The organism is Botrimarina mediterranea (assembly GCF_007753265.1).
In the GTDB taxonomy this organism is placed as follows: Bacteria; Planctomycetota; Planctomycetia; order Pirellulales; family Lacipirellulaceae; genus Botrimarina; species Botrimarina mediterranea.
The window spans coordinates 2,692,414-3,153,786 of the sequence record NZ_CP036349.1 but is presented as its reverse complement, the minus strand read 5'-3'; the positions used below and the strand labels follow the sequence as shown (position 1 = coordinate 3,153,786).

Here is a 461,373-nt window from a genome sequence, read left to right as displayed (position 1 = left end):
GTCGATGCGCGCGGTATTCCCAGTCTTGCGAGAGCTACTCTATCGATCCAGGAACTCGGCGTCCTAGACCCGCCATACGTTCAAGTGGAAAAGACGGTCAAGCTGAGCGATGGCACCACCATCAAAGTGACTGGCGCCGCGAGCGGTACCGTGAACGAGTTCCAGATTCCTAGGTTGGCCACCGGAGAAAACGAATTCATGGGCAACTCGAACAGAGCAATCGATATCTTTAACCAGAGCCTACTTAACATCTCACCAGCAGCTACGCGCGAAAACCTACCACCTGCGAACCCGCCAGCCAACCTAACTCCGGTGGTCATTCCTACGATTCCGAGCCTCCCTATTACGACTGGCCCGTAGTTCAACAACTACAAAGCTGCTCTACCGCGGCCGATCCGCTGGGAGTCTCTAGGTGATGGTTGACAGGCGAGGAGGTTGGCGGTAGAGGTGGGCGCTTTCGGTCGACGTCCCGTTGCGACGGCAAGTGTTCACCCAGAATAACTCTCTCACAGGGGCCAGCCTAGCAATGCCACGTTGCTTCTTGATTACGGCAGTCGGCTCCCCCGAAAGCGATCGACGCCGGGCCGTCGAGACTCTTATCGAAGAGATTATCGATCCGCTGAAAGAGCCAAAGCAGATTGAGTTCCGTGCACCATTCGATGGCATTATTGGGGAGACGCTCAACCAACCGCTGCTGGAGCAAATCGTCACGGTTGACTTACTATTGGCTGATGCGACTGAACCGACACCAAATCTCCTCTACGAATTAGGTGTGCGTCATGCGATTCGGAAGCCCTGCTTCCTAATGTCTGAACACCCTGAGAATCTGCCTTCGTATTTGAAACCACTCGTGTACCATCGGTTATGCCGAACCACCGAGGGATACGCGAGAGCGAGGGAAGAGGTTTGTAAGTTTCTCGACTTAGTTAGGGAAGGTCGTCCTGCTCTCACTCAAACCGGGCAGGCGGTAGCCAGGTTTGAGCGGCGACCACAGAAGATTATCGCTGTTTGGGTATCACTAGCAGACCCTAAACGCACACCGCAACTTCGCGCCGCGCTTAGCGAACTGCTAGGCAGAGCGAGTGATGTTTTACTCATCGAGCCGATCGGGCCTGTTAGGTGCCAGGGTGACAAGGCAAGTCTGCTACTCTACTGCTACGACCCGTCAATTACTGAGATACAAGTCCAGAGCCAGATATCCAAAGCCCTCTTGAAGAACGGAGTAGATCCGTCCAGCCTATGCGTCCACTTCGGGACGCTGTAGGCGGTGGATCGCATCACTGGAACGTGGCGCCAGCACGTTACCTAGCCTGTGAGTCTGCCAAGACCGGAAGCCCGCCGGTCAGCCAACGAAAGTCTGCGGCGATCTTGCCTCCGATCGGTTTCCAAATGGCTGGACTCTAGAAACCAGAGCGGCGCAGAGATGGGGTTCGCTGTCTTCCTCAGCTGCGCGACGACCGGCGTTCTGCTGGTGGCGGCTGCGTGGGGCTTGAGACGCTATTGCGAGTTGAGGCGGGGCGATAGAAACGTGTAACCGAGACGATTGTCAACGGCGGATCAGGGGAAGCGTGACGGGGCAGCCGGCCGGGGCTATCGTTTGTGCAACTCTTCACGCTGAGGCCAATACCATGCGACAGCTACTCACGCTCGCGGCAATGTTCGCTGCCACTGCCGCCCATGCTCTCGATCCGCTGATTCTGCCAGCCGATCCCGGCCCAGAGGCAACCGTGGTTGTCAGTAAATTGACGCACGACCTCCTGCTCAATATCCCGCCCGATTACCCGCTGGATGACGAGCCTCTCTTCGGCTACTCCGGCGACCTAGATGGCGGGTTTGCTGTGATTGGCGCCCCCGAGGTCCTTGGGTCCGGGTCGGCGTTCGTCTTCAACGCCGATACAGGGGAACATATCTCGACCCTATCGACCGGACACTTCCTCTACGGTCGTTCGATATTCTCAAGCTTCGGGGGCACCGTCGATGTTGAAGGCGTGCTCGGCGTTATCACGGCGCCGCAGGCGGGCTTTTCTGATTGCGGGCCAGGTTTGGCGATGGTGTTCAACGTCGTGACGGGCGAGCGTCTCCAGACTATCTGGGGTCAGGAAGGGCAGTATACCTTTATCGGCGACGCACGGATTGATGGGGCGTTTGTTGAACTTGCCATCACCGATTACTTCGGCGGCAATGTCCGTCCGCTTCGGGTTGCACTCACCATTCCCGAGCCCACCACCCTAGCGCTCGCCGCGATGCTCGGCGTGTGCGGTCTCTTGCACCGTCGCCCGCAAAACTGAAGACGCGTAATCACTTCTCAAGAATCCGACCGCCACAATGCCCCCTTCCCGCCCCGATCTATCCCGCCCTCGATATCTTTGTCACCGGACGGGTGGAGGGGCTTCGATTGGGCTATTAGACGTCCTAGAGGATGCAGCTTGGCCTTTCGTAGGGCCGTCAAGCGTTGTCATCAAGCACTCCAGGCTGAGCGCATCTTCATAAGTGCGGATGCGGTCCAATTGGGCCACCATCCCCTGCTGCACGGCAGATTCGATTAGCCGCATCACGCGCTGCCGAGCCAATAAGTCCGATAGCGGCTCTGTGAACGGACCCACCGCGGCCTGCCGCTCGAAGTAGAGCGCGAGAAGACGATCTTGGAGAAGAGGGAGGTTTTCAGCCACCGGAACCTCTCGGGGGTAGAGAACCACTTGGCCATCAAGTTGAGTGACGACACGCGTACTATTCACCCAATTCGCCATCCGCCGCTACCGCAATTCCTCGTTCTGAATCTGTGTTATCCGCAATTGGTCACAGGAGGGCGTGGGTGGCAAGCGATCAACCGCTTTACCCCACGGGTCTACACCGGCCCCTCATCCTTACGCGAAGACTCACGGTGCGAGACTCAATGCGAAATAAGCTTCGCATCTCGAAAAGCTGATCGCTCGCGAACCATTTCATGAGGTTGGTTGGTCCGCAAGTGATCAGTTCCGTGCGTCGATCACGGCTTCTTGATTAGTCGCTAAGGTTCAGCCCTGGCATTCCCTCACGGGTTCCCTCCTTCGAGAGCTTTTTGAGGAAGGCAGTGAGGAATGCGCTCGATATGTTGATCTAGCCCACCACTTGAGATCGCAGACACCGTCGCCTGCCATCGGCGGTGTCTGCGATGGGCGATCGTGACGGGCCTCACAAGCGTTCCTCAGACGACACGCATTCAGGCCGTCGGCTTCGGAGGTCCTCTAAACCTCGATCCGGTATACGCCCCGAGAAACACTGGCGCGCAGACGAGAGCGACCAGCAGAAACTCAATCGGTACGAGTTTGTGACTGGTGGCATCTACCATCCAGTTATGCAGTACGTTGATCGCGTGCAAGACGGCGGGCGTAGGCATCGCCACTCCACGGACCGCAGAGCCGACGGAGAAGCGGTCTACCGGTTGAGAAAGCGGGACGCGGTGTGGACCCTTGTCAGACCGCCCGGCGTTTACGTCGTCACGGCAGAGTTCGCAGGCTACGCGCCGCTTGGAGCGCCAGTCACCGTTACTCCCCCGGTCCCGATGGTCGCATTTTTGGGAACGCTGAAGTCAACCTGAACTTCATGCCGCAGGAATAGCGGGAAGCTTACAAGTGCCGTCAGCCCCGGATGCCCGGCCGTACCCAAGTGTTGTAAAAAAGTCGGCTAGCTTCTTAGCATGCAGGGACACGACATAGAGAGGATTAATCTACCTTCAGCTAGAAGGCTTAACTCTCCCTTGCGCGAGGACTCTGACGCCCAGCAGCTAGATGAGTACTGGACACAGCGTTCACATTGACAAGGTGCTGCCGGCGCGTCGGTCGGACAACAGTGCAACTCACGCTCAAAACATCGACGCGGGAGGAGTCGGCTTAGATGAGGGGTAAGGGATCATATCTTTCCCCCAGAACCTCTTCGGACGAGACGCCCACCCACTGGTCGAGAAGCGTCGCGTAGACGCTGCGGAAATCGACGCCCAAAGGGAGGTCGCCATCGATCAACGCGGACAGATCGGGCGTCTTGCCGTACAAGCCGCCGTTGATGGGAGCACCTGCTACGAACACAGGACCTGCGGCGCCGTGATCAGTCCCCTTCGAGTCGTTCTCTGCAACACGTCGGCCGAACTCGCTGAAAGCGAGCACGACGACGCGTTCATCTAGCCCGTTAGCACGGAGGTCATCGAGAAACGCCTTGAGGGCGTCGGAGAACTCCCGTAAGAGGTTCCCATGGGTGTAGAGTTGTGAAGCATGCGTGTCATAGCCAGTCTGCGACGCGTAGAACACTCGGGCTGAAGAGCCGATCCGCAAGAGTTTCGCCACAACGCTGAGGTGCGACGCGATCTCCGTTGACGGGTACGACGTCCGCGAAGCGACGGCCGCTTGCTCGGCATGGGCGAATGCCTCGGCTGCCGTGTACGCCGATCGCATCTGGCGAGTGACGAACGAGCCAAGGTCGGTTCTGTCGGAGTCGCGGAGCGGCGGGAAGGAGCCATCGAGCGTCAGGTCACTGAGCTCTGTTAGCGCTGTTGCGCCGCATCGTCGGCCCCAAAGTGCGAAAGGCGTCGCTTGGTTGCCGACAAAGAACGCTTCGGCATCCACCGAAGCGGAGCCGTTCCCTCTAGTCAGATCGAGCGTGCGACCGAGCCACCCGTAGGCTTCCAGGTCGGCGTCGTGCCGGCGTCCCGACTGCCAGATGCGCATGCTGCTGAAGTGCGAGCGGTCGGGGTTCGGGTAGCCGACCCCCTGAACGATCGCCAACCGTCCGTCGTCGAACAGCTGCTTGGCGCCTTTCATCCGTGGGTGGAGGCCGACGTGGTCGTCAATCCTCAGCAGGTCGGATTCCTTCAGCCGCAGCGCCTTGCGCGCGCGGCCGTAGCCGTCGTCTCCGTAGGGGACAACCGTGTTCAGGCCGTCGTTGCCGCCGTCGAGTTGGATGACAACCAGCACGCGGTCATCGGCAACCGGCGTCGCGGCCCGCGAGGTTTTGGCGAGGAAGGTTGGCACAAAGGGCGCCGCGGTGACGAGCGACGTCGTCCGTAGAAAGTCTCTCCGTGTGAACACCGACGGCCTCCTTCTCAGCCAAGGGTCGAATCGGGAAGGGACAGCAGCCGAGCGATCGCTTCGGCGGTCGTCGGTTCGTCGTCTTTGGCGAGGGCCGGGACTGAATCGGGCGCAGCGACACCCCAGAACAAGAGCGATAGCCGCTCCACGATAGGTCCACTACCGGGCGGCAGCCCAACGACGAGGTCCACCTCGTCGGGCGAACGCCACAGCGCGCCCTCGGCGAGCGCGCTGGCGAAGTTGGCTCGGGCAATCAGCGTGCGGGTCGATAGCCACGAGCGGCCTTCGGTCCATCCGCCCACATTCGGCGGATAGAAAAGGTCCTGGCCCATCCGGGCGATCCACTCGGCCACCAACAACGAGCTCGGCGGTGAGTCGGCAAGACGCAACGATCGCAGCGCGCCGATGGCGTGCTGCGCAGGGCTGGTGACCCGCGTGCGCAGGTTGTCGTCGCGGAAGAACGCCTCGCTGCGGAGGATCGTTTCGACGCCCCAGCCAATATTAAGGCCATTCCGTTGCAACCCTGCAGCGAGTGAATTGATGGCCTCATGGTCGATGGCGCCTTCCCCCATCAGCAGCCCACCAAGCCGGTTAGCGACGCGCCGTGCTGTCTCGGGCCGGGCGAGCAAGAGGTCGAGCAGGCCGTCGCCATCGAGCGGTGACGTTTGGCCGAGGATGGTTAACTCGCTGTCGTCGTGGCGACTCTCACGAAACTCGAACGCCTGCCGCGTGATGGTCCAACCGGTGAGGGCCCTAGCCGCGGCGGCGACGTCGGTTTCGGCATAGGCGCCGGCGCCGAGCGTGAAGAGCTCCATCAGCTCGCGGCCGAGGTTCTCGTTGGGACGCCCCTTGCGGTTGGAGTCGGCGTCGAGCCATGTGAGCATCGCCGGGTGTTTGACGACCGCGCGCAGAAGGTCGCCGAACGGCGCCCGCGCGTGACGCCGTAGCAGGTCGTTCTGCTCGCGCATCCAGACGAGGTTGTTGACCTTGCGATTGCTGGTCGCGAAGTGATTGTGCCACAGCAGCGTCAGACGCTCGCCGAGCGGATCGGGCGACTTGAGCATCCGAAAGACCCACCACGCCTTGAGGCGGTTGGGATTGCCCGAGGCGGTGGCGGCGTCGCCGATCGTCGCGGCGAGTCTCTCGAACGCCGGGTCCTGCTGCGGATTGAGCAAGCGATCGATCGCTGCGTCGGGCCCTTCGTCGAGGTCGCGCTGGAGCGCCTCCCAGTCGGCCCCGAAGCCGGCGCGGCGGTGCAGGTGCACCACACGCTGGAGGTCCCACGGCGCCGAGTCGCTCGGCTCGTAGCGCTGCCACCCGCGGGGAGGCGAGGCGTTCATTGATCCACCTCGATGTCGATCGTGAGATCGCCAAGGTCGAGCTCTTCGTTGGCCTTCGCCTGGAAGTCTTTCAGAGTAATGAATCCCCCGTCCTTCAGGGCAACGATCCGGTAGGAAGCGCCGGGGATCAGCACGGGCAGTCGGAGGCGACCATCGGCGTCGGTGTCGGTCGCTCGGACGTCCGGGTAGTTGGTCCGGTCCACGTTGGAGATGAAGTCGGAGTCGGCCGAAACAACCTCCCTCCCCGACTCGGGGTTGTTGAGGGGGTCCGGTCCCGGCCGAACAACTAAGTACACGCTGACGCCAGAGAAGTTGGCGACGGGATCACCCGATTCGTCAACGAGGCGTGCCGTGACCGAGCCGCAAGGCTCAAGTGTGACGCGTTCTCCCACGTCACCGGCCCGGACCGCGACGGTGGCGCCCAGTTTCTGCTCTTGCGCTAGGAAGTGGACGGTGTGCTCTGCTTCGGACGGCAGCCCGCGAACCTCGAACCGCGCGCCCTCCACTGGGGGAGAGTGTCCCCGCCATGCAAGGTCGGTTGCATGGATGTTTCTCCATGAGACCATTAAGGCGCCATTCACCGGCGCGCCCGCCTCGTCCACCAAGCGGCCGTTCGCGACGCCGCCGCGCGTTAGCCGCACGGTCATCTCGACGGGCGAGTCTTCGGCAGTGACGTCGATCCGATCGAAGTGGTGGGCATACTGGCGTCTGCCACCTTTCTTGTTCCGGCTCAGTTCTTGGCTTGTCGATTCGGCGATGACATAGTCGTCGGTCGGGCCGTGGACCACGATCCGTCCGGGGCCGGGGAGCACGGCGGTCTCGAATCGGCCCTCGGTGTCGGTCGTTTGAATCGCCTGCCAGCCGGTGAGGATGTCGTCGGCGACGTTGGGGTTGTTATTCCTCTCGGGAACGTACTGCACCGACGCGTCGGCGATGGGTTGTCCCGTACCGACCTCGACGACCTGCCCCGTTATGAGCACGCCTCGCGGCAACGTTACGTCTACCTGCTTGACGCGGTCGCCGTCGTTCCAGTGAATGCCTTTCTCGGTTGGGGTCTGTCGCGCGAGGTAGGGCGTCCCCTCGGGCGCGTAGGCGTTAATGCCGAAACGGACCCCCGACTTGGGGCTGATGCGGAATCGCCCCTTCTCGTCAGCCTGACCGGCGACGGAGACCATCGAGCCGTACTCCTTCTGTTGGCTTGCCCAGATGGTCACCCTGGCCAGCGGCGCCGGCTCGCCGGTGTCGGCGTAAGTGACGGTCCCTTCGAAAACCTGAGCCGGCGCCAGCGGCAGGAGCAGTTCCTCGCCGGGCTTGCCGTTGCGCACCAGCGAGCGGTAGGTCCCGTCGCGCTCGCCGCGTTGCTCGGGCTGGCGCGTGTTGAGCGAGATCTGCTGCGGCGCGAAGCGGTCGTCGCCATCGACCTCGAGGTAGGCGCCGTAACCAACGGGGACGCCATGGAGCGTGAACCGGCCTTCGGCGTCGGAGACGACTGGCTGGATCCACGCGGCGGGTCCCGCTCCTTCACCCGAGTAGCCGGCCCCCGCGGGTTCGCGGCCGGGCTTGGCGGCCTCCATTACGAATCGCGGGCGCACGGTCACCCCGGCCGCCGGTTGGCCCTCGATATCGACCAGCCGGGCGAGGATCGGCTGCTCGGCCGGCAATTCGAGGTACAACGCATCGTTCTCATGATCGAGGCTGACATACTTCGAGGCGACCGCGGCGCCGTCGCGGCGCACGAGCAGTTTTGAGTAGTGGAACAACTTGGAGTCGGCCGAGTGCGTCAAGCGGAACGCGCCGGCTTCATCGGCGGTCCCTTCGGCGAGCACGACGCCGTTTGGCGAGTAGTCGCCCCCCTTGTTCGTGACCTTCCGCATCGCCACGAGCGCGACGTGCGCGCCGGCGGCGGGCTGACCGTCGGCGAGCGTCACCTTGCCCCAGAGGTTCTTCGCCGCTTCCGCCGCCTGCGTCGGCTCGGGCTTCTCTGCCGGCTTTTCGGCTGGTTTCTTTTCTTCTGCGGGCTTGTCTTCTTCTGCGGGCTTGGCAGCTTTGTCCTCGCTGTCCTTGTCGTCGCCGCCGATGACAATGTCGCCGAGGTCCTTCACCTCACCCGGCTCAATGGCCGCGTTGACGAGGGCTTTGCCGACGAGCATCGGTTGCCGCATCATGCCGTTGAACGACCGCGGGGCGGAGACCCACGCCGAGTATTTCTTCTCGTGGTGGATACCATGGAGTGTGAAGCGGCCTTCGGTATCGACCGGGATCGTTTCGGGGTTGGAGACCTTCCCCGGATGAGGCGCCCATGCGGCGACTTCGCCGCGGTTGAACGCCTCTAAGTCGAGTTGGAGAGTGGCGTCGGTGATTGGCTCGCCGTCGGGGTCGATAAGGCGCCCCGTGAACTTGCCGGCCGGGACCCACTCGATAACCACGTCCTGGTCCTTCTCCGTGACCGTTGTCGCGCCGACGCGGTTGCGGGATTCGTCGTAGACGAGGACCTGTCGGCGCTCGCCCACCTTGAGGCCCTCAACTTGGAACTGAGGCGATTCCTGTCGCTGCCAACCCCACATCTCGGCGGCGCCGTAGGATCGGTAGCCGGTGGTGAAAAGACCGCCGACCGACGGCACGGTGACGGTCACCGACGTGCTCGCTGTGAGCGGCATGTCGGCACGGATGGACTTGTCCTCCGGCGACGGATCGACCTCGACCAGACGCTGATAGTCGATCGGCATCAGGTAGTGTGGTTCGGTAGCGAACCAGCCCCGTTCGTCGCGCCCCTCGATCGCCTCGGCGCCCGCTCCGCGTGGGTAGCGGTCGATGTCACGACCAAGCGGCCCATTCGCGGCGTTGTTGTCGTACCGGAAAGCCAGCACGCCGCGGGTGGGCAGCACCGGGATGCGGAAGCGTCCCTCGGCGTCGGTCCAGTAACGGCCCTGGACGAACGTCCGACGCGTGCCGGGGTAGGACTCATCGACTTCCTTGTTCGGGAAGTAGTAGTACCCGAGACTGCCGACGATCGCCTCGTCGGTGTCGGCGTCGTAGACACGGCCTTCGGCCCAGACGCCCCGTCGCAGGCGGAAATCGGACGCCCCTTGTTCCGCGGCGGCGGACGTGTCGGCCGTGACGATTGCCGGCACGTAGGCGGCGTCGCCATCCGTGAAGGCCATGACGCGGTTCTTGTCGCCGACCGGCAGGCCGGTAATGCGGTACCTGCCGTCGGCGTCCGTGCGGGTGACAAACTGCCGGTCGTCGAGACTCGACCAGCGGTTGGTGCCGTGGATCATTCCGTCGCGGACGATGACGCCGGCGATCGGCTCGCCGGTCTGGTAGTCAACAACACGACCCTCGACCGGGCGCGACGGCGCGGCGACGTGTAGCAGGTCGTTCGGGTGGATCGTGTAGCTGGTTTCGCCAACGCCCTCGTCGATGGTGAACTCGATCTTCTCACCCGGCATGTTGCGGGCGACGACCTCGGCCGTTTCGATGCCCTCCCCTTCGATCACCAATTGCAGCAGCAGGTTGTCTTCGATGCCACGCAACGCAAAGCGGCCGTCAGCGTTCGTGGTTGCCGCGGGTAGGGCTAACGTCGTCAGCGGGGGCTCGATGATGTTCAGCAGGTCGAACACCTTGGAGCGCCATTCGGCGTTCGGCTGCGTGTCGCCTTTCGCCCCGTACCAGGGGCCGGCGGGATCGTTCGCCCGCCGGGACCAACGCGTTTTGATCGTCGCGCCGGCGACCGGATTGCCGTCGATATCGATGACGCGGCCGCGGAGCGGCTCGCCCTCGGCCGGGAGTTCGATGACGGTCTGGCTCGCCAAAGCCGACAAAGCGGCCCCGATCACCGTCACCGTCACCGGCTGCGGTCGCGGCCGCGACTTGCCGAGGTAGCCGGGACGCTCGACCGCGAAGCCGTAGCCCGGCGCCCGGACGACGATCCATTGCGAATAGCTCCAGCTCGCCGGTGCGTCTTTGGGGAGTTCGACGACGGGCGCTGGGAAACGGAAGCGGCCCTGGTCGTCGGTCGTCGCCAAGAGCCGCGGCTTCATCGGCTCGATGTCATGGACACGAGTGTGGAAGTAAAGGAATTCGGCGCCGGCGATCGGCTTGCCGTCGGGACCGACCACGACACCCGACTCCTGCTTCGCTTGATTACCCTTCGCCTCGACCTCGACAGGATCCGCCCAGGCGGTGTCGGCCGTAGCGGCGCTCGCCGGCTTTACCGCGGCTTGCTCGGGTTGCGTGGCTCGCTTGGCGAACTCCTTCTCGTCCGCGGCGAGACGCACGTCGCCCACGTCCAGGGTCTGGCCCGACTCGACGCGGATGACAACATCAACCGGCCCGCTCTGGAAACGCATCGCCGCGGCCGTCGAGCTCGACATGGCCGCCGGGTCGTACGCATTGAGCCGGTAGTCGATGCCTGGGACTAGGCACGCGATCTCGAATCGTCCTCCATCGTCGGTTTCATAGATTGCATTGCTGTTGCTCTCTCGGTTGGCGGGGAGCGGCGGCGCTTGGTACGACTTATTGAACGTCCCGAAGTCGTCGGCGTTCCGCAGATGCCAGGCCGTGAGGGTGCAGTTCGCTAGCGGTTCTCCTTCGGTGTCGAGGAGACGGCCCGTCGCTTTGCCGGCGGGTTGCAGCTTAACGACTAAGTCTTCGGGCGCCGCGCCGGCCACGACGACGCGGCCCGCGAGGTTCCGCTGGAGGTCCATGGCGTAGACGTGCCGCGGCTGGTCCGGCTCGTAGCCCACCAGCTCGAATTGGCCGTCACTGGCCCGGTTCCATGAGCTCGCAAACTCAGCGATCCGGTTCGTGTATCGAAAACTGGTGATCGGCTCGCCATCCGGACCCACGACGCGGCCAGCGACGGTCGTTCCGGAGTCAAGTTCGAGGTTTAACTCGATGCGGGTCGCTTCACTCGCCGGGTCGATCTCCGCTACCTCGTGGTAACTCGACGGCATGAGATACGACGGTTCGCAACGGATCATCGGCTCGGCCGCTTCTCTTGATCCGTCCGGTTTGAGGATCTCCGTCGCTCGGGGGTAGCGCTCGTGCTGGTACGCTTGGAACGTCACGTAGCCGTGACCCGGCAAGACAGCGATCCGGTAACGTCCCTTATCGTCGGCCAGCAGCCGGTCTCGTTCATCGACCTGCAGCGATCGAGCGAAGCGATGGTCGGGATTCTCAGGGGGAACGTAGTAGGCGATATGGCCCGCGATCCCGTCGCCGGTACGCTTGTCGGTGATGCGTCCCTCCAGCCAAATCCCCCGATGGAGCTCGAAATCGACCTCGAGCGGGCTGTCGACGCTTTCGGTGTTCGCTAGCCTTGCCGACGAAAAGTAGGCGATGTCTCCCTCGGGAGCGATCGCGGCGATGCGATTGTCCGCGCCGATCGGCATCCCGTTGAGGGTGTAGCGCCCTTGTTGATCGGTAACCGTGCGGACGAAGTCGGCGCCCCAGCCGTTCAGTTCGTTGCCGTGGCGTTTCTGGCTCTTGATCGTCACGCCCGCGAGGGGCTGTTTGGTCTCTTCGTCGCGAACGACGCCGGAGATCGGGGTCGAGGGGCCGACCACGTAGCTGAACTCGGCCGGGTAGTAGGTCAATCGCCTTGCATCGGGGCGGCTTTGCTCCTCCACGAGTTCGATCGGCTCGCCCGCCTCGGTGCGGGCGAGAACCAGATTGGTCTCGACGCCCGGCCCTTCCAACTGCAACCGCGCGATCCGGCCCTGGCCGATGCCCCGCAGGGTGAAACGGCCCTCGGAATCGGTCGTCGTGGACGGAACCGCCGTGCGGATCTGCCAGTCAGAGACCATGCGAGGCGTCGTCATCCGCGCGGAGTAGAAGTCCGCCTTCGGCTGCGCGGCCGCTTCACGCCACGCCGTGAGGTCGTCGTCGGCGCTGCACCAGATGCGATCGAGTGACAGTCTTGCGCCGGCGACAGGCTTTCCATTGATGTCAAGAATCCTGCCGCGGATCGGCGCTTCGTCCCGCGCGAGTTGCAGCGGCTTGCCAGCGGCGCCGAGCATCGTTTCCGCTTGTTCGCGGAACGGTTCGGGGAGCCCCTTGACCCTCTCGACGGCTTCGCTTTGCCACTCGCCGGTGGCTTCGAAACGGGCGGCCGTCGAGATCGCAAAGCCGAAACCCGTTCTTGACGCCACGATCGATGCGGCCTTGAACTCTCGCTCGGTCGCTTTCGGACCGAAGTCGCTGGGAGCCGCCTGGAAGCGGAAGTCGCCTTGAGCGTCGGTCGTCGCGATGGGTTTGAACGCCGAGTCGAGAACGCCCGTGGCCTTCGGGACATAGAACACGTAGTACAACTCGGCTCCGGCGACCGGTTTGCCGTCGGGATCGACGACCTTTCCGGCGAACTCAACGGCAGCGACGTCCCCTTTCGGGGCGATGCCTGCTGCTGCCGCCATTGCTTCTCGGACCGGCTCGGGCCGCTCGTCGTTCGTGACGTCGATATAGCCCAGATCGATCGTTTCGCCAGGATGGACCGCCAGTTTCTCCGCCAAGGTGGCGAATCCCTGCTCCTTCGATTCCAAGTAAACGTTGTAGGTCGTCCCGCAGAGCACGCCGCCGTGCTCGAACCGCCCTTCTTCGTCGGTGGAGACGGTGTCCAATTCGGGGCTGTAGTCGCCTCCGGGGAGGGGATGGAGCCGGACGCGGGCGCCCGATAACGGCGCGTCATTCTCGTCGATGACCCGGCCACGGACCGTGACGCAGGGTTCGAGCGTTACCGTGATCTCATCGGGCGACTGGGCTTCCGAAATCCGCAGCGCCTTGCCAACGCCTAGTTCCTCCGACTGGATCATCAGCGTCCGCTCCTCCCCCTTCGCCAGGGCGCTGACGTCGAAGGGTGACCCTTCGGGCGTCTCCCAGAACTCGCGGTGAGCGAGCCCGGCGACGCGTAGCATAGTGACCACTTCTCCATCGGGCCCCAGAGGCGTAACGCGGATCGAGGCGCCCCGGTCGAGCTCGAAGTCGACGACGAACTCGTCGGCCCCATCATGGACCTCGACCTCACGCATGATCGTTGGGTGCTTCGTCGACGCCCCTGCCCCGTGGCGGTAGGTGGAGAAGTGACCCGATTCGTTAGCGCCCGAGATCTGATCTGAGCCCTGCCCAATCGGGCTCGGCAGCGCGCTGCCGACAACCAAGCCGACGATCCCTTTGCCCGGGATGCCAACGAGCCGGAAGCGGCCATTCTCGTCGACAGTGTACCGGTGTTGGTAGCCGGCGATGTTGCCGTCGCTGTCATACTCCGGCAACGCCTGCGCGAAGGGATTCGCCAGATAAGGGTACTGGTGTGCCAGCACGATGACGGGAAGGCCAACGGGGCGCTGCGTCTCGCGGTCGATGATACGTCCGGTGATCCAAACGCCACGGTATAGTTCGAGGTCGAGATCGACCGGACCCAATCCCGAGCGGTCGGGGACGTCAAACTCTCGCATTAGGTATGGTTGCGAATCGTTGGGAACCGCAATGATCTGGCGGCCAACGTCCTTCGGCATTCCAACGAGTCGGTAGCGGCCACGAGCATCGGACTGGGTTCGAATCTCACGTCTAGCCGATGTGTCATACTCACGCATCCGATAGGATTCCACCGCTACGCCAGCAAGCGGCTCGCCCGTCTTAGCGTCGCGGACAACGCCTTCGATGGGCTGCGTCGCCGCCACGACGACCTGGCACTCGGCGCCGTAGACGGTGTGCTCTCTCGACCAATCTGGGTCGGGCATGCCATCGACGGCCACGACGGGCGTCATCTCGCGCGTCGCGATCGTTAACTGCGTGAAAGCAATTGTCGGACCCTCGAGTGTGGCTCGGACCACGCGCTCGCTGCCGACCCCCTTGATGACGAAGGCTCCATCGGCGCCGGTCACGATCGGCCGAGCGAGGGTCCCGGGCGCTTGAGGTGTCCAACTCTCAATGTGCTTACCGACCGCCTCCCAGATGATTACCCCCCGACGCAGCGCCGCGAGCCAGGCGTCGAGATTGGTAGTAGCGGGAGCGGCGACGCCTTTTACACGCAGCGTGGCGCCGGCTACCGGCTCGCCTTCTTCGTCGAGAACCCGGCCCCGAATCGCGATGTCATCCGCCGCTAATTGCAGGGTGGGGGCTTCCTTCGCTTTCGCTGGATCGGAGGCTACCGAAGCCGGTCCAAACCCCGGAGCACTGGCGACGAGCGTTGGCTGCTCGTGCCTTGGGTAGCGGAGTGTGAAACGCCCGCTCTCGTCCGACGTGGTCGTCGCGAGGGGCGACTTTGATGCGTCAGGATCATGGATCCAGCGTTGGGCCTCGACCGTGGCGCCGGCGAACGGGCGGCCGGCGGGGTCAACCACGCGCCCTTCGACCGTTACGACTTTCTCCTCGGAAGGGGTGTCATCATCGGCGACGTCGTCGGACGAGAGCTCTTGGTCGGCCCCTGCAACCTCCTCCGTCAAGGCGGCGCTGGCCTTGGAGACCGCCGAGTTCAGTCCTACCAGCCCTGCCATTGTCGCGCCGACGAGCCCGCCGCCGATCACCAGCGCCAGAAGCAGATTGCCCACACGAGTCGAGAGTGGCCGCGAAGTGTCGAGTATTCGGACAACGCGGCGGCCGAGCATCGAACGGAACGACACGATGCCGACGCCCGCCGCGGCGATCGGCGTGGCTCCGAGCTCGGCGATGCTCACCAACCGGTCGGCATAGTCCGTGCGGTCTGACCCGAGTTGCACGACGTAGTCGTCGCACACCTCCTCGGCCGCCGCCTCGATGCGGCGCGACAGGCTCCATAGCAAGGGTTGGAAGAACATCGCCGAGGTCGATAGTCGCCTAGCGAGGTTCCACCCCGTGTCGTGGCGTTTCAGGTGTGCGAGCTCGTGGACAAGGACATCCTGGAGCGAAGTCCCATCGTGCTCCTCCGGTAGCAGTACCGCCGGGCGCCGGATCCCCGCGAGGCAGGGGCTCGGCAGGTAGGGGCTCCGCAACACCTGCGGCGTCGCGACGCCCAATTGAGTCGCGAGCTCGCTACAGAGCCGGTGGGTCGGCTCGTCGGCGACCGTCGAAGCGGACCGCAAACGCAGCAGAGCTCGCCATGCTAAGGCGAGGCGAGCGAGCAGCACCCCGCTCACCACGAACCATAGGACAGCGGCGCCAATAGCGACGGCGCCGAACACGGTGAGTGCCGGCGTCGGGGATGAAGTCGCCGGCGGGCCCACCGACGACGCCAGGAAACGATCGCTGGATGGAAGTCGTGAACTGTCCGAATCCTGCGAGGCTGCCAGCGGAGGGACCGGTAGCGGAGCGAGAGCGGCCACGGCGCTGAACTCAACGGCAGCCGGCGCCGATCCAAGCGGAACGGGAACTGGGGCCGTAGGCTCCTGAGGCGGCGTGGCCACGGGTTCTGCTTCCGGCGTGGTCGGTTCGGCCTGAGCCATCAAGGCGGGCAGTTCCACCGACCATCCGCTGACGCCGGCGAGCGAAAGCCCCCACGTCGCCATTGGGCACGCGATCACCGCGACGAGCGTTGTGCGGTAGACGGCCGATTGCACGGCCGATCCTCGGCGCCGCAGCGCATGACCCAGGGCCAGACCTGCGGTCAGCAGAAGGGTCGACTGCAAGAGCCAGTTGACGACCAGCTCGGAAGCGGCGCCCAGGACCTCGACTGCCGACGCCGCCAATTCTTGGTCGACCATGGTGGGGTTCCTTACGGCTTTTTGCGGCGTTGTTGGATGAGTTGACGAATCTGTTCCAATTCGTCGGGCGATACCTTCTCGTGCTTCAAGAGATGAGCCACCAAGTCGCTGACCTTGCCTCCAAAAACACGCTGAACAAGGTCATTGGTCGCTTTCCGCTGGTAATTGTCTTCCTTGACAAGCGGAAAGAAGTAGAACGTCCGCCCCTCGGACTCATGCGAGACCGCGCCCTTTTCTTCCAAACCACGCAGCAGGGTCTGAACCGTGCTATGGGCGATCGCCTGATCTTCATTGAGGGCATCGGTGATCTCACGCGCCGTCGAGCGGCCGCGATCCCAAAGGACCTGCATGATGCGGAGCTGGACGCGGCCTAGCTGATTGGGTGGCATATGGGCCTCGATGGTTCGTTTACCTGGGTAAATCTATCGATGTAGATACCAGCTTGCAAGTCTTTCTTCCTAAGAAGCTGAGTAACTGTCAGCGCAGCAATTCCGGCTGACAGCGCAGCGCGGGAGGGATTGTCCACGGCTCGTTTGGCAGGCCGAGCAATGCGTTAGGCGGGACTGATCCCCACCGAAATGCCAGAGGCACCGTAGTCCTCAGCGCCGCCGGCCAAGCAGGCTCGAACCTGTATCAAGCCGACACTTTTTCGGCCGCTTCTCTAGCAATCAATTCCTTCCGGCGTTCACGACCTCCGCATATCTTCCGGCGATCGGTATACGTTCAGGTCGGGCGAACTTGTGACGATCCCCGACACCATCGCCTTCTGACAGGGGTGAGAAACGTTGCCGTGAGTTCGACCTCCCTCGTCGCTGCCAACGTTGCTGCGACTGCCGGAAGTTCACCAGGAGCCGTGCGCGTCATACGTTTATCAGCTTCAACGCACTACACCAATCCGGGAGCAGCATCGATCAGGCTGAACGAATAACAGTGGTGTTTCAGATTGGTTCTGAGAGTTCGGCGCTACCTACGTGCCGACAGGCCATTGTTGACGTCTTCAGGACCGATGTTTGCGGCGCCGCTCTTGACATCTACTGCTCGGGCAGTAGTTTAGCGAGGTAGCTACTGGTCGTCCAGTATTACTTCTTGGGAGTATCGCTGTGGACAATAAAGATTTATTCGAGCCGGGGCCAACGGGGCGCGAGCTCGAAGCCCTTAAAGTCCTCTGGGACGCCACTGAAGAGGGAGGTGAGCCCGGCGCTACCGTGCGAGAGATTGTCGATCGCATGAATGCGGCCGGCGAAGAGCTTGCCTACACCACCGTCCTCAGCCTTCTGCAGGTTATGGAGCAGAAGGGGCTCGTCGACCACGTCCGCCAGGGGAAAGCCTACGTCTATCGCCCGCTCGCCGCCCGCACTAAGACGCTACGCCAGATAGCGGGGGGGTTTCTCGAGAAAGTGTTCGACGGCGCGGTTCACGAGTACCTAGTCCACGCGATTGACGGCCGCCGGCTGTCGTCGACGGAGCTCGACGAACTCGAGGCGATGATCGCCGACGCCCGCAAACAGCAGCACGCGACGAAGAAGCCCCGTCCTCGTAAGAAGGGATAGAAGTGATGTTCCTACTTTCCCCCGCGCAGGCGCTGCCCTTAGCGCTGGCCGAGTCGGCGCTGCTTAAACTGGCGGACTTTCACCTCGCGACAACGGCGGTGCTTGCCGCCGCAGTGCTGGCGACCGGCCTGCTGCGTCAACCGGCGCAGCGCTTGGCGATCGCTTGGGCTTCGACAGCCGGCGTCGCCTTGCTGCTTGTGCTGGTAATGATCCCGGGTTGGTCGATCTTCCACCTCGGAACGACTGCGCCCGTGTTTGAACGAACGGTCGAGCCGTTTAAGGACGCCTCGCCGATGCCGGCAAGCCGTGAACGAGTCGCCACGACCCCAACACCGCCGCCGTCCTTCGATCGAAATGCCGTCGCCGAGCCGGTTGCCGAAGCGGCGCCGGCGGCGAAGGACTGGCGAACGCTCCGCGACACCGCGATCGCCGTGGCGACGCTCGGCGGCGCGGTGCTCGCGATCGGTTGGCTCGTCTGGGGCGCGATCGCCGCGCGGCGGATCGTAGCGCAGGCCAAGCCCGCCGGCGCCGAATCCCTGCGCTTGCTCGACGAGCTCGCCGCCCCTGCGCCGTCGCCACGGCTGATGGTCTCCGACCGGCTCGGAACCGCGGTCGCGATCGGCTTGCGGCGCCCCACGATCCTGTTGCCACGACCAATGGCGGCTAGCGGTGCGTCGACCGACCTCCGCGCTGTGCTCGCTCACGAACTGGCGCATGTCCGGGGTGGTGATCTCTGGCTGCTCGCCGGCCTGCGACTGGCCATGGTCGTGCTGTGGCTCAACCCGCTGTACTGGGCGCTGCGGCGCCGGGTGCGGCTCGATCAAGAGACACTCGCCGACGCGGCCGCGGCCGAACTCGCCGGCCGACACGCCTACGCCGAGCGGCTGGTGAGCTGGGCGCGGGACCTCGCGGCGCCGCCCCGCCTGGCGGGCGCCGCCGGCATCTGGGAAGGGCCGTCGCAGTTGCGGAGCCGCATCGCGGTCCTCCTCGACGAGCGCTTCACGGTGCTGCAGCGCTGCAGCACGAAGTGGCGTGCGGCTACGGGACTCCTCTGCGGCGCGTTGGCGCTGGCCGCTTCGCTAGTGTCACTAAGCCCCGCGGCGCCGGATGCCGCAAGTGCGGGCGACCAGGCGCGTGGAACCGCCACCCTCTCGGGCAAGATCGTCGTAGTCGGATCAGGCCCCTCGGACGTTGCGGGTTGGCTGTACTCGGGGTCAGTAATCCCCAGCAACGTCAGCTACTCCACCGAGGGCAAGTTCACGGACCGATTCGAATGCGAAGTGGCGTCGGGCACGATCAACTTGCGCTTCTACCCCAACGAAGCCTACGCCCCGGCGGTGGTCGGTCCATTCAATCTGAAAGACGGCGATAAAATCGATGACATCGTCATCCAGTTGACGCCGGGCCTCACGGCGCCGCTCGTGCTCCGCGATGAGGACGGCCAGGCCGTGGCCGGCGCGACAGTGGTGAAGTACGCCAAGTTGAACGGCAGCAGCAACGGCCCGGTCCGGGAAGAGAAGACCGACTCCGATGGCAAGCTGCTCCTCGAGCGGCTTGCCCCCGGTGTGCTCTACGAATTTCGCATCGATACGCCCGGGTACCAGCCACTGAGGGCTGTCGACGTCTCAATCCCACGCAACGGGCGGCCGCTGACATTCACGATGAAGCGGGCTCGGCCGGCGACCGGCGTCGTCCGGCTCCCCAGCGGCGATCCCTGCCCCGGGGCGAAGTTGATGCTGCTCAGCGAGGTGGAGGCTTCTGGCTTCAACAACAGCCATCCCAGCGGCATATTGCTGGCGGAGACCGATGAGGAGGGACGGTTTACTCTCGATTCACTCGGTGACGGCTTTCGCTACTTGATCATCGTCGAGGCGCCCGATGAAAGCCGCGTCGTCTCCATCGATATCGAGGCCGGCAAATCGGACCTCGAGATTGTCATACCGAAGCGGCGTGACCTTCTCATCCGCGTCCGCGGCGATATCGACGATCTACCGAAGCGCGACGGCGAGCCCTATGCCCGGGTCCAACAACGCTTCGAAGTGATGTGGGGAGAGCCCGCCGTCGGCGTGAGCGAAGTGTTCGCGCCCTACGTGCCGCTCGAACGCACGACCGGTGGCGCTCAGGCTATCTTCCGCGGCCTCGCTATCAACCCAGGGCCTGGAGCGGCGGTGCAAACCGTTGAGGTGATGCTCGGCGACGACGGCGATTTGAGCAAGACCGTCTCGATTGACCCCGACCCCGAGCACATGGGGTTGGTCCAGTTCAATCTCGCTTCGGCAGGCGACGATGCACTGGATGTCATGGAAGACTCCGAGTCGGTCACCTATGTACCAATCGGCGCGCCCGCTGACGTCTTCGCGCCCGTCGCCGGTGACTATCCGCAAGCCCGCCCCGACATCCCCAACACGGTTCGTGGCGAGTGCCTCGACGAGTCGGGAAAGCCGCTCGCCGGCGTCAAGGTGCAACTGCACGCCGCGACTTTTGACCTTCAGTCCAACGAACTGCGTGACGAAGCGACGACCGACGCCCGCGGTCAGTTCCGGTTCGACAAGGTCGTGGCGAACGCCGCCGACCTTATCGAGCAAGGACCCGAGGAAGCGGGCGAAGACTTGATCGTCCTCAGCGTGACGAAGGCGGGGCGCGTTTCGAAGACCTACGCGGAACGCGACTATGGCGCCGCCGCCGTCGGCTTGCATGTCAGGTTCGTGCTCCCTCCCGCCGCGACGGTGAAGGGACGCGTCACCGACGCGGACGGTCAGCCGGTCGCCGGCGCGACGGTGCGGGTCCGCGACGGCGTCCTTTCGCTGAACGACTCGATCCATGCTACCGTCACCGACGCCGAGGGCCGCTACGCGATCGACGACCTGCCCGCCAAGGACTACCAACGCTTCCGGCAAGAGCAGCTGAGGCGTCACCAGCAGGCGAGTGAAAGCTATAGCGCCGCATTGTTCCAGTCGCCCTCGACGATCGAGGCGTCGCATCCCGACTACGCCGTCGCCACCGCTCCGCTTCCTCGTTCGCCGGGCGAAGTTGATCTGCAACTCTTGCCCCGGGCCGATCTGACCGGCCGAGTAGTTGATGAGGAGGGCGGACCGCTTGCCGGCGTGCGGGTGGTGATCAGCGCCAAGTGGCAGACGCCGCCAGCGCCGACCGGGGGCGCCAACAACTGGGTACCCGCCCAAGCAGTCACGGACGACGCCGGGCGCTATCGCGTCAGCAACCTGCCGCCGGGAGACTACGAGGTCGCCGCGTTCAGCGGAGTCGAGGGGCTGCCAAAACTTGTCCCCGCCGGTCCCGTTGCGGTGAAAGCTGAGCCGCAAGGCGATTCGGGCACCGCGACCCAGGCGGCCGAACTCCGGTTCACGAGCGGACGGCTCGTGCAGGTGCAGCTGATCGACGAGACTTCGGGCGAGCCGCTCCGGTTCACCGAGCCGATGGTAGTGTCGATCTACTACATCGCCGGCGCCGACGGCGGCCCCCAGCGCGGGGTGAGCAACATGAATCTCAAAGTGTCGCCCGAGGGCCGCTTCGAGTGCCGCGTCCTCGCACCGGAGGGGCGCCTAATGGCGCACGCCCTCTACCGGGAAGGGGAGTTCGAGAGCCAGGGCGAGTGGCGGCCCGTCGAAAAAGTCGCGATCCCCTCGGCGGAAGAACTCGGCGACGCGGTCGTGCGTTACCCGGTGAATCCTGGCGCGGTCTCGATCGGGACCCTCCTCAAAGAAGCCGACCGCCTCGCCGATAGCGAAGATAGCGAGGATAGCGATGGGGCGATCGCTTTCCTCACCGAGCAACTTGCTTCACGGCCTGGCGAGGTCAACCTGTTGGCGAAACGGGCCCAGCTCGCCGACGGCCTAGGCAAAGAGCAGCAGGCGCTCGACGATTACGAGACGATCCTCGCCGCCGAGCCCAGCAACTTCGTCGCTTTGAACAATCTAGCGCACCTGTTAGTGACCGCGGACGACGCATCACTCTACGACGCCCCGCGAGCGCTACAGCTAGCCAAGAAGGCGAACGAGTTGCTGCCGCGACCTTACCACCTCACCCTCGACACGCTCGCCGCTGCACAAGTAGCCAACGGCGACATCGACGGCGCGATCAAGACGCTCGATCAAGCCATCGAGGTCGCGCCCGAGAGCGCTCGCGCCGAACTACGCGAATTGCGAGACCTGTACCGTAAGCAACGCGACATGTCGTCGCCGGAGTGATCGGCGGAAAGCGGCGAGGACTTATTCCTCGAGGCGAGACCAATCCATTCCCAAATTTCTCCTCAGCGCGAGTCGCCCTGTGAGGGACTGCAGAAAGACGATTTGTCGTACAGTCGGGCTAGAGAAGCGGTATCACGAATTCGAACGGTGAGCATGGTCTTATGCCTCTCTAGTCGCCAAGGTTAGAAGTACCGCAGCAGTTACGCCGTGTTGTCTACCGCAAGAGGTCGGATCGACCCGTTCAGTTCGCCCGATAGACGCCACCTACTTAGAACCGACACGCCAAGGGCTAACTCCGACGAGGCCCAATGTGTGGCAACGTGCAACGTCGTGCAATTCTGCGCACGGCAAGATCTCGCCGGTCCAGATGGTTCGCCATTTCGGACCTTGCAATCGGCGGGATTTAGTGGTCGCCCGAGTGTCTGCGGGGCGATTTGCTCCGATCCATACAGCCATTCGAAAGCACTACAGGCACGTCTCGACTGCCGCGTAGCTAGGGCTCACTTTCGGTGAAGTAAACGGTGTCCCTTACCGGCCCGCATTCGCGTAGGCGGTCGGCGGCCACATTGCGGCCGAGGACCCAGACAGGGTCCGGAGGCACTTAGACACTAAACCGCATCGGAACGAATCGGACGTACTTCGTTGGCAGGGCGACTATGACTCTAAAAGGTCACAAACTCTATAAAACAAGGCGTTTGTGGGACCGAGTCATACTACTACTAATCGAAAAGCGATGCCCGCCGCACACGAACAACTCTCGATCGCGGGCTTTGCCCACCGCCTAGGGGGCCGGCGGAGGACCCGAAGGGAGGGCGCCCCTGCCTACGGCCTCGGCAGGGCCACCAGATGCCGCGCCTGCGGCCTGTCGAGGGGCGTGGCGAAGCTATTGACGATCGCCCCGACAGTCGAAAGAGTGACCACGTGAGCGGGCCACAACGGCCCGCGATTGTCGGCGGCGGGCGTCATACGACATCCGCCCCTTTACCCGCGGCGCCGATCGACTCGGCCCGCACTACCCTCGAGGTTTACTATGTCCGTTGCTACTTCCTGCGCTGCCTCTGTCGTTGCTGTTTCGCCCGCCGGTCGTGCTCACGACGCCCCCTTTCGGGGCCCGCGCTTCAACCCCTTGAGGTCTCACGATGACACGCAAGCCCTGTTCGGTCCCGATCGACAATGCACGCTACGCAACGGCGCGTCTGCAGCGCCTGGCCGGCCACCACGCCGCGCCCACCGATCCGCCCTGGCGCGACGACTGCCGCGAGCTCGCGGGCGTTCTCCGTTTCTTTGCGGGCTACTTTGACGGCGTCTCGCGGAAGAGCTGCGACGACTGCCCAGCGCAAGCCCGGGCCGTTGCGGTTCACTTGCTCGCCTGGCATGCCAGCCGCGGCGCCCGAGGCGTGGCGTTGCGTGAGGCGTTCGCCATGCTCGACGCGCCGGGGCCGTGGTCGGCCGAATACTTGGCTCCCCGCCTCGGCGGTTGGGCGCTACGCTTTGCCGCGGCGCCGCTGTCGATGCGTCGCAAAATATTTCCCGAAATAATTCCGGTCGCCCATTTAATCAGCGCCGCCGCCCACCGTTTAGGCGGTCGCGGCGCGTGTTGTACAATCCCTCACCCCCCAGCGGGGCAACGGAAAATAACGCTATAGGGCCCGCCCGCCCTCGGCCGCGAAACCCTTCCGCTTTCCCCTTTCGCCTTTCCCCTTTCACGATGGCCAACTCTTAACGGAACCCTCTACGATTCGGTACAAACCCCAGCACTTTTGGTCCTCGTTTTTGGCGACCGCCTCCACCGAACGGCCCGTTTCCACCCCCGAAGCGTTCATGTCCACCAGCCCCTGGCCCGCACTCAATCGCCTCTACGGGCCGAAGGGCGACTCGGCCGCGGTGCTCAACGCGGCGATCGCCGCGGAAGAGCCGGGCGGCGCCGCGCTGCTCGACGCCCTGCAGCTGGCCAACACGGTTTCCAAGTGGGACGACAACGCCATGCAAGCGGTGGCCAGTCATACGCAGATGGCCTTGCTGGAAGCGACGGCGTCCGAACCACTCGCGCCGCTGGCCGGAGCGGCGGAACTCGCCAAGTCGATGCCCTACCTCAACAACCCCAAGGCGCTGCACCACGCCCACGAGGCGCTGCGGCTGACGCTCAAGACGGCGCGGGACCTGCTCGTCGAGCGCGTGCTCGAGCGCCACGCCAATCCGGCCGAGTGAATCACGCGGTGATGTCTTTGACGCACGCCGCTGGGCAGCACGGGCTGCGGCGAATCTGCCCGCCGTTGTTGGTAATGCCCGCCGGGTAATCGAGGATTGCGCCCGATTCGAGGTAGATCTGCCCCGAGTTGACGAACGGGCATGTGATCTTGAGCGTCGCCCCCGCGGGGACGCGGACCAGCCTGGTGTTGACGCACTCGCCGCCAATGTCGTCTTCCCTTCGATTCACTCGCCGGCGTCGATCGACGAATGGACATCGCCTTGCTCAACTTCGATGCGGCCGTTGTTGACGAGGCCAGTGCGTCTATAAAGCGGCCCTCTGGAAAGGACCACTGTGCCCGTTTCAGTTTCGATAGTCGTGGACGCGTAAAGGCGCTGCGGCCGCAAGCAAGACGTCGCTGCTGAATCACTTGCGGCGTCCGCTCAAGGTGACGGCAAGAGTCGACGGAGAGGGAATCGCGCGAGCAACTGTTCACTTCTCCGACGCGTAGGCTTCTCTAACTATTGTTAGCACGCAGCGACGCACATTTTCGGCCAAGTTTGGCCAAGCGTCTGCAATAGTCGCTAGTTCAGCGTCGAGCGCTCCACATGCTGCGTCACCTGCAGCCGCTCCACCACTACCAGTCGATGATTGCTTTAGTAGTTCGGCCCACCTACGGCGTCGAAAATAGGTATCTACCACGGAGTCCAATCGGCGCGAAGCGTACGGACGCGCTCAACAAGGCTTGCTCGAGAACGTACGTAGGAGTTCTACTTCTCCGCCGTTTTGGCCGCGTCGAAGATGGCCATCAGCATGTCGGGCCGACGCAGGTTTGGCAGGCCATCCAACGTCACAGGTCGATGAAGCCTCTGCATTTATGGCAGATGCCGAAATCCCCGGATAATTCTACGACTAATGCGGATTCGGTTCTATCTGCAATCCGTCGCTCCCTCACTCTCTTCCACTCCATCAGTCGCGCATTTGCCTAGCGGTCGAACCGAACGCCTTGCGTCGGAGGTGGTAGCTACCGAGAGTCTTTGACCTAGAAACTACGCCGCTGGTGCTGGCTAGTTGCCGCAGTCATTCGTCGGATCTCGGTGCACGCGGTATGCTCGCCTAAGCCGGTTTACCCGATGACCGAAGGCTAGTTCCTTTGATATGTTACAAGAGCCACCACAGACATCAACGCAATCGCGGCGGTTGCTGGTTCCGGGATTGGGACAAGAGTAAGAGTCAGCGTGGCGTTGGCGGAAAAGTAGTCTTGCCCCGCTACTTGCGATGAATACAGATCGATAGCGAACCAATTGCCATCGACGAATCGGCCACTCAATTGAACGTCCCGATTGGTAATTGTGGTCGGCCGACCTTCTACGAGATCGAGGAGCACGCCGTCGAGATAGAACTCTGCTCCTTCAAGTTCAACGGAGCTTCCAGTGTGGGCGGAAAAAGCGCCATTGAAGCTGCCGCCAGACAGAGTTGTCCTGGCTGATACACCCGATTGTCCGCCGCCGTTTGAGAAATCGCCGTAGAAAGCGCCCCCGCTGATGTTGACTGTGCCGGATGCGTTCACGAAATCTCCGTGAAATTCACCGTCAGTGATCTTCATCGTTCCAGACTGGTTACTAAACGTGGGATTGCCGTTCAAAATGTCGTCCGCAAAGTGTCCACCAGAGATACTGATCGTGCTCAAGCGGTTCCAAAGATCGCGGCTAAAACTTCCGCTCGCTATCTGCACCACACTGCCTGAATTTGTGAAGAACCTTCCGTCAAACGTGCCGGCATCAATATCGACTTCGGACCGGTGGACTATAAAAGTTCCCTGAAAGACGCCGTCGACAATCTCTGCCACGCCGTTTTGTAGGTCGGTCGTCCCCATTACGGTTGCGCCAGATATCAGCAACTTACCGGTGCTTGACAGACTGCCCCCGATGGTGCTGTTGGAAACTTCCAGTTCGCCTCCGATCGACTGCACCGAGAACTCCACCGCGCTGCCTCCGGTGATCTCGGTATACGTATTCGCGTAGAGAGTAAGTCCGCGCACCGCGGCCGCATCAATGGTCGTTGTGGTCCCGGAAAACGCTGTAAACTGGGTCCCCACGTTGCCGCCGCTGATATCGATGTCGCCGTTGTAGGCTTGGAGCCATCCTCCTACCTCACCACCGGAGATCTGCACGGTGCTGTCGAGAACTTCCAAGAAATCGCCGACCCGTCCTCCCTCGATGTTCAGCGATGCCCCGATCGCGGTGAAGTTGTCCGGCAATACTCCCCCGTCGACGACGGTCATCGTTTGCCCAGGTCGGAGGCCATTCGGGCCCGACACACGGGGAGAGTCGATGACTTGAGGGGTGAGGTCGGCGGCCGGCGCCGCGGTGCGTGTCAGCTTCACCCCTGTGATCACGTCCCCCAGAGGACTGGCGTTTGGGCTGAAAAGGAACGGCGACCCATCGCTCAGAACGCCGGAGAAGACTTGCAACGCTCCACCGCGCGGGCCGAGCGTGATCTCATCGCCGAGGTAATCCTGTCCGTTCAGTTTGAATTCACCGCCGACGAACTCGACGTCACTACCCTCCCACGTGCGGAAGTCGGGTCCTATCGAACCCCCGGCGAGCGTGATACGGCTTCCGCTGAGCGCGTTGAACTTCGTGCCGATGTTCCCGCCGGTGATATTTACTACGGCGCCTCGATTGACCGTGGAGCGCTCGCCAATCGATCCGCCCGACAGGTTCAGATTGGCGTCGATCACACTGAGCCCGGCGCCGACATTACCCCCGAGGATATTCACGGACCCGCCAACAACCTCGACACCGGCGCCGGCGTCGCCCCCTTCGACGTGGAGGGTGGCGCCGACGACGGCGAAGTTATCTTGGAGGACGCCGCCCTCTCTCAACGTCAAGGTCTGGCCGGCGCGCAGACCGGCAGGCCCTTGCGTCTGTGGCGTATCGACAACTCGTGGGGACGTGTCGGGCGGCGAAAGTGGCGCCTGGGTTAGCTGGACATCCTCCAGTAGATCGCCGTCCAGGGGGGAGAAAACGAAGGATCCGCCATCGGCGAACGTTCCGGTGAAAACGTCTCCGGCAGCGAGCGTAACGATGCTATCGGTTACGGCCTGACCGTTGATGCGGAACTCGCCTCCGACAAGCTCGACCTTGCTGCCGACCTCAGATCGGAAGGACTGTCCGAACGCTCCCCCCGCGATCCTCGCCTCGCTGCCGGAATAGGCGCGGAAGCTGCTGTAGAGACTTCCGCCGAACCCAATACTTCCGCCCGTGACATTCACCGAGCCGCCGCTACTGACCTCGAGGCTATCGACCATTCCTCCGGAGATTGTCGCTACGCTGCCGGTGTGGACCCCGAACAATGAGCCGATATGTCCGCCTGAAACGTTGATCGTCGTATCCAAGGCTTCGAATCGAAAGCCGACTTTGCCCCCCGTGATGTTGACCTCACTCCCCGCATAGGTGTTGAAAAAGTGGCCGATCTCGCCGCCTGCAAGATTAATGACGGCGCCATTGCCTTCGAGCCCTTTTCCGATGGCGCCCCCTTCGATCGAAAGCGACCCATCAACGACGGCGAAATAGCAGGGGAGTGCGCCTCCCGCCTTGAGCGTCATCGCTTGGCCCGCACGCAGTCCCGCGGGCGCAACTGGGGTTGAACCATCAACGACGCTCGGGGCTAGATCAATCGGGGGCAGTGCGACCCGCGTGAGCACGACGCTCTCGAGCCGATCTCCGAACTGCCTCCCGGCTGTAAGGGGGGTAAAGACGAAAGGCGATCCATCCGCCAGCGTACCCGTGAAAATAGAATCCGCATTGACTGTCCGACTCAGCGTTACATCGCCTGAGGAATACGGAACGCCATCCAGCATAAAGTCATTACCGATCAACTCGACGTGGCTGCCAAGTTGGGCATTGAATTGAAGGCCGACTCGTCCCCCCGAGATAGTGACGTGGCTGCCCGGCGACGCCGCGAATCCGTCGCCGACCTCTCCGCCTGCTAAAGTGACGACGCTCCCTTGAGTCGCTGAAAATCCTTCCAAGAAGCCGTTGTCATAGCTGCCAACCCTGCCTCCGAAGATATGCACTTCGCTGCCGTCAGCGGCAGTAAAGCGAGGCGCCACTTCTCCTCCGTAGACATTCACCACACTTCCAGACAGTGCGACCATCGAGCCGCCCACTTCGCCGCCGGGCCGCACATTGAGCGTTTCGCCGGACTTCAGCTGAAACGAGGGCGGAAGCACCTGCGGCGGGGCCTCAATGACGACCTGAGAGAACGCCAGCGAACATAGAGCAACAGAGGCCAGGCAGCGGCAAACGGTCGCGAAAGCTTTCATGATGGCGCTGTACTGCGTTGAATCAGATATCTACGAAAAAACCCCGCACCAGAGATTCAGCCGAGCCGCAAGTGTGCGACGGGCGAATCAGCTTGAATGCGGGGTTGCGTTAGTACTTCTCGTCTATGCGACAGTGTCGCTGTGAGGCTGCTTCAGCGGTCCACGTGATCGCGCAGGATACTCTAAGACGTTCAGGTTGCCAATGAAATCGGCGAGCCAACCTGAACATTCTCGGGTTGAACGCACCTGCCTTCAGGCAACAACCGAATTGGGATCGAGCACTCTAGATTGGAATTGCTTAGTTGAGCCAAGCCTCCTAGCACGCTCGTCCATACGGTCGAATCCGCGCGGAGGGCAGCTTTGAAGCAGGAGAATTATAACGGTCTTGTGCAGTCGGGCGCCTAATCCGCAGCGGCTACGGCGTGCGGGGAGGTCGCTGAGGCGCAACCGACCGACGCAAGTTTGGGGCTTTCGCAATCCGCGTCAATGTGAGACTTCTCAACGATTTCGGGCGGTTCTGCTAACGCGCGACGGTGGGCTCAATCCCGCCGCTTAGGTCGCTGCCCAACTCAGCGAGGTTGCCTTAACCGCACGGACTTCGGTCTCCGGCAAACTCGCTGAGCTTCGTTCCCACCGCTGTTGGAAATGCCGTCATCGCCGATCGTCACAGGTCCGACCGCCCGATTGCAGATGCCGAGGTCGTAGCGGGTCTGGCGGAGTATCCAGGGTCACCTGGAACTAGACTGGGATTTGGCTAGTCGCCGAACGGCGACGCCATCTTCCCGCGAGTCGGTGACCGATCGCTCATACCCCCACGGACGGCCGTCGCGGCCCCGTCGGCGAGGGAGCGGCAGGGAGGCGATCCGCTGGGGCGTCGGAGCCTTCCCGATGCCCGTCACGTTCAAGTCCGCGGTTGACCGTTACGTCCGCGCCAACAAGCTCGCCTCTAACACCCGAGAAGAGTACCAGACCACCCTGCGGAAGTGGCGGGCCTGGGGAGGCGGCGTGCCAATCGAGCGGCTGGAGCGCAGGACGATCCGCGAGTTCCTCGACTGGGTCTACGATCGGGCTGTCGCTGACAACGGCTCGAATCCCGGCCGGACGGCGAACAAGGCGCGCGAGCAGCTCCGCGCGGTTGTCTCGTGGGCGTGGGAGCACGACCTCATTGACACGCTCCCTCGCTTCCCCAAGCCGGTTCCGCAACGAGATGTCGCCGGGCGGCACTACTTGACGAAAGCCGAGATCAACGCCCTTTACTTCGCCACCTACCGATTACGCCGCCCTCGGCTTTGGCGAGAACCGGCGCCCGTCGGTCGCTACTGGCGGGCAGCGCTAGTGGTCTTCTTCAACTACGGCTTCGATGCCGGGACCGTCTGGGGGAGCTGCTCGTTCCACGAGCCGATTCTTTGGCGGCACGTCATCTGGGATCGTGAAGCGCCGGACCGGAACGTCAAGCAGCATTCCCACTGGGGGTGGCTCTACTACCGCCGGGTGAAGACCAGTAAGGCGTTCTATCGGCCGATGAACCGCGTCGTCCACGCTCACTTGCGGAGCCTGCTACCCGAGACGGTTGAGCCGGACGCCCCGGTGTTTCTCGGCGGCGGCACGCGTCCCAACGACCGCTTCCGAAAGCTCTGCGAACTGGCCGGCGTCCCGCCCAAGGCGGACATCGAGACGGGGCTGGCTAAGCCGTGGGTCCTCAAGGACCTGCGGAAGACCTGCGCGACCTATCATGACGAGAACTTGCCGGAGTCGTCGATCGAGATTCTCGGACACTCAGTCGGAGGGATAACCTACCGCCACTACGCCGACCGGGCGCCGTTGGCGTTCAAGGCGATCTCGACGTTGCCCCAGCCATCGGCGTTCTTATCGCTGGTCCGCGGCTTCGACGGCCAGTGCCCCTGCTGCCGCAGGCCATTCCTCGACGCCAGCTGACATCGGGCGATCCGACCTCTGGAGTTAGGTCCTCACACGAATTAGCGCGGGTGACCCAACCGCTAGCGGCGCCTCGCTTTCCCGATTTGAGCCCCTCAATCTCTCGACGCTTGTAGGGTGATTGGACGGCAAGAATTGATTGTGACGCTACTTCAAGTGTGGCTGCACGGCGGCCCCTCAACACCACTTACAAGAAGTCAAATGATTGGCTGCGAGGACGAACGGTGACGTTCGCAACCTGCTACACTTTCGACAAATAGAATGCACTGAACAGATCCAATCACCCCAAGGGTCTAATGTCAAATGCCGTATCCTATCTGATCGTCCGATCTGCCGCCGTTCAGATCGTACTGCTGAGTGCGTGCGTTCCCCCTTCCGCGGCCTTCGAACACTCATTTGTGCTCTCGAGCCCGATCGAGTTGGGGGCGGCTCTCGACGATACCGGCGTCGGGCAGTTCGAGATGGACCCGCTATTCCTCGGGGTCGAGTTTGACGAGGACCTCCGCGCCGGCGGCATCGTCGGTTCCTCGAACGCGGTGCTCTTCCCTTCGATCTTTGGCTTGCCCGAGGTTCGCGCCGACACACGCACCGGCGTGCGGCTCGACGCCAACATCACAGGCCGCGCGGGGCTAGAATTGAACGCGTCGCTCGATCTGGGCGGTCTCGATGCGGACGCTACTTTCGCTTACACGCCGACACTCTCCGTGCCAGACGTGATCCGTCGTGGGGGCTTTTTCTCACTGCGGGGCGGGGCGGGTCTCGACACGAACGGCGCGTTTGGCGTCGGCCAGATCGACCTGCCTTCGGCGTCGGTCGGGGCGGACGTGATCTTTGACGTCAACGCCACGGGCCGTGTGGACTACGGCTTCGCGGGGGTCGTGCCGTACAGCAGCTTGCCATTCGACTGGGATGTCGTCGAGCAGCCGACGGACGACGACGGCAATTGGACCTTGCTGGGGGTAGGCGTCGATCTGAACAACGACACGGACTTCGGCACGCTTACGGTGGCCGGCCAGTCGATCGGCGTGAACCCGGGCGACGACGACACGGTTTTCGGCTACGACATCTCGCTGGACGGCAAGCAGCCCAGTGGTGAACCGACGCTGTTCAATCGCGACATCGGCCGCGTCGAGATCGTTAAGCCGACGCTCGGCGACACCCTCCGGATCGATACGTCGCTGAGCGGCGAGCGTGGAATCAGCCACACGATCGACGCCGACATCTTTCGGCTTGGGGTCGACATCGATGGCATTGCATCGATCCTCGCTTCAACCGCCGCGGGCCTGCCGCCCGCCTCGTATACCGATTTCTCGAAGACGATCGGGCAGGCCGTTAGCGACATCAACGGCTCGATCGACGGCACGCTCATTGATCTGAAGTACGGCCCCGAGCTGGGCTACAAGTACGAATCATCGATCCAAGCCGACTTCGAGGTAACTCTAACCTTCAGCGCGGACGTCGCGGTCATCGGCGACGACGGGGCAGTTACCATCACCGACACGCTTGCCGGCGATTGGAGCAACCTGCCGGAGGTCGCACTATTGGATGGCAACGCCGTCGACGTCGGTATCGACTTTACCCGCTACAAAGCTAGCCGCACCGACCGCGGCGCTCTGACAATCGGCGACTACTTGGAGTTCCAGGCGTTGGCGATCAGCGCAAACCTGAACGTGGGCCCTTTCTCGGTGGAGCTCGCCGGCCTGGGCCCGGCGATTCATGCACGGACCAGCGTGCTGGGCGCCTTGCTTGGTGAGTTCGAGATCGAGCTCTTTCAGAGCACGGGTGAGCAACTCGTCAGCATCGATATCACCGAGTCGGGCGCATTCACGATGCAGGCGGCGCCAACCGAGGTGTTGTACTTCAACGGCTTTGCCGGCAGCGGATACGACGACATCGATAGTTGGCGTGTGCTCGGAACGACCATCACGCCCGCCAGCCTGACGGGAAACCTCCTTGTCCTAGGACAGAACGGAGCCGACGCCGGCCGCGTCGATCAGCTCACGCCTGCCACGATCGTGTCGGAGGCGAAGAATCAAGATCAAACCGTTGTAGCCGACGAGCTCCGGCTGATTGCCGGTTCGCAGCTGACGCACAACGGGATAGGATCGGGTCTACTGCGTTGGGAGTTGAACCGGGTCACGAACGACGGGACGCTAGTCGGCAACTTAGGCATGCAACTCGCCGCCGGACCGACAGGCGTGCTGACGATCGGGGGTACGGGTCATACCGCGATCTACAGCAACGGAGCCAACGCGATTGAGGCCAATCGGTTGGTCATTGAATCAGGCCACACCATCACGTTGGCGGGCTCGAGCGGCGGCCCGGCATTAGCTGTAACTCAGCGGATCGACAACTCAGGCGTCCTCAATCTCCTCGGCTCGTCGATCCAGGTGACTCTGACCGAGGCGTTACGCAACTCGGGCGAGCTGCTCGTCTCACGTTACACGGGTGACGTACTCGCCTCGGGCGACACCATGTTCAACACCAGTGCAGGCTACGTGAACGACGGACTCATCCGAGTAGCGGGCAACGACGGCGCCGCGAAGCTTACTCTGAGTGGTGGGCAGTTGAGCTCACCGACCGGTGAGGGCGTCTTCGCGGCGGGTCCCGGCGGAACGCTCGTTATCGACCTCGGCTTCGTCGCTCCAGGTGAGGAGATGCTCTTCCGCGCCGAAGCGGGGGGAACGGTAAAGTTCGACAAGCTGTTGGCCGTGCCCGGGGTAGCCAATCTGCAGATCGACGACGGCGGGAAGATCGATATCGTCAACCGGGGCCTGCTGTTGATCGCGTCGGGAACCAACACGGTCTCCAACCCCGGCGGCGGCACGATCGTGCCGGTGAATCTCGACAACAACGAGGGAATCGTCCGGATCGAAGCGGACGCCCGATTCGCTATCTCCGCGACCATCGAAGACTATGCTGGCGGCGGCGCGACGTTCGACGCGGGCGAGTGGCAGATCATCGGCAACCCCGCCTTGTTTGACACCCGCAACTTCTTCAGCGCGGGGGGCGAGGACAAGGCGTCTCTCGGTATCACCATCACGGCAGTGACCGCCGCGGACAACTATCTTGGAGAGTTCGAGTTTGACGACGAGCCGGGCTTCGACCCGGCGGTCCCCGGCTCCGGGTACCAATTCGAAGATTTCGATACGACGCTCGCGATCAATGCGTCGAAGGTCACGCTGAGTGGCGCCGCCTACTTCCCCTACTTCAACACGGTCCGAGAGAACCGAGGCTTGATCAACCTGCGCGAGGGGATCCGCTTCTCAACGGAGGGGGATCTCACCAACTCAGGCGAGATTAACGTTGAGAACGGCGCGAAGCTCACCGTCAACGGCGACCTACTGCTCCACGGAGGGTCGCTGCGGGTCGAGGGTCGCAGCGGCTTGGAGTCACTCGACTTCGCCTTGGTCGAGCACGACTTCTCCCAGCACAAGATCGAGGTCGTCGGCGGTGACTTGGTCTTCGGCGACGAGGGATTCTTGCAGTTGCTCTTGGTGCAAGTACTGCAGGGCCTGCCCGACTATTCCTTGGCGGGCGACTGGACGGTCCGCGAGTCGGTCGACGTCGATGCGGCGACGGGCGCCGAAACCGTCCGCGGCGCGCTAATCGACCTGGGCGTCGTCGATCGCATCACACGCTATAGCAACGGGAAGTTGATACTTGACGGGACGGCGGTTCGGTTCGACGCGATCCAGGGGCTAGCTCTGCTTGAACGCGGAGCGAACCGCCCCACCGAGATGGAGGTCCTTGGCGGCTTTGAGCTCAACACCGAGAACGGCCTGCTCGACCCGCTCGAACCGGGCGGCGAACGACTCGAAGCTTTCGTCGCGTTCAACGAGACACGCCTGCTGGTCGCCGACGGCGGCAAGCTGCGGACTGAGAAGCTCTTGCTGTTCGGCGACGCGACCATCGGCTCGCAGGGCTACGTTGCCGCCTCGATTGACACCCTGGTAGTGAGCCCGGTTGCGGGCGACGGACTCCGAGTCGATGGGGTCCTCGACACCCCCTTGCTGAGTGTCTTGGCGAACGGCGAGGGCTTCTCGGGTCCGGGCGAACTGTCCGGCGCGGGTACGATCACTGGCAGTGTCGTCGTCGATGGAGGAGTTCTCACGCCTGGCGACGACGCGGACGGCCTGCTCGTTGGCGGCGACCTCACGCTCTCCTCAACGGCGGCCACGCTCATCAAGCTCGGCGGCGAAGAGCATGGCAGGCTGACGGTCGGCTCCGCAATGCTTGGTGGCCAACTTCAGGTGCTCATTGGCGACGATTTCATCGGCGCGGATGGCGAGACCTTCGAGTTGATCGGCCTCATTGATGACGGCGTGGGTATCCTGTCCGGCGCGTTCGATACCGTGCTGCTCCCGACGCTCGATTTTGCCAGCTTCTCGCTCAACGCCACCAACCAAGGAATCTTGCTCGAGCTCGCCGCCACATTGGACGGCGATTTCAACCTCGACGGAAGAGTCGATGCCGCGGACTACACGGTATGGCGTGATGGCCTTGACATCCTTTATGACGTGTCCGATTACAACGTTTGGGCTAGCAACTTTGGTGCGGCGATACCGCCTGTTGGGGCCTCCGTACCCGAACCTAGTGCTGTAATTCTGACGGTCCTCGCGATTTCAGCATCTCTTCGCCGAATACGACGAGACAGCAAGAATCTAAGGCGGACGCAACGTCGTCGCTTTGCTAGTGACAGCAACGCGCTCAAGGGATGGTTTTAATGGGACGTTAGCCGCGAAAGTGGCCTCGCCCTCGGCGGTAATCGAGGCGGGCAAAGTTGCAATAGTAGTTTCCATCGCGGTCGATTGGCGGGGCCCACGATCCTCACAGGTCCGACCGACCTCCGTAGAACGTAAAGGTCGCGGGTGGGCTGGCGCGTCCGGCCGACGCCGTTCCGGCGGCGAGCCAAGATCCCTCGCAACGGTCAGTGTCACAATCTCGACTTGATAGTCAGAGCCGTCAGATCGACCGTGGTTCACATCGGTGAAGTGGAGATTAGTGAAAAAACATCTCAGCGAGGTTGAGGTAACAGCAGACTCGAAGCGGGCCACGGTTCGCTGCCTTTCTATTCATGTGGAGGCAGCATTGGTAGAAACCGTTCGCGCTACAGGGCGACGGTACTTTTCGCAGCACCGAAAACAATCGGCCACCTCAACGCAGATACTATGCGTCTCCACCCGGCAGCGAAGCATATGTCCGACCGGTCAATTACGGGTCCAAAAAGCCGAAGCTAGCACGGCGGCGAATAGCAGAATGCCGGTGCTCGGTTCGGGGACGCGAATCAGGAATAGCGACGAGCCGCGTTGCTGAACTGAATAGCTCGTAAGGTCGAGCGAAGCATCAAATGACTCGAACGTGACCATTGCACTGTCAAACCCTACAAGGCTGCTTGCAGAAGCGATGCGCCACTCGTGGGCGATCGGCGATGTCCCGCCGAATCGCGACAACTGGAGCGTCCAGGAGGCAAGGCTGGCGCCGCTGAAATCGAGAATGCCGTTCACGTTCAACGCGTCGCTGAGGACACCATCGATCTCGTAGTCGAAGACGGCGCCGGGGCCGACGCTCAGGTCGCCGTCGACGGTGAGGGTCCCGATCGAGGCGCCGGGGCTGACTGAGGCGCCGCCGGAGAGGGCGAAGTCGCCGACGAGCGAACCGCTTCCCTTGAGTCCGGCTCCGTCGCCGGTCAGCTCGAGCGACTGCCGAGTGCCGTTGACCAGCACCGCCAAGCGGCGACCGGCCGGGGCTTCCCACGTTGCGGATGTGAGGTCGAGCTGGGCGGCGGCCCCACGGAAATCGATCGACCCCTCGGGGCCTGCGGGACGGATCGCCCCGGTCACGCTCAGCGAGCTGGTCAGAATGTTCCAAGCCGTATCGGCGCCGACCTCCAGGTCGCCAGCGACTTCGACGAAAACGCCACCCGATTCGATCGTGCGCATCAGGTGCCGGTAGTCGCCCATGCCGAGTACCGTCGCGCTGTCGAGCAACCGCACGCTTCCCGCCAACTTCATCCCCGGGCCGGACGCCCCGGCGTTCATCGAGCCGATGTAGCTCGTGTTATGCACGGTGACATCGCCGAAGACGACGTTCGTCTGGAAAGGCGTGTCAGTGTATCCCGACGGATGGTAGGAGACGAGCATTCCGCCGTTGAGATCGACGTTGCTGTCGAGCCAGTTCGGGGTCGAGCCGTTGACGCCGACGAGGACCAGCCTTCCGCCCCCGTTCACCGAGACATCGGCCTGGCCAACGACGCCTGTCCCGCGAAGGAAGAGAGCCCCCGACTCTACACGTACGTCACCGGTATACCGCTCGGTGGGGGTTCGCAGGTAAACGCCGTTCTGGAAGCGTTCGTCGACGTCGCCGCGAATTACGAGGTCGCTATCTCCGACCAGCGCGCCGCCGAGGTGAGACGGCCCGCCTCGTTTAGAGATCAGCGTCGAGTCGGCGTCGAGGTACAGGTCGGTCTGGTGGAAGACGAATTCGAACTCGCCCCCCTGCAGGTGGACCTCTCCGTAGCTCGTCGCGTCGGCGCGGAGGCGTCCGCCGGTCACGTAAGTCTTGGCGCCGTCGAGGACCTTGCTCCCTACCGAGAGCAGCCCGTCTTCGACGTGGACCTCGCCGGTAAACGAGGAGTCGCTAGAGATCTCGATCGAAGCTCCTTCCGAGCCCGTTTTGGTCACCAGGGACGCGCCGAGCAGACGCCCTGAGAAGGACCCGTCTTCCAAGTCGATCCGCTCGGCCCGCACAGGGTTGGAGCCGAAGTAGAAGGCGCCGCCGCCTGTGACGGCGATCGATTGGTAATTGACCTCCTGGGTGAAAACACTCCCCGCTTCATAGCGGGCGCTGTGCACATGCAGCTGATCGCCGACGGGGACCGCTGAGGGCGAGAGGATCCTTACCCGATCGAAGAAGGATGACTCCCCCGACCCCGATACGTAAGTGCCGCCCGTGTACGTGTTGGCGCCGGAGAGCCAGGCGCTCTCGGCGAGGACGAGTGACACCGAGTCGCCCGCCGGGCTATCGACTACGTTGGCTTCGATGGTGGTCCCTTGGTGGAAGATCAGCTCCGCCGCGCCGCTGCCGGTCCCGGCGGTGACGTTGCCGTTAGAGAGTTTGCCCACGCCGAGCACGCCGCCCGAACGGACGTGGAGCGTGTGCCCGCCAAGGTTGACGTTCCGCAGGTTGCTGATCGAGGCGACCGTCGTGTCGGCGGTGAGGGTTTCGTCGGCGGTCATGCGGGTGTGGTCGGCGGCGACGCTGCCGACGAGGGTCGACCGCGTCGCGGTGAGGCCGGTGATCTTGCCGCTGGTATCGATCGCGGCGAACGCGGCGGGCGTCGAGCTGGGGAGGAGGATAAAGCCTCCGCCAAGCATCGTGCCGTCGAACGTGTAGACGCTTTCGACGGTGGTCGTCGTCTGGCGGCCCGCTTCGACGAAGCGGACCGTGGCGCCCTTCTGCCTCTGGAGCTCGCCGAAGGTGAAGCCGACAGGGAGGGTGCCGGAGTGATCCGAGCTGGCGATGATCCTGGTTCGCCCGCGCTCGGCGATCAGACGGCCGATCCGCTCGCTGGTGAGGAACTGCTGGCCCGAGATGAGCGAGAATTGTCCTCCCTCGGTGCGGACGGTGATCGCGTCGTCGATGCGATCGGAGTTTGGGGTTTGCCCGAGGTAGAGCGAGCCTGCGTGCCCGATGACGATGTCTCTCACTCCAGCGATTGAGCCGGTTTGGTCGACCGTCACGCCCCCGTTGGCCCGCAGCAGGTCGGTGAGGCCCCTGACGCCTGACGCGATGCGCAAGCCGCCGTTGGAGTGGGTGAGGGCAGGGCCAATGATGTCGCCGGTCAGCGTCATGGTCCCGCCGGTGCGGGCGCCGCGCTGGTCGACGTAGAGGTTGCCGGCGAACTCCTGATCATCCGCGTAGCTGCCGGCGAGGAGGTCGTATTCGTACGGCCCCTTGAAGCGCCCTCCTTCGAGATAGATGTCGCTGCGGACGACGACCTCATCGGCGTTGATCCGCAGGGTGGCGTACTTGCCGACGTGGATGTCGGTCTGGCGGTTGAGCGTGCCGGCCGAGGAAATGCCAAGCTCGCCTTGCTCGGCGGCGAAGTCGCCGGTGAACGCCGACAGGTCTCCGTTGATCACTGTCTGGTAGCCCCGGGCGCGGACGACGCCATCGCCGACGAGCGTTGCGAAGATTCGGCTGGAATAATCGGACCGCAATTCGCCGGTGACGCCCAGCGATCCGCCCTCGGTGGTGCGGAGCGTCGCTATGGCGCCGGTCCCGAGGAGGACGAGCTCGTCGGCGTCGATCGCCGCGCCCAGGACGAGCTCGCCCGCGCTGACGACCCATGGGTCGCTGAGAGTCTGCGGCGTGTTGAGGATCACACGGCCCCCGGTGGAGCCCGCGCCGACGGAGATCGCCATCACGGGCTGTCCGTCCACGGCAGTGTTGTAGACGAGGTCGCCCGACTCCACGCGGGTGTTGGGTGTGTCGAGCGCCTGGGCGTGGTTGGCGATGATGACGCCTTCAACCACGGTGGTCAGCCCGCGCAGGTCGTTGGCGGCGTTAAGCGTGACGTTGCCTGCGAGCCGCATCCTGCCGTCGCCGCGGATGGCGCCGTTGTAGGCGCCGCCGGAGAGCGTGTGGCTTTGGTTGTTCTCGGGGGAGTACTGGATCGTGCCGTTGTAGACGCCGCCGCCGCCGACGCTCGCTTGGGACTCACCGGTCAAAACGATGTCCCCCTCGAAGGCGCCGGCGCCGGGCGCGACGTCGAGCGATCCACCGCGGAGGATGACGTCGCGCGGCCTGCTCGGCGCGACATTGAAGGTGATGTCGCCTCCCAGCACTTCAAGCGGCAGGTCCGACACGCCGAGGGCGTCGGCGTGATTGATCTCGGAGCCGTACTGGGTCACCCGGGTGGCGCCAGTGTAGGTGTTGGCCGTGTTGAGCTCCGCTTCGCGGAGTTCCAGGGCGCCGTCGTGCGTGAGCGGCGCGTTGACTTGCACGCCGCCTCCGAGGGCGAGGTCGCCGACGCCGGTGGATCCCCCAGTCCACGATCGCAAGTCGGAGGTGTTGTACTGCGTGAATGTAGCCAGCTCGCCGCCGCCGGCGTTGTCGACTTCGATTGACATCGCCAACTGAGGCGACCACACGACCACCTCGCCGTTGCCGACGCGCATCGACGCCTGCGTGGGCGCGGTCCCCTGGTCGAAGATCAGGCGCCCCGCAGCGAGCTGGAATCGCTCGTCGGTCTGCGCTGAGACGCGGACCGTCGCACCGCTAGTGATGAGGGTCGATCCAACGGTCGATCCGAAGGCGCTGCTGCTGGCCGCGATGACCAGCCCTTCGTCGATGATCGTGGCGCCGTCGTAGGTATTGAGTCCCGACAAGCGGAGCTGAACGTTGCGGTTCGTGGGGCCGGAGCGGAAAGTGATCCCGCCGGCGCCGCTGATCACGCCCGAGACACTGCGTGTCGCCGCGCCGGTAGCGGCGACGGCCCAGAGGGTCGAGTCCGCGTCGAGGCGGATCGGGCCGGTCAGGTCGGAGTTCTCGGCAACGACCGCGCCGCCTGCGAGTTCAAAGGCTTCGGCCGAGTTTGCCTGCAGACGCAGTCGAGACCCAGCGCCGACCCGCGTCGCCGCAGTTGTATCGCCCAGTCCGCCCGACGTGGTGACGATCAGTTCGCCATCTACAAGAGTGACCCCACCCGTCAGGGCGGGCGAATCGACGAGCAGGGTCACGAGGCCACTTACCGTAATCGTCGAGTCGGCAGTGAGGGTTGACTCAAAGCGGACGGGGGCATTCGGTCCCGCGACAACTTGCAATCCCTGCCCCGTGGCGACCCGGATGGGGGCTTTGAAATCCAACCCTGCCTGCCGCGTCGCGGCTGTCGGGGTCAAGTGGGACGTGGAGATCGCTCCCGCAAGACCAGCGTTATCAAACGTGAGCGGATGGTTCCCGATCACCTGTGCCGCCAGGACGCCGCTGCTACGGAACTCGCCAATCGTCACCGGGAGGTCGAGATTGAGCACCGGGGTAGACCGGAGTAGCACCGGTGCGACAGCGCTGGCAATGTCCCCCGAGGCATTCGGAATCCCATTCGACCAAATTGAAGAACTACTCCAATTGGCCGGGAGCGGGAGCGTCCCCACAAAGTTGACTGTCGATTCCGTCGCCGCAGCGATGATGCCCGATCCCGTAAACAAGGCGCCGACAACAAACCGAATCGTTGTGGACGAAAAGGCGGACATTGTCATAAATTCTATAAGCGTCGAATTGATCCACCCTAACTAGTGACGGTATAGGGAGGAGTGTCGATTCCGTAGGGGGGCCCGCTAATCGTAATTGCCGCGGCCGGGGGCGGCAATCAACCGGGCAGATGGCGAGCCATTGCTGTGCGTCCTTGTCGCGGACACTGACGCCGGTAAATTCGGCGTTCTAGCAAACGTGCGTCAAACACAAGCTTTTCAGGGCAAACGGGACGTCCCGGCATCAACCGCGAAGTGTCGGTTCTACGCAGGTTCAACGAAGGGATACATCTTTGGTCTTCTTAAGCATGCTGCTGCGGTCCCCCGGGACGCACCGTTCTCGCAGAACGCATAGTTTGCGCGATTGTCCAGGCAGACGCGTACTCACTCATTACGAATGGCAATCTCCTCTAGTCGATCGGCCGTCTGTTCACGCAAGTCCGCTAGATCGATTGATTCGTAGCGAGTCGCAAAACGGCTGGCCGCGTCGGCGTAGCTGTGGTCGGAAGCGAGTCGATTGAGGCACGCGACGGCGGCGGCTGGGTGATTCGGATGAACGGCGAGCCCGGAGCCCGTGCGTTCCACGCGTTGCGCCACCAGCTGCTGTTCGCCGGTTGTCGGCAGGACGAGCGCAGGCTTGCCCGCCAAGAGAATGCGTAGCGTCGCGTTGTGTCCCGCGTTGAGCACCGCGAAGTTGCAGGTCGCCGCCACACGCTTCATGTCAAGCGGACGGTCGACAACGTGGATCGTTGGGCGGGCGAGAGGCGCCGCCGACTCCTTGGCGCCGGGGGCGTAGACCAGTGTCGGCCAGCCTACCTGATGCACGTGCTGCAAGAGATAGGGAAGCGCCTCGATCGGCTTGAGGTAAGCGAAGACGCGAGGCCCCGAGCCCTTCGGCCACACCGGAGCGTTTCCAGGCAGCTCTCCCCAAGGGCCGACGTACTCTCCCCCGACGCGGTCGGGGTAGTGATCCATTTCCAGAAAGGTCGTCAGCAGACTTGCGTCGGCGCGACGATACAGCTCAGTGATTCTCTCCAACTCCTCAACTCCCTGGGAGGCGAGTTGCCGATTGGTCGTCGCCAACACCTGCCGCTCAGTGATCAGTAGCCGATCGGCGTAGTTGTCGCGCCAGGGGCACATATCGGGAAGCGGCGAGATGTCGGGGGGCGAATGGAACCCGGTGCCGAAGACAACTGACCGCAAATCCATTCCCTGGGCGGCGAGCAACGCCGTCGGGGCGAAATTGCCAACGACAACCTCGGCGCCCGAGTGATTGAAGAGGTCTCGCCACGCAGAGCAGAGCGGGCCGAGTGTCTCGATGGCGTTCCAACCGGCGTTGCCGAGGACATCGGCGTAGGTGCTGGGCTGAGCGATCACTCCCCTCAGGGGCCGATGGATTGGGGCGGTCTGCACCTCCAGCCCCGGGAAGAACTGGTCGGCCAGGTCGCAATCGCTGAGGGCCAGGGCCACGTCGTGACGTCGCTCTAGCAGAAGCGTCGCCAACTCACGGAGCGTAGCGAGATGGCCGAGGGCGCCGCCGAGTTCCCAGGCCAGTAAGAAACGCGACACAGCAGCAACCTTGTGCAGGGTATCGGGGCGGAAGAAGTTTGAGCTGTCGGCTACGAGAAGGTATCATCCGCTGTGCAAACCCCGTCCGCTCTGCCGCCAACGAGGACTTGTCTGATGCCCGATCCGCAACGTGATATTCACTCAACCTCAGGCGATTTTCGTCGCACGAGCCGTTATCTTGCCGCTTACTCAGTAGCCGCCGCAAGCGGTGCCATCTTGGCCGATGAGGCCGCCGCTGCTGTGATCCCCATCAATCTGCCGGGAGGAGGGCCGCTTGTGATCGGAGATGCCGATCCTGGCGTCAACTATCAATCGGTGAATCTGGACATCGACGGTGACGGAGTCGATGACTTCCGCTTTAAGAGTTACGTCGGCGTAGACATCACCGATGATCTCCACTACCTGAACGGGGTAATCCTCGATTACATGGCGTTCAGTGTGCGCTACCTCAACGCCGGAGACCTCATCGACGACGCTCTCACCATCGACAATGGCTATCAGGTGCTGAGACTTGACGGCAGTTTCGACAACTTCACGGGCACGCGAGGTTATGCGGCGGTTCGCTTCGACATTCCCGGGGGTTCGCCCCACTACGGTTATTTGGATGTCGCGGTCAACGACTCCGGCAGTCAGTTGACGCTCTTCGGCGGCGCCTACGAATCGGTTTCGGGGGTCGGCATCCGGGCGGGCGCCGTTCCCGAGCCGGCGGGGCTTGGTTTGTTGGCGATGGGCGCGGCGGGCGTCGCCGCGTGGCGCCGTCGTTCGTAGAGCGCTCCCCAACAACGCACAGGTCGCCTGTGGGCCTCGCGAAGCGCGTGCTGCTGATCGGGTGGGCGGGCGCCGACTGGTCGATGGTCCATCCACTGCTCGACGCGGGCGACATGCCCTGCCTTGAAGGGCTGGTCAACACGGGTTCGATCGGCCGGATCGCCACGCTCCAGCCCGGCGTCGGGCCGCTCGTGTGGTCGTCGATCGCCACGGGCGTCCGGCCCGCGCGTCACGGCGTCACCGGCTACTTACGACGTAAGGGGGACGCCGCCACGCCGATGTCTGGCGGCGACCGCACGGCCCCGGCGTTCTGGGACATTTGCTCGGCGGCGGGGCTGACGACGCATATCGTCAATTGGCCCACCTACCCCGCTGAACCTGCCTGCGGCGCTTTCGTCTCTCATCTGTTCACTCGATCGAGCGGCCATCTTGCTGAACCTTGGAGCGACCTGCCCCGCGGCGTGACGCCCGGGCTTGAAGACGTGTTGGCGCCGCTGCGGATTGACCCGCGCGAGCTGGGGCCCGCCGAGCTGCTGCCGTTCGTGCCGCGTGCTGACCGCGTCGATCAAGAGTGTGACCCGGGGCTCGCGATCCTCGCTGGCCGGCTGGCCGACGCCGCTTCGGCCCACGCGATGGCGACCGCCCTTCTCGACAGCGACTGGCAGGTCGCCGCGGTCGTTTACGACCTGATTGACCGACTCGGCCACGCCTTCATGCGGTTCCATCCCCCCAAGGGCCAAGTGACGCAGCGGTCGTTCGACCTCTATCGCGGCGTCATGACGCAGGCGTATCGGTTCTGCGACCAGATGCTCGGTCGGCTGCTGCAACTCGCCGGCGAAGATATGCACGTCATGCTGTTCTCCGACCACGGCCTGCGAAGCGCCCAGGGCCGACCTGCACGGCAATCCACGGGCCGGGGCGACACGCAGTGGCACTCGCCCTTCGGCTTGCTGGCGATACGCGGCCCGGGCATCCACGCCGATCGCTGGGTTTGGGGCGGCAATCTGCTCGACATCTGCCCGACGGTGCTGCACCTGTTGGGAATGCCAACGGAGGGACTCGATGGCCGAGTGCTCGAAGACGCGTTGGAGACTCCGCCGTCCGCAGCGGTTCCGTCTCGCCTCGTTACTACGGATCCTCAACGCCGCTTGGACCCGTTGAACGTCAGGGAAGCCGACGCCCTAAGGCAATGGCTAGTCGACGACGGCTACGCTCGTGAAGAGACGCTCCAGAGCAAGCACGCGGCGCAAATGGCCGACGACGCCTGTGCGTTTAATCTCGCGCAGAGTCACTTGCAGTTCGGCGATTACGCCACCGCGCTGCGGCTGCTGCTCGATTGTCATCGCCGCCGCCCGGAGGTCGCCGCTTACGCCATCACTGCGGCGCGATGCCACGCCGCGCTCGGCGACCTTGACGCCGCGCAGCGCCTCGTCGAGTCGGTTATCGAGCACGACGCTCCGTCGTGGCTTGGGGACCGTCTCCGCGGGCAGTTGCTCGCAGCCGAAGGACAATTGGAGCTGGCGCTCGAGCGGCTGCTGCTTTCCGAGTCGGTAGAGCCGAGGCAGGCCGGCGTCAACGCCGAGATTGGGACGATCTACGACCGCCTGGGGCGGACCGACGAGGCCCGCCGCGCTTTCCACAAGGAGCTGCGCGTCCATTCGAACGACGCCACCGCGTTGCGTGGGCTTGGGAAGCTGTCGCTGGCGGAAGGTGACAACGACGCCGCCTTGGAATGGCTGCTCTCTTCGGCGTCGTCGCAAGAAGTGTGTCCCGAAACCCACTATCTGTTGGCAAAGACGCTCAAGGAGATGGGAAGATTGCTCGACGCGCTGCGAGCGGTCGAAAAGGCACTGCGTCAAGCGCCAACGTACGCCGAAGCAATTGAGCTAAGCTACATTCTTGCAGAGCACTGCGCTAAGTAGAAATCGAGCGCGCTAGCGATATATACGACTTGGATAGAACCATGGAGAGGACCGAGATCCTTACGCCTCAACACGATAGTCGCCGGAAGAACTGGTGTCGATTATGCGTCCGGGTTCCACATAGACGTTCAGACGCGGTGTCGGTCCTGAGACGGTTAGGCCGGTCCGCGATCGTCACAGGTCCGACCGACATCGGGAAATACGGCCTCCGAACAAACCTGCGTCGGTCGTAAACGCGAATGGCACGTAGTTTTCCGCAAGCTCAGTGAGGAGTTGGAGTTTGGTCTCCCGCCTTGGGGCCATCATCCATTGGTAGCGTTTTAGGCGTCGCTTGACCTGCCTTGGCTCGAAGCGTCCTGCCCGGTCGCCGACGATTTAGGTCGCGATGTAGGCGAGCAGTCGTTCGTAGGCTTGGTCACGGAGTTGTGAACAGCAGGCGCCTAGTGGCTGAAAGGCTTCGAGCGTCTGCATCGCCCCCTTGAAGCTGATCGTCCGTGGCGGGAGGGCGTGCCGACTCGCCGCCTGAGCCATGACGGTGCGGATCAGGTTGTAGGCGAGCACGTGGGTCCAGATCTCCTTACGCACCAGTTCGGAGGTCTTGCAGCGCACCTCCATCTGCATGGTCGTCTTGACCGATCGCAGGTCCAGCTCGGCGTTCCATCGCACTCGGTAGAGCGCCGCAACTTCCTCCTTCGGGAACTCTTTCGGGTCCAGCAGCGTCGTCACGACGACGATCTCTTTATTTCGGAAGCCTGCCTGGCCGATGATCACGCGACACTCACGAACGGTGATCGAGTCGGGTAAGTCACGATGGGTTGGCCAATCGACCGAACGGATCGTTGTCGGCTTGGGCCATTGGACGATGTGATCACCCTTGCCAAGGCGTTTGCCCTTGCGGAAGTCGGCCTTCCGCATGACCTGCAGTTGCGACACAGCGTGGTCGCCACGTTTCTGAAGGTCCAGTAGCTCTCTCCAGGTGCAGTACAAACGATCGCTGAGCACCACGTCTCCTGGGCGGAAGAAGCCCATGAGCCTGCGGAACACGCTCAACTCGCCTTGCCCCTTGCCGGCGTAACGGCAGACGCCCAGGTCGAGAATCGTTCCGCTAGAGAGTCAGAAGATGGCCGCGATGCGGGCCATGGGAAAACCCAACCCCGGCCGCTGGCGATCATGCTGCGGGTAGGCGTCTTGATTGGCGGTCGTATCGGGCATCGACACGGTTGAGCCGTCGAAGAGATAAACGCGACGGCCTTTCCACAGCCATTCGGAGGACGCTTGGCGTCTAGCTCTCGGCCGACCAGGCACGCCATCGCGGAGAAGAATTTCTCTGGCAACCGCTTCCGCGCTTGGCAGTAAGCGCCGGTCTCGGCCGAGCACTCGCCCTCACCTTGAGCCAGCCGATGGGCGATCAAGCGGGAGACGGCCGAGCGGCAAGAATGGTCGGCGCCGAGCACTTGGCCGAGGAACACTCACAACGTCACTAACGGCGAGTAGATTCGCTCTTTTCCAAACGACGCCGGAAGACGCTAGCGCCTGCGAGACAATCTTCTTAGAAAGCACGTCTCCGAAGGGAAGGCCGCCGCCCTGCAAGAACTGCTACCGTAGAAAGCTGATCTGGCTCCGACAGCGACCATCGGTAAGACTTCGCATCGTTGGGCCTCCTTGCCTTGAACGGGTTGCGTGACAACTCCCATCTAGACAAGCGAGGCCCTTCTTCGTAGGTCACTTCACAGCAACGACTTGCGGAGAACTACGTGCCATTCGCTTCATCGTTCGACGCAGTTTGCGGGGCTCTCCCTGACGTCGCCCCAGTTTGGTTGTCGTCGCCAGGGTCGCGGCGGCGGGGGCTCAGGGGCCGGCCCCATGGCGTAGCTAGACGCCGCCGCCGGTTTGGGTCACCAGGGAGGGTCCAAGATGCCTATCGCCGCGCCCGCCTCGTCTGCTGCTCATGCCTAACCGATCTTGCCAGGGAGGACCCATCGACGCCGCTGCCGGCCCCCTACGTCCCCGTCCGTCGATAGCTCCGCCTGCCTCAGCACAAGCTGCGTCGCGTCCTCGGAGAGGTCGGGGGGATAGCCGTACTTGGCAAGCAGCCGCCGCACGTTGCGGCGGAGCGTCGCCCGGACGGCCTCGCGTTCGGTCCAGTCGAGCTTGGGCATCTTCTTGACCATCTCCGTTAACTCGCGCGCCATAAATCGAAGGTCGTCCGACTTCATTGCCTCGCGGGCCGAGCCGTTCTCGGCGAGGGCGTCGTAGAAGGCGACCTCCTCGGACGAGAGCCCCAGGTCCTGCCCCTCGGCCTTGGCGTCGCGAATCGTCACCGCCAGGTCGATCAGCTTGGCGATCATCTCCGCCGTATCGATCGCCCGGTTGGTGTACTTGGTGATCGCGTCCTCAAGAGCCTCGCGGAACTGGCGGCTGCGGACCAAGTTCGTGCGCTCGGTCGTGCGGATCTCGTCGGCCAGGAGTTTCTTGAGCGTCTCGAGGGCGAGGTTCTTTTGCTCGAGCGCCGAGATGCGCTTCAGGAAGTCGTCCGAGAGGATGTCGAGCCGGGCGTCCTCGAGCCCCGCGACGGCGAAGAGGTCGATCACCTCGTCGGCGTCTACCGCGCCCCCCACCACCTGCCGTACGGCCGCGTCGATGTCGCGCTGCTTCGAGCGGTCGCCGCCGCGGTCATCGCCGAGTCGCTTGCGGATCATCGCCGCGACTTGCTGGAAGAACCGCAGGTGATCGACGATCGCCTCCGCCTCCTCGCGCGGAACGACCAGCGCATAGGCGGTCGAGAGCTTCTTTAGCTCGCGCTGGTATCGCTTCCAGCCGTCGTCGGCGCCGAAGATATGGTCGATCACCCGCAGAGCGATCGGCAGGAACTGCGAACCCGGGTTGAGGGCCTCCTCGTAACGGCTACCATGCAGGAACTTTTGCAACGTCTCGAAGGCGTCCTTCATCACCGGCACGGCGCGGTCTTGAACCTTTTGGACGGCGTCGCCGGTGCCGCCTTCGCGGGTGTAGGTCTCGAGGGCGTCGGCCAACTGGTCCACAAGGCCGAGCATATCGACGATCAGACCGCCCGGCTTGTCGCCGAACACCCGGTTCACCCGCGCGATCGCTTGCATCAAGTTGTGGCCGGCGAGCGTCTTGTCGAGGTACATCGTATGGGCCGGCGGGCAGTCAAAACCCGTCAGCCACATATCGCAGACGATCGCCAACCGGAACTCGTCGGCCGGGTCCTTGAACCGCGCCGCCAGCGCCTTCCGCGCCGCCTTGGTGCGGCCGTGCTGCGCGAGGGGCGCCTCGTCGCTGGCCATCCCGGTGACGATCACCTTCATCGCGCCGAGCTTATCGTCGTCGTTGTGCCACTCGGGACGCAGCTCGCGGATCGCCTCGTAGAGCCGGGCGGCGATCGTGCGGCTCATCGTCACGAGCATCGCCTTGCCTTCCATCGCCGACCGGCGGGCCTCCCAGTGCTCGACGACGAATTTCGCCACGTCCTTGATACGGTCGGGCGCGCCGACTAATTGCTCGAGCCGCACCCGTACGGTGCTCGTCGGCCCGTCCGCGTCTTCGCCGTTGCGGTCCGCTTCGGCGAGGTCATCGACCAGCTTCTCGGCCGCGTCTGCCTCGGCGTCGTCGATCTTGAGCTTCACCAGCCGCGACTCGTAATAGAGCGGCTTGGTGGCGCCGTCGGCGACCGCTTGGCGGATGTCGTAAACGTCGGCGTACTCGCCGAAGACGTGGATCGTATTCTTGTCGTCCCGCTCGAGCGGCGTGCCGGTGAAGCCGACAAACGTCGCGTTGGGCAGTGCGTCGCGCATCCAACGGGCGCCCCCCTCGACGAACCCGTACTGGCTGCGGTGGGCCTCGTCCGCCATGACGACGATATTGGGCCGCTCGCTGATCGGGTCCTTCCGTTCGGTGAACTTGTGGACCGTCGTAAAGATCACGCCGCCGCTGGCGCGGTCCAGCAGCTCCGCCAAGTGATCGCGGCTCTCGGCTTGAACGGGCTCCTGCCTCAGCAGGTCGCGCCCCATTGCGAACGTGCTGAAGAGCTGGTCGTCGAGGTCGTTGCGGTCCGTTACGATGACAACGGTCGGGTTCGCCATCTCAGGTTGCCGCACCAGCGCCCCGGCGAGCATCAGCATCGACAGCGATTTTCCGGAGCCCTGCGTGTGCCAGACGACGCCGCCGCGGCCGTCGCCTTTACCGAGGTCTTTGTCGCCGAAAGAGTCATCAGCGGGTTCGCCCGGCGTCCGCTGGGCCGCCAGCACGCTCCGGCGGGCCTTCCGCACGGCGCGGAACTGGTGGTAGCCGGCGATCTTCTTGACGATGTCGCCGCGCTCGTCCTCCTCGAACGTGACGCAGCTCGTCAGGTAATCGAGCAGCCGATCGGGCGCGAGCAGCTCGCGGCACATCGCGTCGAGCGACGGCTCGCCCCCCGCCTCGGGCCGCCACGGCATGTAGCGCGAGGCGCTGGCCGTCAGCGAGCCGACCCGCGTCAGCAGCCCGTCCGAGGCGACGCACAACAGGTTGGCGGCGTAGAGGTCGGGGACCAACCGCTGGTACTTGCGGAGGCGGTCGTCGATCGCGCGGTCGAGCGTCGCGGCCGTGTCGGTCGGGTCCTTTAGTTCGACGACGCCGATCGGGAGGCCGTTGAGATAGACCACGAGGTCGGGGCGGACCCGCGTTGCCGAGGAAGAGGGGCCGCCCGTGCCGGCGATCGTCAGTTGCCGCACGACGAGCCAGTCGTTCGCCGCCGGGTTGTCGAAGTCCACGAGCTGCGCCCGGCCGCCGCGGCGCTCGCCCGACTTCGCGTCGGCGTACTCGACCTCGACGCCTCCCGTGAGCAGCCCATGCAGCCAGCGGTTGTTCTCGATGAGCGTCGGGTGGGGCGGAGCCGAAACGACGCGGGCGACGCCCTCGACATCGTCGGCGGGCAGCTGCGGGTTGAGCCGCCCGATGGCCGCCACGAGGCGCGGCCGCAACAGCCAGTCCGTCGGCTGCGTCCGGTCGCCCGCCTCGGATAGATCGACGCCCCGGGCGGCGGTGTAGCTGAGGCCGGCGAGGAGCAGTTCGGTAGCGTCTTCGACGGCGGATTCGTGCAACGCGGCGGCCTCTGCGGGGTGAGCTTCGAGAGCCCTTAGTTTAGTTCGGCGTCTGGCGGCAAAACGCTCTCGTCTTCATCAGAATCCTCGATTGCTGCCTGCTTGATTCCCCCAAAGCAGGGCAGAAGTTCGGTCACCTGAGTCTGCTCAGTCACCCAGTCCAATGCTCGAAGCTGTTGAAAGGGTCTTATCGGGCTGAAGTAAGGCTCCTGGCTTCCCAACCGTTTCATCAGAACCCGAATCAGCAGGTCGAGAAGGTGGGTGCAAACGTCGTAAACCTCTGTCGGCGTCCAATCTCCCGATCCAAAATCGAGGCCGCCTTCATGTAGAACGCAGCCCCGAATCTTGCTTAGGAAGTCTGACCACGACATCTGTCGCGAGGAATCGAGAGCGTGCAAGGCGGTGTAGTCTTCGAGCCCCAGCTTTTCGCAGACTGCTGCGACGATCAGGCCGAATGCGTTCTCCTTGCGGTCCGCGTTATCAACGCGACCTGCAATGCGTTCCAACGTCGCCCTGTCCGTTTGCCTTCCTTTTTTTCGTGAGAGACGGAAAATTGCCGTCCTGCATTTTCGCAATTCGTCCGCTACGAATTCGCGAGACTCTTGGGTAAGGCTGTCCCGCAGGACTTGGCTTGAGCAGCCGCATTCACGACCCAGAATCTCGAAAGCGCGAGCAAGGTTCGTGATTTTGTCATCTAACGTAAGGCCCGCACATCCGGCATCAGTCATATGCGAGATTAAAAGTCTGGTCGATCGACTCGAGATCTCCGTACGACTCAGTCCAAGGCTAAGGAAATAGGCCGCATCGGGCTTCTGGTCGTCATCCAAAACAGGATGAAAAGACTTCCACTTCGGCGCGATGCTCGGTGAATGCTCCCGCCTTGAGAGAAGCCCATTAGAGTCGCGATACTCGATCCATGGCGACCCTGTGTGATGGCCTGAGGCCAAGTCGAGAAGGTTAAGCAGGTCGTGACGGAAGCTGGATTCTTTGTCTGAAATGCTTGGATTGCGAGACAGGGACCCCCCCACCAGCATCGCAGTAATGCCCCGCGATATCGTTTCGGACGATAGTCTTTCTCGCACCTCCTTGTACTCAGGCAGTGCTTCGATGTAGCAGAACCCGTCATCGAGCGGAAAAGCGATGACGCGGTTCTTGCGATCTCGCTCGAAGCGAACTTCAGGGTTTGAAGGGTCCCCCGCAACTTCCGGTGTGGGATAGATGCGCAGGGGATGCTGACCAATAACTTTCGGTAGCTCGTGCCATCGGCCAAACGAAGCAAGTACCAAGTTGACCAGCGGCATCGCGAAGCAAGTCTCCTTGCTTGCCGTATTCGTCGAATACGTGTAGCTAGACGCCTCGAATCGCAAAGTGGCTGGGTGGTCCGGCGAGCCAAGGCGCTGAATGCACTGAGCACAACGAACTCGGCCCGATGCGACGAGAGTACCGCGATCGTCCTGGATGGTTACCGACTTCGCGCCTGCATGCCCGACTCGCTCGAACCATTGATACAAGCCGACTGCCTCAAAGAGTCCCTCGGCTTGCTCCCAGTCATACAAATCGAACTGGAGAATAGGCTCGCCGGTAGCATCATGCTCGAAGAACGCGGTCCCAGTTACCGCGATTGCACTGTCTCCAAAAGTGATGGTGGAAGGACCGGCGTACCGCACGGAAAGCTCGTACCAGCGATTCGGTTCACGCTCTTTGCTCCCGTCGGACATCTCACGCCGCCTCCTCGTCCGACGCGGCCTTCACCCGCACCTCGCCGCTCAGCAGTTTGGGCAGCAGGTAGTCCCGCAGCTCCGCAAGCTTTCGCGACTCGTCGCTCATCTGCTGTATACGGTCCATCATCGGAATCACTTGGTGCTCAAAGGCGCCAGATGCCGTGACGCTGGGATGGATCACGGGCGTCGCCATGAAGTCCTGCGGCTTCACGCGCTGGTGACTGTTCGAGGTTCCGGTTGCCGTCTGCGTTAACGCTTCAAGAAAACTCGTTTCGCCGACTTGGCAGTATATCCGTTCGCGGGACACTCCCGCCTTAGGCTGGAGGACAAGGAACTCTGTCGATGCGATTTGTCGGCGACCGACTGACTCGCCCGGCAACCAAATGCGGGGGATTCGCGGATTGAGCTTTGATATGAGCACGCAACCTGGCGGTACTATGAACTTGCTGCTCTTAATTCCGAACCCGGGTTCGGTGACCGGTCGTCGCGATGCGTCGAAGGCGGGGAGGCTGAAGTGATCGAACAGTTCGTCGGCATGACTCATTGGCGTGACTTGCTCTTTCGATAGATCACATAGCTCTCTAAGCGGTCCGACCCTCCATCCCTCCGGGATGGGCCCCAGCTCCGAGTCCACCAGCCGGGTCGGCAGCGAGTCGAAGACGGCGGGGGGCATGCCGGGGAAGGACTTGGCGCCGGCCGCCTTGGCGTGGACCGGCTCGAAATCCACGAACCACGCCCGGAAGATCGCCCGCGCCAACTTCTCCAATCCCGCCGCCGTCCGCCGGTTCTGCTCGATCTTATCGTCGAGCGCGCCGAGCACGCCCGCGATGGCGCGTTGTTCTTGAAGACGCGGGACAGCTAACGGCCGCGGATAAACAGCCGCTCGCGTTGTCGATGGGATTGGTGAGCCGTCGTCTATGCCGCCTAGATCGTGGTGCTTAATCGCATAGTAAAGCCACCTCATATCGAGATTTGATTTAGGTACGACGTAATAAGCAGTGTCAATAACGAAGAACGGGCCCTTTGAGTATTCAACACCCCGATAGGCGCCCTTACGGCCTAGTATCACTCCCGGCCCATTAGCAAGCGGCGAATCGGTCCAGCCGACCGGGCCGTTCGTCCCGTACACGCGCACCGCACCGCCACGCTCGGAATACCCTCGTAGCGCTTTGCCGTACTCTAAGGTGATTTCTTGTCCCCGTTTCGTCTCTCGCCATTCAGGAGACATTTTTTGGCCCCTTCGGCTTCGATGGACTCAACCAGTGTTTTTTCGCGTCCTCTCCACTCTTCGCTTTATCCCAGACTTCTTTGAGGCGGGCTCCATTTTCCACGACCCAGCCGCGAGCTACAGGCTCTTTCGACGGCGGGAGTGACCCAGCGATTACTTCTGCTCCGTCGATCGCAATCGAAGCCTCACTGCTTTGGTATTTGGCATGAATATGAGGGAGATGGTGATTTGTTTCTCGATAGCGGATGGCGTACTGGATGCCATCCTTCTTGTGCAGCGTGAATGAGGTGAAGAAATCCGTGCCAGCTGCGGCTTCAGAAGCGTCGTCCTCACGAGAGTCGGAACCCACGTCAGCAAGTTTCTCTCGAATCGCAGCTGACAGCGACTCTCCTATCTCAAAATGCTCTTCAATCTCCGCCACCAGCCGCGGGTACTTCTCCGCGAACGGCTCGCCGTCGTCCTCGACATCCTCGGCGCCGACGTAGCGGCCCGGCGTGAGGACGTGGCCGTGCTTCGCGATGTCGTCGATCGTCGCCGCCTTGCAGAAGCCGGGGCGGTCGGTGTACTTCCACTCGCCGTGCCCACCCTCTGAGATTGGGGTCTCGTCCCACCACTTCGGCGCCGGCTCGCCGCGCCACTGGCGGAATGCGTAGGCGATGCGGCCAATATCGGAGTCGGGCCCCGGGTCGTGCGATCCCTCGAACAGCTCGGCGTCCTCCGCGCCCGATAAGACGCGCAGCGTCCGCGTCTGCATCGCGCCGAGCTTGCGGGCGTCGATGAACAGCGTCTCGCCCTTACGGCCCTTGGCCGGTTCGGGCAGCCGTTGCGCAGGTTGCGGCCCGTCTTGTCGCGTGTCAGGAACCAGAGGCAGACCGGGATGCCGGTCGTGTAGAAGAGCTGTGCGGGAAGGGCGACGATGCAATCGACGAGGTCGGCCTCGACGATGCTGCGGCGGATGTCCCCCTCGCCCCCCGAGTTGCTCGATAGCGAGCCGTTCGCCATCACGAACCCGGCGACGCCCCCGCCTTTCCCGTTAGGGACCGCCAGGTGGTGGACGAAGTGCTGGATCCACGCGTAGTTGGCGTTGCCCACGGGCGGGGCGCCGTACTTCCAGCGGACATCGTCGCGCAAGAGCTGGCCCGACCAGTCGCTGACGTTGAACGGCGGGTTGGCGAGCAGGTAGTCGCACCGCAGGTCGGGGTGCAGGTTGGCGAGGAACGTGTCGGCCGGCTTCTCGCCGAGGTTCGCCTCAATGCCGCGCAGCGCGACGTTCATATGGGCGAGGCGCCACGTCGTCGGGTTCGACTCTTGGCCGAAGATCGAGATGTCGGTGCGGCGGCCGCCGTGGGCCTCGACGAAGCGCTCACTCTGGACGAACATGCCGCCCGACCCACAGCACGGGTCGTAGACGCGGCCCTCGTACGGCTCGAGCATCTCGACGAGCACGCGCACCACGCAGCGGGGCGTGTAGAACTCGCCGCCGAGCTTGCCTTCGGCTTGGGCGAACTTGCCGAGGAAATACTCGTAGACGCGGCCGAGCGTGTCGCGGGCCTTGTCGCGGCCCCCCTTGAAGCCGATGTCGGCGACGAGGTCCACGAGCGACTTGAGCTTGATCGGCTCGATGCCGCGCCGGGCGTAGTCGCGCGGCAGCTTGTTCTTCAGCGAGGGGTTGTCGGCCTCGACGGCGAGCACGGCGTCGTCGATCAGCGTGGCGATCTTTGGGCTCGTGGCCTGCGCTTGCAGCTCCTCCCAACGGGCCGCCTTGGGGACCCAGAAGACATTCTCCGCGGCGTACTCGTCGCGGCTTTCGAGAAGCGCAGCGTGCTGCGCCTCGGGGATGCCGTCGGCGGTGAGCTCGGCCGCCAGCTCGTCACGCCGCGCGGCGAAGGCGTCGCTGATGTACTTGAGGAACAAAAGGCCGAGCACGACGTGCTTGTACTCGGCCGCATCGACCTGCCCCCGGAGCGTATCGGCCGCCTTCCAGAGCTTGTCGGCGTAGTCGAGGTCGGTCGGCGCCGCGGGGGCCGCCTCAGCAGCCTTGTCCTTCCGGGTGGTCTTCTTCTTCGCCATCGAGTCGGGTCGGTCCGAGGAGAGGGGCGTCGTGCCGGGCCCGATGATAACGGCAAACGCACGCAGTTGGCAGCAGGGAGCGGCGCCCCTATCCGGTCGGCTTCAGCAGCGGCGCCATGTACGCGACGGCGCGGCGCTCGGCTTCGTCCGGGTTCGCGACCAGAAGCCGCTGGGCTTCGGCTGGCGACATGCCGGCCTGTTGCAGGATGTCGAGCTGCTTGGGGCGGTCCCAACCTCGCCACTGCGCGGTGGCGTACTTCTTGCGGTCGTACTCGTCGCCCTCGCTCCAGAGTCGCAGCGCGGTCTTGGTGGGCGCGTCGAGCTCGGGCCACCCCGTGTCGGCTGCCTGACCAGGACGAAGCGAGTTGAGCCGGTGGTAGAGCACGCCTTCGGGACTGTCCCACCGGTCGCGGTGCTCCTCCCAGTAGCGGCGATGTGGCAGCCAGTCATCGATCGTGCAGCCGGCAGAGATCGCGGCGTGCACGGCAGGCAAAGCCTGCCGCACCCCCAACCTCAAAAGAACTTCGACCTCCTCCTCCCAGCCTCCGGCAGGGGGAGGAGGGGATTCTTCAATGGGTAATGAAGAGGTTAATCCTTTATTAGCTGTCGCATTCTGCGACTCACCTTGTTGCAGATTGCGATGAGGTGAATCGCAATGTGCGACCCACCCTGTCGCATCCTGCGACTCACCGCTTTGTACAGACGCCCCCGCCAACTCTTCCACGACATCCCAGCAGACGATCCAGCGATTCGCCGTGCGACCGCCGTGCGAGTACTGTGGCTCGATGATGAGCAATCCGAGTTCCTGGGCCAGCTTCGACGCCCGGTGGACCGTCGACCGATCGACGCCAACCCTCTCGCTCATCCACTGGGCGATAGTGCTGACGTAAGCCTCGCAGGGCCCATCTTTCGAGAAAATCGCGATGGCCTTTAGCAGGTTGACCACGGTCGCCCAAGCACGACGCCCGATTGGTGTGTCGAGGCTCTGCGGATCGATCGCCTCGAGCAGCTTGAACAGCTTGCCCTTTAGTTGTTTGCCACCAATTTCTCCCGGGTCCGAACGGCGATTCGATTTCTTGTCGAGTGTGTTACAATTCTGAAGCACTTGATTCTCCGCCCTGCCGAAGCGCGCCAACGCTCGGCGGGGCCCTTTCATTTGGGGCGTACCGCCGGCGGCGAGGTCTTGGCTGGGGGCTAGATACCGGCGGCGTCGAGTTCCGCAATGGCGGACCGAATCGACTGCTCGCGGTCTCGAGAGAGATTGCTTGGAGGGTCGATCAACCCGTCCCCGGCGGCCGTAGACGCGGCGATGAATTCACGGAGCCAGCGTGGCGTCGTGTACCGCCGGCCGCCGACGAGGCAGGTCTTCAACCGCACGCCACGAATGCCCCGCAGCCGCCAGCGATGGAGAGTCGAAAGATGGGGCCGTCCGGGGAGAGTCTTGGCCGCTTCAGCTAGGGAGAGGTGCTCGTCATCGGGGGACGGCTTCTCGGTCGATTCGGATCGCATCGTTTCCTCGCAGCAAGGGGTGAATTGCTTCAACCCTCGCAAGGTGACGCATCTGATTGGCAAAAATGCAGAACGCTGAGCGTTCTGCCAAAAAAAATAGACGGGTCAGCGTTTTACGCGGAGATCGGCGACGTACTTCCAGGTGTAGTCAACCGGCCGATCAATTCCTGGTAAGGTCCCTGTACGAAGCTGCGCCGCAACAGCCTCCGCCGCCTTCTTTTTTGAGCACTTCGATCGCTTGGCCCGTGCGTCACGGGCATCGATAATTAGGCGTTTCTCTTCTTGTGTCGTAGCTGCCGTATTCGCACCACCTTTGCGACGAGTCTCTTTCAGCCGCCGACCATCAAGTGTGGCTTTTTCAAACGGTCGCACACGTAGCTTGCAGAAAAGGTAGCCGAGTTGGCTTGCAGCATAAGCCACGTCATTAATCTGTTTAGCCTCAATTGCCTTCCGTAGCCGTGCAATGACCTCTAAAGCTTGGGCCGCATCCTGCGCGATGGGTGGCGCCCAGTGAGGAACAATCTTTCCAAAATCCTTCAACTCAGATTCAACGTACTCCTTCAGGAAGTCTGGGACTTCCGACGAACTCTTGGTCATTTCTTGCAAGCAGAATGACGCTGCATCTACGCCGAACTGCTCGACAATCTCTTTCGCGGCAATTTCAACCGGCTCAATTATGTCGCGATCCAGGTTCGGGGTGAACGTTTCTACCGTGTACTCCTCGCCGGCTCTTTCCTTTTCCAATTGAAGTACACACAGGTGCATCCGCTCAAGCATTTGCAGCTCTCGCGCTTTTCCCGTGTAGTCGCGAAATATGCCAGAATCTTCGATGCTGTTTCGTCCGACTTCCGCCAACCGTAGCCGCAGTTCGTCGGGTTTGAGATCTCGGATATCTCTCGGCTCTTTTGAATTCACCCGATCCTCCTTGCCACTTCAGCGCCCTTTGCCAAGTCCCGCTCGGCGTAAACTTGCGTCACGTCCGCCCCGGCGTGGCCGAGCGCAATCTGTGCCGCCTCCAGCCCAAACTCGCGACGGATCGCCGTCGCCGCTGCATGCCGCAACTGGTTAGGGGTCCAGCGGTGCTTAGAGTTCCAAGCGAGACGCGACTCGTCGTCGGCGCCGTCTGGGGCCGGCCACGTAAGCTCGCAGCCGCGGGCGATGGCGCGGGCGTAGCTGGTCGTCGTGTACTTGTCGCCGACCGTCCGCGCCGGCTTGCGGCGGCGATTGGTCCCCGGACGATTGCCGTACGAGAGCGGCGTCTTGCGTTCGGCATGGAGGTCGGCGCGGCGTCGCGCCTCCGACTCGGCCGGCGAGAAGCAATAGGCGGTCGCCTCACGCAAGAGGTATGGCCGTAAAACCTCCTGCGCCTGCGGCCCGAGGAAGACGACCCGCTCGCGGCCGCGGTGCTGTGTCTTGTGTGTGGCAGGCCGGTAGTGCCAGATGTCGCCAGAGCGGTCCACGTCGCACGGCCGCACGAGGCAGACCTCGCCCGGCCGCATGCCGGTGAAGCGCTGTAAACGAATCATTGCCGCGACGACCGGCGAGACATTGGGGAGCGTCGCTTCGACGGCCGCGTCCTCGACAGGCCGGATCGGCTCAGGTTCTCGCGCCTTGGTCTTCCCAGCGCGCAGACCGTCCACTGTGGCGAGGGCCTGCGAGACGGCCGCTGGGATCAACTGCTCCGACGCTGCCCACCTGAAAGCGCGGCGGATACGTCCGACGCTAGTGTTAACGGTCGATCGGGCAAATCCCGCCTCGACCATCTTTTCGCGGACGACTTTGAGAGCGAGCGGCCCGAACTGGTCGGCGGGCTGGTCAGCGTAGAGGGTGCGGACGAACCGCAGGGCCACGCGAATCGCCCACAACTCGCTCCCCAGCTTGCCGTTCGGCGTGGGGTAGTAGCCTTTGGCGTATCGCCAGTAGGCGGCAAGAACTTCGACGACCTTGGGCACGGCGTCGGCCGTGGAAGCTCCAGTTCGGCCGCGGGCAAGCCATTCGGAGATGAGCCGGTCATACTCCCGACGGCTCGTGACGGAGCGGTGGGGGCCGAGGTAGTAATCGATTCCGGCAATCGTCACGACAGCTTGCCCCGAGGCCCGGTTTTTACGGTACTTGGGGAGCGACTTAGTGAGGGCGGGCATCTCAGCGGGTCTCCTACGAGGCGCAAAACGGTAGGTACCGTTTTGGCTATCGAGAAAACGCCGCACTGCCGACCGCCGGCAGGTATCGCAAGTCGCTATTCGGCAAGGACTTATGGAAAGTGGAGCTGACAGGAATCGAACCTGCGACATCCTGCTTGCAAAACCGAACCGGACAATCTCCGGAGACTGCCCGTGCTTACGGAAGTTGGCCGAAGATAAGAGCTTAGATCGCATTTGTCTACGCTCCCGTTAGCTGCGTTTGGCGTCCGAAAACACTAAAACGGGAGTAGTCACTACTCCCGTTTTGGCGCTGCTTGTTCGACTCGATGAGGCACCACCTTTTTTGACGGTCGACGCTCTCGCGCGGTGATGAATCGCAGCGCGACAATCGCGGGCGATGACCGACGACAACATAGCTAACGAAGTCCGTCGCCGCCTCGCCGAACCTGGCGCCACGCATCGCTCAGTCGCCGCGGCCCTTGGGGTTTCACGAACTACCGTCGGCCGGATCGCGCATGGCGAGTGGCGTCGACGCTTCCCGCTGACTAAACGCCGACCCGACGATCCGACGCCCACAGAGATCCGCGAGCGAGCTCGGGAGATCCGCCTTCGCGGCGGCGGCGAGCTGGTCCTGCCAGAGATCGCTAGGCGGCGGCACCTCGCTGAGGACTCAGCCGCTAACCGCTCCTACATCGAGCAGAGATACTACGAGACCGCGCCGTTCGCCTCTATCGGAGATCAACGGCGGATCTGAACTAATACCGTGACAGGATGCCTATGTTCAAACACAGCGGCTTGCGGGGTGCATTGGATTTTGCGAGTCGAGGCGAGTGCATGAATGACAGAAGCAGCCCGGAGAGTTTCGGACCGGCACGGTTTGCGTCACTCTCGCTGCACCCCGAAGAGACGCAAGCTTCAGGGGATTTGGCCAAGCTGTGTTTCGACGAGCGCTGCGGCAGTAAGAAAACGCCCACTGAAGACCTACGTTTGAATCAGCAAGGTGCATGGCGCAATCTGCCGACCTAGCTTGACCCCTTGGTAGGCAAAAGAAGAAGATGTGATCGGCGGTACGGACACGCCAGTTGGAGCTATTGCTCCAGCGCATCAGAGTACACGTCTACCAATACGCAAAGGCCGCCCTTCCCGCTGCATATCTCACCGGACGAGGAGGCTTAAATCCAGGCCGCATCACACTGAAGTCCCGAACTACGTCGGCGCTCGAGTCAAAAACAGAGGTCGGGTAATCGCAACATGGATCGTATCGCCAACCAAAGGTAAAAAGACCGTGCATCATACGCATTTGCTGGAGAAACTACGATGAGTTTGCCGCCATCTCTCCTTGGCGCGATTGCAGCAAGGGAAGGTAGACGAGTTGTATTGGTCGTCGGCGCAGGCTGTTCATTTGAAGAGCCCACAAAACTGCCATTGGCTGGAAAGTGCTCAGAAGAGGCGCACCGAAGGCTTGTTGCTGATCAATTACTCGCGAATGCGCGGAGCCATGGGATCTGTCTGCTCTGGCAGATCTGGTGAAAGCAAAGCATGATGGCAAACAGCAAGAGCTCGTTGCACGGTTGCCCGTCACTGAATTCAAAAATGCGTCACCCAATGAGGGACACAAGATCGCCGCAGCGCTAATGGTGGAAGGTGCGATCTGGAACGTGATAACTCTAAATTTCGATCTTGCTCTGAGCCACGCTCTATCAGCTATTGGCGCTAAAAACCAAGTGTGTGTGATAAATGGACCCGAGCAACACCACCAGCTTGGTCGCTCTAACATCATCTATCTGCATCGAAGTATCGATGCAGACCCCGAAGCTCTCATTCTAACGACGGACGCCCTGGAAACGGCGTGGAGGGACAAGTGGGAAGCGTGGGTTGCAACGTGGGCACTGGCTGCTCCGGTTACGGTTTTCGCTGGTCTGGGTTCTTCGTGCGGCGTCTTACGACATACAGCAGAGAAGTTGCGGAGCGCTTTGGGAAATAATGTTCAGCTCCTCTTGGCGAATCCTGGAGAACACTCTAAGTCGAATTTCGCGACTGAAATGCAAATCGATAAAACGAACTACGTGCAACTTGGCTGGATCGCCTTCATGCGCGTTCTTGGGAATCGGTTTCACCTTGAGGTCGTCCAGAGGATTGTGGAGGAATGCGAAGCACTTAGTCAACGCGAAGGATGGGTAGATCCTGACACAGGCCGACTGATTGAGGACGTCGGCGAGCTCGCCAAGAGACTATCCAGTATGGACATCCTTACCTTTGGAAAACTCCGTGCGGCGTGGTTGCTCGAATCGCGAGCCTACCCAAAGTTGGAAGATAGCCACTGTATTGCGATCGCTGATCTGTTGCTCGCGGTGGCATACGTCTCTCGATCTTGCAACCGCGGCTTCCGCTTCGATGAAGATGGGCACGTTATTTTCACGGGAACGGATATTCCAGAGTCGAGAATAAGGCTCGTCGATGGCAGTTCAAGAAACTACCGATGGCTTACTATTGAGAGTGAATTGCGTCTAGAAGATCAGCATCGACGGTTTGGACGAGAAGGCGCCCGACACGTACTTGCGTGCGGCGTGACTGGTAGACGGCCGGAAAGCGCTACACCGCCAGAATCAATCGTTGATGAAGTCGATGCCAGCATGAGCATAGTCGATGGAGATTCCGCGTTCTCGTTTTGGGGAGTCGACGATATCCGTATAGAACCGCAAGCTTCAGAGGCACTATTGTCATGACTGAGAAAGCCGGGATGACGCTAACAGACATGCTATCTACAGCTAGAGAGGTCTTGCTAACGAATGGATTCTCCGAAGCTTCGAGTTACCGACTCTGCGGAATTGACGCATCCAATCAAGGGCTCTATGAGGACTCGTATAGCCTAGTCGCAATCGTCGTGTTTGAAGCGTGGTCTGACCTGCTTCGAGAATGGACCGGTGCCCAAGCTGCTTTCGTTGATTTGATCTCAGAGCATATCGAACGAAATGAGAGTAAGACTTGGGACTGTTATCTTTTGCTTTGGACGCCGGGGCTATTTCCGCGTGATAAGTCGGACGAGCATCAGGCTATACGATACGATACGGGCAGGGTGCGCAAGTTGATCGCATCTGGCGCGGAGTTGCAAGAACTTGGGGATGTGTCAACTGCCCTACTACCGCTTCTCCCAATCACAGAGCGATCAGATACTACAGCGGAGGACAGCGTTCTCGACCGAGTGCCTGCGCTTCTCGAGTCTAACGAGCTGCCTCAGTCGGTGATCCGCGCCGTGGTTAATGCATTCCACAAGCGAGAGTCTCTCATTGAGGCACTTCACAATTTTGGAAAAGTACAATGAGGCTCAAGAGTATTGACGTCTCCGGCTTTCGAGGCTTCGCGACGAGGAAGTCGTTTGACTTAAGCGCCGACGCGATCGTAGTCGTTGGATCTAACGGACTTGGAAAGACATCGCTTCTCGACGCAATCCATTGGGGAATGTGCGGTAAGCTAGGACGCATCGACGGCGGAGATGACAAGCTCGTCTCTATGTACTCGCCAACCGGCCAAGCACGCGTGGCACTAACCCTTGCTGATAGAGACCAGGAAATCACTATTACCCGAGTCTTTGACGGCTATACGCAATCCCTGCAGGCATCAATCGGTGGGAAGCACTTCAAGGAGACATCAGCAAGAGCGAGAATTCTGGAGTTGCTTTGGCCAGAAGCTGCGTCTGCCAAGGATGGTGATGAATCGCTTTCCGCTGCGCTGACACGGTCTGTCTACTTGCAGCAAGACCGTTTGCGTGACTTCCTGGATAATGCGACGGACCAAGAGCGGTTCAACGTGATCAGTGAGTTGGTTGGAGCGGGCCGTCTTACGGAACTTCAATCGGAGCTTGAGTCAGAAAGCAGGAGCTGGTCTCGCGCTACGACGCAATTGAGCAAAGATTTGGCTCCTCTCGTTAATAGAGTAGAAGCCCTGCAAACCCAGTTAGCGTCATTGAGGAAATCGGCGGCAGTTGGCTCTGAGTTTCAGGAGTCACAGTGGAATAATTGGTGGGAGACTTGTAGAAGTTGCGGCGTATCTGTCCCCGACGTGCCGACGCCGACATCGGCCGATGCAGCATCGACACTGGATAAAGCGCTAAGAGATATTCGCGCGATGCGCGATAGTAGTCGGCGACGTCGTTCACTGATCGAATCAGCAATACAATTTGAGCTACTTGAGCCGCCGAAGCCACTAGAGTCAATTGAAAAATTGGAAGGCGAAGCAGCCGAATCCACACTAAAGACCGCTTCAGCAGCGGCAGCCTTGAAGGCCGCTCAGGGACGCGCCGCGGCTACTCGAAAAAGACAAGTTGAGGCGCACGAAGCAAGGGAGCAGCATCGAGCATTGGCGCAATTGGCCATTGCGCTTTTAGACTCATCGTGTCCGGTATGCCAACAGAGCTACGACGTCGAGGCAACTCGTCTAAGGTTAAAGGGGATTATCGAGTTCGGGGCTGAAACGGCGACGAATACGGAAGTTGCTGAGAGCATTGAGGAGTATGCGAAAGCAGAAAAGGATGCTGTGGAAGCGGAAGCGGAAGTTCGAAAGAAGCTTGCTGACGCCGAACGTCTTCAGAAGCAACACGCCCAATGGGATCTCGAGCGTAATGAGAGATTTTCAGAGCTGGAGATTTCCGCTAATCAAGTTTCGGTCAAGGCACTTGAGGCAATGCTGAACGAATGCGATTCCCAAGAAGGACGATTGAGAAATCTAACGACGGAAGGCGAAGCTTTATCACTAAATATAGCTCGTGAAGCGGCAAATGCCCGCATAAGTTCGACCGAAGCTGATTTGAGAAAGGCAGAGGTTGAGTCCGCCATCCATCAGTTGGAGATGGTGAAGCGAGAAAGGACCTCCGTGACAACAAAGCTATTGATTGAACAGCTTCGAGACGCAAGATCGACTGTTGCGATCGACAAGCTGTCCGAGATTGAGCCATTACTACAGCGAATATTTTCACGAATTGATCCGCATCCGACTTTTCGGGTCGTTAGCTTTGCTACAGATGTGATACGCGGAAAGGGGCGACTGGACGCTGAGATCCGCGATAGCGCAGAAGGCAAGTCCTCCAGGACACCGGCGGCGATCTTCTCTAGCTCACAGTTGAACGCCCTAGCAGTATCTGTCTTTCTGTCCTTCAATTTGGCGTTGCCACACCTTCCGATTCAGGCGGCTCTACTTGATGACCCGATCCAGAGTTTGGACGAAATTAACCTTCTTGGACTGGTTGATCTTTTGCGACGTACAAAGGAAAAGAGACAAATCGTTGTTTCAACCCACGATGGCAAGTTCGGGCGGCTTCTGGCGCGCAAGCTGCGCCCTGCGAACGCAGACCAAAGAACCTCCGTCATTGAGCTTCGCGGTTGGAATAGAACCGGGCCCGAAGTGATTCAGTATCCTGTCGAAGCTGACAGAACGCCACTGCGGCTAGCGGTGGTGTCCTAATGTCGAAAGCTGCTCTTTGCAGATTTGTTTAACGCATTACAACGGATTTTAGTGAGTTGTAGGTTTGCGGTGATTCCTATCGTGATTGAGCGGAATCGCCGACAAGCTCCGAGCGCGTCGCCGCGTCTGCACCGTAGGGGCAGATGGCCACGCCACGTAGGGTCCATTTCCTGACGATCGCGCAGGGGCCTGCAACGCGAAGGCCATTCACGGATGCAAGTCGCCCGCGTTGGATCTCATCAATTAAGGGTTTCGAATCGGTAACGATCGACGCCTCGAGCGGAACCCCTTTGCTTAGTTGGGTCGCGACCTGGCGGGCAAGGTTATCTTTGCCTCCCGAAAATACGAGCATTCCGTACAGCCACAACCCGACTCCGTCCGCGATTTTGTGGCTATCGAAGTAGCCGATCGATTCGCTGTGGATCCACTCGATTACGTGATTCGCCTTCCGCGCGAGCGTCATACCGCCGAAGTCGTGATAGACCGTCCCGCCAAGGTAGCAATCGTTGTAGGCGGGGCCAGTGGAACGCGCGAAAATGCGAACAGGTTCCTGGTCCTGTGAGGTGGCCACGAAGTGCCGAGGATTGCGAGTGAAAGCCACCGCCGATGGACCGGTCTTAGGATCGCGTAGTCGTTGCTTGGCAATCGTACCTAGCCCCGCGCATGAAAGCCGGAAGGGGCTCGTTGATCGGGCACGCGTCGGCGCGGTAGCGAATCTAAACGGTCTGGGCTGGTTCATGGCTCCCCTCAAGGTCGGGCCGATCAGCGCCGGCCATGCCAGATAGCATCTACGCATGACGTCACAAGCGGGACCGCTAGCAATTCATCAATAGATTCCGCGGGTCGTCGGTCTCCTCCTACACCACAGCGGGTCGCTCAGTCACGTCGGCACTGGCGGCTGATATTTAGATGATTGGGTTTACGGCGGGCGCGAAGGAAAGGGACCATAAGGCGCCGTGTCTTCCGTTGGGCCCTCCCCTCGCGCGGTCAGAAAGTAGTACCTATCGCATGCCGGCCGGGGGCCGGCGCCGCTGGGCGGCGGCCACCCGCCCGGCCAGTCGCGCCCCGACTCGAGGCTCGGCCTGAGGCGCTGCGGCCGCCTCGGCCGCCAGGCCCGTCACGCTCGAGAAGTGCTCGTCGGTCGGCCGGAGGTAGTGGCGCCGCAACTCCTTCGGGCCCGTGTTCTGCCAGGTGCAGACGACGTGCTCGGGAATGCCAGCATCGATCAGGTCGTTCGCTCGGCTGCCCCGCAGCGAGTGCCAGAGACTTCGCCAGGGGACCACAGCGGCCCGCTTACAGGCCCGCTCGAGGGCGTTCCGCCAGGCGGTGGCCGAGACCCCCCTCCGCTCCCAAGCGACGTACCGCGTCCCCGTGGGGGCCTTCTCGACGGCGTCCTCGAGGTAGGGGGCGAGGGTCGGATCGATCGGGATCTCGCGCCAGCGCTTGTGCTCGTGACGCTGGTTCTTGGGGCTGAATGCTAGCAGCCGCCGTTCGGGCAGGTTGATCCAGTCGAGCTCGAGGGCCTCGACCTCGCTCGGATGCCGCAGGCCGGCGAACCTAGTGAGCGCGACCCGCAGCGCTAGCGCGGGTTCGCATTGCCTAAGAACACGTTCGACGACTTCGCGCGGAATGTACTGCTGGGCGTCCGCGCCGGGCGCCTCACGAGCAAGCCCTTCGAAGGGGTTCCGCCTAGCGACTTCCTTGCTGACGGCGCGGCGGAAGAAACCGCTGACGGTCTTGAGTTGCTTCCCCGTCGTGCTCGCAGCGAGCTGCGTCCCGCGCCCATCGCGGCGGCCGTTCTGGCGGAGCCACCCCGCGTAGTCCGACGCGTCGCCTGGCGTGACGGCGTGAATCGATCGACCACGCCCGAAGTATTCGAAAAGGTTGACCGCAGCGTCGTGCAGCTTCTGCATCGTGCTCGGTTGCACGCCCGAACCGATCGCGCTGCGAAGGCAGTCGTCGACCAGGTCCTCGATCGAGACGATCGTCGCCGCTTCGGCGAGCCCCTTCGCGGCGAGCTTCTCACGCCAGGTGGGCTTGAGCTCGGCGAGCCAGGTGGACGTCTTGCGGTCGAGTGGTTCGCCAAACTCGGCGTGCTGAATCAACCGCTCGCAATTGATCGCGAAGTCCTGAGCCCAGCGCTTCGGACACTTACCCAGGTACAACGTCCGCCGTTCGCCCTCGCTGTCGTACCACTGGAGCGACGGCCCTTTGTCGGCGGCTTTTGGAAAGACGAGAGAGGCCATCGGAGATCTCCTACTGGTCGTTGTGGCGTTGACGCATGGGACCGCTCAACCAACGGTCGAGCTGAGGCCGGGTGTATCGCGGGCGGTTGCCGACCATCCGGTGCGGGAGGGTCACAAGCGTCCCGCTCGCGCTCTTCATGCCGACCTTTCGCCAACGCGCCACACTTTGGCGACTGACCCGGAGATACTTGGCCGCTTCAACCTCCGTCATCAGACGATCAGGTTCGTCGCGACCTGGCAAAGGCGGCGCATCGGCGCCGGATCCGTAAACCTCGTCGAGGCGGATCCTGGCCTCGAGGGCGTCGATCTCGACGGAGATCTCCGCTCTCAGCCGCCGCAGCTCGAGGTACTTACCGCGGAGATCCGCGACGCTAGTCGGCTGCGCGTTCTCGCGGAGCGGCCGCAGAAACTTTTCACGCAACGCTGCGGCGTTCGTTGGTGGTGTCAGTTCGCAGCTCATCGTGGTTTCCGGTAGTGGTCGCAATCAACGCTCCACGCCCAGCGCCGCTCATTGCGACGACGCCGGACGTGGCGCGGGAGGGATTACAGTTTGCCGGCGACGTAGCGGTCGGCGACGGCGCGGACGTACCGCTCGGCATGGGCGGCCCCTTCCGATTCCTTCTTCAGCCGCTGCGGCAGGTTGCGGCGGATCTCCTCGAGAGCGTTCGCGGCCCGCGCGAGCTCTCGCGCCTCGGGATGATTCATCGCAACGAACTGCTCGGAGTTGAAGCCGGCCCGATTGATATCGAACCCGAGGTCGGCGAGTGAGCCGAGGACCTCATCGCGTTTCGCCGTCGCCTTTAATCTGGCGATCGGCGCTTCTTGCTCGATCTCATAGCTGTAGCGATTGACGAGCTCGACTTTCTGTGACCAGAGCCGCGCGAGGCGTTGAACATCGTTGAGGGTGTTGTCGGCGCGATCGCCTACGGCCTTGCGGAGCTGCGTCGCGTCGGGCGCCGTCGCCAGATTGCCGAGCGCGTCGTCGATCGACCGGCAACAGGCGGAGTGGCTAGCGTTCGCCTGGTTCAACTCCTCGTTGAACTTGGCGGCGTCGCTCTGGAGCTCATGCGAGACGAAGCCGGAATCGAAGTGCAGTGGCAAGAATTGAACGACGTCCTTGCGGGTTAGCTGCTCGGAAGGGATTTCTAAGAAGCGGTCCATGATAGATCTCGAGGGAAGGAACGGGCCTCGGGCCCGTAGTGAAAGAACCAGCCTTGATGATGGGCGCCGATCGATAACGCGCGGGCTAGTTGCTCGAGGGCGAGCCGCGCGGACAGTTGGTGACCAGGTCATCGCAGCCGAGGCCGTCGGCGATCGCCGTCAGTGAGGCCACGCCGAAGGGATTGCGCCGCGCTTCGTTGCGGATGAATGGCTCGTCGATCGACCCGATCAGCTTCTCGAGCTCGTGTCGGGGTAACGCTCTAGCTGCCGCCTCGAGCTTCGCGAGTTTGCCTTGCTCGACGCGTCGCGCGGCGTGCTTTGAACTTCGATGTTCACGCAGGCGAATCGATTCGCGGTCCGCGTCGCGGCGGCGATTGTCGGCCTTAATGCGTTCGCAAGCGACGACGTGGTCGTCGTCCGGTTGGGGCCAGCCCTCACGCGGGTCCTGGCCTCGTCGCCAGTGCGTCATTCGGTGGAACAGCGCGCCGGGCTTCCAAGCCGGGGGTTGTGGCTCGAGGCCTTCGCGGTACGCGTCGATGATCGCCATCGCGTCACCAGGCGTTCCGCCGGCCGAGCGGATCGCGGCGGCAGCATCGGCGGCGCAGCCGACTCCCTCTGCTTCGATTTCTTCAACCACCCTCCCCCATCCCGTCGCCTCGTCGTTGGTTGCAACAACGGAGGGGGAAGGAGGAGGTTGATAACTGGTTGAAGACTGGTTGTTCCTATTAAGGGATGCCGCTTCATGCGGTAGACCCCCCGCATCGTGCGGCATACCCCCCCGCTTTATGCGGTAGTCCCCTACCGCTTCATGCGGTAGACCCCGCCCGCTTCGTGCGGCAGACCCTACCCGTTCGCCGGCCAGGCAGCGCACGGCTCGCGGGACCTCGTCGAGGGGCGTCGGCGCTTCGTCGAGGCGCTCGTCGATGGTCGCCGGATCGACGCTCTTAGCGAGAGCAGCGACGCGGTCCCATTGCACTCGCCAGGCGTTCGACTCGCGGCCCTGCCTACCGACTCGAGCCTCTACAACTAACAGGCCGAGCTGCTTCGCGAGCTTTGCCGCGCGCTGGACCGTGTCGACGCTGACGCCGGCGCCATCACGCATCCGGCCGGCGAGTGTCTGTGTATACGCGCGGCATTCGCCACGGCCCGAGCAGAACTCGATTTGCTTGAGCAGCTCGACGACCGGCGCCCAGCGTCGCCTGCCAAGCGACGGCTCCAATGACGCCGGGTCGATCGCGTCCAAAAGCGCGAACCGCTGCGAGCGCTTGTAGGGGAACTCTCTTTGCGTGTTGCTCGTCACGCGGTCCCCCGCTTGTAACAGGCGAGCTCCGCGACGCGGTCCCAATCGATTGCCCAAACGTCGAGGCCGTCGGCCGCTCCGTAGTGCAGCGACACAATGCCCAGCGCGAGCGCCGCCGAGAGGCCCTGGACGACTTCACCCGATCGAAAGCCGCTTTCGATTAAGTGGTCGACCAGGTCCGCGGTCCGGGCGCGGCAGATCTCGCCATCGCCGCGTAGTGCGAGCAGGGTCACCCAGGCGCGGGCCGATGGCCAATCATCGGCGGTAACTTGCGGCGCGACGGCCGCGCCATCGATCGCATACAGCAAGCGCTGACGCTTGGCGCGGATCGGATCGGGCCCGGCGCTGCGTACGATTGTGGGCGTGGTCATCGCGGCGCCCTCCCCGCCAGTTTGCGGATCTGGTCGCGAGAGGCGGCGACGATCGTCTCGGCCACCCGGTCGGCGAGTGACGTCTCGTGCTCGGTGAGCTCACGGCGCTGGCGAAGCCGGAAGCCGAGAGCGATATCGCGGGCGAGCAGCAGCTCGTCGAGCGTTTGCATCGCCGCGCCGAAGGGGCGGAGCTCGGTCCAGCCGGTAAGGCCGCGTTGGCGGGCAAGCGTGCGGACCGTGCCGACGATGGGCTCGATCGGGCCGCTCGGTTGTGTATAGTTCATCCCTGCGATTGGATGACGGGACTGCCGACCACTTGCGGCGCCAGTGACGTGGCGCCGGTCGGCGGACCCGTGGTTCGTTTACGCGATGGCCGCGGCGACGCCGCCGCTCCCCTGCCCTCGCGTAGGTCGCCCGCCTTTCCTTGGCAGGCTCGGTTCAATGGCCCTCGGTTAATTCAAGAGAGGGGCCGCGCCCAACGGCGACGGCGATGGCGGAACGCCGTCGCTGACAATGCGGGCATCGGGACGCGGCCCCCGTGGAAGCCGGAGAGCTCACCGCTGGAAATGGGGGCAACGCACCCCCGGACACACAACACCTAGCGAGCTCCCCGGGTAGTCGATGGGGGCGTTAGCTCGCGGCGGCGAGCTCGTGCGAGTCGGCTGCGTTGCGGGCTTCGATCGCCTCGTTCTGCGCTTCGATGAAACGCACGACTGCGGCGACTGTCGTCTTCACGAGGGAGCCGACGCGCACCGACTCGAGGCGGACGCCACGGACCCCTTTGCGGGTCCAGCGAGTGCAGGTCGTCGGGTGAGGGCGGTAACCGATCGCCTCTTCAATGGCGACCGGGACGGGCAGGAGCTCGTCGCCTGGCTGAATCTTAAGCATGCGAAACGGGGCGGGCTGGAGGTGAAGGAAACCAACAGCCGCATCATGCCGGGAAGATTTACCCGATCAATAAACAAGATTACCCATGATTACCCAACGACTGATCGAACCTCACGGGCCAGTCTTTCCCATTGCTCTTTGCCCATCGGCTTAACGCATTGCTGACGCCCTGCTCAGATGAGAGCAGGCCCCACCCATCGCGTGTCCGGTACTCGCTCTTGAGCTTCTGCAGAATCTCTTTGTTCGTGTCGCCAGCCGCTGCAAGCTGGTACATCCACGCATTCCGAGCATCAATTGGCCGTACTGGTCTCGATTCGGTTGGTGACTGCCTCTGCTCAATAATTAGAGGCCTAGGAGCTATTCGGCCGTCTGCCGCATCACTCTGAGCGCGATGAAGCTGTTGACTGGTATCCTGCTCCAGTCTGGCGATAGTTGCATCTAGAATCTCTTGGGGCGTCGACGCGTCTATCTCTGCGAATGAGAGTTTGCCACCGTAACGCGCTGCGCAATATTCCCCCACTTCGAGACTTTCAATTGGGCACTTGATGTCCCCATACTTCGAGCGCCACTCGTCGAGAAAAGCATCGTTCCAACCTCGAAGGATCGGGCTCCTCTCCTCGACAAGCTCTCCAAGTGTTGCAAATCGGCTCTGTAGTTTATCCCACGCTGTGTCTTTCTCTGCATCTTCTCGACTCAGCTCCTCCGGTGCGGAGTCATTCATTGCATTCCCCCATATCGCTGCGATTGCTGCAGGGGATCTTCGTCGCCTCACGAGTTAGACAGAGAACGCAAGGCATCTTGCAAACGACGCCGCATTCAGGGCACCGCATCGCGGTGCTCCCCTTCAGCGTTTCAAGGAAAGCGACGTTCTCCGCCTTCCGCTGCTCGTAGTTCCAAACCGTGTTTCGGTGGCACTCGAGACGCTTCGCTACTTGCGACAGGCTCAGACCGTCGCCGCGAAGTTTGAAGAGACGCGCCACCTTGGTGGGCGGTAGCTTCTGACAGCCTAGATGCGCTGGCATTTCCTGATCTCCTTAGCCAGCCCCGTCGCCGCGTCTCACCGGATCAGGTGAGTAAGACGCGGCGGCGAGACGGGGGCATGACTCCCCTACTGGCGTGCTCGTGTAAGTGTTGTTTACCCGATCCTTTCGAGGGCAACCACGCCCGCTCTCTCAGCTGACCTGGCGTCGTGGGAATTGCTACCCAATCGCCTTCGCCACCATGGCGCCGGCCGCAAGATTCTTCTCCGCGTAGATCTCGCTGGTCCGCGCCGTCGAGTGGCCGAGCGTCACTTGCGCCGCCTCGAGGCCGAACTTCGCCCGGACCTCGGTCGCGGCCGTGTGGCGGAGTTGGTTCGGAGTCCAAACGTCGATCTTGAGCTCCGGCTCGTCTTTCCCTTCGGCGGCGGCGGCCGCCTCGGCAGCAGCCGCCGCGGCCTTACAGGCGCGGGTGATTGCCTGGCGGTAGCTGGTAACCGTGTAGCGATCGCCTGGCGGCCTGGCCGGCCGGTCGCTCAGGTTCGAACCCGGCCGGTTCCCGCAACTGATCGGCGTCCGCCGCTGGGCGTGCATGAGGGCCCGCCGATTCCGCTCGCTGTCCGCGGGGCGGAAGCAATACGACTCGGCGTCGCGAGCCAGGTACCGGAAGAGAACGCCCTGCGCCTTCGGTCCGATGAAGACGACCCGCTCGCGGCCGTGGTGCTCAGTCTTGTGCGACGCGGGCCGATAGGTCCAAACCTCGCCGGACCGATCGACGTCGATCGGCCGAAGGCAACAGATCTCGCCCGGCCGCATGCCGGTGAGCCGCTGCAAGCGGACCATATCGGCGACGACTTCGGGCAGGTGCGGGATCGTCGCTTCGACGACGACGTCATCGACAGGCAAGATGGGCGCCGTCTCGCGGGCCGTCGTCCGGCCGGCGCGAAGACCGGCGACCGTGCCCAGCGCCGCTGAAACGGTCGCCGGGATGAGCTCCTCGGCCGCCGCCCACTTGAACGCCCGACGGATGCGGCTGATCGAGCCGTTCACTGTCGAGCGGGCGAGGCCCTCGCCGACCATCGCATCGCGGACGGTCTTCAACGCTAGAGGGCCGAAGCGGTCGGCGGGCTGATCCGCGAACAGCGCGGCCGCCCGGTCGCAGGCCTTGGCGACGAGACCGGCCTCGTTGGTGGGCTGGTCGTTCTTCAGGTAGTAGGCCTCGGCGTGCAGCTTGTAGCGGCGGCAGACCTCGCCGACGGTGACCGCGGCTGGGGTGGGGGGCGTCGTCGCCGTGGCGCGGCTCTCCGGCCGCTGGATGGGCCGGCCGGCCATAATGTCGGTCAGGACCGACGCGTACGCCTGGCGGCTCGCCTCGCTGCCGTGGAGGCCGAGGTAGGTCACCCGGCCGGCCAATTTCAGATAGGCCTGGCCGGTCGCCCGGTGAAGGCAGTAGGACGGAATTCGCGGCTTTTTCCGCGAGATTCGAGGACGTGCTGCCATGCCATGCGACTCCAGGAGTAGTGACTACTCCCGTTTTTGCACTGTGGCAGCTCTCGCGACCATCGCGAGGTTCGGCCTAAGGTCCGACGCCGACTCGGTTTACAACAAGTGGAGCTGACAGGGATCGAACCTGCGACATCCTGCTTGCAAAGCAGGCGCTCTCCCAACTGAGCTACAGCCCCTTTTGAGGTGCTTCCAGTCTACGACGCGTTTCGCTGGTCGCCAAGGCGTCTGATTCATCCCCTGGCGGGTTGTGGCGGAATTTCCGGTTGCGCGGGCTTTGTGGCGGGGTCGTTGATGTTGGGTGCGGCGGTTGTCGGCTGCCGCGGGCTAAGTTTTAGGATGACCCTTTCTGGCCGAATCTGGTTCGCTCCGAGGCATGGCGTACGCGTCTTGCGAGCAGGCTACACGCTGATTGAGCTGGTGATCGTCGTCATGGTGCTGGGCATCCTGGCGGGGGTCGCTGTGCCCCGGTACAAAGCCGCGCTGGCGGGCGTTCAACTCGAAGCGGCCGCGAAGCAGTTGGCGGCCGACCTGCGCCGGGCACAGGCGGTCGCTCAAGCGACGGCGACTACGGTCGTCCTCTCGATTGACCCGGCGACGGAGACTTACAGCTCGGCGACGCTGCCCGATGTCGATCGGAGCATCTCCACTTTATCAGAGAACGTTGGCGCGAGAGGTCACGGCGTTGAGATCGTCTCGTCGATCTTTGGCGCTGGTACCGAGGTGACGTTTGACTTCCGCGGCGAACCGGCCGAGGCGGGGGCGGTGACTCTAGGGGCTGGCGCACTGTCGGCGGTGATCACCGTCAATGAGACAGGGCTGGTGGAGGTGTCGCTGTGATGTTTCGCCCTGCCTATACGTTGCTCGAACTGATGATCGCGTTGGGTTCGGCCAGCGTGCTGATGGCAGGCCTCTCTTCGGCGCTCTTCATCGCAGCACAAGGTTTGAACCTCGATCAGGGAGCGTCGGCGTCGCGCGGACGCGCTGACGCTGTGATGGGACGGGTGTTGGCCGACGCCCGCACCGCGACACGCTTTCGCAGCGTGACCCCGACGGCGATTGAGTTGGATGTCGCGGATCGTACGGGCGATAGCGCCGCTGATCGGCTGCGCTACGAGTGGAGCGGCGTGGTGGGCGACCCCTTAACGCGGACTCTCAACGGTGGCGCAGCGGTGACGTTATTGCATGATGTGCGAGCGTTAACCTTTGAGTCGACGACGCGCGCGGTGGCGACTCAGGACGTGATCTCAACCGGGCTTGCAATGAGCCCCATCATGTGGTCGCAGGGTACGCCGGCAACGGCGACGGGCGTTACGACTCTGGCGCTATCGACCCCGCCTAAGGTCGTTCCCGGTGACCTGATGCTTGCGATGGTCGCGACGACGGGCGAGCAAACCTCGGTCACCGCTGCTGGGTGGACTGAGCTGTGCCACGCCGACAATACCAACAATGCAAAGTTACGCCTCAGCGTGTGGCAGAAGACAGCCGCCCTGGCGGAGCCCGGCGTGCATTCTTGGTACTGGCCGAATGCCGCGGATGCTGTGGGCGGCATAGCGGTGGTCTCGAACCACAACCCGAGCGTGCCGATTGCTCCAACGGGGATGGCGACACGGGCGAACTTTACGGGAACGAATGCAACCTGCCCAAGTGCGTCGGTCGTGCAGAACAACTCGATTGCGATGCGGCTCGGCGCGTTTGGCGGCAGTGTCGGTGTTTCGGACCCTTCGGATTACAACCGCATCTGGGCACAGAGTGTCAGCGGTTTCCTTACGGCTGCCTGGACCTACTCATCGCCGATTTCCTCTACAGCCACCGGCACCGCTTCCTACCAGCTTAGTGCGCCTCGCGACTACGCCACGATCACAATTGTCATCACGCCTCGAATCCTGGTGGGACCATGACCCACATCCGCGATCATCGCCGCGCTAACACGCTCATCGAAGTCGTCGTCGCGACGACGCTCGTCGGCGTCGTGCTGGTTGCTGCGCTCGAGACGCTCGGCGGCGCCACTCGGACCTATCAAGAGAGCGCGACGACCGCAGAGGCTTGGGCGCTCGCCGAACGCTACGCCGCTGAGATTATGGCGAAGCCGTACGAGGACCCGCAGGGGAGTGTCGTCTTCGGCACGGAGTCAAACGACGGCGTCGTTTCGACCCGCGATCAGCTCGACGACGTTGATGACTACGAGGACTGGTACGAATCGCCGCCGCAATCGAGCGACGGGGTCGATCTGACGGGATACGACGGCTGGATCGTTGAGATCATCGTCACTCACTGCCATTCGACGCCAAGCGGGTCGGTCATCAACGTGGCGGGGAGCGACCAGGGCGTCAAACGGATCCAGGTGCGGGTCTCCGACGCCCAAGGGTGGGTGACGGAGTACGAGATGCTTCGCTCTCGGTACGGGGCTGGCGAGTATCCGACTCCTTTGGGCTTATCCGAAGTCGGCAGCGTGTCGGCGACCCTCTCGGTCGCAGGGGGCGCGCAACAGCTCTTCGGCGAGCAACCTCTCAATGAGGCGCCCACGCCATGACTCAACCAAGTCGAGATCGTAGCGGGTCGGTTTACGTCGCCGTGCTTGGCGCGGCGATGATCGTCGCGACGATTGCGTTAACGGTTTCGGCGATGGGGCGCCTCGCGCTCCGCAGCGCCAGCGACCAACGCGACCGTCGGCAAGCGCAGGTCGCCGCCCGGTCGGGCGTCGAGTTCATGCTCGGCGTGATCAACCAGTATTCCGACTGGCGGTCGCGGATGACGAGTGGCGTCGAGTCCGGCGACCTGATCTCGAACCATGTCCGGTTCTCGTGGTCGGTCACGGATGTCGATGGCGACTTGGCCGATGACCCTCTCGATCATGCCGTGATCCGTGCGATCGGTAAGAGCGGAGAGGCTCGGTCGGCATTGACCGTGACGGTCGAGCCCTTCAATCACACCGTCCCGCTAAGCTCCGCCGTGACTTGCCTGGAGTCGGCGCTGCATGCGGACGACGCCCTGACGATAGCTCCTGGTGCTGTCATCCAGCGCAGCGGCGACGTGACCTCGAACTCGGAGGCGGCGTATTTTGCGTCGCCGGCGAAGTCGATGCCTAGCGACCATGTCTTCGACTACTACGTGAGCCGTGGGACGACGATCCCGATCGGGAGCCTGACAGGCGCCAACCCCAGTCGCTTTCGTGGCGTCGTGCTGAGTCGTCACCTCAACCCGTTCGGGGAGACGAACCCATGGGGCATCTATGTGATTGATTGCGAGGGCGCCGACGTGGAACTGAGTCTATGCCGCGTCTACGGAACGCTGGTGCTGTTGAACGCGGGGCCAAATACGGCGATCAGTGACGTAGCAATCATTCAACCGGAGGCAGACAACTACCCTAGTCTCATGGTTCAAGGCGACTTAAGCATCGACCTGCAGAGCGACACCACCGGCGCCGAGTTGCAAGAGTTAAGCCGGATCAACTACAACCCCCCGGGCGCCCCTTACGACGGGGTGGAAGACTCGGATCAAGTGGACAACGCCCGCCCTGCGACGCTGGATGGCATCGTCTACGTAACCGGCACGGCGACAATTTCAGATGACGCCGTGATCCGTGGATGCTTGGTGGCTGGCAATGTGACGGTTAACGCGGACAAGGTTCTCACACTCGAGTACCGGCCGTATGCGAGGGACTATCCGCCGCCAGGATTCACCATTGGCGCCGGGGTGCGACCTCTGCCGGGCTCGTGGCGTGAAGTTGGGCTGTGAGCGGTGGGGCCGTCTGACTGAATCGCCGAAGGCCCTGCTGCCCCCCCCGCGACGGGGGGTTCGCATGGGGGTAGGCGGTGTTCTGCAACCGGCGACCCGAGGCGCCACCTGGACATGCGTTTAGAGGCCCGTAGGGGCACGCTAGAGGCGTCTTGGAAGGTTGCTAAGGGTTTACCAAGGCCCTCCGTGCCGGACGCTGTAAGCGGCCTCCTGGGGCGTTCTAGAAGGGCCCCCGAAAGAGGGGGGTCGTTAGTCCCTCGGCGGCAGCAGGCACATAGCGCCGGTGACTTCATGAACCAGCTTCTCATTCTGGTTTCGGAGGGGCGCGCGACACTTACGGTCGCGAAGCCGGTACTCGGACTTGATGCGTCGGATGTCGCCGATGCAACCTATGAAGGCCTCGACGCACGAGGGGTCCCATTGCTTGCCGGCCCCTTCAAGCAGAATCGCCTCGGCCTTTTCGCTCGGCATGCCGGCGCGGTACGGCCGGTCCGAGGTCATCGCGTCGTAGGCGTCCGCGACCGCCATAATGCGGCCGTCGAGCGGGATCTCCAGTCCATGCAATCCGTCGGGGTAGCCGCGACCGTCCCAACGCTCGTGGTGGTGCAGCACGCCCGGCAGGATGCCTTCGAGGTGCTCGATGTCGCAGAGAATCGCCCAGCCCTCGTTGGGGTGTCGAGCGATCTCGGCGTACTCCTCTTCGGTGAGCTTTCCTTCCTTCTGCAGCACCGCATCGCTGACCCCGATCTTGCCGACATCGTGCAGCAGAGCGGACAGGTAGATGTTTTCGAGAGCCTTGCCGTCATAACCGATTTGATGGGCGAGCCGGCGGGTGAACAAGGCGACGCGTTCGGAGTGGCCGCGGGTGTACTGGTCCTTGGATTCAATCGCCGAGACGAGCGAGCGAACCATGCTCACCATCAGACGTTCTTTCTCACGCACCAACTCGAGATTGGCGGCGTGCGTGGCGAGGATCGAAGCGGTGGTCGCCATCAGGGTCGCTTCGCCGCTGCCGAACTCCTCGCTTGCCAGCTGCCACGACTTTTGCGGTATCGGGTCGAGCGAGGGTTCGCGATTGACCGCGACCAGCCATCCGAGCATCCGCTCGCCCGAGTTGAGAGGCACGATCACCAGCGATCGCACGCCAGGAATGAGTTCGGACGAATCCCAAAGGGTGGCGGCGTTGGGGAGGTTGGTCGTGTCCCAATTCTTCACGACCGGGCCTCGTAACGCGGCGGGGCCGTATCGCTGAACGGCAATCGACAGCGACGCCGAGTTGACCGGAGTCGAACCGATGACGACCCCGGCATCCGCCCGGTAGGGGTCGCTCGGGTCGGGGAGGTTCATGAAGGCCATGCAGCAGGCCCGCACGGTCGTATTGAGTACGGGCAGCGTCGCATGCGCGAGGCTCGTCAGATTATCGTTCGATCGCCCTGACGTCAGGCTCTCGACCATCGACCGGAGGAACGACAGTTCCTCGAGGTCCGAGGAGAGCTGCGCGGCGAAGAGTTCGTTCTCGGTCGAAAGGTTGCGGGCTGAGTCGCCGGATCGGTGAAGTGCGGCGGCCGTCGCGAAGAGGCGGCGCAGCAACTCGCCTTCCTCTTGCGTGCCCCGAGCGACGGCGACTCGGTCACCCTGCCGATTGAGGCGCATCGCGACCATCGACTCGTCGCCAACCACGTCGAGGCAGGCATGGTCCGATTCTGCCGCTTGTATCAATAGCGACGTTGGGACCACGGCCAAGTCGTGATAGTCCGTTGGCGCCGGTTCTGCGGCCTGATCGTCCAGGAACCAAGTGCATCGGTCGTTGCCGTCGATCGCGGCATCGTCAGCGCAAAAGACTTCGATAGGCCCACCGGTCGCCTCTGTCAGGTGCTCGACCAGACCTTTCTCGTCCTTGGATAGCCGTCGAAGCGCCGGTGCTTGTGCCGTTGTCTGAGTCACGATCGGGATTCCCGACGAGGCGAACGAGGGCGTGCGTAGAGTAGGGACGCCATTCGGAGCTTAGCTTACGGCCGTCATCGATCACCGCACGGCGTGTGCAAAAGTCCGGTTATGACGGCGTCTGGCCGAAATCGGGGGCGTTTCTCCTATCGGCGGCCAGGGGCGACCTACAGTTGATCAGCCTGCTCACTAACGGCCCACCGCAAACCGCTGGGGCCAGGCCAACAACAGTTCATGTGAGAGACACAAAAATGAGACCGCATCGCCAAGGCTTTACGCTGGTTGAATTGGTCGTCGTGATCATGATCCTCGGGATCTTGGCCGGCGTCGCCGCGCCGAAGTTCTTGAACACCTCAGCAGCGGCTTCCGAAAGCAGCCTCAAGCAAACTCTGTCCGTGGTTCGCAGCGCGATTGAAATGCACGCCGCGCAGAACAACGGCGTCTTTCCTGTCGGCGGCACCGACGCGGCGTTCAAGGCCGCCTTGGGGCCCTACCTGCGAGGCGCGTTCCCGAAGTCGCCTGTGGGGGCGAACAATACCGTCACGTTCGGCGCCGTGGCCGATGACGCTTCGGGATGGATGTACAACGCGGCTACCGGCGACTTCATCTGCAACTCGACGTCAACGGACGCGCTCGGGACGGCTTATAGCGCCTATTGACGTTCGGAACGGTAACCACTTCGTTCCCCTTGCCGGCTGGTTCTAATGCAACAAACCACGAAGAGCGTCCTCGTCGCCGAGGACAACGCCGCCTTGCGGAGGGTGATCGGCTTCGCATTGAAGGGTTGTGGTTTCCAGACAACCGCATCGGCCGACGGCGCCGAGGCATGGGAAATCGCCAGAGCACAGACGTTCGATCTGATCGTGAGTGATCAACAGATGCCGAACATGACCGGCCTCGAACTCATCGAGCAGCTGCGGACCTCGGCCACGAACGCGAAGACCCCCGTGATTCTGCTAACCGCCAAGGGACTCGAACTCGAGATCGAATCACTCCGCGAGCGTTACGGCGTGTCGGCGATGCTCCACAAGCCGTTCAGCCCCTCGCAACTCGGGTCGCTGGCCGAGGAACTGGTCGGCGCGCTCGTCTGATCGCCGCTGCTTCCGACTCCGCCACTCCGACGACTCGATAATGCCCACCACCACGGCCCAACTCGGATTCCCGCGGCGGGTGGTCTCTCTCTACCTGCTATTCAGCCTTGGGGCGTTGTTGCTGCTGGCGAGTGGCGGCGTCATTGCCGTTCAATCGTTGCTCCGATCGCGGGCAACGGCCGACGCATTGTCGCAGGTCGGTCGATTAACATCGGCGATCGCGCTCGACCACCATTCGACGTCGGGAGCCGAGGTCCAAGACCTCGTCGAGCGGGCCCGCCTCGAAGGGCAGCTCGCTTGGTGCGCCGTGGTCGATGTTCATGGTAAGTTCGTCGCGCACACCGACCGCTCGCTGATTGACGCCACGATGATTGAGCCCATCGGAGACCCCCTCCGGTGGGGCGCGAATGACGGCATTGCCTACCGCAACGAGACGGGCCAGCTCATCCACGAGTATCGCGCGCCCTTCATGATCAATCAGAGGCCGGCGGGCTCGCTAGTGCTGGCGTTTGCAGTTCCCAGCTGGCAAGCCGTCTCTCGAGACCTTGCGGGTTACGCCCCGGTTGCGATCCTCGGACCTATCGGCTTAATCGCCTTCGGAGGCTGGTGGCTTAACCGGACGACCGGACCGCTCGCAGAGATCGCGCAGTCCCTGTCGTCGATCGCCCGTTTACCGATCGACGACTCGCCCCGCGGCCAACGAATCGCCGCCAAGAGCCTCGCTGCGATCGGTTGGAACCGAGTCGTCGATAGCCTCGACGAGCATCGCGATCAAGACTCTGCGGGAGTCGCCTCTCGACTCAGCGAGTTGGCGGGGATCGGGGGGGGGAAGACCCGGGCAGCCCTTGAAAGCCTTTCCGAAGGCATCGCCGTTACCGACGCCCAGGGCCGGATCGAGTTCGCCAATCGAGCGATCGCCGCCCTGCTCCGCTGTGATGACTCCTGCGACGGCGAGCTGCTCGACGGCCAGTCGCTTGAGGAGCTATTGGCGACGGTGGCCCCGGACGGCGCCTCGGCGTTCAACGTCGACTCGCTCCAAGCCGAGGTCGTCTCGGAATTGCAGGTCGCAACGCCTGTCGGCGAACGCACACTGCGGCTCTCAAGAGCCCCGATCAACGGCGACGCCCTCCCGGGCCACGTCTGGTCGGTTCGCGACATCACTCAGCAGAAGCTGACCGACGCGTCGCGCGACCAGTTCATCGACACCGCGACCCACGAACTGCGAACACCGCTTGCGAACATCAAAGCCTACGCCGAAACGCTGGCGATGGGCGACATGATCGACGTCGAAGAGCAGAAGGAGTTCTGCAACACCATCAACGCCGAAGCCACGCGTCTCGCGCGCTTCGTCGATGACCTGCTGTCGATCAGCAGCCTGGAAGTCGGATCAATCGGCATCCAGCGCACCAACGTCGATGTCCGCCGCTTGCTCGAAGAGGCAGCCGAGAAAATCAGGCCGTTGATGAAGCAACGCTCGATGACGTTCGAGGTCACCCTCTCCGAGAAGCTCGGCGAGGCCCGCATCGACAAGGACAAGGTGTCGGGCATGGTGGTGAACCTGCTCGGCAACGCGGCGAAGTACACGCCCGAAGGCGGAACCGTCACTCTCGCCGCTATCCGCCAGGGCGAAGAGCTGAAGATCGAAGTCCGCGACACGGGGGTCGGAATCGCCGAAGAAGAGGCCGATCGGGTCTTCGAGAAGTTCTTCCGCAGCGCCAACCCCGCGGTCCGTGACAACGTTGGCACCGGGCTTGGCTTGCCATTGGCTCGGGAGATTGCGCGGCTACATCGCGGTGACATCACGCTCGCCAGCAAGCTCGGCGAAGGAAGCACGTTCACCGCCCTACTGCCGGTCCAATAAGGAGGCGTCGCAGTGATCAAGACATCGGCTCAAGGCGCCGTTCAGGTGTTCGCCGTCGAGGGACCTCTCAATGTCGAAGAAGCAGGGAGGTTGAACGAAGCGGTCGCCGCCGCGCCCCGCGCCGGCCGCCCGCAATGGGTTGTCGACCTCGCCGAAACCCCCTTGATCGACAGCGCGGGTTGCGAGTCACTGCTTGACGCGCGCGACGCTGCGGTCGCCGTCGGCGGAGGCGTTCACCTGGCGGCATTATCGCCCCTCTGCCGCGACATCCTTACCGTCACCGGCGTCATCCGCTACTTCCAAGTCTTCGAGGGCGTTAAGGAAGCCGTCGGCCAATACTCGCGATAGAAGCCACTGCGTGGCGACCTTGCTAGATCAATGACCAGCCATCCGTTGACAACGCCGACAAGCACAGACGCCATCGAGCAGAGCATTGATGCTGCGCTCGACGCCCTAGAGTCGGCGGTGCAAGCGGAGGTCGAGAGCCCCACGCCAGCGCCTCCGCCCAAGGCGCCCATGCGACTCGGGCAGCGATTGCTCGGTGACAACCTCGTCTCTGCCGAAGACTTGTCGCGGGCGCTGGAGATTCAGGCAAAACGCGGCATGAAACTCGGCGAGACGCTGCTCGAGATGGGCGTCGCGACCGAAGACGATCTGCTGCCCCACATCGCGGCTCAGCTCGGCGTCCCCGCGCTAAAACTGCGCGAAGGTTTGATCGACCCGATCGTTGTGCGGACGCTCGACCGCGTCTTCTGCGAACGGCATGGCGTTCTCGCTCTGTTCAATGTCCGTGGCGTCTTGACCATCGCCCTCGACGACCCGAACGATCTCGACCGCCTCGACCTTGTCGAGCGAACAACCGGTCTGCGAGTCGCGCCGATCTTCGCCTTCCGCACATCGATCGAGCGGATGATCGCGCGGGCCTACGAAGACGACTTCCAGGTCGATTCGGTCACCGCTGACATGGACGAGTCGGCGGTCGAACTGCAGGCCGACATCACGGACGTCGATCTCACCGCCGTGCAGGACATGGTGGGGGGCAGCCCGGTCGTCAACTTGGTCAACTACCTAATCCTCCAGGCGATCCGGCGCTCTGCGAGCGATATCCATATCGAGCCGAGCCGCAAACACGGCATCGTGCGATTCCGCATCGATGGCCAACTCGTGGAGATGATCCGACCGCGTCGCGACATCTACCCAGCCGTCGTTTCGCGCATCAAAGTTATGGCGAAGCTCGACATCGCCGAGCAACGCAAGCCCCAGGATGGCCGCTGTCAGGTGGTTGTCGATGGGAAAGAGGTCGACCTCCGTGTCTCGACTCTGCCCACCGTGATCGGTGAGAAGGTCGTCATGCGTGTGCTCGACAAGCAACGCCTCACGTTCAACCTCGACGAACTCGGCATTCCGCCACGGCAGCTTGGCGATATCAAGCAGATGCTCGCCCGGCCGTATGGTTTGGTGCTCGTCACGGGCCCGACCGGCTGCGGAAAGACGACAACCCTCTACTCGGCGCTGGAGCTCATCAAGTCGATCCATACAAACTTGGTCACCGTCGAAGACCCCGTCGAGTACCAGATCGAACTGGTCAATCAAGTACAGGTCGATAGCTTCCGCGATTTGACGTTCGCCTCGGCTTTGCGATCGATTCTGCGTCAGGACCCGGACGTGATCATGATCGGTGAGATCCGCGACGCGGAGACCGCCAAAGTCGCCGTGCAGGCGGCCCTTACCGGGCACCTGGTACTGAGCACGTTGCACACCAACGACTCCGCGGGAGCGGTCACACGGATGGTGGATATGGGCGTCGAGCCTTACAAGCTCGCCGCAGCTCTGGTGGGTGTCGTCGCGCAGCGGCTTGTCCGGATGATCTGCCCGCATTGCCGCACGCAGCACTACGCCCCGGCCGAACTGCTCGAGACGCTGCACTACAAGGGCGACTTCAACCGCAAGTTCTCTCGTGGGGAAGGTTGCCGTTCGTGCTACGACACAGGCTTCCGCGGCCGGATCGGCGTCTACGAGGTGCTCCTCGCCGACGCCGAGTTGCGGCGGATGGTCGCCCGCGACGCGATGGCTGATACGCTCCGTGACTGGATCCGCGAGGCGGGCCTGCCGACGCTTCTCGACGGCGGTCTTGATCTCGCGTCACGAGAAGTGACGAGCCTGGATGAAGTCGCCCGCGTGACGCTTTTTGACTGATCGTCTCATTCGACCGGATGCAAGCCGTGGACGCCCGCTTCGCCGACCCGACCGCTCTCTTGCTGGGAAGCACGCAGCAACCCGCGGTGCCGCGGCCTATATGGCGTCGCACCAAGTCGATCCCGCTGCAAGAGCGCGTCAACTTCACGTCGCAGATGTCGATGATGGTCGGCGCGGGAGTCTCGCTGTCTTCGGCCTTGAAGTCGCTGACGAGGCAGTGCCAAAGCCCGACGATGCGGGAGGCCTTACAGGACATCCAGGACGACGTGCTCGGCGGCTCGAGTCTCTCGACATCGCTCCGCAAGCACCCGAAGCTCTTCGACCCCGCCTACATCGCGACGATCGCCGCCGGCGAAGCGTCGGGCCGCATGCAGCAAGTGCTGACGCAGCTCGCCGAGCTGCAGCGCGCTGACCTCCGACTCCGCCGCACCATCCGCGGCATGCTGGTATACCCCGTGCTGCTGACGTTGGTGTCTCTCGCGGTCGTCACGACGCTCGTCATCTTCGTCTTGCCTCGATTCGCGACGATTTTTGAGCAGTACGAGCTGACGCTGCCGTTGGTGACACGGGTGCTGATGGGCATCGCGGACGAAGCCCGATCGCGCTGGTGGTTGTGGGTTCCGCTGCTTGCCGGAGGCGTCGGAGGCGCGGCGGCGGCGGTCGCTTCCGAGAAGGGCCGAGTGCTTTTTGATACGGCGTTGCTGCGGATGCCCGGCCTCAAACGCGTTACGCAATCGCTGATCGGCGCGAGGGCTTGCCGATTGCTTGGCATGCTGGTCTTGAGCGGCGTCCCGCTGGTGGAAGCCTTGCGACTGCTCCGATTGGCGATCAGCAATTGCGTCTTTCGCCGGCTCATGGTCGACCTGGAAGACGCGGTGAGCAATGGCCGGAGCCTCAGCGACGCTCTCGAAGGTAACGAAGCTCTGCCGCCCTCCGCCGTCGAGCTGATCGCCACCGCGGAGAAGACCGGTCGCCTCGGCGAAGTCAGTCAGATGATGGGCGCCCACTACGAAGAGGAGGGGCAGACACTCGCCCGCCAACTGGTCTCGATGCTTGAACCAATCGTGACGATTGTGATGGGCGGGTTTGTCGCCCTTGTTGTGCTGGCGGTGATGCTTCCGGTCTTCGACATCGCAACGTTGTCACAGGGATAGTGCGCTGGCGAACGCCTCGGGGCAGAACGATGATCTGGAAATCAACACGCGGCTGGATTGGCGTCGATATCGGGGCGCGTGCAATCAAGGTTGCGCAGCTGACCTCCGACCACAACCGCCTAAGACTATCCGCGGCCTCGGTGAGCGTCCGAGCAAGCGAAGCCGAGGGCATATCGCCACGTGAGTTGGCGGATCAGATCATCGCGGCTCGCGTGCTCGCCGAGCGTCTGTGCGGTTCGCACGCCGCGGCGACGCTGTCGATGAACGATTGTCGGGTCGAGCCTTCGATGGCTGATGATGCTGTTTCTGCCGATCGTTGTGCGGGCCGATGGGTCGCCGGGTCGGGCGCGGATTACACGTTAAGCGTCGATACGCGGCGGGTTGAGGACGCTGTCGAGAGCCTCTCCGTTGCGGGATGGCAATGCGAAGCGATCGACGGCCAGCCCCTGGCGATCGCCAGAGCGCTGCGGCTCTCACCAGACTACCATCGCGAAGAGCTCCTCGGAGCACTAGACTTCGGCGCCGCCAGTGCGACTTTCATCGCTTCGACTAATGGCCTGGCGAGGTATGTCCGGCGCCTCCACGGCGGCGGCATGGCGGATGTTTGTCAGAGCGTTGCTCAGTCGCTGTCGCTGCCAGCGAAGGATGTGGGCAGGCTCTTACGTGGCGGCGGAGATAACACGTCGGCCAACGGCGCCGGAGTGACGCGTGCAATACGCGACGCGGTCAAGGACGCCGTTTACCCTCTCACACAAGAGCTCAAGCGGACCCTAGAACACCTCGGCGGCAAACTCCGAACGCCTGGGCCAAAGCGGATTTTCGTCTTTGGTGAGGGAGGCGCCGTTCCCGGTTTGTCGACGTTGGTTGGCGAAGCCTTGGGATTGACCGTCGAGCCCTGGAGCGCGCCGGCATTGGATCGCGACACGGGGGTCGCAGTCGTACCCGACTGTCTTCTCGGTCAGGCGATTGCCTTGTCGGCGCTAGCGTGGGATTCGTCACGGGAGGGCGTCCTATGAGCGAGAGCCTTAACCTGATCCCTCTCGCAACCCAGAGACGCTACGCGCTGCGACGCGTGTCGCGAGTCTGGTTGCTCTGGCTGGCGGCGTCTGGCGCCTGCGCCGGCCTCTTCCTTGGAGTCGAGTGGCTTCGGGGTGTCGCGGCGCTTCGTGAGCTCATGGACCTCGACGCACGGTACGCCCCTTTCCTGAGACTCGCCGAAGAACGTGAAGTCCTCAACACCCGCATCGCTCAGCTACGCACTCGCGAACAGAACGCACTGCAAGTCTCGCATGACGAGTACGGCATGACGCTTTTGGGAGTGATGTCCGAAGCGGCGGCGAAGTCGGGCGGCGATGTTTACCTCGACAGCCTGGCTTACCGGCGTTCCAGCCCCCAGCAGGGCGTCGGCTCGGCCAATTCCGTGCAACTGAGCGGCGTCGGAATCGACGGCATCTCGGTAGCGGAGTTCGCCGCGAAGCTTCGGGAATCCGGCGTCTTCACCGATCTCACCGTGCAAAACACCCAACCCGTCGATGGTGGCGTCGCTAGCTTGCGGCAGTTTTCGATTGGCGGAAACCTCTAACTTTCACGCATTCCCCGGCAGGCGGGTGTTTTCATGCAACCCAGACAATCGGGAGTACCGAGATTACCCGTAAGGGTGTTGTACATCGCGGCAGCAGCGAGCGCTGTCGCGATAGCGTCGCTTGCTTGTGCTGCTCTGAACGAACCGCTGAAGACATGGAGGATCGACCTCGACCGTCGGGCGGAACTCGTCCGCGAAAAGCTGACGCAAGGCCCCGCCTTGCGTCTCGAGCACGCCACGCAGACCCGAGAGCTCGAAGAGCTTGCCGCCCGAGTCGCTGAAGTCACCCGCCGAATCCCCGACCAACCGAGGGAAGGAGAGTTTCTTGCCGACCTGACACGCTTGGCTGAGCAACAGAGCGTGGCGATCGAGGACTTTCAGCGTGGAGCCGCTTTGCAGACAGAGGGCTACTCAGCGGTGACGGTCTCGGTGAGTTTGCGAGGGAGTTATCGAGGGATTTGCCAGTTGATTGAAGAGATCACCAAGCTGCCACGAGTTGCCGAACTGACCGAGATGGTGATCCGACGACAGCCCGACTCGGACGATCGTTCGGTGGATGTGACTTACGCGCTGTACTACGGACTGACCACGGCCGGGAACGCGCCGCCCGAGGGGACGCCATGACGCTGTGGCTCCGACAACATGGGATGACGCCGGGCCGGGCCGCCATCGTGGCTGTGCTCGCGATTGCGCTTGTCGCCGTCTGGGGACCGCAGTTGTTTTCTTCAAGTGACGAAGAGCCCGCCCTAGCTGCGATCACTCCGACAAAGCCGAAGCCCGCTGTGGTTAAGGCTCAGGCCGTAAAAGTTCAGCCAACGAGAGCGAATCAGACCGCGAATGCCGAGGCGGTCTCGTCGACACTCGCCCCTGCGTCGCTAGAGAAGCGCGCGCTGCCGAAGTTCACCGCCAGTGAGGCGAGCGAGCACGACCCGTTCGCCGCGCCCGCCTGGTCGCCGGCCGCGGTCAGCCTCATGGCCCGTACGGCAGAGGGGGATGCTTCCGCTAATGCGACGCAGCGTTTTGAAGCGATCCGCTCGCAGGGGGTCGCGATGATCCTCGTATCGCCCGAAGGGAGAGCGGCGCAGCTCGGGGACCGCACGGTCCGCGTCGGCGACCAGATCGATGGCTTCGAAGTCATCGACATCACGCCGACCGGCGTCGTCTTCATGCCGGCCGCTAAGAGGCCAGTGGAGGGGGTGGATGGCGCATAGCGGGTGGTCCTTCGCCGCTTGCCGGTGGGTGCTTGTGGCGTGTCTCGCCGCGGGCGCCGCATCGTCGCGCGCGCAGACGCCTTCGCTGCCGACGTTGCAAGAGTTTGCCAGCACACTCGAGCGAGTAGTCAACGGCCCTGAAATCCTCTCAGCCGAGCAGCTTCCCGCGCCCGAGAAGGCCGCCGAAGGCCAGTTCGTGGCGCCGCTCGTCAAAGATCCGGTTCTCCCGGTCGTCGTCCAAGACGATGAGGGGCTGATCTCACTCTCGGTGCGCGACGCGACACTCCGCCAAGTCCTCGCCGCCCTCGCAGAGACCCAAGGCTTCAACCTCGTCATCGCTGCGCCGGCCGACACGCAAGTGACGGCCGAGTTCAAGCGGATGTCCATTGATGACGTCTTCACGACGTTGATGAACTCGACGGGCCACACCTGGACCGAGAGCGACGGCGTCGTCATTGTCACGAGCAATGCGACCGGCGGAACGCTCTCGCCTGTCGCGCAGGGACGGCGTGTCGCGGTGATCGAACTCGACTTCGCTTCGGCCGCCGACCTGCAACCAGCCGTCGAAGGCCTGCTCTCGGCTGTCGGCCAGTCGCACTACGTCGAGACCAACCCCGAAGACAACCGCCGCACGAAAGAGTTGCTGGTCGTCGAGGACCTCGAGCCCTACCTGCAACGCATCGAGCGCTACATCGCCGAGGCCGACCAACCGCCGCGGCAGGTGTTGATCGAAGTGAACCTCTTGCAGGTGACCCTGGAAGATGACCAGCGTTGCGGCGTGAACTTTGAGGCGCTAGGCCGGATCGCGGGGACGCCTCTTACTGTCGGATCGCAGGGTCTAACCTCCGTGCTTCCTGGCACGGCAATTAACGGGGCCGCCTCGTTGCCGTCCGGGTCAGCTTGGTCATCGGGTTCATCCGGCTTTTTCGTGCAGACCAGCGGAGGCGACTTGGACTTGGTGATTGAAGCACTCATCTCCACTACCGACGCCAAGAGCCTCGCCAACCCGCGACTGCTTTGCGTTAACGGCCAGGAGTCTCGTCTTCAGGTAGGTAGGGACATCGGTTACGCAACAACGACGACGGTCAATACGACCACAGCCGAGAACATTCAGTTCCTAGAAACGGGCACTATCCTTAGCGTAACGCCGCGGATAACCCGCGACGGGCGCGTGCTGCTGCGTGTGGCTCCAGAAGTCTCTGACGGTGAGTTGATCGATGGGATCCCCAACAAGGAACTCATCAAGACGCAAACCAATGCCTTGCTCCACAGCGGCCAGGGAATGATCATCGGTGGGCTGATCCAAGAGACCGACTCAATCCAGATCAACCGTGTGCCTGTGCTGAGCACCATCCCCTACGTTAGCGGGTTGTTCCAGCGACGGGCTCTTGTGAAAGAGCGACGCGAGCTGATCATTGCACTCGTGCCTCACATTCTTCCTTACGCTCCCGAGATCGAGTGCCGCAACCAAGAAGAAGTCATGCGGGCGACGGATCCATTGCTCACCGGACCGCTCGTTCGTAACCCGCGTCCCTACGAGCCGCGGCTCCCCGACCCGCACGAAGACCTCAAGGGCTACCGCCCCTGGCCTTGGGGACCGAAGACCGAGACAGAAGTCTGCACGACCGCGGTCTGTGAGCCGCCAGAAGGATCGACGGGGCCGCGCCGGCTGCCCGACATTCTTCAGCCCGAACTGATCGAGCCCGCCGTCCATCGCGATCCCGTCGAAGTCGTCCCCGCGGAGCCAGAAGTCGTCGAGCGACCCAAACGTTCGTGGTTCCGCTAGTCCACTTTCCGCCGAAGAGGCCCTGCCGTGTCGAATCGACTTGAGTTGCCCGACGACCTGGCTAGTCTGATAGAGAAACGCGAACAAGACGACCGCCGCCAGGCGGCCGCCGGCCCGCCGAGCGCGATCGGCGAACGCCGCAGCGGCGTCGATCGTCGTGACGCCGACCTTCCCCCTGCCCCGCCTACCGGAACTGAGACGGACAGCGTCCGTTGATCACTGCGGCGTAGGCGCGATCGAGTTGACGACGCCGCATGAGTTCGGACACCTCTCCGCAATCACGTGACCGTTCCTGCGGTCGCGTCTTCTGGATGGCGATCGTCATCATCACGGCGTTGGCCGCGGGCTGGCGTGCGTGGCGGATCGAGACGCCGTCGTTCGACAACGACGAGGTCTGGCAGATCGTCCATTGTGAGACCGACCTCACGAAGCAGTGGTATCGCCACGACAACTTCCCGCCGCTGTATCACTGGGTCGTGAGCCTCTTCTTTGCCGCGGCGAAGACCGACCAAGCGGCGCGTTGGTTCTCGCTATTGTGCGGCGTGGCGACGATCCCCCTCGTTGGCATGCTCGGCAGGCGACTCGGCGGCGCTGCGGCGGGCGTCGCGGCGGCGGGGCTGATCGCCGTTTCCGCCAATCACGTTCTCATGAGTCAACTCGGGCGCGCCTACGCGCCGCTCATCTTGTTAGCTGCGGTGACGATGCTGCTCGCTTGGCGGCTGCGTGAGCGCGACTCTTGGGGTGACTGGGCCGCGTTCCTTATCGCCGCTTGGACTTTGGTCGCGACGCATTACTTCGGCGGCGTTCTGCTGATCATCCTCGGTGGGCTACTCCTCGCTGAGAAACGCGGCAAGGCTCTTGGCAGGGCGATCGCCGCCGCTGTGATTCTGGCGATCGCCGGCCTACCGCTGGTCGGCAGCCTCCGCGCTGACCTCGCTGACTCCGGCGAGTTCTTCCACCACGTCGGCTTCGACTCCGAGGCCTACGCGATGGGCTACCTGTGGCTCGTCACCGGAAACACGCTGGGACCTTCAGTCAGCGACCTGCGTGAGATGACGTCACTTGGCCAAAAGCGCGAAGCGATAGTCGCGATGGCGCCGTGGGCACTGGCGGCCATCGCGCCGGTCGCGGTGCTTCTGCTCGCCGCTTGGGGACGGTTGAAATCTGGCGACCGTGTCTGGATCGCCGCGCTGGTGCTGGCGCCGCCCCTGGTGGTGCTCGCCGCCTCGTCGGTGGTCAGCACGGGCTTCACTTACCGCTACTACGTGTGGGTCCTCGTCCCGCTGACCGCGGCGATGGGCGTCGGCGCCACGACGATGCGCGGCCGGCCGATAGTCATGGCGTCGACGACCGCGCTAATTGCGTTCGGCGTCGGCGCCACTCTCAACCGTCACCTCGACCCGTACTACTGCGAGAACGACTTCCACGCCGTCGCCGCGTTGATCGAGCGTCTCGACCTAGAGAACAAGCCGCCGGCCGTGCTCGGCGCGCCGCTGCACTACGGTGAGGGCGCGCTCTACGGCTTGCCGGACGACTGGCTCAAGCTAACCGTGTCAGCCCACCCCGAAGCCGAGCAAGATTGGGACGCGAAGCTCCCCGACTTCGCTCGCGAAGCGGCGCCGCGCGAGACCGCGTGGCTCGTGACCCAATGGTTCCCAATCGGGCACCCGCAGCGAGCGGTGTGCGACAGGCTCGTCGAACGGCTCAACGCCAACCTTGTCGAGCGGGTCTCTTCAACCGTGATGGTCTATCGCTTTGCGATCGATCAATCTGCCGCGGGGCCTTAGCCCCCGGTTGCCGCGCCACCGGTTGCCGCTTCGCGTTCGCGGCGCTGCGTGCAATCGGTCGAGGGATTCGTGCATGCCTCGCAGACCGAGTTGCCTTCATGGTCTTTGAACGACGACAAGCCGCCGCACGAGCCCTTGATCCGTCGGCCGGAGAGCATCACGCCGATCGCCATCCCCGCTAGCGCGACGGCGAACACGGCGAGTGTTACCAGGAAGGTATTCATGACGACTCTCCTGCGGCTTCACCAGCTTCCGCAGCGGCGGAGGCCGATGGCGAGTTCTTGAAGGCGGCGTCCCACGCCGGGGTGGTGCGCTCGACGAGTTGGTCGTCGGCGTCGCGCGACACCATCAGGGCGGCGACGCCGTGCTCAACCGCCCAATCGTACCCCGCCACAGGGCCGAGGGCGAGCAACGCCGTCGCTTGCCCGTCGGCGTCGCGACACGTCTCGGCGAGGACCGTAGCCGTCGCCAGATCGTGATTCACGGGACGCCCCGTCTTGGGATCGATGGTGTGCGAGTAGCGGACCCCGTCAACTTCGAAGAAGTTGTAGTAGTCGCCCGAGGTGGCGAGCGACTGGTCACGCAGTTCGATCACTTCTTGCAGCGTTTGCTTAGGGTTGGTCGAGGCGCGTTGCACGCCGATCCGCCACGGCTTGCCGGCGGGTTTGACGCCCCGGGCCCGGACCTCGCCGCCGATCTCGACCATGTAAGAATCAACCCCTTCGCGATGGAGCAACTCACCCACGGCGTCGACGCCGTGACCTTTGGCGATCGAAGAGAGGTCGAGGTAGACACTCGCTTTCGACTTACGGAGCGCGGGCGGGTCGAGGCGTGTCTCCACCGATTTGTATCCCACCCGCTGCTTAGCGGCGGCGATCTCTTCATCACTCGGCGGTTCGTCGCGCCGCTTGTCGGGGCCGAATCCCCAGAGGTTCACCAGCGGCCCCACGGTTGGGTCGTAGGCGCCATCCGACTGTGCGGCCAACTTCAGCGCGGACGCCACCACCGACGCTGTCTCGGATGAAACCGGGAACCACTCGGGCGTCTCCTTCGCGTTGAACCGCGACAGCTCCGACTTCGAGTCGTAAGTCGACATCTGGCGGTTCACCTCCGCCAAACGCTCGTCGACGAGCTTCTGCAGTCGCGCCGCGTTCTCTTCCGTCCCGCCAACGATCGAGACGTTGTAGCGCGTCCCCATCGTCGGCCCAGAGAAAGACCAGACCGGCGCCTCCTCAACGGCAACGCCCTTCGCGCACCCGACGACCAGACACAGCAACAACAGCCGCCAGGACCCGCCTGCAAGCCGACCTAGGAACCTATCTGCGATCATCTGCACGCGTCTGCGGCTAAGACTCTTGTGGCTTAACCGCCGAAGTCGTCGTAAGCGACGTTCTCCTTCTCGACGCCGAGGTCGTCGAGGAGCTTGAAGACCGCGGCATTCATCATCGGCGGCCCGCAGATGTAGTACTCGATGTCCTCGGGCGCCGGGTGGTCCTTCAGATAGTTATCGTAGAGCACCTGGTGGATGAAGCCGACGTAGCCGTCCCAGTTGTCTTCGGGCAGCGGCTCGGAAAGGGCGATGTTGAACTTGAAGTTCGGGAACTCGCGCTCGATCTCGCGGAAATGCTCGACGTAGAACAGCTCGCGCTTGCTGCGGCCGCCGTACCAGTAGCTGACCTTGCGGCCGGTGCGGAGGTTCTTGAACAGCTCGAAGATGTGGCTACGGAGCGGGGCCATGCCGGCGCCGCCGCCGATGTAGATCATCTCGGAGTCGGTCTCTTTGATGAAGAACTCACCGTAGGGGCCGCTGATCGTGACCTTGTCGCCCGGCTTGAGGTTGAAGATGTAGCTTGACATCTTGCCCGGGGGTGTCCCCTCGGGGGCGCGGGGTGGCGGGCTGGCGACGCGGACGTTGAGCATGATGATGCCCTTCTCACCCGGCCAGTTGGCCATCGAGTAGGCGCGGATCACCGGCTCTTCGACCTTCGACACGTACTTCCAGACGTTGTACTTGTCCCAATCTTCGCGGAACCGCTCTTCAATCTCGAAGTCTTTGTAATTGACGACGTGCGGCGGGGCCTCGATCTGGATGTAACCGCCCGCCTTAAAGTTGACGTCCTCACCCTCGGGGAGTTCGAGGACAAGCTCCTTGATGAAGGTCGCGACGTTGTTGTTTGAGCGGACCGTGCACTCCCACTTCTTCGTCTCGAGGGCCTCGTGGGGCACCTCGATCTTCATGTCCTGCTTGACGGCGACCTGGCAAGAGAGCCGGCAACCCTCTTTGGCCTCTTTCTTGGAGATGTGGGTCCGTTCGGTCGGCAGGATGTCGCCGCCGCCCGAGAAGACCTTCACCTCGCACTGGGCGCAGGTGCCGCCGCCGCCACAGGCGCTGGAGACGAAGATCCCCGCGTCGGAAAGCGCGTTGAGCAGCTTGCCGCCCGCGGCGACTTTGATCTTCTTGTCTTCGTTGACAGTGATCTCCACCGGTCCCGTAGCAACCAACTGGCTGCGGGCAGCCATGATCAGGGCCACTAGCGCGAGCACTACGAGGGTGAAGAAGAAGACGCCGAGAACGACAGTTAGGAGGGGTGACATGACGCAAGCCTTCGGCTTAGTTGGCTATTGGCTGCCAGCTATCGGCTGTCAGCCCAGTTAACGCTTAAAAATGTCAGCCGACAGCCGATGGCCGAGAGCCGACAGCTTTTCTCACATTCCCCCGAACGACATGAACGCCAATGCCATCAGGCCGACGGTCATGAACGTGATTCCCAGGCCACGCAGGCCTTCGGGGACATCGCTGTAGCGGAGTTTTTCACGGATGCCCGCTAACGCCGCGATCGCCAGCGCCCAGCCGAAGCCGGCGCCGACGCCGTACACGCAGCTCTCGGCGAAGGTGTAATCGCGTTCGACCATGAACAGCGAACCGCCGAGGATCGCGCAGTTCACCGTGATCAACGGCAGGAAGATGCCCAGCGTCTGGTAGAGCGCGGGGAAGAACTTGTCGAGCGTCATCTCGAGGATCTGCACCATCGCCGCGATCATCCCGATGTAGGAGATCAAGCCCAGGAAGCTGAGGTCGATGCTGGAGTACTCCGAGCCCAGCCACTTGAGAGCTCCGGGCTTCACCAGGAACTGCCAGATGACATTATTGGCGGGGATCGTCAGCCCCATGATCACAATCACAGCGATCCCAAGACTCACGGCGGTCTTCACGTTCTTCGAGATCGCGATGAACGTGCACATGCCGAGGAAGTAGGCGAGCGCCAGGTTCTCGACGAAGACCGATCGGAGAAACAGTTGTAAGAAGTGATCCATGGTTATCCCGTGGGGATTAGCGGTCGGCTTTCAGCGGTCAGCTTTCATGTTCTGCGTCAGCAAGCTGATCGCTGACAGCTCATCCTTTACTCGTGCTCGACTTGCTCGGGCTTCCAGGTACGCAGCAGCCAGATCAGCAAGCCGATCAGGAAGAACGCGCTGGGAGATAGCAGCATCAGGCCGTTGGGGACGTACCAGCCGCCCTCGGTAGCCAGAGGCAGGACGGTGAATCCGAGCAACTTCCCAGAGCCAAAGAGCTCGCGGACGAACCCCACAGCGATCAGGATCACCGAGTAGCCAACGGCGTTGCCGACGCCGTCAAAGAACGAAATCAGCGGCGGGTTCTTCATCGCGAACGCCTCGGCCCGTCCCATCACGATGCAGTTGGTGATGATCAGGCCGACGAAGACGCTGATGCTCTTGGTCTCCTCGTAGGCGACCGCTTGCAGCAGTTGATCGACCACGATCACCAGCGACGCGATGATCGTCATCTGCGCGATGATGCGGATGCTGCTGGGGATGAACTTGCGGACAAGGCTGACCGCTGCGTTCGAGCAAGCTGTCACCGCGATGACCGCCAAGCTCATGATGATCGATGTCTTGAGCTGCGTCGTCACCGCTAGCGCCGAGCAGATGCCGAGCACCTGCAGCGCGATCGGGTTGTTGTTAAAAACCGGATCGATGAGGACGTCTTTGATCGATTGCTTGGCCATGCCTTCGCAGTTTGGCTATAGGTGGTGGCTGGCGAACCGTTGAGCGGTTCTTTTCAGCTCTCCGACTTGACGCGGTGCTTTTCGAGGAACTTGCCGAAGCCTTCTGGCCCGAGCCAGTACTTGATCATGTTGTCCACGCCGCGGCTGGTGATCGTGGCGCCGGAGAGGCCGTCAACACTGTACTCGTCCGTGGCGTTGCCCTTGACGACGCCGAGTTCGACGTCGCCCTCCTCGTCGTAGACCTTCTTGCCCTCCCAGGTCGCCTTCCAAGCGGGGTTGTCGACTTCACCGCCGAGACCCGGGGTCTCTTTGTGATCGTAGTAAGTGATGCCACGGACCGTCTGGCCGTCGGCCTCGAGGGCCAGGAAGCCTTGCAGCGTGGACCACAGCCCCTTGCCGTAGATGGGAAGGATAAAGCCGTCAGGCCTTCCTTCCTTCATGATCTGGTAGACGAACGTGTAGGGCTCGCGTTTCTGGACTCCCATCAAGGCCGTCGGCGGCTCGACGTCGACGTTCTGCTTGCTGTCCTTCGCCGCGAGGGCGGGGTCGTAATCGTCGATATCGAACTCAACCGAGCCTTCGCTGACGAACTCTCCCGTGGAGATGTCGATCAGCTCGCGCTTGATCGACTCATCAAAGACCTTCTTGACTTGCTCGGGTGAGGCGTCGCCCTTCGCCAAGCCGGCGGCCATCAACGCGTTCTTCTGCTTGAAGATGAGCTTGTTGCTGTCCTGCATCGGCTTGAGCGCTACCGCAGCGCTCGCGACGAGCACCGAACAGACGACGCACAGCACCGCCGCCACCATGAAGGCGCCCAGCGTCGTTTCACGGAGGAACGTGTACCAATCTCGATCAGGTTGCGGCATAGCGGGCGGCCCTCCGTTTCACGTTCGCTTGGATCACGTAGTAGTCGATGAGCGGAGCCATCACGTTGCCAAAGAGGATCGCCAGCATGATCCCTTCGGCATACGCCGGATTGATCACGCGGATGAGGACAGTCACAAATCCGACCAAACCCCCGTACCACCACTTGCCGGTGTTGGTCATGGCCGCCGAGACCGGGTCGGTCGCCATGAACACCACGCCGAACGCGAACCCACCGGCCACCAAGTGCCAGAGAGGGTTCATGTAGGCCAGCGGGTACGGAACGCTGTCGCGGAAGGCGAACAACATCATCGCGGTGACGAGCGCGCCCATCGTGCAAGCCGCCATGATCCGCCACGAGCCGATGCCGGTCGCGATCAAGATCGCGGCGCCGATCAGGCAAGCGAAGGTCGAGGTCTCGCCCATCGATCCGGGGATCAATCCCCAGAAGCAATCCCAAAAGCCGAGCGACATGGTGGAAGAGGCTTCGGGCGTCGTCCCTACGGCTTGAGCCGCCATGCCGGTGAGCACGGTGGCGTTGGTGTAACCATCGACGCCCTCGCCGGCCGCAACGCCAGCCGCGGTCCAGACCTTGTCGCCGGACATCTCTTGGGCATAGGCGAAGTACAGGAACGCCCGAGCTGTCAGCGCGGGATTCAAGAAATTCTTGCCCGTGCCGCCGAAGATCTCCTTCCCAATCACCACGCCGAACGCGATGCCCAATCCGACCTGCCACAACGGTATCGCCGGCGGCAGCGTCAGCGGCAGCAGCATGCCGGTAACCAAAAAGCCCTCGTTGATTTCATGTCCGCGGATGATCGAGAAGATCACCTCGCAGACGCCGCCCACCACCATCGTTGCAATGTAGACCGGCAAGAACCACAAGAGGCCGTGGACGAGGTTCGACACGTGGTTGGTGTGGTCGTAAGGCAGCCCGATGGCGTGCATTACGTCGTCACGGGTAAACGGGTCGATCCCCGTGAACGTGTTGTCCAGCGGGACCGCGCCCTGCGTGCCGATCGCCAAGTTGGCTTGGTAACCCGTGTTGTAGAGGGCCATGAAGATGCACGGGATGAGCGCGACGATCACCGTCGACATCATCCGCTTCATATCGATCGCATCGCGGACGTGCGAGACGCCCTTGGTCACCTCTCCCGGCGTGTAGAGGAACGTGTCGTTCGCTTCGTACAGCGGGTACAGCTTCTCGAGCTTGCCGCCCTTCTTGAAGAGCGGGGCGACCGCGTCGAGTTGGTCTCGGAGGAATTTCATTCTGTTAGGTAGTTAGGTGGGTAGTCCGATAGACCGGTAGGGTTGGGCTGATCGTCCGCGTCCCTAACGGACTACCGGACTAATCCCTTACCGGACTCCTGCATCACCCTTCACGTTCGATCGTCGTCAGCGCCTTCCGCAGCATCGGGCCGTAGTCGTTCTTGCTGGAGCAGACGTAGCTGCACAAGCCGAGGTCCTCTTCGGCCAGTTCCAGCACGCCTAGCGACTGCAACAGCTCGGTGTCTTGCATGCAGAGTGCCTTCATCATCGCCGTCGGCTCGATGTCCAGCGGCATCACCTTCTCGTAACTGCCGATCGGGACGATCGCCCGGTGGCTCCCCTCGGTGCTGGTCGTGAAGCGAAAGCCCCCTTCCGGCGGGCCGAGCAACTTCTGCATGAAAACATTGGTCACCGACCACTTGCCGAAGCCCGGGCCCATCCAGCCGAGGAAGACGCGCTCGTGGCCTTCCACAAGCTGCGTTACCTGCACGTCACGACGGCCGAGGTGGGCCTTCATGTCGGTCATCGTGCGGCCATTGAAGACCGAGCCGCTGATGGTCCGCACGCCGTCACGAGCGGCGCCGCTGTCAGCCGTCAGGTCGGCGAGGCTCGCGCCCAACCGTGTACGGTACAAGCCCGGCCGGGCGACCGCGGGGCCCGCCACCGAAACGACGCGGTCCACCAGCAGCTCGCCCGTCAGGAACAAGTGCCCGATGGCGATCACGTCTTGGTAGCCGATATCCCAGCAGTGCCGTTCAGCGTTGACGGGCGCCAAGAAGTGCATGTGCGTGCCGGGCAGGCCCGCGGGGTGCGGGCCATCGAAGCTCGCGGCCTCGACGAAGCCGAGGTCTTCGCCCGGCAGCGAGACGCCCGACTTCTTGCAAAGCCAGAGGTTGCCGTCGGTAAGCGTGCTGAGCACTTCCAGACCGGCGGTGAACTCGGCGGGCTTCTCGGCAATGACGACCTGCGGATCGGCCGCTAGGGGGTTCGTGTCGATCGCCGTCACAAAAAGCGCATAGGGCGCTGTGCCGGGGACCGGGACTTTGTCGAACGGCCGGCTACGCAGCGCGGTCCACAGGCCCGATTCGATCAGGTTCTGCTGCACCGCGTCGCGGCCGAGCATCGTCAGGTTCTGGTCGCGGTACGCCTCGAACGATTGCCGTTCGTCGCCCTCCAACTCAATGACGATCGACTCAAACTTGCGCTTCGCGCCACGGTTGACGGCGACGACGCGCCCCGCGCCGGGGGACGTGTACTTCACGCCAGGTGTCTTCTTGTCCTCGAACAGCCACTGCCCAAGGCGGACCGTGTCCCCCTCGGTGACCTGCATGGTCGGCTTCATGCCGTGATAATCATCGGCGATGAGGCCCACGGTGCGGATCGTGGGCCCGGCCAGGATCGTCTGCGGCGGGGCGCCAGCGATCGGCAGGTCGAGGCCCTTCTGGAGGGAAAATTTCTTGGCGATTGCTGCGGTGGTCGCCATAAGACGCGCTATCCTGCCGCGTGAGTGGCAGCCGGGCGTCGCCGCCGCGGCCGATAATGGGGTGGGCCAGAGTCAGCGGACCTTGCGCCCAGCCGTGCTCGCGGTGCGCGGACTGGTGCGGCAAAGGGTCGCCGACGGAGGGTTTGTGAAATCTTTCACGATATCGGGCCCGCGTCAAGTCCAGCTTGCAAGGCAGGCACGTTACAAACGTGCAACCGTCTTCGACTCGCAACCGTCCCGACATCAATCTCTTACCGCAAGCCGGCAGAAAGCGGCCCTCTCTTGCGCAGAGGCCCGTTGTTGGCCTTTTCGACCCGCCCTATACTCGCCCCGCGTCGGGCCGGCAGGCGATTCGCTCGCCGGAAGTGCTGTAACCCTTGTCGAAATAACACGTTACGTCATGAAAATCCACGAGTTCCAGGGCAAGCAGCTCTTCCGCGAAGCCGGCATTGCTGTCCCCGAGGGGATCGTCGCCAAGACCCCCGAGGAAGCCGCTGCCGCCTTCAAGCAGCTCGGCGGGCCGATCGCCGTCGTCAAAGCCCAGGTTCACGCCGGTGGCCGCGGCAAGGGGACCATCAAGGGGACTGAGCAGCGTGGCGTCGAGCTCGTCAAAACGGCCGAGGACGCCGCCCGCGTCGCCAAGGCCCTACTCGGCGGCGACCTCGTCACCATCCAGACCGGCGCCGAAGGCCAGACCGTCAAGCAGGTCCTCGTCGAAGCCGGCTGCGACATCGCCCGCGAGCTTTACCTGGGCATCGTCGTCGACCGCGGCTGCGGCAAGCCGGTGCTGATGGTCAGCACCGAGGGCGGCATGGACATCGAGAAGGTGGCTCACGAGACGCCGCACCTGATCCACACCGCGGAGTTCGACCCCGACTTCGGCCTCCAGTCCTACCAAGCCCGCAAACTGGCCTGGAAGCTCGGCCTCAGCGGCACGTCGGTCCGCGCCGCCGAGAAGCTGATGCGGGCGGTCTGCAAGGTCTTCGTCGAGAACGACTGTTCGCTGGCCGAAGTGAATCCGTTGGTGGTAACTGGCTCAGGCGACCTCATGGCGCTCGACGCCAAGATCACCTTCGACGACAACGCGATGTTCCGCCACGCCAAGCTCGCCGAGCTCCGCGACACGGCCGAGGAAGACCCCAACGAACTCCGTGCCGGAGCCGCGGGCCTCAGCTACGTGCAGCTCGAAGGCAACATCGGCTGCCTCGTTAACGGCGCCGGCCTCGCCATGAGCACGATGGACATCGTCAAGCTCCACGGCGGCCAGCCCTCGAACTTCCTCGACGTCGGCGGCGGCGCCAACAAGGACCAAGTCACCGAGGCGTTCCGCATCCTGCTGGGCGACCCCGACGTGAAGGCCGTGCTGGTCAACATCTTCGGCGGCATCATGCAGTGCACGACGATCGCCAACGCGATCTTGGCGGCCTACAAGGAAGTCGGCTTCAACGTGCCGCTCGTCGTCCGTCTCGAAGGCACCGAAGTCGAAGAGGGCCGCAAGATCCTGGCGGAGAGCGGCGTCGACATTATTAACGCCGAAGGCCTCACCGACGCGGCGAAAAAGGTGGTCGCCGCCGCCACTGCCGCGTGACTGATTCGGAACCTTACAAGCCAACTATGCTCGCGTCGGAATGACGAATGACGAAGCACGAATGACGAAAGTGCTTTGCAAAAGTTCGTCATTCGTCATTCGGGCTTCGTCATTACCAACTCACCGCGTCCTCCGCACACTCCGCGGTTAATCCAACACACGCTATGTCGATCCTAGTTGACAAGTCCACCCGCCTCATCTGCCAGGGCATCACCGGCAAAGCCGGCGAGTTCCACTCCAAGAACTGCCTCGAGTACGGCACCAAGCTTGTCGGCGGCGTCACGCCCGGTAAGGGCGGGCAGTCGATTCTCGGTAAGCCGATCTTCGACACCGTCGCCGAGGCGGTCGAGAAGGAAGACGCTAACGCGACGATGATCTTCGTCCCGCCGCCGTTCACAGCCGACGCGATCCTCGAAGCAGCCGACGCCGGCATCGAAGTGATCTGCGCCATCACCGAGGGCGTCCCCGTCCTCGACATGGTGCGGGTCAAGCGCGAACTCGACGCCCGCGTCGCCGCCGGTCAGAAGGTGCGTCTCATCGGCCCCAACTGCCCCGGCGTCATCACGCCCGAAGAGTGCAAGATCGGCATCATGCCGGGCTACATCCACAAGAAGGGCCCCGTCGGTCTCATCAGCCGCTCCGGCACGCTCACCTACGAAGGCGTCTGGCAGCTCACGAATCTCGGCCTCGGCCAATCGACCTGCGTCGGCATCGGCGGTGACCCGGTCAACGGCACCAACTTCATTGATTGCCTCGCGCTGTTCCAAGCCGACGGCGCCACCGAAGCCATCCTCATGATGGGCGAGATCGGCGGCACAGCCGAAGAAGAAGCCGCCGCCTACATCAAGGCGAACGTCACCAAGCCCGTCGCCGCATTCATCGCCGGTCGCACCGCCCCCCCGGGCAAGCGGATGGGCCACGCCGGCGCGATCATCAGCGGCGGCAAAGGCACGGCCGACGATAAGATCGCCGCCCTGAAAGACGCCGGAATCGAGATCGCCGAAAGCCCCGCCGACATGGGCGCGGCGCTGAAAAGGGCGATGGGGAAGTAGCCACGCAACCACAGAATCGATCCTCGCCCGTCAGAAAGCGGCTCGATTCATTTCGCCCCCTGCCCTTCGCCCCAACTGCCGAACGAGTAGAATGTCGTCGGCGTCCGCAGCGAACAGCCGCGTCGGCCGCCGAGCAATCAACCGGAAGGAATGCCATGGGCGACAAAGGACGTAGCGACCGCGCTAAGAAGGAAGTACAGAAGAAGCCGCTGAAAACGGCCAAAGAAAAGCGCATCGAGAAGCGGGAGAAGAAGAGCCGCACCGAGTAGTCGCTGCTCTCTCTTGCCTCAGTGCCGAACCACGAACCCGCCGCTTGGCCAGCGCCACGCGGCGGGTTTTCTTTTGGTGATTGTCAAAGTCGGGCGTTTGAGCTTTGAGAAGTTGCTTGCACGAGATGGGTGCGCCTGTACACTTGCGGCGTTGCCAGAGTCGCCTGCCTCACGGAGCCCCGCTATGTCCACATCGATCGCCACGCTGCTGCTGCCCGAGTTCGAACAAGAGATGGGCGGCGTCCGCCGAGTCTTGGAGCGCATCCCCACCGACAAGCTCACCTGGAAGGCGCACGAGAAGTCGAACACGATCGGCTGGGTCGCCAACCATCTGGCGAACATCCCTAGTTGGGTCGAAGGAACCATCCAGGCCGACGAGTGGGACATCCACCCTGTCGGCGGCGAGCCCGTCCCGTCGCCCGCCCACGAGGACATCGACGCCATCCTCGAGATGTTCGACGCCAACGTCGCGCTGGCCAAGCCGCTGCTCGCCGCGACCGACGACGAGACCTTCGCCAAGCCTTGGTCGCTACTGGTCCAAGGCGAGCCGATGATCACCTCCACCAAGGTCGGCGTGGTCCGCACCTGGGTGATCAACCACTCGATCCACCACCGCGGCATCATGACGGTCTACCTGCGTCTGAACGACATCCCCGTCCCGGGTCTCTACGGCCCCTCCGGCGACGAGTAGATGCTCGTGCCGCTATGGTCGGTATTCCCCGTGCGTGAAGAATTGATGTAGTTGCTGGACGTGCTGCGCCGTTGCGGTGAGACTCGCCGGAGTCATGACACGTCATCCACTCCTACTAGCGTCTCCGAGAATTGTCGCGTGCTTTGCAATCATCGCGCTCGGATCGACTGCTGCACTAGCAAGCGACGCCGAAGTGCTACGTCGCTTTGACGCGCCCGAAGCCGTGCAAGGCGTAGCGGTTGCTCCCGACTCCGATGAGGAAGCCGCGTTCTACGCCATCGCCAACAGCTCCATCGGGAAGTACGAGAAGCACAGCGGCAAGCGAATTGGCGAGTGGAAAGCGACGGAAGAACTCCCGCTCCGCCACCTCAACGCCGGAATCGTGCGCGACGGCCGGCTCTACTGCGCCCAGTCAAACTTCCCGGCCTGGCCCGAAATCAGTTCCGTAGAGGTATTCGACACAAGATCGATGACGCACGTCGCGTCGCATAGCTTCGGCATCTATGAAGGCTCGTTGACTTGGATCGATTGGCGAGAGGACGTGCAGAGCCCCGATGGCGGCGCGTGGTGGGCAGGCTTCGCGCACTACACAGAACGCGTCAATGACAATCCCCACGCTTTGTCTCACGCCTACACTTCTCTCGTCAAGTTCGACAGCAATTGGCGCAGGCTGGGGGGCTGGGTCTTCCCGGCAGAAGTTCTCGACCGCTTCTCACCTCACAGCACGTCCGGCGGCGGCTGGGGCCCCGACGCCTTGCTTGGAGTAACGGGACACGACCGTCCCGAACTCTATTTGCTTAAGCTTCCACAAGCCGGTTCGACGCTGCGGCTTGTGGATACGGTTCGCCTACCGATCACTGGGCAAGCCTTCTGCTGGGACCCCTCCAACCCCAACGTCGTCTACGGCATCGACCGGCCCAAACGGCAGGTGGTCGTCTGCCGTGTGACAACTCCCAGTGAGAAGACGAAGAAATCAGGCGAAGATTCGGAGTTGCGTCGTTAGAATCAGCCGCGACTCTTTCCGGGAGCCGCGTCATGTCCGCCTATCGCTACATCGTCTTCCCCATCGGCCACACCCCCAGCGCCGACGAAGTCGCGGCGCTGCGTCGGTACGCGGAGCACTTCAACAACCACATCGCGCTGGGGCATCGCCGCGACGGGGGGCTTGCGATTGCGTTCGAGGCCGAGCCGTTCGATCGGCTGCGGGGGCTCGAGCCGGCGTTCGAGGACCTACTGACGCACTGGCGTGCCCGGGGCGGCGAGGTCGTCGAGAAGCTCCCGTTCGTGAAGGACGCCAAGGCCTGGAAGGCCATCGACAAGGCGCCCAAGCCCGGGGCAACGACGGCAAGGCCGGCGGCGATAGCGGCGAAGCCCGCCTCGCATCCGCTACCGCTGGACGGCCCGCCCCGTGACCGGCGCGAGGCCCAGATCGACGGCCGCGAAGCCGAGGGCCGTAGCCGCCTCGCCGCGGCGCAGATCGCCGCCCAAGCGGAGCAGTTCGAGCGCGCCGCCGGCTGGATGCCGTACGCTCTCTGGGGGCTCGGCGCCCTGCTGGTGATCGGCGCCGGCTCTTACCTGGCGGTCCGACTCACCGACTCCGACAACGAGACCCGCGCCGAAACCGTCGAACGCGTCGCCGCCGACCCGATTGCCCAGCCGCTCACGCCGTCCACGATTGCCACCGAGGAGTGATTATCTAAGACAGGATTCCGACCCACTTCGCTGCGTGCTCAGATTACAGCTGTGAGAACCACGACGGAAACAAAGAGCAAAACGACTCGCGAGGCGAGGCGCCGTCAATTCTCGTGGCCGGCCGTCGTGTTCTTCGTGCCCGTCGTGGTGCATCCAACTTGCTCAAGCCGGAATGATCGCGACCTTCTCCGGGTCCGGCGCCGGGCCGAGCAGCGACCCTGCGATCATCCCCACGACGGCGACAATCAGCCCCGCGATCACGCCGGGGAACTTGTCGCCGATCGGGTCGTCCATGAACGTCGATGACAGCAAGAAGAAGAGCCAAGTCGCCAACCCGCCGATGACCGAGCAGAGCGCGCCGACGTTCGTCGCCCGCTTCCAGAAGGTCCCGGCAATCAGCGGCACGAAGGCGCCGACGACCGTCGCTTCGTAGCTGCTGGCCACCAACTCGTAGATCGACGTCCCCTCCATCGCTAGGGCGTACCCCAGCACCGTCGTCGCCACGCCGAACACCGCGACCCGCATCAGGATCAGCTCGGTGCGGTCCTTCATCGCCGGGACAAGCCCCTTCACGATGTTCTGCACCAGCACCGTCGCTGGCGCGAGTACCGTTGCCGACGCGGTCGACATGATCGCTGACAACAGCGCCCCGAAGAACAGCACCTGGATCGCCTGCGGCATGTGCGCCATGACGAACCGCGGCAGCAGCTTCTGCGTGTCGTCGGCGACAATCGCGGCGCCCTCCTCCTTCATCACGATCGAGGCGGCCAGCACGATGAACACCGGCACCGCCGCGAACGCCAGGTACGACAGGCCGCCGATGATCGGGCCGCGCGTGGCGGTTTTCACGTCCTTGGCGGCCATGACGCGTTGGAAGACGTCTTGCTGCGGGATCGAACCGATCAGCAGCGAGACGCACGGCGCCAGGAAGAAAAAGAAGTCGTGCCAATTGTCGTGCGGCGTGAGCGTGAACATCCCCTTCTCGCTCGCCATCTGCACCACCGGCTGCACGCCGCCGGCGAGCCACGCGGCGTTCCAGGCGATCGCGAGCAGGCCGATGACAATCAGCCCCATCTGCACAAAGTCGGTCAGCGCGACCGACCACATGCCGCCCAGCACCGTGTAAATCAGCACGACGACCGTGCCGACGATCATCCCCTGGGTCTGGTTCATCGTGTCCCCCATCAGTTCGGAGAACACCAGGCCGAGCGCCGTCACCTGGGCCGCCACCCAGCCGATGTACGAGATGCAGATCGTGATCGACGCGAGCAGCTCGATCGCCCGGCTGAACCGCTGGCGGTAGAAGTCGCCGATCGTCAGCAGCGGCATCGGATACAGCTTGCGGGCCAAGAACGCACCGACGATCACCAGCGCCATCGACGTGCACCAGGGGTCCTCGAGCGTGGCGCCGAGGCCCCCCTCGATGAACTTGGCGGGGACGCCCAGCACGGTCTCCGAGCCGAACCACGTGGCGAACGTCGTGGCGATCACCACGGCCAGCGGCAGCGACTTGCCCGCCAGGGCGAAGTCGGAGGTGTTGTTGACTTTGCGAGCGGCGATGAAACCGATGCCGATCGACACCAAGAGGTAAATGGCGACAAACGCGGGCAGCATGCCTAGGGGTCCGGAGGGGCTTCGTGCGCCGTACGGGCGTGGTGAGAAACGTGGCAGGTCCGCTCGGTCCGCAGGCCGCGGACAACGGGCGTATTTTAACTTATCGGCGCACCGAAGTCGCCTCCACTTTTAGCCACCCCCCGGCCGCCTCCTGGGCCGCCACCGTTGTGCTTGGCTCAGCGGGGAAGGCGATACCCACCTTTCGCCACTTTGGCTAACCACGGATAACACGGATAGCATGGATTGGGTCGCACCTGTCATCCGTGCTATCCGTGTCCTCCCTGGTTTCTCACGGTACGGTTCTATCAACTACTCTCGATACCGCTGTGCGATTGAGTACACGGCCAACCCAAAATCCTGCTGGACGTAGTGACATATCCAGCCACGCTCATCAGGAGGAGCTTCGGCCGCGGCTTGAGTTACGAACTCGCGGAAGGTGAAGAAATCGAGCACCGACCGCCGCATGAAATCGAACGTCAGGGGTCGCCAAACACGGCGATAACAATGTTCCGCCACCCGGACGCCAAGGGGTTGTAACACTCGGCGATCGAAGAGTCGCGGGAATCGCTTCCAATAGCCGATACAGGCGATAAGGGTCGGTATGATCGAAAGCAGAGGCCCATACATGAAAGTCTCTGGCGGAACTTCGCCGTACTCGTTCATCGAGAGATAGAGCACCGGTATGAAACAGAGTGCGAACACAAGCACCGCCACAACGATAACGCCAGCCACCATCGCGACGCCGCGACAAAACTGCGCGCAGGGAAGCACGGCCGAGTGCCATCCCATCTTCGCTTTGCTCTTGGAAAGCAGGTCAATGACGCGCCCCTTCCATAACGCCAAGTCAATTGCCTCCTCATGTGGCGGCGATACTCGGGCAGCAATTTCGTGCGAGACCCAAGCCCACAACGGATAGAACGCTTGGCAGGCCGGTGATTCCATGACGGGGAACGCCTCGGCGACCGTTTCGGGCGACGCCAACACCTCGCGCTGGCATTCCGCCATCATCCGATCGACCTCGATCTGATCGTGCGTGTAGGCCGCCTCGAGCACCGCGTCGAGCCGCGCCCGCAGCGGGTGGGCGGCGACGAACTCGGCCCGGTGCGCCAGGTACTCGCGCAGGATCATCAGGCCGTCGAGGTCGTTGACGAGGTGCTCGGGCATCTGGTCGAAGTGCTCTTCGACGAACTCCAGCGCCCGGTCCTTCCAGTCGCCGGCGTCCTTCCATAGCGCGTGCCGCAGCGCGAACAGGTAGAAGGCGACACGCCCACCAATCGTTGGGTCGCTGCCGGCGCCCTCCGCCACATTGGCTTCGCATGTCTCCAAGGTTTGAACGAAGACAGAATACGGTCGCTCACGCAATAATCGTTCCCACGCCCCTTCGGTCAGCCGATAGTAGCCATCGTTCGAGACCGCCTTGCTGATCATCAACAACAGCGCCGGGATCGAATCGATCGGCGCCTGCCCGCGCAGGTAACCATAAACCAGCTGCGACAACGCCGAGTCGCCCGGCCACGAAGTCAGTCCGTCAAGCGTCCATCGCAGAAAGAGCTGCTCTTCGGGAGGTCCAACCGCGTCGCCAATCAGCGCGAGCGCGTAGTAGTCGGGCGGCGTTTTCCGTCGCTTCTTAGCGAGTTCGTCGTAGGCAGACCGCAAAGTTTCGTCGCCCGACTCCAAGCGATTCGCCAGCGACTCTAAATCAATCGCATCGGGCGCCGATGGCTCCTTCGCTTCCGCGGCTTCCCCTTGCGGGAGGGAGGGCGACTTGTCACCAGCATTCCAATTGGCTTCGCCGGCCGCCTCGCGAGCGTCGCCGTAGCGAAGACGCCTTTCAAGGTCCTCGTACGCCGCCCGGATCTGTTGGAACTCGGCCGGGTGCTTCTCGGGCTTGTAGACCCTCAGCAACAGGTTGTAGCTGCGTTTGAGGTCCTTGCGATCAAACCCCGCCGCAAGTTCAAAAAAGCCCACGGGGTCGTGCGGTAATCGCGACCAGTCGGGAATCGTTGAATCGCCTGGGCTTGGAGAGGCCAAATCTTACTTTGCCTTCACTAGTCGTTTAACGCAAATGACAGCCGAGACGGCAATCCACACTGTACCGCCGACGGGAGAGGTGAACCAAATCAGAAGGACGATCGCCCAGTGCGGCTGCCAGTAATATTCACCGATATCGACATTCTTAGTCATCACATAGTGTGCTTCATTCCAATAGCCGGCATGGTGGCGGATAATGTAATCAAGCCATTCGTATTCTAGAGCTGCTAGCTCTGGATGCTCCCGCTGCAAGAGCGTGACCATCCTAACGCCGCGTTTCTTCAGCCTCCGATCTTGAAACGACGCCGCCACACGCTCCCGCATCTCCGCGCTCTGCCGCACGCTCCCGGTGAGCACCTGCTTGAAGCACTCGAAGAAGTCGTCATTGAAATCGCGGTGCTGAGTCAATCGCGGCAGTTCCTCGCGCGCATCGACAATCACTCTCAAGCGAACCGCAAGCTTGGCGAGTTCCGGTTCGCCCTCCAGCCGCAAGCGATTAAGCTTCTTGCGGATTTCTTCGATCGGCGCCTCCCAGACTTCGTCACGCAGGGCGTAGACCTTGTTGCGCAAAGCCTGCTTGCGGGCGCTCTCGTCGAGGGCGGCTTGGTAGGGATTCAGCTTCGCGGCGTCGACGCCGTGGAGTTCGGCCCGCGACGCCAGCACCCCGTCGGCCTGCCACATCGGGTTGAGTCGGAGGCAGCGCGCGACGTGGGCGACGGCGGCGTCTTTTGGCGGCGTGGTGCTCACTCGACGCTCCTTACGCCTCGTAACCAAGGGCCGACAGCACGTGCTCGAGCGTCATCCGCGCCGACTGGACCAAGTCGCGATCCGCCTCGGCGAGCGCCGCCTCAAACGCATCGATCGCGCTTTCCAGCTGCTCGCGCTGCAGCGGGCTGACCTCGGCGACGAACCGCTCGGCCGCACGCAGCAATCGCTGGCTCTCTTGGTCGTCGCGCGGGTAGTACTTGAGCTCTTTCATCCGCGCGACCGCTGCGGCGATTTCTTCGGCGTCCATGGCGGATGCGTGCTGCGTGAGGACGACTGCGACTTTGTGCTCCTCGCGGCCCGCGGCGTATCCCTCGACTTCCAGAATGCCGTTGATGTCGTAAGTAAAGCGGACAAAGACCGCTTGTCCGGGCGGTCCGGGAGGAACCTCGGTGACAACCAGTTCTCCCAGCTTCAGGTTCTTCTCGACACGTCGGTGCTCCCCCTGGTACACGGCGAAGCGCACTTGCCGCTGGTTGTGTCGCAGGGTGTAGAAGGCTTGTTCTCTTGATACGGGCACCGTCGTGTTGCGGTCGATGATCGGCGTGAAGTAACCGGACCTGTGCTCGGCGCCGAAGTGCTTCGCCGTATCGACGCCCAAGGTGAACGGGCAGACGTCCGTCATCACCATGTCTTCGACCGCACGGTCATCAGCGATCAACGCCGCCTGCACCGCGGCGCCCAGGGCGACCACTTGATCGGGGTCGAAACGCGCCTGCGGCGGCCGACCAAATCGTTCTTCGACGAGCTTTTGCAGCACGGGCATCCGCGTGGCGCCGCCGACAAGGATCACGTCGTCCACATCGTCGGCTTTCGACCTGCCGTCACGCAGCACACGGTCGATCGGCCCCGCGATCCGTTCGAGCAACGCCGCGGTTGATTTCTCGAACGCTTCGCCACCGATGCTCACCCTTTTGGCGCCGTCGTCGATCGTGCCGTCCTCGTTCGGCAACCGGATCGACGCGTCGCCGCTCTCGCCGAGCCCGCGCTTGGCGCGTTCGCACTCGACCCGCAACCGGGCGACGTACAGCGGCGATTGCAATTCGGCGAGCTCGAGCTGCTTGCCTTGGGTCTTGAGGACTTCGGCCACCAGCCGCGACGTAAAGTCCTCACCGCCGAGCTGGCTCGCTCCGGCGGTGGCGATGATCTCGAGCGTCCCCTCGAAGACCTCCATCAGCGTCACGTCGAACGTGCCGCCGCCGAGGTCCACCACCAAGAGCCGCTTCTCCGCTTCACGATCGTGGAACCCATACGCCAGCGCAGCCGCGGTCGGCTCGTTGAGGATCCGTCGCACCCGCAGGCCGGCGAGCTCGCCCGCCGCCTTGGTCGCCTTCCGCTGGAGGTCGTTGAAGTAGGCGGGCACCGTGATGACGGCCTCCTCGACTTCTTCGCCGAGATGCTGCGAGGCGTCGTCACGCAGCGACTTGAGCACGAGGCTCGACAGCTCGACCGCCGAAAACTTGTGCCCGGCGAGCGTCGCCTCGTGCGTGCCGCCCATCCAGCGCTTGAAGCAGGAGACGGCGCGGTCAGGGTAGCGGACCGAGAGTTCTTTCGCCGCGGCGCCGACGATGACTTCGCCGCTCGGCAACACGCCGACGACGGACGGCGTCAGCAAGTCGCCGTGCGGGTTGCTGACGAGTTGGGGCTTGCCGTCGCGGAAGGACGCGCACAGCGAGTTCGTCGTCCCCAGGTCGATGCCAACGATCAACGACATAGCATCCGCAGGGTGCTGGAGGCAAACGGCCGGTGGCTACTTATCTCAGGTGGGGGTCGTCAGATACGCGGCAGCCCCATCGCCCGGCGCCAACCGCTGAGCTGCCCCAGGTGCAGCGACTGGTGGGACGTCGCCAAGAACACCACCGCCGGCGCCACGGTCGCGAACTGTTTGCCCCACGTTGGGTGGTCCATCGGCCGCGTCCACGCTTCCGGCTTCACCGATTCGATGGTCCGACAGGCCAGCGCCGCCGCGGCCTCGTGATGTTTCAGCAGCTGCTCCTTCGACGGGTACCGCGACCGGTCCGCCGACGGCGTCGAATTCTTGCCGCACGGCGAGTCCCACGGGTTGTCGAACGCCTCGCCCCGCAGCAGCGACGCGATCACCTCGTGGTACGTGCCGACATGCCCCAACAGCCACGCCGGGTGGTTGATCCCCTCGACCGGCTGGCGGGCCATGTCCTTGTCGGCCACGTCGCTAACGAGCTTGGCGAACGTATCGACGCCCCAGCGGTACGAAAACAGCAGGTCGTTGGCGGTGAGCATGCGGCGGTGAAGGATCGGCGGCGTGTGCGGGGTAGAGTTGGGAAGGGAGATTATGCCCTCGACCGTGCAGGACCGCCACCACGCCGCGAAACCGAGGTAGATCAAGTGTTCGACGGCTTTTTGCAGCGTTGGCGCGACTGGACTGGCGACAAAAGCCTCTCTGACGCCATCCGCGCGCAGTTGCGGCGTTCGGGTTATGCCGTCCATGCCTCGCAGACCCGCGACGTGCATTTGGCGGCCGTCGAGCGGCCCGGGTGGGTCCAGGTCTGGACCTTCCGCGTCGAGACACACCGCATGAGCGCCGCTCCCAACGCCCAGGTGCCCAACGCCCGAGAGCCCGTGTTGCTGTACGGCGTCTCGCTCAACGACGGACGAAAAACGGGAACCAAGGTTCTGCTTACCGAAGACGAGCCGACCCGGCGCCAGCAACTCGAGGCATGGGCCGAAGGATTGCTCCGCCGACCCGAGCGACGCTAGCGCCGCAACTGTTGTTGTCTCGAACAGGTGATCGGCGGTAGCATGCGGCTCCGTGGGCGAAGGACTCGCCCGCCGCTAGCACCCCGGAGCGTCACGGATGACGCGGACTTCTGCCCCACAGACGGCGGCCAACTCGCCCGCTGCCACCTGGGCGCGCGACCCGTCGCGGCCGCGCGTGCTGATCGCCCGCATGAGCGCGATCGGCGACACGATCCTCACCACGCCCGTCGTCTGCCGACTGCGCGACCGCTTCCCCGGCGCGTACATCGTCTGGGCCGTCGAGCAGAAGTCGGCTCGCTTCATCCAGGGACACCCCGCGATCGATGAGACGATCGTCTTGCCGCGGGGCTGGTTCGTCTCGCCCAAGTCGGTTCACGCCCTACGTCGCCGTCTGAAGCCGATGCGCTTCGACGTGGCGATCGATTGCCAGAGCATCACCAAGTCGGCGCTTGCCTGCTGGCTCTCCGGCGCGCCGCTGCGGATCGGTTGCAGCGGGCAGTACGGCTGCGAGCTGAGCCCCTGGCTCAACAACCGCTTGGTCGAGCCGCGTCGCCCGCACCTTACCGATCGCACCCTGGAGTTACTCGCGCCGCTTGGCATGGAGGCGGCCACGAATGCGTACGAGCCGGTGCGTTGGGACCTGCCGCGTACGCCCGGCGCGGAACAGTCGGTGGCCAAGTGGGCGCCGACCGAAGCGTTCGCCGTCATCAACTGCGGCGCGACCTGGGACTCGAAGCTCTGGGAGATGGAACGCTTCGGCGCGATCGCCCAGCGGCTCGGCCAGCGCCGCGGCCTGCCGTCAATCGTGGTCTGGGGCGGCCAGCACGAACGCACTTGGGCCGAGACGATCGTCGCGACGAGCGGCGGCTGGGCGACGCTCGCGCCCCCGACAACGTTGCCGGAACTCGCCGCCCTGCTCCGCCAGTCGCGGCTGCTGCTGAGCAGTGACACGGGGCCGATGCACCTGGCGGTCGCCGTCGGCACGCCCACGGTGGGGCTCTTCGGCGCCACGCACCCCGACGCCTGCGGGCCCTATGGCTTGCCCCACGAGGCGGTGCTCAAGCGATTCCACGACGGCGGTCGTCGTGATCGACGCAACGCTGACAACTCGGCGATGCGTGAGATCACCGTCGATGACGCCTGGGCCGCCTGCCAGCGCGTCCTCGACCGCACCGCGAACGCTTTCCCTCACGCCCCTGCCGCGATGGCTTCGTAGCGCCAACGCCGTTTCGATTCAAGGACCCCTACCATGTCGCTCCTCAATCTCACTGCGCTGCGCAACGCCCCTATCGAGACCGAGCCGTTCGAGCACTTCATCGCCTCGGACGTGGTAAACCCCGCGCGGATCGACGCGGTGCTCGGCGACTATCCGAAGGTCAAGAAGGGCGGCAGCTTCCCGCTCAGCGCCACGCACGGCGGACCGCTGTTCAATCAGCTCTGCGCTGAGTTGCAGGGTGAAGAGGTTCGCAAGGTCTTCGCCGAGCGGTTCCGTATGGACCTCAACGAGCGGCCCACGACACTCACCGTCCGCGGCCGTTGCCGGATGAAGGACGGACAGATCCACACCGACAGCAAGACGAAGCTGATCACCGTCCTGCTGTACCTCAACGAGCCGTGGAACGCCGACGGCGGCCGCCTCAAGCTGCTCCGCAACGGCGAGTCGCTCGACAGCGCGTTCGCCGAGGTGTCGCCGCAGTTCGGCACGCTGGTGGCCTTCAAGAACGGCCCGACCGCCTGGCACGGCCACGCGCCGTTCGAGGGCGTGCGCCGCGCGCTGCAACTCAACTACGTCGTCGACGAAGCCGCCGTGCGCCGCTCCGAGCGCCGCCACGGTTTTTCGGCGCTGATGAAGCGGCTCAACCCGTTCGCCAAGGCGGCGTAGCTTTCAATTGCCCTGAATGGGCAAAGCGTGGCAAGAAGCAAAAAGCCCTGAAGGGTCACCCCTTCAGGGCTTTGTTCTTGAATCGGGCGGCAATCACTTACGTTTGCGCCACCCGCGGCTAGGGCCGAAGACTCACCAGTGACGGCTCACTGCCACCACCACGCCTTGTTCGCTTTCGACGCGGTCTCGGTGCGGAGCTTGCCGAGGTTGGCGACTTCTTCTTGGTCGTCGGCGATCTGCCACGGGAAGAGCTGCACGCCGCCCGAGGCGGTGACGACCCACTTGCCGCCACGCTTGAGGAACGTCGCCTGTGTCGCGACGTACTTCGGCACGTTGTACTCCTCGGGCTGGTACTCGGCCGAGAGATGCGGCGTGTCGAGCTTGGCGACGTCGGTCAGCTCGTGCATCGCGATGATCGCTGCCGCGACCGACAGGTCGAACGCGTTGCGGACGTGGCCGAAGGCCGAGTCGTGGTCGGCGAGCTCGTCGAACTTCTCGGTCATCGTCGCGGCCCACTTACCAGCGTCGGTGTCACCGCGCCCGCCGCCCCGCTTCACTTCGCCGGCGTCGTTGACGAAGTCCTCTTCGGCCTGGCACTTCACGCCCTGGCCGCGGATCTCCCAGGCGAGGCCCTCGGCGTCGCGCGCCAGCGGCTCGTAGTCGGCGGCCAGCCACCAACGCGGCAGCAGGTTCGCCTTCACGGCGCGGGTGTTGAGCGTTTCGAGATAGCTCGGCAGGCCCGCGACTTGCGAAGGCTCCATGCCCATGGCGAGGCGCTTCATGCGGAAGTCGGCGGCCACGAGCGAACGAGCGAAGTGGCTCGAAGCGGGGACGCCGTTCACGGTCACCACTTGGCGACCGAAGGCCTGCTCCAGCCGGCGGGCGGCCGTCATCGGGCCTTGGTCCGCCGTCAGCGTGCGTGACACCTTCTGAGCGCGGGCCAAGCCTTCCTTGGTCGGATCGATCGAGCAGCTTACGCCGGGACCGTTGGAGGTCTCGGCGGTGCGGAGCGCGACGACGAGGTCGTCGAGCATCAGGACCGGGCGGCCCGTCGTCATGCCAACGGTGTTGCCCAACGCATCGACCTTCCAACCCTCAGCGGGTCCGGCGAGGACGATATCGCCGGGCTGGCCGTCCTTCGGTGGGTAGACCAGCACGTGCTTCACACGCAACAGGCCGGCCAAGTAACGCACGGCGTCTGGCAGCGGTTCGCCCGCCTGCTTCGCGGCGGCGATCTGCTCGTCGAGCTTCCGCAAAGACACAAAACGCAGATCGGTCAGCGGCTCCATCTCGGCAGGCGTCGGCTCGAGGCCTTGCTGCCACGTGGCGCGGAGCGCTTCGGCGCCATCGATCGGCGGAGCGGTGACGACGCCCTCGGCGTCGATGTAAACGCCACCGACCGCCGGCGCGCGAATCAGGCCGCCGGCCTGTAGCTCCGGAGCGGTCCAGCTGCTCACCGCAAGCACCGCGAAAACAGCCGTCCAGCCGGCCAGACGATTAGCGAACCGACGTTGCATCGTTGTCTCTCTACTCCGCTGGTGATCGCCCATCGGCCACGGGGCGCGGGCGGCAATTGCCTCAAGTGGGGTCGGGCGGGCGCGAGAACGACCGCCCCAGTGATCCGAGAATAGTTGGTAAGTCGTGCCGTATCAAATGGTTTCGGTCACTGCGGCTCAGCTTCGCCCGCCCGATCGTTCGGGTTCTTCGGTCATTTGCACGCCTCGGAGAATTCTCCCATCCGGCGTGACCCCCTTGGCCGTAACTTCTTTGATCGCTTCAACTTCCGTGGCGGTTTGCCTTGCCGAACGGCGGCCTTGGCAACTACGCTAGAAGAGATAGCCGCCGGTTGTTCAATTCTGCAACGCTTTGGCCCCCGCTCCATGTCCTCGGAAAGCGAAACCACCGACTATCTGGTGATCCGCGAAGGGGCGAAGTGGACCGACGTTTTTCGGCTCCAACCGGGCGAGACGGTCACCATCGGCCGGGCGCCCACCAACCGCATCGTCGTCAAGGACGAGCGCTGCAGCCGCTGCCACGCCGAGGTCTTCCCCTCCGGCGGGCGTTGGGTGCTCCGCGACCTCGAGAGTCGCAACGGCACGACGGTCAACGGCGGCCGCGTCACGGCGGACCACCCACTCCAGCCGGGCGACATCATCCGCGTCGGCAGCGCCTGCATGGCGTTCGTTGACAATCTGTCGCTGGCTTTCCCCGACTCCAACAGCGTGCTGCGGGCCGCGCAGCCGATCGGCGGCTCGACCGACCTCGGCGCCGAGGGGCTCGGTCGAATCGCGGCCGAGCTCGAACAAGCGGTTCTCGACGGCGACGTGCTCGACGAAGACGCCGAAAGCGTTTTCGAGCCGCTGCCCAACGAGCCGACCCACATCACCCACCGCCGCAACCAGAGCCGCTATCTCGAGCCGGGTTTCGATCCCGGTCTCAGCGACCCCGCGATCGAGCCGGTGGGTTCGACGCCGAAGGTCGGCCGCGCGGCGACCATGCTCTGCCGATTGGCGTTCGAGCTCGCGAAAGAGCCGGACGTCGAATCGCTAGCGAAGCGCGCGCTCGATGGGCTCATCGACGGCACGCAAGCCGACGCCGGCGCTGTCTTGCTGCTCGATAGCAAGAAGACCGACGGCGCGGCGTCGGCCGGTGACTTGCGGCAGATTTCATCGCGGAGTGATTCGCTCCACCGCTACCACCGCGTCTCCGACTTCTTGGCGGGAACGGTGTTGCGCGAAGGGCAAGGCGTCCTCGCCCGCAACATCATGGACGACAGCCAGCTCGGCGCCCGCGACTCCAGCGGCGACATCCTGGCGACGAGCGTCCTCTGCGCGCCGCTGCGGGGCGACGCCGGCCCGCTGGGGATGATCCACCTCTACTCGACGGACAACGCCCACGGCCTCGACCCGGACGACCTCGAGGTCACGCTCGCCGTCGCCGACACCGTCGCCGTCGCGTTGCGGAACCTCGCGCGACGCGACGCGCTCGCCGAGAACCTCGACAAGGTCAAGTACGAGAACTCACAGCTCCGCGAACGCCTCGGCGTTGAGAGCGAGATCGTCGGCCGCAGCGAGGCGATCGATCGCGTCACGCAAGAGATCGCCCGGGCCGCGCCGAGCCGGGCCACCGTGCTGATCCGTGGCGAGAGCGGCGTCGGCAAAGAGCTCGTCGCCCGCGCCGTCCACTTCAGCAGCCCGCGGCGCAAAGGGCCGTTCGTGTGCCTCAATTGCGCGGCGCTCAGCGAGTCGCTGCTCGAGAGCGAGCTGTTCGGCCACGAGAAGGGCGCGTTCACCGGCGCCACCGATCGCAAGGTCGGCAAGTTCGAGGCCGCGCACTCCGGCACGCTGATGCTCGACGAGATCGGCGAGATGAGCCCGTCGATCCAGGCCAAGTTCCTGCGTGTCCTCGAGGGCCACGCCTTCGAGCGTGTCGGCGGCAACAAGGCGATCACGGTCGACGTCCGCGTCATCGCCGCCACCAACCGCGACCTCGAACAGCAGGTCGCCGAGGGCCTCTTCCGCCGCGACCTCTACTTCCGGCTGCATGTGCTGGAGATCGTTGTGCCGCCGCTCCGCAAGCGGCCAGATGACATCCCCGTGCTCGCGCAGTTCTTCCTCGACCGCTTCAACACCGAGACCGGCCGGCGACTCACCGGCTTCTCCAGCCGCGCGGTCGACGCGATGCTCAGCTACCGCTGGCCCGGCAACGTGCGTGAGATGAAGAACGTCATCGAGCGGGCCGTCGTCCTCTCGCGCGGCGACGTGATCGACGTCGACGACCTCGTGCTCTCGACGCTCAAGACCAGCGGCGACACCGAGGCCGAGACGCCGCCGGGCAAGGTCGGCCACTACGAGCCGCTGCCGCTGGAGGAAATCGAACGCCGCCACATCCTGGCGACGCTCAAGAGCACGGGCTGGAACAAGAGCCGCTCGGCCAGCATCCTCGGCATCGAACGCTCAACGCTCGACCGCAAGATCCGGCGGTACGAGTTGAAGCGCACGAAGGCGCCGTCGGGCGGTTAGCCGTGGCCGCCGATTGTGCGGATTTGAATACAGCCCGGATGGGTCGGTCCTGGGCAGGTTCAATCGACTGCCGAGATCGAAGGAAACGGTAGCTTCTGGGCCGGCCACCATCGGCTCGGGCAGTCATATCGACCGCAAACTGGGCTGACCGAGGTGGCGTCGCTGACGAACGACCTCAGCGAGTTAGCCGGAGTCCGAAGTTCGCGAGGTCGATGCAGCTGGCCGCAGTTCGCACGTCGTCGAAGCCGCAGAGGTGAGCCTCACCACTTCGCGCTTGAGGGGGCGAAGCTGCGGTCAGAGGGGCCAACACCAGAACAATAGGGACCGGCCTATTTGCATTGGACTGAACGGGGCTTGACATCGTCACGAGACCGTGACTCCCCTTAGCGAGGCGGATGCGTCCATCAACGATGTGCGGCCCCCATTCTTTCCTGGCATCGCCACTCTACAAATCCTACGGGCCCCGATCTAATGTGGATGGCTGCTGCTACTCTGTTTCCAACATTGTTCACGAGCCACCGACTAATGCATCTGCATCGATCATCGCTATCCCCCGGAATGGCTGCCAGTACCGTTCTTGTCGTCATCGCTTTCCTCCTTTTTACGAGAGGAGTATCTCACGCTGGTGTCTTTCCGAATTCTGACAACATCTTCGGAGCGTCGGCGCCTGATCCCTTCTATGTTGAGGATGGCGATAGCTACCTCTGGCTGTACGGCACGGAGTCGAGCGAGATCGTAGTGAACGGAGGCCGGATAGAGAAGCCAACCGGCCTTGCGAGATCACCGATTCGGTTGCTCGACAATGCGACAGCGGTCGTCAATGGTGGTGTCTTGCGAGACGTTGCGCAACGGAGTACTTCTCATGTTTTTCACCTCGAAGACAACAGTCGATTGACAGTCAACGGGGGTATATTCTTCGATAGCAGCTCATCAGGCGATCTGCTCCGAGTGAGCAACAACGCCCACGCTACAATTAACGACGGATCGTTTACCGCCACCAACGACGCCACTCTGCGTACATGGTTCAACGGTAGCATCACTGTCAACGGTGGCAATTTTATCGCAGACGATTCTGGCGCGCTCGAGCACCGCGGGGGTGGCGATGTTCGGATCAACGGTGGCGTCTTCCGAAGCTCGCGGTATGCCTTGACGGTCGCACAGATCGGCGGGCTTCTGGAAATCCATGGGGGAGAATTCGAATCACCACTGGGATTGTTTCAAAATACGGGGCTTGTTGAATGGCATGCTCGTGAGGCGTCGGTCGATGGGCATCGGATTAATCCCGGCGATATCTCTCATAGCGACGGTTTGCTGAGACTGACGTTCCTTGACGGGGATACACAGACGATTCCGTTTCGGCGTATAGGTGGTACGATGCGATTCATTGCTGTACCAGAACCCTCATCAGCCATCCTTTCGTCCCTGCTAGTCTTTGGATTTGCGTTCCAAAGACGTTAGCGTTCGACACTCTTCGAACCGAGCACCACGCCTATGATGACATGACAAGTGCCGCTGCTGGACTAGCCAGTCAGTGGTGCCCAATCGGCTCAGATTGCCGTGGGTGGACATGTTCTAGCTCGAATTGAGCTCGGTTGAATTCGCTGAAGTTGGACCACCCGACTTGAGTTGCGCTTCCGCGTAGCTACGGTCGGTGGCAAAGACCTCCGAGGCCTTGCGGTCGATCCGACTGCTTTCGGCGCCGCTCGCAGAGTCGCTGTCCCGACTAAGTCACTGATGGTCGTGGCGGCCGTACCAAAACCTACTTGGGTCATAAACTCTTCGGTGGGCGTCTAAGCTAGCCGCTAACGAATCCCCTTGCTGCCTCCCCACGTCGGTCTCTCGCAAGTGTCGCAGCGCTGTCCGCGGCAGCGTTCCAACGGATTTCAAACCCTCGTCGCCGTGACAATGCTGTAGCGTTTGCTCGGCGCGATCTCGACGCCGCGCCAGCGTCGCGTTGCTAGGTACTCCTCGTACCACGCCGGCGTCTTCGTCACGACGAGCATCCGCCCTCCCGCGCGAAGGCTCTCCCCAGCCGCATCGATCATCCGGGCCGCGATTTGGTTGTCGGCGTAGTAGGGCGGGTTGGTGACGACCAAGTCGTAATCGCCGGCGCCGACATAGTCGCCGAACGCGTTGAGCTCGGCCGTTAGGTTGGTCAGGCCGTTGAGTTCGGCGCCGCGCAGGGTGCATTCGATGGCGCGGGCGTCGCTGTCGACGGCGTGAACCGTCGCGGACGATTCGCGCGCCGCCAGCCCCATCGCGACCGTCCCGGCGCCGCAGCCGATATCGAGCACCCGCGCGCCGGGCTCCATCGTCGCCGCCGCCAGCAGCTGTCGCGCGCCGGGGTCGACGTGCCGATGCGAGAAGACGCCCGGCCGCGTCACCGCTTTCAAGAGTCGCGCGCCGTCGCGGTAAACGAACTCGCACGAGAAGTCGCGGAGCTTGCGGAGCGGCTCGGCCTTCGTCGCCGAGTAGACGACGGCGTCAGCGAACCGATGCAGCCGCACGCCCTTGAAGAGCGCGTCCATCTGCTGCCGCAACCACGAGTCGCGCGGGTTGTCCGTCGCGGCGATCAACACGCCGCCGGGTTCGAGCCGGTCGGCCGCCGCTTGCAACGTCTCCCGCGTCAGCTCCGCCTCGCCGTGCATCGTCGTGGGCACGAGGGCGAGATCGATCGCGTCGGCCGGCGGGTCGGCGGCGCAGACGACCGACAGGTTTTCGGGCGCTCCCTCGATCAGCGACGCGCGGAACTGATCCCGCACCCAGCAGGCGACGGTCGCGTCGGGCCGCCGCTGCGCCAGCCCCACGAGGGCCGCCGCCCGCCCGAGGGTCACGCCCAGAACCCGACGCCCGGCGGTCTCGGCAGCGACCTCCAGAACCCGCTCCTCGGCCGGTCGCGGCATGGGGGAGTTCCTGAGGGGGCGGGGCCAAGGTTGAACGTCAATCAGCCCGCCATTCTGCGCATCCGGCGTCGCGACGGTAGGGAATGGCGCCCGGCGGCCACGAGCCTCCGCGGGGCCTACAAAACACGGGTTTTTTGAGAACACCCTCCGTGAGGCTCTAGGAGCCATTCTGCCGCACTCTTCGTGCTAGGTGGACAAAGTGTCGGGAGGCAGCGCAAGGATGGCTGCAAGGGCCCTCAATGGGCCTCTAAACGCATGTTCATGACCGCGGCGGTCTGGTCGCTGCGATTGGGCCCGATCCGAGGCGGCGTCCCCGCCGGCCGAAAGCCATCAGACCGATGGCGACGGAGAGGGCTGCCGTGGGCTCGGGAACGGCCCGCGCCCCGCCCAGCCCCGCGCCGCGGTAGTTGGCCCGCCAGACGGCGTAGTCGGCGGCGTCGTTGACGCCCACGCTGGCGGTCTCGGTCGGCAGCGGCTTGTTGTCCCGCCAAACCGTGTAGTCGGCGGCGTCGACGCGGCCGTCGTTGTTGTAGTCGCCGGGCAGCGGCGGGTAGATGTCCGGCCAGTGGTAGCCGGGGCTGCCGTGGTCACCGCCCGCGTTATCGACCACGCCGCCGGGCGCGAGCACGTCCGCCGAGCGGTAGGCCTGCGGGTCGGCGTAGGCCCCACGGGCGCGGGCCCAGGCCCCCGGGTCGGCGGGATCGCTGCCGAGGTTGGACAGGCGGATCGCGTCGCCATTGACGCCGGTCGGCCAGGGCGACGAGTCGTCGTAGGCGATGCTTGCCACGGCGTTGGCGAAGGTCGGTTCCTCCCCCGCTTTGTCCGCCGCGTAGGGGGCGCCGCTGTTCCAGAGACCGACCGCGTCGCCGCCGTTGGCGAGCGCCGGCCACTCGCTGACGGCGATCCAGTTGATCGGCGCCTCGCCGGGTTGATCCCAGGCGTCCCGTATCCGATCGATGCTGGCGGCGGAGGCGTTGAACAATACGGCGACGCCCCCCGACGCGATCGAGCCGGTCGTCAGGTTCGCCGCGGTGAGCGCCGCTTGGTCGTCGTCATCGAACCAGTAGGGCGTCGCCGCGAAGTCGATCGACGGGCCCGAGTTGAACACCTCGACCCACTCCCATTCGTTGCCGGCGCCCGTGTTCGACGCCGAGTCGTACAGGATCTCGGTAATCATGAGTCCGGGACGCGCGGGCGTGCCGGACGGGACCATCCCGGGACTGCCGTAGTCGCCGGCGTTGATGGGCTCGGGGACGAAGGTCTTGGAGCTCGCCGTCGCTCCGCCGTAACCCGCATTGCTGCGGCCCCAACTCGTCGGGGAAAAGACCGGCCCACTGATGTAATGGATTGCCGATTTTCCCTGCGGGTCGCGCCACGGGGCGTCGTCGTCGTACCCAAACGCGGCGGCAGCGTTGGCGACACGGAACACTCGGCGATCAGCGCTGCTCGGCGTGCCGAAGTCGGCGGCGTCGAGCCGATACGACTCCACGTCCGCCCACAAGCCAATGGTCATGGCGGGGAGCGAAGGAGCGTAATCCGACCCCTTGGGCGCGTTGGTGAGGGCGTTCGACGACCAACCCTCGACGCCAATCAGCGTCGCCCCTGCCGGCATCTGCGGCCATGCGGCGCGGAATCGGCCGCGGTCGTAGCTCAGCCCGGGGCCATTGTAGAGCACGGCGATCCCGCCTGCGGGCAGCACCGTCGGGTTATTGACGACGGCGGAACCGAGCAGCGGGTTGCTGAGGATGTTCGCCGTCACCGTGGTGCGTGCGCGGTCGCCAACGCGGTCGATGACGTAGCCATCGAGATCGATCGCAACGGCTCCCGTGTTGTGGACCTCGATCCACTCCCAGCGGCTTTCGTCCGAAGCCGGGTCGTACATCACCTCGGTGACGAGGAGTTGCGACTGGCTAGCGGTTGGAGCCAGCAGCGACGCCACGGCAGCGGCAACGACGCAGAATCGCATAACCAACTCTCCGGACTCGGGATCGAAACGATCAGCGAGTCGGAGGCTAATTGCGGGCGCCGCCCGATCAAGAAAACCCTGGGAAAGACGGGATCGCGCGAGCGACAAAGGTGTGTCACACCCGCCGCGGTGATCGAGAACTAGAGCACGCTTCGCCATACCGTAGCGTCTGAGCCGTGGGCGGTACAGGATTATGCAAGGGCTAGCAGCGCGAGTCGGCTAGGTGGCCTAATCCAAGAAGCGTTAGCGCGTTGTGTCCCCCTCCACCGCTTTCGGGGGAGGGGCTAGGGGAGGGGGTAGAACCCTAGTACCCGCTTCAGCACCCTCCCCTAGCCCCTCCCTCTGAAGAAGGAGGGGGACACATCGCGCTAACGCTTCTTTAATCCGCCCAACTTTGAACTGCTAGCTCTTGCATAATCCTGGGTAGCCCTCGGAGGGCAGCGCAACTCGTCCTCCACTCCGAGGGCTACCGCCCACGGCTCAGATGTGCACGGATGGGAGCCGTTACGCCCCGCTCTAGCGGTCCGTCTGGGCGTCGATGTGCCGGCGGAAGGCCCGTAGCGTCTCGTCGCTGACATGGTGCTCGATCCCCTCGGAATCGACCTCGGCGACCGCTTGGCTAATGCCGAGCGTCAGCAGGAAAGCGAGGACGGTCTCGTGCCGCCGGCTCGCCTCGGCGGCGAGCTTCTCGCCCGCGGGGGTCAGCGCGACGGGGCCGTAGGGCTCGGTCGCGACGAGGCCTTCCTTTTGCAGCCGACCGATCGTCTTGTTGACGGTCACGTGGCTGACAGCGAACAGCCGGGCCAGGTCGGCGTTGCGGCAGACGCCGCTGCGGGCGATCGTCTCGGCGATCGCCTCGACGTAGTCCTCGGCGGTCTCGTTGGCGTGGTCGCTGCGCGTCCGCTTGAAGGGCTTGGAGGCTTGCTGGGCGGCGGCGCGTGGCGTAACAGGTGAGGGCACAGCTTCGTGTTCCGTCGAGAAGTGGCTCGCCGCACGCTGCGGCGTCACCCTTCCAGCATGCTCAGGGCGTGCGGTTCCCGCCAGCGTTCGGTTGGGGGCGGCGGGAATCCGCGGGCCTTGCTATCGGCAAGGTTTAGCCTAGGATAAACACGACCATCCCCGAGAGCAAACACCGCCGACATGCGATTCTTTTCACTCGCTGCCCTGCTCGCCGTTGTCGCAACGATCAGCCTGCTGGGGTGTAGCGCCGCCAGCGACACGGCGGACGCGACGCGTAAGCCCCGCGTCGTGGCGACGACCGGCATGGTCGCCGACATGGTCCGCCGCATCGCCGGCGACGCCGTCGAGGTGACGCAGATCATGGGCGCCGGCGTCGATCCGCACCTTTACAAGGCGACCCGCGACGACGTCGCGACGATCCTCGATGCCGACGCCGTGTTCTATTCGGGCCTGTTGCTCGAAGGAAAGATGGCGGACACCTTCGTGAAGGTGGGCCGCAGCCGTCCCGTCTACGCCGTCACCGAGTTGATCGACGAGTCGAAGCTCTTGACGCCCGACGGCGCCGAGGGCCACGCCGATCCGCACGTCTGGATGGACGTCGCGACGTGGGCCGGAGGCATCCCTGTCGTCCGCGACGCGCTCGTCGAACTGCTTCCCGAGATGTCGGAGACGTTCGCCGAAAACTCGGCGGCCTATGAGACGCAACTCGCCGAGCTCCACGCGTATGCACGGACGAAGATCGCGACGATCCCCACGTCGGCCCGTGTGCTCGTGACCTCCCACGACGCGTTCAACTACTTCGGACGCGCCTACGACCTCGAGGTCCTCGGCGTGCAGGGCCTCTCGACCGAGTCCGAAGCCGGCCTGCAACGCGTCAACGAACTGGTGTCGCTGCTGGTGGATCGCAAGGTCGCCGCCGTGTTCGTCGAGTCGAGCGTCTCGCCGAAGAACATCCGCGCGCTGATCGATGGCGCCGCGTCGCGCGGCCATGAAGTGGTGATCGGCGGCGAGTTGTTTTCTGACGCGATGGGAGCCGCCGGCACGACCGAAGGGACGTACGTCGGCATGATCGACCACAACGTGACGACCGTCGTCCGATCGCTCGGCGGCGAGGCCGACGCCTGCGGCTTTACCGGCAAGCTCTCGGGGTGCGACGAATGAGCAACGAGCCGACCCACGCACCGATCGCTCCGGCTGACGACCCGTCGGTTCCGCTATCGGTCCACGACCTGACGGTCGCTTACCACCGCAAGCCGGTGATCTGGGACGTAGGCTTCGACGCGGCGCCGGGGCAGCTGATCGGCGTGGTCGGCCCCAATGGCGCCGGCAAGAGCACGCTCCTCAAGGCAATCCTCGGCCTCACGCCGCGGGCCTCGGGCCGGGTCCACGTCTTCGGCAAGCCCTACGACGAGAACCGCGGCCGCGTCGGCTACGTGCCGCAGCGTGAGAGCGTGGACTGGGATTTCCCGATCGACGCTCTCGACGTGGTGACGATGGGCCTTTACCACGAGATCGGTTGGATGAAGCGTCCCGGCGCCGAGCACCGCAAGCGGGCGATGGCGGCGCTCGAGCGCGTCGGCATGGCGGACCTCGCCGGCCGGCAGATCAGCCAGCTCTCCGGCGGCCAGCAGCAGCGGACGTTCCTCGCCCGCGCACTGGTGCAGGACGCGGACCTCTACTTTATGGACGAGCCCTTTGCGGCCGTGGACGCGTCGACCGAGGCGGCGATCGTCGAGTTGCTCCGCGACATGCGCGCCCAAGGGAAGACGGCGCTGGTGGTCCACCACGATTTGCAGACGACGCCCGACTACTTCGACAGCGTGCTGCTGCTCAACATGCGCGTCGTCGCCTACGGTCCCGTGGCGGAGGTCTTCACGCCGGCGAATCTCCAGAAAACCTACGGCGGCCGACTGACGCTCCTCGACGAGGCGACCGAGGCGATGCGGCGCCGGGAGCGCGCCCTGTGAGCGGAGCGATCGCCCTTCTCTGGCCAACGCTTCTGGCTTGGGCCGACGTGCTCTTGCTCCGCGATTACAACACCCGCGTTGTCGTACTCGGGGCGACGCTCCTCGGCGTTGGAGCCGGCGTGGTCGGTAGTTTTACGTTGCTGCGCAAGCGGGCCCTGATCGGCGACGCCCTCAGCCACGCGACGCTACCGGGCATCGCCACGGCGTTCCTGGTGGGCTCTTCGCTGTGGGGCGACGGCAAGTCGTTGCCGATCTTGCTGCTCGGCGGCGCCATCAGCGGCGTCCTTGGCGTTGGCGCCATCTTGATGGTGCGCCGCTTTACACGGCTCAGCGAGGACGCGGCGCTGGGCATCGTGCTCAGCGTCTTCTTCGGCGCCGGCGTCGCGCTGCTGGGCGTCACGCAACAGGTCGGCGGTAACGCGGCGGGGCTGGAGTCGTTCATCTACGGGAAGACCGCCTCGATGCTGTCGAGCGACGCCTGGCTGATCGCCGGCGCGTCGGCGGCCTGTGTGCTGGTTAGCTTGCTGCTGTTCAAGGAGCTCGCTCTCTTGTGCTTCGATGCCGGCTTCGCCGCTTCGCGGGGCTACCCGGTCGGCTGGCTCGATGCGGCGTTGATGGCGATGGTGGTCGTGATCACGATTGTCGGCCTGCAAGCGGTGGGTCTGATCCTGATGATCGCCCTGCTCGTGATCCCGCCTGCCGCGGCGCGGTTCTGGACCGAAGACCTCCGCACGATGACCCGTATCGCCGCGCTGCTGGGCGGTTTGAGTTCTTTTGTCGGCGCCATCCTGAGCGCCAGCTACCCCAAACTCCCTTCCGGGGCGACGATCGTCCTCGTGGCTGCGGCCGCATTCGTCCTTAGCGCCCTCTTCGGCATGAAGCGGGGCGTGGTGCTGCGCTGGTTGCGACGACGATGGTTCCTCCGTGGCATCGAGATGGAGCACCTGTTACGCAGCGTTTACGAGGTCGCCGAGCACCGCGAAGACGACGCCGCGCCGCGAGACCGGCTGTTGGCCCTCCGGAGTTGGTCGCAGCCGCAGCTTCGCCACGTGATCGGTCGCGCCGCTAGGCAAGGCTTGGTGAGGCTCGACTCGCAAGACGCCGTGCGGCTGACGGCCCGCGGCGCCGTCGAAGCGAAGCGGCTGACGCGGCAACACCGGCTGTGGGAGCTTTATTTGATCACCCACGCCGAGGTCGCCCCGGGCAAGGTCGATCGCGGCGCCGACGCGATCGAGCACGTTCTCGACCCCGAGACGATCCACGAACTTGAGCTGCTGCTCCACGACTCCTCCGCGGTCGCGCCGCCGGCAAGCCCGCACGTGATTCGGGGGACGACTGAATGATCGCGTTGCCGCTAGCTTGGAGTTGGGCGCTCGACGGCTGGATCATCGCCGCCGGGGTGCTGTGCGCCGTCGCCGCGTCGCTGGTGGGCAACTTCCTCGTGCTGCGGCGGATGAGCCTCCTGGGCGACGCCATCAGCCACGCCGTGTTGCCGGGCTTAGCGGCGGCGTTCTTCTTGACGGGCGAGCGCGCCAGCCTACCGATGTTCGTCGGCGCGGTGGCGGTCGGGCTCGCGACGGCGTTCCTCACCGAATGGGTCCATCGCTACGGCGAGGTGGACGAGGGGGCGTCGCTCGGTGTGGTGTTCACGTCGCTGTTCGCCATTGGGCTGGTGATGATCGTCCAGGCGGCCGACCATGTGGACCTCGACCCAGGCTGCGTCCTTTACGGCGCCATTGAGCTGACGCCGCTCGACACCTGGGAGGTGCTGGGGTGGCAAGTCCCGCGCGTCGTCGTCACGCTGGCGGCGGTGGCGCTGGTGAACCTGCTGTACGTCACGCTGTTCTTTAAGGAGCTAAAGATCGCGGCGTTCGATCCGGGCTTGGCGACCACCTCGGGCTTCAGCGCGAGCCTGATGCACTACTCGCTAACGACACTGGTGGCCGTCACCGCGGTGGCGAGTTTTGAGAGCGTCGGCAACATCCTCGTGGTGGCGATGCTCGTAACGCCGCCGGCGACGGCCCGGCTGCTCACCGACCGGCTGAGCACGATGATCTGGCTCGGCGCGCTGATCGCGGCGGCCTCGGCCGTGCTAGGGCACCTCGCTGCGGTCGAGGTCCCGGCCTGGTTTGGACTGCGGAGCACGACGACGGCCGGCATGATGGCGGTTGTCGTCGGCCTCTTTTTCTCGGCCGCCCTTTTCTTCTCGCCGAAGGAAGGCGTCGTCGTGCGGGCCGTGCGCCGCGCCAGACTATCGTTGCGGATTCTCGGTGAGGACGTGCTCGGCGTCCTCTACAGGGCCGACGAGCAGTCGGCCTCCGCCGAGCCGATCGCCCAGACCGAGGCGGCCCTGCGCGCCCACATTCTCTGCCAGACGCTGCCGCTGCGAGTGGTGCTATGGAAGCTGCGCCGCCGCGGCCTGATCGATCGCGATCATCACGGCGTTCGGCTCACCGAGGCAGGCGCCGTCCAGGCCCGCGAACTCGTCCGTTCCCACCGCCTCTGGGAGCACTACCTCGTTGAACGCGCCGGCCTCGCGCCCGACCGCATCCACCCCGAGGCCGAGCGTCTCGAGCACATCACCGACCGCGCCATGCGCGACCTGCTCGACCAAGAGACCTCGATCTCGGCGACCGACCCGCACGGCAAAGCAATCCCGGACGAGCCCGAATCGCCTTCTTAAACGATCACTCGGCCAGCAGCTTCTCCACGGCCGCATCGACGTCAGCGGTTGTGAACTGCTTCTCGGCCGTCGGGTCGAGGGCGATCGTTTGGCGGAGCTTGCCGTCGCGTCCGTAGACCTTGTAGTGCGGCAGGGAGCCGCCGGGGATGTCGAACGCGGCCATTGCGGGCGAGCCGCCGCCCGCCTTGCTGACGAGGTTGGTGGTCGCCGTAGCGTTCCGAGCGGATAAAGCCTTCTTTAGCGCCTCCGAATCGTCGGGGTCTTCCATCGCCACGGTGACGACAGCGAGGCCTTCGTGCTGGGTCGTCAGTGAGACGGTGTGGCCGAGCTGCTTCATGCACGGCGAGCACCACGTGGCCCAGAAGTCCACCAGCACGACCTTGCCGGCGTGTTCCTGCAAAACGGCGTCGTAGCCCGCGCGATCAACCGCCGTCAACACAATTTCGCCAGTCCCGACCGCGGCGGACGTGGCGACCTCCGCTTCTGAGTTCGTCGCGGGGCGATCGCTCGGCGTTGTGTTGGCGGAGCATCCCGCCAACACAACGGCCATGAGCGCAGCTGACCAAGATGCGTAGGGCTTCATCGGATCACTCGTACTGAATGCCACAACCGGCGGGCGGGGTCGACGCCGTTTCGGGCGCCTTGCCCGCCAGGACCGCGTCGAGGGCGTCGCGCAAGTAGTGCTGCTCGGCCTTGTCGGCCTTCATGTTGTCATCGATCGCGCCGATGTAGGCGACGTTGCGATCGCCGTCGAGCAGGAAGACGTGCGGCGTAACCGTGGCGCCGTACTCACGGGCGATCTCCTGCGAAGGGTCGTAGAGGTAAGCGAACTTGAAGCCCTTCTCCTTGGCCCGCTTCTTCATGGCGGGGAGCTTGTCGGCCTCGAGGTTGTTCACATTGATGGCGACGATCTCGACGCCCTTCTTGGCGTAATCCTTCTGCAACTGCACAAGGCGGTCCTCGTACGCCTTGGCGACGGGGCAATGATTGCAGGTGAAGACGACGACCACGGCTTTAGCCTTCTCCAGGTCGGCCAAACTGTGCCGTTCGCTATCGACGCCCTCAAGATCGACCCAAGCGGGGCCTTCGGCGCCTACTGCAACGCCAGCCGCGAGGGCGTCGCTTAGGGGCGTCGCCGCCATGACCAACGCCGCAACCGCCATTTGCCAAGACTTCATCGTGGAGATCCTTTGGGGGGAACTAGTGGGCGAGTCGAGGGCTCGCATCGCCTCAACCGTACGCGGTTCGCCGCCTACGGGGCAAATCGGTCACCCCTCGGGTTGGTGTGGTTGCTAACCAAACACTCCGTCGCGAGATGTGAGATCCTGAGCGTGTCGCGATCAACGTGACGTGTCGCCGGCCAGATTTGTCATCAGCAAGCGCCTTTCCGTGGCGAGGCGCCCGCGATTATTCGGTTCCCACGGCGCTAGGCGGCGGTTGGCACGACGGATGCTCTACCTGCGTGGCGACAACAAACCGCCCCGCTCCCCTGGGGCGCGCCCGATAGCCAGGAGTCGATCATGTCTCTCGTCGCCGTCCGTCATTACGCCCCGTCGCAAGCCGCTCGTTTGCAGTCCGTCCGCGACTGTTGGAACGATTCGCAACGCAACCAGCGTCGCCAAGCGGCGCTCGAAAAGTGGGAAGAGCTGGAGCGACTATGCGGCTTCAAGTCCCAAGCCAAGCGTTCGGCCTAGTGAACGCTCGGCGGCGGCGTTCCACCACTTGCGTGTTTCACCATTCTGCCGGCGCCCGATCGATCGGCTGGCATCACCAAATTACGGAGTAAAGACATATGTCCGTTCACAATAGCGCAATCGTTGGCCTGTCGGATGGCACCCTCACAAAATTGCGCGAACTGCGCCGTCTGTGCGTCGATTCCTCGAAAGGATTCGAAGAATGTGCTGAGTTGACCGACAGCGCCGGGCTCAAGAGTCTGTTCATCGCCATCGCCGATGAGCGTCGCGGGCTGGACGCCGAGCTCGAGCGCCAGATCGAGTGGAATGAAGGGCACGAGGAAGAAGACGGCAGCTATCTCGCCGCAATGCACCGTGCGTGGATCAAAGTCCGCGACGCGATGTCGGGCAAGCACGACGACGCCTACATCCTGAGCGAGGCCGAGCGGGGCGAAGACGCCATCAAGGAGGCCTACGAAGACGCCCTCAAGGAAACCACTGGTTCGCCGATCCACTCGCTGCTTGCTGACCAGTATTTGCAGGTCAAGGACGCCCACGACCGAGTTCGCGACCTGCGCGATGCCGCAAAGGCTTGATCGTAGTGCAGCACCGTTGAAGAGGCGGCTTCCCGCAGTGGGAGGCCGCCTCTTTTGCCGACGAGAGGCAAATTCAGCCAAAAAGATAGGTGTATTGGGAGCTGGTCGGCGCCGCGCTGTGGTGGGCGTGCCGGCATGTCTGATGCCGATTGGTTCGTGAACAACCAGCCACCTGACTTTGCGGAATGTGCAGAAACCGCAGGCTTTTTTCCATCCACAGTTACGTGAAACCCGTATATACTCTGCTCGTGGCTCACGGCATGGATGGGCTTCGCCGCAGATGGATTGTGGCCGCTTATCACCCACGACACGCACGCTCACTTTCGTGCTCCCGGTCAGTCATCAACCTTGAAGGACGCTCCTGAGATGAAATTCTCCCCACTGGCTCTGCTCGCAATTGCGGGCGTTGTTAGCCTGTCTTCTGTCTCCAACGCAGCACTGCTCTTCGGCATCGATGATTCGAGCGGTCAGACGCTCATCAGCTTCGATTCTTCGGCTCCCAGCACGCTCCTCTCGGGCGTCGCGATCTCGGGGTTGCAAAACAACGAGACGATCAAGGGCATCGATTTCCGCCCCGCGACTCACCAGCTCTACGCCCTCGGCAGCACCAACCGTCTTTACACGCTCAGCGTGTTGACCGGCGCGGCGACCGAAGTTGGCGCGGGCCCATTCACCCCGGCGCTCAACGGTTCGAACTTCGGCTTCGACTTCAATCCGGCGATTGACCGAATCCGCGTCGTATCGAACACCAAGAAGAACTACGTCCTGAATCCGAACGATGGCGCCGCGACCGGCGTCACGGACCTGTTCTTCGGCCCCGGCGATCCGAATTTCGGCGTCAGCCCGAACGTCGAGTTCTCGGGTTACACCAACAGCGTGATCCCCGCGCCGGCCTCGACGCAGCTTTACGGCATCGACACCGGCCTCGACATCCTTGTGACGCAAGCCAACTCGGCCGGCACGCTCGGTACGGTCGGCCCGCTGGGCGTCAACGTCGGCGCTGTCGGCGGCTTTGACGTCACCGGCTCGGGCGCCAACGCCGTCGCTTACGCGGCCCTGCTGCCCGCCAGCACCTCGGTGTCGAACCTCTACTCGATCAACCTCGCCACCGGCGCCGCGACTGATCTCGGCGCGATCGACGGCGGTGCGATCATCAGCTCGCTGGCGGCCGCCCCGGCCGGTTACGACCCGGACGTGATCGTCCCCGAGCCGACTGCCGTCGTTCTGGCCGCCCTCGCCCTGGCCGGATTCGCCGGTCGCCGCGTCCGCGGCTGATCATCGCTAACGGTTTAAGTTTCGCAATCGAGCGGCCCGTTCTGAAAGGAGCGGGCCGCTTTTTTGTTGAACCAGCGTGAGCCGCTAAAAGAGAGCGACGGAATCAACGAAGTAGGCAGCTATGGATAAACGCACGGTTCTCATCACCGGCGGCAGCCGCGGCATTGGCGCCATGACGGCCCGCTTCGCGGCCCGACAAGGCTACGACGTCTGCCTGTCGTATCGCGAGCGCGCCGACGCCGCCGAAGCGGTTTGTCGTGAAGTCGAAGAGGCGGGGCGAAAGGCACTGGCGGTTCAGGCCGATATGGCCGTTGAGGCTGACATCGTCCGGCTCTGGGAAGAGGCCATCGGCAAGTTCGCCTCGATCGACATGCTGGTGAACAACGCCGGCGTCCTCGAACGACAGGCGCCGCTGATTGATTTCGACGCCGCCCGGCTCGAGCGGGTGTTCCGCGTCAACGTCATCGGCGCCATGCTCTGTGCGCGCGAAGCGGTGCGGCACATGTCCAAGTCGTCTGGCGGCCGCGGTGGCGTGATCGTCAACGTCTCGTCGATCGCCGCGCGGCTTGGTTCACCAGGTGAGTATGTCGACTACGCCGCGTCAAAAGGCGCCATCGATACGCTGACGATCGGGTTGGCGAAGGAGGTCGCCGCCGAGGGCATTCGCGTCGTTGGCGTGCGGCCCGGTTCGATCTACACCGAGATCCACGCCTCGGGTGGCGAGCCCGACCGGGTCGATCGCGTCGCCAAACGAACGCCGCTGCAGCGTGGCGGCCAGCCCGAAGAGATCGCCAAGGCGATCCTTTGGCTCGCGTCCGAAGAAGCCGCGTTTGTCACAGGCACGCTACTCGACGTGACCGGCGGCCTGTGAACGGCAATAGCTGTTCTATCGGAGGCGTCTCCAGACGCCGATTACGGTATCGTAGCCGTACTTGCATGGTGCGCGCAATCGGCGTCTGGAGACGCCTCCCACAAGCAACGTCGTTTGGCGCCGCTGGAATGCCCGTTGGCTATGAGTGAACTTGCAAACAACCACTTTGCCATCGGCTGGGACGTCGGCGGTTGGAACTGCGACAAGAACCCGAATAGCCGGGACGCGATCGTTATCCTCGATGACGCCGCCGCCATCGTCGGGACGCCGTGGCGGGGGAATCTTCGGGAGGTGATCCTTCAGTCGGCGAGCGCGTCGGAATGGGTCGCGGCGTTGTTTACGCTGTGCCGCTTCTCGCCGCCGGAGCGGTCTTGTCGGGTGACGTTGGGGATCGATGCGGCGCTCGCGTTTCCCGTGGCGTTCATCGACCTTGTGACGAAAGGCCTCGCCGCTGAGCCCTCAAAAGTCTCTTCGCAGAACGGTTACCTGTTCCGATATACGGAGCGGCGGCTGGCGATGGAGGGGTTCCCGCCGTTGTCGCCGATCAAGGACATGATTGGCAGCCAGGCGACGAAGGCGATGCACACGGCGGCGAAGTTCACGCGGCCCACCGGCGTGACGGGCGTCTGGTCAGACGGCGGCGGGCTGACGTTGTTCGAAACGTATCCGACCGTCTGCCGGCGGGCGCCGCTCGTGTGCGAGCTGACTTCCCGTCACGAAGTGATCGAACAGGAAGACATCCGCGACGCCTTCGTGTGCGCCGCGGTGGCTCACCTCTACGCCCACACGCCCACCGCGATGGAGCACCCGACCCCCGAGGCGCCCCGCGCCGAGGGCTGGATCTGGCGCCCAACGCCCGCAGCAAAAGCGTAGGCCGTAACAAGCGTCAGCGCGGTTACGGCAGGCGGCGAGACAGACGCCGCTGGTTTAAGGATTGAACCACAAAGGGCACGAAGGACATGAAGTAGAAGTAGGCTGAGAGGCATCACTCCCGTTTCGCCACTTCAATCCGGATAAACTCTGGAAGGTACGATGGCGTGCAGTTCTTCGACACGTGCTCGTCCTTGTAGAGCCCGAGGGCTTTGCCGAGTTTGATGCACCTGGCGCGGAACTTCGGCTCGTGGATGCCGATCTGGCCGGCGCAGAAGTTCATGGTCCATTGAACTTCGGGCTCAGCCGTCGCCAGGTTCTTTTCCAGGGAAACCATTAGCTCGGCGCTGTTCCCGGGCGGAGTTTGGCCGACCCAGCGTAGGCGGGCTTGGTGATACCAGAACAAGCGACGCAGAATCGGGGAAGGATTCTCCTCCCACGTCGTCATCAGCGCGGCGAGCCTCTTGTCTTTAGCGAGCTGGTTCGCCATGAACCAGTCAGCCAGCTGACTGCGTTCTTTCAAGTCATGCTCGAGCATGTCCGCGGCCAACTGGTCGATGACCTCTTCGGCGAGAAGCTTCTTGTCGAAGATGAGCGACGCCAGAAGACGCGGGTAGTATTCCCCTGTTGACCAAAGCTCCATCGCCAGATCGTGATCCTTCTTGATCTCGGCGCCACGTTTCTTGAGGTCGCCGAGCTTCAGGTCGCCCTTGGTGATCTCGGCGACGAGTTTCTTTGCTTTGGTTGATAAAGCCATTTTATGTCGGTCTCCCCTCTGTTAGCTCGTAGGCCGTAACAAGCGCCAGCGCGGTTACGGCAGGCGGCGCGACAGACGCCGCGGTTTTAAGGATTGAACCACAAAGGGCACAAAGGACACGAAGAAGAAGGCCTGAACAATCGATAGTGCGGGTCCGGCGGGCAACGCGACAGATGACGCCATGACGTAACTTCGCTTACGCTTGTTACGGCCTAATTGACTTGTGTAAAAAAAGCCGGCCCAAACCGTCTGACAATGTCGCTACGAACACTAACTGGATAGCGAATGAAATAACAAGCGATAAGATCCCTTGAACAGGCATACCGCCGAGAATACTGGAAGGCCCATCAGCAAGGCTCTCCTGAAGACGCACTAACGCTCTTGCACCAGACGGCAATAGCTTCAGCTCCTCAGGCTGCAATTCGTCCGAGCCAGATTTAGCAGGGACCTCCTCTCCCCTGGCGATCATGCCAATTCTTCTAGATGCTTCCTTTTCAGCGATTCTTCCACGACTTGAGTCAATGGCAAACGCCAATGCATTTATTGCAATCCACAGAATGACGGACGGCAGTACGAAGTACAAAACGCCACTCTCCCTTCGTGATTCAGGCATCGTCCTCAATCCGTGCGTATGCGATACATACCGAAACTCTACGGCGATCGATATCCAGACGGCCTCTTGAAAATATCGCGCTGTCCGCGGACCGTAAGCCAGAATCGCGACCAATGGTGCCATGCCGCAATTTCGCTGACGGTTGTTACGGCCTACTTGATAATTGGCTTGGAAGTGACGCAGCAGCCTTTAGTCCTGCGATTCTGCCAAGTGCATATCATGGCATTCTACTGGTGGACCGGTTCCGAAATCGAATATGCATGCGGTTTCGACTGCGGATACAGCCAGTGCCTTAACACAAGCTTGCTGCTCATACCTCGCGTGCAAAGCGCCGAGGGCAAATTCCGCACCCGATCCAATAGCCCAAAACGAAGTGTACTCCGTTACCTCACGATGGCTGAAGAAGGAAAAAATCCCTCCCTTACTTAAGATAAGCCCTGACATCTGAATGGAATCATATTCCTGCTCACGATCAGCGGATTCGTCGGTGCGCAAGAAGTACTCGGTGCAGAGGCGCGGTTGTATATCTCTTAGAGTTTCAAAAATCTCGCTGCGTGTATTGAGTCGAAACAACTCGGGTTGGGCTGTCGACAATGAATGGATAGCGTTTTGATGGGCGATGCTTCCGACGATGCCCATACACGCGTCTCCAATTCGGTGGATTTTCCCTGGGCCAACACGCATCGACCCCGGAACGATTGTCTCCCCTTGACTTGACTGAAAGTCTGCGGCAATTGCCGCATATCTCTTATTGCGCACCACGACGATTGTTGACATGGCTGTAGGTTCCTGGCGCCTGCCGGCGATACGTTTATTCTGGCAGGCGAGGCCTGCCCTACATTGTTACGCCAACCTACGCACGCACACCGCCGCTGCCTGCCCCTGCGGGGTGGTGTTCACCTTGAGGAGCACGTCGCCGGTGGACGTGCCGGGTTGGGCGGCGACTTGGATCGGGCACTCGGGGTCGGGCTCGGCGTGGTTGAGCGTCGCGGGGAGCTTGCCGGCGAGGGGGCCGGTGGCGTCGAGCGCTAGGAGGCTGCCGATGAGTTCCACCACGCCGCTGCCGCCGCCGAGGGCGCCGAAATAGCTCTTAAGGGCGACGACCGGGACCTTGTCCGCGGCATTACCAAGAGCGGTGCGGATCGCGGCGGCTTCGGCGCGGTCGTCGTCCGGAGCGCCGACGCCGTCGGCGTTGATGTGGCCCACCTCGGTGGGAGTGACGCCCGCGTCGGCCATCGCGGCCTTCAGCGCGCTGGCCATCGCGATGTCGTTCTTCCCCTTCAGCGTCATATCCGCGACGACGCTCGAACCGTAGCCAACGATCTCGCCATAGATCCGCGCGCCGCGGGCCTGGGCCGATTCGAGCGACTCGAGCGCCACCATGCCGGCGCCTTCGCCGCAGACCATGCCGACGCGCGTGCGGTCGAAAGGCTTCGACTGCGTCGCGGGGTCGGCAGTGGCGTCGTCGCTGACGGGGATGTCGTGGGCCTGGAGGGCATGGATCGCCTGCATCGGCAGCACGCGCGTGCCGGTGGCGCCGGCGATCATCCGGTCGGCGTCGCCGCGGGCGATGATGCGGAACGCCTCGCCGATCGCCACGAGGCCGCCCGACTCACGCATCGTCAGCGAGTTGTTGGGGCCGCGGAGGTCGTTGTAGATCGCGATGTGGCTCGCCGGCATGTTCGGCAGGTACTTGAGCATCCACAGCGGCTGCATCTGGTCGAGCCCGTCGGCGCCCCAGCGGCCGTACTCGAACTCGCCCCCGTCCGCGCACTTGGCGATGGCGTCAACGTAGTCCTCGGGGAGGGTGAGCATGTAGTCGCTGCCGAGCACGACGCCAAAGCGCTCCGGGTGCGTGTCGGCGATACCGCCCGCGTCTGCCAGCGCGTGCTGGGCGGCGGCGACGGCCATCTGAGTCTCGCGGCACATCAGCTTGAGGCCCTTGCGGATCGCCTTCTTGGCGTCCCCTTCGAGGGCGCCGAAGTTGTCGATCGAACCGGTGAAGCCCGTAGCGAAGCCACCGACGCGCGGCGCCACCTCCGACCCTTCACGGAGCGTCACCCCGCTGCGGCCCTCGGCCAGGGCGGCGGCGTACTCGCCCGGCGACGACCCGAGGGGCGAAACGAGGCCAACGCCAGTAATCACAACACGGCGCTCAGCCGGCTTCTGCGGATTGCTCATAGTCCGGCTAGTTTACCCTCTCGCGTCAGCGGGAGGAGGGCGGCTTTTTTTGAAGGAGATGGGGGGATGTTGGTGATAGGGGGGATCGCAGGCGGGTGGTTTGTGGGGGTGCGCTTCGGGGGTCCTTCGACCTAGTGGGCTTTTCGTGCTTCCTTTTGGGGATAGACGGGCAGTCGCATAGCGACTGCCCGTCTATCCCCAATTGCCGCACTAGTGGGCTCGCAATGTAAGGCGGTTTGCATCAGGGTCCGAGCATCTACCCGCTTGCGATCCCCTCTATCACCAACATCCCCCTATCTCCTTCCCGTAATCAACCTACAAGAGGGTGAAGCCCAGGTGGTCCATCCAGCGGTGGATCCAGGGGCTCGTCCAGGGGTTCCAGGTGGGGTAGCTGGCGGACATGGCGGACCACGCTAGCAGGGCGGCGGCGAGGCCCATGCCGAGACGGCTGCGGCGGAGGGGTTCGATGGCGCGGGGGAGCATCGCGATCCACAGCGGCGCCAGCCAGAAGACCCAGCGGAAACCGTTGGTCATGCCGCCGTAATTACGGTCGTCTTGCGGCCGCAGCAGGATGAAGAAGACGAGGCACGCCCCGGTCGTAAGGAACGTGGCCCAGGCGAGCTTGCGGTTGGGGGGGTCAGCGGCGCCCATAAGCAGACCCATGCCCGCGAAGCTCAACAGCCACACCGGCGTCAGTGAAAAGATGCCGTGGTGCCCGACCAGCGCGTGGAAGGCGTAGACGCCTTTCGAGGGTTCGCCGCGGTCGATCCCCTGGCGGTTGCGCCAGTAGCTCTCGCGCGTCTTGCCATTCACGGTGTACTCGTAGTCGTACCAGTTATCGGCGGGGTCGGTCTGGCTGCGGTGAGCGTAGGGCGGCCGCAGGCTGTTGTGGGCCCAGTAGTTGGTGGCGAAGAACGCCGCCGTGACAATCGCGGCGCCGATGGCGAAACCCTTCAGAGTCTCGCCCGTGCGGGAGTAGAGGAGCGACATGGCGACGAGCGTCGCCAGCGCGAGCGCGGGCAACTCGCAGGTCACCATAAAGGCGGCTACCAATCCGGTTGCCAGCGACAGGCCGAGCCGTGGCTTGTCCGAGCGCAGCAGCATCTGCCAGAGGTCACACGTCACCGCGGCCGCGGCGGCGCCGAAGAGGTGGTTGTTGAGCACCGGCGTAAACGCCAGCAATTGGGCGCCGAAGCAAGCGGTCGCCATCGCGAACAGGCGGTCGATGTCCCCCGTGCCTGTGCGTTCGATAATCCGGCCAATTGCGGCGAGCATCACCACCAGCGACCCGCCATTGAGCAACAGCAACAGCGTGCGGCCGAGCTCGTAGGGCGACTCGCCGAGCGTCGTGCCGGTGAGCTGCATCAGCACCCAATACGGCCCCGCGATCATCACCATCAGCAGCGGCGGCTTGCTCGAGTACTGGTGCGGCTCGCCATCGCGGCCGACGTGCTGCACCATGTCGATGGTGTCCCAGGTCGGCTCTCGGAGAAACGGATCAATCTCGTGGTTGCCATTCTCGGCGATCGCGCGGATCGCCATCCAGCGGCTGCGGTCGTTAGCGCTCAGGAACGGACGCTGGAGCCGTAACTTGCCTTCGAGTTCTTCGCGGCGCTCGGCGAGACCCGCTTCGATCTCTGGAGCGGTGAGACCCTGCTTCTCAAGCTTCGTCCGCTCGCCACTGAGAGCTGCGTCGATGCGGTACTTCTCGAGTCGCGCCAGGTCGGTCGAGTTGACCGCAAGAATCTTACCGGCCGCTTGGCCAAAGGCCGTAGCGATCAGCAGCGTGTAGAGGATCCAGCGCTGGGGGGCGCCGAGTCCCGATGTGGCGGTTGGTTGTGCGGACTCGCTCATTGCTTCTGAAGAATGGGACGCGGATGACACGGATTCAAAGGATGGGCGCGGATGAAGAAAAATGTATCTGCGTTCATCCTTTTAATCTGCGTCAATCCGCGTCCCATTCTTCGCTTCGATCCGCTCAGCGACGGAGTAGCCGGGTTCGCGGCGGGAGAGGGACGCGGTGATCATCGCGCCGAGGAGGCCGACGGCGAGGAACTGGGCGCCTACGAGGCATAGCGCGAGGCTGTAGTAGAGAGCGGCGGTCTCGTGTAAGTGGACGGGGTCGAGGTCCTCGAAGAGGCGTGAGACGATCCAACGCAGCGCGAGGTAGATGAGTCCCAGGCTGCCGAGGCCGAAACTCACCAAGCCGAAGCCGCCGAGGACATGTTGGGGGCGGTCGCCGTAGCCGGTGAGGAACTTGATCGTGATCAGGTCCATCAGGCCCTTGAGGATCCGCGAGACGCCGTACTTCGAGACGCCGAACTCCCGCGGCCGGTGGTGCACGGCGACCTCGGTGACGCGGTAGCCCCGCGCCGCGGCGAGCACCGGCACGAAGCGGTGCAGCTCGCCGTAGAGGTTGACGTCGGCGAGGGCTTCGCTGCGGTAGGCCTTGAGGCCGCAGTTGTGGTCGTGGAGGCGGACGCCGGTGAGCCAGCTCGCCAGGGCGTTGAAGCCGAGCGACGGCCAGCGTTTGTGCCAGGGGTCCTTGCGGTCGATCTTCCAGCCGCTGACCACGTCGTAGCCCCCGTCTGAGGGCTGGAGCTTGGCTAGGAGGGCCGGGATCTCGTTGGGGTCATCTTGGAGGTCGGCGTCGATCGTGACGACGTACGGGGCCGTGGCGGCCCTAAAACCGGCGTCCAGGGCGTCGGCCTTGCCGAAGTTGCGGCGGAAGCGGACGCCGAGGACCTGTGGGTCTTTGTCGGCCAGCGCATGGATGACCCGCCATGAGTCGTCCTTCGAGCCGTCATCGACGAAGACGACCTGCATCGCGTACCCTTCCCGCTCGGCGACGGCGCGCAGTTGGCGGTGGAGTTCGACGAGCGTGGCCGACTCGTCCAACAGGGGAACGACCACCGAAACGGCGAGGGTGTCAGCGGGGCGGCTGTGTCCGGGAGAGTCGCTCAAGGCGTTTCGCGGGTAGGGGCGTTGCGGCGGCGTTGACGGAGGAACTCGCCTACTAGCAGGCTAGCACAGACGGCGACCTCCGTCGCAACCCCGAGCAGCCGGGAGGCCGCGGTGACCGCCACCGCCCCACCGTCCCCTAAAACGGGCGCCAAGACGGCCAAGGAGACGGCCTCACGGACCCCGATCCCAGCCGGAAGCAGCGAGACGAAGCCCGCCGCCGTCGGCAGCGTGGCGGCCAAAGTCCAGAACGGTAGATCGGCAACTCCTCGCCCGCCCGCCATCCCAATGGCCTCGGCCGTTAGCCACAGAAAGACCGACAGCAGGCACCAGGCGCCAAGGGCGGAGAGGACGCCGTAAGCCGCCAGGTCGTAGCCGAGGCTTTGGCGAAGCCGGTCACGCAGCTCGGCCCTGCCTGATGAAGCCGTAAAACGCCCCAGCAGCCAGCGGAAAGCCGGTGGCGCCGCCGGCGCGAGACAGATTAGCGCCAAGGCAAGCGACGCGGGCGTTAGCCACCGTAGCTCGTCGGTTCCGTCCACCAACGGGATCAGTCCCGCCGCAAGGATCGCGCCAACGGACATGAAGCAGAGCGTCTCGTAGAACGAGGACGCCCCGGCGGCGACTAGCGAGGTCTTGTAGTCGGCGTGTTCGCCGGATCGCATTGCGGCCGAGTGCAACCGCGTGGCGCGGATCAGGATGACCGACGCCTTACCGGGGACGTACTTGCCGGGCTGGCTAATGTAGTAAGTCGAGAGGGCTTCGGTGAGCTTTGTCGGTCGGCCGATGGCTGCCAGCACGCGACGCCAAAAGACACCCATCGTCAGCTGGGCAAGCGCGTACGCCACGCAGGCGGCGACGAGGTGCGACCAGGAGAACGTCAGCTTCTGCTGATAGAGGTCGCGGAGGCCATCGCGGAAGGTTTGCGCGACGAAAGCCAAGACCAAGGCTAGGAACGCGAACTTGATGGCAGCGACGACCCAACGCCGCCAGAGGGGCTTGGTCGTTGTTCGCTCACTTAGGGGCTGTTCGTTCACGCTTCACTGATTGAGTGGCCCGCATTCCGCGGCGAATCCCGGGGCGGTTATACTCGCCGCCTCAAGCCCCTGCAGGAACCCCACCCGTGTCGAAGTCGAAGCCAACGCCCCCCGCCGAGAAGCCTGAACCGTCGGAGGGGAGCGATATCCACAGCATTGCCGAGGCGATCGACGACGCGCCGCCGCTGTCGGTCTCGATGCCCGGCGTACCGCGGGTGATCTCGCTGATCGTGCTGGTGGCGGTGTTGCTAGGGATCAGCGTGCTGTTCTTCCGGGTGATGGCGACATTCCTCGTGCCGCTCTTCTTGGCGGCAGTGCTGACGGTGGTGTTCAAGCCGCTGCATGTTTGGATTCTCAATAAGGTCGGCGGCCGCAATCAGTTGGCCGCGTTGGCGACGACGACCCTCATCACGCTCGGCGTTGTCGTGCCGACAGCGCTGCTCGGCTGGATGGCGTTTGTGGAGACCTCGCAGATTGTGCGAGTCGTCCAGACAAACGCCGACACTGAGGCCCCGGCGGCGGCCGAAGGCGAGGAGGATTCCGTCATTCCCGACGGCGTTGATCACAAAGAAGAGCAAGAAGACGCCGCCGAAGACGAGGCGGCGGGAGGAGTAGGGAAAGCCCTGACGGCGTGGATGCAGCCGTTTGCCGAGTGGTACCGTGTCAACATGAACGAAGAGTTCGAACCCGCCAAGTTGGCGCAGAACGCGGCCCAGCAGGTCGTCAAGGTTGGTTGGGTCGGGGTTCAGGCATTGGTCGGATTCTTGGTCGGCATGGCGATCATGATTTTCGCGCTCTACTTCTTCCTGGCCGACGGCCCAAAGATCGTCGAGACGCTCATGCACCTGTCGCCGCTAGACGACGACTACGAACGCGAATTGCTGGTGCAATTCGCTACGGTTAGCCGAGCCGTGGTGCTGGCGACGCTCTTGTCGGCGTTCGTCCAAGGGATTCTTGGCGGCATTGGCTATTACTTCGTCATCGACGACTGGGCGCCGGCGAACGCGCTGGCCCAGTACGGCGGCGACATCGACCAAGTCCCGGAGAACTTGCGGATCCATCCGCCGGTTATCCTGCTAACCGTGTTGACGATGCTGCTGGCGATCGTACCGTTCGTCGGCGCGACAGCGGTGTGGATCCCGGTCGCGCTGTGGGTCTACTTCGCGCAGGGTGATCTGTGGCCAGCGATCGGGATGACGATCTACGGATTCGCGGTGGTGTCGTCGATCGACAACTTGATCAAGCCCTGGGTGCTGCACGGGCAGTCGAACCTCCACCCGCTCTTGGCGCTGCTGAGCGTGTTGGGCGGTCTGCAGTTGCTGGGGCCGATCGGGATCCTCGTTGGCCCGATGCTGGTGGCGTTCATGCAGGCCTTGCTGCTGATGCTCCGCAAAGAACTCGACGTGATCGCCGAGGAGGCTGAGGAGAACGGCGACAGCGTGCCCAAGCCGGCCTAGCCCTCTCCGCGCGCCTGCCGCCGCCACTCTCCGGGGCTAACGCCGCGGAGCGACTTGAAGCGGCGGTAGAACGTCGAGAGGTCGCTGAACCCACACTCAAACGCTACCGCGGCGATCGGCGCCTCAGTCTCGGCGAGTAGTCGCGCGGCGTGATCCACCGCACGCTCGTGGACATAGGCGAGCCAGCCCTGGCCGGTCTCTTCTTTGAAGAGCTGCGTGAAGCGCCTGCGCGAGAGGCCGAGCCGGCGGGCCGCGTCGTCGATCGTTGTGGTCTCGAAGAAGTGGGTGTCGAGCCGGCTGACATAGCGGCGGACCTCGCGTCGGGCCTTGCTCGTGTCTTCGGCTTGTTCCTGAGGGGGCTCCAACAACAGCGCCAGCAGCTCCAAGGCCGAGGCGACCATCGCGATGCTCGCGCTCGCCCCGCCGTGCGACTGTTGGAACAACAGCCGACGGAAGATCGCTTCCGCCCGATTCGCCAGATAGCTCGACCGCTCGGCGCAGCCGGCCGGCAGCCGGGCGATCAAGGCTCGGTCGAACCGCAGCACTGCCGGCGTAACGCAGAGCACGTAGAGCGACGACGGCTGCCCCGGGGCGTCGATGATCCGGTTGCGGCGTTCGGGCGGAACCACCACGAGGTCGCCGGCCGTGAACGGCAACCCCCTGCTAGCGACCTCGACGGTCCCCTCCCCCGCCAGCACGTAAATGACCTTCAGGAAGGGGTGCCGGCGCCAGTCCATCGTCCAGTCGAGGGCGTGGTGGCTTTCCAGCACCGCGACGCCCCACGGCGGGAGCGTTTCGGGGAGGGCGTGGCGGGTTTTGTGGGACGGCATCGCGGAATTGCCCGATTTGCAAATCGTTTCGGCTCAATTCTCAAAGACGGATCGTGCCGATGCAACTACTTTGGCGGTGCGTATGAACCGGGGGCTAAGGCCCCGCGGCTGATTCATAGGCGCCACAAATCAGCCGCGGGGCCTTAGCCCCCGGTTTTCTCGACAGCCCTGCCTTCTCTTGCCACTCTCATGAACTTTCCCAAGATCGCCAGCCTCAAGACCGCCGACGCCTTCCAGTCACGGCTCAATGAGATCGGCGCCCCGATGCCGTTCGATGAGACGGTCGAGGCGGGGGCGGGCTCGACGCTGTGGCAGCCGATCGACTCGGGCGCGGGCGTCATCGGCAACCGATGGACGATCCTGCCGATGGAGGGCTGGGACGGCGAGGCCGACGGCACGCCGACCGACCTGACGCGCAGGCGGTGGCGGAACTTTGGGCTCAGCGGCGCCGGACTGATCTGGGGGGGCGAGGCGGTCGCCGTCCGGCACGATGGGCGGGCCAATCCCAACCAGTTGATGCTCAACGACGCGACGGCCTCGTCGATCGAGTCGCTTCGCGAAGAGCTCGTCGGCGAACATGTGAAGGCGTTCGGCAGCGACGATGGCCTCGTGGTCGGCCTCCAACTGACGCACTCGGGCCGCTACGCGCGGCCGAACGACAAGAAGCGGCTCGAACCGCGGATCGCCTACCGCCACCCGGTGCTTGACCCGCGGGCGGGCGTCACCGACGACGGCGCCATCCTGTCGGACGATGATCTTGATCGGCTGGTGGATGACTTCATCGCGGCGGCGGTGCTCGCGCAGAAAATTGGTTACGCGTTCATTGACGTGAAGCACTGCCACGGCTACTTGGGGCACGAGCTGCTGTCGGGCTTCGACCGCCCCGGCAAGTACGGCGGCGATTTTGAAGGCCGCACACGCTTCTTGCGGAACGTCGTCGCTGGCGTCCGCGCCGCGGCGCCGGGCCTGGCGATTGGCGTACGGCTGAGCGTCTTCGACTACTCGCCGTATAAGCCGGGGCCCGATGGCGACGGCGTCCCTGAGGTCGCTGGCGCTTACCCTTACGCCTTCGGCGGCGACGGCCAAGGTGGAATCGACCTCACCGAGCCGAGCAAGTTTCTCTCGCTGCTCAAGGAACTGGGCATCCGCCTCGTCTGCACGACCTGCGGCAGCCCCTACTACAACCCCCACATCCAGCGCCCCGCGGCGTTCCCGCCCTCGGACGGTTACCAGCCGCCCGAGGACCCGCTGGCGGGCGTCGCGCGGCAGATCGACGCGACGGCGAAGCTCAAGAGCGAGCACCCCGATCTGGTGATCGTTGGCTCGGGCTACACGTACCTCCAAGACTGCCTGCCAAACGTCGGGCAAGCCGCAGTCCGTAGCGGGATGGTGGACTCCATCGGCCTGGGCCGGATGGTCCTGTCGTACCCCGACCTGCCGGCCGACGTGTTCGCGGGCAAGTCACTCGTCCGCAAGCGCGTCTGCCGGACGTTCAGCGAATGCACCACCGCCCCGCGCAACGGCATCGTGTCGGGCTGCTACCCGCTCGACCCGTTCTACAAGGAACGGCCCGAGCGTGAGCAGGTGCTCGCCATCACGAAAGGCAAGTGAAGCCAGACAGGATTTACAGGATCAATTCTTTATCCTGTTCATCCTGTCGATCCTGTCAAAATCGTCAGCGGGCGATCACCAGCGGGCTGAAGAGGATGTAGAAGACGATCGTCAGGGCGATGGCGACGAGGCCAGCGATCCAGGCGCCGCTGGAGCTCTTCAGGTCGAGGTCGGTGTTGGCTTCGAACGTGACGGGCTCCTTGAGCGGCGCCGTCGCCGTCAGGGCCGACAGCACGAGGAGGCACGCGACGAACGAGATCGCCATCCAGTTCAAGAAGTTGTTCATGAACGGGTACTCGGCGAACACGTCTGTCTTCGACGACAGGTACCAGAGCGAGCCGTAGACGATCGCGTTGGTGATCAGGCCGGCGGCGCCGCAGATACGTGGCGCGCGGCGGACCAGGAGGCCGAAGGCGAAGATCGCCAGCACGCCGGGCGAGATCAGGCCCTGCACGCCCTGGATGATCGTGAAGATCGAGTTGGAGATGTTCGGGTCGCTGAGCTTCGGTGACAGCCAGACGGCCAGGACGGTCAGCGCCAAGACTGTGATGCGACCGACCTTAACGAGCGTGCCCTGCGAGGCGCCCGGCGCGACGTGCTTGTTGAACAGGTCGAGCGTAAAGATCGACGACGCCGCGTTGAGCATCGCCGCCAGCGAACTGATCACCGCGCCGAGCAAAGCGGCCATGACGAAGCCGAACATGCCGTTCCGCGGCAGCATCGCTAGGAGCAGGCCCAGCGCGGTGTCGTACTTGTAAGCAACCATCGCTTGGCGAACGGTCTGCTTGCCGGCGGCATTGGCGGCGGCGGTAACTTCGGCGTTGTGGGCGTCGACTTCCTCGGCGAAGGCTTGGTTGACGTGCTGCCAAGCGTGGTCCTCGACATAGCTAAACGCCTGGAACTCGGCGGCATCTTTCTTCTCAAAGTCCGCCTTGATCATCGGGAGGACCCAGGGGCTCTTAGCCTTCTCCTCAGCGATCGCCGCCTTCGATTCGTAGAGCGCGATCACATAACCGGGGCCTTGCGCTGCTTCAATGGCGGCGGCGTCGGGCGCCTCGACGGTCGTTACGAACGCCGTGTCGGGGTTGGCTTTGAGGTACACCGTCATCGCGCCGCTGGCGTCGCCGCGGGCTTCGAGTCGCATCTCGTCGCTGAAGAGATTGAAGGCAAGGATGCCAGGGATCACGACGATGAACGGGATCACCAGCTTTAAGTAGGCGGCGAAGACGATGCCCTTCTGGCCCTGGGCAAGGCTCGAGGAGCCGAGCGTCCGCTGCGTGATGTACTGGTTGAGGCCCCAGTAGTAGAAGTTGGGGATCCACACGCCCAAGAGTAGCGCCGTCCACGGCAGCACGTTGTCGCTGGCCGGGAGGAACATGTTGAGCTGCTTGCGGTTGAGCTCGACGAACCGCTCGACCGAACTCATCTCGGGGTCGAGATCGACGACCGCAATCTCGCCGGTGGTGGTGCTGACGTACATTGCCGCCGTCTCCGCCTCACCGAGCCGTCCGAAGGCGAGCCACATGATGAACAGGCCGCCGAGGATCAGCGCCGACCCCTGCAGCAGGTCGGCCCAGACCGACGCCTTCAAACCGCCCGCGACGACGTAGACCATCGCAATCACCGCGATGAACAGCGAAGGAATCCAGAGGGCGACATCCACGCCGAAGCGAGACGCGAGCGTCTGCACCGTCAGCGCGCCGGAGTACGTCACCGCGGCGACCAGCAGCACGTAGATCAGCACCGTCGCGGCGGCCATGAGGAACCGCGCCAGGCCGTTGTAGCGGTACTCAAGAAACTCGGGCATCGTGTAGATGCCGACCCGCAAGAAGTAGGGCAGGAAGCCGAAGGCGACGACCACCAGCGTGATCGCGGCGAGCCATTCGTAGCTGGCGATCGCCAGGCCGACGTGGCTGGCGCCGCTACCGCTCATGCCGACGAACTGCTCAGAGCTGATGTTGGCGGCGATCAGCGAGAAGCCCACAAGCCACCAGCTCAGGCCGCGGCCGGCGAGGAAGTAGTCCTGCGAGGTCTGTTCACCGTCGGTGCTCTTCCGCCGGCTCTTGAAGAGGCCAACGGCGAGGACCGCCCCGATGAAGGCGAAGAAAACGACCCAGTCGAGTATGGAGAATCCCACAGTCTTAACCTTCCGCCTGCAATGGAGAGCAACGACAAGCCCTGCGACACGCCGCGGGGCGTGTCCGGTCCGTTCCGGTGGGCGGCATTATTGCCAGCAGGGGCCGCCCACCGCCAGCCGTCGGGGCGGGCCCTCGTGGACGATTCCGCCGCTTTGTTGGTAGTCTGTTCAGCCTGGCGTCGTTTTCAGAAACAGATACCCAGCTCTTCAGGCCCTATGACCGCCGTTCGTCAGCTTCTCACAATCGCATTTAGTTTCTTCACGGTAATGGCCTACGCCGCCAACGACTGGGAGAACCCCGCGGTTTTCCGGGTCAACAAGCTCGCGCCGCGGGCGACCTTCTACCGCTTCGATTCGGCCGAGGCGGCCCGAGACGCGACGCGGGTCAATGGCGGGCGGAGCGATTCGCCGTACGTCAAAAGCCTCAATGGCGACTGGCGGTTCAAGTACGTCGGCAACGTCGAAGAGCGTCCGACCGATTTCTTCGAGAGCGGCTTCGACGACAGCGGCTGGGACACGATCCCCGTGCCGTCGAACTGGGAGCTCCAGGGCCACGGCCAGCCGATCTACACGAACGTCACCTACCCGTTCGACAAGAACCCGCCGTTCATTGCGGGCCGCAACGGCAGCCCGGTCGGCTCGTACCGCACGAAGTTCACCGTCCCCGCCGAGTGGCAGGGCCGGACGGTCGAGATCTGCTTCGACGGCGTCGAGAGTGCGTTCTACCTGTGGTGCAACGGCAAGAAGGTCGGCTACTCGCAAGACAGCCGCACGCCGGCGCGGTTCGACCTGACGTCGTACCTGAACAAGGACGGCGAGAACATTTTGGCGGTGCAGGTGTTCCGCTGGAGCGATGGGTCGTACTTGGAAGACCAGGACTTTTGGCGGCTGAGTGGGATTTTCCGCGACGTGTATCTCGAAGGCGTTCCCGAGACGCATCTCGCTGACTTCGAAGTGCAGACCGAACTCGATGACTCGTACGAGGACGCGACTCTCAATCTCAACGTCGCCGCCCCAGGCGCCCCGGGGGTAAAGGCCGAGTTGTTCGACGCCGCAGGCAAGAGCGTCGCCACCCTCGAGTCGAAGAAGACCGATGTAGCCTTTGACGCTCAAAAGGGCCTTGTGTTCGGCGGTAAAAAGAAAGCGGACGCGGCGCCGACGACCAACCTGTCAGCGAAGATCGAATCGCCGCAGCTTTGGACCGCGGAGACGCCCAACCTCTATCGGCTTGTCGTCGCCATCACCGACGCGGACGGCGAGACGATTGAAGCCACGGCCCTCAACGTCGGCTTCCGCAAGGTCGAGATCAAAGACGGCGTGCTGCTTGTGAACGGTAAGTACGTCTACATCAACGGCGTCAACCGCCACGAGCACCACCCCCGCACCGGGCACACCATTTCGCGGGAGTCGATGATCGAGGACATCCTCCTCATGAAGCGGAACAACATCAACGCCGTCCGCACCTGCCACTACCCCGACTCCCCCGAGTGGTACGACCTCTGCGACGAGTACGGCCTCTACCTCGTCGACGAGGCGAACATTGAATCGCACGGCATGGGTTATGGGCCCGAGTCGCTCGCCAAGCAGCCCGAGTGGGGCCCGGCGCACCTCGACCGCACAAAGAACGTCGTCGAGCGTGACAAGAACCATCCCTCGGTGGTGATCTGGTCGCTGGGCAACGAAGCGGGCAACGGCGTCAACTTCATGACCAATTACGACTGGATCAAGCAGCGCGACCCGTCGCGCCCTGTGCAGTACGAGCAGGCGTACTACCGGGACCGCAACACCGACATCCGCTGCCCGATGTACGACTCGATCGACCGGATGGTCGAGTACGCCACCGGCAAGATGGACGGCGTGAAGGCCGATCGGCCCTTGATCCAGTGCGAGTACGCCCACGCCATGGGCAACTCGGTCGGGAACTTCAAGGAGTACTGGGACGCCATCCGCAAGCACCGCCTGCTGCAGGGCGGGTTCATCTGGGACTGGGTCGATCAAGGGCTCTACAAGAAGATTGATGGCGGTGAAGGCGAGTTCTTTGCCTACGGCGGCGACTTCGGCGACCGGCCCACGGACTGGAACTTCTGTTGCAACGGCCTCGTGCAGCCCGACCGCAAGCCGAATCCGCACCTCCATGAAGTCAAGAAGGTCTATCAGCGGATCGAGACGACGCACGACGCCGAGAAGCTCGGCGTGCTTACCGTGAAGAACGGCTACGACCACCAGTCGCTCGGTGGCATCGAACTGGCTTGGAAGATCGAAGTCGATGGCGAAGCGATGAAACGCGGCGTCGCCAAGTTGCCGCCACTCGCCGCGGGCGAGTCGGGTGAAGTAAACCTGCCGATCACGGCGCCCCCTGCCCTGCCGGGCCAAGAAGCCGTGCTGACGGTGAGCTATCGCCTCAAGGACGATGCATTGTGGGCCGACGCGGGTCATGAGGTCGCTTGGGAGCAGTTCGAGATTGATCCCGTCCTGGCGACAGCGAAGTCGGAGAAGGACCCCGAGGGGTCGGGCAAGTCAGCCGTCGAGAAGTCGGAGGAGTCATTCGTGCTTTCGGCCGCGGACGCCGAGGTCCGTATCGATCGCCAGACCGGCTTCGTCGAGTCGATTGCGTTCGAAGGCGACGAGCTGATCGAGACGCCGATCACACCGTGCTACTGGCGGGCGCCGACCGACAACGACAACGGCAATCAGATGCCGCGGCGGATGGGCTATTGGAAGAAGTTCGCCGAAGGGCGGAAGCTCGTGAGCTGTGAGACGGTCGACAACGGCGACGCGGTTGCCGCGGAGTTCAAGAGCGCCGACGACAAGGTGACCGAGACGCTGACCTATCGGCTCTCCGCGTCAGGCGCTTTGGCGATTACGCATCGTGTCGTCGCTTCGGACACGCCCGACTTGCCGCGGGTCGGCCTGACGATGGAGGCGCCCAAGTCGATGGCGACCGCGACGTGGTTCGGTCGCGGCCCGCACGAGAGTATGTGGGATCGCAAGACGGGCGCGGCGGTGGGGCGCTACTCGGCGCCGGCCGATTCGCTGACGCACGACTACGTCCGGCCGCAGGAGACGGGGCAGCGCTGCGACGTGCGCTGGCTGGCGCTAACGAGCGATACGGATCGCGGACTGATCGTCACGGGTTCGCCCGTGTTTGAGTTCGCGGTCAGGCCCTACACTGACGAGGTCCTGGAAGCCGCCAAGCACCCGCACGAGATCAAGCCCGGTGAGAACCTGACGCTGCATCTCGACCACCACCAGATGGGCGTCGGCGGCGACAACTCGTGGGGCGCCTGGACGCACGCCGAGTACCGCCTACCGGCGGGCGAGTACGAGCACACCGTGACGCTGCGGCCTTATCGGTCGGGATTGGGCCCCGTTGGCGTCGTCGCCCGGCGGCCTTAGATCGGCGATTTCCGCAGGAAATTGTGGGAGGCGTCTCCCAACGCCGATTACGGTGTCTATGCCGATCGGGTATGGTGCGCGTAATCGGCGTCGGGAGACGCCTCCCACAAAGAAGTCTTGAATCACCCCGCTAGATGTCGATCGAAACCGCTAAGCCGCTTGCCGACGTTGTCGTTGGCGTGAAGAAGACGTTCGCTGACAAGTTCGGCGCAGAAAAATTTAGCGCTGGGCCGCAGTGTGTCACCGCGGCGCCGGGCCGCGTTAACCTTATCGGCGAGCACACCGACTACAACGACGGCTTCGTGCTGCCGATGGCGATCGATCGGCAGACGGTCGTCGCGGCTTCAAAACGTGACGACGGCCGGCCCGTGGTGCGGCTCTACAGCATGACGATGGGCGGCGACGCCGAGTTGTCGCTGGAACCGGACGGCGCCGAGCTTCCCGGTTGGGCCAAGTACGCTCGCGGAGTGATCGACGCGTATCGCGAAGAGGGCATCGAAGTGCCTGCGTTCGATGGCGTGATCGACTCGACCGTGCCGCTCGGCGGTGGGTTATCGAGTTCGGCGGCGCTCGAGGTGTCGCTGGCGCTGGCGATCGAGACGCTGGCCGGTGTGTCGCTTCCCGGGCCGCAGCGGGCCCTGCTCTGCCAGAAGGCCGAGCACCGCGGCGCCGGCGTGCCGTGTGGCATCATGGATCAGTTCAGCTCGGCCCTGTGCCACAAGGACCACCTGATGCTGCTCGACTGCCGGTCGCAAGAGCCGCACATGGCGCCGTTCACCGACCCGTCGGTCAGCGTGTTGATCACCAACAGCAACGTGAAGCACGAGCTCACCGGCGGCGAGTACGCCGAGCGCCGCCAGCAGTGCGAGGCGGCCGCCGAGGCGTTGGGCGTGAAGGCGTTGCGCGACGTGACGCCCGAGCAGCTTGCCGCCAATGCATCCAAGCTCGAACCGCTCCCTTTCAAGCGGGCGCGCCACATCACCGGCGAGAACCCGCGCACCGAGCAGGCCGCGGCGGCGGTGGCGGCGTCGGACTGGGCGACCGTCGGCGAGTTGATGTACGCCAGCCACGCGGCGATGCGTGACGACTTCGAGATCACCGTGCCTGAGATCGACACGCTGGTGGAGATCGCCCGCGAGATCGGCCCGGCCGGCGGCGTGATCGGTTCGCGGATGACGGGCGGCGGTTTTGGCGGCTGCACCGTGACCTTGGTCCGCACTGACAAAGCCGAAGAAGTCGCCCGCACGATCACCGAGCGTTACCGGGCGGCGACTGGCATCGAACCCACCTGCTTCACGACGCGCCCGGCGGAAGGCGGCCGCGTTCTAGAGGGCTGAGTGTTTCGCGCGGAGACGCAGAGACGCAGAGAACATAGGAATCCTTCTTTGCGGCTTCGCGTCTATGCGTGAGGCTTTTTGCTTCAATTACTCACGCAAAGGCGCTAGGCCGCTAAGGACTCTTGAGGAAAGTCTTCCTCTGCTGTCTCTGCGTCTCTGCGCGAGGCCATCCGCATGATCGTTGTTGGGCAGTTGCTGCTGGAGTGCGCCGAGACGCCGGGCGCCGCTCGGTTGGCGCCGGGGTATGTCCGTGTTGAGGACGGCTTCATCGCCGAAGTTGTCGAGGGTGAACTGCCATCGACGTGTGACCTGGGCGGTCCAGAGTGCCTGGTGTCGCCGGGGCTCATCGACACGCACTTGCATCTGCCGCAGTTCGATATGATCGGCGCGCATGGGATGCCGCTGCTCGAATGGCTGATGGGCGTGACGTTTCCGTCGGAGTCGCGTTGGGAAGACGCCGCCTTCGCCGCCGCGATGACCGAGCGTGTCGCCAAGCAACTCGTCTCGGTCGGGACAACGACGGTCTGCGCCTACAGCACCGTGCATCACGAGGCGACCGTCGCGGCGATCGAGACGCTTTCCAAAGCCGGCCTGCGGGGCGTGGTTGGGCAGGCGATGAGCGACCGTTACGCGCCCGATAATCTTGTCGGCGGCACGAAGGAGCTGCTCGACCAAACGGCTAACCTACTTGAACAGTTCCCGCATAGTGGACGGCTTGCGGCGGCAATCACACCGCGGTTCGCGGTATCGTGTACGCCGGAGTTGCTGTCGGGAGCTGGGAGGCTTGCCGCTGAGAATCCCGAAGTGATCGTGCAGACCCACCTCAGCGAGACGATCCCCGAGTGTCAGCTCATCGGCGAGCTCTACGACGGGTCGAAGTACGTTGACGTGTATCGAGCGCACGGACTCGTCACCGAGCGAACGCTGTTCGGCCACGGCATTCACCTCGACGCGGCCGAGCGGGCGGTGCTGCGTGAAGCCAGCGCGGTGATCGCCCACTGTCCGCTGGCGAACTCGTTCCTGCGATCCGGCGCTATGAACCGCGCCATGGCGATCAACGAAGGCGTACGGCTATCGCTCGGCAGCGACATCGGCGGCGGCTATGAGCGCTCGATGGTCCGCGTCGCCAGGGCAATGGTCGAAACGGCGTCGGCGCTCGGCGATGTTTACCCAACCCCTGCGGACGCCTGGTGGCAAATCACGGCAGGTAATGCGGACGCGGCGGGCTTCGCCGACGCAGGCCGGTTGCAACCCGGCGCGCCGGCGGACTTGTTCATCGCCGAGCCTGACTTGCCGTGGCTCGAATCGCCCGTTAATCCCTTGGCGATGATCCTCTTCGCATGGGATGACCGTTGGGTGCGGCAGACGCTGGTGCGAGGAGACGTCGCCTACCGGGCGGGGTAAAGGCGGGGGTGAGACCTTGTAGGTCTAGCGCGAGAACCCTCGGAAGAAATGGAGACGCGTCAGGCACAGCCTGACCTACAAAACTGACGGCAAACTCTCGACGAAAGTCGCCAGCACTATGAACCAAGGCTCTGCGAGCGTGCTCGTCCTTCTGCTGATGACGCTGGCTTCGGCGACGGCGTCCGAGCCGCCGTCCGTTCAACGGTGGGACCGCGTCGTCTGCATTCAGACAAAGAGCGAAGGAACCTCGAACCGTGTGACGCAATGCTCGGCGTTCTTGGTGAACCATCAATCCAGGCTCTTCCTCGTGACTGCCGGCCACGCCAGCGACGAGACCAATCGCAACAGCCGGGTCGTTTACCGCGACCAAGAAGGCAGGTCCCAATGGGCCAAGCTCGACGTCCTCTTCCCCGAGAGGTCGAACCCATGGAAACGCCATGAGGACTCGGATTTCGCCATTGCCGAAGTTTCGCCTGAGGAAGACAAGCAGGTGTACTTCTCACAGCTAACGGCGATCTCAATCCCACTGAAAAACCTCGGCGTCGACACACCAGGACGGACGACCAAGATCGAGACCGCCGGTTATCCCCTCGGCATCGGAGCCGTGGACCCGATATCACCCGTTGTGGTTGTCGGACACATTGCGTCGGCGGAGATCTCGACCGACAGTGATTGGGGGGTGGAGCCGATCATCTACTGCACGCCGGCCCTTGCGCAAGGAACCAGCGGCGGGCCCGTCTTTCTTAGCGAGGAATCACCCGAAAGCGCCACGGTTGTTGGCATGTACGTCGGTGTCGTCTTCGACGCGTCGGGAGCCAAACTCTCGAAGCTGGCGCCATCGCGTCTCATTCACCAAGCGATTGCCGAGAGCTGCGCTGGCGACCCTTGAAGGTAGCGACGACAGCGCCTCTTGAAGCCGACGGGCGGGTTCTGACCTACTGTGTTACAGCGCGACGCAAACCAAGTTGGCGCCGGCTTCGGTCAGGTCTTTCTGGGTGTCGAGCGCCATCTCGCCGTCGCTGTAGATGCGGTTGAACTCGCTCGGCTCGGCGTAGTAGCACATCGCGCGCTCCGCGGACTTGCTGCTGTCGGCGAGGAGGTAGCTCTCTTCCGCGGCGGCGAGCATCGCCCGCTTTACCGCGGCGTGCGACGGGCACGACTCGCCGGCGCCGCGCGTGGCGTCGAGTGCGCGGCAGGAGACGAACGCCCGACGGAAGGCGAACTGCCGTAGGGCCGTTTCGGCGATCGGGCCGACGAAGCACTGGCCGGCCGCGTCGAATTCGCCGCCGGTCGAGATGACGTTCACGTCGGCGCGGTCGGCGAGCCACCGCACCACATCGAGCCCGTTCGAGACGACGGTGATCGGCAGCTCCGTGGGAACCTCCGGCAGCAACTTCGCTAGCTCGAGGCCGGTCGAGGAGGCGTCGATCGCGATCACGTCGCCGGGCTGGACCACGCCGACGGCGACCAGGGCGATCGCCCGCTTGGCGGCTGTGTTAGCCGTCTGCCGCACAGCGAAGGGGGGTTCGCTCGGATCGCTCGCCGCCAGGACGGCGCCGCCGTGGGTGCGTTTGACGCGGCCGCTACGGGCCAGCTTCGCCAGGTCGCGGCGGATCGTCTCGTCGGTGACGGCGAACCGCTCGGCCAGGGCAGTCACCGAGACGGCGCCCTGCTCTTGGAGGTCGCGGTAGATCTCGTTCTGGCGTTGACCGGCAAACATAGCGAATCCCACAAATATCCACATGCGTGGCGTTGATTTTTACCAACTTAGTGGCCAAAATGGTTTCGTCTAGCCAGAAAATCCGCTATAATAGCGTCTTTCCCATTCCCAACCCTCCAATGCAGGCGCCCGAATCCGTGGACTTCAAGCACGTCAATTACCTGTGGGACGATGGCGCCGTGGCTGGGATGTCGCCGGTGGAGCGTCTTGTTTATCGGTCCAACTGCCTCGGCGCTGATCAACGTATCACCAACACGGGGGGGGGGAACACCTCGTCGAAGGCCTTGGAGACCGACCCGCTGACGGGCCAGGAGGCCGACGTGCTGTGGGTGAAGGGCTCGGGCGGCGACCTGCGGACCAGCAGCGCCGGCAACTTCGCGTCGCTCTACATGGACAAGCTGCTGGGCCTGCGGCAAGTCTACGCGGCGGCGCCCGAAAAGGGTCCCAAGACGCCGGCCGAGGACGCCATGGTCGGCTACTTCCCGCACTGCACCTTCAACCTCAACCCGCGGGCCTCGTCGATCGACACGCCGCTGCACGGCTTCCTGCCGGCCCGGCACGTCGATCACATGCACCCCAACAGCGTGATCTCGATCGCGGCGAGCAAGCGGAGCAAGGAGCTTTCGCAAGAGATCTTTGGTGGAGAGGTGGGCTGGGTGCCCTGGCTGCGGCCGGGGTTTGAGCTGGGCCTGCTGATGCAGCGTGAGGTCGAGGCGAACCCGGCCCTCAAGGGCCTCGTGATGAGCCAGCACGGCCTGATCAACTGGGCCGACGATGACAAGGCGTGCTACGACCTGACGCTGACGCTGATCGAGAAGGCGGCCCGTTACATCGAAGAACGCGACAAGGGCGAGCAGACTTTTGGTGGGCAGAAGGTCGCGCCGATGGCCGACGCCGACCGCGACGCACTGCTAGTGGAACTTTTACCGTGGCTGCGGGGCCGCGTTACTCATAGGGGCGAACGCCTCATCGGCACCGTCCAGACGGACGCGACAATCCAGCGGTTCGTCAACTCCAACGATGCGCCACGGCTGGCGGAGTTGGGGACGAGCTGCCCGGACCACTTCCTGCGGACGAAGATCAAGCCGCTGTATGTCGATTGGAATCCCGCGAGTGAGGACACAGCGGCTCTCAAGGCGAAGCTCGAAGCGGGGCTCGCCAAGTACCGCGACGATTACGCCGCCTATTACGAGGCTTGCAAGCACGCCAACTCGCCGGCGATGCGGAACCCGAACCCGTCGGTCGTGTTGATCCCGGGCGTCGGCATGATCGCTTGGGGAAAGAACAAGAGCGAGTCCCGCGTCACTGCCGAGTTCTACAACTGTGCGGTCGAGGTGATGCGCGGCGCCGAGGCGATCGATGAGTACATCGCCCTGCCACAGCAAGAGGCGTTCGATATCGAGTACTGGCTGCTCGAGGAGGCCAAGCTCCAGCGGATGCCGCCGGAGAAGGAGTTCGCTCGCAAGGTGGTGCTGATCGTCGGCGCCGGCAACGGGATTGGTAAGGAAGCGGCCCATCGCCTCGCGGCCGAAGGCGCTCACATTATCTGCGCGGACCTGTCGGCCGAAGCGGCGCAGGCGACTGCTGACGAACTCACCGCCAAGTACGGTCAAGGGATTGGCGTGGCGGGCTCGGGCGTCTCGGGCTGCGGCCCGGCGATCGGGCTGGGCGTGAACATCACCGACCGTGAGTCGATCCGACAGCTGCTCGCCACGAGCGTGCTGGCCTACGGCGGGATCGATAGCCTGCTGGTGACGGCCGGCGTCTTCCTGCCGCCCGACCGCGAGGGCAAGCTTTCGGATGACGCCTGGCGGCTGACGTTCGAGGTCAACGTCCACGGCGCCTACAACATCGCCGACGAGCTGAAGCAGCTGTTCGCCGACCAGGGGCTAAACGGCTCGGTGGTCCTGACGACCAGCGTGAACGCGGTTGTCTCGAAAAAGGGCTCCGTCGCTTATGACACGTCGAAGGCGGCCGCCAATCATCTAGTGCGTGAGCTGGCCGTCGAGATGTCGCCGCTCGTGCGGGTCAACGGCGTGGCGCCGGCGACGGTGGTGCAGGGGTCGACGATGTTCCCGCGCGACCGCGTCATCGCCTCGCTGGTGAAGTACGAGATCCCGTTCGAGGAGTCGGGCTCGGACGACGACCTCCGCGGCAAGCTCGCCGAGTTCTACGCCCAACGGACGCTCACCAAGAAGCCAATCACCCCTGCCGACCAAGCCGAGGCGATGTACTTTATGCTGTCAGACCGTTCGAGTAAGACGACGGGGCAGGTGTTGAGTGTGGATGGTGGGTTGCATGAGGCGTTTTTGAGGTAGGGACGAGGGGCTAGGGACGGGGGACGAGGGAAAGAATGATGGCGAGTGTTTCTAGCTATCGTGACCTTAAGGTTTGGCAGCTGGGGGTTAAGCTCTCTCTGGCCGTCTATGAGGCGACTCGTGCTTTCCCCGCAGAAGAACGCTTCGGATTGACGAGCCAGCTCCGTCGGTGCGCCGTTTCAGTTCCCTCAAACATTGCGGAAGGAAATGCCCGTGAATCGACGAAGGACTACCTACGACACTTATCGATTGCAAGCGGGTCGCTGGCGGAAATGGAAACTCAATTAATCATCGCCTCGCAACTCGGCTTTATGTCTCCTGCTGCGGTAGAAAAATTGCAGTCGATGTGCGACGAAGAAAGCCGAATGCTTCGCAGCCTTCAACAAGCCCTACGGAAGAAAGTAGATATCTAGTTCAAGCGATGCTTCTTCTAGGCTTCCCTCGTCCCCCGTCCCTAACCCCTCGTCCCTCCCTGCCTTCTTCAGCCCACATCGCGATCGACCTCGGCGCCTCGGGCGGCCGCGCGATGCTTGCCGTTTTGGACGGTGAGCCGCTCGTGGTGCGTCTTGAAGAGGCGCATCGCTTCTCCCACGAACCACTCGATACGCCGGCGGGGCCGGTTTGGGATTTGACGACGCTTTGGCGCGAGGTGCTGACAGGCATCGAGGCGGCGGCGGTGATGGCTCGCGAGGCGGGCGTTGAGATCAAGAGTGTTGGTTGCGACACGTGGGGCGTTGATTGGGGATTGGTCGAGCCGGGGGGTGAGCTCGTTGGCTTGCCGCACGCTTATCGCGATCCCGCGCATGCGGTGGCGCGTGACCGCGTGCTGAGCCGGATCGATGGCGGCGCCGAGGCCATTTATGGCCGCACGGGGATTCCGCCGCAGTCGTTCAATACGCTCTTTCAGCTCGAAGCCCGTCACACGGCGAGCCCCGGAATATTCGCGATCGATGGTTCATCGTTGCTGCTCTTGCCCGACTTGCTGCACTACTGGCTGTCGGGCGTCCGGGCGAACGAACGCACCAACGCCTCGACCACCAGCATGCTGTCGGCGGTGACGGGCGATTGGGATCGCGAACTGCTCGCCACGGTCGGACTGCCGAGTGCGGCATTGGGGAAGATCGTCGAGCCGGGGACGAGGCTGGGGCCAGTGCGGCCGGAGTTGGCGGCGTCACTCGGCCTGCCACACCCTGTGGCGGTTGTGGCCCCGGGGACGCACGACACGGCGTCGGCGGTGGCGGCGGTTCCGGCGGAAGGCGAGGCCGCGGGTTCGTGGGCTTACTTGTCGAGCGGCACATGGTCGCTGCTGGGCGTCGAACTCGATCAGCCGATGACGACGCGTGAGGCATTTGAGGCGGGCTTCACGAACGAACAGGGGGTCGCCGGCAAGACGCGGTTCCTGCGAAACATCGCGGGCCTATGGCTCGTGCAAGAGCTGCGACGCGATCTTGAGCGACAGGGCAAATCGTACGAGTACGCCCAGCTGGCGGACCTCGCCGCCGAGGCGCCGGCGCTGCGGACGATCGTCGATCCGAACGCCGAGGACCTAGCGGCGCCGGGCGACAGCATCGCGAAGCTCCGTGGCCACGCCGATCGGACGACCCAGCCAATCCCCGAGACGCCCGGTCAGTTAGCACGCTGCTGCCTCGACAGCTTGGCGTTGTGCTACGCCGACACGATCGAGCGGATCGAGTCGCTCACCGATCATCGCATTGCGACGCTGTACCTCGTCGGCGGCGGCGTCAACAACCGCCTGCTCAACCAACTCGCCGCCGACGCGACCGGCCGCACCGTGAAGCTCGGCCCCAGCGAAGCGACAGCGCTTGGCAACGCGTTGGTGCAAGCAATGGGCCTCGGCTTGGTGAAGGACATCGAAGCGCTACGCGGCGTCGTCGCCCGCTCGCAAGATGTCGAGGTCGTAAAGCCCAACGCAGAGTCAGCTGAATGGACAACCGCCAAGCGGCGGTTTCGTTCCCTTACTACATTTTAAGACGTTGAACCACAAAGGAACTAAGGAACGAAAGGAGACCGTGACGCCTAAGCCTTTGTTCCTTCGTTCCTTGGTGGTTCCCTTACTTGGTCAATAACAACTGTGACAACCGCCTACGAGTTTGCTTGCGAGCGTTACGCCGAGCATGGCGTCGATGTCGACGCCGCTGTTGCGGCGATGGACGCCTATCCCGTGTCGATCCACTGTTGGCAAGGGGACGACGTTGGGGGCTTCGAGGGCGCCGGTGAGTTGGGCGGCGGCTTGGCGGTGACGGGGAACTACCCAGGCAAGGCGCGGAACGCCGAGGAACTGCGCGCGGACGCCGACCTGGCGATGTCGCTGCTGCCCGGCAAGCACCGCTTCAATTTGCATGCGATCTACGCTGAGACGGGCGGCGAGAAGGTCGAGCGCGATCAGCTGACCGCTGAGCACTTCGCGGCGTGGATCGATTGGGCCAAGTCGCGTGGCGTGGGCCTCGATTTCAACCCGAGCTACTTTTCGCACCCGCTCGCGGCGAGCGGCGTGACGCTATCACACGCCGACAAGTCGGTCCGGGACTTCTGGATCGACCACGGCAAGGCGTGCCGGCGGATCGGCGCAGCGATGGGCGCCGCGACGGGCTCGCCGTGTGTGACGAACGTCTGGGTACCCGACGGCTCGAAGGACACGCCCGCCGACCGCAAGGCGCCGCGCGAGCGCCTCGCCTGCGCTCTCGACGAAGTCTTCAGCGAGAAACTCAACCCGAAGCAGAACCTCGACGCGGTCGAATCGAAGCTCTTCGGTATCGGCGCCGAGAGTTACACCGTGGGCTCGCACGAGTTCTACATGGGGTACGCGATCAAGAACGGCAAGGTGCTTTGCCTCGACGCGGGTCACTTCCACCCAACGGAGGTGATCAGCGACAAGCTCTCGGCAGTCATGCAGTTCATTCCGGAAGTGTTGCTGCACGTTAGCCGTGGGGTGCGTTGGGATAGCGACCACGTCGTGGTGCTGTCGGATGAGCTGCGGGCGATTGCGCAGGAGATCGTCCGCGGCGGCTACGGCGGGCGTGTCCACATCGGCCTCGACTTCTTCGATGCGACGATCAACCGCATCGCGGCGTGGGTCATTGGCGTGCGATCGACGCAAAAGGCGCTGCTTGCTGCACTGCTGGAGCCGTGGGGCGAAGTCCGCGACGCCGAGGCCGCCGGCGACCTGACGGCGCGGCTCGCGTTGATGGAAGAGCACAAGACGCTTCCCTTCGACGCGGTGTGGACGCACTACTGTGAAGCGAAGGGCGTCCCCGCGGGCGCGGGTTGGCTCAAACAAGTCCAAAAGTACGAAGCCGAAGTGCAGTCCCAACGCAGCTGAGTTAACCACAAAGTAACGAAGGAACAAAGGACGTTTGCAAAAGGCAGCTCACTGCTACTTAGTGCTCCCTTTGTTCCTTCGTTCCTTTGTGGTTCAATCCCCGATCTAACTAGCGGCCCTCTTCTACAGCAATTCTATGGCTGAGACGGAATCCTCCGGCGGTGAGTTCGAGCGCACGCCGGTGCCTGAGTCGGCGTTGTTGGGACCGAGCAAGTTTTGGGGCATGTACGCCGGCGAGCATTGCGCGGGCACCGAGTTTATGATCGGTCCGCTGTTCCTCGCCGCGGGGGCGAGCCTGCAGGACGTGGTCGTCGGGCTATTGCTCGGCAACGTTTTAGCAGTGCTGACGTGGCGGTACCTCGTTGTGCCGATCGCGATGGCGAAGCGGATGACGCTTTATTATCAGCTTGAGCGGATCGCCGGCTCGCAGATGGTGAAGCTGTACAACGTCGTCAACGGCGTGCTGTTCTGCTTCCTGGCGGGAGCGATGGTGACGGTGTCGGCCAGCGCGGTGGGAGTGCCGTTTGGAGTTGATTACAAGGTGCCGGAGGAGACATTCGCCTTGGGGTCTCCGTCGTTCACGTTGATTGTCATGCTGGTTGGCATCGTGATGAGCGTCATTGCGGCAGCCGGCTACAAGACGGTCGCGCGGGTCGCTAACTACGCGGCGCCGTGGATGATCGCGGTCTTCGCGGCGGCGGGGCTCGTGTCGCTCGGACAGATGGGCGTCGATAGCTTCTCGAAGCTGACCGAGGGCGCCTTCTGGAGCGACGCGATCGCCTTCATTCAGAATGAGCAGGGTGAGAAGGCGTTCCCGTTCTGGCAGTTGGTGGCGTTCGCTTGGCTCTGCAATGGGGCGATGCACTTCGGGATGGCCGACCTGTCAATCTTCCGCTACGCGCGGAATGCGTCTAGCGGCTGGGCGCCGGCGATCGGCATGTTCCTCGGCCACTATGTCGCCTGGATCTCGGCCGGTCTCTTGCTGGCGGCGCAGATCAAGCTCTCGCAGCTCACCGATCCCAACCCGGGTGTGATGGCGTTCAGCGCGCTCGGATGGACCGGCGTTCTTTGCGTCGTCATCGCGGGTTGGACGACCGCGAACCCAACGATCTATCGATCGGGCCTTGCGTTCCAGAGCCTGATCCCCGGCATGTCGCTGGTGACGGCGACTTTGATCGCCGGCGCCGTCGCGACGATTGCCGGCGCGTTTCCCAACTTGGCTTATAAACTGCTCGACTTTGTCGGCACCTATGGGACAATTCTTGGGCCGATGGGCGCCGTGATCTTCGTCGACTACTGGCTGATGAAGCGGATGGGGCTCACCGAGGAGTACGCCGCCCGGACTGGCATGCAGTTCAACATGGCGGTGCTGGTCGCCTGGGGCCTGCCGGTCGCGGTGGGTCTGTACCTGATCTTCAAGCAGGGGGTATTTGCCGCTTACTGCGTTGTGCCGGCGTGGATCGCTTGCGGCGTGATCTACCTCTTGCTGAGTAAATTGACGCAGCGGCCGCAGCCGGAACTCACCCATCTCGCTGACGCCTAAGGAACGGACCGATGAAGAAACTGGTGATGCTCGTTGGGGCACTGGCGATCGCGACGATCGCCTTTGCGCCCTTTGCGTACATCAACGGCGCGCTGGGCCTAGACGCGTACAAGACGTTGGCGCTGGTGATGACCGCCGTCTGGTTCGTGGCGGCGTTGTGGCCGGGGGCCGAGGCGTCGATGGAAGAAGCGATCGACGAGTGACATCCTCCGGTCGCTGACGCTTACGGCTCGCCAGCTACTCGTCTGAGCGTGCTTCGCTTCGGGGTAGCGATGCTAGCCTTGCGCGACGATGCGGGCAGTTTCACGCAGAGACGCCGAGGGCCTGCGATGAAGACTCACGCAAAGCCGCCAAGGCGCGAAGATAAGGATTGGTAGAAGTAGGACCGCAACTGCAGACGAACGCGCAATTGCGTGCCCTTCGCGACTTCGCGCCTTTGCGCGAGTCTCAAGACATCCAACTCTGCTGTCTCCGCGCCTCTGCGCGAGACGCTACGGCAAATTGAAGAACGCTGTCGGCGAGCCGGGAGCGTCAGCGACCGGAGTGATGCGGAGAGGGCTCTACTGCGGCGCGTCGAACGCCAAGTTGTGCCGCCCGGCGCTGAACGCCAGTTCGAACGGATTGCTGACGACCTCGCACTGGGCGTGCGCGGCGACTTCGTCTGCGAGGTCCTCGCTCACCCAGAGCTGGTCGAGGTGCAGGGTGTTGGGGACCACCACCCAGCGGCGTTCGCCGTAGCGGGCCCGCATTTTCTCGAAGACCTCCTCGTCGTCGGCGAGCGTGGCGGGAATCTTGCCGCGTTGCATGTCGCCGGTTGTGTAGACGTTGATGAACGTCTTGTGCTCGTCGATCGCGTCGCGGAGCCGGCGAGTGATGAAGTCGGCGAGGCCGACGCCGATGGCGTTCCCCTTCGAGGCTTCGACCAGTTCTAGGCAGGCGATGATCTTCACCTGTGGCTTCTCGACATCCTCGACGCTCGTGCCACGGCGGCCGATGACGTTGGGGTCCATTCCGGTGCCGCTGAAGGTCTTGCCGATCTTGTCGACGACCAGCACGTCGATCGCGTCGAGGGGTAGCGACGGGAAGTAGCCGCGGTGCTTCTCGAGCAACTGCGGTTCGCGTTGGAGGATCTCGGCGGCAGGGACGGCGTGTAGTTCGGCGGTGTGGTCGTAGCCGTCTTCGAGGATGGCGAGGCCGGCCCAGATCTTGCCGCTGTCGATGAGGAGCTTCCCCATGTCGAGAAGCATGTGCTTCATCAGCGGCGTGGGCGTCGAGTGGAAGGTCTCGGCCGAGCGGATCTTGCCCATGCCGACGACCATCATCTTCGTCAGTCCGCTTTGGACGGGTCCGCTGAAGCAGGTGTGGAGCTTGATGCGGTTGAGCACCAAGACACCGGCCGACTCGTAGCAGTGGCGGTCCATCCAGACGTCGCCGCTGGGCACCTCACCGACCTTGACGCACTCCATGCTGGAGCGGATCGGCATGCCGGTCGCGGCCTCGGTGACGCCGAGCGACTCGACCATCTCCTTCTGGCCGGCGTCGGTGGCGCCGTTGTGCGAGCCCATCGCGGGGACAACAAAGGGTGTAGCGCCGTGGTCGCGGAGCCAGTCGCCCGCGGCCTTCGTGATTTCGACGATGTTGCTGATGCCGCGCGAACCGGCGGTGATCGCCACCTCGCCCTGCGGCGGCGGGCCGAGCAGGTCGAGTTGCCGACGGACCTCGGCGGTGACGTCGGGTATCGGCGCCGATACCAGCGTTTGGCGGACTTTGACGAACTTCATGGTCGGCGGACGCGAATGGATACCTTGGAGAGTGAGACTTCCAGGTTAATCATCGTCGCCATCGATGCGCAGGGTCCACAGCGCACACGATTCTCTTCAAGCTCGTTGCTCGCTTCTTAGCGGCCTCTGCGTCGACCGCACGCGGCGGCCAACAGTGCGGCCAGGGCTGCCGCCGTCGGCTCGGGGACCGAGACGGCTGTGTTCTCTAGGGTCTGAGGAGCCCCGTATTGAGACGCCCAGATGGCGTAGTCCGCGTCGTTGACGACGCCGTTGAAGTCGCCGTCGGCGGATTGCAGCAGACCGGTCGTGTTGCGCTGGTCACGCCACAGCGTGTAGTCGGCGGCATCGACGAGGCCGTCCGAGTTGTAGTCGCCGCGGATGCCGCTACGGACGAGGTAGTTGTCGAAGTAGGCCGTGCCGGTTCGGACTTGCGACGCGGCGTCGGCCGCGGCGGCGATGGCGGCGATGTCGGCGTCGGTGAACTCGTCGGCAGCCGGGAACTCCAGCGGCGTCGCGATCACTTGGATGTCGTTGAAGAAACCGTGGTACAACTTGGTCGAGAAATCGACAACGATCTTGAAAGAGTTCCATGTGTTCAGCTGCGCCGTAGCCCCGGGGACGGGGATCAGACCAACGGACTGGTTGCCGTAGAGCAATTGGCTGGTGGCGGCGTCAACGCCGAGCATGCCGATGCGGTTGACCCCGCCGCTGGAATCGTAGGCCTCGATGCCGAAGAACGGTCCGAACGCCGCCGTGGGCGCCGATGACACGACGTACATGTCCCACTCGATGGTGACGAATCGCTCGGCCGATTGAGCCGGTACGGGGACGGCCCAGCGGCTGTCCGAAACAGCGGCGCGATTGACGCGGATCGCCTTCGTGCCGGATTCGACAACGGTCGATTGGACAACGGCCGTGCTGACGCCCTGGTCTTTAAGCCAGATACCCGCGTCCTCTCCCGAAACGGTTGTGGCGGCCTGCCCCTCAAGCCTTCCCGTACCGCCGAAGGTCGTTGAGTACGCTTCGAAACCGCCTGAATGAACGAGAACTCGCGCTTCCGATTCAAGCGGAACCAGCGACAAGAGCAACGCGGACAGGCTGAAGCAGGCTTTGTGGAGCGACAAATTCACGGCAATCTTGGGCGACTTTGGGTGTCGCTCTAAGGGCGGAAAGAACGGCGGGTTTAAGTCAACGTAACCCGCTCACCGCCACTTCGCAATCTAACGCAGCCCTCCCGCCCGACCTGATCGGAATATCCGCACATCGCGGAGGGCCGCCAGCGCGAGGAACGCCATCGCGGCCGAGGAGGGCTCGGGGACTGTCAAACTCGGACCGGCGAGCGACAGCTGCCGCCGAACTTCGCCGTAGCTGCTCTGCCAGATGGCGAGGTCCGCGGCGTCGGCGACGCCGTCAAAGTTGGCGTCGCCCAAGAGGCCGGCGCCGAGGTTGTCACGCCAGACCGTGTAGTCGGCCGCATCGACGACGCCGTCGAGATTGAAGTCGCCCGGCGACGTGAGGGCGAGCTGCGTCACCATGACCTCGGCGTCCGCGGCGTCGACGACGCCGTTTCCGTCGAGGTCGAGCAACCAATCGTCGCCGCCCAATCCTGCTTCGAGCACTTCAAGGTCCGCTAAGTCCGTCACTAGATCCTGGTTCACGTCGGCCCGACGGAGCAGCATCTGCTCGAGCCGATCGGGGACGCGAGTGTCGGTGGCGCCAGAGAGGACGTAGTCGGGGAGCAGCAACAAGTCCCTGTTATCGACAAGCCCGTCTCCTGTGATGTCGGCCGCCGCATTGAACGCGGCGTTCTGCGAATAGAGCAAGAGCTCGAAGCCGGCGGGACCCGTAAGGTCGGCGGCGTTGATCACGCCGTCGAGGTTCAGGTCCCCGAAGCCCCGACCGATGTTCGTATCGGTGAAGAAGCCGGCCTCGCGCTGAACGTTCGTCGTGCCCGTCTCTTCAAACGTCACGATCGTCACGGTGTGGTTGCCGCTCGTCACGCCGGTCATGCCGTAAACGAACATGTCGCGGTCGTAGTAGCCGGCGCGGTTCTGGTTGGCGTCAGCCATGGCGAGGATGTCCTCTTCGGCCATCGTCGCGGGGAGGTCGAGGAAGACGTGGACGCGGTCGGCCGTCTTGTCGATCGATCGGACAACAAGGTCGCGCTCGCTGCTGGCGCCGTAGGGCTCGAAGCTCTCGACGGTCGAGTCGGGCGGCAGCAGATCGACGTAGATCGCGGTGCGGAAGTCATTAAAAACGGCCGGGCCGCCGTCGCCGCCGGTCGCCGCGTCGCGGTGGCGGAATGCGCGGGCGGTGATGTAGTGGCGGCCCTCGGAGAGCTGTGTCGTGTCGATGACTTGCTCGTAGTGGCCGGCGCCCGTGCCGACGTTCTGCGCGCCGTCCCAGACGTAGCCGGGTGAGTTCACCGACTGGAACTCCTCGAACCCGTAAGAAACGCTCCCGGGGGTGACGTGGTCTACGACGCCATTGCCGTTGAGGTCGATGCCCGTGTCGATCATTAGCATGGCGCGATCGCCGTCGGCGTGCGGGTCGCGGACCGTCCCGGCGCCGCCAGGGTTCGTCAGCGAGACGGGCGCCGTATCGAGCCGCACGGTGAACGTGGGCGTCGTCACGACTTCGACGTCGGAGGTTCGAGCCGTGCCGAAGTTGGCGCTGGTGGGCGTCGTGCCTTCAAGGACCGAAGAGCTGGTCACCTGCAACGAGCCTTGCGGCCCGGCGACGCCGTAGATCACGTAGCCGCGGCCGTGGCCGGCGTTGCCGGGGATCGAGACGTTGATGCGGCCGTTGGCGTCGACCTGCACGGTGTCGGCGATGGCGTTGCCGGGATCGACCGTTGAGCTCGTGGCGTTTCCTGTCAGCTCGACGAGGACCGTGCCGGGGGCGAAGGCCGTTTGCACGCCGTTGCGGGTCTCGATGGCGCCGTCGTTGCGGCTGTTGAGGCCCACGACTGCCGAGTTGAGTCGCTCGTAGACGTAAACGTTCGAGAACCCGTTGGGGTTGAAGGCGTCGTCGAGCCAGCGTTCTTGAAAGTCGCCGCGGCCGTGGCTGTTACGGATGTCGACGAGCTTGGTGATCGCGTCGCCATGGAAGCCGCCGAGGGCGTCGTTGCGGCCCGCATGGGGGAACGTCTCGCCGGGGATGGCGTCGGAGTTCATGTAGACGATCGACTCGCCCGGCAGCATCAGCGTGTAAGCGTGGGCGACGTTGCCGAGGGCGGCGCCGGTCGAGTCGTGGCTCTCGACGAAGGCGACGCCCTGGCTGCCGTTCATCAGTCCGTCGTCGTTCAGATCGACGGGCGCCTTCTTGATGTTGTGCCAGTTGTTCGCCAAGCCGTTCGACGTGAGGTTGTCGCGCAGGGCGAAGAAGAGCGAAAAGTCGAGGACGTCACGGTTGCCGCTGACGATGCCGGGGTTGTTGTTGTCGATGTCGCGGCGGATGAAGGTCTGCAAGAAGGCCTTGTTGCCGTCGAACGCCTCGCCGAACGTGTAGATGTGGTTCGGGCTGCCGTCGAGCAGCGGCGTCCGCTTGGCCAAATACGATGCGGTGTCGAAGTCCTGCAGGTACTGCGCCTCGAAGTGCTTGATGGCGTCCATACGGAAGCCGTCGACGTCGTACTCCTGGATCATCCAGCGCACGTTTCGCATCAACAGGCCGACCGCGTTCTCCATCACCGGGTCGCCGGCGAGCGGGTTATCGGCATTGAAGTTGTAGAGCGTCGTCGGGTTACCGCGGCCGTCGATGACGTTGATCCCGCCGAGCCCTTGGTCGGGGTAGAGGCGGGCGTTGTTCGGGTCGGGCTGGTTGAAGACCGTGCCGGCGGGGATGTTGTTCGGGTTGCCAACCTGGGTTGGGTGGCGGATGAATTGGTGGTTCTTCTCTTGGGCGATGTCGTTCAGGCCGGAGATGCGGCCCTGGATATCGCCCGACGCGCTGGGGTCGTGGAAATCACCGTTGATGTCGCCGGGGAGCGTCACGGCGAAGCCGGGATAGCCGCCGGCATTCACAAAGCCCGTGTCGTAGCGGTCGCGGAAGGCGTTGTGGTTCCAGATCAGGTCGGGGTTCACCGCCACTGCGGCGTTGTGGGCTGACTGGACCATCGCGCGGAAGCCCTCGCTGGTGCCGTAGCGTGTCTCGGCCCGCGGCTCGCCGAGATTGAAGCGGTCGAACACGTCGTAGCCGACGGAAGCCTGCGAGCCCCCCTCGAACGACAGCGTCGGCGGCGGCACCCACATGCGGCCGTAGCCGACGGCGTGGATGTCGGCCATCCGCTCTTCGATCAGGTCCCAACGCGCCTCGTAGATCTGCAAGATCGCGGGGCTGGAGACGGATTGGGCGCCGCCCAGCGACGAGACGCCTAGCAACACGGCCAAGCCAAAGGCGCGCAGCAGCGATAGCGGGTTGAAGAGCGTGGAGTTCATCGGTTCCGTAGCGAGCGAATCAAGAGATGCGGCGAGGAGAGCGTCACTTCGCGGTGGTTCCGTCCGCGCTGACACGCACAGTGTCGAGCGGCTTGAAGCGGATGGCTTGGCCGCCGCCTGGCGCCAAGCGGACCGAAAGGATCGTGTCGGCGCTCACCTTCAGGGATTCGACGACGTAGGCCGTCGGGTTCTTGAGCCAGTCGGCGTCGTCGGCGTCGCGGTAGACCTGGGCTTCGTAGGCGACGCCCGTGTCGAGGAACGACAGCGGGACTTCCAGCGTTCGGGGCTCTTCGTCGCTGATCGCGCCCAGGCACCAATTGTCGGCGCCGCGCTCTTTTCGGGCGGTAACGACGTAGTCGCCGATCATACCGTCGAGCGCCAGGGTCTTCTCCCAATCGGTCGGCACGTCGCAGATAAACTGGAACGCGTCCGGATGCTGCTCGTAGACCTCGGGGAAGTCGCAAGCCATTTGCAGTGGCGCGTAGAGCACGACGTACAACGCGAGCTGTTTGGCGAGCGTGCTGGGGATGCGGTCGTTCTGACGATCAACGCCGGTCGAGAGCGTGATGTCGAAGACGCCGGGCGTGTAGTCCATCGGTCCCGACAGCATCCGTGTGTAGGCGAGGATGGACTCGTGCTCGGGCGGGTTACGGGAGTCGCCGCTCCAGGCGTTGTACTCCTGGCCGCGTGCGCACTCTCGGCTCATCGCGTTGGGCCACGTGCGACGCAGGCCGGTGTCTTTGATCCCTTCGTGGGCGACGACCATGATGCGATGCTTGGCGGCCGACTCGATCACCTTCTGGTGATGGCGGACCATGAACTGGCCATGGCTCCATTCCTTCTGCTCGACGCCGTTCTCGTCGATGCGGCGGATGCCCTGGCCGAACATCACGTAGCCGGTTTTCACCGCTTTGACGCCGAGCCGCTCGTAGAGGTCGAAGGCGTCTTCGAGCTGCGCCTCGTAATGTGAGACCGCGCCGGCCGTCTCGTGGTGACCCACGAGACTCACGTCACGGTCGGCGGCGTAGCGGGCGAGCTCTTCGATGTCGAAGTCGGGGTAAGGCTCGGTGAAGCTGAACTTATCGCCGTTCTGGATCCAGTCGCCATCCCAGCCGACGTTCCAGCCCTCGACGAGCACGCCCTTGAATCCATTCTTCGCGGCGAAATCGATGTAGCGTTTGACGTTGTCGGTGGTGGCCCCGTGGCGATCGCCGGAGCCCCAAGTCGCGCGGTTGACGTGCATCTCCCACCAGACGCCGACATACTTGCCGGGCGTGATCCACGACGTCTCGGCGATCTTCGACGGCTCGTTGAGGTTGAGGAGCATCGTCGAAGCGGCGAGGCCCGACGGCGTGTCCGCCAGTTGAATCGTCCGCCACGGCGAACGGATGGAGCCCTTGCCCTTCACTAGCACGCCATCCGACCAAGGGAAGAGGTCGGCCTTGAGCTTCTGGTCGCCCTCGTTCCGCAGCGCCATGCTGCTGTAGTCGATCAGCGCCGCTTCGTGGAGACTGACGAACGCCTGCGGCCCGGCCTGCATGGTGAGGGGCGTGTGGACGACCTCCGTCTCACTGACGGGCGTGTGCGAGTAGACGTACTCGTAGCGGTTGTCGGCGAACGCCGGGATCCACCAAGCGGGCCAGTCGCCGGCGAGCACGAACTCGGTGACCTCATTGGTGATCGCGACGTCGTCGAGGCCGTCTTGTTCTGGCAACTCGTAGCGGAAGGCGACGCCGTCGTCGTAGGCGCGGAACGTGACCAGCAGCTTCAGGCCATCCGGTTGCTGCAGCGTAACATGCAACTCGTTGTGGTGGTCGCGGACTTCGCGGGCTTCGCCCCAGGGCTGCTCCCAGACGCTATCGGTCGAGTTGGTCTCCGTCTTGGCGACGACAAAGCCATCGGTGAGCGGCTTATGCCCCTTCAATTCCAATCCCAGCCGCGACGGGGTAATGAGCGTCTCGCCGTTGCGCGACACCGTGTAGGTCGGCGCGCCCGCTTCGAGTGAGAACTCGATGGCGTTCTTGCCGTCGGGCGAGGTGACGGTGAGCTGCGCGGTGGCCGACTCCTTCGCCATGGCGAGGGAGGCCGATGCGAGCAGGGCTAACAGCAGGAGAGAGCGTGACTTCATCAAAGGTTGGTAATTAGTGCGTCAATGGAGCGATTGGAGGGACCAGCAACGATCACGGGCCCGGGTAGACGTCGCCATCGTCGTTGCGCCCGCCGTAGAAGAAAAAGACGCGCGGATCGATGTCGTAAGAGATGGTTTGCACCGAGCCGTCGCAGAACGCCATGTTCATCGACCCCGGGTGTGAGCCGCCAAAGATGGGGGAGATCGGCGTGCTCGGCCGCGCTTGTGTCGGCAGTGTCTTGCTGCCGGCGACGCCGCTGCTGACGCCCATCGGCGTTAGGCCCGGAGTGTCGGGGTAAGGGCCGATTGCCCCCGCGCCAACAACGCCGGTGGCGCCCGATGTGGCCGGTAAGCCCGTGTAGCGGAGATTGTCTTGGTCGTGCCCTACGAAGATGTTCTGATCATCGCCATTGCTGTTGCCGGTAGCATAGTAGTCCGTGCTGACGTACTTCTCTCCAATGAGCGCGGTCTTGCTGGTGCCGTCCGTGATTTTAGAGAACTTCACGGCGCTGCGCTGGAACATGACCCCGTTGTGTTTGTTCGAAATCCACGCGTTATACCCAGCATCGACCTGAGCTTGCGCGTCCGGACCGGCATTTCCCATGTCGGCGGGATTCGTACCATTCCCCGCGTTGCCAGCGTAGTCTGTCCGCGCGATGCTGCATGTCCCATCCGGCCTGCAAGAGTTTAAGTTCGCGGCAAGTGGCCTGCCGTCGTTACGCTGATACTGGTAGAGCTCTGGTTGTCTACGACTGGGGCAGTTGTAGACCGGAACCGGCGTCTGGACGAGTTGCAGCATCTTGGCTTCGATTTCGGGGCGTGTGCCGCCGCCGCTGGCGAGGTCGCGTAACGCCTGCTCTTCCATGAACGGAAGGATATTGAACGTCCAGCCACCGGGTTGATCGCCGTTGTAGCCCTTCTCGGGATCGGGCTGCCAACGCCATCCCCAGCCGCTCGTCGGCAGATGCCCCACCACGTCGTGGTGGTTCATGCTTGCTAGACCCATCTGCTTCATCTGGTTCTTGCACTGCGTCCGGCGCGCCGCTTCGCGCGCGGCCTGCACCGCCGGGAGCAGCAACGCGACCAGGATGCCGATGATCGCGATCACGACCAGCAGTTCGACTAACGTGAAGCCGCTTCGACGGGACACGGGTTCTCTCCTAAAACCGAAGTGGATCGCGCGACGCGCGACGGGGCGGCCTCTTACAGCGAAGCCTGGACTGGAGCTCTCTTCTCAGCGAGGCGCCCCGAGAACCGGCGGCGGGCCGCCGGCTCTCGGGAACTGCCTTACTGCCTCTACGCACGGCGACGGGCCGTGGCGCCAAAAATCATGCCTAACACCAGCGCGAAGCCCGTCGGCTCGGGGACCGCGACGGCGGTCGCCGCCGAACTGGCGCCGTAGTTCGACGACCAGACCGTGTAGTCGCTTGGGCCGACCGTGCCGGGGGTCGGGTCGTTGGGGAGCGTCGTCGCCGTGCCGGTGTTGTCACGCCACACGGTGTAGTCCGCGGCGTCGACCTTGCCGTCATCGTTGTAGTCGCCGGCCAACGCGACCGGCGACAGCGCGGCGCCGTAGACAACCTTGCCGGTGCGGAGCGTCGTCTCGCCCTCCAGTGCGAACTGGAAGGTGAGGTCCCGCTGGCCGCTGGTGAGCCATGGAGAGCCGATGTCGTAGACGGCGCCGAGATTCGAGGGCATCGCCGTCGAACCATCGACGAGCAGCTCGGCCAGCTGATTTGCGCTAACGTTCGCCTCGTACCACTGGTTGGCGCCCTCGACATTCTGGTCATCGAGGCTCGACCACGCCGAGGTGCTCAGCGAGCCCGACTCGGACGAGATCACGTAAGAGTCGATGCCGACACTGAAGCCCGAGGGGTTCAACAACTGCGCGTCACCGGTCGATGGATCGACGTTGAGCACCAGCGTGTTGTTCGGCAATCCTTCGTAGACGATCTGACCCGTGGCGACGCCGCCGCTTGTGCCGAATTCGAAGGTCAGGTCTTCGTTCTCTTCACCGAACGCCGCCGGAGCGGGCGGCGTAAACACCGAGCCGAGCGAGATCGTCTCGCTCGTGGCCAGGCTGATGTCGCCAAAAGGGTTGAGCTCCGACATGCCCGTCGTTTGAGGGTTCGCTTCGTACCATTCGTTGCTGCTGACGCCTTGGTCGTCGAGGCTGCTCCAACCCGACGGTTTGAGCGAACCGTTCGTCGAGCGGATCACATAGGAGTCGAACGAGATCGTCGCCGCGTCGGGGCTGTAGTTGCGGAGGGACGCGACGCCGGTCTGGCGGTTGATCGTCAAGACAGGCGTCTGCACGACCTCGAGCTTCGTGAGCACGCCGATCGTGCCGGGGTCGCCCGTGCGGACTCCGAACACCGTCCCCGGCAACAGGTTGGGGACGCCCGACGTGTCGATGAAGCCGAAACCGCTGGGCGTGCCGTCGTTGGCGTCGACGGTGGCGGAGTCGGCGATCACCCACGAGCTGCCAACCACCGGCGTGTAGCCCGGTGTCTTGATGGCGAGCGTGCCGCCGAGGTCAAGGTTGCCGGCAACGTTCAGTTGCGAAGGACCCGCGGGGCCGAACTCCCAGGTGTGGACGCCGCCGCCGCCGAGGATCAGCCCGTTCCCGTTCGCATCCGTGCCGGTCATCGTAAATGACACGTTAGGCCCCGCGATGCTGAACTGGCGGTCGAGAAACCCATGCTGAGCGGTGACAACGGCGTTGCCCGACAAGGCGAGGCTGCTGTTAAAGGCGCCGCTGGTGGGCGTCGTCAGTTCACGAGCCACGTTGAGCGTGCCTTGCACATTGACCGTAGCGAGGCCGCCGTTGAGGCCGATCTGCATGTCGCCCGGCGAGAGGTCGGCGACCGTCGTCAGGCTGCGTGTGGCGGGGATCGTCAGGGTCGCCGAGGTGCCGGCGCCGTCGGCGAGTTGCAGCGTCGGCGAGGTCACTGTGCTGTTGACCGTAACCGTCGCCGACGAGGCGGCGCCGAGCGTGTTGACGCCGATGATCGCAGCCGTGTCGAACGCAGGGTCGGGTGCGAAGCCGACGTCCCAGTTGCTGTCGTTTGTCCAGTTATTGTCGACCGCGAACGTCGACCAGCGATTCTGGGCGTCGGCCGGCGGCGTGGCGGCGAGGACGGCCGCCAAGGCCGTGCACGCCGCCGGGAGGAGATAACGCTTCATGAGTGGGTCTTGCCTTCTAGAGTGTGCGTTTCGGAATGAACCAGAACCGTCTCAGCCCGCTCGGCGGCGCGAGCCGCCGAGGAAGGCCGTCGCCAGACCGATCAGCGCGAGGCTGCTCGGCTCGGGCACACTCTGCAGCTGCGCCAGCGCCATCTGGATCATCTCGGGCGGGCCGCTGAAAGCGTTCTTCCACTCACGGAAGTCGGCGATATCGACAAACCCGTTGCCGGTGAGATCGCCGTTGGCGCGGAGGCTTGTCGAGGTGAGGAAGTTGTCACGGATCGGGGTGAAATCATCGAACTCGACCAAGCCGTTGTTGTTGGTGTCGCCGGCGAGAACCGCCTCGGTGAGGAAGCGGATGGCGCCGATGTTCGTGTTCATCTCGAACGTGACTTCTTGATTGTCTTCGAACGTGTTGAAGGTCATGTTCGCGGCGTTACCCGAGCGACCGTCCGTGCCGACGCCGTTGAACGTGCCGGTCTTTACCGCACGCCAGGCATAGGAGCCGGCGGTCGGAATGGCGGTCGTTAGCGCATAGACGCCGGGCGTTGTCTCGGTCATCGCCGTGCCCAGGAAGCTGTTATTGAAGTCCGACGCGCTGCCGAGCTGAGTTTGGAAGTTGCCAATGGCGGTCCAGGTTGTGTAGTCGTCGAGAATGGCGACGCGGTTGGTGGTGGGGAAATAACCGTCGGTGTAGGTATTACGGTCGAGACGGATCGTCATGTCGAAGTCGGCGTCGGCGTCGAATGGCACGTCTTGAGGGGTGATCTCGGGCTGTCCCCACGCCGGCGCCGTGTTGTCGGGCGTGTTGAGGATCTTGAAGGCGAAGCCCTGACCTTCGGTGACGCCGGTGAGCGTGAAGTCGAGGTCGAAGATGTTGCTCTCCGGCGCTGTCTCAACCATCTGCGGCGCCGTCGGCGGGTCCCAGTCGTTGCCAACGCCCGTCTCGCTGACGTAGCTGCCAGGGACGAAGTAGTTCTGGGCTTGGGCGGCGCCGGCGAGGAGCAGGATACCGAAGGCGGCCGCGGCCTTCGGAGCAAGCGAACGAGTCGTCATCGAAAGAACTCCGTCTGAATAGGTGAACGTTGTATCGCCCCAACCACCGCGCTGATCCATCCACCCCGCAGAAATGCGTCTGCTCAGCTTAGATGCCGCATCGAAAGGGGCTTAGCGGCTGCATCACGGTCCCAGCCGGCGTCGGCGTGACGCCGGCTGGGCGTCGTCAATCAATCGTTTCCATCAATCGTCAAAGCGTTTCTCAACCACGGACGCGACGCGTCGCGGCGATCGTCGAAGCCACCACGCCCATCAGCAAAGCGGCGGACGGCTCGGGAACAGGGAGCCCGGGAATCGTGACGACCGGGAGCGTCTGTCCGTTACCGCCGCCCAGGTTGCCGGCGCCATTCAGCCCCGGGAGCGTCTGGTTCGAGAGAAAGCCGGCGTCGCCATTGGTGACGACCATCGCCAGATTGATGTCTCCCTGAGACAGCCCGTAGGCCTGAACAAGGTCGATCTCGATCTCCCACCCTGAGGTCGCCGTGGCGGCGCCCGCTGCGCTGGCGCCATCGACGCCAAGCACGTTGCTGTTGTCCCAGCCGACGGTGAACCCGCCCGAGCCGACGCCCGCAAGCGGCAGGTCGCCGGGGCCGCCGCCCGTGGCGACGTCGCCGGCGGTGTTGTCAATCAGGTCGAACTGGCGGACGCCGTAGAAGCCACCGCCAATCTCAAAGCGCAGGCCGTGGTCCATCGTCGCGCCATTCGCGAAGGCGAGTCCGGCCATATTGTTGATCTCACCGAAACCGCCATCGGCGTTGTCGTTAGCGAGGACATTCTCGCCGCCGGGAACGGCGTCGATGAACAAGAAGAACTTGTTGAAGTTGCCCTCGAGGTTCCCGGTGATCCCGATCGTCAGCACCCCGCCGTTAATGTCGGCGTAGAGCGCGTTGACTTCCGAACCACCGGCCGAGTCCTGGCCGCCGCCTGTGGCGTTGCCGAAGCCGGTAGGGGTGTCTTGCGTGGCGCGGAGCGTAAGCCCCTCGCTTGGGATGTTCGCGCCGTCGATCACGGCCGCAAACGCGGGTTGGGCTAGTAAGCCCATCAGGCACGCGCCGATCGCGGCGCCAACTCGACATGGATTCATGAGACTGAAACTCCAGAGATGCAAGATTTCTCGCCCGTAGTGAGTAGCAATACGGAGGCCAGGGGCGTAACGCGCCGCCGTCTTGAAAAGCAAGTCGTGATGAGTCGTTCGCCGTTGTGAAACGGCTAGCGGCTGGCAGCCGCTCGATAAGTCGCCTGTACGCAGGGGCGTCGCGGTAACGACGCTTATATATTCACTTTAAGCTCGCCAGCGGAAGCGACCAAACAAATGGCGCTCTCAAGGCAAAGCTCTCTTCTTGGTTGTTGTTCCAGCCCGAGGCTCGCCGGCCGGTGACGGCGCGGAAGTCGGTGCCGATGCGGACCTCGTCGATCTCGTGCAGCTTGGAGCCCTCGAAATTGCCGAGGCTGACGCGGTCAAAAGCGAACATGCCCGACAGCTTTGCGGTTGCTACGCAACTATTCTCTTCCGTCAACGACGAAGGGTTTCGGTAAACCGTTGCGATATCCTTGTCGTCATCGCCGAAGTCGATGCGGACAACCACAAAATTGACCGCGTCGTTCTCCTCGCCGAGCGATTCGAAAGCGGCCTCTTTCACGTCGCGTTGGTAATGGAAGTTGGTCGAGACGCCGTAGCCGTTTCCTTCGGCGCCGTTGCCGATGCAGAGGACACGGTTGAAGTTGCCGTCGCCGCGATGCAACTCGAAGCCGTAGAAGACGTCGTTCGTCTTCGAGACGCGTTGCAAGAAACTGATGTAGATCGTCGAACCGTTCCGGCCGATCAGACGCAACCCATCAACGCTCTCGATCAGGCCTGCCGCGTCGAAGACGCCGCCGAGGCTTGTGCTCAGGGTGCGGCGGACGCGGTTGGCGTTGCCGCTCTGCACGAAACGGTTGCCGAGCGCCACCAAGTCGGCGGCCGCGATGCTGCCGCGGGCGACGCCGTTGCTCGGCGCCGCGCCGGCGGCTTCTTCCAAAGAAGCGCCGGTGGCCGCGGCCTCGAGGTCGGCCCAAGGACCGACCCAACCGAAGCCGCCGTTCTGCCAGGCGACGGGGCCGGCGGGGTAGGAGAAGTTCTCGAACGCCAACAGACCTTCACCGGGGCCGTTGCGGGTCTCGAGGCTGCGGACAAAGCTCTCGTCGTCGGCGTTGAAGCGGGCGAAGCGATGGTTGGCGGAGCGGAAGCGGGCGGCTTCCAGCGAGGCGAGGTTCACGACGCTGGTGATGCGGCCGCGATCGTCCACCGCGCGGGCTTCGATGGCGCCCTCGAAGACGTGGACCTCGTCCGAGCCATCGGCGCCGGCGACGACGCCGAACTGGGCGCCGGTCTCCGCGATGACCAGGCGTGGCGTCTTGATCGAGAAGCCCTGCGCCTCGGTCGGGACAGCGGCGGCGACGCGCCCGCGGTAGAGCTCGACGGTCTCTGAATCGCTGATGCGGAAGGCGGCGGGGCCTTCGAGCACCACCCGCGCGCCGCCGGGGAAGGTCAACTCGGCGAGACCCGTTTCCAGCTCGAGCAACTCACCGCCAGCAACGTCGGCGCCGAACCCAAGGTCCGTGGTCCCACCACTCCAGCGGCAGTTGCGGGTGGCGGCGACGCGGGCGACGACATCGGTGACCGCCGGGCCTTTCACGGAGTCCGTCGCGAGCATCGCGGCGAGTGGGCCCCGGCCTTGGACGCCTTCGTACGTCAGCCAAGAGGAGGCCGCCGCCGTGATCGCGACCGACGCCGCTAGGGCGCCCATCGTTTGCAGGAAGCGGACCGAGCGACGTGACGGGCTCTGTGGTTCGGCTTGGCTCTGTAGATTGGCTTGGTCGGATGTTGTTGATAACGGCTCGGTGGAATCAACGAATGTCGCCCCGTCCTCGAACGACCACGACGCAAGCGGGTGATGGAGCGCGCCAAGCTCGGCCTCGATCCGCATCAGGTTCATGAACCCGTGGCGCGAGGCTTGGTCGCTCTCGAGACGCTGGTTGAGCGTCGCGATCTGCTCGTCGGTGATCGAGCGGTCGCTGAGGGCGTCAACCAGTTCGTGGAGTTGTTCGTCGTGCGCCATTTGGCTCGCAGTTCCTACCGCTTCATGCGGCTCTATTGAGGGAGACCCCTCGATACTCTTCACATTGAAACTCTTCGACGCTTCCAGCCATTTGGCGTGGACGCCTAACGTGGAAGCCGAGCGCTCAAACCTGCGCGTTGACACGGCGGTCAACACACTCACGCAGGGCCCGACGCACCCGCTGCAACGCCTTGTAGACCGTGTTCACCGGTCGGCCGAGCTGCTCGGCGACGGTATTGAACGATCGGTCGGCGTCGCCGTAGCACTTGGCGACGAGTTGCCGGTCGGCAGGAGACAGCTTGTCGAGGCACCTGTGCAACGCGGCCCGACGCTCTTCGAGCAGATCGGCACGTTCCACGGCTTCTTCCGCAAGCAATTCAATCGCGACATCCGACAGCCTCTTCGCCTCACGCTGCTGCTTGGTCCGGAAACCCATCACCCGGTTGCGGGCGACAACACTCGCCCACCGCCGGAAGTTGGTCTCCGGGTCGAAAGCCTCGTACTCGCTCCAGAGCACGACGCAAACCTCTTGGAACACCTCCTCCGCGTCGGCGACGTTGCCGAGCAGCGTGACGAGGTAGGCGTATAGCCAGCTCTGGTTCTTGGCGAACAATCGCGCGAAGGCTTCTCTCGGTCCGTCCATAAGCTGATGAGAAACCGTCGCGGGAAAAGACGCGTGGCTATTTAGATCAGCACGCTCGGGTGGCGGATTGGTATTCGCAAAGCGAATTATTCTTGCAGAAATTGGCCGAGAAACCGCAAAGTTCGCAAACGCAGGGCGACTCGATTGACGCAACCTGTTTCACCGCAATAGGTTACGATTCGACCCCGGCCGTTGTCGTTCGCAGCCAACCCGTAGCCGTTTCGCTCTTTAAGTACAGGGCTTTTCGCCGGCGCTCCCTATGAGCCGCTAGGAGCCATTCTGCGGGGCTGGAGGCCAGAGGCGACATCTTGGTCATCGGACCCTGCGAAGCCGCCTTCTAGGCACCTCTGTGGCGATATGGACGTATGTCCATAACCGCGGGTCCGGGGCGCCTTCTGAACGGCCTGAGCCGTGGGCGGGAGCCCTGGGTGGCGGCTGGTACCCGCTGTGCTCCGAGGGCTCCCGCCCACGGCTAAGACCCGCCATAAGGGGGATTAGCCGAACGCTGCCCGGAGCTCGGCGAGGCTTTTGGGGATTGCTGTCCGCCAGTCTTCCTCGCCCTCGAACTCCAGCGAGACATAGCCGCGGTAGTCGTGGCGGCGGAGCATCGCGGCGATCCGCGGGTAGTCGAGCTCAAGCGAGTACCACAGGCCGCCGCCGTGGTAGGTCTTGGCTTGGACGAAGACCGTCTCCGGCGCCATCTTCTCCAGACGATCGTAGGGGTCTTCGAGGAAGTTGCCCGTGTCGAGCGTGCAGCGGAGCCAGGGCGAGTCCACCGCGTCGACGATCCGCAGCACCCCCTCGGGCGTCAGGCCGAGGCCCCAGTGGTTCTCCAGGCCGAGCGTCACGCCGCACTTCTCGGCGGTGGGCATGATCTTCTCAAACGCGTCGATCACCCAAGCGAAGCCATCGTCGTCGGTGTAGCCGGGCAGCCGCGGCTCGACGCCGCGGTTGGCCATCAGCTCATCAAAATCCCCGCTTGTCCCCCAACGCCCCGTGTTGACGCGCATCGTCGGAATGCCGAGGGCGTAGGCGAGCTCGATCGTGTGGATCGTGTGATCGATGTTCTTCTGCCGGACCGCTTCATCGGGGGAGACAAAACCCTGGTGCGTGCTGAGGCCGCAGAGGTCGAGACCATTGATGAAGGCCTGTTGCTTGAGGCGTTGCAGGTAGCCGGGGTCTTCGCTTTCCATCTGAATGTGGAGTATCTCGACCCCATCAAACCCCATCCGCGCGGCCTGATCGATGCACTCCTCGATCGACAGCTTCGAGTCGTCCTTGAACCGCCAAAAGGAGTAGGTCGAGACCGCGATGCGGTTGCGGACCTTCGGCGCAGGGGCCGTCTCGGCTCGTGTTGGGGAAGTGATTGCCAGACCGGCAGTGGCGGCGGCGACGCCGCCAAAGGCTCGACGACTGATCGACATCGCACTTCCTTAAGTCAGACAGGATTAACAGGATTCACAGGATTCACAGGATTCACAGGATCAATCATCAAGACCTCGAGTTGATCCTGTCTAAGGATTACGTCAGCGTCCGCTGCGCCAAACGGGGTCGTGGTGCGACTCGCTCGGCTTGGGCCAGCGGGTGAGCGTCACCTTCTGGCGGGTGTAGAACTGGATGCCCTCGGTCCCTTGAATGTGGAGGTCGCCGAAGAACGAGCGGTTCCAACCGGTGAACGGGAACCAAGCCATCGGCGCCGGGACGCCGACGTTGACGCCGATCATGCCGGCGTTGAAGCGGCGTTTGAACTCACGCGCCGCGTGGCCGCTCTGCGTGAAGATCACGGCGCCATTGCCGAACTCGCAGCCGTCGCCTTGGGCGAGAGCTTCTTCGAGCGTCTCGACGCGGGCGACGCTGAGCACGGGGCCGAAGATCTCTTCCTTCACGACACGCATCGTCGGCGCCACGTGATCGACAACGCTCGGGCCCAGCACGAAGCCGTCGCCACTCGCCGATTGTCGGCCATCGAGCGCGACCGTCGCGCCGTCTTGCAGAGCGATATCAAGATACGATGCGACCCGCTTGCGATGATCGTCGCGGATCAACGGGCCCATGCCGATCGTCTCGGCGGCGCTTGAGACGGCGGGGTCGCTGGGGCCGACCTTCATCGCCTTGCCGAAATCGACGAGGCCCTCGACGAGCGGGTCCCCTGCCCCGCCGACCGCCACCGCGACGCTCCCCGCCATGCAGCGCTGGCCGGCGCAGCCGTAGGCGCTGGCGGCGAGTTGCTTGACGGTCTGATCGATGTCGGCGTCGGGCATGATGACGAGGTGGTTCTTGGCCCCGCCGGCGGCCTGCACTCGCTTGCCGTGCTTCGTGCCAGTCTCGTAGACGATCTTCGCGACGGGCGTCGAACCGACGAACGAGATCGCCGCTACCTTTGGGTGCGTTAGCAATGCCTCGACACACGCCCGCGCGCCATGAACGATGTTGAACACGCCGTCGGGCAAACCCGCTTCGGTCAGCAACTCACCGAGCCGCACCGCGGAGAGTGGCGTCTTCTCGGACGGCTTCAAGACGAACGTGTTGCCGCAGGCGATCGCAACGGGGAACATCCACAGCGGCACCATGTTCGGGAAGTTGTACGGCGTGATGCCGACACACACTCCGACGGGATGCTTCACGCACTCGGCGTCAACGCCCGACGCGATGTCGGGCAGCGTTTGACCCATCAGCATCGCGGGCATGCCGGCGGCGAACTCAACCATCTCGACGCCGCGGTTGAGTTCGGCCCGCGCTTCGGCGAGCGTCTTGCCGTGCTCGCGCGTGACGAGGGTCGCCAGCTCTTCGAAGTGCTCTTCCATCAGCGCGCGGAAGCGGAACATCACCCGGGCACGCTCGACGACGGGCGTGTCGGCCCATTCCGGCAGCGCCTTGGCGGCGGCTTCGACGGCTTCGTCAACTGCTTCCTTGCCGGCGTGCGGCGTGCGGGCGATGACCTGACCGGTCGACGGGTTGTAGACGTCCTCCCAGGTATCGGTCGCCGTCTCGACCCAGCGACCGCCAATCAGCATCGGAGCAATAGCCACGGCAGCGGTCGTCGTCATCGCAGAGTTCCCGGCGGAAAGACGTAGGCGTTCGGTTAAGTTTCGATTAAGGTAGCCAGCGACAGGCGTTCCACACAACCACGCCAAGCCGAGCCAAGCGCAGCCAAAAGAACGAACCACAACGGAACTAAGGAACGAAGGGAGTGAGGGCCCATGCCCCGCTGCTCTTGGTTCCTTCGTTCCTTTGTGGTTCGATTCGTATCGTACTGCTTCGAGCAAGACTCTGCCCGTTCTGGAGAAAATACGAATGCCCCGACCTGTCCGTGGCGCGCTGATTCAAGCGACCACCTGCGAGCCCACGACGTCGCCCGTCGCCAAGATCAAGCAGGCGATGATCGATAAGCACGTCGCGATGATCGAGGAGGCCGCCGGCAAGGGCGCCCAGGTCGTTTGCTTGCAGGAGTTGTTCTACGGCCCCTATTTTTGCGCCGAGCAGGACACCAAGTGGTACGAGCTTACCGAGCCCGTGCCCGACGGGCCGACCACCAAGCTGATGATGGAGCTGGCGAAGAAGCTCGGCATCGTGATGGTCGTCCCCATGTACGAAGAGGACATGACGGGCGTCTATTACAACACGGCCGCCGTCATCGACGCCGACGGTTCGTACCTCGGCAAGTTCCGCAAGATCCACATCCCGCATTGCAACCCAGGCTTCTGGGAGAAGTTTTACTTCCGCCCCGGGAACCTCGGTTACCCGGTCTTCGACACAGCCGTCGGCAAGGTAGGCGTCTACATCTGCTACGACCGCCACTTCCCCGATGGCGCACGGTGCCTGGGGCTAGGCGGCGCCGAGATCGTCTTCAACCCGTCGGCGACCGTCGCGGGGCTCAGCGAGTACCTGTGGACGATCGAGCAGCCCGCCCACGCGGTGGCGAACCAGTACTTCGTCGGCGCGATCAATCGGCCCGGCTGGGAAGAGCCGTGGCGGATCGGCGAGTTCTACGGCCAGAGCTACTTCTGCGACCCCCGCGGCCAGTACGTCGCCAAGAGCGACAAGCGTGACGAGGACGACATCGTGATCGCCGACATGGACCTCGACATGATCCGCGAAGTACGCAACACGTGGCAGTTCTTCCGCGACCGCCGGCCGGAAACTTACGGGGCGATAACGGAACTCTAACTGTCGGCCCATGGGAACGGCAGCTGTGGCGATACGGCCTACCCAACCAATGCCTTCTGACCTTTCAGTGTTTCGACAATGGCCAACAGCAATCTCGGTACTGCGATCAGCACTGCTACTCGCACTAAGTATTACGAAATGATGAAACCCTTAGCGTTCCTGTTGCTCTTTGGTGCGGCCGCAACTGCTGGAGCCGCTGACGTTCGAGAATTGTTGAGCGAAGCAACCGAAGATAACCGGAAGGCCAAGCAATTGTCGCTACACAATGCTGGTGACTCCGAGTTCCCGGAGTTGTCCAAGGCCTACGGAGTGGGATACGCCGATGCGTACGGAGAATTGCTCGAGTACGCGAAGACGAGTGACGACCTCCAGCTCAAGCTACTTGTCTTGCGCCTTCACTGCTATGACAGGCTCCAGTATCACCTCGTTGACGTCGAGTACGGCGGCGATGAAGCAACAAAGAGCAAGGCGAAGAGTCGTATGAAGCACTATGACGCGAACCTTCGCGCAGTGCTCAAGCATGAGGCTGAATCGGAACCTTCACAAAACTCTCCGGACAATGAGTAGCCAGACCGTCCTCTACGGCCTCGATGACAAGCCGCCCTTTCCGCGGGCGGTGGTACTCGCCGTGCAGCACGTGCTGACGATGTTCGGCTCGACCGTCGCGGTGCCGCTGTTGCTCGCCGAGCCGATGCAGATGAACGCGACGCAGACCGCGCTGTTGATCTCGTCGGTCATGCTCTGTAGCGGCGTGGCCACGCTGCTACAGACGACCTTCGGGTCGCGGCTGCCGATCATTCAGGGGGTGAGCTTTTCTTTCTTGGCGGCGTTCAGCGGCGTCATCATCCCGACGGTGTTGCGTCCCGAGAGCGCCGGCGGCCTCGGCGGTGATGGCGGCGAAGCGATGCAGTACATCGCCGGCGCGGTGATTGTCGGCGCGGTGGTCGAGATGGCGCTCGGGTTCTCGGGCCTCGTGGGCGCCGTTCGGCATTTCCTCTCTCCAGTGGTCGTTGGCCCCGTGATCATGCTGATCGGGCTCGCGCTCTATCAGGCCGGCGCTCCGGTGGCTGCGTCGCACTGGCCGACGAGCATCCTGACGATGACGCTTGTCATCTTGTTCTCGCTAGCGCTGTCGCGACGACTGCTCTTGTTCCGATTGTTTCCGATGCTGCTGGCGATCCTCGCGTCGGTCGGCGTCTGTTATCTCGGCACGGTGTTCGGCTGGTACGGCGAGGACCACGCCGCGCGTGTCAGCTTCGAGGCGATGCAGAACTCAGAGTGGCTGCGGACGACGGATGTGCTCTTTCCGTGGGGAGCGCCGAAGTTCGCCACCTCGTTCATCATCGCCGTCCTCGCCGGCTATCTGGCGTCGATCCTCGAGTCGTTCGGCGACTACCACGCTTGCAGCCACATGGCGGGTGGCGGCGATCCGACGCCTGAGCAGATCTCGCGCGGCATCGGCTTCGAAGGAGTCGGCTGTGCGTTGACGGGCGTCTTCGGTGGATTTAGCTCGACGAGCTACTCTGAGAACGTCGGCCTCGTAGGTCTCACGAAAGTCGGCAGCCGTTACGTCGTGCAGATCGCCGGCGTGATCCTCGTGCTTCTCGGTCTATTTGGGAAGTTCGGCGCCATCGCTGCGGCGATCCCCCAGCCGGTCGTTGGCGGGCTCTACTGCGTGATGTTCGGACTGATCAGCGCCGTCGGCGTGCGGCAGTTCGCCAAGGCCGACCTCGACAGCGATCGTAACCTGCTAATCGGCGGCTTCGCCTTGTTCATGGGCCTCAGCGTACCGGCCTATTTCAACAGCGAAGCGGGCGCCGCCCTGCTGTTGAATATTCCCTACGGCCTCGGCGACGTGCTCGGCGCCATCGGAAAGACCGGCATGGCGGTCGCGGCGATACTAGGCATCACCCTCGACAACCTAATCCCGGGAACGCCCGCCGAACGCGGCCTGCATGACGGCCCCGGCGTGCTGGTCCCCGAAGCGGCGGATATCGACGACGTTGAAGTGATTGGTTAGATGCTATGAAGATTTAGGAGATAGGGGGATGTTGGTGATAGGGGAGATCGCAAGCGATAAGCGACATCACAACAGTTGCTTCGCTGCTAACGGTGGCTTAGAGACCTCTAGTCCTTGAAGATAAGACGCTAATCGGCCGCTCCGCGATCGCCCGTTTATCCCCCCTATCACCAACATCCCCCTTATCCCCTTCCCTTCAATCGATTCACCAGCATGAAGCTCCAACTCCCGATCTGCGACCACACGCCGACGCCCTATGACGGGCCTTCGCGCGAGGAGGTGATCGCCTTGCGGACGCAGTATGTCTCGCCCGGCGTCATCACCTATTACAAAGACCCCTTGATGATCGTCGAGGGGAAGATGCAGTACGTCTGGGACGAGAAGGGGACGCGCTACCTCGACGCCTTCGCGGGCATCGTCACGGTCAGCGTCGGGCACTGCCACCCGAAGGTGATCGAGAAGGTTCAGGCGCAGACCGGTAAGCTGCAGCACACCACGACGATCTACCTGCACCCGACGATCGCGCAGTTCGCCGAGAAGCTCGCTTCGAAAATGCCCGAGGGGCTTACCCGCAGCTACTTCACCAACTCGGGCAGCGAAGCCAACGAGGTCGCGATCCTCTCCGCCCGCGAGTACACGGGCAACACCGAGGTCATCGCCCTGCGGAACTGCTACCACGGCGGCACCGCGACGACGATGGGCCTCACCGCCCACGGCAACTGGAAGTTCAAGTCGAATCAGGCCCAGGCGATCCACCACACGCTGGCCGGCTATTGCTACCGCTGCCCCTTCGGCCTTGAGTACCCGTCGTGCGGCGTGAAGTGCGCGCACGACATCAAGAACGTCATCCAGTACCAAACGCCCGGCGAGGTCGCTTGCTTCATCGGCGAGCCGATCCAGGGCGTCGGCGGCACGGTCACGCCGCCCAAGGAGTTCTTCAAGATCGTCTACGACATCGTCCGCGAGCACGGCGGCATCTGTATCGCCGACGAGGTCCAGGGCGGCTTTGGCCGCACGGGCGAGCACTTCTGGTCTCACCAAAACTGGGATGTCGTCCCCGACGGGATCACGATGGCCAAGGGCATCGGCAACGGCATCCCACTCGGTGGCTTCACCACCACCGAAGAGATCTCGAAGGTGATGAAGAACCGCATCCACTTCAACACGTTCGGCGGCAACCCGATCAGCATGACGCAGGGCCTCGCGACGCTCGAAGTCATCGAAGAGGACGGCATCCAAGAGAACGCCCGCGTCGTCGGCGGCCACATGAAGGGGCGGCTGCTCGAACTGCAAGAGAAACACCAGCTCATCGGCGACGTCCGCGGCATGGGCCTGATGCTCGGCGTCGAGCTCGTCCGCAACCGCAAGTCGAAAGAGCCCGCCAACACCGAAGCCGCCACGATCATGGAACGCATGAAAGAGCACGGCGTGCTGATCGGCAAAGGCGGCCTCTTCGGCAACACCCTCCGCATCAAGCCGCCGATGTGCCTCACGAAAGACGACGCGGACTACTTGGTGGACGCTCTCGACCTCACCCTTTCCGAATTGAATTAACCACAAAGGAACGAAGGAACAAAGTGGGAGAACCGGGGGCTAAGGCCCCGCGGCTGATACAGTGTTCAAACTTGCAATCAGCCGGCACGCGTTAGCGTCCGGTTAGTTTCCATCCCTTCGTTCCCTAGTTCCTTTGTGGTTCACCTTAATCCGAACCCGGAGACAGCATGCCCACGCTCGCGACCACCGTTGACGGCCTGAAGCTGCCCAATCCGTTCGTCATTGGCTCGGGCCCCCCGGGGACCAACGGCAAGGTGATCGGCCGGGCGTTTGACGATGGTTGGGGCGCCGTCATTTGTAAGACGGTGAGCCTCGACGCGTCGAAGGTGGTTAATGTTCAGCCACGCTACGGGCGACTGCGTTCGCGTGAGACGGGTGAGATCTACGGCTGGGAGAACATCGAGCTGATTAGCGACCGCTCGTTCGATACGTGGATCGACGAGTTCAAGAAGCTCAAAGACTCGCACCCGGATGGCGTGCTGATCGCGTCGATCATGGAGGAGTACAACAAGGACGCCTGGCAAGAGATCGTCGGCCGCTGCGAAGAGGCGGGCGTCGATTCGTTCGAGCTCAACATGAGCTGCCCCCACGGCATGCCCGAGCGTCGCATGGGCGCCGCGGTGGGCGAGGACCCCGTCGCGCTCGAAGAGGTCTGCCGCTGGGTGATGGCCGTCGCCACCAAGCCGGTGTGGGCGAAGATGACGCCGAACGTCACGCACATCGAAGACCCGGCGCGGGCCGCATTCCGCGCCGGCTGTCAGGGGGTGTCGGCGATCAACACGATCCGCTCGGTGATCGGCGTCGACCTCGACACGCTCCGCCCCGAGCCGAACGTCGAGGGCTACACCACCCCCGGCGGCTACAGTTGCCAAGCGGTGCGGCCGATCGCGCTGCGGATGTGCATGGAGATCTCGAAGGTGATCGAGAAGGATTTCCCCGGCCGCACGCTGAGCGGCCTCGGCGGCGTCGAGACCGGCGAGGACGCGGCCCAGTTCATCCTCCTCGGTTCAAGCACGGTGCAGGTCTGCACGGGCGTGATGAAGTTCGGCTACGACTGCGTCGGCCCGATGAAGGACCAGCTCCTGGCGTTCATGGAGAAGCACAAGTTCGAAACGATCGACGATTTTAGAGGCAAGAGCCTTCCCTACTTCACGACCCACTCCGACCTCGTTAAGCGCCAGGCCGAAGCCCGCGAAGCGAAGAAGGCCGAGGCCGACAAGAAGAAGATGATTAAGGGTGACGCGGAGTGGTCGGGAGATGATTTTGTGGACCAGTCGGATGCGCTAGCGCGGGGGTGAGAAGAGTTAACCGCGAATTACGCGAATGGGCGCGAATAGAAGGGAATCCATTATCAAGAATGAGCACCGAGCTGCCCCCACCTGTCTCGCAATCGTCACGTTGGAAAGCACTTGTATGCCTACTTGTGCTCAATCTAGCCGCCGGCGTTATCTCGTATGAACTGCTAATGGCGGCGGATAACGCGGGACGGGTGACCACCATGAGCACCTATCGCGAATGGGAAGTTAACGGCTTGATCAATAGCGAAGCGGTCCAGAATTATGACAATGGTCGGTTTGCAGGGAGTTGGACGAAAATGCCTGACGAATTGGCGGCCCATGCCTTTCAGTATGTCGGACCTGCCGCCCATCTGGTCTCATTAGGCTTCTACCTGAACGCTATATACCTTGGACTGGCGCTTTGGTCACAAAGGGACCGTGCTGATTGCCCTGAAGGGGTAACGGATGATAGCCCAGGGCAACGCCCTGGATGTTCGACGTGAAGATACCATTCGAGCCCTGTAGGGGCGACGGAAGGCCGATCGTTGACGCCTTCCGTCGCCCCTACAGGGCTCTTCGCATTCTTGCGGCCCGTCCCCAGCACACCCAGGGCGTTGCCCTGGGCTATCGTCCTTTGCCCCTACAGGGCGATCTGACGGGTAGCCAATTGCTCAACTATGCCCACCACAGCAACAGAACGCCGATCGCCGCAACGGCAATCATCCACCAGCCGATCGTTCGGATACGATCCGATGCCGAGCCGGCTTGCCAGCCCGCTTCACGCTCGGCGTCGGTGATCCAGTAACCGCACGCCGGGCAAGATTCCGTTTCGGCGTGAACTTCGGCGCCGCACTCAGGGCATTCGAAGCAGTCGTCGTCATCATCGAGTTCGTCGAGGTCGTCCGACCAGTCGTCGTCGTAACTCATGGTGCGCTCGCGGGTGGCTACCCAATCTCTTTTCATTCGCGTCGATTCGCGTAATTCGCGGGCAACCCTCCCTCAAAAATGCGTCGGCTCGCGCTTCAAGAACTTCCCGTGGCCTAGCTCGCCAACGAACTTGCCCGCTTCGACCATCTTCTTGCCGCGGACGGTCACGAGGTCGCAGCGGCCTGTGACCTGCCAGCCTTCGAAGGCGTCGTAGTCGGTCGCCATCAGGTGGGTCTTCGCGGAGAGCGTTTCTTTGACCGCCGGGTCGTAGACGACGAGGTCGGCGTCGGCGCCGGGTTGAATCGTTCCCTTGCGGGGGTAAAGGCCGAAGAGCTTGGCGGCTCGCGTACTGGCGGCGTTGACGAAGGTCGGCAGGTCGATGCGGCCGGTCGCGACGCCGTGCGTGTAGAGCAACCGCACGCGGTGCTCGACGCTGGGGATGCCGTTGGGGATCTTGGTGAAGTCGCCGCGGCCCATCTCCTTCTGGCCGCTTCCATCTCCGGGACCGAAGTCGAACGGCGCGTGGTCGGTGGCGACCGTGCTCACCGCGCCGCTCCGCAGGGCGTCCCACAAGAAGGGCTGGTGCCGCGCGGCGCGGATCGGCGGCGACATAACGTACTTGGCGCCCTCGAAGTCAGGCTTTTGGGCGGCCGTATCATCGAGCACGAGATACGGAATCACCGTCTCGACCCACGCCTGCACGCCGCGGAGTTTGGCCTCCATCGCCGCGTGGACGGCGCCCTTACAGCTGGTGTGGACGACGTAGACGTGGGCGCCGGTCAGCTCGGCGAACGTCATCAAGTGCCTTACGCCCTCGGTCTCGACCTGCACGGGCCGTGAGGGTTCGTGCCACTCGGGGCCTGTCTTCCCTTCGGCGAGGAGTTTGGCTTGGAGCTGTGAGACAAGCGACTCGTTCTCGCAGTGCGCGGTGACGATAACACCGAGTTCCTTCGCCAGCGCAAGCGTCTTGTAGAGCTCTTCGTCGTCAACGCCTAGCGCGCCCTTATAAGCGAGGAAGACTTTGAAGCTGGCTGTGCCGTCGGCGACGATTTCCTTCAGCGCCGCGGGTGTCGATTCGTCGAAGCGCGTCACGCCCATGTGGAACGCGAAGTCGCACGCCGACAGCCCCTCGGCCTTACTCTTCCAAAGCTTGTAGGCCTCGACGGGGTCCTCCTGCCGGCCGGGGCAGACCATCTCGATCAGCGAGGTCGTCCCGCCCACGAGCGCCGCACGGCTGGCCGAGTCGTAGTCGTCCTTGGCGTACGTCCCCATGAACGGCAGGTAGATGTGCACGTGCGGGTCGATGAACCCTGGGAAGACGAGCTTGCCCGTCGCGTCAACAACCTCGGCCCCCGCCGGCGCCGTGAGCCCCTGCCCCACGGCGGTAATCGTCTCTCCTTCGCAGAGCACGTCGCCGATGAAGTCGTCGTTCGAAGTGACGACGCGGCCGTTCTTGATTAGGAGGGACATCTGGCGCTCGGATAAAGGTGGGCTGTCGTCGTATTCCCCTCCCTCTTTAGGGAGGGGTTAGGGGAGGGTGAAACCTGTCGAGTACGCTGTGGCTTATCAGTTGTGCAGGCGTACATAGCGAGGGGAAGAAGTCGGTACTCAGTGCGGCTGAAAGCCGGATGCTCTCGACCCTCCCCCCGCTCTATAGGAAAACGGCCTCCCTGAAAGGGAGGGGGATTAACCAAGACGCTAGCGTTTGATCGTGCCGCTAATGTAGCCGAACGGTTCATCGGTGACGACGAACACTTCGTTGTCGTTCGTCGTTCCTTCGGGAACAAGCTTCGCCAGCAGGTGGTGCTTATTGGGCATCGTCAGCGTGATCTCGTCGGCCTCGGGGCACGCTTCGAGCGCCGCCGAGCCCATGCGATAGAGCGTCTCTTGCACACTGCGGCTGTAGTGGTCGAGGAACGCCGTCAACAAGGCGTCGACGACCGCGCGGCGGTTGCCCAAGAAGTCGCCTCCTGAGCCGGCGCCTTCGCCCCGGTAGAGCCACTGGGCGGTCAGCTCGGTGGCGAGAATGCGGTCGTCAACGTCAGGCAGGGTGCGGTACTCGTCGCGGTGGAAATCGCTGAAGCCACTCTCGGTCGTCTTAGCAATCAGCAGCTTGGCGACGCCGGCGACGACTTCGGACTCGGCGTCGCGCTCGAGCGTCACGACAGCGGTCGGCGTTGCGCGGTCGCGGGCGACGAAGCCGTGCAGCGACTCGCCGAGGCGGTCCCAAACGGTTTCGGTGAGCGAGACGCGGCAGAGCTGGACGTGATCGTAGCGCTCTAAAAAGTGTTCAGCGATTGCGAGGCCGAAGGACTCGATCGTCGCCACGTCGTGGTCCTTCGCCAGGGCGTAGACCGTGTTCTTGCAGGTGTCGGTCGCGATGACGAGACGGTTATCGCCGGCCGTGAACGACGCCGCGAAGTCACCTTCGAGTTCGACATCGACCGACACCTCGACGAACTCATGCCGTTCCTGGTTGGCGGGCGCCTCGCGCGGGCGACGGACCTTGCTGACGCGGACGCGGTGCTTGCCGTAGCTGTCGCGGGCGAGATGGACGGACATGGCGGCGGATTCCTGTCGTGTTACGCTATGGATTGCCTGCTTCGCTTGTGAGGCAAGGATAACCCAGCCCCGGGCCGCGTCACACACTAAAAGCGTATGAGTCCTCACGGCGCAGCCCTAGTTATCCGTAGCCGTCGCGTCGTGACGACGGGGGGCGTCAAGCCGGCGAGTTTGCGAGTCGAGAATGGCATCATCGCCGCGATCGATTCGTATGACACGAACGAAGGCGAAGACTTTGGAGACCTCGTTATCCTGCCAGGACTCGTGGACCCACACGTCCATCTCAACGAGCCCGGCCGCACCGATTGGGAAGGGTTTGCGACCGGCGCCGCGGCTGCCGCGGCGGGCGGCGTGACGACGCTCGTCGACATGCCGCTCAACAGCTCGCCGGTGACGACGAGTGTGGAGGCGCTCGCCGCTAAGCGGCAAGCCGCTGAGGGAAAGCTTTCCGTTGATGTGGCGTTTCATGCGGGCTTGGTGCCGGGCAATGAGGGTGAGATCGAGGCGCTGCTCGACGCCGGCTGCCGGGGCGTGAAAGCGTTCTTGTGTCACAGCGGCATCGACGACTTTCCAGCAGCAACCGAGCGCGAGCTACGCGCGGTGATGCCGCTGTTGGCGGCGCGCGGGGTTCCCTTGCTTGCGCACGCCGAGATTGTCCACGACACGCCACCAATGAGCGACCCGCGGCGTTACGCCGACTACTTGGCTTCGCGGCCAGTGAGCTTCGAACGCGACGCGGTAGGCATGCTGCTTCGGCTATGTGAGCAGACGCGTTGCCCGACCCACATCGTGCACCTCGCCGACGCGGGGAGTCTGCCAGCGATCGACGCGGCGAAGGCCAAAGGGCTGCCGCTGACCGTTGAGACGTGCCCGCACTACCTGACGTTTGCGGCGGAAGAGGTCCCCGATGGCGCAACAGCCTACAAGTGCGCGCCGCCGATCCGCGACGCCGCGAATCGTGAGGGACTTTGGAGAGGGCTCGCCGAAGGGCTAATTGACTTCATCGCGACCGATCATTCGCCCTGTCCGCCTGAATTGAAGCGGATGGAAGAGGGCCGCTTCGATGTGGCTTGGGGAGGGATCAGCTCGCTGCAACTCGCGTTGCCGTCCGTGTGGACCGAAGCGTCGCGCCGCGGCCACACGCTGCTGGAGATCGCCGACTGGTTAAGCCATAAGTCGGGTCAACTCGTCGGAATCAATGCGGGCATTCAAGAAGGCGCTGAGGCGAATGTGGTTGTCTTCGACCCCGACGAGGAGTTCACGGTCGTCGGCGCCGAGTTGCTGCATCGCCACAAGGTGACCCCGTACGAGGGCCGCCGCCTACGTGGTGTCGTGAAGCAAGTCTTTCTCCGCGGCGAGTCGCCGGGGCCTGGAAAGGGACGCACGGTATGAGTGATCGTATCGCCAACTGGCTAAACGCGATGAGTTTTGATGACGCCCGCGAAACGATGCGACGCTGTTGCGGCGCCGGCTGGTGGTGTGACGCGATGGTCGCCACTCGGCCCTTTGCCGATGGCGGCGCGATCGCTGTCGCCGCCGACACCGTCTTCGACGCGATGCCGCGTGAGGCGTGGCTCGAAGCATTCACCAGTCACCCGAAGATCGGCGATCTCAACTCGCTACGGATGAAGTTCGCCGGCAACAAAGAATGGTCCGGCGGCGAACAGTCGGGCGTCAACACGGCCGACGACGCCACCCTCCAAGGCCTCGCCGACGGCAACGACGAATACGAGAAACGCTTCGGCTATCTCTTCATCGTCTGCGCCACCGGCAAGAGCGCCGCCGAGATGCTGGCGATCCTCCAAAGCCGCCTCGGCAACGACCCCGAAACAGAATTCTCAATCGCCGCGGGCGAGCAACGGAAGATTACGCACCTCCGGCTAGCTAAACTGGAACCGGTTTAAGAATTTGAACCACGACGGGCACGAAGGACACGAAGGACACGAAGGACACGACGAGTCCCTCTCACTACCTACTTCACTATGAAGCAGAAATTAGATAACAGAGTTTCCGATTGATCCGTCGTGCTCGTCGTGTCCGTCGTGGTGAATATTTTTTAAGAGTAACTGCCTCTATGAGCCCGATTACGACGCACGTTCTCGATATCAGCCTCGGTGAGCCCGCCGAGGGGGTTGTCATAACTTTGGCGAAGCTCGACGAGCACGGCCAGCCGACGGCGGTGGGGCATGGCGTCACCAATGCCGATGGCCGGGTGACGACGCTGCTGCCGCCCGGCGAAGCGGCGCCGGGCGTCTATCGGCTGACGTTCGAGACGACAGCTTACTTCGCCCGCACGCACCGTGAGTCGTTCTACCCGCGGATCGAAGTGACGTTCCACGTCACCGAAGCGGAGTCGCACTATCATGTGCCGCTGCTATTGTCGCCGTTCGGGTACAGCACGTACCGCGGAAGTTGACACGCGATGGGTCTTAGCCGCGGGCGGAAGCCAGCGGCCGAACCCTGACGCAGGCCGCTGGCTTCCGCCCGCGGCTGAGCCCTCCATTTCGCGAACTTTGCTCTAGCTTTGACGCTTTGAATGGCGAAACTGGCGGTTTATCCCTCCGCCCAGATCCCCTACAGCCCCGCCTGTCGACGACATGCTCACTGTCCCGCATCGCCTGCTCCACGGCCCCGGCCCCTCGCCCGTCGCCCCCTCGGTGCTGGAAGCCCTCGGCAAGCCGTGCATAGGGCATATGGACCCCGCGTTCATGGAGATCATGAACGAGGTCCGGGCGATGATGCAGCAGGTCTTCCGGACGGAGAACGAGATGACTCTGGCGTGCAGCGGCACGGGGTCTGCCGGCGCCGAGATGCTGATGGACAACCTCGTCGAGCCCGGCGATGTGTGCCTCATCGGTATCAATGGCGTGTTTGGCGGGCGGCTCACCGACAAGGCGAAGCGCGCCGGCGGTGTTGTCCACAACATGACGGCCGAGTGGGGCCAGGTGTTCGACACCGACGCAATCCTCGAGAAGATCGAAGAACTGAAGCCCAAGCTCGTCTGCTTTGTCCACGCCGAGACCTCGACCGGGGCGCTGCAGCCGTTCGACAAGCTCGCCGAGGCGACGCACAAGCACGGCGGCCTCTTGGTGATGGACTGCGTGACGTCGTTCGCGGGCCTGCCGATCGAGATCGACACCTGGGGCATTGATGCGGCGTACAGCGGCACGCAGAAGTGCTTGTCGTGTCCTCCCGGCCTCTCGCCGGTGACGCTCTCCGAGCGGGCGATGCACAAGGCCAACAACCGCAAGTCCCCTTGCAATTCTTGGTATCTCGACCTCGCGCTCGTGGGCAACTACTGGAGCGGCAGCCGCGCCTACCACCACACGGCGCCGGTGAACATGAACTACGCCCTGCACGAAGCGCTGCGGCTGGTGTTAGAAGAGGGGCTCGAAGAACGCTTCGCCCGCCATCAGCGTGTTCACGAGAAGCTCAAGGCCGGCCTCGTAAAGCGGGGCTTCGAGTACGCGTCGGACCCCGATCACTCGCTGCCGATGCTGAACCTCGTGAAGATCCCCGCGGGCGTCGAAGACGAAGCCGGCATCCGCAAGCGGCTGCTCAATGAGCACGACCTCGAGATCGGCGGCGGGCTCGGCAAGCTCGCGGGCCAGTGCTGGCGCATCGGCATCATGGGCCACGGCGCCCGGGATGAGAACGTGGATACGATTCTCGCGGCGCTCGACGCGGTGATGTGAGTTTGGGCTTCCACCCTATTTAGCCCCCGGTCATTGACCGGGGGCTAAGTGTAAGGGGCAAACTCAACCCGCCAAGCTCGCCAGCGTTAGCGCAAGCGCTTGCACCCCCGCGGCGATCGCTTCGGGCGACGAGTACTCATCCGGTCGGTGCGATACGCCGCCGCGGCAGGGGATGAAGATCATTCCCATCGGCGCGACGCGCGCCATGAACAGCGAGTCGTGGTAAGCCCGGCTGATCATCTCTTGGTAACCGAGATTCAGCGACTCGGCGGCGCTGACGGCGGCGCTCACAACATTCTTATCGGAGATCGCCGGCGGGTCGGCGTTGAGGATGCGGTGCTCAACCTTGACGCCACGCTCGACGGCGATGCGATCGACCTCATCCTCGATCTCCTTAAGCACCGCGTCGCGGTTGGCGCCGTCGATGTCGCGGAGGTCGAGCGTGAACCGCACACGGCTGGGGATCGAGTTCACGGCGCCGGGATGAACTTCAAGCTTGCCAACGGTGGCCACCATGTCGGGGCTCTTGCTGGCGCGAGCAACCGAGTCAATCGCGCTGACCATCGCCGCGGACGCGATGAGCGCATCGCGGCGGCGAGGCATCAGCACGGCGCCGGCGTGGCCCCCTTCGCCGGTAACGGTGAAGTCCGCTTGAGCGGGCGCCGCGATCGCCGTCACCACGCCGATCGCAAGGTCGTTTGCTTCGAGCTCGGGCCCCTGCTCGATGTGCAGTTCGACGAAGGCTTCGTAATAGCCATTGGGGAGCTTGGCGCTCGCGAGATCGCCAGAGAATCCGGCACGCTTGCGAACGGTGTCGTAGTCGTCGCCGACTTCGTCGGTGAGCTTCACCAAGTCGGCAGGTGACATGGCGCCACTCATCAGCCGACTGCCGGTGCAACCGACGCCGAAGCGTGTCGGCTCCTCGCTGGTGAACATCACCACCTCGATCGACCGCCGCGGCTGGAAGCCCGCAGCCTGCAGCGCGCGAATCGCCTCGAGCCCACCGAGCACGCCAACCGTGCCGTCGTACAACCCGGCGTGCGGAATAGCGTCGCAGTGAGAGCCCGTTCCGACGGCGCCGAGCGATGGCTCGCTCCCCTCCCAGCGCGCAAACGTGTTGCCGATCGCATCGACACGCACCGCGAGGCCCGCCGCTTCGTAGAGCGAGCGCAGGTAGTCCCGCGCCCGAAGGTCGGTCTCGGTAAAGACGACCCGCGTCACCGCCGGAGGCGGCTCAGGGCAGTCACTGATCGTCGCAAGCTGCTGCAACTCGCCGACGAGACGCTCGATATCAATTATTGGTGGATTCACAAGAGAAGATTAACCACAAAGGAACGAAGGAACAAAGGAAAGGCCCTCGTCAGGAGCCTTCATTCCTTTGTTCCTTCATGGTTCAAACTAATAAATCAAACGGAGAAACCAAGCGGGTCGCGGTGGACATCTTTGTAGTAGACGTACGACGCCGGCGACTTGCCCATCGCGACGAACCACTGCGGGCAGTAGGACGCCATCCAAATCGAGTCACCTGCCTGCACCGGGTACCACTTGTCGCCAAGACGGTAGACGCCCTGCCCTGCCCTCATGAAGAGCCCGTGCTCCATGACGTGCGTCTCGACGAACGGCAGTGCGGCGCCGGGTTTGAAGTTGAAGACGTTCACCGCCATATCGAACCCGGGCTCGATCGGCAGCAGCGTCGAGAGCATCGCGTCGGGGTCGCCGAGGAACGGCTCCGTCGGCGCATCGGCAAGCGATCCGGTGCGCCGAGTTGGCGGCTCGATGCCTTCGACTGGCTCGTAAGGCTTCTCGAACACTAGAAGCTTCGCTCCGGCTGGGGCGGTGAATTGGTACTCGTCGTCCGCAGGAAAGTAGACGAAGTCGTCAGTAGCGAGCGTATCGCCGTCGAGTGTCGCCGTCCCCGCCAAGACGTAAACAAGCCGCTGCAAGCCGAAGGCGGCGCAGTGGGTTTCACTACCTTCGCCCCCTTCGACGAGGTACTGGCAGAACCGCGGCCCGCCGGCGCCGTTCATCACGGGGCTGATGAGGAGGTAACCCCGTGCCGAACCCCATCCCGGCGGCAGCCCCGGCACGTGACCGTCCGGGGCGATCAGGGCGTGGTTCCACTCGACACGGGTGCGGGTCTCGCCGAAGGGGCCGCTCATAGGCTGTTTTCTCAAGACTTGTCGCTAGTTTGGACTGCTAGTTTGTGAACGAAACGCGTCAACACATCGATCGCCACCGCAACGTCGTCGCGCTCGACGCGTTCGTCGGGGTGATGGCTGACGCCACCCGGATGACGAATGAACATCATCGCGACGGGGAATCGCTGAGCCATGATCACGGCGTCGTGCCCAGCGCCGCTGGGGAGGCATAGCGGCTGAAAGCCGACGTCGCTGATCGCGTCCGCCAACGCAAGCGTTAGCGGCTGATCTACCTCGACGGCGCCCTGGGCCGACTTCTCGATGACCTCGAAGAGGCACTGCTCGACTTCGGCGATGCGGCGCCCGGCGATGATCAGTTGATCGACGGCGCGCTCGCGGACATCGTCGCGGGCGTGCCGTACGTCGAGCGAGAACTCGACGCGCTCGGGGATAACGTTCGGCGCGCCAGGGAAGACGGCGAAGTGCCCTACCGTCGCCCGCAGACCGTCGGTGTCGATCCCCATCTCACGCACCTTCGTGACGAACTGCGCGGCGGCGACGAGCGCGTCGCGCCGCCCCGCCATCGGTGTCGTGCCCGCATGCCCCGCTTCGCCGACCACTCGTAGCCGCAAGCGGCTCTGCCCCACGATGCCCGACACGACGCCAACCGGCTCGCGGGCGCGTTCGAGGACGGGGCCCTGTTCGAGGTGCGGCTCGACGTAGCCGATCACCTCGTCGGCGTCGTACGCGCAGTCGTCGATGTGCGACGGGTCGGCGCCGTAAGTGGCGATCGCTTCGCGGAGCGTCACACCGGTCGAATCGACACGCCCGAGCCAGTCGGGATCGAAGCAGCCGGCGACCGCGGCGCTACCAAGGTACGGCTTGCTGTAACGGACGCCCTCTTCTTCACTGAATCCGATCACATCAACGTTGAACGGCAGCTCGGCGTCGCCCAGGGCTTCGACCACGGCTAGGCCGATCAGCACCCCGAGCACGCCGTCGTAGCGGCCGCCGCCGGGGACCGTGTCGAGGTGCGAGCCAACGAGCAGCGTCTGCTTGGCGCCGGGAGACTCGCGCCGCCCAATCAGATTGCCGGCATTATCCAGGCAGACCGACATGCCGACGGACCCCATCCACTCGCGCAGTAGGTCGTGGACACATTGCATCGGCGGCGTCAGAAACCTCCGGGTGAGACACTCGGGCGATTCGGAGCATGCCGCCAACTCGTCGCAGCGCGTCATGACGCGGTCGGCGAGCGAGAGCGGCGTGGGCAGAGCGGTGAGGGGCACGGCGATAAAGCGTTCGGTAGGAATTGACCCTTGCCGGGGTGGGGCCTATCGTGCGGCAAGGCGGTGGGCGGCAGGTCCTTACTCTACACAGCGGCGCTCTGGTTGCAGAGTGCAACCGCCATGCGTAATAGCCTCGTTTTCTATGTTAACGGCTCCCGGCACGAGGTGCGCGGCGAGGCGGCCGGGCTCACTCTGAGCGACTATTTGCGGGGCGGCTGCGGATCGCTGCAAGGTGACCGGCTCTGCGGCACGAAGATCGCCTGCGCCGAGGGGGACTGCGGGGCCTGCACGGTCTTGGTGGGTAAGCCCGCCGATGATGAACGATCGGTCGTCTACCAGTCGATCGACGCCTGTATCGCCTTCGTCTACCAGATGGACCGCCGGCATGTGGTGACGGTCGAGGGCCTCCAGGACGGCGACACGCTGTCCCCCGTCCAGCAGGCGATGATCGACTGCCACGGCAGCCAGTGCGGCTTCTGCACGCCCGGCTTCGTGATGGCCCTCCAGGGGCTCGTCGAGGAGTCCGAGGGCGACCAGCCGCTCGAAGACGAGACGCTGCGGCTGGGCCTCTCGGGCAACCTCTGCCGCTGCACCGGCTACTCGCAGATCCTCGACGCGGGCAAGCGGCTCGACCCCAAGCGGGTGGCGTCGATCTCCAAACGCTACGACACCACGGCGATGCTCGCCGATTTTGCCACGCTCGGTGACGGCCCGGTGCGGGTCAACTCGCGCGACACCCACCTGTCGAACGGCCACGCCCCGGCGGCGCCGCCGGTGGACATCTTCTTGCCGTCGACGCTCGACGAACTACTTGAGCACCGGGCCCAGCACCCCGACGCGCGCCTCATCAGCGGCGCCACCGACATCGGCGTGCAGTTCAATCACGGCAAGGTCGCCCCGGCTGCGCTCATCACGACGCAGACCGTCCGCGAGCTGAACCGGCTCGAGGTGATCGACGGCCAGCTCGTCATCGGCGCCGCGACTTCGTGGGCGCGCATCGAGGCGTACACCAAGAACGCGATCCCCGCCTACCACGCCATCCTCACTCGTTTTGGCAGCCCCCAAGTGCGGCATGTCGGCACGCTCATCGGCAATCTTGCGAACGCCTCACCAATCGCTGACTCGATCCCGCTGCACTACGTCGCCCAATCGACGCTCGAACTTGCCAGCATCCGCGGCCGCCGCGAGGTCCCAATCGAAGAGTTCTATCTCGGCTACAAGCAGCTCGACCTCCAGCCCGACGAAGTGATCGTCGCCGTGCGGACACCGCTGCCGAAAGCGAACGTCCGACTGCGGCTCTACAAAGTCTCGAAGCGCCGCGACATGGACATCAGCACCGTGACGCTGGCGTTCTGGCTCGAAGTCGAGGGCGACCTCTGCACCGCGGCAAGAATCGCGACTGGCGGCGTCGGTCCCACCGTCGTTCGCTTACCGCGCGCGGAAGAGTCACTCGTCGCCCGCCCGCTAACGCTCGAAGCCATGCAAACCGCCGGCCGCATCGCCCGCGACGAGATCCAACCGATCTCCGACGTCCGCGGCGGCGCCGAGTATCGCTTGCAACTCGTGGAGAACCTCTTCGCCAAGTGTTGGCATGAGGTGAAGGGCGGAGAAGTGTTTAGCGGATCGAAGTGAGTTATCCCCCTCCCTCTTTGAGGGAGGGTTTAGGGGAGGGTGTAAGCTGTCCGTCAATGAAAGCAAACCTGTAGTGAACGGTTAAACCCTCCCCTAGCCCCTCCCTGAAAGGGAGGGGAATAAGCAAAACCCCCTAGCCCCTCAGCCCCTAGCCGCTCCCGCAATGCCCTCCGTCGGCCAATCCCTCCCGCACGACTCCGCCACCGGTCACGTCACCGGCGCCGCGCGGTACATCGACGACCTGCCGCGGCTCGACCGTGAGCTGTGCGTCGATTTCGTCGGCTCACCGGTCGCCGCGGGAAGGATTCGCTCGCTCGACCTGACGGCGGCGCGGCAGGCGCCGGGCGTGGTTTGTCTGCTGACGTATAACGACCTCGGCGGGCCGAACCACTTCGGGCCCATCATCCCCGACGAGCCCTTCCTCGCCGCCGAAGAAGTCGCTTACGTCGGGCAGCCGATCGTCGTCATCGCCGCCGAGACCGCTGCCGCGGCGCGGAAGGCGCGCGAGCTGGTTGTCGTCGATATCGAAGAGCGTAAGCCGATCCTTTCGATCGATGAGGCGCTCCACGCCAACTCGTTCATCGGCCCCGAACGCCACATGGTGAGCCCCGGCGCTGAGAGCGACGCGGCGTTTGAAGAAGCGTTTCGAACGGCGCCGCACACGCTGTCGGGGCGGTTCTTCTCCGGCGGGCAGGAGCAGTTCTACTTCGAGACCCAGGCCGCCATGTCGATGCGTGGCGAGTCGGGCGACATCCGCGTCATCTCTTCGACGCAAAACACGACCGAGACGCAGGCCGTCGTCGCCGAAGCCCTCGGCCTCGGCATGCACCAGGTCGTGTGCGAGTGTCACCGCATGGGGGGCGGCTTCGGCGGCAAGGAGACGCAGTCGGCGATCACCGCGGTGATGACGGCCCTCGTCGCACAGAAGACGGGCCGCCCCGCGCGGCTCACGCTCCGCCGCGGCGACGACATGCAGATCACCGGCAAGCGCCACGCCTACCAGACCGACTATCGCGTCGCGTTCAATAGCGATGGCCGGCTGATCGCGGCCCAAATGGCGTTCTATTCCAACGGCGGCGCGTTCGCGGACCTCTCCACGTCCGTGATGGAACGCACCATGCTCCACGCCGACAACGCCTACCACGTGCCGATGCTCCGCGTCACGGGGCAGGTGTGCCGCACGAACCTGCCGCCCAACACGGCGTTCCGAGGCTTCGGCGGGCCTCAAGGCGTCGCGTTGATCGAAAGTTTATTGGAGGACATCGCGAAGGTCGTCGGCCGCGATGCGTTCGACGTCCGCCGCGCGAATCTCTATCGCGACGGCGACGACTCGCGCAACGTCACGCACTACGGCCAGATCGTCCGTGACCACGTCATGGATGAGACGTTCGACCGCCTCGCCGCGTCGTCGAGCTATCGCCACCGCGTCGCCAAGGTCGCCGAGTTCAACGCCGCTAGCCGCACCCACGTGAAGGGGATCGCGATCTCATCCATAAAATTCGGCATCTCGTTCACGACGAAGTTTTTGAACCAGGCCAACGCCCTGGTGAACGTCTACACCGACGGCACGGTGCAGGTCTCGACCGGCGGGACCGAGATGGGCCAGGGCCTCTACACCAAGATTCAGCAGATCGTCGCCGACGAGTTCGGCCTCGAGCCCGCGCGCGTGCGGGTGATGGCGACCTCTTCCGAAAAATCGAACAACACGTCCCCCACCGCCGCCAGCGCCGGCGCCGACCTCAACGGCATGGCCGCGATCGACGCCTGCCGGAAGATCACCAATCGCATGCGGGTCTATGCCGCGGGCCTCTTCGCCAGCGCCGAGCGCGGCCTCGTCGCGGCGCCGGAGCACATCGTCATCGACCAGGGCGCCGTGTGGGACGACCGCGCGCCGTCGCATCGCCTCGACTTCGGGCAGTTCTGCGCGATGGCCCGCCGCGAACGCGTCGATATCGGCGCCCGCGGCTTCTACGCGACGCCGGGCGTCGATTACAACCGCGAGACGGGCCGCGGCAACCCATTCTTCTACTACACGACCGGCGCCGCCATCGCCGAGGTGACGATCGACCGTTTCACGGGAGAGCTCGTGTTCGACCGCGCCGACCTGCTGATGGACATCGGCCGGGCGATCAACCCGGGCATCGACCGCGGCCAGGTGATCGGCGGCTTCATCCAGGGGGTCGGCTGGGTAACCAACGAAGAGCTGCGCTACAACGACGCGGGCCACCTGCTCAGCACAGGCCCCACGACCTACAAGATCCCGAACATCACCGACACGCCGCGCGTGTTCAACGTCGATTTCATCAACAACCCCAAGCACCAAAAAAACGTCCGCCTCAGCAAAGCGGTCGGCGAACCGCCACTGATGCTCGGCGTCGCGGTGTGGCTCGCAGCAAAGAACGCCCTCCAATCCCTCAACGGCGGCGAGCCGGTGAGCTTATCGATCCCCGCGACCGGGGAAGAACTTCTCACAAGGATGACAGCGCTCGTAGGTCAGGCTGTGCCTGACGCCGCCAAAGTAGGGTGCCGATAGAATCGCACCTCCCACGCTCGAAGCGGAGGGCCAGCAACCATATCATGAACGCCGGAGAGGTACGATCCCGCTTCGCTGCATCGCACCCTACAAACTGACCCACTAACCGTCTGCTCCGTGCTTCAATCAGTGCAAGGGTTTTGATGGCAATCCAAGACGAGCTGCAGTATGGAAGTGAGGCCGATTTCACAACTAAGTATGTTATGCCACTGCTGCGGCGCCGGGGATATGCTGTAGTTGCGTACTACCACGGCAGCGATGAGTTTGGGAAGGATGTCGTATTCGGCGAGATCGATAAGCTCGGACACGTGAGGTATTGTGCTGCACAGATAAAGGCGGTTTCCTCGATCGGGCTGTCAGCCGTAGCGGAATTAATTCAAGATTGCGAGCAAGCATTTGCAAATCCTTTCAAGCATCCGCAGACAGGCGCAGAGGAAAAGATTTCAGCGTTTTATGCAATCAACTCTGGAACATTCAGTAGTCAAGCGCGGACGCACTTTTACAGCCAGCTGAGGCATAGATATGGCGCGAATGTGAGAATGCTTCAGGGGGAAGACTTGCTTGCCATTGATCGAGCTACGACCGCCGAGAGTTTATCGGTGTTGTCTGCTAGGGTTTCGGGTTTGATTGCGGAGGTAAATTATAACAACTGGATACTGAGGAATGCTACGTTAGATATAGAGAAACAAGGTGTGCAAGATAAAAAGCAGTCTGGCATAGTCATAGTAAGGGTAAAGAGGGATGTAACTGCAGCCTGTCTAGGGTCCCCTCAGCCAAGCTCGGATGACCTGACAACTGCGTTAATGGACTATCACCGGTCGCTGGCCATAGTCGATTCGGTTGTGCATTTCAAATGGAGAGGTGAGCCTGCCTGGAAGTCCGTTAGCCAGAATCTAGTCAAGATGAGGGATGCAGTTGCATCGAAGGGGTTTACTCTAATCCAAGCGGCTAACGAGTATTTGAAGCGATTGGACACCTTGCGAATTTAGTAAGGCGCGACGCGGGTGCTCGGCGTCCACTGCTGGGCTAGCCAACTGTGGCACCCGCTCATCATTCCCTTCCCGTCAAAATTCCCGCAACTCCTGCGAAGGCACAAACAACCGCTCCTTCCCGCTCGCGGCCCTCACGACGGTCATGCCGCCCATGTGGCCGATCGCGTGGCAGGCGATGATTTGGATCGCGGCGCCGACGGTCTCGAAGCCTCCGAACCCCGGCGGTTGGCAGTTGGTGGGTTGGTCGAGGCCCTCATCGCTCACTTCATTGAGGTAGGCGTGCGTCTGCTGCCGCAGGTCGCGGAGGGCCTGCATCACTTCTTCGAACGGCGGGTAGGCGGCCGCGTCATCGACCGGCTCGCTCCCCCAATCGAACAGCGGCTTCCAGTCGTGGAGCGGGTTGGGCCCGCCGTGCAGGATCTGTTGCAGCCGCCCCTCGCAGACCGCCAAGTGCCCGGCGATCCACATCGCATGGTTGCCGCCCCACTCGCCGGGCCGCAGCAGCGGAGCGTCGTGCATGCTCCCCAGGTGCGTCATCGCCATGTCGCTGAACTTCAGCGCGATGCGAATGGCGTCGATGGCTTTCATGGCGTTTCCTTGCAGTGGAATTGGTTCATCGTTCTGGTGTAAGTCCGCGTTCTCTTCGGTAGTCGAATGGCGCCAATCGAGATCGACAACGAGTTGGAAAAGTTTGGAACGAATTTGAGCCGCGCCCGTCAGGTAGCGGAGCCATCGCGTCGCAACTCCGCTACCTGACGGGCGCGGCTCAAAAGTCCGATTTAGTCTCTCTGCGTCCTTCCTTCTTAGTGCCTTAGCGGCTTTGCGTGAGACTTCCCCCAGTCCGCCCGAGAGGTGGCTAATTTCAAGCGAAAAAGCCCCAAATCTCCCGGAAAAGACGGCGCCTCACCAGGCCTCACTAGAGGCCCCTTGCGGCGTTTCGCGCCTCGAGTGCGTTTAAAGAGGCGGGAGGCGCCAGAGGCCGCTAGACGGGCTGCTAGGGCCCTTAAAAGCGATGCTGTGACCACACGCTGGCGAGGGTACAATTCGGGGCATGGCCGCCGCCGATTTCCTCCGCCGATCGTCCGAACTCGCCGACGCGGCGACGCCGCTGGTGGTCGTCACGCTCATCGAGGCGACCGGCTCCACCCCCGCGGACACGGGCGCCAAGATGCTCGTCACGGCCGACGGTTTAGAGATCGGCACGGTTGGCGGCGGGCGGGTTGAAGCGAAGGCGATCGATGAAGCGATCACGTTGTTAAAAGTGAAAGGTGGTTGCAAGCTCGTCGATTGGAGCCTCAAGGCCGATGTCGGCATGACGTGCGGCGGGCGCGTGAAGCTGTTCTTTGAGCCGGTCGGCGTCGCCGACTGGCCGATCGTCGTCTTCGGAGCCGGCCATGTGACGCAAGCCCTCGCCGCAATCCTCGTGCGGCTGCCGTGCCAACTCACGTGCATCGACCCGCGCAACGAGTGGTTAGCGAAGTTGCCGAAGGGCGTCCGCGTCATTGAAACAAGCGACCCACCCGCCGAAGTCGATCGACTCCCTGACAACGCCTTCGTACTCTGCATGACGCAAGGGCACAAGTCGGACTTACCCGTGCTCGTGCGGTTGTTCCAAAGCGATCGAACGTTCCCGTACGTCGGCGTCATCGGCAGCAAAGCCAAGGCGGCGGTGCTGCGTAAGGAACTCAAGGAGGCGGGCGTGCCGGTGGAGCGTGCCGAGTTCCATTGCCCGGTGGGTCTTCAAATTGGGACGAACCATCCGGTAGAGATCGCGGTGAGCATCACGGCCCAACTCATAGAGGTGCGCGACGCGCTGGCTCTGAAAAAGTAGATTCACCACGACGGGCACGAAGAGCACGACGGCCTGCCTCCGATTGTAGCTTCGCCCTGCCAATCAGGTCGTCGTGCTCGTAGTGCCCGTCGTGGTAAAAAAAGCTTTATGACTTCGCTTGCAAATCTAGGTCGCAAGGCTGCCCGGACGGTTGACGGCGGGGGGCGGTTGGCGACGATCTAGGCATTCCTGTGCTTACCTCTTCCTACCTTCGATTTCGCACCATGCCCGCGTTCCCCGAAGTCGCGTCGTCGATCCCCTACGAAGGCCCCACGAGCCGCAACCCGCTGGCTTTCAAGCACTACGACGCCGACGCGGTGATCGAGGGCAAGTCGATGCGGGACCACCTGCGGTTCAGCGTCGTCTACTGGCACACGTTCCGCGGCGCCGGCAGCGACCCCTTCGGCCCCGGCACGATGGTGCGGCCGTGGGAGGACGGCACCGACAGCGTCGAGAACGCCCAGAACCGCGTGCGCGTCGCGTTCGAGTTTATTACGAAACTCGGCGCGCCGTACTACGCGTTCCACGACCGCGACGTGGCGCCCGAGGGGAAGACGCTCGCCGAGAGTCATAAGAACCTCGACGCGGTCGTTGCCGTGCTCAAGGAAGAGCAAGAGCGCACCGGCGTGAAGCTGCTGTGGGGCACCGCCAATCTCTTCAGCAACCCGCGCTACATGCACGGCGCGGCGACGAGCTGCAACGCCGAGGTCTTCGCCTACGCCGCGGCGCAGGTGAAGAAGGCGATTGAGGTGACGCACGAACTGGGTGGTGAGGGCTACACGTTCTGGGGCGGCCGTGAGGGCTACCAGTGCTTGTGGAACACCGACATGAAGCGCGAGCAGGAGCACCTGGCTCGCTTCCTTCACCTCGCTGTGGATCACGCCAAGTCGATCGGTTTCGAAAAACCGTTCTACATCGAGCCCAAGCCGAAGGAGCCGACGAAGCACCAGTACGACTCGGACGCCGCCGCGTGCCTCAATTTCTTGCGACAGTACGACCTGTTGCCGTACTTCAAGCTCAACCTCGAAACGAACCACGCCACGCTTGCCGGGCACACGATGCAGCACGAGCTGGAGGTCGCCGGAGCGGCGGGCGCGCTCGGCTCGATCGACGCCAACACGGGCGACCTCTTGCTCGGTTGGGACACGGACCAGTTCCCCACCGACATCTACGTGACGACGCAGTGCATGCATTCGATCCTCAAGTGGGGCGGGCTCACGACCGGCGGCGTCAACTTCGACGCCAAGGTCCGCCGCGAAAGCTTCGAGCCGATCGACCTGTTCTACGCCCACATCGGCGGCATGGACGCGTTCGCGCGCGGCCTCAAGATCGCCGCGGCGATGCGCGCCGATGGGCGGCTGGAAGAAATGGTCCGCGATCGCTACGTGAGTTGGGACAGCGGGCTGGGGGCCGAAATCGAGGCCGGCGAGCACTCGCTGGCGTCGCTCGAACAGCTGATGCTAGACAAGGGCGAAGCCGCCCCCAATGCGAGCGGTCGGCAGGAGTTGTTTGAGAATGTCGTTAACGACTATCTATAAGAGATTCGGACTGTAAGAGATCGGATGAGCATCGCTGATCAATCACCGCTAGATGTCCTCGCTGTGTATCGGCTCGCGCCGGTGATCGCGCTGGGGCGGGTCGAGGATGCCGCGCCGCTGGCGGAGGCTTTGGTAGTTGGCGGGTTGCCGATCGCCGAGGTGACGTTCCGCACCGCGGCGGCGGCCGAGTCGCTGCGGATCATGGCGGACTGCGGCGACGTGCTGCCGATCGCCGGCACGGTTCTAACCAAGGACCAAGCGTCCGCCGCCGCGGACTCCGGCGCGCGGATGGTCGTCACGCCCGGGCTCAACCCGGTAGTCGTTGAGCACGTGCTGAAGCTCGGCCTGCCGATCTGCCCGGGCGTTTGCACGCCGAGCGACATCGAGGCGGCCCTCTCATTCGGCCTCGAAGTCGTGAAGTTCTTTCCGGCCGAGGCGTACGGCGGAGTCGCAACGCTCAAGGCGCTCAGCGGGCCGTATCCAATGATGCGTTTCATGCCGACCGGCGGGATCACTCCGGCGAACCTGTCGAGTTATCTGGCGTTGAAATCGGTTGTCGCCTGTGGTGGGAGTTGGATGGTGGCGCCGTCGCTCTACGAAGGGGGCGACTTCGGCCCCGTTGAGCGCGCCGTGCGCGAAGCGGTGACGCTTGCCAAGCCGTAGGGTGGGTCGCGACCCATCCTACGGGTGAACACGATCGTCCTTCTGGCAGGCGAGGCCTGCCCTACCTAATCGAACGATGTCGCTACTAACACTCCGTCCGCGTAAAGATTGTCGCTGGGACCTCGTGTCGCTGGGCGAGGTGATGCTGCGGCTCGATCCCGGCGAGGGCCGCGTCCGCACGACGCGTAACTTCCGCGTGTGGGAAGGGGGCGGCGAGTACAACGTGGCCCGCGGCCTGCGGCGCTGCTTCGGCATGCAGACGGCGATCGTTACAGCGCTCGCCGACAACGAGGTGGGCCGACTCGTCGAAGACCTGATGCTTCAAGGGGGCGTCGATGTCTCAAACGTCCGATGGACGAAGTACGACGGCGTCGGCCGCGAAGTGCGCAACGGCCTCAACTTCACCGAGCGCGGCTTCGGCGTCCGCGGCGCCGTCGGTTGCAGCGACCGCGGCCACACGGCCGTATCACAGCTCAAGCCCGGCGACATCGACTGGGACGACCTCTTCGGCCGCCAGGGCGTCCGCTGGCTGCACACGGGCGGCATCTTCGCGGCGCTGTCCGACACGACGCCCGCCGTCATCGAAGAGGCATTGCGTAAAGCAAAAGAGCACGGCGTCGCCACGTCGTACGACCTCAACTACCGCCCGTCATTATGGAAGGCAATCGGCGGGCACGCCCGCGCGCAGGAAGTGAATCGTCGTCTTGCGCTGCTGGTGGACGTGATGATCGGCAACGAAGAAGACTTCACCGCGTGCCTGGGACTCGAAGTCGAAGGCGTTGATCAAGCGCTCACGGAACTGCCAATCACCGGCTATCGACGGATGATCGAGCGAGCCGTGCAGGAGTACCCCAACTTCCGCGTCACGGCGACGACGCTCCGCAGCGTCAAGAGCGCCACCGTCAACGACTGGGGCGCCCTCTGCTGGGCCGGCGGGCAGTTCTACGAGGCGACCGCGCGCCAAGACCTCGAGATCCTCGACCGAGTCGGCGGCGGCGACAGTTTTGCATCCGGCCTGATCTATGGCCTGATGACCGGTGATGACCCGCAGCGGGCCGTCGAGTACGCCGCCGCCCACGGGGCCTTGGCGATGACCACGCCCGGAGACACGTCGATGGCGACGCTCGCCGAAGTCGAGAAGCTCGTCGCCGGCGCCGCGGCCCGGGTGGACCGCTAAACCGCATCGATTCGCGCAGACCGTTGGCGCTGGGGCGGAATTCGGCGTGACAGACGCTGTACGCAAGGTGAGAATCAAGTCTCGTCGCTCCTGTACACGCCTGCCTTTGTCCTACGACGCCAATGCGGACTGTTGTTGCACTGCTGCTTGCACTAACCGCGTCGGTCGCAGATGCGCAGCTGCCGACTGCCACCGGACAGCAGTACACGCTCAGCCAATCCGGGTGGCGGGTGTTTGTCCCCACGGGTTACGCGCCCCAGGCCGACGGCAAGTACGACCTGCTCGTCCACTTCCACGGCGACTCGCAGACCGTCTGGAACAACGCCAAGTACGCCGACCTCGACGCGGTGATCGTCACAATCAACTACAGCGGCTTGTCGAGCGCTTACAGCACGCCGTTCAGCAATACGTCCCTCTTCCAGCAGGTGTTGAACGAAACGCGGACGAGGCTTGCGATCCTTCCGGCGTTTGGAGCGTCGGCTGCGCTCGACCACCTATCGGTCTCTTCGTTCAGCGCGGGCTACGGCGCGGTGCGGCAGATCCTTGGAGTCTCGACCTACCGCGATGCGATCAACAGCCTGCTGGCCGCCGACTCGCTGTACGCCACCACCGCTAGCGACGGCACAGCGCTCGACTCGCAAATGGCCGGCTACAAAGAGTTCGCGACCGCCGCGGCCGCCGGCGACAAGCGATTCATCTTCACCCATTCCCAAGTCCCGACTTTCACCTACGAGAGCACCGCAGAAACGGGTGATGAGTTGATGACGCATCTGGGCATAACCGCGACGCCCACCAGCGATACGGGATTAGGTGACTTGCGATTCTACCGAAACGCGGAACTCGGCGGCTTCTCCCTCTGGGGAGCGCTCGGCGCTACGGCGGACGACCACCTAAGCCACCTGCGCTATATCGGCCAGTGGCTTGGCGACTTGCAGGACGCCACGCCGGCACTTCCAGGTGACTACACGGGCGATGGCATCGTCGATGCCGCCGACTACACCAAGTGGCGTGATACCTGGAACCGCTTCAATACGGACTTGGCAGCGGATGGTAACGGAAATGGCGTCATCGACGCGGGCGACTACAACGTCTGGGCCGCGGCCTACGGTGGGAGGACTGGGGCCCACCGAGCGATCCCCGAGCCGACAGCAGCGTCCCTGACGGCAGTCGTCTTATCGTGCTTGTTGCGGCGAAGTCGCGGATGAATCCGTTCCGTGGCTCAGACTCCGCAGGCCCACTCGCCGCAGCTTTGCCCGTAGCTAGACTGTCGGCTACCTCCACTAGGCTTCAAGGCAGAGGCTTTCTTCCCAAACAGACAGACGCCACCTTGCTAACACGCTGCCTTTCCGTGGCCTTTTGCCTGCTGGCCTCATCCCTCTCATCGGGTGAGGAGACGACGCGCCACTACGCCGACACCCACATCCATCTGCTCAACTTCCTGCAGGGCGGCGAGTTCCTCAATGACGACGACACCTTTGCCGGGTCCAGTTGGGGCGAAGTCCGCCACCAGCGGTTCGTGACGCTGCCCGCAGGCGAGCGTTGGCGACGCGTCGCCGGCGTTATGCGCTGCATGGAGCGGTCCAACATCGAACGGGCAATAATTTTCGGCATGCCGGTGGTGAAGAAGTGGGACGAGAACGACAGCTACGAACGCCCCGACGGGTATCTCGACAACGAGTCGCCCGTGCTGCTCGCACGTGACACCGATCTTATTGTCGCTAGCGCCATCGAAGAGGCGCGACTGCGTTACCATGACGACGAACAGCAACTAGAACGCCTCAACGCGATCGCGCCGTTCGTCTGCGGCATCGATCCGACGGACCTCGGGGCCGTGGATCAAGTTGTTCACCGAATCCTCGAGTACCCCGGCACCTGGCAGGGGATCGGCGAAGTTTTTTCACGGCACGACGACCTCACGCACCTGCAACTCGGCGAGCACCCCCGGGCCAACCACCCCGCCCTGCTGCGCGTCTGCAAGTTCGCCGGGGAGAATCATTTGCCGGTGAGCATCCACCACAACATCGCGCCGGTGTCGCGACCAGGATCGAATCGGCCGCCGGTGTACCTGGACGAGCTTATCGAACTCTTCCGTTATTGCCACGAGACGCCGGGCTCAGGCCGCGAATCAACGGTCTTCATCTGGTGCCACGCCGGCACGAGCCGTCGGGTGCAGGTTGAGAACTTGCCTTATTGGATCGACGAAGTGCTCGCTGTTTATGGCGAACACGTTTACATCGATCTCTCGTGGGTGGTGTGGGACAACTACATCGAAGACGACATCGCGACATGGGCAAAGCTCATTGAGAAGCACCCCGATCGATTCATGCTCGGGTCCGATGTCGTGGGGGGAGCAACCAACGCGGCCGAACAACTGACGAGGTTTGAACCGCTGCTCGCCGCGCTCGACGCCAAAGTCGCCCAGCGGGTGGCCCGCGGCAACCTCTGCGACTTGCTCGACCGGATGGCCGAACGCCGTCGGCTGGCGGGCCTGAGCCACAAGGACCTCGCCGGGATCGAACTGCCGAAAGACTACCGCTTCCCCGAGTACGCCCACATGCCCCGGCTCCGGGACGAAGAGTCGTTCGTGCGGTCACGTCTTCAGAGACAGGACAAATAGCACTCGCCCGCGTGGCTTGTGGATTGCTCACCGCGTAGGATGAAAGGCGGCACTTGAACCCAAGTGTCAATGCCCGAGTCCCAGGCGAACACTTCATCCTCTGAAGCTCGATCGTGGTGATGCCCTACGCGTTGTTGATTGACGAGCCGGTCGGCGAAGCCCTCCCGCGCCTGGCGAGAGATCAACTCGACGAGGCCGTTACTGCGTTGTCAACGCTCGACCGCAAGACGGCGGTGCACGAGGCGCGCAAGTCTTGTAAGCGGGTCCGCTCCCTCCTGCGGATGTACCGTCCGGGCCTCGGGAGCCTATACAAGGCGGCGGATCGAGAAGTACGCGATATCGCTCGGTTGCTTTCAGGGACCCGCGATCAAGACGTGCTGCCCGCTACCTGTGAAGGGTTGCTCAACGAGACCATGAAAGAAGAAACTCGCGGGGCGGTCGAATCGACCCGTGACCTCCTTCTATCGACAACCAACAACCAGGATTCCGCCTCGTTCGACGGCGTCATCGCGCGATTGGAAGCAATCCGTGTCGCATCGCAAGACTGGCGTGCGAAGCGTCCCCGGCGCTCAGCGGCCGACGGAGTCAAACGTGTCTACCGCGATGGACGACGGATTCGACAGAAGTGCGATCTGGACGGCCCGGCGACGCCGTGGCATGAGTTGCGCAAGTCGGTTAAGCACCACGCCTATCACGCCAAGCTAATGAAGAAGCTTCACCCGGCAGGCAGAGCTTATGCAAAGCCATGGGGACGACTTGGTGAGTTGCTCGGAAGGGAACACGACTTGTCGGTGCTGATGGTGCGTTTGGCGGAGATCACTCACCCGGAAGGACGGTCATTGGAGCTTGTTCTACTGGCGACCGGCGAGAAGCGAGCCCGTCTTCGATTGAAAGCGATAAAGCTGGCAACTCGCCTATACGACCCTTCGCCACGTCTGGTGCGGAAGGTCGTGCGTGAGCTGTTGCCGAAATAGCGCGCCGTTCAGCCGCCGATCGCTTCGAGCTCTTCCCAGCGCTGATAAGCCGTGTCGAGTTGCGACTGCAAGGCGCCGGCCTCGGCTTGAGCCGCCGCGATCACTTCGGGCGCCGACTTGTAAAAGGCGGGGTCCGCCATCCTCGTGTGCAACTCGGCTAACTGAGATTCAAGCTTCTCGATCGTCGCCGGCAGCGACTCAAGCTCGCGTTTCTCCTTGAATCCCAACTTCTTCGCCGCCTGCGGCTTAGCGGGCTCCTCTTTGACCACCGGCTTCGGCGCCTCCGCCACTTCGGCAACCGGCGCCGCTCGACGCTGACGGACCCAATCGTCGTACCCGCCGTCATACTCCTTCACGTTGCCGTCTTCGAACACCAGTGTGCTCGTGACGACATTGTTGAGGAACGCTCGGTCGTGGCTGACCACTAGGAGGGTTCCGTCGTAGTCGGTGAGGCGATCCTCGAGCAATTCAAGCGTCTCGGCGTCCAGATCATTCGTGGGCTCGTCGAGGACGATCACGTTGGCGGGCTTCGCAAAGAGCTTCGCCAGCAGCAACCGGTTGCGTTCGCCCCCCGAGAGGAACTGGATCGGCGTCCGCGCGCGGTCGGGCGTGAAGAGGAAGTCACGCAAGTAACCGATGATGTGCCGCGTGCCGCCGGCGATCTTGATCGTGTCGTAACCGTCGGCGACGGCCTGCTCGGCCGTCTGGGCGTCATCGAGTTGCCCCCTCAACTGATCGAAGTAAGCGACTTGCAGATTCGTCCCCAGCCGCACGGCCCCGCTCGTCGGCCGTAGCTCACCAAGCAAGGTCCGCAATAGCGTCGTCTTGCCGGCGCCATTGGGGCCGATAACGCCCACCTTGTCGCCGCGCATCAGCGTGGTGGTAAGCCCCACGAAAGCGGGCTCGTCGGCGCCCTCGTACCGGAATGAAACGTTCTCGGCCCGAGCGACGAGCGCGCCGCTGCGGTCGGCCTCCTGGATGACGAGATTCGCCTTGCCTTCGCGCTCGCGCCGCAGGCCGTGCTCAACCCGCAGCGCCTTGAGCGCGCGGACGCGGCCCTCGTTGCGGGTGCGACGAGCCTTGATGCCTTGGCGGATCCAGCGCTCTTCTTCGGCTAGCCGCTTGTCGAACAACGCGTTCTGCTTCTCCTCGGCGGCGAGGGCCTGTTCCTTACGCTCGAGGAAGGCGTCGTAATCGCAAGACCAATCGAACAGCCGTCCGCGGTCGATCTCGAGGATCCGTGTCGCGACGCGTCGCAAGAACTCGCGGTCGTGCGTCACGAAGAGCAGCGCCGTTGGCCAAGCCTTGAGGACCGACTCGAGGTGCTCGATCGCCGCCAAGTCGAGGTGGTTGGTCGGCTCGTCGAGCAGCAGCAGGTCGGGCCGACCGAGGACCGCCCGTCCTAGCAGCGTCCGGCGCTTGAGACCCACCGAGAGGTCCGCGAACTTGGCCGTGGGGTCGAGCCGCAACTCGCGCAGCAGACGTTCGACCTCTTTATCCTGCCGCCAGTCGTCGTGCTCGCCGGTGGGCCGCCAGCCGGAGCGGATCACCTCGTCGACGCTGGCGCCGGCAATGTCGATCCCCTCGAGTTCGGGGGGGATCTCTTGTTCGAGTCGGGCGACGTGCACGCCCTCGGCGAGCACGCATCGGCCCGAGTCGGGCAGCACCTCGCCGGCGATTAGCTTCATCAGCGTGCTCTTGCCGGCGCCGTTGCGGCCCAAGAGGCCGATCTTCTGACCGGGTTCGATGACGGCGCTGACGCCGTCCAGCAGCGCGGGGCCGCGGAAGGCGATCGTCAGGTTGTCGAGCGTTACGAGAGGCATTATCGGGCGGGCTGGGGGCGGGCGAGCCCCACAGCGTACGCGTTTTCCCGCCGCCCGTCAGCAGCGCCAATCAACGGGGCCCGTTAGCGTTGGACGCGAGCCGAACCGCCCGACGCCAGGGCCTCGACCTCCGCCAGCGACGCTTGCGAGACGTCGCCCGCAAACGTCGTCAGCAGCGCCCCGTGGGCCCAGCCGAGCCGCAGGGCTTCTTCGGGCGACTTGCCGGCGAGCAGGCCGTACACGAGCCCCGAGGCAAAGCCGTCGCCGCCGCCGATGCGGCAGAGCACGTCGAGTTCCATTGTCGGGCTGACGTACCGCTGCCCTTCGATCCAGAGGACGGCGCCCCAGTTGTGGCGGTTGGTGGTCTTCACCTCACGCAGCGTCGTGGCGACGGCTTTGACGTTCGGGAACTTCGCCTTCACCTGCTCGATCATGCCGAAGAAGGCGTTGGGGTCGAGTTCCGTCTTGTGCTCGACGTCCTGGCCTTCGAGGCCGAGGCCCTTCTGCAGGTCCTCTTCATTGCCGATCAGCACGTCGACATTCGCGGCGATCTTCCGCATCATTTCGAGGCCCTTCGCTTCTCCGCCCTCGAGTGTCTTCCAGAGCTTGGCCCGGTAGTTGAGGTCGAACGACGTGACGGCGCCAGCGGCCTTGGCGGCCTGCATCCCTTCGACGATTAGGTCGGCCGTTTGCGGGCCGATCGCCGCGAAGATGCCGCCGGAGTGGAACCAGCGCACGCCGCCGCCGAAGATCGCCTTCCAATCGAAGTCGCCCGTCTTGAGCAGGGCGCCCGCCTCGTTCGAGCGGTTGTAGAACACGACCGGCGCGCGGACGCCGCAGCCGCGGTCGCTGTAGACGGTCGCCATGTTGGGTCCGCGGACGCCGTCGTGCTTGAATCGCTTGTAGATCGGCCGCACGCCGCGCTCGCGGACCTGGCGCTCGATCAGCTCGCCGACGGGGTTATCGACCATTGCGGTGGCGACCCCTGTCTTCAGTCCGAAGCAGCTAGCAAGGTTCGCCGCGCAGTTGTACTCGCCACCGGAGACGTGGACCTCGAACGAACGAGCCGCGCGGAACGGCGTCTGACCCGGGTCGAGACGGTGCACGAGGGCGCCGAGGGCGAGGAAATCGAGTTCACAGGCGTCGGTGCGGATCGGCAACATCGGCAAGGAGGGCGTCACGAGGAAGGAAGCGGAATGATTGGACGAGTGGCAAGCCGTAAGGGTAATCCGCTCACCCCCCGCCGCGCAAGGCCCGAGTGCTGGCGCCGCGGGCCCTTTGCAACGATCGGCGGCGTGGTTTCGCGTTGCCGGACCGCGGGCGTGGGGTTAGGTTGGTGGGGAAACTCGCCTTGAGGCCGACTGGCCTACCCTCGACATGGACACGTTGAGGCGTCAAGGCGACCGTGCGAACCGTGTGCATCAGGGAAGGACCCCGCCATGCAGGTTGATCGATTGGCGTATGTCGCCGCGACTTTCGTTCTCTTCGGCGTTCTCTCCGGCACCGTCGCGCTAGCCAAGCCGATCACCGACGAGCCAATCACCGACGAGCCGCTCAACGTCGCGTCCGAGACCATCGATGCGCCCGCGGCCGTCGATCCCGCGGTCGTTCAAGCCGCGGCGATCGAGCCAGCCGCCCTCTCCAGCGCGACCGATTCGGTCCTCTCAGTCGAACGGGTTGAACAACTCCTGCAAGATATCGAACAGAGGGCCGAGCTCGACGCAGAGACACGCAAGCTAGCAGCGGACGCCTATCGCGCCGCCCTGGCCGAACTGCGGCGCGCCGCGGAGTTCGCCGCCCAAGCCGAATCGTTCGGGCGCGACGCCGTCGGCGTCAATCATCGGATCGAGCAACTGAAGCAGCAGCTCGAAGAAGTCAAGAGAAAAGAGCCGTTCACAGCCGCTGATGCGACGCTCGCCGATCTGGAACAAGCGGTCGCTAAGACCGAGTTGCAACTCGCGACGCTAAAGACCGCCCAGGCCGCTGCCGAAGCGGAGCCGCAGCACCGCTTGAACCTTCGCAAAGAAGTCCGCACACGCATCGTCGCGATCCAGGAAGCCCTCTCGGCTCTGGCGTCGCAGGCGCCGGCTACCGACTTGCACCCCGATCTCGCTGCTGCGAAGAGCATCGAGATGGCCGCCCGTCGCATGGCGCTCGAGGCCGAAGCGCCGGCGCTGGAGAGTAGAATCGCCAAGTTCGACGCCGAGGACGCCGCCGACCTGCTGCGGATGCAGAGCGACCTCGCCGCAAAGCAGACGGCTTTTGCCGAACAGCAACTGCAAAAGCTCCGTGACGAGGTGAAGGCCGCGCGCGACGCCGCCGCCGAAGAATCGGTCCGCAAGGCGCGGCTCGAAGCGATCGTCGCGGCCCCGGCTTTGAAGCACCTGGCGGAGCGCAATCAAGAACTCGCCGAGACCGAGCAAGCGATCTACAAACAGCTGTCCACCGCCGAGCGCGACCTCAAGGCGGCCAATGAAGCGTTCGAGTCGCTCGATCGGCAGTTCAAATTGATGAAGCAGAAGGTCGAGACGGTGGGTCTCACCAGTTCGGTCGGGGCTCAGCTCCGTCGGCAGCGGGCGACGCTCCCCGACATCAACCAGCGGCGTCAGGCGATCGCCAAGCGGAGCGCAACCACCGACGAGGTCCAGTATCAAGCCATCGAGTATGACGACGAACGGCAGACCCTCGGCGACGCCGACGCGGTCGTCGCGTCGATCCTCGCCGAAGCGCCGCCGCGGGACGGCTTCGGGATCGCCTTCCTCGAAGAAGCCGCCCGCGAGTTGGTCGACAGCAAGCGCAAGTATCTGGGTTCGTTGAGCCGAGCCTACATCGAGTACTTGGATACGCTCGGTGACCTGGATTTCAAAGACCAGCAGGTCGTATCACTAACCGACCAGTACGCGAAGTTCATCGACGAGCGTGTGCTATGGATCCGCAGCGGCCGGGCGATGACGCACGAGCAGGTTCTCGACACGGCGGATGCGTGGCTTCTTAATCCGACGAAGTGGCTGGATATCGGCGCAACACTGGTCCGCGACGCAATTGCTACCCCGTGGCTTTATGCGATCATCCTCGGTTCGTTTGGCGCCCTCGTGGGACGCGGAGCCAGGCTGCGGCGCGACCTCAATGAAGCGGGCGACATCGCCGCGCGCGCCAACTGCCGGACGATCGAGCCGACGCTGCGCACCATCGCCCTGACTGTGCTGGTGTCGGCGGCATGGCCGGGAATCGTCGCGTTACTCTCGTGGCGGCTGCGAGTCGCGGGGGGGGACGATTCTGAGGCGGCCGCGGTTGGCTACGGGCTTTACTGCGTGTGTCTGATCTGGGCTCCGCTGGAGTTGATCCGCCAGGTATGCCGCCCCCGCGGTCTAGCCGAAGCGCACTTTGCATGGCCGACAACGGTCACGCAGTCGCTACGCCGACGCTTGCGGTGGCTCACCGTGTTGGGACTGCCCTTCGCGTTCTTGGCGGCGACGCTGCACTCCAGCAATCCGACGCCGGGGCACGACGCCCTCGAACGCTGCTGTTTCATCGTCGGCATGGCGCTGTTGATGGTGTTCGTTTTTCGACTCTTGTCGACTGGCGGCTTGCTTCGCGAGCACATCGCTTACCACCAAGGGGGCTGGGTCGACCGGCTGAGCCACCTCTGGCCCTGGCTGGCGGTCGTGCCGCCGCTGACGCTGTTGGGGCTCGCGTTCGCGGGCTACTACTACACGGCACAGATTCTGGCCTGGCGGCTCTTCGCTTCGGTCTGCTTCTTAGTGGCGTTGTGGCTCGTCCGCGACTTGCTGCTGCGTATGCTGCTGCTCCGACGCCGGAACCTGAGCATTGAGCAAGCCCGCCAACGCGCCGCTACCGCCACCGCAGCGGCGGAGGCCGACGGAGGGAGCGCCGCCGTCGTTGCCGGCATTGTGGCGAGCAATCAGCAATCCGATCTTTCAGCGCACAACCAACAAACGCGGCGGCTGCTGGGCGCCGGCGTCTTCGCGGGCTGTGTGGTCGGGCTCTGGCTGATCTGGGTCCAAGTCCTGCCGGCGCTCGGCATGCTCGACAAGTACCCGCTATGGAGCACCGCCGTAGCCACCGCGCAGCCGGCCGCCGCAACGAGCACCATGCCAACCGCGGCGGCAATGGGCACACCGAAAGCCGACGCAAGCGTCGCTGTTGCTGCCGGCAAGAACACCGTGACGCTTTCCGACCTGGGGCTGGCGTTCCTCGTGACGTTCGTCACGTTCGTGCTCTTCCGCAACGGCCCGGGCCTCCTTGAGATCGCCCTCTTACAGAAGCTGCCGCTCGATGCGTCGGTGCGCTACGCGATCACGACGCTCGCCAGCTACGCGATCGTGATGATCGGCACGATCATGGCGTGCTCGACGATCGGCCTGCAGTGGTCGCAGATCCAGTGGCTCGCCACCGCGCTAACCTTTGGTTTGGCGTTCGGCTTGCAGGAAATGTTCGCCAACTTCGTGGCGGGCCTCATCATCTTGCTCGAGCGGCCGATCCGCGTCGGCGACGTTGTCACCGTCGACGAAATCACCGGCGTCGTGTCACGGATCCGCATCCGCGCGACTTCGATTACTAACTGGGACCGCAAAGAGTACGTCGTTCCCAACAAGGAGTTCATCACTGGCCGGCTCTTGAACTGGACGCTCACGGACAAGGTCAACCGCGTCGTGGTCAACGTCGGCGTCGCCTATGGCACCGACACCAATCGCGTTCAAGAGCTGCTGCTGACGATAGCCGCGGAGAATCCTCTGGTGCTCAAGGACCCCGCGCCGGTGGCGTCGTTCGAAGGGTTCGGCGACAACTCGCTGAACTTCGTTTTGCGGACTTACCTCGCAGCACTGGATTACCGGCTGCAAGTCACGCACGAACTACACACGGCGATCAACAACGCGTTCAACGCGGAAGGGATCGAGATCGCCTTCCCGCAGCGTGATTTGCATATCCGCACGGCGCCGGAGGTGCTCGCGGTCGCTCTCAACAAGTCGGCGAGCAGTCCATCGCAGGCGAAGGAAGCCGCTTGATCTACCCCGTAAAAAAGCCGGCCGCCCTGCCTAAGCGGGGGCGGCCGGCTTTAGCTCGCCAACCAGAAGGATTTACTGCTTGTCCGCAGCAAAGAGGGTCACTCAGTAGCGGAAGATCAGGTCCGCCGTCAGGCGGTTCTCCAGCACATCACGCCGCTCAGTAAGCGGTACTTCCCAGGCCAAGCCGATCTCCGTGTTGCGGTTCGGCTTGTACTTGCCACCGAAAGCGCCGGTGACGATGTCGTTCCCCTCGACGCCCGCCGAGCCGAGGTTGAACAAGTCGCCGCCATCGAGGCCGGTGAGGCCAAGGCGGTTATCGCCATCGGCCGCCCAGTGGTACCAGTTGAACTCCAGCAGCCCGTACCAGCCCTTACGAACCTGATAGTCGAAGTGGTTCGACCAGTAAACGAACGAGCTATTCGCGTCGCCATCGACCGGCAGGAGGCCGCCCACGCCGCTGAGCCAGTGGCCGCAGTCGAAGAGCTCGGCGCCGCCGGTGAGGAACAGATTGAAAATACCGTCGCCACGGGCCTGACGCGAGCGCGGCGTGCCCATTGGGATGTTGTAGGTGAAACCCGCGGACAACAGCTGCTGTGCAGCGGGGTCACGGTAGAGGGCGTACTTGAGGCCAATGTCCAAGTCGGCCCAGCCGTCATCAATCAGCGGATTGTCCGAAACGACATAGCCGTCTTTCGTCGCGATCAGCGATAGACGCTCGGTCAGTCGTGCGCGGATTTGTAAGGCGTAGAGCTGCACGTCGCCGCCGAGCGCGGTGGCCGGCACTTTGTGCTGGATGAAGATGCCACGCAGCTCGGTGACGTTCCGCGGGTCTTCAAAGTAGACCGGGTTGGTCATCGGGCTGATGAAGTCGTCGAAGCAACGCTCCGACGGGCAAGCGATCGATCCCAGCAACAACTCCGGCAAGCCGCAGCCATCCGAGCAGCTGTCATACGTTAGGCACCCAAGGCCAAAGAGCCCGCAATTCTCAAGGCAGCAGCTAGAGCCGCAGCTCGACCCACAGCCGACCGAATCACCGCAGCACGCGTCACCACCACATCCGTCGCCACAGTCGGTGTCCCAGCAAGCCGTTTCTATCGCTGCGGCCGTGTCGCTGGTCGCGAATGCCACGTCGCCGCTAGTCGCCCAAGCCGGCATCGTTACAGCGGCCAGCGCCAGGCCCACCAGGCCCCATTCGTGATGTTTCATTGCGTCACCTCCGTGTCCGATGCGATCCGGGCGCCAGACGATCGCCGCGCTCCGCTAGCCGCGGCATCCGAGCCGTTGCTGGCATCTAAATCGGCGCCGGCATTCCGCTTTGCCTCATCAATACCTCTGTGGTGGTGGATGCGCTGCGACCGGCACAGAGGCCTCAGGCAACATGAGCGAATCCCGACAAATTGGTCCAACTAGCCTATCGGACAAAATGACACACTTGACTTTAATGGCCTGAATGCCGATATTCCGATCTGGAGATAGACAGATCCTCTATGTCTTTCTCTGCACTAACTACCCATCGTACTGAGCCTTCGAGGCAATTATGGCCGTCTCCCAAACCGCTGAATACGCGTTGCGGGCCGTGGTTTGGCTGGCTCAGAACCCCGGTGAGCCCCAAACCACGCAGCAGCTGGCTGAGGGGACGCACGTCTCGGTGAGCTACCTCCCCAAGGTGCTCCAACCCCTCGGACGGGTGGGTATCCTCACCAGTCAACGCGGGATCAATGGCGGGTACTCGCTCGCTCGCGATCCGGAGCAGTTGACGGTCCTGGAGATCATCGGCTGCGTCGATCCCATCCAGAGGATCACCCGTTGCCCGCTCAGGCTGCAAACGCACACCGGCGGACTTTGCCCGTTACACACGATGCTCGACGAGGCGATCGCCGAGACCGAGCGTCGATTCGGCGAGACCACCATTGCTGAACTTTTGCGTCGCAACACCGGCCTCAAGCCGCTGTGCGAGACGACGCCCCATGTCTTCACGATCGACAGCCTGCTGCCGCCCAAGAAGGCCGGCGGCGGTGCGGCGGATTGACGCGACTACTCGCGAAGTAACGAGTCGATCAAATTCTATCGTTCCCCGACGCGATACGATTCACGGAGAATCTCTGACGCGATGAGCGAGTCCTCTACCGCCGCCGATGCGCGGCTCGAACGCTTCAGCTACGACGACGCCATTGTGCGGATGTTCCTCGCCGCGACCCTCATCTGGGGTTTGGTGGGCTTCTCCGTCGGCATGCTGATCGCGTTGCAGTTGCCCTTCCCCTCGCTCAACGGTGGGATCGAGTGGATCACTTTTGGGCGATTGCGGCCGTTGCACACCAACGCGGTGATCTTCGCTTTCGCCGGCAACGGCATCTTCACAGCGATCTACTACTCCACCCAGCGACTCTGTAAGGCGCGGATGTGGAGCGATACGCTTAGCCGGCTTCATTTCTGGGGCTGGCAAGCGATCATCGTCTCCGCGGCGCTGACGCTACCGCTAGGGATCACGCAGAGTAAGGAGTATGCCGAGCTCGAATGGCCGATCGACATCGCCATCGCTGTCGTCTGGGCGGGATTCTTCGGCGTGAACTTCTTCATGACGCTCGTGACACGTCGTGAGCGTCATATGTACGTCGCGTTGTGGTTCTACATCGCGACGATCATCACCGTGGCGGTGCTGCACATCTTCAACAACCTGTGGGTGCCGATCCTCTCGCCCACGATCATCAAGAGCTACCCGATCTACGCCGGCGTCCAAGACGCCATGATGCAATGGTGGTACGGACACAACGCGGTGGCGTTCTTCCTGACGACGCCGTTCCTCGGGCTAATGTACTACTTCCTACCGAAGGCGGCGGATCGCCCGGTCTTTAGCTACCGCCTGAGCATCCTCCACTTCTGGTCGCTGGTATTCATCTACATCTGGGCCGGCCCACACCACCTGCACTACTCGGCAATCCCTGAGTGGGCGCAGACGCTGGGCATGGTCTTCTCGCTCATGCTGTGGATGCCGAGCTGGGGCGGCATGATCAACGGCCTTCTGACGCTCCGCGGGGCTTGGCATAAGGTGACGACTGACCCGGTGCTAAAGTTCTTCGTCGTCGGCATCACGTTCTATGGTATGAGCACGTTCGAGGGCCCAATGCTCTCGATCAAGTACGTCAATGCCCTCAGCCACTTCACGGACTGGACCATCGCCCACGTCCACGCCGGCGCGCTTGGCTGGAACGGCTTCATGGTGTTCGGCATGTGCTACTGGCTCGCGCCGCGTCTCTTCCAGACGAAGCTCTACAGCACGAAACTCGCCGAGACCCACTTCTGGGTGGCGACAATCGGCATCTTGGTCTACGTGCTGCCGCTCTACGTCGCCGGCATTCTGCAAGGGCTGATGTGGGGGACGATTGACTCCAAGGGCGCACTGGCTTATCCCGACTTTGTCGAGACGACCAAAGCGATCATCCCGATGTACTATCTCAGGGCGATCGGCGGCAGCCTCTACATCGCCGGCGCACTCGTCGGGAGTTGGAACTTTTACAAGACTTGGCAGTCGCGTCCGGCGAATTACGAAGTCCCTGTCTACGAGGCGCCCGCCCTGAAGGACGTGGCCTTCACGCCAGAGACGGCGCCGACATCGAACCTCGAGACGGTGACCGACTACGCCCGGGCGTGGGACGTCTTCAGCAGTATGTGGTGGCACCGCGTCTGGGAGCGGATGCCGATTAAGTTCACCATTATGACGACGATTGCCGTTGCGGCGGCATCCTTGCTCGAACTGGTGCCAACGTTCGTCATCCGCTCGAACGTGCCAACGATCGCTACGGTGACGCCCTATACGCCGCTTGAGCTGGCGGGGCGAGACATCTTCGTCAGCGAGGGGTGTTACAACTGCCACTCGCAGATGATCCGTCCCACCGTCGCCGAGACTAAGCGTTACGGCGAGTACAGCAAGCCGGGCGAAAGCGTTTACGACCACCCGTTCCAGTGGGGATCGCGTCGCATCGGTCCCGACCTCTCCCGCGAAGGGGGCAAGCAGAGCCATCAGTGGCACGTTCTGCACTTTCGCAACCCGCAGGAGTTCAACGACGGCTCGATCATGCCGCCTTACCCGTGGCTGATGCGGAAGAAGCTCGACTTTGACTCGATTCCGCTCCGCGTGATGGCGATGCAGACGCTCGGCGTGCCGTACCCGCAGTATGAGGGGGACAATCTGGAGCAGGCGAAAGCCGACGCTCAGGCGCAGGCCGCTTCGATTGCGAAAGAGTTTGTCGAGCAGAACCAAGGTCAACCATACACCGAACTCCCCGACCGCGCCGGCAACTTTGGCCAGTCGATCGACCTCGCCGACAAAGAGGTGATCGCCCTAGTGGCGTTCATCCAGCGAGTTGGAACGGACCTCTTCAAAACCCCCGACGCTTCGGCCGAAGAAGTGTCGCCCGCGGACTCTGGCGTTCTCGGCACAACGGCCGAGAAAAGCGTCACCCCGGAGCCTCCAGCGCCCGCCGATCGCACTGCGACGGCGCCTTAACAACGTAAGAAAGGATCATGGTTAAAGAATCGATTGCCGACCTCGGCCTCACCCCGTACGCCGTGTACGGACTGCTCACTTTCTTCGGCGTCTACGCCGCGATCACCGTCTGGACAATGACGCGGCTCTACAAACAGATCTCGGGTTGGGCGTCATTGCCGCTCAACGATGAGGCTGATCGGGTTGAGGACGACTCAGAGCTAGAGGAGTTCCAAGAACTCTTTGAGAGTGAACTTGAAGACCCGTTCGACGACGAGGACAGTGTTTTGTGCGGCGTTTGCGACGGCTCGAACAGCCACGATAAGAACTTCGTTTCGATCAACTGAAGGAACGCGGCATGGCCGAAGAATCCACCACTCCGCTTGAGCCCGCTGGCGACGAAGTCCTCACCGGTCACTCATACGACGGGATCCAAGAATACGACAACCCCACGCCGCGCTGGTGGGAGCTTATGTTCGTCGCGACGATCGTCTTCTCGCCGATCTATGCGATTTGGTTCCATGCGCCGCTGCAAGGCCGCACGCTCGCCGACCAGTACCAGGCCAGCCTCGCCGACAACATGCGGCTGCAATTTGGAGAGATCGGCGACTTGACGCCCGACGAAACGACGATCGTCAAGTTCATGAACGACCCCAAGTGGCTCCCTGTCGGCGAGTCGACCTTCAAGACCAACTGCGTCTCGTGCCACGGCCCCGAAGGAATCGGCATCTCTGGCCCCAACCTCACCGACGACAACTACCTGAACGTCAAGAAGATCGAGGACATCGCCACAGTGATCCGCGACGGCGCGAAGAACGGCGCCATGCCGGCATGGGGGAATCGCCTCCACCCGAATGAAGTCGTGCTCGCCGCCGCGTACGTGGCGTCGCTGCGTGGGAAGAACTTGAAGAGCGCTCGACTCACGGAGGGCGTTGAGATTGCTCCTTGGCCCTCCGGGGGCTGAGGCCACCCGGCTCGCATTGATTCGATCTCATGGCCATGGTGAATGAACTGCCGGTACTGCCGCCCGAGGAGCGGGTGCTCTCGACGCTCGAGAGCGACGGGCGCCGGCGTTGGCTTACGCCGCGGCTCGCGGCGGGGCGGTTCTGGTCACGCCGACGCGTCGTCGCCTATGCGTTGATTGCTGTCTACACGCTGCTGCCGTTCATCAAGATCAATGGGCGGCAGGCATTGCAGTTCGATCTGTGGGAAGCCCGCTTCATGGTCTTCGGGCTGGAGTTTCGGCCCACCGACCTCGAACTGCTCGCGGTGTTCGGGCTGATTGTGTTTCTGACGGTCTTCTTCGCCACCGCCATCATGGGACGAGTGTGGTGCGGCTGGGCATGCCCGCAAACGGTCTATATGGAGTTCGTCTTTCGTCCGATCGAACGGCTCTGCCTGGGCACGATGGGCAAGGGTGGCAAACCCCGCCATGCCGTCGCCGGTTGGCGCACCGTGGCGATGTACTTGGTGTTCCTCGTCATCGCGGTTCACCTCGCGAACACGTTCCTTGCCTACTTTATCGGTGTGGATCAACTCAACACCTACATCTGGAACTCGACGCCCCTAGAGCACCCCCGCGCTTTCGCGCTGGTGGCGTTCGTCACGGTGCTGATCCTGTTCGACTTCTGCTACTGGCGCGAGCAGCTGTGCATCATCGGTTGCCCTTACGGACGGTTCCAGTCAGTGCTGCTCGATCGTTCGAGCTTGATTGTTGGCTACGACACGACCCGCGGGGAGCCACGCGGCCATGGCCGCGACCGGAAGGCAAAGGGACTTGGTGACTGCGTTGATTGTCACCAGTGCGTGGAGGTCTGCCCAACCGGCATCGACATCCGCGACGGGTTGCAACTCGAGTGCGTCAACTGCACACAGTGCATCGACGCCTGCGACCATGTGATGGACCGCGTCGGCCTACCCCGAGGACTTATCCGTTACAGCTCGCAATCCGCGCTCGCAGGCAAGCCAACGCCGATTGCCCGTCCGCGGGTGCTCATCTACATGGGTTTGATACTGGCTCTCAGCGTGCTATTCGTCACGTTGTTAGTGAGCCGCAAGGCGTTCGACGTGACGCTGCTCCGCGGCTTGGGGAGCCCGTTCAACATCACGGCAGGTGGCGAGGTCGAGAACATCCTCCGCGCCAAGCTCGTGAACCGAACCGACCAAGAACGAACTTACCGAGTCGAGGCGGTGGCGCCAGAGTCTCTCCACCTGCTCAGCTCCGTCGAGCTGAAGCTCGGGGCTGGAGAATCGGTGACCGAGCCCCTTCATCTGCTGGCGCCCCAAGAAGCGTTTCAAGAGCGCGGCGGCACGGTCAAAGCGACCTTGCGGTTCGTCGATGACGTAGGCGAATCGGTTGAGCAAGTCTACCTGCTCTTCGGCCCCGTAACCGGCGCCATCGAACGCGAGTCATCAACCACACCCTCAAGCCCTGAAAGTGAGTCCGCTGATGCCAAGCCCTGAAGCGAAGCCAATCGCGGCCTGGAGGCACTACCAGTGGCCCGTGATCGTCATCGCGCTGCTCGCGGGTCACGCCTTCATCATCGTTGGCGCGCTAGCGGTCGCGGCGGCAATGATCCCGGCCGCGGTGACGGCGCCCTCAGGGTACGAAGATGCTCTCGGCTGGGACGCTCAGCAAGCGGCAAAGCGGGCGAGTGACTCGCTCGGCTGGAAACTCGACTTCACGCCGTTGGACTTCGCGGAACTCAACGGCGACCGCCGCGTGCAACTCCTGCTACGAGACTCGCAAGGCGCACCGGTCGAGAATGCGGTGGTTGAGTTGTCGATGTACCATCACGCAAAGCCTCAGGATCGCTTCGTGCAACGGATCGAGCCCCAAGCGGTGCTCGGCGTTTACGAAGCCGTCTTGCCGCTACGCCGCGACGGGTTATGGCGGTTGAGCGCCGTCGCGCAGCGCGGCGAGGATCGGCTGCTCGTTGACGAAGACCTCTGGATCGAGGCGCCCAAGCCATGACAGCGATGCTGCTGACGGTCCTGTCGGCGAGCCTGCTTGGGTCGTTGCACTGCGCGGGGATGTGCGGCCCGTTTTGCGCGATCGCCGTGAGCGGCGGTCGCTCGCGCGGCGCCGCGGCGCTGCTGCACACGGCCTACCACGGCGGGCGACTGGTGACGTACATGGTAGTCGGCGCCGCGGCAGGAGCCGCCGGCGCGTTGCTGGATTTGGCTTCGACCCTGGCGGGACTGCAGCCGATCGCTCTGGCGCTCGCAGGCGGCGTGATGGTGCTCTTCGGACTGGCGGAGATCGCTCGACTTCGGAAATGGAAGATTGGCTTGGCGAAATTCGGGCATTGGCGTCCCCCCGCGGCGTGGGTCCGGCTCGTGCAGCGTGGACAGCGCTTCGCCGCTCGGCAAGCCGCCCTGCCCCGCGCGATGGTAATTGGCCTCCTTACCACGCTGCTGCCGTGCGGATGGCTCTATGCCTTTGTCGTGACCGCCGCTGGATCAGGGGGACCAATTCAGGGGGCGTTGGTGATGGCGACCTTCTGGGTCGGCACGCTGCCGGTGTTGCTTTCGCTGGGGGTCGGCGTCCGTCAACTCGCTGGTGTGTTGGGCGAACGACTACCGATCGCCACCGCCGCGGCGCTGGTGGCTGTTGGCTGTGTGACGCTGAGCGGGCGGATGACGCTTTCGGCCGAGAACTTGGCTCAACAAGTCGCTGTCGAATCGTCATCTGGCGCTACGCCCGATCCAAGCGTGCTCCCGCCTTGCTGTCGCGCGGCGTTGGAGGCCAAGAAGTGAACGCTGTTCTAGACGCAACTGATAACGAGACACGTAGCAAATCTGCCAGGCGCGGCTGTCACCATTGTGGTCTACCGGTGCCCGAGGCGCTCTTCATCGCCGACGCCACGGAGCAGTTTTGTTGCAGTGGGTGCCAAGTCGCTTACGAGACCATCCACGGCTGCGGTTTAGCCGACTATTACGCGTTGCGCGAACGCTTCGGTTCCGGGCATGCTTCCACTGGGAGGGTAAACAAACGCTACGCCGCCTACGACTCTCAATCGTTTCTCGATAAGCACACGACCGAAGCGGACTCGGGGCTTCGCCGTATCGAGTTCCGCCTCGAAGGTGTCCACTGTGCGGCGTGCGTGTGGCTAGTCGAGCGACTGCCGCATATCGCGCCGGGCGTTGTCGAGGCGCGGTTGTCGCTCGGAGCGTCGCGGGCCCGGATCACTTGGGACCCGCAAGGCGTCACACTTTCGACGATAGCGACGACGCTCGACCGACTCGGCTACGCGCCACACCCGGCCCGCGACGGGTCGGCCCGCGCTGCGGCGGGCATTGCAGAACGGCGGCGCTTGGTGAACATGGCGATCGCCGGCGCCTTGGCGGGCAATAACATGTTGATCGCCACGGCGCTCTACGCGGGCGTCTTCGACGGCATCGAAGCGCAGTTCGCGACGCTCTTCCGTTGGCTGAGCTTGGCGATCGGCTGGCTGTCGCTCATCTGGCCGGGGCAGACCTTCTTCCGCGGCGCGTGGGCCGCTTGGCGGGCACGGACAGCGAACCTCGACCAGCCAATCGCCCTTGCCCTAGCCATCGGAGCAGTTGCCGGCACGATGAACGTGCTGCTCGATCGCGGCGAAGTCTACTTCGATTCGCTCAGCGCCCTGGTGTTCCTCCTGCTCGTGGGGCGGTTCTTACAAGCACGTCAGCAGCGCTGGGCGCAAGAGTCCGTTGGCCTGATGCTTTCGATGACCCCCGACGAGTGCCACATGGTGCGCGACGGCGTATTGATCGACGAGTCAATCGACACGTTACAATCCGGTGACCTTGTCGAAGTACGAGCGGGCGAGCTCTTTCCCGCCGACGGCGTTGTCACGCAAGGCGAGTCGGCGATCGATCAGTCGCTACTCACCGGTGAGTCGCAGCCGACGCCTGTCGCTATCGGCGACGCGGTCTGCGCGGGCGCACAGAACGTAGCCGCTACGCTGTGTGTGCGAGTCGATACAGTTGGCGCCGCGACGCGGATTGGCAGGCTCGTGTCGCTGGTCGAAGAGGGCCTCGCCGCTAAGCCGCCAATCATCCAGATGGCCGATCGCATCGCGGGGCGGTTCATCGTGGTCGTCGTGACTCTCGCTATCGCCAACCTCGCCTGGTGGTGGAGCACGGTGGGCCTTGAGCCCGGCATCGACGCTACGGTCGCGCTGTTGATCGTTGCGTGCCCCTGCGCCCTGGGCTTGGCGACGCCGCTCACAATGGCCGTAGCGATCGGCAGCGGAGCCAAACGGGGCATGCTCATCAAGAGCGCCGCGGTCCTCGAGAAGCTGGCGAGCGTCGGCCCCAACTGTCCTGGCCGACTCTTCGTCGATAAGACCGGCACGCTCACCAGCGGCAAGATGCGCGTCGAGGCATACCACGGCGATGACCGGCTGCGCGTTTGGATTGCGGCCATCGAATCAGAATCAAACCACCCTATCGCCAGAGCCATCGTGGCGGACCTTCCATCCGTCGGACCCGAGGCACGGCAACAAGTGCGTCAGCGGCAAGAGAAGCACGGCTTCGGCGTAACAGCGCGCACGCCAGTTGGCCAGTTGCTAGTAAGTTCGCCTCGATTCGCGGCTGAGAATGCCGTTGCGATTGCAGAACACCACCACGAGATAGTTCAGCTGGGCCTGGAGCGCGGCATGACCGTGGTGCTCGCCGCCGTGGACGGGCGTTGCGAGGCAGTGTTATGGTTGAAGGATCAATTGCACGCCGACTCGCGCGAGCGCCTCCAGTGGCTCCGTGACGCCGGCTGGCGCACGGCGATCCTGTCGGGTGATGCGTCGGGGCCGGTGCGTTTAGCGGCGGAAGCGGTCGGCGTCGATGGCAACGACGCTCACAGCGAGATGGCGCCTGAGGAGAAGCTGGCTCGCGTCCGTGAGGCGACACTAGCCGGCAACGGCGTTGTCATGATGGTAGGCGATGGCGTGAACGACGCCACTTCGCTAGCGGCCGCCGACATCGGCGTCGCGGTGCACGGCGGCGCCGAGGCGTCGCTCGTTGCGGCCGACGTGTACCTAACCGAGGCTGGCGTTGGCCGCTTGGTGGAGCTGGTGGACCTCAGCCGTCGGACACTCGGCGTGATGCGACGCAACCTCGCCATCTCGCTAACCTACAACACGGTCGCCGTGTCGCTCGCGGCGATCGGTTGGATCACTCCCCTGGCCGCCGCGCTGCTCATGCCCCTCAGCTCGCTATCGGTCTTGGCGTCAGCGGCGAGCTTGGCGAACCGACGCTCTACGAAAAGGGAGTAAGCCATGTCCGTCGTCTTCGTTATGGTGCCGATCGCGCTGGTCCTCGCCGCCGTCGCGGTGACGGCGTTCATCTGGGCGGCGCGTGACGGGCAGTTCGACGACACCGAAACGCCCGCCCACCGGATGCTGTTCGATGATCAGGAAACGAAGAGAGGGCGTTAGCAAGATGCCCTCTCGACGCATTACTCTTCGCGAATGGCGCCGCAGAAGTTGCGGATGAGCAATTGCCCCGCCTCGGTGAGGATCGCCTCGGGGTGGAACTGCACGCCGAAGATCGGGCGGCTGCGGTGTTCGACGGCCATCACCACACCATCGTCGGTCCACGCCGTCGCGCGGAGGCAGTCGGGAAGCGTCTCTGCCTCGGCAATTAGCGAGTGATAACGACAAACCGTCAGCGGTGACGGGGCGCCGGCGAAGAGTTTGCCGCAATCGTGGCGTATCAACGAAGTCCGTCCGTGCAGTGGTTCCGCGGTGCGGACGACACGGCCGCCGAAGGCTTCGACGATTGCTTGGTGACCAAGACAGACGCCAAGGATCGGCAAGGTATCGCTGAATTGGCGCACGAGTTCGACGCAGCATCCTGCGTTAGCCGGCGTTCCGGGACCGGGCGAGAGCACTAAGGCTTCGGGAGACAACGCCGCGACGCCGTCGGCGTCGATCGCGTCGCTCCGGACGACTTGTGTCTCGTACCCGGCGAGCCGGACGTACCGCGCCAGGTTGTGGACGAAGCTGTCGTAATTGTCGAGCACAAGGATCATGGCGCCACCGCGTCCACAAGACCCGCCGCCTTGTGCCAAGTCTCTTCGTACTCCGCCGCGGGGTCCGACTGTACGACGACGCCCCCGCCCACCGGGGCCTGGACCCAACCGCGCGAGCGCGTCAGCGTCCGTATCAACACGCTACTGTCCATCGCCTGTCTGCCGGCCGCGTCGGGGAACCCGATCCATGCAATCGCCCCGCAGTACGCGCCTCGCGCGGTGGGCTCTAGCGTGGCGATGATCTCCTGAGCGCGAACCTTCGGCGCGCCCGTGATCGAACCGCCCGGCAGCGTCGCTTCAAGCAGATCAGCCACGCCACACTCATCCCGCAAGCGACCCGTCACAACCGACACGAGGTGCTGCACATGGGCGTAAGGCTCTAGCCCAAACAGCGTTGGTACGGCGACCGAGTCATCCTTGCAGACCCGTGAGAGATCGTTCCGCAACAGATCAACGATCATCACGTTCTCCGCACGGTCCTTCTCGCTGGCAAGCAACTCGGCGCCGGCCGCGACGCCGAGCGGGCGAGTCCCTTTGATCGGCCGTGTCTCAACACAGCGACCGGCCACTTGCAAGAACCGCTCGGGCGAAGCGCTGGCGACCTGCCAAGGGCCACCATCGACGTAACCGCCAAAGGGCGCCGGATTGCGTTCACGCAGCCGCAGGTACATCTCGACAGGGTCGCCAGGGTCGGGCAGCAGCAGCCTTTGCGAAAGATTGACCTGAAAGGCGTCACCGGCCCGAAGATGCTCAAGGACACGATCCACCGCGGCGAGATAACCGCCACGTGAAAAGTTGCTTGCCACGCCTACGCCGTAGGGTGTGGCGAACGACGGCGCAAGGTCTTCCTGCGAGACCGGCTGGCAGTGCTCGAACGCTTGCGGCGGCGAACCCTTCGCCAAGCCGTCGAGGACCTGCTGCATTCGCCATTCCGCGCGACGTTGGCGATCGTCGCCACAGGCCGGGAGTCCCGTCGATATCGCCCACGCACGACCCTCCGCATGATCGAAGGCGACCACGAAGTCATAGAAGCCCATTGCCAGCGCCGGGTGCTGAAACTCGTCCCAACGAGGGCGTGGCAAACGCTCGAGGCTTCGGCCTACCTCATAGCCGACAACACCGGCGGCGCCCCCCTGCCAGGGCGGTAAGCCTTCGACGGTCGCGGAGCGGTAGCGATTCAGGCGATCGAATAGCGAGTCGATTGCGGCGCGGCCATCGGACGGGATCGTGAGCCAATCGAACGGGTCGGCCGTAACGTAAGAGTAACGCCCGAGAACAGGCATCCGCATCGCGCTGTCGAAGAAGACGGCGTGGGGCAAGCCGGCGAGCGCGACAAACGCGTCCTCCGGGCGCAACGAACGGTCGAGTTCGACCACCAGCGGCGTCATCGCGTCCGATGGGGCGAGCGTATCGGCGGTCGGCATATCGCAGGAAGGCGGCAAGCGTTGTCGGAATCGCGGGGCCGCGCTACGATGGACGCACAGCCAATCCCACTACGGTAGTAGCCCGAGGCGAAACGGAACATGCCCCCAGAGAACGCCGAGTCCGAGACCCAAGAGCCGGCCAAACGGCGCCGCCGTGTGATCTTCCCTTGGGTCTGGCTCGGCTTGCTGGCGGCGTTGCGGCTAGCGATCGAGTTCGCCGGCTTCACGGTCGATATCCGCGTCGGCGCCAACATCATCGGCCCGCTGCTGGCGGTGCTGGGGCTCGCCCTTTGGTACGCCATCCGCGGCCGCGGGCCGGTCTGGTTGCGGCTCGCCATCGGCGTCGCGCCGTTTGCTGCGCTGGCCATCTTCAACTCGCTCTACGCGATGCAGTTTAACGGCGCCGGCGAGATCGTCGGCCTGATGCGCCGCGGCGACGTTAAAGCGGACGAACTCCTCGCCGGCGTCGATGTGGTGAGTGAAGAGGATGGCGTCACGGATTGGGGCCCGGGCGAATACAACTACCCCCGGTTTCTTGGCGAGGGCGCCTGGGCGGAAGCGGTCGGGCCTCCGATCGCGGTGGACTGGGAAACCAACCCGCCGCAAGAGCTCTGGCGTCGCGAGGTTGGCGCGGGCTGGTCGGCGTTCGCCGTCTATGGCAAGTACGCGATCACTCAAGAGCAGCGCGGTGAAGACGAGCTCGTCGTCTGCTACCGCGTCGAGACGGGCGAGCCCGTTTGGTCGCACGCCGACAAGGCCCGCTTCGATCCCACCGATTTCCAAGGAAACATGGGCCGTCAGGGGCCGCGCGCGACGCCGACGATCGTCGGCGACCGCGTCTACACCCAGGGCGCGCAAGGGATGGTGAAGTGCCTCGACGCACGCACGGGCCAGCCGATCTGGGATGTCGACACGATCGCCGAGTACAAGGCCGAACTGATTGTCTGGGGCAAAAGCGGCTCGCCCCTGTTCGTGCCGGCGAGCAACGACGGCGTCGAGCGTGACCTCGTGGTCGTCAACGTCGGAGCGCCTGCGGAAGCGACCGAAGGCTTCGACGCGTCGCTCGTCGCCTTCGACGCCGAGACCGGCGAAGAAGTTTGGAGCAACGGATCGCGGCAGACCTCGTATGCTTCGCCCGAACTGGTCACGCTGCACGGCGAGCGTGTGATACTGCAGACGGTCGATGACTACTTGATGGCCCATCGCGTCGCCGACGGGTCGGTGCTGTTCGAGCACCCGTGGTACGGCAGCAGTGATAACATGCCGACTTGTAGCCAACCGATCGAGCTTCCGGGCGATCAAATCTTACTGACAAAGGGATACAGCCACGGCTCCTCTCTACTCCAAGTAATCCGTGACGGAGACGCTTGGTCCGCTGAGAACGTTTGGACGCCGCCAATCCAACGCGTGCTGCAAACCAAGTTCAGCAACACCGTCGTCCGCGGCGACTACGCCTATGCGATGGACGGCGATGACTTGCAGTGCATCGAAATCGCCACCGGCAAGAAGCAGTGGTCGAGCCGCCGGCGTCCGAAGCTAGGCTTCGGCCAAGTCTTGCTCGTGGGCGACTACATCCTGGTGATGACCGAAGAGATCGGCGAGGTCGTGCTGGTCGATGCGTCGCCAGAGCGTTACCGAGAAGTGGCGTCGCTAAAGGTGCTGGCCGAGAAGGAGACCTGCTGGAACAACCCGGTCATTGTTGGTGACGTGCTGTTGGTGCGTAACGCGGTGGAGGCGGCGGCGTATCGCTTGCCGTTGGCGACGGATTGAAGAGAGAGTCAATAATGCGCTCCGGGCGCTGACGCTTACGGCTCTCCGTTCTCGATCGATGGCGAGCCGTAAGCGTCAGCGCCCGGAGCTCATCGTGGGGCGTGCTCTAACAACCAGTCTTCGAGCACGATCTGTTCGATCATCGGCGCGCGGAGCAAGAAGCCGCTCTTCGGCAGCAGCGGCGCCATCCACGCCGATCCCGCCATCCGTTGTATCGTGCGTTTGCTGACAGCGCTAAGCGACCATTGGAGGGTCTGCTTGACGACGTTCTCGGCGAGGCGATGAAAGGTCGCAGGGATGACGTTCGGCGCGGGGCCGACGTGTAGTACGGTCCGGGTGTCGCTCGCCAAGGTGGCGTGAACGACGTCCCACAGCCGCTGGGGCGAATCGATCCAGCGCCGCAAAACCCCCCGCCCGCTATCCCCCTCGTACTCGCGCTGGCCGGTGACGAGCGACCAGATCGGCGGGCGCGGCGTCTCGCTGAGCCGGGGCACGCCGCGGATCATCAGCGTCGCCCGGTCGGGGATATGCAACTCGCTCACGAGCGGCGTATGCAGCGGCGGCCAGGCGCCGTCGTTGGGGCGGATCAGCACAGGCGGTCCATCCCACGCTTCGCATCGTTTGCGGACGCGTTCCAGCGTATCGGTCTCGCCGATGATGAGCATCGTGTTGGGGGCGAGGATCGCCGAGATCGCGACGGCGCCACTGCCTTCGGCCGTGACTTCCTCGCAGACGCGTTGCAACGCCGCCTCGCTCAGCGCCGTCTTGCGTGAGAAGACGACGCCCATCGTCACCTTCGACGCCAATGCCGCGCAGTCCTCGGCGAGCGACAAAGGGATGCGCATCACCGCTTCAAGCGGGTACAGGCCCGCGGCGGCGACGGCGGTGAGCTCGCCCAGGCTGTACCCAAACGCCCGGCCCGCCTTGTGCGGGTCAATGCCGTGTACGTCGCGTAGCAGGTCGAGCTGCGCCAGCTCGGCCGCGAAGACCAGGGCGATCGCCTCCGAATAGGCGTCGAGGCCCGCCTCGCGCTCGTCGGCGACGCGGGCGATGAGATCGACCTGGCGGCCGGTGACCACGCCACAGAGTTCGCCCGCTTCTGCGAGGCGCCGCTCGACGACGTCATGGTAGGCGGGCACGGCAAGCAGTTCGCCGGTGCGGCCCAGGTTCGTCTGGTTGTACCCGCGCAGCGCGAGAGCGGTGAACGGCAGGCGGTTAGCGAGAGAAGCAGGCATCGCAGCGCCTCGGCAGACGCACGGTGGGGACGGTTCATTGTACGTCACCGATGGACGCCCGGTTCGTCGCCGGCGCCGTCGCTACAGCCGGCGCTTCCGGACCCGAGGGAGACTAGCAGCAATCCGCAACCGATCCTCGTCATCGGGCCGCTATCCCGATTGCGCACTAGAGTTGATTCGCCGTTGCTTCTCTCCGCGCCCCACCTAAGCCGACTCTGTCGCCGAGACCGACATGCTCACTGTCAAGGACATCATGACTCGTGAGATCGTCACGATCTCGCCCGAGTCGTCGATCCGTGAAGCGACCGATAAGCTGCTGGAGAATAGCGTCAGCGGGCTCCCGGTAGTCGATGCGGCTGGGAATCTTGTCGGCATCGTCACCGAGTTTGCGCTGCTGGCGATGGCGTACGACAACAACGTCTCGGATGATTTCGTCGCCGAGCACATGACGACTGACGTCCTATCCATCAACGTCAGCGACCCGATCAATAAAGTCGCCGACGCCTTTATCTTGCACCGCGTCAGGCGACTCCCGGTGATGGAAGATGGCCGGCTCGTGGGGCTTGTTGCCAGACGCGACGTTCTGCGGGCGCTCCACTACGCCGAGGCGCCGTACGCGGCGTGCTAGTCGGCGGCGCCGCGACAATCCGCATAATCCAACGCCCAAGGCGTCGGTCTCACGCTCGAGACCGGCGCCTTGATCCTTGCGCGGGGCGGTTTTCAGTCGCTGTAGTTGACGGCAAACCCTGGCGACGTACATACCGCTAGGCGTTCTGCGCCCACAATCCGTCCGCGATAACTCACCAGCATGGCCGACAAGCATCAAGCGACGATTCTCCTCATCGAGGAAGACGCGACGCTGCGCGAGATCACCCAGTTCCGACTGGAGCTGTTGGGGCACGCCGTCGCCGCAGTGGCGTCGGGCGCCGAGGGGATCACTTGGCTCGCTCAGATGCTCCCGGACGCAATCGTCATTGGTCACTTCCTGCCCGACATGGACGGCATGGACCTCGTGGACCGGCTTAGCAACGACCTCCGCACTTCGGGCGTCCCCGTGATGCTGCTCTCACCCCACGCCGAACTGACGGACGTGCAGAAAGCGTTTAACGCCGGCGCGGACGACTACTTGGTGACGCCGTACGACCCGCTGATGCTCGAGCGCAAACTCAAACGATTGCTCACCACGGTCGAAGCCTAAGGCCCCTTCGTTATAAACTCGCGGCGTAATCTCTCATGGCAAGGCTCGGCGACATCCTGGTGCGGCGTGGTTTTATCACGCAAGCGCAGCTCGACGCGGCCCTCGCTGCGCAGGGGTCGGAGCGCGGCGTGCTTGGGCAGATCCTGCTGCGCCGCAACCTGATCTCGATCCAGCAGCTGGGCGACGCGCTATCGGAACAGTACGGCGTCCCCTACATGGACATCGTGCCGCAAGCGGTGAACCCACAGATCGCACGACTCGTGCCCGAGGACCTTGCCCGGCAGCGGAGCTGTGTCCCGGTCGGCGTTGGCAAAGGGTCGTTGCAGCTGGCGATGGTGGCGCCGGACGACATCGACACGATCAGCGAAACGGAATTAATCACCGGGTACCACGTGCAGCCACTGGTGGCGCTCGAGCACGCAATCCAGGCGGCGCTCGATCGCGGCTTCGACGACCGGCTCACCGCTCGGCAAACTATCGTCGACATGAAACTCGCCGACCTCGCCGCCGCCGAGGAGAGCGTTGATGAAGACCTCGAAGCCACGGTCGTCGCTGATGAAGAGCAGGCGCCGGTGGTGCGGCTGGTGACGTCAATCCTCACCGGCGCCATCAACGCGGGTTGCAGCGACATCCACCTCGAACCGCACGTCCCGGAGATGCGGGTGCGGTACCGCGTCGACGGCGAGCTGCAGCCGGTGATGACGATCCCCAACCACACCGAAGAGGCGGTCGTCGCGCGTATCAAGGTCATGGCCGATATGGACACGACCGAGAACCGCCGCCCGCAGGACGGCCGGTTGACGATCGTCGAGGGCGGCAGCCGCGTCAACTTCCGCGTCAGCACCATCCCCACGGTTGGCGGCGAGAAGGTTGTGATGCGTCTCTTGGACGAGGGGAGCAAGAACTTCGACCTGACGAGCCTCGGTCTCGGCGAGCGCGACCTCAAGAAGGTTCAGGAGCTGATCGACAAACCACACGGCATGATCGTCGTCACCGGGCCGACGGGCTCGGGCAAGAGCACGACGATGTACTCGGTGCTAGCGAAGCTCAACGCCGTCTGCCGCAACATCGTGACGGTCGAAGACCCGGTCGAGTACCGGTTGACGGGCGTCAATCAGGTCGCCAGCGATAACGAGCACGGCCTCGGGTTCGCCAATGCGCTGAAGTACATCATGCGGCAGGACCCCGACGTCATCATGGTCGGCGAGATCCGCGACCATGAGACGGCCACCACCGCGGTGCAAGCCGCGTTGACTGGGCATTTGCTGCTCAGCACACTGCACACCAACGACGCCATCGGCGCCGTCCAGCGCCTGAACGACCTTGGAGTCGACAACTTCAAGATCGCCGGCGCTCTGCTAGGGTCGGTGGCGCAGCGCCTGTTGCGATCGATCTGCCCCGAGTGCAAGGAACTGACGCAGCCCAACGAGCAACTCTGGACCAAGCTGATGGGGACCCAGGTCCCGCCACGAAACGCCAAGTTCTATCGCGGCCGCGGCTGCCGGAAATGTCTCGGCACGGGCTACTCAGGCCGGCTGCCGATCTACGAGATCATGGTGATGACGCCCGAGTTGGGCGACGCGGTCGAGCGTGGCGCGCCGGCGTCGAAACTGCGCGAGATCGCTCACAAGCAGGGCCTCGTCTCCCTCGCCGACGCCGGCATCGAGCAGGTCTTCGCCGGCCGTACAACGCTCGAAGAGGTTTACTACAAGCTCTCGAGCTGATTGAGATACGCGATGAGAACCACCGCCAAGAAGTCGCTCGCCCCGACGCTGTTAGGCGAATCGCTGCGCCCGAAAGCCGGCAAGGCCGCGGCTTGGACGCTCAACGCGCGCCATGCGAATCGACTCACTCCCAAGGATGTCACCGTCATCTTGCGGAACTTGGCGACGCTGACCAGCAATGGCGTCTCGCTTCCCAAGGCGATCGGCGCCCTTGCCGAAGAGAAGTCGCTAGAGAAACGGCGCGATACGCTCAAGCAACTCCGCAACCGCGTCGAGTCGGGCGACTCCTTCAGCCACGCACTGGGTCAGCTCGATGGCGCCTTCGACCGCGTCACGGTCAGTCAGATCCGTGTCGGCGAGCGTGCCGGCACGCTTCCGGACACGCTGCTGCAGGTCGCCGAGCAGCGTGAGAAGGCCGGCAAGATCAAAGAGAACGTCGTCAAGAAGCTCGCCTACCCGATCGTGCTGGCGACGGTTGGCGCCGCGGTGGTGACATTCCTGCTCTGCTACGTGGTCCCCGTCTTCGAGAAGACTTATGCCTCCGCCAACGTCCCCTTGCCGGCGATCACGCAGGTCATGATCGCCGTGGGGAGCGTCGCCCAGTCCTACTGGTGGATTGCCCTGCTCACCATGGTTGGGACGCCGGTGGTGCTCCATCGGCTGCGTCAGAACGACGCATTGGCGAAGCGCATCGATACTTTCTTGCTCCGTCTCCCCTTGATCGGACCGATGCTCCGCGACATGGCGTTGCTGCAACTCATGGAAGTCCTCGGCAGCCTAATGGAGGCGGGCTTCACCCTCGCCGAATCCCTTGAGGAAGCCGGCGATTCGGTCCGCAACCGCGCTATGAAGGACGGCGTCGCCGCGTTGCGCCGCGCCGTGCAGCAAGGCGAAAGGTTCAGCCGTGAGGTCGAACGCCACGCCGAGTTGTTCCCGCCGATGGTCAGCCAACTGGTGATCGTCGGCGAGCAAACCGGTCGCTTAACCAAATCGACGCGGGAGATCCGCAACCTGCTAGAAGACGAAATCGCACGGAAGACCGATCTAGCGATTGGCGTCATCGAGCCGACGCTGACCATCTCGATGGCGGCGGCGGTGGCGGTGATCCTGCTGGCGATCTACCTCCCGATGTTCGACATGATCAATACGGTAGGGGCGTGATCGTGACCGAGCAACGCCTGCTCTATCGCCGACGAGTGACGCGGCGCGCCTTCTCGTTGACCGAACTGATGGCCGTCGTCGCGATCCTAGGGCTGCTCGCCGCGATGGCGCTGCCGCGCACCGAGTCCGCCGCTGTCCGTGGCAACCGTGCGGCGTGTCAGGTCAACCGGGCCGAGATCGAGTTGCAATCGATGCTCTGGCGTCGGGTCCACGGAGAATGGCCGTCGGCAGGACTGCCCGACGTCGGCGCCGACGGCGGTTACTTCCCCACCGGCCTGCCGACCTGCCCGGTCGATGGATCAACCTACACAATCGATACATCCGGGGACGTGGTCGGGCACACCCACTGAGACGGCGGACGCCCTTCTGCAAAAAACTACGGCTATCAGTTTGCGGCGCGAAAGGTGACCTACGCTTTTGCATCTGAGTGCCAGCTGACCACCTGCCCGCATAAAACGCCGATATCGGCTCACCAGTTTCCCGGTATGAAGGTTGACGATCCGATCATGAACCGCCCCCGTCATCGTCGCCATGCGTTCTCGTTGATGGAACTGCTGGCTGTTGTCACGATCCTCGGCATCATCGCCGCGATTGTCGTCCCGCGCGTGACGACATCGAGCGACACCGCCAAGGCCAAGGTGAACCTTCACAACAAGGGCACCATCAACGCCGCCATCGAGCGCTACTACATCGAGAGCGGCTCGTGGCCTTCGGCGAACCTGACGGAGCTGGACGTGCCCGCCTACTTCCCGGACGGCATCCCGGTGAACCCGATCGACAACTCCGCCTACACGATGAACACAACGACGCACCGCCTTGACTGAGGCCGTGCGCGTTCGATGGGTATGACGAACACCAAGCCCTACGCACGCCCTCGTCTCGAGCGGCGTGCGTATTCGCTTTTGGAGATGGCGACCGTCGTCGCAATCGTGGGGATGCTCGGCGCCATGGGCCTCTTAAAGTGGGGAGACGGCGCCCTGCGAACCGCATCGGCCCAGGGCTTCGCCCGTAGCGTTGCGATGTCACTCAGCGTCGCGCGACGCCAAGCCATTGCCGAAGGGACGCCCGCCGCTGTTGTCTTCTACAGGACCGCCGGCGTGGTTGATTCGATTCAGGTGGTGCGGTCCGCTTCGGGCGGCGACTCACCCACCGACGCGACCCTTGCCGTTCCAAACGGAGTGACCGTGACGGCCGCCAGCGATCGCTGGCAGTTTAACCATGGCGGCGGGCTCAGCACGCCGCTTGCCGGTGGCATGATCACGATCAGCGACGGCCAGTGGGACTGGGCCCTCACCATCAACGCCGTCACAGGGCGAATCGGCTTTGCGAAGACAAACTAGCGGCGCCCGCACCGTGGGGTGAGCTACGCTTCCGCATGCCTCGCGATCCGTACCGACGACACCCCAGCTCTGCGCTAGCGCCTCGGCTTGCGCGGCATCGTGGATACTCGCTTGTCGAGGTCGTCGCGGCGATTGCGCTGATGGCGGCGACCCTCGTCCCGGCGGTAGAGTTTGTCCGCTACGGCATGGAACGCAGCCTCGAAGACGACCGCCGACAGTTGCTCGCCCTTTACGCGGCGTCGCAAGTCGAAGAGCGTTTGGGCGTCGTGGCGGCGACCTGGGTCGAGGGCACGCAGTCGGGCGACTACTCAGCCGATGGTCATCCCGATATCCGCTACACAACAACCTGCTCGGACGAAGCCGCTAGTGGCGGAGTCGTCGGCATGCTGATGGATATCCGTTCGACGGTCTATTACGACTCCAACGCCGACGACGCCCTGAGTGCCGGCGAGATGCGTTGTACGTTCCGCACCAAGATCGGTAAGTTCGCCACCTACGAGGCGTTGTCTCTGTGACAAAGCACCGTCGCCAACACGACCAGCGCCGCGGCGTCACCTTGCTCGAGGTGATGACCGCGACCGTTATCTCGGCGACCATGATGACGTCGTCCGTCGCGCTGCTGCGATCGAACTACACGGCTTGGCAGGCTCACGAGGCGGACATCGACCGGTCCGCCAATGCCGCTGCGGTCCTCCGTCACTTTGTGCAGAATGTCCGCCAAGCGGCGGGCGTGACGGCGATTACCGCGGCGTCAAACCCGAGTGGCGCCCTAACGATCGCCCTCGCCGACGGCACAACGCTCGCCTGGGACCATAGCGGAACCAGCGTCACGCTCAGCGTCAACGGCGGCGCCGCTCAGCCGTTGGCGGACGACATCCAGACGCTGACTTTCATCGGTTACGAAGCGGACGGCGTCACGCCCACCGCGATCCCGGGCGAAACGCAAACCGTTCACGCCGTCCTGACAACGCTGCTTCCCGCCGGCGGGACACGCACCTATTCCGCTTGCGCATGGGTACGGTCATGGTGAGCAAATTGAGCCGCCGGTTCGACAACGTGTCTCGCCGCCCGAACCGCCGTGGGGTCGCGTTGCTGATGTGCCTCTTTCTGGTCTGCATGGTAAGCACCTTCGTGCTCAACATCGCTCAGACCGAGACGCTTCAGCTCGCCGTCACCCGCAATTCGATCGAATACGAGCAGTCGCTCTATTGGGCGAACGCCGGCGTCCATCACGTCTGCGCCCAGTTGCTGGCTGACTCCGCCTGGCGCGGCACGGTCACCGACGGCGTTCTCCCCCCGGCACTGCAGCCCGCCGGCTACTCGGCGACGGCGCTGGACGACGGCGCCGGCAACGTCCTTGTCACGGCCACGGGGTACTCGGGGCTCGGCTCACGCACCATATCGGCCACGGTCGAATTCTGAGGTCCGACTCAATACCGAACTACTATGAGACCAACTCCAAGCGACCGTCGGAAAACTCAAGAACGACGCAACCTCTCTGCGCGGCGGCGCCACGCCGAGACGCGACGTGTCGCCATTGAACTCGGGCAGTCGATGCTACGGGTTGCGGTGGTCATTGACACAGAGAAGGACACGCTGCCGACCCTGCGGACTCGAACCCTCCACTGGCGGCAAGAGGCGCCGAATCTCCTCTGCGATCAGGGGAGAGCGGAGCTAGCAGCGGCGCTGCGGGTGCTGGTGACTGAAGAGCGACTCGCGGGATGTCAGGTGTCGCTCGCCATCAGCAGCACCCTTTGCGTCAACCGCGCCACGACCGGCGCCACAGCGCGGGTCGAGCAGGAAATATCCGATGTCCGCGAACGCAGCCAGCTCTACTTGGCGCTTGGGCCGGGACCCAAGACCACCGCGATCGCCCGCAAGCACATCGACGCCCGTCACGAGCACGCGCTAGTGACGGTCACCAACCAACGGACTCTCGCGCTGCTGGTTGAAGCGTCGCAGTCGGCGGGTTTGGTTGTTGATGTCGTCGAGTCCGCCTTGGTGTCATTGAGTCGCCTCCACGGTGTGCTCGAAGCCGATTGCGACTCTGCAGCTATCCTCGCGCAGCTCGACGAGGGTCGATTCGAGATCGGTGTTGCGCGAGCCGGTCAATTGCTCTTGGAGTATCGCCCCTCGCTGGATTCGAAGTCGGACCGTCTCGGCCAAGTCGTTGACGATCACCACGACCGTCTTCATCGATTCTGCCAACGGCAGTATGGCGCTACGCCAAGCGACCTCGACCGCATGTGGCTGGTCGGCGAGCCTTCCGAGGTGAAGGTCGCGAAGCCTCAAACCAAGCTCGGTCTCAAGACGGGCGTCTTGCCAATGGATCGGCTGGGGGATTTCTGGAACTTGGCAGACCCGGGCGTGATCACCGCAGAGATGGGCGCCACGTTGGGGCTAGCTTTGCGTGGGAGGTTCGACGAAACCGGCGTCAGCCCCAACCTGATGGACGAAATCCACGCCCAAGCTAAAGAGCCAATCCGACCCTTCCTGATCCGCGCTGCGGCGCCCATCGCGGCGGCCCTGCTGCTCGCGACGGGGCTCTGGCTGTTCAACTTACAACAAGAGTCGCAGCTCACGACTCTGCGTGCACGGGTTCAAGCCGCGAAGCCAGGGCACTTGCGCGGTCAGAAGTTGAGCAACGAACTCGCAAACGCGGCCCTCGAGATTGAGCAGCTCACGCGGTTGGAAGAAGTCACACCCGAGAGGCGGGTGACGCCGCTCGTCCAGGGAGTCGGATATTGCCTGCCCGACGACGTTTGGCTGAAAGAACTCAAGTTCGACGATCGCGGCAGCGCGACGGTGCTCGGCGCCAGCTACACCGAGGAAAGCGTCTACGAGTTTGTCCGCTATCTGGATGAGGCGCCTACCTATCACGACGTCGCGTTGCGAGGCACCGGCGTCGAACAAACACCACAAGGTCCCGCCACCAGCTTTGGCGTGGACATCAAGCTGGCGCCAGCAATGGCGGCGCCGAAGAGAGGGGGAAAATGATCGAGAACCTCGCCGAGCGGCTCGCTCAAAGCAAGCACCGTTGGTTAATCGTTACAGGCGTCACGTTACTGATAGGCCTCGTGAGCGCGTTACCGCAGGTCGATCTACTACTCGCAGAGCGATCCGAAAGGGCAAGCTTGCAGGAGGAACTGACGCAAGCGGAAGCAACCGCCGCGCGTCTGCCCGACTACGAGCGGCTGCTCGCGGAGAAGCAGGAGCAGCTTGGCGGGCTCCGACAACTCGTGGTCGATGAGGCGCAGCTCGGCGCCTTGCGGTCATGGCTGGTCGAGGCCGCGAGGCAATCGGGCTGCCGCGTGCGGCGGATCGATCTGGCTGCGCCGACGATGAAGCCATGGAGCGGAAACGACAATCCACTGACGCCCGTCTCTACGAGTCCGGCAGCCAGTAAAGAGACGCTGTTTCAGCTACAGACAAGAACCGTGGCGTTCAGCGTGACTGGCTCGAGTACTGAGGTCTTAGCTTTGCTGAAGGCGATCGACGCTGACACACGACTGAAACACGCCAATACGATCGAATTGAAACCGACGAGTCAGAGGGAAAGCGAGCTGCAGCTCGACCTGACGCTCTGGTACTTCGCTCTCATACGGAACAGCGACGTCGCCTAACAGGCGGCCCGCGAGGTGCGGTCAAGGACGACCCATGGGACGACGCCCCAAATCGACCACGAACACGCCATGGCTGGCGCGGCCGTTGGGCGTCGCTTTGGTCTGCCTAGCCGTCGGCGTGTCGATGGGGCAATCGTCGGCCCCAACCGCGGCCAGCCGAGTGGCCGCTTCTCAGCAAGTCTTGGACTCGCTGAGCCGGCGCGGCGACCTCACGCTGCGTGATGCGACCCTAGAGAACGCCCTCTTCACCATCAGCGAGCTGTGGGGCGTCAACATCGTCGCCGCGAAGGTTGAAGGATCGGTGAACGGCGTCTTCAAGGACGCCCCGCTCCGCGACATCCTCGACACGATCCTGCTCTCCAACGGGTTCGCCTATCGGCCGGTCGGCGGCAGTCTCGTCGTGAGCCGCCTCGAGGCCCTCGGGCAGATCAATCCTTTTTTTGTCTCCGAGACAATCCCCGTCGGCGTCAGCGATGTGGACGAAGTTGTCGAAGCGGCAAAGCTGATGAGCACGCCGCAGGGCCAAATCCGACCCCTGCCGACGGCCGGCGCCATCTTGGTCGTGGATTTCCCCGATCGGGTCGAGATGATACGCGACCTGATCAAGCAACTCGATACAGCAGGCCGCGGCGTCGGCTCGCACGGCGTGGGGCCAAGGCAACTCGAAGTGGCCTACTTCCGCACCCATTTCGTCCCCGCCGCCGACGCCGCCCAGGCGCTGGAGGTGGTGTTGAGCGCCGAGGGACGCTCGGCGCCGGTTGACGGCGATGACCGACTCTTGGTTGTCGATTATCCGGAGAACATCCGCATGGTCGAGTCGGTGCTGACAAGGCTCGACCGCCCGCGACCGCAGGTGAACATCAAGGCGCTGATCTACGACATCAGCCTCAGCGATATGGAGCAGATTGGCGTCAACTGGGGCGGCGTCACCAACGGCGCAGTCGACGCTAACGGCGCCGTCATCGGGAAGAACAAATCGGGCATGCAGGTGGCGGCCCAGACAATTTCGCCACTCGCATCGACGGCTAACGGTGGAGCGTTCACGTTCTACGCCCTGGAAGGGAACTTCAACCTTCAATCGATGGTGGTCGCGTTGCAACAGGCGGAAGACTCACGCTTGCTAGCTGACCCTAACGTCACGGTGATGGACAACGAGCCCGCCAAGATCGAGAGCATCTCGGAAATCCCCTTCCAGCAGCTCACGCAGACGACCGGTGGCGGCAACATCGGCACGACGGCGTTCAAAGAGGTGGGCATCAAGCTCGACGTCGTCCCCAAGATCGCCCGCGACGCCACGATTGATCTCACGGTCATCCCCGAGTTCAGTCGCCTCGCCGGCTACACGCCCGAAACCGATCAGCCGATCATCGAGACCCGTCGCGCAACGACCCGCGTTCGCGTCGCCAACTCGCAGACGATCATGATCGCCGGCCTGCGGCAGCGTTCCGATGTCGGCAACTTCAACGGCGTCCCGCTGCTCAAGGACGTCCGTTACATCGGGCGTCTCTTCCGATCACACGACACGCAGATCCGGGAGAGTGAGTTGGTCGTCTTCCTTACCCCCGAGATTGTTGGCTACAACGACTGCCTCGACGAGCGTGACCGTGTAACCGCCGACACGATTCGGTGTCGGCTGGATCGTGTCCCGCCCGCAGAGGGCTGCCCTCATTGCAACGGGACGGCGCCTTGCGACTGCGAAAACGCCATCGTCGATCATGCTTTGACGCCGTATGCAACTCCCGAGTACGCAACTTCCGAGTACGCCGCCCCCGAGAGTCCGACCGACGTAACTCCCGAACACGGTCCCGACTCGCATGAGGTGCTCCCTTCCCCACCGGCTTCGGCCGATCCGGTGGAGACGGTCGATCCGATCGGCAGGGCTTCGTCAGCGTCAGACAAGAGCCAGGCCGATCTGCGTCGGAGCGTGCGACGCTTGCCGCCGGCAACCCGCGTGGCAGTCGCATACGCGACGCCTCTCTCGGACTCACCCCGGGCAGGAGAGTCCGAGCCAGAAGTCGATCAATCCCAGAAGCCAATGCGGATCGACTACGACTCTCGCTTCCGGGCCCCCGGAAGCGTCAACCCCAACCGCGAGCGGCTCTTCGCCGACCCAGCGCCGCCCTTGGAAAAGCAAGCGGAGAACAAGTCGTTCTGGCAGTTCTGGCGGTGATTCCAGTTGTACTGCGTGTCGTGATTGTGCCGGCGAGCCGTGCACAACCTCGGGCGGCGCCCCAACAGGCGTGCAACGGCGAGCAACCTACGCTTGAAGCGAGCGTTGAGGTCTCACCGCTCGAACCGCCACTGAGACTGCCCGTGACACACCGTCGGATTGCCGCTGCCGCCTTAGGGCTGACCGTTGTCGTCATGGCGGGCTGCGCCGAAGAGACTTCTCCGACGGTCGAACTCCTGCCACCCACGCCGTTCGATACCGCCGCGGCCAAGGCAGAGGAGGCTACCAAAGCGACTCTGGAAGCCGCCAAACAGGTCTCCCCGGCCAAGCCGGCCGAGTCCGTCCCACCTAAAGCTGCCGCCTCTTACGAGGCCCCATTCCCGGATCGCACGGACCTCTTTGAGCCAAGGAAGCATGCCGCCCGAATAGCACGACTATCGACAGGCGAGTCGGCCGATAGCGTCGTCTTGATGGGCTTCGCCAAGCTAGACGAGCCCCGTGTCCTGCTGGCGATCAACGGCCAAGTGAAGCCACTCCGCAGCGGCGAGGAGGCTCTGGGCATCCAGGTGATCTCGATCGATCCGCCCCGCGCCGTGCTCCAGCGCGGGCGCAGCCGTTGGACCGCCTCGATCGAGTAATTTCGGCCCCCGATTGGGCGGAATACTCCTGTCCCTCTGAGAGCCTCTAAGAGGCCGTTTACGGCGTCGGAGACGGGGGCCTGGGTAAACACTCTCAAAACGCGCCCTAGGGCCTTCTATGGGGCTCTAAACGCCTGTTCACAACCACACCCCGCCGCCGGCGCCGGGCAACCCGTTACCGCTAGCCTGTAGCGACCGGTCTCCAGAGGTTTCGCTCGCTCAAACGACGGACGTGGGACCTCCAGACCACTCAAGAGTTTGGCTCGACCGGCGCGGGCCGGTCGCCCCAGGGGTTGGTTGCCTGCGGCTCCGTGGCCTGTTGCTCTTGATCGTCCTCGATCACGCGTCGCGGGGCCGCGATTCGCAATTGCCGCGCCTCGTGACCTGCCAGCGTCAGGTTAATCAAGAAGACGGCAAGAGCAACCGCGCCGGTGGCGACCAGCACCGTGATCTCCATGTCAGCCGACAGGGAGCCTTCGAGCATACGCGGGACGTTCCATGCCGGGCTCGGCGCCGTGAGCGACGCAATATCGGCGACGCGAATTTGTTCGTTGAGCGTTCGGACGACAAATGGCAGCCCTGATCCGCCGAGGGTTACGAGAACCTGGATCAGAAACGCCCCAAGCGACGACACCTCAGTGATACGCCGCAATCCGACGACGGCAAGCCGTCCGATCCCCAGATAAGCGACCAGATACCCCGTCAAGAGCGCGATCGTCTTGAGGCACGCCTCCCACGAATGGCTGCCGACCTCAGAATAGTAACGACAGGCGATACCAGCGAGCGCAGCACAGGTCACCGTGTTGCAGACTGCGAAGATATATCCCGACCCGCTGCCTGGGTTGAACCAAGTGCCGAACGCCCGCCCGAACAGACTCTGCGGCAAGGTGCGTCGCACGCGCAGGCTTAAGAGGGGCGCTTCACCGCTCATTAGCGCCCCTGCGACAAACCAGTAGATCGCCGCGGTGACAAACGCACTGACGACACCGTCGCGAGGCATGCCGTTGAGGACAAGGCCGGCGGCCCATGCGATGAAGACCGACTGCTGCAAGAATGCAGCCTTCCGCAACGCTGTCGAACGGTTCGCCGCGGAGAACGTCGTCAGCGAGATTGCCGCGGCATAGACAACCACAAGAGTCGTCATGTAGAGCGATAGCAAACCGAGTTGGAGCCAGAAATTGCCTTCGCTATGGATGAACCGACTGTCCCAGCTGAGAACCCTCGACGCCGCGGTAAGGATCGCCGAGTAGGCAAGGAACAAGACCCCCGCAAACGTGACCGACATCACCACCTGGGCGTACTTCTGCCTCGTCGCGGCGGCGATGACGAGACCGACCGCCGAAAGGCCGATCGACGCGAGCACCACGTAAGCGAGCAATAGCACGATCGTCGTCAGCTCGACCCCGCGCAACAAGTAAGTGAAGGCGATGCACGGCGCCAACGCCGCAAGGTAAATAACGATCTGTAACAGGGCGCTCCCGAGCTTGCCGTTGACGAGTTGTCGCGCGCTGAGGCTCGACACTTCTAGCAGGTCGCTGGTGTTCTCTTCATGCTCGCTAGAAAGCGATCGGTAGGCCGAGAAAGGCGTCACGACCATCAATGGCAGCGCCAGAATTGCATAGTAAACGAACAGCAGTCGGCCGCCGAGCGAAAGGTAGTGGATGCTCGGTCCAACGTAAGCGATGGCGCCAATCGTCGTTATCCAGCAGCCGATCAACAGCAGTACGAACCACAGCGTGAACTGCCGGCTCTTGAGCGATTGACGCGTCTCTTTGACGAGGATCGGATTGAGCCGATCGCCCGCCGCTTCTAGCAATCGATCGATGAGACTCACGGGCTCGAGGGCGCCGCCAGCCGCCTGACCTGCTCGCCCTACGGATGGGGAGGACGTTAACGAGTCGCTCACTGCACGCGTCCCTTGGTGACGTGGAGAAAGACGTCCTCAAGCGACTTCCCGCGCGAGGTAAACTCAACCACCGCAATGCCGGCGCCGACCATCTCGGCGAGCAACCTGGCGAGCGACTCGTCGCGATGCGTGGCCTCCGCCATAACGGTGAAAGTGACGCCGTCCTTAGTGCTCGCCACGCGATCGACGTGCTCGTGCTTGGCTAGCCATGTCGCCGCCGCTTCTTGACCCGAGGTTGATTCTCTCTCAACCACCCGCACTCGGACGTTGATCTCCTCTTCGACACAGCGGCTGATTTCATCGACCGTGCCGACCGCCACGAGTTGGCCGTGCTCGATGATGGCGACGCGGTCGCAGATTTCCGCCAGCTCGGTGAGGATGTGCGAACTGATGAGGATCGCCTTACCCGCCTCGGCAAGCCGCGAGATCATCTCGCGCAACTCGATGCGAGCACGAGGATCGAGGCCGGCGGCGGGCTCGTCGAGAACCATCACCGACGGGTCGTGGATCATGGTGCGGCCGAGGCAAAGCCGCTGTTTCATCCCTTTCGAGAGCCCGTCGATCGGCTTCCGTGCGAGCACATCGAGGCCGGTGAAGTCCATCGTCTCGGCGATCGCCCGGCGGCGTTCGTCGCCACGAAGTCCGTAAGCCCTGGCAAAGAAGTCGAGGTACTCCCAAACGTTGACGTTTTGGTAGGTGCCGAAGTAGTCGGGCATAAAACCGAGCCGCGACCGCACCCGGTCGGGGTCGTCGATGACGCTGAAGCCATCAACGAAAGCGTCCCCCGCCGACGGTTCATCAAGCGTCGAAAGGATCCGCATGCTGGTCGTCTTGCCAGCGCCATTGGGGCCGATGTACCCGAAGACCTCACCCGGTTCGACGATGAAGGACACGTCGTTCACTGCGTGGGTGTCGCCAAACCAACGGTGGACGCGACGCAGCTCAATCGGCGGTCCCGACGACGCCTTTGGCACACGGAGAGGTCTGCCGGAAGCGGCGGTCAGTACGGTGGTCGACATTGCCTCACCACCTCCCCACGACGACGTGGAAGCTGTCGAGTTCTTCGACATTCTCCCAACCGAGTGGCGTGTCTATCGATTGGGACGCGACGGCGATATACGAACGAGGCGGGACATCGACGCTGCGGCTGCCATCGAGCCCCGTGAGTGCGTCGAGCATCCGCGACTGCGAGTTCTCCGACAGCGTCGCGCCGCCCATCCCGCCCTGCATTCGGCGGAATTCACGATTACTGCTGCCGACTCGAGCGAGCGCTTCCTCGACGGCGCGGCCGGCGCCCGCGGGAAACGATGGCATCCTAGAAATGGCCATCGTGCGGAAACCCTGCATCGCTGCGAGTCGTTCGACCGGCTTCAGCACAACAGCGCCGTCCCGCTCAATGTTCTCGGCCATTAGCCACTCGCCGGCGTCGTTGCGGACAACAACCAACTCAAGCGGCGCCCCGAGGCGGTTGGCGACTCGGATCGAGGCGCCCTCCCCCACCAAGTCCAGCCGCTTGCCCGTCTTGTGACTACGCACCACCAAGTGCTGGACCGCCGTGCGAGACGGCATCCAGCCACTACGGAGAACCTGCTGGTCCCCCTCCCACGTGACCGCCAGATCGGCGTCGGGATCGACAAACGCCGCTTCCCAGACGGGGTCGATAGGATAGATCGCGGTGTCGGCGGGGAGGCTTGGCAATTCCTCTGGGGTGGTGGCGACGTAGTGCGATACGCGCCCCCACGTGGCCGCTTCGCCGGATGTCTGATCGAGCAGAGTCAAGCTGTGGGCCCGTGCCTTGACGCCGAACCCGTCGGCAACCGAAGCGTAAGCCGCTAACCCCAGTGTCGCGACAAGCGCCACCAGCGGCGTCGTCACCACCAGCAGGTGCAACTGCTGCCGGCGCCACAAGAGCCAGTAGTTGAGCGGCCCGATGACTAGCACGAAAAGAGTGATCAACACTTGGAAGGCGTTCACGGGCGCGAGACCCACGTCGGGGATCATCAGGTTGCCAAACTCGGCGCTCCCCGAGCCGGGCTCCAAACCATGCCGGCTCGCCCAGCGGTGGTTCTGCCACGCGCCGAAGACTTGCCGAGATCGTCCCATTTGCAGCTGTGGGGGGACATCGAAGGGCAGTTTATTGAACGCCAGGACACGACCAAAACCCGCCTCGCGCTGGGCGAACCAGCCGCGCGTGTCCCGTTCAGCGGAGGCGGCCAAGCTGTCCAACACGCCTCGAAAGGGACTGGCGTCCCCCTCCACCGACGAATCTACCTCGATCTTGACGTAACCCCACCCGGGAGCTTCTGCGATCGGCGTGACGTCGCCGCGGCGTTCGATTGGCTCATCCGCCTCTTGCTGAGACGCTTGGTCCGATTCGTCCTCCGCAAGAAGCGACTCCGGCAGCGGCGGCTCGTCTTCGTCGATAACTTCGTCCGTCGAAGTCATCCGCCAACGAGAAACGCCCAACAGCGACTCAATCTCGGTGTAGACGCTTGGTGTGACGCCGGCGTTCTCAACCCACAGAACGCCGCCCGCGATAAGCCACCTCCGCAAGGCGGCGACTTCCTCCTCCGGTCTCTCAGCAAAGAGGCGGAGTGTCGCGAGTTCCACCGAGACCACTTCGGCCCCGGAATAGTCGAGCCAACTCGTCATTGGCTCGCATACGAGCCGCTCGGTAAACTGCCGGCGGCGACCGCCAACAGCAATGCTTGTCACCTGCCTCGCGTACAGCAATCCCGTCTCGGCACGATCCTCCGTATTCGACGGCGTCGCGATCCGCAGCATAGGCCCCTGTCCCGACGCGACATTCTGCGTTGGCACGAACCCGGGACTGCTGATTGACTTGTCGAGCTGATCGCCGACACGGACTTCCCAGGCAACCGACGACCAGGCGACAACGCCCGGACAACGCAGCACCATTTCGAAATGGGTCACGTCAGCAGGCATCTCGCCAGACTGCGTGACCACGAGGTCGTTGTCACCGACCCTGCCGGAATCCGAGAACGACATCCGGACATCGATGCGCCGCGCAGCGGTTGCAGGCGTCACGGACGAGAACCGCAGTCGGACCGGCCGATATCCAGCGCCGTCGAACCAGCGGTCATCGATCTCGAGATTCAGTCCATTTCGAGGCGAGTAGACAACCGATCCGTCCGGACTCGCTGGCAGGACAAAGAAGTTATTGGAGATGGCCGCCGCCACGGCAGGCATCGCCAGCACTCCGCAAGCGATGGCCAACGAACGGGCGAGTAATAAACGCCTCGCAGAGTCGCTGCTCCTCATTGCCGTGGCTCCTTACCGCCACGGCTCAGCAGCAGGGAGACCCCCAGCGTCGCCGCCTGAAGAATAAGCGACAGCGCCGCGGCGCCAATCGCTACCAGGACACCAATCGCCCAGGGCTCTTCGATTGCTGCTTCGCGGACGACAATCGCCAACAAGACGCCAATCGTCAGGCCGGCCAGACCGGTGCGGAGAGTGAATCGGGGCAGAAGCATGACCCGATTGTTACCACAAACCCCCCGACAGCAAGCACAGGACGCCCTCAATTAGTGGCGCGGCGGCCTACTTCAGGCCTGCGGCTGCTCGACATCGACCGGCGCCTGGGTCTTCTTGCGGATGCGCTTCCGCTTCGGCGGCGGCGCGCTCCACTCTTTGGTGAGCGTCTCAAAAACCTCGGGCGACTCGTAACGCACAACCCCCTTGCCGTCGGGCATCGGGCCGATCAGGCCACGGAAGACGGGCAGCCCCCGCAACGCCAGGTCGGTCGAACAGTCGTCGATGCCAATCTGCGTGTGCATCTTTAGGACCGCGTCGCAGTGCGCGTAGTCCTTGCTGCGGATCTCGCCCCCCGCGCCGCGGGTGACGATTCGGATGGTCGGCGTCGGCATAGAGGCCTCTCCCGGCTGTCTCGGGGTGGATCGGTGGCTCGGTTGGCTGCGGAGCCCTCCATCCTGGCTTGGTCCGTCGCAGCGGCGTCCGCCGGGGCCGTCCTTCGGCCGCCCGCATGGCGAACATCCTCTCGACTTCTGGCATCGGCAGCGGCGCCAGCACTCCGTGAGCGGTGCTGGGGCGCCCCCTCGCAGCGGGAAGAGTCGTCAGAACCGCGCCGCCCCGATCCACCAACCGACGGCCACTCTACGGAAATTGCCGGTCCTACGGGCCCAAAAGCCCCGGCGGGTCGCTTGTCACCCGGCCGGCCGACAGATAGTTTTACAGTTCTGCGTAAGCGACTCCGGCCCCGGCCGGGGATGACTTGCCCGGAGGATAAGCGAATGGTTAGCAGGCTGACTCGAAATCAGTTGCCGGGAAACCGGTTGAGGGTTCGAATCCCTTGTCCTCCGCTCTCTGCATGGCGTCGCACGAAGCGGCGCCCCGTCGCCTAAGTTGCTGTCGCGGCAGCTCTTGTGGCGAATCGCCACCCGGGTTTTCCGGGGCGGCCGCTGCGTGGCCCACTCGCACGGAGTCGCGGTCGCTGGCGCCTTATCGCGGGGCGTGCGCTGTGGTTTGCGCTGCGCACCGAGGCTCTCCACCAACCGGTCTGTCGCGCCGGTTCGCGAAGCGGCTGTGCTCCGGGCGAAGATTCCGATCGTCAATTCAGGGGTCGAATGGCGAAGGACTTCCTGCGCGGTCTTCACGTCGACGGCCGACTGGACCAGCCAAGTAGCGGTTGTGCATCGCAGGCTGTAGAAGTCGAGCCGCTCGCCCGCCTCGTTCTCTTCGGCCAGAAAGTCGGTCGCCTGACGGTGGCCGAGTTCAACCTCGTCAGATGAGTCGCCGAGCCAAGCCTCGCGCGCAGCCAGCATGTCCTTACGCAACATCTCAGGCAGCTTCGTGGGATGTGGCAGACGAATGAGGGGAGCCTTAGGGGCAAGACCCGAAGTATGGAGTCGGAGCATCTCAGCAAGCCGACTGTCAATCGGCTGAGCAGCGGACCGTCCGTTCTTAGTCCCGTAAGCATCCAGACGGACGCACGGAGGACCCTGGAGGTCGACGCTGCTCGCTGTGACCCGACGCAACTCGATGGGCCGATAGCCCGTGGCGATGGCTACTCGATAGAGCAGCGCTCGCTCCGGTCCGCTCATCTCGCGACGGACCGGGCCGCTTACCGTCGCCTTCAGCAGCCAAGGCCACTCCTCCGCCGTCAGGGCGCGTCGCAAGCGCCGGCGATCACGCTGCGGGTTGGGCTTTTTGATAGCCAGTAGTGTAGTGGATCGCGGGAGAGTCGCTCGGTGGCGACTGCCCACTTCGCGAACGACTTGGCGGCCGTCAGGCACGTCTGGACCGACCTCGCACCCAGTCCCCGCGACCGTAGTGTCTCTGCATAACGATCGACGATTGACGCATCGAACTGTCGAAGAGTTTCGATCTGGCCGTTCTCAACGATCTTCAAGAGATAGCCGATGGTCTCATCGATGTGACGAGACGTCCTCTGCGCCGTCTCGAGGCTCTCTTTGTAGGCGGAAATGTGTTCCCGGAGTGGGCGCCCTCCTTCTTGGGAGAATCGGTCCGCCATCGGATCGATCACCCCCTCGCGCCGCAACGCCGCGTCGCCTTCGAGCTTTGCGCCGATCCTCTGGGCCGTCGCCTTGTCGGTCGTCCGGGCGCTCTTCGTCTTGGTCTTGCGCGTGTGATCGACCCACGACACGTACCAACTACCTTCGCTTTCGAGCCGCCACGCTTGTAAACACTCGCTATGTTCTGCTCCTTATCGAAACGGGCCCGAGCTCATTAGCCCTCGCCCATAGAAGTTACTATCTGCGTCGACGTTGACGAAACTCGTTATTCCTCGGCTGGCGGGTAGGTTCCGTCGACATCGCCGTCGTGATCCTTCAAATAGAACACCCTCCCCGGTCGGCCGCCTTTGCCAGAAGGCGGGTTCACCTCCCACTCACGGAGTCCACGGCCCTGCAACCGTTCTAGGTCACCCTCCGCGGAATCGGCCGTCGGCCATTCGCGCGAACCACGCTGCATCTCCCGCGGGTTGATCTTTCCGCCGTTCTTCTGAATCCGCTCCACGAGCTCGCGATCCTTCCGCTGATCCTCCGATTCAGCCAGCCTGGCATAGACGCGACGCGTCTCGTGCTTGATCCACCCCATCAGTTTGACAGCCCGCTGCATCGACTGCTGGGAGATCGGCCCGTCGGTCCCCTGCGTACCGTCCACCATGTGGAGCACCAGCGCCAGCCGCCCTGTCCCCCCCTCGAGCTTCGACCAAGCCGCCCCTAGATCCCTCTCCAAGGCCTGCTGCTCCTCGGCGTGCTGCGTGAAGAAGTCGACCCACAACTTCTTAGCGCCAGGGGAGAGCGTCAGGACCACCGGCGTGATCTCACTCTCGCTACTGTTTGCCCCGTGCAGCTCGTAGAGGCGGTCGATGGCCGCCTGTAGCTTGGCGGTGAGCCTCTTGTGATGATCGCAGCGAAGGTTGACGCGTCGATCGTCGCCAGGGTTGATGAATATGCAGAACGCCACGGACTCAACCGCAGTCAGGCGATCGTCGTGGCAATCCAGAGGTTGCCACTATCCACCAAGAAAACTCCGTGACGCTGGCGGAACTCGTAGCTGGCGATTCTTGTGCTGACGGCTGCCGATTCTGCGGCTGGCGATTTTTCTGTAGCTGGCGGCTGGCGATTTTGTGCTTGGCGATTTCCTAGCTGGCGGCTAGCCCTCGCCATCGCCGCTGGTTCAGCCTACTCGCTCGATAGTCAGCGGAACCCGTCGCGAAGCTTGCTCGACATCCGCAGCCTCGTCCAACCTCCTGGCGGCCGGCGATTTCCTGGCTGGCGATTTTCCATAGCCGGCGATTTATCGGCTGGCGAATTTTGGGTTGCTGGCGGCTGGCGATCTAGTAGATGGCGGCTTCGAACCCTGCCCCTGCAGCAGGGCGTTACTACTTTGCTGCGGTTTGCTCACGGATTGGTAGCAGCGGGTCTAGAACGCAGGGGAGCATTTCTGGCGTCGCTCAGCGATCCAACTGGTGCGCCCCCCCCGAGCGCAACCAAGACGGTGAGGTTTCCGAATCGCTGGGCGCGACGGCGTAGCCGAACGAGAACTCTTCTATTTCGCATCAACGGTTTCCCAGCCGTGATGCACGACCGGGGAGCCAGCGCCGTCGGCCGGTCGCGGCGTTTACAGGCTCTCGGTCTCCATAGACCTGGCGGCTCGACCTCCTCGTCCTTCCCCGCGTAGGAGGTTGAAGATCTCCACCAACCGTCTGCTCAGTCCGGCGGGAGCCGAGCGGTTCGTCATGCTACCCAAGCGTTGGAGCGTAGAACGGACCTTCGCCTGGCTGATGCGGTACCGCCGCCAGAGCCGAGACTACAAGCACAATCCCCACACCAGCGAAACGATGATCTACATTGCCATGACCAACTTCATGTCACGACGACTGGCGAGGATCAAAGCAATTTGAAGACACGGTCTCACGCGGGGACGCAGAGAGAAACCAGCGCTGGATCGAGGCGCTCGCCCGCCTGCCCGGCATCGCCCCTCACCGGCAGCGTCATGTATTATCGTCGCAAGGCAGGATTCTGGTTCTGACACTGCGCGTTAAAGAAAAGAGACACGGTCTTCCGGTTGCGGATCACCAATCAGTCAGTGGCCCAATCGCCGAACGGGCGGTCTTCCTCGGCCGTCGCCCAGTCGCGGTTCGGCTCGGCCTGCATCTTGAGCGTCATCACGCCGCCCTCGGCGATCTCGCTGTGCTTGACCCATGAACGGCTGACGGGCTCGCCGTTCATCGTGATTGAGCCGACGTGGAGGTTGTCGTCCGAGTTGTCCGGCGCCTCGATCACAAAGTCCTTGCCGTTCTGCAAATGGATCGTCGCCTTGGCGAACCGCGGGCTGCCGATCGCATAGCCCGCCTTGCCGGGGCAGACGGGGTAGAAGCCTAGCGTGCTGAACAGGTACCACGCCGACATCTGGCCGTTGTCCTCGTCGCCGCAGTAGCCGTCGGGCCCGGGGCCATAGAGCGTATCAACGACCTGCCGAACGGGCGCCGCGGTCTTCCACGGGGCGCCGGCGAAGTTGTAGAGGTACAGCACGTGGTGCACCGGCTGGTTGCCGTGGGCGTACTGGCCCATCTTGCAGGCGACCATCTCGGTCATCTCGTGGATCACTCCGCCATAGTGGCCGACGCCGAACGTCGGCTCGGCGGCGAGCATCGCATCGAGCTTGCCGACAAACGCGTCGTCGCCGCCCATCAACTCGATCAAGCCGGGCAGGTCGTGCAGCACGCTCCAGCTGTAGTGCCACGAGCTCCCCTCCGTGAAGGGACCTCCCCACTCGTCCGCTTCAAAGCCGGGCCGCCAAACTCCACTGCGGAGGCGCCCTCGCATGAAGCCGACCTCGGGGTCGAAGACATTGCGGTAGTTCGCGGCGCGCCGTCGCAGCGTCGCAGCGGCTTGGTCCTTGCCGAGCCGTTCTGCGATTTGCGCGACGCACCAGTCGTCGTAGGCGAACTCGAGCGTCCGAGCTGTCGCTTCGCCCGTTTCATCACAGGGCACGTACCCCAGCTCGAGGTAAGCGGCGATCCCTTTGCGTCCCGCGCCCCCGTGAGGTCCGACTTCAGTGGCGTCACGGAGCGAGCCCGCGAAAGCCGTTTCGACATCGAAGTCGTCGATCCCCTTGCACAACGCGTCGGCGATCACGCTCTCGACGTGCGTGCCGATCATGCAATCGCGGTAGCCGGGGCTCGCCCACTTGGGGAACCAGCCCCCTTCCCGATAGGCGTTGAGCCAGCCGCGGACCATCGCCGCGTTGATCTCAGGGTCGATGATCGACATCAGCGGATACACGGCCCGGAACGTGTCCCAGAAACCGTTGTCAGCGAACATCTCGCCCGGCTCGACCTTGCCGTTGTAGGGGCTGTAATGCACCAGCTCGCCGGCGGCGTTCTCTTCGTGGAAGATCCGCGGGAAGAGCAGAGCCCGGTACAGGTTTGAGTAGAACGTCACACGCTGGTCGTCCGTGGCGCCTTCGATCTCGATGACCGAGAGCCGCTTGTTCCAAACGTCCTTATTCGCGGCGACCACATCGTCGAACGACTTGTCGCCGACTTCACGCTCGAGGTTGAGCGCCGCTTGATCGTGGTCGATGAACGACGTGCCGATGCGGGCCTCGATGACGCCCGACTCGGGCGCCTCGAACTCAACCGCCACCCAGTGCTTGTCGGGGGACGCGTCGATCGACTTGATCGACGCGCTGAACTTCGCCACGAAACGGCAACCGAAATCACCGGCGACGCCGCCGTTGTTCTTGCGGGCGACGCCTTTCAGCGTGCCGGCCGCCTTGTCGATGACGAAGTCGCCGGGGCTGTAGGCGTCGAAGTGGACCCACGCCCGCTTGCCCTTGGGGAACGCAAACCGCATCGCCGCCGAGCGCGTCGTCGCGGTCATCTCGGCGCGCACGCCCGAATCCTCGAGCGTCACGGCGTAGAGGTGCGGTTTGGAGACCTCATCGCCATGCGAGAACGCCGACGTCGGCAGTTCCGCCGTCGATTCGCCCGTGAACGGCATCACCCCAAAGTTGCCGTAGTCGCCCATCCAGGGGCTCGGCTGGTGCGTCGCTTGGAAGGCGCGGAGCCGCTTGGCGCCGTACTGGTAGATCCAGCCCGAGGCGTCTCCCGTGCGGGGTGTCCAGAACGTCATCCCGAACGGCGCCGCCACCGCGGGGTAGGTGTTGCCGTGCGAGAAGTCGTGCGTCGAGTCGGTCCCGATCAGCGGGCTGGCGAGGTCGGCGTAGTCGGGTTGCGTACACCTAGCCGCGATCGGATGGCACAGCACCAGCAACATGGGCCAAGACCGGAATCTCTGCTGAGGCATTTGCGATACGCTCTCTTCGTAAGCACAGGACGCTCCAGGTGGCGTCGGATCGATGCTTGACGTCTTTTGCGACGGCAGCCGCTGCGACGGGAAAACTCCGGAGAGATGGAGATCAAGGACGGCCGCTTTGATAGAGCTCGGCCACCTCGAGCTCGTTCAGCGCCGTCTTGTACAGGATGAGTTCGTCGATCCGTCCGTTCAAGCTCCGCACGGTATGGTCGAGGAACCCTTTCGAAGTCCAGTTCCCGATCTCGGTGTCGCCGAAGCGTAGCTTCGTCGGTTGCTCAATCTCTTGGATATGCACCGCCTCGCCGTCGACGTAGTGAGTGACCGCACCGCCTGGCCCATCGTAGACGCAGGCCAGATGGAGCCATCGGCCGAGGTCGGCGAGTTGCAAGACGCTCGGAGATAGATACTCCGAGGACTTCTGGCCCGACTTGACGCCGAGCAAGAGCTGTCCTGTTTCGGTAAACTGCCAGTGGGGTTCGCCAAGTTCATGGCCGTCGGTCAGGACGATGGCGCTCAGCCATCGATCGAAGCCATCGACTCGGATCCAGCAGGAGAAGGTCACCGAGTCGTACTCGCCTGGGACGTTCATCCGCACCCTGTCGCTGGTGCGTTTGAACTCGAGGGCTTGCTTCCAAGGCCAACGCCCCTCGGACCAGCGGCAGCCAACAACGGCGCCCTCCAGCCGGTCGACTCTCCCGGGCCCTTCTTGGCGTAGCACTCGCTCCCAAGGCTCGGCGCCTTCGAAACCGAAGCACAGCAGCACGTCGGGGTTGGTTGCTTGACGATTATAGGTCGCTTCCCACTCCTTTCGCCGTTCTTCGGTTGCGACGTTCGACATCTCGGAGAACTGCTGGCGGCCGATAAATCGGTCGTTCGCGGCTACGATCGGTTGTTCGTGGCCTCGGCTGTCGCGCGAGACGCCCTGGCCAACGCCAAGGATGCGTCCGTCGCGGATAGTGACGCCGTTGGGTGAGGGGTCCTCAAGACGAATCTCGCCATCGAGGACGTGCACTTGGGTCCACCCGCTTCCCACCTCGACGGCGAACTCAGTGCCCAGGTCGACGACGCGTTGCTCGGGGGTATGAACGACAAAGCCAATCGCCTGCTGCGGCACGTGCGTCCGGAACTTGCCGGCGGTGCACGAAAGGCTCATCGGCGATTCGATCTCGAACTCGGCCGGCGCTTCGACAATGACGTTCGCGCCGCTGACGAATTCGAGTTGCACTACTCCCCGGACTAGCTTCAGGCGTTGAGCCGAAAGAGGCGATCCTGCACGCAGCAGCGGCAGCCCCTTCCATTCGGCGTCAATTGACTCGGCGATGACCGCAACCTCCCCGAACCCCTTGGTGCGAAAATCGCGAAGATCGCGCTTGTCAGGGTGGTCTTCCGGGTGGCGGGCCACGGACGCGCCTGGCGGTGAGGGGAGCACAATCACCGGCGCGATGATCAGGAGAGAAGCGGCGATGGCAAGCGTGGCCCCAATCGCAATCAGTAGCCGCAGACGACGGTCCGAGCGGTCTACTCGCTCCGCCGTCGTCGCACTACGCAGGGCGCCTTCGTCGCTCGTGCTCAGCTGTCGTGCAACCGCCGGCGCGTACCGTCCGCGACCCAGGTCGTAGTGCAGGCGGGCGTGGACGTCCATCCATTCGGCGTAGTATTGGAGCACCCGTTCGTCGCCCGCGATCATCTCGCGGAGACGCTCGAAGGAGCCGGGGTCCGCGACGCCGTCGGCGATCTCGCTGATCAGTTTGATCGCCTTTCGGGGAACTGCCTTGCCAGGCTCAGGCATGTTCGGCCTCCAGGCGGCGGCTAATACACTCCATGAGGATGAGTCGAACACGACGCAGCGCCATCTTGACCGCGCCCTCGCTCTTACCCAGGCTCCGGCTGATCTCCGCCAGAGGATCACCCACCGTATAGCGAAGCCGTAGCAGACTCAGCTGGCCCTCGTCGAGTTCTGAGAGGCAATGCCGCAGGGCGAGTTGCCGCTCATCGCCCTTGTGATCGACCTGCTTGACCGCCAGTTCGAGGAGACCATGGTCGATCATTACGCGGCGTCGCCCGCGGTCACGCAGAAAGCTCAGCGTCTTGTAGTAGGCGATCTTGCGAGACCACGCGGCGAAAGAATCCCCGGGGTGGAACTGGTCCGACTTCTTCCAGAGAATTAGGTTCGTCTCTTGCAGGATGTTGTCCGCCTCCTGCACGCTTCCGAGCAGCATCGAGATATAGGCGAGCAGTCGAGGCTGCGCCTCCGTCAAGAGCTGGATAAAGTCGTCCTGCCGTTGCGACTCCGAAGGGGCGGCATCGCCTTCGTCTTGAAGAACCAAGTCCTCAAGGGCGGGCGCTCGTCCAGCCTCGTCATAGGGCTCGTCGGTGTGATCGATCCGGCTCACGGTGAAACTTGTCCGTCGGCCTTATTGCCCAAGTTATTCAATAACTGGCGATCGATATCGTAGTTGACGAAATGCGTGGACCCGTCGGCGTAGACGGCGTTGACGCCCCCGGCGTGGGCCGACCCCAGGCTGAAAGCTAAACGGTCATCCTCGCCCGGATCGTCCGAGCCGTACTCTCCCCTTGCCGCGACGGGAGAGGTGTCCGGACCCATCGGGTACATCGTGGAACGGATCACATCCGGGTCCCAGCCGTCGGTCCATCCACGGTCGTCGTACCAGACGTACTCGCTGCTCTCGTAGTTGGCAGGGTCGAGACGTTTTTCCGAGAGCAGCATCGTCTTACTTGTGCCATCCGTGATCATCGCGAAGCGCGTCACGGACCAGGAAGAGACGGCGACGTCGTCCGCCGGGTTGTTCGGGTCTTTAATGTCGTAAGGCGTCCGGACGATCACCCCCTCAAACGGCCCCTTTGCTTTGGAGGGTGAATCTCTGTCCGTCGTGTAGCCGTAGTAGATGAACTTCGCCAAGCCGGGAGCCGTGTAGTAGCCCGCGGCGTCGTAGGACAGCGGGGGTGGCCCCGCCGTTACGGCCGCGTAGTCCATGCGGAAAGTGGATGGCCCGCCGCCCGATGTGTTTCGCGTGGGCCCGCGACGCGATGGACAGTAGTAGGACCCGACCGTCACCTCATCGAGGGCGGCCTGCGTCGTGAGGCCATGGATCGCATTCTCTTCGAGGTACGGCAGGATCTGGAAAGCCCATCCCAGGCCCTGGGTCTTCGGCCCATTCGGATTGTCGCCACGGACGTAGTTCTCGATGTTCGGCCACCGCTTATCCCCGCCCGTTGGGAAGAAGTTGTAGGTATTGGCGAGGTTCTGACAAGCGAGGCCCATCTGCTTCAACTGGTTCACGCACTGCGTCCGACGGGCCGCCTCGCGCGCGGCCTGCACCGCCGGCAACAACAACGCCACCAGAATGCCGATGATGGCGATGACAACCAGCAGTTCCACCAGCGTGAACCCCTGCTCGTCAGCCGGATTGGCGAGTGGTTTCCTGTACATGATCTTGATTGGTGGAGCCTGAGGGAGTCGAGGGTGATGGCGAAGCCAAGCTAGGATCGACGACGCGGGTCCGCCATTGTGGAGCCAGCCAGAAGCAACGCTAAAGTTGTCGCCACCAGGCTGGCGGGCTCGGGGATCGCCATCGACGTCGATGGCGCGACGGTCGACCCGTATTCGACGGCCCACCGGTTGTAATCCGCGATATCGATGACGCCGTCACCCGTTCCGTCGGCGGTTAAGTCCGTCTCGGAGCCCTGCGTGTCGCGCCACACCGTGTAGTCTGCGGCGTCGACGACACCGTCGCCGTTGTAATCGGCGGACACCGGGCGAGTGACGGTGATGTCGTCGAATCGCACTTGGCCGCCTCCAAAGGATGTAAACGCATTGATACTGAAGCGCACGTCGGCATAGACTGTGGTCCCGGCGGCTGGTCGGCTGTCGTCGCCCGGCTCCGGCGAGTCGTAGGGGACCGTAAATTGACGGGTTAGGGTCTGCCACTCGCCGTCGGGAACGGTCGCTTCGCTACTGTAGAAGACGTCTTCGAAAATGAAGGCCGATCCGGTGCTACTCGTGTCGGTCGCAGAAAGGTCTTCAAAAAACCGCAAGTCCGCTCGAAACTCATCGCCCTGCCCCTGATCGACCCCGAGCAGCTTGTAGCTGAACGACCAGGTGAGCTCTTCCCCGGCGATCACCTCGATCGCCTGCGAACGGATGTCGGCTTCTCCGGGGAACGAGAACCCCCCCACGCTGACTTCATAGAAGTTGAGCGCGTACGAGTGAACGCCGTCGCCGTCCGCGTCGTCGTCGCCGATCAGCTGCACCGCCGGCGTCGCGGTCTGAGCAGGCGTCGTTTCCTTGAAGAACCAACTGGCGGGCTCGGCGTTGCCATAGTCATTGACGACCGGCGTGTCGAACTCGTCGAGCTCAAGGACCTCGAAATCACCGTTGTTGACGAGATTGGCGAGACCGGCGGCCTCCGACGCGAAGGGGAGGACAGCAACGACGACGGCGGCCTGGAGAAGTCGGAAGGGGTGATTCATCACGTTCGCCTGGGAGAAGAGGGACGCCGAATGCGCCTTCGATGAGGGAGTCATAGCGACAGGGTTACTTGGCCTAGCGTGCACGCAGGCAACGGAGGGCGTTGTACACGATTTGTATCGTTGCGAGCGTTAGGGCGTTCGGCTCTGGGACACTCGCTGCGTCGGTGGAGCGCGAGCCGTAGGCAGCTCGCCACACCTCGTAGTCTTCCTGTTCAACGCGGCCATTTCGGTCACCGTCGGCAGAGGCGCCGGGAGAAACTTTTCGACCGAGCGCGTCACGCCAGACGGTGTAATCGGCGGCGTCGACGACACCGTCGCCGTTGTAGTCCCCTGACACGCCGACAAGCGGACGCAGATTAACGTTGTCGATGATTACCTGTCCCCCGCCGAACGGCCCGAAGTAGGTGCTGAACCGGACGTCGGCGAAGCCAGCGTTCGGGGGTGATTGGGTGTTGATTACGTAGGTGTGCCACTCGCCGTCGGCGTAGTCCGCCGCGTCGAGGAAGGCGACGCTCTCGCCGGCGAACGCCGCGGCCTCGCCTCCGGCTGCGGTGAAGAACCTCGCGTCGGCGCGGAAACCGTCGCCGTCCACAACACCTACGAACTTGAAATCAAAGGTGAAGAGGAAATCAGCGGCGGGCTCGACTTCCACGCTATTGGACCTCCAATCCGCCGAGGCCGCGTTGATCGCCGCCGCGCGGCTTCCGACCCCGTCAGAATCCATCGACGACAAGAGTTCCGTTACTCCCGCGCCCGTGGCGTAGGACCACGCCGAGGGGCGCGACGGATCTGCCGGATCCAGCAGCTCGAAATCGGGGTTCCCGATCAGGTTGTCGCTGACCCCCTGGCCAACAAGAGTCGCCCGATTCTTTCGCAGATGGAGGAAGAGCTCGTCGAGGGTCACCACCTGCACGCCCGGGTCGAGGTTCTTCACGATGTAATCGACGTTGCTCATCGGATCGCCGAGGCCCCCGCCTGCGGCGCTGGACGACCAGGGATGCACGTTCACGATCGAGTAAGAGGCGCCGTTGGTCGTCGCCTGACGCGGTGCGTTGTTCAGCGAATTGAGCAAGGAATTGGGCGTGGTGATGCCGTCCCAGAGGGTGTGGCGGACCGACATCACAGGGGTGTCGCCGCGGAAATAGAGGTCGCCGTTGTTGTCGGCGTAACCCCCGCTGTTGGTCTTGAACATGACGCCGTCGATCTCGGGGCGATCCGCGAGGGCGTTCAGCGCGGCCCTATCGTAGGCGACGTCTAGCACCGAGATGATGTTGTGATCGACCCGCTGCATCGACGCGACAGTCGCTTCGACAAACCCCGCGACGTCCGACAGGCCGCTGGGGTAATTGATGCCGTACCCACCTGCTGTCACGAACGAGGTCGCGGCCTCGTCGCCCGCCGCTTCGTCGTAGAGGTGCTTCAGCGCCGTCGGGTTGACGTCCGCGAGCGCGGGAGTCAGATCGAAAGTCATGGGGAAGTCGCCGCGGTGGGGCGAGCCAAACCACCGGTCGCCGGTGGCAAAATCGTTCGTGAGCCACTGGGCGTTGTCGCCGTCGCTCATCACGAAAGCGACGTAGTGAGCGTTCGGATTGGTGGGCGTTTGGGGGTCTGCCTTGGCGGGTCGCGGCGGGATGGCGGCCTCCCACCGCGAGGTGGAGGCGGCCGACTGGAGATGATCTGCCGGGACCGTCATCAGGTTGTTGGCGGAGGCGGAGGCGAAGAATTCCCCTTCGTCGTTCTGATGCCCCCAACCCAGGACCAGCGAGTGATCGTTTTGTCCCGCCAAGAATCGGTCGCGGGTGGCGCCGGTCTCGTCGAAGACGAACCCTGCGTTCAGAACGGCGTGACTCCGCAGCTGGAACTCCTTGTTGGGCTGCTGGCGGTAGATCAAGTCGCGATTAAAGTGCTGCGAGTAGGTGTCGTAGACCCAATCGCTGCTCTTGCCGCGAACGTCTTCGACCAGGTTGAGCCCGGCCTGCGTCAACGCCGCACCGATCGGGCCGGCGAGTTGCGACTGGTCAACCATCAGCACGCCGAGGGCGCCCGAGACGCTCGTCGCTTGATTGATCGTGGATGCGTCGTAGAGCACGTAGCCGCTTAGCTGGCCCTTATAGCGGTTGATGAACCAGAGGGGGTTGCTCTGCCACTCCACCGTCGCGCCAGGGTTGTCTTCGATGTAGCGATCGAGCCAGAAAGCGGCCCCCCCTGACGGGGCCGACCCGCGGAAGGCCATGTGCACCTCGGGCGACGACTTGGCGACGATCCCTGTCAGACTCGCCATCAACGCACGGCTGGTTGAGCTACTGCCACTCATGTCGTAGGCATAGATCCGCGACGGGTTTTCGGCGCCGGCGTTGCCCGATGCCACTAACGAGACGGCGACAGCGAGCGCTTTTTGAACAGTTAGATTCATTCGATCTGGATTCTAGTAGCGTTGTCTGCTTTGGCCGAACAACGGTAGGAGGGACCGGCGGCGGTGAAGCCGCCGGTCCTGTAACCACCCCACTACGTCGGGCCTACAATCGACGGCGATGTGCGCCGATTAACGCGACGCCGACGGCGGCGATCGCAACGCTGCCGGGCTCGGGGACACGCAAGTCGACGTTGTCGATCCGGAAGCCGTCGCCGCTCAGGCCCGCGTCGAAGAAGCCCGAGCTGATCCGGATATCGGCGGTTAACGCTCCAGCAGGGACTTCAATGGAATTGACATTGAGGGTCTGCCACTGACCGTTGCTAGACGATGCGACGACGATCCGCTGCTCGCCCCGGAAGGCGCCAGACGTCCCGCCGCCGATGGGATCGAAACCGGAAAAGAAACGAAGATCGGCGCTGAATTCGCCCGAGGCGCCATCGAGCCACTTGTAATCGAGTTTCCACTTCATCGTTTCGCCGGGAGTGACAAACACCGCCGAAGACCGCCAATCGGACGCATTGGCGTTAATTTGCGCACTGCGTTCTCCGACGCCATCGGAGTCGTCGGCAAGCTCGTAGGCGACGTTACCGCCGGCAAACCATTGCGTGGGCGACGGTGACGTCTCGCCATTATCGACCTCGAAGTCGTAATTCGGAATCAAGCTGGCGCCGGCTTGGTCCGGCAGACCAAGGCCTCCGACGATGAGGCAAGCAGTGGCGCCGATTCGGGGCAGCAATCGAGCAGTACGACTCATGGAGCATCTCCTGGGCAGACTCGCCGAATGAAAAGGTGACAGACAAGGGTCGGCGCCCGCCGTGCAGGCGAGACGCCTCAACTTAGTTCCGCTCGTAGGATGAACGTAACGCGACAAAAGGCCTTTTTCGGCGATTTGTCGCCGCATCCTGACGAGGCGTCAAGAAAACGTCGCGCCCTGCCGGGGAAGGCTCTAGCGGTCGCACCGTAAGCCGTCCGTCAGGATAAGGCCGCAGCAGCGGATCGTTGGCGTCGGACGCGCCCTCTACCAGCCACTGACGCCGCTCGGCGGCCGTAGCGAGCAGCACCGGCATGCGGTCGTGGCCGACGCTGCGCACCACGGCGTTTGGTTGGTTCTCGCCTTCACGCTCTCACCGTCGGACGCTCACGTCAACCAAGAACGTCGGCGCTGCCTTCATCCGTTTTTTGTCACCGGCGTTCACCAGATGGCACGATCGCCCGCGTGGGCTGAATCCGAGCCGGGCAGCCCTTCTTTCTCCGCTTGTCGGTTTGGGACCCGTGAAGACGGGCTCTCGATTCTTTGCCCCCAGCCGTGGTGAGGGGGCGGAAAAAAAATCGCTCCGGACTTCAACCCCAACCAAGAAGGAGAAACCCATGGGACTCGACTTGTTCGCCCACAAAACCCTCGACGCGATCTACGCGCCGGTAGACTTAGCGATCGCGACGGCGCTGGAGCTTCACTACTGGCGCAAACATCCCAACCTGCACGGCTGGATGCAGCGGCTCTGCTGTGAAAAGGGCGGCCAGCAAGAGTTCAACTGCACGCCGGTCGTGCTCACCACCGAGGACCTCGACCGCGTTGAGCGCGACCTCGTGGCGGGGAAGCTGCCGGAGACCGCCGGCTTATTCTTCGGCGAGAGCGACGGCTCCGAGACCGAAAATGGACATCGGCTTGATCGCCAAGGCGCGAAAGGGGATCGCCGCGGGCTACACCGTCTACTACGACTCGTGGTGGTGACGCCACGCGGGCAAGGCCGTTCGTCCTTGCCGATTCTTCGGCTGCCGACCCGCTGGGTCGTTGCAAGCTCCTGAGGCGTTTACGGCTGGCGCCGGATTGGGATGGCAGCCAGGACGATCGATGCCACGGTCGGGACGGCGTTGCCGGACCATCGGCCGATAACTGTCGAAACGACCGCACAACCTCAGAGGCCTTCGCCTCCGACCGCAATCAGCCGGCCTGCGAGGCCGCTGGTGTCGGTCCGACCTCGACGACTCGGCATCGGAGACTCCGTGCGACGATAATGCCTGCGTTCCTTTCGAAGGCGCGTCGTCTCGTGGTCCTCTGCCGTGGAGCCCCGGCAGTGGCACCGCTTAGGTTTGGGATCCTGATTGAGCGGACGCCAGCTGATGCTGATACACGTGAATGTCGGTCTGTGGATATGGGATGCTAATGCCTTCTTGGTCAAAGCGCCGCTTCACGCTGCGGGTGATGTCGGTCTTCACCTTCCACCAGTCGCTTGTCTTGGCCCACGGACGACAGACGATGTTCACCGACGAATCGGCCAGTTCATGCGTCACGACAACCGGCTCCGGTTCGTCTAGCACGAGCTCGTGCTCCTGGACAACTTGGTGGATAATCTCTTCGGCGTGCTCGAAGTCGTCGTCGTAACCGATGCCGAACTCCAGGTCGACGCGCCGCTTGTCGTTGGCCGTGATGTTGGTGATGACGTTCCCCCATATTTCGTTGTTGGGCACGTGGATCGTCTGGTTGTCGAACGTGTGGAAGGTGGTTGAGACGAGGTTCATCTGCTGCACCAAACCCGTCACCCCCCCCGCAGAGACCACGTCGCCCACGTCGAATGGCCGATTGATGAGGATCATCAAGCCGCTAGCGAAGTTGCTCAGCGTGCCCTGCAACGCGAAGCCGATGATGAAGCCGGCGGCGCCGATCGCCGCGATGATCGGTGTGATATCGATCTCGAGAGCCGTCAAAGCTATCGCCAAGCCGATGAGCATTACGATGTTCTTGATCGTCCGAGCGATCAAGTTTTCGGCAAGCCGGGACATATTGATGCGTCGCTCCAGTAGCCAACGCATAAGAGACGCAACGACGCCGGCCACCAAGTAGCTCGCCATGAGGACCAGCAAGAACTTGCCTAGGTTCCAGAGCCACCGTTGACCGCCTTCTCTTGATTTCAGCCAGCCGGTGATTGCCGCCCAGGTCGCGCTCGCGTCTTTGGCATCTAGCTCGATGCCTGACACCGCGAGTACGTACTTGCGGTACTCCGCGACCTTCTCGTCAGCATCGTCGAGCGACTTTCTCTCTAGTGAGGCGAGCACCACTTCTAATCGGTCAGCCAGTGCGGCTCTCTCGTCTTGCAACGTGGTGATATCGGCTAGCAAGTCGTCCTTCTTGATCGCGGCGGCGTCGGTTGCGGGATGCGTTCCACTGCCCTCGCCACGGTCGGCCTGATCGGATCGCTGACTCTCGGGTTCGTCGTCGGCGTGGGTGGGGCCATCAAGCCCGAGACTCTCCTGGGCGCCCTCGGCCATCTCTCGCTCGGCCTGCTCCGATTCCGCTTCGGCCTTATCCATCACCCGGCTCGCTTCGTCGATCGCCTGCTTGGCGGCGTCCTCGTCATCGGCCGCCAGCGCATCGTTCGTCTTCTTGACGCCCAGCTGAGCCGCAGAGATCTGACCGGCCTTCTTCCGCAGCAATTCAAACCAAGCGTCCGCCTCGACCTCTAATTCCTCTCGGGTTAGCGGCCTGGCCAGAACGCGAAGCTGCTCGATCGGGATGGCAGTATCAACCGTCGTCTTCGGCTGGGGGGGCGGGGTTTCGCCGCGGGGTTCTTGGCCGAACGATGCGGTAGCGCCAAGGCAGATTACTAGCCCTACCAGAGCAAGTGTCGTCGCTAGGAATCGCAACTGGGCGACTAAAAAGTGTCTTGCCATCGCTTCGTTGCTCCAGTTCGGGTGCTAGCCGGCTCTGACAGCCAACGCGGAACGGCCGCGGATTAAGGCGATCGCTCGTGGCTCTTTGCCTTGAGTCTAGACGGGCCTGCACTAGGGGCAACCCTCACACGTTCGCCCCCTGATTGCAGGCAACGCCTGACAGGGATACGTGCGGTCAGTGAAGAAGTCGCTACGCTCGATCGCGAAGCTGTGGACCCGCGCGACACCTCGATTCTCGCTGACCAGACCTCTCATACGCGTTCTAGTAAGTATCAGCGCGCTTTCACTTGCGCCCACCCATCTCACCCAGGATACGGCCGTTAAGTCGACCGCAGGGCTCTGGGAGGTTGGGGATGGAGGTGAAGGATCGCGTACCGCTTGGGGAGCTCAAGCGGCGGGAGCATTGCGAGAAGCACGCGGATAAGGCCCGGCGGCTGCGGGTCGTTATCTTGGCGGCCGAGGGCTGGACGGCCCCGGCGGGGGCGATGGCGGTGGGCCTGTCGCGTCGGGTCTGCCATCACACGCCTATTCAGTGAGCGAGCGCCTGGGCCGAGACGGCACGTCGGGCGTCGCCACGGTTTAGCCGCTGCCCCGCACCGTGTGACGACGAGTAGAGCAATTCGACGTAGCCGCGGCCCGAAGTGAGGACGCTGAATGTCCCTGCCGAACCAGGGATGATCCCCTGCTCTTCTGCGGCCGCCTGGGCGCTCAACGCGATCGCTTCAATGCGAGCGGTCTCGCCGCGGCATCGCCGATTCCGGCAACCGAGATGTGTCAAGTTGATGACGTTCGCAGAGCGGCAACTCAGCGAGATGCAAGCTTGGACCAGTGCCGCCGCGGTAATCGCAACAAACCCCGTCGCTACGCGATTGTTTGTCGATTTATTGCGGTCCTACGACTTCGTCATCCGCGGTGTGCTGCCGCATTCCAAAGCTTCAATCTGCTTTAGCACCTCCGCCGCTTCCGCCTGTTTGAAATCGCTCTGCTGCCGGTTGGTGTGTGAGAGCTTGTAGGCCTCTTCGGCTAGTTTGTTGTAGTGCCGTTCCAGCTTGGCCTTCTTGTCGCCGAACAATCCGAACACGGGGCGTCTCCTTCCGGGAGTTAACGGTTCCGTTCGCACTGTAGCTCGAAGCAGCGGCCTGACCATTGAGGCAGCCGACTGGATCCTCTCTGCCTGCCTCTCGACTTATCCAATCTTGCTGACCCACTTTCACCGGAGCTCGGAAAAGCTGTGTTATTCGCCCCCGGCCTGAGACCTCATCTGACCGCGGTAAGGCAGTTCCGTTCCCAAACGCTAGATTCAAGCCGATCTCTCCGGTTTCCCTCGGGCGGCTGCCGAGAAGAAACGGGCTGTTTGTCCCCAAGAAAATGCCCCAGCCGAAACCACGGACTCTCATGGTCGACCAGTTGCCAGTCGGCGCCGATGGTTCGATAGTTTGGCTGACCGTCACGGTCCAGCCTACTTGCGGCCGTGATGGGGGCCAGTCCGAGGTGGCCGTGCTGACCGCCTCGTCCTACAGACATCTATAGACGTCTCGAATGCGCTTACGCGGAGCGACCGATCGTCGGCAGAATCTGACGATGAACAAAGGCCTTTCTACTGAGTAGAGGCTTTGCCCTCGCGATTCGCCTCCCCGTGCAGTGACCCAGCACTCTCGGATAGCGGGCGCCACCCAGGTAGACGCTGTGCTAAGAGATGACCAAGCCTTCATGCATGCCGCGATCGAAGCCGCGCATGGCAACCCGAAGGCGCCCTTCGGGGCCGTGCTCCTCGACCGTCGCGCGGGGCGCATTGTCGCATCGGGGGTTAACGACTCAGCGACCGACCCAACCCTACACGCGGAAATGGTCGCAATCAGCCAGTACGCTAAAACCGACGGACCGGCTTGGGAACATCTGACGCTTTACACGACGGCGGAGCCCTGCTGTATGTGCCAGGGAGCGGTCATCTGGTCCGGGATTACCCGAGTCGTCTTTGGGATCTCGATCGGCCGTCTCGTCGAGCTGGGCTGGAAACAGATCGAGATCCCGGCCAAGGAAGCCGTCCATCGGAGCTGGCGTCGTGACCTCACCGTCCAGGGTGGGATCGGCGAATCGGAGTGCGACCTCCTCTTCCAAGCCGTGTCGCCGGTTGACCGATAAACGCCTACACCGGCCGTTCGGCGATTGGCGTGCTGCTCCACGAAAACAGTCCTGAATGCTCTCTCTTAAAAAAGAAAAAGGTAGAACGATGGACCCCGATCCTCAGACCACCAACTGGCCCGACCTAGCGATCGGACTTTACGACCGGCTAACGGGCCGCAACGCAGAGATCATCTACGACTTCGTCGATATGCACATCAAGATCCCTTCGGGTGTCGGCGAGGAAGCGAAGCACGCGGAATGGATCCTCTCCGGCGCCGTCAAAGTCCGTACGCAGGAGGCTAGCTCGGCCCCAAACTGACGGTGGCCGGGCGGTTGTCGGGATCGTTCGACGGCTACCCGGTCGAAATCCTTGGGGAGGGAACCCGGTTGCGGCTTGTGCTGCCGGGGGTCCGTGCCGCGTGGCGTCTTCGCAGGCTACCCTACACAGTCGCCTCAGTAGTCGGCTTGCTCAATCGCGGCGGCCTGGGTCTCACGCTGACGGTGGGATTGATGTCACTCCCGGTGGCGCCGCGGCCGCACCGTATCGCTCGTTGGTTGGCTCCGGATATTAGGGACTTATGAACCAGGACGCCGACAACCCGAAATCGGCAAGCGGAACTCGGATCGCCCTGACGGGCGCGACGGGCTACGTCGGCGGTCGCTTGGCCCCTCTGCTGCTGGAGCGTGGCTACTCCATCCGGTGTATCGCCCGGACCCCCCGGAAGCTCGACGAAAGGCCTTGGCGTCGGCACGACGCCGTTGAGGTCGTGAAGGATGAACTCTCAGACCCACGGACGCTCGCCGAGCAACTTCGTGGCTGCACGGCGGCGTACTACCTTGTTCACTCCATGATCGCGGCGGGATCCGGCTATGCCGATCGAGACCGGGCGCTGGCGCAGAACTTCGCGGAAGCCGCCGCGGCGGCGGGCGTGGAGAGGATCATCTACCTGGGTGGGCTCGGGGAGGTCGGCGACTCGCTGAGCGAGCACCTCCGCTCTCGCCGCGAGACCGAGTCGATTCTCGCCTCCACCGGCGTGCCGGTAACGACGCTCAGGGCGGCCATGATTATCGGCTCGGGGTCCGCTTCCTTCGAGATACTGCAGTATCTCGTGAATCGCCTGCCGGTGATGGTGACGCCGCGTTGGGTTGAAACCGAGTGCCAGCCGGTCGCGATCAGCGACGTGCTGTACTGGCTCGCCGAATGCCTCAAGACGCCCGACTCCGCGGGACAGGTGCTCGAGGTCGGCGGTCCCGACGTCCTCTCCTACAAGGAATTGATGCAGGTGGCGGCTGCCGAGCTTGGCCTCCGGCGCCGGCTCATCCTCTCGGTGCCCGTGCTGACTCCGCGGCTGAGTTCGGCTTGGATCAGCCTCGTGACGCCGGTCCCGTACCAGATCGCTCGGCCTTTGGCCGACGGCCTGAGCAACCGCGTCGTGGTCGAGGATCACCCGGTTCAGGAGGTGATGCCGCACGAAGCGCTGACGGTGCGAGAGGCTATCCGCCATGCGCTTTCGGCGACGCAAGCCGGTCGCGTCGAGACACGCTGGTCCGTAGCTGGACCCGTCCCCGGCGACCCAGATTGGGCCGGCGGAAAGGTCTTTGTCGACGAACGCTCGATCGACATCGAGGCGGACGCCGATTCGGTGTTTGCAGCGGTCTGCCGGATCGGCGGGGGCCACGGCTGGTACGCGGGCGACCTGCTCTGGCGACTGCGTGGCTGGATGGACCAAGCGGTGGGCGGTCCGGGACTTCGGCGCGGCAGACGGCATCCCGAGGACATCGAGTACGGAGAAACCCTCGACTTCTGGAGGGTTGTCGGACTTGAGCGCGGTCGGTCGCTGTCGCTGCATGCAGAGATGAAACTGCCCGGTGAAGCTCAGCTTGACTTTGACATCCGCGAGGCGGATTCAGCCGGTAAGACGCGGCTCACCATGACGGCGCGCTACCGACCGAGAGGCCTGGTAGGACTCGCCTACTGGTACGCTGTCGCGCCGCTGCACAACGTCGTCTTCGGGGGTATGCTCAAGGGGATCCGCGACACTGCCGAGGCGATCCGCCGCGGTGGAGAGGCGCCCCGTGAGGCGCGTACGGCGGCTTCTAGCGGCGCCTCCGGGTACGGGCGATCACGCCTTTGGCTTGGCATCTCCGCGGTCGGCACGATCGTTGTTCTCTCATCGCTGGCGCTGGCGATGGACGCTCCAGCTGCGCTCAACCGGCACGCCAACGATTCCGCGATCGGGACGCTGGCTAGTCTGGTCACCTTCGTCTTTGCTTACATCTTGGTCCAACTCCCCTTTGATTTCCTGGGTGGCTACCTCCTGCCACGTTACCACGGGCGTGCCCACCCGACGCTTCCCGCCTTCCTGCAGGGGCTGACCAGGGGAGTCGCGATGCACGCCATCACCCTCCTCGCGTGCGCCTGCTTGGCAACGCTTGCCGGCGCCGCTCTGGGAGTCGTGGGCGTCGTCTTGGCGGCAACGCTGGCGGCTGCGTTGCTATTGCTGACGCGAGCTCGACTGGCGCTGCTGTATTCGGCACTCACTTTGACCCCTAGTGAACCGAACAACCTCCAGCGGAAAGACTACCTTCGAGTGTTGCTAGCTGAATCCGCCGACGAGGGTTTCACCGGGGGCGTGCTCGGCGTGGCACGACCAACGGGCCATTTGCTGCCACTGGAGTGGCGGCGGGTGCTCGGCGCCGAGGGTTTCGAACTGGCTCTGAAGAGGCGGTCGCTGGCGATCGGCAGCGGAGCATGGGGACGTGGGCGTACGGTGGCGATCGGCTTCATCCTCTTCGGAGTCGCCGTGTCGGCTTGGTTGGCGGGTCCCGATCAACTTGGCACGGCGGGCGGAACGATCGCAATGAGCCTTTGGTTTACCCTTTGGTCGTTCTTGGGCCTGCTGGTGCTGCCGACCCTCAGTCGTCGAGCCGTCGCCGAGCTGGATCGACAACTTTACGACGCCGGCTACCTGCCCGAGGCGCTCGATCGCACAACGCGTCTGCTCGATGCCCGACAAGACGACGAGCCAGAGCGGCCCGGGCTCGTTGAGACAATCTTTCACCCGATCCCGAGCGTGCAGAATCGCACCCGCGGCCCCATGAGGCTGGGCGTGCGGGGCGCCTGGGACGCGGCTAGGTTGGCCGTGTTCTTAAGTGCCAGCGGTGTCGGGCTCTTGGGGCGAGCTGTCCACTGCAACTGTGGACGGCCGGCCCTTTGGGTGTTTCTGCCGACGGACTGATCAACGCGCTGAAATCTGAAAGTGGTCGACACGCCGCGCGTAGTAATGCCGAGAGCATTCCTTCTTTCCAGGGGCGGATGACTATCCGATCGTGTGGGTCCGCGATTGCCTTCATCGTCATCCCTTGGCTCTCGGTGGTGTTAACGGCGGCGCCACCCTGAGGAGTTCACGAAGGAGGACTTGGCGGCGCTCTATCGAGCACGATGGAACGTGGAACTGGACCTGGGGTCGGTCAAGACGACCATGCGGATGGAGGTACTGCGTTGCAAGACACCCGAACTGGTGCGTAAGGAGATCTGGACGCACGTGCTCGCCTACAACCTCATCCGCACCATCATGGCGAAGGCGGCAAATCGGCACGACCTCTTGCCACGGTCGCTTAGCTTCAAGGGGGCGATGCAGACGCTCGAAGCCTTCCAGCCACTAATCGCCTGTTGCACACGCCTTCGCGAACTAGCCTACGAACAACTCCTAGCCTGCATCGCGACCCACACCGTAGGTGATCGGCCCGGACGATTCGAACCTCGGCAGGTCAAGCGACGCCCAAAGCGCTACCAGTGGATGGGCCGACGCAGATTAGGGAATGAACGTTGGGGCCGTGGATGCCATCAATACGGGGCGACGTGCGTCACGATCCGCCGATCTCCGCTGGAGACACTCGCGTCCCGCTGCCGCAATTCGCGGAGCGACTTCAGTGGGTCGGTCTGTGCGGTCGGGCGGTCCACATCAAAGACGATCAAGCACTCTCGTCTGTCGGCCTGAAACTCCAGCCAGATCGTCCGCCCCGGCAAGAGGTGAGCGACGGCAACGGTCGGCTAAATATCGCTGCGGTGTCCGGAGGCCCTTCCATGCTGAACCGTATAATGAAGTTGACGAATAGCCAGCGGTGTCGATCGGAAATTCGCTCGAGAGATTTCGATCTCTGCCAGGACCCGGACGTCCATGTGCAATGTTGCCGTGTCGCAGTCTATTGAATGAGCGCCGCGACTGATGGGCTCAAAGCTACTTTAATGCGACAGGGAGCGGAATAGCCCGAAACTGGTTTAGTTACCTAATCCCGTCCGCCCCGCGAGCCGAGTAGAGCAATCAGCGAGGGCGGGCGCCACGACCTGTGGGGCAGGCTCGGTTTGTTGCTCGCCCTCGCGCCTTTTTTGAACGCCCCCGAGACATGAGATCGGCAATCGATAACTGCAGCGCTCGACGGGCCCCTTCTCTTGCCCGAGTTTGTGCAGCACGCGTCAGTTGCGTGATCGGCAAGTTCCGAGCAGAGCCGGCGCCACCGAGCCAGCAATAAGCGAAAGCGAGTTGGTCGGCAGACTCTCTCAGCGAAGCGGATGCAACTATCGTAAGCTGGCAACACGAAGAGTGCCTCAGCAGCGGATGCAGGCCGTCGCATACGCCGCGGTTTAGCCCACACGTGCATCGCCATCTAAGCCTAGCTTGTCACCGAGCTGACCTTCATCAAGCTATCCTCGTGGTATGCGACTGGCAGTGAGATGGTGAAGGTCGTTCCCTCTCCCGGGTTGGAGTCGACCTTGATCTCACCGCCGCACTTCTCGACAACGGCGTTATAGGCAATGGCCAGACCCTGGCCGCTTCCCTTGCCAACTCCCTTGGTCGTGAAGAACGGGTCGAACGCCCGCGCGGCGACTTCCGAGCTCATGCCGCACCCCGTGTCCACGACCCGCACCACCACCCGGTCTTCAAACTGGCGGGTGGAGATCGTGATGTGACCGGGGACTATCCCCCCGTCGCTGGCTTCCTCGATCGCGTCGGCCGCATTGACGATCAAATTGACGAGTGCTTGGCTCATCGACGACGCCGACCCCTGCACTAACCCACATTCGGCGAGGTCGAGTTCGACGACCGCGTGCTGCTTGGTCGCGTTCTTAGTGAGTGTGGCGGCATTCTGGATACTGCGATTGATGTCAAACGGCATGCTGTCGTCGCTGCCCGGATGAGCGAACTCCTTCATCGCGCCGATGATCTCGGAGACGCGCTCGACACCCAGGCGGCAGTCGGCGAGTGCTTCTTCACTGCTCCGGAGGATATCTTCGCTAGGGAGAGTCTCGCGGAGCCGTTCAAGTCCTCCGCTGCCCTCACTGTTGAGTAAGGCGCTGACGGCGGTCTGCAACCCCGTCCACTGTTCTACGATCCGGCTAAGGTAGCTGACGTTGCAGCCAATGAACTGCATCGGTGTGTTAATTTCGTGAGCAACGCCAGACGCCAATCGACCGATGGATTCGAGTTTTTCGGCTTGCGCTAGCCGCCGCTCGATCTGCTTTTGATTGGTGATGTCGGCGAAGGCGCCAACCAACCCAACAATGGCTCCGTGCTCATCGAATAGGGGGGTCTTACTCGTCCAGATTGTCTTCTGTGTCCCGCAACTAAGTGATTGCGTCTGCTCGACGTTGACCATAACCTGTTCGCCCGCAATCACTTCGCGGTCGTTCGCCGCGTACTGCAGGGCATCGTCTTGGCTCCAGGCCAGATCGAAATCGGTCCTTCCCGCGATATCAGCAGGACTCCGCATTCCGACCAACTCGGCGAAGACCGAATTGCAACCAACGTATGTCGAAGATTGGTCCTTCCAGAAGATCGCCTGAGGCAGGCTATCAATGATCGTCGTCAGCAGACGACGCTCAGTGCAGATCACCTCGTTTTGTTCTGAGAGCTCACGGTTTAGGTCAGCAAGTTCCTGTTCGCGGCGTTTCCGGTCGGTGATGTCGCTTTCGATTGCAATGAACTTGTTGACCTTCCCGTTCGCGTCTTCAATCGGTCTCACCTCCATCGCAAGCCAGTATTCTTTCCCGGCCTTGCTGTAGTTGACGATTTCCACGTCGAACCCCTGTTTGCGAGAGATTCGTTCGGCCATGAACTCGACAGTGGACTGGTCCGTGTTAACGCCTTGGAGCACCTCACCAGGAACCTTGCCCCTCACCTCATCAAGTGTGAATCCCGTCAAGCGAGTGAAGCCATCGTTTACCCATTCGATTCGTACTTCATGGTCGGTAATGACAACGGCGTTATCGGTGTACTTGGCGACAAGGGCCAACCGCTCGGCCTCCTCCCGTTGTGCTTGAGCTTCTTTCTCTGCAAGCACACGACTCGTGATGTCCGTATGAGTAACAATGGTTGCTCCCTCTAAGTGCTTCTCGACGGGCATCACGCAGACCTCAAACCAACGCTGCTGATGTTCTGAGTGACAGGCGTATTCCGCCGTGTAGCTCCCCGAGCCTTCGGAGATGATCCGTTCGATCGCTTCCGCTAGCGCTAACGCGTTAGAACGGCATTCACCCGTCGCCGATCGGCAAATGTCGAGGTAGTTAGCAAGGAGGTAGGCCTCGTCACCGCCATTATTTACGGCGAACCGGTTCCACCTTGCGTTAGTCAGGATGACCTCGCCCCGTGTATTCAATATGCAGACGTGAGATGGCAGCGAGTCAAGTATCGCCTGCGACACACGGTAGGCTTCTCGACTTTCTGACTCGCGGGCAACGGACTCGGCGATCTCCTCTTCTAGCGACTCCCTCGTTTGGCGTCCTACGCGCTTCGCGGAGAAAGACTCTTCAAACGGCTTCAGGTCGTAGGCGAATCTCCACGTCACGATCGCCAGCAGGAGTAGAAATAGCGCCAGGAGCCGATAGGCTGGCCAAAAGAAGATGACTGTGGAGATGCCATACCCAGAGATTCCACAGAAGAAGAAGATCCAGGCCAAATCCATCAGCTTGGGGTCGCGATCACGCTCCTCCTCCGCCAGATAGCACGCCCGCCAAGTGCGCATGATCTTTGCGTATCCCACCAGGACGGTGATGTTCAGCACGATCAGCGTGACGATCCACGCCCAGTCCGGCCTTCCCTCCGCCGTTTGGAGACAGTGGATTCGCGGCATGTAGTTGCCGTAATTCGTGAAGAAGTCGTACTCGGAAAGAAATGATTGCTCTTGCAAATCGCAGCCAACAACCGGAAATGCAGAGACCGCTTCGCGGCGTCCCGACAAGTGCGTCCCCAGCGCATCGAGGGCTGGAGGCGACGGCATTCCGTCTTTCCCCGCAACAAGGCCGCCGCTGAAGAGCAGACGTCGGTTGTTATCGAAGAGGAGGCAATGCCCGGAAGAAGAGGCATTGAACCGTTCCGCCTCGATTCCGCCGCGGTCGACGAGGAGCGTGTGCCTGACGTCGTCGTCGAGCCGGTCCCACAATTCATTCTTGGCCCACTCATGGGGTTGGCCGACAGGACAATAGAAGACGAACGTCGTCTTTGTAGGCACACCTGTCGTCTCGGTGACGCTCAGCACATGATCAAGGATGTTGCGGCTGCATCGACAGCGCGGATGGATGAAGACGAGAAGGTTCTTGCGATTACCGTCGTGGTCGATCCGGGTCCCGCTAGGCCAGCGAGTTTCCGCCGCCGCGATCGAGAACGCAGACAGCAAGCCGACGAGCGCCAGGCCAACAAGAGCGGAACGCCTTTGGATTGAAGCACTCATCAGCTGCGTAACCTTACAATGGTTATGGGCACAGACTCTTCCGGCTCACTGCCTCGCCAATCGCCTCTAGAATCAACTCACGGCTCGCAGGCTTCGTTAGGACGCGGACGACCGCAGGCATTGAGCAGGCTCGTTTGAGCGTCTCTTCTTCGCCGTTGCCCGTGAGCACGATGAACGATGTGTGCGGATTCTGCGGCGCTGCCCGGTCGATAAACTCGAGCTCGTTCATTCCAGGCATCGTCACGTCGCTGATGACAACGTCGAAGCGTCGATGCCCGCTTATCAACGTTTGAGCTTCCGCGGCGGAGTAGGCTACGGAGAGATCGTACTCGTATGAGAACTCGCGCTTTAGGGCGCGGAGCATCGGTGCGTCATCATCGACGAACAGGACAGATACCGACATATCGCATCTCCTACCGCTATAGCGACGTTCAACTGCCAACCGATCGGGCCAATGCAAGCAAGAGAAATGTAGGGTGCGGGGATGTGGACTCCCGACGGCGGTGCTTTTTTTGGGTGTTGATGTGGTTGGCCGTAGTCTTTCGCAACGGCCGGTCGGAGCGGTAAGAGTGGCCGCTGCGCGCTTGACAGACGCTACAGTTCGAGAGGCGTTACAACCGCTGAACCGTCAAGTAACTCGTTAAGCGCCCCTCGGGGGAGATTTCCGCATGTGGACTTCCGTCGCAACCGCGGAAATCTTGCAGTCGCGCCAATCGTTAGCGCATCACGTCCGATAGACAGGCGTAGCGCGGTAGGCGCCACCGCGACTGGCGGCACGGCCTGCTTTGCGGCAAACCACGCATCAAGCTGCACGGCGGGTGCTTGTCGATTGGCGTAGCTTTAGGCAGTTCCAAATGCGCATTCACGGTCCGCCTATGGTGCGCCATCCCTCGACGATCGCTGTGCCTCACTCACGCTATCTGACGTCGAGCCCGGCCGTTGTCGGTTGCGTCACAGGCGCTCTGATGGCGGTATTCCTGTGGCTTGGTGCTTGCGAGGAGGGGGCGCAAATCGAATCTGCCCGCGAGATTCTAGCGCTGGCGTCGAAGCACGATGCAAAACTCACGCCGCTAGTCGCTCCCAGCGGGCTCAACTGGGCTGCGGTGCGGCTCGGCGACCGGCTGTTCCACGACCCGATCCTGTCGCGTGACGGTACCGTGTCGTGCGCGAGCTGCCACGATCTGAAACACGGCGGCGACGACGGACTGGTGGTCTCAGTGGGGATCGATAACCGGCTCGGTGAGTTGAATGCACCAACGGTGCTGAACGCTTCCCTCAACTCGTCCCAATTTTGGGATGGTCGCGCTCCTACGCTTAGCGCGCAGATCGATGGGCCCATCCACAACCCAAACGAGATGGACTCCGATTGGGGCCAGATCGTCGAACGTTTGAATGCGGATGCCTCGTATCGGGTGGCATTTGAAACAGCTTACGGCGCTCCCCTTGATGCCAAACTTGTGAGGCAAGCGATCGTTGCGTTCGAGGAGTCCCTCATCACGATCGACGCGCCCATCGATCGGTGGCTCCTTGGCGACCGGCAGGCTATGCCGATCAAGGCGCTCGAAGGACTTCATTTGTTCGAGCAGCATGGCTGCATTTCTTGCCACCAGGGTCGGGCGTTTGGCGGAAACCTCTTCCAAAGATTGGGCGTGATGCGCGAGTATTTCGAGGCAGCGCAGACGTTCCGTCGCATTGATTTGGGACGTTTCAACCACACCCAGGACAGCCACGACAAACACGTCTTCCGTGTGCCCTCTCTCCGCAACGCCGAACTGACCGGCCCTTACTTCCACGACGGTTCCGCCGCAACCCTGCCCGACGCTGTCAGAGTGATGCTGCGCATCCAAGTCGGCGTTGAACCCGACGAGGCGGAAGTCGACCGCCTCGTCGAGTTCCTACGCAGTCTGACGGGTGTTCTCAAGGGACGGTCGGCATGACTAGCCGTTGTAAAAGTCGGATGCCACTTGCGCTGTTCGCGGCCGCAGTGATCGGGATCGCCTTTTCGTCAGTGATGGGCGGCGAAAGCGGGGTGCTCTTGAGCGATCGAGGTGCTCTGGAGTCGGCGATCCAATATCACGAGGCCGTCGTCGGCGAAGTTCTTTTGATCGATTCCGGATCGCGGTGGAACTTCGATACGCTGGCGAATCTTGAGCGTGGCCTCAGGAGTCAAATCGATAAGATCGAGTCTCAGGAGCACCGTTACACCCCAACCGACCTGCCGGGAATGCTGCGCGACGACCTTGAGTTGGTCGAGCGTTACAAGACTCACCACGCTGTTCGACGAAAATCGCTCGCGGTTTTGGCTGACCCCAACAGAACGCATGTCGTTTTCCCCGATCGCTTTGCCGGGGAAATTGCTTGGCTCGTTATGCGACTATCCGGGCAGCTCGATGGCGAGGCTGCGGACAAGATCGGCAAGGTCCTCGAAGAGGATCGTTGGCGCGAAGCGCAGTATGCCGAGGCGAAGGCCCACCTCCATCTCATCGTGCAGAGCCAGACGAGATGTGATGCGATTTTGAGCCGGCTGACCGACTCGCCTGCGCGCGCTCGCATGCTCCAGGCCAGCGACCGATTGCGGGACCTTATCGAGTCGCACACAGACAGCCTCAACACTCGCCAGCGGCTCATTTTCGTGTTGCTCGCCGCAACGCTTGGTTACGCCGGGGCTATGTTAGTCGAGCAGCGGAGGGCCGTGCATGAACTCGCGAAGGTCAATGATGGGCTGGAGACTGCGGTCGCGGACCGCACCGCCGAGCTGACCGCCGAACGGGAGCTACTCCGATCACTGCTTGACAGCCTGCCCTCAGCGGTCTTTTGGAAAGACCTTGAGGGCGTCTACCGTGGGTGCAACCCCGCTTTCGCGAGCATACTCGGCTTCGACTGTCACGAACGTGTCATCGGGATCACGGATGATGACCTCCCGTGGGACTTCCAAAGTCGGTGTAACAAGATTGAAACCGAGCGGGCCGTCCTCACATCGCACCACGCGGTGATCGGCGCTCCCGACTGCAAAGTACTCGAATCGGGGCGTAGTTTGGAGCTGATCGCAAGTACGTTGATCCTTCGCGACCAACAGAGCCAGCCGTGGGGACTTGTGGGCGTCTACACCGATGTAAGCGAGCTCAACCGGCTGCGGCGTGAGCTCGTTCAGGCGGAAAAGCTCCGCTCGGTCGGCCAACTAGCGGCCGGCATCGCGCACGAGATCAATTCGCCTATCCAGACGGCGTCGGGCAACATCGAGTACCTGAAAGAGGGACTGGCCACGCTGCTTACGGTTGCCGAGGTGGGGGTAGCGGAATCGCTCTCCGTCCGCCCAACCATCGACCCTCACTACCTGGATCACCTGCGTCGAAACGCCTATGGAGCAGTAGAGGACTGCTCGGAGGCGCTTCGACGGGTGACCGAGATCGTCCAATCGATGCGTGTGATGTCCCACCCCGGCAAGCGGGAGCACGTCGCTACTGACCTGAACGCTATCGTTGGCAGTGCGGTGACGATTACCCGTAGCCGCTGGAAGTACCATGCGGAGGTAGAGATCGACATCGACGATGACCTGCCCATGCCTGAGGTGATGTCGAATGAAATCAGCCAAGTCCTCTTGAATCTCATTGTCAACGCGGGCGACGCTATAGCCGAGGCACGTAGTGAAGACGATCCGCTAGGGCTGATCACTGTGCGGACGAGATCTGATAGTGACCACGTTGTCGTAGAGGTCGAGGACACCGGCTGTGGCATGCCACCCGAGCTTCGCTCACGGATCTTCGAGCCGTTCTTTACTACCAAGGAGGTGGGCAAGGGTACCGGCCAGGGTCTTGCAATCGCACACGACATCGTCGTCCTGGGGCACGGCGGCCAGATCGAGTGTGAGTCCGAGGCCGGGGTCGGCACGACCTTCCGATTGTACTTGCCGGTTACGGCAGAAAGTACGACCCCAAGAGAGGTTTTGATCGCGAACTGATTTGCTCACGCGGCGGGCTAAGGCGTCGATCGGCGAGCCTGCTGGATCCGACGCTGGCGGGTTGTTATCTAGCGGCGCCTCTCGGGAGCATTTCGTTCCGCATCGGTCGATTGACTTCTGAGAGTTGCCAAGAGCCTAACCTGCGTAGGACCGACACGCCGAGTGTTGATTCCGTCACGTCTAAATCTGCTGAGAAGTGAAACTTCTTCGCGCTTTTGAGGTGCGCCGACGTCACCGCGGTCAGCTCAATCGATGCGCCGAAAGTGAACGGCGAATCCGCTGAAGTCTTTCCCACCTCGCCAGTTCTGGCCTAGCTCTAAACGCGATAAGGTGTGGATCAATCTCTATAAATTCGGCAGGACACTCGACGCACGAATGAGAACGACGACGGCCGCACGCACCCTCTCTCCGAGCCCCGGCCATAGAGCAGCAATGTCTTGCAGATCGATGTCGCTCTGCGGGACCGAACCCGGCGCTGCGCCTGGCGCTGCGCTCGGTAGGGTCACGCTGTTTTCACCGTCAGAATTCAACTCGAAATCAGTTGCCGGGAAACCGGTTGAGGGTTCGAATCCCTTGTCCTCCGCTGCGTCGATTGCTGGCCTAGGCCGACTTCTCAATCGACGGGCCCGACGTTCGACGGTCGTCTAGGTTCGACGGGCCAATGACCCCGGGGGCGTGCCTTACCAGACCCCTCTCACTGGGGCCCACCCAGGAGCCGCTAGGAGGCCTTCTGATGGGTTCGGCGCGGTAGGTGGGCTTAACGTCGTCGCGGACGGTTTGAGGCGATTCTGGGGCCTCCCGGGGCCTTGAGAGGGGCATCTGGACGGGTGTTCATGACCAGTGCGGCCCGAAGCCGCTCAGCGGCTCGATTCAGGTCGCACGACGAACTCGAGGACCCCCGCTGCGGCGTCGGGTTTCGGCCAGACTCGGAGTCGCAGGCGGGTCGCTGTCAGCGGCTCGGCGGGGTGGACGACGTTGAACTGGTCCTGATCGACGCCGTAGGCGTCGGTGTTGTATAGGGGGTACGGACGCCACTCGGCTCCCTCCTCCGCAACTTCCAGCTCCCAGCGGGCGGGGGTCTGCACGCCGCCGTGGTCGTCGTACCAGTAGACCTCGACCGTGCGGAGCGGCGTCGGCTCGGCGAGCTCGAACTCGAGCGTCTGAGCCTCGCCACGCGCGGGCCAGCTGGTCCAACGCGGGATCGAGGTGTCGAACGAATGGCTCGGCAACAGGCCATCAATGAGGGCCGCTTCGGTGTCGCCTGCAAAGGTTTGCGACGCTTTAGCAGAAGCGAACCGCTTGGCGTTGTCGTCTACGACCAGCGCGCCGGCGCGGAGGGTCTCGGCGTTGTCGGGCATCCAGACCGCCATCGAACCGACGCCGCGGTTGTTCCAAGCGTAATAGGGCACAAGCCGCAGCGGAGTCGCTTCGAGGTCGCCCTTTTCTGTAAGGCGCTCTGCTTTGACCGTAATCGCGCGAGTGCTGTGGCCGTTAATGGCGGCAGGCGATACCTCGGTCTCCGCGGTCATCGCCGAGGGAGGGACCATGTATGTCGAGGTGTGGGCCTCGTTGTCGGCGGCCTCGGCGCAATAGACCAACGGCCCGCGCGTCACGGCGACACGCCCGCGGTTGGCTTCGACCTCTTCGCGACAGGTGCTGTAACGCACCGGCATCGGTAGTTCGAGTCGGATACGATCGCCCGCGGACCATTCTCTTTCGATGGAGACAAACCCGTTCGCCGTCGTCACCTCGACCGGCTTGTCATTCACGAAAACATCGACCCTAGGCGATTCACTCTTGGCGTATTTGTAGAGCTCACCGGGGACAAAGCGATCGGTCGTCCACGTCGGCACGCGCATCCGCAGTGCGAAACGCACCGGCTTCTCGGGTCGCAGCGTCAGCTGCACGGCGCCGTCGTACGGATACGCCGTCTCTTCGATCACCTCCGTCGCGACGTCATGGATCGTGACCCGGGTGCGACCCGAGGCGTAGAGGCACGCCAGCAAACCCTCGTCGTCCTGGGCGAACATCATGCCCGGGACCTGTGGGATGAGCCGCGCCAGGTTCGTCGGGCAGCAGGCGGTGCCGAACCACGGCGCGCGGCCGGCGTGGCCGTGGTTGAAGGGGCGGAACCCGTCGGCCGCCAGCGGATTGACGTAGAAGAAGCGGTCGCCGGCCAGATTCACGCCGGCGAGGGTGTTGTTGTAAAGGGCGACCTCGGCGACGTCGAGGAACTTGGCGTTCTTGTGCAGCAAGAACATCCGCCAGTTGAACAGCACGTTGCCCACGCCGGCGCAGGTCTCGTCGAAGGCGTCGGCGTTCGGCAGCTCGAACTCGGGGCCGAAGCCCTCGATGCCGTGCACGGCGCCGAGCCCGCCGGTAAGGTGCATGCGGGTGTCGACGATGTCCTCCCAGATGGCGTCGAGCGCCGCGTTGTAGCGGTCGTCGCCGAGCTTGGCGCCGACGTCCGCCATGCCCGCATAGAGGTAGGTCGCGCGCACCGCGTGGCCGGCCGGCTTCCGCTGCTCGGCGACGGGCCGGTGCTGTTGGGCGTAGCTCGGCGAATTGACCCCCTCGCCATCCGGCACGTACGTGACGCCGCGGATGTCGAGGAACTTCTTGGCCGTGTCGAGGTGGATCGGGTCGCCCGTCGCCTCGGCGAGTCGCACCAGCGCCAGCTCGATCTCTTCGTGACCCGGAGCGCGGAGGACGGGCTTGCCGTGGTTGTACTTGGCGTCGCCCTCGAAGAAGACGCGGCGGACGTGCCGGGCGTTCTTGTCGGCGACGTCGAGCAGTGTGCGTTTGCCGGTTGCATGGAAGTAAGCGACCGCCGCCTCGTAGAGGTGCCCGACGATGTAGAGCTCGTGACTGTGATCGACGTACGCGTAGCGGCCGTCGCCCATCATGTCGATCGCGAGGTGCGGGTAGAGCGTTCGTGTGGCGCCGTGATAGCCATCGGGCTCCTGGGCGGCCGCGACGACCTCGACGACGCGGTCGATCTGAGCCTCGAGGGCCGGGTCGCGGTCGATCGCCAACAGATAGGCGGCGCCCTCGACCACCTTATAGAGGTCGCTCGTCCGAAAGCGGTGCGGCGGGGGCAATTCAGCGGGCGTATCACCGGCCAGCAACTCACCGGCGGCTGCGAGATCGGCGAGCGCCTCACCCGTGTGCTCGAAGGCGTACGGCACCAGCACCTGTCGCTGGGTCCGCAGACGCGGCAGCCAGAAGTCGTCTTCGAGCGTCACCCGATCGAACGACACGACCCGAACCTCGTAACCCGCGGCGGGGCAACTCTGCGGGGCTGCGAAGCCAAGGATCATTGCCGAGAGCAAAACCGCCCGGCGGGACAGCAATGAAGTCCTCATCGCGATCGGCTTCCCCACGGCGCCTTTCTCAAAACGAGAGATTTCAGAAGAGAGACAATTCGGCTACGGCCTCTCTTCTATGGCGCCGAGACGGGAGAACCTTAACCCAAAAGCCGGCAAAACCGTCGGCATCCGCCTCGGGGATCGTCCGATGGAATCAGCCCGATCGCCCATCCGGTTACTCGATCGGAACTTGAGGCCCCTGCTCATGGGGGTAGTAGAACACGGTGATCGCGACGGTATCCTCCAGCAAGTTGATCTTGCCACGTTCGACCCGCGAGATATTGAGCCCGGTGCGCTGCTCGAGGTCGGCGATCATCTCGTCGTGGCGATCGGCGCGGATCAGATCGATCCTCTCGTAGAGCACCTCCTGTCGATACTCCTGCCGCAAGAAGGAGAGCGATTCGAGCACGGCAGGGAACGCCGCGATCGCGCAGTTGGTGAACATCAGCTCGGCCCAGCTCACCTTGCGGTTGGCGAGGGAGTTGATCACCGCGACGCCGATCACGACGAACAGGTACGACATCTCCCGCACCGGGATCGTGTCGGTCCGGTAGCGGAGCACGCCGAAGATCGCGAACAGGCCGAGCGCCATGCCCAGCTCGAGTTCGAGCTTCTTCAGCGTGAAGCAGATGAAGAAGACCACCACGCTCAGCATGTAGTAGGTGAAGAGGTAGTCTTTGCTGCGCGAGTTCCGGTAATAGATATAGCGGACAATGAGCGTCAAGAACGCGAGGTTCATGCCGAACCGCACGAGCATCTTGACGAAGTCGTCGTCGTATAGCGGAGACTCGAAGAAGGTCATCAACGGTAGCTAGATGGCGCGTAGGAGGGAGTCGGGGCGGGCGCCCGGCATTGGATAGCAGGCCGCTTCGGATTGGAGCGCCATGAGTTTGCGTTTGAATCGATTACGCTTCAGCGACGGGTCGAGCAGGGCGCTGCCCACGCAGTACTTGCTCACCCGCATCGGCCGCACCTGCAGGTCGCGGAGCCGTCGGCGGATCGCCGATTCACGCGTCGCGCGGGCCTGCTTGACTTCGACGATCGCAACGCCCGGCAACGCGGCGTGCTGCTGGTCGCGGTGGAACTCGAGGTCCACGTCGATCGTGACACGCTCGACGAAATCGACGCCGACGAGCGTGATCCGCGAGAACTCCGTGTAGATCTGCGGACGCAGATCGACCGTCTCGCCCGCGACTTTCTCAACCAGCGCGGTTGCTTCCGGCGCCAGCAGCGGGGCGATGCCGGGGATCGTGACGCGTTTCTTGACCGTGCGGCCCTTGTTGGTCCGCTGCTTGATCTCGAAGAACGTCAGATTCGAGGCCGTGTAGCTGCGCATCCGGAACTTGCGTCGACTCGACCGGCCGTTGTGATGCTCGTGGTAGCACTCGCGCGTGGGGGTGTCGAAATAGAGCGACGAGTAGGGCGACTTACGGACGCCGATCACTTCGAGGATCCGGTAGTCGTCCGAGATGCTCGTGAGCAACTCCGGGAGCAGGCGGTCCGACATCGCATACTTGGTGTCGACGCGGTTCATCAAGCTGACGCTGTCCATCTCCGCTAGATCGATGGGGCGCAGCTTAAAGACCACGCGGTCGATGTCGTCTCGGACGTTCATGGTCTTGCCCCGTCTCCTAGAGTCCGTCGACGCCTTCGATTGTCTCGCCGCCGTCGCGTGAGCAGAGCGAGCGGAGAGTGCTCGCTTCCATCGACTTGCTCAAGAAGTGCACCGAACCGTCGGCCAGCAGGCCGTGCGATCCGTAAGGGTGATCCGAGTACACCCGCTCATCCTCCCAGGCGACCGGGGGTTCTTCCTCGTTGACGCCCTTCTTGATGTGACTGATGTTGCCACCGGACGCCCAAGCCCCATTGAGACTCTTGACTTCACCGGACTTGTTGACGTCGGCGCCGCGACCGGTGCACTCGACCACCATGACGGTCCTCGAGGTCCCGTCCGTGATGCGGGCGATGGTGATTGATGGCGGGACCTGAATCGTGTCCTCGTCCGGGAGTCCTTTATTACCGATCAACACACCGCGTTGCGCGCCGTATTGCTCACCGGTGGTCGGGTTGTCTTTGTCCTTATCCGGGCCGGACACGCCGAGATAGTCCATACATCCCATCCCTTCGCCAGGCTGACCATTCAGGTTGAAGAGCCGGCCCTCCGGGGAGCGATGCTCTTCAAGCCGCGACGCGCTGGGGCAAAGAAACACCGGCACGACCTCTGAAGCGGCGGGCAGATTCACCGGGTCGGTCATCGGCTTCTTGAAGTCGATCTGCTCTTGAATCGCGCCCTCCTCCAGGTGATGAAGGATGACACTCGACCAGGAGTAACCGAACGCGGTCGGGTCGGTCCGCGGCGCCGAGTACTGCTTGCCCGGCGGGAACTTCTTGTGAATCCCTTCGTAGTTGAGGACCGCTAACCCGACTTGCCGCAGGTTGTTGAGGCACATCGAACGCCGGCTGCTCTCCCGGGCGGCTTGGACCGCCGGCAGCAACAGAGCCACCAGAATGCCGATCACGGCAATCACGACCAGCAACTCGACCAGCGTCATGCCACGCCGTTGTGAGGCCGGATTGGGGCAGCGTAGCGGCATGCGATCCTCGGGGATTGGCGGGATTGGCATCGCAACGACAACGAGAAAAGAGCGAGCGAACACACCATGGATGCGTCAGCAACTCGCATATCTTAACCCAATCTTCACACAATCGCCACGTGACATTCCGTCACGAAACAGAATCTGGGGCCAAAACTCCCCGCACACCTGCTGAGATAAGTACTGCTTATCCCCGCTTGCCTCGGCGGACAGCGGTCATCACGGCGCCGGCATGGTTACCTACCATGGATAAACCCACTTCGACCCATCGCGGCGCCGATGGGTCGAAGTGGGTTTTAGGGAATAGCAGTGGCGCGTCCGCCCGTTGAGAAACGGCCGGCGACAAGTCGGCTTCAGTCGAAAGACGTCTGCAACAGGTGCGGCCGCTCGTCGTCGATGAGCACGATCAGCTCGCCGAACAGCGTGTTGGCCCAGGCAAACCAATCGCGGGTGTAGTCGGCCGGGTTGTCCTTGTTGAACGCCTCGTGCATGAAGCCCGTCTCGGCGTGCGTCGCCCGCAGCATCCGCAGGCATTCGACGATCTCTTCGTCGGAGGTGCTGGTCATGGCGCGGAGGATGATGCCCATCGGCCAGATGCGCTCGTGACCCGAGTGCGGGCTCGCCTGCCCCTCCGCCGCCTTGCCGCGGAAGTAATAGGGGTTGCTGTCGCTGAGCAGGAACTTGCGGGTGCGGAGGTAGAGCGGGTCGTCCTTCTTGTGCACGCCCAGATACGCCAGCGACATCAGGCTCGGCACGTTGGCGTCGTCCCAATGCGCGCGGTTGCCGAAGCCATCGACTTCGTACGCGTAGATCTTGCCGAAGTCGAGGTGCTCGACGATCGCGTACCCTTCGATCGCGGCTTGGACCTCGTCAGCCAGCCCGGCGCACTCGTCCGCAAAGGCCTCGTCGTCGAGTTCGCCGCGGAAGATCGCCTCGAGCTGCCGCAGCGATTGCACCGCAAACAGGTTCGAGGGGATCAAGAACGGGTAGAGCGTGCTGTCGTCGCTCGGGCGGAACGCCGACGCGATCAACCCCACCGGCTTGATGGGCCGTCCCAGGCCATCGAACAGCGGCGCGTCGATCATCCGGTCGGTAGAGCGGCGGAAGCGGTACGGCGTGCCGTTCTTGCGTTGCTCGGTCTTGAATGTCTCGACGATCAGCTTGGCGGACCGCCGCCAGTCCTCGTCGAAGATCGACGCGTCGCCCGTCAGTCGGTGGTACTCGTTCGCCAGTCGCACCGCGTAGCAGAGCGAATCGATCTCCCACTTACGCTCGTGAACGCCGTCGATCGGTGCGGGGCGGTCGCTGGCCCACTCCGACTCCTTCTGCATGTCCTTGTAGAAGGCGTTCGCGTAGGGGTCGAGCAATACGCACTTCGTCTGCCGGCGGACCAAGCCTTCCACCAGCTTTCGCAGTTTCTCGTCGTCGTTGACGTAGCGCATGTACGGCCATACTTGCGCCGTCGAGTCGCGGAGCCACATCGCGTCGATGTCGCCGGTGATCACGAACGTGTCGGGCTTGCCGTCGATCACCTCGTAATCGACGGTGGTGTCGAGGGTGTTCGGGTAGCAGTTCTCGAACATCCACGCCAATTCGGCGTCGGCGATCTTCGGCTTCACCTTCGCGATCGTCTGCTCGACCGAGGGACTCGTGAAGCAACGCTCCTCGACCGGCGGACGCTTCGACTCGAACTCCGCGGCAAAACAGCAACTGGCGAACGTGGCGCTGAGAACGCCGGCGGCGAGAATATAATTCATGGTGTGACTCAACAGCTGTACGAAGTAGTAACGATTAAGAGTGTCCCAAGGCCTGCATCGCCAGGGCGTAGGCGCCGTAGGCGACGGCCTCGTTGGCGCCGAGCTTCGAGACGGCGACCGCCGAACGCGGTTGCCGCGGCGCCCGCTTGCCGTCCATCGACTGCCGATCGGGCGCGTAGAACGCGGCGGCCTCGATATCGGATTCGAGGTTGTAGACCACCTGTACGAGTCGTCGCTGGGCGTCCGGTTCGTCCGAGAACGCGCCGCCAACCACCTTGAGCAGCGCCGGCATGTAAAGCGGATGAGCTTGCGACAGCCCGCCGCCGATCACCACGATACCGTCGAGCACGGTGACAAGGTTCGCGATCGCGTCGCCCAGCGTGCGGCCCATCTGGGCGTAAGCCTCACGGGCGGCGCCCGCATCGCCCGCTAGTTCGCCCGTTGCAATCTTGGCGATGTCGTGCGGCGTGCGGTGGGCGGCTTCCGGGTCGCTGGCCGAAGTCGCGTAGGCGCGGGTCACCGCGCGGATGCTGACGCCCTCTTCGGCATTGACGCCGGGTCGGAAGCCATGCCGCAAGAGCCAGACCTCACCCGCCAGGCCGTTGTCGCCGCGGAGCAGCTTGCCATCCAATACGATGCCGCCGCCAAAGCCGGTGCCCAGCGTCAGGCCGATCAAGTTGCGATAACGCCGATCGCTGCCCACCTGCTCCAGCTTCGCGTTGATCTCTGGCAAGCGGCCAAACGCCGCCTCGCCGAGCGCGAACAAGTCGCCGTCGTTGTTGATCAGCACCGGAACGCCGAAACGATCGCCGAGCAGATCGCCGAGCGGCACGCCGTCGGCGTAAGCGGGTAGGTTGCCGATGTTGTAGATCACCCCGTTGGCGTAATCCGCCGGCCCGGGAAAGGCGAAGCTGATCGCCGCCGCGCCGCCGCCTGCCTCGGCCGCGACGCGCTCAAACCCCGCGTAGAGGTTTGCCAAGCTCCGCTTAAGGTCGTTGGCTTCCGACGGCAGCACGCACGGCCCCGCCACACGCTGGCCGTCGCGCAGGGCGGCGAACGAGAAGTTCGTCCCGCCCGCGTCGAGCGTCAGCACCAGCGGTATATCCGAGGCGGCTGCCGTCATGTCGCCAACCCCTTCGCGTTGAGGCGCCGCTGGCTCCACCAGCCGTACCAAGCGATGTAGACGTAACTGATGATCGGCGCGAAGAACGCCTCACGGATGCCGTAGTTGTCGGCGACTGCGCCCATCAGCAGCGGGAAGAGCGCGCCGCCAACGATCATCATCACCAGCAGCGACGACCCCTGCGAAGTGTGCTCGCCGAGGTCGTCGATCGCCAGCGTGAAGATGTTCGACCACATGATCGAGTTGAACAGTCCGGCGCCGAGCGCCGCCCAGAGGGCGACCTTGCCAGTCGCCACGCCGGACGCGACAAGCAAAGCCACGATCGCCATGCCGAAGACGCCGAGGATCGTCCCGGGCTTGCCCTTGCCGATACCAAACGCCGCGAGGCACAACGCGATTAGGATCGAGAAGGGGATCAACTCGGTGGGCTTCATGAACTCCATCTGCAACTGGCCTTCTTCGAATCGCACCGCCGTGGCGACGTAGATCAAACCCAGCAGCGCCGCGGCGGTAAGCACCATGTAGAGCGGCTTCTTCTGCGGAGCGATTGTCGTCGACATCGCCGTAGCACCGCAGAGTCGGCCGATCATCGCGCCGCCCCAGTAGTAGGCGAGATAGAGGCTGGCCACGCCCTCGGGCCATCCCATCACACTCTCGTGCGCCATAAAGCTCACCAAGAAGCTGCCGATCGCCACCTCGGCGCCAACGTAGAGGAAGATCGCCGCCATGCCGAAGCGGAGCTGTGGAAACGCTAATGCGTTGCCGGACTCGGCCGCTGCGCCGCCACCGATCGCCGGCAGCTTGCTGACGGCGATCACTATCGCCAGCGCGAGGAACATCCCCGCGTAGATCAAATAGGGCGTCTTGATGGCGTCTAGTGTCACCTCGCCACCCGAAGCGAAGATCTTGTAAAGCAACAGCCCGCCGGCAATAGGCGCTATCGTGGTGCCGAGTGAATTGAATCCCTGCGCTAGATTAAGCCGCGCCGAGGCGTTTTCAGGAGGCCCGAGGATAGCGGCGTAAGGATTCGCGGCGATCTGTAGGATCGTCACGCCGGTTGCTAACAGGAACAAGGCGCCGAGAAAGAACGGGTACGAAACGGCGCCCGCAGCGGGAGCAAATAGCGCACAACCTGCAGCGCAGATAACGAGCGACAACACGATCGCGCGTTGGTATCCGACACGATTGATGGGGTCACCGCTCGCCACCGAAATAAAGAAGTAGATCAGCGAGACAACGAAGAATGCCCCGAAGAACGCGAACTGCACCAAGCCCGACTGGAAGTACGTGAGCTTGAAGCTCTCCTTCAAGAACGGGATCAACACGTCGTTCATGCACGTGATGAAGCCCCAGAAGAAAAATAACAGCGTCACCGTCGCAAACGCGCCGGCGTTGGAGCCCGTGGCGCCCGTCGTGGGAGCCGTCGCGGGGCGGGTTTCGATGGCTCCTGCCATGAAGTTTTCCTGAGACGAGGGTTGGTTGGAGAAAGGTGGCGGCAGTCTACCTCACGGCGCCCAATCACCGAACGGGCGGTCTTCCTCGGCCGTCGCCCAGTCGCGGTTCGGCTCGGCCTGCATCTTGAGCGTCATCACGCCGCCCTCGGCGATCTCGCTGTGCTTGACCCATGAACGGCTGACGGGCTCGCCGTTCATCGTGATTGAGCCGACGTGGAGGTTGTCGTCCGAGTTGTCCGGCGCCTCGATCACAAAGTCCTTGCCGTTCTGCAAATGGATCGTCGCCTTGGCGAACCGCGGGCTGCCGATCGCATAGCCCGCCTTGCCGGGGCAGACGGGGTAGAAGCCTAGCGTGCTGAACAGGTACCACGCCGACATCTGGCCGTTGTCCTCGTCGCCGCAGTAGCCGTCGGGCCCGGGGCCATAGAGCGTATCAACGACCTGCCGAACGGGCGCCGCGGTCTTCCACGGGGCGCCGGCGAAGTTGTAGAGGTACAGCACGTGGTGCACCGGCTGGTTGCCGTGGGCGTACTGGCCCATCTTGCAGGCGACCATCTCGGTCATCTCGTGGATCACTCCGCCGTAGTGGCCGACGCCGAACGTCGGCTCGGCGGCGAGCATCGCATCGAGCTTGCCGACAAACGCGTCGTCGCCGCCCATCAACTCGATCAAGCCGGGCAGGTCGTGCAGCACGCTCCAGCTGTAGTGCCACGAGCTGCCCTCGGTGAACGGGTTGCCCCACTCGTCCGCCTTGAAGTCGGGCTTCCACGACCCGTCGGCCTGCCGGCCCCGCATGAAGCCGACGTCGGGGTCGAAGACCTTGCGGTAGTTCTGCGCCTGCTTGAGCAGCCGCGGAATCGCATCGACACGCCCAGCGTACTCGCAGACCTGCGCGACACACCAGTCGTCGTAAGCGAACTCAAGCGTCCGCGCGGTCGCTTCACCCGTCTCATCGCTGGCGACGTAGCCACGCTCCAAGTAGCTCGCCATCCCCTTGCGCCCGTAGGCGCCGTTGCTCGAGAGCTCGGTAGCGTCCTTCAGCGAAGCCTCGGCGGCGAGCTCGACATCGAAGTCGTCGATCCCCTTGCACAACGCGTCGGCGATCACGCTCTCGACGTGCGTGCCGATCATGCAATCGCGGTAGCCGGGGCTCGCCCACTTGGGGAACCAGCCCCCTTCCCGATAGGCGTTGAGCCAGCCGCGGACCATCGCCGCGTTGATTTCAGGGTCGATGATCGACATCAGCGGATACACGGCCCGGAACGTGTCCCAGAAACCGTTGTCAGCGAACATCTCGCCCGGCTCGACCTTGCCGTTGTAGGGGCTGTAATGCACCAGCTCGCCGGCGGCGTTCTCTTCGTGGAAGATCCGCGGGAAGAGCAGAGCCCGGTACAGGTTTGAGTAGAACGTCACACGCTGGTCGTCCGTGGCGCCTTCGATCTCGATGACCGAGAGCCGCTTGTTCCAAACGTCCTTATTCGCGGCGACCACATCGTCGAACGACTTGTCGCCGACTTCACGCTCGAGGTTGAGCGCCGCTTGATCGTGGTCGATGAACGACGTGCCGATGCGGGCCTCGATGACGCCCGACTCGGGCGCCTCGAACTCAACCGCTACCCAGTGCTTGTCGGGGGACGCGTTGATCGACTTGATCGGCGCGCTGAACTTCGCCACGAACCGGCAACCAAAATCGCCCGCGACGCCGCCATTGTTCTTGCGGGCGACGCCTTTCAGCGTGCCGGCCGCCTTATCGACGACAAAGTCGCCGGGGCTGTAGGCGTCGAAGTGGACCCACGCCCGCTTGCCCTTGGGGAACGCAAACCGCATCGCCGCCGAGCGCGTCGTCGCGGTCATCTCGGCGCGCACGCCCGAATCCTTGAGCGTCACGGCGTAGAGGTGCGGTTTGGAGACCTCGTCGTCGTGCGAGAAGGCCGACGACGGCAGTTCCGCCGTCGATTCGCCCGTGAATGGCATCACGCCGAAGTTGCCGTAGTCTCCCATCCAGGGGCTCGGCTGGTGCGTCGCCTGCAGCGCCCGCAGCCGTTTCGCGCCGTACTGGTAGATCCAGCCCGAGGCGTCACCCGTGCGGGGCGTCCAGAACGTCATCCCGAACGGCGCCGCCACCGCGGGGTAGGTGTTGCCGTGCGAGAAGCCATGCGTCGAGTCGGTGCCGATCAGCGGGCTTACGACGTCGGCGTAATCGGCGTTCTCTTCAGCGCGGAGCTGCATCGCTCCGAGGAGAATCGCAGCGGCAAGAGCGATCGTGGTCTTCATAGCGTTATCACTTAGCAGGGAGGTCTTCAGCAAACTCAGCAGCCGTCGAGAGCGAGAACGGCCTATCTTCCAAGGCGACGCCGCGCTCGCGATTGGGCTCGGGGCCCATGACCAAAACGAGGCTGCCGCCATCGACAATCTCGGCGTGCTTCAGAAAGTTCCGTGACAGCGGCTCACCGTTCAGCTCCGCCGATTGGATGTAACAGTTATCCTCGGAGACGCCGCGCGCCTCGACGACGAATTGGCCACCCGACTCCAGGCCAATCGTCGCCTTCTCAAACAGCGGGCTGCCCAGCACGTACTCGTCGGTCCCCGGGCAGACGCTGTAGAACCCCAGCGCGCTGAGCACGTACCAAGCAGACGTCTGGCCCTGGTCCTCGTCGCCGGGGTAACCGTTCTCGGTTGAGTTGTAGAGCCGGTCCATGATCTGTCGCACCCAGTATTGTGTCTTCCAAGGCTGACCCGCGTAGCAATACAGGTAGGGCATGTGCTGGATCGGCTGGTTGCCGTGGGCGTACTGGCCCATGTTGGCGATCTTCATTTCGGTCATCTCGTGGATCGCGAAGCCGTAGGTGCCGACGTTGAACTCGTTAGTCGCCGAGAAGACGCCGTCGAGCTTCGCGACGAACGCCTCGTCGCCCCCCAAGAGGTCGATGAGCCCCGCCACGTCGTGCATCACCGACCAGACCCAGTGCCAAGCGCAGCCCTCGGTGTAGGGGCCACCCCACTCAATCGGATCGAAGTCGGGCGTCCAATCGCCGTCCCGCTGCCGGCCGCGCATGAAGCCCGTTTCCGGATCGAACACGTTCCGGTAGTTAAATACCGTTTGGGCAAAGAAACGGCTCGCTTTTTCCTGAGAAGTCACCTTGGCGAGCCAATAGCCGCAGAAATCGTCGTAAGCGTACTCCAGCGTCTTGGCGGTCCCCTCCCGGATATCCGACGGGACGTAGCCCAGCTCGTCGTACGCGCGGTGCCCGTCGCGGCCGTTGGCGGGCCCCCAGGGGCCCTTGTTCGTCGCCTCGTGACGGTAGGCTTCGATCGCCTTCTCGGGGTCGAAGGTCCGGATGCCCTTCGCCCAGCCGTCCGCCAAGAGCGTGATGGCGTGGTTGCCGATCATGCTCCCCTGCTCGCCCGGGAACGACCACGACGGCAGCCAGCCGCACTGGTCGTAGGCGTCGAGCAGCGACGCCAAGTAGCGGCCGTGCTGCTTCGGCGTCAGGAACGTGAACAGCGGCATCTGACCGCGGAACGTGTCCCAGAAGCCCGTGTCGGTGAACAGGTAACCGTCGTGCAGCTTGCCATCGTAAGGGCTGTAGTACCGCGGCTCGCCGTCCTCGCCGATCTCGTAGAACCGGTGCGGGAAGAGGCACGTGCGGTAGAAGCACGAATAGAAGGTCGCCGTCTGCTCCTCGCTGCCGCCTTCCACCTTGAGGCGGCCGAGCATCTCGTTCCACACCGCTTTGGCGGCGTCGGCGACTTGCTCGAGTTGTTCATGCTCGCCCAATTCACGCCGTAATGTCTCACGGGGCTGATCGTGGTCGATGTACGACGACGCCACCTTGACCTGGACCACCGATCCCGGCGCGAACTTCAGAACGGCGCCGCCGCCCCTGCCCCGTCGGGCCGACTCGCCCCACGCGACTTCGCGATCCCGACGCCCCCAGACGCCTTGCTCGATGATTGGCTCATCGAACTCCATCACGAAGTAGTTGCGTAAGCCATCGGGCAATCGGCCGTTGCGGACCCAACCCTCGATGCGGCGCCCGTCATGATCGATCTCGGCGCCGAATCCGCCGGTGTAACCGTCGAGCACGAGAAACGCATCGCCGTCCTTCGGGAACGTGAACCGCAGCATGGCCCCACGTTCGGTTGGCGCCATCTCAACGGTGACACCGGTTTCGAGTTTGACGCGGTAGTAGAACGGCTTGGCGATTTCATCCGAGTGGCTGAACTTCGCCGCCCGCGCGTTCTCGTCAACGATCGCCTCACCGACGGTCGGCATCAGCGAGAAGACGCAGTAATCGTTCGACCACGAGCTACACTGGTGCGACTGCTGGAAGCCGCGGATCGTGTCTTTGAAGTACTGGTACTTCCAGCCGTCGCCATTGGGCCCCGTCTGTGGGGTCCACATGTTCATGCCGAACGGCAGCGCCGTCGCCGGGAACGTGTTGCCGTGCGTTAGCTCGAAGCGTGAGTTCGTCCCTTGCAGGGTGTTGACGTAGTCGGCTGGGGTCTTCGGCCCCTCCGCGCGCGCGTCCGATAAAGCCGAGCCATAGAGCCCGACGCCGACAAGGCAAACCGCCATGCGCAGCAACAGCGCACCGCTGGTCGCTTGCAAGACGGCCTTCATCGAATCGACGAGGCCGAGGTGCGGCGACGGAGCACGGTGGCGATCGTGGCGAAGCCGACCAGCGCTAGTGAAGTCGGCTCCGGCACACGGAGCATCAGGGCAAACGCATTGGCGCCGTTGGCGTCGATAAACCATTCTCTAAATATCAAGAAGTCATCGTGGTTATTGCGACCGTCGCTGTTGAAGTCGCCATGTAGATAAAGACCGGTCTTGGTGTACGCCGTCAAGTCGGTGTGGGTGTTGGCGGCGAAAATCAGCCAGTCATCGCGATCTAAGATACCGTCAAAGTTCAAGTCACCAGAGACGCCCGTCTCCAGCGCGTAGCTCTCCTTGGCGACCACCAAATCGACATAGCTGCCGATGCTGTCCGAGCCGAGCCCGAGGACCTTGAACTCAAACCATGTGGGACGCACCTCCCACGGCAGGCTCGGGGCGGGCGGGTTGTGGCTGAGGAAGTCGTCGCCGTCTCCCGACGAGGCGTAGAAGTTAACGCCGAAATCGATCTCACGGATCGACTTACCGACCTCAAGCTCGCGCTCGAGATTGTTGCGATCCGACCCACCTTCGAGGTCAACGTCGAGAATCGAATCACCCAGGTGGAACTGCAAGCCATCGCGGCCCGAGCGGTACTCCAACGTCACCTCCTGCGTGTCATTCACCCACTGCCCCGACGAGGCGTCGAATCGCTTCACCGGACGACTGTATCGCAAACCGTATAGAGAATCCGAGGAGTAAGTCTCTTCTACCCCATGGATGTCGAAGCGACTCACGTAGAACGGCGTCAGCTCATCGTGCGCGTAGATGCGGTACGTCCCCTCTTGCATCCGATTGAGGTCAGGCACCTGGGTGGATGTCAGCCACTCCAGATCGGTCAGCTTTTCGTGGACCGTGAAGTGCCCATTGCTGATGTTCCCCATTACGTCGAAAGGATTGCCGTATTCGTCGTTGTGAACGCCGAATGGCGCCACTTGGCTCCCATGGGTCGAGGCGGAGTACTCAACGTACTGCCCGGCGTCGAAGTCATAGACGTAGGGCGTGTAGTTGCTGTCGTTGATCACCCGCCAAGCGCCGGAATGCGGCGCGCCAATCCGATGGCCGTGCTCGTGATCGACGACCAACTGCCCCCACCCGGAGTTGATGTCCGCCTGGATCGCGTAGTTGTTACTGGGGATCCAAGCCAACCCCGACCACCCCTGCCCCGGGTCCGGCGCCGTGGCCGAGACGTCGAAGATATTGGCGTGGAAGTCTTCGGGCTCCAAACCGTAGTGGCTGCGGACGTAGTTCTCAGCGTCGGCGATCCAGTCGCCGTTGCGGGTCCGGTCCGCGTTGAGCGTCAATGGGACGTCGAGCACCTGCGTGTAACGCAGGTCGTACTGTCCACCGGAGTTGGCGGCAAAAAACTGCCGCGACAACAGCGAACTCGCCTCGATCTGCGCGCGCCGCTCGGCGCCGAGCGGCGCGTCGCTAACATCGCGGATCGCGAAGTACATCCCCTCATAGAGGCCGCGTGTCGTCGAGAAGTCGGTGCGAGGGTAAACGACAGCCAGCGTCGGAGACGCGGTCGCGACGATAATCAACGCGGCGATCAAAAGCCGGTGCAGAGACGTAAACCCAGTCATAAACAACGTTGCAAGCGGTTGGGACGCGAGATCTGAACAAACAACCTACTTGCCGTACTTCAATAAGCCGGTCCCTCCGCCGCACTCCGTGCGGCGGAGGGAGCCGACCGGTAGACCTTAACGCCGACGCGCCGCGATTGCGGTTGCCGCGGCGGTCGCCAACATCACGAACGAAGTCGGCTCGGGGACCCAGAGGAATTCCGACATTGCCAGCGCGCTGTCGCTGATACGGACCTCGTCGATGAACCCGTAGGCGCGGTCGCCGTGGCCCCCGTTGTACATGCCGCGACCGACAGTCCAGTTGCCGGCGTCCCAGTCACCACCGTCGCCGGCGGGAATGGCCATCGCCGTATTCGCGCTGCCGCTCAGGGTCAGGTCGGTCTGGGCGACCAACTGGTAGGGCGTGCCCTGCGTGGCGTTGGCCAGGTACAGCGATAACGTCGAGCCGTCGCTCACCGCCGCGGCGTGGTACCACTGGCCCTGGGCTAGGTCTTCGAACGGGGTCGTGACCAACGTGTCGTTGGCCGAAACCGCCTCGTGCCAGAAGCCATCTTGGTCAGCGAACTTGATCGCCAGCGCATTATCCGGCACGGCTTGCAAATACAGCGGCGCGAGTTCACGGTTGGCGTCCACGACGTCGGTGCCATCGCGACCCACGATCGTGCGGAAGCCGCCGTTCTCGAGCTTGAAAGAAGCCTCGATCGTAAACGCCGCCGGAGTGATCGAGCCGATGCCCGACAGGCCAGTGAACATGCCCGGGCCGCCGCCCGTGTTCTGGACGGCGAAGTTATTAGTAGCTCCGGTTTGATCGACCACGGAGCCCGGGACATCGGATCGATACGCGAAGCCACAGCAACCGCCGGTGACCCAGGCCGAGAGGTCGTGACCGTTACCCGACACGTCGGTGACGTCGGCCGAGTAGGTGTTGCCGGCGTCGTCACCTGCCAGGTGGACGACGTTGGCGTCGGCAGGACCGGTTTCAAAACGCCAGTAGGCGACGGTGCTCGCCCCCGCGGTTGTCGCAACACCAGTAGCCGCGAAGCCCATACAGAGGGCCGCAATCTTGTGTCTCATGAGTCAACTCCAAGGTGAAAAGAAGAGAGAGAATCGAAAAGCCTAAACGCCTCTGTCCAGCAAGCCTCCAGCAACAGCCATCCACTACCCCGCCAGTGACACCACCACCGCCGTCACCGACGCCCCGGGGAAATCCCACTCGCCATCCGCCGCCCAGTTGTGCGAGGAGGTTTGCATGACCCGGTCGCTATTGAGTTGCGACACCTCGACCATCGGATCGTCCTCAATAACGTGCGCGGTCGCCGACTGAGGCCTGACGTCGCCCAGCCGCAGCCGCGCCGTTACCGACTTGTCACGGTTGGTGTTCACGACATGCAGGAAGACACGATTCCCCTTTCGGCTGGCGACCACGTCGAGGCCGTCGGGCGTCGAGTTCACTCGCAGCGCCTCCGTGCCGATGTGACGTCGGTAGAGCTGCATCACCCGCGCCACCGGCATCAGGTATGCTCTTCCCTCGCCGCGTGGCGTTGGGATCATCACCGCATTGACTTGCCAGCGATTGCCGCAGAAGTCCGCGGCGGTCGCAATCTTTAACACGTCGCCGTGGCGCTGGTGGTTGTTGAGGATGCGGCCGTAAGAGACGCCCGCGGCCCACGTCGAGAGCACGTCGCAACGATCGCGGCCGGGGATCGCGAAGTGGCACTCGGTCATCGCCAAATCGATGTCGCGGTCGCCAAGGCTCTCGCGCACCTCACGGATCTTGCGGTCGTTGATCTCCCACGCCGCCATCAGCCGCCGCCACGTCGCCTCGGGGTCGCGGCGGTACCGCTCGCCACGGAGCACGGGCTCTTCGTCGGCGTCCGGATTGAACATCTGATGGAATGCGAGCATCTGCAAGTGCTCACCGGCCGCGTCCGCCATGCGCGGCGCCCAGCCGCTATCGCCCCAGCCGATCAACCGGATCGACGGGTCGCGCTCGCGCATCGCCTTGGCAAACTCGACCGTCTTGCGAGCGGTGGTGTCGTAGTCGAACCCTTGGCGGTCGTACGACGTCTCGTTGCCGATTTGCCAGTAGCGGATCGGCATCGTCGCGCGGTAACCCAGCTCACGGCGTTCGGAGTTGTCGGGATCGTTGCAAAACGAAACCCAGTCCGCCGCCTCACGGGCGTCGCCGATCCGCGGTTTGCCGCCGGCCGACATGAAGCGACGCCTACCGTCGGACTCGAAGTTCACGCACATCAACGGATCGGCGCCGACGCGTGAACAGAAGTCATGAAACTCAGGCGTCCCGACCTGGTTCGACTCGAGGCCGCCCCATTGCAGGTTCTGCATCATCGGCCGGCGATCGCGCGGGCCGACCCCTTCACGCCAACGGTAGAAGTCGGTGTAGATGCCGCCCCACCGCATCATCGTCGGGCCGAGCTCGCGCGTAGCGTCAACGACATCCTCGCGCCAGTCGTTGCGCGAGTGATCCCACGCCGCCTCGACCGAGCTGTCCGTGACGCCTAGTGGCTCCATGAACTGCATGTAGAGGTACGGCGAGAGGGCGTGCGTCGGTGACGGGTCGATCTCCAAGAGACTTCCCATCGCCGTCTTGGCCGTCGCCGCCAGCGCGGGTCGCCCCGCCAAGCCCACAGCGGCGGCGCCCGCGATCGCTTTGAGGGCGTCTCGCCGCGAGCATTCGGTTGTCGCCGCTTCTCGGCTCATCGGGACCTTCATTACTTCGTCTCTCCGGCCTTCGTCGCGACGCGGGCCTCTTCGGCGGTGGGGTACTCGACCTCCGCCAGACCGACGTCGATGAACTGCCCCCCCGTGCGGTTCTTGCAATGAACCGCCAGCGTGTTGCCCCGTGGCTTGAGCGCTGCGACGGCTTCTTCACGGAGGTCCATGAGGTTGAAGTTCGTCGTGTAGCCAGTCACCGTGGCCGCGAGGACGCCGTTGATGTAGACCTGGGCATCTTCGTCGTGGTGCATTAGCAGCTTCAGATCGCCCTCGTTGCGATTCTCGATATCGAACGTCCGGCGGAGCCAGATGTCGTTCGAAGTCCACTCCGAACCGATCGGGGCGTTGGGTGTTCCCTTGGCGCCGAAGCCGGACATACCCGACTTCCAACCCGAATCGTCGTAGTCGGCCGACTGCCACTCGCCGCGCGGCTCGCGCTGCGTGTATCTCCAGCGGGCGGCCTCCGTGTCGCTGGTCGGCACCAGTTCGCGCACGACCGGCGGGATCGGCAAAGCCGCGTACCCGCTAGCCTTCGTCTGATCGCGGTCGGCCCACTTCGACCAAACGTCCTTGTCGCAGATAAGCCGCATGAAAACGCCACCCACCACGGGCCGGGCCGTGAAACCAACCTTGCGTGCGTTGTCGGTCCGGTACCAGTCGGTCATCGGCGAGCGGTCCGGCGTCTCGCGGAGGAACTCGACCACCGGCGCCACCAGCGCGTCGAAGTCGTCGTCTTCGCCGGTGAGGCACGCCGTCCACAGGACCCAGTCAAGCTTCGTGTACTCCTGACGGCTGTCGAGGGGCAACCCGTAACGGTTTTGCACCGAACGGTAGTGCTTCATCTCCGTCTCGAAGACTTCTTTCGGGAAGAGGTCGAGGCCGAGCACACGGTCCCAGACCAGGTTGTACTTCTGGCTCCAGGTGCCGGGGCGGTCGAACGTCAGTCGGTAGTGGTCGCCGTCGGCGGCCTCTTTCACCCAACGCGCGGCGAACTCCTCAGCGACCTTGCGATACTCCTTGGCCTGCTCGGCTTCGCCCTTCATCTCACAGAGCTTGGCGTACGCGCCGAGTCCGCAGATCGCCTTGGCCGAGAGGTTGACGTTGTGCGCCAGGTGACCGGCGAAGTCGTCGGTGCAGAGTTGGTTATCCGGGTCGAAGCCCTTCTCCTTGAGGTACTCGGCCCACTGCGTCAGTGTTGGCCAGTACTGTTCGGCAAACTCGGCGTTGCCTTCGACCTGCGCGACCCCCGCCATGAGCAGCAGCATGTTGCCGCTCTCTTCAACCGGCATCTGGTTCTCTTCGCTCCGCTCACCGCCACCGTAGACTTGGCCGTTGGCCTTGGGGTACGTCCCGAGGTCGTGCGGGGCGAAGGGGAACTTCCAGCGGTCGCTCTTAGCGTACTCCATGAACGGAACTAGGAACGACTTCGCCATCGATGGGCCAAACAGGAAGAACTGCGGCGCCATCGGGTAGAAGACATCCGACGTACCGATGCAGCCGTTCGAGTGGTTCTCTTTGCAGAACTGGAGCGGCTGACCGTTCTCGTCCGCGACGAACTTGCCGGCGGCGAGACACTGGCGGTAAGCCAGCGAGCCAACGATCACGTAGTTGTCACCGCCCGCTTCGCGGAGGTCGGCCATCAGCTCACGGTCGAACGCGTCGCAACGCTCTAGCAGCGACTCGTAGTCCCGCGCCGCTTCGGCGAGCAACTCCTCGGCCTCCATCCCGTTGCGGCGCCAGTAAGGCCGCAGGTTCTTGCCCATGAACTGAATCGAATAGAGATCGTCATAGGCGACCACCAGCCAGCGACGCACCGACTTGTCGCCGACTTCGCCCAGGTCAAACTCGAACGAACTGGCAACGTCACCGGCCTCCTTCGGACCGACAGCGTCGGCGTCGGCTCTGCCGTTCTCCGAACTAAACGCGGCCCTCAAGGCGCGCGGCTCGCCAACACGCACGACCGGATCCGCGTCCTGCGGGGCGGCGGCGTAGAAGTATCCCCAGTCGATACGCAGATCGTCGCCCACCTTCTGCAAGACGTTTTGCTCGACCGAACCCATCTTCACCACGGCCAGGCCATTGCCGGCGTTCTTTGAGGCCTCGACCTCTTGTCGCGGCACGTCAACGCAAAGCTCGGACGATGCGTCAAAGTAAAGCTTCGCGTCGTGCTTCTTGCCGTCTGACGACTTCACGTCGAACGTCAGGTAGGTGATCGGCCGTGACAACAGGTCGATGTCCTCGGGCAGGGAGGGCGTCGTGAACTGCAGCGTCACCTGAACGCCGGCGCCGGCGAACGTGTAGATCGTTTGCGTCGGCGTCACCACCTGGTCGCTCTGCGGCATTGCGGCGGCGCGACGTGGCGCCGAGCCCATCAACCGGTAGGTCGTCCCATCGACCTCGATCAAGGCCGTCAGCCGGTGCGGCTTGCCCGTCCAATGCGTGGTGTCATTGTCATTCAGCGCGCGGCCGGTTGACCAGATGCTGAAGTACGGATCACACGCCACCAGCGGAGTGGCGGGCGGAGTGAATCGTGGCGTGGCGGCGTCGGCAACGGCGGTCGCCGCCGCAACACACAGCACAGTCAGACGAAGTACGTTGGTTCCCATGAATCTCACAGCTTGTCGCATGCCCTTCTCTAGTTCCTAGTAAGTTTCAACTCTTGTTCCGTTGACTCAGACGTCCCGCCGCCTCGCGGCGAACACCCCACCAATGCCGCACGCCGCCAGCAGAGCCGTTGTCGGCTCGGGGACCGACGCCAGCAAACCGGCGAACGCCTCTTCACCGTGCAGCGAGATGTAAGTCGCTTTGAAGGCGGCGAAGTCGTCGTAGTTGCTAACGCCGTCGCCGGTAAGGTCGCCAGCCGCGTAGGCCTGCGCCGGGCCGAGGCCCGACAAGTCGGTGTGCAGTCGGCTCGCGAGTGCGACAAAGTCGGCCCGGTTGATCACGCCATCAAAATTGAGATCGCCGCTCTCGAACGCCGCGCCGCCATTGCCGGTGTAGCTGACTTGCGCGTTGACGATCGTGCCGTCACCGAGCAGCACCGTCGCCGCCAGGTCTTCGACGGGCGAACGCACCCAGCCATCCGCGGGCGAATACACCAGCTGGCTTTGCGGCGCCAACTGTCCTGCGTCGCCGGTTGTTGCTTCGACGAACAGCGACGTTGTGCTCGACGAGATCGACCACGCGTCGTTGTGATCCACCGACATGTCGCCATCGGCGTCACGCAGCCCCGTGACGGGCGTCAAATCCGACGGCGAGATAGCGCCCACCGCTGACGACAGGGAGATCGATTGGATATCAAGGACCGTGGTAGCGCTGTTCTGCAAAGTAACCGCGCCGGTGTCGCGATCCACCACCAATTCAATCTGGTCGTCACCCAACGGGACAATCCGGAAGATCTCACCCTGACCTTCCGGCGGGAAGAACGAGTTGCCGAACTTGACCATGTACAAGTTCCCGAAGTTGTCCTCGTTGAATGACGTGAGGTACTGGAGAACCGTTCCGTCATCGAGCAACTCCTCGAACTCGATGTCGTGACGCTGGACATCGGTGAAGTTATCGCCGTTGTAGCCGGCGGCTGGAGTCGTGGTGTCGAACTCTCCCGAATAGATCCGCTGCGCCGTAAAGTCCGTGAGGAAGTAGCGGCCTTGCAGTTCCTCGACGGGCCCGCGATACACATAGCCGCCGGTTATCGAGGCTCCGTTGAAGTCGCTCGTATGCCCCAGCGGGATGCCGCCGTGGTGAGCGTATTCGTAGATCGGATCAACATCGCCTGGCGAACCAGGGCCGCCGGCCGATCCGCCGATCGTCGCGATCGTCCCCTCGCGCGAGGTCCAGCCGAAATCGATTGGCGTCGCAGCGGGGTTCTCAAAGTGACTCGCTGGGATGAAGTTCACTTCCTCCACCGCGTTGAAGCCGACATCGCCGATGTAGAAATCTCCCGTCTCACGGTCGAAGCTGCTGCGGTAGGGGTTCCGCAATCCCAACGCGACCAGATCGACATCCGGGTGCGACGGTCCCGCAGCCGGCGTTGCGAAGTCGCCCGTCAAGTCAATCTTCACCACTTTGCCGTACGGCGAGGTCGGGTCCTCGATCAACGAGGGATCGAAGGTCGGCTCGTTCGCTTGCGTGCCGCCGTCCCCGGTCGTGAGGAACAGTTCGGCGCCGCTGCCCCCCGGACGGAAGAACGCCTCGTTCATCGTGTGAAAAACGTTTGACAGGTTCTGGTACTCGTAGAGCCGCCGCTGAACCTGAGGCACGCCGCCGACTGTCTTCCATTCGTCGAGGCCATTGACGCCGCTGACGTTGGAAACCGTGTAGAACAGCCCGTTGGACTGGTAGTCCGGGTGGAAAGTCATCGACAACAACCCACCGTCCGCCTGGACGGTCCCGGCCAGATCGAGGAACGTTGTCGATGTCTTCGTCAGTTGGTTGTAGGCGAGGACCCGCCCGAGGCTCGAGCCGCCCGGCTCGGTGCGTTCAACAATGTAGAGGTGATTGTTATCGCCCGGCGCCTGGGTCATGTAGGTCGGCTGATTCAAGCCGGAAACGACCCGCTCCACCGTGTACGCGGCGTCCAACCTGCCCGCGCAGACCACGAGGGCAAGCGTTAGCCAGGGGTGGATCGAGGAGGCGATGTTCATAAGATAGTTCCGCGCTGACGGTCTAAACTCGGTGCGGCGATTTCATCGCGTCTTCGTAGCGGTAGCTGCAACAGAGCCCTGGAGGCCTTAAGAGCTCGTCGATAGGTGCACCCACGAAGGGAGACGACGCAGCGTCAACCCGCTACTTTGGCGCCGTGAGGTGGAAGTCCAAGGTTTGCGAGCCGCCTTTGATCTCCACCTCTTGCATATTGCCCACAGCATCCTCGGGAACGATTTCCTCGCCGGGCTTGCCTTCTGCGGGCATGATCATCTCACGACCGTTGAACTTGATTTCGTTCTTGGCAGAGATCGCGACGACTCGCTTGCCTAGGTAAGCCTCGTCTATTGAATACGAGCCGTTCTCGATCAATCCGCCGAAAGGAGTGCCTTGGCCGCCGATTGGGCTAAACGCAATCCGACCAGATTCGATTGGCTTGCCTTCATACGTCACCGTCCCCTGCACGGATGGCGCCCTCTCGGCACAACCAGCCAACAGAGAAAACAACGCGATGAACGCAAAATGGCAATTCCGCTTCGACATCTAAGTGCACCGACTGGGGTAAATAGCGTGGGATGAATCAGTTGCCAGACAGCGATCCAAGTGCCTCTTCTTTGTCGCGAGTCCCGGCAGCTCGCCAGGTGTACCAATCGATCCCGTCTTGTACGAACGTCACTGAACCATCAGCCATTGCAACATTGACACCGCCCGGATGTAGACTTCTTGCCGTTGCGTAGGCGCCGTTAGTTCCGGGTACTCTGTCTGGGATCGCCTGGCTGATTGAATCGCACCATTTTTCAGGGAACGTGAAATCACCCATATCATCCGGACAGGGTCCGACTGGCCCGTCGGGAATTGAGCTATTGGGTGTGGATGCTGCCGAGAAGAGGGCTCCGCCCATGTTGCCATAGATCGACGAGCCCATAGGTCCACCAAAGTTAGAGTTCTGGGGCACAATGCCTTCTGACAGCAGTATTGTCTTTGACGTCCCGTCGACAATCTGAGCCATTCGTGTTTGCTGTGTTTGCGGCCCGCCTTCGACAGACTGTCCAGGTCGCACTGAAAAGACTCCCGCTCCGTAAGGACTTATGTCCACATCAATCGAGCCAATGGGGAGGCGGCGAAAGATGATTGGACGACCCAACGCATTACCGTACATGTCGCCATTGCCAACGCACGCGCGGTAGTTGCCACGCCAAAATCCGTAGGCTGCCGTGTCCATCTCATTGGCGTACGGCGATTGATCGCTGGGGCAATAGAAGGGGGGGATCTGAGCTTCGCGAGCGGCCCTGATTCTCGCGTCGATCCCAATCGGCCCGTACGTGTTTTGGTCCGCGCCTTGGGGATCTGTCGCCTTGTACTCTTTGATAGGAAGAGTCCAAAAATTATCGTAAACGGCTTGCTCTTCGAGCTGCGGCAAGACGAGTTGTGTCCAAGTGTACGCATCCCAAATGTCGTACTTCCGGGCGTACGGGAACTGCTTGTGTGTCGATTCGTAGTTGAGATTTGCCAGTGATAGTTGCTTTAGCGCATTCACACAGCCATTCCGCCGCGCCGCCTCACGCGCCGACTGAACCGCCGGCAACAATAGCGCCACAAGGATCCCGATGATGGCGATCACCACCAACAGCTCGACGAGGGTAAAGCCGTCCTTGTACGCTCGGTCCGTTTTCCGAGTGCATGTCTTGGTCATCGGGTGATCCTTGTAGCCGTTTGGGAAATAACTCCGTCCAAATCAATCAACCACTTTCAGGCAGTACGACGCCACCCCAGCGCCGCCATGCCCAGAGCAACCAGAGCCAGCGTCGCCGGCTCGGGGATCGTCGCCGCCGCGCCGACGTAGGTCACGCCGCCAACGAACAGGCCCGACCCCGGACGGCCGTAGCTGAACTCGAGGTCCTGCCCGCCAACGGCCGTGTTATACGCGGCGCCCAACGAGATCGACTCGCCCGGCATGAGCGATGTGCCCGCGACATCGAGCAGCAACTCCGACAGGATGTTGGCGTCCGAACCGCCCGCCTCGGTCCACCCGTAGCCGTCTTCGGCGCTGGCGCCGTAGTTCGCGGCCCACACGTCGTAGTCGGCCTGAGCAAAGGTCGAACCCAGACCGTCGCGGTAGACCGTGTAGTCCGCGGCATCGACAACACCGTCGCCGCTGTAGTCGCCGGGGGGGCTCACTTCAACGCCCTGGTCCGCCATGCTGTTCCAGCTTGACTGATTAAGCGCGCCGGCGTCGCTGGTGATCTCGTAGTAGTCGAGGGTCACAGCGCCGGACGAGTTGTTCTTAAGCATGACGGCGCCGGTCGACGTGTTGACCTCGATCGACAGGTTCTGGCCGCCGGCGAAGTGGAGCATGTCCGACAGCGAAACCGCGCTGTCGCTAATGCGGACCTCGTCGATGAACCCGTAGGCGCGGTCGCCGTGGCCGCCGTTGTACATGCCGCGACCGACGGTCCAGTTACCGGCGTCCCAATCGCCGCCGTCGCCGGCGGGCGTGGCCATCGCCGTATTCGTGCTGCCGCTCAACGTCATGTCGGTTTGGGCGACGAGCTGGTAACCGGTGCCTTGAGTGGCGTTCGCCAAGTACAGCGACAATGTCGAACCGTCGCTCACGGCCGAGGCGTGGTACCAATCGCCTTCGGTTGTGTTCGGAGGAGCGAAGGTGTTGAGGATCTCAGCCGGCGACACCGCTTCGTGCCAAAAGCCCTCTTGGTCCGCGAACTTGATCGCCAGAGCGTTGCCCGGGACCGCTTGCAGGTAGACCGGCGCGAGTTCACGGTTTTGGTCGGCCACATCCGTACCATCGCGACCGATGATCGTTCGGAAGCCGCCGTTCTCTAGACGGAACGAAGCCTCGATCGTGAAGGCGGACGGAGTGATCGAGCCGATGCCCGTCGGGCCGGTGAACATGCCCGGGCCGCCGCCCGTGTTCTGGACAGAGAAGTTATTTGTCGCGCCGGTCGCCGCGATCGTGCCCGTCGCGACGTCGGAGCGGTAGGCGTAGCCGCAGCAACCGCCGGTGATCCATGCCGAGAGGTCGTGGCCATTGCCCGACACGTCGGGGATGTCGGCCGAGTAGGTATTGCCGGCGTCGTCACCAGCCAAGTGGATGACGTTCGTGTCGGCGGGGCCGGTCTCGAAACGCCAGTAAGCGACGGTGTTCGCGTGGGCCGCGCCTGCCGTCAGAAGGACGGCGAAGCCGGCGGCTTGAATGCGCTGCAGTATCATTGGAAGTGTCTCCGCGATGCGAGAGGTTTGGTTCCGGAATAGATTTAGAGAAGGGCGTGGACTAGCGACGACGGAAAGCCAGCCCAACGCCGGCGCCGACAACGAGCAACAGGCTGGTCGGCTCCGGCACCGAGGCGGCGAGCGCGGCGAACGCGGCGGCGCCGTTGGCGGCAATGAAGGCGTCCTTGAACAACCTGAAATCGACGTAGTTGTTGGCGCCGTCGCCGTTGAGGTCGCCGTTCTTGTAGAGCTCGTAGGCAGACATCCCGCTGAGGTCGCCCTGCGAAGCGGCGGCGAATAGGTAGAAGTCATCCGCATCCGTAACGCCATCGGCGTTCAGGTCGGTGTTGGCGATGGCTGCGCCGTCGTTGCCGACGTAAACCACCTCACCGGCAAGAGGCGAGCCGCCGGCAAGCGTGAAGTTGAAAACGAGGTCTTCGTACGGCGAGGGGTTCCAGGCATTGCCGATTGTCCGGCCCGCCGCCGAGGCAATCTGACCCCCGTCGCCGGTGGTCCCTTCGGCGATCAACTCCGGAGTGTCAGACGTCGATGTCCAAACGCCGTTGGCGTCGAAGTTTGTCGCGTCGATCGAAGTCCATGCGACGTTGTCGATGGAGCCCGACTCCGACGCGATCGAGTAGCTCAGCAAGCTGAGCTGCTCACCCGTGGCGTTGTTGACCGTGACCTCGCCGGTGTCACGATTGACGACGAGCTGCGGAACAGCCAGCTCACCGGGAACCGGACCGGCGTTGAAGCTGTCGAGCACGTCTTGAGCACTGAGCGAGTAATCGTAAACGCTGAACTCGTTGTAGCTTCCATCGAAGAGCGGGTCTCCCCACTGCGCGCGGCCGAGCCAGTTGTTGTTATCGCTGAAGAGCGTGAAGTCGATGAAGCCTTCGTCTTCAACCGGGCCCGAGTTCACCAGGGAGCCGTTAAGATAGAGCGACAGCGTTCCGTTGCCGCCGCCGGTGAAGTCTGTCTGATCCACCGTCACGACGACGTGATGCTCGACGCCCGCCGCCAACTCGGACGGCGCCGAGATGAAGTCTTCTTGCCCACCCGCTGAGTGGCTCGAGACGCTGAACTTGTTGGTCTCCTCGGGTGTGGGACGACCGCCCGTGCGGGGCACGACGATCAAGTAGTCCGTTGTGGCGCCGCTTCCTGACACATCTTCGCCGCCGACGCTGGTGCCGAAGTCGCCCAGACGAGCCCAGTCACGATTCGTTTGAACCGTGGCCCAAAACTCCAGACTGAACTGATACAGCGATCCGTTATTCGCCGCGGAACTGATCAGACCGTTCGGCAGATCGACGTAGGCGCCGTTGGCCGTCGGCGACGAGAAGTCTTGCGCCGAACTGAAATTGTTGTTGTTAGTGAGCCGGACTTGACCGCCCGAGTAGAACGCGATGCCCGACGGATCAACGAGTGTGCCGTTCTGCCCGCTGATGATGTCGGTGACAGCGCCGTCGTTGAAGGTGTAGCGGTTGACGGGCGACGGCTGGGCTTCAGCCGACGGGGTCGCCTGAATCGCGGCCAACGCCGTGAGGGCGAAAGGTGCGCTGTGCTTAATTGTCCAGAGGCGTTTCATGCGGGCCCTCCTTGCGGGCGGATCATCGGGGCTAGGAGATTCTTGGAAGAGGAACAAGTCTTTTCGTCATGCACGGCGTGGGGCCGCGCTCGTTGCGTCGCAGAAGTTTTTCTTGTTGGTGTTGCTGCCTACCGTCTTACAGAGCCGCGTCCCTTGGCTTTCGAGAGGTTCGACGAGGAGCCCTTCTCCGCCGTCGCCGCGTCGGCTGGCTCTGTTTGGACCGCGACCAATCCGAGATCGATAAACTGGCCGCCGTCCGTCTGACGGCAGTGGATGGCGAGCGAATGCTCACCGGTTCGGAAGAGTTTCTTGGCTCCGGCCGAGAGCGGTACGATGGTGTAGTCGAGCGTGAATCCCGAGAGCGTCTTGATGAGCTTGCCGTCGAGATAGACCTCGGCGTCTTCGTCGTGGTGGATCAGCAAGTACAGGTCTTCTAGCAACTGAGGGTCATCGAGCCGCACCGTGCGACGCAACCAGATGTCGCTCGTGTCCCATTCGGTCCTGACTGTCGCGCCGGGAGTGTTGGGCGTCCCGAATCCTGCTCGGCCAATCTGCCACGCAGAGTCGTCGTAGTCACTCGCCATCCAATCATCAGCCGCCGGCTGCGTTGTCGAATAGCTCCACTCCGCTCCCATCGAAGACGGGTCTTGAGAAGTGGCGAGCACCGTCGTCAGTTTCGGCGCGGGCCCGTAAAGGCGGTTGTTCCAGATCGCCGCTTTGTTGGGGTCGATCTTGAGAACCCGGCGGTCGTAGGTGACGAGGCCGTTGACCTCGCCCTCGACGTCGGTGGTTTGAGTATAGATCGCGGCAGCAAGCCCGTCACTCTTTAGGAGCCAAAGGTTGTCGATGAGCGACTTATAACTCTTGGCCAGTTCTTTCTCGTTATCAAAACTCTGGTAGCCCCAGTTCGTGACATCGAGCCACACATGGTCGGGAGTCACCAAGCCAAGACCCCCAAACTCGCCGAGCACCGCTGCGCGACCCTCCTCGGGAGGATGGATGGAGGGGCCCGGATAGTCATGCCTATCCAACAAGTCGCCGTAGCCGCGATCCGCCCAGCCGCTCGGCCCGTCAACCAGACGAGTCGGGTCGAGACCCTTCACCCATGCAAGTATCTCGTTGGTCTTGAACTGGCCCCAGCCTTCATTGAAGGGGACCCACACGATGATCGATGGGTGATGCGATAAGGCGTCCACCATCGCTTCTAACTCGGCGCGGAAGACCGCTTCCGATTCGGGGGAGCACGTCGGGTCTGCCTCGCTAGGCCCGATGCCACGCTCGCCGCCACACGGCATGTCTTGCCACACAAGCAAGCCGATCCTGTCGCACCAGTAGTACCAACGAGCCGGCTCGACTTTCACATGCTTGCGGCACGTGTTGAAGCCGAACTTCTTGGTCATTGTGATGTCCCACTTGAGCGCCTCGTCGCTAGGCGCCGTGTAGAGACCGTCCGGCCAATAGCCTTGGTCGAGCGGGCCGAAGCTGAAGCACTCTTTGCCGTTGAGACAGATTCGGCTCTGGCCACGCTCGTCCGGGACGACCGCGACGCTCCGCATGCCGACGTAGCTGCCGACGTGATCGACAACGTTGTGGACCTTGCCCGACTCGACAGCGAGATCGATATCAAGCTCGTACAGATAAGGATCGTCGGGCGACCAGAGACGGGCGTTCGGGATCGCCAATCGCAGCGACTCACCCGGCTTGCCGGTAACTCGGAGCGGCGCGCCGCCCTCGCTCTTGGTTGCAATCCGAACCACCGTCTTGTCCAACCCCGGGCCCTCGGCGTCGACGACCAACTCGACTTCACCTGAATCGACGTGGGGCGTGACCCGCAAAGATCGGATCCGCGTCTGCGGAACGGTCTCTAGCCAAACCGTCTGCCAAATGCCGGTCACCGCGGTGTAAACGATGCCGCCCGGTTCGAGCGACTGTTTCCCGTGGGGCTGACTTCCTCGATTGGTGGGATCGGTCACCCGCACGACGAGCGATTGCGGGCCCTTCGCGGTGAGTGCCTTGGTGATATCGAATGAGAAAGGGTCGTATCCCCCCGTGTGTTCACCAACTTCAATGCCGTTGACCCAGACCTTCGTCTGCCAATCGACGGCGCCGAAGTGCAGCAGCACCCGCTGACCGTCATGCTTGCCGGGGTCGAACTTCCGGCGATACCAAACGGCATCTTCCGGTCTGACCTCGGAAGCCACCCCTGATAGGACCGATTCGACCGGAAAGGGTACGACGATCTTCCTTTCGAATGCCTCAGGTTCGCCATCGCCCGAAGGCGCGAGGGCAAAATCCCACTCGCCATTTAGATTCGTCCAGGAATCACGCACCATCTGCGGCCGCGGGTACTCGGGCAGAACTGCTGACCTGTCGAGTTGCTCTCCCCAGGTGGTGAGCAGCGGACGCACCGCAGCCTCGCCCGACGCGACCTCGCTACCCGACGCCGCTTCCGCAACGCAGGCGTGGAGGGCGGCAACTAAGCCTAGCCCGACGATTCGGAACGAAAGTGAAGTCAAGACCTTGCCTGTGGAACAGCATCGGAGGCAACCGCACGAAGGCGGCGCCCAACCGGACTCAGGTAGGGGCGGGGTGATGGGTCACCCGCCAGCCAACGCCCCTCAACCGATCGATTAGTCGTCTGATAAGCACCTGAACCGCCCCCTGATAACAATCGCCGCTATCGCTGCGCAGAGCCGGCAGGGAGCCGTCACAGGTGTATGGGCAGACGCAAAGCCGACCTAAACGGAACTTTTGCAAAAAAGTCTGAAAAAGGCGTCAGATCGCAAAATCGCTTCATCCTGCGGGCTGCGCGGTCGCGAGCACCTAGCAGTGTGACTCTCGCAGGGGTAACCTGCGAGGCGTCATTTACTGCGGATTTCACGCTGCCGTGCTCTGGTTGCTTTACGACCCCACGGCTCAACAGCCGCCACCTAGGGCAAGTACTTTTCAAAGATGCCAAAGTTTGGCGTTAAGGTCCCGGAAGGCGTCGCCCATATAAGCAGTGTCATGGCGGGGCGAGAGCAGCACGAATCGGACCGACGCTGCGACTTCGCCACCCTGTGGGCGGAGTCCTACGATAAGCTACGGACCTATGTCCGGATCTTTGTGCCCGTCCTCCATGACGCGGATGACGTGCTGCAAGACACGGCGGTCGCCATCGCAAAGGACTTCGACAAATACGACCCCGAGCGTCCGTTCCTGGAATGGGCGGTTGGCGTCGCTCGGAACCGGGTCCTCCAGTACTACCGGAAGCGCGGACGCGACCGGAGGATGATTTTCGATGTTGACACTGTGTCGAAGATCGAAGGGAGCCTGCTGGAGCTCGAACCACGAATCGACAGCTACGAAGAGTCCCTCGAATTTTGCCTGCAGAAGCTCCCGGAACGGTCACGCCGGATGCTCGAGTTGCGATACACCTGTGCGATGAGCGCTGACGAGATCGCAAGTCAGCTAAAGATGACGGTGCAGTCGGTCTACACCCGGCTGTCCCAGATCCGTGTCGCCCTGCGGGACTGCGTCCGCAGGCAATTGCGTAGGACAGGAGGGAACGCCCCGTGAAGGGATTTTCGCCGTGAGAACGCCGATCGAACTCCTGAACGCCCACTTCGATGGGAAGATCCTCTCCCAGGACGAGGCTCGCTCCCTGTCTCGCTGGGTCGGCGCTGATCCCGACAACGCTCGTACCGTTGTCGAGCTGGGGATCATCCACTCTCAAGCCGATTACTGGCTCTCGGTCCCTCGGTTCCTTGACGAACTAGGGGATAGCGAAGACCCCGCGATCAAGAAGTCGATCGAGGCGGCTCTCGAAACGATCGAGATCGACTCGTACCGCAAGAATGTTAGCGCCAATTCCCGGTCCCCAGCCGGTAGCACGCCTTCGTGGGGATGGGCAGCCGCCGCGGTGGCGGCGTCGCTGTTGATTGGCGTCGTGTCGTTCCCCCGTGGCATTGACTCCGGCAAGGCCGATGCTGTGATTGCCTCGGCGCCAGCCGAGGAAAAGCTCGCTCCGAAGCCGATCGTCGTCGAACCGGCGCCCGTCGTCGCGACCGTCACCGAGACCATCAATGTGGAGTCTCGCAGTGGTAGCCGCTTGCGCCGCGGGCAATACGTTCGACGGGGCGAATCGCTAATTATTGAGGCGGGCGTCCTCGCCGTCACCACCGCTGACGGCTGTGATGTTGTCGTCGAGGGACCGGCGAAGCTCATATTCGAGGGTTCCCAGCAGATCGCCATGAGCGAAGGCCGACTCTCAGCCCGGATCGATGAAGCCGCCACAGGCCTGATCGTCAAGACGCCAACAGCCCGTGTTGTTGACCTGGGCACGGAGTTTGGCGTCGGCATCGGCCCCGACCTGGCCACCGAGGTCGCCGTCTACGAGGGCGTTGTTGAGCTCTACAGCGCCCGCACAGACGGGGACGCGCCCTCGCCGTCGAAGCGGATCACCGCCGGCCGCGCCGGCCATGTTGACGCCGACGGGTCGCTCAACTTCGCGGTCCAGACACTCCCGAATGACCGCGAGTTCATCCGGCCCGACGAGATCGCCTCGCTACGCAAGGCCCGCAGCGGGTCGGCCGAAGCGAGACAACAGACTTGTTTTTACGCCTTGCAGCGGACCCGCGGTTTGATGGCGTTCCAATCGTTCGACATCCCGTCGGACGGCGCCGCCTACTCGGTCGCCTTCCGTGAGGCGTCGCCGCGCTCGGCGACTTCCCCGACCATCACCCACGATCTGCAAAGCCGCCGCCTCTATTCGTCCGGCGCCCTGCTAGTAAATGAGGGCGAACACGCCTTCCTCGACATCGATACCTCAAGCGACTCACCTCTCGCCCGAGCCAAGCTGCTCACCGACCGCGGGCTGATCGGCCGGTCGGGCGCGGAGCTGTGGATCGCCTGGAAGACTAGGATGACCGACGCCAACCGCGCGGGCGATCACGCCGGGATGTCGCTAATGTTTGGCGACCAACGGCTCATGCAAGAGCCGCTCTTCGTCGGCTACTCCGGCGGCAAGCGGACGCTCGCCGTCGCGTCTAATGTCGGCAGTCGCACGGTCGAGCTCGAGCTCGACGCCGACCCGGACACGTTCGCCGTCGATCCGATGCCGCTCGACGACCAGACCCATCAGTGGGTGATGCAAATCATCTTCGGCGAACGCGGCGACAAGTTGGCGGTTTGGTGCGATGTGCCTCCCGCTGAAATCCGCACGGCTCGCCCTCAGGCCGAGACCGTCAACGCCAACCTGATCTTTGACCGCCTGCGTCTGGGCGTCAGCGACGACGCGTCCGCGTGGCTGTTTGACGACATCGTCTTGGCGACCTCGATCAACGCGATCGCCGAGGTCCAAGAGCTTCAATCCGCCAATGCCGCTAGGCGTTAGTTCTGACGGCTGAGGCGCTGGCACCGACACGCAGATCTGTCACCGTCGGACTGAACGACCTCTCTCGCCCCCAATCGGACGGCGCCTCGACAAGGCCCTAGAGGGCCATCTAAGCCAACAGACGGCTCCCATCGGGGGAAACCCTTAGGCTAGCGGCGGGACGCGTCGACAGGCCGCCCTAGGGGTCTATCGACGCCTGTCCACGACCACACTGGGCGTCTTAGTCCGTGCCCCTGCTGCAGCGTGGAGGACCCTCCGATCGGGGCGCCCCCCCTTGGCGGCAATCGAGCTCGCCAGTTGACGAAAGGTAAACGCGTCGCTGGCCATTCTCATGGAGATCCGAAGGCCTCCAACTTGCGTCAACGCTTCCTGCCGTACCAGTCACGGACGACGCCCTCGGCCTGTTTGCCGTAGATACAGAAGCCGCGGTTCCCACCGGCTTCATCGATCGGATACAGCCTTGCGGGCCAGTCCCACCAGGCGAAACCCTTGAACCACGGCTCGTCCCAGAAGGTCTCGAACATCGCCTCGTAGTAGTTAGCCTGTTCCCGCTCGTCGATCGGGCTGCCCAGCTCCGCGTCCGGATGCGACCAGGGGTAACGCGCACAACCACGGACGTTGGTGACGCCCGTTTCAATAAAGAGGATCGGCTTGCGGTACTCCTGGTGCAGATCGCGAAGCTCGTCACGCACTTGCCGCAGCGTCGCGACGATCTCGGTCTTGGGCGTCGTCGAAGCCACTGCCTCTTCCTCGGTCACGCCCTCTGGCGGAGCAACTGGGTAGTACGCGCTGACGCTTAAGAAATCGACCTCGTCCCAAAAGGTCACAAGCCGCTCGCGGCCGTGGTTGGCGTCGTACGTCAACTGGCCGTCGTACGCTGCGCGAACGCGACGGATCACCTCTCGCCATTCGTCGGCGAAGGACTCGGTCGAGTTCATCTCGCACCCTAGGCAGAAGGCGTCGACGTTTTTCTCGGCGGCGATCTTGGCGTAGTGCTCCAGGAAATCGCCGAAGCACGCCCACCACTCGGCCCACGCCGCCTCGTCTATCGCTTCGCCTTCACGGAAGACAGTCGTGTCGCCCCATGGGTCCTCGACCCCGGTAACGCCGGCCTCGCGTTCGGCCTCGCTCAGCGGTCGATAGAACCGGATCCACGCCCGCCAAGTCTGGTCTTCGCAGTTCACCGTCGGCTTGAGGATGACTCGCAGCCCGTTTTCACGAGCAAGGTCGATGGCGTGACGCACTTCGTCGTCGCTCACCATCTGCGAGTTGTTGTCGCCCCAAGTGAAGCGGGGCGTGTCGTAGGTCTTCAGATTCGGCGCGAAGGCGATGCAGACCGTGTCGGCGCTCGTCTCGGCCAGGTTCCGCATCGACTCGGCCGCAGCCGGTGAGGCGTAATCGCCCCGCGACCCCACCCAACCCCACGAGTGGCCTTTTACGAACCCGAGAGGCGATTCGGCAACCGATGACGACAACGCCGCCGCCAGAGTAGCCAAGGCGAGCAGGCATTTAGTCAACACGAAAGGCTCCGACCTGAGGGGGTAGGGCTTCACCGCTCCCAGTGAGCCGGGGCTAGGGCTTCGGAGCTTTGATCTCGAGCACCTGACCGGCGTGCGTGACCTCCACGATCAGCGGCGTCGTTCGCACGTCGGCGCACTCTTTGGCGATCAGCTTGCTCGCCTTGCCATTGGCCTCTTGAGCGACGAGCGTCACCTTGTGCGGCCCGACCACGAGCCCATCGGCGTACTTGTAGGTCGTGACGTTCTCGAACTTGCCGTCGGGGCCCACGCCCACCATCGCCGGACGCGGGTGCATCCCCTCCTTGGGCGGCGTCTGGCTATGGAAGAAGACCTTCATGCCGCCGACAGGGATCGGCGAGCCGTCCTCGTAAGTGACGACACCGCTCACCGGGACCGACTTGAACGGCCCTCCGCTTCCGCAACCAACCAAGGTGAGGCAGAGCAAGACAACGATTGAGAATTTCATGCCGCTTATATCCCGGGCTTATCTGCCGACATTCGTTACTCAGATCACACGAGCGTTAGAAGTCGTTGGAGACGACATACCCATCGTCGGGGCAGGTCAGGCGTTGCCACACCCCAAAGATCGTTTCGGCGCAACGAAGCCCGTTCGTCTGGCCACCGGTCTCGACGAAGTCTGAGATGAACTGCACGCTGCCGTCACACATGGTGGCAAAGATACCGCCCGGATGCTGACTGCGGGTGACGATCTGAGCGCTCACATCCCAGCTACTACTCTCGTAGGGAAGCATGCACTCTTGCCGCAAGTACTCCTGCCCGAAGGAAGCGACGACGTCCTGATTCCCAATGATGTCGTCCGAGCCCGGCGTGCAATCGTTGGGACCGAGGGCATAGTTTGAGCCATGCTGCGAGACAAGGTTCGACCCCACCATCTGCATCGCCCACACGCCACGACGGTCAACCGGCCCCAGACCGACGCGCAACTCGAATAGCGCGACCGTATGCGACGTGCCGTCGGTAATCTGCGCGATCGATGCGGCCTTGTCCGCGCCGCCGACGCCACGCCCACAAGTCATGGTCTCGCCATCCGTGTCGAGCGCCACTTTTCTCCAAACGTCTTCGTTGTTGAGAATCAGCGCGAGACCAACGTTGTAACCATAGTTTCCACGGGCCCACATGTTGCTTGCGTTCCCCGAGTTGTTCGGCGCGCCGGCGTCAAAGAGGTTGTTGGCGCCGATGTCCGAGGGGCAAAGCTGAAGCGACAGCTCCGTCGAGCGGGCGATCACGTTGGTGTTCGCCGGTTTGTTGCTGCCCCCTAACGAGGCGGCGGGAATGTTCGCGGACGTGAGCGATTGCAACCGCCCCGTGTCGGCGCGGACAAGATGGAAGGTGTCGTAGAGGCCCTGCTCTTCCATGAAGGGAAGAATGTCGATCGCCCAATTGTTGTACAGCCGGGTGCCGTCCGAGGCTCTGGCGATGGGGTTGGGGTCGAGGGGCTCGGTGTTGATCGCGACGGGGAACTTCTTGTAGACCCCCTCGTAATTCATCATCGCCAAGCCGAGGTTCTTGCAGTTGTTCTGGCACTGCGAACGCCTGGCCGCTTCGCGCGCCGCTTGCACCGCCGGCAGCAGCATCGCTACGAGGATGCCGATGATCGCGATGACAACCAGCAACTCGACGAGAGTGAAACCCCGTCGTGTCGTCTCTGCACCGTGACGCCGTCCGGTCCAACCTACGGCCGAGCGGTCGAGGCTTTCAACAAGACAAGTGACGGCCATAGAGGACCCCATTTCCATGTCCAGATGAGTCGATCGATAGACCGCGAAGTCAACGACTTTGAAGAGAGAGCTCATTGGTAAAGTACTTGAGCTGTTCGAGATGGTAACGGCTGACGGGCCGCAACGTCAATGATTACTTTGCCGCTTCAGGTTGGTACATCCGGCCGAGAAGTGCGGAAATCTCGGCGCCATAGAATGTGGGCGGCTGCGGAATCCGCAGCCGCCCACAGAATGGCCTCTCGGCCTTACTTCCGACGACCGCCTAGGCCGGCCAGAGCGCCCACAGACGCCAGCGTTAGCAGCGTCGTCGAAGGCTCGGGCACGGACACGGCAATCGCCACCCCCGCAGAACTCCCGTAGTTGCTCACCCACACATCGTAGTCCTCTTGCGTAACTGAACCCGGGGTGGCGTTCTCATTGGGAAGCGTGATGTCCTGTCCAAGCGCGTCGCGCCACACGGTGTAATCGGCCGCATTGACAAATCCATCGGCGTTGTAGTCGCCATCGACGGCGATCGACGTTCCGACGAAATTGACAATCTGGTCGTACGTCCGGTCGGCCGGCCCGCCTTCTCGACGGACCTCAAAATCGATGTCCTCGAGTCCCGATAGAGGGTTGTAGAGATCGCCGATGGCAAGGGTTTCGCCAACCTCCAGAGTGTGACTTCCAAGTAGCGACGCCTCCACGAGCTGCGTGGCCGATGATCCTCCCGCCTCAACCCATGTGCGAGTTCCGGCGATGTCTTGATCGTCCAGGCTGCTCCAACCAGCAGCGTCGAGCGCGCCACCGGCGCTCTTGATCTCCAGGTAATTCCAAGAGACGGGCCCGCTTGAATTATTGCGGAGCACGCCGGCGCCGGAGCTGCGGTCGATCTCAAGCGTCAACAGGTCCGGGACGCTGACCTGCTCGAGCACGATATTGTCGATGTACGCGCTAAACGGATCGATGCTGTCGGTGTTGTCTTGGAAGGCAACCTGCGCAGAGATATCAGGATTCCCTTGGTCCGCCGGATCGAGCAAGCCGAAATTCGACAACGGGATCGACATGGTCGTCGTACCGTCGGGATCTCCCAACAACCAGCCGCCGGCCTGCTGCCCACTGAAGTCGAGACCGAAGAAGACATTCAGCGCGTTGGCTTCACCCAGATCGACCCCTCGGAAGGTCACATCCGCTTTGACGACGAAGTGCTCAGAGCCGATGTTGGTGGCGTAGGACAATGCGTCATAGGCGGGATGCCCCGGCCCCCAGTTCACACTGGTCGTCGCGTTCCAACTGAACTGGCCCGGTGTAACGCCATTGTCGCCGAATTGAGTGATCTTCAGGCTGCTGCTGCCTTCGGTGGCGCCGATTGGGCTCTGTTCGATCAATGGCGCGGTGGCCCCGGGGTTCCCGTTGCCAGCGAAGAACGTTGGCGATTGCCAATCCGAGAGGTCTTCCCACGACTCAAGAAGCCACGTGTCCCCGATCTGACCCATCTGTGCTTGGGCGACGCCCGCGGTCGAGGCCACGGCGACGCCAGCCGCCGCAATCGCCGGCAGAGCGCGGCGCGTGCGACGCAACGCCAACCCGAGCACCGCCAACAGGGCGCCGCCGAGTGTTGTGGGCTCGGGGACGCTCGCCAACGCGCTGGCCAGCGAGCCGGCGCCGTGGAAGGTGTCGTAGAGGTCTTCGAATTGCAAGAAGTCTTGGAAGTCGTTGGCGCCGTCAGCGTTGAAGTCACCGAGCGTCGGATTCGCTACGAGATGCTGCGACATGAAGAGGTCGAAGTCGTCGAGGTCGATCTCGCCATCGTTGTTCAGGTCGATGACGCCGGCGATGTCCTGCTCGACCAAACGGAAGTTATCGATGAAGATCCGCGCCGCCGTGGTGTTACTCGGCGCGGGCAATGTCCCGAAGACGCTATTGTAGAGAATCCCAAGTCGGATCTCGTTCAGAGCGGTTCCCTCGGCAAAGTCCCAGCCGAAATCGGTGAGTGGAACCGACGCATTAACGACGGCGTAGTCCTCGTTGTCCCACTGCGGGTCGAAGACTTCGATGGTATGGACGTTATTGATCTGCCTAAAGCCACCGTTGCTGGTGTCACCCAACAGGCCCACCCAGAAGAATCGTTGTGGGAATTGGCCGTTATTCGCCGGGTCGACGGTCTCTTCCGGTGGTTGCCACGCGATCGACCGCATCTGTTGCACGTCGTAGATGATGTCGAAATCGATCGTATACAACGCCTGAGCGCCGCTGAGAATCGCCTCTCGCAACGCAACAGCACGGGTATCGGAGCCGGAATAGATAGCGCCGGCGGGAGCACTGTAGTGCGTGTCGAGATTGAACGCGGCGCCGTTGATCGTTGCGTCGTAAGAACCGCCGTTCCCCTTGCCGACGATGTTGAGCTCAAGCGATCCCGCCCCTTGCGTAAAGGTCCCGGGCGTCGTGCTCTGTCCGTAAGTGAGCTCCGAAGTCTGTGCACGCTGGTACCAGCCGCCCGAAATACTGGCGGTGGCGTCTAGTTCCGGATCGAAGTCAACATTGCCCGGCTGGCTAGGGCCGATATCCCACGTGGCGAGCGGTGTTTCGATGAATTGGGCTGAGGCGGAACCCGCCGCGACCAGTGAGCCAAGTAGCGCGCCGAGACGCTGGAGCGTTTTCTGTTGTGACGATCGCATAGCGGGTCCATTCCCTTTGCTGACGAGGTTGTGCTGCTGCGTCCAGGAGCGATGAGAGTCAATGCAGTTGCCGTTTAGGCAGACGCGGCAGAAGAGCGATACTCGGGGGGGTGAGACTTCGCCGCCTCAAAAACACTAGCTGAGGCGGCTTGATGCTGTTTCCACTAGTCCCAGCACGCCGGCCGGGCGACTTCGCGGCTGGCGAACGGGATTCTCCAGGCCGATCAACGACGCCGCATCGTCACCACCCCAACGAGCGAGGCGCCGACGAGCACGAGACACGATGGCTCGGGAACCGCCGTGGTGATTTGGATTGTCACGTCGAGCGGCTCGCCTAAGCCAACTTGCGAGTTGAGATCGAACATGCCGAACTGAAGTCCCCAGGCGTTCGCCAGGATGTTTCCATCGACATCGGTGTGCACAATGCCTGCTGGCAAAATGCCCGAGAAATTGTTGGCGCTGGAGAGCGACATTATCACACTCTCAGCACTGCCATCTCCGAGCAACGGTTGCGAGGGGGAGCCTTCGTAAAAGGTCCAATCCGGCGCCGTCTGAAGGTAGGTCTGCGCCGTTACGCCGGGTTCGCTAGCCGAGACAACCCACTCGACACCGCTATTGGCGGTGAGGTCGAGACCACCGGGAAAGCCTTGTAATGAGACCCGCGCGAAAGCGGTTCCCGGAAACGGATCGAAGGAACTAGTGTCTTGTCCGTAGGCGAACGAGACGTCGAGTTCGATACCTCCGGGGATCGACGTGATGCTATTGATGACGCTGTACTGCGTCGCATTGTGGAAGCCGGCGGTCGCGTCCGTGAGCGCCTGGATCTCTGCCTGCGTTGGTTGGTAATTCTGCGCATGAGCTTGGGCGACTGACATCGTCGCCATCGCAACTATCGCCAAGGTGTGCCTCATAAGAACTCTCTCCAAGCAAACGTGGGAATTTCGAGAACCAACGACGCCGCTTCCCGCTCTCGTACAGCCTTCCTGACGGTTACTAGTCTCGACGCTTTCGCACAGCACAAGCCGCGAGCGATCGCCTGACACGCGATGAATCGATGGCAGCTAGGCTATCGGCAGGCAAATCCCGCCCGGTCGATTGGTGATAAGGGCTCAAGAAAAGTTTGGCAGCAGCTGGCCGGTTTCGGCTGCTCAACTACTTGAACAACAAGCTAATGCGGTTGGTCTACTTTGTCCATCAGAATCCCACGATTTTCTGGGCGTCGCCAAATTGACAGCAATCTGGCGACGAATCAGCGTCAGTCGACGGCGTCTACCGGCGCAGGCCCGGTCGAATCGCGGAGGATGAGGTCGCCGTCCACACGGACGTTGGAGAAGGGGATGCTGCCGGCGCCGCTCTCACCCATCAAACGCCGCAGCACCAGCGCCGCGGCTTGATCGCCGATCTCCCGCGCTCGCTGCCGGACCGTCGTGAGCGGTGGCGTCATCGTGGCGGCGAAGTCGAGGTCGGCGAAGCCGACAACGGAAAGTTCCTCCGGGATGCGGACGCCGATCTTCGCCGCCGCTTGGTAGACGTAAGCCGCTTCGTGGTCCGTCGCCGCGAATACCGCGGTGGGACGGAAGCGGCTACGGAGGAGTTGCGTCGCCACCTCGACGCCATTGTTGCCCTCTTCGTTCAGCCGCCAGACCTTGATTTCAGCTTTGGGGCACGCCTTCAGCAGCGCCGCCTCGAACGAGTTCCGCCGTTCCAACGCCCAGGTCTGAGAGGGCGTTTCTCGGCTGCTGATAACTGCGATCCGTCGATGGCCAAGGTCGACCAAGTGTTTGGCGACCATCGCGGTGGTCGATTGCTCGTTGGTTGCAACGGTGTCCCACAGTGGCGTATCGGGGTGGTGGTCGATCGTGACGATCGGCACCGCGCGGTCGCGAAACTCCGGCAGGTGGTCCCGGTACGCCATGCCGAATGGCGGCCACAAGATAAACGCATCGACGCGGCGATCCAGCAGGCGATTGATCAATTCAAGGCCGCGCTTTTCGTCGGCCTCGAAGTGGGGCATGTGCTCCAGGTCACCTAGCCAGACGGTGATCGGCAAGTAGTCAGCCTCGGCGAACCGGGCATGAATCCCCGAAAGCACCGCGATCCAGAACGAGTCAAATGGAGGGATCATCACGCCGACGGTGCGTGTCGTCCCCGTCTGGATGCCGTTCACCAACAGGTTGGGCCGCCAGCCAAGCTTGCGAGAAGCCTCTAGTACTCGGCGGCAAGTCTCTTCGCCAAAACGCGATTCTTCTCCACGCAAGATGCGGGAGGCGGCGCTGATCGAGACGTTCGCCGCTTCGGCGACATCTTTGAGGCGTGGCGTCCTTTTGGACATGACACACACTTTAGCTATCCCCCGGGATGGTCGCTAGCTGAACAGCTCCCGCTACAGCCGAACGCAACTTTCCACTTGATAAACTACTTGAGCAGCTTGTCGAGGTCAGTTAGTCTGCTACCTGATGGACGAATCGCTACGGCGTCACGTGCGATCGCGTCGGAAGTCGTGGAACAGCGAAACGACTCAATCGCTGCGGGAACGCGACGGTTTTCAGCTAACTCGCGACCCATTCAGCTACTCGCCGACCCACTAAGTCGGTTCGCTTACTCATCTCACAACGAGGCGCCAAAGGTGGCAGAAGTACTCAGCGCTCGCGGCAATGCCAATGGCGTCGCGACGTCGCAAGGGCTCCCCAACATCCCCTGGCAGGACCGCCCGGCGGGCAGCAAGGCAGTTGTTTGGCGCCACCGCGAAAACCCGGTCATCCCCCGCGCGCCGCAGCCCGGGGTGCAGGGTGTTTACAACAGCGCCGTCACGCCGTTCGGCGACGGCTTTGCCGGGGTGTTCCGTCTCGAAAAAACCGATCGCTTCCCGCGGCTGCACGTCGGCTGGAGCGAAGACGGACTCGATTGGCAACTCGAGCCCGAGCCCGTTGTCTTTAGTAACTGGAAGGACGACCCCAGCCACTACGCCTACGACCCGCGCGTCACCGCGATCGATGGCGAGTACATCGTCCAGTGGTGCGGCGGCCACAACGGCCCGACGATCAGCCTCGCCCGCACCAAGGACTTCCGCACCTTCGAACGGCTTGAGAACGCCTTTCTGCCGTTCAACCGCAACGGTGTGCTCTTCCCGCGGAAGATCAATGGCGCCTACTACATGTTCAGCCGCCCGAGTGACAACGGGCACACGCCGTTCGGCGACATCTACCTGAGCGAAAGCCCAAACCTCATTCACTGGGGACGGCATCGCCTCGTGATGCGTAAGGGGGGCGATCACGTCGGCCAGTGGTGGCAACGCACCAAGATCGGGGCCGGCCCCGTGCCGATCGAGACACCCGAGGGATGGCTGATGATCTATCACGGCGTCATCGACACCTGCAACGGGTTCGTCTACAGCATGGGCGCCGCGCTGCTGGACCTCGACGAGCCATGGCGGGTGCTCTACCGCACCAACCAGCACGTGCTCACGCCCGAGGCCGATTACGAGGTGTCGGGCCACGTGCCGAATGTCGTCTTCCCCGTCACCGCGCTGTGCGACCAGCCGACGGGCCGTTTGGCGATCTATTACGGCGCCGCCGACACTTGTACAGCGCTCGCCTACGCGAATCTCTCCGAGTTGGTCGAGTTCACGAAGGCGAATTCGGCGGTATTCTAGTCCGCAGAATTCCGTGCTGATCCAGCGTGTCGCCCAGCCGCGCGCCAGGCCAGCCGTGCGCCGCTTGTCAACGACGCTACCCCCTCCTCTCTAGCCGCGACACGCGCTCGTATGAACGGCGCCCATCCGATCGACCTGGCGATCATCGCCGCCTACGTGGCGGCGACGGTCGGCATCGGGTTCTGGATCTCCAAGCGGGCCTCAAAAAACCTCCGCAGTTATTTCCTCGGCGGCAACACGATCCCCTGGTACATGCTCGGGCTCTCCAACGCCTCGGGCATGTTCGACATCAGCGGCACGATGCTGATGGTCTATTGGCTCTTCGTCTATGGCGTGAAGAGCGCTTGGATTCCTTGGTTGTGGCCCGTCTTCAATCAAGTCGTGATGATGGTCTATCTGTCGGTCTGGCTGCGCCGTTCGGGCGTGCTGACCGGGGCCGACTGGATCCGATTCCGCTTCGGTGACGGCCGCGGCGCACAGCTCGCTCACCTGGTCGTGGTGCTATTCGCGTTGATCAACGTGGTGGGCTTTCTCGCTTACGGCTTTATTGGCATCGGGAAGTTTGCATCGACCTTCCTGCCGCTGCACCTATCGACCGACCCCGCCACTAACGCCAACCTCTGGGGCTTGGCGATCACCGCCGTGACGACGCTCTACGTCGTGAAAGGCGGCATGTTCAGTGTCGTCTTCACTGAAGTCCTGCAGTTCGGCATCATGACGGCCGCCTGTATCGGCGTCGGCGTGATCGCGATGCAGCAAACAACGCCCGAGCTCATTGCCGCGGCGACGCCCGACGGTTGGCATGACCTTTGGTTCGGAATGCGTCTGAACCTCGATTGGTCGGGGCTCTTGCCGTCGGCGAACGACAAAATCACCGGCGACGGCTGGGAGCTGTTCTCACTCTTTGTGGGCCTATGCCTCTTCAAGGGCGTCCTCGCCAGCATGGCCGGCCCGGCGCCAAATTACGACATGCAGCGAGTCCTCTCCGCCAAGTCGCCAAGAGAGGCGGCCCTGATGAGCGGCTTGGTGAGCCTCGTGCTGCTCGTGCCGCGTTACATGCTGATCACCGGACTCGCCGTGCTCGCTCTGGTGTTCTTCACCGATGAGCTGAACTCGATGGGATCGGAGGTTGATTTCGAGTTGATCCTCCCCTTCGCGATGCGCGAGTTTATTCCGGTGGGCCTCTTCGGACTGTTGATCGCGGCGTTGTTGGCGGCGTTCATGTCCACCTACGCCGCGACAGTCAACGCGGCGCCAGCCTATGTCGTCAACGATATCTACAAGCGCTACATCAACCCGAATGCCGATGACAAGACCTATGTCCGCATGAGCTACCTCACCTCGGTCGTCGTCGTGATCGCAGGAACCGCCTTTGGCTTCGTCATCGACGATCTGAAGGACGTCGTGAACTGGATCGTCGGCGCCCTCTACGGCGGTTACGTCGCGGCCAACGTGCTCAAGTGGCACTGGTGGCGGTTCAACGGCTGGGGCTATTTCTGGGGCATGGCCGGCGGCATCGGCTCCGCGATGATGATCGCCACCATCGTTAAGACGTACCCACAGATCGGCGGCTTCGAGACGAACCTCGCCCTCTTTCCCGTAACGCTCGCCATCTCGCTCATCGGGTGCATCGCCGGCAGCCTACTGACGGCGCCCGACGACCCAGCAGTCCTCCAGCACTTTTATTTGAAAGTGCGTCCCTGGGGCTGCTGGGGACCCGTGCGTGAGCAGCTACTTACTTCGAACCCCGACCTCGCTGCCAACCATGATTTCAGCCGTGACGCGGTGAACGTCGCCATCGCCATCGCTTGGCAGACCGCGCTGACCGCGGCAGGCATCTATCTCGTACTGCGAGACTGGACGGCGCTCGGCTGGTGCGTCGGGGTGATCGTGGTTACGTCGGCGGTTCTCAAGTTCAATTGGTACGACAAGCTCCAAGACTATCCTGATGGTTACGCGCCCGAAGGAGCGGTTTAACTGGACGCTAACGCGTGCCGGCTGATGAGAATCCGCAACTAGAATCAGCCGCGGGGCCCTAGCCCCCGGTTCCTCCTTAATCCGATGGCGACCTCACAATGACGCCGCTGCCAGCACTACTAACGCTCTCCACGCTCTTGTTCTTCGGAACGCTCGCATGCGGCGCTGACAGCGCCTTCAAGCACTTCGTCACCCGCCAAGGCGATCAGCTTTACGACGGCGACGAGCCGCTACGGTTCATCTCCTGGAACATCCCCAACCTGCACAACGTCGAGGACGCTTTCACATTCCTCGGCGAATCGCCGTGGCGCTGGCCTAACGACTACGAGATCGCCGACGCTCTCGAAAGCACCCGTCAGATGGGCGGCACGGCCGTGCGGACTTATGTGCTGAGCGTGAAGCGTGAAGGCTCCGACATGGGCGACCACGTCCACGTCCTCGCGCCGGGTGAGTTCAATGAAGAAGCGTTCCAAGCGCTCGATCGTGTGCTGGCAATCGCTAACCAGAAGGGGGTCCGCGTCTTCATCCCGCTGGTGGACCAGTGGCATTGGTGGGGCGGCATCCGACAGTACGAGGCGTTCCGCGACAAGCCCGACGACTCTTTCTGGACCGACCCGCAGTTGATCGCCGATTTCAAACGCACGATCGATCACCTCATCAACCGCCGCAACACGGTCACGGGACAGCTCTATAAGGACGACAAAGCAATCCTCTGCTGGGAGACCGGCAACGAGATCGACGCGCCGGCGTCGTGGACCAAAGAGATCGCCGCCTACATCAAGTCGCTCGACGGGAACCACCTAGTGATGGATGGCCGCTCGCTGCACGGCGTGCCCGAGTGGTCGCTCGAGGACCCAAACGTCGATATCGTCACGACGCATCATTACCCCGGCCCGAAGCCGATCCCAGAAGCCGTTCGCCAAGCCATCGCCGACGCCGCCGGCAAGAAGCCCTATCTCGTCGGCGAGGTGGGCTTCATCCCCAACGACGAGATGCGGCAAGTCTTCGACGACGCCATCCAGTCGAAGGCGATCGGCGTCTTGGTCTGGAGCCTTCGGTTCCGCAACCGCGACGGCGGCTTCTACGCCCACTCCGAGCCTGCCGCCGAAGGGCGCTACAAGGCCTACCACTGGCCCGGCTTCGCCTCGGGCGACGCCTACGACGAGTCAGCACTACTGGAAATGATGCGTGCGAAAGCGTACGAGATTCGCGACCAGTCGGTACCCGAACTGCCAGCCCCGAAGCCAGCTGAGCTACTGCCGATCGAGGACCCGGCTCGCCTGTCGTGGCGAGGCTCCACCGGCGCCTCTTCGTACGTCGTACAGCGATCATCCAGCGCCGAGGGGCCATGGCAAGCGATCGCCGAAGGCGTTGACGACGCCGCTCTCTACTACCGCCCCCAGTATGCCGACGCGTCGGCGACACCGGGCCAGTCGTACTACTACCGAGTCGTCGCCAAGAACGCTTCCGGCGCAGCGGTGCCGTCGAACATGGTCGGACCCGTGACGCCGGCGACGCACGCCCTCGTCGATGAACTAGCGAGCCTTGAGCTGATCGCTTCGACCGATGGCGACGTGGCGGCGGATGCGGGGAACGCCCGGACCGTTCAGGAGGACCCCAGCCGGCTCTCGTTGAGCCCGGGGGCGAGCGTCACGTATGCGGTCCCAGGTCCAGTGGTGAGTACTACCGTCTACGCCTTCGGCGGCGATGCAGCGGCGCCACGAGTTACTGTTTCTCTAGACGCCGCCGACGACCCGGTACCGCTTTCAACAACAATAAAAACGCCAAATCGCCCGGCGGGAGACTATGGCTACTTGACCCCGACGCTCGTCGAGGCGATGACGGAAGATCGCCAAGGGCGTCTCGTCACGATCACTGCGCCGGAAACTGTTCCCGGCCCCATCCAGCTCTCTCGGGTGGAGATACGTTACGACGCGCCGTGATCTTCAAAAAACTCCTGCCCTCGGTTTTCCGATGATGACGCGCCGTTTCGTTTTGGTGCTCGCCCTCGTTGCAGCTTCTTTCTCGACGGCTCAAGTCGCAACCCTTGCGCAACACAAGCCCGGGGAGTTCTCCGCTTACGACGACATCGCCAACGAGCTGCTCGGCCGCATGACGCTCGCCGAGAAGGTCGGGCAGATGACACAAGCCGACTTGCAGTACCTCGGCGACCTCAGCGATGTCCGCACGCTCGCGCTCGGCTCGGTCCTCAGTGGCGGCAACTCCGACCCGAAAGACGGCAACTCGCCCGAAGCCTGGGCCCGCGCCAACGACGCCTGCCAGCGCGAAGCGCTCGCCACCCGACTCGGTGTGCCGCTGCTCTACGGTGTTGATGCCGTGCACGGGCACAGCAACGTGATTGGCGCGGTCATTTTCCCACACAACATCGGCCTCGGTTGCACGCGCGACCCGTCGCTCGTCGAAGAAGTCCATCGCATCACCGCCATCGAGATGCGTCGAACTGGCGTCAACTGGGACTTCGCCCCCTGCGTGACGGTGCCGCAGGACGACCGCTGGGGCCGCACTTACGAAGGCTTCGGCGAATCGCCGGCGTTGGCGACGCTGCTCGGCGCTGCGGCCGTCAGCGGCCTACAGGGTAACGACCTCGCCGACCCCCTGCGGGTGCTCGGCTGCGCGAAGCACTTTGTTGGCGACGGTGGAACCTCCGCCGAGAAACGCGACGCCAGCTCAAGCGAGTTCCGTGCCGGCGTCCGCCTGCGTCTCGATCAGGGCGACACTCGTGTCGACGAAGCCACGCTGCGCCGCGTCCACCTGGCGCCCTACCCCGCCGCGATCGCCGCGGGCGTTGGCACGATCATGCCCTCGTACAGCAGCTGGAACGGCGAGAAGTGTTCGGCGAGCCACTACCTGCTCACCGAGGTGCTCAAAGAAGAACTCGGCTTCGAGGGCTTCCTCATCTCCGACTACAACGCCATCGACCAACTCGCCAGCGACTACAAAGAGTGCATCCGCCTCTCGATCAACGCCGGCATGGACATGGTGATGGTCCCCGAGCGGTACCAGGAATTCGTCACGAAGCTCACCGAGCTCGTGAACGAGGGCGCCGTCCCGATGGAGCGGATCGACGACGCCGTGCGGCGCATCCTCCGCGTCAAAGCGGCGATGGGCCTCTTAGGTCCCGACCCAGTGATCATGTCCGACGCGAACCTCGCGTCCAGCTTCGGCTCCGAGCCGCATCGTGAAGTCGCTAGGCGCGCCGTTCGACAGTCCCTCGTGCTGCTGAAGAACGACGGCGTCTTGCCACTTAAGGACGGCAATTTCGCGGTGACCGGCTCGGCGGCGGACGACCTGGGTATGCAGTGCGGCGGCTGGACGATTGACTGGCAAGGGAAAACGGGCGACGTCACCACCGGTGGCGTCACGATCCGCGACGCCCTGGCCGATGCGGCCAATGATCGCCTCGTCGCCGAGTCGGACCAAGCCGAAGCGATTGTCGTCGTGGTCGGCGAAAAACCCTACGCCGAAGGGACGGGCGACACCGACGAGCCCAAGCTCAGCGACGAAGATCAAGACGCGGTCGAAGCGGCGGTCGCCACGGACAAGCCCGTCGTTCTCGTCGTGATCTCCGGCAGGCCATTGGTGCTCGGCGACGCCGCTGATAAGTGCGCCGCGGTGGTCGCCGCTTGGCTTCCTGGCACCGAGGGCGCCGGCGTCGCCGACGTGCTGCTAGGCGATTACGCCCCCACCGGCAAGCTCTCGTTCACGTGGCCCAAGTCCGCAGACCAGCACCCCATCAACATCGGTGACGAGAACTACGAGCCGCTGTACCCGTACGGCCACGGCTTGTGCTACTGATGTCAGCATCAGTTAGTTCGAGAGCCCACGACGCGAGTCGTGGGAGTGAACCGGGTCCAAGGATGGCTCCCACGACTCGCGTCGTGGGCTCCTGGACTTGGTGATCAGTGAGCCGATAAGCCCGGCACACAGCGTCAACGCACTCGGCTCCGGGACGGCCAGCACCGCCGCCGCCATCGCGTCGCGCCATACGGTGTAATCCACCGCGTCGACAACGCCGTCGCCATTGCCGTCGGCCGGCGCGCCGCCCGTGAGGCCGTACATCGCGGTCCATACGTCGTAATCGGCTGAGTCCACGCTGCCGTCGCCGTTGTAATCTCCGGCCGCCGCGGGATTGATCTGCCGCCAGGGCATTGTCGCCAGCTCGCTGAGCACCACGACGTCGTCGTCGCCGATGATCCCCTGCACCGTCGCCGCCGACTGATCGTTGGTCAGAAAGTCTTCATTCCAAGGGAGCATGTAACTGAACGAGACGCCGTAACGCTCCATCACTTCCTGCGGAGGTAACGAGCCCGTCTCGCTGAGGGCGATCAGCTTCTCGCCGTCGAATTCGTTCAACAACTCCAGCCACTGCGGGCTCATGTTGTCGGTCGGGTCGTTGCTGTAGATGTCGACGCCGACGATATCGACTTGGTCATGACCGGGGTACCACTCTTGCCAGTTCGACGCCTCGACTTGGGCGGTCGAAACCCAGATCAGGTTGTCGAGGCCGTGATGGTTGGTCATCCGGTCGTACATCAGCCCCCACAGCTCCTTGAGGGCGTCGGGCCCGCTGGCGCCCCACCAGAACCACGCGCCAGAGTCGTTGCCCTGCGCCTCGTGCAGCGGCCGCCAGAGCACGGGGACGTCCGCCGCCTTGAACTTCAGCAGTTCGTCCGAGATGGCGTCGATGTCGCGCAGCAGCAGCGCGTACTCCGGCGACGCCGGGTCCGCCAACGCCGCGCCCACGTCGAACGTCGTCGCGTCGGTGTAGAAGCCCCGCCACCATTCTTGGCCTGGCTGGTTGATCAGGCCCGTTGGGGCATTCCAGTGCCACATCAGGCTGACAATGCCACCCGATTGCTGCGCCCAGTTAATCAACCGTTCCGACTCGCCGTTGGCGTTGGCGCCGAACGCGACGCGTGACGGCGAGTAGTCCGACAAATCGCCGCCGACAATTGCCGGAAACATCCCGCCGGTGTGACTGAGCACCCCCGGGGTCATGATTGCCGGCGGGTTGTAGTACTCGCGTTGCTGACCAAAGAGGGTCTGTGTGCCGTAGTTATCCGCAAGGTAGTTCATCAGGTACCGCGTGCGTGGCGTCGCCGTGGGGTTCGACAACACCGGCTCAACGGGCAGCGGCCTGCGGACTTCGGCCGAGCGGAACTCGAAGTAATCGATGTCGTAGTAGCCCCACCCCTCACTGACGCGGACATCCAGCGCTCCCTGATCGAGGTAGAACTGACCGCCGAAGTGCTCGGCGAACGCACTCGACTCGCCGAACATCCCCGATGAGGCCTCATCACCAACCAACAGTTCGTAGCCCTTCGGCCCGAACGGCGCGCGGTAGCCGACGTAGAGGTCGTAGAGCCCCTCATCGAGCGAAGCCGGCACGGTGAGCAGATCGACCACCGGGTCTTGATTCGGAAACCCCGTGACGTACCCGGTCCCCGAGTAGCCCGCGACCGACGACGCGACCCGGGTGTTCGAACCGGACGTGGTGATGACGCCGGTCTCGGCCTCGAACCGGTAAGTCTGCCCGAACGCCGTCAGCGCGATCAGCAGCGTCAGCAGGGTGAGAAATGCACGCACGGCGCCCAACCTGAATGCGATGGCTGACAGAGAACAACTCGTTAGTCAAGTATTTTAACCGATGCGGTGGCCAAAAACAAAACAAACCTCGCCACCCTCATCGCGTTCTTATCGACAACCCGCCCTGACGCAAAAGAAGGCCCCAATTCACCGGCCATCACCGAGCCCTGGATACGATAGAGAGATGCTCGCTTTCGAGGCCGATTGCCCCCAATCTTTTCCCTTCGGTCGACTCCGTATGTGGCTGCGTGACGTACGTCGCTCGACGTTCTCGCGCGTCCGTCTTCTCGTGGCTTGCGTGTCGCTGGTGCTCGGCGCGTCGAACATAGCGGCGCAGACGATCGAGCAACTCGAAGCCGCGTTCGACGCCCCCCCCGCCGATGCGCGGCCGTGGGTCTTCTGGTACTGGATGCACGGCGCGGTGAGCCCCGAGGGGATCACCGCTGACCTCGAAGCGATGCGCGACGCCGGACTCGGCGGCGCGTACCTGATGCCAATCCAGGGCCCAGCCACGCCACCCGCTTACGAGCCGCCTGCGACTCAGCTCTCGCCGCGCTTCTGGCGGATGATCCGTCACGCCGCGCGCGAGGCAGATCGGCTCGACCTGCAACTCGGCATGCACCTCTGCGACGGCTTTGCGACGGCTGGTGGGCCATGGATCACGCCCGAGTTCTCGATGCAGAAAGTCGTCTGGAGCGAAGCCACGTTCAGTGGCGGACTGCAAATCGACATCGAGCTGCCGCAACCCGAGACCCGCGAAGGCTACTACCGAGACATCGCGACATTGGCTCTCCCCTGTCCAGTAGGCCATGGCGTCGACAGCGCCTCGCAGCCTCCAACGGTGACGACGAGCGCTGGTGATCCCGGTGCAGGACGCCTCGCCAAGCCCGACAACCAGGAGCGTTACCGCAGCGACAAGCCGTGCTGGATTCGCTACGACTTCGACGAGCCCTTCACCGCCCGCTCGGTGACGATCTCGCCCGACGGCTCCAACTACCAATGCCAGCGATTGCGAGTCGAGGCGAAAGACAGCGGCGGCTCTTGGCGCGTCGTATCACGACTCGCAGCGCCGCGACACGGCTGGCAAGACGAAGGGCGTCCTGTCACTCACGCGCTGCCTGAGACCACGAGCAGGTCGTACCGCTTTTCGTGGACGCCTGTAGGTAGCGAGCCAGGAGCCGAAGACCTCGACTCGGCGAAGTGGGCGTCCGTGCTCAAAGTACAGTCGATTGTCCTGTCGAGCGGGCCGAACCTCCATCACTACCGCGGCAAAGCGGGCGAGGTCTGGAGGCAGAGCCCCGCGACGACGGACGCACAGGCGCCAACCAGGGTTTGCGTGCCGATCGATTCGATCATCGATCTATCAAAGCAAGTCGATAAGGCTGGCCGCCTACGTTGGGATGCGCCCGAGGGCGAGTGGCTCATCCTGCGTTTCGGCCACACTTCCACGGGTAAACGCAACGCCACCGCCGGCGGCATCGGCCTCGAGTGCGACAAGCTCTCCAACCGCGCCACGCAGTTGCAGTACGACCGCTGGTACGGCGAAGCGCGACGCCAAATTGCGGACGAGATCGGCGCCGCCGCGATGCGTCGCACCCTCACCACGCTGCATCTCGACAGCTGGGAGTGTGGCGCCCAGAACTGGACCGCCGACTTCGCCGAGGAGTATCGCCATCGCAACGGCAAAGACCTCACGAAGTGGCTCCCGACAATGGCGGGCATCCCCATCGAATCTGCGGCTGCTTCCGAGCGGTTCCTCCGTAACGTCCGCGCGACGATCGCTGACTTGCTTGCCGAACGCTTCTACGGATCGCTACGCCAGATCGCCGACGAGGGGGGTCTACGCTTCAGCGGCGAGTGCACGGCGCCCACCATGCCCGGTGACGCCTTGCGGCACTTCGCTCGTCTCGACGCGCCAATGGGCGAGTTCTGGCTCGAGAGCCCCACGCACGACAAGCCCACTGACATGCTCGACGCGATCAGCGGCGCCCACGTCTACGGCAAGCGCGTCATCCAGGCCGAGGCGTTCACGCAACTCCGCATCGGTTGGGATGAGACTCCCCGGTCGCTTAAACTTCTCGGCGACCGCAACCTGGCGCTCGGCGCCAATCGCCTCGTGTTCCACGTCTGGACGCACAACCCCTGGCTCGACCGCAAGCCCGGTCAAACCCTCGGCGGCGTCGGCCTCTACTTCCAACGCGACCAGCCCTGGATACGCGGCGCTCGTGGCTGGATAGACTACCTCGCCCGGTGCCAAGCGGTGCTGCAAGCCGGTGAGCCGGTTGTCGATGTCGCAGTCGAGATGAGAGACGACTACCCACGCCGCGCACTTACGCCTGACAAACTCATTGAGCTCACACCCGGCTTACTCGGACGCGACTTCGTAGCGCGCGAGCGCCGCCGGGTCGCCAATGAAGGCCAACCGCAACGCGAACAACCAGCCGGCGTACGAGCTTCGGCGCGCATCCCAGACCCCGGTGACTGGCTCGACCCGCTACGAGGCTACAAGTACGACTCTGTGCCGCCTGAGGTGATCGCCGAGAAGGAGTACCGATTAGTACATCGTACGGGCGACCCAATGTGGACCGAATCCGACTTGTCGAGCAAGGGTCTCGCACGCGACTTCGAGCCCATCGACGGAGTGGCGTGGACGCATCGCAAAGGCGACGGTTGGGACGCTTACTTTGTCAGCAACCAACGCAACACACCGCAAAGGCTCGACCTCTCGCTGCGCGCGACGGCGGGCGCTGTCGAGGTATGGGACCCAGTTAGTGGCGTGCGACGTGAGATCGACGCCATTGGCGACGAACGGACCAAGCTCGTGCTTCAACTGGAGCCGGCCCAATCGCAAGTGATCGTGTTGCGAGATCGCTCAACGGCGCCACTGCTCGGCAAAGCCTCCTTCCTAGCTGAGATCCGCGGTCCTTGGCGGTTGACGTTCGCGCCAGCTGTTGGTGAAGCGCCCCTCTCACGATCCCTCACGGTTCTGGGCGATCTTACCGTATACGAGGAGCTACAGGACTTCGTTGGAGAGGCCCGCTACGAAACCACCTTTGAGATCGAATCGCCGCCGAAGCAAGGACGCATCTCCTTGCAAGTTGGCGGCGCCGCAGCTCTCGCCGAGGTGATCGTCAACGGCGTTGATTGCGGCGTCGCCTGGACCGCGCCGTGGCGTGTCGAGGTCACCGATGCGCTGCAGTCTGGAACAAACCGGATGACAATCGTGACGCCCAGCACCTGGAAGAATCGCCTCGTCGCCGAACGATCGCTTCCCGAAGCGGATCGCACTGCATGGACCTCCGCCCCCGTCCGACTCGCCAACAACGATCTCACACCGTTCGGCCTCCTCGGGCCAATCCAACTCCTCATCGAACAACCCGCTCGCAAGCAATAGCCGTGCTCCACACTAGACTCATTCCCTTCATCGCGATCCTTGGCGCACTCGGCGTCTTGGCGGTTCCCCTATTGGCCGAGGACCCCGCCATCGACGACGCCACGATGCAGCGTGTCTACAGCCAGCTGCAAACACCGCACAAAGTCGGCCGTGTCCTTACGCCCGCCGAGGGCGAGATGTACGACTGTCCCAGCATCTTCTGCCACAACGGCCGTTGGTGGATGATCTTCGTGAGCATCAAGGAACTGGTCGGTTACGAGACGCGTCTCGCCGTCAGCGACAACCTCGTCGACTGGGAGATCGTCGGCACGATCCTCGGCTTCCGCGAAGACGGCTGGGACCGTTGGCAAGCCGACGGCGGCATCGCCCTGGTCGACACCGCTTGGGGCGGATCTTATGAACTCGCCCAACACGACGACAAGTACTGGCTCAGCTACTTCGGGGGCGCTAAGCAAGGCTACGAGACCGATCCGCTGGCGATCGGCATGGCGTGGTCCAAGGACCCCACGCAGGCCGGTGAGTGGACACGCCTCGTCGAGAACCCTGTCCTCAGCCCCGAGGACGAGGACGCCCGACCGTTCGAGCAAGCAACGCTCTACAAGAGCTCCATCTTCCATGACAAGACGCAATCGCTCGGCGCCCCCTACGTCATGTTCTACAACGGCAAGCAGAAAGGCGGCTGGGTCGAGCGTATCGGCGCCGCGGTCTCCGACGACATGGTCCACTGGCGCCGCCTCGGCGACGGACCGGTCATCGACAACGGCAAGGGCATCTCGGGTGACCCACAGATCATCCGCATGGACGACCTCTGGGTGATGCCGTACTTCGGCGCCGGCTGGAAACCGCGGGCGTTCGATACGTTCGCTGTGTCACGAGACCTCGTGAACTGGACGAAGTGGGAAGGGCCCAACCTCATTGAGCCCTCCGAGCCGTTCGACGAAACATTCGCTCACAAGCCGTGGTTCATCAAGCACGATGGCGTCGTCTATCACTTCTACTGTTCGGTGGGCGAAAAGGTGCGAGCGATAGCGCTGGCCACGTCGCAGCCGGTGGAAGCCACCGATGAGTAAGCTCGCCGCCATCCTTCTGGTACTGTGCGTCGGATCGAACGCCCGCGCTGAGAAGCCCGTCTGGGAGAACGAGCAGGTCTACCACCGCAACCGCCTCCCCGCACGAGCAACGTTCTGGCCGTTCGCGTCGGTAGAAGCGGCCCGTGTCGGCGATCGCGAAGTGTCGCCGCTAGTTAAGTCGCTCTGCGGCGATTGGCGGTTCGACTGGGCGCCAACGCCCGCCGATGCGCCCGCCGACTCTTGGCTGAATGGCTTTCCCTCTTCCTCTTGGGCGAGGCTGCCTGTGCCATCGAGCTGGCAGATGCACGGGTACGGAACGCCGATCTACAAGAGCTCGGGTTACCCGTTCCGCATCGCCCCGCCGCGCGTGACCTGCGAGCCGCCGTCAACTTGGACGACGTTCAAGGATCGCAATCCCGTCGGCAGCTATTGGCGCGAGTTCGAGACGCCACGCGAATGGCGAGGCAAACGCGTCTTCTTGCACTTCGCCGGCGTCGAAGGCGCTTTCGAGACGTGGGTCAATGGCGACTTCGTCGGCTACAGCGAAGGAAGCCGCTCGCCGGCGGAGTTCGAGGTCACGAGTCGGCTGCAGACCGGGGCCAACACCATCGCCGTGCGGGTCTATCGCTACAGCGACGGCAGCTATCTCGAAGACCAGGACATGTGGCGCCTCTCGGGCATCCACCGTGAGGTGCTGCTCGTCGCCACGCCCGCGGCACGGATCGCCGATTTCACCGTGCGTACCGACCTCGACTCCCATTACCGCGACGCCCAGCTCGCCATCGACATCAAGCTCGACGCCGATAATCCGCTCGATGGTTGGACCATTCGCGCCGACTTATTCGACACCGAAGGCGATGCGGTGCTAGCCGAATCTCTCCAGCACAAAGCCGAGCCCATCCTCAATCTCACAAGCGACGCCGCGGTCCTCGTCGAACGCACCCCACAACGCGGCGCCGGTCCGTTCGGCTGGCTGCATGCGACCGTTAAAGCGCCGCGACTCTGGACCGCCGAGACGCCCAACCTCTACCGGCTCGTCCTTTCGCTGGTGGATGACCACGGAAGCGTCGTGCAGACGACGGGATGCGATGTAGGCTTCCGTAAGATCGAGAGTCGAGACGGAAGGTTTCTCGTCAACGGTAAACCTATCAAGCTCCGCGGCGTCAACCGGCATGAGCACGACCCCGTCACCGGGCACACGCTGTCGCTTGAATCGATGCGTCGCGACATCGAGCTGATGAAACGCGCCAACATCAACGCCGTCCGCACCGCTCATTACCCCAACGACCCGCGGTGGTACGGGCTGTGCGACCGTCTCGGCATGTATGTCCTCAACGAAGCCGACCTCGAGACGCACGGTCTCCGCGGCAAGCTAGCGAATGAACCTAGTTGGGCGCCGGCGTTCATGGATCGCGTCGTCCGACTCGTCGAGCGGGACAAGAACCACCCCTCAGTGATCGGCTGGTCTCTCGGCAACGAGTCGGGCTGGGCGCCCAACTTCGCCGCCTGCGCAGCCTGGACAAAGGCGACCGATCCAACGCGGTTCGTACACTACGAAGGCGCCCAAGGTGAGCCCGACCCCGCGGCGGTCGATGTCATCAGCCGCTTCTACCCGCGGGTCCGCAACGCCTATCTGCACCCCGACCTGCCGCAAGACCCGGCAGCGGTGGAGCGGCCCGAGAACGCCCGCTGGGAGCGGCTGCTCGACATCGCCGATCGTCGCAACGACAGCCGGCCGATTCTGACCAGCGAGTACGCCCATGCGATGGGGAACGCCGTCGGCAACTTACCCGAGTACTGGCAAGAGATCTGGTCGAATGATCGCCTCCTCGGCGGATTCCTATGGGACTGGTCCGATCAGGGCCTGCTCACGAGGACGGTCGAGCGCAAGCCCTACATCGGCTACGGCGGCGCGTTCGACGACGAGCCCAACCACGGCGCCTTCTGCCTCAACGGCGTTGTCATGGCGGACCGATCGCTCACCGCCAAGTACGAAGAGGTACGGCGGGTTTACCAGCCGATCGCAATCGAGATGGTCGGCGCGCACCGCAATGAGGAAGGCGTCCGCGTCGCCCTGCGGGTTACTAATCGACGGGATCACGTCGGCCTCGACGGGCTCATCCCCCACTGGCGCCTCGATGTCGAAGGGAAGAGTATTGCCGAAGGCGATCTGCCGCCGCTCAGCACGCCTCAACGGACAACGCAGCCGCTTGTCCTCACCGTCCCCTTCGACAACACGCCGGGCGAACGCTGGTTACGTGTCTCGTTTCGTCAACCAAATGCCACCGCTTGGTCGCCGGCCCACTGGGAGATCGCCGCTGCACAATTCGCCTTACCCGCTACCGAAGTCCGGCAGGTATTGGGTAAAACCGCAGAGCCGCTTGAAGTGGAAGAGACGGCGGATAGCGTGCGGCTCAAGGGGCCGCGATTCACCGCTCGTTTCGATCGGCATACAGCGACGCTCGTTTCGTTGCAGTACGACGGCGCCGAAGTCCTCGCCCGACCCTTCACGCTGCAAGCCTACCGCGCCCCGACCGATAACGATCGCGGCTTCGGCTCATGGCTGGCGAAGGAATGGACCGATGCGGGTCTCGACCGACTCACTGTCGAGCCCGTCAGCGTCGCTGTTCAATCTCGGGACGTGTCGCAGACAACGATCGCAACCATTGTCGAAGCCAAGACGCACGGCGGCGCCATCCGTCTTGTAACAACATGGCGTATTAACGGCGCTGGCGAGATTGCCGCTGAATGCCGCTTCCAACCCACCGGTCGGTTGCCGCCCCTGCCGCGATTGGGCGTCGTGACTTCATTAGTCGCCGGCTTGGATCAACTCGATTGGTTCGGTCGCGGCCCGTGGGAGAGTTATCCCGATCGCCAAGCGGCGTGCGACATCGGCCGCTATCAAGGCGTTGTCTGCGAACAAGCGACGCCGTACCCGCGCCCGCAGGAGACTGGCTCTCATGAAGAGACGCGCTGGGCGGCAGTGACTGATAAGGACGGCAAGGGTCTCGTTGTCGCAGCGACGGGCGACCCCTTCGCGTTCTCGGCGCTCCCTTATACCGCCGCTGACCTCGCCACGGCGAAGCGCTGGGTCGATCTCAAGCCGCGCGCCGAGTCCGTCCTGTCGATCGACGCCGCTCAGTGCGGCCTGGGCAACAGCAGTTGCGGGCCGGGAGTGCTGAAGCGATACGCGGTGTTGCCCGTTGAGCACACGCTGCGATTCGCGATTGCGCCGCTCAGCGCTGACGAAGACCCCGCTGTGGTTGCTCGCCGTGAGCGCGCGGCTTTCAACTCGCAGGATCAGGCGCCTTGAAACACCCGCTTCAAGTACGCGACGTTCGCTCCGAAGTTACGCCGCACGTTGCGAGCGTCACTGGCGTCACGCGATCGCTCGACCACCAGCCAGCCCGACCAACCCATCGCGTCGAGCGCCGCTTTGACGGCGGCCATGTCGAGACGCGTATTGCTTTCCAGCCAAACGCCGTCCTCGTCGGTGGCGTGGATCTGGCAGATGCGTCCGGCGCCGAGCGTCTGCAATTCGGTGACCAGATCGCGGCCGTTCTGCAACGCGTTGGCGAAGTTGAAGTAGCTCCGCACGCCGGGCGAATCGACCTCGTCGATCAACTCGGCCTCACGGGACGCGTCGTAAGCGGTCTCGACGCCGAGGATGAACCCCGCGTCGGCCGCTCGCTCGCCACAGCGCTTGAGCCGCTCGACGACCGCGGGCCGCAATTCCGGATGCTTCACGAGGTCCGACTGCACACCCAGCGGCAAGAACGCGACCCGCACGCCCATCGCCTTCATCGTCTCCAGGCAGTCGCCCACCATTCGCGGCACAGTGGGCCGCTCAGCGAACGACTGCGCGTAGAAGCCCGACATCGCGATCGAAGAGATCGCCACGCCACGACTAGCGGACTCTTCAAGGAATTTCTCGCGCGTCGCAGCGTCGGCAAGGGCGCTGTCGAAGGTCTCACGCTGGCCGAGTCCGCCCATATCCACCTCGACGCCGTCGGCGCCGATCTCGTCGGCGAGACCAAACGCGCCGAGCTTCTGCCGCTTGAGGATCATCCAGTCGCACACGGCCACGCGGTAGCGCGGCGGCTCGGTTGCGGCGAAGGTCGGCTGCGTCACGCTAGCGACCGCGGCGGCTGCCGTTGTCTTCAGGAAGTCGCGTCGAAGCATCAGGGAAACCCCAGCGTAATGAGAAGTAATTCGACTAATAGCCTATCGCGGCGCGTTCGGCTCTCGTGGCTCCCTGTCTTGATAGCGGGCTTAGTCCTGTACATCGCAACGCCGCTAACATACGCCGGCGCGGCAGGAAGGCTCGACCACAAGGATGTAGGCCCCGCGGCGATGCCTGCCGAGATCGAACCGATCGCGGCGCCCTTCCCGATGCCGACGCTCGTACGCCCGAAGTTCGCCGATCGCGAAGTACGGCTGCCGCTGCCGCCGAAGCCGGGCGCCATACAACCGGCGATCGATCGGCTTGCTGAATCTGGCGGTGGGCGCCTCGTGGTTCCCACCGGCGATTGGCCGACCGGAAGAATTACATTGCGTTCGGGCGTCGACCTGCACCTCGAAGAGGGCGCCGTGCTTCGCTTCGCGGGCGAGATCGCCGACTACCTGCCGCCCGTGTTCACCCGCTGTGAAGGGCTCGAGATGATGGGCCTCGGCGGCCTCGTATACGCCCACAAGCAAGAGCGGATCGCTATCACCGGCCGCGGCGTCCTTCTCGGCCCGGATAGCGGCCCTGTGCGTGAGGCTCGCAAGGGACTGTCGGACGAGATTGTCGATCCCGAATCGCCAATCGCTTCGCGCGTCTTCGACGGGAAAGAAGATCGCCATTACTTCCGGCCGTACTTCATCTGTCCCGTTGATTGCCAAGACGTGCTCATCGAAGGCGTTACACTCCGCAACGGGCCGATGTGGAACGTCGTGCCGATCTACTGCAACCGTGTCGTCGTGCGCGGCGTGACGATCGACAGCCTCGGCGTTGTCAATGGCGACGGCGTCAACGTCGACTCGAGTCGCAACGTGCTCATCGAGTACTGTTCGACGAACACCGGCGACGACTGCTACGCCGTCAAGTCGGGCCGCAACGAAGATGGGCTGCGCGTTGACAAGCCGTCCGAGAACGTCGTCATCCGTCGCTGCTACGCCCAGGGCGGCTACGGTGGGTTTACCACCGGCAGCGAGACCGCCGGCGGCGTCCGCAACGTCTATGTCCACGACTGCGTATTCGACGGCGTCAGCTTCGGCGCCTACTTCAAGACGCGTCGGCCGCGCGGCGGCGGCGGCGACCACCTCGTCGTCGAGCGGCTAAGGCTACGCACCCTGAGTCACGCCATCTTCTTCGACATGATCGGCTCGCCGCTGTACGTCGGAGAACTCGGCGAGCGGCTGCCACGCCGACCCGTTGGCCCCGCAACGCCGCACTACCGCGGCATCACCGTCCGCGATGTCGTGGGGCAAGCCGGTGGCGACGCCGTCAAAGTGAAGGGCATTCCCGAAAGCCCCGCGACGCGGCTCGTCCTCGAACGGCTCAACCTCCAAAGCAAAGGCTCACTGAACCTGGCCGACGCCGTGGATGTCGTCGTGCGTGACTCTAAGATCATCGCCGAAGACCCGACGATCCGCCTGCTCGACGCCCAGGGCGTCGTCCTCGAGCGGGTCGATTTCGGGCTCGGAGGCGACCAGAGGCCCGCGGTTGAGGCCTCTGGCGAAAACGCCCAACCGCCGCGGTTCATCGACTAAACGCCCGCGGCCGCTGCCAGCGTAGGCTGCCTCACTCAGCGGACCGCCCACCCGCCGGTGAACTGGTCATCCGACAGATAGTTACTACTATAACAATATTGTCACTTCCGCTGGCGGTAGCGTCATGTTGCAGTACGACTTCGAGGCGAGCGTGGGCTACTGGATGGCGATGGGCCACCACGCCTTCATGCGTTCGCTCCAGCAGGCCCTCGCGCCGCACGGCATCACTTTCCGCCAAGCCCAGGTGCTCGGCTGCTTGGCGGCCGAAGGCCCGATGACGCAGCGTGAGATCGCCGACATGCTGCTCGTCGAGCCGCCGAACCTCGTCGGCGTGATCGACCGCATGGAAGAGGCCGGGCTCGTCCAGCGACGCCCCTGCGAGGACGACGCCCGTAAGAAGCTCATCCACCCGCTCCCCGCCGCGATGAAACAGTGGCGCCAGATCGCCGATTGCGGGCGCGCCGTCCGTGAACAAGCCGTCGCGGGTCTCAGCCGCCGCGATCAAGACGAGCTACACCGGCTCCTCACCGCTGTCCGCGAAAACCTCGAAGCCCCCGCCCTGGCCAGGTAACCATGTCCTCCCAGCCTTCCCTGCTGTTTGCGTTTGCGGCGGCTTCTTTGAGTGCCGTGGCCTACGCCCAACCTCCAGGCGCCCCGCCCCCCGGCGTGGTGATCGCGCCGGTCGAGTCGCGGACGGTCGCCGCCTCGCAGACCTTCGTCGGCACCGTCCAGCCGCTCCGCCGGGCGACGATCGGCAGCGCTGTCGCGGGTCGCGTCGTCGAGTTCCCGGTCAACCAGGGCGACCGCGTCGAAGCAGGGCAGACGCTTGCCCAGTTGCTTACCGACACGATCAACCTCGAACTCGACGCGGCGAAGGCCGAGCTCGAGCTTCGCCGCCAACGGCTCGCCGAATTACGGAATGGTCTGAGGCCCGAAGAGATCGCTCAGGCCCGCGCGCGGATGGCGGCCGCCCAGGCGCGTCGGGACTTCGCCAACGCCCGCAGCAGCCGTGTCGAAAAGGTCTATCACCAACAGCAGGTCATCACCGACGACGAGTACGAAGAGGCGATCGCCCTAGCGGCCGAGGCCGAGGGGGCGTACCTCGAAGCGAAAGCAGCCTACGACCTGGCCGTCGCAGGGAATCGTAAAGAAGTGATCGCGCAGGCCGCCGCCGAGGTCGCCATGCAAGAAGCCGTCACCGAACGGCTCGCCGACCAGCTCACCAAGCACACCATCATCTCTCGATTCGCCGGCTACGTCGTCACCGAGAGCACCGAGGAAGGCCAGTGGGTTAACCAGGGCGATCCCGTCGCCGAGGTCATCGCCGTTGATGAGGTCGAGGTCGTCGCCCAGGTTGTCGAGCAGAGCATCCCGTTCGTCATGCCTGGATCGGAGGTCAACATCGAAGTGCCGGCGCTCAAAGGCCGCTTCTTCGTCGGTCGTGTGTCGGAGATCATCCCGCAAGGCGACGAGCGTTCGCGGACATTTCCCGTGAAGATCGTCGTCACCAACGAGATCACCGACGCCGGCCCCGTGCTCAAGCCCGGCATGTACGCGCGGGTGAGACTCCCGATCGGCGCCGAACAGCAGGCGACCATGGCGCCCAAGGACGCGATCGTCCTCGGCGGCGCGCAGCCGATGGTCTACGTCGTTGACGGCGACACCCGGCAGGGGGGCGAGGGCAAAGTGACTCCCGTCCCCGTGAAGCTCGGCGTCGCGGTTGGCGCGCTGATCGAGGTCGATGGCGCCCTCGAATCCGGGCAGTTCGTCGTCGTCGAAGGGAACGAACGCCTCCGTCCCGGGCAAGCGATCCGTATCGGAAGCGTCAACGAGCCCGCCGCTGCTTTCGCCGTCGATGGCCCCACCGCCCCCCTTAAAGCAACGAGCCGCTGACGATGAACCTCGTTGACTCCTTCATCAGCAACCCGGTCAAGGTCGCCGTCGGCGTCTTGCTGGTGGCGCTGTTCGGCTATGTGGCGTTCGACCGGATGCCGATGCAACTCACGCCCGAGGTGCAGACGCCCACGATCACCGTCACCACGATGTGGGCCGGCGCCAGCCCGCAAGAGATCGAGCGCGAGATCACCATCGAGCAAGAGGAACAACTCAAGGGTGTCGAGGGCGTCCGCAAGCTGACCAGCGAGAGCGCCGACTCGCAGAGCACGATCATCCTCGAGTTCAATGTCGGCGAGGACATGGACCAGGCGCTGCTCAAGGTCAACAGCCGCTTGCAGCAGGTGCCCGAGTACCCCGAGGACGCCGACCAGCCGGTCATCATCACCGCCAACTCATCGAGCCGGCCGATCGCCTGGTTCATCCTCGGCCCCGCCCCGCCGACCGCAGCACAGCTCGACGAGTTCGCGGCGGCCCATCCCGACCTCAAAGGCGAGATCGAGAAGATCAAGACCACCGACAACGTCGGCCTGCAGCTGCTCCGCATCCGCCGGCTCGCCGCCGATCATCCCGAGGCTGAAGCGCTAAAGCCCCAGCTCGAGCAAGAGATCCCCACGCTCCTCCGCTTCGCGGAAGACGAGATCGAGGCCCGCTTCGAGCGCGTCGGCGGCGTCTCACAGGCCAACGTCATGGGCGGGCTCGAAGACGAGCTACAGGTCGTCGTCGATCCCGAGAAGCTCGCCGCCCGGCAGGTGACGCTCACCCAGGTCCGCGACGTGCTCCGCGGGCAGAACAAGGACACCTCCGCCGGCGACTTCTGGGAAGGCAAACGCCGGTACGTGGTGCGGGCGCTGAGCGAGTTCCGCTCGCCCGAGCAGGTCGAAATGCAGCTCTTGGCGGTGCGTGACGGGGCGCCGGTCTACGTCCGCGACGTCGCCGAGGTCCGGCTCGGTCACAAGAAGCCAACGGGCGTGATGCGGCGATTCGGCGAGTCCTGTATCGGCGTCAACTGCATCCGCGAAACGGGCGCCAACGTCCTCGACGTCATGGCCGGCCTCCGCACGACGACTGCGGAGATTAACAACGACCTCCTCGCCCCCCGCGGCCTGCTGCTGACGCAGGTCTACGACGAGACCGACTACATCAACTCGTCGGTCGATCTGGTGCAGAGCAACATCTTTGTTGGCGGCGCGCTGACGATGTTGGTGCTGATGGCCTTCCTGCACTTCGGCTTCCGCGCAGTCGTCTTCGGCCCGGCAATCCTCGCGACGGCGATTGCGGCGACTTACGTATCGCCGTGGTGGTTCGCGGTCAGCCTCGCGCTGATCGTCGGCGCCGGTTTCTGGTTCGCCCGCGGCGCGTTGGTGGTCGGGCTGGCGATCCCGATCAGCATCATCGGCACCTTCCTCGTGCTCGGCATGCTCGGGCGCTCGCTCAACGTCATCAGCCTCGCCGGCCTCGCCTTCGCCGTGGGCATGCTCGTCGATAACGCGGTTGTCGTGCTGGAGAACATCTACCGGCGTCGTTCGCTTGGCGAGACGCCGCTGGTGGCCGCCGCGCGTGGCACCCAGGAAGTCTGGGGCGCCGTGGTCGCCTCGACGCTGACGACGGTCGCTGTGTTCTTGCCGGTGGTCTTCGTCGAAGAACAAGCCGGCCAGCTCTTCCGCGACATCGCCCTGGCGATCACCGCCGCGGTGAGCCTGTCGCTGATCGTCTCGGTGATCGTGATCCCGACCGTCGCTTCCCGGCTGCTGACCGAGGTCCCCGACCAGCCCGACGAACCACAAGGCCAGGCCAACCGCCTCGCTTTGGTGAATCGCCTCGGCGCCGGCTTCACTGGCGGCATCGTCGGCTTGAACGCCTGGATCCAAGGCGGCCTGCTCCGGAAGTTCGCCACGATCGCCACGCTGGTCGGCGTCTCGGCCGGCGTGAGTTACGTGCTCTGGCCACGCGTCGAGTACCTGCCGACCGGCAACCGCAATCTGGTCTTCGGCATCATCTTGCCGCCGCCGGGGTACAACATCGATCAGATGATGTCTCTCGGCGAGACCGTCGAGCGCGAGCTGCAACCCTACTGGGACGTCGATTCCTCGACCGATCTATCGAAGCTCGACGGTCCGGCGATCGAGGACTTCTTCTTCGTCGTCCGCGGCCGGCAAGTCTTCATGGGCGTCCGCGCCAAAGACCCGCTGCGCTCGGCCGAGCTGGTGCCGATCGTCTCTCGCGTCGGCGCCAAGCTCCCCGGCGCCTTCGCCGTCGCCAAGCAATCGAGCCTCTTCGAGGACGGCCTCACCGCCGGCCGCACGGTGGACATCGAGATCACCGGCCCCGATATCGAGCGGCTCGTGAAGCTTGGCCAAGTGGCGATGGGCGCCGTGACCCAGCACTTGCCCGGATCGCAGGCCCGACCCGCGCCGAGCCTCGACCTCTCCAACCCCGAGGTCCACGTCGAGCCCAAGCTGCTGCAAGCGGCCGAGACGCAGATGAACGCTACCGACATCGGCTTCGCCGTCGATGCGTTGGTGGACGGCGCCTACGTTGGCGACTACTTCCTCGAGGGCAAGAAGATCGACCTCACGGTCATCGGCGAGAACCGCTTCGCCAACCAGACGCAGAAGGTCGGCGCCGCCCCGGTGGCGACGCCGCTCGGGCAGCTTGTCCCCCTCAACGCGCTGGCCGACATCAAGCTCGCCAGTGGCCCCGAGCAGATCAACCACCGCGAACGCGTCCGCGCGATCACGATCGAGGTCTCGCCGCCGCCCGAGGTAGCGCTCGAAGACGCGATGCTGACGATCCAGCAAAAAGTGATCCCGGCGATGCAAGAGACCGGCCTGCTCGAAGGACCTTACTCGATCGGCCTCGCCGGCACCGCCGACAAGCTGCGTGAGACCTGGGATTCTCTGCGTTTCAACGTCATGCTCGCCTTGTTGATCACGTACCTCTTGATGGCGGCGCTGTTCGAGTCGTGGCTCTACCCGCTGGTGGTCATCCTCACCGTCCCGCTCGGCGCCGTGGGCGGCGTGCTCGGCCTCGCGGTGTTGAACGTCTTCGTCACCCAGCCGCTCGACGTGCTGACGATGCTCGGCTTCGTCGTGCTGATCGGGACGGTCGTCAACAACCCGATCCTCATCGTCCACCAAGCGCTCAACCACATCCGCGAAGACGGCTACACGCCGCGGGAGGCGGTGCTTGAGAGCGTGCGGACGCGCGTCCGGCCGATCTTCATGACGACCGTCACCACGGTGCTCGGCCTGGCGCCGCTGGTGCTCTTCCCCGGCGCCGGCAGCGAACTGTACCGCGGCCTGGGCTGCGTCGTGCTCGGCGGCCTGTTGGTGTCCACCGTCTTCACGCTGGTGCTCGCCCCGACGTTGTTCACGCTAACGCTCGAAATGAAGGAGGGCCTACGGTCGCTCCTCTGGGGCCGGCGCGCACGCATGAAAGTCGTCGAGGCCGACGACGCCGAGCCGAGGATGGCGGTTTAGTGCGTAGGTCACGCGGGCGTGATTTGGCTTCTTGACTGAGGCGCTTCTCGCCAAGGCTGACGCGACCGCCGTCGCTTGGTTGGGGATAGAACGCCCGTATTCGAAACCGGAGCCCCGGGCTGGACTCGTGTCGGATTGTGGCGGTGGGCTCAGTCCCTCCCCCAGCACGCTTTCCGTCGATGACTCAGTTGATCTGAGCGCTCTCGATTTCGTCGAGCGCGAGATACGCGGCGGCAATACTCTCACCGGCTAGTTTCCTCTTCCACGTCTCTGCGGAGGGATTCCCTGTACGCAGGACACGGAGGTAGAGCCACACCGAGACGCCGAAACCGACGACTCCCACGATCAGCGACGGGTAGATCGAGTTCGGGTACAACACGAAGTCGAATCCCAAAGCGACCGCTACCGGAATCCACATCAGCCACCACACGAAGCCGATGAGGACGCCCGCACGCAGGTAGCCGCTGCGCAGGCTGTCCAATTTCTCTCGGATATCGCGGACCGGCTTCGAGTAGTCGATCCGTCGGACCCTCGTGCAAACCAGTAGCGCCTGAGCGAACACGAGCACGCCGTAGACGTGCAGGATGACTCCGTTCACCACGCGGTGGGGGACATCCGTGTTACGGGCCCAGCACTGCGCGCCGAGGGCGATAAGCGCCACTCCCAACACCGCCTGCAGCAACTGCCAGCGGAAGAGCGGGCGCAGCGATTGCTCGATGCGGTCCATGAGTTGACGGCGGGTCAGCAGCATCCTGCCGGCGAGCTCTTGCTGCGCGATGTTCGCCGTGCCGGCGCCAAGGTCGTCCCGCGAACTGGATTCGTAGATGACCGTCCGCGCCTCGGCTGGGTCGCCGGCCGCAACGCCTTGCGAAGCGATCGATTCCATGTCGGACTTCACCTGGCTGGCGCGCTGGTAGCGACGCCGCGGCTCTTTCTCAAGCGTGCGCAGCACGACTTCATCAAGCCGAACGTCGATCTTCACTTTCTTCGACGGCGCCGAGAACCGCCCAATGGGGAGTTCCCCGGTGAGCATCTCGTAGAACACGACGCCCAGCGAATAAATGTCCGCTCGGTGATCGACGCTGCGCGTGCCCTCGAGCTGCTCGGGCGCCATGTAGCGGGGCGTGCCCATAATCTGGTGCGTCCCCGTGAGGGCCTCTTGTTGGCCTTCATCCCCCAGGATCCGTGAGAGTCCGAAGTCGGCGATCTTCACCGTCCCATCGGCGGCGATCAGGATGTTCTCGGGCTTGATGTCGCGGTGGACGATCCCCTTGTCGTGGGCGTACTGTAGCGCGTCGCAGAGGTGCGGCACGATCGCCAGCGCGTGCTCGGGCGACAGCTGCCCCGCGGTCACGATGTCGCGGAGCGTCGAGCCGTCGACGAACTCCATCAGGAAGTAATACGTCTCTCCGACGTTGCCGAACTCGTGCACCGACACGATGTTCGGATGGCTCAGCTTAGCGAGGGTCCGCGCCTCCCGCGTAAAGCGGAGGGCGAACTTCACGTCGTGATCGAACTCCGACGGCAGCACCTTCAGCGCCACCAGTCGATCGAGCCCCGGTTGCCGCGCCTTGTAAACCGCGCCCATCCCGCCGGCGCCAACCAGCTCGATGATCTCCAGCGAAGGGAATAGTTCCGCTAGTTGCCCCACGGTCGGCGGTTGCAACGCGCCGGCCCGTACCGGAGCATCCGCCAGCGCGTCGTTGACGACCGCGGCGCGGTCGGGGAACCGATCCAGGTACTCTTGCTTCGTCGGCGTTTCACCGCGGCGCCGCCGGTAGTCGATGTCCAGAACGACCAATTCCGCCAGCAAGACGTCACGCTCCAGCGTCGAGGCGTCGGCTGTCCGTGCCGATTCAACCATCAGCACCGATTCGATCGTCGGCGGCTCGTCGGATTGCCACTTCCGCTCAAACTCGGCGCACAAATCATCGATGCGTTCCAGGGCCGCGATCGGCAGCTTCTTCTGGCGGATGTTCATCGGCTTCAATCGTCTCCTGCTGACATTTCTCGCGGATCAAGTGCAGACGACGCTCGATCGTCCGTTCGGAGCAGCCGAATCGGCGGGCGATTTCGGCGTTCGTGTACCCCTCTAACTTGGCCACCGCTACTTCTCCGAGCGGGCCGACACCCAATTCAGAAAAAAGTTGCTGCACGGATTCCTGCATCATCAGCGCCATTTCCGGCGACGGCTCGTCACCGATGGCTTCGATGACCTGCTCGCCGTCCCCGGCGTGGTCGAGGGAGTGGAGCCGGACGTCTCCGCCACGCCGCTGCCTCCGGTCGCGCCGCCGCTTGTCGACCACCTTCCTGGCCGCCATCCGCAGCAAGAGCCGCCACAGATCGTCACGATCGGACAGGTCGGGGAAACGCCCCTTCTCGGCCGCGTCGTAGAAGCTGTCGAACACGCTCAGCGCGATGTCCTCCTCGTCCGTGACGGCGCGATCGCTCCCATGCAACCGGGCGCGGACCGACCGCACTAGGCGGGTGAAGTAGTGACGCCATAGGCGATTCGCGGCGGCCGAATCGCCCGCCTTCACCAAATCAATCCAGTGGCTGACATTCGTGCTATCGGACATTTAAGTAAGCGGAAAGTCACCAAGAGAACCGGGAGATGCGAGGGGGGCGCCGCCCCAGGATACCAGATCCGCTGGCGCCACCGACTCTTACGCTCGCCCGACAGGACGACGTTCGCAGCCGTCCGATCTATCGATGCTCGAGTGGCTCCTTAAAACCGCCTTGGTGGAGACAGCTCAGGGCGGATGCAAGAATCGCCGTTGTTGAGCTTGGGCAACTCGCTGTGCCCTAGCTCATCGAGCTAGGCGCCGAGGTCTTATTCGAGATTTGACGCCGCTGTGCCTTGGCGAAGTCGCCTCCAGGGGGCGGATGATGCACCCGACGCCAGATGGGCAATTTGCAAAGTGCCCGAAGTCAGCTGTAACGCTGCGACGATGAGGCGCACCGAAGGTGCTGAGGAGTTTCACTTCGACGCGTCGCAGAGACTGGTCGTATCTTGCCAAGGTGATGTTCACCGACAGCAGTTTGGCGGGGTCACAATCGAACTTGGATGATGCTACCTACCTGAGGAACGAGATCGGTGGGGTCGATGAAGTGTGTTCCATCGATTGCAGTTCCGCGAAACCAGCTGGCAAATCTTCGAGCTATGACGATTTGCGGCCTATGCATCGCGCCGCCTACTATCGGTCCGATGTCGAACGGGTGATACTCTCTCTAGTCGGACTTGGCGCCTCTACGCATCATCTTGTCTGTCCTGGCACAAACTTCCCCCGAAAAGCCATCAGCAATGAAAGCAATACATTTCCCAAGTCTGGCCGTCGCCGCGTTCGCGATCGCCATCACTACGTTTGTTGGCTGCAGCGAAACGAACGACGCCATTTCTTTAGCGGACAAAGCTGACAAAGCGGAAGGCGTCTCCGCCCCCAGCATCGAAGAAACCAAGGCCATTGCCGAGGAAGGATTCATCTACGGTCTGCCGATCGTGATGAACTACGCGGTGATGAACGAATACGCCGTCAATCAGGACTCGGGGCAGTTCAAGGCGCCGTTCAACGAAATCCTCAATGAACCGCGCGTATTCACCTACAAGGACACCGCGGTCATCACGCCGAACAGCGACACGCCTTACTCGCTGGCCTGGCTGGACCTACGAGCCGAGCCAATCGTGCTGTCGGTGCCTCCGGTGGATAAGGATCGCTATTTCTCGGTAATGCTCTGCGACGGCAATACCTACAACTATGGGTACATGGGCAGCCGGGCCACGGGCAACGAGCCTGGCGACTACATGGTCGTTGGCCCCGATTGGAAAGGCGAGAAACCCGAAGGCATCAAGCAGGTCTTCACTTCGACCACCCCGTTCTCACTAGCCGCCTACCGGACCCAGCTCTTCAATCCGGACGATATGCCGAACGTGATCAAGGTGCAGGATGGCTACAAGGTTCAGCCCCTCTCCTCCTACCTGAAGAAACCCGCCCCTCCCGGGGCGCCGAAGATTGACTTCCTTCCTGCAACAACCGCCGGGATCAAGGAAAACTTCTTTCAGTACCTGGACGCGGCCCTCGAGTTCGTCCCGCCGGCGGAAGACAGCAAAGAGATTCGCTCAAAGCTCGCCAGCATCGGCGTCGGCCCCGGTAAGACCTTCGACTTCAAGGACCTCTCCCTGGAACACAAGGCCGCCGTCGGCATCGCGATGAAGGAGGGCGATGAGAAGGTGAGCAAATGGCTGGCCGACGGAACCAAGAAAGTCAACGGCTGGAACATCGGTTCCTTCTTCGGCGACCAGGAGTTCTTCAACGGCGATTGGCTGATGCGCGCCGCGGCGGCAAAGGGAGGGATTTACGGCAACGATGCTGTGGAAGCCGCCTACCCGCTCACCCGCGTGGATGAGAAGGGCGAAACCCTCGACGGGAGCAAGTACAACTACACGCTGACCTTCCCGGCGGATGGATTCCCCCCCGTTAACGCCTTCTGGTCGGTGACCATGTACGACGGCAAGACCCAGTTCCTGATCAAGAATCCCATCGACCGCTATCTCATTAATTCGCCGATGGTCCCCAACATGAAAAAGAACGACGACGGCTCGCTGACCATCTACATCCAGAAGGACAGCCCCGGCGACGACAAGGAAAGCAACTGGCTTCCCGCTCCGGACGGGCCGATCTACCTCGCCATGCGACTGTACTGGCCGAAGACCGAAGAACCTTCGATCCTTCCCCCGGGCGAAGGCGCCTGGAAGCCCCCCGTCCTCGTGAAGGCGGAATAAACTAGAGCCTCGCCATCGTCCACTCTTGAGTACAAGACATCCTCCCAATGCTTGCAACGCTTAATATGACATGCACCCGAGTCGGGCTTGTAGCGGTTGTTTTATCGTTTGGCTATTCAGTCCCAATCGAGTGATTTCATTGATTAGCTGCCAGGAGGGATCCTTCGATGCCCCTTCAAAGGCGCGACTGCGGACTGAATCGTAGCCGTCGTTTCCATGCGCCATCAAACTGCCTCTGTTGGACCAACCGCTCCCGACGGCGCTGTAGCGCAACTCGCTGAGGTGCAGCTCACCTTGGTCAGTTGCGGGATCGCCATTGCTTCGTCGGTTTCATCGTCCTTAGTATCGAGGCTTAATGCCGACGCGGCGGGTAGTCTACGTCTTAGTGATACCCCCGCGTTTACTGCGATGCTCCTGACGCTTGCCACAGCAGCGCACTCAAGGAAGCTCTTCGCTCTGCGGCGTGACTGGAATGTCGGCATCGATCGACTTGAGCAAGCGATAACTTCCCTCAGCCAAGGCAACCAGGACCAACGGGATCAAGACCAGGTAGGCGTAGTCCTCCACGAAGCCTCCGGTCGACTCCGTTGGTTGGCCAAGCGCCAAATAAAGAGGAAAGTAAAACAACACGACTGAAATCCAAGAGACGAAACCGGCGCCGAGAGGCACGACGCGGGCTTTCCGCCACCTTGCCGAAAAGCGACGGAGGCGTAGCCAGCCAGCATAAATCGTCCCCAAGGCCGCGGCGACAACGGCTGCCGCGAGCGTCATCGAGAACACGTACAAAGCTTTACGCCATAACGCGGCATCGGTCTGGCCGGTGTCCATGGCGCCCGCCGCCATCCCCAAGCCGATGCCAATCACCGCGAATGCCCATGCGCCGATCACGAAGTACATGAAGGCGTGTCTCGCCGTCAGTCTCGAAGCAGGCATTCGGGCACCGCTTGCTGGAAGTCCGTTGCATACGACATTGTCACTAAGGGATAGTTTGCATCGGCATCCCCAACAGATCCATGACGGGTAGCACTGAGCGTCCTCCAACTTGTCGATGGGCAGCTTACCTCAGCAGCTAATGACGACTGCGGAACCACCATCGGCGTCATCGTCTTGGGCGTCGGGGCTCTCCGCCGACGCGCCGGGCGCCCCTGAGTTCTCAGCAAGCGTGGCCTGGGTCGCATCCTACGCGTCCCCCTGGGAAGCCGAGCGCCGCCAGCGATCCACCAGCGCCGGCGAGCCGGGAGCGTCAGCGACCGGAGTGCGCGACGGACACGCTCGCCATACGTGGACCCGCATCCCTCCGGTCGCTGACGCTCCCGGCTCGCCGGTGCTGAACCCCTGGAAAACACGGGGGTTTTGCCGGCGCCTTCTGTGGGGCCCATAGAGGGCCCTTCCGTGCGTCGCGAGCCCGGGTCGACACTCGGACCAAAGACGCCGCGGAAGGCTCCGCAAAGGCCCTTTATTCGCATCTGGACGCGTGTTCATGCCCACTGGGTCTCGTTCGGCTATCGAACCGATTTTCAGCGCGTCTCAAGGCCAACGTTGGGCGTTCGCTTTGCGAAGTAGACGACCAGCTGGAGAGGCTACCCGCGGCTAGCGCCGACGGCTCAGAATCCCTCGTTCCTCCCCCCTCCTTTTCCTGAGCTAGGCTTCTCAATGGCCTCGCCGATCCCTAGGTCGTGGTCTGCGCGGAGGCTCTTCACGGGGGAGTAGCGTCATGTCGAAGCATCAGCGGAAGCGGGTATTTGTCGATCGCGATATCCAGGGCGGACTCGTCTGGATCGCGGCTCGCTATTGGGCCCTCAGCCTCACGGTCGTTGGGATGCTGACGGTTGTCGGGTGGGTCTTTATCGCGCCCGGCATCGCCCAGCTCGTCGAGTCGCCCGAACAACTGCGGTCGCTGATCTCGTGTTTAATTATGGGGCTGGTGGCCGCGGCGGCGTTGCTGCCGGTGGTGCTATTAGATCTGGTGAAGTTCTCGCACCGCTTTGCGGGTCCGATGGTGCGGCTGCGCGAGTCGATGCGCCGCGCGGCCGCGGGCGAGCACGTCGATCCGATCCGCTTCCGTGACGGCGACTACTGGCAAGACTTGGCCGAGGCGTTCAACGCCATGCAGGCCCGCATCGACCGGTCGGAGCAGGTCCGCACCAAAGACGTCGCTTGACGGACTGCCGCAATGCGAAGTTTTCTTCGCAATGCCTCACAGTTGTGACCTACGTTTTCTATTGGGCGGAGAGGTAACCCGCACTCGCCCCGGCCGCTTCGGCGGCCGCTCTTCTAACGAACTCGTCCAAGTAGGGCGTTGGCGGGACGCCCAGCCCGGAGAAGGCGCAATGACCTCATCGGTCGCACGTCGAGCCCTGCGCGGTTCGGCAATGGCGTTGGCCCTGCTCGTCGCCGCGAACCCTGCCTCGGGGGGTGATGGTGATGTCGTCGAGATCGAGGAGCACTGGTCGCTCGCCGTCGGCGGCCCAGACGCGCTCCGGACGGCGCCGCAAGTCAGCATGGTGATGTCTCCTGCGGGCGGCATCGACAGCGACTTCTTTCTGCTGAGCCTCAACCACTGGAGCTATCCCGGCTTCGAGCCCGGCGGCGTCCAGCTGCAACACTGGAACGGTGAGAATTGGCGTTCGAGCAAGTCGGCTTCGAACGAGTTGCCGCTCGACACCGACGGCGAGACGATCCGTTGGGCGCAGCGGTTGACGCTATCGGATTGCAGCCTGACCTACGAGGTGTTCAACGCCGAGTCCACGACCTGGGGTAACTTCGCCGCTGGTGAAGCGCTCAAGATCACTACCCACACCGAGCTGGCGCGGCTCAATGGCTACCTGCCGGCGACTTCTCTCACGGAGTCGGGCATCGGCTACGCGGGCAACCGTGTCTCGTCGTTGGTGCTCGAGAAGCTCCGTTGGCGGTTCGACGGCGATGACGAGTACCAAGAGATGGTCGCGCCGATCGACATCGACGCCGACCTCGACCCCTGACGGGTCGCTGAAGACGTGTTGTTGTGTAAGCATCGGCCTCTGGTTTCGCGGGCGAAGCGAACTCTCCGACGATCCTTCTAGTCTTTCTCGGGAGAGTCCCCATGCGCCACCACCCACTCTTGCCACGCCAGACGCGTGGCCAACGGCGCGGCGCCATTACGGTGCTCGCCGCGCTCTTCTCGATCGTCATGCTCGGCATGGTCGCCTTCAGCGTTGACGTCGGTTACATCCTCTCGGTGAAGGAGGAACTGCAACGCACCGCCGACGCCGCTGCGATGGCGGCCGCGTGGGAGATGGCCTCCGGCATGGCGGACGAGCTGCCGGCCGACGCCGCGGTCCTGGCGGGCCGCGCCGCCGCGGCGAGCGTCGCCTCGACCAACATCGTCGGCCGCGTGGCGCCGCAGATCGACTCGAACTATGCGAACACCTCGAGCGGCGACCTGGTGTTCGGCTACCTCGCCGACCTCGGCGCCCCCGACGCGATGGAGACCAGCGACTCCGCGCTGTTCAACGCCGCCAGGGTAAAGATCCGCCGCGACGAGACGCTCAACGGCGCCGCGCCGCTGTTCTTCGCCAGCGTGTTCGGCATCCGCACGCAATCACTCGAAGCCGAGGCGACGGCTGGCTTGGTGCGGAACGTCGGCGGCTTTCAGGCCCCGTCCGGGGGCGGCAACATCGACCTGCTCCCCTTCGCGCTCGACCGCCAGACGCACCTCAGCTGGCTCGCCGGCAATGGCTCCGATTCTTACAAGTACAACGAAGCGACCGGCGCCGTCACGAGCGGTTCCGATGGCAAGGTCGAGGTCAATCTCTACCCGCAAGGGACCGGTTCACCGGGCAACCGCGGCACGGTCGATATCGGCGGCGCGAACAACAGCACCAACGACATCGCCCGACAGATCCTTTACGGGATCAGCGCCGCCGACTTCGCGGCGCTCGGCAAGCCGCTTGTGTTCGACGAGAACGGCGAGTTGACGCTCAATGGCGACACGGGCATCAGCGCCGGCGTCAAAGACGAGCTCGCCGCTATCAAGGGGAAGCCGCGGATCATCCCGATCTTCAGCAAGGTCGAAGGCCCCGGCAACAACGCGATCTATACGATCGTGGCTTGGCAGGGAATCCGTATCGTCGATGTGAAGCTGACCGGACCCATGAACAAGAAGCACCTGACCATCCAGACGGCGCCCGTCCTCGCGACTGGCGTTGTGCCCACGACCGTGGCCGGGACGAGCTATCAGGTCTACTCGCCAGCGGTGCTTCTCCAGTAGCCGCTGCGGCTTTGACTTGACGCCCCCACACCTCTAGCAGTGGCACCCCTCGAATGTACGCCAACCGGCCACGCCCTCGCCGCCGTTCACGCCAAACCGACCGCCGCGGCGCCGCGGTGGTCGAGTTCGCGATCGTCGCGCCGTTGTTCTTCCTGATGATCCTCGGCTGCATCGAGATCGGCCGAGCGCTGATGGTGCAGCAGGTGCTAGTGAACGCCTCGCGGGTCGGCGCCCGTGAGGCGGCGACCCTCAACGGCACCTCGGCGGGCGCCGTCACGTCCGCGGTGAATTACGCCGCCGGCGCCTCGGTGCCGGGCGTCACCGCGACGGTTTCGCCAGACCCGGGCACGGCCAAGGGGGGCGACTTGATCACCATGACGCTAACGGTCGATTTCCTCTCCGTCAGCTGGAGCCCAACGCCGTGGTTCCTCGGCGGGCAAACGCTGACGGCAACGTCCGTGATGCGAAAAGAAGGGTTCAACTGATTGCGCCGCGGTTCGACGCGCGGCTAGTTTTCGTGGGCTTTCCGACGCACGAACCAGCCCGGCAGGATGGCGATCATGACGCTTGCCGTCGTCCCCGGTTCTGGGATCAGCGACCAGCGGGCGTTGACGAATCGGACGATCTCTCGGTCTCCAGGTCCAGGCCCGGTGTCCACCAAGAGCATCCCGTCCGCGTTGATCGGCGTTACCCCGGGATCCTCGATGGACTGCCGGATCGCCTCCAGCATCGCTTCGATCGACAGCGGGAAAGTTGTGGGGTCAAGCGTCCGCGGGATGGTGATCACGGGCACAACTTCGTTTCCCACTAGTACGTCGACGCGTATCTGGTCCATCGTTGAGGCGCCGCTCGTCGCCAAGAGACGTCCGATCACGCCGACCGTTGGGTGTTCGCCCGCGCGTTCACTGGAAACATGGACCGGTATCGGATTATTGACGTAGAGGAATGACCAGCCCGTGGATGGCCTGGCGGTGGACCGACGCAGGTCTTCGGGGCGCAGGTCGAAGCGGATCGTGATTTCTTCACCAGGCCTGAAGAAGGCGCTGGGGTCGATGGAGACGTTGGCGGTGGCCTGTAGCTGCAAACCGGTGCTCGGGAGCGTCGCCGCACAACTCTCAGAGGCATCGACAGCGATGGCTAAACTCACAATGGCCGCCACCAATGCTCGCTTGCATGGCATCGTTAGAACCTTTGGCAGAGGAGCAGGCCCGAACTTCTGTGAAGGGAGTATAAGCGATCGCAGGCGTGGTGAACACGAAACGATGCGGCGTCTTTAGACACGCAGCTCTTCGCCTTCGGCAGCCCGGTCAGCGTAGCGCTCGCGGATGGGCGCGACGACCTCGGTGAGGAACTCGTCCACCTGCTGCGGCGCGCGGCCCACGAGTTGCGAAGGGTCGGCGATGCTGCCGAGGTCGACGGCTTTGAAGGCGTCGTCGCTGCGCAAGCGATCGAGCAAGTCGTTGGCGCCCCCTTGTTGTTTGACAACCGCGCCGGCGGCTTGGCTGTGTTGGCGGATTTTTTCGTGGAGGTCTTGGCGGTCGCCGCCCGCTTTGACGGCTTCCATCAGCACGTTCTCGGTGATCATGAACGGCAGCTCTTCGCGGAGGTTCTTGGCGATCACCTCGGGGTAGACCACCATGCCGCGCGCCACGTTCTCGTAGATCACCAGCACCGCATCGACGCCAAGGAACGCCTGCGGCAGCGAGAGCCGGCGATTGGCCGAGTCGTCGAGCGTCCGCTCCATCCACTGCGTGGCGTGCGTGGCGGCGCCGTTCTGGGCGAGGCTCATCACGAACCGCGACAGCGCGCCGATCCGCTCGCTACGCATCGGATTGCGCTTGTAGGGCATCGCCGACGAACCGATCTGGTGCTCTTCGAAGGGCTCTTCGATTTCCTTGCGCATCGCCAGGATGCGGAGGTCAGTCGTCGCCTTGTGAGCGCTCGCGGCGATCCCCGAGAGGCAGTCGAGCACCTGGGCGTCGACCTTTCGCGGGTACGTCTGGCCCGTTACCGCATAAGAAGCGTCAAAGCCCATCTTCTCGGCGACGCGTTGTTCGAGCTGGCGGCACTTGTCGTGATCGCCCTCGAAGAGCTCGAGGAAGCTCGCCTGCGTGCCGGTAGTCCCCTTCGTGCTGCGGGCCTTGAGCGTCGCGATGCGGTGCTCAACTTCGGCGAGGTCAAGCGCCAGGTCGTAGCACCAGAGCGTCGCGCGCTTGCCGACAGTCGTCGGCTGGGCGGGCTGCAAGTGCGTGAAGCCGAGCGTCGGTAGGTCGCGGTGCTTCTCGGCGAACGCGGCGAGGGCGTCGATGACGGCCGCCAAGCGGCTGGCGACGAGTTCCAGCGACTCGCGGATGACAATCACGTCGGCGTTATCGACGACAAAGTTGCTCGTCGCGCCGAGGTGGATGATGCCCTTCGCATTGGGACACGCGTCACCGTACGTGTGGACATGAGCCATCACGTCGTGACGGAGCTTCTTCTCGTAGCCCGCCGCGGCGGTGAAGTCGATGTCATCGACCTTCGCCCGCAGTTCGTCGAGCTGCGCCGCGGTGATCGGCAGCCCCAACTCCGCCTCCGCCTCGGCGAGCCACACCCACAGCCGCCGCCAGGTCGAGAACTTCTTCTGCGCTCCCCACAACGACGCCATCGGGCGCGAGGCGTAGCGCGAGATTAGGGGGTTCTCATAAACTTCGTGGTCGGGCATCGTCTGGCGGGACAAAAGGGGGACGCGGATTTTCACGGATTATTAAGGATCAACGCGGATTGGTCTCAGCTTGGATCCGCGTCGATCCGCTGAATCCGTTGACATCCGCGTCCCGTTCTTCTTTACATATTTGTTAGATCGTCTTCGCTCCGGCTGCCGACAAGCGCGTCGAGCGCTTCGCCAACCGCGGCGGCGTGTTCTTTCGGGTGGTTCTTCTGCAAGTAGACACGGCAAGCGCGGTGGGCGACCGGCAGCTGGCGGAAGAGTTGATCGTCGGTCAGCGGATAAACCTTGCCCGTTGACGGTTTGAACTGATAGTTCTGGCCCGCCGTTGCAGCCAGCGCGTCGGGCCGGTAGATGTGGCGCGGCAAGTCGATCTGCATCGGCAGGTCTTCGATATCGGCGGGCAGGCGGCTACGGATGGCGTGCTCCAACAGGCCGGCGTCGCTGAACAGGCTCGACTGTTCCGACTCGCCGGGGCGGTACGTGACGTTGCGGTCCTCGACCGCGATCCAATCGACCTCACGGCCGAGAATGCGTTCCCAACGCGGTGCGAGCAGTCGCTTCTTGGCGTCGCTCGACTCGGCCCAGCGGCTCACGTCGATTAGCAGCGACCACTCGGTGAACCGGCAGTAGTCGTCGAGCCGCTCACGGGGGTCGTGGGGGAACAGCAGCTCACGGCTATCGACGAAGATGTCGCGCAACGTCTTGTCGATCGCCCGCACGGTGCGATGGAAGTAGACGGCGCGGAACAGCTCGCTCTTCGTCTGGACGAACTTGATCAGGGCCGAAAGCCCCTTCTGGTGGATCGTCAGGCCGCGGTCGCTGAAGAAGCTGTAGCGCAACAGACGTTCGAGGTCGTACGCCCGGGCGCTGTAGCCGGTCATGTAGGCGTCGCGGAGGACGAAGTCCATGCTGTCCACGGTGTAGAGCCCGCAGAAGAGGCTCCGCAGCAGCACTAGCCAGCGCGGCCACTCGCTGGAGTCGTCCCGCTTGGGACGCTGAATGAGCATGGCGACGTGCGCCGGGTCGATCGACTCGCCCGCCTGCATGCGGCCGCTGGGGCACTCGTAGATGCCCTCGAGCAGCTTCGCCAGCTCGTGCTCAATGATGAAGGCGCCGAGCGTCTCGTGCGTCAGGCCGTAGTGCGGCTTGAGGAAGTGCTCGTCGAAGAAGTGGCCGAACGGCCCGTGGCCGACGTCGTGCAGCAGGGCCGCGGTGCGGCAGAGGCAATCGACCGCCTTGCGACTAGGAACGTCCCCCTTACAGACGTCGTGCAGCGATTCGTAGAGCGTCTCGACCGCCCGGCTCGCCATGTGCATGGCGCCGATGACGTGCTGGAACCTCGTGTGCTCGGCGGACGGATAGACCCACCAAGCGGTCTGGAGTTGGTGGATCTGCCTCAGCCGCTGGAGCCACGGGTTGTCGAGCAGCCGGCGTTCGCTTACTTCGCCGTCGGGCACGACCGAGACGAACGGCACGTAGCCATGCACCGGGTCGTGAACGAGGCTTTCGCGGGTGAAGTCCTTCATGCCGGCGATTCTCGCCGGTTAGAAGCTCACCGCCAAGACGCCGAGGGCAGCTAATGACCAATGACCAATGACCAAGTCCCAATGACCAATGAGGCACCGCCGCACAAGCTCATCCTGATTACTGACTCCTGGCCCCTTCCATTGGTCATTGGGGCTTGGACATTGGTCATTCCGCCCCTCATCGGCAGTCGACCGCGCAGAACCAGCTTCTCACCCGGTCGTCCCCCAATGCGTGGTAGAACATCCACGGCACGGCGGTGGCCACGCCGGCGACGCAGAGTTTGACGGTCCAGGCGGCGAGGGCGGGATCGACGCCGGACCAGAGCCGGTAGCCGACCGCCAGGGCCCCCGCCACAACAAGGGCGGGCATCACCACCATGTTGATCGTGCCCGTCGCGGCGGCGAGTTGCCGGCACGCCCGCCACGCCGAGACGACCCGTCGCGGCAGGGCCAAGCCTAGATACGCGGCGCCGCCCCCCAGGCCGAGGAAGAAGACGGCGTCGGTGAAGTCCTGCACGCCGCCGAACCAGAGGCTCGCCGCGCGGATGAAGCAGACCGCCGAAACGAGCCAAGCCAGGGCGGCCGTCGCCCGGACGATCGGCGGGGCGAACGCCGTCGCCGTGTGGTGTTTCTTGTTAGAAGTCCGTCGGGGGTGTTGAATCGCGGGCGGATCGGGCATCGGACACGTCCTCAGAGGGTCAGCTCAAGGGCCAGAGGGTCGGTCAGTGGTAGCGGATGTAGCGGTCGGGGTAGCGGCAAGCGAACGTCGCGCCATTGATTGGCGGCAAGCGGCTGCCAGAGGTTTGACCCCCGCGAGCCGCGCCCGAAGATAGTTAGTAGTGCTCCTCGACGAAAATCGCCCGCTGGCGAACCGGTGGGGCCCGCCGCCCGCGATCTGTTATGGCCTATCTAAAACGTACCTTGCGTTTTCCCCCCGCGCCGGCGGTGAAGACGCTTTGGCGTTTTTGTCTGGCCGGCGCCGCGTGCCTGCCGCTCGCCGGCTTTGCGGCCAGCCTAGCGACAGCCGCGACCATCCAGATCAAAGACGGCCGCGTCCTCGTTGGCGAGTTGGGCGAGACAAGCGGCGTCGCCGAAGACCCGCTGGCGCCCAATACCGCCTCGGGCGGAACCAACCTCAAGTCGATCCTCGTCGTCGAAGACGGCCTACGGCGCACGTACCTGCACAAGACGGCCGTCCGTGAGGTGCTCGATCAGCGCGGTGAACCCACGGTCAAGATCCGGGTCTGGCAGAACGACGCCAAACGCGGCGCATCGCTGGGGGTGATCGGTGCGCCGTCGCGGGTCAGCCCGTTCGACGACCATGGCCGGCGGATCATCGAGTTGCCGAGCGACAAAGGCCCGATCTCTGTCATCCAGGGCGTCACCGAGGTCACCCCGGTCTACACACGCGTGCAAGGCCTCCGCGCCGAGCCCCGCAGTTACATCTGGGACATGCGGTTGGCGACCAGCAGCCTGCCGCGCGAAACGCTGAGCACAATCCTGACGGGCGCTGTCGCACAAGACGACTTCGACCAGCGGATGCAGGTCGTGCGGCTGTACCTGCAGGCGGAGCGTTACCGCGACGCGGCGCGGGAACTTGAAACCATCCGCAACGACTTCGCCGGTCGCGCGGGCGTTGAGGCCGAGGACATCGACGACAACCTGCGGCGGCTGCGTGAGCTGGCTTCGCGGACGCTGCTGGCGGAGATCGAGCTGAGGCAAGCGGCGGGGCAACACCAGCTGGCTCGGTCGCTGCTCGAACGCTTCCCCGCCGACGGCGTCGCCGGCGACACGCTGCAACGCGTGCGCGAGCTTCTCGACGACGACGACGCGACACGCGACCTCCGCGCCGACCTGCTCGATCAACTCGAACGCACCGTCGAGGGCTTGCAAGACGAAGCGACGCGTCGCGTCGCGGCGATCATTGTCGCCGAGATCAAGCAGCGGCTCAGCTCGGCCAGTGAAGACCGCTTGACGGCGTTTCGGCAACTGGCGACGGGCAACGCCCTCGGCGCCGAAGAACTCGCCGCGGTGGCGATCAGCGGCTGGCTGCTCGGATCGAACAACGCGGTGGACTCGCTGCCGGGCGCGTTGCAGCTGGTGCGGATTCGTGACAATATGCGGCGTTACCTCTCGACGCGCGACGCCCAGGCTCGCGACGCGGTCTTCTTGACGCTGCAAGACGCCGAGGGCGCCGAGGTCTCGAAGATCGCCGAGCTGGTCGCCCGGATGGAGCCCCCGCTGCCGCTGGTGGACCCGGTCGATAACGAATCCGAATCCGCCGCATCGCCACCCACCACCGGCGCCGTGCCCGGTTACTTCGAGCGTTTTGTGAAGGTGGGCGACCGCGAGGTCCGTTGGGTCGTGCAGCTGCCGCCCGAGTACGACCCGCTACGCAGCTACCCGACGATCGTCACGCTGGGCGACCTCGGCGTCGCGCCGGAGCGGCAGCTCGACTTCTGGTCCGGCGGCGTCCGCGAAGGGATTGGCCGGGTCGGGCAGGCGACGCGGCACGGCTATGTCGTCGTCGCGGTCGAATGGGCTTGGAGCAATCAACTCCGTTATGGTTATACCGCCGAAGAGCACGCGGCGGTGCTCGCATCGCTTCGAGACGCGATGCGCCGGGTCGCTATCGACCCCGACCGGGTATTCGTCACCGGGCACGGCGCCGGCGGCGACTTGGCGTGGGACCTGGCGCTCGCCCACCCCGACTTATGGGCGGGCGCCCTCCCCTTCCTCGGCGTCGCCGATCAGTACTGTGCGTGGTATTGGAAAAACTCCGAGTTCGTCCCGTGGCGCATCGTGCTCGGCGAACTCGACGGCGACAAGATCGCCCGCAACGCGCGCGAACTCGATCGCTACCTGCGTCCTCGGAACGATACGACCGTCGTCGAGTACCGCGGACGCGGTTACGACCCGCTGTCCGACGACCTCCAACTCGCCTTCGAATGGATGAATCGCAAGCGTCGTGGGCCCCCGCCCGAAGAGTTCGAGTGCTTCACGATGCGGCCGTGGGACAACTTCTTTTGGTGGATCGAGGCCAGCGGCCTCCCCGAGAAGTCGATGACAGCTCCAGCCGAGTGGCCCCCGGATCGCGGCGTCCGCGCGGCGTCGATCCGTGGCCGCAAGTTCAGCGGCAACAAGCTGGGCCTCTACACCGGCGCTGAGAAGGTGACGGTTTGGCTCTCACCCGAACTCGTGAACTTCACCGAACCGATTGAGATCGAGCACAACGGCAAGCGGCTCGTCGCCCGTGACGAACGGGTACAGCCCGACCTGAAGACACTGCTTGAAGACGTGCGGACGCGGGCGGATCGGAAGCGGCCCTATTGGGCGAAGGTAGAGTCGCCGTAGATCCCCCCTCCGTTTTAAGGAGGGGGACTATCGCAGGCGAACTCTATCGTTGGTTCTGCGCAACCGACGCCGCCGGGCGGTCGCCTTCGGGCGCCTTGCTCAGCACGACGCCGCTGATCAGCCAGCCGTCGTCTTCGCTGCGGACGCTGCGCGCCGAGGGGCCGAAGTACCGGCGGGCCAGTTCGAACGACGGCAGACGGTCGCCTTGGACCTTCTGCTCTCGCTCGGCGCCGACTTCGCGTTGCTCTTCGGTGGTCATCATGCGGTTAAGCAACCGGCCGAAGAACGTCTGCGACTTGGGCATCTTGCCTTCGCGGACAAGTTGGTACGTCGGACGGAACGCCTCGTCACTGCGGGTAAAAGTCCAGACGCAGCGATCGCCGGGGGCGATATCGGCGAGGGCGCCGATCGTGGCCCGCATGTCGGGGCTGTGCGAGAGCGACTCGCCCGCCGACACGCCGAACACCGCCTGACGGAGGAAGTCGGCGTCGGAAGCGATCGCCAGCCGGCCCTGGTGGAGGCAGACGGCGGCGCGTTGCAGGACTCGCTCTTCACGCTCGCCTTGGACCGGCTGAACGGGCTCGCCGAGCGGCGCCAGCGGGTCGAGGTCGTCGTGCCCCAGGGCTTGATCTTCGGGAACCATTTCCCAATAGGGAACGCCCTCGATCTCCTTCTGTTCGGCGCCGTCGCTATAGAGCCAGCGGTCGATCGGCTCGCGGAGGGCGGCTTCATCCTTGACGTCGATCACGAGCAGGTATCGCTCACACTTGGGATCGATGGGAAGCGTATAGTCGGTCATCACGACCGCCCGTGTACCGAAGTACGGGAGGATGTCACGCTTGACGTTGATCTTGGGTCCGTAGGGGTCCTTCTCAAGTCCGGTAAGAACGTTCTCGAAGGCGCCCTTGTAGCCGGCGAAGGCGTCGAAGGTGGACGGTAGGTGCTCGAACACATTCTCAACATCGACGTGCAGGGTCTTGTAGGTCGCCACCTGGCGTGGCGCCCACGGCTCGACCGGCGGGCTATCGGCCGAGAGACGTTCGGCGGAGTTCGGGAGTTCGAGCATCCGCATCCCCCCCTCGTACCGCTGGTCCGCTGGCTTGCCCGCGGTCCCTGGCTTCGGGGGCGCGAAAACGAAGGTATGGTGCACGAAGTCGCGCTCCGGCGACGTCGCAACGCTTACTAAGCCGCCGATGCCGGTAATGGCGTCAAAGCCTTGCTCGGCGAGGATGGCTAGCGTGTCTTTCTTGTCCGGCAGCACGCCCTCGGTTATGGCGTCGCGGGTAGCGGCTTGGTACTCGAATGGCGCGAGATACCAACTCAAGTGGGTCTCGGAGCGACCGGCGGCCTTGCGGGCCCGGGCTTGGGTTTCTTTGTAGGCCGCCACGTTTGCGAGCACCTCTCCCGACTTCTGACCGCGGAGACGGGTGAGTAAGTCGGCCGCAACCTGTTGGCTCTCGGTGACGCCGACGTAGCCCCCTTGGTGGAAGACAGCGGCGGTTCGCTCTGTTAGGTCTGCCTGCTTATCCTCCGGGAGAACATAGATCGTAAGCTCGCCCGCGGTGGACCGCTTGGCGCCGCGTTGCGTTAAGCGTTTGTCGATACTTGAGAGCAATGACTTCGCTTCGGCGTCACGTCCCGTTGCGTCGACCAGTGCGGCGAGCGTCCCGCGTTGGTTCTTGACATTCGACTTCACGACGCCGACGGCCACCTCGCCGGTGGCGACGTTGCGAAAATCGTCGATCGTCACGCCGAGACGCTGCTCCAGCGAGCCGAGCTGTCCGCTCATCCGCCTGCGGACCTGATCAACGAACGGCTTCATCGTCGGGTCGGACGTAAAGCGGCCGGCTTGGGTCCTTTCCCACCGCTCGCCAAGATCGACGGCGTCCTCGGCCGCAGCGAAGCCGACGGTCTCCGCGGGGAAGATCTCAGCGGCTTTCGGCGCAGCCCAAGCCGCAGCGGCTGACGCCACCAAGGCAACGGTCAGTGCGACCGGGGCGAATCGATTCAATAAACAAACGGCGTTCAGCGAAGCAAGGCGCATGTGAACAGCGACTCCGGGGGGAGAGGCGTCAGTTGGGAGCGACAAGGTGGACGTCTCCTGGTTTATCGGTCGGCGTCGCTAGCGGGTTGTACCGGCGTTGCCTCGTCTCGGTGTTCCGCAACGGGCGCCGCGTCGGTCTTCGCCGGGTATGCCGCCGATCCCGACAGCGGGGCTGTGACCGGTTGGGGAAAGTTTACCGCCCCTCCCTCTGGGTGGCTAAGGGCCAACTCGGGACCCCTATCCCAGCACTTCCCGACGTCGCGACACGTAATCCCAGACCACATAACGGTCTAAATCCCGTCCCGCGGTGAAGAAAACCCGGCCCCGAGTCGACTCGGCGAGCCGATACGCGAACCGCACGTCCTCTTCGGTTTGCGACCAACTCGGCAGCAAGAAGAGATTGATCGTGATCCCTTCGCGGGCGCAGAGCATCCCCTCCCGGAGCGTCGCGGCCTCGGTCCTGGGGTCGGGGGGGTAGAGGAGGTAGAGCACCTCTCCCTCGAAGTGAGCTGTCGGCAGGCCGTCGGTGATCAGCACAATCTGCCGGTTAGGCGTGTCCTGCACAGCGAGTTGACGGCGGGCGATCGACAGGCCGTGTTGGAGGTTCGTGAAGTGCGGCGGGACCATCTGCTCAGAAATATCGTCGCGGCTCATGTCGGCCCGCAGCTGCACCACCGGGTTGTTGATCGTCACCGGCTTGGGCATCAGCGACAGCAGCTTGCCTGGCTCGACCGGCTTACCAAACGAGTAGCACTCGACGAACGACAGGAAGTCGCCGGGGAACTCGCTCCTGAGCAGCCCTTGCAGCGCGAGCGCCATCCGCTTGACGTTCACGTACTGCCCGTCGTAGCGCATCGAGCCCGACATGTCCATCACAACCGAGGTGGCGGCTTTGGGCGTGTTGCGCGTTTTGTGGACGACGATGTCATCGGATCGAAGTTGGAAGTGGGAAGTTGGAAGTGGGAAGTTTTTTGCGGTTGAGTCCGATTCACTACTTTCCGACTTCCCACTTCCCACTTCCAACTTAGCGCCACGTTCCGCGTGACTTCGCAGAATCGCGTTCGTGAACGTAGAGACGATGTCCATATTCGCCACCGAGTCGCCGAACTCGTACGGCCGGGTGCGCTGCGTCTCGACAGCGCCTTCGCCGGTGAGGTCGGCTTGGTGGCGGCCGGTGCGGCTGGCCTGGAGGTCGCTGAACAGACGCTGGAGGAGCTTGTTCTGGAAGACGCGATGCGCTTTTGGCGTGAGCTTAAAGGCGCCGCCTTGCTTGGACTGTTCGAGGCCCTGGCGTTCGGCGACCTCACGCAAATAGTCCTGCACTTGCTGCTGCAACTCGGAGAGACCTTCGACGTCGCCCGGCTCGGCGAACTCGCTGAGCAGGTCCATATCGATCAGACCGATCTGCGCTGTCTTCGCAGCCTCTTCGAGCTGCTTGAGCAGTTCGTCGATCTTCTCGAGCTCTTCCTTGACCTCCAGCGCCTGTGGCACGGTCATCGACTCGGCGCCGGTGAAGACGTACTTGGCGATCAATTCTTCGATCTCGTACTTATCGCCCATCCGATCGAGCAGTTGGACAAGCTGCCGCGCGAACGGCGAGCTGTCGTCGCCGGTGGCGTACCATAGGCGCTCCAGGTCGCGGAGCTGCTCGGTCTTGATCGCTTGGCGGAAGCGGTCGGCAAACTCCTTGGGCGGCTTCACCTCCGCCGCGGCGCCGTGCAGCGCCTTGTGGGCGCGCTTGCGGGCCTTGCGGGTCTCGAACCGCTCCAGGATCTTCCGCTTGCGTTCCTCGAGCATCGCCTTCAGCGCGTCGATGCTGGGCCCGAGGCCGGCGATCTGGGAGGGGTCGAGGCGGATCGCCCGTGCCATTTCTTCTTCGGTGAGTTCGCGGCGTTCGCCGAACATGAGGGCGTGCTCGAACGCCGCGGAGACCATGTCGGGCCCCTCCCCCGGATCGCGGGGCGAGGGGAACCGCATCGGGTCGTACTTCTGGTACGTGTGGATGACGCCGCCGAGAGTGTCGCGATTGGCCATGCCCCTGCCCTGTCCTGTGTCCGTGGATGCTGTGGGGCATTCTACGGGGGGCGGAGCGGGTGGGTAGCGATTTGGTTGCGGCGGCTTATTTAGCCCCCGATCATTGCAACGTTATGCAGTTGCTATCACGAGCTTTTGTCGTTTGAGGACGCGGAGGGCGTTGAGGAGGAGCTTGGCTTGGACCCAGAGGTGGACGCGGTGTTGGCGGCGGACCCAGCTTGGCAGGGGGCCCAGGCCGCCGGCGAAGCTGGTGAGGTTGCCGAAGCAGCGTTCGATCGGGTCGCGGAAGGCGAGCACGGCTTGTCCGAAGGGACGGCGGAGCATCTCCAGGCAGTGCACACGGCTGGGCTCGTGGCGGCGATGCCCCAACGCCTGCCCCGGCCGCTGCTGCTGGGCGATGATCTGATGACGCGGCGAAGCCACGCGGTGCAGCGGGTTGCTGTCGTACTGACGGTCCCCCGTCACATAGCCCTCGCCCGGCAGCTCTTCGAGCAGCGGACGAGCGGCCGTCGCGTCGCCCGTGTTCATCGGCTCCACCCGCCACACCGAAGGGAGCGGGCCCTCGCCCCACACCACGTGCAGCTTGTAGCCCTTCGCGAAGCGGTTGGCCGCCCGCCCCACGCGCGCGTCGGGGTCCTTGCTGTAGGAACCGATCGGCAGCGGCTTGCTGTCGATCCGTTGCAACCACCAGCGCCGCGGGTCGCCCCCCAACGCCTGCTCCAGACGGCCCAGCAGCTCCCTCACGCCACGGCTCCGTAGCCGGCGGCTCATCGTCGATTGCGACGGGAACGGAACCGATAGCTGCGGCGGCCAGTTGTCGGGCTGGCAGGCCCAGCTGGTGGGCCGGTCGTGGACCACCGCCCATAAGAACACCGCCACGACCTCCGACGCCCGGTAAAACCCGCTCGTCCAAACGTTGTCCAGCCGCCTGGCAATCGCGTACAGTTGCTCCCAGAGTTCGCGTTCCATCTGGCTTCTCCCTTGGTTGGTCCCAAAAGAGATTCAGTAGAACGCGAACTCCCTTCTTTTAACCCCTGCTAGCAACTGCATAACGTTGCATTGACCGGGGGCTAAGTGTGTAGGGTAGGCCCCGCCTGCCGGTGTTGCATTTGACTCTGGCGCTGGCAGGCGAGGCCTGCCCTACGAGCCGCTCGCTACTCGATCGCGTTGAGCTCCATCACATCGACACCCAGGAAGTACCCCGTGCTGTCATCGGCCTTGCCAGCGTTCTTGAACGTCAGCGTGTGGTCGCCCGCAGTGAGTTCGACCGCTTTGGCGACGTGCGGCAGCAGCGACTGTTCGGCGGCGTAGAGATCGAGCTTCGGGAGGATCACGTTGCCATCGACCAGCACGTCGTAGACGCCGTAGTCCTTGGCGTGGGTTGTCATCAACTTGAGGTCGTACTTGCCTTTCTTCGCAACCTTGAACGGCAGCTCGATCGACTCCCCTTCGCTCATCGGTCGCCAAAAGAGCTGGGCGCCGTGGCTCCAGTGATCGCCGGCTTGGGTTTCGTACTCGCCGCTCGTCGCATTGCCCTTCACCGCTTCGGCTTCGATGACGGTCTTCACTTCAGGATAGAGACGCTCCGACCCCGAGGGGAACTTCGGGAACGGCTTGTGCGGTTCGAGCTGGTACCAGTAGGCGACCGACGCGTAGTCCTCGGTGCGTGGGCCGTAGCCGGTGGCGACTTCGCCCTTGTCGTTGAACACGGCGCCCTTGTGCTCGATCTCCATGCGGAGCGATTTGTCGAAAACAACTGGATCAGCAATGTGCCAGCGGTAGGCCGTGATGCGGCCGAACTGCTGGTAGTGGTCGAAGACCGGAACGCCGTAGAACGGGCTATTGAACTCTCGGAAGCCCCAAGCGTCGCAAAAGTAGTCCTCGGTGCCCGTGCCGCGGATGGAGGGATCCCTCTCACCATCAATGTAGAAGAAGTCGTCCCCTTCACCGAACCAGCCTCCGGTACGCTGGCGGACGTTGATCACCGTGCCGACGTAGTGGCCGCGGCCCTCGATGTCGGCGATCTGGTAGTTTTCGCTCGTCGTCGGGTAGCTCTGACGGTACTGGGCGTGGAAGTACGGCGTGTCGTTGGGGAGAGACGGCAGCTTACGCCAGTCGACGTAGTAGTAGAACGCGTCGACTGGCTTGCCCCCTTCGTTGGTGACGGTGATCTTGGCGCCTTTGCGGAAGGGCATCGGCCAGTAGCAGTTGCGGGCCCGGCCCTCGGCGCTAACGGTCACGGGGAGCGACTGCATCGAACGATCATCGCCGTGGCCGATGACGAAGAAGTCGCCGAGCGGAGCCTCGACCGACGGGTGCTCTTCGCCGTCCCAGTACATGCGGACGACAACCGCGCGCGAGACCTTCGGGTCCTTCGAGGCGATCGTGTTCCAGATGTGCTCGATGCGGCCCGGGCCTTCGAGGTCGGCGATCACGAGGGTTTGGCCCGGCGCGATCGGACGGGCGTCGCTGTTGCCGTTGCGCCAGTCCCAGATGTCGCTTGAAGAGGACCGCATCGAGCGGCCTTCCTGCAATCGGTCGAGCCCGCTGAGTGGGCCCGTCTGACCGCCGAGGATCGCGGGCGATTGCGCCGACACCCCGCTGACTTGAAGAGCGATGGAGAAGACAATAGCGACGAACGAAGTGGTTTTCATCGAGGAGTGGAGCAAAGATGGAGACGAGTGGGTGGCTGCGAATCGGTGATAAATTTTATTAACCACGGAGCCACGGAGGGCACGGAGCGACGCACTGAGAAACCAGCTCTGTGCTTTCCTCCGTGCCCTCTGTGTCTCTGTGTCTCTGTGGTTATTCTGAAGCAGGGACAAGCGCCTACGCAGATCGCTCCGTTCTTCCGCTATTGCCGGCAGCGGCCTATGTTTTCGCTTTCGATCGCTGGCTGAGGGCCTTTCGCACTCTCGCCGAACGAGCGCCTCGCGGCGCAGGAGACTTTGACCTTGGCGACTTCGACGCCGCAGACTTTGAGCAGCCGCCGAGTCGCCCTCATCATGGGGCAGGACCTGGCCTACAACCGCGAAGTCATGCGCGGCGTGCAAGCCTACGCGCACTCGAAGACCGGCTGGGTGATCCGCGACGGTCCGCTCGCGCGCTACGTGCTCAAACCGCTCCGCGAATGGAAGCCTGACGGCATTATTGCCCATCTTTACGACCGCAAGATTGCCGATGAGTTGGTGGCGTTGGGCGTGCCGATGGTGAACACCACCAGCACGCTCGCCGACCTCGACGTGCCTCTGGTCGAGGCCGATCACTTGGCGGTGGGACGGATGGCGGCGGAGTACTTTCTCAGCCGGGGGTTCCGGAACTTCGGCTTCTTCGGCAGCGCGCACGCGGGGTTCTCGCGGGACCGCGAAGAGGGCTTCCGCGACGCTCTGGCGAAGAAAGGCTTTAGCCTCACGTCGTGCTACGCCGAGTACCTGCCGCGACCCCTGGCCGGAGTGAGCTGGGTGAACGTCGATGACCGCGTCCGTGCCTGGCTCAACGAGTTGCCCAAGCCGGTCGCCATCCTGTCGAGCAACGATGTGCCGTCGCGCGAATTGGCCGACATCTGCCAGCAGCTCGAGCTTGCGGTCCCCGACCAGGTCGCTCTGCTGGGCGTCGATAACGACGAACTCGAATGCAACCTGGCGACGCCGCCGCTGTCGAGCATCGTGATCCCCTCGCAGCGCATCGGATACGAGGCCGCCGAGGCGATCGACCGGCTGATGTCGGGGGAGGCCCTGCGTCAAACGAGAAATTACCTCCCGCCCGTCCGGGTGGCGACGCGGTTCTCGACGGACACCCTCGCAATCGAGGACGCCGATTTGCGGGTCGCGTTGGCCTACATCCGCAGTCATGCGCACCTGCCCATCGATGTCGAGGCGGTGCACGAGCACGCCGCCGTGTCGCGGAGAATGCTGGAGAGGAAGTTCCGGGAACAATTGGGCCGGACCGTGCTGGACGAGATCCGGCGGGCGAGGATCGAGCTCGCCAAACAGCTGTTGATCGAGACCGATCTGGCGATGCCGGCGATCGCCAAGCGGGCCGGATTCTCCGGCGCGAGGCGTTTGGCGGTGGTCTTCCGTGAGGAGGAAACGATTACTCCCACCGAGTTTCGCGAATCGGTGCGGCGACGCAACGGCTTGTCGCATTCCGAAACCTGATTTCCGCATTCGCGTGTAGCAAACCGCGAGTTCCCGAGCCATTTTGTACAGCAGAGGCAACCTCTCGCCTTGCCAGCAAAAGGTCAACTACTTGAGCAGGCCGTGAGAGGACGCCGCCCGGACGAGTTCTCATCGCGTTTTCGAATCCTCTTCGAGCCGGCCCACTAACCGGGCATCAGTGGTTCGCGCCGTTGGGACTAGTGCGATGGCGACATGAGATCGTCGGCCGCTGCGGCTGTTGCGTCGCTTCTTTGATTTACCTTTTCAAACGCTGTCTCTTCTAACTCTTGTGGGGCGCCTAATGAACGTGAAACACCTTGCCGTCGCCTTGATGTGCGCCGGCGCGATGACAACCACCGCCCAGGCCAGCACGGTCACTTACGCGGGCACGCAGTACGACATTGGCGGCACGTTCTTTCCAGGCGGCGGCCCCGCTGACGCCAACGCGTATGTCGTCGCCGGCTGGCGCGGCAGCGACGTGGCGAAGACCCACGACCTGGACAGCAACAACACCTACGGCAGCGCTGGCTACGCGATGTTCGGCACGCGTTTCGACTACCCGAACGCCAACGCCACCGGCGGCAACGCCTTCGTGAATCCCACCGACAACAGCGTGTTCCCGAATCTGATCGACCTGCCGAATTGGGTCTCCGGCAGTCAGATCCTCGCCAGCCGGAAGGCGGGCGGATGGGGTTATGCGCTGATTGACGACCCACAACTCACCAACGGCCCCCGCGACTTCACTTGGGGCGCCTCGCAGACGCCGGCGTCGGTGTTCCAGCCGCCGTACGTGAAGCTAGGCATCCTCGACGGAACAGGCACGCCGAGCGGCGCCGATGGCGTCGGCGCTCCGGCCGAGCGCTGGAGCTTCACCCTCGGCGCCGACGCACCGGAAGTGTTCCGCGTCGGTGTGATGACCGATGGCTTGGACTCCACCAACTGGGCGCCGAGCGAGGTTCGGATTTCGTCGAGTCTCGGTGGCGGGCAAGTGAGCACCGGCACGGTGACGAAGAACCGCTTCATCGACATGCACTTCTTCGACATCGTCGGCGGGCAATCGGGCGAGACGTTTACGTTCTACGCCTTCAACCCCGGCGGCGGCAGCGCAGGCATTTCGGGCTTCACTTTCGAGATTCCCGAGCCGGTCTCGGCGACACTTGTCGGTCTCGCAACGATTGTCGTGACGGTCGGGCAACGCCGCAGCCGTTGCTGATGGATTCGAGTGAACCAGACACCCGGAGGGCCACAGGGGACGCCACGTTGCGTTCCCTGTGGCGCCTAGAGGGGGACGACAGAGAATTTCAGGCGTTAGAACGGATTGAGGAAGGCAAACATGCGGAATTTTTCAACTCGTCGAGCGAATCGATCGCGGCGCTGCGGGGGCGGGTTCACGCTCGTCGAGCTGCTGGTCGTCATCGCGATCATCGGCATCCTGATCGCCTTGCTGCTGCCGGCCGTCCAGGCGGCGCGTGAAGCGGCGCGGCGGAACGCCTGCTTGAACAACGTCAAGCAGCTGACGCTGGGCGTCCTCAACCATGAGAGCGCTGTAACGCGACTGCCAGCCGGCTTTACGACGCTCGATGGCTCGGGCGACATCAATCACACCTGGGCGACTTACACACTCCCCTACTTGGAAGAGGCGTCGCTCTTCGGGCAGATCGACTTTGATAAACCGGTCTTCGAGCCGTGGGAGGACGCCGGTCGCACCTGCCCCCACTCCGCGCCTTGGACCTATACACAGTTGCCGCTGTTCCTCTGCCCCTCCGACACAGGACCCGACATCCACACCGGCGCCGCGGCGTGCTTTACCCACGGCAACTACGTCGCAAACACCGGCTGGTTTCCCTGGTACCAGGCGTTGCCCAAAGCTACTTACGACTTCGTTCGCAAGAACGACCTCCAGAGCTCGGGGCACGACAAGAGGGGCGTGTTCGAAAAGGTCTATAGCGAAGCCAATGAAGGGTTGGAGCTCCGCAAGATCTCTGACGGGACCAGCAAGACGGTGATGCTGGGTGAGTGCCGCCAGTTCCCGGGCGAAGACTCTCGAGGCCTGATCTACTTGGCCAGCTGTTTGTACTCACACGAATTCCTTCCGAACGCCAGAGCACTCGATAAACTGGAGTACTGCGCTGACGGGCCTAACGGCACGGACGACCGCAACGGCGAACTCTACCCCGAGGCGCCGTGCAGTTCGCAGAACATGCAGTTGCCGCGGGGCCCGATGGCGCAAACGTCCCGTAGCGTTCACCCCGACGGGGTCGTTGTTTCGTTTTGCGACGGCCGCGTCGAGTTCGTCAGCGACGATGTGGAAGAAGCCGTCTGGCGCGCCGTGTCGACCCGCTCCAACGGCGAAACCGAATCGCTCTAAGCACGCGCCACGTTCTGACAGAATTAACTTTTCTCGCATGGCGGAACCGCTCTCATGTCTCTTCGCATCCTAACTCTGCTTCTGCTAGCGACTGCCTTGGCTCACTCGGCAGACGCCGTCGATTTGAGCTTCGTCGGCTCGCATTACAACATCGGCGGGACGTTCTTCCCCGGCGCTGGTCCTAACGGGAATCCCAACCGCCCCTACGTTGTCGTCCCGTGGCGGACCTCCAGCACGGCGAATGTCTACAGCGCTGTTGATGAGGACGGCCAGCGCTACTACGGCCGCGACGGCTACGCGGTGTTCGGCACGCGGTTCGATTATCCTAGCGCGTACGTCGCCCCCGGTTCGAGTGCGGCGCCAGGCGACCCGATCATCGAGTCGCTCTTCCCAAACCTCATCGATCTGCCTGATTTCGTGGTCGATTCTCAAGTGCTCGCGAGCCGGGTCGTCGGTGGTTACGGCTACGCTTTGATCGACGACCCCACCCAGACCGCCGGGATCCGCAACTGGGCGTGGGGAGAGTCGCAGTCGCCGCAGTCGTTCGGCCAGGCGCCTTACGTACAGCTCGGCATCCTCGACGGCTGGGACCAGTTCGGCAACGACCCGGCAAACCCCAACCCAGAGGCCCTCCCCGCGGGGCGATGGGGGTTTGCCGTCGGTGAGGGGACACCTGCCGCGTTCCGCCTGGGTGTCATGTCGGACGGCACCGACAACGCCAACTTCGTTCCTGAGGAGATCTTCTTGGCACAAGTCACCTCACTCGCCGGCGGCGCCGTGCTCGACTTCGTCAGCAGCGGGACGATCACCGCCAATCGCTTTGTCGATATGCACTTCTTCGACATCACCGACGCGCAGCCGGGCGATCTGTTTGCAGTGGGCGTGAAGGCGCAAGACGGGTCGATCTCGTTTGGCAACTCGGGGCTGGCGGGCTTCAGCTTCGACATCCTGCCTGCTGCGCCGGGCCTTACCGGCGACTACAACACCGACGGCGTCGTGGACGCCGCTGACTATACCGTCTGGCGTGACGGCGGCGCGCCCGACAATGGCCCGGCGGGTTACACCCTGTGGGCCGAGAACTACGGCTCGACTTTGCCCCTACCGCTGTCGGTCCCAGAACCGTCTACCGCGCTGTTGGCGGCTCTGGCGATGGTGGGAGCCGTACGTCGGCGTGTTTCCTAAGCTTCGGGTCGCTTGGCTCCCCGTCATTGACCGGGGCTAAGTGAGGTGGACCCAATTGAAGTGGGGCAGGCCTCCGCGAAATGCGGCGTCGTATCGTCGCGCCGCCGAATGTTCATTCGGGGTGGTAGAGCGCTGTGGCGTGTGGCGTGACGCCGCCGCGCGTCATGGCGCTTTGTCTTCTGACGCACGTGTGTGATCGAGTTCACGCCGACGCTGAGGCCCGCGACTTCTTACGCGCTTTTAGCCAGCGCCTCCGTTAAAATAGTGATTCTTACGAAAGTGCCTGGCTAAGTGCCTCGCACGATCTCGACTCCGAGCACCTACCTATCGATGCACCTGCGCTTTTTATTGCTGACGCTTTGCTTGTTCGCCGCGATCGGTTCGCGTTCGCTTGCCGAGGAACGACGGCTGCCGCTAGAGGTTTACGTCGACAAGATGAAGGCGGGTTGGCTCGGGCAGATGGCGGGGGTCGGATGGGGCTTTCCAACGGAGTTCCGTTTCAACGGCAAGATCATCCCGGCCGCGGAGATGCCGGCGTGGACGCCCGAGATGATCAATCAGTACGACCAGGACGATCTCTACGTTGAGATGACGTTCCTGCGGACGCTCGAGCAGCACGGGCTGGGCTGCTCGATCCGCCAGGCGGGGATCGACTTCGCCAACAGCGGTTATCCATTGTGGCACGCGAACGACGCGGGCCGGACGAATCTGCGCCGCGGCATCGCCCCGCCGGCCTCGGGGAGCCCGCCGCACAGCGATCATACGGACGATATCGACTACCAGATCGAGGCCGACTACAGCGGCTTGATCGCTCCGGGCCTGCCGCAATCAGCAATCGACCTGGGCGAGAAGTTCGGCCGGCTGATGAACTTTGGCGATGGTGTTTACGGTGGGCAGTTTGTCGGCGCGATGTACGCCGAGGCTTTTTTTGAAGAGGACCCGAAGCGGATTATCGCCGCGGCGCTGCGGAGCATCCCGGCCGAGAGTCAGTACGCCGAGATGGTTCGCGACGTGGTCGCCTGGCACGAAGAGAATCCCGAAGAGTGGGAAGCCGTCTGGCGGCTCGTTGAGGCGAAGTACCACAAGAGCCCCGGCTACGTGCACGGCCTCTGCTGCGGCCCGGGAAGCGAGGATCACTTCTGCATCGACGTGAAGCTCAACGGCGCTTACATCCTGATCGGGATGCTGTATGGCGAGCGCGACCCCGACCGGACCATCACGATCGCGACGCGTTGCGGCCAGGATTCGGACTGCAACCCGTCGAACGCCGCGGGCGTGCTGTTCACAACGATGGGGACGGCGGCGATCCCCGAGCGTTACACCTCCGCCCTGCAAACCGACCGGCGATTCAGCCACACGACTTACACGTTCGACGATCTCGTGCGGGTCACGGAGAAGCTCTCCCGCGAAACGGTGCTAAGGTACAGCGGCAGGATCGAGATGGACGCCGATGGCAACGAGGTGTTGGTAGTTCCCGTCTCAGCGCCGAAGCCTAGCAAGCTCGAAGCGAGCCACAGCACCGAGCCTGTCGCCGAAGAGCGGTTCACCGCGGACGAAATGGCGCAGATCGAGACGGCAGAGGCCGCCGAGAAGCAGCCTACGACTTTGGTCGAAAGCGGCGAGTTCATCCACATCTACGATCCGGGCGTCGACGAGGAAGAGGCATGGTACGTGAACGACCACTGCTTCATTCAAGACAGCGACGGGCTGTGGCATCTGTTTGGCATCACGCACGCCGAGCCGCTCGACCCGGCCGACGAGGACGACTTCGCCCACGCAACGGCGACGACGCTGTTGCAGCAGCCGTGGAACAAACGGCCGTTCGCGTTGAGCGTCGCGACCGAGGCGCCATGGCGTGAGGAGCACTTATGGGCGCCGCATGTCATCGAGCATGATGGGCTCTTCTACATGTACTACTGCGCCGGTGACGCCGACCACTCGAAGTACAAGCTGCACTTAGCGACGTCGGCCGACATGAAGGAGTGGACCCGCCATCCGGAGAACCCGATGGTGGTGGACGGCTACGACGCCCGCGACCCGTTCCTGCTGCGGCACGACGGCAAGTGGCTGATGTATTACACGGCCAACGCCAAGCCGGAGGGGGGCAACCACATCGTCGCCTGCGTCGAGAGCGACGACCTGCTGCACTGGGGCGAGCGCCGCGTCGTCTACACCGACACCGAGAGCGGGACGTTCGGCGGGCCGACGGAGTCGCCCTTCGTGGTGCGCCGCGGCGACAAGTTCTACTTGTTCATCGGCCCGCGCGGCGGCTACGACGGGACCGACGTGTTCGTTAGCGACTCGCCTTACGATTGGAAGGTCGAGAATCAGGTCGGCCACATCCCGTCGCACGCCGCGGAAGTGGTCCGTGACGAGAAGGGCGATTGGTGGGTCAGCCGCGCGGGCTGGGGCCGCGGCGGCGTGTACTTGGCGCCGCTCACTTGGCGTGATGGACTCGACGACGCGCCGACAAACGTCCCCGTCGCCAAGTAGCCCAGCAAATGCGTCACCACCATGAGCCGTAGATGCTAGCCTCGGGTGGCGTCCCAATCGAGTTTCACGCAACAAGTGAGGCGAAGCGTAGCGACCGAACCGAGGGCTAAGGCCCCGCGGCTAGTAAGGTGCTGCCAACAGGATCAGCCGGCACGCCTTAGCGTCCGGTTCTACTGCTCTTAAAACGCTTGAGACATGCACTACTTATTTACGATCTCGCTTCTGGCCATCCTTGCCAGCACAACGACCGCCGAGCCCGTCACGACCGCCACTCTGATTCATGAGATGGTCGACTTCGAGCGGCTCTGCGAGACGCCCGAGCACGCTTACAAGACGATCCAGTTCACCTCCTACGACCGGCGGAGCCAGGTCCCGGGCGGGCCGCACTGGTTCGAGAACTCCGACGGCTTCGGCGGCGCGCCGATCCCGCCGTTCGAGAAGGTGCTTAAGGAACCGGACGCGGAAGGCGTCGGCGAGTACCTGCTAGCGGACGTCGAAGGCCCCGGCGCGATCGTGCGGACTTGGACCGCCAATATCAACGGGACGATCCGCGTCTACCTCGACGGCGCCGACAAGCCGATCTACGACGGCCCCGCCGAGCAGTTCATGCACCGGCCGTACGAGGCGTTCCTCGAAGGGAGCGGCGTCGCCGCCGAAACGCTGCGTGGGACTCTGTACCAACGCGACGCGGCGTACTGCCCGATGCCCTTCGCGAAGCGTTGCCGCATCGAGTGGATCGGCGACCAGAAGCAGCTGCACTTTTACTATGTGCAGGTTCGCAAGTATGAGGGCAAGGACGTTGAGGTAAAGTCCTTTCGCGCCGACGATCTGAAGATCCATGCGGATGTCGTCAAAGAAGTCAGCCTCATCCTCGCCCACCCGGATGGCATTGGGCTGTCGCCTGATAGCAAGTCGCACGACTTCGACCTGAAGCTCGCGCCGGGCGCGCGGAGCGAACCCCTGCGGGTCGAAGGCCCCGGCGCTTTGGAACGGCTGCGGCTGTTGGTCGAGGGCGCCGACGAGCGGGCGGCGTTGCGGCAGACGGTGATGAACGTCACTTGCGACGGTTGGTCGAAGGCCCAGGTGCAGTCGCCGGTGGGAGATTTCTTCGCCGCGGCGCCGGACGTGAATCCTTACGTTTCGCTGCCGTTCACGGTGCAGGACGATGGCTGGATGACGAGTCGGTACCTCATGCCCTACAAAGAATCGCTGGTCGTCGAGTTTCACAACCTCGGCGAGCAAGAGGTCCGCATCCGCGGTGAGGCGAACACCAAAGCGCGCGATTGGAATGACGATCGCACGATGCACTTCTACGCCCGCTGGCGGGTGACGCACGGCATCGCGACGCCGCCGGCGCTCGACATCCCGTTCCTCGTCGCGGGCGGGACGGGGCGCTATGTCGGGACGGCGTCGCTGATGATGAACACGGCCCTAGGAACCCATCAGGGCGGCACGTGGTGGGGCGAAGGGGATGAGAAAGTCTTCGTCGATGACGACAAGACGCCCTCCTGGTTCGGCACCGGCTCGGAGGACTACTACAATTACGCCTGGAGCGCGGAAGACATCTTCGCGTACCCCTACTGCGGCCAACCCCGCAACGACGGCCCCGGCAACCGCGGCTTTGTCGCGAACTACCGTCATCATTTCCTCGACGACCAGCCCTTCGAAGACCGCATCGCGTTCTACCTGGAGTTGTTGTCGTACCACCCCGTCGAGGATTTCAGCTACGCCCGTCAGGCGTATCACTACGGGCGGCCCGGCATCATCGATGATCATGTGACGATCACCGCCGAAGACGTCCGCATCCCACGGCTACCGGCGCCGTGGGTCCCGAACGCTCAGAACGCCTCGGCCGGCGCGACGTACTTTGAGCCCGAGACCCTTACAGCGCAACCACACCAACTCGAAGACGGCGAGGTCTGGTCCCACGGCAAGTTGATGGCGTGGCGACCGCAGGCCGATGGCGAGACGCTGCGGCTCAAGCTCCCCGTCAAGAAGGCGGGCAAGTACGAGGTGCGGATCGGCCTCGGTTTTGACGGGCGTTCCGGCGCGGTGCGGGCGACGCTTGACGGCGAGCCGTTCGGCTTCGGCGTCGGCGCCGATAGGGACGAGGTCGATCTCTACGAAGGCCGCCGGACGATGCTACGGGCGTCGGAGTCCCAGCAACTCGAGCTGAGCGAGGGCGAGCACGTCATCGAACTGATGTTCGACGACAAGGGCCGCGAAGACGCGCGGCTGGGCGTCGATTTCATTTGGCTCCAGCCGCGTTGAATCAACAACCAGGGTTGCTGATGGTGGGAGGCGTCTCCCGACGCCGATTACGCACACCATTCCGCAACGGCATGGATACTGTAATCGGCGTCTGGAGACGCCTCCCACATGAACCGTGCTGTGCCAGAAAACGGACGCTCACGTCGACGACTCAAGCTCATCGAGCTTGCGCTTGAGCGTCGTGCGGTGCAGACCGAGAGCGCGGGCGGCAGGGGCGCACTCGTTGCCGTATCGGGCGAGCGCTCGCTCGAAGAGGGGGCGTTCGATCTCCGCCATCAGCCGTTCGTAGACCACCGCTTCACTGGCAGGGTCGTCGAGCAGTTCATCGGCGCGGCGCGCGGCGACAGCGGCCAGCTCCGACGTCGCCGGCATCGGCCCGTCGAGGCGCCGCTGCGCGGGCGGCAGGTGCTCGGGGTAGATCACGCCGCTGCGAGAGAGCACGCAGGCGTGCTCGATGGCGTTGCGCAACTCCCGGACGTTGCCGGGCCACTCCCGCGACCGCAGCTCGTCGAGCGTTGCTTCTGAGAGGCGTACAGACGATCGGCCCGCTAGCGACATGAAGTGGGCGGCGAGCGCTGGGATGTCCTCGACGCGCTGACGCAGCGGCGGAATCGCGACCTCGAACGCACAGATGCGGTAGTAGAGGTCGTGACGGAATGCGCCGGCAGCGACGCACTGAGACAGGTTCTGATGCGTCGCGGCGACCACCCGAAACTTGGTCGGCGTCGGTTCGTCGCCGCCGACCGGCACGACGGCGCCCTCTTCGAGTGCGCGGAGCAGCTTCACTTGCAACGGCAGCGGGATGTCAGCGACCTCGTCGAGAAAGAGCGTCCCGCCGTCGGCCTGGGCGAGCAGGCCCGGCCGGGTGCGTGTCGCGCCGGTGAACGCGCCATCGACGTGGCCGAAGAGTTCCGACTCGGCCAGCGAGGGGCTCAGCGCGGCGACGTTGACCGCGACGAAGCGGCCCTTGCTGCGGGCGCTGTGACGATGAATCGCGCGGGCGACGAGTTCCTTGCCGCTGCCGCTCTCGCCTTGCAAGAGGACGCTGGCTTCCGATGCCGCCGCGAGGGCGACCCGTTTGTAGAGCGACTGCATCACGGTCGAGGCGCCGATCAAGTCGCTGCCGGCCGACGGTGGCGGCTCGATCGAACGGGGCGCCCGTTTCAGGGCGCGCTCGATGATGGCTTGAATGTCCTGCACGCCGAACGGCTTGAGCAGGTAGTCGAAGGCGTCGCTCTGCACGGCGCGGACGGCGGTCGCCATGTCGCCGAAGGCGGTGACGATGACGATCGGCACGGGGCCGAGCAATGCGCGGAACGATTCGATCGCTGTGATGCCATCGACGCCCGGCAGCCGCACGTCGAGGACGATGAGGTCGGGTCGCCAACTCGCCGCCTCGCGCAGTCCGGCCTCGGCGGACGAGGCGGACCGTGTCGGGTGCCCGAGCTTCTCACAAACACGAGCGACGCCCCAGCAGATCGACTCTTCGTCGTCAACGATCAACACTTTAGGCATGCTGGCAGTCCTCGGTCGCTAGCGGCATCTGTAGGAGAAAGCGGGTCTCGTCTTCGACACGGTCCCATGTGACCGCTCCGCCGCCAAGCTCGACGGCGGAACGCACGACGACAAGCCCGAGGCCCACCCCCTCGGGCTTGTCGGAGGCGAAGGGCTCGAACACCCGCGGCGCGACGCTGGCGTCGGGGCCCGACCCCGAGTCCCGAACCTGTAGCGTGGCGCAGCGGGCGTCGCTCCGCAACTGGATCGACACGGCGGCCGGCGTCCCGACGAGGGCCTGGCGTTTGGCGGCGGCTTCGATCGCGTTGAGCAGCAGGTTGACGACCGCATGCGTGAGGTCTTCGGGGACGCCGCGCACCGGGCACACGCCTGCGGGCAGTTGCGAACCGACCGAAGCCCCGGCGTGGCGAGCCGCGGCGGCGGTGAGTTCGAGGGCGTCGCGGGCGACTTGGGTTAAATCGACCGTTTCGATGGCGCCGTCCGACGCGCCCTTGCCGACGCTGAGATATTGCTTGAGCCGGCCTTCGATAAGACCAAGCTGGCGTTTGGCGACGTCGAGCGTGTCGCGGCCCGAGGTCGACGCGTCGCACTCTTCGGCGTGCAGGTCGATCGCCATCCGACAGCCGGTGGCGGCGTTGCGGACCTCGTGGGCCATCCCCGCGCCGAGCGTCGCCAGCGTCTTGAGCCGCTCGGTGGAACGCACCTCTTCTTCGTACTCGGCGAGGCGCGCCGCCGCGCGGTTGACGGCGAGCGCTAGATCGCGCGACTCGTCGTTGAGGCGTGGCGTCTCAACGGGACGGAAGTCACCATCGGCGAGCCGGCGGACCTCACCGCCGATGCGGGCCATGAGGCGGCTGAGGCGACCGGTGGCCAGAAGCGTAACGCCGGCGATCGCCGCCGAAGCGATCGCGCCCACGAGGATCGGCGGCAGGAAGGCCGCCCGCCAAGCGGCGTCGTACTCGGTCTTCGCAACGAGCACGTGCAGCGTCCGCGCGGCGCCGGATCGGTCCGGCCGGTCAACGGGCCATGTCGAATGGAAGTAGACGCCCGCTGGCGTTGTGAGCGTCTTGCCGAGCGATTGGTCCGCGGTGGTCGAATGCGACGACTCATTGACGGCAGTCGCGGCGGCGTCGGCTCGACGACTGCTGGCGGCGATCGGTGTCCCAGCGTCGTCCGTGAGCAGCAGCTCGGCGCCGGCGAGGCCCGCCATCTGTTGGAGCACTTTGTCGGTGAGCGGGAAGCTGCTCTGCCGCAGCACTTGAGTGACGCCGCTCACTTGGCATTCGATCCGCTGGCGCGTCTGGCGCGTCGCCAGCTGGCCATAGACCACGGCCACCGTCGCGAGGCTCACCGCCGCGACCGCCACGAGGGGGCCCATCAACTGGAATCGGATCGGGATACGCAAGGGCGTCGCCTCGTAGGTACCGCGGTCCTGGTTTGAGGGTAAGCCAGAGTCACCCAAGACTTTTGCGCGGGTCCGCCATCTTATTCGCCGCTCGGGGAGTCGAGACCGCAATTTCTGCGTCGACCGGACCCGCGACGACCCCTGTTGGGGGATTAAATCGCCTGCGCCCTCAGGTAAGCCCCTCGCAGGCCATCTACGGCCTCCGGTGGTGGGGCCTGGGTAAACCCTGAGGTCGGCCTCAGGACGCGGCAGAAGGGCCCTCTACGGACATCTGCACGCATGTCCAGAACCATGCCGGACGCCGGTCCCTTTCTTCGCCGCCATGCGGAGCGTCTCTCGACCTCTCCGAAGGGGAACGGCGGGACAGACCCCATGCCGCGCCTCCCACGGCTATTTCTGCAGGATGAGCTTGTCGTTCTTGGTGACGATCAGCCGGTACTGCTCGCCGGCGTGCTCGATCAGCACCATCTTGGCCCCCCCGAAGAGGTCGGCCGAGCGGACGCTTCTCGCTAGCAGAGCGGAGGTGGGGCAGGTCCCGGGGCGGACGGGCACCGAACCGACGGTGGAGTCCTCGGGTAGCGGCGTTTCAGCCATGACGCGGCCCCTCCGGTATCGCGGGAGGGGCTGTATTTGAGGGCGAGTGGAGCTGGGTAGCTTTTTTGGAAGGGGCACTTGTCTTAAATGCCGATGGGGTTAAACTACCGCTCCTGCGACTCAGTCGCAACAACAATTCGGTGGTTCTCCTAAGAACCACCACCCGCCGCCAGCCAGGCCGTCGCCCTCCTCTCTTGCGAGGCGCGACACGGTCATCGCCAGCCAACGGGAGTCGTCGCCGCCACCCAACCGCGGGTGTCGCCCTGACCCGTTCCGCCATGCGAGACCAGTAGGAGGCCCAGCACACACGATCGCCTGATCGTGACCCCTTTCGGCGGATTGGCGACGCCGTTGCGTCGGCCAACCCAATCGTTCCCACCATGCCGTCGCGCCCGCGGCGGAGTTCACCAAGTAGCAAGCCACGACAACGTGGAAAAAGGAAAATTCGACCTCATGCTCCGCAACCTCGCACTCGCCCTGACCCTCTCGACCGCCGCCATGGCGACGGCCGCTCCGTTTGACATCTACACCGCGACCGGCTTGTTCGAGCCGTCGTTCCGCGGCGATGCGGACACGACCTACGTCGGTTGGGACACATGGAATGAAAACCTCGACGGCGTCATTGAGGACACAACGCCCGATGTCGGCACGCACAGCGGCAGTTTCATTACGACCAATGGCGAAGTCCACGTCTCTGGTTCGGGCAACTACTACGCAGCGGGTGGATCGATGTCGGAAGAAGTGACCTTCACCGCCCCCGGCGTCGGCCCCGACGGCTTCACGACGGTTATCGTCCAGGGCGTTACGCTGTTCGGCGGTTGGTCGAACGACGTTACGTTCGGCCCCATTGATGGCGTCTCGCCGTCGCTGCAAGTGATGAGGCTCGACGACGGGAACGCGATGGGCGCCGGTCAATTCTTCGTCAAGTACGAGATCCCCGGCCCGGTTGTCACGCCGTCGTTCATGGTTACGGCTGAGCCCGGACACACGTCGATGGGCCTCTTCGTCGTTGACGCTGCTTGGTCGGCTGATGGCTATGCCGCTGACACCGCCGTCCACACCCCCGAGCCGACCTCGGCGGTGATCGCCCTGGCAGCCATCGCTGGCGTCGCGATGCAGCGCCGATCGTAAGGGTTTGCCTCGGGCAACGTCTTGAAGAGGATCTACCTAATGCAACTGATACGGATGATTCGCCAAACGACGGCTGCCGCCTTCTTGCTCAACGCCATCGCTCTCCCCGCGGCAGTGTGCTGCGGGGAGACGACGGAGACATGGACCGGCGGCGCCGACATCGATGCATGGGTCTACACCAACAATGACAGTGGCTCAGGGTCACGGTTCCAAAGCCCCACATTTACCGATTTGTCGATCGACCCGGAAACGAACCAGTTCGTGAGGGGGAATGCAACAGGGGCGTCGCGATTGGGGATGGCCCTAATGGCCTTTCAAACTTCCGATCAGATCGCGCCGGCTAACGACCCGACGCGATACCGCATCGAATCGGTGAAAGTGACGGCTTGGGCCAGGCGAGCTCCCCTCTCGTCGGGTGATCTGCTTTACACCGATCAGCCGCTTTCGCACATCGATCTTCTGACCGAAGCTCAGAGTGGAAACGTCAGTTCTCAGAAACCCTTTGAGCTGTTCGGCGTAGGTTTCCGCGACGGTTACGAAGGATTCGATCTAGGGAACGCGTCAGGCGATTTGCTCTACAGCGAAGCGAGTGAGCCGTACTCAGGCGAGGGCGGCTCTTACATCGCCTACCCCATTGCTGGCGATGGTGAAGGTCAGTACATCGACGTTTCCAACAGCTACACCGGTGGGTTCAGCGCCACGTCGCCTACGGAGCAAACCGACCCGTTCACCGCAGCCCCCTGGGCGATCGGTAAGACCGCCGCCGCTGTCGGATCGGTCCTGGCGGGCAACATCAACTTTACGTTTGAGCTCGACCTCTCGTTGCCGGGAGTCGCACAGTATGTACAAGAGTCGCTCTCCGATGGATCGATCGGTTTCATGCTTTCGTCGATGCACAGAACCGGCGTCATGGGGCAGTCGGGAGGCGCCTATCCCGAGTGGCGGATGCGAGAAGGCGCCTCGGGGCAATTGTTCGCCTCACTGGCGATCGAATACTCGCTGCTGGCGATCCCCGGCGACTACGACGGCAACGGCTTCGTTGAACAAGCGGACTACGACGTTTGGTCGCAAGCTTACGGCTCAACCGTTACCCCTAGCACGGGCGCCGATGGCAATGGCGACGGATTCATCGACGCCGCGGACTACTCGGTCTGGCGCGACGCCTTCGCTGGTTCGCCAGTGCTGGCGGTCCCCGAGCCAACAGCCTGCCTGACCGCCATCCTGGCGCTGGCCAATTTGTCGCTGCTACGCCGCCCTCGTACGGCATAACCTCGACTTGTATCCTCAATTGATAACGATGGAACGGAAACCAGCAACTGATCGCGCGGCCGCAGGCTTCACGCTCGTGGAGCTCTTGGTCGTGATCGCCATCATCGGGATCTTGATCGCGCTGCTCTTGCCCGCGGTTCAAGCGGCGCGAGAGGCGGCACGGCGGTGCAGCTGCCGCGTCAACCTCAAACAGGTCGGCCTCGCGACGCAAAACTTTTTCGATACGAATCGCCACTTGCCGCCACCGAAGGCCGGTGATTTCGGTGCGACCGAAGACCACGGCGGCGCCTTGATTGTGCTCTTACCCTATCTGGAAGAGGGCAGCCTTTACGACACGTACGATGTGAGTCAGCTCCTCTCCGCGCCGGCCAACGCGCCGATAACGACCGCCGTGGTGGAGACCTACCTGTGTCCCTCGATGCGCCCGCCGGTGCTAGGTCCTGTGGGGACGGCTCCAGCCTTCGGCTACGGCAGCTATCTAATTTCAACGCGGACGTATTTTGGCGCCGGCGGCAATCCCGATGGCGCCTTCGCGCGCGTGACGCCTGGTAAGCCCTACAGTCTAGGATTCAAGGATATAACCGACGGCTCTTCCAAAACTTTCTTGATCGGTGAGATCAACTACGCCTTTGAATCTAAAGAGCGGATTCCTTCCATCGACAGCTACAACGAGCACGGCTTTGCGTGGGCGAAGGGTTATTGGTTGCATGCATGGGGTCACATGAGCACTCCCCCAGAAGCGCCGCCGGGAGAACCCGATATCTTTACCCCCGGCGATCGGGAAGCCCTGTATGGATTGTTCAACAACAACAAGACTCGCTACCCTTCGGATTCACACCGAACTTTCCGCAGCGATCACGCCGGTGGCGTTCAGTTCGCGATGCTGGATGGGTCTGTCCGGTTTGTACCTACTGACACTGACGTCAATGTCCGCCGCGCGTTGGTGACGCGGGCGGGCGATGAGGTCGTCGAGGCGTTGTAGTATCTGCGCCCCCCCGAACTATTGAGTTCCCAACCGTCTTTCTCGAGACCGATTCCGATGAACCGTTTGCTCGCTCTCGTAGCCCTGCTTGCTGCCCCGACTCTGTCGCTCGCCCACTTCCCTTGGCTGTCGATCAGCGACGAGGCCTATCCGCGGATGCACTTCGGGGAAGGCCTTGCGGACACCGAGTACCACCTGCCCGAATCGATCGGCGCCGCTGAGCTGTGGCAGTCGGCTATCGACGCGCCGGCCAAGAAGCTCGCCGTGGAGACGGTTGAGGAGGACGGGTTCATCGGCCTTGAGGGTGAGGACCCGATCGAGCCCCGCGGTCGTGTCACGTCGCAGGTCGTCTACGGCGTCTATCACGGCTCGAAGCTGAACTACTACGCGCAGCTCTTCCCGGCGGAGAACCCGGCGACGTGGCCGCAAGAGCCGGCGGAAGACGTCGCGCTGCAGGCGCTGTTGAAGGTCGAGGGCGACAAGCTGGTGGTGACGGTGCTGCTCAATGGCGAGCCGCTGGCCGGCGCGAAGGCGACGCTATCTAACGAGGAAGGCGAGAAGAGCGTCAATGCTACGGCCAGCGAAGAGGGCGTCGCCGAGTTCGCGATGGACGCCGTCCACGACGGCCTCAATGGCGTCATGGTGATGTACAACGACAAGGAAGCGAAGGGCGACCTCGACGGCCAAGCTTTCACGTCGGCCACGAACATCCTCACCGCGACCTTCAACTACTCGAAGGAAGCCGCCGCCAAGGTCGGCGCGCTCGAGTCGCTGCCGGAGGCCGTGTCGAGCTTCGGCGCCGCTGTTGCGGACGGCTGGCTGTACGTTTACGGCGGCCACACCGGTCAGGCGCACGACCACTCACGCGACAACCTATCGAATCACTTCCGCCGCATCCGCCTCGACGGCGAAGGCGGTTGGGAAGAGCTGGCGTCGGGTCCCGGGCTGCAGGGCCTCGCGGTGGTCGCCCACGGCGGCAAGGTTTATCGCATCGGCGGTCTCGACGCGCGCAACGCTGCGGGCGAAGACGAAGACATGCACTCGGTCGATAGCTTTGCGAGCTACGACCCGAAGTCGAAGGACTGGACTGAACTCGCGCCCCTCCCGCAGCCACGTTCGTCGCACAACGCGGTCGTGGTTGGCGACACGTTGTATGTTGTCGGCGGTTGGAAGCTCAGCGGCGACAGCTCTGGGGAGTGGCAGGCGGGCGCCGTGGCGATTGACCTCGCCGACCCGTCGGCCGGGTGGCGCGAAGTCCCCGAGCCGCCGTTCAAGCGTCGCGCGTTGGCCGTCAGCCAGATCGATGGCAAGGTCGTCGCCCTCTGCGGGATGACGGATGAACAAGGGATGTCGAAGCAAGTCTTTCTGTTCGATCCCGCCAAGAGCGAGTGGAGCGAAGGCCCCGAGTTTCCCGGTCGGGCCTTTCATGGCTTTGGCCTCGCCGCTTGGAACCTCGACGGCGAGCTCTACGCCGGCGGCATGGCGGGCGTGCTCTATCGTTTGAGTGAGGATCGGCAGAGCTGGGAGAAGGTCGACAAATTCGCCACGAAGCGGTTCTTCCACCAGCTGGTCCCCGCGCACGACGGCGGCCTGCTGGCGATCGGCGGCGCTTCGCCCGAGGTCGGCCACACGGCGACGATCGAGCTTCTCGACCTCGAGATGCCCGCCGAGCCCGACGAGGATGAGAACGACACGGAAAAGACAGCGTCGTTCCACCACTGAGAAGTTGAAGGGACCTGGCGTCGCCCGCAATCGCTGTCCGATTTCGCGTAATCCTCGGTGTTTCTGAAGACGGGGCCTGCCACAGCCTGGATGCAAGGCGGATCGGCGCCTACGATGGTCGCTTTATAGAGCTTTGCTGTGCCCGCCTCGCCGTGGTCAGCCTCCTCGTAGCGACTCATTGGGCGTCCGTTCGTCATGATTCAGATCAACTGGCAGATCACGCCGAGTGATTTGCTCCCTAAGCTCGACCGGTTGTGGTCGGCCTCCGCCGCGAAGATCGACGCGATCGAGGCTTCGCTGCCACCGGGATCGCCTTCGCCGGTGTTCACGGTCGAGGGCCGCTACACGGCGCGCGGCTGGACCGAGTGGACGCAGGGCTTTCAGTATGGCGCCGCGCTGCTGCAGTTCGACGCGACGGGCGACGAACGCTTCTTGCAGCTGGGAATCGACCGCACGGTCGACGCCATGGCGCCGCACCTGACGCACGTCGGCGTTCACGACCACGGGTTCAACAATGTCAGCACCTACGGCGCGATCTGGCGGCTGCAACGCGAAGGCCGACTGCCGGAGGACGCCTGGCTGCGGCGGTTCTGCGAGCTGGCCCTCAAAGTGACCGGCGCGGTGCAGGCGGCGCGGTGGTCGCCGACCATCGACGGCGGCGGTTACATCTACTCGTTCAACGGCCCGCAGTCGCTGTTCGTCGATACGATCCGTTCGTGTCGGGCGCTCGCTGTGTCGCATCAGTTGGGCCACGCTCTCTTGGGCGAACGGGATGAAAAGATCAGCCTGCTCGGCCGGTTGATCGACCACGCCAAGGCGACGGCGCGCTACAACCTTTGGTACGGCGACGGCCGCGACGCCTACGATGTCCGTGGCCGAGCGGCGCACGAGTCGGTCTTCAACACGAAAAACGGCGAGTACCGCTGCCCCTCGACGCAGCAGGGTTACTCGGCATTCAGCACCTGGACCCGCGGTCTGTCGTGGGCGATGGTCGGCTTCCCGGAGGAACTCGAGTGGCTCGCCACGCTCGACGACGCCGAGTTCGAGCCGTTCGGAGGTCGTGATGCCGTCGAGGCCGTGTTCCTCAAGGCGGCGCAGGCGACTTGCGACTTCTACATCGAACACACGCCGACTTGCGGCATCCCCTATTGGGACACCGGCGCGCCGGGCCTCGCGCTGTTGGGCGACTATCTCGACCGCCCCGCCGAGCCGTTCAACGCCCACGAGCCGGTCGATAGCTCCGCCGCCGCAATCGGCGCCCAGGGCTTGTTGCGGTTGGGTCGCTACCTAGAATCGCGCGGCGACGGCGAGGCCGGCGGGCGTTATCGTCAGGCGGGGCTCACAGTGCTCGACACGCTTTTGAGCCCCGCGTACCTCTCGACCGATGACAGCCACCAGGGCTTGATCCTGCACTCGGTCTACCACCGCCCCAACAGCTGGGACCACATCCCGGCGGGCCAGTCGGTCCCGTGCGGTGAGTCGAGCATGTGGGGCGACTACCACGCCCGCGAACTCGCTCTATACGTTCAGCGGCTAGCGAAGGGCGAGCCCTACTACACGTTCTTCGGTCCCACAGCGAGCTAACAGCGATGGCTGGCAAGAAAGCGGCGCTGGTTACCGGCGGCACCCGGGGCATCGGCCTCGGGGTCGCCTTGCGGCTCGCGCAGTCGGGCTTCGACGTCGCCGTCAACGGCCGCCGCCCCGCGGAGGACGTGCAAGACGCGCTCGACCAGCTGACGGCGCAGGGCGCCGAGGTGCTGTACTGCCGTGCCGACATCGCCTCGGCCGATGATCGCCAGCGGATGGTGGACGAAGTGTTTGAACGCTTCGGTCGTCTCGACGCGTTGGTGAACAACGCCGGCGTCGCCCCGGACGTGCGCGCCGATTTGCTGGATGCTTCCGAGGAGAGCTTCGAGCGTCTAATCCGTATCAACTTGCAGGGGCCCTACTTCCTCACACAACTCGCCGCGAAGCGGATGATTGAACAGGCCCCTTCGGATGCAGGTATGCGCGGCGTGGTGGTGAATGTCTCGTCGGTCAGTGCGACGGTGGCGTCGGTCAATCGCGGCGACTACTGCATCAGCAAAGCGGGCGTCGCAATGGCGACGCAGCTGTGGGCCGCGCGGTTAGCCGAGTATGGCGTCTCTGTCTACGAGGTCCGTCCGGGCGTGATCCGCACCGATATGACGGCGGGCGTCACGGAGAAGTACGATCGCCTCATCGCCGACGGGCTGACGGTCGAACCCCGGTGGGGGACACCCGACGACGTCGGCCGGGCGGTCGCGGTGCTCGCCTGTGGAGAGCTTTCTTACGCGACGGGAAACGTGATTTTGGTCGATGGTGGACTGACGCTGCCGCGGCTGTAAGCCTTCGGTGACGCACCCACGGCATCGGCTCCACCATCAGAACGATAGCCGCAGGTCGACTTTCGCTTCGGCGCCCGCCTGGACATCGACGGCGGCGGCGTCAACGCGTTGCGACGCCGCTTTGATGCTCCACACGAGGTACTTGCCGGGCTTCACGCCGGCGAAGTGAAAGGCGCCCTTCGCGTCCGTCTTAGACGACGCCACCGGCTGTTGTTGTGGGTCACGGAGTTCGACCGTCAGGTTCGGCTGGGGCAACACGCCCTCGACGACGGTTCCCGCGACACTCCCCAGAGCAGCAGTTGCCTCGTCGATTAGCACAAGCTGCTGTGTCTTGTTGCGAACCTTGCCGACGCGATCGGTCACCTCGACGGTGACGACCGCTGTCGTCGCCGCCGGCATCGGCAGCGCCGCCGACCAAGCGCCGGGTTCGCCGGCCAGCGGTGCGGCGACAATCGGCTTGGCGTCGGCGGGTGGGGCGTTCTCGATAGGATAACCGAGGTAGAGACGAACCGAGTCAACACCCGAAAGGTCGTCCGCCGCATCGATACGAAACCCGGCCGGTTTGCCGGCTACCAACGGCGTCTGTGTCGTCAAATCGACCCGGCTCGGCGCCTCACCGTCAATCATGACCTCGGCGTTTGAGCGAGCGACAATGACGCCGTCCTCATCGATAGCGACGGCAACCACTCGCCAATGGCCCGATAGGCCCATCGAATCGAACTCCCCGTCCCACGCACCAATCGTGCTGACGACCGTCATATCACCGGGCTTGCTCGGCGCCGTCATCGAGACGGCGTGCCGACGGGCCGTCGGATAGCGGTGCGTTGCCGCGGACAGCGCCGATCCGCTGGAGCTCGCCGGAACGAGCGTCACCTCGAGCTTCACTCCTTTCGGAGTCGATTGCGTATCGATTGAGTACGGCAGTGGTGATCCCGACGCGATCATTGTGGGGGCGACTAGCTGTAGAATCGGTTTCGTCGACCGCTTGAGCACCGACGAGCGCGTACCGATTTGACTGTCGCTAGTGAATGTCAGGGCGCCGACGACGCCGTTGATCGTGGCGACGGCGTTCAATTTCTGGAGCGATCCGATGCCTGTCGCCACTTCGGCCTCCAGCGTCGCCACGGGCGAGTCGGTGGTGAGAGTAGCGGCGAGCGTTCCACCTCGTACGACGGGTCCACGCTGGCTTCGTTCGTTCGCTACGGTCCAGAGCAGGCTGATGGGGCTAGGCGACGCTTCGAGCCGTTCGACGATGAATCTCAACCGTGGCGCCGTCACGCCGTCGTTAACGTAGCGTGCGTCACGAAGACGGAGGTACGAGGCGGGTTCTGCTACTCCGAGAACCGCCGTCCCCTTCATCAGCTCGGCGGCGCCATCACGGAGCGTCACTGCAAGCGAGGGGAGGACTTCCGCCGTTGCGGCGCCTTCGGCGGGCGGCGCCAATGGCGCAAATATCAACGGCTTCTCTGAACCAGCTTCGATTTGCGTCTCCGCGTGCAGCGTAACGCCCGTGTCTACTTCAGCTTGCAGCGAGATGCATCGGTCGGAATGATTCACCGCAATGAGACGCAGCGGCGTCGGGCCTGACGTGGGCGGCAATTCGATCCGGTCACTCCACGGGATACTTACACCGGCGATCTCGACCAGTAGCTCGACGGGCGATACTGACGCAACGCCGGGGGTGGCGATTCGGCGATGCGTCACTACGTCACCGCGTCGGACCCGCAGCAGCACACCGTGGGTCGCGAGTTGCTGGACGACGGTTGCATCGTCTCGGAGCTGTAAAGTGAGCTGCACCTCCGACCCTGAGGGCACGCGTCGCACTTCTTGGCGAATCCGAAGGCAATCGGCGGGCTGCAACACTTCAATGATTGGGGATTCGTCCGCCGAGTGATCGACCCGCACCGGCAACGACACGGTCGGCTCGCTTGAAGAGAAGCCGGCGAGCGAAACTGGGGTCCCATCTGTCGCGCCATTTACCCTCAGCCATGCGGTCTTGGTCGCAACGTTAGCATCGAGGCGGCGGGCGAGGTCTAGGTAAGGCGATGGGGCCTGCAAGTCTTTCGCCGCGTCGAAGATGCGGGATGCGTAGCGACGGGCCCATGCTTCTCGTTGCGCAATCTCGCCCACAAGGGTCGGAGTCTGCTCTTGTTTGTCGAGGAGCGGCTGAAAAGGACGCGGCGGCAGCACGAAGCAAGCGCAACGCAATTCCGACGGAGACAATCTACTGAGGTCAGCGACTTGGGCGTCCTTGATCGCCATGCGTAGCTCGGCAGGTGAGCAGAGGGCATCGGATACCCGCTTGGGCCCCACCTGCGAGAGGCGTGCGAGCCGAAGCGTGGCCAGAGCCATCTCGGCCTCCCACTTCGCCAGATCCTCAGTCCGAGTTGCTTCCTGGAAACTCGGGGGCAATCCATTGCTAGCTTCGACGCCGTGCGGCTCGTGGGCAAAGGCGTACAGCAACGCTGCCGTCTGTGCCGCGGCCTCACGAAGGGCGGAAACTAGCGTCGCCCTCTCATCTGCCGCGAGCAACGGCGTGGCGAGTAAGGCGTCCGCCAACTGCGCTCGCTTTGCGTCGCCATCCCGGACTTCGTCAGCGAGCAGCGCCACGGCTTCGACGCTGGCAATCTGTGTCAGTCGCTCCAATCGTTGCTCAAGCCGCCCAGTGGTCGCGTCAATGGCGTCGTCGTTCTGACCGGTTTTCGCTTGCAGCATTGAGAGCAGTTGGTCCGTGTACCTTAAGGCGGCGGTCCAATCGTTACGGTCTCTGGACAAGACTCTCAGCAGTGGCGCCATCGACGGCAGGGTATCGAGCGCGCGATCGACGGATAGTTGCGCCCGGTGGTAGAGCCGCTGGCGAGAGACGATCGCTTGATAGCCCCGCATCGCTTGACGGTTATACGCTCGGGCGTCGTTCAGTGACGCGAAACCCGGCGAAACCAGCGCCGCCCATGCCGATTGTCGATTCTGATTGGCGATGTCGAGCTCCGCTACGAGCGCCGCTGGCAAGTCATAGTCGGCGCCGACCTGAGATCGCAGCGTCGCCACCCGCAAGAACTCGGCGAGCGTTGAGGTCTCGGCGTCGGACCGCTTTTTAGCGACTTCGGCTAGCATCCGGAGGTCGGCGACTTCAATGAAGTGCGGCGAGCTAGACCGTCGCGCCAACTCGTCAGTAGCAATGATCAGGCCGTCGCGCAGTTGCTCTCCCGATTCGGCGATCGCGAGCGCCGCCGCCTGGGCGAGGTCCGTGTAGCTAGCGCCGTCAACGGCTGATGAGAACACTCCGGCTGCCGCTTGCTTGTCGGTCGCCGCAAACCAAGCCAGCCAAGCTTGTAAGTAGTCTTGATTCGCAGGCGTTGTCAATTGGGCAAGCGATACAACAGGGGTGGCGGCGAGTCGCTTTTGGGCAGACTCAATCTCTTGCAGAACCGTGCGGCAATTGGTTTCCCAACGCTCACTGTGGTTTGCGATGACTCCCCATCGCCAGCGGCTTTCGGCTTCGATAAGCTCAGCCTCGTAGCGTTTGACAAGCCGTGGAATCACGAAGGCCTCACCGCTGGCCTTCCAGCTATCGCGCCTCCGCCATCCTTCGACGAGCCAGTCTGGATAGGGCTCGGGCGTTTGGGATTTTGCCGAAACTAGCTCAGCACGGCGTGCAGGCGCCAAGGTGAGATCGGTATCACCATGGTGGTAGGTCTTTGGGCTCTGCGTCTCGGCGCCGTGTCGTCGCGACCAGCGTGTCACACGCTCGGTGACGTAGTTAGCTAACTCTAGAGCTGTAACCCGGCCATCGGTGATATGCGATTCGTTGCAGCTGTCCGCGGCGCCGGCGAGACCCATCTCGAAGAAGTATCCAAAAGTTGTTCGCCCAACGCCTTCGATCCGTGTCGGCGATTCTCCGGCAGCACAACTGACGAGCGTCAGGCAGTTCTTGAGAGGCGTCGCCCGGAGCCGCTCGTGCACCTCTCGACCAATGTCGCATGGCAGCATGCCGGCCAACCCCTCGGCAAGTTCCCATGACAGGTCGAGCACCAGCAACTTGGGCGTCGGGTCCGACTCGATGCGCCGAAGCAAGGCTTCGAAAGCGACTCCGTTGCGAGCCGTTAAGGGATCGAAGTCTTCCGTAAGCAGCAGCACCTCGCCATCGCGACCGCGCGTTGCGTACGCGCTGATGTAAATCACTTGCGAGTCGGCGTGCTGATCGACGAGGCCTTTCGCTAGCGCGTCGATCGATGTCCCTTGGACGTCGAAGTACGCGGCGGCGCAGAGCGACTGCTTGTCGTTACGAGCGGCTAGATTATCGGCGATGAGCGGCGTGTGGAGATGATCCGTCCAGCAAGCAATTAGCTGCTGATGCTCCATTGTTTGAAGGCAAAGCACTACCGCCGCCAGCACGCCGACGAGCGCCGCCGCGACCCCGGCGAGCAACCAAGCAAAAAGACTTCGTGAGTTCGTTGCGGGAGTTTGCTGTGTCATCGGACGCTCCATTCGACGCGGCGAGCATCACTTGCGGGGCGTCCGGTGGGCGCCGTGTTGAACCAATCCACTACGGGGATCGGGCGGTAGTCCTCTGTCGATGGGGCGGGTCCCTCCTTAAACAAGGCGGTTCGCCCCGCGGACTCAGCTTGTTGCTTCAAGGTTGCGGCCGCTATCAGCTCGATTCCTTCGACTGCGCCGCCAAGCGACTCGGCAGTCACCGGCCAGAAGGTCGCCACCGAGGCCTGCGCTTCATCGAACCACTGCTGGCGTTGCCCCGCAGTTGAATATCCTTGCAGCCGCGTAAGGCAGCGAATCGCACCGCGTAGCTCGACGACAAGACATGGCTGTTCGACAATTTCGCCGCGTGCGTCGGGCAGTCGCTGTGTCTCGATAGCGAGTCGTTTTAGCACGATGGACTCGCCGTCGAGTCGCCATGAGTGCCCAACAAAGTCCACCAGCTCTCGCCGCAGCAGGTCGGGTCGGACGGCGACGTTCGCGGTCGGGGCATTCGCCTTGGCCCACCAGACGGCTAGTTTTCCTGTCGCCGAGCCTGCAGGCCATTCGACCTCCCAGCACGGGGCCGGGTAGCCATCCAGGCGTCGCCAACGCAGACGTTGTGCGGGGTCGTCGCTGGCCTCGAACCAAACCGCGGCGGGCCTCTCCAACTTCAGCATCGGCATTGGTTGCGAATCTGGCTGCTTTTCAATGCAGACCAGCGTGGAGCGGTCTCCGTTGGGAAGCAGCCGATCGCAGAGCACAGCGGCCCGCCAACCGGCCGTCTCAATCGCCGGCTGCGTCAGTGGCTGATTCGCGGAGAAGCTCTTTGACGACAAGTAGAGGCCACCTGTCGTCTGACGGGCAGCCAACAACAACAAGTCTCCGTCGGAAAGGAGCGCCTTCTGCGGCGTTGCGTCGTTCGTGAGACGGGGGAGATCGTAAACCCCCTCGGGCACTGGAGCCGATGGCCAAGTCAATGGGTGGAGGCCATTGGATACTGTCGCAACGCCCGCGGGGCCCCGAAGCGCCGTCGCGCTGGCGGTGTAGAGTGGCGTCGTCTGGCTCTCTTCGAAGGCCTGCCGCAGCATCCGCTCCAATTCGGAGGTCTCGCTAGCTTCCCACCATCTGCCCGCGGGGGAAAGTTGATTGAGAAAGCTGAACTGCTGCCGTGCGGCGGTCTGTTCGGGGACATCGACCCGAAACGCAATCACCTGTACCGAGACACCGGCGCCCGAAAGCTCCTCACGCATCAACGCGTCAAGTGGAAGATTCATTGGGTTGGCATATGCGTCTCCGGCGGTACGGTTATCGACACCATCGGTGATGGCGATCACCGACTTGTAGCCCGCGGCACTGCGCAGATCACGGCTTGCCATCAGCATGGCGCGTACGAGCGGCGATTCGTTCCAAGGCTCGATGCGGGGATAGGCGAGCTCGCGCATCACGTCCTGCAACTGAGCCTTATCGGCAGGGTTCCAGCGGACTGGATCGATCACACGGACGATCGTCCCTTCGGGTTTATCGGTTGTCTTATCGCCACCAACCGCTTGGCCGAAGACCCAGACGCTGACTTGAACACCTGTCGGAAGATCACGCAGCAAGGACTCGAGTGTGACGACGGCTTGGCGATACTTCGAGGCCGCTTCGTCTCCAGGCCCCATGCTCCCTGAGGCGTCCAGCACGATCGCGATAGCGCCGTCAGCAGCGTTATCCGCTTCGGCTCGAGTATCGAGTATCGCTACCCCAGCGCCTGGACGGCGTGGCGCATCGACAAACTCGGCGGTAGGTGTTGCAAGATTTCGGAGGGTCACCGTCGATTCGAACTGACTGCCGCGGAACCAGCCACTAAGCCGCAAGTCGCTCTGCGAGGCGATGTCCACGGTGTCGCCAGTATGCCCGACGACAACCGCATTCTCGGCTAGCCCCGCACCCGGTTGTATTGCAACGCCCCGGCGGCAATTCGTTGCGGCTCCGATCAGCGCATAGCCCTCCGGGATGCTGAGCTTCACGGCCGCGACGCCGTCCGCATCATGGCCAAGTGGCGAGTCAGAAGCCTCGATCTTCAACGAGAAAGCCGGCGCGACGGACGACACGAGGTTTACTGATGCAGGGGCGTTCAGCTTCCACACCAGTGGCTGGCTCGCAACAGCGGCAAGTCGATCGGTTGACTCGCGGCCGGGGATGAGACGATCGGCAGCACCCAAGTACGCCATAGCCAGCGACTGAAATCGCGGACCTTCGCCGGGCTGCGCGTCGCTCCAGAGTTCGCTCAGCGAACGTTCTGCCTCCCAAAGCAAATAGTCGTAGCGGCCGACGCGACGCACTTCCTCGAGCAGTGATGGTGGAAGATTCTGCGCGGCGGCTCCGGCGAAGCGACGTAATGCGGCCGCCGCCCGGACGACGCGCTGGCGGTGAGCTTCATCAGCTCCACTATCGACGACAATCTCGCTCAACGCGCGAGAGTCGTTTAGCGCTGATATCATCAGCGACGCACAGGCTCTTGTCGCTTGGTTGGCGGCGTCGACATCCTGCGTGACGGCACGGACAGTGTCTTGGTAGACATCCCGCCCCTCGACGGCGCGTTCGTAGACGCGTCTACCAACAATGGCAAGTGCAAGCCTTGCTCGTCGTGAGCGTTCACCAATTTCCAGCTCGTGATGAATCCCTTCCTTTCCGTTGATGCTTTCCATAACGTCGCTTTGAACTGTCGGCGTCACGGACGATAGCAGGCGGATCCGCTCGGCGACTTCGATGTCGGGGACCGCTAAAGCCGCTTCACGATTGAGCTCCAATGGGGCTCCGGTGCGTGTGAGCAGGCGGCTCCGGAAGTGTCGGAACTCATCACGCAATCCTTCGACTGCCTTCGATGCAATCTCTGTCTTGGAAGTCAGTTCTTGCAAGGCAATCGATGGCGCCCGATTGCCGATCTCTACCGACAAAAGAATGTCGCTGAGTTCGCCTATTGCAAGGTGCGCAACGATGGCTTGGTTGGTAATCTCGGCGATCTCTTCGGCAATCGCTGGCGAGGTCGCAACGAGACGTTCGGTAGCGTCGGTATAGAACCCTAGTACGTTGTAGGCTGTATCCCGAACTCTCAGAGATCGACGCACGGTCTGCGCGTCGCTCAACAACGCTTCGTAGAGCTTTTTTGCCTTCTGGAGTGAAACGATGGCTGCTTGGAGTTCTGGCTCACCGACGAAGAGCAAATCCTCTCCTTTGAGGCGAGCTCGGTCCGCCTCAGCAAAACCACCTTGTAACCAAGGAAACAGCTCAGCGGTGTAGGGCAATTGATCCAAGCTCTCCGGTGTGAAAGGCGCCGTCGAAAGCCGTCGCGTCTCGATTGCTAGCCGCAACGCCTCACGCCACGATGCCGCCGAGAGGTCGCTCGGCAGTCCTTCAGCTAAAACCGACAGCAGATGGGCTTCGGCGGGAAGCGGCGTCAGCGGGTCGTGCAACGCTTCCACCAGCGCAGCGCCGTGAAGGAGACGTCCCTGGGGATCGTCGGCCACCGTCTCGACAACGCGGTCGAGCAACCCGTGCCGCAACGCTGGGAGCTCGGATACGGGAACTTCGCTAAAGACGCGCGCGGCCACGACATGGTGGTTAACGCCCGCTGCCGGCCAGAGTTCCGCAAATGCGGCAGTGACAAGTCCTCGCAGAGGGTCGCCCGTAGCGGCGCGATTGGCCTCGACCGGTCCATCGCAGCAATCACTTGCATGGCTCGCCTCGAGTAGAAGTGCCTGTGTGTCGCCGATCTCGTCATTAACACGCTGGGCGGCTTCGATTGCGCCTGCTGTCAGCAGTTGTTCACGCCGGATCAGCAACCCTCGGTAACGACGCCACGCTAGGGTGGAGCTTGATTCGGGGTTTGGCAGATGCGCTGTGACCTCCGCCATACCGGCCCAGTTAGCCAGGAGTTCGGCCTTGGGAAGCTCCCTAGCCACCGGCGTCGGCGCCGGCGTGTAGCCGGGATTAGCAATAGCAATCTCGACTTGCCGAGATCGGCTCAGGCCTATTTCACCGAGAGGAAGCCTCAGCACCGTTTGCGTCCTTCCGATCGTAGTCGCGTTCTGTTGAAGCTGACTCGATACCTTTGCTAGTATTTCTTGGATGCTAAGCCGCCCGTCTGAGTCGGTGTCGTTCGCCGCGCCACGGAGTGCTGCAAGTAGCGACTCGGTAAATGCGGTAGAGCCGTAGTCGCCGTAACGCCACGACTGTTCGCCGATGTCGCTCGAGCTGACGACCAACAAACCAGGGATCGCCTCTATCTCGCTGTTCAGAGAACGGAGACTTGCTGCAAACTCGTTCCCGGCTTCGCCGTAGCGCAATGAACCGGGGGACATCGTTGCGTCGAAGGCGACAATCTTGGGTAGCGAAGTTGGAAGCTTACGTAACTCGTGCAATAGGTCGGCAACATACAATCGCCGGGTTGGATCCTCGCCGGGCGCACATGCCTCCCTCTGCAAGTAAGGGCCTTTTTCGTCAGCGCCGCCGTGCAGCGAAACGAGCAGCAGCGCGCCTGGTTCCTCCATGAGGCCGACGGCGTCGGACCATGTGAACTCGTCATCCGCGACGAGCGGCGCAGCAGCGGCGTCTAGAAGTGATCGGCCCCGAAAGGCGTCGGACGTCGATACGGCATAGTCGCAAAGGCCTCGCAGGCCGCGCCAACCGTGTGCGTTGTGAGGCACGGATAGGTTGGCAGCGTAGTCGGCGCCTACGGCGATGAGATTCACCCTGGCCGGCGGACTTAGCAAGACCGCAAGACATGCCACTCCAGCGGCGAAGAGGAACGCGCCAGCGACTCCAATGCCGACGCGCCATCGGCGAAGTAACTCGACTCGAGCTACCTCGGCGCAACGGGGGGCGGGACGTTTGGCGTGGTTGGCGTCTTGTCTCATATCCAACCCAAGATGGAGATGTCGATCGATTGGCTCGTTCGAGCCGCAGAAACTTAGCTCTCCCGGGTGGGTGTGGTGAAAATGCGACACGAAGAAATCAACCGCAAAGCCCGCGCATCCCGCACGATTGCGACGTCCCGCAGGGCCCACGCAATTTGCCGAGATTCGCCTGCCCGAAGACTCGATTGACGGCGCCTAGTAGCGCCTCGGTGCCGATGCCAGCAGAGCAACTGCGCCTCCTTACACGTCCTTCGCAATGTCCGACGCCGCCGAGAGTGGAGCCACCGAGTACACGCTAAGCGACAAGGGCCGCGTGCTGCGCGTGTCGTCGTCGCTCGACTCGCCGCTGATCGCGACCTCGATGCGCTGCATCGAGGCGTTGTCCGAGCCGTTCCGGATCGAGTTGACATTTCTCAGCGAAGCGGACGACATCGATTTCTCCGAAGTCCTCGGCAAATCGATGACGGTCACGGTTGATCTCCCCGGCCAGACAACCCGCTACTGGAATGGCGTCGTCACGGCGTTCACGCAGTCGGGCCGCGACGACAACTTTTCCTACTACGCCGCCTTGGTGCAACCCAAACTGGCGCGGCTCGCTTTACAGAGCAATTGTCGCATCTTCCAAGATATGAAAGTTGACGACATCCTTGAGGAGTTGCTCGCCGGCATTGAGGAGAAGAAAACAGCGTACACGCACGCCGAAGAGCGGCTGCCCCACAACTACCGGGTGCAGTACGGCGAGACCGATTTTGCGTTCGTAAGCCGATTGATGGAAGAGGCAGGCATCTTCTATTACTTCGAGCATGACGAGAAGAAGCACACGATGGTGCTCTGCGACGACTCGACGCAGGCTGCCGTCGGAGCGGACCTCGCGCCGCTCGAATACCGCCCGACGGATGGCGGTGTTCAAGACAAACCGGCGGTCAAGCGTTGGCGAAAGACTCAAGCGCTAGCGCCGACGGGCATCACCTTCCGCGACACGCATTTTCAGGCGCCACGCGATCCCTTTGAAGCAACTCGCAAGGTAGCGGCGACGCTGTCGCTGGGCGCATCGACGCACAAGCTGCCGCCCGACGGGACGGAACACGCGCTCCTGGATTACGGAAGCGGCTACACCGTGCGGTACGACGGCGTCGGGACGAAAGAACAGAACCCAGGCGCCGATGGCGTCGGCAAAGACGCCCTGTCCAATATGCGGGCGGACGCCGAGCGGGAAGCGCAACGTGTCTGCGATTTGCTTACCGCCGAGGCGATCTCGATCGACGGCGGGAGCGACGCTTTGGCGCTGACGCCGGGGGGCGCCTTCACCCTGTCGGGGCACTTCAACGCCGACACCGACTATGTGGTGACGCGTATCTTCCACGACCTGAAGGTTGGCGGCGCTTACGCGTCACCCGATGACGAAGCGTTGCATTACGAGAACGAGTTCTACTGCTGGCCGAAGGCGACGCCGTATCGTCCCCGCCAGGTGACGCCTAAGCCCCGAATCCATGGTGTCCAATCGGCGTGGGTGGTCGCCGACCTCACCGAGAGCGAGGCGGACATCACCAAACTCAAGACACAACTCTACGACAAGTACGGCCGCGTAAAGATCCGGTTTCCGTGGGACCGCCGGGCGGAGGCTGTCGTCGAAGGCGAGCAACCGGATGGCGCCGTCGGCCCGACGAATCGTTCGTGTTGGGTGCGGGTCGCCCAATTCTGGGCCGGCGCGGGCTGGGGCGCCTTCTTCTGGCCTCGGCATGGCAACGAAGTGCTTGTCGCCTTCGAGCACGGGGACCCCGACCGCCCGATCATCGTCGGCAGCGTTTACAACGCGAAGAATTTGCCGCCGATGGAGATGCCGCGGCAGCAGGACGTCGCAGGCGTGCGATCATGCAGCATCCAGGGCAACCCGACGTCCGAGTACAACGGCATCACTTTCCACGATGAACTCTATAACGAACATCTTGAGATTCAGTCCGAGGGGCATTCCGTCAAGAAGAACGAGCAGAGCGAGCACAGCTATGTGCTAGGCAGCTCGATAAGCGTGTGCGGATCGCTGTTTGGCTTCCCTAAGTAATCGCCTCTGACTATTAGCGTCTCCGAATATGGCTGAAGCTGCGGAACAGGAATCCGACGCGCCGAAACTCGCCAACCTTAATGGGCAACCGACATCCGCCACGAAGAACTGGCGGTCGGCCTGCCTTTCCAGGGGATATGAGGCGGCAATCGATGTCACCCTCGGGCACGCCGCGTCGATTGTCGGCGGCTGGCCGGCGGGTTCGACGAGTGAGATCGTCACCGGCGGCTCGATGTCTCTGGTGCTTGACCCAACGAGCCTTGTCGATGACGGCATTCTCCAGCAGGCCCAGGACCTGCTGGCGCCGATGGGCGACTGGTCGGGCGTCTTCGGTCCACAACGTTCTCTGCACTACGGTCCCTCGCTATCGATCCATCACGGCGCTGAGATCACACGGCGTGGCGTGCAGACCTTCGATGAGGCTAATCCTCGGACCTATTTCGTAGCAGGGATCGTTACAGCGGCGTCGGCGCTGACACTGCTTGGATGGAAGAAGCAAGACAGCGATCCTGTCGCGTGGGAGAACCTCGTGCGGTCGCTCGGCCCGCGGGGGGTAAGCGGCATGCTGCTTAACTTGCTGATCGAGTTTGAGAAGGCGACTGGAGAATGCGATGCGGGCTTAGAGAAGCAGTCCGAAGCGAGCAGTCTCAACGACCACGCCGGCGCCTTGGGATCGGACTACTCGTCGCTAGTGCTCAACTTGGCGTCAAAAGCAACCGACCAAGGGGCGTCACTCACGGCGGCAGGCGAGGCGGACAAGGCTGCCGAAGAAGCCGAAGCGAACTCCGAGGACACCTCGGTCGATGACGCTGAGAACTCTGCTGAGAGTGATGATTCATCGGAAGAATCGACGGAAGACGACCCCGCAGCCGACGCCGCGGCCGCCGAGGCCGCGGCAAACGGGCCCGACACGAGTGACATGAAGTTCGGCTCCGACGAGGCCGACCAGTATCAGTGTTACGACGGACTCCTAGCGACCGGGGCGCGGCATATCTCTCTGCGAGCGAGAGCGACCGAAGACAGCGACACCGATGCGTCACTGATCCATCTGGACGCCCACGGCGCCGACGGCCAAGACAACGGCGTTGTCGCGATCAACTCGACCGGCCAAGCGACGATCGTCTGCGGCCCCGCCGCGATGCAGGTCCGGCGTGCCGGCACAACCGGGCAGATTGACATCACCACCGGCCAACAAGGGACGATCACCGTCAACACCGGCGGCGACACGGGCAGCAAAGTAGAGATGACGCCCGACGGGATGAAGCTATCGGTCGGCGCCGAAGGCTCGGGAGCTTTGATCTCGATGACCTCGACCGGCATCAAACTATCGGTCGGCGCCGGCGGCGGACCGTGCCTCGAACTCACGACCTCCGGCGTGACGATGAGCTGCGGCTCGAGTAGCGTCGCCGTGGACCAGAATGGGCAGACCACCAAAGGCATGAATGTCACGCACCAAGCGGACATGAACTTCGAAGCCAAGGGCACGATGGTCGCCGTCCAGGGTTCCGGCCAAACCGCCATCAAGGGCGCAGTAACGATGATCAACTAAGGTTGATGTCTGTCGGCATTAGCCGTCAGTTCAACCGTTGTGACTACCAATCGCTGAACACTAACCACTTCTTCTGCATCATGGGCGCCCCAGCCGCACGACTTACCGATATGCACGTATGCCCGATGGTGACACCGGGGGTGCCGCCGATTCCGCACGTTGGCGGCCCGATCACTGGCCCCGGCGCGCCGACGGTGCTCGTTGCGTCGATGCCCGCTTCGGTTGTGGGCGATATGGCCGTCTGCGTCGGGCTGCCCGACACGGTTGCGATGGGGAGCACCACGGTCCTTCTGGGTGGCAAGCCCGCCGCACGGTTGGGTGACCCTACCGCTCACGGCGGCAAGATTGTGCTCGGCGCCCCTACCGTGTTGTTTGGATGAATTAACAGGACCGACTCATGCCACCCGCCTCCGCTATCGCCGAAGTTGACAGCTCAACCGTGGCGCCGCCCGCACAGGACGTTTGTGTCGCTGCGGCTGCAGCCGGGCCGTGGACGACAAGGCCCGATTCGAATGAGACGGCGGACGCCTACTTCTCCCGTCTTGTCGAGACGAATCAGCTAGAGGACGCAACGCGTTTCGCCGCCGCGTATCTCGGACCACGTCGCGCGGTGTGGTGGGCGTTGTTGTGTGTTTGGAACCTGCTACGCCTATCGCCGCCTTTGGAAGGCGACGCCACTGCCGCGGCGATCGACGCCGCTGTCGCATGGGTTTTTGATCCAACGGAATCGAAGCGCCGCACCGCGCAGGCCGCTGCCGAAACCGTGGGCTTTGACACGCCGGCGGGCGCGGCGGCAACCGCGGCTTTCTGGGCCGAGGGGAGTATCTCGCTGCCCGGGCAGCCCGAGGTGCCGCCGCCGCCGGGAGTAGCCGCCAAAGCAGCCGCGAACGCCGTGCTGATGGCGGCTGCGGCGCCGTCCACCGCCGAGCGAGACGCGGTGCTCCGCCAATCGCTCCGCATCGCAGCGGAGATACTCCGCGGGTCCAGCCTGTGGACCGAAGGAGACTGGAAGTGAACACCAACAAGTCCATCGACATCGTCCTGAAGACGCTCAACGAACTCCATCGAGATTTGTCCACGGCTCAGCGTGGCCCGATGGAGCCGCTCTTGCGCAGCGAGTTATCCCGGCTGGCTGGGACCACGGCTCACATTGCGACTCAGCTGTTAACGGCGAATCAGTCTGCGCTGGGGCAGATTGCGGCCAAGAAAGAAGCGATCGCTACTCTCGCTGCCGCCAACAAGGCCGCGATCGCCAAGCAGCAGGCCGCTGCACAACAGAAGCCTGAGACGCTTCCCGCCGAGCCCGCGTCACCGCCAATCGATCCGACGCTCGGCCATCGACTTGCAGCCGAACTACTAGGCCGTCAAGCGAAAGAACCGAGCATCACCCCGCCCAAACAGAGCCAGGGCGTGCTCGACGGATGGGATTGGCGGAATAGCAAGTTGCCGATTCTTCAGTAGCGGACGCGTAACTCGGAACGAATCCATGTCTCGGCCCAGCCATCGCTGGTGACCGGTGTGGAGTAACTGACGCCCATGTCGACGCGGTCGCACATGAACATCCGCACGCCGGCCGCCCCGTGCAGGTAGGACTCACCGCTGGCCGGTTGAAACTGCGGCACGACGGTGACGTCGGTGTAGGCGCCGTCCTGGAATCGCCAGCCGTTCATTTCGACAACGCCGATGATCGGGACGCCAGGCATCAATCGTGCGACGACGTGGTTGTAAGCCACGTTGTAGCGGAAGACGGCGCCGGCATAGTCCGCGTCGCCGCCGAGCGGGATCCACTCGTTGAATTCGGCTTGCAGGTAGGAGTTCGGCGTGAGATTGAAACCAAGCACGGCGCCCGGCTCGAGCGACACGTGCCCGACGCCGAGGCCCTCGTTCGCCACGCCCGCGGGCACGTGCGTCAAGAACTGGAAAGCGAACTGCACGAGGCTCGTGTCGAAGAGCAACGTCTTCGTGCCGATCGTCAGGTCTCCGAAACCGGCGGCATGGGCGCCGTCGGCGTCGAGCGAGCGATAGCGGTACTCGAACGACGCACCGAAAGAGCCGTGCGCGACTTCGACATAGTGGCTGAGCTCGTCGTAGTCGATCGCAAACGGCGTCGGCCGCGGCCCTTTGCCGGGGTCGGTCGTTCGCGCCCAGAAGTACTCCGCCCGATCGGGTCGCATCAGGTCCTCAGCGTAGTCCCAACGGAACCGTTGCTGGTTCACCGGACGTACTGCGGTCGTAAAGAACGCCGCGTCTGCTAGCGGTGTCCAAACCGGCTTATAGCAAGGATCGGGGCAGCAGAGGCCGCGATAGATGGCCCTGCCAAAGCGCCCAAGGCGCCCCGTCGAATTGCAGTCATCACAGCACGACCCGGAATTGCATCCGCAGCCGCAGTAGTCGCAGAAACCGAAGCTTGCGACAGGCGACTCGATCGGCGGCGGAGCCTCCACAACCGACGGCATCGGCAGCGGTTCAACCAACGGCGTCGGCGATGGCGGCGCTGGGACTGATTCAACGATCGGAGCGTCTTGTGTATCAGGCTCGATCGTTGGAGCGGGTTCGACAGGAACCGGGTCCGGTGGCGTCGGCTCAGCGGGCGGGAGTCGCCGCGCGATGCGTTCTGGCGACCAACGCGCCGGCTGAGAGTCCTCGGTCTCGGCGACCAAGCTCGGCAACCGGAGGATAGCTGGCGTTTCTTCCGCGATCGCCGACGCCGAAGTCAGCACTGACGCCAACGCCAGCAACCCCCACTTGATAGAGCAGTAGCATCGTGGGCGGCGGGGCGGCTTCATGTCGCTCTCGTCGGCAGGACGCTGTTTTGGTTGGGTGGCAAGCAACAAAAGACCGAACTAAGCCCTTGGACACAACTTGCTTTCACTTGATCGTCACGAAAGCAGCCTCGACTGTGGTCTCCCCATGGCGGACCGAACGATTCGACAACAACTTCGCACCCAGACGCTAGCAGCATCGCGTTTGCTAGCGTCGTGTATGTTGACGTTAGCAGTCGTCGCCTCCGCACAAGGCGAGGTCCTGCCGTCGGCCGCAGCCGGCGCAGAGCCGCGGGGCTTTTGGGGCAACGTCGCCTGGACGTGCCGTCGCGCCCACTTGCACTGCCAGACCTCGAATTTCGGCAAGTTCCTCGGGAACGCCGTTCGGCCAATCAGCAAGTTGACCGGCGGATTGATCCCGGCGCCCTGCGATAACGAGTTCGCTGCCGCGGTTGAGTTGAACGCCACCCAGCCCGCCGGCATGGCGCCGGGCGCCGTGCCCAAGCCACCGCCGCCGCCCCCACCAAGCGTCGCCGCCGCGGCGCAGATCAAGTCCGAGAAGGCCGAGGCCGGCCTGCGGCGCGAAGCAGTGGCTTACTTAGCCTGCCTCGACTGTCGCTATTACCCGGAAGCCGAGGCGGCGTTGATCGCCTCGCTCCGCGCCGACCGGGACGAGTGCGTGCGACTCGAAGCGGCTAAAGCGCTGGCATGCGGGTGCTGTTGCACACCCGCGACGACGAAGGCCTTGACGGTCTGCGTCACCGGCGGATGCGACGATGGTAATCCGGCAGAGCGCTGCCCCGCGGTGCGGCAAATGGCGCTGGTGGCTCTGCAACGTTGTCAGCAATGCACTGATGTTTCAGCGCCGGCGACGCCCCCGGAGGCGCCGCTGAGCACGGTTGGCTCCGAGGACGACGCGGTACGGGTAGCGTACGCTCAACCCACAGCAGGTGGCGCCCCACCACCGCTTGATATGCCACCGGTCGCAACGCCTCCGGCGCCTAAACCACCCCAGGCAAACAGAAGCCTTGTCGAACTCTGGCAATCATCGAAGCGATAGACCTGCTCAGAAAGCAAGCAGTCCGATGACAGTTAATGTCGCGATGCCGAAGGCGGCGTATCCGATGGCGACGCTGCGGGTCACGAGCGCGTCTCGCTGCAGGGCTTCCTTGGTCCAGGCGGCGCGTACGGGCGAATCGAGCAGGCTATCTAACAGTCCGGCTCCAAACGCCTGGCTGCCACCGACGGGATCGCCAGTAGCGACCAAATAGGTCCCCACGCACGGCCAGGCATCGCCGCTGCCGGTATCGAGGCCCTGAGTCAGCAAGTTGGCCAAGTGCTCGCCACGGCGACCCACCTCACTCTGGAAGGCGTGCAGAGCCGCGTTGTCGGGCAACGACTCAAAGCCGTCCTCATCAAACTGGAACAGCCGCTGACAGAGGGTTGGCGTCACGACTCCGGTCAGCCAATCCACCGCGTCTCGCAACGCCGACTCGGAGGTCAGGGCGTCATGCGGCAGCTTGGCGCCGTAGACACGAGCTTTGCGGTCGGCGGAGAGTAAGTGCAAAAGCTGCCCGGCGCCGGGCACGTGTTGTAGGTCAGCGCCGATCGCGATGACGCCGCAGCGCACTCCGGCCTCTTCGACAACTGCAAGGTCCTGCCGCATCGCGTCCGCCATCTGGGCAGTCGCGTCGGTGTCGGCGAGGGCGTCACAGGGAAAAACCACCGCTGCCGAATCAACCGGCAATCCTGGCTCACGATCGCGGGCCACGAGTTGCAGCAAATGGCTGAGCCGGCCGGCGCAGCGAGACGCCTGCTCATCGGTAAACAGTGGCGTCGACGGGAGGTCGTCAGCGATGGAGTCGTCAAACGGTGTCTGAGTTATCGCCGGAGCGACGAGCGTGGCGGTCCCGGTAGAGTCGTCACCATTCGCTTCGACACGCAAGGCGGCGGGCATCGTCGCTTCAAACGCCGAAGCCGCTGCCGTGAGTTTCCGACTGCTTTGCGTAGTGCGGCGTTGAATCAGCTTCTCTGTTCCGAGCGATAGCAGCGACGTTTCTGAGCACATCAGGTAGATAGCGCGGTCATCGGCGACGACGCACAACGGCCCGCCAGACGCTGAAGGCGCCGGCCCAAACGTCGGAGCCACCCTCAGCGCTGAAAGGAGGTCTTGCTCACGCATCGAGGGTTGGCCCAAGACGAGGACCAGCGGCTTGTCTCGGCGGTCAGCGCCCCAGCGTTCCATCGCTGATACGACGGCACGCCAAGCGTCATCGATATCGGGGAACGGAGAACCCGCTGTCGGCTCGCTGAAGGCGCGCCAGGTCCAGAGAGAAATCCAAACCAAGCCGTAGCTGAGTAAGAACAGCAGCGGCAGCCACCATTCCCGCACCAGTCGGGAGGGAGCGTGCACCACTTGGTCAAGACCCAACCACAGATTTAGTTGCCAGAGTCCTACCAGTGTCACGACGACGAGCAACGCATGAGCGACGCCCGTCACTTTACCGCCCGCTAGTGGCGTAAAGGCCGACTTAATAACACCGAGGGCAATCTTCTTGAGTAGGGCAATCATGCTAGCCAAGCACCCTCCGTGTGATGGCGAAGGCGGCTAGCGGCAGCAGCACCGTTGCAGCGATCGTGGCAAACGTCACGAACCGTCGGAGCCGGGTCTTGCCCCACAGCCGATTGGAGGGGCGGGATCGACGTGCGATCCGTGTCGTTTGCGAGGCCGGTGTGGCGCCGCGAGCGACGCGTGATCTTGCCTTCTCGACCCAAGCGGCGAGCCGCTCGGGCTGGTTCCGTAATTCGCCGCGGAAGCCGAGCGCAACGCACAAGTAAAAGGCCGCAAGGGAATCGTCGTTGGGTTCGGCGTCGGCGAGCTTGGCCTGACGCCAGAACTCCCACGCCCGGTCATTGCCGCCGTAGAGGGTGGATTCGAGCTTGCCTTCGTTCCAGGCGTCGGCCCAGCGAGAGTGGCAAGTGAACAGTTCGTCGAGCCAGCAAACCAGCGCGTAACGGGCGCCTCGGCACTGCCCCGGCAGGTCGCAGCCGGGCGTATCAAGCGCTAGGTTTGTGAGCACCGCTTGCTCGTGGGCGATATCGCGGCTAGCGCCACGCTCAACCGCAGCATGCAGCCGCAGCGCGTAGTCGATTGCGCGGTGCAGCGACAGTGACGAGGCGAACGGCATGAGTCTGGCTGTAGCAGTTGTGACGGATACACGGGCAGCGCAGGCCATGGGCCGGCCGAAGCAGCGCAGAAGAGTACGTCACGACCTTCGGCCAGCGGCGCAGCGCTGAAAACAGCAGTGATTTTTTTTCGGCCCGGCTTACGGCGTGCCGGGGTGACCTAATTTCAAGAGCGTCCACATTGCATCTGCCCAATCCAAGCTGCGCCTAACCGAATCAGCCGTCGGCCTCACGATGCCACCCGTCGATCTCGAAACGCTGCTGCGACCTGTCCCTGGGGACCACCCCGAGGGAGATGCTTCGCACTTTGCGTTGACGCTGGCGCCAGCGCTGCGTGAACTGCGTCGCGAAGAGTCCCAAGACGAATTCACCGACGCAACACGCCCCGCCGTCCTCAAGAGGGCCGACTGGGCCGAAGTCGCACGGCAGTGCGAAGAGTCGTTGCGAGAGAAGGCGAAGGATTTGCGGACGGCGTGCCACCTGACCGAGGCCTGGACCCGTTGCGAGGGACTGGCCGGCTTGTCACAAGGTCTCGAACTGCTAGCGCAACTCGTTGAGTCTTGTTGGGACCGACTGACGCCGCTTGAGGGAGACGACCCCGTTGAAAGCCGCGGCGTGCCGTTGGCGAACCTGCTGGACGATCCCGACCGCGGCGTCTGCTTCCCAAGCCTGCTACGTACCCTGCCGTTGCTTGGTGAATCGGAGTCTCCGCTCAGCTTTGTCGCCTGGACGCGACTTCGCTCGGCTTCGTCGCCAGACGATCTCAACCGTCTGACGAGTCTGCGCGACAACACGGTGACGGAAGTCTTTCGTCAGCAGCATCAGTTCGCACTTCAGTCGCTTGCCAGCCTCGAGCGGCTTTGCAGCGTCCTCGAAGAGCGGATGGGGGATGCGTCGCCGGGACTTCTCAACGTCCGCAGCGCTCTGAGCGACCTTGCGGGCCTGCTGGCCGACGAACTGAAACAACTCGGGGTTGCGGCCCCGGGGGCTGTCACCACCGACGCAGAGATGATCGAACCGTCGGACGACGAGCCCCAGCGTGATCCGGCGCGAGAGCAGCTTTACGCCTTGCTCGACACCACAGCCGAACGGCTCAGGGCGATGGAGCCGCATAGCCCGGTCCCCTATTTGATCAAGCGGGCGGTGCGTCTCGGAAGGCTGCCGTTCCCGCGTCTGATGGAGCAAGTGATCCGTGAGCCTTCGGCGCTCTCGGAACTGAATCGTGAGTTTGGGATTGCCGAACCGGACGGAACCGCCGTGTTGGCCCATTGAGCCTTTATTGACCACCCGTGTCCGTTTCGGGGCGTCCCCCGAGCCTACCACTGAGGAAGTTTACCGATGAGCGAGAGCCTTCAACACACGCTGGACCGGGTGCGTCGCCCGCGCGTGCAGATTACTTATGACGTCGAGACTGGCGGCGCCCTGGAGCAGAAAGAACTGCCGATGGTCGTTGGCGTGATGTCCGATCTCGCCGGCGACGCCGAAGAGACGCCCAAGGCCGTGAAGGAGCGCAAGTTCGTACCGATCGACCGCGACAACTTCAACGAAGTGCTCGCCAAGACCGCGCCGCGGCTGGTGATGAGCGTCCCGAACCGCCTGACGGACGAGGACACGAACCTCTCGGTCGAACTGAAGTTCGAAGACATCACCGACTTCGAGCCGCAGAACGTCGCCAAGCAAACGCCGGCGCTGAACGCGCTGCTCGACGCCCGCCACAAGTTGCGTCAGATCCTCAGCACGATGGAAGGCAACGATTCGTACGCCGACTTGCTGCGTGAAGTGTTGACCAACCCCGAAGCCGCCAAGTCGCTCGCCGACGAGTTGGGCGACGGAAAGTCCGAGTGACGCCACGCCCTTCCTCCATCTGAACATCAATACAACTAACCGGAGACCGTCATAATGGCGACAGCAGTAGCCACCCAAGACACCGCAGAGCTCGACGAGTTGAGCCTGCTGGAGCAGTTGCTCCAGAATTCACGCGCGCTCGACGACACCGAATTAGAACAACAGAAGGACTACCTGCAGGAGTTCCTCAGCCACATCGTCACTGACGATCAGCTGACCAGTAAGGACGCCGCAGCAGAGATCAATCACTGGATTGGTAAGATCGACGAGAAGATCTCGGCTCAGCTCAACGAGATCATGCACGACCCGAAGTTCCAGAAGCTCGAAGGGAGCTGGCGGGGCCTGCACTACCTCGTCCACCAATCGGAGACCGGTACGACGCTGAAAATCCGCGTCCTGAACCTCACTAAGCGTGAGCTACTCAAGGACCTGGAGACCGCTGTTGAGTTCGACCAGAGCGCCCTCTTCAAGAAGGTTTACGAGGAAGAGTACGGCCAACTGGGCGGCGAGCCTTATGGCCTGCTCGTGGGCGACTACGAGTTCAGCCGTCACCCGGAGGACATCAGCCTTCTAAAGATGATCTCGAACGTGGCTGCGGCTTCGCACGCCCCGTTCATCACCGGCGCCTCGCCGGCCCTGCTGAACCTGACCAGCTTTACCGAGCTGCCCAACCCGCGTGACCTGGCGAAGATTTTCGAGTCGGCCGCGCACGCCTCGTGGCGTTCGTTCCGCGACTCGGAAGACGCTCGCTACGTCGCCCTTTGCCTGCCGCGTGCTCTGGGGCGCCTTCCCTACGGCAAGGACTTCAAGAGCGTCGAAGAGTTCGACTTTGAGGAGTTCGTCGATGGCCGCGACCACGGCAAGTACCTGTGGATGAACGCGGCGTGGGCCTACGCGGTCCGCGTCACCAGCGCGTTTAGCAAGTACGGTTGGTTCGCGAAGGTTCGCGGCGTTGAGGGTGGTGGCAAGGTCGAGAACCTGCCGGTCCACACGTTCAACACCGACGACGGCGACGTCGCAATGAAGTGCCCGACCGAGATCGCGATCTCCGACCGGCGCGAATTCGAGCTTTCGACGCTCGGCTTCCTTCCGCTCCTGCACGCCAAGAACACCGACTTCGCCGTGTTCATGGGCGCCCAGTCGGCTCAGAAGCAGAAGACGTTCTTCGATGACTTGGCGACCGCGAACGCGGACCTCTCGACGAAGATCAACTTCCTGATGTGCGTCTCGCGTTTCGCCCACTACCTGAAGGTGATGGCCCGCGACAAGGTCGGCTCAATGCTCGAAGCCAACCAGTGCGAGAAGTGGCTCAACGATTGGATCTCGAACTACGTTTGCGATCCCACGATGGCTGGCGACGAGACCAAGGCCAAGTGCCCGCTGTCCGACGCCAAGGTCGAGGTCCGCGAAGTCGCCGGCAAGCCCGGCTGGTACGAGGCCGTCGCTTGGCTGCGTCCGCACTTCCAGCTTGAAACGCTCACCGCGTCGATGCGGCTAGTCGCGGAAGTACCCAAGAAGGGCTGATCGTAGAGACCATCTTCATGCACAGGGACGCCCGGTGAGGGGTATTTGGCCCCTCACCGGCGCCCCCCTGATCCGATAGGAGACAACCGTGGCTGAAAACAACACCGGACTGCCGGACAACCTCAAAAGCGGCATCGAGAACCTGTCGGGCTACAGCATGGACGATGTCAAAGTCCACTACAACAGCTCGAAACCTGCGCAGCTCCAGGCGCACGCCTACGCTCAGGGGACGGACATTCACTTGGCCCCCGGCCAGGAGAAGCATCTACCGCATGAAGCCTGGCACGTCGTTCAACAGAAGCAGGGACGTGTCAATCCTACGATGCAATTCAAGAGGATGATTGGCGTTAACGACAACAGCGGCCTCGAACGCGAAGCCGACATCATGGGCGCCCTCGCCCTTCATTACCAGAAATAACTAACCGGAGATAAACCATGGACCACAGCGCACCCAATCCCTCGATCGACTACTTCCTGAAGATCGATGGCATCGAAGGCGAGTCGCTCGACTCCAAGCACGGCAAAGAGATCCAGATCCTGGGTTTCAACTGGGGCGAAACGCAGCCCGTCAGTATCCCGTTCGTCAACGGCGGCGGCAGCGGCAAGGTCTCGATGCAGGACCTGACCTTTACGATGTACACCTGCAAGGCGTCCCCGAAGCTGTTCCTCTCGTGCGCCAAGGGCGAGCACATCAAGGAAGCCACCCTGACCGCCCGTAAGGCCGGCGGCGAGCAAGAGGACTTCTACTCGATCAAGCTCGAGCAAGTCCTCGTGTCGTCCTACAATACGGGCGGCGGCTCGGGCAGCTCACTGCCGATCGACACGGTGACCCTGGCCTTCGCCAAGATCACCTACCAGTACCGTCCGCAGACGGGCAAGGGCGCCCTCGAGACGCCGGTCAAGGCGGGTTGGAACCTGGAAGAGAACAAGGCTGTCTGATTCGGACACGCCCGAGAGGATACGAACGGGCCGCGGCCGCGTCGTCGCGGCCGCGGCCCGTTTTCATTATGCATTGCTTTCGATCATGCCCCACCGCCCGAACGCCTCCACGTCCTCGCTGCTCGACCACTTGGTCGATGCGTGCCACGGCGTCGAACAGCGACAGCCCGTGCGTATCGAACGCTTGATTGACGATATCGAGCTGCTACTCAACACTTGTTGCATCGACGACGCCGAAGTCGATAGCGAGTTCCCAGAAGTAGCAAGCTCGATTCACCGCTATGGCTCCCCGGCGCCGCAAGCCACGTCGATCGGCACGCACGAAGAACGCTTCGCCACGGCGCGGCGGATTGAGAAGACACTGCGACGCTTCGAACCTCGCTTGAGACGAGTCCGGGTGCGGGTCGAAGACCCCAAGTCACGCTCGCCGATTGGTCGGCTGCGGATTGAGGCGACTCTTGCCGATTCGGCCGACCTGTCGCTAGCGCTTAATGTTCGCTCGACTAGCGGACGTGCACAGATCACCGCGGAGCGAACATGAGCACGACGCTCTACCCGTACTACGAACGTGAACTGCACTTCATCCGCCACGACGCGGAGGAGTTTGCTAAGCAATTTCCGGCCGCCGCGGGGCAACTGCTGCTGGATGGGGGGCAGAGCCGTGACCCGCATGTCGAGCGCTTGATGGAGGCCTTCGCGCTGCTGAGCGCCCGCGTTGAAAAGAAACTCGACGAAGAGTTCCCAGAAGTCACCGACGGACTGCTGGGAACGCTCTACCCACATTACTTGGCGCCGATCCCGTCGATGGCGATCGCCGAGTTCAAGCCTGACCCCTCGGCGCCTCAGCCCACCGGCACTCCCGTGCCACGTGGCAGCCGCCTGCGTGCAACGACGCCCGACGGCGTCGCGTGCCGCTATCGCACCTGCTACGACACGACGCTGTGGCCGCTGGACATCGTTGAATCGCGGGTCGAGTTGCCGCCGTTCGCGCCGTCGTTGTCGCCGCCACCCAAGACCCAAGGCGTCCTCCGAATCCGCCTGCGAGCGCATGCGGACATGGCTCTGGCGGACCTAACGCTCGACAAGCTCCGCTTCCACCTGCAGGGCGACGCCGTCTTGGTGGCGAAACTCTACGAGCTGCTGCTCACGAGCGTCACGTCGATCGAGGTCTACGACGCGGAGGCCAGCGATAAACGTCGCCTGGCGGTACTGAGCGATGGGGCGATCCAGCCCGTCGGATTCGAAGAGAACGAAGGGCTCCTCCCCTACCCCGCCACCTCCAACCACGCCTACCGCCTACTGACAGAGCTGTTCGCCTTTCCCCAGAAGTTTGCCTTTCTGGACCTATCGAGTTTGGCGCCCGCGCTGGTGGAGGCTGGTCGTACCGTTGACGTTGTCGTTTACCTCAGCGAGGTCGACGAGCGCCTCGCGGCTGAGGTTGACGCCGACACCTTGCGGCTGGGCTGCACGCCGATCGTCAATCTCTTCGAGAAGGTCTGCGAACCGATCCGACTCACACACACGCGTACCGAGTATCCCATCGTCCCCGACGCGCAACAGCGTGATGCGACCGAGGTCTACGCGATCGATCGGGTCGTCACCGTCGACGGGATGAAGTCGCAAGAACTCAGGCCGCTTTACAGCCTCAACCACGAAAACTCTTGGCCAGGCGCCGACGAGGCCCGCGCGTTTTGGCACACGCGTCGGCGGCCATCCGATCGTTGCGACGACGCGGGGAGTGACGTCTGGCTTCGCGTCGCCGATCGCGACTTCGACAATGAGAAGCCCGCCGAACATACGGTAACCGTCCACGCTACGTGCACCAACCGAAACGCCCCAGAACGTTTGACGGGGGGGCCCCACGGAACGCCGCTGGTCGGCGACACCCCCCTGCCCATCCGCTCGGTGCGTTGCCTATCGCGTCCCACGGCGCCGATGCAGCCGCCGCTCGGGCCACGCGACGCCTGGCGTCTGGTGTCGCATCTGTCGTTGAACCATCTGTCACTAGTCGATGAACGGTTCGCTGCGCCCGCCCTGCAGGAGCTGCTGCGCCTCTATGACTTCGCCGATCGTAGAAGGGATCGCCGCCGTGCGATCTTGAATAGCGAGATGATCGACGGCGTCGTCTCGCTATCCTCACGACCAACGACCTGTCGGATCGGAGGGGCGCAGACCGGAGGGTTTTGCCGCGGGGTCGCTGTCGAGCTCGTGGTCGATGAAGAGTCTTATCGTGGCGTCGGCGCCTACCTTTTCGCCAGCGTCCTCGAGCATTTCTTTGCCGAGTATGCCACGGTTAACTCGTTCACACGGCTCACGCTCGCAACGAAGCAATCGGGCGTTGTGAAGACCTGGCCGGCTCGCGCGGGAGGCGTGCAACTCGTATGACCTCGACTCTCGACAAGACGAAGCCACAAAGCGCCGGCGCCTGCTCGGTTCAAGAGCAGCTGTGTAAACAGCCGGGCAAGTTCGACTTCTATCAAGCTGTCGATCTGCTGCAACGGCAGGCGCCATCGGAGTCGTCGCATCGCCAGCAAGCGGTCCGGTTTCAGACACCGGCATCAACCGCCTTTCCAGCGAGCGAAATTGAATCCATCCAGGCGGCGACTGGTGAGGATCCGGCGCGGATGGTTGTGTCCTTCATGGGCGTCACCGGGCCCAGCGGCGTCTTGCCCCGGCATTACACCGAACAGCTCGTCCAGCTGCAACGCCGCGTGCGGGGCGCGGCAAAGCACGCCCTGCACGCTTGGTACGACCTCTTCAGCAACCGCTTCATCGGCCAGCTGTATCGGGCGTGGGCGGGTCGGCGGATTGATCGGGGCGTGGTTGGCGGCGACGCCGATCGCATCGAGCCCGATCGCTTTACCAACGCGTTGCACAGTCTGGCGGGTGTCGGGGCGCCGTCGTTACGCGACCGCCTCCAAGTCCGTGACAAGACCGAAGAGTGGACGCTCGACCGCGTCGTCGATCAAGCGCTGGCTCGGCACGCCGGCGTGCTTGCGCGGCGGCAGCGACCCGCTTCACAGATCGAGGCGGTGCTTACCGAGTACTTTCAAACGCCAATCAAGCTCCTCCCCTTCCAGGGCCAATGGCTGTCGCTAGACGACACAGATCGAACCCGCGCCGGCATGCGGGGCCAAGCGAACCGGCTCGGCGTCGACGCGTTGCTGGGCGGCCGCGTGTGGGACCTACAAAGCCGGGTCCGCCTCCAGGTTGGCCCGCTCAACCAAGAACGTTTCGAGCAGTTCCTCCCCGAAACGACTGCCGGACCACGCCGTCGTCGCTTTCAGATGCTGTGTCAGATGACGAGGTTCCTGCTCGGACCTTGCACTGATTTCGACGTGCAGTTAGTCCTCCAGCAGACGAGCGTACCGCGACTGCAATCGCAGGCAACCGGCAGCCGTCGGCTCGGCTGGGACGCGTGGCTCACTAGCGAGCCACTGGCCCGCGATGGGAACGAGCCGGTGTTTGAGCCGATCGAGACGACAACGCTCTGAACAACGGCAATCGCGACGCCACCTTTCTGCGACACTACGCACGGTCCGCTATCAAACCGACGTCAATTCGGCCGGCGTCACGTCCCGTTGGTTGATCCGACCTGCGGTCGTATTCGGCAACGCGAAGAGCGAGAGAGACAGCGTAAACGTCTTGCCTTCATCGTTAAGGACGATCTCGTTGCGATCAGCAGGCTGATCGCCCACTAGATGCTCGGCAAAACGAACAGCTAATGACATGGATCGCCCTACCGCGAGCCAATCGCTAGGCGACTGATCGACGCCGATCTCGTAGTATTCCAGGCCTGGCCTGACGGGCAAGGCGCGCGGAACGTGGATGATGCGTGTCAGCGCGAGACCGGATTCTCCTCGCATGAAGATATCATCGACACGATCACTAGCGCCAACCTTCAGACTACGGCCGGCGGTCAAAAGACGCTGGACATCGTCCGGCGCCGCCGACGACTGCACGCCAACGAGCAATCGGTGCGACGGCTCAAGCCACAAGGCGTCGACATCGACCGCGAGCGTCGCCTTATCAGCAATAAACTGGCGTTCCTGATAGCTTGGCTCAACGACCTCCGACAGCAGAGCCTCGATCTCGCGCCGAGCGGAGAAAAAGCACCTCGCTAAGTCGTCATGGTCGTAGGCCGGCAGCACACGGCTACGCATACCGTGTGCGAACGCTGACAACTTGCCAACGATCCGGGCGAGTTCCCGATAGACCAGCAAAGGCGCCACGCCTTGCGCCGCGACGTCGATCGACAGCACGCCGATCGCCTCGTTAAGGACACGGACCTGCTCCAGCAGCAGCCGTTCGCCTTGGCCGGCGCTATCGAAGTCGAGCCCGCGACCGGCGGCTTGGGAGGCGAGCACATCGGCCTTCCGTTCGATCCGCTCAAGCAACCGCAACAGAACGCCGACTTGCAGCGGCGCCCAAGCGTCGCAGGCCAACAACGGCGGGATGAACTCGGGGTCGAGCTCCGGCTCGGCGTTAGCCCCTTCGGAGCGGCGCACCTGCAAGATGGAGAGTGTCTGATAGCCGGCTTGATCGTCGCCGGTAACGAGCAGTCGGGCGTTGGGACGCAGCACGGGGATCGACTGAACACCGGCTCCGGTATTGCAATCGACGGCGTCACGCAGCTCGACCACGCTCCGCGCCGAGACCAGCGCAGCGTCTTCCGTCACCTCACGTTGATTCGGCTTGGCGAGCGGCAGCGCCAGCTCCACACGCGCCGTGCGATTGCGACGCAGGGATTCTCGCAGATCGACGATCGGCAGCACCCCGTCCTCGGGGAAGCACAGCAGCTCACCGTCCGGCATCCGGGCCTGCAAGCTCCGCACCACCAGGCGGCCGTTGCGGAGGGCGTCGGTGTCGATCTCGACCGACCGCACTCCCCAGTTGTAGTGGTTGTCCCAGCGTGAGCCGATGGAACGCGCCCGGGCCTGCCAGCGGTCGGCGGCCTGAAAGTGCTGAGGGGTAAGGAACATCCCCTCGTGCCAGTGGATCGGTAGGTCGTGCATCGCGAGCGCCCGTAAGGCCGGGGAAGTGTTTCGACTTAGTTATCGAAACGGATTGCCAAGGCGGGCGAGAACAAATAGAGATTGCCGCCTGCGCCGGTGATTCCGCCTGTGATGGCGGATCAGGCGACCAGCCGCAGCACGAAGTCGTTCTTGCTGCCGGCCTTCACCTCGTACATCAACTTGTCAGCGCTGTGCAGGAGGGCGTCAACTGAGGCGGGGGGCGACGTGTAGATTGCTACCCCAATGCTGAAGGTAACGGGCCATTTCTCCTGCTGCATCCGATCATTGAGAGCCGCTTGCAATCGATTGACGACGTTGTGCGCGTCCTGCTGAGAAGTCTCTGGCAACAGGATGGCAAACTCGTCGCCGCCCATGCGGGCGGGAACATCGGTCTCCCGGACGGCGACCTTCATCTCTTGTGCGATAGCGGCAAGGAGTCGATCTCCCTCTTGATGGCCCAGGGTGTCATTGACCGTTTTGAAATTGTCACAATCGATAAAGGCCGCAGATACCTGATGGCCGTAACGATTGACACGCGCGATCTCTTCCTCCGCGCGTTCGCGGAACGCTTTGGCGTTAAGCAGACCCGTTAAGGCGTCCGTCCGGGCTAAGCGACGTTCATTCGCGTATCCGACTTTGAGTCGCCGCAGCATCACGATGACCACGGCAAAACACATGGCGTGCGAAGCGGCCGTCCAACATTCGTGGGCGGTGACTCCACCTTCTTCAAGCCCGATCAAATCATCGATCAACCAACCCGTGCAACAGACGGCCGCTAGTGTGGCGCCCATCGCGAGGTTCGAGACCCAGCAGATCAGCATCACCGAGGGCAGGTAGCAGAACAAGATGGGGACTTCGTCCCCGGTGGCGTAGTCGAAGATCGCGACTATCGTCGCCAACACCAAAGAGATCGCGATCGACTTCTTAGGATGACGTTGTATGAGTTCAGCAAATCGGCGCCAGAGATCGTCACGAGTCGCCGCTACAGTCGTGGTCACAACGTATCTCCCGGAGGGGCTGACGGACGCTCTTGCGTCCCTTTTTCCGCACGTGGGAACACTAGCTCCTGACGGCATGACGGACGGAACGGTCGCTCATAAACCAGCTCACTGCGGCCCGTAAGTCCGTTTCAGCTGACGCCCAGAACGTGAGCAAGCCCACTTTGTAGAGACCGGCGTGATCGCGCTCTTCGATACAGACGTTATGATCAGTCCCAAAGCTTGAAACGGCTCCCACGCCGCCAGCGGCTGCCCACCTCTGAGACTCAACACCCATGCCTATCGCCCGCCTGCTGTTTGCGACGACGGCTGCCATCCTCGTCGCCATGACGGCTAACTCGCTGCGTGCCCAACAACGGCTCGTCGACTACGTCGATCCGTTCCTCGGGACGGCGCCGCTGACAAACGTCAAGGACATTGGCTTCGAACCGCCATGGCGGGTGTGGGCGGGCCTCACGTTCCCCGGTGCGTCGCGGCCCAACGCGATGGTGCAGCTCAGCCCCATGACCGAGTACCGCAGCGGCGCGGGATACGAGTACGAGGATGACGAGATCCTCTCCTTCACTCACACCAACAAGGGCCACTGGAACCTCTGCTACCTCCCGATGCTCCCCGTGGCCGGCGAGGTCAACCCGCGTGACTTCGCCTCGAAGTTCAGCCACGAGCGTGAAGAGGCGCATCCCGGCTACTACCGCGTCCACTTGGATCGTTACGACATCGACGCCGAGGTTACGGTCACCGCGCGTTGCGGTCTGCATCGATACAAGTACGCTAACGAAGGCGGCGAGGCCGTAGTCTTCGATCTGGCGATCTCGAACGAACGTGTCCGCGATTGGAAGCTCGACCAGCCGGACGAGCACACTCTCACGGGCCATCAGTCGGCCCATGAGAAGGTCTACTTCTACGCCGTAGCGAACCACGCGATCGACAAGGTCGAAACCCTCCGTGGTCGCCGTCGGCCGGTGTCGGTTGTTCACTTCCACGAGGGCGCCGAGCCGTTGGAGATCCGCATTGGCCTCTCGTTCGTGAGTGTCGAGAACGCCAAGCTTAATCTCGAGGAAGAACTGGCGGACAAGTCTTTCGACGAGGTCCGTGACGAGGCCGCCGCCGAGTGGGAAGCCCTGCTATCGCACATCGAAGTCGAGGGCGGAACGGAGCGGCAACGAGGGCTGTTTTACTCTTGCCTCTACCGGTCGTTCCTATGGCCGGCTCTGCGTAGCGACGTGAATGGTGAGTTTACCGACGAAGGCGGCCGGGTCGTCAAGAAGGACTTCGCCTATTACACGATTCCCTCGCTATGGGACGACTACCGCAACAAACTCGTGCTGTTGGCGATGCTGACGCCCAAAGTCGCCGAGGACGTCATCCAATCGATGATCGATCGCGGCGAAGCAACCGGCTTCATGCCGACCTTCTTCCACGGCGACCACGCCGCGGCGTTCATTACCGGCTGCTATCGGCGTGGCGTGCGTGGCTACGACGTTCAGAAGGCGTATGTGCTGCTTCTGAAGAACGCGACCGAAGAGTCCCGCCGCGCGCGACCGCACTTGGCGGAATACATCGAGAAAGGGTATGTCTCAACCCCCGAGGTCGAATCGCCCGTCGTCGAGACCAAGGCCAAAGCCGGCGTTACCAAGACGCTCGAGTACGCCTACGACGATTACGCGCTGGCCTTGCTGGCTCGTGACCTCGGGCACGAAGACGTTGCCGACGACTTGATGAAGCGTGCCGGCAACTACGCGAACGTTTTTGACGCCTCAACGGGACTGATGCGCGGCCGCAAAGCGGACGGTAGTTGGGTGGAGCCCTTCGACGCCGAGTACCCCTACTACGAGTACCTGTATCGCGAAGCGAACGCCTGGCAATCTTCGTTCTTCGCGCCGCACGACACCGAGGGGCTCATCGCCCTCTACCCGAGCAAGCAGGCGTTCGAAGAGCAACTCGATCGGCTGTTCTCGATCCCTTGGAACCCAGCTCACATCGCGATGAACGTCAACAGCTTCATCGGCCAGTACTGCCACGGCAACCAGCCCGACCACGGCTTTCCCTACCTCTATTATTGGGTCGGCAAGCAAGAGAAAACGCAGGCGATCCTTGATGAGATCATGGACCGCTTCTACGGCATGGACGATGGCCGAACACTGTGCGGCATGGACGACGCCGGCGAGATGTCGTCTTGGTACGTTTTCAACGCGATCGGTCTCTACACTTACTCGCCCGCCGACGAAGACTACCTAGTCTGTGTCCCCGTCTTTGATGAGGCTCGAATCCAGATCGGGGAAGTCGAAATCACTGTCGTTCGAGAGGGGCAAGGCCGCCGAATCGAGTCAGTCACTTGCGGAAACGAGAGACTGCAAGGGTTATCGGTCTCGCATCAAGAGCTGGTTGACGGCAAGAGGATTGTGATTCGCACAATTCCAGAATGACAGCGGTAGTCCGGTGCATAATCCAACTTGCCACACGACTAGCAAAAAGGGCCGCGACGATTACCGTCGCGGCCCTTTCGATATTATTGACGCTATGGAGCTCTAGAGTACTCAACTGCGGCGGCGAGTCAGCGGGGCCAAACCGAGTAGGGCGAGCAGCACGGCGGCCGGCTCGGGGATCACCGTCATTGACAAATCGTCAACGAAGACATTCTGCGTGAGTCCCGCGCCGAAACTCTGAATCGCGTACACTGCTCGCGCTCCTGCGGTGCCGGCTGGGGCGATACCCGATTGGATGAAGGACTCGTAGTTGCCGTCGGCTGTCAGGCTAGGCGCGAGGTTGCCGGTGCGACCAACTTCCACGCCACCCGCATCCACAAACTCGATACGGACCTCGGTGCCGCCAGCGACGGAGCCGGTAGCGAGAGCATGCCAACCAGTAAAGGTGACCTCGGCGCCTTCGAAGGCAGGGACTTCTTGGAATGCTCCGGCGAAACCGTTCGCATCGCCAAGGAACAAGTCAAGAGACGACGCGCCGGTACGAGGATTGGTTCCGCTTAAGGCAGTCGTGTTCGCACCGCCGTTGTTGAAGCCTTCCCAGGTGCCGACGAATGGGGCGCCGTCGAAGGTGAGGGATGCCGGGTCTTCGAACCCCGGATCGACGAGCAGGTTGGCGGCGTGAGCAGAGAGCCCAACCGCAGATAAGATCGCGGCGATGCCGCACACGGTAAGTTGTCTCATCACAAGGCTTCCTCAAGAGATGTGGACAAGGAGGCGGCGAGATTCGAGGGCGCCGCGAAACAGTGAAACACTGCTCTGCTCACAATAGATGCTGGAGATAAGCGTCGTCAATCGTTTTCGAAAGCGATTTCACAACGCTGGCAATGTAACTGTTACCTGCGGCCCGCGACGGATTGAACCAATGCCTCGGTCGAGGCTTGCGACCGATTCGCCTTCTGATCCGCTGCATTAACCACCGGCGCCTGCCCTTGTTACTCGCCGCCGTCACCCAAGACACAAGAGAGACCTTACAGCGACGGGATTTGCTAGATTCTCGCTCCGTTCGGGAGCACGCGCGTGGCGACTTCTGGAGGCGGGCCGGTCGTGTGATTGATCTCAAGCCACGCTTGCTGTTGGATCGCGGTATCGGCAGCAGGAGCCCGCCCCAGTTGCAGGTCGTGCAAGTAATTGACCGCCATCAGTCCCAACTGATGCGAATTTTGGCACACCGCCGTCATCGTCGGCGAGATCGTGTTGCGGGTGTCGGTATCGTCAAATCCGATCACCGAAAAGTCCTCGGGAATGCGGACCCCCATGTTCCGAGCCTCGTTGATGGCGCCGACAGCGACCAGAGGGTCGGCAATAAAGGCAGCCGTTGGACGGTTCCGGCTGCCCATCATCGAACGCATCAGTTGCGCCCCGTCGAGCCGGTGAGGCGGAATTCGCCACACGAGTCGGTCGTCGAATAAGTCGTGCTCTTCGAGCACCTGCCGGTAGGAATCGTAACGATCAACGTGGTCTCCGTCGTCGCGCTCGCAAGTAGCAAACGCAATCCGCTTGTGACCTAGGGAACAGAGGTAGTCGATGGCGTCGCGGCTGGCCTGCCGCGAATTGCTGTAGATGAACGGCAACGTGGGATGCTCCCAATGGTCGCCCACGACGACGACGGGAATTCCCTCGTCGGCCATCTCAGAGGCAACGTGGCGGTGCGTGTCGGTGCAGCGGAGAACGACGCCGCAAACCTCCTTTCGTTTGAAGAATCGCCTAAAGGACTCCCCTTCCCCGCGATCGCGATTGTGATTGAGGATGGTGAGGTCCATGGCGACCTGCTCTAGCGCTTCGACCATCCCGCCGATGCAAGCCGAGTCGTAAGGAGACGACGGAGTCGCGATGCCGGCATAGACAAGCGCCAGAGCCCGGCTAGCGCGTTTGCCGACCTGTGGGGCGTAGTCGCAAGCGTCAATGGCCGTCATGACTCGGCGGCGGAGGTCGGGCGCCACACTGTCGTGGCCATTCAGGACACGAGAGACCGTGGCAATCGAGACTTTGGCCTGTCGGGCGACTTGACGGATATTGGACATGCTGCCTTACTGCGTAACAGTTACCTTGCTGTAACTCAGCATATCCAAAGGCGTTGGGCGATCAAGCGACAACTCTCTGAAAACGCGGCGAGTTTTTCCGTCAGATACCGGAGAAAATTCGTCCCCAGTACGCTTGACAAGCAGACGCGAAATGCCCAGTATCACTAGTAACTTGTCTCTCGTGTTTCAGCTTTGTGGTCGGCGCCGCTCGCGGCTACGGTCCTCAAGATGGCAACGCCAACCGTAACCGTTGGTTGCGACGACGCGATCGCGAAGTGAAGAGTAAGAGACGGGCAGCAGCGTCTATTGAGCCCAGTGACTTCCTTGTCCGGCGCCATCCACAGGCTTCGATCTAATCGACTTGGGATGGGTCACTAACTCCTCAAAATGTCAAGCGGCACTACAAACAAGTAGCGGGTGAGAGCACTGGTTGGTCCGCTAAGAAGGGATCGGCGGCAACAGCAACTTTTCAGCGGGCGACAAGTCCTGGATGGCGCCAGAGACACTTGTCCACAAACTCTTCTTTACTTAGCTGCGTCTGACGAACCGGTTTCTGCGGGGTGGGCAGTGCGGTTTCTGAGGCGCTTCGGCGTCATCTCCTCGACGACATCTGACTTAGGTAGTCCAACCGATGAATCCACGACTTCTCTCGATGACCGCGGCGGCGCTCCTTGCCGCTCCGACGGCAAGCCTCGCTGAAATTGCCTCACCGCTGATCACCGACCTCAACGGCGTCTTCGGCGGCTCGAACATCGGCGTCGACACCACGGCGAGGCTCGACCTCAACAACATCGCCGTCTACACGATGAACGGCAGCGGCAATTCTGGGGCGGGCTTCGGCGTTTCGCTCTCCAACGGTGAGAATGGCATCGACTCCAGCGCAGCTGGCGGCAATACCGATATCCCGAACCCCAATCCTGTCAATTCGGCGATTGCCTCGGTCAACGGCGGCGGGCGTTTGCAGAATGGCAACGTCATTCGCTTTTCGGCTTGGTTCCAGCAAGACCCTAATGACCCGATTGTCAAAGAACCCAGCGTCGAGCCGGTGCTGAAGCTCGAGTTGTGGAAAGAGTACGGCAGCCAGTTCGGCGACTTTGATGCGGGACGCAAAGCCACCGCGGGATACGGCGATCGCCTTTGGGACACCGACATCAACGCCCCCGACCCCTTCTGGGCAGGCTTCGGTCAGAGCGAAGCTGCGCGGATCGACCTGAACAACAACGGGTCTATCCCCAACAATAACGGTGACCCCTACACGGTCTCACTCCCTCCGACAACCGGTCCCGATTGGGTGCTCGTCGAGACGACGCTGCTGATCGACGACCTGCCGGACGACCAGCCCGGCTTTGGCTGGCAGATCGGCGATGAGCAGTTCTTCGTGGATTCCATCGAGGAGGTCCGCGGCACCATGTTCGTTGGCGACTACGCCGGCAACGACCTCACCGCGGGCGGCAGCTTCTTCGTGGACAACGTTCTCTTCGAGGTCTTCGCCGACGAGGCTTCACTATTGGCGACGCCGAATCCGAACCCGATGCCCAAGAGCCAAGACTTCGTCCCCGGCGATTACAACGACGACGGCGTCGCCAACGCTGCTGATTACACCGTGTGGCGTGACGCGTTCGGCAATGCCGAAGGCTCGCTGCCTAACGACATCAACGGCGGCGTAATTGGTCAGCCGCAGTACGACACCTGGGCCGACTTCTACGGCGACTCGACGCCCGACCCGTTCGCGGCCTCTTCGTCGGTAGCGATCCCCGAGCCGACCTCGGTCGCTCTGGTGGGGCTGCTATTGGCCTGTGGCGCGTCGCAAGCCCGTCGTCGTTGATTGATTCTCGCCGGCCCCGTCCGCCATGCGGCGGCGGGGCCGGAGTTGGTGATGTCATCGTTCACCCGTTCACCTGATCCCCTGAGGAAGCGATGAAGACTGGAATCGAGCGACAGGGCCGCGTCGGATTCACCCTCGTCGAATTGCTGGTGGTGATCGCGATCATCGGGATCCTGGTGGCGCTCTTACTGCCCGCGGTACAAGCCGCACGAGAAGCCGCGCGTCGCATGCAGTGTGGCAACAACCTCAAACAGATCGGCTTGGCATGTCATAACTTTGTTTCGTCTAATAAGTACTTCCCCACCGCCGGTGGTGCGGTATCTCAGTTCTTCGCTCCGAATGAGCTGACGGGCCCTCATTACGGGTACGAGTACGCCGGCTGGATGTACCAGATCCTCCCTTACATGGAAGAGCAGAGTCTTTACGACCTCCGAGAAGGAGACGGGTCCGGGAATACCGGGTTTGTTGACACCGGTCTAATCGAACGGCCTGTCTCAGCGTTCAATTGCCCGACCCGCAACAACAGGTTTGGCAATGACGGACTCGATGTCTACGCCTTAGGAGACTACGCCGGTATCATGGCGAGCCACAACGACCCGGGTTGGCAAGGGTTTGCGTGGCAAAACACGGGCCCACCAAATACGAACGAGGAGGACGCCGTCTGGACCGGCATTATCGTTAAGGGCGGGCAGGTCAATGTCAACAGCGGCGAGGTTTGGGAGTTTGGCAAGATAAGCTTCGCCAAAGTAACGGACGGCAGCTCGAAGACAATTCTCGTCGCTGAAAAAGCCGCGAACGGCGCCCTCTACAGCATCGATTCCGCCGCCGCTGGCGGTAGGCACCCCTATTGGGAACTGTACGGTTACTATATCGGAGCGGACTGGCCGACGATGCGGCAGTTCGGAGCCCTTACTCAAGGGACTTCGAGCCCGAATGTTGAGGTCGCCGTCAAGCCGGACTCGCAGAGTCGCGTCGTCATGGATCGAGGAAGACCTTCGACAAACGTCCCCGACGAGCAAGGCTTCGGCTCGGCGCATCCGAGTGTCTTAATGGCCCTGCTTGGAGATGGTTCCGTACGAACGATCTCAATGGATGCCGACCTCGTTCTACTTGATCAGCTTGGCAAACGTGCCGATGGATCAACGATCTCTTTCGATGACCTCTGAGAGCAGGAAGGACGGTTGATGGTTGTCCATAACCCTTATCGATGGACCCTGTGTTGCGGATTGTTGTTCGTCGCCACGGTCACCGGCTGTAGCCAAAGCAGCCCCGAATCTACTCTTGCCTCGCTCAATGAGTCGAATGTCCAGCGGCTGACGAATCTTTACTTCGCCTACCAGAAGAAGCACGACTTCAACGGCCCTAAAGACGAACAGGACTTTCGGCAATTTATTCAAGGGATCAGCCCAGATAAGTTATCGCGGATCGGAGTCGATTCCGCCTCGATCGACACCGTTTTCATCAGCGATCGCGATGGCCAGCCACTTAGGGTTCGCTACCGAGTTAAGGGGAGCATGATGGGCTCTCAAGAACCGGTCGTCTTCGAAGCAGAAGGCGCCGAGGGAATGCGAATGGTCGGATTCCTCAACATGACCCAGCGCGAGGTGGATGCCGCCGAGTACGACCAGCTCTGGTCGGGGAAGGTCGCCGGCGGTTCTACTCGCAACAACAACTCTTAAGTCATCGGTCCCGATGGAGACAAGCGTACGATGAGCATTGTGAAGGCCACCTTGTCAATCGAAACGATGAGCTGCACCGCGCGCCGGCTGTGTGCGGCGGCCGCCGTCGCTACGACGCTGGCAATCCATAGCTCTGCAAGCGCTCAGGAGCCGCCCGCCCTTCCCGGTTGGGACCTCGTATGGCACGACGAGTTCTCCGGGGACTCACTCGACACCACAAAGTGGGAAGCCGCCGACCGCCGCAACAGCCACAACAATGAGAAGCAGTTCTACCATCCCAACCAAGTCGCCATCGCCGATGGCAACTTGAAGCTGACGGCCATTAACACGCCCCGAGACGGAAAGGCGTATCAGTCTGGCTTGATTACGTCGAAGGACCTCTACGGCCCGGGGCGGTTCGAGGCCCGCATCGACCTGCCGACTTCGCAGGGGATGTGGCCGGCGTTCTGGCTCAACGCCAACAACGTCTCGTGGCCTCAGGGGGGTGAGATCGACATCCTCGAGAACCGCGGCAGCCAGCCGAACCTCGTCAGTAGCGCCTATCACTGGCAGAAAGAGCCCGGCCCGTGCTGCAACGACCACCGCTTCGAGTTTCATGAGCACACCGCCGAGGTGAACGGTGAGCCCGTCAATTTCCACGAGGGCTTCCACACTTACGCCGTCGAGTGGGACGAGGAGACGCTTCGTTTCTACGTCGATGACGTGCTCCATTACACGCTCACCGAAACCCCCGATCGACCGATCTTCGAGACGCCCAAGAACATCATTCTCAACCTCGCCGTCGGCGGCGACTTCGGCGGCGACCCGAACGGCTCAACCGTCTGGCCGCAGACGATGCAAGTCGATTACGTCCGATACTGGCGCCCCGCTACCCAGGCGATGTCGGGAGACTACAACCGCGACGGCCTCGTCGACGCCGCTGATTACACGCTGTGGCGAGATAACCTCAATCGCACCGGGACCCGGCTCTCGGCCGATGCGAATGGCGACCAAGTTGTCGATTACCTCGACTACGAGATTTGGGAAGCGACCTACGGTCAGACGACCGCATCGACTGTGGCGGTTCCCGAGCCGCAGACCGTCGCCATGTCGATCGGTGCCGCAATCATTTCTCGCCTGTTGACGCCAATGCGTGCTACGAGCGCGGACTAGGGCATACTGCTCCTGGCCGTAGCGTCTGAGCCGTGGGCGGTAGCCCTCGGTATGGAGTATAAGTCGCGCTGTACTCCGCCACGGCTCAGGCCCTCTCTCCTCAGGAGCCGATACGCGTAGGCGTAGCCTACTCAAATCCGTGACTATGTCACGCTATCGCCATCAGAGTGAAGTGATGGCCTACCGGCCGATGCCGTCCGCGTAGCGGCTCACCCTCTCGATCATCGACGCAGGTTCGCGATTATTGGCCTCGTCGGTGTGACTGCGGCCGGCCTGGAACAGGCGGCTCATTTTGTCATCCCGCCCGTGCCGAGGGGGACGTGACGTTCTGCGGGTATTTCCCTAGAAAGAAGGCCGCCGGTCCCAAGTGGGACCGGCGGCCATGTGACATTAGCTCTTCGACGGTTTCAGCAGCCCGCAATGGTGAGCAGCGACGTTAGTTGCTGCCGATACCGCTGCTGATCTGCTCCTCGATCTCGCTGAGGTTCCAGGAGCCTGGCTTCTGACTCGGAGGAAATTCCTTCATCGTCATCAAGAACTTCCCCGCCATCTGCTGGATCGGAATCATCACAAAGGCGCGGTCGATGTACCAGTCTTCGTACGTGTTTGAGCCGATCTTCGCCTTCTCAAACGGGTCGCGACGCAGATTGTAGAGGTCGGGCGCACGCAACTGGACGAAGGGCTCCTTCCAGATCTGGAGCCGATTGGCGCGGTTTTCAAGGAAGACCACTTTCCAGTCGTTGTAGCGAGCGGCCATGACCTGGCCGTCGTCGCCGACGTACCAGAACTCTTTACGCGGCGACTCTTCAGACTCGCCGCTAAGGTAGTCGAGCTGATTGTATCCGTCGATGTAGTTGCGGTAGGTGCGGCCGTTGAGCTCGACCCCTTCACGGAGCTTCTCTTTGATGTCGGTCACGCCAGCGGCGGCGGCGAAGGTCGGCAGCCAGTCTTCGTGCGAGACGATGCCGTTGCGGGTCTCGCCGGCGGGGAACTCGCCCGGCCAGCGAACGAATGCCGGCACGCGGAAGGCGCCTTCCCAGTTCGAGTTCTTCTCGCCGTGGAAGGGGGTCGTACCGGCGTCGGGCCACGTGTTGTAGTGCGGGCCGTTGTCGGTCGAGTAGAGAACGATCGTGTTCTCGGCGAGTCCGAGTTCATCGATCAGCTCAAGCAATTCGCCTACATGGCGATCGTGTTCGACCATGCCGTCGCTGTACTCGTCCTGGCCGGAAATGCCACGGTTCTCTTCCTTCACATGCGTGCGGAAATGCATGCGAGTCGCATTCCACCAGCAAAAGAAAGGCTTGCCTTCTTTACTTTGTTTCTCGATGAATTCTTTAGCGACCTTGATCGACTCGTCGTCGATGGTCTCCATCCGCTTCTTGGTTAGCGCGCCGGTGTCTTCGATGGTCTGACCCCCCTTGCCGTCGGCTTTGCAATGCAAGACGCCGCGCGGACCAAACTTCTTGCGGAACTCGGGGTCCTTCGGGTAGTCCATGTTCTCCGGCTCTTCCTCGGCGTTGAGGTGGTAGAGGTTGCCGAAGAACTCGTCGAAGCCGTGCATCGTGGGGAGGTGCTCGTCGCGGTCCCCTTGGTGGTTTTTGCCAAACTGGCCCGTGGCGTAGCCCGCGCTTTTCAGCACGGTGGCCATCGTAACGTCGGACTTCTGCCAACCCTGCGGGGCGCCGGGCATGCCGACCTTGGTCATCCCGGTGCGGACCGGCACGTTGCCGCCGATGAACGCCGCCCGACCCGCCGTGCAACTCTGCTGCCCGTAGTAGTCGGTGAACGCCACGCCTTCGCGGGCGATGCGGTCGATGTTGGGAGTCATGTAGCCCATCATCCCGCGGTTGTTGTGGCTGATATTCCACGTGCCGATGTCGTCACCCCAGATCACCAGGATGTTCGGCTTGTCGGCGCCGTGGGCCACCGCGGCCAAGGCTAGGAGGCAGAAAAACCCGAGGGACCTGATCATGGCGTCGCTCATTTTAAGACAAGAAGGACGTGTTAGTTGGGCCTGCGCCCGCGCTGAAAGGTTAGCCCACCCCCCCCTCAATCGCCCAGCATTTTCGTGGCGTCTGGTTGCATTTTTTTGTCGTTCGGAGCGTTCGGAAGAGGCTGATTATACCGGCAAATCGCAGCCAACTCGAATGGAAATGGCCACTGCCCGATACCCTCTCACAAGGACCCGGCAGACCCGCACGGAGGCGGCTACCCATGCGTATTTCCCACATCGCCCGCTCCCTGGCGCTCGCCGCCGCCAGCGTGGGATCGGGCCAAGCCCTCGCCCAAGAGCCTCTGACCGGCGATTGGTACGGGAACCGTACGTACCTGGCGGACAACGGCGTCACTTTCCAGTTCGACGTGGCCCAGTTCTATCAGGGCGTCACCGCCGGCGGTCTTAACCAACACTTCAAATACGGCGGCCACGGCGACTACGTCACCAACGTCGATTTCGGCAAGCTTGGCGTCCAAGAGGGCCTGTTCCTCAAGGTCCGCGCCGAACACCGCTTTGGCGAAAACATCAACGGCGACACGGGCGCCTTCCTACCGGCGTCGGTGCTCACAGCCTTGCCGGTCGCCGACAGCGAAGAGCTCTATCTGACCAACGTCTTGTTCACCCAGGCGTTGTCGGAGCGGTTCGCTGTTTTCGCGGGCAAGCTCGACACGCTCGATGGCGACCTCAACGCGTTCGCCCACGGCCGCGGCAAGACGCAGTTCTCGAACGTCGGATTCGTCACCAACCCGGCGCTGCTGCGGGTGGTTCCGTACTCGACACTCGGGTGCGGCTTCGCTGTGCTGGGCGATGAGGGCGAGCCCGTCTTCAGCTATATGCTGCTCAACTCGGAAGACACCGCGAAGACCTCCGGTTTCAGCGAGTTGTTCAACGACGGAGTCGCGATGGCGGCCGAACTCCGGCTGCCCACCGAGTTCTATGGCCTGCCCGGGCACCAGCTGGTCGGCGCCGCTTGGAACAACCGTGAGTTCACGTCGCTCGGCCAAGACCCGCGCGTGGTGCTGCCGGACATTCCCGTGGCTCAGGCCAGCGACGCCTGGGCCGTGTACTGGAACTTCGACCAACACCTCTTCGTCGATCCCTGTGACGCCGGCCGTGGTTGGGGCGTCTTCGGGCGGGCGGCGATCTCGGACGAGGAGATCAATCCGCTGTCGTGGTTCCTCAGCTTCGGCCTCGGGGGACACAACCCGATGCGCGGCCACGAGGCCGACACCTGGGGCGCCGGCTGGTTCGTCGCGGGGTCGAGCGGCGAGATCGGGCCGATCATTGAGACGTTCCTCGGTCCGATCGGCGACGGCCACGGCGTCGAACTCTTCTACAACTGGCAGGCGACCCCCTGGCTCAACGTGACGCCCGACCTCCAGGTCCTCGCCCCGTCGCGGGAGAACGTCGATACGGCCCTGGTGCTAGGCGTTCGGGCGGTAATGCTGCTTTAGCCGAGTGGTGATGGGCGTTGGTCGCCAACGGACCGGTGACGGATTACGATAGACCTGTACTGGTCCCGTGATCCCTCTGCAGCCGATTCGCCATGACGATCCGCCCCCTCGCCTTCCTGGTCGCCGCCTGCCTCCTGTTCGTCGGCGCCACTAGTTGCGACGCCCGCACCTGGAGCGACAGCAGCGGGCAGTACACGGTGGACGCCGAGCTGGTGGCCCTCACCGAGAAGGCGGCCATCCTGCAACGGGGCGACCACCACCTCGTGTCGATCGACGTCGAGCAGCTCTCCGAAGAAGACCAGGCCTATCTCGCCACCGAAGAGGCCAAGCTCGCGGCCGACAGGGTCGCCAACAAGCAGCAGACCTGGACCACCGTCGGCGGCATCGAGATCATCGGCAACGTCGTCGACTTCGTCGAGCGCGACGTCACCTTCCAACGGCGGCGCAGCAAGGTCTACGTCAACGACCGCGTCTTCGACAACCTGCCGGACGTCTATCAGAAGATCGCGCCGCGTGTTGTCGCCCACTTCGAGAACCTGCCGACGATCAACGACAAGGCTTCGCTCGAGCGCTGGCTCGTCCGACGCCGCGGTCAGCCGGCGACCTACAAGGTCGAGGGCGTCATCCTCGAGCTCCCCAGCGGGGACGAGTACGCCTTCCCGTTCTTCTTGTTCCGCGACGAGGACCTCGAAGTCCTCAAGCCGGGCTGGGACCGCTGGGTCGCCGCCCACGGCAACTACGAGTCGCAGTCGAGCATGTCCGACGAACTGCGCACCCTCGCCGCCGCTCGTCAGCAAGACGCCGAGGTCACTCAGCAGATCGCCAAGCTCCAACTCATGATGCAAACCGTCGAAGCCGGCGTGACTTCGCTATGGGAAGTCACGCTCATGCCCGGGCAGGGCGTCGCCGGCACGCCACTGTGGGTCGTCGTCCCCGGCCGCGACAGCCGCCAAGCGACCGCTGCCGCCCTGAGCCGCAACCCGGGCTACATCGCCGGCCCCGTCCGCCGAGTCAGCAGGTAGAAGAAAGTTTTCTTCACCACGACGAACACGACGGCATTACTGATAGGACGAAGCTGGTCCCTGAGACAGGCCGTCGTGTCCTTCGTGTCCTTCGTGGTGAATCCTTCTTAACGCCCCTCGACGCAGCGTCACTGAGCGAAGACCGTCTTCCAGTCGGCTTTCATATCGACAACCGTCCAGCCGCGTTGCGGCGCCTCGTCGAGCGCCTTGTCGAGCTTGCCGATGTGGGAGTCGCGGTCGTAAGCCCACTCTCGATCGGCGTCGGTGTGATGGACGATCAGACCGAAGCTTGGCGCCTTGTCGTCCGCGCTACGTGGAATCGTCGTGTACTGGAGCATCTGCAAATCGCCGTCGGAGTTGCCCGCGGCGAAGATCGGCCGGCGGCCGATGTGCCGGTAGATCCCAACGGGTTTGCCGACGTTGTCGTCCACGAGAACCAGCTTGCCGGTCTTGAGAATCGTCGGGACGCCGTCGCGCATCTCGAACTCGGCGTCGATCGTCGATCCGATCACCTGCTCCGGCGGCACACCGTAGACGCGCTCGGCGAAGACGCGCATGAAGTCGATGCCGCCGCCCGAGACGATGAACGTCTTGAAGCCCTTCGACCGTAGGTAGTCAAGCAACTCGCGCATCGGTCGGTAGACCATCTGCGCATAGGGCTTCCCGGTCTGCGGGTGGCGCGCCGTCCGCAACCACTCTCGCACCGACGCGGCAAACTTGTCTGCCGTGATGTTTGCATGCGAGGCGGCGATGACCTTCAGCAAGCCCTCCTTGCCGGTAGCCATCAACCCCTTCATGTCGCCTGCGATAGCGCTCTTGTACGGCTCGGTCGTCTCCCACTCGGGATGCTCGGGCGCGAGCTTCTTGATGCGATCGATCGCGAACAGCCCCTGGAAGTAAACGGGCTGCTCGGCCCAGAGCGTGCCGTCATTGTCGAACACGGCGATGCGCTCGGCGGGCCGGACAAATCCCGCGGAGCCCTCGGTGGTGACGCTCTCGACGAACGCGATAATCGCCGACTTGGACGCGCCGTCGTTCCACGACGGCAACGGGTCCGCCTGCTGCGCGATGGCCGCGTTCGCGGTCAGGTAGAGGACACCGAACAGGGTGAAGGCCCTGGCGCGATCGATACTTTTCATTTCCTGCCCAAAGAGTGCGAATGGTCAACGCCTACCTAACTAAGGCGTTCAGTCTGAGTTGTCATTCGAGGTTCACCGTCACGGACTTCAACTTACCCTCGAACGCAAAAGGGACTTCGTAGTCATCCACCAACGGCGTGCCCGTATCGAAGCCGATGTCAAGCGTCTCGTCGAGCGTCACGCGATTGGGAATACTCTTCTCGACGCGTCCCTTGCCGATCGCCTTGTCATTGGCGTAAAGCGTTACCTCCGCGCCGGCGAAGGGTTTGTCCGCGTCGGTCTTGTAGACCGCCTTGAGCACAACGTCTCCGGTCGGCAGCTTGTTCTCGGACTCGATGTTGTAACGATCGACGCCGACCAAGTTGTAGTGATAGACGAGCTTGCCGTCCTTCACGAACAATCCGAACCCGCCAAAGCGGCCGCCCTGCGTAAAGAGCATGCCATCGGCGCCATGGTCGGGAATATTCACCTCGGCGACAATCTCGTGGCTCTTGTGCTTGAGGTCCGGCGCAGCGCCCTCGGGCAGACGCAAGTGGTTCGGGTAGGTGAACGTGGTGCGTCCCTGAGTGAGGCTCGGCCGATTCTCGACGTTCAGCCTCTCAGTCTTACGACCGTCGAGTGGCAGGACTTGGTACTTCGCGGCCTCGGCGAAGAACAACTTTACCAACTCTTGCACTTTCTCCGGGTGCTGCTTGGCCAGGTCGTTCGCTTGGGCGAAGTCCTCCTCGACGTGGTACAGCTCCCAGGGCATGTCGAGCAAGTCGATCGGCGGTGACTCGCTTTCCCAAGGTATGCCGCGTACCGCGCTGACCATCCAACCGTCGTGGTAGAGCCCCTGGTTACCGAGCATCTCGAAGTATTGGGTTGTGCGGCGGTCCTCGGCGTCGGCGTCATCGAAGGCGTAGGCCATGCTGACCCCCTCTATCGGCTTCTGCGCGACGCCGTTCAATTCGGCCGGCGCCTCGATGCCGATGACCTCGAGCAGCGTCGGGGCGATGTCAATCACGTGATGGAACTGATCGCGTAGCTCACCCCGGGCCTTAATCCCCTTCGGCCACGAGATGGCCATGCCGTTACGCGTGCCGCCGAAATGGCTGGCGATCTGCTTCGTCCACTGAAACGGCGTGTCCATGGCCCACGCCCATGCCGCGGGAAAGTGGTTGTAATGCTTCGCACTGCCCAGCGAGTCGAGCGAGTCGAGCTTCATCTCAAGCGGCTCGGCGATCGCATTGAAGAACGTCATCTCATTGACGAGGCCTTCGAGCCCCCCTTCGGCGCTCGAACCATTGTCGCCCGCCATGTAGATGACGATCGTGTTGTCGAGTTCGCCCATCTCGTCAATCGTATCGAGCAGTCGGCCGACTTCGTGGTCGGTGTGCGCGGTGAAGGCGGCGAACACCTCCATCATGCGGGCATAAACTTGCCGCTGATCCGCCGGAAGCGAGTCCCACGCAGGCAAGGAGTCGGGACGCGGAGTAAGCTTCGCATCGCTGGGGATGACGCCCTGTTTTTTCTGTCGAGCGAAGGTCTCTTCGCGGTACTTGTCCCAGCCGCCGTCGAACTTCCCTTTGAATTTGGCGATCCACTCCTCGGGGACTTGGTGCGGCGCGTGCGTGGCGCCGGTCGCAAAGTAGACAAAGAACGGACGCTGGGGGGCGACGGCCTTGGAGGCCCGCATCATACGGATAGCGTGATCCGCCAAGTCGGTCGTCAGATGGTACGGCGATCCGTCCTCGTTCGTGGCGGGCGGCTCAAGACGCTTCTTGTTCTCAACCAAGGCGGGGCTGTACTGATCGGTGTCGCCCCCGACAAAGCCGTAGAAGTAATCGAAACCGAGCCCGTCTGCCCAGCGGTCGAAGGGGCCGACGATGCTCGTTTCCCAGTCCGGCACGTTGTGGTTCTTGCCAAACCACGCATTCATATAGCCGTACTCGCGCAAGACTTCCGCGAAGGTGCCGGCCGATGCGGGGATGATCCCGTCGTAACCCGGAAAGCCCGTGCCGGCCTCGCCGATAACGCCGCTGCCCACCGAGTGGTGGTTACGTCCGGTCAGTAGCGCCGCGCGCGTCGGCGAGCAGAGGGCTGTGGTGTGAAACCGGTTGAAGCGCAGTCCGTTATTAGCGACACGGTCTAGAGCTGGCGTCGGAATTGCGCCGCCGAACGTCCCCATCTGACCGAAGCCGCAATCGTCGATGAGGACGATCAAGATGTTCGGCGCGTCCTTGATGCCGAATGTCTCAGGCGTCTTCAGCTTCGGTTTGACGGGTTCCGAATCTTTGTAGGTAAGGCCGATCTTGCCCTCGAACGCTCCGTCTGGTGGGGGCAACATCTGCTGGGCGAGCGCAATGCTACCGGCAAACGCTGCCGTGCCTGCCGCAATCAACAGCTGAAGTCGGTGGGTTGCGCGGTGCATAGGATTTCATGTCGTTTTGAGAGGCAGCCGAATCATCAAACGGCGGCAGTGCAGCTATAAGAGATGTGGGTCATCAGGGAGGGGTCGAGAGACCTACGTTCATGCCCCAACGAAGTCACTCGTTGTCACCGCCCTCTTCGTTCTCATCGCCCTCGTATTCGAGTCGCACCAGGAGCCAGTTCTCGGTCTTCTCGGCGCCGAAGTGAACCATCACCGGACACTCATCCTGCGTCAGGTTGTAGAGGCCGGTCTCGACAATGATGTCGTCGCTCTCGCCGATCCGCATTGCGACGCGTTGGGTCTCTTTATCCACCTGTCCGAGGACCGTCTGCGCAGTGTCGGTCTGAGAGTTGTAGAGCGTACCACTGACGATCCCCTGCTTGTTGACGGCCAGCTGTACCGTCCGCGAAGGCTCGCTGTCCTTTTCGTCAGTCGAGACCGCGAACGTACCCAACGGCATCCATTCCGCGTCTTGGGCCTCCTCTTCATTGGCTGGCGGCTGCACCGTCGCTAGTTCCGCCGCGCTCGCCGCGAAGTCCGCCGTCGAGCCCACTTGCTGACCGTCGATATAGACGCTGTTGTCATGGTAGGTCACGTTGCCGCCCGAACCGTAGTCGTAGTAATACGGCTGGCTCCAATAACCCGAGGGCGTTGACCACGTGAACCAGCTGTTGAGGTTCGCCCAGACCGGAACCGTCCACCAGTACGACCACCGGTTATTGTGGTTCCAGTAGTGGTAGTGCCACCCGCCCATGTGATGATAATGGCCGTTCCACCAGCGGGGTCCGAACCAATCGTTGTGGTGGTGGTAATGGCCCCAGTTGTGGCGGATGCTGTTGCCCCAGTTGCCCCAGTACAAGCCGCGGCTTGGATTGCGGGCGATCCAGTTGCCGAGGTTGTTGCCACCCCGATTGATGATCGTGTTCCAATTGTTATTGATGTTGATCGAGCCGGGACGGTCCGCCCAACTAGGCGGCCGATGGATGTGACTGTTGTCTCCCCCGGGGCGCCAGTCGCCGCCAGGGCGCCCGGGCCGGTTTACCCAGTCCGGTAGTTCTGGACGATCCCCGCCGCCGGGACGGTTCCCCGCACCAGGCCGATCGCCGGGGCGACCAGGCAATGTGACGGGGCGGTCACTACCGGGACGATTACCGGGCTTGGCAAGATCACCAGGACGGCCCGGCAGCGTAACGGGCCGTTCGCCAGCGCCCGGCCGATTCCCGCCGGGTCGATCCCCAGGTCGGGCGATGTCGCCGGGCCGGCCAGGTAACGTCACAGGACGTTCACCACCGGGCCGCGTCGCAGGAAGCGTCGTGGGTCGACTGGGCTTTTGGATGCCAAGGAAATCATTGAGGTCACCCGCACTAGGCCGACCGCCGGGACGCGTCGTGGGACGACTGCCTTGACCAATTCCGCCCGGCAGCGTTCCGGCGCCGGGGCGATTGCCGCCGGGACGGTTGGCCAGATCGGGACGGTTCGCTCCGCCGGGACGTGTCACTCCACCGGGCACATTGGGACGCGACGGCATCGGGACGGCGCCGCCCGGACGCTGCGGTAGTTTGTTCGCTAAGTTCGGAATGCTGGTATTGGGGCGTTGCGGCGTGTTACCCGGCAAGTTGGGTCGGGCGCCGCCGGGACGGTTCGCCATCCCAGGATTCAATCCACCCGCCGGTCGCTGGACGCCGCCGGGATTGGGACGGTTGATATTGGGCCTGCTCACGTTCGGCATCGACGGTGTCGGCCGAGCGCCGCCAGGACGGTTGCCAAAGTTCGCTCCGCCCGGGTTGGGTCGTGCGCCGGGGTTCGGAGGCCGAGAGACTTGCGGGCGAGAAACTTGAGGCCGACCGCCGCCGAGGCTGGGCGCACTCCCGTGCGAGATGCCACCGCCACCGGGCCTGGCGCCGCCCATCGGGCGTCCACCCCCGCCACCGCCCATGTGCGCGCCTCCACCCCCGCGTCCACCGCCGCCACGCATGCCTACCGCGCTGACATCCGCCGACTGGAGCATCCAAGCTACAACCGCTAACAGACAAAGGCAGCACGCCGTCCTTCGATTCGCCATGATTAACCAAGCTTGGATGAAGTAAAGCCTTCTGGAAGAGAGAACGACGGTCGGATTAGTCCCCGCCGGCGACCTTCTCCTCGTCCGCCGCCACAACGCGCGACACCCGCACCGGTTCGGCCGAAGGTTGGGGCTCGCCCGCAACCTCGCGGCCAACAGTTGCTACCTCGAGCGTATCCGCATCGATTTGACGGATCACTTGCGTGGCCGACGCGAGCGCTCCATCCGGAAGCGTCTGCGTCAGCCGCCCGATCCACTCGTCCCCCGTACGCGACCAGACGCCGTCGCCGAATCCCCCTTCAGAATCGAAAGACCACGAGCGGAACTTCTCGGCCCGCGGGTCCCAGCCGATCACCTGGGTGCCTTGCAGCACCGGCTCTCCGTCGTCGCCGGAGACGACATAGCTCCGCACCAGGAAGGACTCGCCAGCGCCCCAGCGGACCGTCGTCGAAACCGATGCGGCCTCGTTGTCGTCTTGCCACTCGCCCACTAAAAAGGCGAGCTCCTGCAGCTTGTCGCGCGGGGCCATCGCGACGGTCGGGGCGTACTCGTGAACGTCGCACAGCCGCCAACCCTCGTCGGTCTTCTTGACGACCGCCGTGAAGGCCGAAGCCATTGGGTCTTCGCCGGGGCTGCTCGTCGTCGTGGTCCCAACAAGCGACACCACGCCATCGGTGATGACATGGGTGCGATCGATACGAGTCGAGAGCTTGAGCGCCGGCTTCGCGGCGAAAACCTCAGCAAGCGATGTCTCAATCGCTTCGCGACCGATGGTCGCCGAGCCCGCCGTATCGCTACGCCAGACGGCGTCCTCGGCCCAAAGCGCAGCAGCGGCCTTGGCGTCCCCTTGGTTGAAGGCGTCGAGGTACTGCCCCAAGTACTCTTCGAGTTCTGACTTGGGACGATCCACCTCGTGGGCATGCGAATCAGCCGAGGCCGTTGCGGAGGGGGATTCCTCAGGGGTCTCTGCGAGCCCACTCTGAGCCTCGCCGATCGACGCGATCCCCCCCAACACGGCCACAAAGAGAACACACCTCCAACGCGACGCGGACATAGCGTACGCCCCCAAGAAAATGAAAAGTGGCTGAGCGCCAGCGATCTGCGGCGCCGCGAGCGCGCCCCAAATATCCTAGCTCAGCATTCGTATTGCAATCAAAACGAGTCCCGATTCCTGCGGTTTGTCGTGTGCCTTCCCGCGAAGTGGGGCCGACCCACCGATGGCTGCAGAGTCGAAGAACCGGACGCTAAAGCGTGCCGGCAGATCTTACGGGCGAGCCCTTTTTAGCCGCGGGGCCTTAGCCCCCGGTTCTTGCCTATCGTGTGACATACACCACTTGATCGCCAAAGCCTTTGATCAAGACGATTGACGCAAAATGCTCTCACACCGTCGGCTGAGGGCCGCGGGGACGCGTTTTTCTCGGGGTTTTTGTCGACACGCTCGTAGACGCGATAGGAGGCCCCTTCCAGCGTTCGGACGCGGCCCCCGAGGGAAGTGCCGAGGGGACCTCTAAAGCACGCTCTATCGCTCTCCCAGAGCCCCTAAACAGGTGTCCATGACCTGGGCCCTCCGCTCCGCGGATTCGGGTCCTGGGACCGACCTCCGGGAGAGCCCTCGGCTCCCCCTGTGCGAACCTCACGGCGCCCCAGGGACTGCGTCAGGCGCCATGGGCGGCTTTACGCGATCAGTCTCTCGACGACCGTCCCATGAACGTCCGTTAAACGGAAGTCGCGGCCGGCGTGGCGGTAGGTGAGCTTCGTGTGGTCGAAGCCGAGCAGCTTTAGCATCGTGGCGTGCAGGTCGTGCACGTGGACGCGGTTCTCGACCGCTTTGAAGCCGAGCTCGTCGGTGGCGCCGTAGACCTGCCCGCCGCGGACGCCGCCGCCCGCCATCCAGACGGTGAAGCCGTAGTGGTTGTGGTCGCGGCCGTTGATCTTGCCGGCGTTGAGGCCCTCCTTCGGCAGCTCGACCGTCGGCGTGCGGCCGAACTCGCCGCCCCAGAGGACGAGCGTCTCTTCGAGCAAGCCGCGCTGCTTGAGGTCTTTGAGCAACGCGCCGATCGCTTGGTCGCATTCACCGGCAAGGCGGCGGTGCTGCACTTCGAGGTCGTCGTGGCTGTCCCACGGTTGGCCCGCGCCGTGCCACACCTGCACCGTGCGGACGCCGCGTTCGACCAGTCGGCGGGCGATGAGCATCTGCTTGCCTTGCACACCGGGGCCGTACATCTCACGAATGTGGGCCGGCTCGCGCGTCACGTCGAACGCGTCGGTCGCCTCGGACTGCATTCGGAAGCCGAGCTCGAACGACTGGATCCGCGCCTCGAGCGCCGGGTCGAATTCCGCCGCCGTGTGGCGATGCTCTTCGAGCCGCCGCATTAATTCAAGCTGCGCTGCTTGCGCACTGGTTGGGGTTGCGCGGTTGCGGACGTGCTCGATCATCCGCTCGACGGTCTCGCTATTCGGATCGACATACGATCCCTGATAGACGCCCGGCAAGAAGCCCGACTGCCAGTTCTGGGTCTCTTGGATCGGGAAGCCGCCGGGACAGAGCACGACAAACGCGGGCAGGTTCGCGTTCTCGGCGCCGAGGCCATAAGTGAGCCACGACCCGAAGCTCGGCCGCGGCAGCCGCGCCTCGCCGCAGTTCATCAGCAGCAGCGACGGCTCGTGGTTGGGCACGTCGGCGTACATCGAACGCACCACGGCGATGTCGTCGATGCTCTCGGCGACGTGCGGGAAGAGCTCGCTGACCTCGATGCCGCTCTGGCCGTACTTCTTGAACTTGAACGGCGAGGGGAGCGGCGCGCCGGTCGGTCGTTCGGTCGCGGGCGCGCCCCCTTCGAGTGGTTTGCCGGCGTACTTCTCGAGGATCGGCTTGGGGTCGAACGTGTCGAGGTGCGACGGACCGCCGTTCATGAACAAGTGAATAACGTGCTTCGCCTTCACCGGAAAGTGCGGCGCCTTCGGCGCGAGCCAATCGGCGGCGCCGCCGCTCGACGCGGTCGCGGGTGCGCCGAGCATCGTCCCAAGCGTCATCGCGCCAAAGCCCATGCCACAGCGCGTAAGCATCTCGCGGCGGCTCAATAACGGGTCCATAAGCTTATATCGCTCAGTTTTTTACCACAGAGGCACAGAGAGCACGAAGGACGCACGGGGACAAGATTACTCAGTGCTTTCCTCGGTGCTCTCCGTGCCTCTGTGGTAAATTTTTTCTTTCAATCGACGAACTGGAACTCGTTGCACATCAGCAGCACCTGCGCGAGTCGGCCCCAGCGGTCGAGCGGCGCCGGCGCGGGGCCTTCGAAGCCTGTTGTCGATCGGTAGGGCGTCGCGACCTCTTCGCCTTCGCGGAGGAGGTTGAGCGTAACGTCCCAGCCGAACGAATCGAATGCTTCGCTCTCTCGGCAATCGACAACGAAATCGATCGTGTCGCCCGCCGCGACGCGCATTGGCTGCGTTCCGGTGTCGGTGGTCGCGTTGGCGGCGGTCCACTCGCCCGTGATGGCGCCGACCGAATGCACGACGCGGGCGCGGACGCCGTCGCCTTGGTCCGAGCCGTGTGACAGCTTGCCCGCCACCGTGACATCTCCGGGCGCGGGCGCGGTCCAGCGGCGGATCGCTTGGTGGGTGGTGTCACCGGGGTGGCCGCCGCCGGCGTTGAGCATGACCCAGCCGATCGACGGATCCGGCAACTCGGGCCCGCCTTGCCAAGCGTCACCCTTGAAGTGCGGCAACACGTGGAAGTCAATCGTGACGCTTGCTTCATCAATGCGGCCCCAGCCGTAACTCCATTCCGGCGCCGGCGGCGCCTCGGCGGCGGCGGGGTCCGTGAGGAAGGCGAAGAGGTCCGCCCGCTCGGCGTCGCTGGGCCGGCGGCCCTGTGTCTGGCGGAACATCCACTCGACGCGAGCCGCCTCATCGGCGCCGGCTTCCGCGCTATGCTCAGCTAAAGCCGCGGCGTTGGCGATCATCAACGGGCTATTGAGGAAGTAGAGCGCCTGTTGCGGCGAGACCGTCACCGCGCGGTTCGAGGCGTGCGTGTCGGGGCTCGGAAAATCAAACGTACGGAAGAACGCCGGGAGGTTCTGGCGTTCAACGAATCCATAGACCGCGCGGCGTGTCGTCGGCGTGTCGCCCACCAGTTGTTGCGACGGGCCGCCCATCGCCAAGTCGAGTCGCCCGCACGCTTGCAGCACCGCGTCGCGGTTCGCCTCGAGGTCCAGTCGCCGCCGTTCGCGACGTGTGAGCAACGTATTGCCGGGGTCGGTTTCAAGCGACGCCGGCGGCGCCTCGCAACTCTGGCGGTAAACGCTCGACAGCACGATCCGCCGCACGAGCCGCTTTGTCGACCAACCGTCGTCGATCAGCGCTGTGGCGAGATAGTCGAGCAGCTCGGGATGGGTTGGCGCCTCGCCACGCAACCCAAAGTCGCTCGCCGTCGCCACGAGGCCGCGCCCGAAGAGCCAGCCCCACACACGGTTGGCCCAGACGCGCGCGGTGAGTGGGTTGTCGGGGCTGGCGATCGCTTCGGCGAGTTCGCGCCGCCCGCTCCCCTTCTCGAACGGCCGGCGATCCCCGTCGGTCACGCATGCCAGGAATTGGCGCGGCGTCGGTTCGCCCCGCATGCCGGGGTTGCCGCGGAGGAAGACGACCTGCTGCACCGGCTCGGCGCGATCGACCAGCACCGGGGGGCAGTTCTCGGGCTTCTGCTCTTCGCTGCTGGCGAAGACGCTGTAGAGCGAGTAGTAGTCGGCCGTTGGGATCGGGTCGTACTTGTGATCATGGCACCGCGCGCAGGCGACGGTGAGCCCGAGCATGCCGCGGGTGACGACGTCGATGCGGTCGTCAATGATGTCGTGCGGGTTGTTGAGGAACCGCCGCCCGAGTGTCAGGTAGCCCATCGCCTCGCGCGGCGCTTCCTCGCCGAGTTGATCGGCCGCGATTTGCGCGATGAGGAACTGGTCGTAAGGCAGGTCATCGTTGAAGCTGGCGATCACCCAGTCGCGGTAGCGGTAGGCGTTGGGGTAGTTGCGATCCTCCTCGAAGACATAGCCCTTGGTGTCCGCGTAGCGCGCCACGTCGAGCCAGTAGCGGCCCCAGCGCTCGCCAAACCGCGGCGAAGCGAGCAGCGCATCGACAATCGCTTCGTAGGCCTCATCGCTCGGGTCGTTCTGGAAGCGCTCGATCTCGGCGGCCGTCGGCGGCAAGCCGGTGAGGTCGAAGTAGACGCGACGTAACAGGTCGTGCGACGTGGCGGCCGGCGCCGGCTCAACGCCGGCCTCGCGCTGCTTAGCGGTAACGAACGCGTCGATCGGCGTGCGGACCCCGGCGGACTCGACCTGCGGGACCTCGGGCCGTTCGATTGGCTGGAACGACCAGTGCGACTTGGCGTCGATCGTCGGCGGCTCGGTGATTGGCTCGTCACCTTCGCGCGGGTCGTGGGCGCCGGCGGCGATCCACTCGGCGAACGCGGCGATCGTCTCGTCCGGCAGCTTGCCGGAGGGGGGCATCTCGTAGCCCTCGTAACGCAACGCCTGGAGCAGCGGGCTGTCCTCGGGTGTGTCGGCGGAGAGGACCGGCCCCGAGTCGCCGCCACGGCACATTGCCGCGGCCGTGTCGAGCCGCAGACCGCCCTGAGTGACGCCGCTCGCCTGCGAGTGGCACGGATAGCAGTGCTCGATCAGCACCGGGCGGATGCGGCGCTCGAAGTGGTCCAGCGCGGAGCCATCGCCAAACGCGCCGCCAGCCAACAACGCCCAGGCGAGCGTCGAGGCGAGGCTCAGGACCGCAACCCAGCGTTTCCGCATCCTTCGTCTCCGCAACATCCTGGCAGCGAGACAACGTCAGCGGACGGGGCCCGCCGATGTACCAACTTCGGTACTCCCCACAGGATGACGTTCTTCGCGGCCAATCGCTAGCGGATTTGCGCAGCCGTTGACGCCCTTCGTAAGACGTCGCACACCGAGCGGGTTCCGGCACGGCGCGCGATCTCGTCATGAACTTCCTGACGATGCTCATTGCCCCGCGCACTGGCGCAACCCGTTGCCGGGAAGAACCTTACAGCGAACCCAGCACCTGCGGCCTTCGGCAAAAGCGCAGGGCTATCTCTCCGGGCGCCGAAATTTGAAGATTTCGTGTTGCCTTTACTTACCATGCCCCGTTGCTTGGTCAGAGCGGTTAGGCCGGACGCCTGACCGCCTCTGCTGACCAGAGAAGACGGCTGGCGGGCGGCTTACTCCAAGACAAGCGACCCCTCAATAAATCGACGGAGCGTCGGTGCCGGGCTCAAAGGTTGAACCAGACGACTTCGTGATGCTGCTGGCGCGGCAAGGGCCCCGGGTGCGGGCGTTTGTCGCCACGCTCGTCGGCTACGACGCCGACATCATCGACGAGGTCATGCAGGCGACGATGCTCGTCGCCTGGAAAAAGCTCGATACGTTCCGCTACGAAGAAGAGCAGCCGACCGAGGAACTGATCCGTTGGGTCTGCACGATCGCTCGGTTCGAGGTGCTGGGCTACCTGCGGGACAAGAAGCGCCGGCAGACGTTGGCGTTCGACGAACACCTGGTGGGCGAGCTGGCCGAGTTGCAAGACGAGAAGAGCGACCTGCTCGACGCGCGGCGCTCGGCGCTGCGGGGTTGCCTCAAGCAACTCGAGCCCAAGCAGCAAGAGGCGATCCGGATGCGTTACGGCGTCGGCCTGTCGATGACCGAGGTCGCGACCCGCCAGAACCGCAGCGTCAAAGCGGCTACCGTCGCGATGTGCCGGGTCCGCAAGGCCCTGGAACGATGCATCCGACAAGCGCTCAGCCGTGAAGGACTCGCCTGAGAAACGGCTTTGTGGGAGGCGTCTCCAGACGCCGATTACGGACTCCTGGCCGAACACGGCGTGGTGCGCGTCATCGACGTCTGGAGACGCCTCCCACAGAAAAACACAAAGACAATTCGTCTAACGGGATGGTTTAGAAGGAACGTTATGGCGGACAGCCAGCACAACACGACGCCGAGTGACGAATTGGATTCGCTGCTCGAACAACTCGCGCTCGGCGATCTCGACCCCGCCGGCTGGCGGCGGGTCGGCGAGTTGATCCGCGGCGACCGCGACGCCGCGCTGCGGTACATCGAGACCGCCCACTACTGCGAGACGCTCCGCGACGAGACCACCAGCGCCAACGGCGACACGCTCCCACCGATCGCCGACGATTCGCCCCCCAATCAAGCGCGGGCGGAAGCGAAACCCACTCGGGCCGAGTCGTCGGCGTCGCGCGGCCTCGGCCCGCTCGCTTGGTTCGCGCCGTGGGGGCTTGCCGTTAGCGCGGCCTTCTTCTGCGGGTGGCTGGCGTCGGGGTGGGACAAGACGCCGTCGCCGCGGGTGATCCCGGCGGTAGCGGTGACGGCGCAACGTTCGTCCATCGTTACGGATGGGGATGAGCCCCTGGGCCGCGTCGTGGGCCTCACGCCGGTGGCGTCGTCCGACGGCCTGCTGCGGTCGCTCAAGGTCGGTTCGCCACTCGGTCGGGGCGAAGTCTTCCAGCTCACCCGCGGCGCCGCCCGGCTCGAGATCGCCGACGGCGAGGTCCTCGTGCAGGGCCCTGCCGAAGTCTCGGTGATCGGTTCGCACACCCTGTTCGTGCGGCAAGGCAAGGTGACCGTCGCTCACGACGACGCGCTCACCGTCCAGACGCCGGTGGCGATCGTCACCGGCGAGGCCGCCACGTACGCCGTCGCCGCCGAAGGTGAGACGGAGGTGAACGTCACCGTCATCGATGGCGCCGCCTCGGTCCACAGCCTGCCGCGTCGGGGGCGGGTCGGCGCGTCGCTGGGGAGCGTCGCGGCCGGTCGTTCGATGCGGGTGGTCCACACCGGCTCGCGCAACCTCCGCGTCGATGACAACGCGTCGCCGCCCGACGGGCTGTTGCTCTCGTGGGACGACACCACCACCCAACTGCACCCGTACGAACGGTTGGTGCTCTCCGACGAGCCGCTCGCTTACTGGCCGCTCTACCGGGTGCGGCGTCACCGGGCGGTGCTCGACCTCACGCAGCACGGCTTCGACGGCTACGCGATCGGCAACTGGCCGACCGAGCTGAACGACGTCCACGCCAGTCAGCCCCGTGGCGCCTATTTCGACGGCGAGTCGTACATCGAGCCCGAGCGCAAACCGCCCGTTGATTTGCGGACCGGATTCACGATCGAGAGTTGGGCCCGCGTCTCGGGCGGGCCGGAGTACCAATCCGTCTTCGCGTCGCGTTGGGTGCTCGAGTCGAACACCGAGAAAGAACAGTGCTTTGGGTTCACGCTCTACGCCGGGCAGAACGACAAGTGGCAGTTCTGGACCGGCTCGGGCGAGTACGGCAAGAACTGGGACCAGCTCCACGCCGACAGCAAAGTGCAGCGGAACCAATGGACGCACGTCGCCGCGTCCTTCGCGCCCGACCCGGGACAGCGGGATGCGGGCCGGGAAGGCGAAACCAAGTCGCTCACGGGCGTCGTGCGATTCTACGTCAATGGTGAACCTGTGGGCGAAGCGCGTCGAACGATGTCGCTCGAGGACTTTGCCTGGCCGGCGCGGATCGGCGCCGCCGAGTTCGTGCCGCGTTCGCTGACGTCGTGGCTGTTCGTGGGCGAGCTCCGCGACGTCGCGCTCTACGACCACGTGCTGCCGCCGGAGCGAGTCCAGCGGCACGCGGAAGAAGGCAGTTCGGTGATTTGAGTATTTTCGCCACGAGTGATTTCACGCAGAAGGACGGACCTAACATGACTCGACGATCGAGCGACGACCGCCGTGGCTTCACACTGGTCGAGCTGCTAGTGGTGATCGCCATCATCGGCATCCTGGTGGCGCTGCTGCTCCCCGCGGTGCAGGCGGCCCGCGAAGCGGCTCGTCGGACGCAGTGCAAGAACCAGCTCAAGCAGCTGGCGCTCGCGTTCCACATGCACCACGACACGCACAAGCACCTGCCGACCGGTGGGTGGGTGTTCAACTGGCTCGGGTATCCCGAGTACGGTTACGGCAAGGAGCAACCAGGTGGATGGCTCTACAACATCCTGCCGTACATCGAAGAGCAGGCGCTGCACGACCTCGGCGACGGTCTCACTGGCGCGGCAAGGGAAGAGGCAACGAAGAAGCGCGTGCAGTCGCCATTCGAAGGCATGACTTGCCCAAGCCGTCGAGGCGCCAATCTCTTCGCACTACAAAACCCCAGCCTGCCGTATGCCTACTGCGAGCTACCGATCGACGTTTCCAGTCGCACCGACTACGCCGCGAATGCGGGGGACATGTTCAGTGGCGAAGCCACGGTCAATCCGGCGGGCATCCCCTACAGCCAGACGAACTACGACGCTGCCCTGAACTTTGCATGGCAGCCCGTCTGGTCAACTCGGGATCCCGACACGAAAACGGCAATGACTGTTACTCAAGGCACAGGCGTCGTGTTCTGCCGATCCGAGATCACGTTCGCCAAGATCACCGATGGCACTTCCAAGGTCTATATGGTCGGTGAGAAGTATATGTCCACCGATCACTACGACGATGGTCTTGACGAAGGCGATAATGAAGCGGGGTTCAGCGGCTCCAATGAGGACACGCTGCGGACGACCGTCGCTACGATCAATCTAAATCGTGCTGTTAATCTTGAACCCGACAAGTCCGGATCAACGATTGGTGAGGACGTGAAGTTCGGCTCGGCTCACTCCGGCGGATTCAACATGTCGATGTGCGACGGGTCGGTCAACTTCGTCAGTTTCGACATCGATCCCGATGTCCATCGCTTGACCGGCCATCGCTCGGATGGCATCGCGTTGAGCCAGTGAGGCCCACGTTCGGAACTTAGAAGAAGCAGAGAGCAGGCGATTCCCTCAACTAGTGAAGCCCCCCAGGAGAAGATCTCATGAGATGCGTGCTCGCTGCCTTGCTGGGCGCCGTGGCGATGACCGCCCCGGCCTCGGCCTATTACAAGTACATTTCTATCGACGGCGACTTCAGCGACTGGGCCGATGTCCCCGTCATCGACGCCGACCCGCAGGACAACGTCGGCTCGGTTGACATCGGCGACATCAAGGTCGCCAACGACGACAACTACCTCTACATCTACTACTCGTCCTACGACTCGTTGGCTTTATCGACGTTCGTCACGATCGACTACGACAGCAACCCCGCGACCGGCTACGACGTCTTTGGCCTCGGGCTCGTTGGCGTCGAGGCCGGTTGGCAGAACGACTTCCCGTTCCAGTTGCAAACCGGCGTCTTTAACAACGGCCTGGGCTTCGCGGCGGGCGACTTCTTCGGCATCGGCGCCGCGTTGCTGGCCCCGTACGGCGATTTCCCCGAGCACGAACTGGCCATCCCGCTGGGCCTGCATTTCAATTTCGGAGGTTTTGTTCCCGATGCGCCGGTCTTCGACGACGCGGACTTCGACCTCTTGCTGTGGACCGACGCCGGCGCCGGCGACGTTTCATCGAAGATCAGCTACACGCTGAGCACCCCCGAACCGACCTCGGCGACGATCGCCCTGGTTGGACTCTTCGCGGCGGCGGCTCGTCGGCGAGTTGGTTAGCGGTCACGTTTAGCAATCGAGTTCCGGGGCGGCGCCTTCGCGCGTCCGCCCCGGAATCTAAATCGCACTAATCCCCCCTCTAGGCGTCCGCCGCCAAGGCGATTTCCCATGAAACACCGACCAAACTTCTTGGCGATCCTCTGCGTCGCCTCTCTCGGAGCGGGCGCGTCAGCCCAGGTGATCGCTCCCAGCCTCTTCACAACGTCGATCCAGGTGCGCGACGAGGTGGAGGGGACCGAGTTCGACGATTGGGCCGACATCCCGATCGCCCTCACCGACGCGCTCGACAACCCCGGCGGCTTTCCCGCCCCGTTTGTCGATATCAACACGGTGCAGATCGCCAACGACGCCAACAACCTTTACATCCGCGTCACGACCCACAACACCACGAACGCTCCTTTAGGCAGCGGGTTGTACCTAGCGTTCGACCTCGACCAAGACTCGGCGACGGGCTTCGACGTCTTCGCTCTCGGCGAGATCGGGTCGGAGCTCGGCTACATCACGGACTACCCCTACGAGCAAGCCACCGGCACGTTCAACACCGGTGTGGAAGGCGTCGTTGACTATGAAGGCGACTTCATCGGCCTCGGTCTGACGTTCCCTTACTACGTCACGGGGCCCCCTGTTGGCACGCAGATGGAATGGTCGATCCCGCTCAGCTTGGCGATTGGACCCGAGGCGCCGGGCACACCGGTCTTCACCAGTGATTCGTTCAACCTCATGGTCTGGAACGATCAGGGCGAAGGGGACGTGACCGAGGTCATCTCTTACACGCTCGCCGCAGCCCCAGAAGTCGCCGGCGACTACAACAGCGACGGCTTGGTCAACGCCGCCGACTACACCGTTTGGCGTGACAGCCTCAACGACATCGGCCCGGATCTCCCCGCGGACGGCAACGGCGACGACGAGATCAACCAAGCCGACTACACGATCTGGGCGAACAACTACGGCGCTCCTGGGACCCCCGCTGCCGTGAGCGTGCCCGAGCCAACCGCCTTGTTGCTGGCGGCGTTTGCCCTGGGCGCGCTGGCGCGTCGCTCTTCCAACGGACGCTGAAGGGACCCGTGACGCCAAGACCGCTAATTCCGAGCTACCGATCCTGGGGTGGAGCGATCGCCCGCCTGCTGACGCTGCTGGCCATCCTGCCCTTGGTGGGCGCGTCAGCGGGCGCGGCCTTCGCGCTGGAGATTATCGTCCCCGCCTACTTTTACCCCTCGCCGGGGAGCGATTGGGGGCGCATGACGGCGGCTCTAGACCAAGCGCCGATCACCGCGATCATGAATCCCGGCAACGGCCCCGGCGCCAACCGGGACGCCAACTATGACGCCGTCACGGATGCGTTCACGACGGCGGGCGGCAACCTGATCGGCTATGTCTACAGCAGCTACGGCGCGCGTCCGCTGAATCAAGTGCTCACCGATATCGACCGCTACGCCCAGTGGTACCCGATCGAGGGCATCTTCGTTGATGAGTTCACCAACACCAGCGACCCGGCCGTGCTGGATTACTACAACGCGATCTATGAACACGTGAAGGGGATCAACCCCGAGTGGGAGGTGATGGGCAACCCGGGCACAACCACCGTCGAGGCTTACCTCACCCGCCCCACGGCGGACCGGCTGATGGTGTGGGAGAACTTCGGCTCGACCTACCCTGGCCATACGCCTTCGGCCTGGAACGCCGACTACGACAGCACGCGGTTTGTGAATCTGCTGCACACGCTCGCCTCGGGCGACACGGCGGCGAGCTACGTCGATCTGGCGGTCGAGCGGAATGTCGGCGGCGTCTACTTCACCGATGACGTGCTCGGTAACCCGTGGGACCGGTTGCCGACTTACTGGGACCAATTCGTCGCCAAAGTCGCTGCGGTGAATAACCGTGTCGAAGGCCCGCTGCAAACGCTGAGCAACTTCGTGGCGGATGGCGCCATTGTCATCGATGCGCCGCGCGACGGCTGGGCGGGCGTCGCGGCTTTCGACGCCGACCCGGCCGGCGACACGCCGGCGGCGCTCGACATCGACTCAGTAACGATCGCCAATGACACCGACGATCTCTTCATCAGGCTCACGTTCAACGCCGGCAACGGTCAACCTGCCGCACTCGGCTCGGCGCATCGGATTTATCTTGATACGGACGGTGATCGCGGCACCGGCTACTACGGCGATGGCGGCGCGTTTGCGATCGGCGCCGACTATCTCGTGCTCAACAACCGGCTCTACGGGTTCCAGGGAAAGACGCAGGGGACGTTCTCTTGGAACTTCTTGCAAGACATCCCCGCCGACGCCACGACGACAGACGACATCGAATGGTCGCTGCCGTTGGCGGCCGTTGGTGGCGCTGAGGGGTTTGACTTCCTCGTGCAGACCAACGACGCCGCCGGTCCCGACTACGTGCCCGACGCCGCCGCGACCGGCGCGCTGGGGAACGCGTATCGCTACGAAATCGCCACTCCGCCGCTTGCGGGCGACTACGACGCCGATGGCGACGTGGACCTCGCCGATTATTCACATTGGCTGGCGCGGTATGGTTCCGTCGACACAACGGCCGATGGCAATGGCGACGGCGCCGTGGACGCCGCCGATTACACCGTCTGGCGCGACGCCTACGCCGCCACGACATCGGCGAAAGCCGTGCCCGAGCCGTCCAGCGCAGTGATGCTTTTCACTCTGAAATTGATCGATTGGCGCCGCCGCCACGCAGCGACGCGTTACTGAGAGGATAAAGCCGAATGAACATAAATCTCAGCCGCCGGCGTTTCGGCGCCGTCATCGCGGCCACCGCCGCGGTCGCCGCCGCGCCGAAGCGCGCGATTGCCGAGACGTCCAGCGGCCTCTCCCCTGCCCCGACAGGCCCTGCCCCGACAGGTCTCGGCGATGACGTCAAGACATTCCGCAAGGCGGTGAAGTGGGGCATGATCGATATCGATGGCCCGCCGCTCGACAAGTTCCAGCTCTGCCAAGAGCTGGGCTACGACGGCATGGAGCTGATCAGCCCCGGCCAGCCCCCGATCGACGAGCTCCGCGCCGCTGTGGCGCAGACCGGCATGCCGATCCACGGCCTCGTCAACGAGCGCCACTGGCAGGTGCGTCTCTCGGCGCCCGACCAAGCGACGCGCGACGCCGCGCGGGCGATCCTCGAACAAGCGATCCGCGACGCGCACGCGATGGGCGGCTTCACCGTTCTGCTCGTGCCGGGCGTCGTCAACGAAGAAGCCAACCACGATCAGGTCTGGAAGCGCTCGGTCGCCGAGATCAAGAAGGTCTTGCCGCTCGCTTCGCTGTTGGGCGTACGGGTGCTGATCGAGAATGTCTGGAACGGCTTCTGCGAAACGCCGGAGCAGCTCCGCGACTACCTCGACGAGATCGATAGCCCCTGGGTCGGTTCGTACTACGACATCGGCAACAGCCAGAAGTTCTCGGCCAGTGAGAACTGGATTCGGGTGCTCGGCTCGCGGATCGTCAAGCTCGACGTCAAGGACTGGGGCGTCACCGCCGGTTTCTGCAAGATCGGCGACGGCGACGTGAATTGGGCCGCCGTGCGTGAGGCCTTGGCTGAGATCAACTTCTCAGGCTGGTGTACGGCCGAGGTGACCGGCGGCGGGCGCGACGAGCTCGCCGACATCAGCCGGCGGATGGATCAGGTGCTGCTCGGTTGAGCAGCCTAGACTTACATGAACGAGGAGACGGCCATGCCGAATAATAGCTCAGCCAATACCGCTTCCGACGCCAGTCGTCGTGACTTCTTGAAGCATTCCGTCGCCGCGGGCTCGCTGGCGGCGACGCTCGCGGCGAACCCTATCGCCCGCGCGGCGCACTCCGGCGCCGACGAGACGATGCGCGTCGGGCTGGTAGGCTGCGGCGGGCGTGGCCGCGGCGCCGCGATCGACGCCCTGACTGCCGACCCGAACACGAAGCTCGTCGCCGTCGGTGACGCGTTCCTGGACCGCGCCGAGGGCGGTCTCGAAGCGATCCAGTTCGAGGACTCGGTCGCCGACCGCGTCGCGGTCGACAAGGACCACGTGTTCGATGGCTTCGACAATTTCAAGAAGGTGATCGACTCGGGCGTCGATGTCGTGATCCTGGCGACGCCGCCCCACTTCCGCCCCGAGCAGTTCGCCTACGCGGTCGAGAAGGGGAAGCACGTCTTTATCGAGAAGCCGGTCTCCGTCGATATGGCGGGCGCGGCGAGCATTGCCGAGACGTGCAAGCTCGCCGCCTCGAAGGGGCTGTCGATCGTCTCGGGCCTCTGCTGGCGTTACGACCTCGGCGTCCGTGAGACCATGAAGCGGATCGAGGACGGCGCGATCGGCGAGATCGTGGCGATCGAGTCGTGCTACAACTCCGACACGCTGTGGCACCGCGGCGACAAGGCCGACTGGAGCCGCATGGAGTACCAGCTACGCAACTGGCTCTACTACACGTGGCTGTCGGGCGACATCATCGCCGAGCAAGCGATCCACTCGCTCGACAAGACCGCCTGGCTGCTCGGCGACCTCAGCCCCACCAAGGCGATGGGCATCGGCGGTCGGCAGCAGCGGACCGATCCCAAGTACGGCAACGTCTTCGACCACTTCACGGTCTTCTACGAGTACCCCACCGGCCAGAGCGTCTACTTCACCTGCCGTCAGCAGCACAAGTGCACGCAGCGGGTTGATGAGATCGTCCACGGCACCAAGGGCAAGGCCGAGATCCTCGCCAACCGGATTTGGAACCCCAGCGGCAGCGAGTGGCGGTACGACGGCCCCAAGCCGAGCATGTACCTCAACGAGCACGTCGAGTTCTTCAAGTCGATCCGCGACAACGAGCCGATCGACAACGGCCACTACATGGTCAACAGCACGCGGATCGCGCACCTCGGCCGGATGGCGGCGTACTCGGGCCAGACCCTGTCGTGGGACGAAGCGATCGCCGACCCGACACGCCTCGGCCCCGACCAGTACAGCTGGAGCGACGTCCCCGAACCGCCCGTCGCAATCCCCGGCGTGCTAGCGAAAGCGTAACGCTTCACCATCTCGATAGACGGCGAGCCGGCGACGTTAGTCGCCGGTGGGCGCTACGAACCATGCCATTTCCCCTGACACCCACCGGCGACTAACGTCGTCGGCTCTCCTACAACCCTGCTCAATGGCTTGAATTTGACCGCTTTTGTCCGACTGCTGATTCTGTCCACGATGGCCGTTTCGACGTGCTACGCGCAACGTGAGGGCGTCCTAGAGGCACGTCCTGACCAAGGCCGCTACGTCGAGTTGGACGGGGTCTTCCTGGTTCCTTACGAGGCGACGATCCCCGGCTCTTCGGTCACCTTCTGGATGGAGCCGATCCCCGGCGGCAAGACGACCGTCGGCGACCTAGAAACGGGCGAGACCGTGACCGTCGAGCTGGCGCCCTACTGGATCGGCCGCACCGAGGTCACCTGGGCCGAGTACCGGCTTTACATGGACCTCTGCACCGTCTTCGAGAAGTTCGACGACGCGGGCGTCCGCCAAGTGACCGACGACAACCGCGTCGATGCGGTGACGGCGCCGTCGAAGCTCTACGAAGCCAGCTTCACGTTTGGCTCGGGCGACGAGCCCGACCTGCCCGCCGTGTCGATGACGCAGTTCGCCGCCAAGCAGTACACGAAGTGGCTGAGCCTGTTGTCTGGCGACCGCTACCGGCTGCCGAGTGAAGCGGAGTGGGAGCACGCCTGCCGGGCGGGGACGACGACGGCCTACTCGTTCGGTAACGACAACGATGTGATCGACGAGTATGCCTGGACCGACAACAACGCCGACTACGAGACGCAAGCGGTCGCACAGAAGCGGCCCAACCCGTGGGGTCTCTACGACATGCACGGCAACGCCAGCGAGTGGGTGCTCGACGCTTATTCTGAGGCGCCCTACTCAGACCTCAACGACGAAGACGGCCCCAGCGGCGAGCCGCCGGTCGCTTGGCCGACCAAGCTCTTCCCGCGCGTACTGAAAGGTGGCTCGGCTTTCCTCGCTACTGAGGAAGCGACCAGCGCCGCGCGCCGAGCGTCGGACGACGACACTTGGCAGGACTACGACCCCAACCGGCCCAAGAGCCCTTGGTGGTTCGCCAACGACGACGCCCAGGACGTCGGCTTCCGCTTCGTGCGCCCCTACCACACGCCGTCGCGCGAACAGCTCAATCGCTACTGGGACGCCGACCTGCCGCGCATCCAACGCGTCGCCGACATCCGCATCGACGACGAGGGCCGTGGCGAGCGCGGCCTCGTCGACCCGGAGCTCCCCGCCGCGATCGAGCACCACGGCCGTTGAGCAACCGATTCTAACTAATGGACCACGGAGCCACTGAGGGCACGGAGGAAAGCACTGAGGAAAAACCCCTCTGTGCGTCGCTCCGTGCTCTCCGTGCCTCTGCGGTTCCTTATTTCTTTCTGGCAGGCGACTGGATATTCAGGATTCTGGGCGCCATTCTCCATCTCGCGGCGTGATTCTTCATACGCTGGGCAAGTCGGCGCCCTTGCGGCGAGGTTGAGCCTTGCGACGCCATCGATTAGGCTCAGAAAATCGCCGCGGCCTGGCGTTATAAGGCGGGGCAATCCAAGTTAGCCCCGGTTCACCAACGACCAAGCCGCGGGCTCTTGTCCTTGCAGTGAGACGCCCATGGCTGGTTCGCGTCGCCTCGTTCGACTAACGGTCGTCGCCGCTTTCCTTGTCGGTGGAGCGCTCCCCTCGGCCACCGCGGCGGAGAAGTTGCGTTTCAACCGCGACATCCGCCCGATCCTCTTCGACGCCTGCGTGTCGTGCCACGGCCCCGACAGCGCATCGCGGCAAGCCGACCTGCGCCTCGACCAGCGCGACGGCGCTGACGGGATGGGCGCGGTGGAGATGGGCGCCATCGTTCCGGGGGACGCCGACTCGAGCGAGATGATCCGCCGCATCCTCTCGGACGAAGAGTACGAGCAGATGCCGCCGCCCGAGTCGAAGAAGACGCTCACCGCCGAGCAGATCGAGACGCTCCAGCGGTGGGTCGCCGAGGGCGCCGAGTACGAGCCGCACTGGTCGTTCATCCCGCCGAAGCGCCCGGCGCCGCCGCAAGTCGCCAACTCGTGGTGGCCGCGCAACGAGATCGACCACTTCGTCGCTGCAAAGCTGGAAGAGCAGAAGCTGTCGCCGGCGCCCGAAGCCGCCCGCCGCGCGCTCGCGCGGCGCGTGAGCCTCGACCTCACCGGCCTGCCGCCAAAGCCGGAGCTGGTGCAGGAGTTCCTCGACGACACCCGCGTCGACGCCTACGAGCGGCTTGTCGATCGGCTCCTCGAGTCACCCGACTGGGGCGAGCACCGCGCGCGGACGTGGCTCGACGTGGCGCGTTATGGCGACACGCACGGCATCCACATCGACAACTACCGGGAGATGTGGAAGTACCGCGATTGGGTGATCGACGCCTTCAACCGCAACCTGCCTTACGACCACTTCACGCTGCTGAACCTCGCCGGCGACCTCGTGCCCGACGCGACGCTCGAAGACAAGATCGCGTCGGGCTTCAACCGTTGCAACATCACCACGAGTGAAGGGGGCGCGATCGACGAGGAGTACAACGTCCTCTACGCGCGCGACCGCACCGAAACCTCGGCGTTGGCGTGGATGGGGCTGACGGTTGGCTGCGCCGTGTGCCACGATCATAAGTTCGACCCTGTTTCGCAGCGCGAGTTCTACGAGCTGTCGGCGTTCTTCAATAACACGACCCAGCGGCCGATGGACGGCAACGTCAAGGACACGCCGCCAATCGTGGTCGTACCGTCGGCCGAAGACCGCCAGCGCTGGGAAGCCCTCCCGAAGCAGATCGCCCAGGCCGAGACGGACGTCAACACGACGCGCGACGCCGCACGGCCGCGATTCGACGAGTGGCTCGCGAGCGCAACCGCCAACGACGCAGCGGCGTTCGAGCCATCGCAGCCCGCCGACTTCGTGGCGCCGCTCGACCAAGCGCCTGCTGGCGAGGAGAAAGCGCCGACAACGGCGGCAGCTGTCTTGGGGAAAGCACGAACACTCCCGCTGAGCCAAGCGACCAAGTGGGCCGAAGGTCCTTTCGGCGCCGGACAAGCCGCGGTGATCGGCGACAAGGCGGTTGCCGAAACTCCCGAGGCCGGCGACTTCGACAAGGACCAACCGTTCTACGTCTCGGCGTGGGTCAAGCTACCCGCGGCGGGCGCTTCGGGCGCGATTGTCGCGCGGATGGACGAGGGCGCCGACTATCGGGGCTGGGACCTCTGGGTCGAGGGTAAGCGGATCGGCGGCCACCTCATCCACAACTGGCCCGGCAACGCGATCAAAGTGCTAGCCGTCAACGAGGCGCCAACCGACAAGTGGGTCCATGTCGTGCTGGCGTACGACGGCAGCCGCAAGGCAGACGGCTATCGGGTTTGGATCGACGGCGTCAAGTCGGCGCTCGAAACCAAGGCGGACGCACTCACCGAAACGACACGCACCGAGGCCCCACTCAAGGTTGGCCAGCGGAGCGGCGGCAGCGGCGCGGTGGGCGTCGCCGTCACCGACCTGCGGGTCTCTAGCGGCGCCCTTGAAGAGACCGAGATTTCCCGCCTCGCCGGGGCGCCGCTCGCGGCTTCGCTGAGACGCGATCCCGCCGATCGCAAACCTGCCGAAGTAGAGGCGTTGTTCGCATGGTGGTTGAAGGAGTTCGACGCGTCGCATCGCGACGCCGTCTCGCGCGTGGCGTCGTTCCGCGCCGAATTCGCGGCGATCAAGGCGCGGAGCCCGATCACGCACGTCATGCAAGAACGCGACACGCCCGCCACGGCGTTTATTCTCGACCGCGGCGAGTACGACCAGCGCCTCGACGAGGTGAAGCCCGACGTGCCCGAGGTGCTGCCGGCGTTCGACGAGGACTTGCCCCGCAATCGGCTCGGCTTCGCCCAGTGGCTGCTGCAAGAAGACCACCCGCTCACTGCGCGCGTGACGGTCAATCGCTTCTGGCAAGAGGTCTTCGGCACGGGCCTCGTCTCGACGGCGGGCGACTTCGGCGTCAGCGGGCAGTTGCCTTCCCACCCCGAACTGCTCGATTGGCTGGCCGTCGAGTTCCGCGATTCAGGCTGGGACGTCAAGCGGATGTATCGGTTGATCGTCACCAGCGCGACCTACCGCCAAAGCGCTGCGACGACCGAAGACAAGATCGAACACGACCCCGACAATCGCCTGCTGTCGCGCGGACCGAGGCGCCGCATGGACGCCGAGATGGTCCGCGACCATGCGCTCGCAGCGAGCGGTTTATTGGTGAAGCGCGTCGGCGGGCCGAGCGTGCGGCCCTACCAGCCGCCCGGCGTGTGGGAAGCGGTAGCGATGCCCGATAGCGACACGAGGAACTACAAGCAAGACCACGGCGACGCCCTCTATCGCCGCAGCCTGTACACGTTCTGGAAACGATCGGCGCCGCCGGCGTCGATGGACGTCTTCAACGCGCCGTCGCGCGAGAC

At 63.5% G+C, this 461,373-nt stretch carries 337 protein-coding genes, 2 tRNA genes and 2 pseudogenes (1 of these 341 only partly in view); 179 read left to right on the top strand and 162 right to left on the bottom strand.

Going from position 1 to position 461,373, the window contains the following annotated elements; genetic code table 11:
• Positions 1–1,628 precede the first annotated feature (1,628 nt).
• Entirely contained in the window at positions 1,629–2,288 is a 660-nt protein-coding gene (locus tag Spa11_RS12250; protein ID WP_145112622.1) for a hypothetical protein, read from the top strand.
• Between the two features lie 1,581 nt (positions 2,289–3,869).
• Here Spa11_RS12250 and Spa11_RS12245 read toward each other — a convergent pair.
• Genes Spa11_RS12245 through Spa11_RS12230 form a run of 4 tightly spaced genes read right to left on the bottom strand, consistent with a single transcriptional unit; the run spans position 3,870 to position 16,457 of the window.
• Positions 3,870–5,057, bottom strand: a complete 1,188-nt coding sequence (locus tag Spa11_RS12245; RefSeq protein WP_145112620.1) for a DUF1501 domain-containing protein — start codon at positions 5,055–5,057, stop codon at positions 3,870–3,872.
• 14 nt (positions 5,058–5,071) lie between these two features.
• A complete protein-coding gene (locus Spa11_RS12240) occupies positions 5,072–6,397 on the bottom strand; it encodes a DUF1800 domain-containing protein (RefSeq protein WP_145112618.1) in 1,326 nt (441 codons plus the stop codon).
• Positions 6,394–16,068, bottom strand: a complete 9,675-nt coding sequence (locus Spa11_RS12235; RefSeq protein ID WP_145112616.1) for a carboxypeptidase regulatory-like domain-containing protein — start codon at positions 16,066–16,068, stop codon at positions 6,394–6,396. The genes Spa11_RS12240 and Spa11_RS12235 overlap by 4 nt, the downstream gene beginning before the upstream one ends.
• 11 nt (positions 16,069–16,079) lie before the next feature.
• Positions 16,080–16,457 carry a BlaI/MecI/CopY family transcriptional regulator gene (locus Spa11_RS12230; protein WP_145112614.1) on the bottom strand — a complete coding sequence of 126 codons (378 nt, stop codon included), beginning with the start codon at positions 16,455–16,457 and terminating at the stop codon, positions 16,080–16,082.
• A gap of 711 nt (positions 16,458–17,168) precedes the next feature.
• Here Spa11_RS12230 and Spa11_RS12225 point away from each other — a divergent pair.
• The 4 genes from Spa11_RS12225 (at position 17,169) to Spa11_RS12210 (ending at position 24,031) form a co-directional block, all read left to right on the top strand.
• The gene (locus Spa11_RS12225; RefSeq protein ID WP_145112612.1) at positions 17,169–17,618 is read left to right on the top strand and encodes a BlaI/MecI/CopY family transcriptional regulator; all 450 of its coding nucleotides are present in this window, start codon (positions 17,169–17,171) and stop codon (positions 17,616–17,618) included.
• Between the two features lie 5 nt (positions 17,619–17,623).
• Complete coding sequence (locus Spa11_RS12220) at positions 17,624–21,823, top strand: M56 family metallopeptidase (RefSeq protein ID WP_145112610.1); 4,200 nt, start codon at positions 17,624–17,626, stop codon at positions 21,821–21,823.
• A gap of 1,139 nt (positions 21,824–22,962) precedes the next feature.
• Complete coding sequence (locus Spa11_RS12215) at positions 22,963–23,469, top strand: hypothetical protein (RefSeq protein ID WP_145112608.1); 507 nt, start codon at positions 22,963–22,965, stop codon at positions 23,467–23,469.
• A gap of 175 nt (positions 23,470–23,644) precedes the next feature.
• A complete protein-coding gene (locus Spa11_RS12210) occupies positions 23,645–24,031 on the top strand; it encodes a hypothetical protein (protein WP_145112607.1) in 387 nt (128 codons plus the stop codon).
• A 1-nt stretch (position 24,032) separates the two neighbouring features.
• Here Spa11_RS12210 and Spa11_RS12205 read toward each other — a convergent pair whose 3' ends face one another.
• Both Spa11_RS12205 and Spa11_RS12200 read right to left on the bottom strand, forming a co-directional pair.
• Complete coding sequence (locus Spa11_RS12205; protein ID WP_145112606.1) at positions 24,033–24,260, bottom strand: hypothetical protein; 228 nt, start codon at positions 24,258–24,260, stop codon at positions 24,033–24,035.
• An 895-nt stretch (positions 24,261–25,155) separates the two neighbouring features.
• A complete protein-coding gene (locus Spa11_RS12200) occupies positions 25,156–28,341 on the bottom strand; it encodes a hypothetical protein (protein ID WP_145112604.1) in 3,186 nt (1,061 codons plus the stop codon).
• A gap of 888 nt (positions 28,342–29,229) precedes the next feature.
• On the opposite strand from Spa11_RS12200, the gene Spa11_RS12195 reads away from it, so the two are divergent.
• Positions 29,230–30,276 (top strand): tyrosine-type recombinase/integrase, encoded by a 1,047-nt coding sequence (locus tag Spa11_RS12195; RefSeq protein WP_145112602.1) that lies wholly within the window; start codon positions 29,230–29,232, stop codon positions 30,274–30,276.
• A gap of 398 nt (positions 30,277–30,674) precedes the next feature.
• Positions 30,675–35,003: an autotransporter outer membrane beta-barrel domain-containing protein gene (locus Spa11_RS12190; RefSeq protein ID WP_145112600.1), complete on the top strand. Its 4,329-nt coding sequence runs from the start codon at positions 30,675–30,677 to the stop codon at positions 35,001–35,003.
• A gap of 483 nt (positions 35,004–35,486) precedes the next feature.
• Here the strand turns inward: Spa11_RS12190 and Spa11_RS12185 are convergent, their stop codons facing one another.
• The gene (locus Spa11_RS12185) at positions 35,487–40,529 is read right to left on the bottom strand and encodes an autotransporter outer membrane beta-barrel domain-containing protein (RefSeq protein ID WP_145112598.1); all 5,043 of its coding nucleotides are present in this window, start codon (positions 40,527–40,529) and stop codon (positions 35,487–35,489) included.
• Between the two features lie 381 nt (positions 40,530–40,910).
• Positions 40,911–42,095 carry a glycosyltransferase gene (locus Spa11_RS12180; protein WP_145112596.1) on the bottom strand — a complete coding sequence of 395 codons (1,185 nt, stop codon included), beginning with the start codon at positions 42,093–42,095 and terminating at the stop codon, positions 40,911–40,913.
• Positions 42,096–42,209: 114 nt separating this feature from the next.
• On the opposite strand from Spa11_RS12180, the gene Spa11_RS12175 reads away from it, so the two are divergent.
• Both Spa11_RS12175 and Spa11_RS12170 read left to right on the top strand, forming a co-directional pair.
• On the top strand, positions 42,210–42,863 hold the full coding sequence (locus Spa11_RS12175) for a PEP-CTERM sorting domain-containing protein (RefSeq protein WP_145112594.1): 654 nt from the start codon (positions 42,210–42,212) through the stop codon (positions 42,861–42,863).
• Positions 42,864–42,892: 29 nt separating this feature from the next.
• Positions 42,893–44,785, top strand: coding sequence for an alkaline phosphatase family protein (locus tag Spa11_RS12170; protein ID WP_145112592.1), 1,893 nt, complete (start codon positions 42,893–42,895; stop codon positions 44,783–44,785).
• A gap of 375 nt (positions 44,786–45,160) precedes the next feature.
• On the opposite strand, the gene Spa11_RS12165 is transcribed toward Spa11_RS12170, so the two are convergent.
• From Spa11_RS12165 to Spa11_RS12125, 10 genes are all read right to left on the bottom strand, one after another.
• The gene (locus Spa11_RS12165; RefSeq protein WP_145112589.1) at positions 45,161–45,829 is read right to left on the bottom strand and encodes a transposase; all 669 of its coding nucleotides are present in this window, start codon (positions 45,827–45,829) and stop codon (positions 45,161–45,163) included.
• A 908-nt stretch (positions 45,830–46,737) separates the two neighbouring features.
• Positions 46,738–49,887: a type I restriction endonuclease subunit R gene (locus tag Spa11_RS12160; RefSeq protein ID WP_145112587.1), complete on the bottom strand. Its 3,150-nt coding sequence runs from the start codon at positions 49,885–49,887 to the stop codon at positions 46,738–46,740.
• Positions 49,888–49,922: 35 nt separating this feature from the next.
• On the bottom strand, positions 49,923–51,605 hold the full coding sequence (locus Spa11_RS12155) for a hypothetical protein (protein ID WP_145112585.1): 1,683 nt from the start codon (positions 51,603–51,605) through the stop codon (positions 49,923–49,925).
• A 1-nt stretch (position 51,606) separates the two neighbouring features.
• Positions 51,607–52,737, bottom strand: a complete 1,131-nt coding sequence (locus Spa11_RS12150; protein ID WP_197529339.1) for a restriction endonuclease subunit S — start codon at positions 52,735–52,737, stop codon at positions 51,607–51,609.
• Positions 52,738–52,825: 88 nt separating this feature from the next.
• Entirely contained in the window at positions 52,826–53,257 is a 432-nt protein-coding gene (locus tag Spa11_RS23280) for a DUF4160 domain-containing protein (RefSeq protein ID WP_231932912.1), read from the bottom strand.
• A complete protein-coding gene (locus tag Spa11_RS12145; protein WP_231932910.1) occupies positions 53,227–54,906 on the bottom strand; it encodes a type I restriction-modification system subunit M in 1,680 nt (559 codons plus the stop codon). Before Spa11_RS12145 ends, Spa11_RS23280 begins: the two co-directional genes overlap by 31 nt.
• A gap of 88 nt (positions 54,907–54,994) precedes the next feature.
• On the bottom strand, positions 54,995–56,011 hold the full coding sequence (locus Spa11_RS12140; protein WP_145112581.1) for a hypothetical protein: 1,017 nt from the start codon (positions 56,009–56,011) through the stop codon (positions 54,995–54,997).
• Positions 56,012–56,100: 89 nt separating this feature from the next.
• On the bottom strand, positions 56,101–56,415 hold the full coding sequence (locus tag Spa11_RS12135; protein ID WP_145112579.1) for a DUF1580 domain-containing protein: 315 nt from the start codon (positions 56,413–56,415) through the stop codon (positions 56,101–56,103).
• Positions 56,416–56,520: 105 nt separating this feature from the next.
• Positions 56,521–57,330 (bottom strand): hypothetical protein, encoded by an 810-nt coding sequence (locus Spa11_RS12130; protein WP_145112577.1) that lies wholly within the window; start codon positions 57,328–57,330, stop codon positions 56,521–56,523.
• Positions 57,327–58,556, bottom strand: a complete 1,230-nt coding sequence (locus Spa11_RS12125) for a tyrosine-type recombinase/integrase (protein WP_145112575.1) — start codon at positions 58,554–58,556, stop codon at positions 57,327–57,329. Before Spa11_RS12125 ends, Spa11_RS12130 begins: the two co-directional genes overlap by 4 nt.
• Positions 58,557–58,953: 397 nt before the next feature.
• On the opposite strand from Spa11_RS12125, the gene Spa11_RS12120 reads away from it, so the two are divergent.
• The 5 genes from Spa11_RS12120 (at position 58,954) to Spa11_RS12100 (ending at position 64,013) form a co-directional block, all read left to right on the top strand.
• The gene (locus Spa11_RS12120; protein ID WP_145112573.1) at positions 58,954–59,310 is read left to right on the top strand and encodes a hypothetical protein; all 357 of its coding nucleotides are present in this window, start codon (positions 58,954–58,956) and stop codon (positions 59,308–59,310) included.
• A gap of 17 nt (positions 59,311–59,327) precedes the next feature.
• On the top strand, positions 59,328–59,582 hold the full coding sequence (locus tag Spa11_RS12115) for a hypothetical protein (RefSeq protein WP_145112571.1): 255 nt from the start codon (positions 59,328–59,330) through the stop codon (positions 59,580–59,582).
• 500 nt (positions 59,583–60,082) lie between these two features.
• A complete protein-coding gene (locus Spa11_RS12110; protein WP_145112569.1) occupies positions 60,083–61,282 on the top strand; it encodes an SIR2 family protein in 1,200 nt (399 codons plus the stop codon).
• On the top strand, positions 61,279–61,878 hold the full coding sequence (locus tag Spa11_RS12105; protein ID WP_145112567.1) for a hypothetical protein: 600 nt from the start codon (positions 61,279–61,281) through the stop codon (positions 61,876–61,878). Before Spa11_RS12110 ends, Spa11_RS12105 begins: the two co-directional genes overlap by 4 nt.
• Positions 61,875–64,013, top strand: coding sequence for an AAA family ATPase (locus tag Spa11_RS12100; RefSeq protein WP_145112565.1), 2,139 nt, complete (start codon positions 61,875–61,877; stop codon positions 64,011–64,013). Before Spa11_RS12105 ends, Spa11_RS12100 begins: the two co-directional genes overlap by 4 nt.
• A 76-nt stretch (positions 64,014–64,089) precedes the next feature.
• Here the strand turns inward: Spa11_RS12100 and Spa11_RS12095 are convergent, their stop codons facing one another.
• From Spa11_RS12095 to Spa11_RS12040, 12 genes are all read right to left on the bottom strand, one after another.
• Positions 64,090–64,584: a hypothetical protein gene (locus tag Spa11_RS12095; protein ID WP_145112563.1), complete on the bottom strand. Its 495-nt coding sequence runs from the start codon at positions 64,582–64,584 to the stop codon at positions 64,090–64,092.
• 430 nt (positions 64,585–65,014) lie between these two features.
• Positions 65,015–66,259 (bottom strand): tyrosine-type recombinase/integrase, encoded by a 1,245-nt coding sequence (locus tag Spa11_RS12090; protein WP_145112561.1) that lies wholly within the window; start codon positions 66,257–66,259, stop codon positions 65,015–65,017.
• Positions 66,260–66,269: 10 nt separating this feature from the next.
• Entirely contained in the window at positions 66,270–66,719 is a 450-nt protein-coding gene (locus tag Spa11_RS12085) for a helix-turn-helix domain-containing protein (protein WP_145112559.1), read from the bottom strand.
• Between the two features lie 83 nt (positions 66,720–66,802).
• Positions 66,803–67,420, bottom strand: a complete 618-nt coding sequence (locus Spa11_RS12080; protein WP_145112557.1) for a hypothetical protein — start codon at positions 67,418–67,420, stop codon at positions 66,803–66,805.
• Positions 67,421–67,505: 85 nt separating this feature from the next.
• Positions 67,506–68,720 carry a hypothetical protein gene (locus Spa11_RS12075; protein ID WP_145112555.1) on the bottom strand — a complete coding sequence of 405 codons (1,215 nt, stop codon included), beginning with the start codon at positions 68,718–68,720 and terminating at the stop codon, positions 67,506–67,508.
• Positions 68,717–69,091 carry a hypothetical protein gene (locus tag Spa11_RS12070; RefSeq protein ID WP_145112552.1) on the bottom strand — a complete coding sequence of 125 codons (375 nt, stop codon included), beginning with the start codon at positions 69,089–69,091 and terminating at the stop codon, positions 68,717–68,719. Before Spa11_RS12070 ends, Spa11_RS12075 begins: the two co-directional genes overlap by 4 nt.
• Positions 69,088–69,375, bottom strand: a complete 288-nt coding sequence (locus Spa11_RS12065) for a hypothetical protein (RefSeq protein WP_145112550.1) — start codon at positions 69,373–69,375, stop codon at positions 69,088–69,090. The genes Spa11_RS12070 and Spa11_RS12065 overlap by 4 nt, the downstream gene beginning before the upstream one ends.
• Before the next feature lie 346 nt (positions 69,376–69,721).
• Complete coding sequence (locus tag Spa11_RS12060; protein WP_145112548.1) at positions 69,722–69,979, bottom strand: DUF1580 domain-containing protein; 258 nt, start codon at positions 69,977–69,979, stop codon at positions 69,722–69,724.
• 79 nt (positions 69,980–70,058) lie between these two features.
• A complete protein-coding gene (locus Spa11_RS12055; RefSeq protein WP_145112546.1) occupies positions 70,059–70,700 on the bottom strand; it encodes a hypothetical protein in 642 nt (213 codons plus the stop codon).
• Complete coding sequence (locus Spa11_RS12050; RefSeq protein WP_145112544.1) at positions 70,693–71,001, bottom strand: hypothetical protein; 309 nt, start codon at positions 70,999–71,001, stop codon at positions 70,693–70,695. The genes Spa11_RS12055 and Spa11_RS12050 overlap by 8 nt, the downstream gene beginning before the upstream one ends.
• 177 nt (positions 71,002–71,178) lie before the next feature.
• Positions 71,179–72,357 carry a tyrosine-type recombinase/integrase gene (locus Spa11_RS12045; RefSeq protein ID WP_197529338.1) on the bottom strand — a complete coding sequence of 393 codons (1,179 nt, stop codon included), beginning with the start codon at positions 72,355–72,357 and terminating at the stop codon, positions 71,179–71,181.
• 208 nt (positions 72,358–72,565) lie between these two features.
• Positions 72,566–72,638, bottom strand: a tRNA-Ala gene (locus Spa11_RS12040).
• A gap of 211 nt (positions 72,639–72,849) precedes the next feature.
• Between Spa11_RS12040 and Spa11_RS12035 the strand changes: the two genes are divergently transcribed.
• From Spa11_RS12035 to Spa11_RS12020, 4 genes are read left to right on the top strand one after another with little or no spacing between them, the layout of a single operon-like run.
• Positions 72,850–73,299, top strand: coding sequence for a pilus assembly FimT family protein (locus Spa11_RS12035; RefSeq protein ID WP_197529337.1), 450 nt, complete (start codon positions 72,850–72,852; stop codon positions 73,297–73,299).
• On the top strand, positions 73,299–74,360 hold the full coding sequence (locus Spa11_RS12030; protein WP_145112538.1) for a hypothetical protein: 1,062 nt from the start codon (positions 73,299–73,301) through the stop codon (positions 74,358–74,360). The genes Spa11_RS12035 and Spa11_RS12030 overlap by 1 nt, the downstream gene beginning before the upstream one ends.
• On the top strand, positions 74,357–74,992 hold the full coding sequence (locus Spa11_RS12025) for a type IV pilus modification PilV family protein (RefSeq protein WP_145112536.1): 636 nt from the start codon (positions 74,357–74,359) through the stop codon (positions 74,990–74,992). The genes Spa11_RS12030 and Spa11_RS12025 overlap by 4 nt, the downstream gene beginning before the upstream one ends.
• Positions 74,989–76,197, top strand: coding sequence for a hypothetical protein (locus Spa11_RS12020; protein ID WP_145112534.1), 1,209 nt, complete (start codon positions 74,989–74,991; stop codon positions 76,195–76,197). Before Spa11_RS12025 ends, Spa11_RS12020 begins: the two co-directional genes overlap by 4 nt.
• A 249-nt stretch (positions 76,198–76,446) precedes the next feature.
• Here Spa11_RS12020 and Spa11_RS12015 read toward each other — a convergent pair whose 3' ends face one another.
• The gene (locus tag Spa11_RS12015) at positions 76,447–78,141 is read right to left on the bottom strand and encodes an HD-GYP domain-containing protein (RefSeq protein WP_145112532.1); all 1,695 of its coding nucleotides are present in this window, start codon (positions 78,139–78,141) and stop codon (positions 76,447–76,449) included.
• 251 nt (positions 78,142–78,392) lie between these two features.
• Here Spa11_RS12015 and Spa11_RS23455 point away from each other — a divergent pair, with 251 nt between their 5' ends.
• From Spa11_RS23455 to Spa11_RS11950, 13 genes are all read left to right on the top strand, one after another.
• Positions 78,393–78,800: a type II secretion system protein gene (locus Spa11_RS23455; RefSeq protein WP_145112530.1), complete on the top strand. Its 408-nt coding sequence runs from the start codon at positions 78,393–78,395 to the stop codon at positions 78,798–78,800.
• A 45-nt stretch (positions 78,801–78,845) separates the two neighbouring features.
• Entirely contained in the window at positions 78,846–79,232 is a 387-nt protein-coding gene (locus tag Spa11_RS12005; RefSeq protein ID WP_145112528.1) for a response regulator, read from the top strand.
• Positions 79,233–79,272: 40 nt separating this feature from the next.
• Positions 79,273–81,093, top strand: coding sequence for a sensor histidine kinase (locus tag Spa11_RS12000; RefSeq protein ID WP_145112526.1), 1,821 nt, complete (start codon positions 79,273–79,275; stop codon positions 81,091–81,093).
• A 12-nt stretch (positions 81,094–81,105) separates the two neighbouring features.
• Entirely contained in the window at positions 81,106–81,441 is a 336-nt protein-coding gene (locus tag Spa11_RS11995; protein ID WP_145112524.1) for an STAS domain-containing protein, read from the top strand.
• 30 nt (positions 81,442–81,471) lie between these two features.
• A complete protein-coding gene (locus Spa11_RS11990) occupies positions 81,472–83,289 on the top strand; it encodes a GspE/PulE family protein (protein WP_145112522.1) in 1,818 nt (605 codons plus the stop codon).
• A 26-nt stretch (positions 83,290–83,315) separates the two neighbouring features.
• Positions 83,316–84,443 (top strand): type II secretion system F family protein, encoded by a 1,128-nt coding sequence (locus tag Spa11_RS11985; protein WP_197529336.1) that lies wholly within the window; start codon positions 83,316–83,318, stop codon positions 84,441–84,443.
• 29 nt (positions 84,444–84,472) lie between these two features.
• Positions 84,473–85,459 (top strand): type IV pilus biogenesis protein PilM, encoded by a 987-nt coding sequence (locus Spa11_RS11980; protein ID WP_145112518.1) that lies wholly within the window; start codon positions 84,473–84,475, stop codon positions 85,457–85,459.
• Positions 85,456–86,025 carry a PilN domain-containing protein gene (locus Spa11_RS11975; protein ID WP_145112516.1) on the top strand — a complete coding sequence of 190 codons (570 nt, stop codon included), beginning with the start codon at positions 85,456–85,458 and terminating at the stop codon, positions 86,023–86,025. Before Spa11_RS11980 ends, Spa11_RS11975 begins: the two co-directional genes overlap by 4 nt.
• Positions 86,026–86,100: 75 nt before the next feature.
• A complete protein-coding gene (pilO, locus tag Spa11_RS11970) occupies positions 86,101–86,649 on the top strand; it encodes a type 4a pilus biogenesis protein PilO (RefSeq protein ID WP_197529335.1) in 549 nt (182 codons plus the stop codon).
• Positions 86,646–87,236, top strand: a complete 591-nt coding sequence (locus Spa11_RS11965; RefSeq protein WP_145112512.1) for a hypothetical protein — start codon at positions 86,646–86,648, stop codon at positions 87,234–87,236. Before pilO ends, Spa11_RS11965 begins: the two co-directional genes overlap by 4 nt.
• Entirely contained in the window at positions 87,226–89,022 is a 1,797-nt protein-coding gene (locus Spa11_RS11960; protein WP_197529334.1) for a type II secretion system protein GspD, read from the top strand. Before Spa11_RS11965 ends, Spa11_RS11960 begins: the two co-directional genes overlap by 11 nt.
• Before the next feature lie 27 nt (positions 89,023–89,049).
• Positions 89,050–89,238, top strand: coding sequence for a hypothetical protein (locus Spa11_RS11955; protein ID WP_145112508.1), 189 nt, complete (start codon positions 89,050–89,052; stop codon positions 89,236–89,238).
• A gap of 38 nt (positions 89,239–89,276) precedes the next feature.
• On the top strand, positions 89,277–90,809 hold the full coding sequence (locus Spa11_RS11950) for a glycosyltransferase family 39 protein (protein ID WP_145112505.1): 1,533 nt from the start codon (positions 89,277–89,279) through the stop codon (positions 90,807–90,809).
• On the opposite strand, the gene nqrM is transcribed toward Spa11_RS11950, so the two are convergent.
• From nqrM to Spa11_RS11910, 8 genes are all read right to left on the bottom strand, one after another.
• A complete protein-coding gene (gene nqrM / locus Spa11_RS11945; RefSeq protein ID WP_145112503.1) occupies positions 90,806–91,033 on the bottom strand; it encodes a (Na+)-NQR maturation NqrM in 228 nt (75 codons plus the stop codon). The two genes, Spa11_RS11950 and nqrM, sit on opposite strands and share 4 nt — an antisense overlap.
• Entirely contained in the window at positions 91,030–92,139 is a 1,110-nt protein-coding gene (locus Spa11_RS11940) for an FAD:protein FMN transferase (protein WP_231932907.1), read from the bottom strand. The genes nqrM and Spa11_RS11940 overlap by 4 nt, the downstream gene beginning before the upstream one ends.
• Positions 92,140–92,171: 32 nt before the next feature.
• Positions 92,172–93,404: an NADH:ubiquinone reductase (Na(+)-transporting) subunit F gene (gene nqrF, locus Spa11_RS11935; RefSeq protein WP_145112501.1), complete on the bottom strand. Its 1,233-nt coding sequence runs from the start codon at positions 93,402–93,404 to the stop codon at positions 92,172–92,174.
• A gap of 111 nt (positions 93,405–93,515) precedes the next feature.
• Complete coding sequence (nqrE, locus tag Spa11_RS11930) at positions 93,516–94,124, bottom strand: NADH:ubiquinone reductase (Na(+)-transporting) subunit E (protein WP_145112499.1); 609 nt, start codon at positions 94,122–94,124, stop codon at positions 93,516–93,518.
• Positions 94,125–94,210: 86 nt separating this feature from the next.
• Positions 94,211–94,837: an NADH:ubiquinone reductase (Na(+)-transporting) subunit D gene (locus Spa11_RS11925; protein WP_145112497.1), complete on the bottom strand. Its 627-nt coding sequence runs from the start codon at positions 94,835–94,837 to the stop codon at positions 94,211–94,213.
• A 53-nt stretch (positions 94,838–94,890) separates the two neighbouring features.
• On the bottom strand, positions 94,891–95,703 hold the full coding sequence (locus tag Spa11_RS11920) for a Na(+)-translocating NADH-quinone reductase subunit C (RefSeq protein WP_145112495.1): 813 nt from the start codon (positions 95,701–95,703) through the stop codon (positions 94,891–94,893).
• Positions 95,690–96,970, bottom strand: coding sequence for an NADH:ubiquinone reductase (Na(+)-transporting) subunit B (locus Spa11_RS11915; protein WP_145112493.1), 1,281 nt, complete (start codon positions 96,968–96,970; stop codon positions 95,690–95,692). The genes Spa11_RS11920 and Spa11_RS11915 overlap by 14 nt, the downstream gene beginning before the upstream one ends.
• 103 nt (positions 96,971–97,073) lie before the next feature.
• Entirely contained in the window at positions 97,074–98,453 is a 1,380-nt protein-coding gene (locus Spa11_RS11910) for a Na(+)-translocating NADH-quinone reductase subunit A (protein ID WP_145112491.1), read from the bottom strand.
• A 400-nt stretch (positions 98,454–98,853) separates the two neighbouring features.
• On the opposite strand from Spa11_RS11910, the gene sucC reads away from it, so the two are divergent.
• The 5 genes from sucC (at position 98,854) to Spa11_RS11885 (ending at position 103,745) form a co-directional block, all read left to right on the top strand.
• Entirely contained in the window at positions 98,854–100,041 is a 1,188-nt protein-coding gene (gene sucC / locus Spa11_RS11905; protein WP_145112488.1) for an ADP-forming succinate--CoA ligase subunit beta, read from the top strand.
• Between the two features lie 164 nt (positions 100,042–100,205).
• On the top strand, positions 100,206–101,093 hold the full coding sequence (gene sucD, locus Spa11_RS11900) for a succinate--CoA ligase subunit alpha (protein ID WP_145112486.1): 888 nt from the start codon (positions 100,206–100,208) through the stop codon (positions 101,091–101,093).
• A 453-nt stretch (positions 101,094–101,546) separates the two neighbouring features.
• A complete protein-coding gene (locus tag Spa11_RS11895; RefSeq protein WP_145112476.1) occupies positions 101,547–102,053 on the top strand; it encodes a DinB family protein in 507 nt (168 codons plus the stop codon).
• A 193-nt stretch (positions 102,054–102,246) separates the two neighbouring features.
• On the top strand, positions 102,247–103,056 hold the full coding sequence (locus tag Spa11_RS11890; protein WP_145112473.1) for a hypothetical protein: 810 nt from the start codon (positions 102,247–102,249) through the stop codon (positions 103,054–103,056).
• Between the two features lie 32 nt (positions 103,057–103,088).
• The gene (locus Spa11_RS11885; RefSeq protein WP_145112471.1) at positions 103,089–103,745 is read left to right on the top strand and encodes a hypothetical protein; all 657 of its coding nucleotides are present in this window, start codon (positions 103,089–103,091) and stop codon (positions 103,743–103,745) included.
• 162 nt (positions 103,746–103,907) lie between these two features.
• Here the strand turns inward: Spa11_RS11885 and Spa11_RS11880 are convergent, their stop codons facing one another.
• From Spa11_RS11880 to Spa11_RS11860, 5 genes are all read right to left on the bottom strand, one after another.
• Positions 103,908–105,359 (bottom strand): sodium:solute symporter family protein, encoded by a 1,452-nt coding sequence (locus tag Spa11_RS11880; protein ID WP_145112470.1) that lies wholly within the window; start codon positions 105,357–105,359, stop codon positions 103,908–103,910.
• 309 nt (positions 105,360–105,668) lie between these two features.
• The gene (locus Spa11_RS11875) at positions 105,669–107,327 is read right to left on the bottom strand and encodes a J domain-containing protein (protein WP_145112468.1); all 1,659 of its coding nucleotides are present in this window, start codon (positions 107,325–107,327) and stop codon (positions 105,669–105,671) included.
• 66 nt (positions 107,328–107,393) lie between these two features.
• Positions 107,394–108,137 carry a hypothetical protein gene (locus Spa11_RS11870; RefSeq protein ID WP_145112466.1) on the bottom strand — a complete coding sequence of 248 codons (744 nt, stop codon included), beginning with the start codon at positions 108,135–108,137 and terminating at the stop codon, positions 107,394–107,396.
• Between the two features lie 10 nt (positions 108,138–108,147).
• Positions 108,148–109,869: an Hsp70 family protein gene (locus tag Spa11_RS11865; protein ID WP_145112464.1), complete on the bottom strand. Its 1,722-nt coding sequence runs from the start codon at positions 109,867–109,869 to the stop codon at positions 108,148–108,150.
• Positions 109,870–109,928: 59 nt separating this feature from the next.
• The gene (locus Spa11_RS11860) at positions 109,929–110,414 is read right to left on the bottom strand and encodes a DinB family protein (RefSeq protein WP_197529333.1); all 486 of its coding nucleotides are present in this window, start codon (positions 110,412–110,414) and stop codon (positions 109,929–109,931) included.
• A gap of 105 nt (positions 110,415–110,519) precedes the next feature.
• Here Spa11_RS11860 and Spa11_RS22950 point away from each other — a divergent pair, with 105 nt between their 5' ends.
• The 3 genes from Spa11_RS22950 (at position 110,520) to Spa11_RS11845 (ending at position 112,773) form a co-directional block, all read left to right on the top strand.
• Entirely contained in the window at positions 110,520–110,891 is a 372-nt protein-coding gene (locus Spa11_RS22950) for a hypothetical protein (protein WP_197529332.1), read from the top strand.
• Positions 110,892–110,988: 97 nt separating this feature from the next.
• Positions 110,989–112,107, top strand: a complete 1,119-nt coding sequence (locus Spa11_RS11850) for a glycosyltransferase family 9 protein (RefSeq protein WP_231932905.1) — start codon at positions 110,989–110,991, stop codon at positions 112,105–112,107.
• A gap of 33 nt (positions 112,108–112,140) precedes the next feature.
• Positions 112,141–112,773, top strand: a complete 633-nt coding sequence (locus Spa11_RS11845; RefSeq protein ID WP_145112458.1) for a 2OG-Fe(II) oxygenase — start codon at positions 112,141–112,143, stop codon at positions 112,771–112,773.
• A 146-nt stretch (positions 112,774–112,919) separates the two neighbouring features.
• Here the strand turns inward: Spa11_RS11845 and Spa11_RS11840 are convergent, their stop codons facing one another.
• Entirely contained in the window at positions 112,920–114,290 is a 1,371-nt protein-coding gene (locus tag Spa11_RS11840) for a DUF1598 domain-containing protein (protein ID WP_197529331.1), read from the bottom strand.
• A 363-nt stretch (positions 114,291–114,653) separates the two neighbouring features.
• On the opposite strand from Spa11_RS11840, the gene Spa11_RS11835 reads away from it, so the two are divergent.
• On the top strand, positions 114,654–116,795 hold the full coding sequence (locus tag Spa11_RS11835) for a sigma 54-interacting transcriptional regulator (RefSeq protein WP_145112454.1): 2,142 nt from the start codon (positions 114,654–114,656) through the stop codon (positions 116,793–116,795).
• Between the two features lie 558 nt (positions 116,796–117,353).
• On the top strand, positions 117,354–118,253 hold the full coding sequence (locus tag Spa11_RS11830; protein ID WP_145112452.1) for a hypothetical protein: 900 nt from the start codon (positions 117,354–117,356) through the stop codon (positions 118,251–118,253).
• Positions 118,254–118,678: 425 nt separating this feature from the next.
• Here Spa11_RS11830 and Spa11_RS11825 read toward each other — a convergent pair whose 3' ends face one another.
• The 3 genes from Spa11_RS11825 to mntR form a co-directional block, all read right to left on the bottom strand.
• The gene (locus Spa11_RS11825; protein WP_197529330.1) at positions 118,679–119,698 is read right to left on the bottom strand and encodes a class I SAM-dependent methyltransferase; all 1,020 of its coding nucleotides are present in this window, start codon (positions 119,696–119,698) and stop codon (positions 118,679–118,681) included.
• 259 nt (positions 119,699–119,957) lie between these two features.
• A complete protein-coding gene (locus Spa11_RS11820) occupies positions 119,958–121,664 on the bottom strand; it encodes a lamin tail domain-containing protein (RefSeq protein ID WP_197529329.1) in 1,707 nt (568 codons plus the stop codon).
• 516 nt (positions 121,665–122,180) lie between these two features.
• Positions 122,181–122,624, bottom strand: coding sequence for a manganese-binding transcriptional regulator MntR (gene mntR / locus Spa11_RS11815; RefSeq protein WP_145112446.1), 444 nt, complete (start codon positions 122,622–122,624; stop codon positions 122,181–122,183).
• Between the two features lie 180 nt (positions 122,625–122,804).
• Between mntR and Spa11_RS11810 the strand changes: the two genes are divergently transcribed.
• From Spa11_RS11810 to Spa11_RS11795, 4 genes are read left to right on the top strand one after another with little or no spacing between them, the layout of a single operon-like run.
• The gene (locus tag Spa11_RS11810; RefSeq protein ID WP_145112444.1) at positions 122,805–123,785 is read left to right on the top strand and encodes a metal ABC transporter solute-binding protein, Zn/Mn family; all 981 of its coding nucleotides are present in this window, start codon (positions 122,805–122,807) and stop codon (positions 123,783–123,785) included.
• Positions 123,782–124,591, top strand: a complete 810-nt coding sequence (locus Spa11_RS11805) for a metal ABC transporter ATP-binding protein (protein WP_145112442.1) — start codon at positions 123,782–123,784, stop codon at positions 124,589–124,591. The genes Spa11_RS11810 and Spa11_RS11805 overlap by 4 nt, the downstream gene beginning before the upstream one ends.
• Positions 124,588–125,934: a metal ABC transporter permease gene (locus tag Spa11_RS11800; RefSeq protein WP_145112440.1), complete on the top strand. Its 1,347-nt coding sequence runs from the start codon at positions 124,588–124,590 to the stop codon at positions 125,932–125,934. Before Spa11_RS11805 ends, Spa11_RS11800 begins: the two co-directional genes overlap by 4 nt.
• A complete protein-coding gene (locus Spa11_RS11795) occupies positions 125,931–127,274 on the top strand; it encodes a metal ABC transporter permease (RefSeq protein ID WP_145112438.1) in 1,344 nt (447 codons plus the stop codon). The genes Spa11_RS11800 and Spa11_RS11795 overlap by 4 nt, the downstream gene beginning before the upstream one ends.
• A gap of 4 nt (positions 127,275–127,278) precedes the next feature.
• Here Spa11_RS11795 and Spa11_RS11790 read toward each other — a convergent pair whose 3' ends face one another.
• Together Spa11_RS11790 and Spa11_RS11785 are read right to left on the bottom strand one after the other, a co-directional pair.
• Positions 127,279–127,857 carry a TlpA family protein disulfide reductase gene (locus Spa11_RS11790; RefSeq protein ID WP_145112436.1) on the bottom strand — a complete coding sequence of 193 codons (579 nt, stop codon included), beginning with the start codon at positions 127,855–127,857 and terminating at the stop codon, positions 127,279–127,281.
• Positions 127,858–127,861: 4 nt separating this feature from the next.
• Positions 127,862–128,452 carry a thioredoxin family protein gene (locus Spa11_RS11785; RefSeq protein WP_145112434.1) on the bottom strand — a complete coding sequence of 197 codons (591 nt, stop codon included), beginning with the start codon at positions 128,450–128,452 and terminating at the stop codon, positions 127,862–127,864.
• A gap of 342 nt (positions 128,453–128,794) precedes the next feature.
• Between Spa11_RS11785 and Spa11_RS22945 the strand changes: the two genes are divergently transcribed.
• The 5 genes from Spa11_RS22945 (at position 128,795) to Spa11_RS11765 (ending at position 132,562) form a co-directional block, all read left to right on the top strand.
• The gene (locus Spa11_RS22945; protein ID WP_197529328.1) at positions 128,795–128,968 is read left to right on the top strand and encodes a hypothetical protein; all 174 of its coding nucleotides are present in this window, start codon (positions 128,795–128,797) and stop codon (positions 128,966–128,968) included.
• A 98-nt stretch (positions 128,969–129,066) separates the two neighbouring features.
• Entirely contained in the window at positions 129,067–129,543 is a 477-nt protein-coding gene (locus tag Spa11_RS11780) for a PA2169 family four-helix-bundle protein (protein WP_145112432.1), read from the top strand.
• A 366-nt stretch (positions 129,544–129,909) separates the two neighbouring features.
• Positions 129,910–130,818: a DUF4394 domain-containing protein gene (locus tag Spa11_RS11775; RefSeq protein ID WP_197529327.1), complete on the top strand. Its 909-nt coding sequence runs from the start codon at positions 129,910–129,912 to the stop codon at positions 130,816–130,818.
• A 121-nt stretch (positions 130,819–130,939) separates the two neighbouring features.
• Entirely contained in the window at positions 130,940–131,689 is a 750-nt protein-coding gene (locus tag Spa11_RS11770; RefSeq protein WP_145112428.1) for a glucose 1-dehydrogenase, read from the top strand.
• Between the two features lie 141 nt (positions 131,690–131,830).
• Positions 131,831–132,562 (top strand): hypothetical protein, encoded by a 732-nt coding sequence (locus tag Spa11_RS11765; RefSeq protein WP_145112426.1) that lies wholly within the window; start codon positions 131,831–131,833, stop codon positions 132,560–132,562.
• A gap of 112 nt (positions 132,563–132,674) precedes the next feature.
• Here Spa11_RS11765 and Spa11_RS11760 read toward each other — a convergent pair whose 3' ends face one another.
• The 7 genes from Spa11_RS11760 to Spa11_RS11730 form a co-directional block, all read right to left on the bottom strand.
• The gene (locus tag Spa11_RS11760; protein WP_145112424.1) at positions 132,675–133,316 is read right to left on the bottom strand and encodes a DNA alkylation repair protein; all 642 of its coding nucleotides are present in this window, start codon (positions 133,314–133,316) and stop codon (positions 132,675–132,677) included.
• 205 nt (positions 133,317–133,521) lie between these two features.
• Positions 133,522–133,899, bottom strand: a complete 378-nt coding sequence (locus tag Spa11_RS11755; protein ID WP_145382825.1) for a hypothetical protein — start codon at positions 133,897–133,899, stop codon at positions 133,522–133,524.
• A 219-nt stretch (positions 133,900–134,118) separates the two neighbouring features.
• Positions 134,119–134,706 (bottom strand): Ntn hydrolase family protein, encoded by a 588-nt coding sequence (locus Spa11_RS11750; RefSeq protein WP_145112420.1) that lies wholly within the window; start codon positions 134,704–134,706, stop codon positions 134,119–134,121.
• A 66-nt stretch (positions 134,707–134,772) separates the two neighbouring features.
• On the bottom strand, positions 134,773–136,110 hold the full coding sequence (locus tag Spa11_RS11745) for a beta-ketoacyl-[acyl-carrier-protein] synthase family protein (RefSeq protein ID WP_145112418.1): 1,338 nt from the start codon (positions 136,108–136,110) through the stop codon (positions 134,773–134,775).
• A gap of 315 nt (positions 136,111–136,425) precedes the next feature.
• Positions 136,426–137,964, bottom strand: coding sequence for a pre-mRNA-splicing factor CWC21 (locus tag Spa11_RS11740; protein ID WP_145112416.1), 1,539 nt, complete (start codon positions 137,962–137,964; stop codon positions 136,426–136,428).
• Between the two features lie 81 nt (positions 137,965–138,045).
• Positions 138,046–139,074 (bottom strand): glycosyltransferase family 2 protein, encoded by a 1,029-nt coding sequence (locus tag Spa11_RS11735; RefSeq protein WP_145112414.1) that lies wholly within the window; start codon positions 139,072–139,074, stop codon positions 138,046–138,048.
• Positions 139,071–140,105, bottom strand: a complete 1,035-nt coding sequence (locus Spa11_RS11730; RefSeq protein ID WP_145112412.1) for a lysylphosphatidylglycerol synthase transmembrane domain-containing protein — start codon at positions 140,103–140,105, stop codon at positions 139,071–139,073. Before Spa11_RS11730 ends, Spa11_RS11735 begins: the two co-directional genes overlap by 4 nt.
• 86 nt (positions 140,106–140,191) lie before the next feature.
• On the opposite strand from Spa11_RS11730, the gene Spa11_RS11725 reads away from it, so the two are divergent.
• Positions 140,192–141,562 (top strand): AI-2E family transporter, encoded by a 1,371-nt coding sequence (locus Spa11_RS11725; protein WP_145112410.1) that lies wholly within the window; start codon positions 140,192–140,194, stop codon positions 141,560–141,562.
• Here Spa11_RS11725 and Spa11_RS11720 read toward each other — a convergent pair.
• Positions 141,559–142,392 carry a helix-turn-helix transcriptional regulator gene (locus Spa11_RS11720; RefSeq protein WP_145112407.1) on the bottom strand — a complete coding sequence of 278 codons (834 nt, stop codon included), beginning with the start codon at positions 142,390–142,392 and terminating at the stop codon, positions 141,559–141,561. The two genes, Spa11_RS11725 and Spa11_RS11720, sit on opposite strands and share 4 nt — an antisense overlap.
• A gap of 189 nt (positions 142,393–142,581) precedes the next feature.
• Here Spa11_RS11720 and Spa11_RS11715 point away from each other — a divergent pair, with 189 nt between their 5' ends.
• Positions 142,582–144,003, top strand: a complete 1,422-nt coding sequence (locus Spa11_RS11715; RefSeq protein WP_145112405.1) for an oxidoreductase — start codon at positions 142,582–142,584, stop codon at positions 144,001–144,003.
• Positions 144,004–144,067: 64 nt separating this feature from the next.
• On the opposite strand, the gene Spa11_RS22940 is transcribed toward Spa11_RS11715, so the two are convergent.
• On the bottom strand, positions 144,068–146,140 hold the full coding sequence (locus tag Spa11_RS22940) for a sodium:solute symporter family transporter (RefSeq protein WP_197529326.1): 2,073 nt from the start codon (positions 146,138–146,140) through the stop codon (positions 144,068–144,070).
• A gap of 216 nt (positions 146,141–146,356) precedes the next feature.
• Between Spa11_RS22940 and Spa11_RS11705 the strand changes: the two genes are divergently transcribed.
• The 4 genes from Spa11_RS11705 to Spa11_RS11690 all read left to right on the top strand — a co-directional run bounded on the left by Spa11_RS11705 (position 146,357) and on the right by Spa11_RS11690 (position 153,166).
• Complete coding sequence (locus tag Spa11_RS11705; protein ID WP_197529325.1) at positions 146,357–149,536, top strand: glycoside hydrolase family 2 TIM barrel-domain containing protein; 3,180 nt, start codon at positions 146,357–146,359, stop codon at positions 149,534–149,536.
• 134 nt (positions 149,537–149,670) lie between these two features.
• Positions 149,671–150,873: a galactokinase gene (galK, locus tag Spa11_RS11700; RefSeq protein WP_145112401.1), complete on the top strand. Its 1,203-nt coding sequence runs from the start codon at positions 149,671–149,673 to the stop codon at positions 150,871–150,873.
• 174 nt (positions 150,874–151,047) lie between these two features.
• Complete coding sequence (locus Spa11_RS11695; protein ID WP_145112399.1) at positions 151,048–152,277, top strand: amidohydrolase family protein; 1,230 nt, start codon at positions 151,048–151,050, stop codon at positions 152,275–152,277.
• Between the two features lie 118 nt (positions 152,278–152,395).
• The gene (locus Spa11_RS11690) at positions 152,396–153,166 is read left to right on the top strand and encodes a trypsin-like peptidase domain-containing protein (protein WP_231932903.1); all 771 of its coding nucleotides are present in this window, start codon (positions 152,396–152,398) and stop codon (positions 153,164–153,166) included.
• A 54-nt stretch (positions 153,167–153,220) separates the two neighbouring features.
• On the opposite strand, the gene Spa11_RS11685 is transcribed toward Spa11_RS11690, so the two are convergent.
• Positions 153,221–153,997, bottom strand: coding sequence for a DeoR/GlpR family DNA-binding transcription regulator (locus tag Spa11_RS11685; protein ID WP_197529324.1), 777 nt, complete (start codon positions 153,995–153,997; stop codon positions 153,221–153,223).
• Positions 153,998–154,116: 119 nt separating this feature from the next.
• Here Spa11_RS11685 and Spa11_RS11680 point away from each other — a divergent pair, with 119 nt between their 5' ends.
• The 6 genes from Spa11_RS11680 to Spa11_RS11655 all read left to right on the top strand — a co-directional run bounded on the left by Spa11_RS11680 (position 154,117) and on the right by Spa11_RS11655 (position 161,401).
• The gene (locus Spa11_RS11680) at positions 154,117–156,315 is read left to right on the top strand and encodes a bifunctional rhamnulose-1-phosphate aldolase/short-chain dehydrogenase (RefSeq protein WP_145112395.1); all 2,199 of its coding nucleotides are present in this window, start codon (positions 154,117–154,119) and stop codon (positions 156,313–156,315) included.
• 35 nt (positions 156,316–156,350) lie between these two features.
• On the top strand, positions 156,351–156,728 hold the full coding sequence (locus tag Spa11_RS11675; protein ID WP_231932901.1) for a four helix bundle protein: 378 nt from the start codon (positions 156,351–156,353) through the stop codon (positions 156,726–156,728).
• Between the two features lie 8 nt (positions 156,729–156,736).
• Positions 156,737–158,305, top strand: coding sequence for a rhamnulokinase (locus Spa11_RS11670; protein WP_145112393.1), 1,569 nt, complete (start codon positions 156,737–156,739; stop codon positions 158,303–158,305).
• 102 nt (positions 158,306–158,407) lie between these two features.
• Positions 158,408–159,655, top strand: a complete 1,248-nt coding sequence (locus Spa11_RS11665) for an L-rhamnose isomerase (protein WP_231932899.1) — start codon at positions 158,408–158,410, stop codon at positions 159,653–159,655.
• Positions 159,656–159,791: 136 nt separating this feature from the next.
• On the top strand, positions 159,792–161,198 hold the full coding sequence (locus Spa11_RS11660) for a purine-cytosine permease family protein (protein ID WP_145112389.1): 1,407 nt from the start codon (positions 159,792–159,794) through the stop codon (positions 161,196–161,198).
• Positions 161,199–161,209: 11 nt separating this feature from the next.
• Positions 161,210–161,401: a hypothetical protein gene (locus tag Spa11_RS11655; protein WP_145112387.1), complete on the top strand. Its 192-nt coding sequence runs from the start codon at positions 161,210–161,212 to the stop codon at positions 161,399–161,401.
• Between the two features lie 357 nt (positions 161,402–161,758).
• Here the strand turns inward: Spa11_RS11655 and Spa11_RS11650 are convergent, their stop codons facing one another.
• From Spa11_RS11650 to Spa11_RS11595, 12 genes are all read right to left on the bottom strand, one after another.
• Positions 161,759–162,979 (bottom strand): DUF2088 domain-containing protein, encoded by a 1,221-nt coding sequence (locus Spa11_RS11650; RefSeq protein ID WP_145112385.1) that lies wholly within the window; start codon positions 162,977–162,979, stop codon positions 161,759–161,761.
• Positions 162,980–163,095: 116 nt separating this feature from the next.
• Positions 163,096–164,103 carry a hypothetical protein gene (locus tag Spa11_RS11645; RefSeq protein ID WP_145112383.1) on the bottom strand — a complete coding sequence of 336 codons (1,008 nt, stop codon included), beginning with the start codon at positions 164,101–164,103 and terminating at the stop codon, positions 163,096–163,098.
• 96 nt (positions 164,104–164,199) lie between these two features.
• Positions 164,200–167,418 (bottom strand): hypothetical protein, encoded by a 3,219-nt coding sequence (locus tag Spa11_RS11640; protein ID WP_145112381.1) that lies wholly within the window; start codon positions 167,416–167,418, stop codon positions 164,200–164,202.
• A 43-nt stretch (positions 167,419–167,461) separates the two neighbouring features.
• The gene (locus tag Spa11_RS11635; protein ID WP_145112379.1) at positions 167,462–169,546 is read right to left on the bottom strand and encodes a glycoside hydrolase family 97 protein; all 2,085 of its coding nucleotides are present in this window, start codon (positions 169,544–169,546) and stop codon (positions 167,462–167,464) included.
• Between the two features lie 52 nt (positions 169,547–169,598).
• Entirely contained in the window at positions 169,599–170,696 is a 1,098-nt protein-coding gene (locus tag Spa11_RS11630) for a DUF1559 domain-containing protein (RefSeq protein WP_145112377.1), read from the bottom strand.
• A gap of 146 nt (positions 170,697–170,842) precedes the next feature.
• Entirely contained in the window at positions 170,843–172,732 is a 1,890-nt protein-coding gene (locus Spa11_RS11625; RefSeq protein ID WP_145112375.1) for a hypothetical protein, read from the bottom strand.
• A 51-nt stretch (positions 172,733–172,783) separates the two neighbouring features.
• Positions 172,784–173,788 (bottom strand): pullulanase X25 domain-containing protein, encoded by a 1,005-nt coding sequence (locus Spa11_RS11620; RefSeq protein ID WP_197529322.1) that lies wholly within the window; start codon positions 173,786–173,788, stop codon positions 172,784–172,786.
• 202 nt (positions 173,789–173,990) lie between these two features.
• Complete coding sequence (locus Spa11_RS11615) at positions 173,991–174,872, bottom strand: PEP-CTERM sorting domain-containing protein (protein WP_145112371.1); 882 nt, start codon at positions 174,870–174,872, stop codon at positions 173,991–173,993.
• Positions 174,873–175,065: 193 nt separating this feature from the next.
• Positions 175,066–176,886, bottom strand: coding sequence for a FecR domain-containing protein (locus Spa11_RS11610; protein WP_145112369.1), 1,821 nt, complete (start codon positions 176,884–176,886; stop codon positions 175,066–175,068).
• A 124-nt stretch (positions 176,887–177,010) separates the two neighbouring features.
• On the bottom strand, positions 177,011–177,529 hold the full coding sequence (locus Spa11_RS11605; RefSeq protein ID WP_145112367.1) for a sigma-70 family RNA polymerase sigma factor: 519 nt from the start codon (positions 177,527–177,529) through the stop codon (positions 177,011–177,013).
• A 494-nt stretch (positions 177,530–178,023) separates the two neighbouring features.
• Positions 178,024–178,953 carry a sugar phosphate isomerase/epimerase family protein gene (locus tag Spa11_RS11600; protein WP_145112365.1) on the bottom strand — a complete coding sequence of 310 codons (930 nt, stop codon included), beginning with the start codon at positions 178,951–178,953 and terminating at the stop codon, positions 178,024–178,026.
• Positions 178,954–179,055: 102 nt separating this feature from the next.
• Positions 179,056–180,576 carry a CoA-acylating methylmalonate-semialdehyde dehydrogenase gene (locus tag Spa11_RS11595; RefSeq protein ID WP_145112363.1) on the bottom strand — a complete coding sequence of 507 codons (1,521 nt, stop codon included), beginning with the start codon at positions 180,574–180,576 and terminating at the stop codon, positions 179,056–179,058.
• Positions 180,577–180,823: 247 nt separating this feature from the next.
• On the opposite strand from Spa11_RS11595, the gene Spa11_RS11590 reads away from it, so the two are divergent.
• From Spa11_RS11590 to Spa11_RS11565, 6 genes are all read left to right on the top strand, one after another.
• Complete coding sequence (locus Spa11_RS11590) at positions 180,824–181,696, top strand: nitrilase-related carbon-nitrogen hydrolase (protein WP_145112361.1); 873 nt, start codon at positions 180,824–180,826, stop codon at positions 181,694–181,696.
• Positions 181,697–181,774: 78 nt separating this feature from the next.
• A complete protein-coding gene (locus Spa11_RS11585; protein WP_145112359.1) occupies positions 181,775–182,263 on the top strand; it encodes a hypothetical protein in 489 nt (162 codons plus the stop codon).
• A complete protein-coding gene (locus Spa11_RS11580; protein ID WP_145112357.1) occupies positions 182,256–183,716 on the top strand; it encodes a uracil-xanthine permease family protein in 1,461 nt (486 codons plus the stop codon). Before Spa11_RS11585 ends, Spa11_RS11580 begins: the two co-directional genes overlap by 8 nt.
• Positions 183,717–183,929: 213 nt before the next feature.
• Positions 183,930–185,270 (top strand): aspartate aminotransferase family protein, encoded by a 1,341-nt coding sequence (locus tag Spa11_RS11575; protein WP_145112355.1) that lies wholly within the window; start codon positions 183,930–183,932, stop codon positions 185,268–185,270.
• A 167-nt stretch (positions 185,271–185,437) separates the two neighbouring features.
• Positions 185,438–186,568 (top strand): NAD-dependent dihydropyrimidine dehydrogenase subunit PreA, encoded by a 1,131-nt coding sequence (gene preA / locus Spa11_RS11570; protein WP_145112353.1) that lies wholly within the window; start codon positions 185,438–185,440, stop codon positions 186,566–186,568.
• A 200-nt stretch (positions 186,569–186,768) separates the two neighbouring features.
• The gene (locus Spa11_RS11565; RefSeq protein WP_145112351.1) at positions 186,769–187,050 is read left to right on the top strand and encodes a hypothetical protein; all 282 of its coding nucleotides are present in this window, start codon (positions 186,769–186,771) and stop codon (positions 187,048–187,050) included.
• A gap of 172 nt (positions 187,051–187,222) precedes the next feature.
• Here the strand turns inward: Spa11_RS11565 and Spa11_RS11560 are convergent, their stop codons facing one another.
• The 3 genes from Spa11_RS11560 to pucL form a co-directional block, all read right to left on the bottom strand.
• Complete coding sequence (locus Spa11_RS11560; RefSeq protein ID WP_145112349.1) at positions 187,223–187,474, bottom strand: hypothetical protein; 252 nt, start codon at positions 187,472–187,474, stop codon at positions 187,223–187,225.
• Positions 187,475–187,546: 72 nt separating this feature from the next.
• Positions 187,547–188,944, bottom strand: coding sequence for a dihydropyrimidinase (hydA, locus tag Spa11_RS11555; RefSeq protein WP_145112347.1), 1,398 nt, complete (start codon positions 188,942–188,944; stop codon positions 187,547–187,549).
• 228 nt (positions 188,945–189,172) lie between these two features.
• Positions 189,173–190,036, bottom strand: a complete 864-nt coding sequence (gene pucL / locus Spa11_RS11550) for a factor-independent urate hydroxylase (RefSeq protein ID WP_145112345.1) — start codon at positions 190,034–190,036, stop codon at positions 189,173–189,175.
• Positions 190,037–190,132: 96 nt separating this feature from the next.
• Here pucL and allB point away from each other — a divergent pair, with 96 nt between their 5' ends.
• The 4 genes from allB to Spa11_RS11530 all read left to right on the top strand — a co-directional run bounded on the left by allB (position 190,133) and on the right by Spa11_RS11530 (position 193,731).
• On the top strand, positions 190,133–191,428 hold the full coding sequence (allB, locus tag Spa11_RS11545; RefSeq protein ID WP_145112343.1) for an allantoinase AllB: 1,296 nt from the start codon (positions 190,133–190,135) through the stop codon (positions 191,426–191,428).
• Positions 191,425–191,940 (top strand): 2-oxo-4-hydroxy-4-carboxy-5-ureidoimidazoline decarboxylase, encoded by a 516-nt coding sequence (gene uraD / locus Spa11_RS11540; RefSeq protein ID WP_145112341.1) that lies wholly within the window; start codon positions 191,425–191,427, stop codon positions 191,938–191,940. Before allB ends, uraD begins: the two co-directional genes overlap by 4 nt.
• 170 nt (positions 191,941–192,110) lie before the next feature.
• Positions 192,111–192,452: a hydroxyisourate hydrolase gene (gene uraH / locus Spa11_RS11535; RefSeq protein ID WP_145112338.1), complete on the top strand. Its 342-nt coding sequence runs from the start codon at positions 192,111–192,113 to the stop codon at positions 192,450–192,452.
• Positions 192,453–192,633: 181 nt separating this feature from the next.
• A complete protein-coding gene (locus tag Spa11_RS11530) occupies positions 192,634–193,731 on the top strand; it encodes a pyridoxal-phosphate-dependent aminotransferase family protein (protein ID WP_145112336.1) in 1,098 nt (365 codons plus the stop codon).
• Positions 193,732–193,794: 63 nt separating this feature from the next.
• On the opposite strand, the gene Spa11_RS11525 is transcribed toward Spa11_RS11530, so the two are convergent.
• The 3 genes from Spa11_RS11525 to Spa11_RS11515 all read right to left on the bottom strand — a co-directional run bounded on the left by Spa11_RS11525 (position 193,795) and on the right by Spa11_RS11515 (position 197,158).
• The gene (locus Spa11_RS11525) at positions 193,795–195,042 is read right to left on the bottom strand and encodes a M20 family metallo-hydrolase (RefSeq protein ID WP_145112333.1); all 1,248 of its coding nucleotides are present in this window, start codon (positions 195,040–195,042) and stop codon (positions 193,795–193,797) included.
• A 95-nt stretch (positions 195,043–195,137) separates the two neighbouring features.
• Positions 195,138–195,890 carry a (S)-ureidoglycine aminohydrolase gene (allE, locus tag Spa11_RS11520; RefSeq protein WP_145112331.1) on the bottom strand — a complete coding sequence of 251 codons (753 nt, stop codon included), beginning with the start codon at positions 195,888–195,890 and terminating at the stop codon, positions 195,138–195,140.
• Positions 195,891–195,901: 11 nt separating this feature from the next.
• Positions 195,902–197,158: an allantoate amidohydrolase gene (locus Spa11_RS11515; RefSeq protein WP_197529320.1), complete on the bottom strand. Its 1,257-nt coding sequence runs from the start codon at positions 197,156–197,158 to the stop codon at positions 195,902–195,904.
• 120 nt (positions 197,159–197,278) lie between these two features.
• On the opposite strand from Spa11_RS11515, the gene Spa11_RS11510 reads away from it, so the two are divergent.
• From Spa11_RS11510 to Spa11_RS11500, 3 genes are all read left to right on the top strand, one after another.
• Complete coding sequence (locus Spa11_RS11510) at positions 197,279–198,790, top strand: xanthine dehydrogenase small subunit (protein WP_145112329.1); 1,512 nt, start codon at positions 197,279–197,281, stop codon at positions 198,788–198,790.
• Between the two features lie 163 nt (positions 198,791–198,953).
• Positions 198,954–201,323: a xanthine dehydrogenase molybdopterin binding subunit gene (xdhB, locus tag Spa11_RS11505; protein ID WP_145112327.1), complete on the top strand. Its 2,370-nt coding sequence runs from the start codon at positions 198,954–198,956 to the stop codon at positions 201,321–201,323.
• A 143-nt stretch (positions 201,324–201,466) separates the two neighbouring features.
• A complete protein-coding gene (locus Spa11_RS11500; protein WP_145112325.1) occupies positions 201,467–202,312 on the top strand; it encodes a restriction endonuclease in 846 nt (281 codons plus the stop codon).
• A gap of 75 nt (positions 202,313–202,387) precedes the next feature.
• Here the strand turns inward: Spa11_RS11500 and Spa11_RS11495 are convergent, their stop codons facing one another.
• Entirely contained in the window at positions 202,388–202,903 is a 516-nt protein-coding gene (locus tag Spa11_RS11495) for a DinB family protein (RefSeq protein WP_145112323.1), read from the bottom strand.
• Between the two features lie 463 nt (positions 202,904–203,366).
• On the opposite strand from Spa11_RS11495, the gene xdhC reads away from it, so the two are divergent.
• From xdhC to Spa11_RS11460, 7 genes are all read left to right on the top strand, one after another.
• Complete coding sequence (gene xdhC / locus Spa11_RS11490; RefSeq protein ID WP_145112321.1) at positions 203,367–204,146, top strand: xanthine dehydrogenase accessory protein XdhC; 780 nt, start codon at positions 203,367–203,369, stop codon at positions 204,144–204,146.
• A gap of 224 nt (positions 204,147–204,370) precedes the next feature.
• A complete protein-coding gene (xylA, locus tag Spa11_RS11485; RefSeq protein WP_145112319.1) occupies positions 204,371–205,684 on the top strand; it encodes a xylose isomerase in 1,314 nt (437 codons plus the stop codon).
• A gap of 24 nt (positions 205,685–205,708) precedes the next feature.
• Positions 205,709–206,347: a bifunctional 4-hydroxy-2-oxoglutarate aldolase/2-dehydro-3-deoxy-phosphogluconate aldolase gene (eda, locus tag Spa11_RS11480; protein WP_145112317.1), complete on the top strand. Its 639-nt coding sequence runs from the start codon at positions 205,709–205,711 to the stop codon at positions 206,345–206,347.
• 76 nt (positions 206,348–206,423) lie between these two features.
• Positions 206,424–207,524 carry a sugar kinase gene (locus Spa11_RS11475; protein WP_145112315.1) on the top strand — a complete coding sequence of 367 codons (1,101 nt, stop codon included), beginning with the start codon at positions 206,424–206,426 and terminating at the stop codon, positions 207,522–207,524.
• A gap of 122 nt (positions 207,525–207,646) precedes the next feature.
• On the top strand, positions 207,647–208,729 hold the full coding sequence (locus Spa11_RS11470) for a hypothetical protein (RefSeq protein ID WP_145112312.1): 1,083 nt from the start codon (positions 207,647–207,649) through the stop codon (positions 208,727–208,729).
• Positions 208,730–208,872: 143 nt separating this feature from the next.
• The gene (locus Spa11_RS11465; protein ID WP_145112310.1) at positions 208,873–210,141 is read left to right on the top strand and encodes an amidohydrolase family protein; all 1,269 of its coding nucleotides are present in this window, start codon (positions 208,873–208,875) and stop codon (positions 210,139–210,141) included.
• Between the two features lie 119 nt (positions 210,142–210,260).
• Entirely contained in the window at positions 210,261–211,115 is an 855-nt protein-coding gene (locus tag Spa11_RS11460; protein WP_231933263.1) for a CHAD domain-containing protein, read from the top strand.
• 8 nt (positions 211,116–211,123) lie between these two features.
• On the opposite strand, the gene Spa11_RS11455 is transcribed toward Spa11_RS11460, so the two are convergent.
• Together Spa11_RS11455 and Spa11_RS11450 are read right to left on the bottom strand one after the other, a co-directional pair.
• Positions 211,124–212,938 carry an ATP-binding cassette domain-containing protein gene (locus Spa11_RS11455; RefSeq protein ID WP_145112306.1) on the bottom strand — a complete coding sequence of 605 codons (1,815 nt, stop codon included), beginning with the start codon at positions 212,936–212,938 and terminating at the stop codon, positions 211,124–211,126.
• 83 nt (positions 212,939–213,021) lie between these two features.
• Positions 213,022–214,119 carry a sugar kinase gene (locus Spa11_RS11450; protein ID WP_231932896.1) on the bottom strand — a complete coding sequence of 366 codons (1,098 nt, stop codon included), beginning with the start codon at positions 214,117–214,119 and terminating at the stop codon, positions 213,022–213,024.
• 258 nt (positions 214,120–214,377) lie between these two features.
• On the opposite strand from Spa11_RS11450, the gene Spa11_RS11445 reads away from it, so the two are divergent.
• On the top strand, positions 214,378–217,965 hold the full coding sequence (locus Spa11_RS11445; protein WP_145112304.1) for a mechanosensitive ion channel domain-containing protein: 3,588 nt from the start codon (positions 214,378–214,380) through the stop codon (positions 217,963–217,965).
• A 102-nt stretch (positions 217,966–218,067) separates the two neighbouring features.
• Here Spa11_RS11445 and Spa11_RS11440 read toward each other — a convergent pair whose 3' ends face one another.
• Positions 218,068–219,171, bottom strand: a complete 1,104-nt coding sequence (locus tag Spa11_RS11440; protein ID WP_231933246.1) for a hypothetical protein — start codon at positions 219,169–219,171, stop codon at positions 218,068–218,070.
• A 331-nt stretch (positions 219,172–219,502) separates the two neighbouring features.
• Here Spa11_RS11440 and Spa11_RS11435 point away from each other — a divergent pair, with 331 nt between their 5' ends.
• The 9 genes from Spa11_RS11435 (at position 219,503) to ccoS (ending at position 228,867) form a co-directional block, all read left to right on the top strand.
• Positions 219,503–219,994 (top strand): Rrf2 family transcriptional regulator, encoded by a 492-nt coding sequence (locus Spa11_RS11435; protein WP_145112301.1) that lies wholly within the window; start codon positions 219,503–219,505, stop codon positions 219,992–219,994.
• Between the two features lie 81 nt (positions 219,995–220,075).
• A complete protein-coding gene (ccoN, locus tag Spa11_RS11430; protein WP_145112299.1) occupies positions 220,076–222,469 on the top strand; it encodes a cytochrome-c oxidase, cbb3-type subunit I in 2,394 nt (797 codons plus the stop codon).
• Between the two features lie 17 nt (positions 222,470–222,486).
• Entirely contained in the window at positions 222,487–222,795 is a 309-nt protein-coding gene (locus tag Spa11_RS11425) for a hypothetical protein (protein WP_145112297.1), read from the top strand.
• An 11-nt stretch (positions 222,796–222,806) separates the two neighbouring features.
• Positions 222,807–223,412: a cbb3-type cytochrome c oxidase N-terminal domain-containing protein gene (locus Spa11_RS11420; protein WP_145112295.1), complete on the top strand. Its 606-nt coding sequence runs from the start codon at positions 222,807–222,809 to the stop codon at positions 223,410–223,412.
• A 29-nt stretch (positions 223,413–223,441) separates the two neighbouring features.
• Positions 223,442–224,911 (top strand): cytochrome c oxidase accessory protein CcoG, encoded by a 1,470-nt coding sequence (ccoG, locus tag Spa11_RS11415; RefSeq protein WP_145112293.1) that lies wholly within the window; start codon positions 223,442–223,444, stop codon positions 224,909–224,911.
• Positions 224,898–225,422 carry a FixH family protein gene (locus Spa11_RS11410; RefSeq protein ID WP_145112291.1) on the top strand — a complete coding sequence of 175 codons (525 nt, stop codon included), beginning with the start codon at positions 224,898–224,900 and terminating at the stop codon, positions 225,420–225,422. The genes ccoG and Spa11_RS11410 overlap by 14 nt, the downstream gene beginning before the upstream one ends.
• Positions 225,419–226,207: a sulfite exporter TauE/SafE family protein gene (locus Spa11_RS11405; protein WP_145112289.1), complete on the top strand. Its 789-nt coding sequence runs from the start codon at positions 225,419–225,421 to the stop codon at positions 226,205–226,207. The genes Spa11_RS11410 and Spa11_RS11405 overlap by 4 nt, the downstream gene beginning before the upstream one ends.
• On the top strand, positions 226,204–228,705 hold the full coding sequence (locus Spa11_RS11400; RefSeq protein WP_261342291.1) for a heavy metal translocating P-type ATPase: 2,502 nt from the start codon (positions 226,204–226,206) through the stop codon (positions 228,703–228,705). Before Spa11_RS11405 ends, Spa11_RS11400 begins: the two co-directional genes overlap by 4 nt.
• Positions 228,706–228,708: 3 nt before the next feature.
• Positions 228,709–228,867 carry a cbb3-type cytochrome oxidase assembly protein CcoS gene (gene ccoS / locus Spa11_RS11395; RefSeq protein ID WP_145112284.1) on the top strand — a complete coding sequence of 53 codons (159 nt, stop codon included), beginning with the start codon at positions 228,709–228,711 and terminating at the stop codon, positions 228,865–228,867.
• Positions 228,868–228,887: 20 nt separating this feature from the next.
• On the opposite strand, the gene Spa11_RS11390 is transcribed toward ccoS, so the two are convergent.
• Both Spa11_RS11390 and Spa11_RS11385 read right to left on the bottom strand, forming a co-directional pair.
• Positions 228,888–229,463, bottom strand: coding sequence for an anthranilate synthase component II (locus Spa11_RS11390; protein WP_145112282.1), 576 nt, complete (start codon positions 229,461–229,463; stop codon positions 228,888–228,890).
• The gene (locus Spa11_RS11385; protein WP_231933245.1) at positions 229,460–230,887 is read right to left on the bottom strand and encodes an anthranilate synthase component I family protein; all 1,428 of its coding nucleotides are present in this window, start codon (positions 230,885–230,887) and stop codon (positions 229,460–229,462) included. The genes Spa11_RS11390 and Spa11_RS11385 overlap by 4 nt, the downstream gene beginning before the upstream one ends.
• Before the next feature lie 99 nt (positions 230,888–230,986).
• On the opposite strand from Spa11_RS11385, the gene Spa11_RS11380 reads away from it, so the two are divergent.
• Positions 230,987–232,657, top strand: coding sequence for an outer membrane protein assembly factor BamB family protein (locus Spa11_RS11380; RefSeq protein WP_145112280.1), 1,671 nt, complete (start codon positions 230,987–230,989; stop codon positions 232,655–232,657).
• A gap of 89 nt (positions 232,658–232,746) precedes the next feature.
• Here Spa11_RS11380 and Spa11_RS11375 read toward each other — a convergent pair whose 3' ends face one another.
• The gene (locus Spa11_RS11375) at positions 232,747–233,892 is read right to left on the bottom strand and encodes an ACP S-malonyltransferase (RefSeq protein ID WP_145112278.1); all 1,146 of its coding nucleotides are present in this window, start codon (positions 233,890–233,892) and stop codon (positions 232,747–232,749) included.
• A 232-nt stretch (positions 233,893–234,124) separates the two neighbouring features.
• Between Spa11_RS11375 and Spa11_RS11370 the strand changes: the two genes are divergently transcribed.
• From Spa11_RS11370 to Spa11_RS11305, 14 genes are all read left to right on the top strand, one after another.
• Positions 234,125–234,520 (top strand): CBS domain-containing protein, encoded by a 396-nt coding sequence (locus tag Spa11_RS11370; RefSeq protein WP_145112276.1) that lies wholly within the window; start codon positions 234,125–234,127, stop codon positions 234,518–234,520.
• Between the two features lie 180 nt (positions 234,521–234,700).
• On the top strand, positions 234,701–235,090 hold the full coding sequence (locus Spa11_RS11365; protein ID WP_145112273.1) for a response regulator transcription factor: 390 nt from the start codon (positions 234,701–234,703) through the stop codon (positions 235,088–235,090).
• A gap of 35 nt (positions 235,091–235,125) precedes the next feature.
• Positions 235,126–236,814, top strand: a complete 1,689-nt coding sequence (locus Spa11_RS11360; RefSeq protein WP_145112271.1) for a GspE/PulE family protein — start codon at positions 235,126–235,128, stop codon at positions 236,812–236,814.
• A gap of 12 nt (positions 236,815–236,826) precedes the next feature.
• Positions 236,827–237,975: a type II secretion system F family protein gene (locus tag Spa11_RS11355; protein WP_145112269.1), complete on the top strand. Its 1,149-nt coding sequence runs from the start codon at positions 236,827–236,829 to the stop codon at positions 237,973–237,975.
• Positions 237,976–237,977: 2 nt separating this feature from the next.
• Positions 237,978–238,325: a type II secretion system protein gene (locus tag Spa11_RS11350; RefSeq protein WP_197529930.1), complete on the top strand. Its 348-nt coding sequence runs from the start codon at positions 237,978–237,980 to the stop codon at positions 238,323–238,325.
• A 156-nt stretch (positions 238,326–238,481) separates the two neighbouring features.
• On the top strand, positions 238,482–238,799 hold the full coding sequence (locus Spa11_RS11345; RefSeq protein ID WP_197529929.1) for a type II secretion system protein: 318 nt from the start codon (positions 238,482–238,484) through the stop codon (positions 238,797–238,799).
• A 21-nt stretch (positions 238,800–238,820) separates the two neighbouring features.
• Positions 238,821–239,315, top strand: coding sequence for a pilus assembly FimT family protein (locus Spa11_RS11340; protein WP_197529928.1), 495 nt, complete (start codon positions 238,821–238,823; stop codon positions 239,313–239,315).
• 35 nt (positions 239,316–239,350) lie between these two features.
• The gene (locus Spa11_RS11335) at positions 239,351–239,830 is read left to right on the top strand and encodes a type IV pilus modification PilV family protein (protein WP_145112263.1); all 480 of its coding nucleotides are present in this window, start codon (positions 239,351–239,353) and stop codon (positions 239,828–239,830) included.
• Positions 239,827–240,345 carry a prepilin-type N-terminal cleavage/methylation domain-containing protein gene (locus Spa11_RS11330; RefSeq protein WP_145112261.1) on the top strand — a complete coding sequence of 173 codons (519 nt, stop codon included), beginning with the start codon at positions 239,827–239,829 and terminating at the stop codon, positions 240,343–240,345. Before Spa11_RS11335 ends, Spa11_RS11330 begins: the two co-directional genes overlap by 4 nt.
• A gap of 26 nt (positions 240,346–240,371) precedes the next feature.
• Positions 240,372–240,737 carry a hypothetical protein gene (locus Spa11_RS11325; protein ID WP_145112259.1) on the top strand — a complete coding sequence of 122 codons (366 nt, stop codon included), beginning with the start codon at positions 240,372–240,374 and terminating at the stop codon, positions 240,735–240,737.
• A 24-nt stretch (positions 240,738–240,761) separates the two neighbouring features.
• A complete protein-coding gene (locus Spa11_RS11320) occupies positions 240,762–242,312 on the top strand; it encodes a PilN domain-containing protein (RefSeq protein ID WP_145112257.1) in 1,551 nt (516 codons plus the stop codon).
• Positions 242,309–242,938, top strand: coding sequence for a hypothetical protein (locus Spa11_RS11315; protein WP_145112255.1), 630 nt, complete (start codon positions 242,309–242,311; stop codon positions 242,936–242,938). The genes Spa11_RS11320 and Spa11_RS11315 overlap by 4 nt, the downstream gene beginning before the upstream one ends.
• A gap of 34 nt (positions 242,939–242,972) precedes the next feature.
• Complete coding sequence (locus tag Spa11_RS11310; RefSeq protein WP_145112253.1) at positions 242,973–245,108, top strand: secretin N-terminal domain-containing protein; 2,136 nt, start codon at positions 242,973–242,975, stop codon at positions 245,106–245,108.
• A 143-nt stretch (positions 245,109–245,251) separates the two neighbouring features.
• On the top strand, positions 245,252–245,746 hold the full coding sequence (locus Spa11_RS11305) for a hypothetical protein (RefSeq protein ID WP_145112251.1): 495 nt from the start codon (positions 245,252–245,254) through the stop codon (positions 245,744–245,746).
• A gap of 250 nt (positions 245,747–245,996) precedes the next feature.
• On the opposite strand, the gene Spa11_RS11300 is transcribed toward Spa11_RS11305, so the two are convergent.
• The 5 genes from Spa11_RS11300 to Spa11_RS11280 all read right to left on the bottom strand — a co-directional run bounded on the left by Spa11_RS11300 (position 245,997) and on the right by Spa11_RS11280 (position 251,539).
• Positions 245,997–247,580, bottom strand: a complete 1,584-nt coding sequence (locus tag Spa11_RS11300; protein WP_197529927.1) for an ABC transporter permease — start codon at positions 247,578–247,580, stop codon at positions 245,997–245,999.
• A gap of 68 nt (positions 247,581–247,648) precedes the next feature.
• Entirely contained in the window at positions 247,649–248,671 is a 1,023-nt protein-coding gene (locus Spa11_RS11295; protein WP_145112247.1) for an ABC transporter ATP-binding protein, read from the bottom strand.
• Between the two features lie 4 nt (positions 248,672–248,675).
• The gene (locus tag Spa11_RS11290; RefSeq protein ID WP_145112245.1) at positions 248,676–250,889 is read right to left on the bottom strand and encodes a hypothetical protein; all 2,214 of its coding nucleotides are present in this window, start codon (positions 250,887–250,889) and stop codon (positions 248,676–248,678) included.
• Positions 250,890–250,930: 41 nt separating this feature from the next.
• Positions 250,931–251,146, bottom strand: a complete 216-nt coding sequence (locus Spa11_RS11285) for a hypothetical protein (RefSeq protein WP_145112243.1) — start codon at positions 251,144–251,146, stop codon at positions 250,931–250,933.
• Positions 251,147–251,218: 72 nt separating this feature from the next.
• Complete coding sequence (locus tag Spa11_RS11280; protein ID WP_145112241.1) at positions 251,219–251,539, bottom strand: hypothetical protein; 321 nt, start codon at positions 251,537–251,539, stop codon at positions 251,219–251,221.
• A gap of 371 nt (positions 251,540–251,910) precedes the next feature.
• On the opposite strand from Spa11_RS11280, the gene Spa11_RS11275 reads away from it, so the two are divergent.
• Positions 251,911–251,992 (top strand) — tRNA-Ser (locus tag Spa11_RS11275).
• Between the two features lie 282 nt (positions 251,993–252,274).
• Here Spa11_RS11275 and Spa11_RS23620 read toward each other — a convergent pair.
• The 3 genes and pseudogenes from Spa11_RS23620 to Spa11_RS22935 all read right to left on the bottom strand — a co-directional run.
• Positions 252,275–252,733, bottom strand: a pseudogene (locus Spa11_RS23620) (hypothetical protein); the annotation flags it as partial.
• A 59-nt stretch (positions 252,734–252,792) separates the two neighbouring features.
• Positions 252,793–253,296 carry a site-specific integrase gene (locus tag Spa11_RS23260; protein ID WP_231933243.1) on the bottom strand — a complete coding sequence of 168 codons (504 nt, stop codon included), beginning with the start codon at positions 253,294–253,296 and terminating at the stop codon, positions 252,793–252,795.
• Between the two features lie 134 nt (positions 253,297–253,430).
• Positions 253,431–254,120 carry a DUF3987 domain-containing protein gene (locus Spa11_RS22935; RefSeq protein WP_197529926.1) on the bottom strand — a complete coding sequence of 230 codons (690 nt, stop codon included), beginning with the start codon at positions 254,118–254,120 and terminating at the stop codon, positions 253,431–253,433.
• 721 nt (positions 254,121–254,841) lie between these two features.
• Between Spa11_RS22935 and Spa11_RS11260 the strand changes: the two genes are divergently transcribed.
• The gene (locus Spa11_RS11260; RefSeq protein WP_197529924.1) at positions 254,842–255,060 is read left to right on the top strand and encodes a transposase; all 219 of its coding nucleotides are present in this window, start codon (positions 254,842–254,844) and stop codon (positions 255,058–255,060) included.
• Positions 255,061–255,238: 178 nt separating this feature from the next.
• On the opposite strand, the gene Spa11_RS11255 is transcribed toward Spa11_RS11260, so the two are convergent.
• The 7 genes from Spa11_RS11255 to Spa11_RS11225 form a co-directional block, all read right to left on the bottom strand.
• Complete coding sequence (locus tag Spa11_RS11255; RefSeq protein WP_197529923.1) at positions 255,239–257,440, bottom strand: GH92 family glycosyl hydrolase; 2,202 nt, start codon at positions 257,438–257,440, stop codon at positions 255,239–255,241.
• 142 nt (positions 257,441–257,582) lie between these two features.
• Positions 257,583–259,268: a LamG-like jellyroll fold domain-containing protein gene (locus tag Spa11_RS11250; protein WP_145112233.1), complete on the bottom strand. Its 1,686-nt coding sequence runs from the start codon at positions 259,266–259,268 to the stop codon at positions 257,583–257,585.
• Positions 259,261–259,872, bottom strand: a complete 612-nt coding sequence (locus Spa11_RS11245) for a sigma-70 family RNA polymerase sigma factor (protein WP_145112231.1) — start codon at positions 259,870–259,872, stop codon at positions 259,261–259,263. Before Spa11_RS11245 ends, Spa11_RS11250 begins: the two co-directional genes overlap by 8 nt.
• The gene (locus tag Spa11_RS11240) at positions 259,869–260,930 is read right to left on the bottom strand and encodes a DUF1559 domain-containing protein (RefSeq protein WP_145112229.1); all 1,062 of its coding nucleotides are present in this window, start codon (positions 260,928–260,930) and stop codon (positions 259,869–259,871) included. The genes Spa11_RS11245 and Spa11_RS11240 overlap by 4 nt, the downstream gene beginning before the upstream one ends.
• A gap of 50 nt (positions 260,931–260,980) precedes the next feature.
• On the bottom strand, positions 260,981–261,970 hold the full coding sequence (locus tag Spa11_RS11235) for a hypothetical protein (RefSeq protein ID WP_145112227.1): 990 nt from the start codon (positions 261,968–261,970) through the stop codon (positions 260,981–260,983).
• Positions 261,971–262,043: 73 nt separating this feature from the next.
• Positions 262,044–264,383, bottom strand: a complete 2,340-nt coding sequence (locus Spa11_RS11230; RefSeq protein ID WP_145112225.1) for a dockerin type I domain-containing protein — start codon at positions 264,381–264,383, stop codon at positions 262,044–262,046.
• A 103-nt stretch (positions 264,384–264,486) separates the two neighbouring features.
• A complete protein-coding gene (locus Spa11_RS11225) occupies positions 264,487–265,137 on the bottom strand; it encodes a hypothetical protein (RefSeq protein WP_145112223.1) in 651 nt (216 codons plus the stop codon).
• A gap of 614 nt (positions 265,138–265,751) precedes the next feature.
• Here Spa11_RS11225 and Spa11_RS11220 point away from each other — a divergent pair.
• Complete coding sequence (locus Spa11_RS11220; protein WP_231933242.1) at positions 265,752–266,189, top strand: hypothetical protein; 438 nt, start codon at positions 265,752–265,754, stop codon at positions 266,187–266,189.
• A gap of 279 nt (positions 266,190–266,468) precedes the next feature.
• On the opposite strand, the gene Spa11_RS11215 is transcribed toward Spa11_RS11220, so the two are convergent.
• On the bottom strand, positions 266,469–268,052 hold the full coding sequence (locus Spa11_RS11215; protein ID WP_145112221.1) for a mechanosensitive ion channel family protein: 1,584 nt from the start codon (positions 268,050–268,052) through the stop codon (positions 266,469–266,471).
• 359 nt (positions 268,053–268,411) lie between these two features.
• Here Spa11_RS11215 and Spa11_RS22930 point away from each other — a divergent pair, with 359 nt between their 5' ends.
• Positions 268,412–268,588, top strand: coding sequence for a hypothetical protein (locus tag Spa11_RS22930; RefSeq protein WP_197529922.1), 177 nt, complete (start codon positions 268,412–268,414; stop codon positions 268,586–268,588).
• Here the strand turns inward: Spa11_RS22930 and Spa11_RS22925 are convergent.
• Both Spa11_RS22925 and Spa11_RS11205 read right to left on the bottom strand, forming a co-directional pair.
• Positions 268,582–268,764, bottom strand: coding sequence for an RtcB family protein (locus Spa11_RS22925; protein WP_197529921.1), 183 nt, complete (start codon positions 268,762–268,764; stop codon positions 268,582–268,584). The genes Spa11_RS22930 and Spa11_RS22925 overlap by 7 nt on opposite strands.
• A gap of 180 nt (positions 268,765–268,944) precedes the next feature.
• Positions 268,945–269,133 carry a Lacal_2735 family protein gene (locus Spa11_RS11205; RefSeq protein ID WP_145112217.1) on the bottom strand — a complete coding sequence of 63 codons (189 nt, stop codon included), beginning with the start codon at positions 269,131–269,133 and terminating at the stop codon, positions 268,945–268,947.
• Positions 269,134–269,738: 605 nt separating this feature from the next.
• On the opposite strand from Spa11_RS11205, the gene Spa11_RS11200 reads away from it, so the two are divergent.
• From Spa11_RS11200 to Spa11_RS11185, 4 genes and pseudogenes are all read left to right on the top strand, one after another.
• On the top strand, positions 269,739–270,194 hold the full coding sequence (locus tag Spa11_RS11200) for a nucleoside deaminase (protein ID WP_145112215.1): 456 nt from the start codon (positions 269,739–269,741) through the stop codon (positions 270,192–270,194).
• 88 nt (positions 270,195–270,282) lie between these two features.
• Positions 270,283–270,495 carry a hypothetical protein gene (locus tag Spa11_RS11195; RefSeq protein ID WP_145112213.1) on the top strand — a complete coding sequence of 71 codons (213 nt, stop codon included), beginning with the start codon at positions 270,283–270,285 and terminating at the stop codon, positions 270,493–270,495.
• A gap of 259 nt (positions 270,496–270,754) precedes the next feature.
• A complete protein-coding gene (locus tag Spa11_RS11190) occupies positions 270,755–273,415 on the top strand; it encodes an SDR family oxidoreductase (protein ID WP_145112211.1) in 2,661 nt (886 codons plus the stop codon).
• Between the two features lie 168 nt (positions 273,416–273,583).
• A pseudogene (locus tag Spa11_RS11185) lies at positions 273,584–274,177 on the top strand (transposase); the annotation flags it as partial.
• Between the two features lie 673 nt (positions 274,178–274,850).
• Here the strand turns inward: Spa11_RS11185 and Spa11_RS11180 are convergent.
• On the bottom strand, positions 274,851–277,712 hold the full coding sequence (locus tag Spa11_RS11180) for a PAS domain-containing sensor histidine kinase (protein ID WP_197529920.1): 2,862 nt from the start codon (positions 277,710–277,712) through the stop codon (positions 274,851–274,853).
• A gap of 214 nt (positions 277,713–277,926) precedes the next feature.
• Positions 277,927–278,307, bottom strand: a complete 381-nt coding sequence (locus Spa11_RS11175) for a response regulator (RefSeq protein ID WP_145112205.1) — start codon at positions 278,305–278,307, stop codon at positions 277,927–277,929.
• A gap of 562 nt (positions 278,308–278,869) precedes the next feature.
• On the opposite strand from Spa11_RS11175, the gene Spa11_RS11170 reads away from it, so the two are divergent.
• Together Spa11_RS11170 and Spa11_RS11165 are read left to right on the top strand one after the other, a co-directional pair.
• On the top strand, positions 278,870–279,841 hold the full coding sequence (locus tag Spa11_RS11170; protein WP_197529919.1) for a cytochrome-c peroxidase: 972 nt from the start codon (positions 278,870–278,872) through the stop codon (positions 279,839–279,841).
• Between the two features lie 20 nt (positions 279,842–279,861).
• Positions 279,862–281,862: an ATP-binding protein gene (locus Spa11_RS11165; RefSeq protein WP_197529918.1), complete on the top strand. Its 2,001-nt coding sequence runs from the start codon at positions 279,862–279,864 to the stop codon at positions 281,860–281,862.
• 857 nt (positions 281,863–282,719) lie between these two features.
• Here Spa11_RS11165 and Spa11_RS11160 read toward each other — a convergent pair.
• From Spa11_RS11160 to Spa11_RS11070, 19 genes are all read right to left on the bottom strand, one after another.
• A complete protein-coding gene (locus Spa11_RS11160; RefSeq protein ID WP_197529917.1) occupies positions 282,720–285,182 on the bottom strand; it encodes a glycoside hydrolase family 127 protein in 2,463 nt (820 codons plus the stop codon).
• Between the two features lie 223 nt (positions 285,183–285,405).
• A complete protein-coding gene (locus Spa11_RS11155) occupies positions 285,406–286,032 on the bottom strand; it encodes a DUF4956 domain-containing protein (protein WP_145112196.1) in 627 nt (208 codons plus the stop codon).
• Between the two features lie 9 nt (positions 286,033–286,041).
• Positions 286,042–286,845 (bottom strand): polyphosphate polymerase domain-containing protein, encoded by an 804-nt coding sequence (locus Spa11_RS11150; protein WP_145112194.1) that lies wholly within the window; start codon positions 286,843–286,845, stop codon positions 286,042–286,044.
• Between the two features lie 16 nt (positions 286,846–286,861).
• Complete coding sequence (locus Spa11_RS11145; protein ID WP_197529916.1) at positions 286,862–287,824, bottom strand: DUF1559 family PulG-like putative transporter; 963 nt, start codon at positions 287,822–287,824, stop codon at positions 286,862–286,864.
• Positions 287,825–288,177: 353 nt separating this feature from the next.
• Entirely contained in the window at positions 288,178–289,581 is a 1,404-nt protein-coding gene (locus Spa11_RS11140) for a glycoside hydrolase family 125 protein (protein ID WP_145112189.1), read from the bottom strand.
• Between the two features lie 34 nt (positions 289,582–289,615).
• The gene (locus Spa11_RS11135; protein ID WP_145112187.1) at positions 289,616–290,704 is read right to left on the bottom strand and encodes an ROK family protein; all 1,089 of its coding nucleotides are present in this window, start codon (positions 290,702–290,704) and stop codon (positions 289,616–289,618) included.
• The gene (locus Spa11_RS11130; protein WP_231933240.1) at positions 290,701–292,158 is read right to left on the bottom strand and encodes a sugar MFS transporter; all 1,458 of its coding nucleotides are present in this window, start codon (positions 292,156–292,158) and stop codon (positions 290,701–290,703) included. The genes Spa11_RS11135 and Spa11_RS11130 overlap by 4 nt, the downstream gene beginning before the upstream one ends.
• Positions 292,159–292,209: 51 nt before the next feature.
• Positions 292,210–294,432 carry a GH92 family glycosyl hydrolase gene (locus Spa11_RS11125; protein ID WP_197529915.1) on the bottom strand — a complete coding sequence of 741 codons (2,223 nt, stop codon included), beginning with the start codon at positions 294,430–294,432 and terminating at the stop codon, positions 292,210–292,212.
• A 7-nt stretch (positions 294,433–294,439) separates the two neighbouring features.
• Positions 294,440–296,782 carry a GH92 family glycosyl hydrolase gene (locus tag Spa11_RS11120; RefSeq protein ID WP_197529914.1) on the bottom strand — a complete coding sequence of 781 codons (2,343 nt, stop codon included), beginning with the start codon at positions 296,780–296,782 and terminating at the stop codon, positions 294,440–294,442.
• Entirely contained in the window at positions 296,779–298,401 is a 1,623-nt protein-coding gene (locus tag Spa11_RS11115; RefSeq protein ID WP_145112183.1) for a PEP-CTERM sorting domain-containing protein, read from the bottom strand. Before Spa11_RS11115 ends, Spa11_RS11120 begins: the two co-directional genes overlap by 4 nt.
• A gap of 117 nt (positions 298,402–298,518) precedes the next feature.
• On the bottom strand, positions 298,519–299,475 hold the full coding sequence (locus Spa11_RS11110; protein ID WP_145112181.1) for a LamG-like jellyroll fold domain-containing protein: 957 nt from the start codon (positions 299,473–299,475) through the stop codon (positions 298,519–298,521).
• Positions 299,476–299,559: 84 nt separating this feature from the next.
• A complete protein-coding gene (locus Spa11_RS11105; RefSeq protein WP_197529913.1) occupies positions 299,560–301,122 on the bottom strand; it encodes an alpha-L-arabinofuranosidase C-terminal domain-containing protein in 1,563 nt (520 codons plus the stop codon).
• A gap of 11 nt (positions 301,123–301,133) precedes the next feature.
• On the bottom strand, positions 301,134–303,743 hold the full coding sequence (locus tag Spa11_RS11100) for a glutaminase family protein (protein ID WP_145112177.1): 2,610 nt from the start codon (positions 303,741–303,743) through the stop codon (positions 301,134–301,136).
• Between the two features lie 66 nt (positions 303,744–303,809).
• Entirely contained in the window at positions 303,810–305,780 is a 1,971-nt protein-coding gene (locus Spa11_RS11095) for a PQQ-dependent sugar dehydrogenase (protein WP_145112175.1), read from the bottom strand.
• 142 nt (positions 305,781–305,922) lie between these two features.
• The gene (locus Spa11_RS11090; protein ID WP_145112173.1) at positions 305,923–306,321 is read right to left on the bottom strand and encodes a hypothetical protein; all 399 of its coding nucleotides are present in this window, start codon (positions 306,319–306,321) and stop codon (positions 305,923–305,925) included.
• Positions 306,322–306,358: 37 nt separating this feature from the next.
• Positions 306,359–307,471, bottom strand: a complete 1,113-nt coding sequence (locus tag Spa11_RS11085) for a DUF1559 domain-containing protein (protein ID WP_145112171.1) — start codon at positions 307,469–307,471, stop codon at positions 306,359–306,361.
• Between the two features lie 56 nt (positions 307,472–307,527).
• Positions 307,528–309,006: a PEP-CTERM sorting domain-containing protein gene (locus Spa11_RS11080; protein WP_145112169.1), complete on the bottom strand. Its 1,479-nt coding sequence runs from the start codon at positions 309,004–309,006 to the stop codon at positions 307,528–307,530.
• A gap of 61 nt (positions 309,007–309,067) precedes the next feature.
• Positions 309,068–310,594: a LamG-like jellyroll fold domain-containing protein gene (locus tag Spa11_RS11075; RefSeq protein ID WP_145112167.1), complete on the bottom strand. Its 1,527-nt coding sequence runs from the start codon at positions 310,592–310,594 to the stop codon at positions 309,068–309,070.
• Positions 310,595–310,722: 128 nt separating this feature from the next.
• A complete protein-coding gene (locus tag Spa11_RS11070) occupies positions 310,723–313,110 on the bottom strand; it encodes a glycoside hydrolase family 2 protein (protein WP_197529912.1) in 2,388 nt (795 codons plus the stop codon).
• Positions 313,111–313,546: 436 nt separating this feature from the next.
• On the opposite strand from Spa11_RS11070, the gene Spa11_RS11065 reads away from it, so the two are divergent.
• Together Spa11_RS11065 and Spa11_RS11060 are read left to right on the top strand one after the other, a co-directional pair.
• Complete coding sequence (locus Spa11_RS11065) at positions 313,547–314,152, top strand: sigma-70 family RNA polymerase sigma factor (RefSeq protein WP_145112165.1); 606 nt, start codon at positions 313,547–313,549, stop codon at positions 314,150–314,152.
• Between the two features lie 13 nt (positions 314,153–314,165).
• Positions 314,166–315,968 (top strand): FecR domain-containing protein, encoded by a 1,803-nt coding sequence (locus Spa11_RS11060; protein ID WP_145112163.1) that lies wholly within the window; start codon positions 314,166–314,168, stop codon positions 315,966–315,968.
• A 359-nt stretch (positions 315,969–316,327) separates the two neighbouring features.
• Here Spa11_RS11060 and Spa11_RS11055 read toward each other — a convergent pair whose 3' ends face one another.
• The 6 genes from Spa11_RS11055 to Spa11_RS11030 form a co-directional block, all read right to left on the bottom strand.
• Entirely contained in the window at positions 316,328–317,488 is a 1,161-nt protein-coding gene (locus Spa11_RS11055) for a glycoside hydrolase family 113 (protein ID WP_145112161.1), read from the bottom strand.
• A 52-nt stretch (positions 317,489–317,540) separates the two neighbouring features.
• On the bottom strand, positions 317,541–317,954 hold the full coding sequence (locus Spa11_RS11050; RefSeq protein WP_145112159.1) for a hypothetical protein: 414 nt from the start codon (positions 317,952–317,954) through the stop codon (positions 317,541–317,543).
• Between the two features lie 55 nt (positions 317,955–318,009).
• Complete coding sequence (locus Spa11_RS11045; RefSeq protein WP_145112157.1) at positions 318,010–319,302, bottom strand: DUF1559 domain-containing protein; 1,293 nt, start codon at positions 319,300–319,302, stop codon at positions 318,010–318,012.
• 170 nt (positions 319,303–319,472) lie between these two features.
• Positions 319,473–321,884 (bottom strand): PEP-CTERM sorting domain-containing protein, encoded by a 2,412-nt coding sequence (locus Spa11_RS11040; protein WP_145112155.1) that lies wholly within the window; start codon positions 321,882–321,884, stop codon positions 319,473–319,475.
• Positions 321,885–322,108: 224 nt separating this feature from the next.
• The gene (locus tag Spa11_RS11035; RefSeq protein WP_145112153.1) at positions 322,109–322,795 is read right to left on the bottom strand and encodes a PEP-CTERM sorting domain-containing protein; all 687 of its coding nucleotides are present in this window, start codon (positions 322,793–322,795) and stop codon (positions 322,109–322,111) included.
• A gap of 344 nt (positions 322,796–323,139) precedes the next feature.
• On the bottom strand, positions 323,140–324,216 hold the full coding sequence (locus Spa11_RS11030; RefSeq protein ID WP_145112151.1) for a LacI family DNA-binding transcriptional regulator: 1,077 nt from the start codon (positions 324,214–324,216) through the stop codon (positions 323,140–323,142).
• Between the two features lie 294 nt (positions 324,217–324,510).
• Between Spa11_RS11030 and Spa11_RS11025 the strand changes: the two genes are divergently transcribed.
• The 4 genes from Spa11_RS11025 (at position 324,511) to Spa11_RS11010 (ending at position 331,329) form a co-directional block, all read left to right on the top strand.
• Positions 324,511–325,536 (top strand): glycoside hydrolase family 130 protein, encoded by a 1,026-nt coding sequence (locus tag Spa11_RS11025; protein WP_145112149.1) that lies wholly within the window; start codon positions 324,511–324,513, stop codon positions 325,534–325,536.
• Between the two features lie 111 nt (positions 325,537–325,647).
• Positions 325,648–327,513, top strand: a complete 1,866-nt coding sequence (locus tag Spa11_RS11020; RefSeq protein WP_145112147.1) for a sodium:solute symporter family protein — start codon at positions 325,648–325,650, stop codon at positions 327,511–327,513.
• A 98-nt stretch (positions 327,514–327,611) separates the two neighbouring features.
• Positions 327,612–329,456, top strand: a complete 1,845-nt coding sequence (locus tag Spa11_RS11015; protein ID WP_145112145.1) for a cellulase family glycosylhydrolase — start codon at positions 327,612–327,614, stop codon at positions 329,454–329,456.
• Positions 329,457–329,487: 31 nt separating this feature from the next.
• Positions 329,488–331,329 carry a glycoside hydrolase family 3 protein gene (locus Spa11_RS11010; protein WP_197529911.1) on the top strand — a complete coding sequence of 614 codons (1,842 nt, stop codon included), beginning with the start codon at positions 329,488–329,490 and terminating at the stop codon, positions 331,327–331,329.
• A gap of 12 nt (positions 331,330–331,341) precedes the next feature.
• On the opposite strand, the gene Spa11_RS11005 is transcribed toward Spa11_RS11010, so the two are convergent.
• Positions 331,342–333,120 carry a glycosyl hydrolase gene (locus tag Spa11_RS11005; protein ID WP_145112143.1) on the bottom strand — a complete coding sequence of 593 codons (1,779 nt, stop codon included), beginning with the start codon at positions 333,118–333,120 and terminating at the stop codon, positions 331,342–331,344.
• A gap of 238 nt (positions 333,121–333,358) precedes the next feature.
• Between Spa11_RS11005 and Spa11_RS11000 the strand changes: the two genes are divergently transcribed.
• Genes Spa11_RS11000 through Spa11_RS10990 form a run of 3 tightly spaced genes read left to right on the top strand, consistent with a single transcriptional unit; the run spans position 333,359 to position 340,897 of the window.
• Entirely contained in the window at positions 333,359–336,514 is a 3,156-nt protein-coding gene (locus tag Spa11_RS11000; protein ID WP_197529910.1) for a glycosyl hydrolase, read from the top strand.
• Positions 336,515–336,516: 2 nt separating this feature from the next.
• On the top strand, positions 336,517–337,584 hold the full coding sequence (locus tag Spa11_RS10995; protein ID WP_145112139.1) for a glycoside hydrolase family protein: 1,068 nt from the start codon (positions 336,517–336,519) through the stop codon (positions 337,582–337,584).
• Positions 337,577–340,897 (top strand): glycoside hydrolase family 2 TIM barrel-domain containing protein, encoded by a 3,321-nt coding sequence (locus tag Spa11_RS10990; protein WP_145112137.1) that lies wholly within the window; start codon positions 337,577–337,579, stop codon positions 340,895–340,897. Before Spa11_RS10995 ends, Spa11_RS10990 begins: the two co-directional genes overlap by 8 nt.
• On the opposite strand, the gene Spa11_RS10985 is transcribed toward Spa11_RS10990, so the two are convergent.
• A complete protein-coding gene (locus tag Spa11_RS10985) occupies positions 340,885–341,766 on the bottom strand; it encodes a sugar phosphate isomerase/epimerase family protein (protein WP_145112135.1) in 882 nt (293 codons plus the stop codon). The two genes, Spa11_RS10990 and Spa11_RS10985, sit on opposite strands and share 13 nt — an antisense overlap.
• 171 nt (positions 341,767–341,937) lie before the next feature.
• Between Spa11_RS10985 and Spa11_RS10980 the strand changes: the two genes are divergently transcribed.
• From Spa11_RS10980 to Spa11_RS10965, 4 genes are all read left to right on the top strand, one after another.
• Positions 341,938–343,338 carry a glycoside hydrolase family 28 protein gene (locus tag Spa11_RS10980; protein ID WP_145112133.1) on the top strand — a complete coding sequence of 467 codons (1,401 nt, stop codon included), beginning with the start codon at positions 341,938–341,940 and terminating at the stop codon, positions 343,336–343,338.
• 124 nt (positions 343,339–343,462) lie between these two features.
• Entirely contained in the window at positions 343,463–343,909 is a 447-nt protein-coding gene (locus Spa11_RS10975; RefSeq protein WP_145112131.1) for a MarR family winged helix-turn-helix transcriptional regulator, read from the top strand.
• A gap of 2 nt (positions 343,910–343,911) precedes the next feature.
• A complete protein-coding gene (locus Spa11_RS10970; RefSeq protein WP_145112129.1) occupies positions 343,912–345,231 on the top strand; it encodes an efflux RND transporter periplasmic adaptor subunit in 1,320 nt (439 codons plus the stop codon).
• Between the two features lie 2 nt (positions 345,232–345,233).
• Positions 345,234–348,713, top strand: coding sequence for an efflux RND transporter permease subunit (locus Spa11_RS10965; protein WP_145112127.1), 3,480 nt, complete (start codon positions 345,234–345,236; stop codon positions 348,711–348,713).
• 184 nt (positions 348,714–348,897) lie between these two features.
• Here the strand turns inward: Spa11_RS10965 and Spa11_RS10960 are convergent, their stop codons facing one another.
• Positions 348,898–350,694: a serine/threonine-protein kinase gene (locus Spa11_RS10960; protein ID WP_231933239.1), complete on the bottom strand. Its 1,797-nt coding sequence runs from the start codon at positions 350,692–350,694 to the stop codon at positions 348,898–348,900.
• Positions 350,642–351,292 (bottom strand): ECF-type sigma factor, encoded by a 651-nt coding sequence (locus tag Spa11_RS10955; RefSeq protein WP_145112126.1) that lies wholly within the window; start codon positions 351,290–351,292, stop codon positions 350,642–350,644. Before Spa11_RS10955 ends, Spa11_RS10960 begins: the two co-directional genes overlap by 53 nt.
• Before the next feature lie 683 nt (positions 351,293–351,975).
• Between Spa11_RS10955 and Spa11_RS10950 the strand changes: the two genes are divergently transcribed.
• Positions 351,976–353,493 carry a DUF1254 domain-containing protein gene (locus tag Spa11_RS10950; RefSeq protein WP_231933238.1) on the top strand — a complete coding sequence of 506 codons (1,518 nt, stop codon included), beginning with the start codon at positions 351,976–351,978 and terminating at the stop codon, positions 353,491–353,493.
• Between the two features lie 438 nt (positions 353,494–353,931).
• Here Spa11_RS10950 and Spa11_RS10945 read toward each other — a convergent pair whose 3' ends face one another.
• Positions 353,932–354,390 (bottom strand): hypothetical protein, encoded by a 459-nt coding sequence (locus Spa11_RS10945; RefSeq protein WP_145112124.1) that lies wholly within the window; start codon positions 354,388–354,390, stop codon positions 353,932–353,934.
• A gap of 817 nt (positions 354,391–355,207) precedes the next feature.
• Here Spa11_RS10945 and Spa11_RS10940 point away from each other — a divergent pair.
• From Spa11_RS10940 to Spa11_RS10925, 4 genes are all read left to right on the top strand, one after another.
• Positions 355,208–355,654, top strand: a complete 447-nt coding sequence (locus Spa11_RS10940) for a HAMP domain-containing protein (protein ID WP_145112120.1) — start codon at positions 355,208–355,210, stop codon at positions 355,652–355,654.
• A 169-nt stretch (positions 355,655–355,823) separates the two neighbouring features.
• Positions 355,824–356,474, top strand: a complete 651-nt coding sequence (locus Spa11_RS10935; protein WP_145112117.1) for a hypothetical protein — start codon at positions 355,824–355,826, stop codon at positions 356,472–356,474.
• Positions 356,475–356,575: 101 nt separating this feature from the next.
• Entirely contained in the window at positions 356,576–357,742 is a 1,167-nt protein-coding gene (locus Spa11_RS10930; RefSeq protein ID WP_145112113.1) for a pilus assembly protein TadG-related protein, read from the top strand.
• A gap of 53 nt (positions 357,743–357,795) precedes the next feature.
• On the top strand, positions 357,796–358,227 hold the full coding sequence (locus tag Spa11_RS10925; RefSeq protein WP_145112110.1) for a TadE family protein: 432 nt from the start codon (positions 357,796–357,798) through the stop codon (positions 358,225–358,227).
• Positions 358,228–358,250: 23 nt separating this feature from the next.
• Here the strand turns inward: Spa11_RS10925 and Spa11_RS10920 are convergent, their stop codons facing one another.
• From Spa11_RS10920 to Spa11_RS10905, 4 genes are all read right to left on the bottom strand, one after another.
• Positions 358,251–358,922: a PEP-CTERM sorting domain-containing protein gene (locus Spa11_RS10920; protein ID WP_145112107.1), complete on the bottom strand. Its 672-nt coding sequence runs from the start codon at positions 358,920–358,922 to the stop codon at positions 358,251–358,253.
• Between the two features lie 93 nt (positions 358,923–359,015).
• Positions 359,016–360,446: an adenylosuccinate lyase gene (gene purB, locus Spa11_RS10915; RefSeq protein WP_145112104.1), complete on the bottom strand. Its 1,431-nt coding sequence runs from the start codon at positions 360,444–360,446 to the stop codon at positions 359,016–359,018.
• A gap of 122 nt (positions 360,447–360,568) precedes the next feature.
• Positions 360,569–361,978 (bottom strand): HD domain-containing protein, encoded by a 1,410-nt coding sequence (locus Spa11_RS10910; RefSeq protein ID WP_145112101.1) that lies wholly within the window; start codon positions 361,976–361,978, stop codon positions 360,569–360,571.
• A 178-nt stretch (positions 361,979–362,156) separates the two neighbouring features.
• On the bottom strand, positions 362,157–362,657 hold the full coding sequence (locus tag Spa11_RS10905) for a hypothetical protein (protein ID WP_145112098.1): 501 nt from the start codon (positions 362,655–362,657) through the stop codon (positions 362,157–362,159).
• A gap of 242 nt (positions 362,658–362,899) precedes the next feature.
• Here Spa11_RS10905 and Spa11_RS10900 point away from each other — a divergent pair, with 242 nt between their 5' ends.
• Positions 362,900–365,332, top strand: a complete 2,433-nt coding sequence (locus tag Spa11_RS10900; protein WP_197529909.1) for an alpha/beta hydrolase fold domain-containing protein — start codon at positions 362,900–362,902, stop codon at positions 365,330–365,332.
• A 43-nt stretch (positions 365,333–365,375) separates the two neighbouring features.
• Here the strand turns inward: Spa11_RS10900 and Spa11_RS10895 are convergent, their stop codons facing one another.
• From Spa11_RS10895 to Spa11_RS10880, 4 genes are all read right to left on the bottom strand, one after another.
• A complete protein-coding gene (locus Spa11_RS10895) occupies positions 365,376–367,421 on the bottom strand; it encodes a hypothetical protein (protein WP_145112092.1) in 2,046 nt (681 codons plus the stop codon).
• 192 nt (positions 367,422–367,613) lie between these two features.
• Positions 367,614–369,410: a vWA domain-containing protein gene (locus Spa11_RS10890; protein WP_145112090.1), complete on the bottom strand. Its 1,797-nt coding sequence runs from the start codon at positions 369,408–369,410 to the stop codon at positions 367,614–367,616.
• A 111-nt stretch (positions 369,411–369,521) separates the two neighbouring features.
• A complete protein-coding gene (locus Spa11_RS10885; protein WP_145112085.1) occupies positions 369,522–370,379 on the bottom strand; it encodes a transposase in 858 nt (285 codons plus the stop codon).
• Between the two features lie 185 nt (positions 370,380–370,564).
• Positions 370,565–372,064 (bottom strand): DUF2961 domain-containing protein, encoded by a 1,500-nt coding sequence (locus tag Spa11_RS10880; protein ID WP_197529908.1) that lies wholly within the window; start codon positions 372,062–372,064, stop codon positions 370,565–370,567.
• A gap of 300 nt (positions 372,065–372,364) precedes the next feature.
• Between Spa11_RS10880 and Spa11_RS10875 the strand changes: the two genes are divergently transcribed.
• From Spa11_RS10875 to Spa11_RS10850, 6 genes are all read left to right on the top strand, one after another.
• On the top strand, positions 372,365–373,567 hold the full coding sequence (locus Spa11_RS10875) for an AraC family transcriptional regulator (protein ID WP_197529907.1): 1,203 nt from the start codon (positions 372,365–372,367) through the stop codon (positions 373,565–373,567).
• A 301-nt stretch (positions 373,568–373,868) separates the two neighbouring features.
• Positions 373,869–374,780, top strand: coding sequence for a hypothetical protein (locus tag Spa11_RS10870; RefSeq protein ID WP_145112077.1), 912 nt, complete (start codon positions 373,869–373,871; stop codon positions 374,778–374,780).
• 120 nt (positions 374,781–374,900) lie between these two features.
• Positions 374,901–375,935, top strand: a complete 1,035-nt coding sequence (locus Spa11_RS10865) for a DUF1559 family PulG-like putative transporter (protein WP_145112074.1) — start codon at positions 374,901–374,903, stop codon at positions 375,933–375,935.
• Between the two features lie 54 nt (positions 375,936–375,989).
• Positions 375,990–377,117 carry a PEP-CTERM sorting domain-containing protein gene (locus Spa11_RS10860; RefSeq protein ID WP_145112071.1) on the top strand — a complete coding sequence of 376 codons (1,128 nt, stop codon included), beginning with the start codon at positions 375,990–375,992 and terminating at the stop codon, positions 377,115–377,117.
• A 291-nt stretch (positions 377,118–377,408) separates the two neighbouring features.
• Complete coding sequence (locus tag Spa11_RS10855) at positions 377,409–379,610, top strand: ADP-ribosylglycohydrolase family protein (RefSeq protein WP_145112068.1); 2,202 nt, start codon at positions 377,409–377,411, stop codon at positions 379,608–379,610.
• Between the two features lie 195 nt (positions 379,611–379,805).
• Positions 379,806–381,881, top strand: a complete 2,076-nt coding sequence (locus Spa11_RS10850) for a glycoside hydrolase family 172 protein (protein ID WP_145112065.1) — start codon at positions 379,806–379,808, stop codon at positions 381,879–381,881.
• Between the two features lie 138 nt (positions 381,882–382,019).
• On the opposite strand, the gene Spa11_RS10845 is transcribed toward Spa11_RS10850, so the two are convergent.
• The 3 genes from Spa11_RS10845 to hemP form a co-directional block, all read right to left on the bottom strand.
• Positions 382,020–383,396: a sigma-54-dependent transcriptional regulator gene (locus tag Spa11_RS10845; RefSeq protein WP_145112062.1), complete on the bottom strand. Its 1,377-nt coding sequence runs from the start codon at positions 383,394–383,396 to the stop codon at positions 382,020–382,022.
• Entirely contained in the window at positions 383,389–384,801 is a 1,413-nt protein-coding gene (locus tag Spa11_RS10840; RefSeq protein WP_145112059.1) for a sensor histidine kinase, read from the bottom strand. Before Spa11_RS10840 ends, Spa11_RS10845 begins: the two co-directional genes overlap by 8 nt.
• A 390-nt stretch (positions 384,802–385,191) precedes the next feature.
• The gene (gene hemP / locus Spa11_RS10835; protein ID WP_145112056.1) at positions 385,192–385,395 is read right to left on the bottom strand and encodes a hemin uptake protein HemP; all 204 of its coding nucleotides are present in this window, start codon (positions 385,393–385,395) and stop codon (positions 385,192–385,194) included.
• Positions 385,396–385,848: 453 nt separating this feature from the next.
• Between hemP and Spa11_RS10830 the strand changes: the two genes are divergently transcribed.
• The 6 genes from Spa11_RS10830 (at position 385,849) to Spa11_RS10805 (ending at position 392,865) form a co-directional block, all read left to right on the top strand.
• Entirely contained in the window at positions 385,849–386,526 is a 678-nt protein-coding gene (locus tag Spa11_RS10830) for a hypothetical protein (protein ID WP_145112053.1), read from the top strand.
• Positions 386,527–386,580: 54 nt separating this feature from the next.
• Positions 386,581–387,795 carry a hypothetical protein gene (locus Spa11_RS10825; RefSeq protein WP_145112050.1) on the top strand — a complete coding sequence of 405 codons (1,215 nt, stop codon included), beginning with the start codon at positions 386,581–386,583 and terminating at the stop codon, positions 387,793–387,795.
• A 28-nt stretch (positions 387,796–387,823) separates the two neighbouring features.
• The gene (locus tag Spa11_RS10820) at positions 387,824–388,777 is read left to right on the top strand and encodes a DUF1559 domain-containing protein (protein WP_145112047.1); all 954 of its coding nucleotides are present in this window, start codon (positions 387,824–387,826) and stop codon (positions 388,775–388,777) included.
• A 57-nt stretch (positions 388,778–388,834) separates the two neighbouring features.
• Positions 388,835–390,499, top strand: coding sequence for a hypothetical protein (locus Spa11_RS10815; protein ID WP_145112044.1), 1,665 nt, complete (start codon positions 388,835–388,837; stop codon positions 390,497–390,499).
• A gap of 195 nt (positions 390,500–390,694) precedes the next feature.
• Positions 390,695–392,083 carry a glycoside hydrolase family 88 protein gene (locus tag Spa11_RS10810; protein ID WP_145112041.1) on the top strand — a complete coding sequence of 463 codons (1,389 nt, stop codon included), beginning with the start codon at positions 390,695–390,697 and terminating at the stop codon, positions 392,081–392,083.
• A gap of 5 nt (positions 392,084–392,088) precedes the next feature.
• Positions 392,089–392,865: a 3-ketoacyl-ACP reductase gene (locus Spa11_RS10805; RefSeq protein ID WP_145112038.1), complete on the top strand. Its 777-nt coding sequence runs from the start codon at positions 392,089–392,091 to the stop codon at positions 392,863–392,865.
• A 36-nt stretch (positions 392,866–392,901) separates the two neighbouring features.
• Here the strand turns inward: Spa11_RS10805 and Spa11_RS10800 are convergent, their stop codons facing one another.
• Positions 392,902–397,341 carry a carboxypeptidase-like regulatory domain-containing protein gene (locus Spa11_RS10800; protein WP_197529905.1) on the bottom strand — a complete coding sequence of 1,480 codons (4,440 nt, stop codon included), beginning with the start codon at positions 397,339–397,341 and terminating at the stop codon, positions 392,902–392,904.
• On the bottom strand, positions 397,338–402,029 hold the full coding sequence (locus Spa11_RS10795) for a vWA domain-containing protein (protein ID WP_145112030.1): 4,692 nt from the start codon (positions 402,027–402,029) through the stop codon (positions 397,338–397,340). The genes Spa11_RS10800 and Spa11_RS10795 overlap by 4 nt, the downstream gene beginning before the upstream one ends.
• 466 nt (positions 402,030–402,495) lie before the next feature.
• On the opposite strand from Spa11_RS10795, the gene Spa11_RS10790 reads away from it, so the two are divergent.
• Genes Spa11_RS10790 through Spa11_RS10770 form a run of 5 tightly spaced genes read left to right on the top strand, consistent with a single transcriptional unit; the run spans position 402,496 to position 407,308 of the window.
• A complete protein-coding gene (locus tag Spa11_RS10790) occupies positions 402,496–404,298 on the top strand; it encodes a type VI secretion system Vgr family protein (RefSeq protein ID WP_145112027.1) in 1,803 nt (600 codons plus the stop codon).
• A 28-nt stretch (positions 404,299–404,326) separates the two neighbouring features.
• A complete protein-coding gene (locus Spa11_RS10785) occupies positions 404,327–405,847 on the top strand; it encodes a hypothetical protein (RefSeq protein ID WP_145112024.1) in 1,521 nt (506 codons plus the stop codon).
• Positions 405,848–405,852: 5 nt separating this feature from the next.
• Positions 405,853–406,227, top strand: a complete 375-nt coding sequence (locus Spa11_RS10780; RefSeq protein ID WP_231933237.1) for a PAAR domain-containing protein — start codon at positions 405,853–405,855, stop codon at positions 406,225–406,227.
• Between the two features lie 17 nt (positions 406,228–406,244).
• On the top strand, positions 406,245–406,862 hold the full coding sequence (locus Spa11_RS10775) for a DUF6931 family protein (RefSeq protein WP_145112021.1): 618 nt from the start codon (positions 406,245–406,247) through the stop codon (positions 406,860–406,862).
• A complete protein-coding gene (locus Spa11_RS10770; protein ID WP_145112018.1) occupies positions 406,859–407,308 on the top strand; it encodes a hypothetical protein in 450 nt (149 codons plus the stop codon). The genes Spa11_RS10775 and Spa11_RS10770 overlap by 4 nt, the downstream gene beginning before the upstream one ends.
• Here Spa11_RS10770 and Spa11_RS10765 read toward each other — a convergent pair.
• Entirely contained in the window at positions 407,302–408,633 is a 1,332-nt protein-coding gene (locus Spa11_RS10765; protein ID WP_145112015.1) for a transporter family protein, read from the bottom strand. The genes Spa11_RS10770 and Spa11_RS10765 overlap by 7 nt on opposite strands.
• Positions 408,634–408,829: 196 nt before the next feature.
• On the opposite strand from Spa11_RS10765, the gene Spa11_RS10760 reads away from it, so the two are divergent.
• The gene (locus Spa11_RS10760; protein WP_145112012.1) at positions 408,830–409,669 is read left to right on the top strand and encodes a hypothetical protein; all 840 of its coding nucleotides are present in this window, start codon (positions 408,830–408,832) and stop codon (positions 409,667–409,669) included.
• 6 nt (positions 409,670–409,675) lie between these two features.
• Here the strand turns inward: Spa11_RS10760 and Spa11_RS10755 are convergent, their stop codons facing one another.
• The gene (locus Spa11_RS10755) at positions 409,676–411,181 is read right to left on the bottom strand and encodes a type VI secretion protein IcmF/TssM N-terminal domain-containing protein (RefSeq protein WP_145112009.1); all 1,506 of its coding nucleotides are present in this window, start codon (positions 411,179–411,181) and stop codon (positions 409,676–409,678) included.
• Between the two features lies 1 nt (position 411,182).
• On the bottom strand, positions 411,183–411,797 hold the full coding sequence (locus tag Spa11_RS10750) for a DotU family type IV/VI secretion system protein (protein WP_197529904.1): 615 nt from the start codon (positions 411,795–411,797) through the stop codon (positions 411,183–411,185).
• A 232-nt stretch (positions 411,798–412,029) separates the two neighbouring features.
• Here Spa11_RS10750 and tssA point away from each other — a divergent pair, with 232 nt between their 5' ends.
• The 8 genes from tssA (at position 412,030) to tssG (ending at position 419,597) form a co-directional block, all read left to right on the top strand.
• A complete protein-coding gene (gene tssA, locus Spa11_RS10745; protein WP_145112003.1) occupies positions 412,030–413,067 on the top strand; it encodes a type VI secretion system protein TssA in 1,038 nt (345 codons plus the stop codon).
• A 66-nt stretch (positions 413,068–413,133) separates the two neighbouring features.
• Entirely contained in the window at positions 413,134–413,640 is a 507-nt protein-coding gene (tssB, locus tag Spa11_RS10740; protein WP_145111999.1) for a type VI secretion system contractile sheath small subunit, read from the top strand.
• 54 nt (positions 413,641–413,694) lie between these two features.
• Positions 413,695–415,164, top strand: coding sequence for a type VI secretion system contractile sheath large subunit (gene tssC, locus Spa11_RS10735; protein WP_145111996.1), 1,470 nt, complete (start codon positions 413,695–413,697; stop codon positions 415,162–415,164).
• Between the two features lie 88 nt (positions 415,165–415,252).
• Positions 415,253–415,582, top strand: a complete 330-nt coding sequence (locus Spa11_RS10730; RefSeq protein WP_145111993.1) for an eCIS core domain-containing protein — start codon at positions 415,253–415,255, stop codon at positions 415,580–415,582.
• Between the two features lie 17 nt (positions 415,583–415,599).
• Complete coding sequence (locus Spa11_RS10725; RefSeq protein WP_145111990.1) at positions 415,600–416,103, top strand: Hcp family type VI secretion system effector; 504 nt, start codon at positions 415,600–415,602, stop codon at positions 416,101–416,103.
• Positions 416,104–416,188: 85 nt separating this feature from the next.
• Positions 416,189–416,644, top strand: a complete 456-nt coding sequence (locus Spa11_RS10720) for a GPW/gp25 family protein (RefSeq protein ID WP_145111987.1) — start codon at positions 416,189–416,191, stop codon at positions 416,642–416,644.
• A complete protein-coding gene (gene tssF, locus Spa11_RS10715) occupies positions 416,641–418,488 on the top strand; it encodes a type VI secretion system baseplate subunit TssF (RefSeq protein ID WP_145111984.1) in 1,848 nt (615 codons plus the stop codon). Before Spa11_RS10720 ends, tssF begins: the two co-directional genes overlap by 4 nt.
• Positions 418,485–419,597, top strand: coding sequence for a type VI secretion system baseplate subunit TssG (tssG, locus tag Spa11_RS10710; protein WP_145111981.1), 1,113 nt, complete (start codon positions 418,485–418,487; stop codon positions 419,595–419,597). Before tssF ends, tssG begins: the two co-directional genes overlap by 4 nt.
• Before the next feature lie 51 nt (positions 419,598–419,648).
• Here the strand turns inward: tssG and tssK are convergent, their stop codons facing one another.
• The gene (gene tssK / locus Spa11_RS10705) at positions 419,649–421,118 is read right to left on the bottom strand and encodes a type VI secretion system baseplate subunit TssK (protein WP_145111978.1); all 1,470 of its coding nucleotides are present in this window, start codon (positions 421,116–421,118) and stop codon (positions 419,649–419,651) included.
• Between the two features lie 119 nt (positions 421,119–421,237).
• Positions 421,238–422,116, bottom strand: coding sequence for a GGDEF domain-containing protein (locus tag Spa11_RS10700; protein WP_197529903.1), 879 nt, complete (start codon positions 422,114–422,116; stop codon positions 421,238–421,240).
• 275 nt (positions 422,117–422,391) lie between these two features.
• Between Spa11_RS10700 and Spa11_RS10695 the strand changes: the two genes are divergently transcribed.
• On the top strand, positions 422,392–424,542 hold the full coding sequence (locus Spa11_RS10695) for a GH92 family glycosyl hydrolase (protein WP_145111973.1): 2,151 nt from the start codon (positions 422,392–422,394) through the stop codon (positions 424,540–424,542).
• 111 nt (positions 424,543–424,653) lie between these two features.
• Here the strand turns inward: Spa11_RS10695 and Spa11_RS10690 are convergent, their stop codons facing one another.
• Both Spa11_RS10690 and Spa11_RS10685 read right to left on the bottom strand, forming a co-directional pair.
• Complete coding sequence (locus tag Spa11_RS10690) at positions 424,654–425,283, bottom strand: hypothetical protein (protein WP_145111970.1); 630 nt, start codon at positions 425,281–425,283, stop codon at positions 424,654–424,656.
• Between the two features lie 305 nt (positions 425,284–425,588).
• Complete coding sequence (locus tag Spa11_RS10685) at positions 425,589–426,623, bottom strand: LacI family DNA-binding transcriptional regulator (RefSeq protein ID WP_145111967.1); 1,035 nt, start codon at positions 426,621–426,623, stop codon at positions 425,589–425,591.
• Positions 426,624–427,254: 631 nt separating this feature from the next.
• Here Spa11_RS10685 and Spa11_RS10680 point away from each other — a divergent pair.
• The 4 genes from Spa11_RS10680 (at position 427,255) to Spa11_RS10665 (ending at position 431,279) form a co-directional block, all read left to right on the top strand.
• Positions 427,255–428,448 (top strand): PEP-CTERM sorting domain-containing protein, encoded by a 1,194-nt coding sequence (locus Spa11_RS10680; protein WP_145111963.1) that lies wholly within the window; start codon positions 427,255–427,257, stop codon positions 428,446–428,448.
• A gap of 92 nt (positions 428,449–428,540) precedes the next feature.
• Complete coding sequence (locus Spa11_RS10675; protein ID WP_145111961.1) at positions 428,541–429,614, top strand: DUF1559 domain-containing protein; 1,074 nt, start codon at positions 428,541–428,543, stop codon at positions 429,612–429,614.
• Positions 429,615–429,632: 18 nt separating this feature from the next.
• Positions 429,633–430,127 carry a hypothetical protein gene (locus Spa11_RS10670; protein WP_145111958.1) on the top strand — a complete coding sequence of 165 codons (495 nt, stop codon included), beginning with the start codon at positions 429,633–429,635 and terminating at the stop codon, positions 430,125–430,127.
• Positions 430,128–430,193: 66 nt separating this feature from the next.
• Positions 430,194–431,279, top strand: a complete 1,086-nt coding sequence (locus tag Spa11_RS10665) for a family 16 glycosylhydrolase (protein WP_197529902.1) — start codon at positions 430,194–430,196, stop codon at positions 431,277–431,279.
• 436 nt (positions 431,280–431,715) lie between these two features.
• Here the strand turns inward: Spa11_RS10665 and Spa11_RS10660 are convergent, their stop codons facing one another.
• Complete coding sequence (locus Spa11_RS10660) at positions 431,716–433,251, bottom strand: arylsulfatase (protein ID WP_197529901.1); 1,536 nt, start codon at positions 433,249–433,251, stop codon at positions 431,716–431,718.
• 242 nt (positions 433,252–433,493) lie between these two features.
• Here Spa11_RS10660 and Spa11_RS10655 point away from each other — a divergent pair, with 242 nt between their 5' ends.
• Positions 433,494–434,729 (top strand): carbohydrate porin, encoded by a 1,236-nt coding sequence (locus Spa11_RS10655; RefSeq protein ID WP_145111950.1) that lies wholly within the window; start codon positions 433,494–433,496, stop codon positions 434,727–434,729.
• Positions 434,730–434,821: 92 nt separating this feature from the next.
• Positions 434,822–435,751, top strand: a complete 930-nt coding sequence (locus tag Spa11_RS10650; RefSeq protein ID WP_145111947.1) for an SHD1 domain-containing protein — start codon at positions 434,822–434,824, stop codon at positions 435,749–435,751.
• 128 nt (positions 435,752–435,879) lie between these two features.
• On the opposite strand, the gene Spa11_RS10645 is transcribed toward Spa11_RS10650, so the two are convergent.
• The 6 genes from Spa11_RS10645 to Spa11_RS10615 all read right to left on the bottom strand — a co-directional run bounded on the left by Spa11_RS10645 (position 435,880) and on the right by Spa11_RS10615 (position 447,169).
• Positions 435,880–436,890: an HAD family hydrolase gene (locus Spa11_RS10645; protein ID WP_145111944.1), complete on the bottom strand. Its 1,011-nt coding sequence runs from the start codon at positions 436,888–436,890 to the stop codon at positions 435,880–435,882.
• A gap of 61 nt (positions 436,891–436,951) precedes the next feature.
• On the bottom strand, positions 436,952–439,303 hold the full coding sequence (locus Spa11_RS10640; RefSeq protein WP_145111941.1) for an arylsulfatase: 2,352 nt from the start codon (positions 439,301–439,303) through the stop codon (positions 436,952–436,954).
• Between the two features lie 115 nt (positions 439,304–439,418).
• Positions 439,419–440,423, bottom strand: a complete 1,005-nt coding sequence (locus Spa11_RS23255; RefSeq protein ID WP_145111938.1) for a hypothetical protein — start codon at positions 440,421–440,423, stop codon at positions 439,419–439,421.
• 997 nt (positions 440,424–441,420) lie between these two features.
• Positions 441,421–442,419 (bottom strand): SgcJ/EcaC family oxidoreductase, encoded by a 999-nt coding sequence (locus tag Spa11_RS10625; protein WP_145111931.1) that lies wholly within the window; start codon positions 442,417–442,419, stop codon positions 441,421–441,423.
• A gap of 620 nt (positions 442,420–443,039) precedes the next feature.
• Positions 443,040–444,458, bottom strand: a complete 1,419-nt coding sequence (locus Spa11_RS10620) for a DUF1501 domain-containing protein (RefSeq protein WP_145111928.1) — start codon at positions 444,456–444,458, stop codon at positions 443,040–443,042.
• 119 nt (positions 444,459–444,577) lie between these two features.
• A complete protein-coding gene (locus tag Spa11_RS10615; RefSeq protein ID WP_197529899.1) occupies positions 444,578–447,169 on the bottom strand; it encodes a PSD1 and planctomycete cytochrome C domain-containing protein in 2,592 nt (863 codons plus the stop codon).
• A gap of 469 nt (positions 447,170–447,638) precedes the next feature.
• Between Spa11_RS10615 and Spa11_RS10610 the strand changes: the two genes are divergently transcribed.
• The 10 genes from Spa11_RS10610 to Spa11_RS10570 form a co-directional block, all read left to right on the top strand.
• Positions 447,639–448,190, top strand: a complete 552-nt coding sequence (locus Spa11_RS10610; protein WP_145111922.1) for a sigma-70 family RNA polymerase sigma factor — start codon at positions 447,639–447,641, stop codon at positions 448,188–448,190.
• 147 nt (positions 448,191–448,337) lie between these two features.
• A complete protein-coding gene (locus Spa11_RS10605; RefSeq protein ID WP_145111919.1) occupies positions 448,338–450,074 on the top strand; it encodes a LamG domain-containing protein in 1,737 nt (578 codons plus the stop codon).
• A gap of 44 nt (positions 450,075–450,118) precedes the next feature.
• Positions 450,119–451,174, top strand: a complete 1,056-nt coding sequence (locus tag Spa11_RS10600; protein ID WP_145111916.1) for a DUF1559 domain-containing protein — start codon at positions 450,119–450,121, stop codon at positions 451,172–451,174.
• Positions 451,175–451,251: 77 nt separating this feature from the next.
• Complete coding sequence (locus Spa11_RS10595) at positions 451,252–451,917, top strand: hypothetical protein (protein WP_145111913.1); 666 nt, start codon at positions 451,252–451,254, stop codon at positions 451,915–451,917.
• Positions 451,918–452,025: 108 nt separating this feature from the next.
• Positions 452,026–452,973 (top strand): hypothetical protein, encoded by a 948-nt coding sequence (locus tag Spa11_RS22915; RefSeq protein ID WP_197529898.1) that lies wholly within the window; start codon positions 452,026–452,028, stop codon positions 452,971–452,973.
• An 8-nt stretch (positions 452,974–452,981) separates the two neighbouring features.
• Positions 452,982–454,631 carry a spherulation-specific family 4 protein gene (locus Spa11_RS10590; RefSeq protein ID WP_197529897.1) on the top strand — a complete coding sequence of 550 codons (1,650 nt, stop codon included), beginning with the start codon at positions 452,982–452,984 and terminating at the stop codon, positions 454,629–454,631.
• A 14-nt stretch (positions 454,632–454,645) separates the two neighbouring features.
• Positions 454,646–455,572: a sugar phosphate isomerase/epimerase family protein gene (locus Spa11_RS10585; protein ID WP_145111907.1), complete on the top strand. Its 927-nt coding sequence runs from the start codon at positions 454,646–454,648 to the stop codon at positions 455,570–455,572.
• A gap of 33 nt (positions 455,573–455,605) precedes the next feature.
• Positions 455,606–456,916: a Gfo/Idh/MocA family protein gene (locus Spa11_RS10580; protein WP_145111903.1), complete on the top strand. Its 1,311-nt coding sequence runs from the start codon at positions 455,606–455,608 to the stop codon at positions 456,914–456,916.
• A 171-nt stretch (positions 456,917–457,087) separates the two neighbouring features.
• Entirely contained in the window at positions 457,088–458,197 is a 1,110-nt protein-coding gene (locus tag Spa11_RS10575; protein WP_145111900.1) for a formylglycine-generating enzyme family protein, read from the top strand.
• A gap of 348 nt (positions 458,198–458,545) precedes the next feature.
• Positions 458,546–461,373: the 5' portion of a DUF1553 domain-containing protein gene (locus Spa11_RS10570; RefSeq protein ID WP_145111899.1), read on the top strand. It continues 373 nt past the right edge of the window; only the first 2,828 of its 3,201 coding nucleotides appear in the window; it begins with the start codon at positions 458,546–458,548; the stop codon falls past the right edge of the window.

Excerpts from the sequence above, each read along its gene's own strand:
- Spa11_RS12250 (WP_145112622.1), top strand. The coding sequence starts at position 1,629 with ATGCGACAGCTACTCACGCTCGCGGCAATGTTCGCTGCCACTGCCGCC.
- Spa11_RS12240 (WP_145112618.1), bottom strand. The coding sequence starts at position 6,397 with ATGAACGCCTCGCCTCCCCGCGGGTGGCAGCGCTACGAGCCGAGCGAC.
- Spa11_RS12235 (WP_145112616.1), bottom strand. The coding sequence starts at position 16,068 with ATGGTCGACCAAGAATTGGCGGCGTCGGCAGTCGAGGTCCTGGGCGCC.
- Spa11_RS12230 (WP_145112614.1), bottom strand. The coding sequence starts at position 16,457 with ATGCCACCCAATCAGCTAGGCCGCGTCCAGCTCCGCATCATGCAGGTC.
- Spa11_RS12220 (WP_145112610.1), top strand. The coding sequence starts at position 17,624 with ATGTTCCTACTTTCCCCCGCGCAGGCGCTGCCCTTAGCGCTGGCCGAG.
- Spa11_RS12215 (WP_145112608.1), top strand. The coding sequence starts at position 22,963 with ATGACACGCAAGCCCTGTTCGGTCCCGATCGACAATGCACGCTACGCA.
- Spa11_RS12210 (WP_145112607.1), top strand. The coding sequence starts at position 23,645 with ATGTCCACCAGCCCCTGGCCCGCACTCAATCGCCTCTACGGGCCGAAG.
- Spa11_RS12200 (WP_145112604.1), bottom strand. The coding sequence starts at position 28,341 with ATGAAAGCTTTCGCGACCGTTTGCCGCTGCCTGGCCTCTGTTGCTCTA.
- Spa11_RS12195 (WP_145112602.1), top strand. The coding sequence starts at position 29,230 with ATGCCCGTCACGTTCAAGTCCGCGGTTGACCGTTACGTCCGCGCCAAC.
- Spa11_RS12185 (WP_145112598.1), bottom strand. The coding sequence starts at position 40,529 with ATGTCCGCCTTTTCGTCCACAACGATTCGGTTTGTTGTCGGCGCCTTG.
- Spa11_RS12175 (WP_145112594.1), top strand. The coding sequence starts at position 42,210 with ATGCCCGATCCGCAACGTGATATTCACTCAACCTCAGGCGATTTTCGT.
- Spa11_RS12155 (WP_145112585.1), bottom strand. The coding sequence starts at position 51,605 with ATGTCCGACGGGAGCAAAGAGCGTGAACCGAATCGCTGGTACGAGCTT.
- Spa11_RS12145 (WP_231932910.1), bottom strand. The coding sequence starts at position 54,906 with ATGGCGAAGAAGAAGACCACCCGGAAGGACAAGGCTGCTGAGGCGGCC.
- Spa11_RS12135 (WP_145112579.1), bottom strand. The coding sequence starts at position 56,415 with ATGCGATCCGAATCGACCGAGAAGCCGTCCCCCGATGACGAGCACCTC.
- Spa11_RS12125 (WP_145112575.1), bottom strand. The coding sequence starts at position 58,556 with ATGCCCGCCCTCACTAAGTCGCTCCCCAAGTACCGTAAAAACCGGGCC.
- Spa11_RS12120 (WP_145112573.1), top strand. The coding sequence starts at position 58,954 with ATGACCGACGACAACATAGCTAACGAAGTCCGTCGCCGCCTCGCCGAA.
- Spa11_RS12115 (WP_145112571.1), top strand. The coding sequence starts at position 59,328 with ATGCCTATGTTCAAACACAGCGGCTTGCGGGGTGCATTGGATTTTGCG.
- Spa11_RS12105 (WP_145112567.1), top strand. The coding sequence starts at position 61,279 with ATGACTGAGAAAGCCGGGATGACGCTAACAGACATGCTATCTACAGCT.
- Spa11_RS12100 (WP_145112565.1), top strand. The coding sequence starts at position 61,875 with ATGAGGCTCAAGAGTATTGACGTCTCCGGCTTTCGAGGCTTCGCGACG.
- Spa11_RS12090 (WP_145112561.1), bottom strand. The coding sequence starts at position 66,259 with ATGGCCTCTCTCGTCTTTCCAAAAGCCGCCGACAAAGGGCCGTCGCTC.
- Spa11_RS12085 (WP_145112559.1), bottom strand. The coding sequence starts at position 66,719 with ATGAGCTGCGAACTGACACCACCAACGAACGCCGCAGCGTTGCGTGAA.
- Spa11_RS12080 (WP_145112557.1), bottom strand. The coding sequence starts at position 67,420 with ATGGACCGCTTCTTAGAAATCCCTTCCGAGCAGCTAACCCGCAAGGAC.
- Spa11_RS12070 (WP_145112552.1), bottom strand. The coding sequence starts at position 69,091 with ATGACCACGCCCACAATCGTACGCAGCGCCGGGCCCGATCCGATCCGC.
- Spa11_RS12065 (WP_145112550.1), bottom strand. The coding sequence starts at position 69,375 with ATGAACTATACACAACCGAGCGGCCCGATCGAGCCCATCGTCGGCACG.
- Spa11_RS12060 (WP_145112548.1), bottom strand. The coding sequence starts at position 69,979 with ATGCTTAAGATTCAGCCAGGCGACGAGCTCCTGCCCGTCCCGGTCGCC.
- Spa11_RS12055 (WP_145112546.1), bottom strand. The coding sequence starts at position 70,700 with ATGAATGACTCCGCACCGGAGGAGCTGAGTCGAGAAGATGCAGAGAAA.
- Spa11_RS12050 (WP_145112544.1), bottom strand. The coding sequence starts at position 71,001 with ATGCCAGCGCATCTAGGCTGTCAGAAGCTACCGCCCACCAAGGTGGCG.
- Spa11_RS12030 (WP_145112538.1), top strand. The coding sequence starts at position 73,299 with ATGTTTCGCCCTGCCTATACGTTGCTCGAACTGATGATCGCGTTGGGT.
- Spa11_RS12025 (WP_145112536.1), top strand. The coding sequence starts at position 74,357 with ATGACCCACATCCGCGATCATCGCCGCGCTAACACGCTCATCGAAGTC.
- Spa11_RS12020 (WP_145112534.1), top strand. The coding sequence starts at position 74,989 with ATGACTCAACCAAGTCGAGATCGTAGCGGGTCGGTTTACGTCGCCGTG.
- Spa11_RS23455 (WP_145112530.1), top strand. The coding sequence starts at position 78,393 with ATGAGACCGCATCGCCAAGGCTTTACGCTGGTTGAATTGGTCGTCGTG.
- Spa11_RS12005 (WP_145112528.1), top strand. The coding sequence starts at position 78,846 with ATGCAACAAACCACGAAGAGCGTCCTCGTCGCCGAGGACAACGCCGCC.
- Spa11_RS12000 (WP_145112526.1), top strand. The coding sequence starts at position 79,273 with ATGCCCACCACCACGGCCCAACTCGGATTCCCGCGGCGGGTGGTCTCT.
- Spa11_RS11990 (WP_145112522.1), top strand. The coding sequence starts at position 81,472 with ATGACCAGCCATCCGTTGACAACGCCGACAAGCACAGACGCCATCGAG.
- Spa11_RS11980 (WP_145112518.1), top strand. The coding sequence starts at position 84,473 with ATGATCTGGAAATCAACACGCGGCTGGATTGGCGTCGATATCGGGGCG.
- Spa11_RS11975 (WP_145112516.1), top strand. The coding sequence starts at position 85,456 with ATGAGCGAGAGCCTTAACCTGATCCCTCTCGCAACCCAGAGACGCTAC.
- Spa11_RS11965 (WP_145112512.1), top strand. The coding sequence starts at position 86,646 with ATGACGCTGTGGCTCCGACAACATGGGATGACGCCGGGCCGGGCCGCC.
- Spa11_RS11960 (WP_197529334.1), top strand. The coding sequence starts at position 87,226 with ATGGCGCATAGCGGGTGGTCCTTCGCCGCTTGCCGGTGGGTGCTTGTG.
- Spa11_RS11950 (WP_145112505.1), top strand. The coding sequence starts at position 89,277 with ATGAGTTCGGACACCTCTCCGCAATCACGTGACCGTTCCTGCGGTCGC.
- nqrM (WP_145112503.1), bottom strand. The coding sequence starts at position 91,033 with ATGAATACCTTCCTGGTAACACTCGCCGTGTTCGCCGTCGCGCTAGCG.
- Spa11_RS11940 (WP_231932907.1), bottom strand. The coding sequence starts at position 92,139 with ATGATCGCAGATAGGTTCCTAGGTCGGCTTGCAGGCGGGTCCTGGCGG.
- nqrF (WP_145112501.1), bottom strand. The coding sequence starts at position 93,404 with ATGTCACCCCTCCTAACTGTCGTTCTCGGCGTCTTCTTCTTCACCCTC.
- nqrE (WP_145112499.1), bottom strand. The coding sequence starts at position 94,124 with ATGGATCACTTCTTACAACTGTTTCTCCGATCGGTCTTCGTCGAGAAC.
- Spa11_RS11925 (WP_145112497.1), bottom strand. The coding sequence starts at position 94,837 with ATGGCCAAGCAATCGATCAAAGACGTCCTCATCGATCCGGTTTTTAAC.
- Spa11_RS11920 (WP_145112495.1), bottom strand. The coding sequence starts at position 95,703 with ATGCCGCAACCTGATCGAGATTGGTACACGTTCCTCCGTGAAACGACG.
- Spa11_RS11915 (WP_145112493.1), bottom strand. The coding sequence starts at position 96,970 with ATGAAATTCCTCCGAGACCAACTCGACGCGGTCGCCCCGCTCTTCAAG.
- Spa11_RS11910 (WP_145112491.1), bottom strand. The coding sequence starts at position 98,453 with ATGGCGACCACCGCAGCAATCGCCAAGAAATTTTCCCTCCAGAAGGGC.
- sucC (WP_145112488.1), top strand. The coding sequence starts at position 98,854 with ATGAAAATCCACGAGTTCCAGGGCAAGCAGCTCTTCCGCGAAGCCGGC.
- sucD (WP_145112486.1), top strand. The coding sequence starts at position 100,206 with ATGTCGATCCTAGTTGACAAGTCCACCCGCCTCATCTGCCAGGGCATC.
- Spa11_RS11895 (WP_145112476.1), top strand. The coding sequence starts at position 101,547 with ATGTCCACATCGATCGCCACGCTGCTGCTGCCCGAGTTCGAACAAGAG.
- Spa11_RS11885 (WP_145112471.1), top strand. The coding sequence starts at position 103,089 with ATGTCCGCCTATCGCTACATCGTCTTCCCCATCGGCCACACCCCCAGC.
- Spa11_RS11880 (WP_145112470.1), bottom strand. The coding sequence starts at position 105,359 with ATGCTGCCCGCGTTTGTCGCCATTTACCTCTTGGTGTCGATCGGCATC.
- Spa11_RS11865 (WP_145112464.1), bottom strand. The coding sequence starts at position 109,869 with ATGTCGTTGATCGTTGGCATCGACCTGGGGACGACGAACTCGCTGTGC.
- Spa11_RS11860 (WP_197529333.1), bottom strand. The coding sequence starts at position 110,414 with ATGCTCACCGCCAACGACCTGCTGTTTTCGTACCGCTGGGGCGTCGAT.
- Spa11_RS11850 (WP_231932905.1), top strand. The coding sequence starts at position 110,989 with ATGACGCGGACTTCTGCCCCACAGACGGCGGCCAACTCGCCCGCTGCC.
- Spa11_RS11845 (WP_145112458.1), top strand. The coding sequence starts at position 112,141 with ATGTCGCTCCTCAATCTCACTGCGCTGCGCAACGCCCCTATCGAGACC.
- Spa11_RS11840 (WP_197529331.1), bottom strand. The coding sequence starts at position 114,290 with ATGCAACGTCGGTTCGCTAATCGTCTGGCCGGCTGGACGGCTGTTTTC.
- Spa11_RS11835 (WP_145112454.1), top strand. The coding sequence starts at position 114,654 with ATGTCCTCGGAAAGCGAAACCACCGACTATCTGGTGATCCGCGAAGGG.
- Spa11_RS11830 (WP_145112452.1), top strand. The coding sequence starts at position 117,354 with ATGGCTGCCAGTACCGTTCTTGTCGTCATCGCTTTCCTCCTTTTTACG.
- Spa11_RS11825 (WP_197529330.1), bottom strand. The coding sequence starts at position 119,698 with ATGCCGCGACCGGCCGAGGAGCGGGTTCTGGAGGTCGCTGCCGAGACC.
- Spa11_RS11820 (WP_197529329.1), bottom strand. The coding sequence starts at position 121,664 with ATGCGATTCTGCGTCGTTGCCGCTGCCGTGGCGTCGCTGCTGGCTCCA.
- Spa11_RS11810 (WP_145112444.1), top strand. The coding sequence starts at position 122,805 with ATGCGATTCTTTTCACTCGCTGCCCTGCTCGCCGTTGTCGCAACGATC.
- Spa11_RS11805 (WP_145112442.1), top strand. The coding sequence starts at position 123,782 with ATGAGCAACGAGCCGACCCACGCACCGATCGCTCCGGCTGACGACCCG.
- Spa11_RS11795 (WP_145112438.1), top strand. The coding sequence starts at position 125,931 with ATGATCGCGTTGCCGCTAGCTTGGAGTTGGGCGCTCGACGGCTGGATC.
- Spa11_RS11790 (WP_145112436.1), bottom strand. The coding sequence starts at position 127,857 with ATGAAGCCCTACGCATCTTGGTCAGCTGCGCTCATGGCCGTTGTGTTG.
- Spa11_RS11785 (WP_145112434.1), bottom strand. The coding sequence starts at position 128,452 with ATGAAGTCTTGGCAAATGGCGGTTGCGGCGTTGGTCATGGCGGCGACG.
- Spa11_RS22945 (WP_197529328.1), top strand. The coding sequence starts at position 128,795 with ATGTCTCTCGTCGCCGTCCGTCATTACGCCCCGTCGCAAGCCGCTCGT.
- Spa11_RS11780 (WP_145112432.1), top strand. The coding sequence starts at position 129,067 with ATGTCCGTTCACAATAGCGCAATCGTTGGCCTGTCGGATGGCACCCTC.
- Spa11_RS11775 (WP_197529327.1), top strand. The coding sequence starts at position 129,910 with ATGAAATTCTCCCCACTGGCTCTGCTCGCAATTGCGGGCGTTGTTAGC.
- Spa11_RS11770 (WP_145112428.1), top strand. The coding sequence starts at position 130,940 with ATGGATAAACGCACGGTTCTCATCACCGGCGGCAGCCGCGGCATTGGC.
- Spa11_RS11765 (WP_145112426.1), top strand. The coding sequence starts at position 131,831 with ATGAGTGAACTTGCAAACAACCACTTTGCCATCGGCTGGGACGTCGGC.
- Spa11_RS11760 (WP_145112424.1), bottom strand. The coding sequence starts at position 133,316 with ATGGCTTTATCAACCAAAGCAAAGAAACTCGTCGCCGAGATCACCAAG.
- Spa11_RS11750 (WP_145112420.1), bottom strand. The coding sequence starts at position 134,706 with ATGTCAACAATCGTCGTGGTGCGCAATAAGAGATATGCGGCAATTGCC.
- Spa11_RS11745 (WP_145112418.1), bottom strand. The coding sequence starts at position 136,110 with ATGAGCAATCCGCAGAAGCCGGCTGAGCGCCGTGTTGTGATTACTGGC.
- Spa11_RS11740 (WP_145112416.1), bottom strand. The coding sequence starts at position 137,964 with ATGAGCGAGTCCGCACAACCAACCGCCACATCGGGACTCGGCGCCCCC.
- Spa11_RS11720 (WP_145112407.1), bottom strand. The coding sequence starts at position 142,392 with ATGCCGTCCCACAAAACCCGCCACGCCCTCCCCGAAACGCTCCCGCCG.
- Spa11_RS11715 (WP_145112405.1), top strand. The coding sequence starts at position 142,582 with ATGAACTTTCCCAAGATCGCCAGCCTCAAGACCGCCGACGCCTTCCAG.
- Spa11_RS11705 (WP_197529325.1), top strand. The coding sequence starts at position 146,357 with ATGACCGCCGTTCGTCAGCTTCTCACAATCGCATTTAGTTTCTTCACG.
- galK (WP_145112401.1), top strand. The coding sequence starts at position 149,671 with ATGTCGATCGAAACCGCTAAGCCGCTTGCCGACGTTGTCGTTGGCGTG.
- Spa11_RS11695 (WP_145112399.1), top strand. The coding sequence starts at position 151,048 with ATGATCGTTGTTGGGCAGTTGCTGCTGGAGTGCGCCGAGACGCCGGGC.
- Spa11_RS11690 (WP_231932903.1), top strand. The coding sequence starts at position 152,396 with ATGAACCAAGGCTCTGCGAGCGTGCTCGTCCTTCTGCTGATGACGCTG.
- Spa11_RS11685 (WP_197529324.1), bottom strand. The coding sequence starts at position 153,997 with ATGTTTGCCGGTCAACGCCAGAACGAGATCTACCGCGACCTCCAAGAG.
- Spa11_RS11680 (WP_145112395.1), top strand. The coding sequence starts at position 154,117 with ATGCAGGCGCCCGAATCCGTGGACTTCAAGCACGTCAATTACCTGTGG.
- Spa11_RS11675 (WP_231932901.1), top strand. The coding sequence starts at position 156,351 with ATGATGGCGAGTGTTTCTAGCTATCGTGACCTTAAGGTTTGGCAGCTG.
- Spa11_RS11670 (WP_145112393.1), top strand. The coding sequence starts at position 156,737 with ATGCTTCTTCTAGGCTTCCCTCGTCCCCCGTCCCTAACCCCTCGTCCC.
- Spa11_RS11660 (WP_145112389.1), top strand. The coding sequence starts at position 159,792 with ATGGCTGAGACGGAATCCTCCGGCGGTGAGTTCGAGCGCACGCCGGTG.
- Spa11_RS11655 (WP_145112387.1), top strand. The coding sequence starts at position 161,210 with ATGAAGAAACTGGTGATGCTCGTTGGGGCACTGGCGATCGCGACGATC.
- Spa11_RS11650 (WP_145112385.1), bottom strand. The coding sequence starts at position 162,979 with ATGAAGTTCGTCAAAGTCCGCCAAACGCTGGTATCGGCGCCGATACCC.
- Spa11_RS11640 (WP_145112381.1), bottom strand. The coding sequence starts at position 167,418 with ATGAACTCCACGCTCTTCAACCCGCTATCGCTGCTGCGCGCCTTTGGC.
- Spa11_RS11635 (WP_145112379.1), bottom strand. The coding sequence starts at position 169,546 with ATGAAGTCACGCTCTCTCCTGCTGTTAGCCCTGCTCGCATCGGCCTCC.
- Spa11_RS11625 (WP_145112375.1), bottom strand. The coding sequence starts at position 172,732 with ATGAAGCGTTATCTCCTCCCGGCGGCGTGCACGGCCTTGGCGGCCGTC.
- Spa11_RS11620 (WP_197529322.1), bottom strand. The coding sequence starts at position 173,788 with ATGACGACTCGTTCGCTTGCTCCGAAGGCCGCGGCCGCCTTCGGTATC.
- Spa11_RS11615 (WP_145112371.1), bottom strand. The coding sequence starts at position 174,872 with ATGAATCCATGTCGAGTTGGCGCCGCGATCGGCGCGTGCCTGATGGGC.
- Spa11_RS11610 (WP_145112369.1), bottom strand. The coding sequence starts at position 176,886 with ATGGCGCACGACGAACAACTCCACGAACTGGTTGACGCCCTCAGCGAC.
- Spa11_RS11605 (WP_145112367.1), bottom strand. The coding sequence starts at position 177,529 with ATGGACGGACCGAGAGAAGCCTTCGCGCGATTGTTCGCCAAGAACCAG.
- Spa11_RS11600 (WP_145112365.1), bottom strand. The coding sequence starts at position 178,953 with ATGTCGATCAGTCGTCGAGCCTTTGGCGGCGTCGCCGCCGCCACTGCC.
- Spa11_RS11595 (WP_145112363.1), bottom strand. The coding sequence starts at position 180,576 with ATGACGACGACCGCTGCCGTGGCTATTGCTCCGATGCTGATTGGCGGT.
- Spa11_RS11590 (WP_145112361.1), top strand. The coding sequence starts at position 180,824 with ATGCCCCGACCTGTCCGTGGCGCGCTGATTCAAGCGACCACCTGCGAG.
- Spa11_RS11585 (WP_145112359.1), top strand. The coding sequence starts at position 181,775 with ATGGCCAACAGCAATCTCGGTACTGCGATCAGCACTGCTACTCGCACT.
- Spa11_RS11580 (WP_145112357.1), top strand. The coding sequence starts at position 182,256 with ATGAGTAGCCAGACCGTCCTCTACGGCCTCGATGACAAGCCGCCCTTT.
- Spa11_RS11575 (WP_145112355.1), top strand. The coding sequence starts at position 183,930 with ATGAAGCTCCAACTCCCGATCTGCGACCACACGCCGACGCCCTATGAC.
- preA (WP_145112353.1), top strand. The coding sequence starts at position 185,438 with ATGCCCACGCTCGCGACCACCGTTGACGGCCTGAAGCTGCCCAATCCG.
- Spa11_RS11565 (WP_145112351.1), top strand. The coding sequence starts at position 186,769 with ATGAGCACCTATCGCGAATGGGAAGTTAACGGCTTGATCAATAGCGAA.
- Spa11_RS11560 (WP_145112349.1), bottom strand. The coding sequence starts at position 187,474 with ATGAGTTACGACGACGACTGGTCGGACGACCTCGACGAACTCGATGAT.
- hydA (WP_145112347.1), bottom strand. The coding sequence starts at position 188,944 with ATGTCCCTCCTAATCAAGAACGGCCGCGTCGTCACTTCGAACGACGAC.
- pucL (WP_145112345.1), bottom strand. The coding sequence starts at position 190,036 with ATGTCCGTCCATCTCGCCCGCGACAGCTACGGCAAGCACCGCGTCCGC.
- allB (WP_145112343.1), top strand. The coding sequence starts at position 190,133 with ATGAGTCCTCACGGCGCAGCCCTAGTTATCCGTAGCCGTCGCGTCGTG.
- uraD (WP_145112341.1), top strand. The coding sequence starts at position 191,425 with ATGAGTGATCGTATCGCCAACTGGCTAAACGCGATGAGTTTTGATGAC.
- uraH (WP_145112338.1), top strand. The coding sequence starts at position 192,111 with ATGAGCCCGATTACGACGCACGTTCTCGATATCAGCCTCGGTGAGCCC.
- Spa11_RS11530 (WP_145112336.1), top strand. The coding sequence starts at position 192,634 with ATGCTCACTGTCCCGCATCGCCTGCTCCACGGCCCCGGCCCCTCGCCC.
- allE (WP_145112331.1), bottom strand. The coding sequence starts at position 195,890 with ATGAGCGGCCCCTTCGGCGAGACCCGCACCCGTGTCGAGTGGAACCAC.
- Spa11_RS11510 (WP_145112329.1), top strand. The coding sequence starts at position 197,279 with ATGCGTAATAGCCTCGTTTTCTATGTTAACGGCTCCCGGCACGAGGTG.
- xdhB (WP_145112327.1), top strand. The coding sequence starts at position 198,954 with ATGCCCTCCGTCGGCCAATCCCTCCCGCACGACTCCGCCACCGGTCAC.
- Spa11_RS11500 (WP_145112325.1), top strand. The coding sequence starts at position 201,467 with ATGGCAATCCAAGACGAGCTGCAGTATGGAAGTGAGGCCGATTTCACA.
- Spa11_RS11495 (WP_145112323.1), bottom strand. The coding sequence starts at position 202,903 with ATGAAAGCCATCGACGCCATTCGCATCGCGCTGAAGTTCAGCGACATG.
- xdhC (WP_145112321.1), top strand. The coding sequence starts at position 203,367 with ATGGCCGCCGCCGATTTCCTCCGCCGATCGTCCGAACTCGCCGACGCG.
- xylA (WP_145112319.1), top strand. The coding sequence starts at position 204,371 with ATGCCCGCGTTCCCCGAAGTCGCGTCGTCGATCCCCTACGAAGGCCCC.
- eda (WP_145112317.1), top strand. The coding sequence starts at position 205,709 with ATGAGCATCGCTGATCAATCACCGCTAGATGTCCTCGCTGTGTATCGG.
- Spa11_RS11475 (WP_145112315.1), top strand. The coding sequence starts at position 206,424 with ATGTCGCTACTAACACTCCGTCCGCGTAAAGATTGTCGCTGGGACCTC.
- Spa11_RS11470 (WP_145112312.1), top strand. The coding sequence starts at position 207,647 with ATGCGGACTGTTGTTGCACTGCTGCTTGCACTAACCGCGTCGGTCGCA.
- Spa11_RS11460 (WP_231933263.1), top strand. The coding sequence starts at position 210,261 with ATGCCCTACGCGTTGTTGATTGACGAGCCGGTCGGCGAAGCCCTCCCG.
- Spa11_RS11455 (WP_145112306.1), bottom strand. The coding sequence starts at position 212,938 with ATGCCTCTCGTAACGCTCGACAACCTGACGATCGCCTTCCGCGGCCCC.
- Spa11_RS11445 (WP_145112304.1), top strand. The coding sequence starts at position 214,378 with ATGCAGGTTGATCGATTGGCGTATGTCGCCGCGACTTTCGTTCTCTTC.
- Spa11_RS11440 (WP_231933246.1), bottom strand. The coding sequence starts at position 219,171 with ATGAAACATCACGAATGGGGCCTGGTGGGCCTGGCGCTGGCCGCTGTA.
- Spa11_RS11435 (WP_145112301.1), top strand. The coding sequence starts at position 219,503 with ATGGCCGTCTCCCAAACCGCTGAATACGCGTTGCGGGCCGTGGTTTGG.
- ccoN (WP_145112299.1), top strand. The coding sequence starts at position 220,076 with ATGAGCGAGTCCTCTACCGCCGCCGATGCGCGGCTCGAACGCTTCAGC.
- Spa11_RS11425 (WP_145112297.1), top strand. The coding sequence starts at position 222,487 with ATGGTTAAAGAATCGATTGCCGACCTCGGCCTCACCCCGTACGCCGTG.
- Spa11_RS11420 (WP_145112295.1), top strand. The coding sequence starts at position 222,807 with ATGGCCGAAGAATCCACCACTCCGCTTGAGCCCGCTGGCGACGAAGTC.
- ccoG (WP_145112293.1), top strand. The coding sequence starts at position 223,442 with ATGGCCATGGTGAATGAACTGCCGGTACTGCCGCCCGAGGAGCGGGTG.
- Spa11_RS11410 (WP_145112291.1), top strand. The coding sequence starts at position 224,898 with ATGCCAAGCCCTGAAGCGAAGCCAATCGCGGCCTGGAGGCACTACCAG.
- Spa11_RS11405 (WP_145112289.1), top strand. The coding sequence starts at position 225,419 with ATGACAGCGATGCTGCTGACGGTCCTGTCGGCGAGCCTGCTTGGGTCG.
- ccoS (WP_145112284.1), top strand. The coding sequence starts at position 228,709 with ATGTCCGTCGTCTTCGTTATGGTGCCGATCGCGCTGGTCCTCGCCGCC.
- Spa11_RS11390 (WP_145112282.1), bottom strand. The coding sequence starts at position 229,463 with ATGATCCTTGTGCTCGACAATTACGACAGCTTCGTCCACAACCTGGCG.
- Spa11_RS11385 (WP_231933245.1), bottom strand. The coding sequence starts at position 230,887 with ATGCCGACCGCCGATACGCTCGCCCCATCGGACGCGATGACGCCGCTG.
- Spa11_RS11380 (WP_145112280.1), top strand. The coding sequence starts at position 230,987 with ATGCCCCCAGAGAACGCCGAGTCCGAGACCCAAGAGCCGGCCAAACGG.
- Spa11_RS11375 (WP_145112278.1), bottom strand. The coding sequence starts at position 233,892 with ATGCCTGCTTCTCTCGCTAACCGCCTGCCGTTCACCGCTCTCGCGCTG.
- Spa11_RS11370 (WP_145112276.1), top strand. The coding sequence starts at position 234,125 with ATGCTCACTGTCAAGGACATCATGACTCGTGAGATCGTCACGATCTCG.
- Spa11_RS11365 (WP_145112273.1), top strand. The coding sequence starts at position 234,701 with ATGGCCGACAAGCATCAAGCGACGATTCTCCTCATCGAGGAAGACGCG.
- Spa11_RS11360 (WP_145112271.1), top strand. The coding sequence starts at position 235,126 with ATGGCAAGGCTCGGCGACATCCTGGTGCGGCGTGGTTTTATCACGCAA.
- Spa11_RS11355 (WP_145112269.1), top strand. The coding sequence starts at position 236,827 with ATGAGAACCACCGCCAAGAAGTCGCTCGCCCCGACGCTGTTAGGCGAA.
- Spa11_RS11345 (WP_197529929.1), top strand. The coding sequence starts at position 238,482 with ATGAACCGCCCCCGTCATCGTCGCCATGCGTTCTCGTTGATGGAACTG.
- Spa11_RS11340 (WP_197529928.1), top strand. The coding sequence starts at position 238,821 with ATGACGAACACCAAGCCCTACGCACGCCCTCGTCTCGAGCGGCGTGCG.
- Spa11_RS11335 (WP_145112263.1), top strand. The coding sequence starts at position 239,351 with ATGCCTCGCGATCCGTACCGACGACACCCCAGCTCTGCGCTAGCGCCT.
- Spa11_RS11320 (WP_145112257.1), top strand. The coding sequence starts at position 240,762 with ATGAGACCAACTCCAAGCGACCGTCGGAAAACTCAAGAACGACGCAAC.
- Spa11_RS11315 (WP_145112255.1), top strand. The coding sequence starts at position 242,309 with ATGATCGAGAACCTCGCCGAGCGGCTCGCTCAAAGCAAGCACCGTTGG.
- Spa11_RS11310 (WP_145112253.1), top strand. The coding sequence starts at position 242,973 with ATGGGACGACGCCCCAAATCGACCACGAACACGCCATGGCTGGCGCGG.
- Spa11_RS11295 (WP_145112247.1), bottom strand. The coding sequence starts at position 248,671 with ATGTCGACCACCGTACTGACCGCCGCTTCCGGCAGACCTCTCCGTGTG.
- Spa11_RS11285 (WP_145112243.1), bottom strand. The coding sequence starts at position 251,146 with ATGCTTCTGCCCCGATTCACTCTCCGCACCGGTCTGGCCGGCCTGACG.
- Spa11_RS11280 (WP_145112241.1), bottom strand. The coding sequence starts at position 251,539 with ATGCCGACGCCGACCATCCGAATCGTCACCCGCGGCGCGGGGGGCGAG.
- Spa11_RS11255 (WP_197529923.1), bottom strand. The coding sequence starts at position 257,440 with ATGTTGCTGGTGCTGTGCCATCCGATCGCGGCTAGGTGTACGCAACCC.
- Spa11_RS11250 (WP_145112233.1), bottom strand. The coding sequence starts at position 259,268 with ATGCCTGAGCCTGGCAAGGCAGTTCCCCGAAAGGCGATCAAACTGATC.
- Spa11_RS11240 (WP_145112229.1), bottom strand. The coding sequence starts at position 260,930 with ATGTACAGGAAACCACTCGCCAATCCGGCTGACGAGCAGGGGTTCACG.
- Spa11_RS11235 (WP_145112227.1), bottom strand. The coding sequence starts at position 261,970 with ATGAATCACCCCTTCCGACTTCTCCAGGCCGCCGTCGTCGTTGCTGTC.
- Spa11_RS11230 (WP_145112225.1), bottom strand. The coding sequence starts at position 264,383 with ATGAATCTAACTGTTCAAAAAGCGCTCGCTGTCGCCGTCTCGTTAGTG.
- Spa11_RS11225 (WP_145112223.1), bottom strand. The coding sequence starts at position 265,137 with ATGAGTCGTACTGCTCGATTGCTGCCCCGAATCGGCGCCACTGCTTGC.
- Spa11_RS11220 (WP_231933242.1), top strand. The coding sequence starts at position 265,752 with ATGGGACTCGACTTGTTCGCCCACAAAACCCTCGACGCGATCTACGCG.
- Spa11_RS11215 (WP_145112221.1), bottom strand. The coding sequence starts at position 268,052 with ATGGCAAGACACTTTTTAGTCGCCCAGTTGCGATTCCTAGCGACGACA.
- Spa11_RS11195 (WP_145112213.1), top strand. The coding sequence starts at position 270,283 with ATGGACCCCGATCCTCAGACCACCAACTGGCCCGACCTAGCGATCGGA.
- Spa11_RS11190 (WP_145112211.1), top strand. The coding sequence starts at position 270,755 with ATGAACCAGGACGCCGACAACCCGAAATCGGCAAGCGGAACTCGGATC.
- Spa11_RS11175 (WP_145112205.1), bottom strand. The coding sequence starts at position 278,307 with ATGTCGGTATCTGTCCTGTTCGTCGATGATGACGCACCGATGCTCCGC.
- Spa11_RS11170 (WP_197529919.1), top strand. The coding sequence starts at position 278,870 with ATGGCGGTATTCCTGTGGCTTGGTGCTTGCGAGGAGGGGGCGCAAATC.
- Spa11_RS11165 (WP_197529918.1), top strand. The coding sequence starts at position 279,862 with ATGCCACTTGCGCTGTTCGCGGCCGCAGTGATCGGGATCGCCTTTTCG.
- Spa11_RS11160 (WP_197529917.1), bottom strand. The coding sequence starts at position 285,182 with ATGATCCTTGGCTTCGCAGCCCCGCAGAGTTGCCCCGCCGCGGGTTAC.
- Spa11_RS11155 (WP_145112196.1), bottom strand. The coding sequence starts at position 286,032 with ATGACCTTCTTCGAGTCTCCGCTATACGACGACGACTTCGTCAAGATG.
- Spa11_RS11150 (WP_145112194.1), bottom strand. The coding sequence starts at position 286,845 with ATGAACGTCCGAGACGACATCGACCGCGTGGTCTTTAAGCTGCGCCCC.
- Spa11_RS11145 (WP_197529916.1), bottom strand. The coding sequence starts at position 287,824 with ATGCCGCTACGCTGCCCCAATCCGGCCTCACAACGGCGTGGCATGACG.
- Spa11_RS11140 (WP_145112189.1), bottom strand. The coding sequence starts at position 289,581 with ATGAATTATATTCTCGCCGCCGGCGTTCTCAGCGCCACGTTCGCCAGT.
- Spa11_RS11135 (WP_145112187.1), bottom strand. The coding sequence starts at position 290,704 with ATGACGGCAGCCGCCTCGGATATACCGCTGGTGCTGACGCTCGACGCG.
- Spa11_RS11130 (WP_231933240.1), bottom strand. The coding sequence starts at position 292,158 with ATGGCAGGAGCCATCGAAACCCGCCCCGCGACGGCTCCCACGACGGGC.
- Spa11_RS11125 (WP_197529915.1), bottom strand. The coding sequence starts at position 294,432 with ATGAAGACCACGATCGCTCTTGCCGCTGCGATTCTCCTCGGAGCGATG.
- Spa11_RS11120 (WP_197529914.1), bottom strand. The coding sequence starts at position 296,782 with ATGAAGGCCGTCTTGCAAGCGACCAGCGGTGCGCTGTTGCTGCGCATG.
- Spa11_RS11115 (WP_145112183.1), bottom strand. The coding sequence starts at position 298,401 with ATGACTGGGTTTACGTCTCTGCACCGGCTTTTGATCGCCGCGTTGATT.
- Spa11_RS11110 (WP_145112181.1), bottom strand. The coding sequence starts at position 299,475 with ATGAGACACAAGATTGCGGCCCTCTGTATGGGCTTCGCGGCTACTGGT.
- Spa11_RS11105 (WP_197529913.1), bottom strand. The coding sequence starts at position 301,122 with ATGAGCCGAGAAGCGGCGACAACCGAATGCTCGCGGCGAGACGCCCTC.
- Spa11_RS11100 (WP_145112177.1), bottom strand. The coding sequence starts at position 303,743 with ATGGGAACCAACGTACTTCGTCTGACTGTGCTGTGTGTTGCGGCGGCG.
- Spa11_RS11095 (WP_145112175.1), bottom strand. The coding sequence starts at position 305,780 with ATGAACATCGCCTCCTCGATCCACCCCTGGCTAACGCTTGCCCTCGTG.
- Spa11_RS11090 (WP_145112173.1), bottom strand. The coding sequence starts at position 306,321 with ATGTCGAAGCGGAATTGCCATTTTGCGTTCATCGCGTTGTTTTCTCTG.
- Spa11_RS11085 (WP_145112171.1), bottom strand. The coding sequence starts at position 307,471 with ATGACCAAGACATGCACTCGGAAAACGGACCGAGCGTACAAGGACGGC.
- Spa11_RS11080 (WP_145112169.1), bottom strand. The coding sequence starts at position 309,006 with ATGATACTGCAGCGCATTCAAGCCGCCGGCTTCGCCGTCCTTCTGACG.
- Spa11_RS11075 (WP_145112167.1), bottom strand. The coding sequence starts at position 310,594 with ATGAAACGCCTCTGGACAATTAAGCACAGCGCACCTTTCGCCCTCACG.
- Spa11_RS11065 (WP_145112165.1), top strand. The coding sequence starts at position 313,547 with ATGCCAAAGTTTGGCGTTAAGGTCCCGGAAGGCGTCGCCCATATAAGC.
- Spa11_RS11050 (WP_145112159.1), bottom strand. The coding sequence starts at position 317,954 with ATGAAATTCTCAATCGTTGTCTTGCTCTGCCTCACCTTGGTTGGTTGC.
- Spa11_RS11045 (WP_145112157.1), bottom strand. The coding sequence starts at position 319,302 with ATGAGCTCTCTCTTCAAAGTCGTTGACTTCGCGGTCTATCGATCGACT.
- Spa11_RS11040 (WP_145112155.1), bottom strand. The coding sequence starts at position 321,884 with ATGCGATCGTCACAACAGAAAACGCTCCAGCGTCTCGGCGCGCTACTT.
- Spa11_RS11035 (WP_145112153.1), bottom strand. The coding sequence starts at position 322,795 with ATGAGGCACACCTTGGCGATAGTTGCGATGGCGACGATGTCAGTCGCC.
- Spa11_RS11030 (WP_145112151.1), bottom strand. The coding sequence starts at position 324,216 with ATGTCCAAAAGGACGCCACGCCTCAAAGATGTCGCCGAAGCGGCGAAC.
- Spa11_RS11020 (WP_145112147.1), top strand. The coding sequence starts at position 325,648 with ATGAACGGCGCCCATCCGATCGACCTGGCGATCATCGCCGCCTACGTG.
- Spa11_RS11015 (WP_145112145.1), top strand. The coding sequence starts at position 327,612 with ATGACGCCGCTGCCAGCACTACTAACGCTCTCCACGCTCTTGTTCTTC.
- Spa11_RS11010 (WP_197529911.1), top strand. The coding sequence starts at position 329,488 with ATGATGACGCGCCGTTTCGTTTTGGTGCTCGCCCTCGTTGCAGCTTCT.
- Spa11_RS11000 (WP_197529910.1), top strand. The coding sequence starts at position 333,359 with ATGTGGCTGCGTGACGTACGTCGCTCGACGTTCTCGCGCGTCCGTCTT.
- Spa11_RS10990 (WP_145112137.1), top strand. The coding sequence starts at position 337,577 with ATGAGTAAGCTCGCCGCCATCCTTCTGGTACTGTGCGTCGGATCGAAC.
- Spa11_RS10985 (WP_145112135.1), bottom strand. The coding sequence starts at position 341,766 with ATGCTTCGACGCGACTTCCTGAAGACAACGGCAGCCGCCGCGGTCGCT.
- Spa11_RS10980 (WP_145112133.1), top strand. The coding sequence starts at position 341,938 with ATGCCTGCCGAGATCGAACCGATCGCGGCGCCCTTCCCGATGCCGACG.
- Spa11_RS10975 (WP_145112131.1), top strand. The coding sequence starts at position 343,463 with ATGTTGCAGTACGACTTCGAGGCGAGCGTGGGCTACTGGATGGCGATG.
- Spa11_RS10970 (WP_145112129.1), top strand. The coding sequence starts at position 343,912 with ATGTCCTCCCAGCCTTCCCTGCTGTTTGCGTTTGCGGCGGCTTCTTTG.
- Spa11_RS10965 (WP_145112127.1), top strand. The coding sequence starts at position 345,234 with ATGAACCTCGTTGACTCCTTCATCAGCAACCCGGTCAAGGTCGCCGTC.
- Spa11_RS10960 (WP_231933239.1), bottom strand. The coding sequence starts at position 350,694 with ATGAACATCCGCCAGAAGAAGCTGCCGATCGCGGCCCTGGAACGCATC.
- Spa11_RS10955 (WP_145112126.1), bottom strand. The coding sequence starts at position 351,292 with ATGTCCGATAGCACGAATGTCAGCCACTGGATTGATTTGGTGAAGGCG.
- Spa11_RS10945 (WP_145112124.1), bottom strand. The coding sequence starts at position 354,390 with ATGTACTTCGTGATCGGCGCATGGGCATTCGCGGTGATTGGCATCGGC.
- Spa11_RS10940 (WP_145112120.1), top strand. The coding sequence starts at position 355,208 with ATGTCGAAGCATCAGCGGAAGCGGGTATTTGTCGATCGCGATATCCAG.
- Spa11_RS10935 (WP_145112117.1), top strand. The coding sequence starts at position 355,824 with ATGACCTCATCGGTCGCACGTCGAGCCCTGCGCGGTTCGGCAATGGCG.
- Spa11_RS10930 (WP_145112113.1), top strand. The coding sequence starts at position 356,576 with ATGCGCCACCACCCACTCTTGCCACGCCAGACGCGTGGCCAACGGCGC.
- Spa11_RS10925 (WP_145112110.1), top strand. The coding sequence starts at position 357,796 with ATGTACGCCAACCGGCCACGCCCTCGCCGCCGTTCACGCCAAACCGAC.
- Spa11_RS10920 (WP_145112107.1), bottom strand. The coding sequence starts at position 358,922 with ATGCCATGCAAGCGAGCATTGGTGGCGGCCATTGTGAGTTTAGCCATC.
- purB (WP_145112104.1), bottom strand. The coding sequence starts at position 360,446 with ATGCCCGACCACGAAGTTTATGAGAACCCCCTAATCTCGCGCTACGCC.
- Spa11_RS10910 (WP_145112101.1), bottom strand. The coding sequence starts at position 361,978 with ATGAAGGACTTCACCCGCGAAAGCCTCGTTCACGACCCGGTGCATGGC.
- Spa11_RS10905 (WP_145112098.1), bottom strand. The coding sequence starts at position 362,657 with ATGCCCGATCCGCCCGCGATTCAACACCCCCGACGGACTTCTAACAAG.
- Spa11_RS10890 (WP_145112090.1), bottom strand. The coding sequence starts at position 369,410 with ATGGCCAATCGCGACACTCTCGGCGGCGTCATCCACACGTACCAGAAG.
- Spa11_RS10885 (WP_145112085.1), bottom strand. The coding sequence starts at position 370,379 with ATGGAACGCGAACTCTGGGAGCAACTGTACGCGATTGCCAGGCGGCTG.
- Spa11_RS10880 (WP_197529908.1), bottom strand. The coding sequence starts at position 372,064 with ATGAAAACCACTTCGTTCGTCGCTATTGTCTTCTCCATCGCTCTTCAA.
- Spa11_RS10870 (WP_145112077.1), top strand. The coding sequence starts at position 373,869 with ATGAACGTGAAACACCTTGCCGTCGCCTTGATGTGCGCCGGCGCGATG.
- Spa11_RS10865 (WP_145112074.1), top strand. The coding sequence starts at position 374,901 with ATGCGGAATTTTTCAACTCGTCGAGCGAATCGATCGCGGCGCTGCGGG.
- Spa11_RS10860 (WP_145112071.1), top strand. The coding sequence starts at position 375,990 with ATGTCTCTTCGCATCCTAACTCTGCTTCTGCTAGCGACTGCCTTGGCT.
- Spa11_RS10850 (WP_145112065.1), top strand. The coding sequence starts at position 379,806 with ATGCACTACTTATTTACGATCTCGCTTCTGGCCATCCTTGCCAGCACA.
- Spa11_RS10845 (WP_145112062.1), bottom strand. The coding sequence starts at position 383,396 with ATGCCTAAAGTGTTGATCGTTGACGACGAAGAGTCGATCTGCTGGGGC.
- hemP (WP_145112056.1), bottom strand. The coding sequence starts at position 385,395 with ATGGCTGAAACGCCGCTACCCGAGGACTCCACCGTCGGTTCGGTGCCC.
- Spa11_RS10830 (WP_145112053.1), top strand. The coding sequence starts at position 385,849 with ATGCTCCGCAACCTCGCACTCGCCCTGACCCTCTCGACCGCCGCCATG.
- Spa11_RS10825 (WP_145112050.1), top strand. The coding sequence starts at position 386,581 with ATGATTCGCCAAACGACGGCTGCCGCCTTCTTGCTCAACGCCATCGCT.
- Spa11_RS10820 (WP_145112047.1), top strand. The coding sequence starts at position 387,824 with ATGGAACGGAAACCAGCAACTGATCGCGCGGCCGCAGGCTTCACGCTC.
- Spa11_RS10815 (WP_145112044.1), top strand. The coding sequence starts at position 388,835 with ATGAACCGTTTGCTCGCTCTCGTAGCCCTGCTTGCTGCCCCGACTCTG.
- Spa11_RS10810 (WP_145112041.1), top strand. The coding sequence starts at position 390,695 with ATGATTCAGATCAACTGGCAGATCACGCCGAGTGATTTGCTCCCTAAG.
- Spa11_RS10805 (WP_145112038.1), top strand. The coding sequence starts at position 392,089 with ATGGCTGGCAAGAAAGCGGCGCTGGTTACCGGCGGCACCCGGGGCATC.
- Spa11_RS10800 (WP_197529905.1), bottom strand. The coding sequence starts at position 397,341 with ATGACACAGCAAACTCCCGCAACGAACTCACGAAGTCTTTTTGCTTGG.
- Spa11_RS10790 (WP_145112027.1), top strand. The coding sequence starts at position 402,496 with ATGTCCGACGCCGCCGAGAGTGGAGCCACCGAGTACACGCTAAGCGAC.
- Spa11_RS10785 (WP_145112024.1), top strand. The coding sequence starts at position 404,327 with ATGGCTGAAGCTGCGGAACAGGAATCCGACGCGCCGAAACTCGCCAAC.
- Spa11_RS10780 (WP_231933237.1), top strand. The coding sequence starts at position 405,853 with ATGTCTGTCGGCATTAGCCGTCAGTTCAACCGTTGTGACTACCAATCG.
- Spa11_RS10775 (WP_145112021.1), top strand. The coding sequence starts at position 406,245 with ATGCCACCCGCCTCCGCTATCGCCGAAGTTGACAGCTCAACCGTGGCG.
- Spa11_RS10765 (WP_145112015.1), bottom strand. The coding sequence starts at position 408,633 with ATGAAGCCGCCCCGCCGCCCACGATGCTACTGCTCTATCAAGTGGGGG.
- Spa11_RS10760 (WP_145112012.1), top strand. The coding sequence starts at position 408,830 with ATGTTGACGTTAGCAGTCGTCGCCTCCGCACAAGGCGAGGTCCTGCCG.
- Spa11_RS10755 (WP_145112009.1), bottom strand. The coding sequence starts at position 411,181 with ATGATTGCCCTACTCAAGAAGATTGCCCTCGGTGTTATTAAGTCGGCC.
- Spa11_RS10750 (WP_197529904.1), bottom strand. The coding sequence starts at position 411,797 with ATGCCGTTCGCCTCGTCACTGTCGCTGCACCGCGCAATCGACTACGCG.
- tssA (WP_145112003.1), top strand. The coding sequence starts at position 412,030 with ATGCCACCCGTCGATCTCGAAACGCTGCTGCGACCTGTCCCTGGGGAC.
- tssB (WP_145111999.1), top strand. The coding sequence starts at position 413,134 with ATGAGCGAGAGCCTTCAACACACGCTGGACCGGGTGCGTCGCCCGCGC.
- tssC (WP_145111996.1), top strand. The coding sequence starts at position 413,695 with ATGGCGACAGCAGTAGCCACCCAAGACACCGCAGAGCTCGACGAGTTG.
- Spa11_RS10725 (WP_145111990.1), top strand. The coding sequence starts at position 415,600 with ATGGACCACAGCGCACCCAATCCCTCGATCGACTACTTCCTGAAGATC.
- Spa11_RS10720 (WP_145111987.1), top strand. The coding sequence starts at position 416,189 with ATGCCCCACCGCCCGAACGCCTCCACGTCCTCGCTGCTCGACCACTTG.
- tssF (WP_145111984.1), top strand. The coding sequence starts at position 416,641 with ATGAGCACGACGCTCTACCCGTACTACGAACGTGAACTGCACTTCATC.
- tssG (WP_145111981.1), top strand. The coding sequence starts at position 418,485 with ATGACCTCGACTCTCGACAAGACGAAGCCACAAAGCGCCGGCGCCTGC.
- tssK (WP_145111978.1), bottom strand. The coding sequence starts at position 421,118 with ATGCACGACCTACCGATCCACTGGCACGAGGGGATGTTCCTTACCCCT.
- Spa11_RS10695 (WP_145111973.1), top strand. The coding sequence starts at position 422,392 with ATGCCTATCGCCCGCCTGCTGTTTGCGACGACGGCTGCCATCCTCGTC.
- Spa11_RS10690 (WP_145111970.1), bottom strand. The coding sequence starts at position 425,283 with ATGAGACAACTTACCGTGTGCGGCATCGCCGCGATCTTATCTGCGGTT.
- Spa11_RS10685 (WP_145111967.1), bottom strand. The coding sequence starts at position 426,623 with ATGTCCAATATCCGTCAAGTCGCCCGACAGGCCAAAGTCTCGATTGCC.
- Spa11_RS10680 (WP_145111963.1), top strand. The coding sequence starts at position 427,255 with ATGAATCCACGACTTCTCTCGATGACCGCGGCGGCGCTCCTTGCCGCT.
- Spa11_RS10675 (WP_145111961.1), top strand. The coding sequence starts at position 428,541 with ATGAAGACTGGAATCGAGCGACAGGGCCGCGTCGGATTCACCCTCGTC.
- Spa11_RS10670 (WP_145111958.1), top strand. The coding sequence starts at position 429,633 with ATGGTTGTCCATAACCCTTATCGATGGACCCTGTGTTGCGGATTGTTG.
- Spa11_RS10665 (WP_197529902.1), top strand. The coding sequence starts at position 430,194 with ATGAGCTGCACCGCGCGCCGGCTGTGTGCGGCGGCCGCCGTCGCTACG.
- Spa11_RS10660 (WP_197529901.1), bottom strand. The coding sequence starts at position 433,251 with ATGATCAGGTCCCTCGGGTTTTTCTGCCTCCTAGCCTTGGCCGCGGTG.
- Spa11_RS10655 (WP_145111950.1), top strand. The coding sequence starts at position 433,494 with ATGCGTATTTCCCACATCGCCCGCTCCCTGGCGCTCGCCGCCGCCAGC.
- Spa11_RS10650 (WP_145111947.1), top strand. The coding sequence starts at position 434,822 with ATGACGATCCGCCCCCTCGCCTTCCTGGTCGCCGCCTGCCTCCTGTTC.
- Spa11_RS10645 (WP_145111944.1), bottom strand. The coding sequence starts at position 436,890 with ATGAAAAGTATCGATCGCGCCAGGGCCTTCACCCTGTTCGGTGTCCTC.
- Spa11_RS10640 (WP_145111941.1), bottom strand. The coding sequence starts at position 439,303 with ATGCACCGCGCAACCCACCGACTTCAGCTGTTGATTGCGGCAGGCACG.
- Spa11_RS10625 (WP_145111931.1), bottom strand. The coding sequence starts at position 442,419 with ATGTCCGCGTCGCGTTGGAGGTGTGTTCTCTTTGTGGCCGTGTTGGGG.
- Spa11_RS10620 (WP_145111928.1), bottom strand. The coding sequence starts at position 444,458 with ATGGACCCGTTATTGAGCCGCCGCGAGATGCTTACGCGCTGTGGCATG.
- Spa11_RS10615 (WP_197529899.1), bottom strand. The coding sequence starts at position 447,169 with ATGCGGAAACGCTGGGTTGCGGTCCTGAGCCTCGCCTCGACGCTCGCC.
- Spa11_RS10605 (WP_145111919.1), top strand. The coding sequence starts at position 448,338 with ATGGCGGACAGCCAGCACAACACGACGCCGAGTGACGAATTGGATTCG.
- Spa11_RS10600 (WP_145111916.1), top strand. The coding sequence starts at position 450,119 with ATGACTCGACGATCGAGCGACGACCGCCGTGGCTTCACACTGGTCGAG.
- Spa11_RS10595 (WP_145111913.1), top strand. The coding sequence starts at position 451,252 with ATGAGATGCGTGCTCGCTGCCTTGCTGGGCGCCGTGGCGATGACCGCC.
- Spa11_RS22915 (WP_197529898.1), top strand. The coding sequence starts at position 452,026 with ATGAAACACCGACCAAACTTCTTGGCGATCCTCTGCGTCGCCTCTCTC.
- Spa11_RS10585 (WP_145111907.1), top strand. The coding sequence starts at position 454,646 with ATGAACATAAATCTCAGCCGCCGGCGTTTCGGCGCCGTCATCGCGGCC.
- Spa11_RS10580 (WP_145111903.1), top strand. The coding sequence starts at position 455,606 with ATGCCGAATAATAGCTCAGCCAATACCGCTTCCGACGCCAGTCGTCGT.
- Spa11_RS10575 (WP_145111900.1), top strand. The coding sequence starts at position 457,088 with ATGGCCGTTTCGACGTGCTACGCGCAACGTGAGGGCGTCCTAGAGGCA.